We start from the raw sequence: 461,373 nt of genomic DNA, 5'->3' as shown, positions 1-461,373 counted from the left end.
GACCAGATCGGTTGGCGCGAGCTGGCCGAGACGGTCGCCGCGGTGCATCGCGCGCTTCCTGCCGAAGAGCGCGAGCACGCCTGCGTCTTCGCGCAGAACTACGGTCAGGCCGGTGCGATCGACCTCTACGGTCCGTCCCTCGGGCTGCCGAAGGCGATCTCCGCCCACAACAGCTACTGGCTCTGGGGGCCGCGCGCCTGCAGCGGCGAGGTGGTGATCGTCATCGGCGACCGGCGGCAGCGGCTCGAGGAGCTCTTCGCCGACGTGCAGCTCGGCGCCACCTACCGTTGCAGCGACTGCATGCCGTACGAGGCGGAGAAGCCGATCTGGATCGTGCGCCACGGCAAGGTGCCGATCGCCGATCTCTGGCCGCGAATCCGCAGCTTCATCTGACCGCGGCGCGCACGCCGAAGGGCGTCACCAGCCGACGCCGTAGTCCTCGCCGTGGTTCGACGAGCCGCCCCACATCGTGCCGTGAGCGCGATCGAAGACGATGGCGTTGATCGGTCCCGAGGTCTTCGCCTCCGCGTCGACCTGGTAGCCCATCGTGCGGAGCTCCCGGCGCACCCACTCGGGGACCTGCTCGTTGACCGTCAGCCGGCCCGGCTGGCTCGCGTGGTCGCCGAACGAGCTTTTCATCTGATAGCTCACGAAGTTCGCCGCTTCGGCGGCCTCCTGGGCGTTCATGCCGAACTCCACGACGCCGAGAAAGAACTGCAGCAGGTTCTGGTCCTGCGTGTCGCCGCCCTGGACGGCGGCGGCCAGATAGGGAGCGCCGTCCTTGACGGCGAGGGTCGGGGTGAGCGTGACCCGCGGGCGCTTGCCCGGGGCCACGACGTTGAACGGGTTCTCGCGGTCGTCGAGGACGAAGCTCTGCATCCGCTGGGAGAGTCCGATTCCGGTGTGTCCGGCGACGACCGCCGGCACCCAGCCGCCGGAAGGCGTCATGGCGACGACCCAGCCCTCGGCGTCGGCGGCGAGCACCGAGGTGGTGCCGCGACGGAACGTCTCCTCGAACGAGTCGCCGCGTTCGGCGGTGCGCGGGGGAGGCGGTGCATCCTGCGGCGGGACAGGACCGCCGGGCGCGGGCGTCGGCGAGCCGGAAGGGGTCGGTGAAGGCGCGACGCTCGTCGGTTCGGCCACCGGCGCACCCGGCGGCTCGGCCACCGGCGCGAAGTCCGGGATGCCGACGCCCGGCGTGGCCACGGTCGTCGGCGGCGTGGTCGCCTCGAGCTCGAGGTAGGGGTTGATCCGTCCTTCGAACGGATAGGGATCACCGTGAGAGATCTGCGGGTCGTTGCGGCGTGGATCGATCCGCTTTCGCCGCTCGGCCGCATATTCCTTCGACAGCAAGCCGCGCACCGGCTCCTCCGGCGGGGAGTAGGGATCGCCGTAGTAGAAGTCGCGGTCGGCGAAGGCGAGGTTCATCGCCTGGTAGACGGTGTGGATCTCCCGCGCGCTGTTGTAGCCCATGGCGGCGAGGTCGAACGGCTCGAGCAGGTTGAGCGCCTGGAGCATCGCCGGTCCCTGGGTCCAGACGTTGAGCTTGTAGACCTCGATCCCCTTGTAGCTCGTCGAGACCGGCTCCTCGATCTCCACCTTCCAGCGGTCGAGATCGCCGGCGGTGATCAGGCCGCCGATCTCCTGGACCCCGCGCACCAGCTCGAGGGCGATGTCGCCGCGGTAGAAGCGATCGTAGGCGGCGTAGATCGCCGCCTTGCGGTCGAGCCCGGCGGCGAGCCCGGCGCGCTCGCTTTCGACCAGCTTCTCGAGCGTCGCCTTGAGGTCGGGCTGGCGGAAGACCTCGCCCGGCTGCGGGGCCTCTCGTCGTTGGCCCGCATGGGGCAGGAAGACCGCGGCGGAGGCCGGCCACTGCTTGAGCTTCGCCTTCTGTCGCTCGATCGTGTCGGCGAGCTGCTGCTCGATCGGGTAGCCCTCGGCCATCTCGATCGCCGGAGCGAGCACCTCGGCGAGCGAGAGCTTGCCGTACTCGGCGAGCATCACCATCAGGGCGCCGGGGGTGCCCGGCGTCACCGCGGCGAGCGGGCCCTCGGCGGGCGGATAGGAGAGACCCTGCGAGCGGAAGAGGTCCGGCGTGGCACCGGTCGGAGCCACGCCGAGCCCGTCGATGGCGATCACCTTGTGGAGCTGGGGGTGCCAGAGGAGGGCCTGGGTCTCGCCGCCCCAGCCGAGGGTGTCCCACATCGTGGCCGAGGCCGCGAGCATCGCGCACGCCGCGTCGACGGCGTTGCCGCCGGCGAGAAAGGTCCGAGCCCCGGCGGTCGCAGCGAGCGGCTTGCCGGTGATCGCCAGCCAGTGCCGGGCGTGGAGCACCGGCTTGGCGGTGGTGGCCGCGGCGGCGGGTGTCATCCCGGCCGGCAGCACGAGGAGCGAGGCGAGGGCGAGCGCGGCAGTGCGCGCGAACGGCGGATGGCTCGTGGTCACTGGTCGATCCCCGCGAGATGGAGGAAGAAGGCGTACTGGAGCGCCTGGTCGCGCAGCCGCTCGAAGCGCCCCGACTTGCCGCCGTGACCGGCCTGCAGGTTCGTCTTCAGCAGCAGCGGCCGCGCGTCGGTCTTCGTGGCGCGGAGCTTGGCGACCCACTTGGCCGGTTCGTAGTACTGCACCTGCGAGTCCCAGAGGCCGGTCGTCACCAGCATCGCCGGGTAGGCCTGGGCCTTGACCTGGTCGTACGGCGAGTAGGAGAGCATGTAGTCGTAGAAGCGCTTGTCCTTCGGGTTGCCCCACTCGTCGAATTCGCCGGTGGTCAGCGGAATGCTCTCGTCGAGCATCGTGGTGACGACGTCGACGAACGGGACCGCGGCGACGACGCCGCGATAGAGATCGGGTCGCAGGTTGACCACCGCTCCGACGAGCAGACCGCCGGCGCTGCCGCCGGCGGCGAAGACCTTGTCCCGTGCCGCATAGCCGCCGGCGACGAGCGCCTCGGTCACGTCGACGAAGTCGAAGAACGTGTTCTTCTTCTTCAGCAGCTTCCCGTCCTCGTACCAGCGCCGCCCCATCTCCTGGCCGCCGCGCACGTGCGCCAGGGCGTAGACGAAGCCGCGGTCGAGCAGCGAGAGCAGGTTGGGGTTGAACGACGGATCGCTCGAGAAGCCGTACGAGCCGTAGCCGTACTGCAGCAGCGGCGCCGTGCCGTTCCGCGGCAGCCCGCGGCGATGGACGAGCGACACGGGCACCCGCGCGCCGTCACGCGCCGTCACCCAGATGCGCTCGGTCTCGTAGCGCGTCGGGTCGAAGTCCCCGACCGGGTCGCGCTTGAGCAGCGTCCGCTTCCCGCTCCGGACGTCGAGGTCGAAGGTCGTCGTCGGCGTGCCCAGGGAGGTGAGGGTGTAGCGCAGGACCGTTCCGTCCTGCGTCGGGTTGGCGCCGAGGAACATGACGTAGGAGGGCTCGTCGCTGGCGATCAGGCTCTCGGATCCGTTGCCGAGCGGCTTGACGCGAATCCGGCGCAGGCCGTCGCTGCGTTCGGCGATCGCCAGGAAGTCACGAAAGACGAGAAAGGAGTGGACGAAGGCTTCCTCGCGGTGCGGCACGACCTCGTGCCAGGCCGCGCGGTCGGCGGTGCGATCGCCCGCGACCTCCATCAGGCGAAAGTTCGGCGCCTTCCAGTTGGTGCGGACGAAGAAGCGGTCGCCGAGATCTTCGACCTGGTACTCGTGGTCGCGCTCGCGCGGCAGGAAAACGCGCCACGCCGCCTCCGGTTGATCGGCCGGAAGGAGCCGGACCTCGGTCGACAGGGTGCTGCGGCTGGTGACGAGGATCCAGCGCTCGGAACGGGTCTTGTCGACGCTCACCGAGGAGGTGCGGTCGGTCTCCTCGTAGACCACCGGGTCGCTCGCCGGGTCGGTGCCGAGGCGATGGCGCTTGACGCGGAAGGCGAGCAGCGTCGTCGGGTCCTTCTCGACGTAGAAGAACGTGCGGTTGTCGTTGGCCCAGGCGACGTCGCCCGAGGTGCCGGGGATCGCGTCGGCGAGCAGCTCGCCGGTCGCGAGGTCCCGGATCCGCACGGTGTAGAGGCGGCGACTCACCGTGTCCTCGGCGAAGGCGAGCAGTCGCTGATCGCTCGAGACCTCCGTTCCCGCCACCTGGTAGAAGGCGTGGCCACGCGCGGCGAGATTGGCGTCGAGCAGGACTTCGGCCGGAGCTGCGGGGTCCCCCTTGCGGCGCAAGAAGATCGGGTACTCCTTGGCATGCTCGTGGCGGACCGAGTACCAGTAGCCGCCCTTGTGCCAGGGAACGCTCTCGTCGTCCTGCTGGATCCGTTTGGACATCTCCGCGTAGAGCGTCTCCTGCAGCGCTTCGGTCGGGCGCATCGCCGCCGTGGTGTAGGCGTTCTCGGCCTCGAGGTAGCCGAGCACCTCCGGGTCCTTGCGACTGTCGTCGCGCAGCCAGTAGTACGGGTCGTCCCGGGTCTCGCCGTGGGCGACGAGCGGATGCGGCCGCCGCGCCGCCTTCGGCGGGACGACCGCCGCGGACTCCTCCGCTCCGGCGGTCGCCGGCACCTCGGGCGCGGCCACCGCTCCGGCGGGTGAGGCGCCGGCGGCAGCGCGGAGGGGCGAAGGGAGTGCGGCGAGCGACAAGGCGAGGATCGGCATGGCGTGAGCGAACGGAGGGAGGTTGAACGGCATCAGGACGGCTCCGAGGTGACGGGTGAAGGATACTCGTCGCAGCGGGGTGCGGCGCAAGCCGGCGCTGGACGGGCGCCGGTCGACTCCGACCAAGGCGCTCGCGCAGGTCCGAAAAGCCGTCGCCGTTGCGCTCCGTGGCTCGCCGCAGGAGGCCGCGTCGCCGCAGCGGAGGGGATCAGCGAGCCGAGCGTCCCCACCGCGGTTCCGTCCTTGCGGCGCGATCCTCCGCGCCGCGGAAGGACGTTTCGCCGGCTCGCTTCGCGCGCGCGGGAGCTCCGACGAACCGACGGTTCAGTGCTTGTGCAGGTCCTTGTGCATGAGTCGGCGGCTCTCGGCCAATCGCTCGGCGGCCGGGAGCTGTTGCAGTCGTGCCGAGAGCTCCTCGTCGGCCTCCGCGCGCAGCTTGGCGGTGACGAGGTCGAGCATGCGAGCGGGAAAGCCTCCCTCCTCGAAGAAGGCGCGGTGCGCTTCGAGCGAGCGCGCCGCGGCGACGGCCGAGCCTGGGAGCTCGTCGAGCGCCGCGCGCTGCTCCCGAGTCAGGTCGCCCTTGACCTCGAGACGGTCGGCGAGCGCCACTGCCTGCGGGTCGGCGAGACCGACCGTGACGCAGCGGGCGATCGCGGCGAGCAGCAGGTGGGTGTAGGCCGAGCCGTCCGGGGTCCGGATCTCCACCGTGGGTCGTGACAGGTCGGCGGGGTAGGCGCCGTCCTCGCCGGCGTTCATCGTCAGGTCGAGCCGCTGCGGCGTCGAGAAATCGAGCGGGACGCGGATCATCGCGGCGCGGTTGCTCTTTCCCCAGCAGAGCCGGGTCGGTGCCTCCTGCCCGGGAACGAGACGGAGGAAGCTGCCGGCCACCGTGTTGCCGAAGGCGACCAGCGGCGAGGCGTGCGAGAGCAGGCCGCCGATCAGCGCGCGCGCCTCGCGGGTGAGCTCGCCGTCGTCGCCGCGCATCACGTTGCGGCCGTCGCGGGCGAGCGCCAGGTGGAAGTGCATGCCGCTTCCCGCCATTCCCTCGTCGAGCTTGGGGACGAAGGTCACCGACGCGCCGTGGCGATTGGCGATCTCGCGCAGCAGCCAGCGCAGCACCGGCAGCCAGCAGCCGAGGTCCTCGACCGGGGCGAGGTCCATCTCCAGCTCGTACTGCTCGACGCGCTTGCCGTCGAGCTCGGGGTCGTTCGACTCGATCCGGTCGATGTAGCCGACCTCGGCGTGACAGTACTTGACCGAACCGGTGATCCCGGCCGCGGCACGCAGCATCTCGTCGGCGATGGCGCGGCCGTGCAGGTAGGGCGCGCTCTGGTGGTAGTTGCGTTGCGAGCGGCCGGAGAACCGATTGTCGGCGCGGTCGAGGATCAGATAGTGCTCGAGCTCGGCGAGCGCCAGCAGCTCGAGACCGGTCGCCCGACGCAGCTCGGCGGCCTGCGCGGCGAGCAGGTTGTCCGGTGTCCACGGCGACGGCTCGCCGTCGCGCCCGGCGAAACGGCAGACGACGTGCAGCTCGTCCGGCACCCAGGGGTCGAGGAAGGCCCAGCGGTAGACGGGGACGACGTAGAGGTCGCTCTCGCCGGTGCGGAAGAGCCCGGGAAAGAGGCTCGAGCCGTCGGCACGTTCGCCCGCGGCGAGGATGCGATCGAGATAGGCACGGGAGGAGACGGGAAGGCGGAGGCTCGCGCAGCTTGCCGTCGAAGGACGGATAGCGGAAGTTGACGACGCGGATGCCGTCGGCCAGGCAGAGCTCCACGAGGTCGCGCCGTCGCCAGTCGGCTGGCAGCTTGCCGAGACGGCGGACCAGCGGACGCAGGTCGTCGTGCTCGGGGGCGGGGCGGCCTTTGAAGTCGTGGGTCATCATGGACGGAGATCCTCCGGAGACTCGAAAAGGGTAGCACCGCCCCCACCCACTCCTTCCCGCCCGATCGCGCGGGGAGGCCGCGGCGGGATGCTCGTGGAACGTGCCGTCTGCCGGTGTCCGATCCCGTCCGTCCGCGCAACCCGCGCTCCGCTGTCCCGTAGCTCGGAGGACGCGCGACCGGCCCACGGGAGACGTTCCCCGCCGGCGGGAGCGCGAGAACGCCGGGCCCTGCGCCCGCCAAGGAGAGATCGAATGAACCGTCGCCACATCCGCTCGTTCGCCGCCGCCTGTGCGCTGGCGGCCTTCGCCCTTCCCGTGCTGGCCGCCGACGCCGGGAGCGCCATCAGCCTGACCAACAAGACCGACCGCCCCTACCACGTGATCGCTCGCACCGGCGAGAAGGAGCGCTGCGAGCAGAAGAAGGAGATCCACAAGCTGACCATCGCGCCGGGCGAGACGGCGACGATCGAGTCCGGCGGCAAGGACGTCTGCTGGTGCTTCGCCGCCGATCCGCGCACCGATTCGTGCATGGAGGCGATGAGCAAGAGCAAGCCGGGCTCGCTGCGGACGATCCGCTGACGCCGGACCCGGCGACCTGGACCGGCAGCGTCGACGATCGCCTCGATCGTCTCCGCTGCCGGGCCGCCCGGCCGGTCGGGCCGCTCGCCGCGGCGCCGCCCTTCGCCCTGCCTAGTTCGCCGGTCCGAGGAGCACGGCGTTGGCGAAGAGCAGCTCGGTCGCTTCGGCGACGGCGCGGACGTTCGGGTCCTCGGCGAAGGCGATGACGTGGCCGTCGCCGAGCGGGCGGTCGAGGAGGAAGGCCTTGCGGGCGAGTTGCTGGCGCGGCTCGTTCCAGACGATCCCCGAGGCCAGCAGCCGGTCGGCTGGCGCATAGAGCCCGACGTTCGCGCCGACGTCGAGCTTGATCGGGGTGAAGATGCGTCGGCTCTCGACGAGCGCCTGGATCTCGCCGTCGCTGCCCGCGGCGAGCCAGTGCTCGCGATCGAGCTCGACGCGCAGCAGCGCTCCCGGAGTCAGATCGGGCAGCTCGCGCTCGGGGCGGATCGCCTCGTCGAGGTCGAACGGCGTCTTCGCGTCGCGTGAGGCCTGGCCGCCCTCCGACTTCTCGTCCTCGGTCCGCCCGCCGCGCAGCTCGGTCGAGGTGCCGAGCAGGCCGACCTTCTCGCGACCCGCCCAGCGGGACGCTTCGCCGATCGTCACCAGCGTGCCACCGGCTCGAACCCAATGGTCGAGCCGTTCGATCGCCCCTTCGTCGAGCGCCGGCGAGTAGTCGCCCGCGGGGAGCACGAGGACGTCGACCGCGGCGAGGTCGAGCCGGCGCAACGAGGCGACACGCACGGCCGTCACCGGGATGCCGAAGCGCCGCTCGAGCACGTAGCGCGACCAGCCGGCCGACAGGCTCGAGGTCGGCTCGCCCCAGGCGAGAACGACGCGCGGTGACCGCAGGGAGGTCATCGAGTTGCTGCCGAGCGAAATGCCGTCGTCGACCCAGCCCGAATCGACCGGCTCGAGCGTCACACCGTGGCGTCCCCCGAGTCGGCCGAGACGCGCCGCGAGATCGGCCGGGTTCCCGGCGGTCCGCACGAAGGCGGTGCCCGCGGGGTAGTCGCGTCCGGCGAGCTTGAACGCGGCGCCGGCGGTGCGGACCGCGATCCCCTCGCGCAACGCCTCGGCGATCAGCGCTGCCGTGCCGCTGCCCCACCGGGCGAGATAGCCGACGCGCGCGGCGGGAAGCGCTGGAGCGTCGGCAGCCCCGGGAGCCGCGGGGGAGAGCGCCGTGAGCGCTCCCTCGATCGGCCGGTCGCTCGCGACGACCTCGACGTCCCAGGCGAGCGGCAGGCTCCAGGCCGTGACGTCGTAGATCTGGTCGGGGAGCCGCTTCTCTCGCCGTCGCTCCTGTTCGGCGACGAACTTGGCGTCCATCGCGACGCCGGGCTCCAGGAGGTTTCGTGCCAGCCGCCCGGCAGGTTGGGCTGTCGGGACGACGAAGGTTCCGGCCGGGAAGGTACGCGAACCGAGCGCGATCGGTCCCGTCGCACGCTGGACCTCGATCCCCTGGGTCAGCAGGAGGCGGGCGAGCCGCTCACTGCGCGCCGGGTCGTTGCCCGGCGCCATCAGGTAGGCGCGCACCGGACCGTGCTCGCCCTCGGCGACAGCGCTCCGGCGCGTGGCAAGGAAGTCGCGCAGCAGGCTCTCGCGGTCGCGTGCGGCGACCTCGAGCGTCGTCCGCGCGGCGGTGAAGTGGTGCGCCACGGCCTCGCGGAAGGTGAGCGTCGTGCCGTCGCGGCGGCGCAATGCCAGTCCGCGCGGCGAGGCCTGCTCGTAGGTCATCCCGACGGCCCCCTGGTAGATCGGCCAGGACTCGCCGTAGCCCGGGAAGAACGCGTCGAAGACCTCGCGGGTGAAGTAGGCGAAACCGCGCTCGTCGAAGCGCTCGGCGAGCGCCCGTCCGAAGCGTTCCCACGCCGCGATCTGCGCCGGCTGGATCCAGGGGTTCGTCGGCGCGGACGGCGGCGCGAAGAAGTAGGTGGCGTCGCCACCCATCTCGTGCAGGTCGACGACGACCTGCGGGAAGAAGCGTCGGAAGAGGGCGATCCGGCCGGCCGTCTCGGGCTGCGACAGGGCGATCCAGTCGCGGTTCATGTCGAAGAGATAGTGATTCGACCGGCCGCCGGGCCAGGGCTCGTCGCGCTCGGCGGCGAGCGGGTGGAGGTCGGGTACCGCGGCCCGACCGGCGCTGTTCGAAGCGAGAAAGCGCGCCCGCCCGTCGGGGTTCTGCAGCGGATCGACCAGGACCAGGGTGTCGCGACGGATCTCGTCGAAGCCGCGATCGCCGCGGGCCGCGAGCAGGTAGTAGGCCTCGGCGAGCGCCGCGTCGGCCGGGGAGATCTCGTTGCCATGGACCGAGTGGAGCAGCCAGACGACCGCCGGCAGCTCGCGGAGGAGACGTTCCGCCTCGACCTCGGGGAGCGAGCGCGGGTCGGCGAAGCGTGCGAGGTCGCGCTCGAGCGCGTCGAGCCGGGTGATCCGCTCCGCCGAGCCGATCGCCAGCACCACGAGGGGCCGTCCCTCCCAGCTCTCGCCGTAGCGGATCAGCCGCGCCCGGTCCGGTGCCGCGCTCTGCAGCGCGGCGAGGTAGCGGAGGATCTCGTCGGGGGTGCTGATCTCGTCGCCGAAGTCGTGGCCCACCACCTCGCGCAGTGTCGGGATGCCCGGGTCGACCGCGACGCCCGGAGCGAGCTCCACGGGCGTGGCCGCCGGGGTGGCGAGCAGCAGGGTGGCGGCGAGAGCGTGAACGGCGAGCGGCATCGACTCCTCCTCGGCGCGGGGCAGGGTGCGCCGAAGAGAGGATAGGTCCTCCGTCTCCGGCGGGCAACCGAAGAGAATCGCGTTCGGCGATGGCGCGCGGCGAGTCCCGAGGATCGGTCGGACGGCACGACGCGGGCGGCCTGGCGAGCGGATCCTGGGAGGCGGGCGCTCAGCCCGGTTCGCTGGCGCCGATGCCCACCTGACGCCAGGTGCTGGAGAGGCGGAGGAGCGGACCGGTCATCAGCGTGGTGACCACCGCCATGAGGACGAGCATGGCGAAGATCCGTCCGGAGATGATCCCCAGGTCGTAGCCGATGTTCAGGACGATCAGCTCGATCAGGCCGCGAGTGTTCATCAGGGCGCCGAGGGCGAACGCGTCGCGCCACGACATCCCGGTCACGGGTGCCGCCAGCATCCCGCCGCCGAGCTTCCCGGCCACCGCGACCGCGATGACCGCGGCGCAGGTCGCCCAGGCGACTCCGTCGTCGAGCAGTCCGATGTGGGTCCGCAGCCCGGTGAAGGCGAAGAAGAGCGGCAGCAGCACGACGGTGCTGAAGGCCTCGAGGCGACGCTGGAGGAACTCGCGGACCGCCGCGTGCTCGGGCATGGCGACGCCGGCGAGGAACGCCCCGAACAGCGCGTGAATGCCGATCAGCTCGGTGGCGAGAGCGCACGAGAAGACGAAGGTCAGCGCCAGGCCGATATGGGCGCGCTGACGCGACTCGTCGCCGACCTGATCGCCGATCCTCCGGCCCAGAATCGGTCGCACGCCGAGCCACAGCAGCGCGACGAAGGCCGCCGCCAGGACCACGGTGACGGCGGCGCCGGTCAGCGCCTCGGCCTTGACGACGGCGACGACCACGGCGAGCAGACACCAGGCCGTCACGTCGTCCACGGCGGCACAGGTGATGGCGATGGCGCCGAGTCGCGTTCGCGAGAGCTGACGCTCGTCGAGGATGCGCGCCAGGACCGGGAACGCCGTGATGCTCATCGCAACGCCGAGAAAGAGCGTGAACGAGCTGAACGACACGCCGGCCGGGGCGAGCGTGGGGTAGAGGGCCAGCGCCAGGGTGCTGCCGAGCAGGAAGGGCGCGAGGATGCTGACGTGGCTGACCAGGAGGGCGGCGTCGGCGCGACGGCGCAGGTGAGCGAGGTCGAGCTCGATGCCGACCACGAACATGTAGAGGATCACGCCGACCTGGCTGAGCAGACGCAGCGCTCCCATCGACTCGACCGGGAAGAGGAACGGCTGCGTCGACGGCCAGAGGGCCCCGGCCACCGACGGGCCGAGCACGATGCCGGCGACCATCTCGCCGGTCACGGCGGGCTGGCCGAGGCGCCGGAAGAGCGTCCCCGCGAGGCGGGCCGCGGTCACGACGACGATCACCTGGAGGAGCAGTTGGGCGAGCGGCTCGTGCAGGCGCCCGGCGAGCTGTTCCGCCAGGGCTTCGAGGCTCGAGCTCGCCGAGCGCGGGTCGGCGGCGTGCGCGAGCGCCGGCGCGCCGTCGGAGGATGCGCTCGTGGCCAGGTGCATCAAGCTCTCGCCGGCGCCGAGGTGCATCACCCAGGCGACACCGGCGCCGCAGGCTCCGACCAGCACGAGATAGAGAGCGACCTTGCGCAGCAATGCTCGATTCCTTTCCGCGGCTCCGGTCCGAGGAGTTCGGACCGAAACCGACACGGTATTGGCGACGAAGAAGGGGCGATTGTAGCCGCGACCGGTCGATCTCGAAGCCGAACTCGTCGACTCGGAATTCGACGTCGCGTCGCGCCCCTGGCAGCACTCGGCGCGGAAGGAGAAATAGGCACGTCGCACCTTGCCGCCGAACCCCGGGCGCCGTCAGGCGACGAGCCTCGTCGGGAATCGCAGGTAGGCTTGCGACATGGCGAGAAGGCGAAACGCCGCGCCCTGGATCGCGGCCCTGCTCCTGCTCGGAATCGCCGTCGCGCTCTCCTCGTGGGCGACCTGGCCCGACGTTGCCGCGCTGGCGCGGCGCGATCCGGGGAGCACCGCGTTCATCGAGCGCTTCCGCCAGCGGCAGCGCGACCGGGGAGCGAGCGACCGCGTCGAGTGGCGACCCGTTCCGCTCGCCCGCATCGCCCCGTCGCTGCGACTCGCCGTCGTCGTGGCCGAGGACATCGACTTCTTCTCGCACCACGGTTTTGCCACGGCCGAGATGAAGAAGGCGTTCGCCGACGCCTGGGAGGACAAGGAGATGCCGCGCGGCGCCTCGACGCTGACCCAGCAGCTGGCCAAGAACCTCTGGCTCTCGCCGTCGCGCAATCCCTGGCGCAAGCTCAAGGAGGCACTGCTGACGCGGGACCTCGAGCGTCATCTCGGCAAGCGGCGGATCCTCGAGCTCTACCTCAACGTGGTCGAGCTCGGTCCCGGCGTCTACGGCGCCGAGGCGGCGTCGCGTCACTGGTTCGGCAAGGGCGCGGCAGCGCTCACGGCTCGCGAGGCCGCCCAGCTCGCCGCGAGCCTCCCGAAGCCGTCGAGCTGGCACCCGGGAAGCCCGAGCAAGGCCTACCAGCGCCGCGTCGAGATCGTCCTCGGCCGGATGGAGAAGGCGGGAGGCTGGGTGGGACCGCTCGTCGAGTAGGCGGCGGCGCCGGCGCTCCCGCTAGCGGACGTACCGGGCCACTCGGGCGACGAGCCACGGAGCGTGGCGTTCGAGGAAGACGAACAGCTTGCCGTGGAAGGTGACCACCCGCTCGCGGCGGCGGCGTTCGACGGCGTCGACGATCTCGCGGGCAGAGGCTTCCGCCGAGGCGACGAGCCACGACGGGACGCGCTCGACCGCCGCCGGGTCGAGCACCTCGTGGTTGTCCTTGGCGCGGATCTCGCTGGCGACGAAGCCCGGAGCGAGATGGGTCACCGAGATCCCGCGCGGGGCGAGCTCGTGACGCAGGGCGTCGCAGAGCCCGCGCACGGCGAACTTCGAGGCGCAGTAGGCGGAGGCCGCCGGTGTGCCGATGTAGCCGTTGACGCTGCCGACGACGCCGAGCCGCCCGCGGCTCTTTTCGAGCTCGGGCAGCGCGGCCTGGATCGTGCGGAGGACGCCGAAGAAGTTCGTCTCGAGCTGACGGCGGTAGTCGTCGAGCGTCAGCTCGGCGAGCTCTCCGGAGACGACAAACCCGGCATTGGCGAAGACGGTGTCGAGCCGCCCCCAGGCGGCGACGACCTGCCCGACGGCCGATTCCGGATCGCCGTCGCGGGTCACGTCGCAGGCGACGGCGAGCGCCGTGCCGCCGGCGGCGCGCAACTCGGCGGCGATTCGCTCGAGGCGCTCGGTGCGTCGTGCGGCCAGCGCCACCCGCGTCCCGCGACGCGCGAGCTCGCGAGCGACCGCCTCGCCGATGCCGGAGGAGGCTCCGGTAACCAGCGCCACCCGGTCGTTCGTCATCGGGCGACTCTACAAGAGTGGCGCGCTCGTGTCGGGCCGGCGAAACAGCGCGGTGGGGTGGTGCCCTTCCCGCGAACCCTCCGCTATGCTCCGCGGCATGGCGCTCATCGGCCAGGACGTTCTGCGCAAGGACGCGTACTCCAAGGTCAGCGGCGCGGCACGCTACGTCGACGACCTCGTCTTCCCCGGCATGATCCACGGCCGCACGGTGCGCTCGACCGTCCCCTGCGGCGAGATCCTGTCGATCGCCGTCGATGCCCCCGGTTGCACCGTCGTCGACTATCGAGACATCCCCGGCCGCAACGCGGTGGCCGGACTCGACCTCGACCAGCCCTGCCTCGTCGAGCGCGAGATCCGCCACGCCGCCGAGCCGGTCGTGCTGCTCGCTCACGAGAGTCGCGAAGCGCTGCTCGCCGCGCGCGTCGACCTCGAAGTGCGGCGCGGCGACGCGGTGCTCGACCCGCGGCAGGCGACCCACTTCCACAAACGCCTGGCGATCGACAAAGGCGACCTCGAGGCCGGGTTCGCCGCCGCCGACCTGGTGGTCGAGGGGACCTACTCGACCGGGCACCACGAGCACGCCTACCTCGAGACGAACGGCGTCATCGCGGTGCCCGAGGACGGCGGCATCACGCTGCACGGTTCGCTGCAGTGCCCCTACTTCGTCCACCGGGCGCTCCAGGTGCTCCTCGGAATCGAAAGGGTCCGCGTCGTCCAGGCGGAGACCGGCGGTGGTTTCGGCGGCAAGGAGGAGTACCCGTCGATGATCGCCTGCCACGCTGCGCTCCTGGCGGTGAAGTCCGGCCGTCCGGTCAAGTTGATCTACGACCGCAGCGAGGACATGTGGGCGACCACGAAGCGACACCCGTCCCTCGTCCGCCATCGCACCGGCGTGACGCGCGACGGGCGGATCGTGGCGATGGACATCGACGTCCTGCTCGACGCCGGGGCGTATTCGACGCTCACACCGGTCGTCTTGTCGCGCGCCGTGCTCCACGCCACCGGCCCCTACCGTTGCGATCACGTGCGGATCCGCGGCCGCGCCGCCTGCACGAATACGCCGCCGAACGGCGCCTTTCGCGGCTTCGGGGCGCCGCAATCGCTCTTCGCCGCCGAGGTCCATCTCGACCGCATCGCCGAGGCTCTCGGGTGCGAGCCGCTGGCGTTGCGCGAGCGCAACGCCTTCCGACCCGGCGACACGACGCCCACCGGCCAGGTCCTGGGCGAAGACTGCGCGGCGCTCGCCGTGCTCGAGGCGGCGGTCGAGCGGTCGGGCTACCGGAAACGGCGGGTCGAGCTTGCCGCGGAGCGGGCGACCGGGGGTTCTCGCGGCAGCGGGCGGCGAGGCATCGGTCTCTCGCTCTTCTTCCACGGCTGCGGCTTCACCGGCTCGGGCGAGGTGCGTCTCGCCTCGCGCGCCTCTCTCGAGCTGACCGAGGGCGGGGCGCGGATCCTGGTGGCCAACACCGAGATCGGCCAGGGGGCACGCACGACGCTCGCCCAGATCACCGCCGACGCGCTCGGCTGGCCGCTCGAGGCGATCGAGGTGGCGACGCCGGACACGGGTCGGGTGCCGGACAGCGGGCCGACGGTGGCCAGCCGCACCTGCATGGTGGTCGGCGGGCTCCTGGCCCGTTGCGCCGTCGAGATGAAGGCGCGGCTCGGGGGGATGAGCGCCGGCGAGTATCTCGAGCGCCACGGCCCGCTCGTCGTCACCGAGCAGTACCGTCAGCCGGAAGGGATGAGCTGGGACGACGCGACCTATCGCGGCGACGCCTACGGCACCTTCGGCTGGGGCTGCGACGTCGTCGAGCTCGCCGTGGACCCCGACACCTGCGAGGTCGCCCCGGCGCGCATCACTGCCGCCATCGACGTCGGCCGGGCGATCCACCCGCAGGTGGTGGCCGGGCAGATCGAGGGCGGCACGGCGCAGGGTCTCGGCTGGGCGCTGCTCGAGCAGGTCACCATGCGCGACGGAGCGATGGCGAACGCCTCGCTCACCGACTACATCATTCCCACCAGCATCGACACGCCGCCGATCGACGCGGTGATCGTCGAGCGTCCCTACCCGCACGGCCCGTTCGGCGCCAAGGGTGTCGGCGAGCTGCCGATTGACGGCGTGGCCCCGGCGGTCGTCAACGCCCTGCGCCACGCGGGGATCGACCTGCGTGACCTGCCGGCGAGCCCGGAGAGGATCTCGGAATGCGCTTCGCTCTGAACGGACGCGCGATCGACGTCGCCGCGCCGCCGATGAAGCGGTTGCTCGACGTCCTGCGCGAGGAGTGTGGACTCACCGGCACCAAGGAAGGCTGCGGGGAAGGCGAGTGCGGCGCCTGCACGGTGCTGCTCGACGACCGCCCGGTCAACGCCTGCCTGGTGCCGTTCGCCCAGGTGCGCGATCGTCGCGTCACCACGATCGAGGGGCTGGCCGGTCACCCGCTGCTCGACGCCTTCGCTCGCGAAGGCGCCGCGCAGTGCGGCTTCTGCACGCCGGGGATGATCGTCGCCGCGTCGGCGATCGAGGCGGGAGAGGACGTGCGCCGTGCGCTCGCCGGCAACCTCTGCCGCTGCACCGGCTATACCGCGATCCTGCGAGCGGTGGAGCGATCGTGAGAACGGCGCTCTCGAGCCTCGAGCTCTCGCAGCCGGAGAGTCTCGGCGAGGCGCTGGGGATGCTCGCCGACGCCTCCGCCGCGCCGCTCACGCCGCTCGCCGGTTGCACCGACGTCTTCGTCGCGCTCAACGCCGGCAAGCTCGCCGCGCGCTCGTTCCTCGATCTCTCGCGGCTCGACGAGCTGCGCGGCATCACCACCGCCGGCGACCGCTTGGTGATCGGGGCGCTTGCCACGCACGGCGACATCGAGCGTTCGCCCGAAGTGCGCCGGCGACTCCCGATCCTCGCCCAGGCTGCCGGCGAGGTCGGTGGCCCGCAGATCCGCAACCGCGGCACGCTCGGCGGCAACCTGGCCACCGGTTCGCCGGCCGGGGACACCCTGCCCGTCCTGGCGGTTGCCGAGGCGACCGTCGTCCTGCGCAGCGTCGCCGGTGAGCGGCGCGTGCCCTTCGCCGACTTCTACACCGGCTATCGTCAGACCGCCCTGCGACGCGACGAGCTGATCGTCGCGGTCGAGGTCGGACCGCTCCCCGGGCAGGGGTGGTTCCGCAAGGTCGGGACGCGCGCGGCCCAGGCGATCTCGAAGGTCGTCATGGCGGCGGTGCGCGGCGACACCTGCCGGGTGGCCTTCGGCAGCGTCGCGGCGACGGTGGTGCGCGTGCCGCGAACCGAGGCGGCGCTGGCGGTCTCGCTCGCGGCGGCCCAGGAGGCGTTGCGCGGCGAGATCACGCCGATCGACGACCTGCGCTCGACCGCGGCCTACCGGTTGCGCGTCGCCGAACGTCTGCTGGCACGCTTCTGGACCGAGACCGCGACGACCTGATCGCGCGTCGCCTTCGCCCGGACGAGACGACGACCGGGCGGGCGCCCGGCAACCGGCGTCGGGAGATCTTTCGCCCCCGTCGCGCGTATCCATCGTGGGAGCCGGACCTTCGTCCGGCGGAAAGGAATCCCTTCGTGACGACTCCTGCACTCCGGCTGGCCACCGCGGCGCTGCTCACGCTCGCCGCGCCGCTCGCGGCCGAGACCCCGGCGGCTCCGGCGGCGGCGACCGAGAAGCGACCGCTGTCCGCGCTGCCGTACACGCCGAGCCTCGAACCGGCCTTCATGGATCGCACGATCGATCCGTGTGCCGACCTCTACCACTTTTCGTGTGGCGGCTGGCAGAAGCTCCATCCGATCCCCCCCGACCAGTCGCGCTGGAGCGTCTACGGCAAGCTCTACGACGACAATCAGCAGTTCCTCTGGGGATTGCTCGAAGCGGCCGCGAAGCCGGCGCCGGGTCGGACGGCCGACGAGCAGAAGATCGGCGACTTCTTCGCCTCGTGCATGGACGAAGCGGCGGTCGAGCGGGCCGGGGCCTCGCCGCTGAAGGGCGACCTTGCGGCGATCGCCGCGCTCGACAGCCCGCGCGCGATCGCCGCCTGGCTCGGCGACGCGCACCAGCGCCTGCGCTCGCGAGCGCTCTTCGCCTTCTTCCCCGAGCAGGATCCGGGCAACTCCGAGCAGGTGATCGCCTGGGCGATGGCCGGCGGGCTCGGGCTGCCGGACCGGGACTACTACCTCAAGGACGACGCCCGCTCCGTCGAGATCCGGCAGCGCTATCGCGAGCATGTCGTCGCCTCGCTCGTCCTCTCCGGCGAGGCCCATCCAGCGGCGGCGCGCGATGCGGAGTCGACGCTGCGGCTCGAGACGGCGCTGGCCAAGGCGTCGCTCTCGCGTCTCGAGCGCCGGGATCCGCGCGCCATCTACCATCGTCTCCCGCTCGCCGAGTTGCAGAAGCTCTCGCCCTCGTTCCCCTGGGGCACCTACCTCGCGGCGAGCGGTGCCCCGGCGATCGGCGAGCTCAACGTCACCGAGCCGAAGTTCTTCCAGGAGGTCGAGCGGCTGCTCGGCAATGAAAAGCTCGACGCCTGGAAGGGCTACCTGCGCTGGCACCTGGTGCGGGCGCGCTCGCCGTACCTCTCGTCGGCGTTCGTCAAGGCCGACTTCGCCTTCTATCGCGCCTTCCTGCGCGGTGTGCAGCAGGCGCCGCCGCGGTGGAAGACCTGCGTCGGCTGGGTCGACGACGAGCTCGGCGAGGCGCTCGGCAAGGTCTTCGTCGCCCGCACCTTCCCGCCCGAGGTCAAGGAACGGACGCTCGACATGGTGCTGCGCATCGAGCGGGCGATGGGGGAGCGCATCGGCAAGATCGACTGGATGAGCGACGCGACGCGCCGCCAAGCGCTCGGCAAGCTCGCCACCCTGCGCAACAAGATCGGCTACCCCGACACCTGGCGCGACTACTCGGCGCTCGAGATCCGGCCGGGCGACCTGCTCGGCAACGTCGACCGCGCGGCCCTCTTCGAGAGCCGGCGGCGCCTGGCAAAGATCGGCCAGCCGGTCGACCGTGGCGAATGGGGGATGACCCCGCCGACCGTCAACGCCTACTACAACCCGTCGATGAACGACATGAACTTCCCGGCCGGGGTGCTGCTGCCGCCGCTCTTCGATCCGAAGCTCGACGATGCGCCGAACTACGGCAACACGGGCGGCACGATCGGCCACGAGCTGGTGCACGGTTTCGACGACGAGGGCCGGCAGTTCGACGCGGCGGGCAACCTCGCCGACTGGTGGACCGCCGACGACGCCCGGGAGTTCGAGAAGCGCGCCGCCTGTGTCGTCGACCAGTACGCCCAGTACACGGTGGTCGACGACATCAAGCTGAACAGCAAGCTCACCCTCGGCGAGGATCTGGCCGACCTCGGCGGACTGATCCTCGCCTGGGAGGCCTGGAAGGGGGCGGTCGCCGGCCAGCAGTTGACGGAGCGCGACGGCCTGACGCCCGAGCAGCGCTTCTTCGTCGGCTTCGCCCAGTGGGACTGCGAGAACCAGCGCGACGAAGACAAGCGGGTCAACGCGCTCACCAACGTCCACTCGCCGAGCGTCTACCGGATCAACGGCGTGGTCCCGAACATGCCGGAGTTCGCCGCCGCGTTCCACTGTCCGGCGGGAGCGCCGCTGGTCAAGCCGAAGGAGGCGGTCTGCCGGATCTGGTGAACTCCGCCGGGCGGCCCGTCAGGGGCGGGCCGCCGCCGGCCGCTGGACGACGATCTGCCCGGACTTCACGACGAGCTCGATCCGACGAAGCGCCTTGAGGTCCGTCGTCGGATCGCCCTCGACCGCCAGCAGGTCGGCCACCAGCCCCGTCCGGATCGAGCCGATCTCGTCGTCGAGGCGCAGCAGGTGCGCGTTGCCCGAGGTGGCGGCGCGGAGGACGGCGAGCGGGCTCATCCCCCATTCGGCCATCAATTCGAGCTCACGCGCGTTCTCGCCGTGGGCGAAGACGCCGACGTCGCTGCCGGCACAGATCGGCACGCCGGCAGCGAGCGCCGCGGCGAAGGAGCTTCGCTTGGCCGCCAGGCGCTCGGGTAGCGGAGCGCGGCCGTCCCAACCGCGATAGCGCTCGACCGCTTCGGAGGCGGCGAGCGTCGGGCAGAGGTAGACGCCGTTGGCGGCCATCCGGCGCAGGACCTCGGGTGTCGCTTCGTCGCCGTGCTCGATCGAGCGCGCTCCCGCCTCGACCGCGCGCCGGATCGCCTCCGGCGTCACCGCATGCACGGCGACGGGTCGGCCGCTCGACGTCGCCGTCTCGACGGCGCGACGGAGCTCGTCGAGGGAGTAGGTCGGCCGCGCCTCGCCGTGAGGCCCCCAGCGATAGTCGCCGTAGAGCTTCACCCAATCGGCACCGCGGCCGATCTGTTCGCGCACGGCGTGAATCAGCTCGTCGCCGTCGGCCTGCTGCGCGCCGAGCGGGAGGTCCCAGTCGGGAGAGAACCCTTTCGGACCGTAGCTGCCGGTGGCGACCAGCGCGCGCCCGGCGACGAGCAGACGCGGCCCCGGCACGATCCCCTGGGCGACCGCCATCTTCAGTCCGGTGTCCGCGACCCCGGCGCCTTCCGTGCCGAGGTCGCGCTCGGTGGTGAACCCGGCCTCGAGGGTTCGCCGGAGATGAACCGTCGCCCGTGCCACGCGCAGCGCCTCCGGCTCCTTGAGCACCTGGTCGTTCCAGGAGGTCTCGTCGTACGGATGCAGGAGGACGTGCGAGTGACCTTCGATCAGTCCGGGCAGGAGCGTCGCGCCGGGCAGGTCGAGCACCGTGGCTCCGGGCGGCACGGACACCGTCGCTGCCGCTCCGACCGCGGCGATCCGCTCGCCTTCGATCCGGACCGCCCAACCACGATGGAGCTCGGTGCCCGACCCGTCGAAGAGACGCTCCGGGCGGATCACCAGGACGGGGACGCTCTTGCCGGTCGTTGGAGACGGCTCCGTGCCGCCCACCGGAGCCGTGAGGCTCGCGCCCAGGAGGAGCAACGCGGAAAGGACGGGATGCCAGCGGCGGCTCCGAGCGGGTCGAACCGTCGGCGGATAGGGCATGGCGAACCTCCGGGATCGGCGTTGCGGCCACGTTATCAAGGGAAACGGGAGTTGCCGGCGGCTGGACATCGGCGGGGAGGGGAGCGACAATGGTCGGGCATCGAGAGCGACCTGGCCACGCGCCGGGTCCGGCAACCTGGCGCGGACCGCCAAGGTGCCTTCCCGCCGATCCGGTGGGGATGTGGTCGGCCGATTCGGCAACCCCGGTCCGGTTTCGAGCCCGCCCTCGGAGCCCCTGCCGAGCGGCGGGCTCGGTCTTGTCGGGACGACGCCGACCGGTCTCCTTTGCCGGCGATCCACGCCGGCGCCTAGAATCTCCGCATGGACACCCCTCCGTCAGCCGGTCGCATCGTCGAATCGGAAGAGCAGATCGCCGCCATCGTCCGGGCCATGCAGGTCGTCGCCGTCGTCGGCATGAAGGGCGAGGATCGTGCCGACGAGCCGGCGTTCGCGATTCCGCAGATGGTCGCGGCGCGCGGCCGACGGGTGATCCCGGTCAACCCGCGACTCGAACGGGCGCTGGGCGAGAAGGCGTACGCCGACCTCGCCGCGGTGCCGGAAGCGTTCGACCTGGTCGACGTCTTCCGGCGGAGCGAAGCGATCCCGGAGCTCGCCGAACAGATCCTCGCCCTTGCCCCCGAGCGGAGGCCGCGCGTCGTCTGGTTGCAGAGCGGCATCCGGCACGACGAGGCGGCGGCGCGACTCGCCGCCGCCGGGATCGACGTCGTGCAGGACCGTTGCCTCGGGGTCTACGCCAGCCGCTATCTTCCGAAACCGGCGGCGAGCTGACGGCTCAGGGCAGCTCGAGCGACCAGACGCCCCCGCCAGCCATCCCGGCCCAGAGCCGAAGGGGTTCGCCGCCGATGGCCAGCGCCCGCACGTCGGTGTTGGGCAGTCCGTTGCGCATGTCGATCCAGGTCGCGCCGCCGTCGGCGCTGCGCGACACGCCCTGGAACGTCCCGGCGTAGACCTCGCCCGCCGCCGAGACGACGACCGCTTCGACGTCTTCGTCCGCCAGGCCGTCGCTGCAGCGCTCCCAGGAGGCGCCGCCGTCGTCGGAGCGGAAGAGGCCGTCGGCCGAGGCCAGGTAGAGGCGTCCCGGCCGCGTGGGATCGGCCGCCAGGCCGCGCAGCTCCTGGTCGGGAAGGCCGAGGTCGGAGCGGCTCCAGTGGGCGCCGGCGTCGACCGTGCGGTAGAGGCGGTTGTCGTCGACGATCGCCAGCACGACGTTCGCGCTCGGGGCGAAGAGGCGTTTGACGTGCTGCCCCTCGATCCCCTTGCCGGCCTTCTTCCACGAGCCGCCGCCGTCGGTGCTCTTGAACACCGCGCCGCCCTCGTCCGATGACGACCACGAGCCGGCGTAGAACGTCCGCGGCTCTGCCGGATCCTGGGCCAGCGCCGCGAACTCGACGCTGTCGGTCTGTCCGCGCAGCTGGTCGCGCAGCCGGGGAGCCGGCCGTTGCTCGGCCTGCCAGGTGTCGCCGCCGTCCTCCGAGCGCCAGAGGCTCGAGGAGGCGTACGCGAAGACCGTGCGCGGCGTGCGGCGGTCGAAGAGCATGCCGGCGAGCTCGACGGCGTCCTCGTCGGAGAAGGGCTGGAGCACCTCCCTCCAGGCGCCCCCCGCCGAACGACGGAAGAGGCCGTTCGAGGTCTGGGCGAAGAGCGCTCCGACGGTGGGCGGCACGTACAACGCCTCGATCCAGGCCGCGACGATGCCTTCGGTCGACGGCGTCCAGCTCACCCCGCCGTCGCGGCTGCGATAGACGCCGGTGCCGCTCGTCCCGGTGATCATCCGCCGCGAGTCGCGCGGGTCGATCGCCACCGCCTTGCAGACGTAGCGGCCGGTGCCGCTGTCGTGACGGCTCCAGCTCTTGCCGCCGTCGCCGCTGCGGAAGAGCCCGGTGCCGTTGGCCAGCCAGAGGATGCGCGCGTCTTTGGGATCGAGGATGAGCGAGTAGGTGTCGTCGGTCGCTCCCCCGGGCGTGGCGAGACGGCTCCAGGTCGCCCCGCGGTCGACGCTCACCGACAGTGTGTTGGCGCTGCTCATGGCGTAGATCCGCGACCGGTCGGTCGGGTCGACGACGAGCAGGTGGAGGCTCTCCTCGGGGAGCCCTTCGCCCAGGGCCTGCCAGCTCTTGCCGCCGTCGTCGCTGCGCGAGAGCTGCCGTTCCTCCCCGCGACCGCCGGCGTAGATCACCCGTGGATCCTCGGGATCGAACGCGAAGACGTAGACGTCCTGACCCGGGACGCGGAAATCGCTCCAGCTCTTGCCGCCGTCGCTCGAGCGGTAGTGCAGGTTGGTCGCTGGGAGGTAGAGGGTTCTCGGCTGCGAGGGTGCGAAGGCGATCCTCCGGCCGGTCGTCGCGATCGTGTCCTGGCTGCCGACGAGCGGTCCGTCGACCGTTTCCCAGGTTGCCCCGCGATCGCGGGAGCGCCAGAGCCTGGCCCCGTCCTCGGCCTCGACGCTGGCCCAGAGGGTCGCCGAGCTGCCCGGGTCGACCATCACCCAGGAGACGTCGCGGCTGGTCATTTCGTCGCCGGGAAGGAGCCAGGTCGCTCCGCCGTCGTCGCTGCGCCAGATGCCGCCGTTCTCGGTCGCGACGTAGGCCGTCTCGGGGTGTTGGGGATCGAGCGCCAGATCGGTGACGTTGGCAAGGCTCGGCCCCTCGGCGCGCCAGCCGCCGGAGGCGGGGAGCGCGACGGCGACGAGCGAGACGAGCAGGAGCAGGGGGAGCGAGCGGGTGCGAGAAAGCGACATGGAAGACCTCCGCGAGGACCGTGGCGAACGCACCGGTCCGTTTCCAGATGCGGCCTCGTGCGGGGAGCGGGGACAGGGCGGTGCGATTCGCGCCGCCCTGCGCTCGCCCCCGCGATGGTCAGCGGGCCGCCGGGGTGGCGGCGCGCTGCGAAGCGGCGAGTGCCTGGTCGAGGTCGGCGAGCAGGTCGCGTTCGTCCTCGCAGCCCACGGCGAGCCGCACGAGGTCGTCGGTGATGCCGGCCGCTTCGCGCTCGGGCCGCGGCAGCGAGGTGTGCGTCATCGACGCCGGGTGCTCGATCAGGGTCTCGATGCCGCCGAGCGAGACGGCGAGAGTGGCGAGCTGGACGCTCTCGATCATCGTCTTCGCCGCGGCGAAACCGCCGCGCACGCCGAAGGAGAGGACGGCGCCGGGGCCGGCCATCTGCCGGCGGCCGAGCTCGTATTGCGGGTGCGAAGCGAGCCCCGGATAGCGCACCCACTCGATGCGCGGGTCGGCCTCGAGGAAGGCGGCGATCGCCTGGGCGTTGGACTGGGCCCGCTCGAGGCGCAGGGCCAGCGTCTTGATGCCGCGCAGCACCAGCCAGGCCTGGTGCGGATCCATCGTGCCGCCGATCGTCGTGTGCACCTTGCGCAGCCGCGCGAAGAGCGCCGGGTCCTTGGCGACGACCATGCCGCCGACCACGTCGGTGTGGCCGTTGATGAACTTGGTGACGCTATGCACCACCAGGTCGGCGCCGAGCGCGAGCGGCTGCTGCAGCAGCGGCGAGGCGAAGGTGTTGTCGACCGCGAGGAGCGCCCCGTGCGCGTGGGCGATCTCGGCGCAGGCGGCGATGTCGGTCAAGGCCAGGGTCGGGTTCGACGGGCTCTCGATGTAGACCAGCGAGGTCTCGGGCCGCAAGGCGCGCCGCAGGTTCTCGACGTCGGTGGTGTCGACGAAGGTCGAGCCGACGCCGTAACGCGAGTACTCGGTCTCGAGCACCGTGCGCGACGAGCCGTAGAGCGCGTCGGTTCCCACGACGTGGGTGCCGCGTCCGAGCAGGCCGAAATAGACGACGTTGATCGCCGCCATGCCGGTCGCGGCGGCGAAGGCGCCGCAACCACCCTCGAGGTCGGCCACCGAGGCCTCGAGCGCTGCGACGGTGGGATTGCCCAGCCGGGTGTATTTGTAGCCGGGGTCGGTGCCCTGGAAGCGTGCGGCGCCTTCGTCGGCGTTGCGGAAGGCGAAGGTCGAGGACTGGTAGATCGGCACGGAGACCGCGCCGGTCGCCGGATCGGGATGCTGTCCGGCGTGGATGACGCGGGTCGAGAGATGGCGCTTGGCGTGATCGCCCATCGGGGGGGTCCTTTCCACTGCGTGGGTCGCTGGGACGGTCGGAACAGACCGCCGGGGGGCATGCTACCAACTCGCCGCGTCGACTGCTCGGGAGGTGTCAACCGCCCTGGACGCGCCGCAGCGCGGCCTGTTTGAGCGCCATGCTCGTGGCCGCTCCCTTGGCGATCGCCCGGACCTCGTTGTCAGGCAGTGTCGGGAGGATCCGCAGGGCAAACGGGAGCGGCGTCTTCGGGTTGTGGATGAGCGCCAGGCGGACGTCGAGGTTGGCCACCCAGGGCCCGGTCTTGAGGATGAGCTCCACCGCCTGGAACGAGAGGAACGACGACTTGGCGGCGCGCACCACTTCGTCGAGCGAGAGGCGCGGATTGCGCAGCAGAGCGAACAGGACCTGGGGATCGCTGTCCTGCAGCAGTAGCGCGCGCGTTACCCGGTCGGCGCGCGGGGCGAGCAGGATCTTCTGCGGCGGCGTCATCCCGCGCAGGCGCTCCCAGAGCGTCGTGCTCTCTCCGGCGCTCTCGTCCGGCTCGGTCGCTCCCTCGTCGGCCGGAGCGGCTGTCGCGATCACGGCGGGCGGAGCGGCGAGCACCGCAGCCACCAGGTCGGCGCCGCTTCCGGCGAGTTGGACCGCCAGCCCGCCGGCGGGTGCGCCGACCACCTGCGCCGCGGCCGCGACCGGCCGGTTCCCGGCCAGTTGCAGCTGGACGGTCACCGCGGTGAACGGTGGCAACGGCTCGGCCGAGCGCAGGAAGAGCCCGCCGACCGACAGGTTGGCACGCTCCTCGGCACGCAGCTCCGCCTCGTCGACGAACTCGACGGTGAAGGTCCGAGGGCCGGTCTGCTCGACTCGCATCGTTTCGGATCCGGCGTCGTCGTGCTCAGCGGTTCCCGGGTGCGCCGGCGCCCTGGCGGGAACGGAATCGCCAGGCGATCGCCACGCCGAGCCAGAGCCACGGGGAGCCGTGAAGCGTCAGGTCGACGACGTCGATGGCACGGAACGCCTGGCCGGTGGCGAGCCAGCGCAGCTTCTCGACGACGTGAGGCTCGGGACGGAACGGTGCGAGGCCGAGCGTCAGGCTGGCGAAGAGCGGCAGCAGCAGCGACGGCGCCGCGGGGCGTGGCGGGGTCGGGGCCGGATCGGGCATCGCCGCGAGGATATCCGCATCGGCGAAGGCGTGCCCGCGGCACCCGGCGGGCGGTGGGCTGCGCGGGCGCGGTGCTACACTGCCGCGGATCCGGGAGCCCTCCCGGATGCTCCCGATGGCCGAGCTCACCCCCTATCCGTTCGGCGCGCTAGCAGCGCGGATGTTCCGCGAGCTCGAGCGCCAGCAGGCGATCTTCGATCTGCCGGCGAAGCGCTTCTACGCCGGCGACGCCCGGCACGACTTCTCGGTAACCTTGCACGGCCGGCGCCTCGCCTCGCCGCTCGGGCCGGCCGCCGGGCCACACACGCAGATGGCGCAGAACCTGGTGCTCGGCTGGCTCGCCGGGGCGCGCGTCTTCGAGCTGAAGACGGTGCAGGTGCGCGACGACCTGGCCATCGCCCGCCCCTGCATCGACATGCGGACCGTCGGCTTCAACTCCGAATGGTCTCAGGAGTTGCGCCTCGCCCAGTCGCTCGAGGAGTACGTCAAGGGGGCGATGCTGATCGAGCTGCTGCGCGCGAGCGGCCGCGTGCCGCTCGCCGGAGGGTTCGCCGAACCGCCGGTGTTCGACCTGAGCCTCGGCTACGACCTGGCCGGCGTGCGCAGCGAGCCGATGCGCGCCTTCGTCGGCGCCCTGCGCGACGCGTCGCCGGTCGTCGAGCGGCTGCGCCGGGAGATTCCCTCCGAGCTCGGCGCGCTGCGCGACCTCGACTTCCCGGCGGATCTGACCGGCACCGTGACGCTCAGCACCTTCCACGGCTGCCCGCCGGAGGAGATCGAGCGCATCGCCGAGTTCGTGCTGCGCGAGCTCGGAATGCACTGCGTCGTCAAGCTGAATCCGACGCTGCTCGGCGCGGCGGCGGTCCACGAGCTGCTGCACGACGCGCTCGGTTATGGCGAGCTGCGGGTGCCGGCCGCGGCGTTCACCCGCGATCTGGTCTGGGAACGAGCGGTCGAGATGGTCGGGCGATTGCGCGAGACCGCCGCCGGAGTCGGCCGGGGATTCGGCATCAAGCTCACGAACACCCTGGTCGTCGAGAACTCGACCGGCTTCCTGCCGGAGAGCGAGCGCGAGGTCTATCTCTCGGGTCCGCCGCTGCACGTCCTGGCAATGCACCTGGCACGGCGCTTTCGTCGCCTCTTCGGCGGCGCGCTGCCGATCTCCTTCTCGGCGGGGATCGACGCGGCGAACTATCCCGATGCCGCGGCGCTCGGGCTGGTGCCGGTGACGGTCTGCACCGACCTGCTGAAGAAGGGCGGCTACGGGCGCTTGCCGGCCTATCACGCGCGGCTGGCGGCGCGCTTCGACGACGTCGGCGCGGAGGACCTCGAGACGTTCGCGGTCCGTGCGTTCGGTCAGGGCGTCGCGGCGCTCGATCGATGCGGCCTCGCGCCCGACGATCCCGCCGGAGAGCGCTGCCGTCGGGCGGTCGTCGAAGGCGGCGACCTGCGCGGTGTCGCCGGCCCCGATCTCTTCAGGCGCTGGCTCGAGTCGGCGTGGGTGACCAACACCGAGGCCTACGTCGAGCGGGTCACCGCCGACTCCCGCTACGCGAGCGCTCGCCACGCCAAGGGACCGGCGAAGATCGGCCGCCACCTGCAGCTCTTCGACTGCGTCAGCTGCGACCTCTGCGTGCCGGTGTGCCCGAACGACGCGAACTTCGTCTATGGTGGCGGGCCGGAGGAGATCCCCGTCCTGCGCCTGGTGCGGCAGGGGAGCGGCTGGCTCGCCGTCGCCGGCGAGCCGCTGCGGCTCACCGAGCGCCACCAGATCGGCAACTTCGCCGACTTCTGCAACGACTGCGGCAACTGCGACGTCTTCTGCCCCGAGGACGGCGGCCCCTATCGGGTCAAGCCGCGGTTCTTCGCCAGCGAGCTCGCCTACACCGCCGACGCGCCGCGCGACGGCTTCCTGCTCGACCGGCGAGCCGGCAGCGAGCGTGTGCGCGGTCGCTTCGACGGGCGGGAGCTGACCCTCGAGGTCGCCGCCACCGCGGTGACCTTCTCCGGCGAGGGGTTCGCCGTGCGATTCGCGGCGCCGGACCCCGCTGGAACCGCGGTCGTCGAGGCGGTCGCCGGGCTCGCCGAGATCGATCTGACCCACGCCTTCGTCATGGATTCGCTGCGCCGGGCGTTGCTCGCCGGAGCACGTGTCAACTACCTCAACTCCCTCCTGGAGGTTGCCCCTTGAGCCCGTCCGAACCCCTTCGTCCACTCGTCGAGAAGCTCGCTGCACAGGATCTTTCCGGCTTGCACGGCCGGAGCCTCCTCGCCACCCAGGACTGGAGCCGTGACGAGATCGACCGGCTCTGCGAGGTCGCCGACCTCTTCCAGCGGCTCGATCGCGCCGGCGTCGATCTCGCGCTCTTCCCGCGCGAGCTCCACCTCGCCCTCTTCTTCGACGCCTCGACGCGCACCAAGTCGAGCTGGGCCGGTGCGGCGGCACGTCTCGGCGCCAGCCCGGTGATCCTCGAGGGCGGCTCGACGCAGGTGTCGCACGGCGAGACGCCGGAGGAGACCGGCGCCATGCTCGGCATGAACGCTCATGCCCTCGGCATCCGCCACGACCTGATCCTCGGCGAGGGCAACAAGTTCCAGCGCGGTGTCCAGAAGGGGATCGCCGACTATCTCGTGGCCACGGAGGACGCGCGCCAGGTGCCGGTGGTCAACCTGCAGTGCGACGTCGACCATCCGACGCAGGCGCTCGCCGACCTCTGCTTCCTGCGCGAGCGGTTCGGCGGCGAGCTCGCCGGGCGGACGATCGCGGTGAGCTGGGCCTACTCGCCGAGCTATGCGAAGCCGCTCTCGGTGCCACAGGGTCTGCTGACCCTGATGACCCGCTTCGGCATGCACGTCCGCCTGGCGCATCCGCCGGGCTACGACCTGATCCCGGAGACGGTCGCGGCGGCGCATGCCAACGCGGCGCAGCACGGTGGCAGCCTCGCCTTCTGTTCGTCGATGGAGGAGGCGTTCGCCGACGCCGACGTCGTCTATCCGAAGAGCTGGGGTCCGTACGACCTGATGCTCGAGCGCGTCGGCGCCTGGAAGGGGGGCGACGCCGCGAAGATGAAGGAGATCGAGAGCCGGGCTCTGGCGCGCAACGCCTCGCACCGCGACTGGATCTGCGACGCCGCGAAGATGGCGGCGACGCGCGGCGGCGCGGCGCAGTACATGCACTGCCTGCCGGCCGACATCGGCGCCGAGGTGAGCGCGGAGGTGATGGAGCGCTTCCGTTTCGATCTCGCCCGCCAGGCCAACAAGAAGCCGTTCGTCATCATGGCCGCTCTCGCCCTCGCCAAGGAGCCTCGCCTGGCGGCGCGTCTCGCCGAGAGACTGGCCGCGCTCCCGGCCCGCTGACCGCCGGCACCTCCCGCGCTTCGCCCGCACTCCGCCGGCCCGCCGACCCTCCCGTCGGCGGGCCGGTGCGTTTTCTCTTTCCGGAATCGTTCGGTCTTCCTCCCGGTGGCGTTTGCTCTGTCAGGGAGGCCACATGGTCCAGGAACTGTCTCGTCATCTCGGGAGAAGGCTCTTTCCCCGTCTGCTCGGCGCCGTTCTGCTGATGCTCCTCGCCGCTGCGCCGTCGCAGGCGGTGAAGAGGCGGGCGTTCGTCACTTCGGTCTCCGGCAACGGAAACCTCTTCACCTGGGCGGGGGCCACGGGGCTCACCGGCATCGAGCGCGCCGACTCGGTCTGTCGGGCGCGCGCCACGGCCGGCGGGCTGCCCAACGCGAGCACCTATCGTGCCTGGCTCTCGACCCCGGCGGTCGACGCGTACTGCCACGTGCAGGGGCTTTCCGGAAAGAAGAGCGACGGTTGCGGAGGTGCGGTGCTGCCCGGCGGCGGTCCCTGGTACCTCGCCAACGGCATTTCCAACTTCACCGGCACTCTCGACGAGCTGACCGGAGCGCAGGGGGTGATCTACCGGCCGGTCATGCTCGACGAGCTTCAGAACGAGCTGCCGACGGGGTACGAGGCTCGCGAATACTGGACCGGGACCTTCCGGACCGGCAACGGACTCGGCGATACCTGCGGCGGTTGGACGTCGGGCTCGTCGTCGCAGAGCGGCGAAACCGGGGACGGTCTCGCCTCGAGCATTCTCTGGACCTACCGCAATAGCCCCACCTGCGACCAGGCCCGCCGCCTGCTCTGCCTCGAGCCGGGTCCGAGCGAGACGAGCACGCTCTCCTGGAGCCCCGGCGCGATCGTCTTTGTCACGTCGGCAATCGGCACCGGCGAGCTCGCCTCCTGGCCGCAAGCCAGCGGGGCGTCGAGCATCAATGCCGGCTACAAGATCTGCCAGGGCCTCGCTGCGGCGGCCGGGCTGCCGTCTCCCGCGTCGTTCGTGCCATGGCTCTCGACCAACCTCGTCGATGCTCGTGACCGGATCACCACCGATGGGCCGTTTCGGCGGCTCGACGGCTATACCGTGGCCGCGAGCCTGCTCGACCTGACCGATGGGGTCAATTCCAACAGTCTGAACGTCCTCGAAGACGGGAGCTATCACACGGGCAACGAGGACCTCGTGTGGACGGGGACCCACGGTTCTGGAATCGCCGATCTCACCGGGCTCTGCGCCAATTGGACGGTCGGCGACAACTCCGTGTCCGGGTTGTCCGGAGGAGCCGCCTGGGCGAGATCGACCGATTGGACGGCGAAGTCGAAGTACGTCTGCGCGCGTCAGCAGCACCTCTACTGCATCGCCAATGTGGTGACGCTCTTCTGGGACGGCTTCGAGTCGGGCTCGACGGCTCGGTGGTAGCGCGCGCTCACGCTTCAAGGGGGAACAACAGGATGGATGGCTCTCTGGTCCGGCCGGCCGCTCCTATCGCCCTCGTCGTCGCGCTCGCTCTGGGCTCGACGTTGCCGACTCCCACCCTCGCGGTCGCGCCGGGCCAGTTCGACCCGGGCTTCGGCGGTGGCGACGGGATCCGCCTCGTACAACCCGACCTCGCCGCGAGCTCGATTCACGCCAACGCACTGGCTGCGGGTCTCGACGGCTATCTCTGGTTCGTCGGCACCTCGCTCGACGGCTCGCAGTGGGATCCGTTCGTCTGCCGCGTGACCGACATCGGCGGCGGGCACAGCTGCCTGGTCATCCCGTTCGATCTCGGAACCGGGGCGGTCGATCGCGGCGACGCGGTCGCACCCACCTTCGGCGGAGGAGCCGTCGTGGGATGCACCGTCGGTGGGCCGGATGCCGACCCGGAGGACCGCGCCGCGTTCTTTCGCATGACTCCGGCCTTCACGCTCGATGCCAGCTTCGGCGGCGACGGACGGGTTGACCTCGACCTCTCGGTCCCGGTCGAGGTCGCGGGGGTCGGCAGCCTGGTCAACGGCAAGGTGGTGTGGGTCGGCTCGGCACACCAGGAGATCCTCGGCGCCGACGATTGGAACTTCCTCGTCGGCAGGCTCAATGCCGACGGGACCTGGGACACGAGCTTCGACGGGGACGGGCGCCGGGTGGTGAACTTCGATGCCGGCGGCGGCTTCACCGACCGGGCCCGAGCGATCGCCGTGCAGAGCGACGGCAAGCTGGTGGTCGTCGGCGCGGCGGACACGGGACCGTCGAACCAGTCCGACAGCCAGTTCGCCGTCGCGCGTCTCAACCTCGACGGCACGCTCGACACCACCTTTTCCGGCGATGGCAAGCTGACGGTCGATTTCTCGGGGAGCGACGGGTTTCCCGACGGGGCGAGCGCGGTAGCAATCGATCGCTTCGGGCGGATCGTCGTCGCCGGATATGCGGGGAGCAACTCGATGGGCGTCGGCGTCGTCCGCCTCCTGGCGAACGGGTCGCTGGATCCGACCTTCGGGTCCAGTGGCAAGACGAGCTTCTCGATCCTCGTGGGCGGCGACCCGGTCGGCGAGCCGCACCTCGCCCTCTTGCCGGCACCCGGCGACCGCATCGCCGTGATGGGGACGTTCAATTCGGGTGCCCCCGGCGATCATCAGGACGGCTACCTCGCGGTGCTCGACGTCCGCGGTCAGCTCGACCCGACGTTCGACGGCGACGGCAAGGTCACGTACGCCACCTTTCCGTCGGTAACCGACGTGCGGGCCGGCATCACCGGCGCGGCAACCGCGAGCGGTCGCATGATCTTCGCCGGCAAACCGTTTGCGACGAATCCGGCGGTCGGCTACGTCGGTCGCGTCTATCTGCCCGGGCTCGACGGCGACGACTTCGAGAGCGGCGACCTGCGGGTCTGGTCGATCGTCTTCGGCGCCGGCGGCGGGCCCTCGGCCGTGGACGAGTCGGTCGACTGAGAGCCGGACCGGGCGGGTCCTCTGGTACGCTCGCACGACGCGGGGGCGCTGCCGCGCCGAGCCCACACCGCGTCATTCATGCCCGCGGAGGATCCGACCCGATGACCGATTCCCTGAGCGCGGCGATCGTTCGCCGCGCACGTGAGCTTTCCCCATTCGCGGAGGCCATCCTCAAGGAGGCGATCCGCATCCCCGCCGACTACGTCGACCGCACGATCGAGCAGGGCGGCGATCCGCGCTGCGGTCTCTCCAACCACGAGGGGCCGCGCCTCGAGTACCTCCGGCGGATGATCCTCGAGCACGGCGCCGTCGACGGTCCCGACGACGTCGGCTTCGACGACTTCGGCAACCTCTGGTGGCAGGTCGAGGACCGCGACGACGGCGTGCCGGCGGCCGAGAAGCGGGTCATCTGGTACGACGGTCACACCGACACCGTGCAGGCGCTGCGCCCGCGCTGGCGCGAAGCGAGCGCCGGCGGGCTTGACCCGTACGACGGCCTCGTCGATGCCGGCAAGCTCGATCCCGCGCTGCTCAAGCGCGAGCTCGGCTACCTGCCGCCCGAGGAGGAGTGGCACCACCTGCTCTGGGGGCGCGGCTCGGCCGACCAACTCGGCGGCGTGGTCTGCGAAATCGTCGCCGCCAAGATCCTGCGCGAGCTGCGTCCCCAGGGAGCGCTCGCCGGCACGATCGTGCGCTTCTACGGCACGGTCGCCGAGGAGGACAACGACGGCGGCGGACCGATGTGGGTGATGCGGCACGCGCTTCCGGGTGCGCCTCCCGAGCGGGTCCCGGACGTGGTCATCCTCACCGAGGGGACAGGCTGTTCGTCCGGCGGCGCGCTCGGCATCTACCGCGGGCAGCGCGGGCGGATGCAGATCGAGGTCGTGGTGACCGGCAAGAGCTGCCACGGCTCGATGCCGCACGAGGGGAGGAATCCGCTCGAGTACGGCGGCGCCATCCTCGCCGAGGCGGCCGAGGCGTACCGGCGCGGCGACGGCTTCATCAGCGACCCCTTCCTCGGCGCCGGCAGCCGCACGGCGAGCGACGCGCGACTCGAGACGCCGAGCGACTGTGCGGTGCCGGAGCGCTTCACCTTCCGTTTCGACCGGCGCCTCACCGCGGGTGAGGACCCCGAGCAGGCGCGCGCCGATATCGAACGGCTGGCCTCGGTCGCTCGCGCCCGCGAGGCCGGGCTCACCGTCGAGGTGCGCATCCCCACCTACGACCAGCCGAGTTGGCGCGGCGTGGTCCCCGGCAACCCGCAGATCTACCCGGGCTGGCTCACTCCCGAGACGCACCCGGCGATCGGCGCGGCGGTCGCGACCTATCGCGGCGTGGTGACGCCGCAGGTCGAGAGCGACGGCACCGGCGGGGCACGGCGGCGCGAGCCGCGGGTCTCGCGCTGGGTCTTCTCGACCGACGGCGTCGGCGTCCCGGTGCCGCGCGAAGGCTCGGGGATCGACGTGCCGGAGAGCAAGCGCTGGATCGCGGCGGGTGTCTTCCACCACCCGGCGATGTTCGGCATCGGCCCCGGCATCGAGCACAACACCCACAAGATCGGCGAGTGCGTCGACACGCGCGAGATCGCGCCGGTCATCGCCTTCTACGCGCGCTTCCCGAGCGTCTACCGCTCCGAAAGCTGACCCGGACGAAAAGAGGGACAGGCACGAGCTCGAGCAGCCCGATGCCTGTCCCCGTCTTCTCGAGCGGGATCGTGGCCAGCCCCGTTCAGCGACGCACGCCGGTGAAGAGCAGCGCGACGCGCTCGCCCGGGGCGAAGGCGCCGGTGTGAGCGAGAGTGAGCGCACCGGCGAGGCCGGAGGTGCCGGTCTCGTCGGCGGCGATGCCGGTCGCGCGGCCGGCGAGGCGGTTCGCCTCGACGAGCGTCGCTTCGTCGGCGAGCACCGGGACGCCGCCGGTGCGCAGCATCCCGTCGAGCACCGCCAGCCAGTCGTAGGTTTCGTCGTCGAGAATGCCGTGGGCGACGCTCGCCGGTGTCGACTCCCACGGACGCATGAACGACCCGCGGTGGGTGGCGGCGTAGTGGAGCACGTCGGCGATCGCCGTGGCAGGGAGACAGTCGCGGATCCAGGTGGCTCGCGCCAGCGGCCCGGCGGGAGCCGCTTCGCCGACGCCCGGTGAAGCGATCAGCCGTGCGACGACTCGTTCGTAGGCGCGCTCGAGCGGGTGCGCCGCGACCGTCTGCACCGTGTGGAGGCGGGGCAGCCGGGGGAGAACGCCGAGCGCGTGGGCTTCGAGGAGCGCCTGCGAGCTGGCGCTGGCGAGCGCGCCGCCGCCGACCTGGATGACCAGATGGTCGAGCGAGCGGCCGTCGTGCAGCAGATCCGAGACCATCTCCCAGGCGAGCGTCTTGCCGCCTTCGATCACCAGCGCGTTCTCGTTGCCCTGGCAGGAGAACGGGACCGCCCCGGCCGCCACCGCCTCGCGATAGCGCAGATAGCAGGGGTCGCCCGACTCCCCGGCTCGGCGGGGACAGACCGCCAGGTCGGCGCCCAGCGACCGCAGCCGTTCGACCACGGCCGGCGAGGCATCCGGCGGAATGAAGACCGCGAGCCGCCGACCGACGGCCCGGGCAACGACCGCCGCGGCCAGGGCCGCATTGCCGCAACTCGCCACCGCCAGGGGTGCCTCCGCGGGGGACAGGCACCCTTTGTCGCGGTCGAAGGCATGGATTCCACGGTCCGAAGAGTCTCTGGGAGATTGGTGCCTGTCCCCATTCTGGTGGGTCGAAAGCCAGAGCTGGAGGCCGAAGAAGTGGCGGGCCTTGTGCGAGCCCGAGACGTTGACGGTCTCGTCCTTCACCCAGGCCTCGCCCGGTGGACCGAGGCCGAGCGCGTCGGCAAGCGCCGGATGGGAGCGCATCGGCGTGGCGCGGAACCCGCGTCCGTCGACCTCGGCGACCGCGGCGTCGAGAGCACGGATCGTCGCGATCCTTTCCGCGTCGCTCGAGCCGGCGGCGATCGCCGTCGCGTCGCTGTGCAGGAGCTGGCGGTAGCGCAGGAACGGGTTCGGCTCGGGATCGGCGAAGAGGGTGCGTGCCGCATCGCGGGCGGCGGAGGCGACCGGCCCGAGCTCGCGCCGCAGCACGTGGTCGATCTCGTCGCCGGGATGCTCACCGGCGCAGCGGAACGGTGCCGGATCGGTCGGATCGGCCGGGCGGCCGCAGCCCGCGCAGACGAGGCGCGACGAGGGGAGCATCGCCTGCGTCTCGGCTCAGGCCGTCGCCAGGCCGGTGCGTGCGTTGACCTCGGCGATGCGCGCGTCCCAGGCCGGGACGAGATCGCGCAGCCCGCGCCAGAACGCTTGGTTGCGGCGGGCGCTGAACTGCTCGATGGTCACCCCCTGCTGCTCGACCCAGGTGAAGTAGCCGAGGTTGAAGATGCGCCGCCGATCGCGTTCGGTGAGCTCGAGGAAGGTGTCGGGTCGCGCGCCGGCGAGATAGCGACCGAAGACCTCGGCCGCCTCCGGCCGCTCGAAGCCCTCGGCGTAGTCGCGCGAGAGCGTCATTTCGCGCTCGCTGCCGTACATCGCCGCGCTGTCGGTGGCGACGGTGACGAGGACGTCCTCTCGCCCGAGGCCCAGGTGCTTGGCGGTCATGATGGCAGCCAGCACGTTGCAGATCGACGAGAACCCAAGCCGCGGCAGCTGCGCGACCAGGGCCTCCGGCACCCCGCGGTGGGCGAGATGGGCGCGACCGGCAGCGGAGTTGAAGAGGACGTCGAGGGCGTCGGTCGCGCGATCGGAGACCGCGGCGACGAAATCGGTGTTCATCACGTTGTGGATGAACGGGATGTGCTTGTCGCCGATCCCCTGGATGTTGTGCGCGCCGAAGCCGTTCTCGAGCAGCGTCGGGCACTCGAGCGCCTCGGCGGCGACGATCCGCGCGCCGAACTGCTCCTTGAGGTAGTCGCCGGCGGCGAGCGTGCCGGCCGAGCCGCTGGCCGAGACGAAGGCGCGCAGCCGCAGGCCGGGCTCGCGCTCGGCGAGCGTCTCGAAGACATGGCCGAGCGCCCGTCCGGTGGCGAGGTAGTGGCCGAGGTAGTTGCCGAACTCGGCGAACTGGTTGAAGACGATGTTGCCGGGGTCGCGATCGAGCTCGGCGCAGCGGTCGTAGATCTCCTTGACGTTGCTTTCGGTGCCGGGCGTGCGGACGATGTCGGCGGGGTCGGCCACCCAGCGCTCGAGCCAGGCGAAACGCTCGCGGCTCATCCCTTCGGGGAGCACCGCGACACCGCGGCAGCCCATGATGCGTGAGATCGCCACGCCGCCGCGACAGTAGTTGCCGGTCGACGGCCAGATCGCCTTGTGGCGCGTCGGGTCGAACTGTCCGGTGACCAGCCGCGGTGCGAGGCAGGCGTAGGCGGCGAGCACCTTGTGGGCGTGGATCATCGGAAAGCGATCGGCCGGGAGCACGACGATCCGCGCGGCGACGCCGGTGAGGCTCTCGGGGAGCTCGAGGTAGTCGGGCACCGCGCGCAGGCCGGCACCGCGCTCCGCCGGGTTGTACCAGTGGACACGCCAGAGGTTCCACGGCGAGGGCGTGTCCGGGTGGACGTCGGCGAGCTTCGCGCGACGGGCCGGCGGGACGCGGTGCGGGTCGGCCAGCTCGGCGAAGGTGGGGAGGAGCACGCCCTCCTGGCGGCAACGCTCGACGCTGCGGGCGAGCACTTCGCGGTCGACGATCTCGGTTTCCAGTCCAAGCGTGGGCATGCGATTCCTCTTTCGCCTCGAAGGGGGTCCGTCGACGGCGGCCATGCGGCGCCAGAGGCGCTCGGCGGCCTGCTCCGCGGCGATGCGGATGGCGCCGGCATCGGCGGTGACCAGGCGGCCCTGGTGCACGACGAGGCGGCCGTCGACGAGAAGTTGCAGGGTCTCCTTGCCGTCGCGGACGGCGAGGTCGGCGGCGGTGCCGGCGACGAGGGGAGCGAAGCGGCGGTCGAAGCGCTCGCCGAGCAGATCGCGCGCCGCCACGAGACGCCGGGCGACGGCGACCGGGTCGTCACCGTGGAGCTCGGCGTCGGCGCAGAGCGCCGCCGCCTCGTCGTCCATGTGCGCCGGGTAGCCGTCGGTGCCGAGGGCGACATGGCGGCTCGCGGCGAGCGCCGGCGGGTAGCCCACGCCGTTGCCCCGGTTGGAGCGCGGATTCTGCACCAGCCAGAGTCCGTGGTCCTCGGCGCGCCGCACCTGCGCGGCATCGAGGTGGACGCCGTGGGCGAGGATCGATCCGGCCGGCAGGGCGTCGAGCGCGAGAAGACGTTCGAGCGGTCCGGGGTAGCCGCGCCGTCGCGCGTCCTCGACGTCGGCACGGTCCTCGGCGAGGTGCACGTGGACCACCGTGCCGAGGTCGCGGGCCAGCGCTCCGGCCTCGCGCGCCGTCTCGTCGGAGACGGTGAACGAGGCGTGCAGCCCGACGAGCCCGCGGACGAGCGGCCGCCGGTTCGAGCGGATGAAGCGGCGGCATTCGGCGAGCCCGCGCCGCGCCTCCTCGCGCCCGCCGTTGCGCTCGGTGGCGCCATAGCAGAGGACGGCGCGGGCGCCGAGCTCCTGGCAGACGTCGGCGAGCACGTCGAGCGAGCCCTCGAGGAAGGCCGGCGACTCGTGGTGATCGACGAGCGCGCCGGTTCCGGCGAGGAGCGCCTCGGCGACGTAGAAGCGAGCGGCGGCGGCGAGCGACGCCTCGTCGAGCGCGCGGTCGAGTCGCCACCAGAGCCGCTCGAGGATCTGCAGGAAATTCTCGGGCGCCGGTTCGAGCGGCGGCAGGCCGAGCGGGGCGAGGCCGCTGTAGAGATGGGTGTGGGCGTTGACCCGTCCGGGCTCGATCCGTCCGCCGGTCGCCGCGAGAGCCACCGCCGAGGCCGGCGCCACGCCGTCGTCGAGGATGGCGCCGCCGTCGACGCGGACGATGCGGCCGTCGCAGTCCGGTCCGAGAACGATCACGAGGCGTCGCCGCCCGATCGGCGGATCCGGCCGATGCCGCCGAGCGCACGCGCCGCCGGCGAGTCTTTCATCGGCAGCGTCATCCGGCGGATGCCGTCGAAGGCCGCGAGCGCTCCGGCCACCGCGGGAGCGGTCGGGACGAGACCGATCTCTCCCACACCCTTGGCGCCGAACGGCCCCTCGGGCTCGGGGTCCTCGACGAGGATCACCGTGACCTTCGGCATGTGCTTGGCGCGCAAGGCGCCGAGCTCGCGCAGGCTGAAGGTCGCCGGCATGCCGTCGGGGCAGGGGAGCTCTTCGGTGAGCGCGTAGCCGAGTCCCATCGAGACGGACCCTTCGATCTGTCCTTCGCAGAGCTTCGGGTTGATGGCGCGGCCGACGTCGTGCGCGGCGACCATCTCGGCGACACGCCCGTCGGCGTCGAGGATGCAGAGCTGGGTCGCGAAGCCGTAGGCGGTGTGGGTCTTGCCGGGCTCGCCGTGCGGCCCGGGCGGGCGCGTGTCGTCGATCAGCACCTCGCCGACGTAGACCTTGCCGGTGAGCTCGGCGAGCGATCGCCCGGCGTCGAGATCGGCCTTGAGCCGGAGCGCGGCCTCGACCACCGCGCGGCCGCCGAAGAGCGTGGCGCGGGAGCCGGTGGTCTGGCCGCTGCCGAGCTCGAAGGTCGTGTCGACCTTCGGCCGGAAGCATCGCGCCGGAAGTCCGGTGATCTCGACGGCGCATTGCACGAGCACGGTCAGCAGCCCTTGACCCATCTCGGTGTAGCCGTTGTAGAGCGAGATCGTGCCGTCGGCCTCGACCACCAGGCGAGCCTTGCCCCACTCCTTGGCACCGTTGCCGATCCCCGAGTTCTTGATGCCGCAGGCGATGCCCACCGCACGACCGGCGGCGCGGGCCTCGAAGTAGCGCTCCTTGACGGCGAGCAGCGTCTGCTTGACGCCGACCGACTTCTCGAGCACCTGACCGGTGGTCACCGCGTCGCCCACGGCGACGGCGTTGCGCCAGCGGATCTCCCAGCCGTCGAGGCCGGCCTGGTCGGCCAGCAGGTCGAGGCAACCCTCCATCGCGAAGTGCGCCTGGTTGGCGCCGAAGCCGCGCATCGCGCCGCAGGGCGGGTTGTGGGTGGCGACGGCGCGCGCCTCGACGTCGACGTGCGGCACCTTGTAGGCGCCGCAGGCGTGGCCGGCGGCGCGTTCGAGGACCTTGGCGCCCACTGAGGCGTAGCAACCGGTGTCGCCGACGATGCGCGCCCGCACCGCGGTGAGCCGTCCTTCGGCGTCACAACCGGCTTCGTAGTGCATGGTGAGCGGATGACGCTTCGGGTGGATGCGGATCGACTCCTGACGATTGAGCACCAGCCGGACCGGGCGGGCGGCAAGAAGGGCGAGCAGAGCGGTCTGCGCCTGGACCGACATGTCCTCCTTGCCGCCGAAGGCGCCGCCGTTGGGCACCAGCTCGACGTGCAGCCGCGATTCCGGGATGCCGAGCACGGCGGCCACCTGCCGGCGGTCGTCGAAGATTCCCTGCCCCTGGGTCGCGAGATGGAGTCGTCCGTCCGGCAGCGGCTCGGCGAGGGCGGCCTCGGGCTCGAGGAAGAGATGCTCGATGCGCTGCGTGCGCCAGGTGCCGGAGACGACGTGGGCGCTCGCCGCCAACGCCGCCGCCGCGTCGCCCCGGCGCACGACGGTCTGCGAGAGCAGGTTCGGGTAGGCCGGGTTGACCTGGGGCGCACCCTCGGCGAGCGCCTCCTCGGGATCGAGCACCGGGGGCAGCGGCTCGTAGTCGACGCGGACCAGCGCCGCGGCCGCACGCGCCGTCGCCTCGTCCTCGGCGGCGACCGCCGCCAGAATGTCGCCGACGTAGCGCACCTCCTCGCCGACGGCGACGAAGACCGGCCAGTCTTTCTCGATCAGGCCGACCCAGCGGTCGCCCGGCACGTCGTCGGCGGTGGCGACGACGGCCACACCGGGCAGCTCGCGCGCCGCCTGCGTGTCGATCGCCAGCACGCGAGCGCGGGCATGCGGCGAGAGCACCAGCGCGCCGTGCAGCATCCCCGGCCGCTTGAGGTCGGCGACGTACGGGCGATCGCCGAGCGCCATCGCGGCGCCCTCGACACGGGCGAGCGAGGCGCCGACGCGGCCGTCGTCGCCCGGAACGGGGAGCGGCCCGCCGCGCCAGGCTCCGGCCATCAGCTCGATCGCCTCGACGATCTTGACGTAGCCGGTGCAGCGGCAGAGGTGGCCGTCGAGGGCGCGGACGATCGCTTCGCGACTAGGGCTCGGCTCGCGGTCGAGCAGCGCCTTGGCGCGCATCGCCAGACCGGGGATGCAGAAGCCGCACTGCAGCCCGGTGGCGGTCTGGAAGCTCGTGGCGATGATCTCGCGCTCCCGTGCCGGGATCCCTTCGAGCGTCACCACCGACTTGCCGGCGACGCGTTCGGCGGGGATGGCGCAGGTGGTCTTCGGCAGACCGTCGACGATCGCCAGGCAGCAGCCGCACTGCCCCTGGGGGCGGCAGCCGTCCTTGAGCGAGGTGAGGTCGCAGCGTTCGCGAAGCGTCTCGAGCAGGCTCTCCCCGGCACGAATATCGAGGTGGCGCGGCTGCCCGTTCAGGGTGAAGTCGATCGACGGCATGAAGCTCCTCGAGGGCCGGTCGGGTCGGACCCGGTCGGTCGTCGGGCAAGGGTACCTCCCCCCCGCGGCGCAGGCAAGGAGCGCTATTCTCCTGTGCCATGGGCCTGCTCCTGCGCAACGGCACGATGATCACCGCCGACCGGCGGTGGACCGGCGACCTGCGCTGTCGCGACGGACGGATCGCCGAGCTCGGCGACGAGCTCGAGCCGGTCGACGGCGAGGCGACCTTCGACGCGACCGGGCTGCTCGTCTTTCCGGGCGGGGTCGATCCGCACGTCCATCTCTCGCTGCTGGTCGCCGGCACGGTGTCGGCCGACGACTTCGCCAGCGGCAGCGCCGCGGCGCTCGCCGGCGGCACCACGACGCTGATCGACTTCGTCCATCCCGAGCGCGGAGAGAGCTTCGTGTCGGCGCTCGATGCCCGGCTGCTCGAGGCGGAGCGCTCGCTCGTCGACTACGGTCTGCACCTCGGCGTCACCTGGTGGGGCGACGGCACGGCCGAGGAGATGCGCCGTTGCGTGCTCGAGGAAGGGGTGCCGTCGTTCAAGGTCTACCTCGCCTACAAGGGCACGGTCGGAATCGACGACCGCGATCTCGTCCAGGTGATGGCCGAGGCCCGGACGCTCGGGGCGACGATCCTCGTGCACGCCGAGCACGGCGAGATCATCGAGCTGCTGCGCGACCGGATGGCGCTCGCCGGGTTGACGGCGCCGCGCTACCACGCCCTTTCGCGCCCGCCGGAGACCGAGGAGGAGGCGACCGCGCGGATGGCGATGCTCGCCGGTCTGACCGGGGCGACCACGTACGTCGTCCACGTCACCTGTGCGGAAGCGGCGGCGGCGATCGCCCGGGCGCGCGAGCGGGGTGTCGAGATCGTCGGCGAGACCTGCCCGCAGTATCTGCTGCTCGACGACGCGGTCTACGACCGCCCCGATTTCGCCGGGGCGGCGTTCGTCGTCTCGCCGCCGATCCGCCCGCGCGGGCATCAGACGGCCCTCTGGAAGGCCCTCGCCGCCGGGACCCTCCAGGTCGTGGCGACCGACCACTGTCCCTTCACCCAGGCGCAGAAGGCGGCGGGTCGCGACGACTTCCGGCGCATCCCTGGCGGTGCGGCGGGGATCGAGCACCGCCTCTCGCTGCTCTGGACCTTCGGCGTCGGCACCGGCCGCATCGACGCGCATCGCTTCGTCGATCTCGTGTCGACCCGTCCGGCGAAGCTCTTCGGGCTCTATCCGCGCAAAGGGGCGATCGCCGTCGGATCGGACGCCGACCTGGTGCTCTGGGACCCCGGCGCGACGGCGACGATCTCGGCGGCGACCCATCGCCACCGCAACGACGCGAGCATCTACGAGGGCTTCGAGATCGAAGGCGCCCCTGCTGCCGTGGTCGCCCGCGGCGAGCTGAGGTACCGCGACGGCCAGATCCTCGCCGAGCCCGGGAGCGGCCGCTTCCTCGTGCGCCAGCCCAATCTCGTTCGCTGAGGCGCGGTCGACGGCCCGCTCCGTCGCCTGCGGCAGCGAGTCAGGCCTTCGGAGGAGATGGCGGAGCCTCACTCGTCAGGGCGTGCGAGATCAGGTACCGCTCGGCACGAACGTTCAGAGGTCGCTGGGCCGTCGGTTCCCGCCGACGAGAGCCGAGACGACGGTCTGCCGTTCCTCACCTCGCCCGCGCGCCAGCTCTGCGACGATCGCCGCCGGCGTGTCAGTCGCGAGCGGGCTGTGATTCGGCAGGGTCAGGGGATGCTGGCGCGGCCAGGCACGGGTCGAGCGGAGATGGCTCCCGGTCTGGTGGGTGACCTCGTCCCCGAGCCGTCGTAGCGCCGCGTCCAGCTCAAGTGCTCCCACCTCCCGCGGTAGCTTCCCAGCGCCAGCAGGTCCTCGCGCACGAAATGGAGGCGGACCACTTTGGGCGCGTCCGCCTCGTCGACGTGGCAGGCGACCGCGTCACGGACATTCTCGTGGAGAGCCGCGCGGTCGTCGGCTTCGGCGAAGATGGCTGGGCCGAGCGCCCGGGCAAGGAAGTCCCCTTCCGGGTTTTCTTCGACGAGAAAGCGCAACGCCGTCATGCCGGGAGCTCCTCCTGAACGAGGTGCGAATTCGGCAGACCGCAGCCGAAGCTCGATCCCTCGAGGCTTCGCGAGTCGGGCGTCGCAGCGAAGGCACCGGCTCGCCCCACCCGGCGGGGTGTGGCGAGGAGCGGGCGCACGGCCTACGGTAGGACGCGAATTCCGATGAGGCTCCGCGACTCGATCGGCACCCGTCGTCACGGCCTTGCGACCGCCGGAGCGGCTGTCCTGCTGGCCATGGTCTGCGCCCTCGCGGCGGTGCCTGCCGCGCGAGCCCAGGGCGAGATCGTCTGGGCGGAGGTGACGCTCGAGGTCGACGCCGCCGGCGGGGCGACAGTCGGCTACGAGACGCGCTGGCGCACCGCGGGCACGATGCACGGCTTCTACTTCCAGGGCGAGCAGGCGACGCCGAGCTTCGGCGACGGGGTGGCGGAGCTGCCGGACGGCCGGCAGGTGCCGTTGTCGATCTCTCCGGTCGACGGCGGTCGCTGGGACGTGGTGCTCGCCGGCGGCGAGGCCTGGGGCCCCGGGGAGGCGACCTACCGCTTCACCTATCGGGCCGATCTCGCCCGGGCCGGGATGGTGGCACCGACCGTCGCCGAGGACGGGACGCGGCTGGTCGTCCTGAACTGGTCGCCGGTGGCGTGGGATCAGCCGCTCACTCACGAGACACTGGTCGTCCGCTTCCCTTCGGTGGCGGCGCCGCGTGTCGGCGAGCTCTCGCTCGAAGAGACCTCGACGGCGGTCGGGCTGCGCACCGAGCCGTTCGTCAACGAGCGCTACCTCGTCACCTATCGCGGCGAGGGCGAGCCGCCGACCCTCTGGGTGCGCTTCCACCAGAACGAGGTCGCGGCCAACACCGATCACCGCGTCCAGCTCTACCTGCCGGAGGCGAGCTTCCCCGGTGTGGCCGCGATTGCCGCCGAGCAGCGAGCCGCAGCGTTTGCCGCGGCCGCCGCGGAGCGCGAGCGCACGCTCGCCGAAGCCGCCGAGCGGCGGCGGGCGGAGGAGGTGGCGCGGCGCCTGCGGCTCAGCGTCGGCCTACCCGTGCTGCTCTCCCTCGCCGCGCTCGCGCTGCTGATCGCCGGGCGCAAGCTCAAGGGGCTGGCGCGCGCCTACGCGACGGCCCCCGACGTCCTCTGGGAGCGCGCCGACTGGGAGCCGCCGCGGTTGCGCCTCTCGACCTTCCGCAAGCCGGGCAAGGTCGCGGAGCTCGCCGACCTCGAAGCGCTGGTGCTGCTCGGCCTGCCGTTCCAGGTGGTGCTGGCGATGGTGCTCGACCGGCTCTCCGGCGACGGGCGACTCGTCCGCGAGTTGCGCGACGGCGTCTTGTGGCTCGCGCGCCGCGGTGAGGAGCCGGCCGAGGACGACCCGTATCCCGGAGCGGTCTGGGGGAAGCTCGGTCCCGACCTCGCTCCCGTGCCGGCGGGGCTTGCCGGCGAGATCGGCGAGCTCCTGGTCGGCACCGTACAACGCAAGGCGTGGGACGCCGATCTCGACGCGACGCGCGACCACTATCGGCGCCTCTTCGCGGCGCTCTTCCCCGATGTCGGCACGGTGTCGGGGCAGACGATCCGCCGACCGGAGGCGGTCACCGATCGCTACTACCCGATCTGGGTGTCGCAGCACCACACCTCCGGCCCGGCGGTCTGGCGCAGCGAGCCGGCGACGATCTTCCGCGGCGGGGGAGGGGAGTTCGGTGGCGGCGGTGCCTCCGCGAGCTTCGCCAATCTGATGCCCGCGCTCGGTCCGCTCCCGGCCCGGGGCTCGATGGCGGCGTTCGGCCCGGAGGACCTCGTCGGCTCCTACGAGCACGCCGCCTGTCACAGCGCCTGCCACTCGGCCTGTCACAGTGCCTGTCACTCGGCTTGCCACAGTGCGTGCCACAGCGCCTGTCATTCGGCCTGTCACAGCGCCTGTCACTCCGCCTGCGTCTCCGGAGGCTCGCATTGAGCGCTCTCTGGCCGAGTGCCGCCGAAGCGGCCACGCTGCAGTTCGTCTTCACCTCCGCCTCGCTCGGTCGCCGGGTGCTGCTCGCCGGCGCCCTCTTCGCCCTCGGGCTGGCCGGGTGGGTGCTGCTGCCGTTCCCCTTCAACCTGCCGGGACTGGGCCTCGTCGTCGCCGGTCACCTGCCGCTCTGGGTGCGGCGCCAGTCGACCGCTCCCGGAGGGGCGACCCCGGTGCACGAAGAGGTCTGGGCGCCGGTCGAGGAGGGCTGGCTCGAGCGTGTCGAGGAGCTCGAGCGGCGCGGCGAGCGCTGGGACGTCACCCCCTGGGACAGCTCGAACGCGATCGGCTGCGTGACGCTCGCCGGCGTCGTGCTGGCGCTCGGCGGCGGGGCGATCTTCCTCGCCGCAAGGCTCGGCTTCGACGCCTTCTTCCGCCTCGGCGTCGCCGCGCCGTTGCTCTTCGTCCCGCTCTGGCTGAACGGCATGCGCACCACCTGGAATCCGAGCGAGCTGCGCAAGAAGGGGTTGGCGCTCGCCGTGGCGCGCGCCCAGGCCGAAGCGCTCGCCAAGGGCGACTTCGACCTCGTGCCGCTGCTCGCCTTGCGCGAGGGCAAGCGCGGGAAGTACCCGGTGGACGCCCGGCTGATGCTGCGACCGTCTCGCGACGACGCCAGTGGCTTTCTCGGCGTGCAGCTCCAGGTGGCGCTCAACAACGTCCAGGGGAGCGACTACCCGTACCTCTACGCCGTCGTTCTCGGCAAGGCTCCGTTCGAGCCGCCACGCGCCCACGATTGCCCGCGGCGCAGCGGCGAGACGAAGATCGTCGCCGAGAATGGCAAGAGCGGCGAGGTGAGCTTCCTCGTCGTGCGCCAGCACGCCGACACCAGTGGCGGCTGGCATACCGAGCCCGAGCAGATCCGCACCCTCGTCGCCGTCGCGCTCGACCTCGGGCGGCGGGCTTGGCAGAAGGCCGGCGGCCGTCCGGCCCAGGGCTGAGCCGATGGGCCTGCGCGCGCTGGCCGAGGCGTGGAACGGCCGGCACCGCGAGCCGCCGGCGGACGGTCCGCTCTGGGTCGAGCTCTCCCCCGATCAGCCCCATCCCGTCGACCTCCGCTGGGTCGACGAGCTCGTGGCGAGCGCCCGGCCGCACCTCTGTGTGCGGGCCGAGGACGAGCTCCTCATCCTCGTCCCGAACCGCCCGGTCAAGGTCAACCGGACGGCAATGCGCGTGCTCGCGGCGATGCTCGACGAACGGCTCGGCATCGCCGAGGTGCTGGCGCGCGAAGGCGACGATGCCCGCAAGCGACGCGATCTGCACTGGTTCTTCGCCGACCTGGCCGCCTGGCTCAAGGGCACGATCGGGGAGGGCGAAGGGCGGCGCGCCGTGGTCCGCGAGCCGTTCCGCGCCGACTTCTGCACCCTGCCGCTGCTGGCCGAGGTCGCGCTCACCTACCGCTGCAACCTGACCTGCTCGTTCTGCTATGCCGGCTGCGGTGCCGTCGGGTTGCCGGAAGGCTGGAGCGAGTCGCGCACGATGAGCGACGACGAGGTCTGTCGCGTGCTCGAGGTGATCGCGCGCGACGCGCGCTGTCCGAGCGTCAGCTTCACCGGTGGCGAGCCGACCGTGCGGCCGGCGCTGCCGCGCTTCGTGCGCCACGCCAAGGGGCTCGGGCTCAAGGTCAACCTGATCTCGAACGGGCAGCGCCTCGACGAGGCGCGCGTTGCCGAGCTCGCCGCCGCCGGGCTCGATTCGGCGCAGCTCTCGCTCGAAGGACCGGACGCCGCACTCCACGACGCCCTGGTCGGTCGACCGGGGGCGTTCGCGCGGCTTTGGGAGGCGGTCGATCGCCTGCGGTCGCAGGGCATCCGGGTGCACACCAACACCACGGTGAGCCGCGGCAACGTCGAGCGGGTGGAGGAGATCGTCGACGAGGCGGCGCGACGCGGGCTCGCACGGCTGACGATGAACCTCGTCATCCCCTGCGGCTCGGCACGCCAGGACGAGACGGTCGCCGTCTCCTACTCCGAGATCGGCGAGCGCGTGCTCGCGGCACGCCGCCGGGCCGAGGAGCGTGGCCTCGAGATCATCTGGTACTCGCCGCTGCCGCTCTGCCTGTTCAACACCGTCGCCCACGGTCTGGGCAACCGCGGCTGTGCCGCCGCGGACGGGCTGCTGCACGTCAACCCGGCCGGCGACGTGCTGCCGTGCTCGAGCTTCGACCACGGCGAGAGCCTCGGCAACCTGCTGCGGCAGCCGTTCGCCGAGGTCTGGCAGTCGCGCGAGGCGCGCTTCTTCCGCGACAAGCGGATGATGCCGGCGAGTTGTGCCGGCTGCTCCGACGCCGCCGTCTGCCAGGGCGCCTGCGTCCTCTACTGGCGCGAAGCGGGTCTCGCCGAGCTCGGGGAGTCTTCGTCGGCGCCGCCGCCGCTGCCGGCCGGCTGGCGGAGCCGGAGCGAGCCGACCGGGCCGGCGAGCCCGGCCTGAGGGAGGAAGGAGCGTCGAGCGGGGGATCAGCGACGGGCGCGATGTCGCAGGCCCGGAATCCACGCGCCGGTCGCGCCGCGCCCTTCCCGAGTCGTTCTCGGTGTTGCCATCGGCTGGGCCACGGCGGACCCGCCGCGGGAGCCTTCACGGACGCACTCGATGCGCCCGCTCGTCGATTGCGGCAGAATTGCCGTGTCCGACGCCATCGGGAGGATCGACATGCCACGCCCCCGCCCCGCCCTTCGCCTCGCCCTGCTCTCCGCCGTCGCCCTCGTCACCGCGCCGCTCATCGCCCAGTACGGGCCGGACTCGCGCGAGGCCTGCCGGCGCGCGGCGAGCGTCCTGGTCAACCAGGAGGCGCGCTGGGACGACGCGCGCAGCGGCGCCCGCGGGGTGAGCAACACGCTCAATTGGCGCGCCGCCGACGGCACCTACGGCACCTGCTCGGTCGACGGCCGGGGTCGCGTCTACGCCGTGCGCGTCGAGCGCTGGGGCGAGGCCTCGAGCGGCATCGACGTCTGGCCGGGCAGCGGCGCCGGGGAGATGGTCCGCACCCTGCGCTGCGAGTCGGATCGCGACCGTCGCCGGGAGTGCGAGATCCCTCGCGGGGCGTCGGTGCGGCTCGTCGACCGGCTGAGCAGCTCACCCTGCGTGCTCGGACGCACCTGGGGCTACAACCGCCACGAGATCTGGGTCGACAACGGCTGCCGCGCGGTCTTCGAAGTGCGGTGGTGACCGCGTTGCGGTGTGCTAGCGTCGCTCGCGGTCGACGGCCGCGCCTCTGCCGGCCTCGGCCGTGAGCGACGACACCTCGCAGCCGATGCCGAAACCGTCGAGCCAGCCCCGCGCTGCCACCGCGGCTCGTTCCGCCGCGAGCGATCTGCTTGCTGCGGCGCAGGCGATCCTGCCGTGGATGGTCGAGATCCGCCGCGATCTCCATCAGCATCCGGAGCTCGGCCTCGAGGAGCACCGGACCCGCGGTCGCGTCGAGGCGCGCCTCGACGAGCTGGGCATCCCGTTCGTCGGGGGGCTTGCCGGCACCGGCGTCGTCGGCACGATCGCCGGGCGGTCGTCCGGCCCGGCGGTCGCCTTGCGGGCCGACCTCGACGCCCTGCCGCTGCACGACGGCAAGGACGTGCCCTACCGTTCCTTCCACGACGGGAAGATGCACGCCTGCGGCCACGACGTCCACACGGCGGTGCTGCTCGGCGCAGCGCGTCTGCTCGGCGAACGGGCCGCGGAGCTCGCCGGTCCCGTCAAGCTGATCTTCCAGCCGGCCGAAGAGACGGTCGGCGGCGCGCGGCTGCTGGTCGAGCAGGGCGTCCTCGCCGACCCGCCCGTCGCGGCGATCTTCGGTCTGCACGTCGACCCCGGGATGGAGGTCGGCACCGTCGGCCTGAAGTACGGCCAACGCAACGCCTCGTCCGACAACCTGAAGATCGTCGTCCACGGTCGCTCCTGTCACGGCGCCTATCCCTCCTCCGGCGTCGACGCCATCGTCGTCGCCGCGCAGGTGGTCAGCGCGCTGCAGAGCGTGGTGAGCCGCAACGTCGACGCGCGCGCCAGCGCCGTGGTCACGCTCGGCACGATCTCCGGCGGCACCCAGGGCAACATCGTCGCTGCGCGAGTCGAGATGGTCGGCACCGTGCGCACGCTCGACAACACCACGCGGGCGCTCGTCCTGCGCCGGGTGCGCGAAGTCGCCGAAGGCGTCGCGTCGGGGTTCGGCGCGCGCGCCGAGGTGGTCATCGAGCCGAGCTACGACCCGCTGGTCAACGCCGACGAGATGGTCGACGTCGTGCGACACAGTGCCGGCGAGCTGCTGGGTGAGGAGGGGATCGTCGTCGTGCAGCGACCCAACATGGGGGTCGAGGACTTCGGCTTCTACCTGAGCCACGTCCCCGGCGCCTTCTACTCGCTCGGGGTGCGCAACGAGGCGGCGGGAATCGTCCACCCCGTGCACCACGAGCTGTTCGACGTCGACGAGCGCGCGATGGCCTACGGCGCGGCGCTCCAGGTCCGCAACGTCCTCAACGCCTTCGCCGCGCTCGCCGCGTCACGCTGAGGCGGCTGCGGGCATCCTCCGGGAGTCTCGATGCTCAACAAGATCTGGGCCTCGTTCTTCCTCATCGCCCTGGTCGCGGCGGCCGGCAAATCGTTCCTCGGCGGCGACTACACGGTCTGGGCGGCGATGGTCACCGCGGCGTTCGAGATGGCGAAGACCGGCTTCGAGATTTCGCTCGGCCTGACCGGCATGATGTGTCTCTGGCTCGGCGTGATGAAGCTCGGCGAGCTCGGCGGAGCGATCGACGCCGTCGCCTGGGCGTTCGGCCCGCTACTGCGGCGCCTCTTCCCCGGCGTGCCGAAGGGTCACCCGGCGATGGGCGCGATGGTGATGAACATCGCCGCCAACATGCTCGGCCTCGACAACGCCGCCACGCCGCTCGGCCTCAAGGCGATGAAGGAGCTGCAGTCGCTCAACCCGGACCCGGAGACGGCGACCAACGATCAGATCCTCTTCCTGGTGCTCAACACCTCGGCGCTCACCCTGATCCCGATCTCGATCTTCGTCTACCGGGCGCAGCTCGGCGCCGCCGACCCGACCGACGTCTTCATCCCGCTGCTCATCGCCACCTTCTGCTCGGCGACGATGGGCATCCTGGTGACCGGCACGATCCACCGGATGAAGTTCGCCGACCCCGTGCTGCTCGCCTACTTCGGCGGGATCGCCGGCGTCGTCGTGTCGATGGTGCTCTACTTCGGCAGCCTTCCCAAGGGGGAGCTCGAACGGCAGTCGTCGATCGTCTCGAACATCTTCATCTTCTGCCTGATCGCCGTCTTCATCCTCGCCGCGCTGCGCAAGAAGGTTCCGGTCTACGAGTCGTTCGTCACCGGCGCCAAGGAGGGGTTCCAGGTGGCGGTCGGGATCATCCCCTACCTCGTGGCGATGCTGGTGGCGATCGGCATCCTGCGGGCGAGCGGCGTCCTCGACCTGGCGATCAACGGCCTGCGTTCGGCGGTGGCGGCGATCGGCTGGGACGCCCGCTGGGTCGACGGGGTGCCGACGATGCTGATGCGTCCGCTCTCCGGCAGCGGGGCGCGCGGCATGATGATCGAGACGATGAAATCGCACGGCGCCGACTCGTTCGCCGGGCGGCTGGTGAGCGTCGTCCAGGGCAGCAGCGAGACGACCTTCTACATCATGGCCGTCTACTTCGGTTCGGTGGGCATCAAGCGCGAGCGGCACGCCATCCCATGCGGCCTGCTCGCCGACCTCGGCGGCTTCCTCGGCTCGATCTTCGTCTGCTACCTGTTCTTCGGCTGAGCGCTCGCGCCCTCCGGCCAGAACCACTCCGCCAGCGATTCGCCGAGCGCGGTGAAGAACGGCGTGGCGACGCTCGCGTAGTCGTAGGCGTCGTCGTTGAGCACGCCGTCGGCGTTGGTGTAGAGGGTCGCGGCGAGGAAGAAGCCACGGCCGGTCGCCGCGTCGACGACCCAGGCGTTCTCGGTGGAGAAGCCGTAGGCCTGACCGAACTTGTTGTCGATGCGGAATCGGTCGCGCGGCAGACGCTTCTCGAGGCCCGGCAGGAGGAGCTTCGACCAGGAGTCCGGGTATGCGGCCGGGTCGTAGACCGGGTTGGCCGACTGGCGCGGGAACTGACTCATCGCTTCGTGCAGCAGCGCGCGATCGGCGTCGGTGAGTGAGTACGCCGCGCCGCCGCAGTCGACGTCGGGGCGCACCACGGCACAGAGCCCGCGCTGGAGGTCGACCAGGCTGAAGCGGTTCTTCGGCGCGAAGTCCATCGGACCGGCGAGCTTCTGGTCGCCGGCGAAATAGGCGGTGCCGACGGCGAGCCCGGGCACGGGCGGCGGCGGAGGGAGTGGCGCCGTGCGCCGCTCGGGGAGCACGAGCGGGCCGCCGTCCTCCGGCGGCACGCGGAGCTCGACGCGTGGCATCTGGCGGTTCTCCTCCGCCGTGCGCACCACCGACAGGCGATGCACGAGGCGCGCCGTGCCGAGCCCGGCGCGGGCGAGGGAGGCGGCAAGCCGGTCCTGCCCGACGAGCTCGTAGAGCCGGTTGAACGCCTCGTTGTCGGAGACCAGGAAGAGCTTGCGCAGCTCGTGTCGGACGGTGATCGTGCCGCCGGCGAGGTTGGTCGGGTCGGCGTCGCGCACGGTCTCGCCGGGGAAGAGCGGCGAGAAGGCGAGCGGCGTGTCGACATCGACCGGCAGGCCGCTCTCGTCGGCGAGCTCGTGCAGTCGTTCGAGCGCGGCGACGGCGGCGAAGAGCTTCACCGCGCTCGCCGGGTAGAAGTACTCGGCGCCCGCCCGATAGGTGTGCTGGCGGAGCACCGGGCGGCCGTCGCTTCCCGGCTCGATCACGCCGAGGACGACCTGCAGCCGGAGCTCGGCGGCGCGAGCCACCGCGTCGCGCAGCGCCGGCCGCGAGGTCAGGAGATGGCGGAGCGGCTCGCCCGCCGCGTCGAGGGCGGGATCGGTGGAGCGGGAGGCAGGCATCGTGCCGGGCGGAGTCGAGGCGCAGCCGGCGAGCAACGCCGCGGCCACGAGCGACCGGGCTCTCACCAGGTGACCACCGGGCCGAGCTCGAGCTCGCCCACTTCGGCTTCGGTGGCGAGGATGGCGGCGAGCTCCTGCCGTCGATTGATCAGCGTGGCCCGGCTCCCTTCGACCAGCACCTCGGCCGGGCGGCCGTGGTCGTTGTAGTTCGACGCCATCGACATGCCGTAGGCACCGGCGGAGAAGACGGCGACCAGGTCCCCCTGGCGCATCTTCGGCAGCGCGCGATCGCGGGCGAGGAAGTCGCCGGTCTCGCAGATCGGACCGACCAGGTCGCAGACCTCGAGGGCGTCGCGGTCGAGTCGCTCGTCGGTCGTCGCGTCCTCGATCCAGCGTGGCGTCGGCCCTTCCCAGTCGACCGGCCAGACGAAGTGGAACGCCTTGTAGAGCGCCGGGCGGATCAACACGTGCATGCCACCGTCGCAGATGACGAAGTTCTTCGCCCGTCCGTGCTTGACGTGTTGCACGCGGGCGAGCAGCAGGCCGGAGTTGGCGAGGATCGAACGGCCGGGCTCGAGGAGGATCTGCAGGCCGGCGGCGGCGCGCTCGGCGAGCAGCGGCACGAGCCGCTCGCCGAACGCCTCGAGCGGGGCGACCGACCCTTCGGTGTAGGGGATCGGCCAGCCACCGCCGAGGTTGAGCGTCGAGACCGGATGGCCGCGCCGCGCCAGCTCGTCCATGAGCCCGAAGGCGACCGCGATCGCTTCGGCGTACGGCTCGACCTGCGGCACCGGCGAGCCGATGTGCAGGTGCAGCCCCTCGAAAGCGAGGCCGGGCTCGCCGGCGAAGCGGCCGACCACCTCGACGATGCGGTCGGCATCGATGCCGAACTTGTTCTCCTTCTTCCCCGTCGTCGTGTACTCGTGGGTGTGCGGGTCGACGTTCGGGTTGACCCGCAGGCAGAAGCGGGCGCGCACGCCGAGCTCGGCGGCCAGTGCGGCGATGCGCGAGAGCTCGCTCTCCGACTCGACGTTGAAGCGACCGACGGTGCCGCGGCCCTTGGGGTCGGGCCGGCCGAAGTTGGCGGCGGTCGCCGCGCTCACCAGGGCGAAGCGGCCGTCGAGCGCGGCGCGGATCTCGTCGTCGCTCTTGCCGACCCCGGCGAAGACGATGTCGGCCATCGGCGTACCCGAAAGCCAGGCGCGCTCGAGCTCGCCGCCGGAGACGACGTCCATGCCGGCGCCGAGCGAGTGCAGCAGCCGGCAGAGGTGCAGGTTGGGGCTCGACTTGACGGCGAAGTGGAGGTGCGCGCCGAGCGGTGCGAAGGCCGTATGCAGGCGCCGGTACGACTCGCGGATCGCCGTCGCCGAGTAGATGTAGGTGGGTGTGCCGACCGCCGCGGCGATCGCCTCGACGGGGATCTCGTCGGCGTGCAGATGGCCGTCGCGCCATTGAAAGGGATTCATGCGGCGAGTATAGCGGCGGGGGCGCGTGCGCCGCGCCGGCCCCGCCGCTCAGCCGCGGACGAAGTGGGGCAGCTCGAACGGGATGGGGAGCGAGAGCTCGACCAGGCCCTGGTAGACGCCGTCCCGGTACCAGGGGGACTGGTAGATGAGCTTCTTCACCCCGTCCTTCTCGATGGTGTAGACGTTGAGCTGACCGCTCTGGAGGAGCTCGAGGAGGCGATGGCGGGCGGGCTCGGGGTGACAGTCGACGAGGCTCTTGCCGATCAGCTCGCGTCCTCCGTCCTTTGCATGCGTCTGCGCGGCACGATCGTTCATCTCGAGGGTCACGCCCTCGCGGTCGCAGACGGTGATCGCGAACGGCAGCTCCTTGGCCCAGGCACCTTCAACCATCTCGCGCTCCTCGGCTCGCGCGGGGCACCCCGCGGAAACGCCAGGCCGGTGCGACCTGGTCGGCCAGCTATAGTAAGAGAACGAAGGCGGGGCCCGCCCGTCTCTCCCACGCGATGCCAGCCGATCTGCCCCTGGAGCTCTCGGTTCCCGAGATGGAGCGACTTCTCGACGAGGTCGGGCGACGGGTCGTCGGCCACCTCGCGTCGCTGGCGACCCAGCCGGCGGCCGACGTCGGCGGCGCGGCCGACCTGGCGCGCGCCCTCGCCGAGCCGGTGCCGCCGGAGTACGGCCGTCCGGTTGCCGAGATCCTCGACCTGCTCTTCGAGCGGGCGATCCCGAAGAGCTTCAACACGGCGGGCCCGGGCTACGTCGCCTACATTCCCGGCGGTGGCATCTTCACCTCGGCGATGGCGGAACTGATCGCCGCCGCGACGAACCGCTACGTCGGGGTCTGGCAGGCGTCTCCCGCGCTGGTGCAGTTGGAGACGAACGTCGTCCGCTGGCTCTGCGGCCTCGCCGGCCTGCCGGCGGCAAGCGGTGGCTATCTCGCCACCGGCGGGTCGCTGGCCACTTTCACCGCGCTCGTCGCGGCGCGTCGCGACCGGCTACCCGCCGACTTCCTGCGCGGCACGCTCTACGTCTCCGACCAGACGCATCATGCCGTCGCGAAGGCCGCCTCGCTGGCGGGCTTCCCGTTCGAGAACGTGCGGGCGATCCCCTCCGACGAGCGCTTCCGCGTGCGGGTCGGCGAGCTCGCCGACCGCGTTGCGGCAGACCGCGCGGCGGGCTTCACGCCGTTCCTCGTCTGCGGCAATGCGGGCACGACGAACACCGGGGCGGTCGACGACCTCGTCGCGCTCGCGGGGCTCTGTGCCGAGGAGCGGCTCTGGTTCCACGTCGACGCGGCCTACGGCGGGTTCTTCCTGCTCACCGCACGCGGTCGGGCGGCCCTCGCGGGAGTCGAGCGCGCCGACTCGGTCGTGCTCGATCCCCACAAGGGGCTCTTTCTTCCCTATGGCACCGGCGCGCTGCTGGTCCGCGACGCCGAGCTGCTGCGCCGTGCCCACGCGGTGGGGGCGGACTATCTGCCGCCGATGCAGCAGGAGGAGGGCTTCGTCGACTTCTGCGAGATCTCGCCCGAGCTCTCGCGGGCCTACCGCGGCCTGCGCGTCTGGCTGCCGATCAAGCTCCACGGGCTCGCGGCCTTCCGTCGTGCCCTCGACGAGAAGCTCGACCTCGCGCAGCATGTCAGCGCCGAGCTGCGTCGCCTGCCGGAAATCGAGATCGTGGCCGAGCCGCAGCTTTCGGTGGTGGCCTTCCGCGTCCTGAGGCGCGGCCTCGACACCGAAAGCTCGAACCGGCTGAATCGTCAGCTGCTCGAACGGGTCAACGCGCGCCAGCGCGTCCACCTCTCGGGAACGGTGCTCCGCGGGAGCTTCGTCCTCCGCATCTGCGTCCTGTCGTTTCGCACCCACCGCGACCGGATCGACGAGGGTCTCGCCGACCTGCGCGCTGCGCTCGCGGAGGTCTGACAGGCTGCTGCGACGGACTCGTCGGCCGACCGCTTCAGGCGACGAGCGGCTCGACCCCCAGCCCCGGTCCCTCCGTCTGGCGGAATCGTCCTCCCTCGAGGTCGAGTCCGGTGAACGGGTCGTTCGAGACGAGCAGGCTGCCGTCGAGGTCGATCCAGTCGACCAGCGGAGCGACGGCGAGGGCCGCGGCAATGCCGAGCGAGCTTTCGATCATGCAGCCGAGGAGGATCTTCAGGCCGTGGGCCCGGGCCGTGGCGATCAGCGCCAGCGCCGGTGCGATGCCGCCGCACTTGGCGAGCTTGACGTTGATGCCGTCGAATGCGGCGGCGATGCGCGGAATGTCGCTGGCGTCGTGCAGGCTCTCGTCGGCGATGAAGGGGAGCGGGCTCGACCGTCGCAGCTCGCGGATGGCCTCGAGCTCGGTCTCCTTCATCGGCTGCTCGACGAACTCGACGCCGAGCCGGGCGAGCTCCGGCAGCCGTTCCTGCGCCTCGGCGAAGCTCCAACCCTCGTTGGCGTCGACACGGATCGCCTGTCGCGTGGCACCGCGCACCGCGCGCAAGAGCTCGAGGTCGCCGGGCAGTCCCATCTTCAGCTTCAGCACCTCGAAGTGCCCGGCGGCGGCGACTTTGTCGAGCGCTTCGGGGATCGGATCGACGCCGATCGTCCACGAGGTCGGTGGCAGAGGACGACGGCCGAGGCCGAGCAGCTCGGTGACCGGGATGCCGAGGCGACGGCCAGCGAGGTCGTGGAGGGCCGCGTCGAAGGCGGCCTGGGCGGCGCGCTGGCCTGGGACGGCGAGTCGCGCCGCCTCTTCGGCGAAGGCGTGTGGCTCGGCGAGGCGAGCCGCCATCGTGGCGAGCGCCGCGGCGGCCGAGTCGGCGCTCTCCCGGTACCGGGGGATCGGTGCCGCTTCGCCGCGGCCGAGGACACCGTCCTGGTCGATTTCGAAGATCACGTTCCGCCGGGTTTCGGAGGTGCCACGAGAGAGGCGGAAGGGGGTGCGCAGGGCGAGCTCGATGGTGTGGGAGTGACAGCGGATGGGCATGAACGGATCCTAGCCGCTGCCGGCCGGTCGCTGCTGTCCGTCCGCTCCGGTCCGTAGCAATCGCACGCTCGCCCGACCCCCCCATCCGGGGCGGTGCGGGGGCGAAGCGCCCCCGCCCGGGTCTCTCCCTGCGGTCGAGACGACGAGGGGCCGAGTCCCGCGAGCCGCACGCGCTCGCACCCTCGTCGCGGGAATGCCGTTTCCCCCGTCGTCGCATGCAACGCCGTTTCGTCCCGCTGTCATCGCGGCAACGCAGCTCCCCCCGCCGTCGTCCCGGACGAGAGCGAGGCGCTCGGCCGGAGGGGCGGCAGGGAGGACCGGGGGTCTGCCGGGTCCCTCCGTCCGGGTTGACCCGCTCCCACCGGCGCGGCCAAGATGGCCGGAATGCTCGCGTCGCCTGCCGCCATCCTTGCCGGTCTTGCACTGGTCGTGGCCATCGTCTTCCAACTCGAGCGACGCGCAGGGCTCGCGCCGTTCTTCTCGCGCCTGCCGCCGGTCTTCTGGGTCTATGCCCTGCCGATGCTCGCGGCGACCGTCGGGATCTTCCCCAACGCGAGCCCGCTCTACGGAGCGCTCACCCGGCACCTGCTGCCGGCGAGCCTGGCGCTGATCCTCCTCTCGTCGGACCTTCGCGCCATCGCTCGTCTCGGCACGCGGGCGCTCCTCGCCATGGGCGCCGCCTCCCTGGGCGTGGCGCTCGGATCGCTCGCCGCCTTCCTGCTGCTCGGTCGCTCCCTGGGGCCCGAGGCCTGGGCCGTCTTCGCCGCGCTCACCGGCACCTGGATCGGCGGCAGCGCCAACCTCCTTGCCGTCTCGACCTCGCTCGGCCTCTCGGCCGAAGCCCAGGGGATCGCCATCCTCGTCGACACAATCGTCGCCTACAGCTGGATGGCGATCCTCATCGCGCTCTCCGCCCGCCAGGCGGCGCTCGACCGGCGGCTGCACGCCGACCGCGCCGAGGTGGCGGCGATCGGTGCGCGGATCGCCCATCGTCTCGAGCGCGACCGCCGGCCGACGACCACCGCCGACGCGACGCTGCTCGTCGGCGTGGCGCTCGTCGTCTCGTCGCTGGCCATGGCCGCGGGGCGGGCCCTCCCGCCGGTCGGCGACGTGCTGACGCCGTTCGCCTGGGGGATCCTGTTGCTGACCACCGCCGGGCTGCTGCTCTCGCTCACCCCGCTTGCCCGCTACGACGGGGCCGGCGCCTCGAGCCTGGGCTACGCCGGCTTCTACCTGCTGCTCGCCTCGGTCGGCGCCCAGGCGGACCTGCGGAAGATCGTCACCCAGCCGCTGTGGATCGTCGCCGGCGTGATCGTCATCGCCATCCACGCGGTGGTGCTGCTCGTCGCGCTGCGCCTGTTGCGCGCCCCGTCGTTTTTCCTCGGTGCGGCGAGCCAGGCGGCGATCGGCGGCTACTCGTCGGCCCCGGTCGTGGCGGAGATCTACCAACCCGGCCTCGCTCCGGTCGGGCTGCTCCTCGCCGTGGTCGGCAACGTCGTCGGCACCTATCTCGGCCTCGCTCTGGGGCAGCTTCTCCTCAGCCTCTCCCGCTAGCTCGTAGATGCTCGGTCGACCCGGTCCGTAGACTGGGCATGCCGCGGATCTCCCCACGATGAGCCGGTCCAGGCCCAGGGCCGGCCTCACCCTGTTCGCCGCGCTGCTCACGCTCGCCGCCGGCTGCACTCGGGGCAACTTCGGGCTGCCGCAGGTGGCGCTCGCCGTCGACTCGCCCGACGGGGGCTACCGGGCCACGGTGCGGAACCACATCTCGCTCGACCCGCCGCGCCAGTCGCTCTGGCTCGAGCAGGTCGGTGGGGGGAAGATCTGGCTGCGCAACCTCGCGGAGGACCAGGACGGCTGCGATCAGGCGATCTGGACGTCCGACGGCCGCCACGTCGCGTTCGTCGTCCAGGGGCTCGAGGTGTTGCTCTACTCGGTACCGGACGGCGACCTCGTGCAGCGCACCGAGCTCGCGCCGCACACGCCGGGGAGCCCGTCGCTGCGCGCCTTCGACCTTCGCCTCAGCGAAGACGGTTCGGTGCTGACCTTCCGCCTCTGCTCGCCCCGCGGCGACACCTGCGCCGAGACCTCCCGGGTCGCCCTCGCCGCTCCGTCCGGCCTCGGCTGAGGCCTCTGTCCTGTCGCCTCGGGTCGGCCGGGGGAGGAAGCCCGGCGTTGCCGTCCTCGACCCTTTGCCACCGTGGCAGCGCTGGCCGTAGGCTGAGGCCGAGCAGGGGCGCGTCGCTCGCGCCGCGGGACGCGATGTCGACGGCGCGGGACGCTGCGAGGTGGCGTCATGATCGACTGGTCTGCGGGACATGCCTGGGTCACCGGAGGCGTTCCTGACGTGCGTCGACTGGTTCCTCACCATCGCCCAGGAGCGGGAGCGCCGGCGACACGACGCCGAGCGCGACGCGAGCTGTCCGGTCAACACCATCGAGGGCAATCCGCTCGAACGGAAGGTGGTGCTCGATCGGCAGCTCGTCGGGCCGCGTGAGCTCGCCGTGCGCCTGCGTTGCCAGGGAGGTCGCATGACTCGACGCGTCATCGCGGGGATGATCGGCGCTCTGGCCTTCGGAGCGTCGCTGGCTTCGGCGGCGGCGATCTCGCGCGAGGCTCGCGCGGCGCTCGTCCAGGTGCTGCCGGAAGGCTATCGAACGGTCGCGATCGTCCCGTGCCTGCTCGAGGGGAGTGCGCGACCTCGCTTCGTGGCGGCCCTCGTCGATACCGACGAAGCCGAGCCGGAGAAGGTCGTGCGGCTGTTGTATCTCGCCTGGACCGACCACTGGTCCGTCCTCGACTCGGTCGAGCTCGCGGGATCGGACGCGCGTTTCGCGCCGCAGTATCTGAACGGGATCTCCGTCGTCCGGGTCGGGCCGGCAGATCTGCTCTATGTCAACAGCAACTGGTCTCGGGGCGGGTCGGGCAGCCCCCACTACTTCCAGTTCTTCCGGGCGACCGCCGAGCGCCTCGAGCTCGTCCGGGCGTTCGAACACGAGCGGATGGAGAGGGGCCTGCTCTGCCTGCGAAACGACCGGATCTACGACGCCGTCGTCGCCTGTCGTCGCGGCGAGAAGAAGGGCGGGGCGTACCTCTACTTCTGTCACCTCGACACCACCGAGTACACTTTCGTGAACGGGCAGATTCTCGCGGCGCGCCACGCGAAGCTCGAGGAAAGAACGGGGAATCGCTTCCTGGATGAAACCTACCGCAACCTCTCGCTGCGTTCCCTGCTGCGCCAGGGGAGCTTCTTTCCGCTGAGCGACTAGATTCCCCACGCCGTTCGAGAGCCGCGATGCTAGACGACTCTGTGTATCTGACGCTCCTCGCCGCGGCGGAAATTCCGGTCGACCTCGAGCCGCTGGCCTCGCGCATCCGGGCTTCGTCGAACTTCTGCTTCGAGTGGCAGTGGTATCGGCGCGCGCCGCGCCGCCCGCCTTCCGGCGAGGAGGCGATGCGGCTGCTCGCGGCGGTCTGCCGCGACGGGGAGTTGCATGGATTCCTGCACCGCTCGCGCGATCCGGACGACGAGGCGAGCTTCGAGATCGAGCTCCCGCACGCGCATAGCCGCTTTCTGCCGGCGGAGGGCGAGCTCGAAAAGGTCCTGGCCCGCGCCGCGGCCGACCACCTCGGTGCCTACTCGCGCTTCCTCGAAGACGCCGCACCCGCGCAAGTGCAAGAGGTGCGGGACCTCTTTCTCGCCGCCGGGAGCTACCGGCCGTTCGAACTCAACAGGGGTGCGATTCCCGGCTGCCGAGAGTGCCAGCAGTGGGGCAGCCACCTCTTCTCGAGCTGGTTCTACGGCGTGGCGTGGGACTGGTGCTTCTGCGTCTTCTGGGAAGGCACCGACCTCGTCTGGCTGGGTTGCCTCACCGATACCGACTAGGCCTGGGGTGCCCGTGGCATCTGTGGCCCCCTGGATACTCCGCACGCGGCGGCGGTAGAGTCGACAGGCAGGCAGTAGCCATTCTCGCAAGGACCTCCGGACGTTGCCCTGGAGTCGAGGACGTTGGAGTACCGTCGGCCATCGACTCCCTACCCGTGCGGAGGAGGATCCGCTTGATTGACTGGAGCCGTTGCGCGAATCAGTAGTGACGACATCATTCCGATTGCCGGAGGGAGACTCGCGGCTCTTGTCACTGTCGAGTTGTCGTGGCGCGATCGCCGTGTTGGTGGGAAGATGACGAGCCGCGGAGTGGAGAACTTGTCGTGCCGGTGATTTCGGTCTTTTTCGGGATCGTGATTCGCATGTTCTATCTGGAGCATGGAGTTGCTCATTTCCACGCCGAGCATCAGGGGCAGCAGGCCACGTTCACCTTCGACGGCAAACTCCTAGCCGGCCGCATTGACTCTCGGACGGCGCTTCGGCTGATCGAGGAGTGGGCCGCCTCGCATGGCTCCGAGTTGGAAGCCAACTGGGACCGAATGAAGGCCGGGCGGCCGCTCGACAGGATCCCGCCGCTCGACTGAGGTGATGCGATGAAACTTCTCCCAACTGTCATTCGCGCGGAGTACCGGGGTGCTTACACCATCCAGCTGACGTTCAACGACGGGAAGTCGACCACGGTCGATTTTTCTCGGTGGCTGGAGGGTCCCGTCTTCGAGCCGCTCAAGGACCCGGAGTACTTCCAGCGCTTCTTCCTCGACGGCGGGACGGTGTCGTGGCCGAACGGTGCCGACGTTGCGCCCGAGACTCTCTACGAGCAGGCGCAGCCGAGTGCGGCAGCCTGACTTTGGCCCAGAGCGGCGGGTGCTGGCAGCTGTGCTGTCGCCGAGGCCGGGCGGGCCTCGGTTACCGACATGAGAAGAGCGTTCGCGGCAGTCTTCCTCGCGGCGCTGGCAGGTGGCGATTCGATCGCTGCTGCGCAACCCTCGGGTGCCAAACACTACCGGGCATCACGTTTTGTGATGGCACTGCCTGGTGCGTGGGAGCGGGTCGGTTCCGAGGACACGGTCGTTTTCGCAAGAGGTGGTGACACGCTGTCCATCGCGTCCATCGAGACCGAGAAGACACTGAGTTGGCGAGAAGCGAGGGACGCTGCCCAAGGGCGCATCTCGGACAGACGGGAGGCGCATGCCATCCAGTCGCACGGCCGGGCGGAGGTCACGCCGACTTTCGGGGAAGGGCTCACGACGAGAAGGAGCGAGGCCGGCGCTGCCGCGCGCCTTCAGACCTTGAGGTAGATCCGCCTCCGGTCCATCCAGATCAGCACGAGCAGCCAGATCGACACGTGGGTGAGGGCCCAGGCGAGGGAGGCGACGTAGTCGGGAAGGTGGGCGGCGTAGAGGTTGGCGTAGAGCCACTTCTGCAGGGAGGTCGTGCCGCCGGCGCCGTCGCTCCACTTGATCGTCAGCAGGATCTTCGCCAGCACGCCGCTGCCGACGTAGGCGGCGATGGCGTTCGTGCCGAAGATGGCGAACGGGCGAGACCAGGCGGTGATGCCACGGAGGTCGAGAATCCAGAAGGTCGCGGCGAGACAGAGCAGCGCCGCGCCGGTGGTGAAGATCACGTAGGTCGGCGTCCAGAGGTTCTTGTTGATCGGGAAGAGCGGGTCGAGCGCGAGACCGGCGGCGGTGAGCGGCGCGCCCCAGGCGAGAAGGCGAACGAGCTTGGCGCGCGCCTCGGCCGCCGAGCGCATCAGGTCGCCGACGAAGAGGCCGGCGAGCGCCGAGGCGATCGCCGGCAGCGTCGAGAGGATCCCCTCCGGGTCACCGGGTCCGGGCGAGTAGCGCCAGACGTGCGGGCCGAGGATCAGGTGGTCGAGCCAGAAGGCGAGGTTGCCCTCGGGCGAGAGGTCGCCGGCGCCGAAGCCGGGGACCGGGACGAGCTTCATCGCCGCCCAGTAGCCGGCGAGGAGCGCCACGGCGAGCACGGCGCGACCGCGGGCGCGCAGATGCAGGTAGGCAAGCGCCGTGACCAGGTAGACGACGGCGATCCGCTGCAGCACGCCAGGAATGCGGAAGCGCTCCCAGGCCACCGTGTAGTAGGGGAACCAGATGAGCGCCAGGCCGAGCAGGAAGAGGAGCGCGGCGCGCTTGACGATCTTGCGGTGGAGCGCGGCGAGATCGGCGCCCGAGCTCTCGAGCCGGCCGCCGAGCGCGAACGGGATCGCCGCGCCGACGATGAAGAGGAAGAACGGGAAGACGAGGTCGGTCGGCGTCCAGCCGTGCCACTTGGCGTGGAGGAGCGGGGCGTACGATTTGCCCCAGTCGCCGGCGTTGTTGACCAGGATCATCAGCGCGATCGTCGCGCCGCGGAAGACGTCGAGCGAACGAAGCCGGGGAGGCGCGGCAGAGGAGGGCATGACGCGGCCAGCCTAGCGCAGCGGCCGCCCAAGGGGGCTCAGGCGCTGCGGGTCTCGCGCTCGGCCGATCGCCGTTGCTCGTTCTCGAGCCAGGCGATCGCCTCGTGGCGATCGACGAAGAGATCGATCCGCAGCCCGCGGTTGACGCCGAGCGTCTCCCAGAAGCTGACCATCTCCGCCGGACCCGGCAGGACGGGGAGGAGAACCGCCTCGACGAGCGTGAGATGCGGTTTCTGCTCGGCGACCTCCTCGCCGACGGCGTAGAGGTCGAACACCGAGTGCCCGCCGGAGAGTCCCCGGCAGTCGGCGAGGAAGTAGCGAGTTCCCTGCTCCTCGGCGACTCGAAGCGTGGCCCGCACCGCCGCCAGGAGGTCGTTTTTCGACAGTTCCCCGGCGTAGATCGTCTCGACGATGGGGATTTCTCCGACGCGTCGCGTCGACCAGGGCATCGGACCTCCAGGTCGGGACTTCGCGTCCCTCTCCGTTCCAGAAATTAGAATATACAAGTTCGTTGCGAATTGGGTAGCAGTCAACTGCCCTCGTCGGCGGGGCGAGCGGTGCCAGTGTTCGTGGGAGGTGGATGCATCCCGCGGCGCGCCCTGCGCCGCCCACCGGTGACCCACCGGAGCACCCGGACCCCGATCGACCAGGGATGCTCGTGCCGGGGGAGCCCCAGCGCGGTCTCGGCCTCGGCGAACGCGTCTTCGATCAACGCGTCGTGGAGTGGGCGGAAGACCAGAGGCCAGGTGAGGCGCGCCGCGCCGCTCGTCCGCATCGCCAGGGTGTGACGCAGGAGGGAGCGGTCGTGGCCCAGCGAAACCACGTCGAACCGATGCTGACCGTCGAAGCCCGGAGGTGCGCTGAAACGGAAGCAGACGCACTCGCCGCGCGTGTACTCCTCGACGACGTAGCGGATCGGTCCATGGCCGCCGACCGCCCCGACGCCGAGCGGCCGGTCGAGGCGCATCGGCGGCCAGGTGCGCCGCGGCCAGAGGGCGTCCGCAGGGGAGGCGAGCGAGTCGAGCAGTGTGCCCGCCCGACTCGCGCTCACCGGCAGCTCGCGTTGGTGGACGTTGAGGACCTTCATCGAAACCCTGTGGCGGTTGCCTGCAGCCGGATTGCCGCAGCCCGGGCGGCTGCTCGAGCGCCTGGCCTCATTCGCCTTGGACTTCGCGCCGGGCCTGGTCGCCGAGCCAGGCGAGCGCTTCGCCGCGGTCGGTGAAGACCCGCAGCCCGTGACCGCGGTTGAGCCCGAGCGTCTCCCAGAACTGGACATTCTCGGCCGCCGCCGGCAGCGCCGGGAGGAGGAGCGCCTCGACCAGTCGCTCTCGACTCTCGCCGCGGTCGATCGATTCGCCGATCTCGTAGAGGTCGAAAACCGAATGGCCGCCGCTGAGCGCTCGGCAGTCGGCGAGGAAGTAGCGCGTCTGGTGCTCCATGGCGAGGCGGAGGCTGGACTGGACCGCCTCGAGCAACTCCGCCTTGAGGACGATTCCGACGAAGGTCGTCTCGACGATCGGTACGTCGGTCACGAGTCTCGTCGACCAGGGCATCGGTCCCTCCCTCCCGAGTCACCCAAGCATATGACTCTGGCCGCTGCAATCGCGGCTCTGGCGATGAGTGAGCAGCACCCGTCGGGTGCGTCGACCGCGTCCGCGACGCGCGGATCGACTCGCGAAGGTCGGGAGCGATCGGGCGGACGGGCGTCACGACGGCGCCCGCCGGGACGGAGAATTCTCGACGACGAAGGCAGAGGGCGCGGCGGGCACCCACTTGTTCAGCGCGCGGCGCGCACGTAGCCGGTCCACTCGAGCGTGCGCAGGATCTGCGCCGGCGTCGCGCCGAGATTCTCGGCCACCACCGGATCGGCAAAGGTCAGGTGCAGCCCTTCGGCCATCAGGGCCAGCACGTCGCCGAGCTCGGCCGGGAGATGGTCCCAGTCGATCTCGCCCCAGCCCTCCCGCTCGGCGAAGAAGCGCCCGGCCACCTCACAGTTGGTCGGCGTGTACCCCGCCTCCGACTCGAGGTAGGTCAGCAACCGCTGCAGCTCCGCGGCCACCTCCATCGGATGCACGAACGGCCGCTCGAGCGCAGAAAAGGCCGAGAGCAGGCAGGCCGTGAGCTCGGGGGTGGCGGCCACGCCCGCAGTCGAGAGCGGGAGAGAAGGACGAGGCGTGTCGTTCACGAGAGGAGTCGTCTCCGGGGAAGTGAAAAGGACGCCAGCGAACGTCTCGGCTCATGGGCGCCGGGGAGATGATGCCACGTCCGCGCCGAGCGCTCCGCTGCCCATCCTCCCGCCGCCAGACGTCTCAAGGCTCCGCGGTGAGCATCCCGCGGCAGAGCTTCTGGACGTCGCCTGACTGCCGTGCCACGCAGCGCTCGAGTGCTTCCTGATTCTGGCGACGCAGCTTCGGCGTGGCGCCCAGGGCATGAACCGCAGCGAACTGCACGTCCGAGCGCGGATCGGTCTCGAGCGCCCAGACGAGCGCCTCGGCGGCCAAAGGAGGGAGAGTGTCGAGGTCCCGTGCCATCCGACCGAATGCGGATGCCGCCTGATAGCGGACGATCCAATGCGGGTCGCCGCGCAACAGCCGGATCATCGCGTCGGCGAGCGCAGGATGGTCGCGCATCGGCAGTTCCAGGATCTGGACTGCCGTCATGCGCACCGCGTATTCCGGGTCGTCGAGAAGTGGCTCCAGATCGTTGACCCGCTCCGCGGCGTGGTCGCGGTAGACGATGAGGAAGAGCTCGACGGCCGCGTAGCGCTCGGTGACATCCTTGCTCTTCGTCATGGCCAGCACTCGTGGCAGCAACCGGCCCTCGCGATCGATGGCTCCAAGCGCCACGATCGCCGGACCCACGACGTCCGGCTCCTCGCTGAGCAGGAGCTCGAAAAGGCGCTCGATCGCCGCGTTCGCCGCTGGCCCGACGGAAACGATCCCCTCCATGGCCCGACGTTGAACGGGGGTCGATGGGTCGGAGAGAGCCGCGATGAGGCGTGGCGCCGCCGCTGCCGGCATGAGATTCGTGGCTTGCGAGATCCGCAGGTGGAGCGGCCGGTCCCTCTCGCCGGCGGCGGCGAACCAGGCATCGAGCGCTTCACGGCTCGCATCGCCGCCCTTCAGGAGCGCGTAGAGCTCCTCGATCGCCTCGGCCCGGGTCGCTCGATCCTCCGATCGGATGCGCTCGGCGAGCGGACGAGGCGCAGGAGCGCCGCTCGCGGCGGTGTCCGCGGCTGCCAGTCGGCTCGAAGACCCCAAGAGCGGCGCTCCCCACGCTTCGGTTACTGCGCACGCTGCCCACGCTGCGCAGACGGCTGAAGCGAGGCGACCGGACAATCGCCGAGCGGCGGGAGCCGCGGAGCTGCGACGGATCCTCTCGTGTCTCACCTGGCCTCGGCGCTGGATCGCGACGTGCGACGATTCGCCCCTACTGCTCATCGAGGTGCGCCGACCGGTCTAGTCGAAACGGGCAGGTAGTAATCCGCCCGCCGGTACATCCGCGTGACCTTGCCGTCGGCCCCGATCTCGAAGCGGACGGTCTCGCCGTCCGGGGTGCGGAAGGTGCCGTCGGGGGCCGGGGTGAGGCGGGTGAGGGACTCGTCGGCGTCGTCGGCGGGCGGGTAGCCGTGCTCGTAGAGGCAGAGGGCACCGTCGGCAACGAGCACGTCGATCTGCCAGTCCCACGGGTCGGTGTAGCGGCCCACGTAGCGCTGCCACGTGGGATCAGGGGAGAGAGTCGCCGCGGACTTCGGTGGTGTGGCGGTGCCGGCGGTGATCGCCCCGCCGATGAGGTCGAGAGCCTGACGGGCGAAGAGCCCGGGGCTGGCGTCGTCGGCGTTGGTCAGGGCGATGGCGGCGAGCTTGCGCTCGGGATCGAGGAGGAAGTCGGTGCGATGGCCGCCGATCCACCCGCCGTGGGAGACGTAGGTTCGCCCGTCCCGTCGGGAAATGGCGAAGCCGAGACCGCGACCGCCGGTCCAGCTCGGGTAGACGAAATGCGGCCGCTGCATCTCGAAGACGGTGGCGGGCGCAAGGACCGAGGCGAGCGACGGCATTCCGCTCGCGCTGCCCGGGCTCGCGACGACGCCCGCCGGATCGGCGGTGAGGTGAAGCGCGGCGAACCGGGCGAGGTCCTCGAGCGTCGAGATCACCGCGGCGGCCGGGGCCAACGCGCCGGTCTCGTAGTAGTCGAGCGTGCCGCGGCTGCCGTCGGGCTGTCTGCGGCGGTGCTGGCGGGGGAGCGCGGCGAGCGTCGCGGCGGTCGGTGCGCCGGTGGTGGCGCGCATGCCGAGGGGCTGGGCGATGTGGCGGGCGACGTAGCCGGCCCAGCTCTCGCCGGAGACCGCGGCGACGATCTCGCCGAGCAGCGCGAGACCGAGGTTCGAGTAGCGGTAGGTCTTGCCGGGCGGGGAGATCACCGTGACCTGCGAGATCGTCGCCCGCAACTCCTCGCGGCTGGGGAACTGGTGCGTCGTCCAGGCCGGGAAGGGACCTTCGCGCGAGAGCCCCGAGGTGTGGGTCAGCAGGTGCTCGACGGTGATCGGCGGCGCCCCGGGGAAGGGGTTCGGCACCTGGAACCAGGGGAGCAACTTGACCACCGGATCGTCGAGGCGGAGCTTCCCGGCGTCCCGGAGCTGGAGGATCGCGGTCGCCGTGAAGAGCTTGGACACCGAGCCGATGCGGAACGGTGTCGTCGGGGTCAGCGGCACCCCGCCGGCGAGATCGGTGGTCCCGTATCCCTTCGCCCAGAGGAGCTCGCTCCCCGAGACGACGCCGACGACCACCCCGGGGATCTGGTGATAGGCGAGCTGCTCGCCGACCCAGAGGTCGTAGAGCGCTGCGGCGTCGGCGACCTTCGGGTCGAGTGCCGCGCCGCAGGCCGCGCGTGCGGCGAGCGAGCAGGCGGCAGCGATCAGCAGGGCGGTCGCGACGGCGACGGGGCGGCTCGGGCGCATGGGGATTCCTCCGGTGCCTCGTCCGCGGCGAGCGCTCCGCGGGCACCGGTCAGCGTATCGCAGCGGCGGGACGGCCGACCTCGTCCGATCGGCCGGGTCGGGGTATCCTCGCGCGCGTCGATTCGCGCCTGGCAGGTGACGTCAGTGCGTGACGAGGGAGCGCCGCCCGCCGCGACGGAGCACCCTCGGCGCCGGGGGAGGAAGACCGTGTCCGAGAACGATCTCGTCATTGCCAGGGCCGCGCGGGCGATCGCCGACCCGGCCTCGCGCCGCGCCTACCTCGATCGCGCCTGCGGTGGCGAGACGGCGCTGCGCGCACGGGTCGAGGCCCAGCTCGGCGAGCCGGAATCCGGGACCGGGCCGGTATCGGCAGGAAGCGACGCCCCGGCGACGCTCGAGCCGTCGACGCTCGGCGGTGCGCTGCGCGCCGACGACGGTCCGCTCGAAGGGCCGGGCACGCGGCTCGGACCGTACACGCTGCTCCAGCGGATCGGCGAAGGCGGTTTCGGCACCGTCTTCCTCGCCGCGCAGGAGAAGCCGGTCGTTCGCCAGGTGGCGCTCAAGATCCTCAAGCCGGGGATGGACACCCGCCGCGTCGTGGCGCGCTTCGAGCTCGAGCGGCAGTCGCTGGCGCGGATGGATCACCCGCACATCGCGCGGGTCCTCGACGCCGGCGCGACCGAGAGCGGGCGCCCCTACTTCGTGATGGACCTGGTGGACGGCGAGCCGATCACCGACTATTGCGACCGCCACGAGCTGCCGATCGCCGAGCGGCTCGAGCTCTTCGCCCAGGTCTGCCACGCCGTCCAGCACGCCCACACCAAGGGGGTCATCCACCGCGACATCAAGCCGTCGAACGTCCTCGTCTCGACGCACGACGGCCGGCCGCACGCCAAGGTCATCGACTTCGGCATCGCCAAGGCGACCGCGGGCGATGCGCCCGACGCCACGCTGCTGACCGAGCACCTGACGATGATCGGTACGCCGGAGTACATGAGCCCGGAACAGGCCGAGGGCTCGCTCGACATCGACACGCGCACCGACGTCTACTCGCTCGGCGTCCTGCTCTACGAGCTGGTGACCGGGACGACGCCGTTTTCCGGTCGCGAGCTGCGCGCGGCGGGCGTCGCCGAGATCTACCGCATCCTCTGCCAGGTCGATCCGCCGAGCCCGTCGTCGCGGCTCGGGCAGTCCCGCGAGACCCTGGTCACGGTAGCGGCGAAGCGGCGGACGGTCCCGAAGCGGCTCTCGGCGCTGCTGCGTGGCGAGCTCGACTGGATGGTCATGCGGGCGCTCGAGAAGGACCGCCAGCGACGCTACGCGACGGCGAACGACTTCGCCGCCGACATCCAGCGCTACCTCGCCGGCGAGCCGGTGGTGGCGGCGCCCCCGAGCGCGGTCTACCGCCTGGGCAAGCTGGTGCGCCGCCATCGCGGCGTCGTCGTCGCCGGTTCGGCGGTGGGGGTGGCGCTCCTCGTCGGGGCGATCGCCTTCGCCTGGCAGGCGCGCGTGGCGAGCGGACAGCGCGACCGCGCGGTGACGGCGGAGGCGGAGGCGCGCCGGCGGGCCGACGAGCTGCAGAAGGTCTCCGAGTTCCAGGCGGCGATGCTGAGGCAGGTCGATCCCACCGCGGCCGGACAGCTCCTCTCGCAGGAGGTGACGTCGAGCTTCTCCCGAGCGCTCGAACGGTCCGGTCTGCCGGCACGCGCGCGGGCCGCCGAGATCGACGAGCTCGCCCGGCGCTGGCAGCGCGTCAACGCCACCGACGTCGCCCGCGACCTGATCGACCGGACGATCCTGCGGCCGGCGGTCGCCGCCATCGACGCGCAGTTCGCCGACCAGCCAGTGGTCGACGCACGCCTGCGACAGTCGCTCGCCGTGCTCTACAAGAACCTGGCGCTCTACGAGGCGGCACAGCCGCTCCAGGAGCGGGCCCTCGCCATCCGCCGTCGGCTGCTCGGCGACGAGCACGCCGAGACGCTCGAATCGCAAGGCGCGATGGGCGACCTCCTGCGGGCGCAGGGCAAGCTGGCCGAGGCGGAACCGTTCGTCCGCTCGGCGCTCGCGGGATACCGGCGGCTGTTCGGCGAAGACCACCTGCTGACCCTCGCGGCGCTCAACAACATGGGGTACCTATTGCACCTCCAAGGCAAGTCGGGGGAGGCCGAGCCCCTCTTGCGCGAGGCGCTCGAGCGTCAGCGGCGCGTGCTCGGTCCGGATCATCGCGATACCCTCACTTCGCTCACCACCCTGGGCTCCGCTCTGCAGTCCGAAGGCCGGCTCAGCGAGGCGGAAGCGGTCTTCGGCGAGGCGCTCGCCGGGCGACGGCGGGCGCTCGGCGAGGAGCACCCCGACACGCTGGCGGCGATCAGCAACCTGGCGAACCTGCTGATGGCCGTCGGACGGTTCGCCGAGGCCGAGACCCTGCTGACCGACTCGGTTGCCAGGAGCCGTCGAGTGCTCGGCGAGGATCAGCCGGACACGATCTCGGCGATCGCCAACCTGAGCTTCTCCCTGCAGCACCAGGGCAAGCTCGCCGTCGCCGAGCCGTACCTGCGCGAGGCGCTCGAGAAGTGGACGCGGGTGCTCGGTCCGGACCATCCGGACACCATCACCGGGATGAACAACCTCGGCATCCTGCTGCAGGACGAGAACAAGCTCGACGCGGCCGAGCCGTACCTGCGCGAGGCGGCCGAACGGCGCCGGCGCGTGCTCGGCGAGGACCATCCCGACACGCTCGGCGCGATCGGCAACGTCGGCCGTCTGCTGCAGGCTGCCGGCCGGTTCGACGAAGCGGAGACGTTCCTGCGCGAGGCGCTCGAGAAGAAGCGGCGCCTGCGCGGCGAGGAGCATCCGGACACGCTCACCTCGATCAACAACTACGGCGCCCTGCTGCAGGCCGAAGGCCGGCCGCGCGAGGCCGAGAAGTACTTCCGCGAGGCGATGGAGAAGTGCCGGCGTGTGCTCGGCGAGGATCACCCCAACACCCTGATCACCACGATCAACACCGGTTCGGTGCTCGAGGAGCAGGGCGACGACGCCGGCGCCGTCAAGCTGCTCTCCAGCGTCGAAGCGCGGGCGCGCCAGGCCTTCACCGGCGCCTACGCGCGCTGGCTCGCCAAGCTGCTCAAGCACCTGGGCCGGGCCCGCGCCGGTCTCGGCGAGGTCGCGGCGGCCGAGGCGAACCTGCTCGAGGCCCGCAGCACCAGCGCGGCCGCCCGCGGCGAAGAGCACAAGGACACGCACGAGTGCACGCAGGCGCTGGTCGACTTCTACAGGGCACGGAACGCGGCAGAGCCCGGGAAGGGCTACGACGCCAAGGCGGCGTCGTGGGCCGCCCGCCTCGCCCCCGGCCAGGGCTCGTCCCCGGCTTCGCGGCGCTGACCTCGAACGAGCGAGCGCGCGGGCCGACGGCCACGCGCGCCCGCCGGATCGCCGCCGGCGTGACCGGCGATGCGGCGGACCGCCGCGTGCGAGCCGCCGTGTAGACTCCCACGGGGCCACGAGGAGACTCCTCCGCATGAAACTCCCGCCAACCGAAGGGCCGGTCGTCGTCTCGATCCTGGGGCTCGCGTGGCGCGTCGGAAACGCCATGGCACGCCGAGCCGGAATCCGGGTCGTGCCCCCACTCGTCGTCGGGCTCGCCCTCGCCGCTGCGGCGAACGCGGTGCCGGCCGACGGCCTGCCGGCGAATCCCCTCGCCCCGGCGGCGCTCTGGGAGGCCTGGCCGACCCACCGTGTCGTGCCGATCTCCGCTGCCTGCCTGCGGCCCGCCGAGCTCGCCGAACGGCTGACGGCGCTCGCTCGGCGTCATCCCGGGGAGCTCGACCTGACGGAGGTCGGTCGCTCGGTGGAGGGGCGGCCGATCTTCCGGCTGATGCTCGGGCACGGTCCGGCGAAGGTGCTGCTCTGGTCGCAGATGCACGGTGACGAACCGTCGGCGACGCCGGCGCTGCTCGATCTCGCGGAGTATCTGCTGTCGCATCGCGACGACGCGGCGGTCGACCGGCTGCTCGCGGGGCTGACGTTGGTGATGGTGCCGATGCTCAACCCGGACGGAGCGGAGGCCTACACGCGGCGCAACGCCCAGGCGATCGACATCAACCGCGATGCGCTCAACCTGACGACGCCCGAGGGACGCCTGCTCGAGCGGTTGCGGCGCGAGCACGCGCCGATCCTCGGTTTCAACCTTCACGACCAGAACCGCCGGCGCACGGTGGGGGAGAGCCGGGTCCTGGCGGTCGGGGCGGTGCTGGCGGTGGTCGGAGACGCCGCGAAGACGGTGACTCCGGGTCGGCGCCGCGCGATGCGTGCCGCCGTCGCCGTGCAGGCGGCGATCGCACCGTTCGTGCCGGGACGGCTGGCACGCTACGACGACGACTGGAGCCTGCGCGCCTTCGGCGACAACCTCACCGCCTGGGGGACCCCCGTGCTGCTCATCGAAAGCGGCGGCGTGCCGGAGGGAGCCTCGCTCGCCGAGCTGACGCGACTCAACTTCGTCGCCCTCGGCGCGACGCTCGACGCGCTCGCCGCCGACGACCTCGCCGGGTTCGACGCGACGGCCTACGAGTCGATCCCCGAGAACAACTCCGACGTCTGGGCCGACGTGGCGTGGCGCGGCGGGCGGATCCGCCAGCCGGCCTCGCCGGAGGCCTATCGCGCCGACCTCGCCTTCAACGTGCTGCGCAACGACCGGGAGCGCGAGGGCTGTGCGCCGCAACGGCTGCCGCGCTCGCCACGGTCGGAGATCGTCGAGCTCGGCGACGCCCGCGTTTTCGGCGCGGCGCGCGAGGTCGACGCCACCGGCCGGGTGATCGTCGCGCCGTTCTCGGTCGGCGCCGCAGGCTGGAAGGCGCGCCGGCTCCTCGATGCCGCCGGCATCGACCGGCTGGCGCACCATGGGGTAGCCGAGGTGCGCTGGGCGGTGCCGGAGCGCAAGGTGGGGGCGGCACTGGCCCAGGTCGGAGCGCTCCGCGGTGCCGGCCGCCCTCGCGTCGAGGTGACGACCGAGACGGCGGCGCTGCCGCCATGCCGGCTGCGGCGTCCGCTCGGCACGCCGACCGGCGGGACCTTCGGCCAGCGGATCGAGGCGCTCGCGAGGGCTTGCGCGCTGCCGACCGCGGTCGACGAGAACGCGCGTCTGGCGGCGCTCTGGGCGAGCCGCCGGCCACTGCTGCGCTTCGAGGGGCCGGCCTCGTTCCTCGTCGTCGCCGCGCCGGGCGACGATCTGCTCGGCGGTGCGGTGGAGCGAGTCGTCCTCGAGGGCGTCGAGCTGGAAGGAGGATCCCGATGAGCCGGCGCCGCGCCGCCCGATGGTTCGCCGCCTCGCTCCTGTCCCTCGCCGGGCTGGCGGCCTGCCGGACCGCAGGGGGGACAGGCACCACCGCCCCGGGTTCCCGCCAGGCGCCGAGATCGGTGCCTGTCCCCCTTGCCGCGGAGCTCGACGGGGCGGGGAAGGCCTGGGTGGAGAAGACGCTCGCCGGGCTCGACCTCGAAGGCCGCGCCGCGCAGATGATCATGGTGCGGGCCTACGGCATGCCGCTCCATCCCGAATCGGCGGCCTACCGGGAGCTGCAGGAGCAGGTCGTCGGTCTGCGGGTGGGCGGCATCGTGCTCTTCCGCTCCGAGCTCGACACGATTCCGATCCTGCTCGACGAGCTGCAGTCGGCGGCCAAGGTGCCGCTGCTCGTCTCCGCAGATCTCGAACGGAGCCTGGCCTTCCGCGTCGACGGCGGCACCGTGCCGCTCCCCGGGGCGATGGCGATCGGCGCGACGCGCTCGGAGGAGGCGGCGCGCTTCGCCGGCGAGGTGACGGCACGCGAGGCGCGCGCCGTGGGGATCCACTGGGTGCTCGCGCCGGTGGCCGACGTCAACAACGATCCGGGCAACCCGATCATCAACATCCGGTCGTTCGGCGAGGACCCGGAGCTGGTGTCGCGCCTGGTCGCCGCCTTCGTGCGCGGCGCGCACGAGTCGCCGGACCGCTGGGTGATGACCTCGGTCAAGCACTTCCCCGGCCATGGCGACACGGCCGTCGACTCGCATCTCGTGCTGCCGACGATCCCCGGCGATCGCGCGCGGCTCGACCGGGTCGAGCTGGCGCCGTTCCGCGCGGCGATCGCCGCCGGGGTCGATTCCGTGATGTCGGGCCACCTGCGCGTGCCGGCGCTCGACCCGTCGGGCGCCGCAGCGACGCTCTCGCCGCTCGTCGGCACGACGCTGCTGCGCGACGAGCTCGGATTCCGCGGTCTGTCGGTGACCGACGCGATGGAGATGAAGGGCGTCGGCGGTGCCTGGATGGGGGAGGCCACCGTCGCCGCGGTGCGCGCCGGCGCCGACGTCGTCCTGTTGCCGCCGGACCCGCGTGTCGCCATCCAGTCGCTGGTGCGGGCGGTGCACGACGGGACGCTCACCGAGGCGCGGATCACCGAGTCGGCGCGCCGTGTGCTGGCGGCCAAGGCGCGTCTGGGTCTTCATCGCGCGCGATCGGTCGACCGCGTGCGGGCGCGCCGCGAGGTCGGGCGACCGGACGACGTCGCGCACGCCGAGGCGATCGCCCGCCAGGCGATCACCCTGGTGCGCGACTCCGGGGGCGTGGTGCCGCTTGCCGTCGAGAAGCCGCTGCGCGTGCTCCACCTCGTGCTCTCGAGCGACTGGTCGAATCCGGCGATCGCCGGCGTTCCGGAGCGCGAGCTCGCCGCGCGCGGCATCCCGGTCGAGAGCCGTCGGCTCGGACCGCAGCTCTCGCCGGCGACGGCCGACGAGATCGTCGCGCTGGCGAGCGCCTCATCCCCTTCATTGCCGTCATCGCCGCCGTTCACCCACGTGCTGGTCTCGGCGTTCGTGCGCGTGACCTCGTCGAAGGGGACGGCGGCGATGGACCCGACGCACGCCGCTCTGCTCGAACGGCTCGCCGCCGGCGGCGTGCCGGTGATCGTCGTCTCCTACGGCAACCCGTACCTGTTGACGCAGTTCCCGCACGTGCCGGTCTACCTGTGCGCCTTCAGTTGGGAGTCGGCGTCGCAGCGGGCGGCGATCGCGGCCCTGCTCGGCGAGTCGCCGATCGGCGGCAAGCTGCCGGTGACGATCCCCGGTCTCGCCCCGTACGGAACCGGCGTCGAGCGCGCGCGCCGCGACCTGACACTGCGTGGTGCCACGCCGGAGGAGGTCGGCTTCCGTCCGGACGGGCTCGCCGAGGTCGATCGCCTGCTCGACCAGGCGGTCGCCGATCGCGCCTTCCCCGGTGGGGTCGTGGCGATCGGCCGGCACGGGCGGCTCGCCCACCTCAAGGCGTTCGGACGGCTGAGCTACGACGAGGGCGCCGCAGCCGTCGTCCCCGACACGATCTACGACCTCGCCAGCTTGACGAAGGTCATCGCCACCACCAGCGTCGCGATGATGATGGTCGACGAGGGGCGGCTCGATCTGGACGCCAGGGTCGCGAGCTTCCTGCCGGGCTTCGTCGGTCCGGGCAAGGAGAAAGTCACCGTCCGCCACCTGCTCACCCACAGCGCCGGGATCGACTGGTGGGCGCCGCTCTACAAGGAAGTCCAGGGGCACGCCGCCTACCTCGAGCGGATCGAGGCGATGCCGCTCGTCGCCGAGCCCGGGACGGCGCTGCGGTACAGCGATCTCGGCATCATCCTGCTCGGCGAGATCCTCGAGCGCGTGTCGGGGCGGCCGCTCGAGGCGTTGGCGCGCGAGCGGCTCTTCGCGCCGCTCGGCATGCGCGATACCGACTGGCTGCCCCCTGCGGCCAAGCTCACGCGGATCGCTCCGACCGAGAACGATCCCTGGCGCGGTCGCGTGCTGCGCGGCGAGGTCCACGACGAGAACGCCTTCGCCCTCGGCGGCATCGCCCCGCACGCCGGGCTCTTCGGTACCGCACCCGATCTCGCGCGGCTTGCCCAGATGCTGCTCTGGAAGGGGGTCTACGACGGCAAGCGGATCGTCTCGCGCGGCAGCGTCGAGAGCTTCACCCGGCGCGTCGGCCTGCCTGCCGGCTCGTCGCGCGCTCTCGGTTGGGACACCCCGTCGGCCCACGGTTCGTCGGCGGGATCGCTCTTCTCGCCGGAGTCGTTCGGTCACACCGGCTTCACCGGGACGTCGCTGTGGGTCGACCCGCAGCGCGACCTCTTCGTCGTCCTGTTGACCAACCGGGTCCACCCGACACGCGAGAATCGCAAGATCGGCGCGGTGCGCGCCGCGGTGGCCGATGCGGTGGTCCGGGCGCTCGCCGACGGGGCGACGGCGACGGCCGCCGTCCGTCCCGCGCCGTGGCCGGTGCTCGTGGGGCTCGACCGCGTGGCCGCCGGGGAGGCGGGGAGCGAGCTCGCCGGCAAGCGGCTCGGGCTCGTAACGCATGCCGCGGCGGTGTCGCTCGAAGGCCACCCGGCGCTCGCCGTGCTGCGCGCCCGCGGCCTCGACGTGGTGCGGCTCTTCTCGCCGGAGCACGGCCTGCACGGGCAGGCGGCGGCCGGCGAGAAGGTGGCGAGCGGCGTCGACGAGGCGAGCGGTCTGCCGCTGGTCAGCCTCTACGGCGAGAAGACGAAACCGACCGCGACCGACCTCGCGGGCCTCGACGCGCTGGTCGTCGACCTCCAGGACGCCGGGGTGCGCTTCTACACCTTCGAGAGCACGCTCGTCGGCTGCCTCGAGGCGGCGGCCGATGCCGGCATCGAGCTCGTCGTCCTCGACCGTCCGAATCCCCTGAACGGCGACCGCGTCGAAGGCCCTGTCGCCGCTCCGCGCGACGTCGTGTCGGAGAGCTTCCTCAACCGTGCCCCGGGGCCGCTCGTCCACGGTCTCACCCTCGGCGAGCTGGCCCGAGTGGTCAACGCGCACCTGGCCAAGCCGGCCAAGCTCACCGTGATCGCGATGGATGGCTGGAAGCGGACGATGACCTGGAAAGACACCGGCCGGACGTGGCTCGATCCGTCGCCCAACCTGCGGAGCCCGGAGGCGGCGCTCGCCTATCCCGGCGTCGCGCTCCTCGAAGGGAGCAACGCCTCCGAAGGCCGGGGCACCGAGAGCCCGTTCCTGCTCGTCGGCTCGCCGGCGCTCGCCGGCGCGACGCTCGCGCTCGACACCCCCGGCTTCCGTCTCGTGCCGCGCCGCTTCACCCCGCGTGCGTCCGCTGCCGCGCCCCAGCCGAAGCTCGAGGGCGTCGAGCTGCCGGGCTACGCCGTCGAGGTCGTCGACCCGAAGTTCGCCCAGCCCTACCGGCTCGGCGTCGCGCTCCTCGCCGACCTCCTGCACCGCCCCGGCTTCGAGCTCCTGCGCGACGGCGCCGCCCTCACCCGCCTCCTCGGCACCCCGAAGCTCCTCGCCGACCTCCGCGCCGGCCGCACCGTCGACGAGATCCTCGCCAGCGACGTCGCCGACCAGGCGGCGTGGCGAGAAACGCGGCAGCCGTACCTGCTCTACGAGTAGGAGGGAGCGCGGAGCCGCATCGTGCGGGTGGCGTCGGGCCTGCCGAGGCGCCGCGCTCTACCGAGGCTCCCCCTGCGCCGCCCGCGCCGCGAGCGCGCGCTCGCGTACGGCGGCGATCGCCTCGTCGCTGAAGACGCCGTTGACGCCGGAGACGGCGGCGAGGCGCATGCCGTGCTTCAGGCCGAGGCGGTAGATCTCCTTGACCTTCTGCCACTCGATGTTGCGGCCGATGGTGAAGGTCTCGAAGCGCGCTTCGAGGGCGAGCACGATCGTCTCGGCGAGGCAGGCGTAGGCGATGCCCTTCGGCAGGCCGATGTTGCGCATCTGCGGGTGGCCGGGGAGGAGGATCTCGCCCGACTCGATCACCAGCACGTCGGGCCGCTTCGCCACTTCGCTCGGCGGCAGGTCGAGCGGCCTCGCCACGTCGGTGATCACGCAGCCCGGCTTGACCTTCATGATGTCGAGGATCTTCTTGCCGGCGCCCGACGTGGCGGTGACGATCATGTCCATGTCGGCCAGGAACTCGTCGGGCTTGTGGGCGAGGTGGAGCCTGGCGTCGGGCGTGTCCTTGAGGATGCTCTCCTTGAGCGTCAGGAGCTTCGCCGACTCGATGGAGACGAGGTAGACCTCCTCGACGGCTTGCGCGAGGAGGCGGGTGCACGCCGAGCCGATCGCTCCGGTCGCCCCGATCACCATCGCCTTGCCCTTGACCTTCCCCTGGCGGTCGAGCGGCACGAGGCCGAGGCGGCGCGCCGCGTCGGCGCCGGCCCAGAGGGCGGCCGAAGCGCTGTAACTGTTGCCGGTGGTGATCGGCAGATCGGCGCGCTTGGCCACCGTGACCCCGGCATCGCCCACGACTTTGGTGAATGCGCCGAGGCCCATGATCTGGGCGCCGAGCTTCTCGGCCATCCGCGCCGCGGCGAGCAGGCGGCGGTAGGTGAACTCCGGGCTGTGGGCCAGGAGCTGCTTCGGCGTGCCTCCGACGGAGATCAGCCAGCCTTCGGCCTCCGCGCCGGTCGGCGACTCGATGCCGGTGACCTTGGAGTAGAGGAAGGGCGGGGAGTAGGCGATCAGCTTCTCGACCAGGTTCATCCCGCGTTTGCCCGCGGCGCGCGACAGGATCTCGACCGGCTTGACCGTCTTGAAGTACTCCTGCGACAGCGGATGGATGACGAAAGCGAACCGGTTGATGCGGCGGTAGCGCCCGCCCGGGTAGAGCATCCGCGGCGAGAAGTCGAGCCCGCCGAGCACGTGCAGGTAGTCGTCGTAGAGCACCTCGTCGCGCGGCTTCTCGAGCGCGGCGAGGATCATCGCGTCGAGCACGTTCAGGCCCACGACGCGCTCGAGCAGTTGCGGCGTGCGGTCGATGACCACGTAGACGCCCTTTTCGCCCAGCCGGGTCAGCGCCTCCTCGGTCACCGACGACGTGACGACCACCTTGCGGTGAAGCTCGTCGTTCGAGTACTGCTCGATCTCCTGCCAGGGGCCGACGACGAAGTGCGCCCATTCCATGGCGCGCCGCACCGCACGGCGGGTCAGCGGCAGGCGCGGCGGGCCGTCCTGGGCGAGGGGCCGCGAGGCGGTCCACCGCCGCAGGCGCGCCGCCGTGCCGGCATAGGTTTCGAGGGCGCGGAGCGAGTTGAGGATCCGTGGCACGCCGTGCAGCGTGGCCGGGTCGGCGAAGCGCAGGTTGCGCGAGTGCTCGCCGAGGATCGCCGCCGTACGGTAGTTGGTGATCCCCGAGAGGAAGAGCGTGCGGGCGTTGGTGAAGTACTGGCCCTCTTCACTCTGCACGTGGCGCACGCACCATTCGTCGAAGAAGGTGCGGAGCGTCGCGCCGGTGGTCACCGGAACGTTCGTGACGACGCCCTCGAGCCGGGAGGTCAGCCGGTCGCGCAAACGCCGCGTGCCGACGGTGGCGTGGTCGCGCACCATGCCGAGACCGATGGCGTCGGCCTCCTGCTGCGCCCGTTCGAGCAAGGTGATCGCCTTGTCGACATCCCAGTCGGCCCCGACGCGACGGAGATGGAACGTCTCTCCCAGGAACTCCGTGGTGAACTCGTAGTCGGCGGCACTGGGCGCGAGACTGACACTGACGATGCGCTTCATCGGTCTCTCCGGCGGATGTTGCAGCCCCGAAGGATACCCTCGTCGCTCCGGTCTTGGCGCGGGTCGATCGTGCCGCGGAGCGGCAAGCGCCGCTTCGCGATCGCGGCAGCGGCGTCGGTCGTTTCGCCGCCGCTGTGCCGACGAGCTGCTGCGCTGGTCAGCCGGGGCTGTCGGAACAGGACGGAACGATCTCCACCGGGCTCAGGGGAGTCCTTCGCGTGCCTCGCCGCTCGAGCTGCCGGCGAAACGCCAGGTGCCGCCGCCGCATGAGCTCGACGAGCGGGCTCCAGGCCGCATGGGTGAGGCGATGGCGGATGAGCAGGTGCCAGAGCCAGTTGGAGCGTTTGTAGAGGTAGGAGCCGGCGAGATAGGGGAGGACGCCGCTCCAGCTCGCGGGGCGGCGGCGCCAGATCGAGGCGTGGGAGAAGAGGCGCCGGTAGGCCCACTCGTAACCGCTCGCCAGCTCGTCGGCGCTCATCCCCTTCGGCTCGAAGACGACGTGCGCCGTGTCGTAGAGCGACCAGTCCTCGTGTCGCAGCCGGCCCTCGGCCTTCAGTCGTGCGAACAGCGGCGTTCCCGGGTAGGGGGTGAGGATGTGGAAGGTCGCGCATTCGAGGCGGTGGGTCTCGATCCACTCGACGGTGCGCGCGAAGACGTCGGGCCGGTCGTCGTCGAAGCCGAAGACGAAGCTGGCGTTGACCTGGATGCCGTGGTCGTGGAGCCGGCGGACGCGCGCGGCATAGTCGTCGGGCAGCGGCGACCGCTTCCCGGTGCCGGCGAGGCTCGCGGCGTTGATCGTCTCGAAGCCGACGAAGACGCCGGTACAGCCGGCGAGCGCCATGGCGCGCACCAGCGACGCGTCCTCGGTGACGTCGAGCGAGATCGCCGCGCTCCAGATCTTCTCGAGCGGCGCGATCGCGGCGCAGAGCTCGCGCAGGGATTCGCGGTGCGAGCCGAGGTTGTTGTCGACGAAGACGGCGTAGGGGCTGCCGCTCGCCGCGAGCTCGGCGGCGACCTGCGCGGCGTCACGTCGACGGTGAGGGATGTGCAGGCCGTCGGTGGCGAGGTAGCAGAAGTCGCAGCGGTTGTGGCAGCCGCGGGTGGCGATGAGGCTGGCGGAGGTGAGGAACTGGCCGCGCGGCACGAGATCGCGACGCGGCGGCGGGTCGTCGCGGTAGGGCCGGTCGTAGCCGCCCGTGTAGCGCCGGGCGAGCTCGCCTCGCTCGACGTCGCGCAGGATCCGCGGCCAGAGTTGCACCCCTTCGCCGAACGCCAGCGCGTCGGCGTGCGGCGCGCATTCGTCGGGGCACGACTGGACGTGCAGGCCGCCGAGCACCACCTTCGCCCCCTGGGCGCGGTACCAGGCCGCGAGCTCGAAGGCGCGCCGGGCGAAGGTGAGGTGAACGGTGATGCCGACCACCTGCGGGAACGGCTCGACCGGTGGCGGTCCCTGCAGCAGGTTCTCGTCCCAGTAGGCGACCGTCCAGTCGGCTGGCGTGGCCGCGGCGAGCGAGGTGAGCGCCAGCGACGGCGTCAGGACGTGCTTGCCGAAGCTGGCGTGCGGGTCCTTCGGGTAGAAGGGGTTGAGCAGCAGGGCGTGGCGCGCCCGGATCGCCGGGTCGGCGACCGGTGCCGGCAGGGCCGGCGCTTCGCGCAGGGCGCGGGGCACACGTCGTGGGCTCGCCATCTCTCCTGATACGAGGCGCAGGATCGTCCCGCGGAGGGACGCGATCCTGCCCCCTGGCTTGTGCCCGGTCAGTCGAGCTCGGCCGCGGCCTCGTGGGTGAGCAGCAGGTCGAAGTTCGGGTGGTCGCGCAGCAGGCTGCAGGGCCAGGCGGGGTCGGATGGACCGACCACGAGGTGGCGCACGGCGCGTGCCTTGGCGGCCGTGGTGGCGAGCATCAGGAGACGGCGCGCGCCGCGCAGCGGGCCGAAGCCGAGGGTGATCGCCTGGAGCGGACGCCAGTCGGCCGGTGCACCGAGCGAGTCGGCGAGCGCCTCGGGCAGGTCCACGAGGTGCGTTCCCTCGCTCGGCACTCCCGGCAGGTTGTAGCCGACGTGTCCGTCGGCACCCACTCCGAGGATCGCGAGGTCGAGCGGCCCCGCCGCGGCGAGCGCCCGGTCGTAGCGCGCGCACTCGGCCGCCGGCCCGGCCTCCGCATCGGGGATGTCGCAGCGGGCGCGGTCGAGGCCGATCCGTTCCCAGGCGTGGCGCTCCATGAAGGCACGGAAGGTCGCCGGATGCCGGCGCGGCAGGCGCAGCTCGTCGAGGTTGAACGAGCGTGCGCGAGAGAGGTCGAGCGATCCGCCGGCGTGGGCGGCGGCGAGCTCGGCGTAGAGCGGAACGGCGGTCTTGCCGGTGGGAAGCGCCAGCACCAGCTCCGGCCGCTCGGCGGCACAGCGGGCGACGAGGTCGGCGGCGGCGCGCGCCACCGACTCGGCCTCGGCGAAGATCAGGACCCGCATGCCTGGTCGAAGCGCAGTCGCCGCAAGCCGAGCTCGTCGGCGAGCGCGCGCGCCGACGGATCGCAGAGCACGGCGATCTCGCGCTCGCGCGCTTCGGCGTAGCCGCTCTCGCGACGCAGCGCGTCGTCGGGGTGCCCCGGATGGCACATGACCTCGGTGGTGCCGCCGGCGGCCGCGGCGTCCCGCAGGATCTCGTGCAGCACCGGCAGGGTCGCGGCGGAGTCGAAGAAGCGCTCGACGAAGCGGTCGGTGGTGGCGAGCCCCTCGCCGGCGAGGCGTGCCGCGATCGCCTCGGAAGATCGCCGCACCGGCAGGCGATGCGTCCGCGCGACGAGGGTCAGGGCGTCGAGCACCGCCGGATGGCGATGCGAATGGTGGTGGCTGTCGAGGTGGGTCGGCAGCCGGCCGACGAGCGACACGAAGATCTCGAGCTGATGCCGGATCTCGGCGAGCAGCTCGTCAGGATCCGGAGCCCCAATCAGCTCGGGCTTGCGAGCCAGCCTCCCCGCGCCGTCGACCAGGCTCGGGACCTCGGCTGCCGGGAGCGTCGGTTCGGCGCCGGTGAGCGTGACGTGCAGTCCGACGCCGAGCGCCGGGTGGTCAGCGAGGGCGCGCGCGGCGTCGCGGGCGGCCGGGAAGCCGACCATCAGCGTCGCGCTGCTCACCAGCCCGTGGCGGTGCGCGGTGAAGATCCCCTCGTTGATCCCGATCGTGCGACCGAGGTCGTCGGCGTTGACGACGAGCCCGGCGCTCATCGATGCGGCTCCGCCGGGGCGCTCGTCGAGGGTTCGGCCAGCAGCCGCAGGGCGAGGGTCACCGCGCCGGCGGCGGGCTCGACCTCGAGGCGTACGACACGCGCCGCCGGGAGCTCGAGATCGCGCTCCAGCCGTCGCACCAGACTCGGGCAGGCCTTGTAGGCGCCGCCCGAGAGGACGAGCGGGAAGGTGCCGGGAAACTCGAGTTGCCGCACCACCGACTGGGCGGCGCGCGCCAGATGCCCCGAGGCCTGGTCGAGCAGGTCCACCGCCGCGGCGTCCCCTTCGTCGGCGGCCTCCTCGACGACCGAGGCGAGCTGCGCGACGCGCGTCCGCGAGAGCTCCTGGACGTAGAACCAGTCGACGAGGTCGGAGGCGGTGGCGAAGCCGAGCTTGCGGCAGATGCGGTCGTAGAGCGTCGTCGCCGGACCGCGACCGTCGGCGGCGCGGATCCCCTGGCGCACGGCGGCGTGGCCGAGCCAGAACGCCGAGCCTTCGTCGCCCAGCAGGTAGCCCCATCCGCCGGAGCGCGCCGTGCGGCCCGTCGCGTCGATGCCGTAGGCGATCGAGCCGGTGCCGGCGATCAGGACGACGCCGACGCCGTCCGGCGCGCCGGCGACGAGCGCCACGACCGCGTCGTTGACGATGCGCACCGCGCGCTTGACGCCGAGCCGCCGCAACAGGTCGCGGACCAGATCGCGGTCGGCGTCGAGCGCCACGCCGGCGATGCCCAGGCAGAGGGCATCGACCTGCGGCGCGTCGAGCGCGTCGATGACCTGGTAGAGCGACTTCTCGACCCCGAGCTCGCCGTGCGCCCGCAAATTGGCGCCGCCGGCTCGCGCCTGACGCAGCACCGTGCCGGTCTCGTCCGCGAGAAGGCCCACCGTCTTGGTGCCTCCCGCGTCGATGCCGATGACGTATCGCATGAGTGGATCTCCCTTCGGCCCCCTCCCGGTCCGAGGGTAACACGTCGCGCCGGGGGTCCTCGCCCCCGCGGGCGTCAGCGTTTCGCGCGATCCTCGCGCAACGCCGTGGCGACGAGGCCCGAGAGCCCGAGGACGCCGACGAGGTTGGGGAAGATCTGCAGCCCGTTCATCAGGTCGCCCCAGGCCCAGACGAGATCGACGCTGGTCGTGGCACCGAAGACGGCGAGCCCGCAGTAGATCCAGCGATAGGGCAGGACGACCCTGCTGCCGAAGACGTAGGAGAGGAACTGCTCGCCGTAGTAGCCCCAACCGATGAGCGTCGTGTAACCGAAGAGCAGGGCACTGACCAGCACGACGAGTCCGCCGAAGGGGATCACCTCGGCGAAGGCCTGGGCCACCAGGGCGGTGCTCTTGAGGCCCGAGCCGGCGACGCCCGCGACCAGGATGGTGAGCGCACTGACGCTCGAGGTGACGAAGGAGACGATGTAGACCTCCATCATCGCGTTCAGCCCCTGCTGCACCGGCCGATCCGACCTGGCGCTGCCGTAGGCCACTGCCGCGGTGCCGTAGCCGGCTTCGTTGGCGTAGATGCCGCGCGCCAGGCCGTAGCGGACCGCCAGCATCATCGCGGTGCCGGCCGCGCCGCCGGCCGCGGCCTGAGTGGAGAAGGCCTCGCGGAAGATCAGCGCGAAGACCCCGGGAATGCGTCCGGCGAAAGCGACCAGCACGACGATGCCGCCGCCGAGATAGAGCAGCACCATCGCCGGGGTGATGCGCTCCGCCGCCCGGCCGATCGAACCGACGCCGCCGATCATCACCAGCCAGGTGAGCGCCGCGAGGGCCACCCCGGTGACCCAGGCCGGCACACCGAGCTCGCTGTGGAAGACGACGGCGATCGAGTTGGTCTGGGTGAACGGCGTGGTGGTGAGCGAGGCGATGCCGGCGATGAGGGCGTACGCCATGCCAAGCTTCGGCATGCCGAGCCCGTCGCGCAGGTAGTGCATCGGCCCGGTCGACAGGCCGCTGCCCTCGGCGGCGCGGAAGCGCATGGCGAGCACCGCCTCGGCGAGCTTGATCGTCGTGGCGAAGAAGCCGTAGGCCCAGATCCAGAAGACCGCGCCGGGCCCGCCGGTGACGATCGCCGTGGCGACGCCGGCGATGTTGCCGGTGCCCACCGAGGCGCCGAGCCCGGTCATGAACGCCTGGAACGGCGAGATCGCGCCGACCGCACCGTCGGCGGCGCGCGGCTTGAGGGTTCGCAGCGCCTCCGGGAGGCGGGTGAGCTGGACGAGGCGGAAGCGCCAGGTGAGGAAGACCCCGGTGCCGAGCAGCAGGGCGATCGTCCAGGGGCCCCAGACGGCGTCGCTCGCCGCTTGGACCGCCTTCGTCAGGGCTTCGACCATGTATCCTCCTCGGCAGCGACAAGTGGGCCGGCGCGGATCCTAGCGTGAGCGGCCGGGAAGGAGACGGTCGTGAGCGGAACGGGCGGACGACACGAGGGGATGGAGGGGCAGCGGCGTTGGGAGGCCCTTCCCACCGAGGCACGCAACCCGGCGAGCGTCGAGCTCGACCGGCTTTCGCCGGAGGCCGCGGTGCGTCTGCTGCTCGAAGAGGACCGGCGAGGGATCGACCGGGCCCTCGCCCAGGCCGGGGACGTGGCGCGTGCGGCCGAGTGGGTCGCCGAAACGCTCGGCGGTGGCGGCGACGTGATGCTCGCCGGAGCCGGCACCAGCGGTCGACTCGCCGTTCTCGAGGCGGCCGAATGCCCGCCGACCTTCGGGACCGATCCGCAGCGGATTCGTGCCGTCCTCGCCGGGGGGCCGGAGGCGGTCTTCCGCGCCTTCGAGGGGGCCGAGGACCGGGCGGACGACGGAGCCGCAGCAGCAGCCGAGCTGCGCCCCGGCGATCTGTTGATCGCCATCTCGGCGAGCTCGGTGACCGCCTTCGCCCGCGGGGCGCTCGATGCCGCTCGCCGGCGCGGCGCCCGCACCGTGTTGCTCACCTGCGCTGCCGGGCAGGACGCGGTCGGGGCGGCGGACCTCGTGCTCGCGCTGGCCACCGGACCGGAGGTCCTCACCGGCTCGACTCGCCTCAAGGCGGGCTCGGCGACCAAGGCGGTGCTCAACGCCATCACCACCGCGGCGATGGTCCAGCTCGGCAAGGTCTACGAGAACCTGATGGTCGATCTGCGGCAGGGCTCGGCGAAGCTGCGCGACCGCGCCGTGCGGATCGTCGCCGCCGCTGCCGGCAGCGGTCGGGAGGCGGCCGAAAAGGCGCTCGCCGACAGCGCCGGCGAGGTCAAGACGGCGATCGTCGCGTTGCGTCTCGGGCTCTCCGCCGAAGCGGCTCGCACCCGCCTGGAGACGGCGCGCGGCCACGTTCGCGACGCTTTGGCGACGGTTCCGCGGTGAGACCCTGATGCGGCGGGCGTGTTACAGTCCTGAGCCGTCCTGAGTCGTCGATTCTCGGTCGTTCCAAGGAGCGACCGTCTGCAGTGGCTGGAACCGAGACCCTGATCCCCGCGAAGTGGGGATCTTGCCGCCGGCAACCCGCATCGCGGGCGGCGTTCGGTCTATGACGCGCCGCCGCACCTTGCCAATGCGGCCGGCCTACGAGGAGGGCAACCCCATGAGGAAGTGGCTCGCGTGCTGTCTGACGCTGGCGCTCTTCGCCATACCGGCGATGGCCCAGCAGACCGGATCGATCTCCGGCAAGGTGGTCTCGTCTGAAGGCGAGGCGCTCCCCGGTGTGACGGTCGAAGCGACGTCGAACGTGCTGCCGCAGGCGCGCGCGACGGTTACCGCCGGAAACGGCGAGTTCCGGTTGCCGCTGTTGCCTCCCGGCAACTACGAGCTGACTTTCTCTCTCGCCGGTCTGACGCCGGCCAAGCGGAATGTCGCGGTCGCCCTGCAGGCCAACACCGCCGTCTCGGTCACCATGACGCCGGAGGCGATCTCCGAGTCGATCGAAATCACCGCGGCCGCCACGCTGGTCGACACGACCTCGCCCGAGCTCTCGGCGGCGGTCAGCTCCGACGTCATCGCCGGCCTGCCGGTCGGCCAGGAGTATCGCGACCTCGTCAAGCTGATCCCCGGCGTCCAATACACCGAGGACGCCGTGCGCGGACCGAGCGCCGGCGGCAGCGGACAGGACAACGTCTACAAGTTCGATGGCGTGAACGTGAACCTGCCGCTCTTCGGCACGCTCTCCGCCGAGCCGTCGTCGCACGACATCGACCAGATCTCGGTGGTCAAGGGCGGTGCCAACGCGACCGATTTCAACCGGTCGGCCGGCTTCTCGATCAACTCGATCAGCAAGTCGGGCACGAACCAGTTCAAGGGCTCGCTCTCCTACAAAGCGCAGACCGAGAGCATGACGGCGACGCGCGAGACGAACAGCGCTTCGGTCTTCGAAGAGGACAAGAACTGGCTGGTGGCCAACGTCGGCGGCCCGATCTTCAAGGAGCGGCTGTTCTTCTACGCCTCCTACTACGCGCCGAACACGACGCGGCAGAACCGCTCGAACTTCTACGGCGACGTGCCGGACTACGAGGTCGACCGCGACGAGTACTTCGGCAAGCTCTCCTATTCGCCGACCAACTCGATGATGCTGCACGGCAGCTACCGCACCTCGGACCGCACCGACGTCGGCACCAGCGTCAGCGGACAGTCCTCGGCCGGCTCGACCAGCCTGGGCGCCAAGGCGACGCTCGACATCGCCATCCTCGAGGGCTCGTGGGTCATCAACTCGAACAGCTTCGCCTCGTTCAAGGTGACCGACTTCGCCAACGAGACCGCCGGCGTGCCGGACAACCTCTTCGGCTTCGGCGTCTACCTCGACGGTTCGAGCGACCTCAACATCGGGGCACTCGACACGATGGGCCAGCTCACCGTGCCGGTGCCGCTTTCCGGCCAGACGGCGTTCAACGCCTTCATCGACCCCTACATCCAGCGCTACGGCTACCTCGACAACGGTGTCCGCGTGGGCGGCGGCCGGGTCGGCGGCTACTCCGAGGTGAACAACCAGGACTTCTTCCGCCGCAGCTATCAGGGCGGCTACGACTTCTCCTTCGGCGACACGATCCAGCACGAGCTGCACCTCGGCTACCAGTGGTTCCGCGACTCCGAGGAGCTCAACCGGATCTCGAACGGCTGGGGTCTGCTCACCATCCCCGGAGGCCGGATCAACTGCCCGGCCAACTCGACCTGCGCCGGCCAGCCGGTCTTCTTCCAGGCCCAGGTGCAGCAGCAGGGCATTCTCACCGCCGACGGCACCCTGGTGCCGACGATCGAGTCGTCGTACGTCTCGCAGAACTTCGAGATCAACGACGTCATCCGGCTCGACAACCTGACGCTGAACCTCGGCCTGCTGGTCAGCAACGACCAGCTCTACGGCCAGGGCCTGCGTCCGGTCTCCGGCAACGCGTCGGGCTTCGCGCTCGCCAAGGGCCACAAGTACAAGATGTACGAGCTCTCCTACGGCGACACCTTCCAGCCGCGCCTCGGGGCGGTGTGGGCGTACGACGGGAGCAACACGCTCTTCGCCAACATCGCCCGCTACATCCCGGCGGCGAGCTCGCTGCCGCGCGCGGCCTCCTGGGCCCGCAACTCGGCGGCGCTGATCAACGCCTACTTCGACCAGAACGGCAACTTCATCGGCTCGAGCCCGGAGGCCTCCTCCTCGGGCAAGTTCTTCCAGGACAACCTCGATCCGCGCACCGTCGACGAGTACATGATCGGCACCTCGCGCAGCCTCGGCCACGGCTGGTCGACGCGCGCCCAGGTGCGCTATCGCTACGGCTACAACTACTGGGAAGACACCGAGAACGACTCGCGCCTGCGCTACCTGCCGCCGGCGGGGATCCCGCAGGAGCTCTACATCGGCAACCTCGCCCAGGTGCGCGGTGAGATCGGCGGCTCGAGCTACGTCATCGCCGAGCTCGACGGCTCCTTCACCAAGTACTGGGAGGCCGGGCTCGAGGCGGAGTGGCGCGGCAGCAAGGCGTACTTCCGCGGCTCGTACGTCTGGAGCCACTACTACGGCAACTTCGACCAGGACAACACCACGACGTCGCTCAACAACGACCAGAACATCTTCATCGGTTCGTCGAACATCGCCGACGGTGCCGGTCGCCAGCTGTGGAACTTCAAGTACGGCAACCTGCACGGCGACCGCCGCCACCAGCTGAAGCTCTACGGCTACTACACCCTGCCGTGGCACGCCAGCCTCGGTGCGTACGGCATCTACCAGTCGGGCCAGCCGTGGGAGGCCACGGACGTCGAGGTCTACCGCGCGCTGACCACGAGCACCAGCAACACCAACCGTTACGCCGAGCCCGCCGGGTCGCGCACCACCGACGCGCACTACCAGATCGACCTGAACTACACTCAGGACATCCCGATCGGTTCGCGCTTCAACCTGCAGGCCCGCGTCGACGTGTTCAACGTGCTCGACAACCAGACGGGCTACAACCCGCAGGAGATCCGCACCGTCACCTCGACCTTCGGCCAGATGCAGTCGTTCTACGACCCGCGTCGCTTCCAGTTGGCCCTGAAGTTCGAGTTCTGATCGGCCGGCGTCCGGGGCCTCGCCACGAGGCCTCCGGTCGGCGATCCCCGAGGCCCGCGGAGCGATCCGCGGGCCTCTCGTTCTTCTGGTGGAGACCCTCTCCGGTCGGCTCGGTCAGCGCCGGCCGGTCCAGCGACCCCGCGTCGTCCCGACGCCCGGGAAGGACCGGGCGAGGGGTTGGGCGCGATGCCGGATCGCTTGCCTCCGGCGATCGGGACGAGGTCGACCTGCGGCGGTGACGTTCAGTTCGGCAGCAGACCGGCGAAGAGACGCTCGCGGGCGATCAGCGCCCGTGTCTCCGCGTCAGAGGCCATCCAGGCGGCGCGCACCCGTTCGGCGCGATCGCTTTCGTCGAGAAGCACGGCGACCTGGGCCCGCTTGAACAGTGCGAGCGCGTGCGCGGGGTGGTTGGGCGCCACCCGGTCGAGCGCCTCGCGTGCCTCGGGCAGGCGACGCGCTTCGAGATAGAGCACGCCGAGCTCGAGGTCGTGGACGAACGCCGCGCCCTGTTGCGCCCGGGCCCGCTCGAACGCCTCGAGCGCCGCGGCGCTCTCGCCGACGCTCATCTGCGCCTCGCCGAGCTCGACGAGCAACGGCCCCGGGTCGCCGGCGAGCGGCACCGCGCGTTCGAGAAGCGCCGCCGCTTCGCTGCCGCGGCCCTGTTGCAGCCGCACGCGGGCGAGGCCGGCGAGCGCCGGCAGACGGTCCGGTTGTGCCGCCAGCACCGCTTCGAAGAGCGGTGCGGCCTCGGCGAACCGCCCGCGGCTCAGGTGCTGCATCGCCAGGTAGTGCCGCACCTCGAGCGACTCCGGGTCGATCCGTCGCGCCCGCTCGAAGGTGCGCAGCGCCTCGGCGTCGCGGCCGGCGAAGCCCTGCGCCACGGCGAGGCGCACGGCGGTCATCAGGTTGCCCGGGTCGTCGCGCAGGATGCGCTCGAAGATCGGGATCACCTGGGCGTAATCGCCGTTGGCGAAGCGGCGCGAGCCGAGGTCGAGGTGGCCGAACAGGTGCGTCATCTCCGCGGCACGCGGCGCTCCCGCCGGCACGCCGGCGGGGGCCCCCGCCGAGGTGAGGTAGCCGAGGCTCGCCAGCCGGCGTTGATCCTCCTCGCGCAAGGCCGGCTCGGGCACGCCGGGCTTCGGCGGCGTCGGGAGCGGGTAGTCGGCCACGGCTCGCGCGAGCGTGCGGTCGGGGGACGCCGAGGCCGCCAGATCCTGGGCCTCCCGCGGGTCGGCGACGACGTCGTAGAGCTCGAGGCGGCCGGAACGGATCAGCTTGTGGCGCCCGAAGACGGCCATCGTCTGGGGTTGCCAGCGGTAGTTGAGAAACGGTTGCATCGCCTCGCCGAGCGCCGGCTCCGTCGCCGGGGCGAGCAGATCGCCCGCCGTCGCTTCGCCCGCCCAGGAGAGCAGCGTCGGGCGCACCTGCCGGATGCTCACCGGATCGCGTCGTTCACCGGCGGCGATCCCGCTGCCGGCGACGAACAGCGGCACCCGCATCACCCCCTGGTAGAGCAGGTTGCCGTGCAGGCTCTCGCCATGATCTCCGCGCCCTTCGCCGTGATCGGCAAGCACCAGCTCGCGCCACGGGCCTTGCCCGACCTTCGCTTCGAAGGCCGCCAGGAGTCGACCGAGCTGGTGGTCCATCGCCGCGATCTCGCCGCGGTAGAGGTCGTGCGGGAAGCGCGAGCGGAACGGCTCCGGCGGATCGTAGGGGTCGTGCGGATCGTAGTAGTGGACCCAGAGCAGGAACGGTCCGCCGGGTGCGGCGGCCAGCCAGGCGAGCGCGCGGTCGGTCGTCGCACCGGCATCGCGTTCGACCCGGCCCGGGCCGAAGGCGTCGTCGTAGACGGTGAAGCCGCGGCCGATCCCGACCTGGCGTTCGAGCGGATAGCCGGAGACGAAGGCCGCCGTCGCGTAGCCGAGCTCGTCGAGACGCTCGGCGAGCAGTGGGACCCGATCGGCGATCCGGCGCCCGTTCTCGTGGACGCCGTGACCGGCCGGGTAAAGACCGCTCATCATCGACGCGTGCGCCGGGAGCGTCGTCGGCGCGGTGGAGTAGGCCTGCGCGAACCGGAGCGACCGCGCGGCGAGCGTGGCGAGCGCGGGTGTCGCTGCCGAGTCGACCTCTGGCGCGACAGCGTCGGCGCGGGTCGTGTCGAGGGTGACGAGCAGGAGCGACGGTCGGGCGACCGCGGGGTGCGTCGGCTCGGCCCGGGGGGTCGAGCGCGGGCCGCAGCCGGCGACGAGGAGCGAGGCGGACACGACGAGCCGGGCGGCGACGCGGCGGCCGAAGCGGCAGAGCGGGCGGGGGGGCGGCATCGCCGCCGACTCTAGCCCGGATTTCTCACCCCGTTCCGTCGCGAGGCGGCGCAGATGGCTGTGGCTGCAAGGCGCCGCGACCGAGGCCGGCGCAGGCGTACTGGGCAGTACGTCGAGCCGGCCGACCGAGCGCAACGCTGCAGACGCGGCCAGATGCGACGCCGCAGCAGGAGCGGGGTGAGAAATGCGGGCTAGTGGGCCTCTGGCGAGCCGGCAACCGGTGAAGATGCGAACCGCCCGCCTCTCGCGCGACTCTTGGAAGGGCGAGAGCGTCGTTCAAGCACGCTCGGGGCGGCGAGTGGGCGCGGGCGGACCGCGCGACGAGAAATGGGCGGAGGATCGCTCCAACCTCCGGACACCGCGTTAGCATGCGGCGCGATGCCCGACACTGCGATTCTCATCACCGCCGGCCATCTCGGCGACATCCACGGCAAGAGCGCCCACGGGCTCATTCGCGGCCCGTCGCGCTGGGAGATTCTCGGGGTGATCGACCCGGCCTTCGCCGGGCGCGACGCCGGCGAAGTGGTCGACGGCCGCGCTCGCGGCATCCCGGTCTTCGACTCGCTCGACGGTGCGGTCGCCGCGCTCGGGCGCGCCCCCGACTGGCTGGTCGTCGGCGTCACCGCGCAGGGTGGGCGGATGCCGGCGGAGGCCCGCGAGCTCGCCATCGCCGCCCTGCGCCGCGGCATCGGCGTGGTCAACGGACTCCACCAACTGCTCGACGACGATCCGGTCGCCGCCGCGGCGGCGGTCGACGGCGAGGCGACGATCGTCGACGTGCGACGGCCGAAGCGCTTCGAGGAGCTGCGCTTCTGGACCGGCGAAGTGCTCGGCCTCGCCGTCGCCCGGGTCGCCGTGCTCGGCACCGACTGCGCCCTGGGGAAGCGGACGACGGCGACTTTCCTCGCCGGCGCGCTGCGCCGACAGGGCGTGCGCACGGAGCTCGTGACCACCGGTCAGACCGGCTGGCTGCAGGGCTACCGCTACGGCTTCGTGCTCGACGCGACGCCGAACGACTTCGTCGCCGGGGAGCTCGAGCGGGCGGTTCTCGCCTGCGCTCGCGAGGCCTCTCCTGATCTCATCCTCATCGAAGGCCAGTCGGCGTTGCGCAATCCGAGTGGCCCGTGCGGGGCCGAGCTGATCCTGTCGAGCGGGGCGCGCGGCGTCGTGCTCGTCCACGCGCCGGGGCGCGAGCTGTTCGAGGGGCTCGAGCCGACGGGAGCGCGGATTCCGACCCTCGCCAGCGAGGTGGCACTCATCGCGCAGTACGGGGCGAGCGTGCTCGGGATCGCCCTGAACGGCGAGGGCCTCGACGACGCGGCGCTCGCGCGCCACGCCGAGAGGATCGAGGCGGAGCTGGCCATTCCGGTCTCACGACCGCTCGTCGACGGCGGCGAGCCGCTCGTGCCGGCGCTCTCCCGCTTCGCCCGCGCCGCTCTGGCGGGCCGCGACGGCAGGACGGTCGGATGAGGATCGACCGCCTCGAGGTGCGGCGTGAGCGGCTGCCGCTGACGCGGGCCTACACCATCGCGCGGCGCACCATCGCCGAGGTCGAGCTGCTCTTCGTGCGAGTGCACGCCGGCGGCGAGATCGGCCTGGGCAACGCCTCGCCCGGAATCGGCGTCACCGGCGAGACGGCGGCGAGCTGTGCCGAAGCGCTCGAGCGTGCGGCCGAGCTGCTCACCGGGCGCGATCCCGGAGAGGTCGGCACCCTGGCGCGCCTCTTGGAGCGCGAGCTGCCGGCGGCTCCCGCGGCGCGCGCCGCCTGCGACATGGCGCTGTGGGATCTTCTCGGTCGCCGGCTCGGGGTGAGCGTGGTCGAGCTGCTCGGCCGGGCGCATCACCGTCTGCCCACCTCCGTCACCATCGGCATCCAGGGCGTCGAGGAGGCGCTCGACGAGGCGCGGGAGCATCTGGCCCGCGGCTTCCGCGCCCTGAAGATCAAGCTCGGGCACGACGTCGAGGCCGACATCGAACGGCTGGTGCGATTGCGGGAGGTCGTCGGGGCGGGGATCGCGATTCGCACCGACGCCAACACCGGCTACGACCTCGCGGCGCTGCGGCGCTACTTCGACGGGACGCGCGCCCTCGACCTCGAGCTCTGCGAGCAGCCGCTGCCGCGCGGACGGGAAGGCGAGCTCTCGACGCTCGACGACGCCGAACGAGCCTGCCTGGCCGCCGACGAGAGCCTGCACGGTCCAGACGACGTCGCGGCGCTGCTCGTCCCGCCGCGACCGTTCGGCATCTTCAACATCAAGCTGATGAAGTGCGGTGGGATCTCGGCGTCGCGCCGCCTGGCCGAGGTCGCCGAAGCGGTGGGCATCGGGCTGATGTGGGGCTGCATGGACGAGAGCCGCGTCGCCATCGCCGCCGCGCTGCATTCCGCGCTCGCCGCGCCGGCGACGCGCTTTCTCGATCTCGATGGAAGTCTCGACCTCGCGTGCGACGCTGTCGCGGGCGGCTTCGTGCTGCGCGACGGGATGCTGTCGACCGCGCCGGGTCCGGGGCTGGGCGTGCAGTGGGAGGCAGAGTAGAGCCAGGGGAGGACGGGCGATGGTCGCGAAGCACAACTCGGTGGTCCGGGCGGCCCTCGCCTGTTCGGTGATCGCGGCGTTCGGCGCGGGGTGTCACGCCGCCGCGCCGGCGACGGGGCGCGACGGCGGCGCCCGGCGGCAGATGCTCTGGCCGAAGAAGCTCGTCCCCGGCGACACGATCGCCTTCGTCGCCCCGGCCGGGGATCTCGACCGCGAGCGCATGGCACTGGCGCGGCAGCGGCTCGAGGCGCGCGGCTACAAGGTCGTGCAGCGCGACGACCTCTTCTCCCAGGAGGGCTATCTCGCCGGCAGCGACGAGCGCCGCGCCGCCGAGCTGATGCAGTGGTTCGCCGACCCCGAGGTCGACGCGATCTTCCCGGGCACCGGCGGCTACGGCACGATGCGCATCCTCGACAAGCTCGACTATGCGCTCATCCGCAACCACCCGAAGCTGCTCATCGGTTTCAGCGACATCACCGGACTGCATGCCGCGATCAACCGCCGCGCCGGGGTGGTGACGTTCCACAGCCCGAATCCGATGTGGGGGCTGGGGAGCCCGGACGGCCTCACCCCCTTCTCCGAGCGCTGGTTCTTCCGCGCCATCGAGCAGCAGGCCGGCGTGGGGCCGTATCGGCTCGAGGTCCCCACGACGTTCGAGCCGGCCGCAGCGGCGAGCGCCGTGCCGACCGCGGCGGCGGCCGGCGGTCCGGCCGGCATTCCGGTCGGCATTCCGGTCAGCGACGCGGCGGCCGCCACGGCGACCAAGCCCGCCGTCCAGTCGACCGAAAGCGGCAGCGGCGCAACGAAGCTCCAGCCGCTCGGTGCCTGGGGCAAGGGGCGGGCGCGGGGACGCCTGACCGGCGGCAACCTGTCGCTCATCTCGGCGCTCGAGGGTACGCCCTACGCGATCGACACCCGCGGCGCGATCCTGCTCGTCGAAGACGTGCGCGAAGCGCCGTACCGGGTCGACCGGATGCTGCGCCAGCTCCAACTCGCGGGCAAGCTCGCCGAGCTCCGGGGAGCGGTGCTCGGTCAGTTCACCCGCAACTACGACCGCGAGGACGAGACGCGCCGGCCCGATCCGCGCTACACCGTCGAGGGCGTCCTGCGCCAGTACTTCGAGAACGCGGGGATTCCGGTGCTTTACGGCTTCCCGCTCGGACACGTGTCGTGGAACGCGACGCTCCCGCTCGGCGGCGAAGTGGAGATCGACGCCGACCGGCAGGAGCTGCGAGTGCTCGAAGGAGAGAGCGTTCCCTGGCTCGATGCCGCGAACCCGAAGTAGGCGGAGGTCGCGGGGAAGATTCAACTGCAGGTCGACGGGGTGAGGCTGGCCTGCGAGGTCTTCGGCACGGGAGAGCGGCCCTGGGTGGTCTTCGTCCACGGCTTTCCGTTCTCCCGCGCCACCGGGCAGCGCGAGGCACAGGCCTTGGCCGGCTCGTACCGCGTGCTGACCTTCGATCTGCTCTGGCTCGGCAAGGCGGATTCCTCGCCCGCGTCGCTCCGCGCTCGCCCGATCCGCCGGTTCGCGGCTCTTGCCGCGCTCCCTGTCCCCTGTCGTCTCCGGTCGGCGCGAGTCGATAGTAGACGACCCCTGACCGAGAGCGCCGATGACCCCCTCGAGAGCCCTTTGCCGAACCTTCCTCTTCCTGGCCCTTGCCGCCGTTCCGCTCGCCGCGGTGGACGGGCAGTTCGACTCGTCCTTCCACGGAAGTGGCCACACCTACACCACGAACGGGGATCCGGGCGCTGCCGGCGCGGCCGCCTGGGCGCTCGCTCCGGACGACCGGCTGGTCTATGCCCAGGGCCTCGGCGTCGGGTTGCTCTGGCAGGCCACGAACGACACGACGTGGAGCGCTCCCTGCTCTGTGACCGCTCCCGCCGGGTTCGGCGCGATCGCCATCGTCGACCAGATTGCGTTCGATGCCAGCGGGCGACTGGTGATCGCCGGCCTGATCAACAGCACGCTCTATCCCGACTTCCTCCCCGGGTTCTTCGTGCGCTTCGACTATCCGGCCTGCACGCTCGACACCAGCTTCTCGGTGGATGGCTGGGCCTTCCTCGTCGGTTCGCCGCTCGACCATTTCGGCGTCAGCAGCTTCGCCCTGACGGGCAGCGGTCTCTACGCGTTGGGCGAGCAAGGGCCCGACTCGGCGGTGGCCCGGCTGACCGATGCCGGCAACCTCGACCCCTTCTTCGACAGTGACGGCCTCTGGCTCTCCAACTACGCCGGAGCTGACGTGGCGGCCGGTGGCGCCGTGTTGGGGAATTCGGACCTCGCGGTCGTGGGGTGGGCGACCGACGCGGTCGCCGGGCAGGTCGCCGTCGTCACCCAGCTCTCGCCGACGGGCGTGCTGCGCAACACCGTGGTCATCGACCCCCGACCGGGCGAGGCGGACACCGCGATCGCCTACCGGGCGGCACGAATGGGCGACGGACGCCTGGCCGTGGCGATCACCGACACGCTGGCGGGAGTGGACGCTCCGGTCGCCGCCGTGCTCCGCCAGCAGGGGATCGGCAGCATTCTCGTTCTCGACGCGAGTTGGAACGGTGACGGCGTGTCGAGGCTCGACATCGGCAACGACGCCCGGGTGCTCGCCGTCACTTCACAGGGAGACGGCAAGGTCCTCCTCGGCGGCATGCGCCTGCTCGGTCCAGGGGACCATGACGCCCTGGTCATCCGCCTCGATCGCGACGGGGCGCTCGACCCGGCGTTCAATCCGATCCTTCTGGTGAGTCACGGCTTCAAGGTGGTGAGCTTCCCGAGCACCGCGTCGGACAATGTCGGCACCTCGATCTTCCTTTCGCGCGACGGTCTCCCCGTTCTCGGCGGTCACACCGACGACGGCTATCCCGGGGTGGCGCGGCTGACGAACGCCTACGCTTTCGCCGACGGGTTCGAGTCCGGCCGTCGGACGTCGTGGTCGGCCACCTCGCCGTGAAGGCTGGCGTCGTGCCCGCGGGTGGGGGAGCGGTCCGCGCCGCGCCGTCCGACGCTACGGCGAAGCGGTCAGGCGGAGCTCCGCCTTCGCCGTGCCGGCGCGATCGTGCCGGGCGACGACCGCGAGCGTCGTGCCCGCTGGTGCGGCGACGAGCCATTCGACCAGCGCGCGGTCGGGCGTGCCGGGTGAATAGCCCCACCAGGTGGCCGTCGAGCGCTGCTCGCTGCGGCCGGCGAGCTGGCCGACGCTGCGCTTGGCGGTGCCTTCGAGGAGCGAGGCACCGGCGGGCAGCGTGAGCTCGGCGGTCACGGCACCGACCGCTTGGCGATCGAGCGCCTGCTGCGATCCGTGGGTCGGCAGCCAGCCGGCGTTCTCCAGCGCGAGCCGCACGCGCCAGGTCCCCGGGGCAATCGCCTCCGCCGTGAAGCTGCGCACCTCGATCCGCGGCAGGGCCAGCGCCTCGTAGATCAGCCACTCGCTGTGCGGCGCGACTTCCTTTTCGAGACGCTCGAACGGGACGTTGTACCAATAGCGCACCTTGTCCCAGCCGCCGATCTCGACTCTTCCGAGCTGCGGATGCTCGACGGTGTGCCACGGCACGAACCCCTTGCCGCCGAGCTCGCGATCGTTCCAGGCGAGCAGCTTCACCTCGTCCTCGATCGGGTGGAACCCCCAGAGCCAGGCCGACGCGGTGGTCTTCTCGAGCGAGATCCCGGCGGCGCGCAGCGGGTTCCAGAACTCGGTGATGAACGAGTAGATGCCGAGCTGGTCCCAGAGCCAGCCGAAGGCGCTCGGGATATAAGCGGCGCTGTCCTCGCCGCGCAGCTCGAGGTACGACATCGCCGTGTAGCCGGTCAGCTCGGCGGCGTGGCCGGCGAGGGCGCGATAGACGCGGCGGTCCGAGGTGGCCATCGCCTCCGTGGTGTTGACCGGTGGGGTGAGCACCAGGCCGCCGAAGGTGTGGCAGGTCACGTGGACGACGATGTTCGGCCGCGCCGCCACGGCGCGGATGTAGGCGGCGATCTCCGGCTCGGATCCCGGATACGGACCGGCGGACGGGCGCTGCGGGCCGTTGCCGCGGTCGCCGGGGAAGTTCATGCCGAGGTCGAGCGGCTCGAGGTTCGGCGCGTCGGGGATCGTCACGCCGTCGTAGCCCTCGATCATCCCTTCGGGCAGGACGCGCCAGGCGTCGCCGCCGGCATCTTCCGGCCCGCGGGCGACGAGGAGGCGCGAATCGCCCGGGTAGAGCTTCCACGGACCGTTCGGATCGCGCAGACGCATGAACACCACCCGGCCGTCGCCGTCGACGTCGCGCATCGAGATCCCCGGCGCTCCCATCGCCCCGGGGTCGGGGCGACCGACCGAGCGGATGAAGCGTCCTTCGCGCAACGTCTGCTCGACGCCGTCCGGCGTGAGGCGCGGCAGCACGTAGACGGTGTGCCGGTCGAGCAGGCGGCGCACGCGTTCGTCGATCGGATCGCCGGTGAGCAGGCGATGCACGAAGTGCAGCGCCGCCACGCCGCCGGCCCATTCCGTGGCGTGCGTGTTGCCGTCGACGAGCAGCGCCGGCTTCGCGTTCGCCGGGCCGGTCGAGTGGCGCGTCAGGGTGACGAACCACATCTCGCGCCCTTCCGGCGTGCGGCCGAGGCTCTCGAGCTCGACCAGGTCGGGACGCGCCGCCGCCCAACTTCGCAGCAAGGCGGTCATCTCGTCGTAGCGCAGGATGTGGTCGAAGGGGAGCGGAGCCAGCGACTGCGGAGCGGCAGCGGCGGCCGAGCCGGGAGCGCCCGTCGCCGCAACGGGTGCCGCCGTCGCGAGCAGCGCACCGGCCAGCCAGGCTGCGATCCACGCGGTTCGGTCTCTCATCGTCGTCGCCCCTTTCGCTCCTCGGGCCGGCAGGTCGTCCCGTTCGGTTCGCAAGATATCTCGGCCCGTGGGTGCGGTGGCCGCACGTCGGGTCATTCGGCCACCGGCTCGAAGACGTAGAGCTTCAGTCCGTCGGCCGCGAAGGCAGCGCGGCGCGCGCTCCAGTCGAGCTCGAGATCGGCGGCCGGCAGCCAGAGCGCACCGTCGCGCGGGTCGAGCGCCAGCGTGCGGGCGGTGGCCCGTGTCTGCACCTCCCGTGGCGCTCCGAGCGCGCCGCCGGGAGAGACCGCGAAGATCGTCACCGAACCCTCTGGGCTGGCGGCGAGAACGCGCGCATGCGGCGCGTCGAAGACCACCGCGTCGACCCCGCGACCGATCGCTCCGGAGTCGAGGATGCGGCCGCTCGTTGCGTCGACGACGAGCAGTCGTCCGTTGCCGCAGGCGCTGAACAGGCGACGAGCCTGCGGGTCGAACGCCAACCCGCGCGGCGACTCGCAGCCGGGCAGCGCGAAGCGCGCACCGATCCGCGGAGCCGCTGCGGCGACGTCGAGGCGTGCGATCTCCGCCGGATCTCCCAGATGGACGAAGAGCGCCCCCGCGCCGTCGGCCACCGCGAGCTCGGGCGTCGCGCCGAGTGGAACGACGACCAGCTCGCGCAGCGACACGGCGTCGAGGACCGCGACCGCGCTGGTCCCGCCGTTCCACACCGCCAGGCGGCGAGTCGTCGGTTCGAAGGTGATCGCATCCGGCTCCCCGCCGACCTTCGTCTGGTGGGTGCGCTGCAGGGTGGCGAGGTCGAAAGCGACCACCGTGCCCTGGTCGCCGCTCGCGACGAAGCCCCGCCCGAGCTCGGGTGCGAGCGCGATGCCGTGCGCACCGGCGAGCCCATCCACGCGGCCGACCACCCGGCGCGTGCCGAGGTCCACCACCTCCACCGCCGTGTCGTGGGCGAGGTAGAGGCGGCGCGCTCCGTCGTCGACGGTCAGGTCGTCCCAGCGCGGAGCTCCGCCGAGCGCGAGCGTGTCCCGCAGGGCGTAGGTGCGCAAGCTGCCCGCGGAGGCTCCGTCGAGCGGTCGGCTGCGCGGTGCGGCGTCGAGCGTGGCGAGCCAGGCGGCGGCCGTCGTCGGACCGGCGGCGAACGTATCGGTGTGCTCGAGCAGGAGCTTGCGGAACTCGGTAAAGAAGCGCGGCCCGCCCGGTAGTTGCATCTCGCGGAACGCCTGGCCCACGAGGGCGCCCTTGCCTTCGGGGTAGTCCGCATCCTGAACGAGCAGGAAATCCCAGCTCGCGCCGTCGCTGTGGACGTAGAGCTGGCGCGGCGGGACGCCGGCGCGGCGATTGGCTTCGTCGAAGAGCGCGATGGCGCGCAGGAACGCCTCATGCTGCCCCGGCGCGACGCGGTAGATCTCGATCAGCTTGCGGCCGACCTCGGGAGCCGGGGGCGACGCGGCGGTCGTCTGAGCGCGAGCCGGTCCGAGAACGACGAAGGCGAGCGCCGCGACGACGAGCCGGGCAACGCGCGACGGGAAGGGCATGGGCGGCCTCCTTGGCAGACGGAGCGGAGCGACGGCGGAGTGCACGAGCGAGGGCGCGACGTCGCAGCCTCGCCGAGCCGATCAGTCCTCGGCCGAGCGGCCCGGCGACAGGGCGGAACGGAGCCACTCGGCGATATCGCCGAGGGCGCGATCGGCGAGCGGAGCGATCGACACCGCTTCGAGGAACGAGTGGCAGGCGCCCCGGTAGAGGCGGGCTTCGGTGGCGACGCCGGCTTCCCGGAGCCGCTCGGCTGTCGCCAGGCTCTGCTCGGCGAGCAGGTCGAGCTCCGGGATGACCAGGAGCGTCGGCGGCAGGTGGCGCAGGTCGGCGCGCGCCGGCGAGAGCAGCGGTGCGGTCGCGTCCTCGTCGTCGCGCAGGTAGTTGGCCCAGAACTGCTCCATCTCGCCGGCGCCGAGCATTTGGCCGGGACCGCCGAGCCGCTCTCGGGCCTCGGCGGAGGAGTGGCGATCGAGCACGGCGTAGATCAGCACGAGCGCCGCGATCCGATCGCCCCTCCCGCGGTCGCGCTCGGCGAGACAGGTGGCGATCGCCAGGTTGCCGCCCGCCGAGTCGCCGCCGATGGCGAGGCGTCGCGGGTCGATGCCGAGCTCGCCGGCGTGCGTCGAGGCGTGCTCGACGACGGCGCAGACCTCGTCGAGCGCGACCGGGTACTTCGCCTCCGGAGCGAGCGAATACTCGACGCCGAGAACGACCGTCCGGGCGCGCCGGGCGAGCTCGCGCATCAGCCGGTCGTGCGTGTCGAGACTGAAGAGCGTCCAGCCGCCGCCGTGGAGGTAGATCAGCGCCGGAGCGTCGTCCTGGACCGTCGGGTGGTAGCTGCGGACGCGGACCGTCCGGTCGGCGACGGGGACGCGGTAGTCGAGGATCAGGGCCATCTCGGGGCCGCCGCGCGTCCACGGCGCGCGGACCTGCTCGGCGATGCGGCGGGCTTCGTCGGGAGAGACGGTCGACAGGTCGGGATGACGGCCCCAGGCGACGCTCATCTCGGCGACGAAACGGCGGATGTCCGGATCGAGCTCTCCGGGTGCGGAGCCCGCGGACGGGGTGAGGAGCGCGTCGTCGTTCCGTGTCGCCATCGCTGCTCTCCAGGAGACGGAGGGTCGTGAGCCGAGGAGGCCGGAAAGCGCACCGGCCGGAGGCGTCGCGCGCCCCCGGCCGGCACCCCGATTCACTGGCGGCTCACGTCACTTCCAGGTGTAGCGGACCGTGCCGATCACCTTCCGGGCACTGCCGTAGTTGCAGTAGGAGGCCGAGGTGCAGACGCCGACGTAGGTCTTGTCGGTGACGTTCGTCGCACTGACCAGGAACTCCATGTCGCGCCACAGGTAGCGCACAAACAGGTCGCCCAGCGTGTACGACGGCACTTCGATCGAATTGGTCGAGTCGCCGGCGCGCGTGCCGACGTAGCGGATGCCGAGCCCGAAGCCGAAGCCGGTGAGCGGACCGGAGGTCACCGTGTAGTCGCCCGAGGCGCCGAAGAGCTGGTCCGGGGCGAGCGCCGGCCGCCTGCCGAGCGCCGTGGGGTCGGTGGTCTTCGTCACCTCCTGGTCGAGCTTCGAGTAGGAGAGGTGATAGCTCAGTCCCTGCGCCGCCTGGCCGACCGCTTCGAGCTCCCAGCCGCGCGAGCGGATCTCGCCCTGCTGGACGGAGCTGAACGGGTTGACCGGGTCGGGGGTCAGCACGTTCGTCTGGGTGATCTGGAACCAGGAGGCGGTGAGGAAGCTGTTCGAGCCCTTGGGCTGGAACTTGAGACCGCCCTCGATCTGCGCGCCCTTGGTGGGATCGAACGGCTTGCCGCTGAAGTCCGAGCCGCCGGTGGGGAGGAACGAGGTCGAGTAGCTGACGTAGGGCGCCAGGCCGACGTCCGAGAGATAGGTGACCCCGGCGCGACCGCTGAAGGCGCTCGGATCCTGCTTGACCTCGGTGCCGGCGAGGTTGTCCTCGGTCGTCAGCTTCGTCCAGTCCTGGCGACCGGAGAGCGTCGCCACCCAGCGCTTGCCGATCTTCATGTGGTCCTGGGCGTAGAAGCCGAGGAGCGAGGTGGGCTGCTTCTGGTCGTAGTAGTAGAAGAGGTCGGGGATCGCGGCGCCGTAGACCGGAGCGAAGACGTCGATCGACGGAGCGAAGGAGAAGCCCTGGACCTGCTTCGACGTCGACGTGGAGTAGTCGATGCCGAAGAGGAACGAGTGCTCGACCGAGCCGGTCACCGCCCGCGCGCTGGCGTTGGTGTCCATGGTGAAGATCTGCAGGTCGAGCGTATTGCGGTAGCCGAAGCGGCTGAGCGTGCGCAGATCGGCCGCCAGGCCGCCGCCGAACGCCGTCTTGCCGTCGAACTCGATGCTCGAGTAGCGCATCGTGTTGCGCACCGTCCAGGTCGAGTTGACGCGGTGCTCGAACAGCGTGCCGACCGACCACTGGTCGCGGTCGAAGTAGTCGTAGTTCGGCTCGCCGGTGAAGAAGCTGCGGTCGATCTTGCCGTTCGGGTTGTGGACGAACGTCCCCTGCGAGGGGAGGAACTGGCCCCAGCCGGTCTCGTCGCTCTGGTAGTCGGCGAGGACGGTGAGCGTGGTGCTCGCCGTGGGCGACCAGGTCAGCGCCGGCGCGATCAGCCAGCGGTTGTCCGGCACGTAGTCGACCTGCGTGTCGCTGTCGCGATAGAGCGCGGTGAGGCGGTACTTGAGGTGGCCGCTGTCGCCGAGCGGGCCGCCGAGGTCGAGCTGCCCCTGCAGGCGGTTCTCGGTGCCGTAGTTGAGGACCACCTCGTGGTGCGGCGTCGACGGCGGGCGCTTGGTGACCAGGTTGACCAGGCCGCCCGGCGTGTTCTGGCCGTAGAGCACCGAGCTCGGGCCCTTCACGACGTCGATCTCCTGGATCAGGTAGGGGTCGATCTGGCCCGACACCTGACCGCTCTGCCACCGCGAGTTGTCGCGGAAGAGGCCGTAGGTGGACTGGTCGAAGCCGCGGATGTTGATCCAGTCGAAGCGCGACTCGCTGCCGTAGGTGTCGACGCCGACCGACCCGGTGTACTGGATCGCCTCGTTGACCGTCTGCACGTTGCGGGCGTTCATCTGGTCGAGGGTGATGACCGAAACCGTCTGCGGGATCTCGATCAGCGGGGCGTCGGTCTTCGTCGAGGTGGTCGAGGAGGCGGCGACGAAGCCGCCCGACTCGGTCACCGTCACGATGCTCGAGTAGCTGCCCACCGCCAACTTGAACTCACGCTGTTGCGGGCCGGGAGCGGTCAGGGTGAGCTCCTCGCCCCACGACTCGAAGCCCGGGGCGTCGACCTGGATGAAGTACTTGCCGGCCGGCGCCGAGATCTCGAAAGCGCCGCCGCCGACGGTGCGCGCGTCGGCGCGGAACGAGCCGCACTGCAGCGACACCGCGGCGCCGAGAATCGCGCCGCCACCGACGTCGGCCACCGTCCCGGTCAGTTGGACGCGCGGCGCCTTGGCGTCGGGCTGGCACCCGTCGGCGAACGACGACGGGGCCTGGGCGCTGGCCATCCCTGCGGCGTGCGCGAAGAGAGCAACTGCGACTGCGAGTCGGGTCTTCACCTGTCCACCTCCTCCTATCCTGCCTGACGGCCGCGGGCAAAGCGTTTGCGCCGCGCCTCGAGAGCCGGCAACCGCTGCTGGCCCGGGATCGTGGCACCGTGCCTGGTATCAGGCAAGCGCCAGATCCGTTCACCATGATGGTGCCAGATCCGGATTCCTCCGGCCGTCCGGCAGTCGTCCGGATGGACGGCAAGGCGGGGTGACGAGGTCACCGCCTCGGCGGATCGGCAGGCCGGCCGGCGGGGGCGGCGCGGCGCCCGTCTTCATCTGGACCTATCGAATCTGTCGATTCTGGCGCTTTACACGGACCAGAAGGAGGGCGACGATGCGAGACGTCCCGCCTCCTGCCGCTGGCGGCGTGGACGGCTCTCCACCGGCGGAGGTCGTACTTCGGGCTCCGCCGGCCGACAACGACGGGGGACTTCATGTTCGTTCGCTCCTGCTGGAAGCCGTGGGACCTCGACGCTGCCTATGCGCTGATCGAGGCCAACCCCTGGGCGCTCCTGGTCAACAACGGGCCCGACGGCCCCTTCGCCACCAACCTGCCGCTGCTCGTCGATCGCACGCGCGGTCCGCACGGCGTCCTGATCGGCCACATCGCCGCGGCGAATCTCCACACCCGCGCCCTCGTCGCCGCCGCCGAGCCGACGCTCGCCATCTTCGAGGGGCCGGTGAGCTACGTCACCGCGAGCTGGTATCCGCGGCGCGACATGCCGTCGACCTACTACTACACCGCAGTCCACTGCTACGGGCGCATCGCCGTGCAGCCCGCCGCCGAGCTCGAGTCGGCGCTCGGCACGCTGAACGACCGGATGGAGCGGCCGATCCCCGGCGGCTGGCGGATGGACGAGATCCCGCACTCGGAGATCACCCGGCGGCTGCCCGGGATCGTCGGCTTCGAGTTGACGATCGACCGGCTCGAGGCGAAGTTCAAGCTCGGCCAGGACGAGCCGCGCAAGGACGCGATGGCGGTGGCCGAGCGCCTCGCCGCGTCGTCGACGGCGCGTGACCGCGAGCTCGCCGAGATGATCCGTCGCGCCAACCAGGACCGTCCGCTCGATCCGGCCTCGTGAGGTCGCCGGCGGGGGAGCCAGGGAAAGGACGCCGATGACGCCGAGCGAACAGCCGTCCGCCGTGGCCGGTCCGGCAGACGCCGGCCTGGTGCGGATCCTGGGGATGTGGGACGCGGTGTCGCTGATCATGGGGATCATGATCGGTTCGGGCATCTTCCTCATGGCCGGCAGCATCGCCGCGCAGCTCGACGCCTTGCCGGCGGTCGTCGCGGTCTGGGTGTTCGGCGGACTGCTCAGCCTCTCCGGCGCGGTGGCGCTCAGCGAGCTCGGGGCGGCGCTGCCGGCCGCCGGCGGGCTCTACGTCTACCTGACCCGCACCTATGGGCCGGGCGTCGGATTCGTCTACGGCTGGAGCGCCATGGCGCTCGTCCACGCCGGCGGGCTCGCCACCCTCGCCGCGGCGATCGGCCTCTACGCCACGCCCGCGCTCGGGCTCTCGCCGCTCGGCGCCAAGCTCCTGCAACTCGCGGTGCTCGCCCTCTTCGTGCTGGTCAACTGTCTCGGTGTCGGGGTCGGGCGGTGGGTGCAGAACCTGCTGACCGCGGTCAAGGTCGCCGGCATCCTGGCGATGACCGCGATGCTCTACGCGAGCGGCGGGACGACGCGCCTGGCCGAGCACTGGACGCGCAACGCGGCGCCGGCGACCTGGCCGGCCTTCGGCTTGGCGCTCGTCGCGGTGCTCTGGGCCTACGACGGCTGGCACTTCGCCTCGTTCGCCGCCGGCGAGGTGCGGAACCCGACCCGCACGCTGCCGGCGGCGCTGCTCGTCGGCACGGCGCTGACCTGCGGGATCTACCTGGTGGTCAACCTCGCCTACTACGCGGTGCTGCCCGCCGAGGCGCTGCGCGGCGCGCCGCGCGTCGCCGCCGCGGCGATGGCGCTTGCTGCCGGGCCGGGGGCCTCGCTCGCGCTCTCGGCGCTCATCGCCGTCTCGATCCTCGGGGCGATCAACGGCATCCTGCTCGGCGCTTCGCGCGTCATCCTGGCGATGGCACGCGACGGACTCTTCTTCCGGCCGTTCGCGCGCGTCAGCCCGCGCTTCCACACGCCGGTGGTGGCGACGATCGCCCAGGGGGCGATCGCCGGGCTCTTCACCCTGGTGGGCACCTTCCAGCAGCTCTTCACCTCCTACATCTTCACCGCCTGGATCTTCTACGGCCTGGCGGTGGCCGGGGTGATGGTGCTGCGGCGACGGGAGCCGGGGCTGGTGCGACCGTTCCGCTGTCCGTTCTACCCGGCGACGCCGATCTTCTTCGTCGCCGGCACCGTGGGGATCGTCGTCAGCACGTTCGTGGCGAGCTTCGCGCAGGCCGCTCTGGGCGTCGGGCTGATGCTCCTCGGCGTGCCGCTCTACGGACTGTTCCGGGCCCTCGACCGGCGCGCCAAGCCCACGGCCTGACGCGGCCGGCGCCACCTGCCGAGGAAGCCGGAGGGGCTGCTACCATGGGCTCGGCGATGACCGTCCAGACCCTCGGCGGACTCTGGCTCGACCGCACCTCCGGCACGACGCTGCAGGATCAGCTGGCACACCACCTCAAGGAGCTGATCCAGAGCGGCGTCCTCGCGCCGGGCGACGAGCTGCCGTCGACGCGCGAGATGGCGACGCGCCTCGGCATCTCGCGCAACACCGCGGTGAACGCCTACGAGCGGCTGCTCGGTGAGGGCTACCTCGAATCCGCGTCGCGCTCCGGGGTCTTCGTCAGCTCGTCGATCTCGCTGTCGCGGCACTCGACCTGGCCGATGCGCGCGCGGCCGACGGGGAGCCGCCCGAGCGCTCCGCCGGTGGCCGTGCCGCTCGGGTCGCCGGCGCCGTTCCGCCCCAGTCAGCCGGACGTCTCGCTCTTCCCGCTGCGGGTGTGGAACCGCCTGCGCGCCCGCGCGCTGCGTCAGGAGGGGGCGAGCCTGCTGCACTACCAGGCCCCGTGCGTCGCCGGTCTCCCGGCGCTGCGCCAGAACGTCGCCGCCTACCTGCGCGACCATCGTGGCGTGCGCTGCGACTGGCGACAGGTGGTGATCACCGCCGGCTCGCAGCAGGCGCTCTACATCCTCGCGGCGCAACTGCTCGCGGCGCGCGATCCGGTCTATGTCGAGGATCCGGGCTACGTCGAGGCGCGCATGGCCTTCCGCCGCGCCGGCGGACGGATCGTCCCGGGCGCCGTCGACGACCAGGGGCTCACCCTGCCGACGCGCGCCAGCGGCTCGATCCAGGTGATCTACACCACGCCGTCGCGTCAGTTTCCCACCGGCGTCTCGCTCTCGCTGCCGCGGCGGCTCGCACTGATCGACTTCGCCGGGCGCACCAAGGCCTGGGTGATCGAGGACGACTACGACTCCGAGCTGCGCTACGGCGCCGCGCCGCTGCCCAGCCTGCAGAGCCTCGATCGCAGCGGGCGGGTCATCTACGTCGGCACGTTCAGCAAGCTGCTCTTCCCCTCGCTGCGGCTGGGCTACGTCGTCGTGCCCGAGCCGCTCGTCGAAGGCTTCGTCGAGCTCAAGCATCTGCTCGACGACCATCTGCCGCTCGTCGACCAGGCGACGCTCGCGCTCTTTCTCGAGAGCGGTGCGTTCTACACCCACATCCGGCGTTGCCGCCGTGCCTACGCCGAACGCCAGCAGCTCTTCCTCGCGCTCTGTGCCAAGGCGGGGTTGCCGCTCGAGTTTCCCTACACCGACGGCGGGATGAACCTCGCCGGCCTGCTCCCCGAGGGGGAGCTGGACGCGGCGATCGCGGCTCGCCTGCGCGAGGCCGGCCTGGACGTCCCGCCGCTCTCGCAGTACGCCATCCAGGCGGGGCGCCCCGGTCTGGTCTTCGGCTTCACCGCCTTCGCGCCGGCGACGATCCGCAAGTCGTTCGACACCTTGACGCGGCTGCTCGGTGAGCCTCCGCGCCGTGCCGCCGGCCGTTGACCTCGGCCACTGCGGCGCGGCTTCGTCGCCTCGGGCGCGCGGCGGGCGAGCGATCGCTCAGGGGTACTTCTTCCAGCCGGCAATCGCGCCCTGCTCGAAGTCCGACCAGAAGACCGGATGGTTGACCAGGATCGCCGCGACGGCGTACCAGCCGGCGGCGATGCGCTGCCGCCCGGCGACGTTCAGGTGGCCGCCGTCGTCGGTGCAGCCGGCGTCGAGCTTCTGGTAGACGTGGCCGCCCGAGACGAAGGTCTGGGGAACGCCGCTCGCGTCGTACGCCTCCATGTCGGCGAGGTCGAAGAGCACCGCGCCGGTCGCCGCACAGTGGGTGCGCACCGCCTGGTTGTACTGGTTGCGCAGGACGTTGTCGGCGTCTTCGCCGGTGGTCAGCGGCATCGTCGTGTAGACGAAGGCGGTCGCGGGATAGGCGGCGCGCAGCGCCGTCATCGTCGCCGCGTAGGTCACGGCGTCGGCGTCCTGGTCGATGTAGCAGAGCTTGTCCATCACCACGTCGACCTTCGGCAGGCGCCAGCCGGCGAGGCGCACCGAGTTGTCGAAGATGGTGAGCTTGGCCGCCCAGCCCGGATTGCCGCGCTGGCACTCGTAGACCGTGCCGCCGTAGGTCGTCGCCGGCGGCGCGGCGGCGCGGTTGTTCGCCGAGTCGAAGCCGACCCAGGCGGTGGTCAACGGATAGTGGGTCGCGTCGAGGGCGTGGAGATCGTCGAGCCCTGCGACCATGTTGCCGCCGACCGAGGCGTGGGTGAAGAGCCAGCGCTGCGTGGCGATCGCGTCGATCGTCGCCTGCGGCAGGGTGGGGACCGCGGCGAGGTGGCGATGATCGACGACCTGGGCGGATGCGGGGAAGCTGGCGGCGACGAGCAGGGACAGCACCGTGGCCGGACCGAGAAGCGGGCGCATGCGAATGTCCTCCCGAGAGCGGAGACGCTCGCCAGATGATCGCCGGCCGCCGCGACCTCGTCTGTGCGGACTTCCACAGTCCGGTTTGAGGTGCGATCTGCCGAAAAAAGAAAAGGTGCCGGCCGAGGGAGGTGGCAGGCACCGAAAAACCTCGCGGGGAGCGAGGCTTCCATCCGGGAAGAGTTACGGACCTCCGGTCCCGAGGTTGCGGACGGTGTCCGGGGCGGACACTCGGGCCGGGGCGCTCAGTCCTCGCTGCGGGTGCCCGAGCCGACCGGCAGCCCGAGCAGGACGGCCGCCTGCCGGGCGATCTCGTGCCCCCGGCCCTCCTCCGCGCCGTCGAGCACGGCGAGCAGGATCGGCGTGCTGCCCGGAGCGGCGATCTCGATCACCGCGAAGGGGTGACGGCGCTGCGGCTCCGCGTCGTCGGAGCTCCCACCGGTGCCTTCGCCGCGATCGATGCGGCGCGTTTCGAGCACCACGTCGACGTGCGCCCCGACCGGCACCGGCTCGACCTGTCGCCGGGAGAAGAGGCGGAAGTCGATCTCTCGCACCACGAGGCGGAGCGCCGGGTCGATCGCCGTGCGGCGGCGACCGGCGAGAAGGATCCAGCCCGGAACGAGAAAGGCGAGGGCCAGAAGCGGCAGGGCGATCGCTCCCGCCACGGTCAGATCCCGCTGCAGCGCGCCGGCGACGACCTGCCAGACGAGATAGCCGCCGAGGCCGAGAAACGGCAGGGAGACGACGCGCAGCCGCGTGTTCGAGTGCTGCACGAGGACCAGCCGGCCGGCGCGGTCGGTGGAGAGGTCGAGTGGCGTCGCGACGCGGGTCGGCATGCGGTTCTCCGGGGGGATGGGTCTAGCGGGCGCCGGCGGCGCGCAGGATGGCCGCCGCTTCGGGGCAGGCGCCGGCCTCGGTGAGGATCGTCAGCCCCGGCGCGCGCTCGACCTTCACGTCGGCGCCCTTGGCCACGAGGGCGCGAGTCAGCCGGGGCATGCACGACATCACCGCCCAGTTGAGCAGCGGGATGCCGGAGTCGTCGCGCAGGTTCGGGTCGACGCCCGATTCGACGAGGCGGACCGCCTGGGTTTCGTCCTTGGCCATGATCGCCGCGACGACGATCTTCGCCATCGCCTGGGGGTCGGCGTGGCTCGCCGTCGACGGGGCGGGCGGCGCCGCTTGCCGGGCGGCCGCGGGGGTCGCGGCCGAGGGCGGGCGCGACGTCGTCGCGACGGCGGGAGCCTTCGCCGCCGCGGCCTTGGCCGGTGCGCCGACGAACAGCAGCGAGCAGGCGAAGCGATGACCGTCCCAAGCGCGCTCGGCGAGGGCCAGGCTGCCGGCGGCGGGCCCGCTCGGTTTCCAGGTGAACCAGGCGCCGGGCAACTTGATCTCGCCGTCGAGCCCGGCGGCATGGACGGTGACGTGGACGAGCTTGGCTCCGTCGAGGCGCAGGGCGAGCGCGACGAGTCGTCCCTCGCGCGCCGCGACGTGCATCCCGACCTCGTCGTCGGCGGCGAGGTCGCCGAGGTCGCGATCGGCGAGCACGACGAGCGTGTCCTTCTTCGATTCGTCGAAGAGACCGGCGACGGCCGTCGAGACGGCGACCGGCAGCGGCGTCGACGTGCCGTCGAGGGAGAACGTCCCGGCCGCCTTGCCGGGGGCCATCGCTCCGACCGGAGTGACGGCGAGGGCGAGCGTGACGAGGGTGGCGACCGTGGCGCTCATCGGGGATCTCCTGGGCCGGACAGCGGGTCTCGGGGGATCTCCCGAGGGGAGCGAAGCAGGACAGACCGTCGGCTGGCTCCGGTTCAGGTGCGCAGAAGGACGCCTCTCGGGGACACCCGCGGCGGCCTTGACATTCGCCCGGACGAGGCGCATCGTGGAGTTGCATCGCGAGAGGCCCGAGCATGGGCCCGGCAACCTGGGGACGAACCCCCGAGGTGCCTGCCCGCCACGAAGCGGGGATGCGGTCGCGGGCTCGAGACCCGCGGCAACGAACGGTTGGGCGAGAGCCCGCCTCCTTCGACGTGGAGACGCGGGCTCTCGGCTTTCTGGCGAGACGAAAAGGGCCCCCGGAGCGTTGCCCCGGGGGCCGATGAGCTCAGCCGGAAATCCACAGTCCACTTCTGCTGCGACGTCGCATCTGGCCGCCCTGAGTGGCCTTTACGCGTTCCGCCACCTGCGACGTATCTTCGGATACGCCTCGGCGTCGAACCGCTGCGGGGGCCCCTCAGGACAGCCATCTGAAACGTCTCGCGACGAATCGAACGGTGGCTTCCCGGCTCAGACGAGCTTGAGCACGCGATCGGCGAGGCCGCCGTCGCCGAGGACCACGGTGAGGTTCGCCTTCTCGGCGACCTTCTCGAGAACCTCGAGCTCGCGCAGCTTGAGCAGCGTCGGGCTCGACTCGAAGATCCGCGCCGTGTTGGCCTGCATGCGCATGGCCGCCGTCTCTTCACGCCGGGTGACGAGCGCTGCCTCCGCCTGCTTGCGCGCCGCGACGACGCGGTTGAGGATCTCCTTCATCTCGCCCGGCAGGATCAGGTCGCGGATGCCGGCCTCGCGGACCTCGAGGCCGAGCTCGGTGGCCCGCCCGACGAGCATCGCCTCGAGCTCTCGCACCACCTCGTCCTTGCCGGCGAGGAGAGCTTCGAGCTCGCGCGTGCCCACCACCGCGCGCAGCGCGAGCTGCGTGTGGCGGTAGAGCGCTTGGCCGTAGGCTTCGACGGTCGAGACCGCCTTGCCGGCATCGACGACGCGGTAGACGACGAGGGTGTTGACCCGCAGCGTCACCTTGTCGGCGGTCAGGATCTCCTGACCCGAGACGTCGAGCACCTGTTCGCGCCGGTCGACCGCGAGCACCTGGAACTTGCCCGTGCCCTTCCAGAACGCCACCAGGCCGGCCGGCAGCTCGCCGAGCTCGACGAGCAGACGACCGTCACGGTAGACCAGGCCGACCGAGCCGTTCGGCACCAGCGTCACGTCGAGCTCCTGGCGTGCGCCCGGCAGCTCGACGATCAGTGGCAGGGACGGGTGGTCGAGCCGAAAGCTCGGCCGGCTCGCGTCGGGCTCCCGGTCGCGACCGAGCGAGAAGCCGATCTCGAACCGCTCGACCTCGACGCGCCGGTCGACCGTCCACACCGCCGACACGCCCTTGCCGCGCACGCCGACGTAGCGGCCGTCGACGCGCACCAGTGCACGCTCGCGGTCGCCGAGGTCGAGCACGAGTGCTTCGCCCTCGAGCAGGCCGGCACGCGCGATCTCGGGGAGCCACGCCGTCTCGACCCAGGTGTCGCGGGTCGACAGACGCAGCGCCTCGAGGCCGCCGCCGAACGCGCCGCGCAGGTAGCGGCCCGGCTTGAGCAGCTCGACCGGCAGTCCGTCGCGGAAGACCACGACGCGCTCGCCGAATCGCACGCGGATCATCTTCAGGAACGACATGGTGCACCTCCTTCTCGAAAGCCCTTCCACGGAGCGGTCGCGACGCCGCCCCGCCGCGGGTCGCGGGGCCCGGGGCGCGACGCTCGACGGCTCCGGCGCGAGTCGCGGGCCGCGGCGGCGGAGAGGAGGGTCCTCCGCCTTGCCGTCTTCCGCGGACGCGCCGGTTCCGAGCGTCGCCGCCGTCGGGCCGCAAGGCGCCCGCGTGCGGTGCCGGCGAACGAACCCGCCGCGCGTGCGCGACGAGCCCGACTCCGGCTGGCGAGTCGACCGCGACCGCTCCGCGGTCGGGGTCCTGCTGAGACCGCCTCGCGGCGGATGGTGATGGCGCGGGATTCGAACCCACGGCATTCGGATTCACGGTCCGGTGCTCTACCCCTGAGCTAGCCATCGACGCGGAGCTCACCGCGTCCGCCGGTTGCGATTCCACGGCGGGACGCGCTCGCGCGCGCCGCGTGGTCCGTCGAACGGGGCCCTGCCTCCCGGGCGCTCCACGCCCGGGCAGTGCCGGCCTCACGGGGCCGGAAAAACGAAAAGAGCCTTCCGAGGATCGCTCCCCGGAAGGCTCGTCGCGACGTCGCGCCGCGAACGGATTCCTAGGAGACGACCGCCCTCTCGCACCCCGCGTCGAACGACCGCGGCGTGTCGGCGCCGGCCAGAGCACGCGCATTGCGGGCGTCGGCGGCGAGGTGGATGTCGATGTCGTAGCGCTTCACGGTGCGTCCTCTCACGAAGGGGGCGAATTATCGAGCGATCGTCGCGCGGTGTCAAGCGGGAGTCGTGTGGGGGTCATGCCTCGAGAGCGAGACCGGACGGTGCGCCGCGCTACCGCGCTCTGCCGTTCGCGGGTGTGGCGGCGAGCAGGCCGAGCTCGCGCAGCAGCGCTTCGCCCGCGGTGAGCACGGGCTCGGTGGCGCGAACGACGATCACGCCGCCGCCGGCGCTCTCGATCTCTTGGATCCCGTAGAGCGCTCGCAGCAGGTTCGCCGCGCTGATCGCGTCGCTGCTCACCAGTCGATGCGTCACCGTCGCCGCCGTGTCCGCTTCTCCGGTTGCAGCGGCGATGGGTGCGTGCGGTGTCGTCGCGCGGGCGATGGCGCCCTGCGCCCGCAGGAGCCTCTCGACTCGTTCGACCTTCTCGGCCACGTCGGCGACGACGATCGCCTCGCGACCCTCGAGCGTGCCGATCGCTCGCGGCGCGACCTCCGCGCGCAGCAGCATCAAGGCATCGCGCATCTCCATACCGTGCAGGTAGAAGACGCGCGTCACGCGTGGCTGACCGTCGTCGGCGGACACCGCCGCGGCGACCGGACGGGCGATAGGTGAGGCGAGCGCTCCCAGCGTGGTGGCGAAGGCGGCGAGCCAGGCGAGTCGGGTGGTCGTCATCGGAGTCCTCCGGGTTGTCGTGCCGTCAGGGTTACGACGGACGCGGTCGCGGCGTCTAGGAGGACGTGACGTGGCAGAGGAGACGAGAGGAGACGCCTCGCGGGTGCGCGGTCGCGAACGCCAAGCTCGTGAGCGAGTCGCGACAAGCTGCTGCCTCTCGCGGCGAAGCACATGGGCGGCGGCGAGCGAAAGGATCGACGCAGCGGCGCCGCAAGGCTGGCACATGCCTTGCCCTGGCACGGGCCTCGTCCGGTTTCCAACTTCTCCCGGACAGAGCGGAGGAGATCGTGCGTCGATGGTCGGCGGTACTGTTGGCAGTGATCGCGGAGCTCGGTTCCGTGGCAGGGCGAGCGGGCGCAGGGGACTTGCAACTGCTCGAAGTGCATCGCCAGGGAGTGAATGGGGTAGTCGGTCTCGGCGGGGCGAACTCGGTGGCGGTGAGCCCGGACGGTCGCCATGTCTACGTCGCCGATCACGACAACCCGCTCTTCGGTGGCACGGTGACCATCTTCGCGCGAGACGAAGCGACCGGGCGGCTCGTCTTCGCCGGCACGGCGAACGACGCTGTTTCCGGGGTCGACGTCCTGATGGGCGTCGTCGACGTCTTCGTCAGTCCCGACGGGAAGAACGTCTACGCGTCGGGCGCCGGCTACGGTCCATGGAGCTACAACGATCGGATCGTCGTCTTCGAGCGAGATCCGGCGAGCGGGGCTCTCTCCGTCGTCGAGGTCGAGACCGGGGGCGTCGGTGGCCCGTCCGTGGCCAATGTCCGCGGCCCGTTCGTGAGCCCGGATGGGAGATCGGTGTACGCTGCGACGAGCAACGCCGACAGCATCGTCGTCTGGGATCGCGATCCGGGCACCGGTGAGCTCGACTACCGGCAGACGCTGCGCGACGGCCACGGCGGAATCGACGGGCTCTTCGGCGGAACGGCGATCGCCGTGAGCCCGGACGGGCGACACGTCTATGGCGTCGGCATCCTCGACCATTCGATTTCCGCCTTCTCGCGCGACGCGCAAACCGGTGAGCTCTCCTTCGTCGATTTCTACCGGGACGGTGTCGACGGAGTGGACGGGTTGGCGGGCGTCTACAAGCTTGCCGTGAGCCCGGACGGGAAGAACGTCTACGGGGCGGGGACGGAGGACAACGCCCTCGCGGTCTTCGCGCGCGATCCGGTGACCGGCCGGCTGGTGTTTCTCGAGGCCCAGCGCGACGGGATGGCTGGCGCCTTCGGGATGGTCCGCACGAACGCCGTGGCCGTCAGCTCGGACGGTGGCTACGTGTACTCCAAGGGCCTGGGGACTCTCGTCGTGTTCGAGCGAGACGCGAACGACGGGCGGCTCACCTTCCGCCAGGCGTTCGTCGATGGTGTCGGTGGAGTGGACGGCCTGGCCGGCGGCTCCGACGTCACCGCCAGTGCGGACGGTCGGAACGTGTACGTGGCCGGTCACGACGACAACGCGCTCGTCGTCTTCTCGCACGCCAACGGGGAGCCGACGGCCAATGCCGGAAGCGATCAGCTGTTGCCCGCCGGCGCGGACTGTCGCGCTCAGGTGTCGCTCGACGGGAGTGGATCGTCCGACCCGGACGGAGATTCACTCACCTTCGCGTGGCAGAGCGACAGCGGCCTGACCGCGACGGGAGCGACGCCGTCGATCCTCGTTCCCCTGGGGAGGCACGAGTTCACGCTGGAAGTGAGGGATGGTCGAGGAGGGAGCGCCGTCGACGCGTCGGTCGTTTCGATCGTGGACCTGGCGCCGCCGGTCGCCGGGGCGGTCACTGCCACGCCGGCGTATCTCTGGCCACCGAACCACAAGATGGTGCTGGTGTCCGTGTCCGTAGTTGCTGCTGACGCCTGCGACGCCCGTCCGTTGTGTGCGATCGCGGACGTCGCTTCGAACCGGCCGGCGAGCGGCGGAGGGGGCAGCAACAGCGGTCCTGACTGGCAGATCGCCAGCGCTTCGACGGTCTGGCTGCGCGCCGAGCGAACTGCGAGCCTCGGTGATCGTTCCTACTCGATCGGCGTGGTCTGCCGGGACTCGTCTGGGAACTCGGTGCGAAGGACGACGACCGTCACGGTGGCTCAGAGCCAGGGCCACTGAGTCGGCCGAGCAACCAGCGTGTCTTCGTCGGGGACAGGTCGAGCGGCAGATCCGCCGCGCCGCCTCGTCTGTCCCCGCCCTTCGGCTGCCGTCCTGGGGTCGCCGGCGCAGCGCGTTGCTCGGGCGATCTCTCCGGCGGCTGCGCCGGGGCGGTCAGTGCTCCGTGACCTCCGAGCGGCGCTCGATGGCGGAGGCGAGCCGCGGAATCGCTCTGCTCTCGGGCGAGGAACTCAAACGATCCGGTCGCCGTGGCTCGGTGGTTGGGAGACGACGAGGAGCTCGGCGGGGGAGTCGTCGCGGTTGACGACCTGGTGCGGCACGCCGGCTGGGATCGACTGGCCCTGGCCCGGGAGGAGCGAGCGCTCGACGCCGGCCAGGTCGATCGTCAGCCGGCCGGCGAGCACGAAGAAGAACTGTTGAGCGTGCGCGTGTCGGTGACGCACCTCGGCGGGTCCGGACGGCATCCGTTCGCGGATCACCGAGAGCTCGGGTGTTGCCAGCAGATGCCAGCCGTCACAGCCGTCGCCCCAGGGGTAGTGGCGCGCCGTCGCGAGGTCGACCGGTGCGGGTGAGGAGGTGGGCGGGAGGCGTTCGTCGCTCATCGTGCGGCGAGCCGATCGCCTTGCCGCGCTTCGATTGCTCCCCATCGCCGCGGCGACGCTCCCCCGCGATCGCTCGATCGGCCGGCCGAAGAGCGCATAATGCAGGGCGTCATCCTTCCTCGTCTGGTGCTGCGGGTCTCCTCCCGTCGCGCCTCCTCCGGAGGCCGCCATGAAGCTGCAGGTGAACGGCATCGATCTCGCCTACGACGTGCACGGCTCCGCGGGTCGCCCGTGGGTCGTGATGATCCATGGCTTTCCCTTCACTCGCGCCACCTGGTCGGCGCAGGCGGCTGCACTCGGCGGGGAGTTCCGCGTGTTGACCTGGGACCTGCGCGGGCTCGGCGAGAGCGGCCTCGGTCCGCTGCCGCAGCCGCTCGAGGCCTATGTCGACGACCTGCTCGGCCTGATGGATGCGCTCGGCATTCGACAGGCCGGGCTCGTCGGTCTCTCGATGGGCGGCTACATCGCGCTGCGTGCGGTGCAACGCGCGCCCGAGCGCTTCCGTGCGCTCGCCCTCTGCGACACGCGCTCCGATCCCGACAGCGACGAGGGCAAGCTCGGTCGCGCTGCCGCGATCAAGACCCTGCACGCCGGCGGGCTCGACGGGTTCGTCACCGCGATGCTGCCGAAGCTGCTGCGTCGCCCCGAATCGGCCGCCGGCCGTGAGCTGCTCGCCCTGATGCGGAGCAACCATGCGGCCGGCATGGCCAACGCGCTCGCCGCGATGCAAGGCCGCACCGACATCACCCCGGCGCTCGCCTCGTTCGCGCTGCCGACGCTGGTGATCGTCGGCCGCGAGGACGCGCTCACCCCGCCCGCCCTGTCCGAGGCGATAGTGGCGAAGATCCCCGGGGCACGCCTCGCGGTGCTGGACGACGCCGCCCACGTGAGCAATCTCGAGGCGCCCGCGGCGTTCGATGCGGCGCTGCTCGCCTTCCTCCGCGAGGCCGCGATTCCGGCGGCGGCCTGAGTCGGAAGGGCGCGGCTCAGGTCCGCGGCGACGGAACGGTGCCGTTCGCCGCGCCTACGACGCGTCGAGCGTGGGGTAGTCGGTGTAGCCCGTGGCGCCCGGGGTGTAGAAGGTCGCCGGGTTCGGCGCGGCCAGCGGGGCGCCGAGCTCGAGGCGTTGCACGAGGTCGGGGTTGGCGATGAACGGCCGCCCGAAGGCGACGAGTTGACCGAGCCCCTCGGCCAGCGCCGCCTCGGCCTTCGCGCGATCCATCCCGCCGCTCACGATGATCGTGCCGCCGAAGGCGTCGCGGATCCCCTCCTTGACCGAGCGGGTCACCTCGGGCGCGCCCATCGAGGAGTGATCGACGATGTGGATGTAGGCGAGCTTCAGCTCGCCGAGCTCGGCGGCCAGCGCGCGATACTGCTCTTCGAGACCGGGGAAGGGGACGAGGTCGTTGAAGGCGCCGTAGGGCGACAGGCGGATCCCCGTGCGGCTGGCGCCGATCGCCGCGGCGATCGCCTGGCAGACCAGCAGCGCGAAGCGGTTGCGCGCTGCCGGCGTGCCGCCGTAGTCGTCGGTGCGCTGGTTCGAGGCCGGATTCAGGAACTGGTCGACCAGGTAGCCGTTGGCGCCGTGCACTTCGATGCCGTCGAAGCCCGCCTCGATCGCCAGCCGGGCGGCGTGGGCGTACTCCGCGGTCGCGTGGGCGATGTCGGCCGTCGTCATCGCCCGCGGCGTCGGATAGGGCTGCATCCCCTGGCCGTCGGTGAACATCGTGCCGTTCATCGCGATCGCCGACGGCGCGACGACTTCGGCCCCCGCCGGCTGGTTGGCAGGGTGCGACACGCGGCCGGTGTGCATGAGCTGGGCGAAGATCCGCCCGCTCCGCGCGTGCACCGCGGCGGTCACCTTCTTCCAGCCCGCCACCTGCTCGGCGTTGAAGAGCCCCGGGATGCGCGCGTAGCCGAGCCCGTTCGGCGACGGCGAGACCCCTTCGGTGACGATCAGCCCGGCGCCGGTGCGCTGGGCGTAGTAGGTCGCCATCAGGTCGTTCGGCACGTTGCGAACGGCGCGGGAGCGGGTCATCGGCGCCATGACGATGCGATTCTTCAATCGCAGGTCGCCGAGCCGGTAGGTGCTGAAGAGCGAAGTCGTCATGAGAAGAGTTATCCTTTCGTCGGAACGAGCCGACTGCCGGGTCCATTGTAGTCACGAACGACGGAAACGTCCTGCGATCTCCGCCCTTCGCTCCAGCTCGTCACGCCTGGGCGATCCGGTTCGGTGCGTGCGGGTGGCCGGAGGAAACCGGCCCCGCGCTCGAACGTACTTGCTCGAAGAGCGCGGGCCGACGGCGAGGTGCCCGGCGCTCCGCTCGTCCGGCGAGCGCTCCGCCCGGAATCGTCCCGGTGGTTTCGGGCGCACACCCGAGGCGGCCGGTTGCCCGAGGAGAAGACCCGCATGCTCCACGAGACACACGCAAGCCGCCCGTCCCGAGCCGCCGCCGTTCGCCGGGTGCCGTGGCGCTGCGGCCGCCTCGTGGTCGCGGCGGCACTCGCCGCTGCCCCGCTCGCCGCCGCGGTACTGGAGCCGGCCGTGGCCCCGGCCGTGGCTCTGACAGGGGCTCCGGCAGGGGCTCCGGCCGTGGCTCCGACAACTGCGCCGGGTGCCGCGGCGGACGCCCACCTGCAGGCCCTGCGCGAGCACGAACGATCGCCGGTCGACCTCGTCCTCGCCGCGCTCGAGCAGCACGACCTGCTGATCTTCGACGACGCGCTGCACAACGCCGTCGAGCCGTTCGAGCTCTACCAGAAGCTGCTGCGCGATTCCCGCGTGCGCAAGCAGGTGCGCACGGTCTTCCTCGAGGTCGTCTCGCTCGCCGCGCAGCCGCACCTCGACGCCTATCTCGCGAGCTCGACCGACGACCGCAGCCTCCTCGCGCCGGTCTTCCGCGACGACTACTCGGGCTACGGCTGGCGCTACGCCACCTACCTCGACCTGCTCGCCACGGTGCGCGAGATCAACCAGGGGTTGCCGCCCGCCGAGCGGCTCCGCGTCGTCGGTGTCGACCAGCCGATCTGGTGGGAGGCGATCCACACCCGCGCCGACTACGAGCTCTTCCAGGAGTCGCTCGCCGGCCGCGACTTCTTCCTCTACGCGATGATCCGAGACCGGATGCACGGTTTCCGCAACGGCGAGAAGGCGTTCTTCCTCACCAACACGCGCCACGCCTACATGCGCGTCCGCGACGCCGCCGGCCGCCCGCAGCTCAACACCGCGGGCTTCTTCGCGCGCTACGACCCGGGGCGCGCCTGGTCGGCGCGCCTCCACAACGCCACGCTCGCCATCGAGGGGAGTCGCGACAGCGCCAGCCCGCACACCACGCAGGGGCTCGAGACGAAGATCTACCGCTGGGTGCGCATGGAGGACGGTGCCTGGGATCGCGCCTTCGCCGCCCACGGCAACGTGCCGGTGGGGCTCGAGATCGCCGGCACGCCGTTCGGCGCCGCACCCTTCATCGGCAATACGATGACGAACGCCGCCCCCGGATCGACGATGGCCGACGCCTACGACGCGCTGATCTTCGTCGCGCCGCTCGACGAGCTGCACTTCGCGGCGACGACGGGGTTCTACGTCACGCCCGCCTTCCGCCCCGAGCTCGCCCGCCGCATCCGCCTCGTCGAAGGCGACCACCTCGCCGCCACGCTCGCCGACGAGGGCGTCGCCACGGTCGACGAGCTCCTCGACCGCCTGGCGGCGGGAACGCCCGCCAAGCACAATTCGTTGCTCGATCCGGGGGAGAAGCGGTAGGGCGGCAGGCAGCGACGTCGCCGCGGGCCGCATCAAACGACAAGGCCTGGACGTCCGTCGCTTCGCGGCACTCTGGTGCGGCGTCGGCGCGGCCCGAGGCGACGTGCGCCCGGAGTTGGTGCCGCGGTCCGCGAGTGGAGGGCACTTGTCCATGCTCCGAAGGGAGCTGGCGAGCCCGATTCGGTGCCGGAGATACAATGAGCCTGTGCCGGAGCTCTGTCGATTCCTCGGGATCGTCATCGCGATGTTCTACCGCGAGCACGGCCCACCGCACTTTCACGCCACCTACGGCGACTACGAGGTCGTCGTGGGGATCGCCGACGGATCGGTCTCGGGTCGTTTCCCACGTCGTGCACTCGGGCTAGTGCTCGAGTGGGCCGAGCTGCACCGCACGGAGCTCGAGGCGAATTGGGAGCGGGCTCGTCTGCGCGAGCCGTTGGCGCCGATCGCACCGTTGGAGTAGACGCCGATGATCCCCCGACTTGTCGAGGTGTACCCGTTGGCTGGTCACTCGCTTCGGCTGAGATTCGCCGACGGTACCGAAGGTAGCGTAGCGCTCGTCGCCGAGCTGTGGGGGCCGGTGTTCGAACCGCTGCGCGATCCCGAGCGTTTCTCCGAGGTGCGTCTTCACCCGGAGCTGCACACGGCGGTCTGGCCGAATGGAGCCGACTTCGCGCCGGAATTCCTCTACGAGCTCGTCCGCTCCGCCGCCGGACCGACTCCGGTGGCGTCGGGTGAGCCGGCCCGCGGCTAGGTGCGCTTCCTCCGCTTCGTCGGCCCTGCCGGTGCGGTCCCCGCGAGCTTCTCGCGCTCCTCCTGTCCGGCGCGTTCGGCCAGCAGCGGCACGCCGAGGACGAGCAACTCGGAGCCGAGCTTGGCGGCGACGTAGCCGATCGTCCAGCCGACGACGCCGGCGGCGATCAGGTGGCTCATCCCCCAGAAGAGCAGGAGGGTGAGCAGCGGGAAGAGGGCGATTGGCCAGGTCGTCGTCGGCGACGTCTTGAAGCGCCGCTCGACCGCCTTGACGATCGCCGCGATACACCCGGCGCCGACCGCGAACGGCACGAAGAACGGGATGCCGCCGAAGATCAGCGTCAGCCAGCGCGCCAGCGCGGTGAACCCGGGGGTGCTGACGAAGATCCCGCCGCGGTGGCGCCAGAACTGGCGATCGGCGATCGCGTCGAGCAGCGCGCCGCCGACCGAGACGGCGAGTGGCCAGCGGATCGCGCTCGCGCCGAGGTAGGCCAACGGCGCCGCGGCGAGCGTGCTCCAGTCGGGCAGCTCGCGCAGGTAGAAGCCGAAGATCAGTCCGTAGACCGCGGCGATCCAGAAGAGCCCGAACGCGAGCACCCCGAGGCGCTGGGCGAGCGTCTGCTTCGGTCCCTCCTCGTCGGGGAGGGCATCCGGTGGCAGCCCGATCGTCTGCACCCAGGCGATCGCCGAGAAGGCCGCGGCCTCGAGCGCGACGAGCAGCACGAGCTCCCAGGGGCGCATCTCGCCGCGCAGAAGTGCCCGGCCGGTGAGCAGGTTCGCCGCGATCACCGACGTCGCCGGCCGCACCAGCTCCCATCGCGAGCCGAGGGGATACCTCGCCTGCAGCGATTCCCAGAACGCCAGCGAGCGGAGCTTCTTGCGCTCGTTGAGCCTCATCGCGACCTCCTCCGCGGGCCGGGAGCCGGATCCAGATCGGCCCCGGAGCTTATCTCGACGAAACGGGGAGAAAGGGGACACCGGGCTCGCCCCGGCGAGCGGTCGAGTCTTCGCGAACACGAGAAGCACGAACGGGAGTCGCCGTGGGCGAGCCGTGCGGAGCCCTTGCTGCGAGACCGGCCCCTACTCGGCCAAGAGGTCGGCGAGAACCTTGGCGAGCTGGGGGAGCTTGGCTTGGACGAGGTCCCAGACGAGTCGATCGTCGACGATCGCGTCACCGTGGGCGAGGACATTGCGGAACGCGACCAGGCGACCGAGCTCGGGGATGCGCGCTCCCGTCTCGGGGTCGAGTCGAGCGAGCTGGTTGCAGGCTTCGCCGACGATCTCGAGCTGCCGCTCGACGGCCGAGCGAATCAGATCATCCGAGAGTTAGTCGTCGAGGCTCTTGCCCGCGACGAACGAAGCCACTCGTGCAGCCGCCGTGCTGGCGTCCCAAAGGAACTTCTTGGCCTCAGGCTGCATCGAGCAAGCGGCGCGACGATTCGATCTCGCGCCGGAAGTAGGGATTGCGAACGGCAGCGCGGCTCACCAGGTCGACGGGGCGCGCGAAGAGCTTCTCGAGCGCCTCCTTGAGCCCGAAGTAGGCGTCGGCGTAACCCAGGCTGGGAGGCGGATCGAGGTCGACGAGCAGGTCGATGTCGCTCGTCGCCAGGTCGAAATCCCGCCGAGTGGCCGAGCCGAAGAGCTCGAGCCGGCGGGCGCCGTAGCGGCGGCAGAGCGCCGCGACCTCCGTCAGTTCTGCTTCGATGAGCTGGTGCATTCGCCTCTTCCCGTGAGCTCGATTGTGCCATCGGGCCGCTCGGCAGGCAGGACCGCGGATCCGGCCGGTCCGAGAAGCGGCGGGAGAAGGGATGATCTGCGGACCGCTGAGCGGAACGTGTCGTGCGGCCTCAGCCGCTCCAAGGCGAGCTCCGCGCCGACGGCAAGAGAGCTCGTCCGTGCCCCTTCCTCGGGAAAGGAGAGCGGCGCAACCAAGTCCCCTCGTCGTCCCGAGCGCGAGAGCGAGGGATCCGGGCGGCCGGGCGGCCGGTGAACCGACCGGCGACTCGTCACCCTCCCGTTCGCTGCGCCGCGAGCCACACCTGGTCGCGATGGAACTCGAGATACCGCCCCTGCCCGGTGCTGAACCCGCCCACGAACAGCTCGCGATCGACCGGCACGCCCATCCGTGCGAGCGACGGGCCGTGGGCCACCGGCGACACGAGCAGCCGCCCGTCCTCGCGGAAAGAGATGAACCCCCGATCGAACAGATGGTCGATCGACGGCGTCAGCAGCAGCCCGTTCTCCCCGTCGAGCCGCTCGGCGTTGTCGCTGTCGCGCCACGGCTTGCAGTGGCTGGCGCGCAGGTGCTCGAGGCGATCGACGCCGGTGACGCGGCAGCGCTGTTCGAGGAGCTGCACCCGCTGGCGGAAGAGGCCCTGGCCGCGGCGGGCGAGCACGAGCGCTTCGCGCTCGGTGTCGGGAAGCGAGGCGTCGTCCTCGATGCGCCGGCGAAGGTGCTCCTCCCACAGGGCAAGCTCGGGATGCGCGGTGTCGGCGGCGACCTCGGCGACGGTCTCGGTCCGCGCGATCGCCTCGACCTCACTCCCCACGAGGTGGGCGAGCTGCAGGGCCAGAGGCTTGGATAGCTCGGCGAGGTAGACGGCCTGCACGCCGCGCCCGTCGGGCAGCAGGGGAGAGTACTTGGCTGGGAGCAGCGGACGCAGGAACTCCATCCACTCGACGGGCCGCACGACCGTGTGCACCGGGTGCCACTCGACATCGACCCGCCAGCCGACGCTCTCCCAGTTGCGCCCCGCCGAGCCGAACTCCGCGGGCTTCGGATTCTCGTAGGCGTGCGACCGCACCAACCCGAAGGCCCGGATGCGCGTGTCGGCGAACGAGAACACCAGATCCCCCGGCGCCACCTCGCGCATCGACTCGTAGAAGGCGTTGCGATGCCCGTCCGCCTTGCGCTTGGGCGACCAGAGATAACCGCCGCCGAACTCCTGGCGGAAGGTCTGGTTCTGGTTGACCCACCAGTAGCGCATGGCGAGGCTGCGTCGGAAGACTACGCGAATCGCTCCGAGGCGAGAAGCGGGGAGGCATCAGCGCGCGCTCTTAGGACAGCGTCGGGCTCTCGCCAAGGGATTGGGCGCACACCGACAAGGTCGTTACACGAGCCGCGAAACAGGTTCGCCGATTCGAGGAGAAACCCGCCTGAAAGCAGGTGCAAGGCCTGGCATGTGCCTTGCCATCTTCCGCAACGCAGTCCGGACTCCAACTACCACCGGGCTGACCGGAGGAATCTGTGCGGCGATCGATTCTCGCAGTGGTGCTCACCGTAGTCGGGCTCGCCCTTTCGATTTCTGGCGGCTGGGCAGCGGACCTCCAGTTCGTGGAGCTTCATAGAAAGGGGGTCGACGGTGTCGTCGGATTGGGCGGAGCGTTCTCGGTTGCCGTCAGTCCCGACGGCCGGCACGTCTACGTCACCGACCACGACTACCCGCTCTTCACTGGGATCGTCTCGATCTTTCAACGAGACGCCGCTACTGGAAGACTGACGTTCGCAGGTGTTGCCGACGACACCGTCGCGAGCGTCGACGTGCTGATGGGTGCCATCGACGTTTCGGTGAGTCCGGACGGTCGCAACGTCTACGTCTCCGGCGCTGGCTATGGTCCCTGGAGCTACAACGATCGAATCGTGGTCTTCAGGAGGGATGCGCTCTCCGGAGCCCTGACCGTGGTCGAGGTGGAAACGGGTGGCATCGGCAGTCCCTCGGTGGCGAACGTGCGCGGTCCTTTCGTCAGTCCGGACGGCCTCTCGGTCTACGCGCCAACCAGCAACGCCGACAGCATCGTGGTCTGGGACAGGGACCCTGCAACTGGCGAGCTGAACTACCGGCAGACCCTGCGCGACGGGGTTGGGGGCGTCGACGGCCTGTTCGGCGGGACCGCGATCGCGGTGAGCTCGGACGGGAAGAACGTCTACGGCGTCGGGATCCTCGACAACTCGATCTCCGCCTTCGCCAGGAACGAATCAACAGGCGAGCTGTCGTTCGTGGCTTCCTACCGGGATGGTGTCGGAGGAGTCGATGGGCTGTACGGAGTGTACAAGCTCGCCATCAGCCCGGACGGCCGGAACGTCTATGGAGCGGGAACGGAGGACAATGCGCTGGCGGTCTTCGCTCGCAATCCGGCGACAGGTGAGCTGACTTACCTCGAGGCGCAGCGAGACGGGATGGGTGGCGCTTACGGAATGGTCCGGACGAATGCGGTGGCGGTGAGCCCGGACGGTCGCTGGGTCTACACCAAAGGTCACGGCTCGCTGGTCGTCTTCGCTCGCAATTCCGCGGACGGTCGCCTCGCCTTCAGCCAGGCGTTCCTGGATGGCGTCAACGGCATCGATGGTCTGGCGGGAGGGTCCGACGTGACCACCAGTCCGGACAGCAGGAACGTCTATGTCGCGGGCCACGACGACAACGCGCTTGCGGTCTTCTCGCGGCTCAACGGCGAGCCCACTGCCGATGCCGGTGACGACCGAACGGTGGCGGCAGGCGCGGATTGCCGTGGCCAGGTGACTCTCGACGGCTCCCGGTCATCCGATCCTGACGGGGACTCGCTGGCCTTCGCCTGGCAGAGCGACACCGGCTTCACCTCGAGCAGCACCTCGCCGCAGTTCTCTCTGCCGCTCGGCGTTCACCAGTTCCTGCTGACCGTCAACGACGGACAGGGCGGTGTCGACTCCGACACCGCAGTGGCCCGCGTCCTCGATCAGACGCCCCCGGTGATGGGCACCGTCTCCCCGAGCCCGGCGCAGCTCTGGCCGCCGAATCACAAGATGGTCCTCGTGAAGGTCACCGCCGCCGTGGTGGACGGCTGTGACCCGCGCCCGGCCTGTGCCATCGCGGATGTCTCCTCGAACCAGGGGACGGGTTCGACGGGAGGCGGCAGCACGAACCCGGACTGGCAGATCGCCAGCGCCACGACGGTCTGGCTCCGGGCCGAACGCGATGGAAGTGCCGGTGACCGGATCTACACCCTCGGGATCGTCTGTGGCGATTCGTCGGGAAACCGCGCCAGAACGACGACCACGGTGCGAATTCCTCACGATCAGGGGCACTGAGCTTCCGGGTGCCCGCGTAGATACTCGGAAAGACCCTGGGTAGACGGGGAGAATCCAGGGCTCAAGGAAGAGAGTGCACCACCTGCGAGGGTGGCGATTCCGCTGCGCTCGCAGGTGGGTTTCCACGAGGAAGGGCTTGCCGGCCTCCGGCGGACGGATGAGGCCGACGATCAGGATCTCGGTCGAGTCCTGGGTGATGGAAGGGTGGCGGGCAGGGGCGGCTCGAGATGAGGCGCCGGGATGGGCGAGAAGCTGCGAGTCAACTTCGCTGCTGCCTCTGGTCTAGTCATGGGCCATGAAACCGAGAGCGGTGGCAGCTCAAGTTGCTCGGGGCGAGCCCTGGCTCTAGCCGTTGCCCGGCTCCTCGAGCGCTGCACACCCATCAAGAAAAGCGAGGAACCGACGGGCAGACTCGGAATCGAAATGGCCGGCGAGTCCCGACCAGTCGGGGTCCGTCCCGACGTATTGCCAGTTCCTCGCCGCTGCCGGAAGCTGGGCCTTGATCTCCTCCGATGGCATGCCGAGCACGGCTGAGAGGCGGTTCGTGTAGGCGTGGAACGACACGCCGGACTCGGCGCTGCTCTCCTCCGGAATCAAAGTCAGAACCGTGTTCCGGCTGCTGCCGATCCTGGCGGTGAAGGCGAGAGAGGTCTTGGTCGTCTGTCGCCTGAAGTGACGGTGGAAGCCGCTCGCGAGCAGGTCATACAAAGGGCGGACGCCCATCTCGGTCGCGACCTCAGCCAACTGTTCCGGGCTGAGGTTGGGCGCCCGCTTGGACTTCGGCCCACCTCCCGAGACGACCTCGGACGGCTCGAGGAGGAAGGTCCGCGCAAGAAACTCCCCGCCCTTCTCGGGCGATCCAAGGAATCGAAAGCTCGCGGCGTTGATCGGCACGTCGAACTTCTCCGAAAGGTACCGCACGATCCTTTCCGAACTGTCATCGATGCGCGAGCCGAGAACGACCATCGAGTGGTTTTCGTTGAGGATTTCCGGGATGTCGGAGTTGAAGCGCGCCTGGAATGCTGCAGCGAAGCTCGTCCCAGAGGCCGCGAGGTAGCCCTCCGCGATCCTCGTGACGTCCTCGTGGGACAGCTCTGCGACCCACGACGCATAGTCGAGTGCCTGAGCGGTGATCTCGCGCGGTGTCTTGTCCCGCTTCATCTCGACAATCGTCAGATTGCCGCTCTCGTCGATGCAGAGTAGGTCGATGAAGCCGCCATGGTCGGTTTGCACCTGGCGGCCGATGACCATCAGGTTGGGCGAGAGGATGCCGATGTCGCGCTCCAGCCAGGCCTCGAGGCGCTCCTCCCGGTCGAGGCGGCCGGAGGGAATCTCCTCGAGACGGTCGCCTTGGGTGACTCTCCAGATTCGGGTGTCGGTGGGCATGGGGGCGGTCTCCTTGGCGAGTGACCTCGCGAATCAGCGGATTCTGCAGCGGGCAGGTGGAATAACTCGTACTCGACCGCTTTCCTTGTCCTGGAACTCGATCGACTCGGTGCGCGAAATACCGTTCTGAGCAATCTGCTCGAGGTCCTCGAAGAAGAGCTCCTGTCTCGTTCCCTTGTGATCGACGAAGTGGGCGCCAAGAGCGTAGCCGAAGCCGTAGCTGTTAAAGAGTGCGATGGCGCGGCTAGCTTCTCGCGTGGTGCGGGCCCGGAGAATGGAGTAGTAGAGCATCATCTTGGCGGCCTCGCGGCCGGCCTCTTCTGGGGGCAGGTCCTCCCAGCCTCGCGGCCGATCCTCCCCGTAGGCCAACTGGCCGAGCTGCCCCAGGTACCAGAAGGTCATCTCATAGGCCACCGAAGCCAGCGCTTCCTGCGACCAGCGGAGGGTAACGAGCCAGCGTCCCTCTTCGAGCATCTCGATGCGGTCCAGTTCTTGGGGAGGAATGACCGGAACCTGGGCGAGGAAGATCCGGTCACCATCCCGGTCGAAGCAGATCTCGCGAGAGAGGGCCCAGTCGCTGGGGACGACCATGATCTCGATCGGCGGCGAACCCTTCGGGTCAGGTCGAACTCGCTCCATCGAGATCTCGTGGCCCTGGACGAGGAGGCCTCGACTTGGGCGCTTCAGGTGTTGAGCCACCTGAAACCGTAGCTTCTCGGGGGTGGTGATGTAGGACTTCACCTCGACGACGCCGCGGACGAAGGCCTCCGCTAAAGTGCCCTCGCCCTGGACATCGAGAAGGTGCAGGTCGGCGGCCTTTCCCCAGGAACCGATTCGCGGCTTGCGTGCGAGGACGGTATCCCCGCAGAAGACGCGCGGGCTGTTCGAACCGAAGACGCGCTCGACGATGGCGCAGACCGGTCCCACGGCGAGCAGCTCGGCGAGCGCTCCCTGGAAGCTGTTGATCGCCGAGGAGTGAATGAACCGGATCGCTGCCGCAACGGACTCGTCGGACAGAAAGTCGGCCATCCTCTCTTGGGGAATCTCCCCCGCATCGAAGTAAGGACCCTTGGCCAGGAACTGCGGCATCAGTCCGTCGGCGTCCTTGGCGTGGATCGCGCGGATCGCCCTTGCCACGGCGGATCTAAATAGGTCGTCCGGGCCGCCCGGGTCCTCGAAGACTGCTCCTCGCCCTAGGCCGGCCAGGAGAGACTTCTCGATATCGCAGGCGAGCGCCTCCTCGACGAAGCCCAAAGTGACGTCGGCGACAGACTCTCGGATCTCGGGATCGATCTCTTGCATGCAGGTGCCTCGCCTCACTCGTCGTACCAGACGATCTGTAGTGCGTTCTCCTCGAAGTACCTCTCGATTTCGCTGCGCATTGCCAGGTCTCGAGGCGGAGAGGCGTAGATGACGCCGGCACAGACCCAGAGCTCGTCGCGGTCGATGTAGGTATCGGCGTACTTCATGACCTGGCGTCGATGGGAGGCGAGCAGCTTGCGGCGGTTAGCAGGCTTGATCCGGTCCCATGCCGTAGCCTTGATCTCCACCACCGTCACGAAATCGCCTGACGGGTCGACGAAGACGTCGATGCGGCCGCGCCGGAAATGTCGAGCGCCGGCCGGGAGGTGGCGAACTTCCACCGGGTGCTCGAGCCGCACCGTGCCTCCCGAAGCGTTGGCCAGCCAGTCCGCCTGAACCCGCTGGTGGAAGGCCTTGCCACGACGGAGAAGTACCGGCTCGGGTGTCATCGCCTTGGCCGTCGCGGGGTAGCTGAAGGGGACACCAGTACCTGTCGTGAAGGGCGAAGTCCCGGCTATCGGGCACCCTTCTTGCTGTTGCATGCGCGGCAAAGCAGTTGGGCATTCGTCAGAGCGGTCTTGCCCCCTCGAGCCCATGCCTTCACATGATCGACCGTGAAATCACTCCAGGTGAGCGACCGGCGACACTTCGTACAAGCCCTCTTCTCCTCGCGATTCCAGATTAGCCGTCGCTGCTCTTGGGAAAAGCCGCGCCGGTCGTCCTTGAACTCGAAGACGGAAGAGAGAAGGCCCCGTAGAATCTCTGCCCGGCGCTGGCGGTTGGCGGCACTATCCGTGTCGCCTTGCACGGTAAGAAGATAGCGAGCGTAGAACTGTTGGTCTTGTCTTGCTGGCTTTGCTCGCCGAAGTCGGTCCCTCAGCTCGTCGACTCCATTGGAGAGTCGAAGGAGAAGTTGACCAGCGATCGCTCCCCGCCGGCGGTCGGTCAAGGCGAGCTTCTTCCCTCGTAGCTCCCAGAGGAGCATGAAGAGGGAGTAGAAGTCTGCCGTATTCCTGAATCGGGTTCTTCGAATGTCCGGGAGCAACCTCTTGATGATGGTCAAGGTGGCGGTGTACTCCTTGACTACGCGAGCAAGGGTATTGCCGTTGACACTCTCGTTGCCGATGGCGCGATCGAGTGCGGTCTTCTTGTTGATTGGTCCGCCCTGATGAATCGACATGAGAAGCTCGGAAACAAGCTCGGTGCCCTTCATCCGGTCTAGCTGGGAGCGAGACAGAATGCCATTGTCCAGGTAGAACCTCTGATTCCGTGAAACGAGGTGCTCGGCCTCCTTGAGGAACCGGCTCGTGAAGAAGCGAGCATGACGCTTCTCTCCTGGCGTCAGCGGCTTCCCAGTCGAGTTGATGCGTACGAAGAGGTCGATGATGGCGCTAAGGTCGCCCTCGACCTCGACAGTCTGAATCTTGTACGACTCGATACGGTGCCGGTCATGCGGGAGCCGTCGCTTGATCGTCCCCCAGTCGAGCCAGTCATAGTCGTTCGATAGTTCGAGACGCGCCTCGAAGGCCTGATCCTTGAATCTCCCTTGCCGGAGAAACATGAAGAGCGACTCGAGCCGCTGCTTGCCGTCGATCACGTCGTAGACGAGCCGCCCGCGAAGGTTGCGCTTGTAGAGGAAGATGCACGGCACTGGGTAGGAGCGTGCGATTGAATGGATAAGCCGCCTCCTGTCGCTCAGACTCCAGACCGACTTGCGCTGAAAGCCAGGCGCGAGGTTGATCTGCCCACTGCGGAACATGAGGCAGAGCTCGTTGATCGTGCGCTCTCCAAAGTCGCTCCTCAGCTCCATTGCTTCAACCTCCTATGCGGAGAGGGCATTGCCGGGTCGACCTGCAAACGGCAGTTGATCGCTGGAAATCCCCATCGAGCATCTGCCTGGCGCAGGCCAGCTCCTTCCTTTTCCTCCAAGACCGCCGCACCAAGCTAGGCGTCGCGATTCGTCAGCGCGGCGAGATGCGTGCTCGTTAGACGACTGAGATGTACTCACCCTGCCCACCCCTCACTCAACACCTCCGCCTGCTCCAGCACTGTCGCGGTGGCTTTCTCCTGCTTGTCGGGCGGGTAGCCGTACTTGCGGAGGATGCGTTTGACGAGGACGCGGAGTTGGGCGCGGACGTTCTCGCGGAGGGTCCAGTCGATGGTGACGTTCTTCTTGACGGTGGCGACGAGCTCGCGGGCGATGGTGCGGAGGATGTCGTCGCCGAGGATCTTGACGGCGCTGTCGTTGGCTTCGAGGGCGTCGTAGAAGGCGAGCTCGTCGTCGGTGAGGCCGAGGTCGACGCCCTTGGCGGCGGCGCGGCGCATCTCCTTGGCGAGGGCGATCAGCTCCTCGATCACCTGGGCGGTCTCGATGGCGCGGTTCTGGTAGCGCTTGAGCGCCTGGTCGAGCAGCTCGGCGAAGGAGCGGGCCTGGACGACGTTCGTCCGTCCGCGGGCCTTGATCTCGCCGGCGAGCAGCTTGCGGAGGAGCTCGACGGCGAGGTTCTTCCGCTGCATGCCCTTCACTTCGGCGAGGAACTCGTCGGAAAGGATCGAGATGTCGGGCTTCTTCAACCCCGCGGCGGCGAAGAGGTCGACGACCCCCTCGGGGGCGATCGCCTGCGAGACGATCTGGCGCACGGCGCGGTCGAGATCGAGCGGACGCGGCTCGTCGTCGCCCGGCTCGCCCTTGAGCAGAGCGGCGCGGATCGCCTGGAAGAAGGCCACGTCGTCGCGCAGCGCGAGCGCCGCCTCGTGCGGCACCGCGAGAGCGAAGGCGCTCGACAGGTCGCGCACCGCCTGGACGAAGCGGCTCTTGCCGTCCTCCTGCGAGAGCACCTGCTCCTGCGCCGCCGGGATGAGGGCGAGCTTCTCCTCGGCCTTGCCGCGCTTCCAGAGCGACCAGTCGAAGGGGTGGAGAAGCCCGGCGCAGATCTCGTGGAACTTGCGCAGCGCCGCGACCGCGTCCTCCTGCGAGATGGTGATCTCGCCCTTGCCCTGGCTCTCGGTGTAGGCGGCGAGCGCTTGGCGCAGCTCGTCGGCGAGGCCGAGGTAGTCGACCACCAGACCGCCGGGCTTGTCGCGGAAGACGCGGTTGACCCGCGCGATCGCCTGCATCAGCCCGTGGCCGTGCATCGGCTTGTCGAGGTACATGGTGTGCAGGCTGGGCGCGTCGAAGCCGGTGAGCCACATGTCGCGCACGATCACCAGACGGAACGGGTCCTTGGCGTTGCGGAAGCGCTTGGCGAGCTCCTCGCGGCGAGCCTTGTTGCGGATGTGGTCTTGCCAGTCGAGCGGGTCGGAGGCCGAGCCGGTCATCACCACCTTCATCGAGCCGGCGTCGTCCTCGCGCGAGTGCCAGGCCGGGCGCAGGCGCGCGATCTCCTGGTAGAGCTCGACGCAGATCCGCCGGCTCATGCAGACGACCATCGCCTTGCCGTCCATCGCCGCGAGGCGCTCCTCGAAGTGGGCGACGAGATCCTGGGCGATCAGCCGCACGCGCTTCTCGGTGCCGACGATCGCCTCGAGCTGCGCCCACTTGCTCTTCAGGCGCTCCTTCTCCGAGATCTCCTCGCCCTCGGTGACCTCCTCGAACGCCGGGTCGATCTTCGGCCGCTCGCGCTCGTCGAGGCCGAGCTTGGCGAGCCGGCTCTCGTAGTAGATCGGCACCGTGGCACCGTCTTCGACGGCGCGCTGGATGTCGTAGACGCTGATGTAGTCGCCGAAGACCGCCCGCGTGTTGGCGTCGCTCTTCTCGATCGGCGTGCCGGTGAAGCCGATGAAGGAGGCGTTCGGCAGGGCGTCGCGCAGGTGGCGCGCGTAGCCGTCGATGAAGTCGTACTGGCTGCGGTGCGCCTCGTCGGCGAGGACGACGATGTTGCGGCGGTCGGAGAGGAGCGGATGGGCGTCGCCCTCTCGTTCCGGGAAGAACTTCTGGAGTGTGGAGAAGACGACCCCGCCGCCAGCGACGCGCAGCTTCTCGCGCAGGTCGCTGCGGCTCTGCGCCTGGACGGGTGGCTGGCGCAGCAGCTCGCGGCAGCGGGCGAAGGTGCCGAAGAGCTGGTCGTCGAGATCGTTGCGGTCGGTCATCACGACGATCGTCGGGTTGGCCATCCGCGGGTCGAGGATCAATCGCCCGGCGTAGAAGGCCATGGTCAGGCTCTTGCCCGACCCCTGGGTGTGCCAGACGACGCCGATCCGCCGGTCGCCAGCCTCGCCGCCGCTCTTGCGGCCCGACTCGTAGATCCCCTCTTCGACGATCTCGCCGCTCCCCAGCGCTGCCGCGCGCATCGTTTCGGCGACGGCGACGTTGACGGCGTGGAACTGGTGGTAGCCCGCCATCTTCTTGGCGAGCTTGCCGCCGTCGCCCTCCTCGAAGACGACGAAGTGGCGGAGGAGGTCGAGGAAGCGGCGCTTGTCGAAGACGCCCTTCATCAGCACTTCGAGCTCTGGCATCGACTTCGGCGCGAGCCCGCGGCCGTCGATCGTCCGCCACGGCATGAACCGCTCGCGATCGGCCGTGAGGGTGCCGAGGCGCGCCGTGGTCCCGTCGGAGGCGACGAGGGCGACGTTGTAGACGAAGAGCGACGGGATCTGCTTCTTGTAGGTCTGGAGCTGCCGGAACGCCTTCCACACGTCTGCCTTCTCGTCGGCGGCGTTCTTGAGCTCGATGACGACGAGCGGCATGCCGTTGACGAACAGCACCACGTCCGGCCGGCGGTTGTGGTTGCCTTCGACGACGGTGAGCTGGTTGACCGCGAGCCAGTCGTTGTTCTCGGGCTTCTCGAAGTCGATGACCCGCGCCTGGGCGCCGGCGATCGAGCCGTCCATGCGGGCGTACTCGACGTTGACGCCGTCGACCAGCATCCGGTGGACGGCGCGGTTGCGGCCGACGAGGTTGGCGCCCTCGGCCAGCAGGAGCTTGCGGAAGGCCTCCCGGCTGGCTTCGGCGGAGAGGTCCGGATTGAGCCGCGCGAGCGCCTGCTTGAGCCGCTCCTCGAGCACCACCTGCCCGAAGTCGCGCCGCTCGGCGTAGAGCTCGCCCGGGGCGATCGTCGGGCCGGGCTGGTAGTCGAATCCGATGCCGGTGGCCCAGGCGAGGGTGGCTTCTTCGACGGTGGATTCGGTGAAGTGCATCACCCAGCCGCCCGACTGGCCTTGGGGAAGGCCTTAAATGGCCAAGTAACTGTAAGGAAAGGGCTTGTCAGTGCTGATGGCGCTTGCATGCCGGCATCTCTTAAATGAACCTAGGCCCAGAACGGCAGGTACCGAGCAAACCTCCGAGAGGCGCCGACCTTCTCATCCGGTTTGACGAGACCCGCCTCGATCGTGGCCGCGATCACCTGCGACGCGATCGCGGCCTTACCCTCGGGCAGGTGAAACCGCTCCCGTAGGGACTGGTTGGTCATTCGCTCCGACATGACCCACCGCAAGGCGCAGTGCTGATAGCAGGCCCGAATGCGGTCGTCCCGGTCCATTTGCTCGAACGGTCTCGGGCCGAAGATGGTGACGACCGTCCGGCGGTGACCGCTTCTGAGGTCCGGAGCCGGAAGTTGAATGATCTCTTCCGCCTCGACCAAGCGGTCGATCCCGCTTCCTTTCTCTCGCCATGTGACGCCGCCGGCTTTCACCCGCCAATGTGCGCGGCGGCGCTCGAGCAGCGAAGCCGCTTCCGCCCGAAGCGGTTTGCGGCGGGCCTCACGTGTGGGCTCGTGAGGGAACTCCGGCGCAAGTCGCTCGAACGATTGCCGCAGCTGCCCATCAAGCGCGAGGTCCAGGAAGCCAGGGCTATTCCGGTCGGCCGCCGGCATCCCGGAAGTGAGAGCCGGTTCGAGATTCAAGCCGCGCGCCAGCACTCCCCCCCACCTGAGGGCTGCGGTTGCTGCCACTGGTTCAGCGGACCTCGAACTCACAGCTTCTTCTCGCCACCTGGCTCAGTGGGTATGGCTGCTGCCGTAGCCGCTGACTTGCTAGCCGTCTCATTGCCGCTCGAGGCTGCCCAGCGGTCACTAAGGTCTTGCACGACGAAGAGCAGTGGGCGCGATGACGATGACGCCTTGCCTACAAGGATCGCGTGACGCGGCGGAAGGGTTGAGATCGCCTGCGAGTACTCCTCGCCCATGTAGTTCCGCAAGAAGTCCAAGCCCGTCTGGTCAAACGACTGCAGAGCGAAGATCGTGTTGCATTGATTGAGGATTGTCTTCGTCACGTTCGCAGTTCGTTGTGTCACGACGACCACACCCATTCCGAATTTTCGGCCCTGCAGGATGTACCGAGCTGTTCGATTGACTTGCTGCTCGTCTCCCTTCTGTGCCACTTGGTTCCACTCGGGGATCAGAGAGTGCGCCTCCTCCAAAACGATGCACAGCCTTGCCGGGAGGTTCTTCCCTCGTTCAAGTTTCGCCTTCGAGACCTCGTCAAACGCGGCCTTGGCAAAATCCGCAGCGACCTTCGGGTAACCGTCCGCGTCGACAGCAAACTGGTGGATGCCGATGAGCGACTTGCTGCCAAACCAGGCGGCGACTTCGTCCGCCTTCTTGAGTGCTGTCGGCTCATGTCCCGTGAGATACAAATCGTGCTGCCGACTAATGTCGAGGATCAGAACATGGATTCCCTGAGCGACCATCGCCTCGATCAGGTGAAACGCGAGGTAGGACTTGCCGCTACCGGTGACCCCAATCAGCGCTGTGTTGTGGGTCACCACGTCATCAACAGCTACATGGACGGGAAAGGTCGAGTTGGGAACTCTCCCCACAACTTCGCGCCCCTGCGGAGGCCTGTGCTCGACGTTCAACGACGCTCCGATCTTTCGCACGATGTGTCCGGCGCCGGGGACCCACGGGACAGTTTCGAACTGACACTTCGTCCTGTCCCAAACACCGAGCTGCCCAGCCAAGACCTTCACGGAGTAAATTGCATTAGCTTCAGGGGCCGCTTCCTTGAGCACGGTCGCCGAGATCACCTGATAAAGAACGTCTGTTGTCGAACCGCTGATGGTGGCCACCACTTCCCCTGCCTGGAGCTTGATGTCAGGGTGAACCAGGAAAACCACATGGCCGATCGTCGTCCCCGCATCCACGATGCTCAGCGGGCACTCATCGCCATCGACACGATTGCCCGTTAGTTTCACAGCTGGTCGCCTGGGGCCGGCATCAACCACCCTTTGCCACGCCGGGAGGAAGCTTGTGAGGCCGACTCTTCCGAGCCGAACTCCGGAGACGATCCGGTCGTCGAAGATCACGCCCAAAGCCGCGGGTTCTCCTTCGTTCGCAACGAGTTCCACCTCCAGCCCAAGAGCCTCGACTGGGAACTCTGCCGGTAGGCGAATCGCGGCAACGCGAGGGCTCACGAGCCCCTCGAGGGAGCCCTCTATGGCGGTCGGGCCCTTGCCTCCTCCTTCCAGCGCCGTGTCCAAGATCCTAGCCAGCGCCGGTTGATTGAGAATCATGAACACAGCCCAATAGAAGAAGAGGGCGCTCGACTCTAGGCCGGCGCTTCCGAACTGAAGCACACATCCCCATAGGAAGAATGCCGAGAACAGCGCCTCGGGTCGGCCGACCTCGCGGTTCACCCTCGACAGCAACTGGATTCCAGGCCCCTCATTCCCAAGGTCGCGAGATCTCAGCCAAATGAGCGCGTAACTGGAGACCGCAAGGTAGCTTGTCCAAGCAAGGAAGGCCCACCAGATCCCGCTGCGGCTGCCGCCGGGGACAAGCAGCAGTGCCACCCAACCCGTCACAGCATTCACGAAGACGTTGGCATCCTTCGAGAAGTGCGGCTGGTCGATGAGTGATAGGAGGAGCAGGAGGAAGAGACCCGATGTGAACCAGAATTGACTCAGCGCAAAGGAGAAGCTACCTGTGACGAGCCGTCCAACGACCAGGAGGATCACCAGCGAGATCAGGAAAAGGAACAGTCGCGTCCGCCGCTTCATCCTCGGCCCCCAAGTGTGGACATCCGGTCAATCATCAGGTCGCCGCTGATCAGCCCTGGCAAGAGCGCGTCGCGAAGTGCTCCAAGAACCTGAGCCTCAGCTACACACTCGCGAGATCGGTCAAGGAGGCTTCCAGCAATGCGACTGAACTCCTCAAGCACTCTCGGGCTGGGCAAGATCTGCTTGCTCTGGTAGATGAGATTCCGGTTTACTCCTGGAACAGCGGAATCGGCTCCGAGCGCGCTCAGGCCCTGGTCCTGCAAAGCAAAGAAGAGGAACTCAAGGCTCCGGCAATCGAGCTTCGGAATCACGAAGAACGTCGTGTCAATGGGAAAGAAGTCGGTCGGAACCCAAGTTACAACTCCTGGGTTGCCCTTCCTACCGACAACGATTCCTGGACCAGACACCAGACGCTGGTCGTGCCAGCCGACCTGGCCATTGGAGCCGTAGACCGGTACCGTCCCGATCTTGCGGTCTTCGGCTCGCAGCGCCTTCCCATAGGCCAATTCCAGAAGATCGCCGATCTCCTGCACGAGCCAGCCGGCTGGAATCTCACCGACATCGGATTCAGCGAGCTCCGCGGGAAACACCGCACCGAGACTTACTCCGAGCCCGGTGTTGTAGCCGGCCGCCTTCGCCCGCACCGGCTCGAAGTCCACGAACCACGACTTGAAGAGCGCCTGCGCCATCGCCTCCAGCGTCTCGCTCATCCGCCGGTTCAGGTCGATCTTGTCGTCCAGCGCTTTCAGCACTGCCCCGATCCGCTCTTGCACGGGTGTGCTCGGAAGGCGGATGGTCAGCCTTGAGAGCATCTCGCTGTTGAGGCTTGCTCGGGTCGACAGCGACGACATGGCGTAGACCTGCGACCGAAACTCCGGGCCTCTGAAGTAGTAACCCGCATACTCTGGCGCCACACGGGCATCGGGCCTCGGCCTGAGACGCTTTGTGAATCCGTTGAAGGTGGCATCCGGAATGTCCCGCAGTGCGACACAGCTCATTCCGAGCTCATCCACGGTTTCGCTTGTCCGGGTCAGAAATACATCACCGCGCTTGACGGAAAGCGCCCGTCGCTCCTGCTCCGTAGACCTGACCCTTTCCTTGAGCTCACGTGGGACGAAGTAGTTGTCGAAGACATCCTTGAACGACAAGAACGGAAAACCAGTGCCAAACTCGGTGCGGGGCTTGGAGAGCCCGGAACTGAACTCATAGAGGCAATCCAGCGTCACCTCTCTCCATTCAGTCGACAAAGCCAAGCTCCCTGAGGTTGGCGATGATCGCGGCGTCAAGCCGCGCAGCTTCGGCCTGCTGCTCGCGCAGCATCGCGACGAGGCGCTTCATCTTCACGTCAAACGGATCCCCATCGTCCTCCGCAGCCCCGGCGCCGACGTAGCGGCCGGGAGTCAGCACGTGGCCGTGCTTGCGGATCTCCTCGAGCGTCGCGCTCTTGCAGAAGCCCGGCACGTCCTTGTACTTGCCGGCCCCGGCGTCGCCGCGCCAGGCGTGGTAGGTGCCGGCGATCTTGGCGACGTCGTCTTCGGTGAGCTCGCGATGGGTGCGGTCGACGAGAGAGCCCATCTTGCGGGCATCGAGGAAGAGCGTCTCTCCGCGGCGGTCGCGGAAAGCGAGATCCTTCGACTTCGCGCCTGCGGCGCTTCGCTCAGGATGACGTGCAGCTTTGTTGCGGGTCAGGAACCAGAGGCAGACCGGAATCTGAGTGGAGTAGAAGAGCTGGCCCGGCAGGGCGACCATGCAGTCGACGAGGTCGGCCTCGAGGATCGCCTTGCGGATCTCGCCCTCGCCCGACCGGTTCGACGACATCGAGCCGTTGGCGAGCACGAAGCCGGCGAGGCCGGTGGGGGCGAGGTGGTGGATGAAGTGCTGCACCCAGGCGAAGTTCGCGTTGCCGGCCGGCGGGACGCCGTAGACCCAGCGCTTGTCCTCCTTGAGCAGCTCGCCGCGCCAGTCGCTGTCGTTGAACGGCGGATTCGCCAGCACGTAGTCGGCCTTCAGGTCCGGGTGCTGGTCATTGTGGAAGGTGTCGCCGTGGACGATCTGCGCGTCGATGCCGCGGATCGCGAGGTTCATCTTCGCCAGGCGCCAGGTCGTGTAGTTCGACTCCTGGCCGTAGATCGAGATGTCGCCGACCTTGCCGCTGTGCGCCTCGATGAACTTCTCGCTCGAGACGAACATCCCGCCCGAGCCGCAGCAGGGGTCGTAGACCCGGCCCTTGAAGGGAGCCAGCATCTCGACCAGCACCCGCACCACGTGCGACGGCGTGTAGAACTGCCCGCCGCTCTTGCCCTCGGCGCTGGCGAAGCGCGCCAGGAAGTACTCGTAGACGCGGCCGAGGGTGTCCTTGGCGCGGTCGGCGGCGCTGCCGAGGGCGATGTCGCTCACCAGGTTGATGATCTGCCCGAGCCGCTGCTTGTCGAGGCCGAGCCGCCCGAAGTCCTTCGGCAGCACCCCCTTGAGCGAGGGGTTGTCGCGCTCGATCGCCGCCATCGCGTCGTCGACCAGCGTGCCGATCGTCGGCTGCGGCGCGTTCGCCTTGAGGTGCGCCCAGCGCGCCTCCTTCGGCACCCAGAAGATGCTCGCGGCGCGGTACTCGTCCGGATCCTCCGGGTCGGCCCCCTGCGCCCGCTGCGCGGCGAGCTCGGCGTGCTTCGCCTCGAAGGCGTCCGAGATGTACTTCAAGAAGATCAGTCCGAGGACGACGTGCTTGTACTCGGCCGCGTCCATGTTGTTGCGCAGCGCATCGGCCGCCGCCCAGAGCTTGGCTTCGAAGCCGAGCTCGGTGCCGGAGGCCTTCGTCTTGCCGCCTCTCGCCATCGTTCCCCCGTCCTTAGGGTTCGACCCCTCGTCGATAGTCGATCGGGTCGATACAGCCGTCGTAGAAAGCGCGGTCGAAGGGCAGCCAGTCCGTGCGGTTCACGCCGCGCCGGTTCGGGTAGGTCGGGCTCGTCGGAAATGCCGAGGCGAGCTTGATCCAACGCTGCTGAGCGATCGAGATCTGGCGCACCTCGTCGGCCACCTCCGAGAGGTCCTGATCCTGCGACAGGACGAGCGCGACGTCGAAGGCCGCCTCGCGCGCCAGGCGGACGATGTCGAGCGCGAGCCGCACGTCGACGCCCTTCTCCTGGCCGACGAGCACCGTCGTTGTCGCTCCGCCCGGCAGCGCCACGGTCTGGTTCCGATACTTGAGCTGGCGCGCGAAGGTCACGACACCCCGGGTTCCCATCACGGCTAGCTTCGCGGACCAGAAGTGGTTCCAGCCCGGGTGGTCCTGGGCGCTCGGGATGCCGGTGTAGAAGTAGGTGCCGGCGAGTGTCCAGCCCGCACGCTGGCAGAGCGCGGCGGCCAGCGCCGGGACATCGTAATTGGGGAAGTTGTAGCCGAAGGCCTGCTTGACGGCGTAGTAGAGGTTCTGGCCGTCGATGAAGACGACGGTGCGCTTCGTCGAGGGCTCAGTGGGCACGACCAGAACCTCCCAGAAGCACAAAACCCCGCCGGAGGCCCAGAGGGCTGATCCAGCGGGGAGCAGATGGATCCATCATCTTTGCGGAAGCGAGGCGTGTCAAGTGGCGGGACAGCGGCCGGTACGGCGCCGACTCCCTGCCGTGTGTCCGGCCCCGGGCATGGTCCTGAGCCGACACCTTTCAGATCCTCGAGCTCATGGCAGACATGCGGCCCGAAGCCTATCGTCTGAGACCCTGCTCGGCACGCCACGCGAAGGCCTCACGGTGCCGAAGCTCGCCTGGCCGGCGGAGGAACGAGCACCCGCCGCCGTCGGGGACGGCGATGCGGAAGGGGAGTGGGGCCGAGGCGGGGCTCGTCTCGACCAGGAAGTTCGTCGCCATCAGTTCTCGATCGCCGTCATGGTGATGCGCAGCCGGGCGTTCGGCGCGGCGAGGAGCTCGTCGACTTCCGCACGCGAAAGCGTGAGCCGGGCGTCGATCGGCGTCACCTTGCGCTCCTCGGCGTCGATCCGTTGCAGGCGGAGGACCTGGAGCTGCTTCTCGCCCGCGAGCAGCTCGATGGTGAGCGAAACCCAGCGGTCATACGAGGCCGGGACCGTGAGGGGCGCCGTGATCTTGAATGTGGCGCCGCGCTTGCCCTTGCCCACCGCTTCGACGGTCAACGACGCGAGAGCGACGCCGTCGATCGAAAACGGCCGCGTCCCGTAGGTCTTCACCGTGCCTTTGCCGTCCTCGGTCAGCAAGGGGGCGAACGGGAGGAGTGGCAGCGAGAGCTTGAGCGGCTGCGGAACCGGGGCGTAGGAGCGGCCCGGCACCACCTTCTCGAGCCCGATCTCGGCGCTGTCGCTGAAGCGGAAGAAGTCGGCGCACAGCTCCTGGCCGGCGAGCTGCTCGGCGGTGAAGGAGCTGGCCGCGAGGCCGATCGCCGCTTCGCTCGCGGTCTTCGCTTCGACCTGCGTGCCGCTCGCCGCGAGCGCCGGGCTCCCCTCGGAGAGCAGGCCCGCCAGGCCCCAGTTCGCCCCGTTGAAACCGCCGCGGACCTGGAGGTTCCCGGCGAGCGGAATCGAACTCCCGTCGCGCGCCAGCACGGCGCCCGCTCGCAGCACCAGAGTGCCTCCGCCGCCGACATTCGAGCCGCCGCCGGTGCCGAGCACCGAGCCGGAGGCCGGAGAGTGCCGCGCGATGACGACCTTTCCGTTCACCGTCACCTCCTCGGTCGTGCAGAGCGAGACCGGGTCGCCGGCCGAATTCGCCGCGGAGCTCACCGAGCGGACGAGCGCGAGCGGCACCGGCGTGCCGGAGGGCAGCGTCACCGCCGGCGGCGACCAGACGAGACGACGAATCGACGGCGCCGGCACGACGCGGTCGAGCAGACCCTGGCGCAGGACGATCTCCGCCTGCACCCACCGGCCCTCGATCACCGTGCCGTCGACGAGAGTGACCCGCGCATTGGCCGCCTCGTCGAGCTCCACCGAGGAGAGCGCCTCGAAGGGGGCTTCGATCCGGCCCTGCGGCGTCTCGATCGCCAGGCGTTCCCCCTGGACCTTGCCGGTCAGTGACTCGCCGCTCGTCAGCACGAGCTCGTCCGCACGCGCGGTGCCGGCACACCAGGCCAGAGCGGCGAGCGCGAGGAGGGGGGCTCTCTTGGTGGACCTTGGTCTCGTCATCTGTTGCTCCTCGGGCGTGACCTCGACCGCGTGGCTCGGGCTCGCTCCTGCTCCGTGCCGCTCTCCGTGTCTGGTCGCTCGCTCATTCGAACTTCCGCGGGTGGCGAAGCAGGGAGTAAGGCCCCCCGCCCAGGTCCTTCGCTCTGCTCAGGACGACAGGGGGAAGCGAGGCGCAGATCTCGGCCCACGGCGCTTCGGCGGATCGGCTGCAGAGGTCGCGGCGGAGGCTCTGTCCGGCGCGAGTCGGCATCGCCTTTCTTCGCCTTATCGTCGGACCTGTCACTCGACCGCCAGTCGTAGCGGCCGCATCGCACGCTAGGTCGGCGAGCGCGCGATATCGCTGGGCCCCACGGTCCATCGGCGCTAGCTGCGCGGCGGGCACGGCGTGCCTGGTCTCGGCCGCTCTCATGTCCTTGCGGGCGCATCGGCAATCGCCGAGAGCTTGGCTTCGAAGCGGAGGGGAGCGGAACCGTTGGTGGCTGGGGAGGGCTCCGAGCGTTTCGGCATGGCGGCAGTCGACGAAGTCATCGAGAGCGGTGGTGCGTTCGCCATTGCCGCGGTCCGCACGGCGACCCTCCTCCTCCCCCCACCTTCCAAGACGAACGAACCGGCCATTCCGGTCGCGTCGGGCTCGCGCTTCGAGAAGCCGAAAGAGATCGCCGCCGATGAGCGCGAGTGCGGCGCCGAGGATCACGTTCAGCACGGTGCGGCGTCTCTTGAGTGGACGATCCCTGACGAGGAGATTCCGATCAGCCTGCCTTCCGGTGCGGTTGCGCCGTCGCAGCTCGACCCTTCTGGTCTGGTGACGGTGCCGATGGGCGCGTGGGCTTCTTCAGCTTTGGCCTCGGTGACAGGGGCGAGAGAGAGGAGGCCCCCGTCGAGAGCTTCGCGCTCACGAGGCGGTTCATCGAAACCCCCTGTTCCGCCGCCTCGCGGGCGAGCTGGCGGTGGACCTCGGGGGGAATGCGGACCTTGAAGACGCCGCTGAAGGTGCGGGCAGCGAGGGGCTCGGGGACCTGGTCGCCGTCGGCGAGGAGGAGGGCGACGGCCTCCTTCGCGGCCTTCTGGATGCCGCGGAGGGCCGCTTCGGCGGTCGGGGCGAGCCAGCTCAGGCCCGAGAGCTCGGCGCAGAGGCCGAGGTACTCGCCGTCCTCGGGGGAGAAGGTCACGCGGTAGGTGTACTGCTCCCAGCTCTTCATCAGTCCTCTCCCGTCCCCAGCAGGGCGATGGCGCGGGCAACCTGGCGGCACGGATAGGGCTTGGCCATCTTGCCGGCGCGCTGGATGTTGACGAGCGCGGGGTCCCGCAGGCCGGTCTTGAAGACCAGGTGACTCGAGGCCGACGAGCGCGGCGGGCCGAAGAAGCGTTCGCAGAGCTTGCGGAGCTCCGCGAAGGTCACCGTCTCCGGGGCGCTGGTCAGCAGCGGGAGCACCTCCTCGGGGTCACGCGGCATCGCCGTCACCCGGGATGGTGTCACTATTGGCACCGCTGGGCAAGGCTGCCGGCAGGCCGTGGCCGATCGGCAGCGATGCGATGGGTGGTCTCGAGCTCGTCATGCCGGCCCCGCTCGATGGCGGCCAATCTGCTTGTACGCGCATGCCGGGCAAGCGTGGAAGCTGGGCCGGGTAGCGAGCGGCGCGGATCTCGCCGAGCAGGCTGGAGACGAACGAAGCGGCCATTCCGGTCGCGTCGGGCTCGCGGGGCGAGAAGCTCGAGGGCATCGCGGTCGCTCGTTCCGTGTGCTGCGTCCGGATACTCGCACAGGCAGACGGTGGCGGAGGCCACCCGGATGGGTCGTTGCGGCGGCGGGCGCCGTGCGCTGCCCGGAGCCGGGAAGGAGGGGGGCCCGCGCCGCGCCGCGGGAGTACCATCGATGTCGACGACGAGCTCAGGCATCCCGCGGCGGGCGATTCGGCGGCCGGAGAGCGGGTCTCTCCCCGCGGCCCGCGCCCGTGGGCCGTGGCGCCGGTGGGTGATGCCTCTGGGGAGGATGGGCCATGGCGGAAGGACGGAGTGCGACGGCGGCGGCGCCGCTGACGCGGAGGACGGCGGAGCGGATCGCGACGAGCTACCTCGAATCGCGCAACCGCGCGAATCTCGACCTGCTCGACGCGATCTACGACCCGGCGGTCGTCGTGCACGACTGCGGCGTGCCGGAGCCCCTCGGCGGGCTCGCGGCGCTCAAGGCCTACTACCGGCAGAGCCACGAGGGCATGCCCGACCTGCGCTTCGAGCTCGAGGAGCCGATCGTCGAGGGCGACCGGATGGCGCTGCGCTGGACGGCGTACGGCACCCACACGGGCAACCTGCGCGGGCTGCCGCCGACCGGCCGGGCGATGCGCTTCACGGGGACGGTGATCGACCGCGTCGTCGACGGGCGGATCGTCGAAGAGTGGGTCGACTACGACACCGCCGGCGTGCTGCTGCAGCTCGGATTCACCTTCGTGCCGCCGGGAGGTGGGGTGGGGAGCTGAGCGCCGCGCGCGCTTCCGGGGTGGGGTGGGTGGAAGCAGGTGGAAACCGGGACAGGCACCGATTCGGTGAGCGGGTGAGCTCGGAACCGGTGCCTGTCCCCCTTTGCTGGAGGGCCGGGTGCTACTTCCCCCGCACCTTGTAGGCGAGGCGGGCGAAGTAGCCGGCGCCGTTGAAGCCCATCTGGATGTTCTCCCAGCGGGCGCCGTTCTCGGTCTCGTTCGGGTCCTGCTCGGTCGGCATGGCGTCGAAGATGTTCGTGCCGCCGACGACGAGGCGGAAGCGCGCGGAGAGCTCGAAGCCGAAGTCAACGTCGGCGGTCCAGCGCGGCGCGTAGTGCTGCGGCGGGGCGGTCGGGTCGTCGAGCTGCGTCCAGGTGCCGGACTCGACGGCGCCGAAGTAGGTCAGGCGCGCTCCGGTCGACCAGCGGCCGCGGCGGCAGTCGCCGCCGAAGGTCCCCTTCCACTCGGGCGCCGAGCCCTCGACGAAGTAGCGCTCGCGGGTGTTGAAGTAGACGTCCTCCTTGCCCGCGAGGCCGGGAGCCGGGTTGATCCGCTGAACGTCTGACTTGTTGTAGTTGAGCGCCGCGAAGGTGTTCAGCTTGCCGCCGGCGAGGCTCGATCCGGCGACCGAGGGTGAAGTCCATGCCGCGCGTGCGGGTGTCGATCGCGTTGGTGAAGAAGCGCGCCTCGGCGAGGTTCTGCGCCGCGATCAGCGCGCCGATGTCCGGGTCGTCGGTGGTGAAACCGCCGGTGAGCACGATGCGGTCGTCGATGTCGATCTGGTAGAGGTCGAGCGTCAGCTCGACGTCGGCGCCCGAGGACCAGGTGCCGCCGAGCGAGTAGTTGCGCGAGGTCTCCTCCTTGAGGTCGGGGATGCCGACCCGGCGGGCGAGCTCGCTCGCGTTCGGCGCCAGCTTGACGTCGGCCGCCTCGCCGGCGATGAAGTCGGTGAAGGTCGAGCTGAAGTAGCGCTGGTGGAGCGACGGGGCGCGGAAGCCGGTCGAGGCCGAGCCGCGCAGCGTGAAGTCGCCGACGTGGTAGCCGAACGAGACCTTGCCGTTGAAGGTGCTGCCGAAGTCGCTGTAGTCCTCGCCGCGCAGCGCGAGGGGTGACGAGGAGCCGCTCGCTGGCCTGGAGCTCGGTGTCGACGTAGGCGGCGACGCTCGAGCGCGAGGCGTCGACTTCGTCGACCGGCTGGAAGCCGGGGAAGCCCTGCGAGCCGGCGTTGCCGCCGCCCGGGCCGTCGAAGTCGCCCCACGAGCCCGGCTCGCCGGCGCCGATCGAGTAGGTCTCGCGGCGGTACTCGACCCCGGCCGAGAGCCCGACGCCGCGCAGGGGGCCGGCGAAGTGGCGCGTCAGGTCGAGGTTCGTCGTGTGCTGGGTGAAGCGGAAGCCGCCGGCGTCGAAGACGGTCGGCGAGAGGCCGCCGTTCTGCGTCGCGATCGAGGCGTTCAGCGTGTGCCGGATGGTGTAGTCCATCGCGTTGCTGCCGTAGGTCGACGAGAGATCGGCCACCCATTCGCCGAAGGGGCGGCGGAAGCCGAAGGAGAGCTCGGTGTCGTCGATGTCGGTGCCGATGTCGGGGACGAAGCCGGCCGGGTACATCGCCGCCGAGTTGCGCGACGGGATGTCGTCCGAGCCGAGCCCATCGCGGAACCAGGCGCCGGCGACGCCCGTGCGCCGGTTGTAGCCGCCGTGGCCGTAGAAGGCGCCCCCCTCGCCGACCGGCAGGTCGAGGTTGAACATCGCCGTGGCGTTCTTCGTCTCGGCGTCGCCGATGCGGCGGGGCTCGCCTTCGCCGGCGCGATTGGTCTCGCCGCGCGACAGGTATTCGGCGGTGAGGTTGAGCGTGCCGCCGTTGCCCACCGCCTGGCCGTAGTAGACGGAGGCCTGGCCCATCTCGCCGTCGCCGGCGGTGTAGGCGCCCCCGGCGAGCGTCACGTCGAGGCCGGTGTCTTCGCGCAGGACGATGTTGATCACGCCGGCGATGGCGTCGGAGCCGTACTGCGCCGCGGCGCCGTCGCGCAGCACCTCGATCCGGTCGATGGCGGCGACCGGAATCGTGTTGAGGTCGGTGCCGACGTTGCCGCGCGCCCGGGTGCCGAAGATGTAGACGAGCGAGGAGGTGTGGCGCCGCTTGCCGTTGACCAGCACCAGCACCTGGTCCGGACCGAGGCCGCGCAGCGTCGCGGCGTCGACGTGGTCGCTGCCGTCGGAGCCCGACTGCCGGTTCGAGTTGAACGACGGGGCGGTGAACTGCAGGAGCTGACCGAGGTCGAGCTGGCCGGCGTCGTTGGCGAGCTCGGCGACCGGCAGCAGGTCGACCGGCACCGGGGTTTCGGTGCGCACCCGCTCGGTGCTGCGGCTGCCGACTTCGATCACCTCGGAGAAGTGGTCGTGCGGCTCCTCCTGCGCCTCCTCGTGCGGCGTGCCCGCCGGCGGGGCGGGCGTCGGCGTCGCCGCCGGTGCGGGCGCCTGGGCGACTGCCGGCGCGAGCGGCGCGACGCCGAGTGCCAGCAGGAGCGCGACGAGCCACGACCGCCGCGCTCTTCCGAGTACGATTCGATGCTCCTTGCCCACGATCGACATGGTGTTGCCTCCCCCCTCGACAGCAAGTTGTTTGGTGGCGCGGACTCTACAACGGGGGGGCGCCGGGCGTGCAGCGCCGAGTCCGCGGTGAGGGGAGTGGCCCCGCGCCGAGGACGGGACTTCCTGGGTCAGGGGCGAGTCCGGAAGGGGTTTTCGACGCGAACGCCGTCGTCGCTGCGCCCGTGGGCGAGGTCCTCGGAGAGGAGGAGGTCGCAGCCGAGCGCGCGCGGCCTCGAGCACGGCCGCATCCCGGTAGGAGAGTCGATGCCGCTCGCAGGTGGCGATCGCTGCTCGCATCACCTCCGGGGTGGTCTCCTGCACGGGGAAGCGCAGGAACGCCTCGACGAGACCGGCGGCCTGAGCGTGAGTCAGGCGGTCGCTACGCGACGGTCGGGTCGCTCGTTTCCCCTGGTGGTGACGGCGCCGCAGAGGGCGGAGCGGAGCCTTTCCGCTTCAGCCGAGCGCCGCGTGGATCCGCCGGGCGACCTCGGGGTCGTCGAGGTAGCCGGCGATGCCGTGACGGTTCTCGGTGCGGTTGCGGACGCCGCGGTAGTTCTCGATCGCCGGAGCGGGCGGATCGAGCGGGAAGTGCGTCGGGTCGAGCGGGTAGAGGGCGACGACGTCGCGTTCGTCGAGGGCGTTGAACCAGGCGCCGGCGCAGCGCGGCAGGCGCAGGGTGTCGGCGTCGGCGAGCTCGCGGCGGACCTCCTGGATGCCGAGCGGCGAGCCGAGGGTGACGAAGAGCGGCACCTTCCAGCCGGCGAGCTCGCCGGCCTGGCGCAGGAGGCGGTAGGCGACGATCGTGCCGAGCGAGTGGGCGACGACGACCATCTCGCGCTCGGCGGTGAAGGCGGCGCGGACGCCGCTCTCGATCGCTTCGCGCAGCCGCGCCTGGTGGAGATAGCGGTAGACGTCGCGGGTGAAGAGGGCGAGGCTCGCGCCGCTGGCGAAGGGGACGTAGCGGTCGAGGGCGGCCAAGAGCGCCTGCGTCCACTCCCAGTTGAGCGGCCCGCGGGTGCGGGTCGTCGCCCGAGAGCCGGCTCCCGGTTCGAGACAGGCCGCGACGGCGTCCTCGTCGAGGCCGGCGGCGCGACCTGCCTGCTCGACCACCGCGGCGAGGAACGCCTCGTCCGGCGCGCCGGCGGCGAGACCGCGGACGACGACCGGGGCGGATGCGTCCGGGGCGACGCCGTGGTCGAGGTCGCGCAAGGTATCGCCGTAGTAGGGGAAGGCGACGTCGGCGGCGTCGATCGGCAGGCGGTCGACGCCGATCCGGCGCAACCCCTCGCCGAGGGCCTCGAGCCACTCACCCTTGAGCGCGGCCGGGTCCTTGCCCTGCTGCGCGCGACCATGGACGAAGACGAGCTTGCGGTTCATCGGGGTCTCCTGGCGCGAAAGGCGCGATCGACGAGCGCGGCGCCGCGCCGGTCGACGACCGTCCACGGCGACGGCAAGCGGTGTCGGGTGAGCGCCGCGAGCACGGTCGGCAGCTCCCGGCCGCGAGCGCCAAGAAGCGCCCAGCCGGCGCTCGCCAGCGGCACGCCGGGGAACGGGTCGGCGAGGGGCCCGCCGTCGAGCAGCGCGAGATCGACGAGGCTCGCGCCGCCGAGCGCGCGCAGGCGCACCGCGATCGCGGCGACGCGTTCCTCCTCGCCGCGCTCGTGCCAGGCGTAGGCGGCGAGCAGCGCGAGCGCCGGGTCGAGCGGATCGGCCGCGGCGAGACGGGAGGCGAGCGCGGTGGAGGTCGCGTCGTCGAGTCGCAGGAGCCCGCGGCGAGCCAGCACGGACGCGGCGGCGCGCAGGTCGCGCTGCGTGTCGAGCGGGGTCGATGCGGCTCGACGGGCGGGAGCGCTGACGGCGAACGAGGCGAGCACGCACCCGTCGAAGACGAGCTCGGTGGTGCGGCCGGGGAAGACCGGCACGAGGGCGCCGTGCCCGGTGTCGACGCGCACGAGCGCCAGGGTCGGGGCGGCGAGCGACGGCGGGAGCGGCGCGAAGCTCCCGCCCGGGCGACGGCGCAGGGCGAGGCCGTCGGCGAGCCGGGCGCCGGCGAGACGCGCGCCGTGCACCCGCACGCCGGCGCTCGCCGCGAGTGGCCAGGCGCGCTCGTCCGCGGCGAGGGCGAGGGCTTCGGCGCGGAGCGCCCGCGCCAGCCGCGCCGCCGCGTCGACCTCCGGCCGCGGCGGTCGACGGCGGCGGGCCGGCTGGGGTGCGGGCTGCGGTGCGGGCTGGCCCGACGCTCCACTCGACTCTCCGCTCAAGGCGTCGGCGAAGAAGGCACGCGCGACCGCCGGGGCGCTCGGAGGTTCAGCGGAGGCCGCGGTGCCCTTGCGTGCCCGGCGCGCCGCGGCGGCGCGCGGAAGCGTGGCGAGTCGCGAGATCCAGCGCCGGCGCGAGGTGATGATCGCGTCGGGGGTCTGCTCGAGCGTCAGCGGCAGCCCGGCCTCGGTGAGTCGCGCCGGAACCCGCGCGGCGAGCGTGTCGGCGAGCGGCCAGGGGAAGACCGCGTGATACGGCTCGCCTTCGCCCGGGACGATCTCCTCGACGGCGTCGCGAAAGCGCCCTTCGAGCGCCTCGAGAAGGACGGCGGAGTAGACGGCGCGGTACGGGGCGTGGGGCTCCCCGGGTGCTCGTACTTCGAGCGCCGGCTCGCCGAGCAGCGTGGCGAAGAACTGGTCGACGGCGCGGCTCGGCACGCCGCCGGCGGGCGCGGCGAAGAGCTCGCCGGGGCGCAGCCCCTGATGGGCCACGCTCGTCGCGGCGGTGCGGCAGGCGTCGGAGAAGAAGACGACGTGGCGCACCGCGCCGTAGCGCGCCTTCTCGACGCTGCCGGCGAGATGGACCGCCTCGTTCGGGTTGCGCGCCGCCGCCGAGAGGAGCCAGACCTCGCTGCCGTGGACGTAGAGGCCGTGCCCGGAAAAGTAGACGAAGAGCTGTTCGGGGTCGCCGGCGAGGAGCGACTCGACGGCGGAGAAGACGCGGGCGAAGGTGACCGGCTCGTGTCGATCGGTGAGCGTGGCGATCGCCGCGGCGTCGATCTTCTGGCTCCGCACCGCCCAGGCGGCGAGGCGCTCGGCCGCTTCGATCGCGTCGGCGAGCGGTGGCAACCCCTTCGCCCTGCCGACGCCGATGAAGACCCCCGCTCGTTTCACCTCGCGGTCCTCCGCTCGCGCTTCGCGCGGCTCGCCCCGGCGGAGCGGACGCCCGCGACGCACGACCTCTCGCGAGCGGCCGGCCCGTCACCTCGATGGACAGCGCGGCGATCGTCTCACACCCGCTGCCGACCTGGGGTGGTCGACGCGGCGACGCGCAGGATCCCGTGGCTCGGTGCCGCGGAGGGAAGGGAACGGTGGGCGAAGGTCGAGGGGCCGCTCCGGCGGCTCAGGCGGCTTCGCGCAGCATGACGAGGAGCATGCGGGTCGGCTCGGTGGCGTCGAGGGCGTGCGGTACGCCGGCCGGCATGCGCACGACCGTCCCGGGAGTGGCGCGGACGGCGGTGCCGCCGATGGTGAGTTCGAGGGCGCCGTCGAGCACGAGCACCAGGGCGTCGAACGGCGCGGTGTGCTCCGAGAGTCCCTGGCCGGCGTCGAACGCGAAGAGCGTCAGGTTGCCGCCTCCGGTCTTGGCGAGGACCCGGCTGGCGATGCCCTGCGGCGTCGGGGTGACGAGCGAGGCGAGCCGGAGGGCCTCGGCGGGAGCAAGGTGTGGAGGAGTCTGGGACATCGTGGGGTCTCCGCGTCAGGCGCAGCCGCGAGCGTCGGATGTCTGGCGCGTCCGCCGGCGAGCTGCACGCTCGCCAGGTTCGAGCCGGCAACGACGATAGCCCTGCGGGCCCGGCGGCGCCATGACCTGGATCAGGTCGAGCGCCGCGCGCTCTGCGGATCGGGCGAGTCGGAGTGGCGGTTTGCTTCCGTCTTTGCTCTCGTGCACCCCTGGTACGCTCCCGGCGATGGCCTCTGCGCGCTCGCTCTACGAGCGTCACCTGCTGCCGCACCTCGTCCACGTCGTCTGTGGATCGACGCGTGCGGCCGAGCAACGGCGCCTCGTCGTGCCGCGAGCGACGGGCGAGGTGCTGGAGATCGGCTTCGGGTCGGGGCACAACCTCGCCTTCTACCGGCCCGAGGCGGTGACGCGGCTGATCGGCCTCGAGCCGTCGGAGGCGATGTGGGATCTGGCGCAGCCGGCGATCGCTCGGGCCGCCGTGACGGTCGAGACGGTCGTGGCCTCGGCGGAGGAGATTCCGCTCGCCGACGCGAGCGTCGACAGCGTCGTGTCGACCTACACCCTCTGCACCGTGCCGGAGGCGAGCCGCGCGCTCGCCGAGGTGAAGCGCGTGCTCCGGCCCGGCGGACGGTTGCTCTTCTGCGAGCACGGCGAGGCGCCGGACGCGACGGTGCGGCGCTGGCAGCAGCGCCTCGATCCGCTCTGGACCCGCGCGGCGGGTGGCTGCCACCTCGGCCGGCCGATCGCAGCGCTCGTCGCGGCCGCGGGCTTCGCCCTCGACGAGCTCGAAACGGCCTACCTGAGCGCGCTGCGACCGGCGGCGTTCAACTACCGCGGCGTCGCGCGGCCGGCGGAGGGAACGAAGGCGCCGGTCAGCGCGGCCACAGCCAGCCGAAGAAGCCGGCGGTGACGAGCGAGTAGATCAGGCCGTCGGCGACGTGCTTGAACGTCACCCCCCACGGCTGACCGCGCCAGATCGAATCGACGACCTGGCCGAGACCGTAGGCCATGAAGGCGCAGGCGCCGACGACGCGGAAGACGGCGAGATAGTGCGCCCCGGCGGCCACCGTGTGCGCCGCGAGGTAGGCGGTGAAGAAGCCGACGACGAGGCAGTAGACGAGCCAGGTGCCGAGGTACTTGCCCATCGCCGGCCGACCGCTCGGCACGATGGTCAGCGTGCCGACGGGGCCCTTCTCGAACTTGGCGACCGTATCCGGCGACTTCATCCCCTCCATGGTGCAGAACGGTAGCTGGTAGATGCCCGGGGCCAGCGTATTGCGGCCGAGCACCTCGAGCGTTTCGGCTTCGTTCGGCAGCTTGTGGTAGTCGCCGCGGTGGAGCGGCAGCACCATGTGGAGGATCGAGCTGACGACGAAGACGCCGATTGCCGAAAGCAGGATGGGGAGCCAGAGCGACGCGAGCGAGACCATGGAACCTCCTCGGGAGGCGACGGCCGGGACGGCTGTCGCGACGTGAACGGTGCAACGCGGGATCGCGACGAGAAGCTAGCACGGCGTTTCGGAAGAAAGAAGGGTCCTCGCCGGCCCTCTTGTGAGTGGGCCGCTTGCGAGGCGGACGCTTCGAGCCTACGCTCGGCGCATGAAGAAGAGTCTCGGAGTCGGCCTTTTGCTTCTTCTCGCCGCGGCGACGACGACGCGCGCGCAGCGCTCGTTTCCGTCCACGGTGTCGCGCATCCGCGTACTCAACGACCAGCTCACCCCCTCGTCGATGACCGAGGCCCAGGTCAGCTTCGCCGCGACGCACTACGTCGGCACGCAGAAGGTGCGGCGCGCCGAGGCCCGGCACTTTCGCACCTACAACCCCGGCTTCCTGGTGTTGCACTACCGCCTCGGGCAGGCGCTCGGTCACTCCTACCCTGCGGGCTGCGCGCCGACCGGAGCGATGCTGCAGATCGTGCACGGCGACAGTTGGGTGCAGGAGTGGCCGGGCGATGCGAGCGTCGTCGAGTCCTGGTTCTTCCACCAGGGGGGGCAGCGCGTCTTCTCCTGTTCGAACGGGCACTACCTCGCCGACCTCGACTCGACGACCTGGCGCGCCTGGTGGAGTGCGCAGGTGGTCCAGCAACTCCTCGACAACGAGGACGACGCCGTCTTCGCCGACAGCTACAGCGTGCCGAACTACTTCGGCGGTTGCGACTGGAGCCCCTGCCTGCCCGACGTCGACCCGACCTTCGAGTCCGCCTGGGCGGCGCGCGAGCACGCCTTCACCGACTACATGAAGACGACGCTCGCCTCCGGCGGCTGGAAGTGGCTGCCGAACCTCGGCGCGATGATCACCTCGCGCGACCCGTCGGACTGGAGCAACGTCGACGGGGCGATGATCGAGGGGTTCGCCGAGTGGGGCGGCGGGAGCTACTTCGACACCAGCGACTGGGTCTTGCAGATGAACCGCATCCTGCCGCTCTCGTCGGCCGGGAAGATCCTGATCGCCCAGACCTATCCGAACGAGGCCGATGTCGGCGAGCGGATGTTCGTCCTCGGCTCGTACCTGCTGGTCAAGGGGAGCCGCTTCTACGTCAACCTCGACACCGGGCTCGATCCGGAGTGGTTCCCGGAATACGCGATCTTCCTCGGCCGTGCCGTCGACCCGCTGCCGGCGACGATCGCCGGCCTCTACGACACGACGCGCAGCGTCTACACCCGGCGCTACCTGCACGGCCGCGTCTACGTGAACCCCGGCACGACGAGCCGCACTTTCGACCTCGGTGGCAGCGTCGACCGCGTTCTCCCGATCGGCGGCGGCGCCGTGCCGGCCAACGGCCTGGCACCCGGGTCGCTGAGCTTCTCGACCGTCACGGCGCTCACCCTCGGCGCCCACCAGGCCGCCGTCCTCCTCGACGACGCCGGCCTCCTCCTGGCCGACGACCTCGAGACCGGCGACCTCTCGACCTGGGGGGCGCCGTAGGTCCGGAGGCCGGGCGTTTGGGTATTTCCCCGGATTTTCGGTAGCGTCCGACCTTCAACCCGGTCGTGGCTCGTGCGGCCTCGCCCGCATTCTCAGGGAGCTTCCGCGATGGCCCAACGCTCGCTGCGTGTCCTGTTGCTGTGCCTGCTGGTCGGCACCGCCTTGGCGGCCTCGCCCGCCGAGGCAAAGAGTGTCTACGGCAAGGTGCTCGAGGTTCGGGAGGCCAACCTCCTGCTGCTCGATCACGGTGCGGGAACGTATGTCCTGCGGCTGCGGGGAATCGACGCGCCGGTCGCTCAGGCGCCGTTCGCTCTCGAGGCTCGGCTGTTCGTCGAGGGCAAGGTCCGCGGCAAGCAGGTCCGAGCACGCATCGAGCGTCGCATCGACGGCGACGAGATGGAGGCCATGCTGCTCGTCGACGGCGAGGATGTCGGGCTCGCACTGCTGCGCAACGGCCTCGCGCGGCGCGCGGCGGGAGCCCACTACAAAGCACACGGTGACGGTCGCCTCGACGATCTCGTCGCCGCCGAGCGCGAAGGAAGGGAGGCCCACCGCGGACTCTGGTTGCACGGCGGAACAGTGCCGGAGGAGAAGGGCGCGAGCGCCGGCGACGTCGGAACCTCCGAAGCGACCGAAGCCGTCGAGCAGTCGGGCAGCAGCGACCAGAACGCGAGCCAGTTGGCCGGCATCGACAACGAATGCGCGATGGCGCAGGACCCGTCGAATCCACAGCGGCTCTTCCAGGCCTGCAACACCAACGTCGACGCGCTGTTCGCGGCGCGCAGCGTCGACGGCGGGGAGACGTGGACCTACCCCGACCCCACCGACAAGCGGATCGCCGACGGCGACGCCGGGCAGGGGGCGACCGCCTGTTGCGACCCGACGCTCGCCTGGGACCGCTTCGGCAACCTCTTCGTCACCTACATCAACTCGGCCGTGAACGCGGTCGTCACCCTGCTGTCGACCGACGGCGGTCAGACCTTCACCCAGATCGCGAGCTTCTCCGGCAGCGTCGACCAGCCGACGGTGGTGGTGTCGAGCGTCGGCACCGATGCGCACGTCTGGGTGGTCTGGAACTCGAGCGGGTCGATGGTCGCCCGTGGCGCGTTGGTCACCGGCCTCGGGTCGGTGGGTGCCTTCGGCGCCGTGCAGACCGCGCCCTCGACCTCCGGCTGCAGCTTCGGCGACATCGCCGTCTCGCCGACCGGCGTGGTCGTCCAGGTCTGCGAGGTGCCGACCGGCGGCCAAGGGCCGGCGAACGTGAGAACGAACGTCGACGCCGACGGGCTCGGGGTCGGCGGCTTTGGAGCCATCGCCACGGCGACGACGACGAATGTCGGGGGGTTCGACTTCATTCCGGCGCAGCCGAACCGGTCCGTCGATGCCGAAGCGGGTCTGGCCTACGACGCCTTCCCGTCGAGCCCGCACTTCGGGCGGCTCTATCTCGTGTACACCGAAGAGCCGACGAACGAGAACAACGACACCAACATCATGCTGCGCTACTCGGACGACAACGCGACCACCTGGAGCGCGGCAATCCGCGTCGACGACGACACGACGACGCGGAGCCAGTTCCTTCCGAAGATCGCCACCGACCCGACGACCGGCAACATCGGCGTCTGCTGGCACGACGCACGGGGCTCGGCAAGCAACAACGCGGCCGTGATGTACTGCGCCACCGCCAGCTCGAGCACGACGACGCCGACGTTCTCGCGCAGCATCGCCGTGAGCGACGGAGCTTCGATCTCCCCGTCCGGTTCGCCGATGGACTTCGGCGACTACACGGGATTGGCGTTCGTCGACGGCGTGGTTCACCCGGCGTGGGGTGACAGCTCGAATTCCACCGGCAACAACCCGGATGGCAGCAACCAGTTCGACGCCTACACCGACCGTCTCTCGGCCCTCGGCGTCGTCTTTTCCGACGGCTTCGAGACCGGCCTCACGACGCGCTGGAGTCGCAAGTCGCCCTGAGCCGGTCGAGGCTTCCCGGCGTGATGGTGGCCGGGGAACGGCGCTGCGGGTCGGTCGAGCTCGGTTGGCGAGTCGCTCAGGGCGCGCCGGCGGCGTCGTTCGATCCGTCCGGGTCGGCGGTCTCTTCGCGGAAGGCGAGCAGGAGGTCCCAGGCGAGACGGCCGGCCCAGGCGAGGAGCCAGATCATCAGGCCGACGAGCAGGTGGAGGACGAGCACGGCGCCGCGCAGGGCGAGCAGCGAGGCGACGAGGATCGTGCTGTAGACGATCAGCGAAAGGCGGAAGAGACGCAGGTGGGTGGCCCCTCTTGCGCCGGCGGCGATGGCGCGGCGGCGGGCCGAGAGGGTCTGAGCGAGGGCCATGCCGCCGAGCACGAGGAGCGGGATGCCGACGCCGAGCGGCTTCTGTCGCGGAATGAGGAAGATCAGCGCGAAGAGGACGAGGTAGAGGAAGTTGGTGAAGGCGTGGAAGGCGAGCTCGCGCGTCGCGGCGTGACGGCGGTCGAGCAGCCGGTCCATGTTCAGCGAGAGGCTGACGAAAAGCAGTCCGGCAAGCGTGGCGGCGACCCCGGCGAAGGCGGCGTAGAAGGTCTGCCACTCGGCAATGCGCTGCGAGAAGTCGCCCTGGGAGCCGACGGCGAGGATCGATTCGAACATGGGCGAAGTCTAGCCCGCCTTCCTCGCCGCTCCGGTCACGCTCGCCGGGCGCAACGTTTCCACTCCGGCGGCGGGGGAGAGATAGGGACAGATGAGATGAGGGGGCCAGCCCCCCTCGTCTCATCTGTCCCCTGTTGCCTCTTGCTTGTGGACGGCTACGGCCAGGCGTAGGTCCAGAGGCCGAGGCCGTCGAGCTCGAGCTCGTCGCAGTGGATGCACGGGGCGATCGCGCCGGCGACGACGAGGGCGAACGGTTGGGCGCCGAGCGGCAGCGCGAAGGCGCGCACCCGCGCGGCCCAGAGCCCCGGCGTGGGGGCGAGCCGTCGCGCCTGCTCGACGCTGTTGCGGCGGTCGGCGCTCCCTCCGGCGGTCGAGGCGCCGCCGCTCCAGACGTTGCCGAGGAAGGTGCCGTCGGGGCCGAGCAGCTCGAGGTCGAGGTCGGAGACGAGGTGCACCGAGGCGGCCGGCGTCGAGGGACGATCGGTCCAGGCGAGCGTGGCGCGCAACGGCTCGCTCGCGTCGAGCACGCGGAAGGTGGCGACGCGTCGTTCGCCGGTGGCTGCCGGTCCGTCGCGATCGTCGCGCGCCAGCAGGCGCCGAGACTCGGTGCCGAGAGCGAGGGCGTCGTCGAGCTTGATCCGCCCCCAACCCTGACAGCGCGACGGCGGCGGGGTGGCGACGCTCTCCATGGCGACGGTCGAAGCGAGCATCGTCGCCTTGACCAGCGCCGCGGTCGGCGAGAAGCCGTCGGCCGGTGTCGCCGTGCCGCTCGGGTAGAAGCCGTCGGCGTAGTACTGCCGCACCAGCGCGGCGAAGCCGGCGGCGCCGGGTGTCGCCATGCTGGTGCCGCTCATCGAGGTCGTGCCGCAGTTGGCGTTGCCGGCGTTGAGGTCGTTGGCGGCCGAGACGATCGAGCTGCCCGGCACGGTGAGGTCGGGCTTGTAGCGCTGGTCGTCGGTCCAGCCGCAGGAGGAGAATGACGCCATCGAGCCGGCGCTCGTCGAACGGAGCGTTGCGCCGACCGAGAGGCCGTTCTTCGCCGTCGAGGGTGAGCTGACGGTGTTGTTGCCGGGTCCGGAGTTGCCGGCCGCGAAGACGAGCAGGAACTCGGGGTGCTCCCACATGAACTGGTCGACGTCGCGGCTCGCCGCCGTGTAGTTGTTCTGCACGACGGCGTTCTCGTTGTCGCCCCAGCTGTTCGAGTGGATCCGCGCCCCCTGGTCGTAGGTCTGCTGGAAGATCGGTTTCAGGTCGACGACCGGGCAGCCGATGCCGGGCAGATCGGCGCAGTTGTCGACCGCGTAACCACCGTCCTGGATCACTAGGCGGGCGCCCGGTGCCATGCCGTCGGCTGTGTTCCGCGTGCCGTTGCCCAGGTTGTCGCCAGCCACCGTGCCAGCGACATGAGTGCCGTGACCCTGTGTGTCCCACTCCGAGTTGCCGATGCCGCCGCTGCACTCGTTGCTCCACAGGAAGTCGACGGCCAGGAGCTTGCCGCGGCTGCCGTCGATCCCCGTGCCACCGTCGCAGGCGTTGGTCGGCGGCAGTGCGCCGCTCGTCTCGCGGAAGAAGCACATGTTCGGGTCGATGCCGGTGTCGAGCACGGCGACGATCTGGCCGGCGCCGGTGATGCCGGCGGTGTAGAGCGGCGTGGCCTGCCCGCCGGCGAGCCCGCTCTGGCCGACCCAGGCGGTGGTGTCGTTGAGGAGCCGGCGGGCCGGCTCGAGATCGAGCCAGAGGACCTCCGGCAACGCGTCGAGGTGGGCGACGAGCGTCGCGAGCGCGCGATCGGGCAGCAGCAGCCCGAGGCGACCCTGCTCGGCGCCGCGGGCTTCGCCGGTGATCTGCACGGGTCCGCTGCGAGCGCCGGTGAGCGAGAGAAGGCGGCGGCCGACCGCGGCAGGCTCGGCGACCGGGTCGGGCTCGAGGATCACCCAGCGCCGCGTCGCGTCGTCGGCTCGTGCCCCTCGCGCGAGGGCGAGGGCTGCCGGCGAAACGCGCAGCGCGCTCGGGTATCCGCCGATCCAGAGCGCGCCAAGCGCGGCGGCGTCGGGAGTCTCGACGCGGTCGTCGAGGCGGACGAGGAAGGCGTGGTCGGGGACGTAGCCGAGGATCGTGCCGAGCGCCGCGACGCGCTCCCGTTCGAGTCGGCCGGGCGGCTGGGCGAACTGGACGAGGCGGTAGCGGAACGGCGCGCGGTCGCTGTCGGCCAAGGCGCCGACGGCGCTCGCCGTCTCACGCACGGCCGCGTCCCCTGCGGCGGCGAGATGGAGGGGTGGCGGTGGGGTGGTGGCGGCGACGGCGGAGAGCGTGGAGGAGGCGGCCGTGGCTCCGAGCAGGAGCACGGCGAGACGGAATCGGGGGCTCACCCGCGAAGTCTAACGCCGCGGTCGGCGCGCCGGCGAAGCGGTTCGCGGGCCCTCGCCGGCCTGCCTCAGACCGCGTCGCGGTGCTCCGCGTCGATCTCGGCCGGGCTCCCCCGCAGCTCGGACCAGCCGGCCAGAGTACCGCTCTCGAAGGCGTCGGCGAGGATGGCCCGGCTCACCGTCACGGAGCCGGCGACGAGAACGAGATGACCGTTGGCAACGCTCTCGGAGAGGGTCCCCTCGCCGTTGTCGAGCAGGGCCGTGGCGGCGACGAGCGTCACCGCAAAGCTCTCGCCGAGCGCCAGGCCCGCGGCGAGGCCGAGGCGGAAGTTGCCGACGAGATCGCCGGGTGCGGCGCGATCGAGGCGGAAGGTGAGCGGCGCCTGGTCCTGGGCGAAGGCGAAGAGGACGTAGCAGTAGCCGGCGCCGCGACCGACCGAGCTCATCAGCGTCGCCTTGCCGAGCGTGACGCCGGCCTGGACGAAGTCGCACGAGGTGACCGACGCGGCCGGGTACTCGATGCGCACCGCGAAGCCCTGGATCTCGAACCCGGCGCCGTCACCCTCGTCGAGCAGCGTGCCGGCGCGATCGCGCACCGAGAGCGCGATCTCGGCGCTCCGTCCCGCAAGGCCTCGTCCGGCGCCGGCCGAGAGCTCGTCCTCCGCCGCGGCGGGAACGGCTGCCGCGGCGAGGAGGAGCGCGACGATCGCGCGGGGGACGTGGCGCACCCGCGCGAGCGACCCCGAACCGGGAGCGTCCGGCGTCACGGGCGGACCTCGACGGCGCCGTCGACGAGGCGGAGCCAGCCGTTCGTCGCCGACTCGGTCGTCGTGCCGGACTGATTCGAGAGCAGCGTCGTCCCCGGATCGAGGCGCAGCTCGACGCGCCCGCCGGGGGCCTCGGCCGCAGCGGCCGAGAGCGTGAGGACGATCTCGGCGACGAGATCGCCCTCGGATCGCCCCCGACCCGCCGGCGAGCTCCATGCGAGCGGGGTCGCGATCTCGTCGAAGACCGCGACGAGCCCGGCGCCGCCCTCGGCCACCGGTGCCGACTCGAAGAGCGGCGACGCGAGGGCGAGGCGACCGGCGCGGCGGAGCTCGACGTGGGCCGCGGCGTTGGCCGGGACGACGCGCACGCCGAAGCCCAGGGCCTGCAACCGCTCGCCCGGGGGCCGGTCGTTGCCGAGCGGGCTGCCGTCGACGTCGGCGAGGACGAGGGGCACGCGGATCGTCGCCCCGGCCCGGGCCTTGCTCTTGCCGAGGGTCAGCACCGGTCGCGCCCGCCGCTCGGTGCTCGTGGGCTCTGTCCTCGCGACCTCCGGCGCGCCGGTCGCCTTCACGGCGAGCGCGGCCCCGGCGACGCTCTCGCGACTCTCGCCACTCCACGCCGGGGCCGGTCCGCCGGCATAGAAGTAGTTGATGAGGTAGAAGATGTCGGCCGTGGTCACGCCGCCGCTGCCGTTGGCGTCGGCGTCGCCCCGCGGCGGCGGGCCGCTCGCCAGGAAGTAGTTGATGAGGAAGAAGACGTCGGAGACGTCGAGGCTGCCGTTGCCGTTCGCGTCGCCGCGCACGGTGGAGAAGGCGAGCGTGGTACACCCCGTCGATTCGCGATAGGCCCCATCGAAGGCGCGCAGCTCGTAGGACGGGGTCGTCCCGGTGAACGCCCCGCCGTCGTCGAACTGGGTGGTGTCGGCGGCGATCTCGGCGAGCATCGCGCCATCGCGGTGGAGGTGGTAGCGGAAGAGGCCCGACTGCGGGTCGGTGACGGCGTTCCAGGTCAGTCGCACCTTGCGGCCCACCGAGGCGGCGGCCAGCGTCGGACAAGGCGGCGGCGTGAGATCTCCGCTGCGACAGGCGCTGGTCTGGAAGTAGAGCGAGGCGGCGAGGCTCGGGAGCATGCCGAGCGTGACGCCGTTCCAGGCCATCACCCCGCTGCCGCGATAGGTCCAGAAGCTCGCTCCGGGATCGACGGTTCCATTCGGCTGTACCGTGATCTCGCGCACGCCGGCCTCCTGCCCGGCGAGATGGAGCAGGTGATAGCGACCGTCGGCGGGCGTCCAGTAGAGGCCGAGGACGAGGTCGCGCAGCGAGGTGCTCACCACCGGCACCTCGGGGAAGACCTTGCTGCCGTCGAGGTTCAGTCGGGTGAAGTAGACCTCCTCGAGCGGCGGATCGAGGCTGCGCTGCTCCGACCAGGCGAAGGCGAGCTGATCGCCGGTCCAGAGCATCTGGAAATTCGACGTCGGGTCGTCGGCCTGAGTCGCGGCCGTGAGCGCAACGTTGGCGGTGAGCGAGCTGCCGTCCGGGGCGAGCAGCCGGTAGTAGAGGTTGTTGTCGCTGCCGCGCCAGACGAGCACCCAGCCGCTGCCCACCCATTGCAGGATCGGCGGCGCCGCGACCACGCCGGCGGGTACGTTGACCTCCGGCGCCTGGAGCGTGCCGTCGCTGTCGAGACGCAGGAAGGTCATGCCGTTGGCGCCGTTGCGGGGCCAGACCAGAGCGACCTCCTCGCCGGAGAAGCCGATCGCCACGCCAGCGCGATAGCCGGGTGTCGTCGAGACGGAGAGCTCGGCGCCGCGCGGCGTGCCGGTGGCGCTCCAGGTGCCATAGCGCAGGTCGTTGCTCCCGGCCTGCCGCCAGGCGACGGCGAAGAAGTCGCCGAACGCGAACATCGCCGGCTTGCCGTTGGCCGAGGTCGAGGTGAGCGGCGAAGGAACGGACACGGGAGGCTCCGGTGCCGTCCCAGAGCCGCGCCTGGACCTGCGAGCCTCCCGGTCGCTGCGTCGGTCCAGGTGGCGACGAAGCCGGCACCGAGCGGAGCGACGGTCGCATTGCCCGGCCCGACGGTTCCCGTGCCGGTACCGGCAAGGTGCCCCGTGGTGAGGGCGACGGGAGGGTCTGCGGCGCTGCTGCCGGTGGCGTCGACCCGGATGCCGGCGATCTCGAGCGTGCCCGTCGTCTGATCGGTGGCGGCGACCAGGAAGTCGCTGCCGTTGCCGGCGACGTCGGCATAGGCCACCAGGTCGGCCCGTCCGTCGTGCGGCGTGATCGCCTCGAGGTCGCCGAGGCGCGCACCGGCGGCGTCGGTGCGCAGGCGACAGATCTCGTTCGGCGAGTCGCACTCGACGAAGAGCGAGAAGCCGCCGCCGGGCTCGCGTTGAAGCAGGGGATCGCCCCAATCGGTCGCCGGATCGTCGGAGACGCGCACCGTGGGGCCGAGCGGGTCGCCGTTCGCGGCGAAACGCTGCAGGCGCGTGGCGGTGTCGCCCGAGAGCGCGTCGACGTCGGTCCACGCCACGGCCCAGCCGGCCCCGTCGGCGACGACGTCGAAGCGGTAGGTGCCGATGGCGGAGGGGTAGTCGTCGAGCGTCGTGCGGCTGCCGAGCAGGGTTCCACTCGCCTCGTCGAGGCGCTGGAAGTAGCCGGTCATCGTCGTGTCGCGGGCCTCCCACCAGGCGAGGCCGTACTCGCCGGTCGTCGCGTTCCAGGCCGCGACCACGTCGGCGACGTGCGCCGCTGCGGGTTGGAGGACGGCGACCGGCCCGACGACGACATCGCCGTCGGCATCGAGCCGGCGATAGACCAGATCGAGCATCGGCGGGCTCACCATTTCGAGGTTGAAGAAGCCCCAGTGCGTGCCGTCCCAGGCGAGCATCGGCGGGAGGTTGGAGTCGAACGGGTGCTGCGTCTCGGCCGAGGTGAGACGGAGGTCGCCGCGCAGCTTCGTGCCGTCGACGTCGAGCAGGGCGAAGAAGTCGCTGGAGGCGAACCGCCCGCCCGGCTGGTCGACGAGGTAGTCCTGCCAGACGACGCCGTAGCGCGAGCCGTTCCAGACGATCGTCGGCGTGAAGGCGCCGAACTCGCTCGCACTCACCGCAACGGGCGAGCCGACCGGGGCGAGGTCGGCGGCGGCGAAGCGCTGGAACCAGACCTGGTCCTGGAAGGCGCTCTCGCGTCCCTGCCAGGCGACCGCCCACGAGCTGCCGTTCCAGGCGACCGACGGATAGCGCGCCCAGCCGCGCGGTGGACTGAGGCGGGTCGGACAGACGGTCACTGCCGCAGCGGGGAAGGTGGTGGCGACCGCGAGATTCGAGCGGTGGCTGTCGGCGGGCAGGAGGGTCACCAGACGGTAGCCGTAGGCGGTGGCCGGCAGCAGGCCGCTCGCGTCGAGGAAGGCGGTGTCGTTCGGCCCGGCGGTGCCGACCGGGCTCCAGGTCACGCCGTCGCTCGTGCGTTCGACGCGGAAGCCGGTCTCGGCGAGGTTCGGATCGCTCCAGGTCAACCGGATCGAGGAAGCGGACTGGGGTGCGGCGTAGAGCCCGCGCGCCGCGTTCGAAGCGACGGTGAACGAGCCGCCGGCAAGCGTCAACGTGCCGAGTGCCAGGGTCTCTTCGACGGTGCCGGCCTGGTTCGACAGGGCGGTCACCGGGTCGAGGGTCAGGGTCAGCGTCCCCGGCTCGGCGTCGGGGGCCAGGTCGAGCACCAGGTGGGCGACCAGGTCGCCGGGGGCGGGACCGTCGAGAGAGAACGGGACGGCGTTCGTGCTCTCGTCGAACGAAGCCACCCAGCTCGCGCTGTTGCCCGACTGCGTGTTGTTCTCGAAGCCGGAAAGCGCCTGGGTGATTCCGGCGCGCTCGAAGTGGGCGCTCGCCACCGCGGCGGCGGGGGACCACACGACCTTGAAGAGGAGCCCCTGGATGTGGAGCCCGGCGGCGCGGTCGAGGCCGAGCGGGGAGTGCAGGAGATCGCGGACGAAGATCGGCACCGGGACCGACTGGCCCGGGAATCCGGCCGCACCGCTCCCGACCGCGACCGCGTCGGCTCCGTTGAGGAAGACGAGGTTGGCCGCTGCCTCGGAGGTGTTGCCGAGCGCGTCGGTGGCGGTGGCGGTGAGACGCGGGATCGTCGTCTCCGGAGCGGAGACGAAGTCGACGGTGAACGCGCCGCCGCTCGACGCGGTGCCGTCGGCGAGGAACGCCTTCGGCTCGCCGAAGAGGTCGGGAGGCTCCTTCGGCGATGAACAGCTCGACGAGCGATCCCGCCGGGGCGCTGCCGCTGACACGGTAGGTGTCCGGGGCACCGGCCCAACCGACGCCGGTGAGAACGGGCTTGTTCAGCACGGTGTTCGGGCCGAGGTCGAGGTCGCCGGCGTCGTTCGCGGTCGGGCCGCAGCAGCAGTTGAAGCCGATCCCCTGTCCGCCGTTGCTCCACACGGCGTTGCGGGTGATGCGGTTGCGTTCGCTCGGCACGCGAAGCTGGAAGAGCTCGCCGCAGAGTCCGACCTGTCCGCCGGCGCAACCGCCGGTGTTGCCGTCGGTGGAGAGTGCGGTCGCGCCGGGACCGCTGACGACGAGCTTGAGATTCGCCGCGCCGCCGCCCTCCTGGTAGTCGAGGCGGATCGTGTGGGGCGCCGCGGTGAGGGCGAGTGACACCGGCGTCGGCGTGCCGCCTCCGAGCCAGTCGATCAGCACGTTGCCGTCGACGCGGAGCCGCGCCTGGTCGTCGACGCTCGGCAGGGCGAAGGTGTAGGTCCCGGCGCTGGCGATCGCCAGCGTGCCGGTGAGGCGGAGACCGATGTTCTCGGTGAACGGGTGGCCGCCGTTGTCGAAGAAGGTCGCACCGCCGCGCCGGCGGAAGAACGAGCAGTCGTCGGTCAGGTCGATCGGGGTGACGACCTCGACGCGGTCCGGCGTGAGCGCGGCGAAATCGGGGTACCCGCCGTTGGCGTGCTCTTCGACGCGGATCCCGTCGCCTCCCATGGCGGTGATCCGGTTGCCCGGGCCGATCGTGTTGTCGCTCGCGCCATTCTCGATCTTTACGCCGAAGCAGTGACCGCCGTGCGCGGTGCCGGCGAGGTCGAGACCGATCCAATTGCACTCGACGAGGTTGCCGGAGGTCCCAGCCCCCTCCAGCAGGAGGTCGCCGCCGTGGTTGCAGCCGGGAAAGCCGAAGAAGGCGAGCCCACGCAGGTGGTTGCCGGAGGAGTGGATCGAGAGCGGATTGCCGTCGCCGAGGCCCGACCCGTCGAGGGCGATCTCGGGCTCGCAATCGGCGTCGAGGTCGCCGTCGATCGTCGTGCCGTTCTCGCTCAGCCCGGGCAGGGGCGACGCGAGCGCAACGGTGCCGCCCGAGAGCCCGGCGGCGAAGCCGATGATCGTCGGACGTCCGTCGGCGTTGGCGAGAGCGATCGCCTCGCGCAGCGTGCCCGTCCCGCTGTCGGCGAGGCTGGTGACGGTCAGGGTGGCCGGCTGCGCCCCGGCGGTGGCGGCGAGGGCGAAGAGCAGGGCGAGTGCGCACCGGCAAGCCGGTGGCGTCCAGGAGTGGGTCATGGCGACCTCCTGCGGGGATGGGAAGGACCCGACGGATCGAGGGTGAGCACGAGCGTGCGACCCCTCCTCAGGGTCCCCAGGGCTGCAGCTCGGCAGTGGGGGCCTCGAGGACTTTTCTACGCCGATTTCCGCCAATGTCAAGGCGGAGCGGCGGCGTTCGCCGGTCAGTCGCCGCGAACGGAGACCGCGAAGGCGATTCGTCCTACTTCGCGGTCGCGCCGAGGACCCAGGGAGAAAGCCCGAGACCGTCCGGTTCGCGGCCGGCGCGCAAGTCGAGGATCTTGCTCCACGTCGTGAGGTCGACGACCGAGATCAGGTCGGCGTTCGAGTGGGCGACGTAGGCGCGACGACCCTCCGCGTCGATGACCAGGCCCACCGGCACGGAGCTCGTGCCGAAGCGGTCTCCGGCGAAGTGATCGGCGGAGGCCGCCGGGGTGGCCGGCAACGGCACGCGCCTCGTCAGCCGATGCTCCGCCACCGAGAAGACGGCGAGGTCGCCGCTCTTGGCACAGGTCACGAGCATGGAACGTCCGTCCGGTGTCGCCGCGAGGCGGATCGGAAAGGCCGGGGCGGAGAGGGTGGTCCGCGGAGCGAGGGTCGTCGTGTCGACGACGGTGATCGAGTCGGCCTCGCGATTGGCGACCCAGAGCTCGGCGGCGTCGCGGGTGAGGGCGATCCCCTCCGCCCCGGGACCGGTCCGCACCTCCGCGAGGCGCTGGCCGGTGGTCAGGTCGAAGACGGTCACCGAGCCCGAGCCGATGTTGGCGACGTAGGCGCGACGGCCGTCCGGGCTGGCGACGACCATGTGCGAGAGCTCGGCGCCGGTGAGCAGGGCACGTTCGACGATTGCCCGTTCCGGGTCGACGACGAGGAGCGCGCGATCGGCTTCGGCGGTGACCAGCAGGCGGCGACCGTCAGCCGTCCAGGCGATTCCGTGTGGCCGCGAGTAGGGAGCGAGCTGGATCGTCCGAGCGATTCGGCGCGCCGGAAGATCGACGACGGAGAGCGTGCTGCCGGCCGTGCCGCGCGGGCCGTAGCCGCTGACGATGGCCGTGCGACCGTCGGGCGAAACGGCGACCTCGTGCGGTCCCGCGGCGGTCGGCAGCGTAGCGCGCACGGCTCGGCTGGCGAGATCGACGAGCGAGACGGTGGCCTCCGACTTGTTGGCGACGACGAGGGTCGCGGCGCCGAGCGGCGAGCCGGCGAGCGTCCAGGCGACGAGCACCGATCCGGTGACGGCGAGGAGGCGGAGGTGGCGCATCGGTTCAACTCCCGGGTTGGGCCTCGAGGGGCGTTGGATCCGCCGCGAGCTCGGCGAGGATCGCGACGGTGGAGGTGAGGGTCGCGCCGGCGCGCGCCATGCGGCGCAGGCCGCGCTGTCGATTCTCCTCGGCGATCGACCCCACGGCATCGCGGGCGACGACGATGTCGTAGCCACGGCGGCGTGCCCCGAGGACCGTGGCCACGACGCAGACGTGGCTCTCCGTGCCGCAGACGAGGAGCTGCCGCCGCGCCGGCCATTGCCGCAGGCGGCCGACGAGCTCACGGGACCCGAAGCTGCTGAACGACATCCGGTCGATCGCTGCGCCGGCCGGCGACTCGGCGAGGAGCGCCGGGTGCGTCGCGCCGAGCCGGGCGGCGTCGCGCGTCGTGACGAGCATCGGCACGCCGAGCGCTCGCGCCGCGCGCGCCAGTGCGATCGCTTCGGCCAGGATCCGCTCGCCGCCGGCGATCACCGGCAGCAGTCCTTCCTGCAAGTCGACGATCAGCAGCACCGTCCCTCGGCGGTCGAGCGGCATGCGCGGATGATAGCCGTGCGATTGTGCTAGCGTCCCGCGACCCCGATGAACGACCCGCAGGCACCGAACCTCGCGCGCTCCGACGACGACCGGCAGATCGGCCCCTACCGCCTCCTCGGAGTCCTCGGTCAGGGGGGCATGGGGACCGTCTATCTCGCCGAGCAGAGCGAGCCGGTGCAGCGCCGCGTCGCGCTCAAGGTGGTGCGGGCGACGCCGTTCGCGGTGGCCGACTGGGAGGTGCGCTTCGAGGCCGAGCGGCGCGCCCTCGCCCGGCTCTCGCACCCGAACGTCGCCCAGCTCTACGAGGCGGGAACGACGCCGGACGGTCACCCCTACTTCGCCATGGAGGCGGTCGACGGGGCGCACCTGACCGTCTACTGCGACGAGCGACGGCTGTCGCTCGACGAGCGGCTGCGACTCTTCCTCGATGTCTGTGCCGGGGTCACGCATGCCCACCAGAAGGGGCTGGTGCATCGCGACCTCAAGCCGTCGAACGTCCTGGTGAGCGAGAGCGCCGGCCGGCCGCTGCCGAAGATCATCGACTTCGGCATCGCCAAGGCGCTCGACCAGCCGCTGGTCGTCGCCGGGCCGACGGTCGGCCTGATCGGGACCCCCGGCTACCTCAGTCCGGAGTCGCTCGCCGCCCTGCAGGGGGCCGCCGAGACCGACATCCGCACGGACGTCTACGCGCTCGGCATCCTGCTCTTCGAGCTGCTCGCCGGGGCGCTGCCGTTCGGTGCCGACCTCGCGGCGGTCGAGATGCTGCAACGCATCCGCGACGAGGATCCGCCGCGGCCGAGCGCCCGCTTCGGCGAGATGGCGCCCTCGATCGCCGAGGCGGTGGCGGCGCGGCGCGGGGTCGCGAGGCGGACGCTCGCCCGTGACCTCGCCGGCGACCTCGACTGGATCGTCCTCAAGGCGATCGCGCGCGATCGCGAGCAGCGCTACGCCTCGGTGGCGTCGCTTGCCGCCGACATCGAGCGACACCTCGCGCTGCAACCGGTCGAGGCGGGTCCGCCGAGCGTCTGGTGTCGCACCCGCAAGCTGGTGCGCCGGCGCCGCGGCGCCGTCGCGGCGACCGTGCTGCTCCTCTCGGCGCTCGTCGGCGGCTTCGTCGCGCGGAGCGTCGAGGCCGCGCGAGCCAACCGTGCCGCGGCCGAGGCGGTGAGAGCCCGCCTGGCGGCGGAGGCGGCGCGTGGCGAGACCGAGAAGGTCGCCGACTTCCTCGTCGGCCTCTTCTCCGAGGCGAACCCGGAGCAGAACCGTGGAGTGCAGGTCACCGCGCGCGAGCTCCTCGACCGCGGCGCCGCGCGCATCCGCGGCGAGCTCGAAGAGGCGCCGCTGGTCCGCGCGCGGTTGCTGCAGACGATCGGCGGCGTCTACCAGCGACTCGGCTTGTTCAAGGAGGCACACCCCTTGGCGGTCGCGGCGCTCGCTCTGCGCGAACGGGAGCTCGGCAAGGACGACCTCCTGGTGGCGCAGAGCCTGCGCCTGCTGGCGATCGTCGAGGTCGAGCTCGGCGACCGGGCGGCGGCCGGGGAGCGCTTCCGGCGCGTCGTGGCGATCCGCGAGGCGAAGCTCGGTCCCGAGCACCCCGACGTCGGCGACGCCCTCGGCAACCTCGGTTTCTTCCTGATGCAGCAGGGGCGCTTCGAGGAGGCGCGTCCGATGCTCGAGCGCGCCGTGGCGATCCGCCGCAAGACCCTCGGCGAGAACCACCCGCGGGTCGCGCCGACGCTCTACAACCTGGCGCTGCTGCACCAGACGACCGGCCGCCTCGAGCTCGCCGAACCGCTGTTCCGCCAGGCGCTGGAGATCGAAACCGCCGCCTACGGCGAAGACCATCCGGCCGTGGCGCAGGGGCTCTACGGCCTCGGCAACCTCTACCGGGCGATGGGCCGGCTCGACGACGCCGATGCCTACCTCGGTCGCGCCCTGGTACGTTACGAGAAGCTCTTCGGCGGGGAGAACATCGAGACGGGCTACATCCACCTGGCACTCGGCCAGGTGGCCTTCGACCGCGGCCGGCTCGACGAGGCCCAGCAGGCGTTCGAAAAGGTGCTGAAGATCCAGGAGCAGAGCCTGCCGCCGGACCATCCCGACCGTCGCTCGGTGCTCGCCGAGTTGGAGAAGGTGAAGGCGGCGCGTCGCACCGTGCGGTGAGGCCGCGGCCGGCTCGGTCTGCGGAGAGGTCGCGAAGAGGCGCTGCGTCTCTCGAGGCCGGCCCACCCTCGTTCGGCCGGGTGCCGCCGTGATCGCTCAGCGCGGCGCGGCGGGGTGGGCGGCCTGCTCGCGGATCCGGGCGACGACCTCCTTGGCGAGGGCGTTGGGGACCGGGATCGTCAGGTGGTACTGCAGGATCCGCCAGCGCCCGTCGATCCGTTCGAGCACCCCGGTGCCGCGGCACTCGCCGTAGGTCGCGCTGTCGAGCAGCTCGTCGAACCAGGCGACCTCTCCGTGCGCGGCGAAGTCGACGTGGCGATCCCGCGGCACGAAGGTCCAGCCCTTTCCCTGCGCGAAGTAGGGGTGAGCGAAGGCGCGGAACGCCTCCTTGTCCCAGCGCTCCGTGGCATCGGTGCCGAGGAAGACGGCTGCCGGCGCCAGCAGCTCGAAGTAGGTCGCCTCGTCGGCGTGCGCCGCCGCGGCATGGAAGGCGTCGAGCGTCTGCCCGACCTCCGCCTTCGCGTCGTTTTCCGAGGAGGCGCTGAACGAGGTGAACGAGAGAGACAAGACGAGAGCAGAGAAAAGGACCAGCGCCGGACGGACTCGGGTGCTCATCTTCGGTATCTCCTCGCGTGAACGACGGACGACCGCATTCATCGAGCTGGGCCGGGCCGACGCGTCGATCGGCGATCCGGCGAGTCCTTGTGCTCTCGCGTGACCCGCTCGCTTCGCGATCCCTTACCCAGACGCTGTTTCGTCATCGCCGTCTCGGTCCTTGGCCGAGGACTCGGGCGGCGTGAGAAGCCGTGGTGCCAGCTCGATCGCCTCTGCCGAGGCCAGCGGCGGCTGCGTCTGGATCCCCAACGCCTCCAGCTTCCGCCCCTGAACAAGGACTCTCCCCTCGAACGACCCGACCGCCCGGTTGTAATGGCCGACCGCCAGTTGCAGCGAGTTGCCGATGTTGCGGAGGTGGTCGGAGAAGGTCCGCAGACGATCGTAGAGGACGCGCGCTTCCTGGCTGATCTGCCGCGCGTTGGCGGCGAGCGCTTCTTGCTGCCAACCGTAGAAGACCGACTTGAGGAGAGCGATCAGATTGGTCGGGGAGCAGAGGAGCACGCTCTGGGCGAATGCGTCCTCGAACAGCAGCGGCTCGCTCGCCAACGCGGCGGAGAGGAAGTGTTCGCCCGGGAGGAAGAGCACGACGAAGTCCGGGGCGGTGGCGAAGCTGTCCCAGTAGCTCTTCGTGGCGAGCTTCTTGACGTGCTCGCGCACCTGGCGTGCGTGAGCGTGCAGGGCAACCGCGCGCGCCGCATCGTCGGGCGCCTCGAGCGAGTCGAGGTAGGCGGCGAGGGGCGCCTTGGCGTCGACGACCACCTCCTTGCCGCCGGGAAGGTGGACGACGAGGTCGGGACGCTGGGCGGCGTCGCCCTTCCAGATCGTCACCTGCTCGTCGAAGTCGCAGTGGTCGACGAGGCCGGCGAGCTCGACGGCCCGCCGCAACTGGAGCTCACCCCACTGGCCGCGGGTCTGCGGGGCACGCAGCGCCTTGACGAGATTGGCGGTCTCGCGCTGCAGCGTCTCCTGGCTCGCGGTGACCGAGCGCAGGTGCTGGCTGATCGAGCCGTAGGCGAGCTCGCGCGCCTTCTCGAGCTCGCGCACGTGCCCCTCGACCTTGCCGAGTTGCTCGCCGAGCGGCTTGACCAGGGCGGCGATCGCCTGCTCGCGCTGGCTCAGGTCGCCCTTGGCTTCGCTCTGCATCCGCTCGAGGTTCTCGCGGGCGAGGTCGAGGAAGGCCTGGTTGTTGCGCGACAGGGCATCGCTCGCCATCGCCTTGAAGGCATCGGCGAGGTGCGTCCGGGCCTCTTCGAGCAGCGCCAGCTTCTCTTCGGCGCTCTTGCGCTCTTCGGCCACGCGGCTCTCGAGCGCCGCAAGGCCGGCGCGCAGCGCCGAGGATTCGGCCTGCAGCGCCGCGAGCTCGGTCTCGAGTCCCGGAAGGCGCGCGGCCTGGGCCTCGGCGGTGGCACGAGCGCTCTCGCTCGCGGCGAGGTCGCGGCGCAGCTCCGTCGCCTCCTCGGCACGGGCGGCGAGCGCGCCGGCGCTTTCGGCCAGCCGTTCCTCGCGGGACCGCAGGCGCTCTTCGAGGCTGCGGAGGAGCCCTTCGGACTCGGCCCGCGCGACCGCCACGGCGTCGCGGACACGAGCCCGCCCGGCGAGCCAGGCGCCGACGGCGCCGAGCGTCAGCCCGGCAGCGCCGGCCAGCAGCGCGAGCAGCGTCGGCTCCATGCTCAGCGCTCCTCCCGGGCATCGCCGGCGAGCCACCGCCGGACGGCGGCAACCTGCCAGGGGAGGGGAGCGTACGGCCGCTCGGGACTGGCGAGGGCTGCGAGCGCGCGCGTCACGCTTTTCCCGTCGCGTTTCGCGAGATAGGCCAGCAGGATCGTTCCGGTGCGCTCGATCCCGGCGCGGCAGTGCACGTAAACGCAGCCGGTCGCCGTCGGCTCGCCGGTCGCCCGCTCGATGAACTCGACGGCGAGGTCCAGGGTGGCGGGGTCGGGTGCCTCGCCGTCGGCGATCGGCAAGGCGAGCCGTTCGACGCCGAGTTGAGCGAAGGCCGCGACCGCCGCCGCGCCCTGGCGACCGGTCCCCTTCCACTCGCGTTCCTGGCGCAGGTCGAGCACGTGGGTGACCCCACGGTCGGCGAGTTGCCGGGCATCGAGCTCGGAGAGCGGCTGGCGCCCCGAGAGCAGGCGCGGTTCGAGCTGGTGGACCTCCATCGGACGGGCCGGGTGGTGTCCGTAGATCTCGAGATGGCGCCGGCGAAGCTCTTCGTCGCGCAAGGCCGGGGAGGAGGCGGGGCGGTGGCTCATGTCGGCCGCCTAGCGTAGCAGCTAGGTGGCCGACGGCGGAGGCGAGTCGGGGGCGCGACCGGCTGGGTCGCCACGGTCTCCGTCGCCCGCGCGGGCCGACTCGTCCGCTTCGCCCGTCTCGACGATCCGGCGCGCCTCGATGGCGGCTCGACCTCCGGGCCCGATCGCCTCCTCGAGGACGCGCATCGAGGCGGCGAGCAGGCCATCGCCGGAGCGCCGTCGCGACGCGGCGAAATCGTCGTCGCTCCACGCGTGGCGGGAGGCGCGAGCGAGACGCGCCAGGCCGGCGATCGCTCCCGCGGCGCCGGCCGCCAGCAGCGCCGCGGCGAGGGCGCTCATGCCGCGTCAGCAGTCGGCGCGACGAGCTCGACGGAGAGTCGACCCTCCTTGACGCCGACGGCGATCGTCGTGCCCTCGCTCGCTTCGCCGGCGACGAGCGCGCGGGCGATCCGCGTCTCGAGCTCGCGCTGCAGGAACCGCTTGAGCGGGCGCGCTCCGAAGTGCGGATCGAAACCCTCGCGAGCGACGAGGGTGCGCGCCTCCGGCGTGAGCTCGAGCCGCACGCCGCGATCGGCAAGCCGCTTGACCAGCTCGGCGACCAGCAGGTCGACGATGAGCTCGATCTCCGGCAGCGACAGCGGCTTGAACAGCACGACGTCGTCGATGCGGTTCAGGAACTCGGGGCGGAAATGGCTGTGGAGCTCGCGCAGGACCGCCTGCCGGGCGCTCTCGCGCAGCTCGCCGCGCCCGTCGATGCCGTCGATCAGGAAGGGCGAGCCGAGGTTCGAGGTCATGATGATCACGGTGTTCTTGAAGTCCACCGTGCGACCCTGGGCGTCGGTGAGCCGGCCGTCGTCGAGCAACTGCAGCAGGACGTTGAAGACGTCGTGGTGCGCCTTCTCGATCTCGTCGAAGAGGATGACGCAGTAGGGCTTGCGCCGCACCGCCTCGGTGAGCTGTCCGCCCTCGTCGTAGCCGACGTAGCCGGGAGGGGCGCCGAGCAGGCGCGAGACGGTGTGCTTCTCCATGTACTCGGACATGTCGAGGCGCACCAGCGCCTCCTCCGAGTCGAAGAGCGCCTCGGCGAGCGCCTTGGCGAGCTCGGTCTTGCCGACGCCGGTGGGTCCGAGGAAGACGAACGAGCCGATCGGCCGGCGCGGGTCCTTGATGCCGGCGCGGGCGCGCAGCACGGCGTCGGAGACCAGGCGCACCGCCTCCTCCTGGCCGACGACGCGGCGATGGAGGATCTCGTCGAGGCGCAGGAGCTTGTCGCGCTCGCCCTCGACCAGGCGGGTCACCGGGATGCCGGTCCAGCGGGCGACGATCTCGGCGATCTCCTGCTCGCTCACCTCCTCGCGCACCAGGCGCTTGCCGCCGACGCTGCGATGGGCCTCCGCTTCGGCGAGGCGCTTCTCGAGCTCGGCGAGCTTGCCGTAGCGCAGCTCGGCGGCCTTGTTGAGGTCGTACTCGCGCTCCGCCTGCTCGACGGCCAGCCGCGTGCGCTCGATCTCCTGGCGCACCGCGCGGGCGGCGCCGATGGTCTGGCGCTCGCTCTCCCATTGGGCACGCATGGCGCCCTGGCGCTCTTTCAGGTCGGCGAGCTCGCGTCGCAGGTCGTCGAGCCGGTCGCGGCTCGCCTTGTCGCGCTCCTTGGCGAGCGCCGCCTCCTCGATCTCGAGCTGCAGCACCCGCCGGGTGAGCTCGTCGAGCTCGGCGGGCATCGAGTCGATCTCGGTGCGTACGAGAGCGCAGGCCTCGTCGACCAGGTCGATCGCCTTGTCGGGGAGGAAACGGTCCGAGATGTAGCGGTTGGAGAGCACCGCCGCCGCGACCAGGGCGTTGTCGAGAATGCCGACCCCGTGGTGGACCGAGAAGCGCTCCTTGAGGCCGCGCAGGATCGAGATCGTGTCCTCGACGTTGGGCGCGTCGACGACGACCGGCTGGAAGCGGCGCTCGAGCGCGGCGTCCTTCTCGATCTGCTTGCGGTATTCGTCGAGCGTCGTGGCGCCGATGCAGTGCAGCTCGCCGCGGGCGAGCATCGGCTTGAGCAGGTTGCCGGCATCCGGCGAGCCTTCGGTCTTGCCGGCGCCGACGATGGTGTGGAGCTCGTCGATGAAGAGCAGCACGCGGCCGTCGCTGCGCTTGATCTCGGCGAGCACCGCCTTGAGACGCTCCTCGAATTCGCCCCGGTACTTGGCTCCGGCGAGCAGCGCGCCCATGTCGAGCGCCCAGACGGTGCGGTCCTTCATCCACTCGGGCACGTCGCCCTTGACGATCCGTTGGGCGAGCCCTTCGACGATCGCCGTCTTGCCGACGCCCGGCTCGCCGATCAGCACCGGGTTGTTCTTCGTCTTGCGCGAGAGGATGCGCACGACGCGGCGGATTTCGGCGTCGCGGCCGATCACCGGATCGAGCTTGCCGCTGCGCGCGAGCTCGACCAGATCGGTGCCGTACTTGGAGAGCGCCTCGTAGGCGGCTTCCGGCTCGGCGGAGGTCACGCGCTGGCTTCCACGCACCGACTGGAGCGCGGCGAGGAAGCGGTCGCGAGTGACCTGGAAGCGCTCCAGGGCGCGGCCCGAAGCCGTCGCTCCCCCTTCGTCGAGGAAGGCGAGCAGGAGGTGCTCGACCGAGACGTACTCGTCCTTCAGGCGCTTGGCCTCGCTTTCGGCAGCGAGCAGCAGGCGCTGCAGGCGCGGCGTGACGTAGACCTTGCCCGCCTCGGCGCCGCCGCCGGAGACCCGCGGCCGGCGATCGAGATCGCCCTCGAGCTCGGCGGCGAGCGCGTCGCCCGCCACGTCCATCCGGGCGAGGAGTCGTCCCACCAGCCCGTCCTCCTGGCGCAGGAGGGCGAGGAGGAGGTGCTCGCCGTCGACCTCCTGCTGGCCGCGGCGGACCGCTTCGGCCTGGGCGGCCTGCATCGCCTCCTGGGAGCGCTGGGTCAGTCGATTCAGGTCCATGATCGTGTCGTCCCTTTCGTCAGCTGCGGGCACGGAACGGCGACGCGGAGGCGAGCTGTTCGAAGAGCTCCCGCTCGCGGTCGGTGAGGCTCTCCGGCACCATCACCCGAACCTCGACGTAGAGGTCGCCGGGCTCTCCGGAGTGGCTGGGGAACCCCTTCCCGCGCAGGCGCATTCGCCTGCCGGTGGAGGAGCCGGCGGGGATCCGGATCGTCACCGGTGCGTCGAGGGTCGGGACCTCGACCTGGGCGCCGAGCGCGGCCTCCCACGGCGTCACGTCGACGTGAGCATGAAGGTCCTTGCCTTCGAGGCGGAAGTGAGGGTCGGCGGCGAGCCGGACCCGGAGGAAGAGGTCGCCGGCCGGTCCTCCGGCATGGCCGCTCTCGCCCTGTCCGGCGAGGCGGATCTTCTGCCCCGGGCGGGCGCCACGCGGGAAGTTCACCCGCAGCGTTCGCACGCTGCCGTCTCCGGGCAGGCGCATCTGGAGCTCCCGGACCCCGCCGCGCGCCGCCTCGGCGAGGGAGAGCTCGACCTCGACCTCCTGGTTGGCGCCTGGGCGAGCCCAGCCGCCGCGTCCGGTGGAGAAGGGGTCGGCGCCGCCCCGTCCGCCGCCGGCTCCGCCTCGTGCGGCCTGGCCGAAGAGCATCTCGAAGAACGAGCTGAACCCCTGCGCTCCGCCACCGGCCGCGTCGCCGAAGTCGAACGAGTAGCCTTCGAAGCCGGGAGGCGGTGAGCCGCCGGGCGGCACCCCTTTCCAGGAGCTGCCGAACTGGTCGTAGCGCTGGCGCTTCTCCGGGTCCTTGAGGACCTCGTACGCCTCGGCGACCTCCTTGAACCGGTTCTCCGCCGTGGCGGCGCGATTCACGTCCGGGTGGTACTTGCGCGCCAGCTTGCGGTACGCCTTCTGGATGTCGTCGGCCGACGCATCGCGTGCCACGCCCAGGGTCTTGTAGTAGTCCTTGAACTCCACCCGTGCCTCCTCGGCCCCTGCGAGGCCGCGGAGCGGCCCGAGAGGGGGTCGCGCTCGTCGAACTTGAGCGGGCGCGCCTCACATTTTCTAACGAAAAGCGGTCGACAATCATTCCCCAGCGCGGGAATGCCCAGACCGCGCGGTTCGCGTGGCGGTCAGTCGAGGTTGACGCGCGAGCGGAGCTCGGCGTACTCGTCTTGGAATCCGCGAATGATTTCCTGCGGGTCGGGGACCAGGCCGGCGTCGGTGGCGAAGCCGACGCGGGCGCGCCCGCGGTAGCTGCAGATCGCCACGCCGAGCCCGAGCCGGCCCGACTGGGGCACCCAGAAGAAGAGGTCCTCGATCGGTCGACCGGCGAAGTAGAGCACGCGCCGTGGCCCGGGCACGTTCGTCATCACGGCGGTGGCCTTGCTGCCGAACATGCGGACCACCAGCTTCTGGACGGCGAGCGGCGACAGGCCCATCGCGTGCAGGATGCCGTAGGCGACCAGGGGCTGAGCCGAGCGCTTGAGCGCTTCGGCACGGCGGCGGAGCTCGGCCAGACGGCGAATCGGGTCGGGGATGCCGACCGGCAGGCCGAGGAAGACGAGGCCGAAGCGGTTGCCGAGCTCGCTCATCTTCTCGATCGGGCGCAAGTTGACCGGCACCACGGCGCGCACCGAGAGCGTCTCCTCCGGTTCGCCGTGGCGCACCAGGTACCGGCGCAGTGCGCCCGCCGTCGCCGTGAGCAGCACGTCGTTGATCGTGCCTCCCAGCCCGCGACCGATCTTCTTGACCTCTTCGACGTCGATCGGCTCGGTCCAGTCGGCGAGCTTCTCGAGGACGAGCGGTCCCTTGAACTTGGTCCGTGCGTCCGGAGGGTAGGTGACCAGTCGACCGAACGAGCCGACGGCAGCGGCGCCGCGCAGCACGGCGCTCGTCTGGCGCATCGCCTCGACCGGGTGCATCAGCAGTCGCATCGTGTCCGGCATCACCTCTTCGGCGAGGCGCCGGAAGGCCGCCAGGCTGTCGAGGGGGCGCCCGAAAAGGTCGGCAAGCTCTCCCGGGAGCGGCTCGGGAGTCTCGTCGACCGCCTCGGCGGCGGGCGGTCCCTTCGGCGCGAGATCGCAGAGCGAGAGGATGACCAGCATGAGCGCGACGCCGTCGCCGATCGCGTGGTGAAGGCGCCCGAAGACCGCCGTTCCACCCTCGTAGTTCTCCACGATGTGGAACTTCCACAGGGGGTGGGCGCGGTCGAGCGGCTGCGACATCAGCTCGCTGATCAAGCGCTGCAGCCCGGCCTTGCCGCCCGGCTCGGGGAGCGTCTCGAGCACCAGATGGTTGTCGATGTCGAAGTCGCGAGCCTCACGCCAGGTGAAGCGACCGCCCTCTTCGACGACGCGCTGGCGGAAGCGACGGATCCGGCCGAGCCGCGCGGCGACCAGCTCGCGGATGCGGCCGAAATCGACCGAACCGTCGAAGACGATCACGCCGTTGATCTGCATCAGGTTGTTCGGCTCGTCCATCCGCAGCCAGGCGACGTCGACCGGCGCCATCGGCTCGGAGGCGGGCTCGAGCGGCGGAAAGGCAGCAGCGAGGCTCGAAGTCACAGGTGTTCCCCCGGAATAGCGGGAGTCTATCCGCATGCGGCCGTTCGTGAGCCCCCGTCCTAGAATCGCCCCATGACAGACGAGCTCCTCGGGTACGAACGGGATCCCCGGGCCGTCGAGCGCGAGGTCGTGCCGCGTGACGCCGGGATCGACGCGGAGGGGGCCTGGGCGCTCCTCGACGACACGATCCTCTATCCCGGAGGCGGGGGACAGCCGCCGGACCGCGGCTGGCTCGGCGAGGTCGAGGTGACGGCGGTCGAACGCCGGCAGGAGGGTCTGCGGCATCGCCTCGCCGCGCCCCTGCCGAGCGGGATCGTCCGCCTGCGTGTCGACTGGTCGCGGCGGTTCGACCACATGCAGCAACACACCGGCCAGCATCTGCTCACCGCCATCGCCGCGGACCGCTTCGGCTGGCGGACGACGTCGTTTCATCTCGGGGCGGCGGTCTGCGACATCGAGCTCGCCGTGCCCCAGCTGGCACCGGAGGAGCTCGTCCGGTTGGAGGAGGCGGTCGCGGCGGAAGTTCGGGCTGCCCGGCGCGTGACGGCGCGGCGGGTTCCGCTCGCCGACCTCGAACGGCTCGGCGCCCGATCGCGCGGGCTGCCCGAGGGCTTCTCCGGCGATGCGCGCCTAGTCGAGATCGAGGGGATCGACCTCGCGGCGTGCGGGGGGACGCACCTGGCCTCGACGGCCGAGATCGAGTCGCTCGCCCTCCTCGGCACCGAGCCGATGCGCGGCGGCACGCGGCTCTTCTGGGTTGCCGGTGGGCGCGTGAGGCGGCGGCTTGCCGAGCACGAGCGTCGGGCGGCGGATCTCCGCCGGCTCCTCGGCGCGCCCGAGGAAGGCCTGGTCGCGGCGGCGGCGGAGAAGGCGGCGGCTCTCGAAGCGCTCGGGCGCGAGCTGCGGAGCGTCGAGGAGCGGTTCGAGACGCAACTTGCCGAGGCGCTGGCGCTTCGCCCGGGGGTGCTGATCGACGAGGCCGTCGTCGCCCCGCTCGCCGGAGGAGCGGCTCGTCTCGCCCAACGCGTCGCCAGCCGGCGGCCCGAGGCGCTGGTGTTCGTCACGGCTCCGCTCGGCGCGGGGTTCGCGTTCGCGCTGGTTGCCGGAGAGCGCTGCGATCTGCCGCTTGCCGAGCTCGGGCGCGGCGTCGCCGCCGTGCTCGGTGGACGAGGCGGCGGCAGCGGTCGGTCGTTCCAGGGCAAGGTGTCGACGCTCGCCGGTCGCGAACAGGTCGTCTCGACGCTGCGCGCGGCGCTCGACGCGCCCGGCGGTCCGCTCTAGGTTCCCCGCTCCGCTCCACCTCGAGCGTGAGGGGGAAATACCGCGGTCAGGGCGAGGTGAGCGGGCCAGTAGAGAACGAGCGGGATGACGACCCAGGCGACGGCGAGCCAGCCGAGCGGCGGAATGCCCGGTGTCTCCAGGCCGAAGGGCCGCCAGAGCCAGTTGAGGTTGCTCGTCGAATCTCCGGCGACGTAGCTCGCGGTGAGCGCGACCCAGCCGACGACCGTCTGCAGGCGGGGAGCCCGGCGGTCGTAGCCGATCCGCCGGATCGCCCAGAGCAGCAACACCGGCACCCAGAGGTGGAAGAGCGAACAGCCGCGGATCCACAACGGATCGCCGCTCTCGAACATGTACTCGGTGCCGCCCACCAAGTGACGGCCGATCGCCAGCCGGCCGAGGAAGTCGATCGCCCAGACGAGCTGGATGGCGAGCACGCCCACCGCCTGAGCCGAGAGCAGCAGCGAGCTCTCGCTCCACAGCGCGAGGAGGAGCAACCCGTTGGTCACGTCGCAGAGCCAGAGGAAGTTCTGCGGCCCGTTGAAGGCCCAGTAGGCCGGCACCCAGAGGACGAACCAGGTCGTGTAGGCGACCTTGACGGCAAGCGGAATCGCGGGGCGCATCGGGGGCGAGGGCTCTCGCGCGAGCGAAGCCCGGCGGAGGATCGACTCCGCCGGGCCGAGGGCGAGACGTTGCCTAGAAGCGGAACTGCAACTGACCGGTGACCTTGCGGCTGATGATGTCGCCGAACAGGTGCTGCTGCAGCTTCTCGTCGAAGATGTTCTGGCCGATGATGCTCAGCGTGGCGCGACCGTCGAAGAGGCGGAGGCCGATCGTCGCGTTGACCATGGTGAAGGCGTCGGTCGTTCCCTGGATGCTCAGCACGTCGGCCCAGTAGGCCTCGCTCTGGTAATTGGCATTGGCGTTGACGAAGAACGTCCCGCCGTCCCAGCCGAGCGCGACGTTGGCGCGGTGAGTGGGTGCCTTGCCGAGCTCCTCCTCCGGGATGCCGGTGATCTTCGGGTCCTTCTGGTAGGAGTAGTTGGCCGACGCCGACCACGGACCGCGCTGGCGCCAGCTCAGGCCGACTTCGAGGCCCTCGTTGATCACTTCGCCGATGTTGCGGTAGCTGAACTCGCGCGGCAACGTGTTGAGCGGCGACACGGCGAGGAGGAAGGCCGGGTAGATCCAACCCGGCGGCGGGTTCTGCGGTGTGTAGGAGGCGCTCTGGTAGAAGTCGGCGAGGTCCTTCTGCACGTTGTGGTAGATCGAGAGCGAGAAGGTCGTGCCGCCCTTGGTCAGCAGGTAGCCGAGGTCGTAGGCGTCGGTCTTCTCCTCGACGAGATCCTCGTTGCCGGTGACGTTGGTGACGAGCGGGAAGTAGGGGTAGCCCGGAGCCAGCGGCGGTACCAGCGTCGAGATGATCGAGGTCTGCAGGTAGTTGTTGACCACCGACGGGGCACGGAAGGCGCGGCCGTAGGAGAGGCGGATGGTCTGCTGCGGCTCGATGGCGAAGACGAGCGCCGTGCGCGGCGAGAAGACGCCGCCGATCGGGTCGAGGTTGTCGTAGCGGCCGCCGATCACCCAGCGCCAGCGGTCGTTGAACATGAACTCGCCCTGCAGGTAGGCACCGTACTCGTCGCGCGCGTCGCCGCGCGGGGCGATCGACAGGTCGAACTTGTTCTTCCGCGCGTTGGCGCCGTAGGTGAAGAGGAGCTTCTCACCGACCAGGTTGGTGTTGCCGGCCTCGAGGTTGTAGGTGTCGGTCTTGAAGACGAAGTTGATCGGCGCGCCGGTCGGGCCGACGGTGAGCAGGTTCTTCGCTTCGCCGTCGAGGCGGTTGTAGAAGAGACCGACGTGCATCGCCTGGCGGTTCCAGTCCAGCTTGCCGAACGACAGGGCGGTGTTCTTCTTCATGTCGAACGGACCGATGCCGGTGTGGATGATCCCGTCGGTGCCCGCGTAGCCGAGAGCGAAGTCGAGATTGGATGCCTCGTCGAGCTCGACGTCGAAGCCGATGTCGAACTTGGGTTGTGCCGTCCCCTGGTTGACGAACTCGGGGTAGGTGCGGGCGGGATTGGTTCCCGGGATGACCCCGCTCGGTCGCTCGTAGGGGTCTTGCTCGTAGTAGGCGCCGGAGAGCTTGTAGCCGAGCTTGCCGCTGACGCCGGCGTGCGAGAGCGAACCGTACATCGTCCCGAGCTCGCCGCCGCCGAGGGTCAGCCGCGTGCCGACCATCTCCTTGGGCGACTTGGTGATGAGGTTGATCACACCGGAGAACGCGTTGGCGCCCCACACGGCGCTGCCCGGGCCGCGCACGACCTCGACCTGCTTGAGCTCGGAGAAGTCGAGCGGCACGAAATCCCAGGCCACGAAGCCGAAGAAATCGAGGTAGAGCGAGCGTCCGTCGAGCAGCACGAGCTGACCGGTCGCCAGGCTGTTCGTCGACTCGCGGCCCGACACCTGGATGTCGCGCGCGCTCATCTGCGCCACATTGAGCCCCGGCACGTTGCGCAACAGGTCGCCGGCGTCGTCGGCCGGCGTCTTCTCGATCTCGATGGCGTCGATGACGCTCATCGTCACGGGTGCGTCGTGCAGGTGCTGCTCGGTGCGGGAGGCGGTGACGACCAGGACCTCCTCGACCAGGCCGGCCGGCTCGTCGGGCGGCGGCGGCGCGGCGGGTGGAGCCGCTTGTTGGGCCGTTGCGGCGGCCCCGGTCAGTGCGAGCGCGAGCGCCCAGTGCGACAGGTACGTCGATCCCTTCATCGCCAACCTCCCCCTCGAAGCGGGCGGCCCAGGCGCCGCCCAGCAAGAACTGACCACGCGAAGTGGGGCGGATCCTAGCGCCGGGATCGTCGGACGGCAACCCTCGTGCAATCGCTAAGTTGCTGATTTTGCTGCGCCGCGGCATGTTGCCCGCATCCGGGCCGCGGACTGCTATCGTCACGCGCCATGGAAAAGCCAGCTCGTCGCTTCCGGCCCGTCCACGGGATCCTGCTCGTCCTCTTCGTTTCCGGCCTGGTGCTGGGCGCTCAGTTCCTCTACGAGGGGGGCCTGACCCGGCCCAAATACCAGCGCGTCGCCAGCGACCGCCAAGGGGTCGTTCGCCTCGACGTCGCGGATCTCGCCCCCTCGCGGGTGCGCTTCTTCCGCTTCATCAACTCGGGGAACCAGGAGGTGAAGTTCCTCGTGGCCCGCGACGCCGAAGGGGGCCTGCACACGGCCTTCGACGCCTCGGAGAACGACTTCAAGATGCGACGAGGCTTCCGCCAGGACGGCGACTGGATCGTCAACAACAAGTGCGAGACCTCCTGCCGCCTCGAAGAGATCTCGCTGGGCGGCGGGTGCCGCCCGGTCCCCTTCCGCCACCGCGTCGACGGCGCGACCCTGGTGATCGCCGAGCAGGAGCTGCTCGAAGGCTGGCGCTACTTCCGCTGAGCGCCGCGGGCGGCAAGCGGCACGAGCTCAGGATCTCTCGGGCCTTCGGGTGAGCGAGGGAGTCTCACCAGGGGAGGGCCTCTCGATGTCTTCGAAGCGGCCGGGAGCGGGCTCGCTCTCGGCCCGCGCTCGGCGGCTCCGACGACGAGCCGGTCGAAGGCTGGCGCCTGACGTCGACCGGGACCTCCGCGAGCCGGGAGGAAGCGGGGGTCGGATCCACCGCCCGCGATGAGCCAGGACCTCGCGTCAGGGCTTCGCTTCTGCTCCGAACAGGGGATGGGGCTGGACGGAAAAGGTCGTCGTCAGGGTGCCGGCCGCCGCCACGATCAGCGCGATCGAGGCGAGGAGGACGATCACCTGGGCGAGCGACGTCTTCTGGATCGCCTGCCGCGCCTTCACCTCGCACACCTCGCCGGGGCAGAGCACCGGAGCCTCGCGGTAGACCAGCCGATAGAACTTGCAGCCGAGGCAGATCCCGAAGGCGGACTCGAAGAAGAGGAAGATCAGGCAGACGAAACAGATGATCCCGCTGACCGGGCCGTAGGTGTTCATCAGCACCATCAGGACGAACATCGTGGCCGACAGGGCGACCCCGATGATCCAGGCCAGGCGCTTGGGCGCGGCGGCCACGTACTCCGGGGTCTGGTTGCCGACGATCAGGCGCCCGAGGATCAGCGTCGGCGAGAAGCGCGGGCTGAGGAAAACGCGCACGAGGAAGTCGGCCAGGAAGAACGAGATGACGAATTTGATCGGGATGAAGTTCCCGCGAAAGAGGATGAACAGGAGCGAAAGGAACGTGGCGAGAAAGAGGATTCCTGCCGCGGCCCGGATCTCGCGCTCGTTCAGCACGGGGACCGAGTACCCGTCGGCGTGCTCGCCGAATTGTCGAATGTCGCTCACAGCTACCCCCTCAGAAGAGATGCGTTCGCCCGCAGGTGTCAGGGCTTTCTACGCGGCGGCGCATCAGAAGTTGCCGGGCCTCACGAGTCCAACAGGTGGAACAGCGGGGAGCTGGCGGCGCGGCGGTCGAAAGTCAGGGTCGCCTCGGCGCCGCTCTCCCGGGCCGCGAGGCCAAGGGAGTAGTCAGAAAAGTCGGCACTGCCAGCTTCGAAATCGTTGAGCGCCTGCCACGCCAGCTCGGAGCGTTCGATGGCCAGATCGTCGGCGGAGAGCAGCCCACGGACGACGGCGGCGATCTGGGAGCGGCGGTAGCGGTAGCCCCGCTCGAGCACCCAGACGAGCTCGCAGAGCACGATCTGCGAAACGAATCCGGGGTCCTCGTGAGTGCAAGAGGATTCGATCGCCTGGGTGGCGAGGCGCGTCTGGCGAGCGTCGTCGCGCACCAGATAGCGCACGAGGACGTTCGTATCGAGCGCGATCACCTGGCCTTGCCCTGGGCGCCCTCGGCCACGGCGCGGTCGATCTCGGCGAGGGAGAGGACCTTGTGTGGTTTCGGCAACAGGCCTTTGAGGTCGCGAAGCGAGCCGCCGAGCCGCACGATCTCCATTCGGTCTTCGCCCGTCACGACGACCTCGAGCCGGGATCCGGCGCGCAGCCCGAGGCGCTTCCGCGCTGCGGCCGGGAGAGTGAGCTGTCCTTTCGAGCTGAGAGTCACGGTCACCGGAAGTCTCCTTCGCCTTACTTTTCCTCCTTACATTCTACTTCCGGTGTGCTCCGGCGTCGACAGGTCCGGGTCGGAGGTCCCGGGGAGGCCTCCGTGGAGGCGCCCACAGAGCGCCGAACCGCTGCCGTTTCCTGATCGGGCGGTGAGGCTGGGGCGCACGCCGTGCGCCCTGACGAACGTGGCGATGGGGCCCGGAGGGGCTCGGCGACCGAGAAGCCGCTGGCGAGACGGTGGCGAGAGGCTCGGGTTCGAACCTGAGAGCCGGTCGCTACAGTCCGGTGACGCGGACGACTTCCTCGAAGGTGGTGATCCCTTCGGCGAGCTTGCGCAGGGCGGACTGGCGGAGGGTGCGCATGCCGTTCTTGACCGCCTCGCGCTTGACCGTCGGGGCGTCGGCGCCGGAGACGATGAGCTCCTTGATGGCGTCGTCGACCGCGAGGATCTCGAAGATCCCGCTGCGGCCGAGATAGCCGGTGCTGCGGCACTCGAAGCAGCCCTGCCCCTCCTGCACCTTGACCCGCTTGCCGGCCGGCACCGTGAGCCGCAGGGTGTTGATCTCCTCCGGCGTCAGGAAGCGCTCGGTCGTGCAGTGCGGACAGATGCGGCGCACCAGGCGCTGCGCCATCGCGCCGATGAGCGTCGAGCTGACGAGAAAGCGCTCGACGCCGAGGTCGGTGAGGCGGCTGATCGAGGTCGACGCGTCGTTGGTGTGCAGGGTGGAGAAGACCAGGTGGCCGGTGAGCGCGGCCTGGATCGAGTACTGGGCGGTCTCGCCGTCGCGGATCTCGCCGACCATGATGACGTCGGGGTCCTGGCGCAGGATGTGGCGCAACGCGTTCGCGAAGTCGATGCCGATCTTCGGTTGGGCCGCGGTCTGGTTGAACTCCTCGAGGACCATCTCGATCGGGTCCTCGATGGTGGTGATGTTGATCTCGCGGTTGGCGATCGTCTTGAGCGCCGAGTAGAGGGTGGTCGTCTTGCCGGAGCCGGTCGGACCGGTGACCAGGATGATGCCGTGCGGGCGACTGATGAAGTCCTGGAACTGCAGCAGCTCCTCGGGGTAGAAACCGAGCCCGGTGAGGTCCTGCATCAGCACCTCGGGGTCGAAGATGCGCATCACCACCTTCTCGCCGAAGGCGACCGGCAGGGTGGAGACGCGCAGCTCGACCTCGCGCCCGCCGCGCATCGTCTTGACGCGGCCGTCCTGCGGCCGGCGCTTCTCGGCGATGTCGAGCCGCGACATCGTCTTGACGCGCGACACCACGGCGTTGTGCACGATCTTCGGCATCGTCTGGATGTCGTGCAGGACGCCGTCGATGCGGAAGCGGATCAGCGAGGCTTCGCGCTTCGGCTCGATGTGGATGTCGCTCGCCCGCGTATCGTAGGCGTGCTGCAGCATGAACTCGACGGCGTTGACGATGTGCTGGTCGCTCGACTCGATCTCCGCCTCGTTCTTCATCCGAACGAGCTGTTCGAGGTTGCCGAGGTCGATCCCCGCCCTGAGGTCGCGCTCGGCCCGCTTGACCGAATGGCGCAGGCCGTAGAACTCGGTGAGCGCCCGCAGCACGTCGGGCTCGGAGGCGACGGCGAGGACGAGGTCGCGTCCGGCGATGCGGCGATAGGAGTCGACCCCTTCGATGTCGAACGGGTTGGCGCAGACGACCTTGAGCTTGCCGCCCATCATCTCGAGCGGCAGCATGCGGTGGCGGCGGGCGAAGGGCCGCGAGATCTTGGATTCGATCAGGTCGGCGTCGAGGCTCAGGGTGTCGATCCGCAGGTACTCGAGCCCGGCGTCGGCAGCGATGGCGCGGGCGATCTCGGCCTCGCCGACGACACCGCCGTCGCGGTGATTGGGCAGGCGGAGCGTCTCGACCAGCTCGTAGGCCACGGCGTGCTGCTCGTAGGCGCGCGCCGAGCGCATGTGGGCGGGAAGCTGGCGCGCCTCGCGCTTGACGTCCTCGGCCTGCGCCGGCGTGATGAGGCCCTGGCGGGCGAGGATGTCGGCGACCTGGAAGGGGCTGAGGTTCATCGGCACCTCGTCGAAGTTCGACTCGCCGGAAGTCTAGCAGTCCGACGCTCGGCGGCTGATAGGCTTGCGCGCCGCCATGCTCGTCACCCCTGCCCTCGCTCTTTCGCTCGCTGCCGCGCTCGGGTGGTCGACCTACGACCTGCTGCGCAAACTGCTGACCGGTCGTGTCGCCGCGCTGCCGCTGGTGGCCTTGATCACCCTCGGGGCGCTCCTGCCGCTCGCCGCGTGGACGGCGTTCGTCGGCGACTGGCGGATCGGCAGCGGTTACGTGCTGCCGGGGCTCGCCTCGGTGGCGCTCAACGTCGCCGCCAACCTGGCGTTCTTCCGCTCGCTGCAACTCGCGCCGATGTCGGTCACCCTGCCGCTCCTGTCGCTCACGCCGGTCTTCACCGCGGTCCTCGCCCTGCTGCTGCTCGGCGAGTCGCTCGGTGGACGGCAGGTCGCGGGGATCGCCCTGGTGGTCGTCGGGGCGCTGGCGATCAACCTCCAGCCGGGGGAGGGGCTGCTGCCGCGGACCCTGATTCGCGCGGCCTTGCGCGAGCGGGGGAGCCAGTTGATGGCCTTCGTCGCCCTGTGCTGGTCGGCGACCCTGCTGCTCGACAAACGGGCGCTGCTCCATGCCGCACCGACCCTGCATGCCTTCGTCCTGCACGCCGGCGTCGCCGCCGGGGCGCTGGCGATGCTTGCCGCGCGGCGGGAGCTCGCCACGCTCAAGGTGCCGGCGGGCGTCCTCGGACTGCTCGTGGCCACGGTGCTCTGTGGGGCGGTGACGGTCACCGTGCAGCTGATGGCGATCCAGAGCATGGCGGTTGCCCTCGTCGAGACGCTGAAGCGCGGTGTCGGGGCGACCCTGGCGCTCGTCTGGGGGCGGGCGTTCTTCGGTGAGCCGCTGCCGCTCCACCGCGTCGTCGCGGTGGCGACGATGGTCGGCGGCGTGGTCCTGCTGCTCGCCTGACCGTCAGGCGGTCGAGTCGGGCCGCGCCAGCCAGGCGCCGGCGACGAGCAGCGTGCCCTGCAGCATGAAGGCGGCGAAGTGGAGCTGGGGGAAGCGATAGCCGAGCGCCGCAGCCCCGAAGAGGAAGTAGCTCGCGCCGATCGCGGTGATCAGCTGCGCGGGGCCGTCGCCTCCCCGTCGCAGGCCGTTCCAGGCCCCGAGGACGAGCAGGCCGTAAGTTGCCATCGCGCTGGTGCCGAAATTCCAGCCGACGGCAAGGCCGGCGTAGGTCTCGCGGTCGATCCCGCGAGCGGTGAGCGTGGTCGCGAAGCTCGGCCAGCCGGCGAGGGCGTGGGCAGCGGCGCCGGCGAGGAACGCCACTCCGCCCAGCAACACGAGCGCCAGTCCCACGATTCGTCTTCCGGCTGCCTGCGGCTGATCCACGTGCCCTCCGCTCGTGCTGCGACGCTCGCCGAGCGGCGAGGCTACCGCGAGCGCGTCGGCACGTCACCTCCGGCGACCACACCGCCGCCGGACGCGACTCGACTCAGGTCTGCTCCGGGCTCGAGCGGAAGAAGAACTGGAAGGGGATGTGGGCGCGCATCGCCCACGCGCGCTCGTTGTGAGCGGCGTCGGGAAAGGCGAGGTAGAGGAGGTCGCGGCCTTCGACGTACCCTCGCCGCAGCAGCAGCGCGCGCAGGCTGCGATTGACCTCGAAGTTGTCGCGCGGCCAGCCGGTGTCGAGATAGAGCCGCTGGGTGCGACGAGGCTCGGCGGCGACGCGCTCGAGCAGATCGTCGCGGTAGCCGAAGGTCGCCGACATCGCCCCCACCAGGCCGAAGAGCTCCGGGTACTGCCACCCGAGATAGAACGAGACGACGCCACCGAGCGACGAGCCGAGCACGGCGTTCTGCTCGGGGCCGGCGAGGGTGCGGTAGCCGTGGTCCACCCAGGGCTTGAGCTCCTCGGCCACCCAGCGACCGTACTCCTCGTAGCCCGGCTGCGTGTAGTCGTGCATGCGATCGCGCGGATAGATGCCGACGACGATCGCCTGGCGAATCAGGTTCATCGACGACAGCACGCCGAGCGTCTCTTCGACCTTCCAGTGCTGGCCGCCGGAGGCCTCGTCGGGGAAGAAGAGATTCTGGCCGTCCTGCATGTAGAGCACCGGGTAGCGGGCGAGCGTGTTCTCGGAGTAGCCGGGCGGGTAGAAGACGCGCACGTCGTAGCTGCGCGCCCTGCCCACTTCGTGGACGTTGCAGACGCTGCAGGTGTCGTCGTCGAGGAAGTAGGGCCAGACGCCGATCCATTCCTCGGTCCCGCCGAGGGCGAGCTCGTTGTCGCCCTTGGCCCAGAGCAGCGTCCCTGCGCCGCGCAGCACCGGCTTGAAGTACAGGAACTCGTCCGCGAACGCAACGTCGAAGTCGAAGCGCCCGGCGGCGAGATCGGCGTCGATCGGCTCGAGGTCGCGACCCCAGTCGAGCGCCGAGCGCAGCACGAGTCGGAAGCCGGAATCCGCGCCGAGCGGATAGTGAATGCGAATGCGGGCGTGGTGTCGCATGGCGGTCTCCGCGGCGGGACGGGATGCGTGTCGCGCTCGGCTCTCCGGCCGGCGGCGCGAATCGCTTCGGGGTCTGGGCGTGGGCGGTCAGCCGCCGTGGCCGAACTCGGGATAGAGCACCATGCCGCCGTCGACGTAGAGCGTGGCGCCGTTGACGTAGTCCGCCTCGTCACTGGCGAGCCAGGTGGCCACGCGGGCGATGTCCTCCGGCACTCCGACGCGACCGTACGGAATGAACTTGAGCAGCTCGTGCTCCTTCTCCGGCGTCGCCCAGGCGTCGCGGTTGATCGCCGTCTTGATGGCGCCGGGCGAGACCGAGTTGACGCGGATCCGGTAGGGCGCGAGCTCTTGCGCCATCGTCTTCATGAGCATCGACACGCCGCCCTTCGAGGCCGCGTAATTGGCGTGTCCGGCCCAGGGGATGACGTCGTGGACCGACGAGATGCAGAGGATCTTGCCGGCGGCCGAGGAGCGCGTCTCGTCCACGCCGTGGGCGATGAACTCCTTGGCGGCCTCACGGGCGCAGAGGAACTGGCCGGTGAGGTTGACGTCGATCACCTTCTGCCACTGCGCGAGCGTCATCTGGTGGAAGGCCGAGTCCTTCTGGAGCCCGGCGTTATTGACCAGGATGTCGAGGCCGCCGAGCCGCGCGCGCACGGCCTCGAACATGGCGAGCACGTCGGCTTCGTTCGACACGTCGGCCCGCACGGCGAACGCCTGGCCGCCCATCGCCACGATCTCGTCGACCACCGCCGTTGCCGCCTCCGGGCCGGTCACGTAGTTGACCGCCACCAGAGCGCCGGCGCGACCCATCTCCTTCGCGATCGCCGCGCCGATGCCGGAGCTCGCGCCGGTGACGATCGCCCGCTGTCCATCCAGAACTCTTCCGATCCGCTGCATCGCCATCGAACCACTCCTTGAAGGGAAACCGCTTTTGCCCGCTTGGATGCGGAGCGATCGCCACGGTTTCGTCGAAACTGCCTTCGCCAGGCGGGCATCCAACCAGCCGCAACGAGATCCACGGGAGAACCATTCCCGTGTCGCGTCAAGGCCTCCGACCGATCGCCCCGGCGATCTTCCACTTCGTCGACGGCAAGCTCTACTTCCAGCATACGCGGAAGGCCTTCGACCGCTTGGAGAAGGACGAACGTCGCAATGCTCGCCAGGCGTGTGCCGCCTGGCCCGCCCGGGTGCGAAAGAAGGCCGCCAGGTTCCGGCCCGGACCGTTCGATGCGCCGGTGAGATAGTGGCAGCATCGTCGCGACAGGAAACCGGAGGCGCCGGCCGGCATCCAACGGTGAGTCGAACGCGGCGCCGCCGCGAGAAGGAAGAGAATGGAGAGAGCATGAACGCGGAGCGCAGAAGGCTGGCGGAGGCGAAGGCTGGAGAGAAGGCCTGGCGGCGCTGGGGCGCCTATCTCTCGGAGCGGCAGTGGGGGACGGTGCGCGAGGATTACTCGGCCGACGGCGCAGCCTGGGGCTCCTTCCCGTTCGAGATGGCGAGCGCCCGCGCCTATCGTTGGGGAGAGGACGGCATCGCGGGCCTCGCGGACGATCGTCAGCTGCTCTGTTTCTCGGTGGCGATGTGGAACGGGCGCGATCCGATTCTCAAGGAGCGCCTGTTCGGTCTCTCCGGGCCTCAGGGCAACCACGGCGAGGACGTCAAAGAGCTCTACTACTACCTCGACGCCTTGCCGACCCACTCCTACCTGAAGATGCTCTACAAGTACGTGCAGGCCAAATTCCCCTACGAGTGGCTCCGGGAGGAGAACCGGCGGCGCGGCAAGAGCGAGCCCGAGTTCGAGCTCTTGGACACCGGCCTCTTCGAGGAGGATCGCTACTTCGACCTCCAGGTCGAGGTGGCGAAGGCCGACGCCGAGGACCTCCTGATCGAGATCGCGGCGACCAATCGGGGACCGGAAGCGGCCCGGCTGGTGCTCCTGCCGCAGCTTTGGTTCCGCAACGTCTGGAGTTGGGGGGCGTTCACCCGCTCGGCGATCGGCGAGGTCGACGGCGCCAGCGGTCGCCGTCCCGAGCTGAGTGTCAGCGGGGGCGCCGTGCGGGCATCGCACCCGGAGCTCGGCACGATGTGGCTGCAGCCCGACGGCGCCCCGACGTTGCTCTTCACCGACAACGACACCAACGCCGCGAAGCTGTGGGACGCCGAGCCATGCGCGGGCTACTTCAAGGACGGCATCGAGGAGGCGGTGGTTCGCGGGAATACGGCGGCGGTCCATCCGGCGAGGCGCGGCACGAAGATGGCGATGCGCTATGACCTCGACATCGCCGCGGGAGGGACCGAGGTCGTTCGCCTGCGCCTCTCGCGCCGAGCTCATGCGCGACCGTTCGAGGGCTTCGCGGAGACGGTCGCGGCACGGCGTGCCGACGCCGACGCCTTCTACGCCGAGCTCCAGGAGGGAGTGGCCGATGCCGAGGCCCGGCGCGTTCAGCGTCAAGCCTGGGCGGGCATGATCTGGAGCCAGCAGTTCTACCACCTCGACGTTCCGCGCTGGCTCGAGGGCGACCCGGGTCAGCCGGCTCCTCCTGCGGCGCGTCGGCACGGGCGCAACCACGAATGGACGCATCTCAACAACGCCGACGTGATCTCGATGCCGGACAAGTGGGAGTACCCCTGGTACGCAGCGTGGGATCTCGCCTTTCACTGCCTGCCGTTGGCGCGGCTCGATCCGGAGTTCGCCAAGAGCCAGCTGATCCTGCTGACGCGCGAGTGGTACATGCACCCCAACGGTCAGCTCCCGGCCTACGAGTGGGCCTTCGGGGACGTCAACCCGCCGGTGCACGCCTGGGCCGCCTGGCGCGTCTTCGAGATCGACCGCGAGATCTCGGGCCGCGCCGATCGCGCCTTCCTCGAGCGCGTCTTCCACAAGCTGATGCTGAACTTCACCTGGTGGGTCAACCGCAAGGACGTCGAAGGGCGCAACGTCTTCCAGGGCGGCTTTCTCGGTCTCGACAACATCGGGGTCTTCGACCGCTCGGCGGAGCTGCCGACCGGCGGTCACATCGACCAGGCCGACGGCACCGCCTGGATGGCGATGTACTCGCTCAATCTGATGCGGATCGCGCTCGAGCTGGCGCTCGACAACCCGGTCTACGAGGACATCGCCACCAAGTTCTTCGAGCATTTCCTCTACATCGCCGCGGCGATGAAGGACGTCGGTGGTCGCGAGATCGACCTCTGGGACGAAGAGGACGAGTTCTTCTACGACGTGCTCCACACCGGCGACGGCACCGCGCGACCGCTCAAGGTGCGCTCGATGGTCGGCCTCATTCCGCTCTTCGCGGTCGAGATCCTCGACGCCGGCCTGCTTTCGCGCGTCCCCGACTTCGCCGCCCGGTTGCAGTGGTTCCTCGACTACCGCCCCGACCTCGCCGGGCTCGTGTCGCGCTGGCATCAGCCGGGCAAGGGGGATCGTCGCCTGCTCTCGCTGCTGCGGGGCCATCGCATGAAGGCGGTGCTCTCGCGCCTGCTCGACGAGAGCGAGTTCCTCTCCGATCACGGCGTGCGCGCGCTCTCCCGGTTTCATCGCGAGCATCCGTTCACCATCGCAGCCGGAGGCAGGACGTTCGCGGTCGACTATCAGCCGGGGGAGTCCGACTCGGGGCTCTTCGGCGGCAACTCGAACTGGCGCGGGCCGGTCTGGTTCCCGGTCAACTTCCTCATCATCGAGTCGCTGCGCCGGTTCGCGTCCTACTACGGCGAGGACCTGCGGGTGGAGTGCCCCGTGGGCTCCGGCACCATGCTGCCGCTCGGCGCCGCCGCCGACGAGCTGGCGCGCCGCCTGGTGAGTCTCTTCCTGCCCGATGCTCGCGGTCGCCGTCCGCTCTTCGGTGGGGCGGAGAAACTGCAGAGCGATCCGCACTTCCGCGATCACCTGTTGTTCTTCGAGTACTTCCACGGCGACAGCGGCCGCGGCGTCGGGGCGAGTCATCAGACCGGCTGGACGGGGCTCGTCGCCGAGCTGATTCGCTGAGCCGAGCGGTCGCGCCCGCGCCGCGGTCCTCGCGTCGAAACCGATCGTCGACGGGCCGCATCGTAGGCCAGACGAGCGAGGACGACATGGCGCCGGGAACCGAAACGACGCGCGGGCGCGAGCGACGCGAAGCCTCGGCGGAATCGAATTCCATTCCGGGTTCGCGCTTCGTTGCCGACGAGCTCGCCGACTTCGAGCGCGCTTCCGCTCTCGAGTGGCTGGAGACCAACGGTCTCGGCGGCTGGGCGAGCTCGACGGTCTCGGGTGCGCACACCCGTCGCTACCATGGCCTGCTGGTCGCCGCCACTCGGCCTCCCGCCGATCGCCGCGTCCTGCTCTCGAAGCTCGAGGAGACGCTGGTCCTCGGCGGGGCAGGAGCGAGCGCCAGGATCGAGCTCGGCGCGAACCAGTTTCCCGGCGTGGTGCATCCGCGCGGGTTCGAGAGCCTGGCGGAGTTCACGCGGGCGGAGCTTCCGCGCTGGACGTACGCGGGTGGGGGTTTCCGGCTCCGCAAGACGATCGCCGCCGTTCATGGCGAGAACACGACGATCGTGCTCTACGAGCTTCTGGAGTCGGAGGGCCTGTCGCGAGGAGCCGAAGGTGGCAAGGCGGCTTCCACGCCGGTCGAGACTCCGGCGGTCGCGCTCGAGCTGCGGCCGCTCTTTGCCGGCCGCGAGATCCACTCCTTGGGCGCCGCCGAACCCGGGCGGATCTGGCGCGCCTCCGGCGTGTCGGCCGGTTGCGTGCGCTTCTCCTCGGGGGCTACCGAGACGGCGGTGTTCGTCGACGTGGGGGGCGCGGAGTTCCGCGCCGGCGGCGATTGGTACTACCGTTTCGAGTACGCCGAAGAGCGCGCGCGAGGATTCGACTTTCGCGAAGACCTCTACCTGCCAGGTGTCTTCACCGTCCAGCTGGCGATCGGCCAACCGGTGGGCGTCGTGATCTCCACCGCGGAGCGCCCCGGACGCGACGCCCGGCGCCTGTTGGCCGACGAGCTCGCCCGTCGCCAGGGCTTGGTGGCGCGGGCCGGAGTGGAGCATCCGTTGGCGCGCCGGCTGGTGCTCGCCGCAGATCAGTTCATGGTGGCACGCTCGGGGGCGAACGCCGGGGGAGCGACCCTCCTCGCCGGCTATCCCTGGTTCGCCGATTGGGGGCGGGACGCGATGATCGCGCTGCCCGGGCTCTGCCTCGCGACCGGGCGGGCCGGGGAGGCCCGTGAGGTTCTGCGTGCGTTCCTCGGAGCCCTCTCCGAAGGGATGTTGCCGAACCGCTTCCCGGAGCAGGGAGAGGCGCCGGAGTACAACACCGTCGACGCCACGCTCTGGTTGTTCGTCGCCGGCGAGCGCTACTTCCGGGCGACCGGCGATGCGGAGTTCGTCCGCACCGAGCTTCTGCCGCGTCTCGAAGAGGTCCTGACCTGGCATGGTCGGGGCACGCGCTACGGCATCGGCGTGGGCGGCGACGGCCTGCTGAGGGCTGGCGCGCCCGGCGTCCAGCTCACCTGGATGGACGCCAAGGTCGGCGAGGAGGTGGTGACGCCGCGCTCCGGCATGCCGGTCGAGATCGAGGCGCTCTGGTACAACGCCCTGCGCATCACCGCGGCGTTCCACCGTCGCTTCGGCGGCCGCGAGCGTGCCGCGATGCTGCGCCAGCTCGCCGCGGTCGTGAGGCGGCGCTTCGAGGAGCGCTTCTGGAACGATTCCGTCGGAGCGCTCTTCGATGTCGTCTCCGCGGAGGGCCGCGATCCATCCTGTCGCCCGAACCAGATCTACGCTCTCTCGCTGCCCTATCCGTTGTTGGGGCGGGAGAAGGCGGCGGCGGTGCTGGCGACCGTGGAGCAGCGTCTGCTCACGCCGCGCGGCTTGCGCAGCCTCGCCGCCGACGAGCCCGGGTACTGCAGGCGCTACGAGGGTGGGCCGGCCGAGCGGGATCGGGCCTATCACCAGGGGACCGTGTGGAGCTTCCTGCTCGGCGCCTATGTCGACGCGATCGTGCGCTATCGCGGCAGCGCCGGGCGCCGCCAGGGGCGCGAGTTGCTTTCCGCTTTCGCCACCCACCTGGACGAGGCCTGTCTCGGCTCGGTTTCGGAGATCTTCGACGCCGAGCCGCCGCACCGTCCGCGCGGTGCGTTCGCGCAAGCCTGGAGCGTCGGCGAACTGCTGCGCTCGGCGCTCTGCGTGGGGCTGCGATGAGCGGATGGCACTGGCGCGAATGGGGAATGGAGGCCGCCGGCCTCGGGCTGTTCATGCTCTCGGCCGGGCTCTGCGCCACCCTGCTCGAAGGCCCCGGTTCGCTGCTGCTCGTGCGGATCGCGGATCCTCTCGCTCGCCGCGCGCTCACGGGTCTGGCCATGGGCCTGACGGCGATGGCGCTCATCTACTCGCCGTGGGGCCGGCGGTCGGGAGCGCATCTCAATCCGGCGATCACCCTGACGTTCTTTCGTCTCGGCAAGGTGTCGCGCGCCGACGTTGTGGCCTACCCGTTGGCCCAGCTTGCCGGGGGCCTCGGCGGAGTGGGTGTCGTCGCCCTGCTCATGGGCGGACGATTCACCGCACCGCCCGTCGACTGGGTCGCGACCCGGCCGGGAAGGTACGGTGCGGCGGCGGCCTTTCTCGCCGAGGTCGCGATGGCCGGGATGTTGATGCTCGCCGTGCTCTTCTGCTCGAACCGGCCCGCGCTCGCGCGCTACACCGGAGGGGTGGCGGCCACGCTCGTCGCGCTCTTCATTACCTTCGAGGCGCCGATCTCGGGCATGAGCCTGAATCCGGCCCGCAGCCTCGCGTCGCTCCTTCCTTCGGGCAACTGCAGCGGGCTCTGGATCTACCTGACCGCTCCGTTCGTCGGGATGCTCGGGGCGGCGGAGATCTACCGTCGGATCCCCGGTCATCTGCCGGTCCTCTGCGGCAAGCTCTGCCACGACCATGCGTTGCCCTGTCCGTTCGACTGCGGCTACTGCCTTCACCCTCGAGAGGAGCGGGAAAGTCGATGAGCCTGAACCACTACGACGTCGTCATCATCGGCAGTGGTGCCGGTGGCGGCACGCTGGCCTGGAAGCTCGCGCCGACCGGCAAGCGGATCCTATTGCTCGAACGCGGCGAGTACGTGCGCCGCGAACGCGAGAACTGGGACCCGCGGGCCGTCAACGTCGAAGCGCGCTACAACACCCGCGAGAGCTGGGCGGACTCGGGCGGCAAGCCGCTCCATCCGCATACGAACTACAACGTCGGCGGCAACACCAAGTTCTATGGCGCGGCGCTGTTCCGCCTGCGCCAGCAGGACTTCGGCGAGCTCGTGCACGCCGGCGGCGTCTCGCCTGCCTGGCCGATCGGCTACGACGAGCTCGAGCCGTACTACACCCAGGCGGAACATCTCTACGAGGTCCATGGCGAGCGGGGCGTCGATCCCACCGAGCCCTGGAGCTCGGCGCCCTATGCCCACCCGCCGGTCTCGCATGAGCCGAGGATCGCGCGATTGGCGGCGGATCTCGCCGGTGCCGGATGGAAGCCGTTCCACGTGCCGCTCGGCGTCCGGCTCGACGAGACGAGGCCGCAGTCGAGCCCGTGCATTCGCTGCGCGACCTGCGACGGCTTTCCCTGCCTGGTGGGGGCGAAGTCGGATGCGCAATCGATCTGTGTCGACCCGGCGCTCACCGCGCATCCGAACCTGACGCTGTGGACCGGGGCCTACGTCTCTCGTCTGGAGACGAGCGCCTCGGGGCGCGAGGTCACCGAGATCCACGTCGAACGGGCGGGGGAGCGGCTGGTGATCTCCGCCGGCATCGTGGTGGTCTCGTGCGGGGCGATCAACTCGGCAGCGCTTCTCCTGCGGTCGGCCTCGGAGCGCCACCCGCGTGGGCTCGCCAACGGCTCGGACGTCGTCGGTCGCCACTACATGGGGCACATCAACTCGGTGCTGATGGCGCTCTCGCTCGAGCCGAATCCGACGGTCTTCCAGAAGACGCTGGCGCTCAACGACTTCTACTTCGGCGCGCCGGAATGGCAGCGACCGATGGGGCACATCTCTTTCGTCGGCAAGCTCGATGCCGTCACCCTCAGCGCGGGCGCGCCGCCGATCACGCCCGGCTGGTCGCTCGAGGCGATGGCGAAGCACTCGCTCGATTTCTGGCTCACCTCGGAGGACCTGCCGGATCCGGCGAACCGCGTGACGCTCGATCGCGAGGGCGGCATCGTGCTCGCCTACCGGCCGAACAACGAGGAGGGACACCAGCGCCTGATCGCCAAGCTCAAGGGACTGATGAACACGATCGGCTGCCACGATCGTCTGCTCTCGCGCAGCCTCTTCGTCGGTCAGCGGATTCCGCTCGCCGGCGTCGCGCACCAGAACGGCACCATCCGCTTCGGCTCCGATCGTTCGACGTCGGCGCTCGATCCGCTCTGCCGGGCGTGGGAGGTCGACAACCTCTATGTCGTGGACGGCTCGTTCTTCCCCTCCTCCGGTGCCGTCAATCCGGCGCTGACCATCATGGCCAACGCCCTGCGTGTGGGCGATCACCTGATCGAGAGGCTGGGCTGAGCCGCCGCTGGTGTCGCCAGCGAGCCCTGGGCGATCTGGCGCTCTGCGGCGTTGTCGCCTTCGCGGTGGGGTGTCCGCTGGCGGCGGCGACGCCGCCGCACGTTGCCGCGGTGGGCATGACGGTGTCCGATCTCGACCGGGCGGTGGCGTTCTTCACCCGAATCCCCGACTTCCGCCAGGTGCGGGAGCCGGTGGAGCGCCAGGGCAGTGAGCTCGAACACCTGACCGGCGTCTTCGGCGCCCGCGCTCGCCTGGCCACCGTCTGCCTCGAGCTCACCGATTTCCTCGCCCCCGAGGGGCGACCGAGTCCCGCCGACTCGCGATCGAACGACCGCTGGTTCCAGCACGTGGCGATCGTCGTCTCGGACATGCCGCGGGCCGACGCACGCCTGGCGGCGCCGGCATCGAACAGATGTCGACGGCGCCGCAATGCCTACCCGACCGGAATCCGGCCGCCGGAGGGATCGTCGCCTTCTACCTTCGCGACGCCGACGAACACCATCTCGAGTTGATCGTTTACCCTCCGGGCAAGGTGGATCCACGTTGGAGGGGAAGGACAGGCTCTTCCTCGGCATCGATCGCACCGCGATTGACATTTCCGACAGCGCGCGCAGTCTCGGTTTCTGGCGCGACGCCGTCGGCTTGTCGGTTGCGGATCCCGAAACCTTGCGCGGACCGCGCGGACGGCGGGCGGGCGTTGGGTTTCCCCCGGTGCCGTGGTGCTGCCGCGGGCGGTGTCCGGGGATCGGACGGGAGCCCTGCTGCGGGATCCAGAGGGTCACGGCCTCTTGCTCTCGGCGCCGCGAGAGGTTGCGAGTGAAACCGCGCTCCTCCCGGCGGCATCGAAGGGGTGATCCGAGACTTCCGACCGATCGTGCCACGGAGCCACCCATGCACTCTCTGACCGAGCGAGCGAAGCGCCTCCGCTGGATCCTGCAACTGGTCGTCGCGGCGATCCTCGCCCAGGCGCTCGACTTCAAGTTCACTGCCGCACCGGAGTCGGTCGACATCGTCTCGACCCTCGGTGTCGAGCCGGCGGGGCGGATCGGCTCGGGAATTGCCGAGGCGGTCGCGGTCGTGCTGCTGCTCGTGCCGGCGAGCGTGGCGGGTGGCGCTGCCGATCGTCGGGCCTCGCCTCGAACGGTGAACGGCGGGGTGGCAGCATGAAGGCGGTCGACAGGCCGGCGCGGGTGCATCACAAGGAGAATGGGAGACGCTCATGAACGATTTTTCCGGACGGGTCGCCGTGGTCAGCGGCGCCTCGGGCGCGCTCGGCGGCGTTGTCGCCCGCCGCCTCTTCGAGACCGGCGCGAGCCTGGCGCTGATCGACCGCGGCACCGACCGTCTGCCCGGACTCTGGCCGGAAGCGCAGGGCGGGAACGACCGTCTGGCGTTCTTCGCATGTGATCTCGGCGAGGCAGACGCCGTCGACAAGTGTGTGGCCGAGATTACCGCGCGCTTCGGTCGCATCGATCACCTCTTCAACATCGCCGGCGCCTACCGAGGCGGCGAGACCGTCGAGGAGCTCTCGGCCGCCACCTGGGCGATGCTCTGGGAAGCGAACTTCCTCTCGACGCTCCATCTCTGTCGGGCCGTCGTGCCGGGGATGCGCCGCCGCGCCAGCGGCTCGATCGTCAACGTCGGATCGAAGGCTTCGCTCGGCGGGGATGCCGGCGCCGCTCCCTACAGCATCGCCAAGACGGCGGTGGTGCGACTCACCGAGAGCCTCGCGGCGGAGCTCAAGGGAGAGAGCGTGCGGGTCAACGCCGTCTTGCCGGGCACGATCGACACGCTGGCCAACCGGCGCGCCATGCCCGAGGCGGATCCGCGTGCCTGGGTCGATCCGCTGGCGCTCGCCGACGCGATGCTGTTCCTCGCCTCGCCGCAAGCGCGGGCGGTGACCGGTGTCGCGCTGCCGGTCTTCGGTCTCGGCTGAAGGCTACGTCGCCCGCCGGCTCGCGGCGGACGGACTCCTCGGCCAACTTCGCTCGAGCTCGCGGGTCGAGGCGTAGTGTGCCTGCATCTCGGCGAGTGAGTCGCCACCGAGCTTCTCGATCAGGGCGTCCGCGAGGACCCAGGCCAGCATCGCTTCGCCGATCACGCCGGCCGCCGGGGCGGCGGTGACGTCGCTGCGCTCGTACTGGGCGGCCGTGGCTTCGCCGGTGTCCAGGTCGACCGAGGGCAAGCCCTCCCGCAAGGTGGCGATCGGTTTCTTGTAGAGCGTGACGACGACGTCCTCGCCGTTCGTGATGCCGCCTTCGAGCCCGCCGGCGCGGTTGGTGGGGCGCGTGAGGGTGCCGTCAGGACCGGGGACGATGGCGTCGTGGGCGGCAGAGCCGAAGCCGGCGGCGGCGGCGATCGCGCTGCCGATCTCGAAGCCCTTGATGGCGGGAATGGAGAGCATCGCCTGGGCGATCCGCCCGTCGAGCTTGCGGTCCCACGCCACGTGCGAGCCGAGCCCGGACGGCACGCCGTGGGCGATGATCGTCACCGCGCCACCGAGCGTGTCGCCGCGCAGCTTGGCCTCGTCGACGAGGGCGATCATCGCCGGCTCGAGATCGCGCGCGATGGCGCGCAGCGGGCTTGCCTCGTCGACCGCGAGCAGGTCGCTCCAGGTCGGCGTCGGCCGATCGCCGCCGACCGAGCCCAGGGAGCGCAGGCCGCTGCGGATCTCGATCCCGAAGGCGGCGAGGAGCATCTTGGCCAAGGCGCCGACGGCGACGCGCGCCGCGCTCTCGCGCGCCGAGGCACGTTCGAGGACGTCGCGCAGATCGTCGCGCAGGTACTTTCGTCCGCCGGCGAGGTCCGCGTGGCCTGGTCGCGGCGAGTGGAGCCGTCGCCTCTCGGCGGCCTCGGCATCGACGGCGCCGACCGCCATCACCTTCTGCCAGTTCGGCCAGTCGCGGTTGACGATCCAGAGCGCGATCGGCGAGCCGAGCGTTTCGCCGTCGCGCACCCCGCCGCGGATCTCGGCCTCGTCTTGCTCGATCTGCATCCGCCGGCCGCGGCCGTATCCGTGCTGCCGCCGCGCGAGGTCACGCGCGAGCATGTCGAAGTCGACCGGCACCCCCGCCGGCATCCCCGAGAGGATCGCCGTGAGGCCGGGTCCGTGGCTTTCACCGGCGGTGTCGAAGCGAAGAGGGCTCACGCGACGGAGCTTATCGCGGCTCGCGCGACGGAGGCGGGGCGGGCACCCGGAGGCCCCGCCCCGCCGAGAACCGCTCTAGAAGCCGATGACCACCGTGCCGCGAATGGTGCGGCTCGGCAGGCGGTAGTACTGGGCGTCGCCGAGCTCGCTCTCGGCGACGGGGTCGCGGCGGTCGCCGAGGTTCTCGCCGTCGATGCGGATTTCGGCACGCGAGAAGCGGAACCCGAGACCGGCGGACCAGATGGTGTAGGGCTCGGCGAGCGCGGTGTTGCGCATGTTCAGGTAGCGGTCGCCGACACGGTTGACGCTGGCGTGCGCGTTCAAGCCGCGCTCCGGGGCCCAGACGATGCCGAAGGCCGCGAGCTGCTGCGGCGACATCTCGATGCGCTTGCCGTCGAGCTGCGTGAGGGTGCCGTCGAAGTCGCGCAGGTAGTTGCCGAAGCGCGCGTCGTGGTCGGCGTAGGAGGCCTGGATCGTCAGGTCGCCGAAGGCGCGCCACGCGGCCTCGACCTCCCATCCCGCGAACGACTCCTCGCCGGCGTTGACGAGCGTCGGCCGGCCATCGACGGAGCTCGCGACGACGAGGTTCTTGAACTGCATGTCGAAGTAGGAGGCCTGCCAGCGGAATCGACCGCCGAAGCCGACGCCCTTGACACCGCCTTCGATCGTCCGCGCGGTCTCCGGCTCGAGGATCTCGCCCTCGGCCTCGGGCCGAAGTCGATCGCCGCCGGCTTGAAGGCATCGCGGGCGTCGGCAAACAGCCAGATCCCCTCGCGATCGTGTCCCCACGCGAGGAAGCTCACGCCGAGGCTGCCGCTGCCGCGGGTGGTCGTGCGGCTGTCGGAGACCTCCTCGTCGCCGCCCGCCCCTTCGACCTCGCCCTCGCGGTCCTCGGAGGTGTGATTCAGCCGCGCTCCGGCCTCGATCGACCAGCGAGGAGCCGGCTTCCAGATACCCTGGGCGTAGAGGCCGAGGAAGACGCGCTCGTCCTCGAGCGAGGGCCGCTCGAGAATCGTCTGCGAACCGCTCGACGGGGCGTTGCTGCCGTCGAGTCCGACGGCGTAGTCGAAGTTCTTCGAGTCGGCCTCGCCCTTGCCGGCGAGCACGTCGGCGCCGACGACCACGTCGAGGTTCGGCGACGGCTTCCAACCGAGGTGGGTGTCGAAGTAGAGGTCCGTTTCGTCCTGGTCCTGGGCGTAGCCCGCCGCGTTGATCCCGGACGACGCCAGCGAGCTGAGCATTCCTCGCACGATGTCGCGGGAGACGAACGTCGCGGCGAGGGTCGTCGTCCAGGCGCCGCCGAGGGCCGGGCGCTCGAAGCCGCCGACGAGGTGGACGCGGTTTTCGTCGATGTGCGCGTCGCGCGGGTTGTTGTTGGCGTCGATCGGAACGAGGGGTGAAAGAACCTTGCCCGCGCGCGGGGACGGGCTCGAGGGATCCTGCCGGAGGAGGGTGGCGTCGAGGTCGAGCCGGAGGGTGCCGCCGGCGAGCGCGCCACGGCCGCGGTAGAGCAGGTGTCCGCGTGTGAAGCCGGTGCGGTCGTCGCGGAAGCCCCGGTCCTCGCCGTTGGCGATGAGGCTCTGGTTCCAGCCGCCGTGGGTCGGCAGCGGGAGGATGGCGGAAGCCCCGAAGGACGAATAGCTGCCGGCCCAGAGCGAGGCGCTGCGATCACCCTGTCCGGCGGCGCGGTGGATGACGTGAATCACGCCGACGAACGAGGTCGCACCGTAGAGCACGGGGGCCGAGCCGCGCAGGACTTCGATGCGCTCGACGGCGGTCAGATCGAGCGAGGCGAGCGCCGGGTTGAAGGCGCCGCCCCACGGCACGTCGTCGACGACCAGCAGGAAGGCGTCGAATTCCTTGAGGCCCATCATCTCCGGCACCGAGGCGGCGGGGCCGCCATCTCCTCCCGGAGCGATCGAGATGCCGCCGAGAAGGGCGAGCGCCGACGCGAGGTCGGTCGCGCCGCGGCGAGCGAGCTCGTCGCCCGAGATCACGGAGATCACGGCAGGAACTTCGTTGGCATCCGACGGCAGGCGGGTGGCGGTGACCTGGATCTCCTCCGAAACCGTGACGGGAGGCGTCTGGGCGGAGGTGGCGACAGGGAACGAGACGAGCGCGGCGAGCGCGCAAAGCAGCAGCTTGGAGTGCATGAGTCGAGACACGAATCCTCCTCGAGAGGTCGCTGATCGATTCGAGACGGTCCCCGGCCGACGCCGGTCCGGGGGCGAAGGCACGGCGCCGCGGCGGTTCGTGGCCGCGGCGCGGTCGTCTCAGACGTTCCAGCGCTGGAGGCGAGAGAGGAGGACGCTCGCCGCGGGCGAGCGCGTTGCCGCGTCCCGGGGACACGTCAGCGGGAGCGGCGGGAGGATGCGTGGGGCCAGGTCGGCGGGAAGCGCGCGAGCGACGGAATGCGGATCGGGCTCCTCGCTGCAAAGGTCGCCACCGGCCGGCAGGATCGACCGTACGCCAGGGAAGAGATCGGTTCGGGGCGCGCTCGTGCGGACCTGGCGGAGTCCGCCGCCGTGGCGGTCGGCCTCGACCCAGGCGATGACGCCGGCCTGGCCCGGGCGAGCGGCCTCACCAGGATGGAGGACGACCCGATCCCCGAGGAGCGCGGTCGGATCGCCGGTCACCGCCCGGCGGATGGTGAGCACGATCCCGGGGTCGACTTCGCGTTCGTCGTGCTCGTCGCCGAAGCGCAGGAGCAGGCGAGCGTTCTCGGTCGGCAGATCGGGGACGCGCCAGGTGAAGCGGGTCAGCGTGCGATCGAGATGGGGCGTGATGCGCAAGGGATAGGTTGCGCCGCCGTCGAGCGAAAGGAAGGCCTCCCACTCGTCGACCCCCGGCGGCAACGGCCGGTCGGCGGTCCAGGCGACGACCGCCTCGCTGCCGGCCTGAAGCGAAGCGCCTCGCGCCGGAGCGGTGACGCGAACCGGGAGCTCGGAGGAGCTCGCCGACGCAGCCGTCGCCGCGAGGGCAAGTGTCGCGAGGAAAGCGCTCGCCGGGGCGAGGCGACGCCGGGTGCGCGGCGGGCGGGTCAACCCAGTCCTTCCGTCGGCCGTTGCGCGAGCCGCGAGAAGGCGGCGCGCAGGTCCGCGGGCGTCGAGCACGGGCGGCGGGTCGCGGCGTCGATCCAGAGGTGTTCGGTCGAGCCCGTGGCCAGCAGGTCGTCGTCGCGGCGGACCTCGTAGGCGAAGCCGACGCCGCGGCTGCCGATCCTGGCGACCCGCGAGGTCACGCGGACCCGTTCGCCATAGTGGGCGCTCGCTCGATAGCGCAACTCGGCGCCGGTGACCATCAGGAGAAAGCCACGCTTCTCGATCTCGGCGTACGGCATGCCGGCGTCGGCGCAGAGCCGTGTCCGCGCGAGCTCGAACCACACCAAGTAGTTGGCGTGATGGACCACGCCCATCTGATCGGTCTCGGCGTAGCGGACCTCGATGTCGACCGAAGCCGCGGCGGCCCCCGGCGAAGTGCGGCGCATGGCGGCGGAGCTTATCCGAGCCCGGCGCGGCCGCGACGGCCGTGGCGAGAGGACTCGCGGGGTCGGAGATCGACCGTGCCGAGCGGGAAGCGGGCGCAAACCTCCGGCGTGCCATCGCTGGTTGACATCACATCATGATGTGCTTACACTCCATCGCAACATTCACGGACGGAAGGAGGTCGGGATGATTCGGACCCAGGTCCAACTGACGGATTCGCAGGCCCGGTCGCTCAAGCGGGTGGCTTCTCGCGAAGGGATCTCGCTCGCCGAGGCGGTGCGTCGTTGTGTCGACCGGGCGCTCTCCGAGGGCAGCTCGCGGCAGGAGGACGCCTTCCGTCGGGCCGCCGCGCTGGTCGGCGCGTTCGCCGATCGCGGGGGTGCTCCGGATGTCGCCGAGTCGCACGACCGCTATCTCGGCGAGGCGGTGTGATGGCCGCGGTCTACATCGACACGTCGGCTCTGGTCGCCCTCTTCCTGGCGAGCGACCGGTCGCACGAGACGGCGGCGCGCGCCTTCGCCCGGCTCGCCGAGGAGGGAGCGCCGCTCTACACCTCGTCCTATGTCGTGGTCGAAACCTGTGCGTTGCTCGATCGCCGGGTGGGGCGGGAGGCGGTCCTGCGCTTCCGCAGCGAATTCGCGCCGCTGCTGCGCGTGCTCTGGGTCGACGAGGAGTTGCACGAGGCCGGTCTCGATCGACTGGCGGGCCAGCGCGGCGCCGGTCTGAGCTTCGTCGACGCCACCTCGCTCGCGGCGATGCGACGCCTCGGCCTGGAGCGTGCGTTCGCCTTCGACGAGCTCTTCTCGCGCGAAGGGTACGAGCTGGTGAACTGATTCGTCCGGTCGGAGCGAGGTCGCTCCGGGCCGTCCGCCTTGGTCCGCTGGCGCAGCCTCACGGTATGATCGGCGGCGCGGCGCGGCGGCGTGAGATGGCCGTCCGTGCGTGCCGGAATCCGTCGCCATGCCGACCTATCCCTATCGCGGAGCTCTCCCGCGGCTCGGCCGCCGCGTCTACCTCGCGCCGTCTGCCGAGCTCGCCGGCGACATCGAGGTCGGCGACGACTGCTCGTTCTGGTTCCACACCGCCGCCCGCGGCGACGTCCATTGGATCCGCCTCGGTGCGCGCAGCAACGTGCAGGATGGGACCGTCCTGCACGTCACCCACGAGCGCTTTCCGCTGTCGATCGGCGACGACGTGGTCATCGGCCACTCCTGCATGATCCACGGCTGCACCCTCGAGGACGCCTGCCTGATCGGCATCGGCGCGATCGTTCTCGACGGTGCGGTGGTGGAGAGCGAGGCGCAGGTGGGAGCCGGCGCAGTCGTCCCTCCGGGCATGCGGGTGCCGAGCGGGCATCTGGTGATGGGCGTCCCGGCCCGTGTCGTCCGCGCCCTCTCGCCGGAGGAGCGTGAGGGGATCCGCGAGATCGCCCGGCGCTACGTCGGCGTCAAGGACGAATATCTGGCGGCACCGGCGGCGGACCCGACCGTCCTCGAGAGGGGGGAAGGACGATGAGCTCAAGAGATTTCCGCGCGCCGAAGGGCACGCGCGACCTGCTGCCTCCCGCCACCGGCCTCTGGGCGGCGGTGGAGGAGACGGCGCGCCGTGTCTTCGCGCTCTACGGCTACCGCGAGATTCGCACGCCGATCTTCGAGGAGACCGAGCTCTTCGCCCGCGGCGTGGGCGAAACGACCGACATCGTCGGCAAGGAGATGTACACCTTCACCGACAAGGGGGAGCGGAGCCTCACCCTGCGGCCGGAGAACACCGCGGCGGTGTGCCGTGCCTACGTCGAGCACGGGATGCAGACCCTGCCGCAGCCGGTGCGCCTCTTCTACATCGGTCCGCAGTTCCGCTACGAGCGCCCGCAGAAGGGCCGCTTCCGCCAGTTCCACCAGATCGGCGTCGAGCTGCTCGGCGGCAAAGGCGCGCCGTCGGACGTCGAGGTGCTGCAGCTCCTCGTCCGTTTCCTCCGGGAGCTGGGATTCGCCGACCTCACGGTGCTGCTCAATACCCTGGGCGACAGTGCGTCGCGAGCGGCCTATCGCGCGGGGCTCGTCGCCTATCTCGAACCTCGAAAAGACGGTCTGGGCGAGGAAAGCAGGCGGCGGCTCGAGCTCAATCCGCTTCGTATCCTCGACACCAAGGACCCGGACGAGCAGCAGCTCTTGAGTGGTGCGCCGACGCTGGAGTCATTCTTGACGGAGGAGAGCCGCGCCCGGTTCGCCGTCGTGTGCTCGCATCTCGACCACTTCGAGATCTCCTACCGCGTCGAGCCTCGCCTGGTGCGCGGCCTCGACTACTACACGAACACGGTCTTCGAGATCGTCTCCGCGGGGCTCGGCGCGCAGAACGCCATCTGCGGCGGCGGCGCCTACGAGGGCCTCGTCGAAGAGCTCGGCGGGCCGCCCACCTACGGCGTCGGCTTCGCGATCGGCGAAGACCGGCTGCTCGACGTGCTCCCGGAGAGCTCGCCGCTGCGCGCTCCCGAACGCACGCGCGGCCCCGTGCTGCTCGCCGCTGCCGGCCGCTTGCCCGCAACCGCCGACGGCGTGTCACTCCTTACGGTGCGCGCGGAACGGCTGCGGGAGGCTGGCCTGCCGGTCGTGGAGACCGCCGCCAAACCGCCGCGAGTCTTCGAGCTGGCAGCGAGCCTGCGCTCCCCGGTCGTCTTGTTCCTCGGCGAGGACGAGATCGCGAGCGATACCGTGGCGATCCGCGATCTGGAGACCAAGGAGAAGGCCTCCTTTCCGATTTCCGCCGCGATCCGCTACCTTGACGACCGGTACTTCGGCGGGGCGCTCAGCCGACGGCGAGGCGTCGACGAGTAAGGCCTCCTTCCTTACCCGGACATCTTCTTCTTTTCTCTCGGAAGGTACTTGAGGTGTTGACATGAAACGACGTGGCGCCGGTACCCTGACGAAGGCGGACATCGGCACGAAGGTGAAGCTCCAGGGCTGGGTGCAGCGGCGCCGCAGCCTCGGCGGGCTGGTCTTCGTCGACGTCCGCGACCGCAGCGGGCTCTGCCAGGTGGTGGTCCATCCGGAGGATCGCCCGGAGCTCGCGGCACGCCTGGAGCCGGTGCGCTCGGAATGGGTGATCGAGATCGAAGGGACGGTCAAGGCGCGCGAGGTGCAGGCGGTGAACCCGCAGATGGCGACCGGAGAGATCGAGCTCGCGGCGGAGAGTGCGACGATTCTCGCCAAAGCCGATCCATTGCCCTTCTCGCTCGACGCCCGCGCCGAGGTCTTCGACGACATGCGCCTGCGCTATCGCTACCTCGACCTGCGCCGCCCCGAGCTGCAACGGAATTTCCTCCTGCGGGATCGCATCGTGCACACGGCGCGGGCCTTCTTCCACGAGCAGGGATTCCTCGAGGTGGAGACGCCGATTCTGACCAAGTCGACGCCGGAAGGCGCGCGCGACTACCTGGTCCCGTCGCGCGTGCACGGCGGCGAGTTCTATGCTCTCCCGCAGTCGCCGCAGCTGTTCAAGCAACTCCTGATGGTGGCGGGATTCGAGAAGTACGTGCAGATCGCTCGTTGCTTCCGCGACGAGGACCTGCGAGCGGATCGCCAGCCGGAGTTCACCCAGATCGACCTCGAGATGTCGTTCCCGACCGAAGAGGAGATCTACGAGCTGATCGAAGGGCTCTTCGCACGTCTCTTCCCGATTGTCGGCGTGGAGCCGCAGACGCCGTTCCGGCGCATGTCCTATTCCGAAGCGATGGCGCGCTACGGGAGCGACCGCCCGGACCTGCGCTTCGACCTGCCGATCGTCGATCTCTCGGCCCGTCTCGGCGCCTCGGGATTCCGCGGCTTCCGTGAAGCGGTGGAGCAGGGCGGGGTGGTGCGTGGCTTCGTGGTGCCCGGAGGTGCCGGCGCGTCGCGCAAGCAGGTCGACGGTTGGGCGGAGGTGGCCCGCAAGTCCGGAGCCGCGGGTGTCCTGACCCTGCGTCGGCAGAACGGCGAGCTGGCCTTCCAGGTCAAGGGTGCTCTCACGGCCGAGGAACTGGACGGGGCCGCGGCGGCGCTCGGTCTCGAAGAGGGCGGGCTTGCTCTCCTCGTCGCCGGTCCGGCGAAGGTCGCCGCCAACGCCCTCGGCACGCTGCGACTCGAGCTGGCCAAGGCGTTCGACCTGATTCCGGCGAATCGCTGGTCCTTCCTCTGGGTGACCGACTTCCCGCTGCTCGAGTGGGATGCCGAGGCGGGTCGTTGGGCGGCGATGCACCATCCCTTCACCAGCCCGCGCCCGCTCGACCTCGACCGGCTGGAGAGCGACCCCGGCGCGGTCATGGCACGCGCCTACGACGTCGTGCTCAACGGCACCGAGCTCGGCGGCGGATCGATCCGCATTCACGATCGCGACGTCCAGCAGCGGGTCTTCGGCCTGCTCGGTATCGGTGAAGAGGAGGCTCGCGCGCGATTCGGCTTCCTGCTCGATGCGTTGCGCTTCGGCGCTCCGCCGCACGGCGGTCTCGCCCTGGGGCTCGACCGCATGGTGATGTTGATGGCGGGCGCCGCGTCGCTGCGCGACGTCATCGCCTTCCCGAAGACCGCCTCGGCGACCTGCCTGATGACCGAGGCTCCCTCGTCCGTCGACGCGCGCCAGCTCGACGAGCTCGGCGTCGCGGTCAAACCGCGGCGCGGATCGTCTTGAGCCGAACGGAAATGCCCGCTCCGCGTCGCGTGATTTCACCCATGGAGGCTCCGACATGCCGACAACCCTGCTCTCCGGGCTGGCGGTGGCAGCGCTGATGGCCGCCACGCCCCCGGCGCCGACTGCCAATCCGTTGCTCGCGCCCTGGAAGGGGCCGTACGGTGGCGTGCCGCCGTTCGACCTCGCCAAGGTGGAGCAGTTCCAGCCCGCGCTCGAGGCCGCGATGGCCGAGCAGCTCGCCGAGATCGACGCCATCGCCGCCAACCCCGCACCGGCGGATTTCGCCAACACGATCGCCGCGCTCGAGCGAGCCGGCCGGACGCTCGACCGTGTGAGCACGGTCTACGGCGTCTTCAGCTCGACGATGAACACCGCGGACTTCCAGGTGGTCGAGCGCGAGATGGCCCCGAAACTGGCGGCCTTCGCCGATCGCATCACCCAGAACGCCAAGCTCTTCGCGCGCGTCGCGACGGTCTACGAGGCACGCGAGCGCAGCGGTCTGAGCGCCGAGCAACAGCGCCTCGTCTGGCTGATCTACAACAACTTCGTGCGCGCCGGCGCCAAGCTCGACGGGGCGGCGAAGGAGCGCATGTCGGCGATCAACCAGCGCCTGGCCACGCTCTACACCCAGTTCAGTCAGAACGTCCTCGCCGACGAGACGGACTACGTCCTCTATCTGGACCACCGCGAGGACCTCGCCGGGCTTCCCGATTCGGTGATCGCCGGCGCGGCGGCTGCGGCGAAGGCACGCGGCCAGGAGGGGAAGTGGGCCATCCTCAACACCCGCTCGAGCATGGAGCCGTTCCTCTCCTACTCGGACCGGCGCGATCTGCGGGAGCGGGTCTGGAAGACCTACTACAGCCGCGGCGACAACGGGGATGCGAAGGACAACAACGCGATCATCACCGAGATCCTCAAGTTGCGTTTCGAGCGTGCCCGGCTGCTCGGCTACGCCACGCACGCCCATTGGCGGCTCGAGGTGGCGATGGCCAAGGCGCCGGAGCGCGCCATGGCGCTGCTCGAAGCGGTCTGGAAGCCGGCCGTGGCGCGCGTCCACGAGGAGGTCGCCGACATGCAGGCGCTCGCCGACCGCGAGGGCGCCAAGCTGACGATCGAGCCCTGGGACTACCGCTACTACGCCGAGAAGGTGCGCAAGGCCAAGTACGACCTCGACGCCAACGCGGTGAAGCCTTATCTGCAGCTCGAGAAGCTGCGGGAGGCGATGTTCTGGGTCGCCGGTGAGCTCTTCGGCTTCCGCTTCACGCCGGTGAGCGGGGTGGCGGTCGTCCACCCCGACGTCCGGGTCTGGGAGGTCACCGATGCGGCGAGCGGCCGGCACGTCGGCCTCTGGTTCTTCGACCCCTACGCCCGGCCGGGCAAGCGCTCGGGCGCGTGGATGAACGCCTACCGCACCCAGGAGCGATTCGACGGCGAGGTGACGACGATCGTCTCCAACAACTCGAACTTCGTGAAGGGTGCCCCGGGCGAGCCGGTACTGATCAGCTGGGACGACGCCACGACGCTCTTCCACGAGTTCGGCCACGCCCTCCACGGCCTGTCGTCGAACGTCACCTACCCGACCCTCGCCGGGACCGCCGTGGCGCGCGACTACGTCGAGTTCCCGTCGCAGCTGCTGGAGCACTGGCTGCCGACGCCCGAGGTACTCAACCGCTTCGCGCTCCACTACCAGACTGGCAAGCCGATCCCCGCCGAGCTGGTCGAGCGGATCGAGCGCGCGTCGACGTTCAACCAGGGGTTCCAGACGGTCGAATATCTGGCGAGCGCGCTCGTCGACATGAAGCTGCACCTGGCCGGCGACGTCACGATCGACCCGGACAAGTTCGAACGCGAGACGCTCGGGGCTCTCGGCATGCCGCGCGAGATCGTCATGCGCCACCGCACGCCGCAGTTCACCCACGTCTTCTCCGGTGACGGCTATTCGGCCGGCTACTACAGCTACCTGTGGGCCGATACGCTCACCGCCGACGCCTGGCAGGCGTTCGTCGAAGGGGCAGGACCCTGGGACAAGGCCGTGGCCAAGCGGCTGCGGGATCACGTCTTCTCGGTCGGCAATACCGTGGATCCGGCAGAGGGCTACCGCGCCTTCCGCGGGCGCGACGCGGGGATCGGCCCACTGATGAAGGACCGGGGCTTCCCCGTGCCGGCGGAGGCCGCGAAGCCGGCCGGCGCTCCCTGAGTCCCTCTCCCTGCCGGCCGGGGCGCTCCCGGTCGGCAGGCCTCCGGGTCGTGTCAGACTCCGCTCTGTGAGCGAGCCCAACGCGGTCCAGCGCTTTCCTCTCCGGCATCCGCGCGGCCAGACCGAGATCGCCGCCGGAGAGGGTGCCTTCGACACGCTCCTCCCCGAGCTCGCGAAGTGGGTGGAGGGGCGTCACCTCTTCCTGCTCTCCTGCCCTCGCGTTCGGTCGTTGCACGGCGCGAGCCTCGATCCGCTGCGGCGCTGTGCCGCTCGCGTGACCGAGCTCGAGACGCTCGACGGCGAAGCCGCCAAGACGCTCGCCTGCGCCGGCGAGCTGTGGAGCGCGATGGCCGCGGCCGGAGGGAAGCGCGACAGCCGGCTCCTGGCTTTCGGCGGCGGGAGCGTGGGAGACCTCGGTGGCTTCGTCGCCGGGTCCTTCCTGCGCGGCATCGAATTCGCCCAGGCACCGACGACGTTGCTCGCCCAGGTGGATGCGGCGATCGGCGGCAAGACCGGAATCGACCTGCCAGAAGGGAAGAACCTGGTCGGTCTGTTTCATCACCCGGCGTTCGTCGTCGCCGAGTCCGCCTGGCTGCGCACCCTGCCGGTCGAAGAGCTCCGCGGCGGCCTTGCCGAGGCGATCAAGATGGCGGCGCTGCTCGATTCCGGGCTCTTCAGCCTGCTGGAACGGGACCTCGAGTGGCTGCTCGCCGGCGATGGCCAGCGCCTCGGGCCGGTCGCCGCGGCGGCCGCCCGCGCCAAGGTGCGGGTCGTCGAGATCGACCCCGAAGAGCGCGCGGAGCGCAAGCTGCTCAACTTCGGTCACACGCTGGGTCACGCGATCGAGACGGCGAGCGGCCACGGCTCCTTGCGACACGGCGACGCCGTGGCCTGGGGGATGCGTTTCGCGATGCTGCTGGCCCGGCGAGAGGGTTGGGCCGCCGACCTGGCGCCGCGGCTGGACGGCCTGCTCGATCGGCTGGCGCCCGGGCGGCCGCGCGCCATCTCCCCGGAGGCGGTTCTCGCCGCCTTGCGACGCGACAAGAAGGCGCGGGAACGCGGGCTCGGCTGGGTCCTTCCTCGGCGCCTCGGCGAAGGATGCTGGGACGTGGCCGTGCCCGCCGAAGTGATCGACGCCCTGGTGCCGCGGTTCCTCGCCTTCGCCGCCGGGGAGCGCGGCTCCTTGGATCTATAATCCGCTCGAGCGCCGCCCGAGAGACTGGCGGCGCTTCGCACAGATGCCTGGCATTCACCAGATCCTGCGCCGGCTACGCCTGCGCCACCTCCTGTTCCTGCTCCTGCTGGGGTCGGGAATCCTGCCGCTGGCGATCAACGGCATCCTCCTGGTGCGCCAGAACCGCGAGCTGTTCGAGACCCAGGAGAAGGCCTTCCTGACACGCTCGGCGGCCGCACTCTCCCGCGAGCTCAACGACCACCTGCTGGGGCTGCGACGCCAGTTGCAGCAGGTGGGGATCGGTCTTCTCGCGCTGTCGCCGGCCGGCGACGTAGCCGGACGTCTCCGCGAGCCCTGGGTCGGTCCGTACCTCGAGGGATTCCTGCGCAGCAACAGCGCGGTGATTGAATTGCAGGTCCTGGATGTCGATGGCGCCGGTCCGCGCTTCGCCCCCTCCGATCTCGCCGAGGCGACTGCCGCCATCCTCGACCCGGTGTTCGACCAGGCCGTGGAGAGCCGTCGGCCAGCCTACGGCTTCGCCGTTCTGCCTCGCACCAACGAGCCGGTGGTCGCCCTCTCGTTGCCGGTGCTCGGCGAAGACGGGCGGCTCGAGCTCGTCGTCCAGTCGGTGGCCCGACTCGGGCTCATCGAAGCCGTGCTCGAGCGCGAAGCCCAGGGCGACGTCCAGACCTTCCTGGTCGACCGGCAGGGGCGCATCCTCTGGTCGGTCGGCGCGACGCCGGAGGTCGAGGCCTCGCTCGCCAACTCCGACCTGTTGCGCGATTTCGCCCGCAAGCCGCTGAACCTCACCTCGGAGTATCAGGTGCTCTCGGGAGGGCGCGAGGTGAGGATGGTCGGCCGCGTCAGTCCGGTCGACGAGACCGGGTGGGGGATCGTCGTCCACAAGCCGTCGTCGATGGCCTTCCTCGCCGCCCGCCAGATGGCCTGGACGGCGGTGATCTCGACGCTTCTGCTCGTCCTTCTCGCCCTCCTCTTCGCCGCCGTGATCTCGCGCTGGGTCGGCGGCTCGATCCAGGTGCTGGCCCAGACGACGCACGAGATCGCCGCCGGCAACTTCGATCGCCGCCTGCCGGAAGAGCAGATGACCAACGAGCTCGCCGAGCTGGCGCACGACTTCAATCGGATGGGCGGCCACGTGAAGGACTACGTCGCCCAGCTCCAGAAGGCGGCGAGCGCCAACCAGCAGCTCTTCATCAGCGCGATCCGCGCCTTCGCCGCGGCGATCGACGCCAAGGACCCGTACACCCGCGGTCACTCCGAGCGGGTGGCGGCGATCTCGCGAGTCATCGGGCGGCACCTCGGTCAGTCGGAGGAGTTCCAGGAGCGGCTGTGGATCGGCGCGCTGCTGCACGACATCGGCAAGATCGGCATCGAGGACCGGGTGCTCAACAAGCGCGGGGTGCTGACCGGCGAAGAGTACGAGCAGATGAAGCGCCATCCGACCATCGGCGCCGACATCCTGGCGCCGCTCGAGGCGTTGCAGGACTCGCTGCCGGCCGTGCGCTGGCACCACGAGAACTGGAACGGCCGCGGCTACCCGGACGGGCTGCGTGGCGAGGAGATTCCGTTGATGGCTCGCGTCGTGGCGGTCGCCGACTGTTTCGACGCGATCACCACCAGCCGTCCGTACCAGACCGCCTACGAGCCGGCCGTGGCCGTCGAGACGATCACCAAGATCGCCGGGACGCGATTCGACGCCAAGGTGGTCACCGCCTTCCTGCGCGCCTTCGAGGCCGGTGAGCTCGAGCTCGTGCGGCCGGGCCGGGACGAGGCCGAGCTGCCGGTGGCGGCGAGCCACTAGAGCCCGTCCGCACGATGCCCTTCCAGTACGTTCTCGCCAACCTCCTGGCCCAGAATGACGGGGCGGTGGGGGTGCTCTTCCTCGACGACTCCGGCGAGACGATCGACCTCGCCTGCACCGACTTCAGCCCCTACCAGGCGCGCATTCTCGGTGCCTACGCGGGGATCTACGCCCGGCAGCTCGGCCGCTTCCTGACGGGCTACGACCTCGGCGAGCCGCTGCTCGTGCACATCGAGAAGGCGGCGCTCCACCTGCACGTGATGATGCTGCCCGAGGGCTACTATCTCGTCCTCGTGCAGCGCCACCCGGCGATGGTGGCCCGCGCCCGGCAGAGTTTGCGGGAGGCGAGCGAGCAGTTGACGCGCGCGCTCTTCTCGAGCGGATAGGATCCGACCATGGCAGACGGGATCGACTCGGCCGCGGGCGAGACGCAGCGCGGATTCTGGAACAAGCTCAAGCAGGGACTCTCGCGCACCCATACTCGTCTGGTCGGGCAGATGGGCTCGTCGCTCGAAGGACCGGCACGCTACGACGACGACGCGCGAGCGCGGCTGGAGGAGGCGCTGCTCGGCGCCGACCTCGGCCTTGCCACCTCGGAGCTGCTGCTCGAGCGAGTCGAGACGAGGGTGCGTCGCGGCGGTCCCGGCGCGACCGGGGGGCTGCGCCTCCTGCTCGCCGAAGAGATCGCTCGCCTCCTCGACGAGGTGCCGCGACCGCCCGAGCCGCGGCTGCCGTCGATCACCCTGGTGGTCGGGGTCAACGGCGCCGGCAAGACCACCTCGATCGCCAAGCTGGCGGCGCGGTCGCTCGCCGCCGGCCGACGTGTCCTGCTCGGGGCCGGCGACACCTTCCGTGCGGCGGCGATCGACCAGCTCGCCTTGTGGGGGGAGCGGCTCGGGGTGGAGGTCATCCGCCAGGCTCCGGGTTCCGATCCCGCGGCCGTGGTGTACGACGCCGTGCAGGCGGCCCGGGCGCGCCGCGTCGACGAGCTGATCATCGACACCGCCGGGCGCCTCCACAACAAAGAGCACCTGATGGCCGAGCTCGCCAAGATCCGGCGGGTGGTCGAACGCGAGGCTCCCGACTGGAGTCAGCGCACGCTGCTCGTGCTCGATGCCACGACCGGACAGAACGCGCTCTCGCAGGCGCGCGAGTTCCTCCGGGCGGCGCACGTCGACGGCGTGCTGCTCGCCAAGCTCGACGGCACGGCCAAGGGCGGGATGGTCGTGGCGATCGGCCGCGAGCTGCGGCTGCCCGTGCTCTATCTCGGCGTCGGGGAGAAGGCCGACGACCTCATCGAGTTCCGTCCCCGGGAGTTCGCCTCCGCGCTTGTCGAGTGATCTGGCGGGTTGGACCCCCTGGATGCGGCGTGCGCTGACCCTGGCGGCGCGCGGCCGCTATCGCACCAGCCCGAACCCGATGGTCGGGGCCGTGGTGGTGCGCGACGGCGCGCGAGTCGGCGAAGGGTGGCATCGGGCCGTCGGCGGGCCGCACGCCGAGGTCGAGGCACTGCGGACTGCGGGCGAGGCGGCTCGCGGGGCAACGGTGGTGGTCACGCTCGAGCCCTGCCGCCACCATGGGCGCACGCCCCCTTGCGTCGATGCGCTGGTGGCGGCAGGCGTTCAGCGGGTGATCGTGGCGCATCTCGATCCGGACGAGAGAATGCGCGGCGGCGGAGTCGAGGCGCTGCGGCGAGCGGGGATCGACGTGGCGACGGGCCTGCTCGCCGACGAGGCGATCCGGCTCAACCTGCGCTACCTCGTCCCCAAGCTGCTCGGACGACCGCTGGTGACCCTCAAGTGGGCGATGAGCCTCGATGGCAGAATCGCCACCGAGCAGGGCGAGAGCCAGTGGATCACCTCGCCGCCGGCGCGTCGCTGGGCGCTGGCGCTGCGCGAAGAGCACGACGCGGTGCTGGTCGGCAGCGGGACGGTGCTCGCCGACGATCCCCGGCTCGACCGGCGGCTCGGACTGGCCGGGGAGGCAGGGCTTCGTGTCGTGCTCGATCGTCGCCTGCGCGTCGGTCCCGGCGCGAGGCTCTTCGCCGGCGGTGGTCCGGTCCTCCTGTACACTGAATCGAACGACACGGCTCGCCAGCGCGAGCTCGCGAGCCGTGGCGCGAGCGTCGTTCCGCTCCCTGCGGTCACTCCCTCCTCGGTGCTGGCGGACCTGGCGCGGCGAGGTGTCGGCAGCGTCCTCGTCGAAGGGGGAGCGGAGGTCGCGGCGTCGTTCGTGAGCGCGGGCGCGTTCGATCGCGTCCTGGTCGCGGTCGCGCCGCTGTTGATCGGGGGGGAGCGAGCCCGGGGGCCGCTGGCCGGCGACGGGCTGGGACCGCTGGCCGAGTTGCCGCGTCTCGAAGGCTGGCGATGGGCGCGTCGCGGCGGGGATCTGACGATCGAGGGGTTGCGAGCCGGATGTTCACGGGAATTGTGCGAGAGATCGGGCAGGTCCTGACCGAGCCGACGACCTCGGGGCGCGGCGGTCAACGGCTGCGCGTCGGCTTCGGAGCCGACCTCGGTGGCCGGCTCGAGATTGGGGCCAGCCTGGCTGTCGACGGCGTCTGTCTCACCGTCGTCGAGCTCGATGGCACGAGCGCTTCGGTGGAGCTCTCTCCGGAGACGCTGCGACGCACCCGGCTCGGTGCACTGCGGCGCAGCGAGCCGGTCAATCTCGAGCCGGCGCTCCGCCTCGGCGACGCCCTCGGTGGACACTGGGTCCAGGGGCATGTCGACGGGGTGCTGCGTCTACTCGAGCGACGCGACCTCTCGGAGCATCGCGAGCTCACCTTCTCCCTTCCCGGAGAGTTGGCGCCCTACCTCGTCGAGAAGGGCTCGGTGGCGATCGACGGAGTCAGCCTGACCGTGGCCCGGCGACACGACGACCGCTTCCGTGTGGCGCTCGTTCCCCACACGCTCGCTCAGACGACGCTGGGCGTTCGCCGAGTCGGCGATCGCGTGCACTGCGAGGTCGACATCCTCGCCAAGTACGTCGAGCAGCTCTTGCGCCGAACGCAGCGTCCGACGGAGGCGCGGTGAGCCGTTCGTCGCCGGTCGGATGGAACGAGCTGCGGGCGCTTCCGTCCCGGCTCTGGATGCGCTGGGCGCCCGCCGTCTGGCCCGAGTCGCCCAGCCTGGCGATCGATCTCACCCGGGCGGGGTTGTTCGCTGCCGAGTCGCCGGTGGCCCAATCCCCGGGGACGTTGCCCGAGGCTCCCCCGGAGCCTCCGGAGGTCGTCTATCTGGCTCCCGTCTCCCCGGCGGACGATGCGGGGCGATTCGCCCTGGCGACCCAGGCCCTCGCCAGCGGCTGTGCCGTGCTCTGGCAGCGACTCCCGGACGGGCCGCGCCCGCCAGCCGGAGCGCTCGACGTCGTCGATCTGCTTCCCGCCCTGCTGACGGGGGTCTGGCCGTCCGTCGACGAGCTGAACGGCGCCGAAGTGGCCCTCTGGCCGCTCGTCGGCGGAACGTCCGCGGAGTTCGCCGACGAACGCGAGCAGGGGCTCGCCGCCCTCGTCGCGGCGCGCGTGCCCGCTCTCCTCGGCGTGCCGCTCGAGCTCGACCCGGGGGAGCGCCGTCGGCTCGTCGACCAGGGGGGGGCTGCCTGGTTCGACCGGCTCTTCCACGGCGACCCGCCGTCGGCGCGCGAGCTGGCGCGCGACGCCGACCGGCGCGGTCTGCGCTGGGGGATCCCGCGCCCGAAGGTCCTCCTCTCGCCGGTCGCCGAACGCAACCGGGCACTTGCCGGGCGACTCGGGCAGGCGGCCGAGTTGTGGACGGCGCTCGGCCGGTCGGAGAGCGCCGGGGCCGAGCTGTGGCGTGCGGCGCGACAGGCCGAGAGCTTCCACCGGGACCTCGCGGCCCTCGCCCGTGAAGGCAACCTCGGACTGCTTCCCTGGCTCACCGGACCGGCGCGTGAGATCGTCGAGGAGTGGGCTGCCGAAGGCGACTCGAGAGCTCTCGCCCGACTCGAACGCGAGTGGTCGGGAGGAGGAGAGGGATGAGCGACCGCCCGTGGATCGACCTGCGATCGGACACCGTCACCCGGCCGGACGCCGAGATGCGACGAGCGATGGCCGAGGCCGAGGTCGGCGACGACGTCTACGGCGAGGACCCGACGGTCCGTCGCCTGGAAGAAGAGGCGGCAGCGGCGGTCGGCCACGAGGCCGCGCTCTTCGTGCCGTCGGGAATCATGGGAAACCAGATCGCCCTGCGACTGCTGGCACCGCCGGGGAGCGAGGTCCTCTGCGATCGTCAGGCGCACGTCCTGCTCTACGAGATGGGCGCGATGGCGGCGCTCTCCGGGCTGCAGCCGCGAGCGCTCGAGTCGAGCGACGGGCTGCCGGCGCCGGAGGTCTGGGAGGCGGCGCTGGTCCCGCGCGGAGGGTACCGTGTTCCGACCGGGGCTCTCGAGGTCGAGCACACGCACAACGTCGCCGGTGGGCGAGTGTTCGCTCCGCAGCGGATCGGCGCGGTGCTGGCTCTGGCGCGCCGCGCCGGAGTGCCGGTGCACCTCGACGGAGCGCGGATCTTCAACGCGGCGACGGCGCTCGGGGTGCGTGCCGCCTCGCTTGCGGCCGGGTTCGACACGGTGATGTTCTGTCTCTCGAAGGGGCTTGGCGCTCCGGTCGGGTCGGTCCTCGCGTCGACCGGCCCACGGATTGCCGAGGCGCGCCAGATCCGACGCCTTTTCGGCGGTGGCATGCGCCAGGTCGGCATCCTGGCGGCGGCCGGTCTCGTCGCTCTGCGCCGTGGTCCGGAGCGCCTGGCGGAGGATCACGCGAAGGCGGCGTTCCTGGCTGGCGAGCTGGCGTCGATCCCCGGCGTCGAGATCGACCCGCGTGCGGTGGAGACCAACATCGTGATCTTCCGCCTGTGCCGAGGTGAGGGGGCAGAGGAGGCCGATCCCGCCGGGTGCCTCGTGCGGCGCCTGCGCGACCGGAGAGTGCTCGTGTCGCCGATGGACCGCGAGCGTGTGCGACTGGTCACTCACCGCGACGTCTCGACCGTCGAGGTCGAAGCGGCGGCGCGGGAGCTTGCCGCGGCGGTCGCGGCGGTCTAGCCCGTCCGCGAGCTAGGGCTTCCGGGCGACCAGCTCGATTTCGACCAGTGCCCCCTTGGGCAGGCCGGCCACCTGCACGGTCGACCGCGCCGGCTTGTGATCGCCCATCGTCTCCGCATAGATGCGGTTCAGCGTCGGGAAGTCGCTCATCTCGGCGAGGAAGACGACAGCCTTGATCACGTCGCTCCAGGCGCAGCCTGCCGACGTCAGGACGGCCGTGAGGTTGGCGAACACCTGGCGCGCCTGGGCCTCGAAGCCGCCGGAGACGAGCTCGCCGGTCTTCGGGTCGAGAGCCACCTGGCCCGAGGTGAAGACGAACGGGCCGCACGAGACGGCCTGGCTGTAGGGGCCGATCGCTGCCGGAGCCTGGTCGGTGTGCAGCGGACGGATCGCCGAGTCGGTCGTCGGGGCGCTCATCGGGTGCTCTCCTCGCTCTCTTCGTGGACGGTTTCGACCAGGCCGATGTAGGGGAGCTGGCGGAACTTCTCTCCCCAGTCGAGACCGAAGCCGACGACGAACTGCTGCGGGATGGTGAATCCGCGGTAGGCGATCGGAACCTCCACCTCGCGAGCTTCCGCCTTGTCGAGCAGGGCACAGAGTCGGAGCGAGCGGGGGCGGCGGTTGGCGAACAGGTCGAGCAGCGTGCGGAGGGTCCAACCCGTGTCGACGATGTCTTCGACGACGAGGACGTCGGCGTCGCGCAACGGCAGGTCGACGTCCTTCTTCATGTGGACCTCGCCCCCGGTGGTCCCGGAGCCGTAGCTCGCCGTCTGGCAGAAGTCGAGCTCGACCGGTACCGTCAGGCGCTTGATCAGGTCGGCGGCGAACAGCACCGATCCCTTCAGCACGCCCACGACCACCAGCCGTTCGGAACCCGCATAATCCCGGCTGATTTCGTCGGCCAACTCCTGGATCCTGGCCTGGATCGCCTCGGCCGAGATCAGGGGGCGAACGATGCGCTTCGCGTTTGCTGCGGACATGCCGTAGAATCCCCTTCGAGCTCGGAGTCTATCCCGTGTCGGTTCAAGAAATAGGCGCTATCCACGCCCGCTACGTCGATCTTTCCAGCCGTTTCAAGGCGGGGTGGACGTACCACCAGTTCCTGCAGGGCCTCCAGAACTTATCCGTGGATCTCGATCTCGGCAAGACCCGAGTCGACTTCCAGGTGGTGTATGGAGCGCTCAAGGACATCTCGCAGAACCTGACGAGTGGCGTCTCCGACAAGTTGTCGATGCAGCTCGAGTTCGTCTCGCGCCAGCTCAACGCACAGATCGACGCTCTCGTCGCGGTCGACGCACGGGTCTCGCCGTCCCTGCTGCGCCAATTTTTCGATCGGGTCAAGAACCAGGACGAGAAGGTCCTCGCCCAGATGGTGCGGTTCTTCCTGTACCTGACCAAGGACGGGGACTGGCCGGGCGATCGCCTCGACAAGGTCGATTTTCTGATCACCAAGCTCGCCGAAGAGGCCTCGCCGTCCTCCGGCGGAGTGTCGACGAACGTCCGGGACCGCGCCTCGCTGCGCGAGGTCTTCAGCGGATTCGCCACGCTCGCCGGGGCAACCGGCCAGCGCCCGGAGCTGGTCGAACGACGCCGACAGGAGGTCGTCGCCCTGCGCGGCGAGGCCGCCGCCGCGCAGTCGCTCGAGGAGCTGCACCAGCGCGGCCTGGTGCGTCGCTATCGCGACATCAAGCACCAGATGGGACTCGTCTTCTTCGACGCCGAGGTGCTCCAGGCGATCGCCGAGACGAACATCGCCCTGAAGAACGCGGTGCGCCAGTTCTATCGGCTCGAGGAGCAGCGGCTGGTGGCCGAGTACCAGCAGCTCTTCGACCTCGAAGGGCGTGTTCCCACCGACGCCGGGCTCGACCGCGAGATCTCCGAGTTGCGTGACGCCGTCGACCGCTTCGAACGCAAGCAGCGCCGCGACGACGTGAAGCTCGACGAGCTGCTCGCCATCCGCCGGCAGGTCCAGTCGCTCCTGCCGCGCCTGTCGCGCGACGAAGCGCCGCTTACCGGCGACGACACGCAGGCCGCCCCGGCGACGGCGCTGCGCGCCGCGGCGGCGCCGGCGGGCGAGAACGAGGATCTCCTGGGGCGCTACTTCCGACGCATCGTCGATGCCCTCGAGGCGACCGATCCCGACGCGCCGGCGAAGAGCGTCACGGTGCTGCGCGACGTCTTCCCGCTGCGACTGGAGCCTCGCGAAGTGACGGCCTACCGGAGGCTCGCCTCGACGCGGCCGGTGGACCGGGAGCTCGAGCAGTTCGTCCTCGAGTCGGCGGCGTTGCGCCAGCGCATCAACGAAGAGGCCGAAGAGATCATGGGGCTGCTCGACGAGTCGGCGGTGACCCGCGACGCTCCGGTCTTCAACCGTGCGCGGCAGACCAATCGCGTTGCCGACTCGTTCGTGCAGCGCTTCCAGCACTTCATGGACCAGTCGATCCAGGACGGCAATTTCAGCGAAGCGCAGGCCCTGCAGCTCCTGCGCATGCGCCTCATCCGGGACTTCTCCGGCCTCTGGCTGCTGGTCAATCGACCGGCCAACTGAAGGGATCGGGTCAGCCGAGCCGAGGATCCTCGAGGACGCCCCGCAGGATCGCCTGGAGCCTCCCCGCCGCCCGGGCGCCGGCGGCCAGCACGTCGGCGTGGACCAGCGGCTCCGGGCTCACCCCCGCCGCCGGATTCGCCACCAGCGAGACCCCGAGACAGCGCATTCCGAGGTGTCGCGCCGCGATCACTTCGAGCACGGTGGACATCCCGACGAGGTCGGCACCGAGGGCGCGGAGCATCCGTACCTCGGCGGGGGTCTCGTAGGCCGGGCCGGCGAGGCCGACGTAGACGCCTTCGGAGAGGGTCAGGCCCAGGCCCTCGGCATGCTGCCGAGCCAGGGCGCGCAGGTCGGCCGAATAGGCGTCGACCATGTCGGGGAACCGCGGTCCCCACGCCTCCGGCGGCTCTCCCCAGAGCGGCGTCATCCCCGAGAGGTTGATCTGGTCGGAGATCAAGACGAGGTCGCCGGCCGCCAGGGACGGATCGATGCCTCCCGCGGCGTTGGTCAGGACGAGCGTCCGCGCCCCGAGCAGGGCCGCCAGACGGACGATGTAGACGACCTGTCCGGGCTCGTAGCCCTGGTAGGCGTGCAGTCGGCCTCGGCTGGAGAGCAGCACCCGGCCGGAAGGCAGGCGGAGCAGCTCGGCGCGCAGCGGATGTCCGGCGACGGCATGAACCGGAAAGGGCAGCAGGTCGGCGATCGGTGCGGAATCCAGCGGGGTGCCGAGGTCGACGGCCAGACCGGAGCCGGAGACGACGACGACATCGGGACGCGGCCAGCCGCGCGCATCCCAGGCGGCGACCGACGCCGCGAGCTCCTCTTGCCAGTGGCGCATGAGCCCAAGGATAGCGCGGGCGGCGGCAGTCCGCGCCCGCCGTGCGATATCCTCGCCCTCCTATGTCGGAGCTCGACGAACAGATCAAAGTCCGCCGTGCGAAGCGCGAGGCGTTGCGCGCCGACGGCATCGAAGCCTATCCCGCCCGGTCGCCTTACGATCTCGAGCCGGCCGAGGTCCATGCCCGCCACGGCGAGCGGGACGCTGCGGACCTCGAGGCCTCGCCGCTGCGGTTGCGCGTTCCAGGCCGCCTGCGCGCGGTGCGGGACATGGGCAAGACCCGATTCCTCGACCTTCACGACGGGCGGGCCAAGCTGCAGATGATCGTCCGCCCGGACCGGCTGGAGGCGAGCTCGCGCCGCGCCCTCGATCAGGCCGACCTCGGCGATTACCTCCTGGCGGAAGGCGTGCTGGTGCGCTCGCGGACCGGCGAGCTGTCGCTGATGACCGACGGGATGAGCCTGCTGGCGAAGGCCCTGCGGCCGATGCCGGAGAAGTGGCACGGGCTTGCCGATCTCGAGACGCGCTATCGCCAGCGCTACCTCGACCTGGTCGCCAATCCCGAGTCGCGCCGCGTGTTCGAGATCCGGGCCGAGATCGTCCGCGGCATCCGCTCCTTCCTGGACGGCCGAGGATTCCTGGAGGTGGAGACGCCGATGATGCAGCCGATGGCCGGCGGCGCATCGGCACGCCCGTTCGTCACCCACCACAACACCCTGGATCTCGACCTCTACCTGCGCGTGGCCCCCGAGCTCTACCTCAAGCGGCTACTCGTCGGCGGACTGCACCGTGTCTACGAGATCAATCGCAACTTCCGCAACGAAGGGATCTCGACCCAGCACAACCCCGAGTTCACCATGCTCGAGTTCTACTGGGCGTACAGCGATTACCGACAGCTCATGGACCTCACCGAGGAGATGCTGAGCGGGCTCGCGACGGCGATCCACGGGACCACCGAGCTCACCTTCCGCGAGCAGCCGCTCTCGCTGGCCCGGCCGTGGAGACGCGTCAGCATGCGCGACGCGGTGGCTCGGCAGACCGGCCTGGCGGCGGCGGATCTCGACGACCCCGCCGTGCTCACCGCCGAGCTCACGCGCCGCGGTGCCGACCTGCCGCCGGCGCGCACGGTGGGGCACCTGCTGATGGCGCTCTTCGAGGCGGTGGTCGAGCCGACCCTCTTCCAGCCGACCTTCGTCACCGACTACCCGGTGGAGGTCTCGCCGCTCGCCAAGCAGAGCCCCGAGGATCCTCGGTTCACCGAGCGGTTCGAGCTCTACCTCGGCGGCATGGAGGTCGCCAACGCCTTCAGCGAGTTGAACGATCCGGACGTCCAGGCCGAGCGCTTTCGCTCCCAGTTGGCGGCTCGAGCCGCCGGCGACGACGAGGCCCATCGCTTCGACGAGGACTACGTGCGAGCGCTCGAACACGGCATGCCGCCGGCGGGGGGCGAGGGGATCGGCATCGATCGGCTGACCATGCTGCTCGCCGATCGGAGCTCGATCCGCGACGTGATCCTCTTCCCGCTGATGCGCCCCGAACGGGCCGGGTAGGTGCGTTTCCTCCTCCCGGGAGCTCCGGTCGTCCGCGCCGTTTGACCGAAATGCCGGTCACCATGCCGTTCCCGCTCCTGCTCGCCTTGCGCTACCTGCGCAGCACGCGCCGCGATGCCGCGACCAGCTTCCTCTCGGCGGTGGCGGTGGCCGGCATCGCCCTGGGTGTCGCGGCGCTGGTCCTGGCGCTGGCGGCGCTCGACGGGTTGCAGCAGGCGCTGCGCGGCGAGATCCTCTCGCGCACGGCGCAGATCGAGATCGAGCTCCCACCCGGTGTCGACGGTGCGGAGGGGCTGGCGCTCGTCCGCCGCCAGTCGGGTGTCGTGGAGGCGCAAGAGCTCCTGCGAGGGCGTGGCTGGGTGGCGGCCAACGGGGCGGTGCGCGAGGTCGAGATCGTCGGCTACTCGGCGCGGTTGCCCCGCTCGTTTCCCGGCGCCGACGCCGGGCTCGCGGGCGTCGTCGTCGGTTCGGGCCTCGCCGCGCGACTCGGGTTGCGGCCCGGCGAACGGCTCGATCTCGTCTCGGCGCGGCCGACGCTCTCGCCGCTCGGGCCGATTCCACGCCAGCTTTCGCTGGCGATCGCCGGCGTCTTCCGCAGCGGGCGGACCGAGCGCGTCGATCGCATCGCGGTGCCGATCGCCGAGGCGGCGCGACTGCTGCCCGGCGCCGTGCCGCGGATCGAGGTCGTCGCCAGCGACCTCGACGCGGCGCTCGACCTCGCCGACACGCTTCGCGCCGCCCTGCCGCCCGGGGCGCGGGTTCTCACCTGGCAGGATCTCAATCGCCCCCTCTTCTTTGCCCTGCGGCTGGAGCGCGCCGTGATGTTCGCCGGGGTCTTCCTGATCGTCGTGGTGGCGGCGCTGGCGCTGGTGGCCGACCTCGCCCTGGTCCAATCGGCCAAGTGGCGTGAGGTCGGCGCGCTCGCGGCGATGGGGGCGACCGGGCGCGATCTCGGCCGAGCCTTCACGCTGCTCGGGGGGATGCTCGCCGGCCTGGGGTCGGTCGCCGGTGGGGGAGTGGGCGCCGGAGTCGCCTGGTTGCTCGATCGCCACCATCTGGTCCGTCTCCCCGGGGAGGTCTACTTCATCGACTACCTGCCCTTCGCCGCGAGTCCCATCGAGGTCCTGGCCGTCGTCGGCCTGGCACTCTCCCTCGCCGTCGCCTTCTCGGCCTACGCCGCCCGCCGGGTGGCGTTGGCGCGCCCTGCGGAGGCGATCCGCCGATGAGCGTCGCGGTGAGTGCCCGGGCGCTCGCGAAGAGCTACCGCGACGGGTCGAGGACCGTCGAGGTGCTGCGCGGCGCGGATCTCGAGGTCGCCGCCGGGGAGCTGATCGCCGTGGTCGGCCCCTCCGGATCGGGGAAGTCGACGCTCCTTCATCTCCTGGGGGGGCTCGACACGGCCGACGGCGGCGAGATCACGGTCGGCGGACGTCGGATCGATCGGCTCCCGCCGCCGGAGCTCGCGGCCTTCCGGGCCCGCACGGTGGGGTTCGTCTTCCAGTTCTACCAGTTGCTCGCCGATTTCACCGCGCTCGAGAACGTCGTCCTGCCGGCTCGCATCGCGCGCTCGCCGCTGCCGGCCGCCGAACGGCGGGCCCGTGAGCTGCTCGCGGCCGTCGGACTCGCCGAACGCTTCGACCACTTCCCGAACCAGCTGTCGGGCGGCGAGCAACAGCGCGTGGCGCTCTGCCGCGCCCTGCTGCTCGAGCCGCCGCTCCTGCTCGCCGACGAGCCGACCGGCAACCTCGATCCGGCCAGCGGTGAGCTGGTCTTCGAGCAGCTCCTCGCGCTGCGCCGCGCCCACGGGACCACCGCGCTGCTGGTCACCCACAACCCGGAGATGGCGGGTCGCTGTGCTAGAGTCCTGAGTTTGGAGATGGGGCAACTCCATGCGCTATCGTACTGATTTCGCAGCGCTTGTCTCCGTGCCCCGAGGGAGTGCGCGCGATGTTTGAGAAGTACAACGAGAAGGCGCGGCGCGCCCTCTTCTTCGCGCGCTACGAGGCCTCCAAGCTCGGCAGCCGGGTGATCGAATCCGAGCACATCCTGCTCGGCATCCTGCGCGAAGGCGAGGAGAGCGTCATCGAGTTGCTGCGGCGGTTCAGCCTGCGGGCCGAAGACCTGCGCCGCGAGATCGAAGGCGAAAAGGTCTTCGTCGAACGCATCTCTTCGACCGCCGAGCTGCCGCTCTCCGAGGAATCCAAGAAGATCCTCGCCTACGCCTCCCACGAAGCCGACAGCATGACCCACCCCGCGGTCGGCTCCGAGCACCTGCTCGTCGGCATCATGAGGGTCGAGGGCTGCATGGCGATGCGCATCCTCGCGCAGCACAACCTCGACGTCTTCGCGCTACGCGAGGAGGTCCTGTCGCTCGCCAAGGAGCGCGACGCCTCGCAGCAGAAGAAGGACCTGCCGTTCGTCACCGAGTACGGCCGCGATCTCACGGCGCTCGCCGCCCAGGGCGGCTTCGACCCGCTGGTGGGGCGCGACAAGGAGGTCGATCGGATCGTCCAGATCCTGTCGCGTCGCACCAAGAACAACCCGATCCTGCTCGGCGAGCCGGGGGTCGGCAAGACCGCGATCATCGAAGGCCTGGCGCAGCGCATCGTCGAGGGGCAGGTGCCGGTTTTCCTGGCATCGAAGAAGGTCGTCGCCCTCGACCTCTCGCTGATCGTCGCCGGCACGAAGTACCGCGGGCAGTTCGAGGAGCGGCTCAAGGGGATTCTCAAGGAGCTGCGCGAGTCGCGCGACATCATCGTCTTCATCGACGAGATCCACTCGCTGATCGGCGCCGGTTCCGCCGAGGGCTCGCTCGACGCCGCGAATATCCTCAAGCCGGCGCTGTCGCGCGGAGAGATCGCCTGCATCGGCGCGACGACGCTCAAGGAGTACCGCAAGTACATCGAGAAGGACCGCTCGCTGTTGCGCCGATTCCAGGCGATCCAGGTCAACCCGCCGAGCAACGAGGACACCTACGGCATCCTCGAGGGGATTCGCGACCGCTACGAGAGCTTCCACAAGGTCCGCTACCAGGACGACGCCCTGCGGACCGCGATCTACCAGTCGTCGCGCTACATCACCGACCGGCACCAGCCGGACAAGGCGATCGACGTCATCGACGAGGCGGGGGCGAAGGTCAAGCTGCGGCGCGTCCGCGGTACCCAGCACCTGAAGCGGCTCGAGCAGGAGATCCGCCAGGTGGTCAAGGACATGAAGGCGGCGATCTCGGAGAAGCAGTTCGAGCGAGCGGTCTATCTGCGCGAGCGGGAGATCGAGCTGCGCGAGGACTTCGAGCGGACCGGCGCGGCGTCCGACGACCAGGGCGTCCTCGAAGTCACCCGGCGCGACATCGAAGAGGTCATCTCGGCCTGGACCGGGATTCCGCTGGCCAACCTCGAGCGCGACGAAGCCGAGAAGCTGCTGCACATGGAGGAGACGCTGCAGCAGCGGGTGGTCGGACAGGACCGGGCGATCAGCGCCATCTCCCGCGCCATTCGGCGCTCGCGGCTGGGCGTCGGCAATCCGCAACGTCCGGTCGGTTCGTTCATCTTCCTCGGGCCCTCGGGGGTGGGGAAGACGGAGGTGGCGCGGCGTCTCTCGGAGTTCCTCTTCGGCAGCCAGACCGCGCTGGTGCGTTTCGACATGTCCGAGTACATGGAGAAGCACGCCGTCTCGAAGCTGATTGGCTCGCCTCCTGGCTACGTCGGCCACGAGGAGGGTGGCCAGCTCACCGAGCGGGTGCGGCGGCAGCCGTACTCGGTCATCCTCTTCGACGAGATCGAGAAGGCGCACTCCGACGTCGCCAACCTGCTGCTGCAGATCCTCGACGACGGCACGCTGACCGACGCTTACGGCAATCAGGTCGACTTCCGCAACACGCTGATCCTGATGACCTCCAACATCGGCAGCAAGCTGGTGTTGCGCGGCGGTCGCATGGGATTCGCCGGAAGCGATCGCGACGAGGCGTTCCGGCGGATCGAGGACGAGATCCTCTCCGAGCTGCGACGGACGTTCAGCCCGGAGTTCATCAACCGGGTCGACGAGGTGATCGTCTTCAACCCGCTCTCCGAGGCCGAGTTGCGCGCCATCGTCGACATCCTGCTCGCCGACGTCAACGAGACGCTCTCGCAACGGCACCTGCGGGTGGAGGTCTCCCTCGAGGCGCGGGAGTGGCTGCTGGCCCGCGCGGGGCTCGACCCCTCGACGGGGGCGCGACCGCTGCGGCGAACCATCCAGCGGCACGTCCAGGACGCGGTGTCGGAGATCCTGATCCAGCGTCGGGACGAAGAGGTCGAATCGGTCGAGGTGACGATCGCCGGGGGCGAGCTGAAGTTCGTCCCCCGGATGCGGGAGGCGGCGCGCGCGGACGCCTGATCGGCCGAAATGCCGATTCCGTGGCATCTTGATTGCAACAGGCTCCCCGCGACAGCGGCGGAGCAGGCCGCCAGAAGGAGCGGAGCGGATCGCATGAGAAGAGGAATTCTGCGCCTGAGCTTCGCCGCGCTCGCCCTCGGGGCAGCGCTGGCGGCAGCCCCCGTCCCGGCCGCTGCGGCCGAGGGCAAGACGATCGTCGCCATCGAATTCGAGGGACTGCGCAGTCTCCCCCCGGAGACGGTCAAGTACTACCTCGGGGTCGCCGAAGGCAAGACGCTGGACCCGGAGGCTCTGGATCGCGCGATCCGCCAGCTCTGGCAACGCCACCTGATCGACGACGTCGGCGTCTCGACCGAGGACGTCGCGGGGGGCGTGAAGCTCCACGTACGGATCGTCGAGCGGCCGACCCTGAAGTCGCTGGAGTTCGAGGGGCTCAAGAAGGTCAGCCGAACCGACGTCAACGAACGGATCGCCAAGGACCAGATCGACGTCCGCGAAGGCGGCGGCCTGTCGCTCGGCGAGGTGGCCCGGCTCAAGGCGGTGATCGAGGAGATGTACCGCGACAAGGGCTTTCGCTTCGCCGAGGCGAAGTATCGCCTCGACACGGTCAGTCCCGGCGAGCGCCGCGTGGTCTTCACCATCGACGAGGGCGACCGGGTGCGCATCCAGGACATCAAGTTCCAGGGTGCCGACGTCTTCGGCCAGTGGCGCCTGCGCTGGGCGATGAAGAAGACCAAGGAGACCGGTCCGATCATCCGGATGCTCAAGCGCGACATCTACAACCCGGCGACCTTCCAGGAGGACCTGGAGAACGTCCGCAAGCTCTACCGGAGCGCCGGCTACAAGAACGTCACCATCGGCGACCCGTCGATCGAAGTGCGGGCGATGCGGCCGAACGCCGCCACACCGCGCGAGCAGAAGCGGCGCCTTTTCGTCGGCATCCCGATCGACGAGGGCGATCGCTGGCGGCTCGGCGAGATCTCCATCGACGGCAACAAGGTCTTCTCCGACGAGTCGCTGCTGCGCCAGTTCAAGCGCCGCCACGGCGGCTGGCTGAGCTCGAAGGTGGTCGACGACGGCCTGAAGCAGATGCGCGAGCTGTACACCAATTTCGGCCACATCTACGCGCAGGTCGAGCCCGAGATCAAGGAGCGCGAAGGCAACGTCGCCGATCTCGTGGTGCACGTGAGCGAGGGGGACCAGTACCGCGTCGGACGGATGGAGTTCGAAGGCAACACGACGACGCGCGACAAGGTCCTGCGGCGCGAGTTCCGGGTGCAGGAGGGGACCGTCCTCAACATGGGGGCGGTCAAGAACAGCCTGTTCAAGGTCAACCAGCTCGGCTACTTCAAGCTGAACGAGGAAGACCCGGTCCAGTTCGTCAACTTCGACAGCGAGAAGAAGACGGTCGACCTGCAGATCCGCGGCGAGGAGTCCGATCGTACCGAGCTGCAGGTCGGCGGCGGGTGGAGCGAGGTGGACGGCTTCTTCGGGCAGCTGTCGGTGCGGACGCAGAACTTCCTCGGTCGCGGCGAGTCGGTCGGCGCTTCCTTCCAATCGGGCCGCTACCGTGACGAGTACAGCGTCAGCTACGGTGTGCCGTGGTTCCTCGACCGGCCGCAGTCGGTCGGGCTGCAGATCTTTAAGTCCGACCTTGACTACACGCAGCTCGCCGGGCAGACCTACAAGCGCAAGAGCGAAGGCGCCACGGTGAGCTACGGTCGCTCGTTCGGCCTGTTCAGCTCGTTTTCGATCGCTTTCACCCGGTCGCGCCTCGACGACCAGCGGAGCCTGGTCAACATCAACGGAGAGATCGTCGAGCAGCGCTACAAGCTGAACAACTCGTCGATCCGTCCCTCCTACAGCTTCGAGAGCCGGGACAGCCGGGTCGAGCCGACGCGCGGCCAGCGGGTGAGCTTCTCGGTCGAATACGCCGGGGGCGTGCTCGGCGGCGACAACTACTTCGTCCGTCCCGAGGCGGGCTACTCGCTCTTCCTGCCGGTCAGCTACCAGCCGTTCAAGACGGTGTTCGCCGTCAACGCCGAAGCCGGCTGGGTGGAGCCGATCAACGGGCGCGAGCTGTCGTTCCTCGAGCGCTACTTCCTGGGGGGCGAGACCAGCCTGCGCGGTTTCAAGTTCCGTTCGATCTGGGTGCGCGACCGGAAGGGCAACACCATCTACGACGAGTTCGGCTTCCCGCAGGGCGGCAACAAGTTCCTGCAGCTCAACCTCGAATACCATTTCCTGGTCGGCGGGCCGTTCCGGGTGCTCGGCTTCGTCGACGCCGGGGCGGTCTACGACAACAATCAGTCGATCGATTTCGCTTCGCTGCGCTACTCGGCCGGTGCCGAGCTGCGGATCTTCGTGCCGGTCTTCGGCGCGCCCTTGCGTTTCATCTACGCGAAGAACCTCGACCCGCTCCCGGACGACACGTTCGAGAGCTTCCAGTTCAGCATCGGTACCACGTTCTGACCTGAAGGAGTGAAAACATGAAGCGCGTGCGATTCATCCTCCCCGCCGTCTGCCTCCTCGCTCTCGCGGCGACCGCCGTTTCGCCGGCGATCGCCCAGAGTGGAGACAAGCCGTTGAAGATCGCCCTCATCGACGTCCAGCGGCTGGTCACGGACTCGGCCTACGGCAAGGAGGCGTTGGCGAAGCTGAAGAAGCTCAACGACGACAAGGTTGCCGAAGGGAAGGCCAAGCAGGACGAGATCGAAGGCCTGCGCAAGCGACTCAACGAAGGGCGCCTCTCGCTGGCCGAGGACAAGATCGCCGAGATGGAAAAGCAGCTCGAGGATAAGGTGATCTCGTTCCGCCGCTTCTCCGACGACGCCGACCGCGATCTGCAGAAGGCGCGCGACACCACGCTGGCGGACGTCGAACGGAAGGTCATGCCGGTGATCGAGCAGGTGGGCAAGGAGTTCGGCTACACGCTGGTGTTCAACAAGTTCCAGAGCGGGCTGGTCTACGCCGACGACTCGACGGACATCACCCAGCTCGTGGTGCAGCGGTTCGACGCCGCCAAGGGGAAGTGAGGCGATGAGGCGCCGGCTGGCCGAGCTGGCCGGATGGGTCGGCGGCGCCCTCGAAGGCGACGGCGAGTTGCCGATCCTCGGTCTGCGCGGCCTCGCCGAGGCCGGGCCGGAGGACCTGTCGTTCCTCGCCAATCCACGCTACCGCGCCCAGGCGGTCGCCAGTCGGGCGGGTGCCCTCCTGGTGCGGGAGAGGCTCGAGGGGTTCGCCGGCGCACAGGTCGTCGTCGGCGATCCCTACCGCGCCTTTGCCGCGATCCTCGCTCGCCTGAACCCGCCAGCCCCGCTTCCGCCGGGGATCCACCCGACCGCCATCGTCGGTGTCGGTGCCGAGGTCGACGCCGCAGCCCATCTCGGCCCGTTCGCCGTCATCGGCGAGCGGAGCCGGGTGGCGGCCGGGGCGGTCGTACATCCGCACGTCGTCGTCGGCCGGGACTGCGCGGTGGGGGAGGGCTGCGTGCTTCACCCGCACGTCGTCCTCTACGACGGGACGAAGCTCGGTCAGCGGGTCGTCGTGCATGCGGGAACCGTTCTCGGCAGCGACGGATTCGGCTACGCCGCCGAGGGCGGTGTGCCGGTGAAGATCCCGCAAGTGGGACACGTCGAGGTGGGCGACGATGTCGAAATCGGCGCCAACACCGCCATCGACCGGGCGACGCTCGGCGTGACCTCGATCGGCGCGCATTCTAAGATCGACAACCTGGTGCAGATCGCGCACAACGTCTCGGTCGGACGGGCGGCGATCCTCTGCGGCCAGGCGGGGATCGCCGGCAGCGCCCGGCTCGGCGACGGTGTCGTGTTGGCCGGGCAGGCGGGCGTCGTCGGGCACGTCGAATTGGGCAACGGCGTGCGCGTCGCCGCCAAGTCCGCCGTGTTCGACTCGGTTCCAGCCGGGACGCAGGTGGCGGGAATTCCCGCCGAGGAGGCCGGCGCCTGGCGGCGCCAGGTCGTCATGTTGAAGCGACTCGTCGACCTGGGACGGCGTCTGCGCCGTCTCGAGCGCCGAGCCGACACGTCGGCCGCCGGCCGGGAGGAGACTGCCGTTGAGTGATCAGCCGCATCGCTGGGACAGCCTCTGGGTGCAGTCGGTGCTGCCGCACCGCTATCCGTTCCTGTTGGTCGACCGTGTCCTCGAGATGGAGCCGAAGAAAAGGATCGTGGCGATCAAGAACTTCACCATCAACGAGGAGTTCTTCCAGGGGCACTTCCCCCACCATCCGGTCGTGCCCGGTGTGCTGCTGGTGGAGGCGATGGCCCAGGCGGGTGGCATCCTCCTGATGCACGACGCCACGGACCGCGCCAACAAGCTGCTCTACTTCCTCGGGATCGACCGGGCACGCTTCCGCCATCCGGTGGTTCCGGGCGATCAGGCGCGCTTCGAGGTCGAGGTCATCCGCCTGCGGCAGTCGCATTGCCACGTCCGCGGGCGAACGCTGGTCGACGGACGCCTTTGCGCCGAGGCCGACATGCTGTCGACGATCATGAACTACCGCCAGGCGGAGGAGGCCGAGAAATGACCGCCCGTATCCACCCCACGGCTGTCGTCGACCCTGCGGCCGAGCTTGCGGACGGTGTGGTGATCGGACCCCACGCCGTCGTCGGGGCGGAAGTGACGATTGGCGAAGGGACCGAGATCGGTGCCGGCGCCCAGGTGCAGGGCCCGACCCGCATCGGCCGCGAGAACCGGATCTACGCCCACGCGGCGATCGGCTTCCCGCCGCAGGATCTGAAGTTTGCCGGCGAGCGCGTGGCGCTCGAGATCGGCGACCGCAATCACTTCCGCGAGTTCTGCACCGTTCATCGTGGGACCGGCAAGGGGGGCGGCCTGACGCGCGTCGGCAGCGACGGCCTGTTCATGGTCTATTCGCACATCGCCCACGACTGCCAGGTCGGCGATCGCGTGCTCTTCGCCAACTCGGGAACGCTCGCCGGACATGTCGAGGTCGGCGACGACGCCGCGATCGGCGCCTTCTCGGCGGTTCATCAGTTCTGCCGGGTCGGCCGGCACGCCTACATCGGGGGATTCTCCCGGCTGTTGACCGACGCGCTGCCGTTCGTCAAGACGGTGGGAATCCGGCCGGCGTGCTTCGGTCTCAACCGGATCGGCCTGCGACGCAAGGGCTTCAGCGCGGAGACGCTCAAGGCCCTCGAGGCCGGGCTGCGGATCTTCCTGCGATCGGGGTTGAACACGAGCCAGGCTCTCGCGCGGCTGGAGTCCGAGCTCGGCGGCGAGCCCGAGGTCCGTTATTTCGTCGAGTTCGTCCGCCACAGCCGCCGTGGCGTCTGCAAGGCGCTTCCTGGCCGGCGCGGCGCGGACGAAGCCCAGGAGGAGTGAACGCGCGAGCGCCGGTACCGCCGCGGCTCGCGCCGAGAGGATCTCCAAGATGAGCGATCTCCCTATTGCCGTGGTCGGTACCGGTGCGCTCGGCCGTCACCACACGCGAATCCTCGCCTCGCTCCCCGGGGCCCGTCTGGTCGGCGTCCACGATCGGGACCACGGGGTCGCCACCGCGGTCGCCGGCGAGCACGGAACGAAGGCCTGGTCCGACCTCGAGGCGCTGCTCGCCGAGGTGGAAGCGGTCGTTCTCGCGGTGCCGACGGTCGACCACGCGTCGCTGGGTTGCGAGCTGCTCGGCCGCGGTCTCCACGTCCTGGTGGAGAAGCCGATCGCCCCCTCCCTCGCCGAGGCGGATCGTCTGATCGCGGCGGCCGGCGACCGCGTTCTCGCCGTCGGCCATGTCGAGTACTTCAATCCGGCGGTGCAGGCGCTACTCAAGCTCGGGCTGCCGCCGCGCTTCCTCGAGGCGGAGCGGCTCGGCATCTTCACTGCGCGCAGCCTCGACGTCGACGTCGTCCTCGACCTGATGATCCACGACCTGCAGATCCTCCACGCACTCGATCCCTCCCCGGTCGCCGAGGTCCGGGCCACCGGGATCGCCGTGCTCTCGCCGAAGGTCGACATCGCCAGCGCCCGGATCGCGCTCGGGTCCGGTGCGGTCGCGAACCTGACGGCCTCGCGCGTCTCGGCCGATCGCAGTCGCAAGCTGCGGCTCTTCCTGCCGAGCGCGTACTACTCCTGCGACTATCCGCAGCAGGAGATCAAGGGCTATCGCTTGCTCTCCGAAGGGGGCGAACGACGGATCGTCGCGGCCGATCTGGCGGTCGAACGGGCCGAGCCGCTGCGCCGCGAGCTCGAGGCCTTCGTCGCCGCGTGCCACGGCAAGACGGTGCGTCAGGTGAGCGGCGCGCAGGGCCGACAGGCGTTGGCCACGGCCCTCGCCGTCGCCGGGGCGATCGACGGCCGTGTGCTAGACTCCGCCGGCTCCTGAGGCGCGGCGTTCCCGTCGCGCCGCCACCATTCAACGGGCCAAGAGAGAGCGGGCAAGCGCGGTCAATCGCGAGTGAGCGGACGGCGCGCGCGCGAGGAGGAAGTGATGGGCAAGGTTCGCATCGGAGTCATCGGCGGCAGCGGTCTCTACGAGATGGACGGGCTGGTGGTCCACGAGGAGCGGCGGATCGAGACGCCCTTCGGCCCGCCGTCCGACGCCTACGTGATCGGCGAGCTCGCCGGCCGGCCGGTCGCCTTCCTGGCTCGCCACGCCCGCGGCCACCGGTTCCTGCCGACGGAGCTCAACTACCGCGCCAACATCTACGGCTTCAAGACGCTCGGTGTCGAGTTCCTCATCTCGGTCTCCGCCGTCGGCTCGATGAAGCTCGAGTACCAGCCGGGCCACATCGTCGTGCCTCACCAGTTCTTCGATCGCACGCGCCACCGGCCCGACACCTTCTTCGGCGACGGGATCGTCGCCCACACCTCGCTGGCGCGTCCGGTCAGCCTGCGACTCGCCGGCGTGCTCCTCGCCGCGGCGCGGGCGGCCGGTGCGACGGTCCACGAGGGCGGTACCTACCTCTGCATGGAAGGGCCGCAGTTCTCCACCCGCGCCGAATCGGAGGTCTACCGGCAGTGGGGCATGGACGTGATCGGCATGACCAACCTGCAGGAGGCCAAACTGGCGCGGGAGGCCGAGATGGCCTATGCCACGCTGGCGATGATCACCGACTACGATTGTTGGCACGACGAGGAAGAGGCCGTCTCGGGCGAAGGCGTGATGGAGGTGCTGCGGCGGAACGTCGCCTTGGCCCAGGACGTCGTCCGTCGCGCCATCGGCTCGCTCGGCGACGACGTGGCCAACGACTGCGCCGACGCCCTGCACATGTCGCTCATCACGCCTGCCCACCTGGTCCCGGCGGCGACCCTCGCCAAGCTCGAGCCGATCCTCGGCCGCTACCTCGACCGCACCGGCCCGCAGCTCGCCTGGAAGCGCTGAGCCGCGAAGCGAACGGGTCATGACCCGGATCCTCGTCACCAACGACGACGGCTTTCAGGCCGAAGGGATCCGCGCGCTGGCGGAGGAGCTCCGCGCGCTCGGTGAGGTCATCGTCGTCGCTCCCGATCGCGAGCAGAGCGCCAGCGGGCACTCCCTGACGCTGCAGCGACCGCTGCGCCTGCACGAGCACGGCGAGGGCTGGTACAGCGTCGACGGGACCCCCACCGACTGCGTGAACCTCGCGGTCCTCTGGCTGTTGCGCGACACGCCGCCGGACCTGGTGGTCTCGGGGATCAACAACGGGCTGAACCTCGGCGACGACGTGACCTACTCGGGGACGGTCAGCGCGACGTTCGAAGCGTCGCTGCTCGGCCTCGCGTCGATCGCCTTCAGTCAGGAGGTGGGCGAGGGGGCATCCTTCGTGCGCTCGGCCGCCCTCGCCCGCCGCATCGTCGAGACGGTGCTCGCCGAGCCGCCCGCGGCGAGCCTCCTGCTCAACGTCAACTTTCCGGCCGGCGAGCCGAAGGGCATCGCCTTCGCGCGGCTCGGTCACCGCGTCTACCAGCAGGTCGTGGTGGAGAAGGAAGATCCGCGGGGCAGGCGCTACTTCTGGATCGCCGGCACGCCCGAGTGGCGTTCGGACGCGGGGACCGACCACGAGGCGCTCTCCCGCGGTCTCGTCTCGGTCACCCCCCTGCACCTCGATCTGACCGACTACCGCGCCCTCGCCTCGATGACACCGCTGCGCGAGCGCCTGGCCCGCGAGGTTGCGCCGGCCTGAGCCGGCGGGCCGTGCGATGAGCGACTACGCGCTGTTGCGGGAGCGGATGGTCCGCGAGCTCGTCGCCGGTCGTGGGGTGCACGATCCGCGCGTGCTCGAAGCGATGCGCGAGGTGCCGCGCCACCTCTTCGTGCGCGAGCACCTGAGGGCCCAGGCCTACGGCGATCACGCCTTGCCCATCGGCTCCGGCCAGACGATCTCGCAGCCCTACATCGTGGCGCGGATGACCGAGCAGCTCGAGGTCGCCGCGGAGCACAAGGTGCTGGAGATCGGGACCGGATCGGGCTACCAGACGGCGATCCTCGCCCGGCTGGCGCGTTGGGTCTACAGCCTCGAGCGCGTCGGCGAGCTGGCTCATCAAGCGATCCGTCGCCTGCGCGAGCTCGGCGTGGGGAACGTGAAAGTCCAGGTCTTCGACGGGACGGTCGGGTGGAGCGAGGTCGCGCCGTTCGATCGCATCCTGGTCACCGCCGGGGCGCCGTCGGTGCCGCGACCGTTGCTCGACCAGCTCGGGCCCAAGGGGCGGCTGGTGATCCCGGAAGGGACGACGCAAGGGCAGCGGCTGATCGTCTACGAACGGCTGGCGCGCGGCGTGCGGCGGCGTGAGGGCGAAGAGGTCGCCTTCGTCCCGCTGGTGGGCCGGCATGGTTGGGAGGCCGGGGGCTAGGGTGAGCGGCCAGGAGAGTCTTCCTTCGGGTGCCCGTCGCTGGCGCGTCGAAGGACGGGTTCAGGGCGTCGGCTTTCGGCGCTTCGTCTGGCAGGCGGCGCGCGACCGGCGTCTCGCGGGGTGGGTGGCCAACGCTGCCGACGGTTCGGTGGTGGTGGCGGCCGCGGGCCCTGAAGCCGACCTCGACGACCTGGCGCGACGACTCGCCGCCGGGCCCGGGTCGTCACGCGTTGAGCGGTTGATCGAAGAATGGCGGGGCAGCGAGCCCGGTTGGGCAGGATTCGAGATCCGAAACGGAGAATAGGACGATGAACGACCTCAAGCAGTTCATCCGCGAGGTGCCGGATTTCCCCAAGCCGGGGATCCTCTTCTACGACATCACCACGCTGCTTTCGGATCCGCTGGCGCTGCGGATGACGGTGGACCGATTCACCTGGCTGTTCGCCCACCTCGACGTGCACAAGGTGATCGGCATCGAGTCGCGCGGCTTCATGTTCGCGCCGATCCTCGCCTACAACCTCAACGCCGGGTTCGTCCCGGTGCGCAAGCCCGGCAAGCTCCCCGCGGCGACGGTGGAGCGCTCGTACGACCTCGAGTACGGCACCGATCGACTGCAGATGCACGCCGACGGTGTCTTGCCGGGCGAGCGGGTGCTGGTCGTCGACGACCTCGTCGCCACCGGCGGGACCGCCCGAGCCACCGCCGAGATGGTGCAGGCGCTGGGCGGCGAGGTGGTCGGATTCGGCTTCGTCATCGAGCTGCTGGGACTCGCGGGACGGGGGTTCCTGGCCCCGCACCCGGTCGAGTCCCTGATCAAGTACTGAGCCGGAGCGGCGCGAGGCGGAATATACTCGCCCGTCGGGCGGCTGTAGCTCAGCTGGACAGAGCAGGAGCGTCCTAAGCTCTTGGTCGGGGGTTCGAATCCTCCCAGCCGCACCAGCGACTCGTCCCGAAAACGGCCAACGCGGAGAAGAAGGCATGTCGGATCGCTTGACCAAGCATGACCTCGAGCGCAACGAGCTCGGGGAGATCGTCGCCCACGGCATCGAGTACGCCGAGCATCACACCCGGCAGCTGGTGATGGGCTTCGCCGGGCTGCTGCTCGCCGGTGTGGTCGGCCTGGGTCTCTACCTGTGGGCCGGGCATCGGACCTCGCAGCTCAACGAAGAGCTGGCGCGGGCGATGCGCATCTACACCGCCGAGATCGTGACCGAAGGGGCGAAGCCCGACGACGCCGACAAGCCGACGTTCTCCACCGAGAGTGCGCGGCGTGACCGGGCCAAGAGCCTCTTCTCGGCGATCGCCGGCCGGACCCTGGCACCCAAGGCAGCGCACGTCGCCGAGCTCTATCTCGGCGAGATCGCGATGGCCGAAGGGGACAAGGCTGCGGCGCGGCGCCACTGGGAGACCTTCGCCAAGGCGGAGGGCGAGACGGCGATGGGTGCCACCGCCCAGCTCAATCTGATGCGCCTCGACCGGGAAGAAGGGCACGGGGAGGATCTGGTGACCCGCCTGCGTCGGATGCTCGAGCACTCCGAGGAGCGGCCACTGCCCGAGGACGTGGTGCTCTATCAGCTCGGGCTGACCCTGCAGCAGCTCGGCAAGGACGGGGAGGCCAAGTCGACCTTCCGCCGCCTGGTCGAGGAGTTCCCTCGCTCGCCGCTTCGTTCGGAAGCCCAGCGGCTCGGCGGCGCGGCGACGCCCGGTATCGGCTGATCGCGGCGGCCACCGGTCCGGGCAGGTCGCCCGGGCCGGCCGCCAGCACGTGGAACCCCGATGAGCTCTCCCTACGCCATTCTCGCGGAAAAGCGAGCCGGCCGACGGCTCGACTCGGCGGCGATCGCCGAGGTGGTCGCCGGCGCCACCGACGGCAGCTGGAGCGACGCGCAACTCGGCGCCTTCCTCATGGCTGCCGCGATCCGCGGTCTCGACCTCGCCGAAACCCGGGACCTGACGTTGGCGATGCTCGACTCGGGCGAGCGGTGGGAGCTGGCCCGCGCCTTTCCCGGCGTCGGCGACAAGCACTCGACCGGCGGCGTCGGCGACAAGGTGTCGCTCGTCCTCGCCCCACTGCTCGCCGCCTGCGGCATCCCGGTGGCGATGCTCACCGGTCGCGGGCTCGGGCACACCGGCGGAACCGCCGACAAACTGGAATGCGTGCCGGGGATCGACCTCGAGCTGGATCGCACGCGCACGCTCTCGCTCCTCGCGTCGGTCGGCATGGCGCTCGGAGTCGCGACCCGCGGCATCGCGCCGGCGGACCGCAAGCTCTACTCCCTGCGCGACGTCACCGCGACGGTCGATTCGTTGCCGCTGATCGTGGCCAGCATTCTCTCCAAGAAGCTGGCCACCGGCGCGGCGGCGGTGATGTTCGACGTCAAGACCGGGGACGGCGCTTTCCTCCCCGAGCTCGCCGCGGCACGCGAGCTCGCCCGGCTGCTCGTCGAAACGAGCCGCGAGGTGGGTGTGGGGGCAGCGGCACGGCTCACCGACATGAGCCAGCCGCTCGGCGAGTGGAGCGGCAACACCGCCGAGATGCGGGAGACGTACGACTGCCTCGAAGGCCGCGGCCCCGCCGACACGATGGCGGTGACCTACGATCTGGCCGAGGGGTTGGCGTCGCTGCTCGGCCGGCCGACGACGCGCGTCGAGCTCGAAGGTGCCATCGCCTCCGGTCGAGCGCGCGAGGCGTGGACGCGGGCACTCGCCGAGCACGGCGGCAACCGGCGCTGGCTCGACGCACCGCAGTTGCCGCTCGCCCCGGTCGAGGAGCCGCTGCTCGCCGGGGCCGACGGTGTGATCTCGCGGATCCGCACGCGGCAGATCGGGATGTTGCTGGTCGAGGCCGGAGCAGGACGGCGCGTTCCGGGGGACCGGGTCGACCTCGAAGTCGCCCTGCAGACGCCGCTCAAGGTCGGAGCCCGGGTCGAGCGCGGGCAGGAGATCGCCCGGCTCTTCCTGCGTCGCGCCGATCCCTCACTGACCGAGCGCTTCTCGGCCTGCTTCGAGATCGGCGAGTCGGGTACCGTCCCCGTTCTGCTCGGCGAGAAGATCTAGCCTGCCGACCGCCGCGCGCTCGCCCGCCGTCGTCACCTCGGGCCAGGTCGCTGCCGGATCGGTGACGCCGCCGAACGGCGAAGCGCGTTCGTGGCGACGCTTCCCGCGCCGACTCGCCCGCTAGCGCGGAGCGAGGACCGCCGACCAGCGTCCGTCGACCGAGCGGTCGTTCCAGAGAAAACGGATCGCGTCGGCTTGCGTCCGCGAGAGCGAGGGGCGCTCCTCGTTCGGGTCGGCGACCGACGTCCGCGCCGACACGCTGCCGGACCCGTCGAGTCGAAGCGCGGCCCAGCCGGGTGCGGCTCCGGCCCGCCGGCAGAGCAACACGAGGTCGCCGCCGCTGCGAGCAAAGCTCGGGAAGAGAGTCCCCGGCTCACGCAGTGGCGAGTCGGCGAGCCAGCGGGTCCCATCGAAGCGTGCCCCGACCAACTCGTAGCCGGACGGCGTGTAGCGACTCCAGGCGACAAGCGCTCCGCCCGGGAGCGTCGTCACCGTCGGTGTGATGTCCGGGACCGCGTTGTCTGCGGCGACGCGGTCGGGCACCGACCAGCGCCCTCCTTGCGTACGACTCCAGAAGATCTCGTCGTCCTGGCCGTCGAACGCGCTCCACACGGCGAGCACCTCGCCGTCGGCAAGCGCCGTGGCGGCGAGCGCGAGCTGGCTGCCTCGGCCGACGGGCGACACGGTCTCGGTCGGCGACCAGCGGTCGCCCAGCCAGCGCGCGGCACGCACCGCCATGGCGTCGCGGCGATCCCCTTCGAGCCAAACGAGCGTCTGCAGGCGCTGGCCGACCGTGACGGCAACCGGCGAGGTTCGCCACCGTCCGCTCCGTTCCGCGGGTGCCGGGAGGTCGCGTTGCGCGGCGCCGCGATGCTGCAGGAGGAGCAACTCGCTCCCGGCCTCCTGCGGGCGGGTGCCGGCGACCATCCACCCCTGGTGGAGAGGGATGAGGCCCGCGATCTGCGCGCCGTCCGGCAGGAGAATCGAGATCGGGGACCGTCCCGGTTGTTCGACACGAATCCCGCCGGCCGTCGGCCGGGCGAGCAGCCCCGAGTCGAGGTCCGTGGCCGCAACCAGCTCACGCCGGGGGGACGATGCGGCCGCGAGGACGCTGCCGGCGATCAGGGCAAGAACGACCCGGGGAAATCGCATGCGGGAGCATTGTATCAACCGCGGAACGCCGTCGAGAGGTCGCTGCGCCCTTGCTATCATCGCCCGCGATGCGCGCCGCCATCCTGGCCGTCGGCTCGGAGCTCCTCGGCGCCGACCGTCTCGACACCAACTCGCTCACGCTCGCCGCCCTGCTCGCCGAGTTCGGGGTCCCGGTCGAACGCAAGAGCGTCGTCGGCGACGACGTCCGGGCGATCGCCGAGGAGGTTTCCCGTCTCGTGGTCCGGCACGAGCTGCTGCTGGTCTGCGGCGGTCTCGGCCCGACGGCGGACGACGTGACGCGCGAGGGAGTGGCGGAGGCCCTCGGGGTCGAGCTCGTCCGGAGCCCGGAGGTCGAGGCGGCGATCGCGGCCCGCTTTGCGTCGTTCGGTCGGACGATGCCTCCGGCCAACCGCAAGCAGGCCGATCTGCTCGCCGGAGGCGACGCGCTGGTCAATCCTCGAGGCACCGCTCCCGGCCAGCGGACCGCCAGCGGAAGCTGCACGCTCTTCCTCTTTCCCGGTGTTCCCTACGAGCTCGAGGGGCTGGCGGCCGACCACCTCGTCCCCTGGCTGACGCAGCGGCGACCCCGTCAGGGGAGTGAAGTGCGAACGCTGCGAGTCGCCTGCATGCCCGAGTCGGAGGTCGACCAGCGCCTCCTGCCGCTCTATGCCAGCCATGGCCGGGAGCGGGTGACCTTGCTCTGCTCGCCGGGTGAGGTGCGCGTCCGACTGGCCTCGAACGCCCCTCCCGCGGTGAGGACGGGCGAGCTCGACCGGGCGGAGCGCGAGGCGCGGGCACTTCTCGGCGAGGCGGTGTTCGCCGCCGACGATCGGACGACGCTCGAAGCGGTGGTGGCGGAGCGCTTGAACACGATGGGCTCGACCCTGGCGGTCGCCGAGTCGTGCACCGGGGGCCTGCTCTGCGAGCGGCTCACCCGCATTCCGGGAGCGAGCGGCTTCTTGATGGGCGGCGTGGTGGCCTACGACAACGGTTTCAAGCGGGATCTCCTCGGCGTTCCCGAGGCGATGTTCGTCGCCCACGGAGCGGTGAGCGAACCGGTGGCGCGGCAGATGGCCGACGCGATTCGCGCCCTCGCCGGGACGACCTACGGACTGGCGATCACCGGCGTCGCCGGTCCGGGCGGTGGAACGGAGGAGAAGCCCGTCGGTACCGTCCACTTGGCGCTGGACGGCATGGATCCCGAGCCGTTCGTCGAGCACCGGTGCGTGCGACTGCCGGGCGATCGCGAACGCGTCCGCTGGCAGGCAACCCAGCTCGCGCTCGAGATGCTGCGGCGCCGGCTTCTGCGGCGTGAGGGGGAGCGATGAGGCTGTTCGTCGCCCTGCCGCTGCCCGAGCCGCTGCGTCATGGGCTCCTCGCCGCCGTCGAGCCGCTGCGCGGCCGGAGGCCGGCGGCGCGCTGGGAAAGAGCGGAGAAGCTGCATCTGACCCTTCTCTTTCTCGGCGAGGTGGCAAGCGATCGACTCGACGGGCTCGTCGCCGAGCTCGGCCGGGCGGTCGGGCCGGTCGCCCGCTTCGAGGCCCGGTTGGGCGGAGGCGGCTCTTTCCCGGGCCCGGCGAGAGCGCGTGTGCTCTGGATGGGAGTCGACGGAGGAGAGGCCTTCGACGAGCTGCGACGGCGGGTGGCGCAGTCCGGTGGTCCGTTCGTCGAGCGTCCCGACCCGAAGCCGTTCCATCCTCACCTGACGCTGGCGCGCTGTGAACCGCCATGGGAAGCCGAGTCGGTCCGACGGTTCGTCGACCTCCTGGAGCCGCTGCGTGGCGAGCGGGTTCCGGTCGATCATCTCGCGCTGGTGGAGAGCGAGCTCGGACGCGGCGGATCGCGCTATCGCGACGTGGCGCGCTTCGCGCTCGCCGGAGCTCGCGCATGACGGCGCTCGCGGTGGCGGCCGTCGCCTACCTGCTCGGCTCGATCTCGTTCGCGGTGCTGGTCGTGCGGCTGCTCCAGGGCCGCGATCTGCGCGCCGTCGGCAGCGGGAACGCCGGGGCGACGAACGTGCTGCGTGCCGCGGGCGGACCCGCGGCGGCGCTGGTCCTGGCGCTCGACCTGGCCAAGGGCGCTGTTCCCGTCGCCGTCGCGCGGGCGCTCGGGCTCGGGTCGGCGGCGATCGGCGGCGCGGCGCTCGCTGCCGTGTTGGGACATGTCTATCCGATCTTCTTCGGCTTTCGCGGCGGCAAGGGCGTGGCCACCGCCGCCGGGTCGCTGGTGGTTCTGCTGCCCGCGGCGGCGCTCGCCGCGCTCCTGGTCTTCGCTCTGGCCGTGGCGGCGACCCGGGTGGTCTCGATCGGATCGATCGCTGCCGCGCTCGCCCTTCCGGCCCTCGCCTGGGCGCTGGGCGCAGCCGGAGTCACCGCGCCGCCGCCGCGCGAGATCTGGCTCGGCTCGTGCGGCATCGCGCTGCTCGTCCTGGCCAAACACCACGGCAACCTGCGACGTCTGCTCGCCGGCACCGAGCCGCGCCTGCGCTCCTCGCGACCCGGTAAGGACTGAGCGATGTCACGGATCGCGGTACTCGGCGCAGGATCGTTCGGCACGGCGCTGGCCGTTCACCTGGCCTCGGCCGGCAACGACGTGGTGCTCTGGGCGCGTCGTCGCGACGCCGCGACCCGCCTGGCGGAGCGGCGGGTCAACGAGGCCTATCTGCCCGGCGTCGAGCTCCCCGAGGGGCTGGAGGTGACCTCGGACCTCGCGCTCTGCGCCTCGTGCGAGCCGATTCTCGTCGCCGTGCCGTCGCACGGATTCCGTCGCGTCGTGCACGACCTCCTGCGCCTCCCCGAGTCGCGCGGCGGCTCGGGTGCTCCCCACCTGCTCGTCTCGGCCACCAAGGGGATCGAGCTCGAGACGCTGCGGCGGATGAGTCAGGTCATCGCCGAGGAGTCGGCGAGCGCGGCGGTGCTCACCCGGTTCGCAGTCCTGTCGGGTCCCAACTTCGCCGCGGAGCTCGCGGTCGGCGCCCCGTCGGCGGCGGTCGTAGCGAGCACCGACCCGGAGGTCGCCGCCGAGTTGCAGCGCCGACTCGCGACGCCGGCCTATCGGCTCTACCGGTCGGCAGACGTCGTCGGGGTGGAGATCGTCGGGGCGGCGAAGAACGTGATCGCCATCGGGGCCGGCGTGGTGAGCGGCCTCGGCCTCGGCTACAACACCCAGGCCGCCTTGATGACGCGCGGGCTGCACGAGATCGCCCGCCTCGGCGTGGCCTGCGGTGGAGAGGTGCGTACCTTCTCCGGTCTTGCCGGGCTCGGCGACCTCGTGCTGACCTGCACCGGCGCGTTGTCGCGGAACCGCCGCACGGGGCTCGAGCTCGCCGAGGGACGGACCCTGGCAGAGATCCTCGCCGGGACCTCGATGGTCGCCGAAGGTGTCCGCAATTCGGTAGCGCTGCTGCAACTGGCCCGGCAACACGCCGTCGAGATGCCGATCATCGAGCAGATGGTGGCGATCATGTACGAAGGCAAGAGTCCGCGGCGGGCGATCGCCGACCTCATGGGGCGGCAGCCGAAGTCCGAGGCGGAGCTCTGATCTCTCGTGTGCCCGAGGCGGAATCGGACGGTGTCACCGCGCCGGTCCGTCTCGGGCGACGACGGCAGGGACGGAAGGGAGTCGAGGAGCGCATGAGATGGCCGCCCATCAGACGATCCTGATCCTCGACTACGGCAGCCAGTTCACCCAGCTCATCGCGCGTCGGGTGAGGGAAAACCGCGTTTATTGTGAGGTCCATCCCTGCGACCTGCCGCTCGCCGAGATCCGGCGGCGCGAGCCGATCGGGGTCATCCTCTCCGGAGGACCGCAGAGTGTGTACGACGCGGGAGCGCCGCTCGCCGACGCCGCGCTCGCCGACCTCGGGATTCCGGTGCTGGGGATCTGCTACGGCATGCAGGCGCTCGCCCAGGCGCTCGGGGGAGAGGTCCGGGCGGCGACGCGGCGCGAGTACGGTCGGGCCGAGGTCGAGGTTGCCGCGCCCGGGACCCTGCTGTCCGGTCTCGAACGACACGAGACCGTCTGGATGAGCCACGGCGACCACGTCACGTCGCTCCCTCCGGGGTTCACCGTCTGCGCTCGCAGTGCGAATGCGGGGATCGTCGCGTTCGAACACGCGGGGCGAGGGCTGTTCGGGATCCAGTTCCATCCCGAGGTCTCCCACACCGTCAACGGCGGCGTGATGTTGCGCAACTTCCTCTACCGCGCCTGCCACGCCCGTGGCGACTGGGTGATGGCCTCCTATCTCGACGAAGCGGCGCATCAGCTGCGCGAGCGGGTCGGCGATCGCCGTGTTCTGTGCGGCATTTCGGGAGGCGTCGATTCGGCGGTCACGGCGGCACTGCTCGAGCGGGCGGTGGGCGACCATCTGGTCTCGGTCTTCGTCGACACCGGGCTGCTGCGCCAGGGCGAGCGCCTCCAGGTCGAGCAGAGCCTCGAAGCTGGATTGGGAATCCCGGTGACGACGGCCGACGCCTCGGCGGAGTTCTTCGCCGCGCTCGCCGGCGTCGAGGATCCCGAGCAGAAACGCAAGATCATCGGGCGCCTGTTCATCGACGCGTTCGAGCGCGAGGCGGCAAAGCTCGACGGAGTCCATTTCCTCGCCCAGGGAACGCTCTACCCGGACGTCATCGAGTCGACCTCGGTGCGCGGTCCTTCGGCGGTGATCAAGTCGCACCACAACGTCGGCGGACTCCCCGAGCGGCTCGGCTTCGAGCTGCTCGAGCCACTGCGCTGGCTCTTCAAGGACGAAGTGCGACAGCTCGGGCGAGAGCTCGGCCTCCCCGAGGAGTTCATCGGCCGACATCCCTTCCCTGGGCCCGGCCTGGCGGTGCGGATCCTCGGCGAGGTGACTGCCGAGCGCGCCGCGGTGCTGCGCGAGGCGGACGCCATCTTCCTCGCCGAGCTGCGTCAGGCCGGCCTTTACGACCGGGTGAGTCAGGCCTTCGTCGTCCTGCTGCCGGTGCGCAGTGTCGGCGTGATGGGTGACTTCCGCACCTACGAGAATGTCGCGGCGCTGCGCGCCGTGGAAACCGACGACTTCATGACGGCCGACTGGAGCCAGCTGCCGCACGAGCTGCTCGGGCGTGTCGCCAACCGCATCGTCAACGAGGTGCGCGGCATCAACCGCGTGGTCTACGACGTGACCTCCAAGCCGCCGGCGACGATCGAATGGGAGTGAGCCGCCCGTGCGGCGGCGAGGAGCGAAGATGATCGAGTTGGACGGCGAGTCCTTGACCCTGGAGCAGCTGCGCGCGGTCGCCTGGGAGGACGAGATGGCGATCCTCGCGGCGCCGGCGCGGCGACGAGTGGCCGAATCGCGCGCGGTGATCGAGCGGGCCATCGACGGCGGGTCGGCGGTCTACGGCGTCAACACCGGCTTCGGCAATCTCGCCAACGTGCGGATCCCCATCGAGCAGCTTTCGGAGCTGCAGACGCGTCTGCTGCTCTCGCACGCCGCGGGGATGGGCGAGCCCCTGCCGCGGTCCGCCGTACGCGCGATGCTGCTGCTGCGTGCCAACACGCTGGCGCGCGGGCGTTCGGGGATCCGGGTCGAGACGCTGGAGGCGCTGCTGGAGCTGCTACGACACGACATGCTGCCGGTCGTTCCGTCGCGCGGCTCCGTCGGTGCCAGCGGCGATCTCGCGCCTCTGGCGCATCTGGCGTTGCCGCTGCTCGGCCACGGGCGGGCGAGGATCGGGGGGGAGGACCTGCCCGGAGGCGAGGCCCTGGCGCGTTGCGGGTTGGCGCCGATCCGGCTCGGTCCGAAAGAGGGGCTGGCGCTGGTCAATGGGACGCAGGCGATGACGGCACTGCTGGCCCTGGCGGTTCTCGAGGCCCGGCGCCTCGTCAAGCTGGCGGATCTCGTCGGGGCGATGTCGACCGATGCGCTGCGAGGAACCGATGCGGCTTTCGACCGGCGGATCCACGCGGCGCGGCCGCACCCCGGACAGATGACGAGCGCCGCGAACCTCTGGCGGTTGATCCAGGGGTCCGCGATTCGCGGCTCGCACCGGGACGGCGACGTTCGGGTGCAGGACCCCTACTCGATCCGCTGCATGCCGCAGGTCCATGGTGCGGTTCGCGACGTGCTCGCCGACGTCGAGCGGAAGCTGACGGTGGAGATGAACGCCGCGACGGACAATCCGCTGGTCTTCGCCGAAGAGTCCGAGATCCTGTCGGGAGGGAACTTCCACGGCGTGCCGATGGCGTTTGCCGCGGACTTCCTGGCGATCTCCCTCTGCGACCTCGCCTCGATCGCCGAGCGACGGATCGAGAAGCTCACCAATTCGGCGTTCTCCGGTCTGCCGCCGTTCCTCGTCGAAGACGCGGGGCTCAATTCCGGATTCATGATGGCGCAGGTCACGGCGGCGGCGTTGGTGGCCGAGAACAAGGTCCTGGCGCACCCGGCGAGCGTCGACTCGATCCCGACCTCGGCCGACAAGGAAGATCACGTGTCGATGGGGATGGGAGCGGCGCTCAAGCTCCAGCAGGTCGTGGTCAACGTGCGGCGGGTCCTGGCGATCGAGCTCCTCGCCGCGGCGCAAGGAATCGACCTGCTGCGACCGCTGCGCAGCTCCTCGGCCCTCGAGGAGCTGCACACCGAGGTGCGGCGATCGGTCTCCGCCTGGGATCGCGATCGGGAGATGTCGGCCGACCTTCAGGTGGCCGAGGCGCTCCTGGAAACCCGGCTCGACCGGCACCTCGAGTCGCTCGCCTGACCGGGTGGTCCCCCGGGCGGACGCCGGCTCCGTCGCCTCAGTTGGCGACGGCCGGCGCCGGGGTCGCGCGTTGGCGATCGCGATAGGCCTGGGCGATCTTCCTCAACTCGACCTCGGAGAAGCCGCGGATCACTCGCTCACCGTAGACGACGACGGGAACGCCGGTCCCGGGCGCCAACCGCTCCTTCTCGCGAGCGGCAGCGGCGTCGGCTTCGACGTCCCGCTCGAGAATCGGCACCCCGAGCTCGGCGAAGAGCTCGCGGGCTCGCTTGCACCAGGGGCACCAGGAGGTCTCGTAGAGGACGATCCGCTCGCCGGACTTGCCCGCCGTCCGGCTCTTGGATTCGACCGTGGCCGAGCTGGGCGACGAGGCGGGAGAAGCGGCACGGCTGCGTTCGAGGTCGACCTCGGCGACGGGCACGCTGCCCGGGCGTCCGATCGGGGTGGTGTAGCGGACCTGATCGTCGACGATCGTCCACGGCCCCAGCGTGACGACTTTGCGGCCGTCCTTCAGGTGGAGGAGATCCGCTCGGGCCGCGCCGACGAGCTCGAGCGCGGTCGAGAGGAGGAACAGTCCCGCGAGAACGCGGCCGAGCGTGAAGGGTCGCATCGCGAAACGCTATCACGCCGTTGGGCGGCGCCCGCTCCGCCTCAGCCGGCGCTGGTCGCGGCGAGCGGGTGGGCGGGCGCCGGCACGGTCGTCGCCGGCACGCCCTTCGAACGCGGCGGAATCGCCTTCAGCCGGCTGCGCGCCTCGGCGCGCACGGCGGCGAGGCGCCCCGGGTCGGCGAGCAGTGCCTCGGCGAGGCCGCGCTTTTCGACGAGCAGCTCGTCGGTCAACAGACGGCCGAACGAGCGCAGGGGGGCGATCCCGAATCCGTGACGGCGAAAGAGCCGGTAGATCTCCTTGACCTTCTCGAGCTCGATGTCGCGTCCGAGCGTGAAGCACTCGAAGCGGCCCTCCATCGCCAGGAGCGCCGATTCCGCGAGGCAGGCGTAGGCGACGCCCTGTGGGAGGCCGATGTCGAAGCTGAAATGGACCGGGCCCGGGATCAGGACTTCGCCGCTTTCGATGACCAGGACGTCGGGCCGCAGCGCCGCCTCCTCGGCCGACAGATCGGGGGGGAGCGCGACGTCGAGGACCACCGCGCCGGGCTTGCACTCGCTGATGTCGAGCACGCGCTGGCCGAACGCCGAGGTGGCCGTCACGATCAGGTCGCATTCGCCGACCCAGCGATGCGTGGTCAGGTCGATTTCGACTCGCGCGTCTGGCTGGTCCTGCAGGATGCGACCGCGCAACGCCTCGAGCCGCTCGGGTTCGATCGACACGAGGACGACGTCCTTGACCGCGGTCGCGAGGAGTCTCGCGCAGACCGAGCCGATCGCGCCAGTGGCGCCGACGACCATGGCCCGGCCCCGCCCGAGGTCGGGCCAGCCGAGCCGTTTGGCGGCCACCTTCGCCGTCTCGAGGGTGGCGGAGATCGTCAGGCTGTTGCCGGTGGTGACGGGGATCGGCGCCTCGCGGGCAACGGTGATGCCGGCGTCGCCGACGACCTTGGTGAAGGCGCCGAGGCCGAGGATCCCGGCGCCGCGGGCTGCGGCGCGGCGGGCGGCCTGGTTCAGCCGCGCGTAGGTGAAGGCCGGCGGCCGGGTCAGCATCTGCCGCGGAGTGGCCCCGATCGAGAAGAGGTAGCCCTGGATCGCTTGTCCGGTTTCCGGGGAGATCCCCCCGCGCACGGATCCGACCTCGAGAGCCGGAAGCCTCGCCGCCATTCGCTCGACGAAGGGTCGCGGCAGATGACGGGTCCACCGCAGCGCCCGATGGCGCTGGACGTAGTCGACGGTCAGCGGATGCATGACGAAGCCGAAGCGGTTCGTCGTCGACTTGCCGACGACGCCTTCGGCGGACGTGGAACGCTCCATGAACCTGCCCTCCCCCGAGAGCGGGCAACGCCGCCGGCGGTCTCCCTGCGAGCGCCATGCGGATCGAGTTGCCAAAGAAAGCATCGCCCTGCCGCAGGCGGGACGGGAACCTCCTCGGAGGTGGGGAGCGCCTGCGCGATGGGGTGGCCGAAACGGCGGAGCGCCACCTGCCACCCACCCCGCCGGGTGGTGGGTATGCCTGCATCCAGGTGTGAAACTGAGTTGTCGTAACTGCGGCATTGTGGGGGGGCCGGGCGGCGATCTGCTCTCTATGCGCGGAAAACTCGAAGAGATGTCGTTGACCGATCTCGTGCAGCTGGTCTGCAACGAACGGAAGACGGCGCTGATTCGCCTCGAGCGGGGCACGGCGAGCGCCGAGGTCTGGGCCGAAGGGGGGGACTTGGTCCACGCGGTGACAGGCCCGCTTCGCGGCAGGCCGGCCCTCTTCGAGGCCTTCGGCTGGGAGACGGGGCGGTTCGAGCTCGTACTCGGACGCGCGGCTGAAGAGCGCACGCTGAGCCAGGCTTGGCCGGAGTTGCTCCTCGAAGCCGCCGAGCAGGTGGACCTGCGCCGATCACTCTCCTCCTCGGCAGGCGGCGGCTCGGTGAGCGCTTCGTCGCCGGAGCCGGCAAGTGGCGACTGGTTGCGGTTGGCCGGAATCTCCGAAGTCCGCGGGAGCGTCCTCGCTCGGTGCGACGGGATGGTGGAGCAGCGTCATGGGGAGGCCGATGCCGACCAGCTTGCGGCCCTCGCGGTGGTCGCCTTCGAAGCGGGGGCCGAGGCCGGCGAGGCCCTCGGCCTCGGCCGCGAAGTCGACCGCCTGCTGATCGAGACCGCCGAGGGGCGCGTCCTCGCCGTCGGCGATCACCACCATCTGATCGCTGCGCTCCTTCACCCGGCGACAGCCACGGAAGGCGTCGAGGAGGTTCTGCGAGCGTGCCTGAAGTAGCGGATCCGGCACTCATCGAAGCGCTCGAAGCGGTTGCCGCGGCCGACACGGTGATCGGCTGCCTCGCCTTCGACGACTTCGGGAGACCGCTTGCGGCGGCTCCGGGAAACGCGATGCCGGATCCGTTGCGGATCCGTCTCGCCGCAGTCTTCGGCCGGGTCGCTGCGGACCTCCATGCCGTGGCACCGCTGGGCGGCGTGCGCTCGCTCGTCCTCGGCCTGGCGGAGCGACACGTCGCGGTGGTGGACCTCCCGCCCGGCGGCGGTCTGGCGGTGATCTCGCGAGGAACCGGGAACCTGGCGCTGTTGCGCCTGCGGATGCGGACGGCGCTGCGTGCGCTCGAGCGGGTCCGCTCGCGAGCGTCTCGTCCCGCCGAGCGCCTCGATCCGCAGCCCGCGAGCTCCAGGTCGCCTCTTCCCGTTCGGCTTGCCGAGTTGGTCGACCAGGAGCTCGGCGAGAAGGCCGGCAAGGCGCGGGAGATGCTGCGCTCCGCCGGCACGGATCGGCGCCGCCTGGAGGCGGCGGTGGGCGAGGTGGTGCGCTTCACCCGACTCTTCGTCGATGCTTCACGCAGCCGCCGGCTCGAGCAGCGACTCCGCGAAGCGCTCGACGGCGAGCCGCGCTGAACCTTCGGGGTCCGGCCCAAAGGAGATGGGATGACTTCCATGCAGATCGTTGCCCTTGCCCTCGCCGCCGTCGCCGCGGTCGTCATGGCGGTCGACCTCGTGGCCGCGGTGAAGCTGCGGCGAGCCCTGGCACGAGGGGAGATCGGGCGCAAGTGGAGCTTGCTGACGGCGCTGCTGGCGTTCTTCCTCCTGGGCTACGTCGTCGCCCCGCTCTCGCTCCTGCTCGGCCTGTCGCAGGAGACGATGAGCCTGTTGACCTTCGGCGTCTTCCTGCTCGGCGCCGCCTTCGTCTGGATCGTCATCGGGATCCTGCGGGATGCGCTGAGCTTCCTCGACCTGCTCAAGGGCGACTGACTCGGCGCCGACCGGATCGGGGCGGCGGCGCTAGAATGCCGCCCATGTCCTCGACTTCAACGGCCCCCCGCCTCGTGCGCTCTCCGCGCGGTGGCGAGCTCTCCTGCCGCGGATGGCAGCAGGAGGCCGCGCTGCGCATGCTGATGAACAATCTCGACCCGGACGTGGCCGAGCGTCCGGAGGACCTCGTCGTCTATGGCGGGTCCGGTCGCGCGGCGAGGAACTGGCCGTGCTTCGACGCGATCGTCGACACCCTGCGACGGCTGGCTGGCGACGAAACGCTGCTTGTCCAGTCCGGCAAGCCGGTGGCCGTGTTCAAGACGCACGAGGGCGCTCCACGCGTGCTGATCGCCAACTCGATGCTGGTGCCGAAATGGGCGACGGCAGACGAGTTTCGGCGTCTCGAAGGGCTCGGCTTGACGATGTACGGCCAGATGACTGCCGGTTCCTGGATCTACATCGGCACGCAGGGGATTCTCCAGGGGACGTTCGAGACGCTCGCCGAGTGCGCGCGACAGCACTTCGGCGGATCGCTGCGCGGGCGCCTGGTGGTGACCGCCGGCCTCGGCGGGATGGGCGGTGCCCAGCCGCTCGCGGTGACGATGAACGAGGGCGTCTGCCTGGTCGCCGAAGTCGATCGTCACCGGATCGATCGCCGGCTGCAGACGCGCTATCTCGACCGCCTCGCGCCGGACCTCGAGTCCGGGGTGGCCGAGGCGCTCGCGGCGCGCGATCGCGGCGAGGCGGTGTCGATCGGTGTCGAAGCCAATGCCGTCGACCTTCTCGAGCTGCTCGTTTCGCGTGGGCTGGTGCCGGATGCGGTGACCGATCAGACGTCGGCGCACGACGCACTGCTCGGCTACGTGCCGAACGGTCTGTCCTACCGGGCGGCGCTCGCGCTGCGGACCGACGATCCGGCCGAGTACGTGAGGCGCTCGATGGGGACGATGGCCGCGCACGTCCGGGCGATGCTCGAGCTCGGCCGCCGCGGGGCGGTCGCCTTCGACTACGGCAACAATTTGCGGGGTCAGGCCCGTGAGGCCGGGGTCAGCGATGCCTTCGACATCGGCGGATTCGTGCCGATGTTCATCCGCCCGCTCTTCTGCGAAGGCAAGGGCCCGTTCCGTTGGGCCGTGCTCTCCGGCGATCCGAACGACCTCGCGGCGACCGACGAGGCGATCCTGGAGACCTTCCCGGACGACGCCGCTCTGGGTCGCTGGATTCGCCTGGCTCGTGAGCGCGTGGCGTTCCAGGGGTTGCCGGCACGCATCTGTTGGCTCGGCTATGGCGAGCGCGCGCGAGCGGGCAAGGTCTTCAACGAGCTGGTCGCGAGCGGCAAGGTCAGTGCGCCGATCGTTATCGGCCGCGACCACCTCGATTGCGGCTCGGTGGCCTCGCCGCATCGAGAGACCGAAGCGATGCGCGACGGCTCCGACGCGATTGCCGACTGGCCGATCCTCAACGCCCTGGTCAACGCGGTCAACGGCGCTACCTGGGTGTCGGTTCACCACGGCGGGGGAGTCGGCATCGGCAATTCGATCCACGCCGGCATGGTGATCGTCGCGGACGGTACCGCCGAGGCGGGGCGACGCCTCGAGCGGGTCCTGACCTCGGACCCCGGCATGGGCGTGGCCCGACACGTCGACGCCGGGTACCCGGAAGCCGTCGACTGCGCCCGCCGCCACGGCGTCGACCTGCCGATGATGGGACGCTGACCGCACCATCGGCCGGGGCGAGGAACGCGGAACCGTCGCGGTGCGAGCGCTGCCCAGGCCGGACGCCGAGCGCGCCGAGGCGCTCCTCCTCGTCGCCGCCCCGGCGGCGCTGCTCGCCGCGTCGTCGATTCGCTCGCCGCTGCTCCTGGTCTGGGCCGTGCTCTGGCTGGCCGTCTTCCGGCCGCCGCGGCGCGAGCGATGGCTCGCCGGCACGGCCTTCGCGATCGCCATTGCCCTCACCGCGATCGATGCGGCCCCGCTCGTCGTGCCTTCGTGGTCCGGGAAGGGCGCTGCTCCGGTTTCCGTGCGCGATGCCTATCGAGCGGCCTGGACGCCGCTCGTTCAGCAGGCGAGCGTCGCGGCATCGCTGCTCGGCGAGCCGAGCGACGACGCCGAGTTCGTTCGCCACAGCTTCGATCGCCTGGACGCGCTCGCCCGAGCGTCGAAAGGAACGCTTCATCTTCGGCTCGTCGATCCCGATGGCGTGACGAGAGCGTGGGCCGGAACCGGGCTCGTCCCGGAGCCGGTGTCGTCGCGACTTCCCGAGCGCGGGGCGTCGGTCGAGGCCAGCTTCTCCTCGGTGGCCTTCCTGGTGGCCGAGCCGGTGCCGAGCCGCAGGCGATCCGGGGAGGTGCCTGGCACGGCAGGGCGCGCCTGGCAGGTCGTCGCCGGTCGCTCTTTCGCGTTGGATCCGCCCGGTTTCCTGCCGGCGGCGCGACTCGGCGAGCCGTCGTGGAGGGTGCGGTTTCCGCGAAGCGACGAGAGGCTCGACGCCGACTGGACGCTCGACGAGCCTGGCCTGCCGCGCCTCGCGGTCGCCGTCGACCGCACCGGATCCGGCGCCGACCGCGCGACCGATCGAACGAAGCGGTCGCCGGTCGCTGCCTGGGCGATGGCGCTCGGACTGCTGGCGATCGCCGTGATGCGAGGCATCGGCCGGCTCCTGCTCCGCGGCACGATCCTCGCGGGAGCCCGGTCCGGCTGGGTCTCCGCGGCTGCTGCCAGTGGCGCATTGGGCTGCTGGGCCGTCGGCGTCCCGGTCTCCGCGAAGCTGGTCCTGGCCGTGCTGGGCGGGGCGGTGCTGCTGATCGCCGCGACGCGCGTGCCGAAGGGACGCTGGGGTCCGTGGGCCGCCGACCTGCTCGCCATGGCGGCGGCCGCGAGCGCCCTGCTCGTTTCGTGGCTGCTCGCCCTGAGCTTCGACGCGGGCGACTCCAGCCCTGGCTGGCTTTCGTCGGTGGCGGTGCTGCGCGGGCTTCCCCCCGCGCTGATCGTCGCTTCGGGGTGGTTGGCCGCGGGTCGACTCGCCGCGTCGGGTGCCAGGGGCGTCCGGTGGGGCGGCGCCCTCGTCGGTCTTACGCTACTGCTGCTTGCCGCCTCGGCGATCGATTCCCTGCCCGTCGCGGTGCTCGCCCTGATCGTTGCCGCGGCAACCTGGCGTCGAGCCGTCGCCGACGGGTCGCACGGGGGCGGCGCCGGATTGGCGGCGCTGGCCTTGCTGGCCTCCTCCTTCGCCGCGGTCGCCGTGGAGATTGCCGAGCGAGGTGAGCTTCGACGGAGCCTGCCGCAGCGGTTGTGGTCGATCGCGCCGCCGACCGCCGAGCGTCTCACCCCACTGGCCGCGTCGATCGAGGCGCACTTCGCGGGTCTCGAAGCCGCGACCTTTGCCCCCCGGGAGATCGACGAGGTCGATCGGCTCGACCTGGCGTATGCCCTGTGGCGTCGATCGCCGCTTGCCCGGCCCGACGCCCTCTCGGCGCTCACCGTGCAGCTTCCGGGAGCACGAAGCTCGGTGTTCGCCTTCGGGCTTCCGCTGACCCCGGAGGGCGAGCTCGACCGCGAGCCGGCCCGCTGGAGCGAGGTCGCGGTTCCGGGCTGGGAGTCGGCGCTGGTGGCGGGCGAGGCCTGGATCGAGCTGCGCGGCGAGCGCTGGGCGCTGGCCCGATTCTGGATGCTGCCCCGTCCCGGTTTTGCCGCGCAGCCGCCGCCACTCGACGATCTCGCCGGAATCCTCCTGCGCGGTGGACCCGCGGTGGCCGGAGGCCGGCTCGTCGGCTCGCGCCCGGAGGTCCGGCTGGCTCTCTTCTCGCCCGAAGGGCGGGCGCTCCTCACACCGTGGCGCGAGGAGCCGCCGCAGTTGCGACTGGCCCCGGGAGAGTCGACGAGACGGATCGAGCTGGCAACGCCCGATGGTCCGGCCTGGGGGATCGCCCAGCGTGAAGGGTGGGGCGTCCTCGCGTTGCTCGTCCAACGTCTCTCTTGGATCGCCGGCATCGAGCGCGTCGCCACCCGCGCGCTCGGTTTCGCCGTGTGGGGCCTCGGCCTGCTCGGCGCCGCCGCGCTGCTCTCCCTGCCGCGATCGGTGGCGCGCGACTTCGCGCTGCGGGCCGTGCGTTCCTATTCTCGCCGGCTGCTGCTGCTCTTCGGTGGCATGGTCCTGGTGCCGAGCGTCGTGCTCTACACCTTCCTCACCGCGGCGCTCGGGCGGCGTCTCGAGCTGCAGAAGCGCCAGGACGGCGAGGCGGCCCTGAACTCGGCGCAACGCGTCCTGGGGGAGTACCTGGCGACGCTCGACCCGGGCTTCGGGCTCGACACGGCGCTCGACGACGCTCTGCTCGGCTGGCTGTCGCGGGTCGTCCAACACGACGTGAACCTCTACTGGGGCGGGCAGCTCTACGCGTCGAGCCGCCGAGAGCTCTTCACCTCGGGGCTGCTGCCGCATCGGATCCCCGGGGAAGTGCAGGCGCGCTTGGCGCTCTTCGGCGACGATCTCGCGTCGCGCGACAGCCAGGCCGGGAGCGAGACCTATCTCGAGCTGTTCGCGCCGCTGCGGGTTCCTGGAGTGCCGATCGATCGCGGCCGGCTCTTCCTCTCGATGCCGCTGCTCGCTCAGCAGGAGGAGCTCGGGGCGGAGCTCGAGCGGCTGCGTCGACGGGCGCTGCTGGTGGCGAGCGGCCTCTTCGCTGGGCTGTCGATCGTCGGGATCCGGCTGGCGCGCAATTTCACCCAGCCGCTCGACGAGCTGGTCGAGAGCACCCGGCGGATCGCGGCCGGTGAGCCGGCGCGAACTCCGCAGCCGCGCGAGCTCGAGCTCGCCGCCCTGGTGGAGGCGATCGACCGCATGGCCGGCCGCATCGCCGAGGGCCGTGAGCGCCTGGTGCGGGAGAAGCTGGTCGTCGAGCGGATCGTCGAGAACGTCACTTCGGGCGTGGTCTCGATCGACGAAGCGGGGCGTGTCCAGTTGGCGAACCGTGCGGCCCGCACCCTGCTCGGCGTCGCCCCGGGGGAGGTCCTCGTTCCGGCGATCGCCGCCCAGCCGGCCCTCGCTCCCCTGGCCGCTCACCTCAAGGAGGCTGGTCGGGAGCTCGAGCAGTGGACCGTGCGACTCGCGGGAAAGGCCGGCGAAGACCGCGAGTGGGCGGTGGTCTGGGCTCCAGTCCCCGGCGAAGGCGAGATGGTGACGCTGCTGATCGTCGAGGACGCCACGGAGGTGCTGCGAGGGCAGCGGCTTGCGGCGTGGGCGGAGATGGCCCGGATCATCGCCCACGAGATCAAGAACCCGTTGACTCCCATCCGGCTTTCGACCGAATTCCTGCGCGAGGTATGGCAACGCGACCGCGATCGCTTCCCCGAAGCGTTCGAGCGCTGCACGGCGAACATCCTGCGGCAGGTCGACGAGCTGCGAGACATCGCCGGCGACTTCGCGACCTATAGCCGGCTGCCGCGGCTGGAGCGAAAACCCGGCGATCTCGTCGCGCTGGTCGGTGAGATCGTCGAGGGATACGCGGGGTCGGTCGCCTCGGTCGCCGAGGTCCGACTGGAGGCGCCGCCCACCCTGGCGTGCCGTTTCGACTCCCGTCTTCTCGGACGGGCGGTCCGCAACCTGATCGAGAACTCGTTGCGCGTCAGCGCCGCCGGACAACGAGTCGTCGTCACGCTCTCGGCGACCGCCGAGGAGGCGAGGATCGCGGTCGAGGATCACGGCCCGGGAGTGCCCGAGGATCTGCTCTCGCGGATCTTCGAGCCGTACTTCTCGACGCAGTCCGGGGGGACCGGACTGGGACTGCCGATCGCACGCCGCATCGCGGTGGAGCACGGCGGAACCCTCGTGGCGCACAATCGCCCTGGCGGTGGGCTGGCCGCGATCATTACAATCCCCCTGTCATGACTCGACGATCTCTCGGGCGTCGCCTCGCGGTGCTGGCCCTGGCGGCCGTGGCCATCGGCTGCCCCTCCCTCTTCGGCCGCCCCAAGAAGGCGGCGACCTCGGCCCTCTGGCTCGCCGGTCCCAGCGAGATCGCCGCCGCGCCCGAGATGCGACGACTCGAGGCGGTGGGTGTGCGCGAGCTCTTCCTCGACGCCGGGGAGTTGAGAGCCGAAGGCGGGTCGCTGCGCCTGGTGGGCAAGTCCGCCCTCGCCCTGCCGCGCCGCGTGCCGGTGACGCTGGTGCTGCGCGGCAGTCTGCCGGCAGGTGCGACGGCGTCGAGCTCGCTGGTCGACGAGGTCCGGGGGTTTCTCCTCGGGGCGGAGGGGACCGGTCTCTTCGTCGTCGGCCTGCATCTGGACCTCGACGTCGAAGGACCGCTCGCCGATCTCGCGGGGGTCGCCAAGTCGTTGCGCAAGGCGCTGCCGGACGGGCGTTTCCTCTCGGTCACCATCGATCGCCGGCGCCTCGGCGAGGAGGGGATGGCGCAGCTCGCCCGCGCGACGGACTTCTGGGTGGCCTTCCTGCACGGCGAGCGTCAAGGAGGCGACGAGGATCCGGAAAGCTGGGATCTCCAGATCACCGAGCGTGATCTCCGCAAGCTCGAAGACCTCGGTGAGCCCTACCTGGTCGGCGTGGTGACCCTGGGGAACGGCTCGCGCATCGCCCGCGACGGTCGCTCGACCCGCCTCTCTCCCGCGGTGTCGCTCTACTCCTTGCTCACCCATCCGGCCCTCGAGCTCGTCCCCGGCTTCTCGCTTCAGGGGATCGACCGTCAGGTCCTGGAGCTGCGAGCGCGGGCTGCGGCACGAGTCGGCGGGGTCGAGGTCGGAGCGGGCGACCGGCTCCGCTTCGTGCGGACGCCGACACCGGTCCTCGAGGAGCTGCAGCGACTGCTCGGCACCCTCGAAACGCCTCACCGACTCGGCGAGGTCTTCTTTCGCGAGCCGGAGGCAGGCGATCGCCTCTCGCTCTCGCCGTCGAGCCTCGCGGCGGCGTTGGAGCCCGGTCCGGCGGAGCCACAGCTCGCGATCGAGGTCGATTCGCTGGGGGCCGATCGGGGCAGGTTCCGTTTCCGTCTCCGGCTGCGCTCGGGCAACGACGAGCCGACCGACGTGGCGACGCTCGACCACAACTTCGTCTCGGCGCACGTGCCGGGCGGCGTGGTGTCCGACGTCGAGCTCGGACAGTTCCTCCGCGCCGAGGTGGACCGGCGTGACGAGCGCTCGCGCGTCGCGGCGGTGCGCCGGCCCGACGTCGTCCGGCTCTTCGCTCCGTTGGTGGAGGGGCGGGCCGAGCTGGTCAGCGGACCGATCACCGTGCAGTTCAGTGGCAGGCCGATGCGGGTCACCGTGTCCGGAGACTTCGTCTTGTCCGACGGCCGGGTGCTTGCCGTACCTCCGGTCGACTGGGACCTGACGCCTTGAGGCGTCGCTTCGCCGGCCCGCACGCCAAGGCGCTCTGGAGCGATCCCTGGCTGGGCCTCGACCGCTTGCTCGCCGGCGGTGGCATGGCGCTCTTGTGGACCTTCGTGGGGCTCACCGCGGGGTGGTGGGTCTATGTGCCGTTGCACGAGCTGATGCACGCAGCCGGCTGCCTGCTCTCCGGTGGAACGGTTACCCGCCTCGAGATCGACGCCCTCTACGACGGGGCCTTGCTCGCCAAGGCCCTCCCGTTCGTCGTTCCGGCGGGTGAGTATGCAGGCCGCCTGTCGGGTTTCGACACCGGCGGTTCCGATCTCGTCTACCTGGCGACCGATCTCGCGCCCTATCTGCTGACCCTTTGGCCGGGGTTCTGGGCGCTGCGCCGCGCGGCAGTCTCCCGGCACCCGTGGCGTTTCGGCTTCTGGTTGCCCTGGGCTTTGGCGCCGATCGTCTCGCTCTCGGGGGATGCCTACGAGATCGGGTCGCTGCTGGTTCGCCAGCTTCCACCCTGGCGATCCCCCGCCCCCGCCGCGGCCCAGCTCGTCGGCGACGATCTCATCCGCAAGGCCGCGGAGTTGGGGAGCCTCGGCAGCGCTGCCCCGTGGGTCGGGTTCGCCCTGGCCGCCGCAATCGGTGCCGCCTGGGCTTGGACCTGGGTCGCCCTGGCGAGCCGGGTTGCCTCCTGGCTGGGCGAGTCGCCGCTGTCGAGTCGCCCAGCCGACGGGAGAGTGGCAGCGGGCGCGTAGCGCCTCGCGCGCTACAATGCGACAATTCGACCGCGGCGAATCGCGCCGATTGGGGTCAACCACGGAGGTAGCAAGCTTCGCCATGCCTCGATTCCGCCTCGGCTCGCTCGCTGCGGGCCTGTGGCTGCTCAGTTGCGCCACCACGCCGACCCCGCAAGCCAACCGTCCGCGACCGGACGCCAATCCCGCGATCAGTCGTTTCCCTCCGATTCGTTTCGAGACCAGTGGCTTCGAGCGCCACGAGGGGCTGCTGACGACCTACCTCGACCGTGAGCGCGGGCGTGTCCTGCTCGAGCTTCCTCCGGCCGACGCAGAGGGCGTGATCGCCTCGTTTCTCTATTCCGAGGGGATCCTCACCGGACTCGGCTCTCCCGCGCTGACGCTCGATCGTGGCGACCTCGGAACGACGCGGTACGTGCGCCTGCGGCGCCTGGGAGCGAAGGTCCTCGTCGAAGAGCCGAATCTGCGCGTGCGGGCGCTCCTCGACGACGTCGCCGCCCGACGTGCCGCGGCCGAGTCGTTCGCTCCCCAGGTCCTGTGGGCGGGCGAGATCCTCGGGGAAGACCCCGACGGCCGAGTCGTCGTGGACTTCACCTCCTTCGCGGTGCGCGACGCGCACGGCGTGGCGTCGACGCTGCACACCGCCGGACAGGGGGAGTGGAAGCTCGATGCGGGTCGGAGCGCGCTCGATCCCCAGGGCTGTGCGAGCTTCCCGGAGAACCTCGAGCTCGAGGCGCTTCTCACGTTCGTCGCCGCCGAGCCCGGTGCGGAAGTGCGCGCGGTGGCTGCCGGAGACGCCGTGAGCTTCGTCCAGCACCAATCTCTCCTGCGCCTTCCCGATGCCGGCTACCAGCCTCGCGCCGCGGATCCACGAGCCGGTTCGCTGACCGTCACCTTCCGCGACGTCACGGCGCCCCTGGCCGAATCGGGTGAGCGCCAGTGGCTTGTCCGTCACCGCCTCGAGAAGGTCGATCCCACGGCCGAGCGCTCGGTCGTGCGCCGGCCGATCGTCTACTACGTCGATCGCGCGATTCCCGAGCCGGCGCGAACCGCGGTTCTCGAAGGGGCGCGCTGGTGGGCCAAGGCGTTCGACGAGGCCGGATTCATCGACGCCTTCCGCGTCGAATTGCTGCCCGAAGGGGTGAGCCCGCTCGACGCACGCTATCCGGTGATCGAGTGGGTCCACCGCAGCGCGCGCGGGTGGTCCTACGGCAGCGGGGTGGTCGACCCGCGCACGGGCGAGCGCGTCTCGGGTCACGTTCTTCTCGACTCCATGCGGGTGCGCTACGACCGGCTGCTCTTCGAAGGGCTGCTCGGTTCCGAGCTGCTCGGCACCGGCGGAGCGTCGGATCCGGTCGAGATCGCCCTGGCCCGTCTGCGTCAGCTCGCGGCGCACGAGGTCGGCCATGCGCTGGGGTTGGCCCACAACTTCGCCGCCAGCACCTATGGCGGCCGGGCGTCGGTGATGGACTATCCGGGGCCCTACGTTCGCGTGACGGAAGGCGGAGCATTCGACATGAGCCGCGCCTACGCCGACGGGCTCGGAGAGTGGGATCTCTTCGCCTTGCGCTACGCCTACCAGCAGTTCCCTCCAGGTACCGACGAGGCGGTGGAGCTCGACAAGCTCGCCCGCGAGGCGGCGAGCCGCGACCTCGTCTTCCTCTCCGACGAGGATGCACGCGCTCCCAGCACTGCGAGCCCGCGGGCCAGCCTCTGGGACAACGGGGCCGACCCGGTGACCGAGCTCGAACGGACGATGACGATTCGCCGCCTGGCGCTCTCGCGCTTCGGCGAACGCAACGTCCCGGTGGGTCGCCCGCTCGGTGAGCTCGAAGAGCGGTTGGTTCCGCTCTACTTCTTCCATCGGCATCAGATCCTGGCGGCGACGAAGGTGGTCGGCGGTCTCGACTACCGGCACGCGCTCCGCGGCGATGGGCAGCCGCGCGCTCGTCGCACGCGTGGCGACGAGCAGCGGCGCGCCCTCGCCGTCGTGCTCGCCTCGCTGGCGCCGGAGGAGCTCGACCTTCCCGAGTCGATCCTGCAGCGGCTGACGCCGCGCCCGCCCGGCTGGAGTGCCTACCCGGAGCAGCTCCGCGGCGCGACGGCGCCGACGTTCGATGCGCTGGGCCTGGCGGCCTCGCTCGCCGACACCGTGCTCGCCGGCCTCCTCGACCCCGCTCGCTGCGCTCGCCTGGTGGACTTCCACCGCCGGAACACCGAAGTGCCCGGGCTCGACGAAGTTCTCGACAAGACGGTCGCCTCGGTCTTCGCCGATGCGGCGCTGCTCGAGCCGCGGGTGGCCGAAGTGGCGCGCACCACCCAACGGGTCCTGGTCGGCCGCCTCCTCTCCCTGGCCGAGAGCGCCGAGGCCAGCAGCGGTGTCCGCGCCCGAGTCGAATCGGCCCTGGCCAGCCTGCTTCAGCGGCTCGACAAGATCGAACCGCTGGACGGCGAGGAGAAGGCGCACCTGGCGCTGCTGATCGGCGACCTCGGCCGTTTCCTGGCTCGTCCGGCTGCTGTCACCGTGCGGCTCCCGGCCGCGCCGCCAGCGCCTCCGGGGGAGCCGCTGGGCGACGGATGCGCGGTCGGCCCGTGAGTCGCCGCGTCCGCTGGCTGGCGTTTTTCGCGGCGTTGGGCCTGCAGGTCGTGGCTCTCTCGGCCCGCAGCGGTGGAGTACCGCCGGGAGCCCGGCCGCTGCGTCGGATCTCGCCGCAGGTGGTGGCGACCTATCCACACGACCACGCGGCCTTCACGCAGGGGCTGGTGTGGAGCGAGGGCCGACTGTTCGAGTCGACCGGCCTCTACGGCGCGTCCTCGCTGCGCGAAGTCGACTTGACGAGCGGCCGCGTCCTTCGCCGGGTCGAATTGCCGGCTGACCTCTTCGCCGAGGGGCTCGCCCGCCACGGGCAGGAGCTCTTGCAACTGACCTGGCAGGAGCAACGCCTGCTCGTCTGGGACCTTCCGACCTTCGCTCGTCGCGGCGAGCGTCGCTACGGTGGCGAAGGGTGGGGGCTCACCTCGGATGGCACGCGGCTCCTGATGAGCGACGGAACCGACCGCATCTCGATCCGCGACCCTTCGACGTTCGCGGAGACCGGCTCGATCCGGGTGACACGCGACGGGCTGCCGTTGCCGGCGCTCAACGAGCTCGAGTGGGCGGAGGGCCGGTTGTGGGCCAACGTCTGGATGACCGACGAGATCGTGGGGATCGACGTGACGACGGGGCGAGTCGAGGTGGTCGTCGACGGCTCGTCGCTGCTCGACGCTGACGCGCGGCGAGAGGCGGACGTGCTCAACGGGATCGCGTACGTGCCGGCTCGCAAGACCTTCCTGCTGACCGGAAAGTACTGGCCGACCCTCTTCGAAGTGCGCTTCGACGAGTCGGCGACGGCGCGCTAGCGCCGCCACCGTTGGTACACTGCGCCCCCAGCAACAGGAGAGCGACATGACACAGGACAGCCTCTGGTACGTGGCGGTGGACGGCCGGCAGGAAGGGCCGCTACCGCTTTCGAGCATCGTCGCACGCGTGCAGTCCGGGACCCTGGATCCACGCCGAACCCACGTCTTCTGTCAGGGGATGGCGAACTGGGAGCCGATGACGGCACGAGCCGAGTTCTCCTCTCGCCCGGGAGCCATGCCGGCCGCGGGGGCGGCCCCCTCTGCCGGCGCGACGGTGGCCCACGAGATCGACTTCGAGCTCTTCGGCCAGGAGATGCAGTTCGTCGAGATCACCCTCGATCCCGGCGAGGCGTGCGTGGCCGAGGCGGGCGCCTTCTTCTACATGGATCCCGGAATCGAGATGGAGACGATCTTCGGCGACGGCTCGGCGGCGAGTGGGAGCGGCGGCCTCATGGGCATGCTGATGTCGGCTGGCAAGCGCGTGCTCACCGGCGAGTCGCTGTTCATGACGGTGTTCGCCAACCAGGGCGGGACGAGGCAGCGCGTGTCCTTCGCTGCGCCCTATCCCGGCAGCATCATCCCGGTCGACCTGCGGCAGCACGGCGGCACCTTGATCTGCCAGAAGGACTCGTTCCTCTGCGCGGCGAAGGGGATCTCGGTGGGTATCGCCCTGCAACGCAAGCTGGGGGCCGGCCTGTTCGGCGGCGAAGGGTTCATCCTGCAGCGGCTCGACGGCGACGGTCTCGCCTTCATGCACGCCTGCGGTGCCGTCGTCGAGCGTCAGCTCGCTCCCGGTGAGACGATGCGCATCGACACCGGCTGTCTCGTGGCGTTCGAGACCCAGGTCCAGTACGACATCCAGATGGTGAAGGGCGTCAAGACCTTCCTCTTCGGCGGCGAGGGCTTGTTCTTCGCGACGTTGACCGGCCCCGGAAAGATCTGGCTGCAGTCGCTGCCGTTCAGCCGGCTGGCCAGCCGGGTCTTTGCCGCCGGGGCGCCCGCCGGGAGGCGGCGCGAAGAGGGCTCGATCCTCGGGCCGCTCGGCAACCTGCTCGACGGCGACGGACGTTGACCGGGCACGGGCGGGTCACGTCGCTGGCCCTGACGCTGGCCCTGGGGTCGGCGCCCGGGGTCTGGTCGGACGGCCCTCTGGCGAACGAGATTCCCTCAGCCGCTCGCCGCGACCCGGAGGCGTTGCGCCCGGCGGTGGACGCTGCGGTGGAGAAGGTCCTCCCCGCACTGGTGAATCTGACGATCGTCTCGCAGCGCTACGCCGACGGGCGCGCCCAGCGCTTCCGGGTCGCCGGCAGCGGTGTCGTGGTCACGCCGCAGGGGCACGTGCTGACGAACTACCACGTCGCCGGCGATTCGATCCGGATCCGCGGCACCCTCTCGACGGGCGAAGTTCTCGACGGCGAAGTCGTCTTGCACGATCCGGCCACCGACCTCTCGGTGTTGCGGCTGGTCCCCCATTCGCCTCGCCGCTTCGCCTACGCCGAGCTCGACCGTCGTGTCGCGCTGAAGGTCGGAGATCCGGTGCTGGCCATCGGCAACCCGTTCGCGCTCGCCTCCTCGGTGACGCTCGGGATCGTCTCGAACCCTCGGCGGGTCTTCACCGACGCCGCCGGGACCGAGCTCGTCCCGGTCGATCTCGGCGCGGGCGAGGCCGCCGGTACCCTGACTCCCTGGATTCAGCACGATGCGCTCATCCTGCCGGGTAACTCCGGCGGGCCGCTCGTCGATCTCGCCGGACGCGTCGTCGGGATCAACGAGCTCGGTGGTTCCGGGCTCGGTTTCGCCATCCCGGCGCCCGTGGCCGCCGAGGTCCTCGCGCAGGCCCTCGAACAGGGAGAGGTCCGTCGCGCCTGGTTGGGGCTGAGCGTGCTGCCGGTCGACAAGTTGGGAAGGGACCAGGGTGCTCTGGTTGCCGCGGTCGTCGAGGGCTCGCCAGCGGCGCGTGGCGGCCTCCTCGCCGGCGACCTCGTGCTCGGCCTCGACGGCCATCCGGTCGCGGTTCGCTTCTTCGAGGAGCTACCGGCGTTCTCGCAGCGCGTCGCCAGCCTGCCGATCGGCCGGAAGGTGCCGGTCGAGATCGAGCGGGCGGGGGTCCGACGTCAGCTCGAGCTGCTCACCGAGCCGATGGAGCGCGGTCGCGGCAGCGAGGCGGAGTTTCGTTCGCTCGGCCTGACGGCGCAGGAGGTGACCGGCCCGATGGTCCTCGCCAACCGGCTGGCGACGAAGGAGGGCCTGCTCGTCACGGGCTTGCGTTCGGGTGCGCCGGCCTCGCGCGCGCGACCGCAACTGCAGCCGGGCGACGTCCTCCTGGTGGCCGCCGGTCTGCCGCTCGCGCGTCTCGAGGACCTCACCGCCGCACTGGAGAAGGCGGATCGCAGCGCTCCGTTGCTGCTGGAGCTTCGTCGCGGCCGAGAGAGTGTGCTGGCGACCGTTCAGCTCGAGGTCCCGCCGGGGCGACTCTGGGGCGGTGAGCTGCCGCGTGCCTGGCTTGGCTTGCGCACGCAGGTGGTGACTCCCGAGATCGCCACGGCTCTGGGGCTCGCCGAGCGACGCGGGTTCCGCGTCACCGAGGTCTTCGACGGCGGAGCGGCCAAGCGCGCCGGGCTGGCGACGGGAGATATCCTGACGGCGCTCGACGGCGAGCCGCTCTCCGCCGCGCGGGTCCAGGAGTCGGAGGACTTGCAGCACCGCATCGAAGAGCGTCCGATCGGATCGGCGGTGCGTTTCGACCTGCTGCGCCACACCTCGGCCGGGATGAGTGCCATTCAGCTCGCGGTCGAGCTCGAAGCGCGACCCGAAGATCCCGGGCAGGCACGTCTCGAGCGCGACGACGAGCTCGAGATCGCAGCTCGCGATCTGACTGCCTTCGACCGTCTGCGGTTGCATGTCGGCGAGGAGCAGCGCGGTGCCCTGGTCGTGGAGGCCACCTCCGGAGGGTGGGCGCAGCTCGCCGGACTGCGCACCGACGACATCGTCCTGCGCGCCGGCGGGCGCAATGTTTCCGATGCCGCCAGCCTGATGAAGGCGTTGGCGGCGCTGCGGGCCGAGCGTACCTGCACGGTCGAGCTCTTCGTGCGCCGCGGCTCCCTCACGCAGTTCCTTTTCCTCGAACCGGTCCGCCCGGGAGAACCATGTCGCGACGCGCAGTCCTCCTCGCCCTCCTCGTCGTCCAACTGATTGGTGCGCCGGCCTTCGCCGAGGACGAGACGAGCGCGCTCGCCCGGCTGGTCGAGCGCGTCGCGCCGTCGATCGTCTCGGTGAAGGCTCGACTGCGGATCTCGATCGGGTCGGGCGGAGAGCGCGAGGAGCAGGAGAGCGTTGCCGAGGCGCGTGGCGCATTGGTCGGTCCGCGCGGGCTCATCGTGCTGTGGAACTCCCATCTGTCCGCGGTGCGCTGGTCGGAGGCCTTCGCCGCGCAGGGCCGAAGCGAGAGCGGATTCCAGGTGCAGGTGGCGCCGACCGGGATTCGCGTCACGCTCCCGGGAAGCGACCGAGACCTCTCCGCCATCCTGGTGGCGAGCGACGCGGATCTTGATATCGCGTTCCTGCAGCTCGACCCGCCGCCGGCCGAGCCGTTGCCGTACGTCGACTTCGCCGCGGGTACCCGTGGCGAGCTCGGTCAGCGCGTGGTGGCCGTTTCCCGTCTCGGCGGCGCCTTCGACGGCGCCAGCTACTTCGAGACGGCCCGGCTGGCGGGCAAGATCGGCAAACCGCGCGAGGCGTGGATCCTGGATGGAGTGGTGTCGAGCTTCGGCCTGCCGCTCTTCGACCTGACGGGTCGCCCGGTCGGCGTCCTGGTCACCGTGCTGTCGCGGGTCCCTGACGGCTCGGCGGGGGGGATGGGCGAGTTCACCGGCTTCTCGCCGTCGCTGCGGCAGCGGCAAGAGAACGCGCGGCTGGGTGCCTTCCTCCTGCCTGCCGATCGCGTTCGCGGCCTGGTCGGCGAAGCCACGAAGCGAGCCGAGGCGATGCTCGCCGAACGCGCGGCGGCGCCTGCGCCGTGAGAACCGAGGCTCTCGCCTTCAGTCGACGAGGCTCTCGAGCTTGAGCAGGCGAGCCCAGGCGAGGCGGAGCGGATCGGGGAGCTCGAGATGGGTGAAACTCTCGCGCACCTCGTTCCGCGAGACGTAGGCCCAGATGTCCTCCCACTCGGCGTAGCGCAGCAGGTGAGAGATCGCCCAGGCGCGTCGTTCGGCACTGCCCGCGCGCAGGATCTCGCGGAGCTGGTCGCCGGTCACCTGTTCCTCGGGGAAGAAGTAGAGGAACTCGGAGCGCTCGGGGCTCGCCACGTTGCTCATGGCGTGAGTATAGCGCCGCCGCTTCGCTCCCTTGACCGGTTGCTGGAGCCGCGCTATCGTCGCTCGTCGCAGAGAGCCCGGGCGGGCATAACTCAGTTGGTAGAGTGCAAGCTTCCCAAGCTTGATGTCGCGGGTTCGAATCCCGTTGCCCGCTCCATTCCTTTCGTCGATCTCCGGCGCCCGCGAGGGCGCCGCTGTCATTTTGGCCCCACGCCTCCGGAGCGCCGCTCCGCAGGCCGACCGCGAGGAGACCTCCGACCATGGGCTGGTTCAGCAGCGCTCCCGATCCCGCCGCTTCGCCACTTCGCCCGACGCCGTTCGATCCCGGAGCGACCCGCGTCTCGACAGGGACCCGGATCGTCGGGCGAATCGAAGGCGACATGGAAGTCGTCATCGACGGGGAGCTCGAAGGAGAGGTCCGACTCGGGGGGCACCTCCTGATCGGCGCGAGCGGAGCGGTGCGCGGCGAGGTGGTGGCCCGCGGCGTGCGTGTCGCCGGCCGGGTCATCGGCGATGTCCGCGGACTCGAGCGGATCGAGCTCCTGGCCGGTGGCTCGGTGGAGGGCAACCTCACGGCTCCGCGTGTCGTCGTCGCCGAAGGGGCGTTCCTTTCGGGACGAGTGGTGATGCACGAGACTCCCGCCGACCGGGCTGCTGCTCCCAAGGCGTCCGCCACGAATGGAAAGCCGGGTGAGGCCAGCGCACCGGCCGAAGCGTCGACTCCGGACGCCGCTGCGGCGGTGCCACCGGCGGACGGGGCGGCTGGCCGCCAGTCGTCGAAGGATCGCGGGGGGAAGGAACGCCCCGGGAAAGGTCCGAACGCACCGACGGACGCGCCCCGCTGAGGTCGTCGCGGATGCGCGCCCCCGAGCGGCGCGGAGTCAGCGCGCCGGGAGGTCAGGCCAACTCGTCTCGCTGGCGACCTGCCAGAGGTCGCGCAGATCGTCGGGGGGAGGAGCTTCGAGATGGAGCCGGGCGCCGCTTCCCGGGTGCGTCAGCTCCAGCCTCCAGGCATGCAGGGCCGGCCGGGTGAACGCACGCAGCGCCCCTCGGCGCGTGGGGTCGCGCACCGCCTTCCACCGCTCCTCTCCGTAGGTCGGATCGCCGACGATCGGCCAACCGCGATGTCGCAGGTGGACGCGGATCTGGTGCGTTCTGCCCGTTTCGATCCGGACCTCCAGAAGGGCGACGCCCCCGGCTCGCGCGATCGTTCGATAGTCGGTGACGGCCGCCCTGCCGCGAGCCACCACGGCCATCTCCTTGCGTCGCACCGGATGGCGGGCGATCGGCGCCTCGATCCGACCCGCAGCCGGCTCCGGGCAACCCCAGACCACGGCGAGATAGCGCTTGCCGATGCCGCGGGACGCGAACTGGCGGGTCAGGATCCGGTATGCCTCGGCGGTGCGCGAGACCACCAGGACACCGCTCGTCCCGATGTCGAGCCGATGGACGATCCCGGGTCGGCCCGGGCCGCCGACGCCGCTGATCTCCGGAAAGCGTTCGAGGAGATGATGGGCCAGGGTTCCTCGGCTTCGCCCCGCGCCGGGGTGAACGGCCAGGCCGGGCGGCTTGTCGACCGCCACCAGCCAGGAATCCTCGTACAGCAGGCGCAGGTCGCCGGCCTCGGGATCGATGCCGGCGCTCGGGGGCGGGGGAGGGGTCCAGCGGATCTCGGCGCCGGCGCGCAAGAGCTCCGAGGCACGCGCTGTCCGCGCGCCGATCTCGACCCGACCCTCGTCGATCCATCGCTGAACCTGGTTGCGCGGAACCTCGAGGGTGCGTGCCAGGAAACGGTCGAGCCGTTCGCCCTGCGCGTCGTCGGGGACGTCGAGGCGCCGGCGCTCGACCGCGGCCGCACCGGCCGGCGTCGCCGTGGCGTCCAGGTCTCTCGTCGTGGATTGGGTCAGGTGGCTACCTCGACTCCGTCGGGGGTCGACGGCCGGGTGGGCGAGCGAAAGGAATCGAGAACCAGCAGCACGAGGCCGATCGAGATCGCCATGTCGGCGACGTTGAAATCCGGCCAGTGGTAGGAGCCGAGATAGACCAGCAGGAAATCGGTGACGCCTCCGCTGACCAGGCGGTCGAGGAGGTTGCCGACCGCTCCGCCGAGCACGAGCGCGAGCGCTACGAGCAGCAGGCGTTCGTTCGCCGGCGTGCGCCAGAAGAACCAGGCGATGACGGTGAGCGCCGAAGCGCCGAGCAGGATCAGCCAGATCATCCCGCCCGAAGCCCCGTGGGCGGCGAGCATGCCGAAGGCCACGCCGGTGTTCCGAACGTGCGAGAGGTGGAAGACGCCGGGGATCACCGGTTGCGAGGTGAGCTCGGGAAGGTGGAGCTCTACCAGCCACTTCGTCCACTGGTCGAGGGCGAGGACGGCGAGCGAAACGAGCAGATAGCGTGCCTTCCTGGCCATCCCGCGGTGGGCGGTGGCGGTGGGCGGTGGAGCGGGCACGGGGGGCGGAACAGGGTCGGCGGACATCGCGGCGTCAGTCTCCATCGAGTGGCTCTCCTGGGCCTTCGAGAACGGCGACGGCGGCAGCCACCCCGGCGTCGTGGGTGATGGACAGGTGGATCCGGGCGACGCCCATCCGGTCGGCTCGACGACGGGCTTCGCCCTCCAGCCGCACCCGCGGTGCGCCGGAGGCGAGACGCTCGACGACTACCTGGCGAAAGGCGAGGCCTTCCGCCCATCCGGTTCCCAAGGCCTTGAGCACGGCCTCCTTGGCGGCGAAGAGCCCGGCGACGGTCTGTGCCTGACCCGCCGCGGAGCGTGAGCCGATTTCGAGCGGGTCGGCGATGCGCTCGACGAATCGCTCGCCGTGTCTGCCGAGCGCCGAGCGGACGCGATTCAGCTCGACGAGATCGAGTCCCACGCCGAGGATCCGGTTCATCCGTTCATCTTCACCCGTCACGAGGTCGACGATGGCGCGTCAGGACGCGAGCCCAGCCACTGCCGGAGCTCGTGAGCACCCCAGACGAGGTGGACGAGACCGAAGCCGGTGACGGCGCCACGACCCCAGGGAGAGAGCAGCGCCTGCCGGGCGAAGTTGGGGGCCAGGAGGATCCACGTCCGATCCCAGATGGGCATCCATGGCACGAAGGTCAGCAGCAGACCGGCCTCGACGCAGTAGAGCGCGAAGAGAAGCCGCACAAGAACGTCGAGGCGCATGCGGGCGGCATTCTATGCCGCCCGCGTCACCTGCGCCCGACCGGTCGATTCGCCCGGCGCTCAGTTCGAATCGGGAGGCGGCGGCGGAGCCGGGTCTCGATGGGGCGCCGACTCTCGGGGCGACGGCTCGCGATGGGGCGACCGTCCACGCTCCGGAGCGGATCCCGACGAGCTCGACGGGGAGGAAGGCTTCGACTCGACGACCGGCCGGCTTCGTCGGTCGTCCGTCGAGGTAGAGGACGTCGGACTCGAACTGCCGGAGCCGACCTGCCGGAAACCGTCGATGACCCGCCGCACGGGCGGTCGCTCGGAACCGGCCCACGGACCGCGGCTCCGATCGGGTGAGGCTGACGGCTGGACCGAGGGGTCCGGGGGTGTCACCGGACGCCGCCAGCTCGAGGTGTCGACGGGGTCGACCGAGGGGGGTGTCCAGCGACGCCGGTCGACGCGCTCCGAGGACCCGCGGACCTCGCCCGGGCTGCCGCTCGCCGGCTCGGCGGGTTGCCAGCGCGGAGCGTGCGGCACCGCCGCTTCCCCGAGGTCGGCCTCCGGTTGGTCGGCTCCGCGTCGCCGCCAGTTCTGGCGGCTGTCGTTCGTCACCTCGAGAGCGGTGGGCGGTTCGTCGGCCCGGGAAGGGTTCTGCGGCCGGAATCGCCCCGGACCGTGGCTGGGCGGATCGCTCGGCGACTCGACCGGGACCCCCGCGGGTTCGGTGCCGTTCGCCGGGGTGCCAGCCTCCACTCCCGTTCCCGTCGGCGGAAACCGCCGCGCCGGGCGAACCTCGAGCGCGCGCGGGCCCGCCAGGTCGTCGACGCGCGGAGCTCGCCACCCGGTGGAGTCCGAGGTCGCTGTCGGCGGCGTCCAGGGTTGAGCTCGGCGCGGCTCGCGCACGCCGCGCGTGGTGCCACCCGCCGCCGCACCGGTTTCGCCGACGCTCGGTTCGCCCTGCGGCGGTCGGTACGAGCGCCCGGCGCGATCGTCGCGCGTCCCCGTTTCGCGTCGCGGCGCCGGAGCGGTCGGATCGAGCAGTGCGCGGTCGTCGGCATCCCCCGTCCGATCGACGTAGATCCGGCGACGGAGCTCCGGAGTGATCTCCGGGCGACGCGCGATGAAGGCGGTGGCGTCCGGAAGCGGGTCGCCCGATCCTCCGGGGCGCCCCTTTTCGTCGGAGAGGAGCTCGCGGGGATCGCGGCCACCGCGCAGCCGCCGGGGGTCGAGTCCGCGGGTATCGGTCGTCAGGATGCCCCGTGGCAACGTTCTCGTGCCGATCTCGCGAGCGAAGTCGACGCCGCCTCGCCGGAAGCGGTCGCGGTGGTGGCGGTCGAAGAGGAGATGCGCCGGACCGAAGCTCCAGTCAGCATAAAGGTCGATGCCGCCCCCGACCGAGCCGTAGACGCCGAAGCGCAGGCCACGGCCTCGTCCGGCATGCCGATCATGTCGCGAGTAGTAGCCGACCGGGCACCAGCCGGCCCACTGGTCACCCCAGTACCAGTAGACCCAGGCCGGCGAGTAGGTGGTCCCGGGGAACCAGACCCAGCCGGTGCCGGGGACGAGATCCCAGGTTCCGTAGTGGTAGGGGACCCAGCCCCAGGGCTCGTTCGAAATCCAGGTGGCACCGCTCGGACTGTAGGCCCATCGCCCCTGCCAGTAGGGTCGCCAGCCGTCGTCGACCCGCGGCCGCCAGGCCCAGTCCTCGTCGACCGTCACCCACGTGCCGTAGTCGTCGAGGTTCGCCGAGGCGTAGGCGAGTCGGTCGTCGACGTAGCCGCTGCGACGCGTCGACCCTTCGTTCTCGAGGGCGCGTGCCCAGCGCTCGAAGGCATCGGCGGGTGGCGCGGAAACGAGTCTCGTCGTCGCCCAACTCGCGCCGGTGATGCGGGCCGCCTCGCCGGCGCGCAGGAGAGTCGAGCCGCGTTCGGTGGCGATCTCGACGAAGCCGCGCCGGACGACGACCTCGGAGGAGTCGCCGCCGAGGGTCGCCACCGAGAGGTCGCCGACGTCCTGGACGTAGACGGTGGCGTTGGGCAGGTCGATGCGCGGCAGTTCGTCTCCCTGGGCATTCTCGTCGACCGACAGTTGCAGTGTCCCGCCGGCAAGCTGGAGGCGAGTGGCACGATCCGTCGCGTCCGCGGAGAAGGCGACGGCGCGCAGGACCGCGGTCGAGCCGGCGTCGAGGCGGAGTCGGGTCCGGTCGGCGAGGACGACTTCGAGCCGAGAGCTCGCCGCGACGACGATCCGGTCACCGGTCAGCAGCGGCTGATTCAACTCGAGCGGTTCGGCGCCGTCGCCGCCGCTGGAGACGACGCTCGCCGAGCCGTCGAGCACCCGGACGTAGCTGTAACTCGTGTCCTCGGCGGCGGCCATCCCGGCCGCGAGCGCGCCGCTCAGGGCAATTGCAGTGAGGAGCCGTCGGTGGTTGCGCATGGTTGGATGCTCCCTTTCGCGTGAGGCTCGTCTGCTCATCGTCAACTGTCGTTAGCAAACGTCGGGCCAGGATCCCTGCCCGGCGCGGTGCGCCCCGTAGGCGTTGCAAGGCGAGCTGCGATATGTGACGCAAACCCTTGACGACGTGAGATTTGCACTGTTAGCCTCAGCCCCGCCGCAGGAGGGAGTGCTGTCGTGTTCAAGAAGCTTTTCGGCGGAGGCTCGGGCTCGCCGTCCGACGCGGAGTACACGATCGAGGACTTGATCGTCCTCGAACGCTATGACGACGCCGAAGCCCAGTTGCAGGCGAAGGTCAAGAAGAACCCGCACGACCTCTACGCTCACCTCAAGCTGGCGGAGATCCATGTCGTCCGCAAGCAGTGGCTGAAGGCGATCGACGAGTTCAGCTACGTCGCCGACTGCTACGCCGACGACGGTTTCTACGACAAGGGCATCGCCATTCTCGCCAAGGCCGCCAAGCTCGCCCCGCTCGACGAGGGCGTGCAAAAGAGGATTGCGCGACTGCAGGCCCTCAAGCGGCTCGAGCACAGCCGATCGTTCTTCATCGACGCGCTCGGGATGATGGCCAATCGCGCCGAGAGCCCGCTCGACCGGCTCTCGCCGGTCGAGATCCAGAGCATGTGGAAGCGCCTGGGTCCGACACGGTTCTTCCTGGCGCTGCCGGGCGAGCAGCTCAAGCGCCTCATCGCCGAGATGAGCTTCCGCACCTTCGCCGCCGGCCTGACGATCGCCTCGCGCCACGGGACCGATCGCGTGCTCTACCTGCTGGTCTCCGGCACCGTCGAGGCGATCCTCGAGCAGTCGCAGGGCGATCCGATCAGCCTGCGGAACTTCACCTCCGGGGATCTGCTGGGCGAATGGCCGTTGCTCGAGCAGCGGCCGTGGCCCGCCACGCTGTTGGCGCGTGACGAGGTCCAGACCCTGGTTCTCGGCCGTGAGGGCCTGGAGAAGGCCCTGCTCGGCAACCAGGACCCGCGTGGCCTGCTCGATGCCCTCCGCTCGCAGCGCAACGACCAGGAACTGGCGATGGCGATCCGCCGGCTCGAGGCGCCTCGCTGATGGCCGTGCGGCCGATCGTCCTCTTCCCGGATCCGGTCCTGCGCCTGCGCTGCCGCCCCGTCGAACGGTTCGACGCTGCGCTCGTCGAGCTGGTGAACGACCTGATCGAGACCTGTCATGCGGCTCCGGGGTTGGGGCTCGCGGCACCGCAGATCGGCGTCGACCTGAGAGTCGCCGTCGTCGACACCTCGGTCGGTGCCGACCCGACGGCGCTCCACGTGCTGGTCAATCCGCAGGTGGTGGAGCGCAACGGCGAGCAGGCCGACTCCGAGGGCTGCCTGTCGATTCCGGACTTGACCGAGCGGATCGAGCGCTCCGAGCGCGTGCTGGTGCGCGCTCTCGACGCGAACGGCCAGCCGGTCGAAATCGCCGGCGAGGGGCTGCTCGCACGCGCTCTCTGTCACGAGATCGACCACCTCGACGGTGTGTTGTTCATCGACTACCTCCGCGGCCTGCGCCGCGAGCTGATGCTGCGACGCCTGCGGCGGACCTTCGGCGAGTTCTCTCCGGCCGACGTTCCGCGCGCGCCGCTGCCGTTCTGACCCGGCTCGGCGCGGCCCGTTCGCGCGGAAAGGCTCTTCCAAGATGGCCAACCTGTCCTTCTTCAATACGCTCGGCCGACATCTCGAACCCTTCGCACCGATCGTCGCGGGCGAGGTCAAGCTCTACACCTGCGGCCCGACGGTCTACAGCCACGTCCACATCGGCAACCTCCGGACCTTCCTGTTCGAGGACCTGCTGCGCCGGACCCTCGAGCACTTCGGCTACCGCGTCCTCCACGTGATGAACCTCACCGACGTGGACGACAAGACGATCCGTGGTGCGCTGGAACACGGTGTGTCGCTCGCCGCCTACACCGCTCCCTACATCGAGTCCTTCTTCGCCGACCTCGACGCGCTGCACGTGCGGCGCGCCGAGATCTACCCGCGCGCCACCGCGCACGTGCCCGAGATGATCGCCCTGGTCGAGCAACTGATCGAGCGCGGCCATGCCTACGAGAGCGACGGCTCGGTCTGGTTCCGCATCGGGAGCGACGACGACTACGGGCGCCTTTCCGGTTTCGACCTCGCCGAAGCGAGGCGCGGCGACCGCGTGGCGAGCGACGAGTACGAGAAGGAGGACGTCCGGGACTTCGTGCTGTGGAAGGCCGCGAAAGCGGGTGAGCCGTCCTGGGATTCGCCCTGGGGCCCCGGCAGGCCCGGATGGCACATCGAGTGCTCGGCGATGAGCATGAAGTACCTCGGTGAGCGCCTCGACATCCACTGCGGCGGCGTCGACAACATCTTTCCCCATCACGAGAACGAGATCGCCCAGAGCGAGTCGGCCACCGGCGTGCCCTTCGTGCGGACGTGGATGCACTCCGAGCATCTCGTGGTCGACGGCGAGAAGATGTCGAAGTCGCTCGGCAACCAGTTCACCCTGGCCGATCTCTCGGCGCGCGGCTGTTCCCTGCGCGCCGTCCGCTACCTGATGCTCTCGGTGCACTACCGGCAGAAGCTGAATTTCACCTTCCCGGCGCTCGACGCGGCGTCGGCGGCGCTGCGCCGCATCGACGACTTCCGTTTCCGGCTCGCTCATGCCCCGGAGGCGGGAGCAGGCGACGCGGCCCTGGCCAACGCCTCGGCGGCGTTCGTCGAACGGTTCGACGCCTGCCTGATGGACGACCTGAACGCCGCCGGTGCGCTCGGCGCGCTATTCGACTGGGTTCGCGAGGGGAATTCGGCGATCGACCGCGGCCTCGGGGTCGGCGACCGCGAGCGCGCTCTCGCGTCGCTTGCTCGTGCCGAGGCGGTGTTCGGCGTTCTCGACGCGGCGAGTTGGAGCACTGGCGAGGAGGCCTCGGACGAGGCGGCCATCGTCGCTCTGGTGGAGGAGCGCGAGCAGGCCCGGCGCCGGCGGGACTGGGCTGCCGCGGATCGCCTGCGCGCCGAGCTCGACGCCCTCGCCGTGGTGGTCGAGGACACTCCGCAGGGGCCGCGCTGGAAGCGTCGATGAGCGGGAGTCTGCCGGAGTTCGAGCGACAGCCCCACCGCCGTGCCAAGGGCGGTGTCGCGGAGACGGAGGCGGCGAGCTACCTCGAGCGTTGCGGCTTTCGCATCCTTGCCCGGAACGTCGTCACCCATGCCGGCGAGATCGACCTCGTGGCGAGCGAGGGCGAGACGCTCTGCTTCGTCGAGGTGAAGGCGCGAGCGAGCGCTCGCTTCGGCCCGGCGATCGCCGCGATCGGTCGGGAGAAGCAGCGCCGGCTCGCCCGCGCCGCGTCGCTCTATCTGCTGCGGCACCCCTGGAGCGGCCCCTGTCGCTTCGATGCCCTCGGCCTCGATGCGGGTCCGCACGGGTGGACCATCACGTTGGTGCGAGATGCCTTCCAGGTCGCCGCGACGTCTTGACAGCCCGCGGCGTCGCCACTAAGCTTCGGCGTCGATGGGCGGGAATAGCTCAGTGGTAGAGCACAACCTTGCCAAGGTTGGGGTCGCGGGTTCAAGTCCCGTTTCCCGCTCCAAATTCTGTTGATCCTCGCCGTCGTCGGCCTCCGGTCGTGGACGGCGTGAAGTTGCCAAGGCCGCCTTGCGCGGCCTTCCGTTCTTTGGGCGACGTAGCCAAGTGGTAAGGCAAGGGTCTGCAAAACCCTCATTCGTCGGTTCGATTCCGACCGTCGCCTCCAGGTTCTTCCTTCCCCCTCCGCCAGCGTTTCTGTCCTTCTCCCGCGATTGCGCTCGCCGCGCAGCCGTGGGCTCGCCTTTCGGGTAGCATGCCGGGAACGCCGGAGTGGCGAAACGGCAGACGCAGGGGACTTAAAATCCTCCGCCCTCGGGGCGTGCGGGTTCGAATCCCGCCTCCGGCAGGCCGCGCTTGCTCGCCCCTTTCCTCTCGGACAGAATCGCAGCTCGCTTCCCGCCCGGCTCCTCGATGATCGAAACGCTCCAGTCGCCCAAGTCGCTGCCGCAGAGCGAGGAGTCCGAACGCGCCGTGCTCGCCGCGGTGATGCTCGATCCGCGTCTGCTGCCGACCGTTTCGGCGCGGATGCAGGTCGAGGACTTCTACCACGAGCGGCACCGACTGATCTTCCAGGCGATGCTCGACCTGCAGGAGCAGCAGGTCGGCGTCGACCTGCGGACCGTGCAGGCGAAGCTCGAGCAGGCGGCGCGACTCGAGGCAGCTGGCGGTCTGGCCTACATCGCGACGCTGGAGATCGATCTACCCGATCTTGGTCGCTTCGAGCAGTACGTCGAGATCGTCAAGGAACGATCGGTGCGACGGCAACTGATCGAAACCTGCCGCTCGATCACCCGCGACTGCCTCGACGGGGGTGTCCAGGCGCAGGAGGCTCTCGGCAAGGCGGAGCAGGCGGTCCTGTCGCTCGGCGAGCAGGCGCTGAAGCGAGGATTCGTGCCGTTCGCCAAGGTGGTGGAGGAAACCCTCGAGATGCTCGAGGAGCGTCCCGGCACGGCGCTCATCGGTCTGCCCACCGGATTCGTCGACCTCGACCGGATGACCCACGGGCTCAATCGCGGCAACCTGATCATCCTCGCCGGCCGGCCCGGCATGGGCAAGACCAGCTTCGCGTTGAACATCGCCCAGCACGTGGCGATCCGCCAGAACAAGACGGTGGGCGTCTTCTCGCTCGAAATGGGACAGCAGGAGCTGGCACTGCGCATCCTCTGCTCGGAGGCCGACGTCCAGTTCAGCCGGTTGCGCGCCGGCCACCTCTCGCAGCAGCAGTGGACGAAGGTCATCCAGACGATGCGGACGATTCAGCGCGCCCCGCTGTTCATCGACGACTCGGCGAGCCCGACCATCCTCGAGGTCGCGTCGAAGGCGCGCCGGCTCAAGGCGGAAAAGCAGCTCGAGCTGGTGATCATCGACTACCTCCAGCTGATGCAGGCAGGTGGACGCTACGAGAACCGCACCCTCGAGGTGGCGGCGATCACGCGTTCGCTCAAGCAGCTCGCCAAGGAGCTCGACCTGCCGGTAGTGGCGCTTTCTCAGCTTTCGCGCGCCCCGGAGCGGCGCGGCGCCGAACACCGCCCGCAGCTCTCCGACCTGCGCGAAAGCGGTTCGATCGAGCAGGACGCCGACCTCGTCGCCTTCGTCTTTCGCGAGGAGATCTACAACGACGATCCGGCGGTCAAGGGGCTGGCCGAGTTGATCGTCGCCAAGCATCGCAACGGGATGACCGGCACCGTGCCGCTCGTCTTCCTCGGCGAGACCACCCGTTTCCTCAGCCGCGATTCCCATGCCATGCCCGCCGCCTGAGCGTGCCTCCGTCCTCGCGGAGGCGCTGCGCCCGGCCTGGCTGAGCGTCGATCTCGACGCCCTGCGGGCGAACCTCGGCTGGCTCTCGCAACGCACCGGCGGCGCCGCGCGGATGGCGGTGGTGAAGGCCAACGCCTACGGCCACGGCGCGGTCGAGGTATCGCGCGCCCTCACCGCGGCAGGGGTCGAGTGGCTCTCCGTGGCGATGCTCGAAGAGGCGGTCGAGCTGCGGCGCGCCGGCCTCGAGAGCCCGATCCTCGTCTTCGGCGCACTTCGCCCCGCGCAGTTGCCGCTGGTGCGGAAGTACCGGGTCACGCCGTCGGTCGTCAGCCTCGAGCAGCTCGCGATGTGGCGCGAAGCGGCGCCGTCGCTCGGTCCGGTCGAGCTGCACCTCAAGGTCGACACCGGCATGACCCGCCTGGGGATCGACATCAAGGAGATGGGCGAGGCGCTGGCGATCTTGCGGGGAGCGCCGCTGCTGCGGCTGACCGGGCTGATGTCCCACTTCGCCGACGCCGACGATCTGACCAGCGTGCGGACGGCGGACCAGGAGCGGCGTTTCGACGACCTCGTCGGTGCCCTCGATCCGTCGCTGCGCGTCGGCCTGCTGACGCACCTCGCCAACAGCGGGGGAGTGCTCCACCGTCCGGCGGGGACCCGGGGTCTCGTCCGGCTCGGCCTCTCGCTCTACGGCGTGGACCCGGCGCGGCAGATCCGCGATCTGGTCCCCGTCCTCTCGCTCGCGGCGGAGATCACGCTCGTTCGGGAGGTGCCCGCCGGCACGCGAGTGGGCTACGGCGGGCGATGGACGGCTGCCCGGCCCTCGAGGTTGGCGATCGTCCCGGTCGGCTATGCGGACGGCTATCCGTGGCGGCTCGGGGCGGGAAGCGAGGCGCTCGTCGCAGGCCAGCGGGTGCCGCTCGCCGGGTCGGTGTCGATGGACATGCTCGCCGTCGACGTGACGGGTACCGGGGCAACGGTCGGCGACCCCGTCGTGTTGCTGGGGTGCCAGGGCGAGGCGACGATCTCCGTCGTCGAGCTCGCCGACCGGGTGGGGACGATCCCCTATGAGATCCTCTGCCTGCTCGGGCTGCGGCTCCCGCGGCGCTACCTCACCGCCGGACGGTGTCTTGCCGAGTGCTCGCCGCTGCTGCCTGGAGGAGGACGATGAGCTATTTCACCGAGAAGATCGAACAGTTCTTCCTCGAAGTCGGGCGGTTCTTCGTCATCCTCTGGCGCGTCGTCGCCTGGACCTTTCGTCCGCCCTACGACCTGCGACAGTTGCTGAACCAGATGACCCGGGTGGGAATCGACTCGGTCCCGGTCGTCATGCTGACCGCCGTCTTCACCGGCATGGTCATGGCACTCCAGACCTTCTCGACGCTCAAGCGGTTCAACGCCGAGGGGTACGTCGGCTCGCTGGTCGCCCTGTCGATGGTGCGCGAGCTCTCGCCGGTGCTCTCGGCGCTGATCATGGCCGGCCGCTGCGGCTCGGCGATGGGCGCCGAGCTCGGGACGATGCGGGTTACCGAGCAGATCGATGCTCTCGAGGTCCAGGCGACGGATCCGATCCACTACCTGATGGTGCCGCGCGTCTGGGCGACGACGATCATGCTGCCGATGCTCGTCGGCCTCGCCAACGCGGTCGGCATCGCCGGCGGCTACGTCGTCTCGGTCATCCTGTTCGGCGCCAACCCGGTGACCTACCTCGACAACACCTTCCAGTTCATGGACTACGACGACGTCACCTCGGGACTCATCAAGGCCGCGGTGTTCGGTGCGCTGATCGCGCTGGTCGGCTGTCAGAAGGGGTACTTCACCACCGGCGGGGCCGAGGGCGTCGGACGCTCGACGACGCGGGCGGTCGTCCTGGCGTCGATCGCCATCCTGATCTCCGACTTCTTCCTCACCAAGCTGCTCTACTGACATGACCGTACCTGGAAACGTGCAGATCCGCCTGCGGGGCGTCACCAAGAGCTTCGGCGAGCGCCGTGTCCTCGATGGCCTCGACCTCGACGTCTACGAAGGCGAGTCCCTGGTGGTCATCGGCGGCTCAGGCACCGGCAAGAGCGTGCTGCTCAAGCACATCATCGGGCTGTTGGCGCCCGATGCGGGGACCGTCGAGGTCGACGGCGTCCGCATCCACGACCTCGACTATCGGCAGATGCCGGAGTTCCGGCGGCGCTTCGGCATGGCGTTCCAGGAAGGGGCGCTCTTCGACTCGATGAACGTCTGGGAGAACGTCGCCTTCCCCCTGCGCCGCGCCCGCTGGGAGCGCGAGCGCATCGCCGCACGGGTCGCCGAATGTCTGGAGATGGTCCATCTCGAGGGCGCCGAGCGCAAGATGCCGTCCCAGCTCTCCGGCGGCATGCGGCGGCGCGTCGGCTTCGCGCGCGCCATCGCGCTCGGGCCGCGCATCCTCCTGTTCGACGAGCCGACCACCGGACTCGATCCGGTGATCAAGGCGGTGATCGACCAGGTGATCGTCGACGTGCGCAAGCGACTCGGCTCGACGACGGTGACCATCTCGCACGACATGAAGAGCACCTTCCGCATTGCCGACCGCATCGGCATGCTCTACCAGGGTCACATCATCGCCATCGGCACCCCGGACGAGATCCGCGGCTGTGCGGACCCGCGCGTCCAGCAGTTCATCGAAGGGCGGGCCGACGGCCCGCTCTCCGACTAGGGTTCGAGGAGGAACGCTTCCATGCCACAGGCCGTTCGCGTCGGCATCTTCATGACTCTCTGCCTGGTCGTCGTCGCCTGGCTGATCATGCGCATCGAGGACATCCACCTGTGGGGCGAGAAGGGGCAGCGCTACGACGCCATCTTCGACTCGGTGGCCGGGCTCGACGACAAGGCGGCGGTGCGCATCGCCGGCGTGCGGATCGGACGGGTCGACGGCATCCGCCTCGAATCGCGGCGGGCGCGCGTGTCGCTGTTGCTCGACAGCGGGATCGTCCTCGGCGAGGGGACGCGCGCCGCCATTGCCAACATGGGGCTGCTCGGAGACAAGTACGTCGAGCTCGACCCGGGCCCTGACGGCGCTCCGCGTCTCGCGCCGGGCGCGACGCTTCCGGGCGACACGCCGTTCTCGTTCGATCAGGCGATGGCCAAGCTCAACGAGGTGGGGGACTCGATCAAGTCGGTGACCTCGTCGCTGACCGGTGGCCCCGGCGGGTCGGGCGGTGCCGGGATCGGCGACCTGGTGGCGAGTCTCAAGCAGACCGCCGACGAGATCCGCGCCCTGGTGGCCGCCAACCGCGAGTCGGTCACGGGGACGGTGCGCAACTTCGAGAAGTTCAGCGCCACGCTGGCCACCGACCTGCCGCGCCTCTCGGCCCAGATCGAGCGGGTGCTCGCCCAGGTCGAGGCGGTGGTCGCCGACAATCGGGGCAACCTGAAGGACTCGATGGCCAACATCAAGGACCTCACGACGCGGGTCCAGACGTCGGTCGACAACCTCAACGACATCACCGGCAAGATCTCGCGCGGCGAAGGGACGATCGGCAAGCTGGTCAACAGCGACCAGGCGCACAACGAACTGGTGTCGGCGCTCGGCAGCGTCGAGAAGGGCGTCAACTCGCTGACCGACACCCTCGGCCGGGTGCAGAAGCTCAAGCTCGACCTGGGGATGGAGGGGATCTACCTCGAAGGTCTCGAGGATTCGCGCACCGCCTTCCGCGTCGACGTCAAACCGCAGGGTGAAGAGAGTCCGCGGCTCTATCGCGTCGAGCTGGTAAGCGATCCGCGAGGGCGCCTCTACGACAAGACCGAGACCGTCACGGTCACCCACCCGGACGGCACCAGCGAGACCACGACCTCGCAGCGCGTGACGCGCGACCGGCGGCGCAACGGCGTGTCCGCGCTCTTCGGCCTGCCCTTCGCCGAACGCCGCGGCACGCTCTGGGCGGGCATGATCGAGTCGACCGGCGGCGTGCGTGCCGACTACGGCGTCATCGACCGCAAGCTCCTGCTCTCCTTCGAAGCGTTCGACTTCTCGCGCGAGAACAACCTCGACCCGCACTTGCGGCTGACGACGACCTGGCGCTTCCATCCCAACCTGTACCTGATGGGCGGGTACGACGACTTCCTCGCCAAGGAGTACAAGTCGTTCTTCGTCGGCGGCGGCATCACCTGGACCGACGACGACCTGAAGTATCTGCTCGGCTCCGTGCCGAAGTTCTGACGCGGGACGGTGCGGTGGCCGCTTCTCACACGGTCTACGTCTGCCAGGCTTGCGGCCACCAGTCGGCCAAGTGGCTGGGACGCTGCCCGGAGTGCGACCACTGGGGAGGGCTCGTCGAGGAGGTGCGCCTCGCTCCGGCCAAGACGGCGAAGGGCCGGGCGGCCGTCGGTGGCGGTGCGCGAGTGCAGGCCCTGAGCGAGGTGGAGCAGGACTCCGTCGTGCGATTCGCCAGTGGGATCCCGTTGCTCGATCGCGTGCTCGGGGGGGGCATCGTCTCGGGCGGCGTCGTTCTGCTCGCCGGCGAGCCGGGAATCGGCAAGTCGACGCTTCTGCTCCAGGTGGCCGACGCGCTCGCGCGCGAGGGCCTGACGACACTCTACGCCTCGGCCGAGGAGTCGCCGCGCCAGTTGCGCCTGCGCGCCGAGCGGCTCGGCTGTGCGGCATCCGGAGTCCTGGTTGCCGGCGAGACGGGGCTCGAGCCCCTGCTCGCGGCGGTCGAGTCGCAGGGGCCGCGGGTGCTGCTCGTCGACTCGATCCAGGCGCTGCGAAGCGCCGAGCTCGACAGCCCGCCGGGCTCGGTCGGCCAGGTGCGCCACTGTGCCAACCGGCTGGTCGAGCTCGCCAAGCGCTCCGGCGTCGCCCTCTTCCTCGTCGGACACGTGACGAAGGAGGGGACGATCGCCGGCCCGAAGTCGCTCGAGCATCTCGTCGACACGGTGCTCTCGTTCGAGGGCGAGCACACCGGCGAGTACCGCTTGGTGCGGGCGACGAAGAACCGCTTCGGTCCGACCGGAGAGGTGGCGCTCTTCGAGATGCACGACGCCGGCCTGATCCCGCTCGCCGACGCCTCCCGGGTCCTTCTCGCACGGCGGCGGCAAGGGGCCCCGGGGTCGGCCGTCGCGGCCTGCCTGCAGGGCGCCCGGCCGCTGCTGGTCGAAGTCCAGGCGCTGGTCGTGCCGACGAGCTTCCCGGCGCCGCGGCGGATGGCGGTGGGGCTCGACACGAATCGCACGATCCTCCTCGTGGCCGTGCTCGAGCGCTTCGCCGATCTCGGCCTGGCCGACCGCGACGTCTTCCTCAACGTCGTCGGTGGGCTCTCGCTGCGCGAGCCGGCGACCGATCTCGCCGTCTCGGCGGCGCTGGCCTCGGCGGTGAGTGGTCGAGCCCTGCCCGCCGATGCCGTCTTTCTCGGCGAGGTCGGTCTGCTCGGCGAGGTGCGGCCGGTCTCGCAGATCGAGGCGAGGTTGCGCGAAGCCGCCGCCCTGACGTTTCGCCGCGCCTTCCTGCCGAAGGGCAGCGCGCCGGGCAAGCCGCCGGTCGGGATCCGGATCGTCGAGGTCGAGGATGTCGGCGAAATGGTTGCCCGGGTCTGGGCGACCTGACCCGCGTGGCGCTCAGAGTGCGGGTGGGTGTCCGGTGAGGCGCTGGAACGCCTCGACGTAGCGCGCCAGCGTTCCGGCGACGACTTCGGCCGGCAGCTCCGGCGGTGTCGACTCGCGATCCCAGCCGCTGGCGTCGAGCCAATTGCGGACGTACTGCTTGTCGTAGGAGACCGGCTCGTCGCCGGGTCGCCAGGAGGCTGCCTCCCAGTAGCGTGACGAGTCGGGGGTCAGCGCCTCGTCGACCAGGAGGAGCTCGCCGCCGACCAGGCCGAGCTCGAACTTGGTGTCGGCGAGGATCAACCCGCGGGACTCGGCGTGCGCCGCGGCCGTGCGGTAGAGGTCGAGGGTCACGGCGCGCAACCGCTCGGCGAGGGGCCGGCCGATCGCCTCAGCTACGACGGAGAAGTCGACGTTCTCGTCGTGTCCGGTCTCGGCCTTGGTCGCTGGCGTGAAGATCGGTTCGGGGAGGCGGCTGGCGCGGGTCAGTCCGTCCGGGAGAGCGACACCGCAGATCGCCCCGCCATCCTGGTATTCGCGGAAGGCGCTGCCGGCAAGGTAGCCGCGCGCGACGCACTCGAACGGCACGACAGCTGCTTTGCGGACGACGACGGCGCGGCCGCGAAGGAGCGCCGCGTGAGGTCGCAGCACGGCAGGGAATCGCTCCGGGTCTGTGGCGACGAGGTGGTTGCCGACGACCCCGGTGAGCCGCGCGAACCAGTCGTTGGAAAGCTGGTTGAGGATCTTCCCCTTGCCGGGGATCCCGGGGCGCAGCACGTGGTCGTAGGCCGAGAGCCGGTCGCTGGCGACGATCAGCAGCTCGTCTCCCAGATCGTAGACGTCACGCACCTTCCCCCGCTTCGGTGGCGGAAGCCCGGGGAGGTCGGTCTGCCAGAGCGCGGCGTCGGTGCTCATCGCGGCCTCGGGGCGTCAGAGTGTGGGGGGCGGAAAGAGCCGGGTCGGCCCGGCGGCTGCGGGGCTGCGCCGCTGCAGGAAGTCCCGTTCCAGCGCATCGAGGAGATCGCCGCCGCGGATCTCGACGAGCGTCGCGTCGAGCCACTGTCCGCCGTCGACCGCCTCGTAGACCGGCAGCCGGTCGAGACCCTTGAGATTGGCCAGGCCAAGCTTCCGCAGGCCGACGAGCATCGATCCCGCTCCGGAGCCGATCGGCACCGCGATGTAGCCGCGATCGCCGTCCTGGGCCCGGAAGAGCCGCTTGGCCGCCCCCTCCTTGACCAGCATCGAGATGAACGCGCCGGTGGCGACGATCCCTTCGTTGACCAGGGTGCCGTTCTGGTTGATGTAGGCGAAGAAGCTGCGCGCCTGCTCGGCCTTTTCGACGATGTCGACGTTGTGGGCGGTCAGCGGGTCGAAGAAGCGGTTGACCGTGTTCTCGGGGTAACCGCGATTGATCAACAGGATCTTGATCTCGTCGATCTCTTTCGTCGTCTTGCCGGAGGTCAGGCGGGTCAGCTCGACGACGCCGTGACCGAAGAACTCGTACCGCTCCGCCTCGCCGGGGATCCCGGCCTGGATCGGCAGCAGGCGGTACTGTCCGAAGTTGAGCGCGATGCGAAGCCCGCGCGAGAAGGGGAAACCCTCGGAAAGCGCCTGGCGGTAGTGGCGCTGCACCTGGACGGCGAGCGCGAGGAGCTGTTTGGCCTCGCGGCTCGAATAGAAGGCACCGTCGCCGAGGTACTTCTCCATCTTCGTCCGGTGCTGCGCAGCGAGGCGATTGACCCGGCGCTGGAAGAGGAAGAGCTGGCGGAACGAGCGATCCTGTTCGGGGCCGCCCGACCGGCGCAGGATCGAGATCGTCTCGCTGAAATCGCTGATGTCGTAGATCAGTCCGAAGCGTGAGACGACCGGGTCGACCACCCAGGGTGCGCCGAAATCGAGCGGGCGCGTGCTCGGCGACAAGCGGAGAAGCTGGGGCGAGACACCGAACCGGCGGAGGCTCCGGTCGCGCGAGGTCAGGTCGTCGCCCCGCCGTTCCACCGGGATCATCAACCGGCGGAAGGCGTGGAGGAGCTCGAACTCCTTGAGCTTGACCAGCAGACTCTCCCACACCTGGACGCCGGTGTGCGGCAGCAGCGTGCGGGTGTCGTAGCCCGGACAGCTCGCCAGGAAGGTGACGTAGCCGGTGCGATAGAGCAGGTCGCGCGGCTCGCCGTCCGGGTCGGCGCCCAGCAGCCGGATCGACCGTCGCAACTCGGCGTCGCGCCGCAGCTCGGCGGCGTGCCACTCCGAGAGCGCGGCCAGTCGCGAGCGGAAGTCGCGCGAATCGATGTGCAGGTAGCCGGCGAAGTAGGGCCCCAGCTCGGCCAGATTGGGACTGATGTGCTCCTCGGTGAAGATGAGCACGTTGTCGCGCATCCGGGTGAAGAGGGCGGGGAAGAGCTCCTCCTCCACCTCTTCGGTTTCGGTGGCGAGCCGGTGGACGACGTCGTAGGTGAGGTCGGCGACCCGGTCGAGATACTTGAAGAGCACTTGGTAGCGGATCTCGTCCCCATGATCCCGCCCCAGGGCGAGACTGTGACGAAGGATCCGCTTGGGCGTCTCGCGCAGGATCCTGGCGACCGCCATCGAGTGGTTGAGCCAGAAGATCGCCGGTAGGTGCCGGCCGTAGCTCGACGCGGTGGCGTTCTCGGTGGCCCGTGCCAGATGGCCGCGATAGCGCTCCCATGCGGCGGCGTACTGGCCGGGGTCGAAGGTCTGTCGCGTCACCACGGCGAGCCGGACCTGCTCCTCGACGAGCAGGTACTGCTCGAGAGCCTGTTCGAGGGCCTGGGTCTGGTCGGTCTCGAGTATGGGAAAGCCGGCGAGTGGAGTCGCGCCCTCGTCTTCGAGGTAGATCTTCTGAGGTGTCGGCAGCGAGCGCTCGGCGTCGGGCACGAGACGCAGCAACTCGGCGGCGTCCTTCTGCAGGAAGCTGAAGGGGCCTTTCAGGGACCGGAGGAGAGAATGGGCGGTCATCGCGGGCTCGGCGACGCGCCAAGGTTACACCAGTCGGCTCGCTCGCCGACACCGCCGCGGCATCGCCCTCGCGGCTTGTTAGAATGCCCGGCGATGAGCGGATCCGCAGACCCGGCCCGCAGCAAGGCCTCCAACCTCCAGGTCCAGGGCGGCGAGGCTCGCCCGGAGATCTCCGTCCTGGTTCCTGTTCTCAACGAGGCGGGCAGCGTCGCCGAGCTCTGCGAACGCGTCGCCAACGTCCTCGACGGACTCGGCCGGAGCTTCGAGATCATCTTCGTCGACGACGGCTCGAACGACGGCACGCCCGATCGCATCCGCGAGGTGAGAGCGCGGGATCCTCGCGTCAAGCTGGTGCGGCTGCGCCGCAACTTCGGCAAGGCGGCAGCGATCTCGGCGGGTTTCGATCATGCGCGCGGCCGCCTCCTCTTTACCATGGACGGCGATCTTCAGGACGATCCGGAAGAGATCCCGCGATTCCTCGAGAAGCTCGAACAGGAGGACCTCGACCTGGTGTCGGGATGGAAGCGCAAGCGACTCGATCCGATCGGCAAGCGCTATCCGTCGCTCCTGTTCAACTGGGTGACCCGCCACCTCGCCCAGGTGCCGATCCACGATTTCAACTGCGGCTTCAAGGCCTACCGCCGGGAGGTCCTCGAAGAGGTCGCGGTCTACGGCGAGCTCCACCGCTACATCCCGGTGCTCGCCAGCCGGCGCGGCTTCCGCGTCGGCGAAATCGAGGTGCGCCACCATCCGCGTCTGCACGGGGTGAGCAAGTACGGATGGGATCGCTTCTACAAAGGGCTGCTCGACCTCATCACCGTGCTCTTCATCACCCGCTACACGAGGCGGCCGCTTCATCTCTTCGGCCTGCTCGGATTGGTCGGCCTCGGAACGGGCCTGGTCATCAACGCCTATCTCGCCGGGCTCTGGTTCCTCGGCGAGGCGCTCTCGAACCGCCCGCTCCTGCTGCTCGGCGTGTTGCTGATGCTGGTCGGCATGCAGGTGCTGACCACCGGCTTGATCGGCGAGATGATCACCCACAAGCAGTTCCGTCGCGCCGACAGCTATTCGGTGCGCGAGATCGCCGACTGACCGCTCGCGTGCGGATCCTCTTCCTGACCCAGACCTTCCCGCGTTTCGCGGGCGACACCTCGGGCCCGTTCATCCGCGACATCGCCCGCGGGCTGCGGCGGGGTGGAGACGAGGTGTCGATCCTCGCCCCGCATGCGCCCGGGGTGGCGGCCTCGTGGGTCGACGACGGGGTGCCGGTCACCACCTTTCGCTACGCCCCGGAGCGCTTCGAAGTGCTCGGTTACTCTCGCAGCCTCGCTGCCGACGAGACGGCCCGTCTCGGTGCCGCGGCCGTGACGCCGCTCTACCTGGCGGCGGCGCAGCGAGCGGTCCGCCGTGCCCTGCAGCGCGAACGCTTCGACCTCGTGCACGCTCATTGGGTCGTGCCGAACGGGCCGCCGGCCGCGTTCGCGGTCGGCAGGACACCGCTGGCGATCGGGCTGCACGGCAGCGACGTCTTCATGGCGGAGAAGCCGGGCGTGCGCCGCCTGGTCGGCTGGGTCCTGCGACGCACGGCGTTGCTCACCGGCTGTTCTCCCGAGCTTGTCGATCGGGTGCGAGCGCTCGGTCTGCCGCACGACCTGGCGCGGGTCATCCCGTATGGCGTCGACGTCGGTGTCTTCGCGCCCGGGACGGCCGGTCGGCTGAGCTGGCGGTCCCGCCTCGGGATCCCCGGCGAGGCGCGCGTGCTCCTCTCGGTCGGGCGCATGGCGACGAAGAAGGGCTTCCAGGTGCTCCTTCCGGTCCTGCCGGAGTTGCTCGCCCGTCATCCGTTGCTGCATGTGGTCCTGGCCGGAGGAGGGGACCGGTTGGAGGAGTTCCGGTCGCAGGCGGCGGGCTTCGCGCCGGGCCTCGGCGAGCGCGTGCACTTCCCCGGCGCGGTCGGCCACGACGACCTCCCCGATCTCTTCCGCGCTGCCGATCTCTTCGTCCTGCCCGCCGTCCACGACCGCGTGGGGAACGTCGACGGCCTGCCGAACGTCATCCTGGAAGCGATGGCGAGCGGACTGCCGGTGGTGGCGAGCGCCATCTCCGGGATCCCGCTCGCGGTCGAGCCGGAGCGCACGGGGCTCCTGGTGGCGGAGAACGACGGACCGGGACTGGCTGCGGCGCTCGAGCGGCTGCTGGCGGGGCCGGAGTGGGCAAAGGAGCTGGGTGAAGCCGGCCGTCGCAAGACCTCGCGCGAGCTCACCTGGGATGCCGTCGCGGCCGCCTATCGTGCCGCATACGTCGCGGCGCTGGCGCGCTAGTCGAGCGCGACGCTGATCCGCAGCGAGCGCCCGGCTCGCAACAGGTCGAACAGCAGGGTGCTGCGCGCTGGACGCCCGGCCAGATACTGCGAGAGGTCGGCGACGGTCGTCAGCGGCCGGCCATCGACTCGCAAAACGAGATCCTGAGTTTGCAGACCGGCGCGCTCCCCGAGCCCTCCGCGCTCGAGGGCGTCCACCCGCAGTCCCCGCAGACCGAGCTCGGGATAGTTCGCCTCCGTGAAGCGGGTTCCCAACGGGAGCCGCGGTGGGGCCGGGGTGGTGCGTGCCGCGGGCGTCGGGTTCGCCGGTGCGGTCGACGGGGCCGCGAGTCGGTTGAGGATCGCCTCGGCTTCGGCGAACCCCGGTCGCAGCGCGACGGCGCGCTCGAAGGCGGCTCGCGCGGCGACGAAGTCGCGCAAGGCGAGCAGGACCGTTCCCAGGTTGTACGCAGCTTCCGGACGATCGGGCGCGAGCGCCGCGGCGCGTGCCAGGCTCTCCTTCGCTCCCGGGAGGTCGCCCAGCTCCTTCTGCGCCATGCCGAGGTGGGTCCAGCTGTCCGGGAGGTTCTCGTTCCACGCGAGGGCGCGCCGAGCCTCGCGCGCCGCGTCGGCGGCGCGCCCGCCCTCCAGGTGCAGCGAGGCGAGGAACACCGAAGCCTGCTCGGCGAGGCGCAGGCCATCCGTCGGGTCGAGCTCGAGGACGTGTTCGAAGGACCGGCGCGCCCCGTCGAGGTTGCCGAGCCCACGCTCGGCGAGGCCTAGACTGAGGAAGAGTCGCGGCGACTGCGGACGGCGTCCGCAGCTCTCGACCAGCACGGCCACGGCATCGACCCAACGTCCAGCGTCGATCAGCGCGCGACCGAGATGGTCGGCGACCTCCTCGTCGTCCGGACGAAGCGCATAGGCACGGCGAAAGGCCTCGATCGACTTCTCGCGGCTCCCGAGCCGGTCCCGCGCCACGCCGAGGCCGTTCCAGGCGCGGCCGTCGGCGGGGTTGAGAGCGACCGCCTGTTCCAGGGCCGCCGCAGCCTCCGGATCTTGTCCTCGCGTGAGGTAGACGAGGCCGGCGCTGGCGCGCGCCAGCGCTCGAAGCTCCGCCGGCACCGTTTCGGGGCGGGCCTCGCCGAGGCTGATGACCCGTTCGAAGCCCGCCAGCGCCGCGTCGGTCTGCCCGTCACGCAAGTCGACCACGGCCAGGTTGTAGAGCGCACGAGGCTGGTCGGGTTGCAGGGAGAGCGATTCGGCGAGGAGCTGACGCGCCGACGCGAGGTTGCCGGCGGTGATCGCCTGCACGGCCGCGCGCGCCCGGTCGGCGGCATCGGTCGCCCGCGCGGCGGTGGCACGTGCCTGCGAGTCGAGGAAGAGACGAACGAACTCGTCGTTGTAGAGCTCTTCGCGCAGCCGGGTCTCGGGAGCGAGATAGAGAGCTCGTTCGAGGTCCGGCCCGGCGGCTTCGGCGTGCCCCTGAAGCATCTCGAGCCAGCCGACGGTGACCAGGATGCGGGCCTGATCGGCCGGCGCCGGCGTCTGCGCCACGAGATCGCGATAGAGGCCGATCGCCCGGTCGAGCTCGCCGTCGCCGTAGGCCGCTTCCGCTTCGGCCTCGAGCTTCCTGAGCGGGTCGGCGGGAGGAGCGAGGTCACGCAGCTCTTCGACCTCGACCGCACCGGCGCCAGGGACACCCTGGGCAGGCACCGGACGGGCGAAGGCCGCCAGGCAAACGACGACGCAGGCGGCGGAGAGCGGCCTCATGAGGAAGCGAAATGTTACCAGAGCCCCGTCAGGGCGAGGGCACCGGCTGGTCGCGCAGGCGTGTCGGCTGGACGCCCGAGAGATCGAAGGTCATCACGGTCTCGACTCCCGGCGCGAGGGTGACCGTCTGGCTGACCTTGCCCGTGCCGCCCTCGCCGAGCGGAGCAACCTCCAACAGGTGGGCGCCGGGCCGAAGGAGTCGCTTCTGCAGCGGGGTGGCGCCGAGTGGGCGGCCGTCGAGCAGGACCTGTCCTTGCGGAGTGTTGAGATGAGGGCGAACGGTGAGCATTGCCGGCCGCGGGATCGGATTCTCCAGTCGGCGCTGCTCGCCCTCGCGCAGCCGGACGCTGCTCTCTTCGCGGACGTCGTAGCCGGGAACCTCCGAGACGAAGGTGATCGTGTAGCTGCCGGCCGGGAGCTCGAGCCGGACAGGGTGGTCGAGCTCGAAGGTCCGCTCGCCGAGCTTCACGCGGGTGGCGGTCGACCCTCCGGGCTCGACGGTGAGGACGGCCGGCCTGGGTGGGGGCGTCGGGGTCGGGCTGGGGACAGCCGTGGCTGTCGGAGTGACGGGTGGCCGGGTCGGCGTCGGCGACGGAGGAGCCACTGTCGGTGTCGCCGTCGCTGGAGCCGACGTGACGCGCCGCGGGTCGGCGCCCGGCCAGGTGAAGCCGCCGCCGAGCTGGCCGGCGAGCAGCCAGGCCGTGGCGGCGAGCGCCGCGAGACCCGCCAGTCCCACCGCCGTGAGGACGAGCCCGCGCGGTGCGTGACGCCGGGTCGCCGCGGCGCGTCGCAGCGAGGTCGTCGCCGGCGGTGTCTCGGGGCGGTGTCCGAGCTCGAGGTCCACCATGGAGGAGTCCGCGGCTTCCCGGGGGGCTCGGCGGCCGTTGTCGCCGAGATCCAGGACCGCGGTGGGAGCGTGGGCCAGCTCGAGGTCGAAGGCGGGCCGGGTGACCGTCTGGTCGACCGATCGCCGGCTGCGCAAATTCTCGAGATCGCGCCTCAGGGCGGCACAGTCCGGGTAGCGCCGCGCCGGGTCTTTCTCGAGGCAACGTCCGACGAGTTGGATCAGCTCGTCCGGACCGTCCGGCCAGAGCTCCCTCAGCGGTCGCGGCGCCTCGTTGAGAATGCGATAGAAGATCGCCGAGATCTGCGGACCCTCGAAGGGGCGGCGGTAGGACAGCAACTCGTAGGCAAGGATGCCGAACGAGAAGATGTCGGTGCGCCGGTCGACCGCTTCGCCACGGATCTGTTCGGGCGAAAGGTACGACGCGGTGCCGAGCGTCATTCCGGCCTGGGTCAGGTTGGTCGAGGCGAGCGCCGCCTTGGCGATCCCGAAGTCGAGGATCTTCGCCGTGTCGTCTTCGAGGACGCGGATGTTCGCCGGCTTGATGTCGCGATGGATGACGCCGTGCGCGTGCGCGAACTCCAGGCCGCGGGCGATCTGGATGAGGTAGAAGAGCTTCTGCGGGAAGGCGAGAAAGTCGCGGCGCTTGATCTTGTGGTCGAGATCCTCGCCGGAGAGGTACTCCTGCACCAGGTAGGGGATCCCCTCCTGGACGCCGAAGTCGTAGACGGTGACGATGTTGCGGTGCTGCAGATTGCCGGCGATCTCGGCCTCGCGATAGAAGCGCTGCCGCGTGTCCTCGTCGTCGCTGGTGCAGGTCTTGACCGCGACGTGCCGCTTGATGAAGGGGTCGTAGCCCTTGTAGACGATGCCGAAGCCGCCGACGCCGATCTTCTCGAGGATCTGGTACTTGCCGATGCTCTGCATGAGCGGAGAAGTGCGCTCAGGATAGCATGCGCGGCCAAGGAGGCCGGGTGGTGTCGAGTCGTCCGAGCGGCAGGAACGCGGTCGTTCAGCCCCGTGGAGCGCGAAATCGTGCCCTCGTCGCGAAGGAAGCCGGCGCGTCGCTCCGTCGCTTCGTCGGCGAGACCTGCCGGCGCGGGCCCTGGGCGGCCGTCGAGGCGCGCGTCGAGTGGACCGATCGCTCGGGTCGTCGCCGGCCCTTGCTGGCCGCCGCTGCCCGGCGAGAGGGTCGTGCCTCGCCCGGCGAGCGATTCGATCTCGCGTCGCTCACCAAGCCGTTCGTCGCCACCCTGGCCTTGGTGCTCGAGGGTTCGGGCGAGCTGCCGCTCGCGACGCGGCTCGGCGACCTCTTGCCGGCGGCCAGCCCTCGGCTCGCTCGCCTCGACCTGGAGTCCCTGTTGCGGCACCGTTCGGGGTTGGCCGCCTGGGCCCCGTTGCCGCAGCTGGCGCACGATCGGTCCGCAGCCCTGGCGCGGCTTCTCGACGGCCGGTGGCTGGCGACGCCGGGCGAACGGTACAGCGACCTCGGCTTCATTCTCTGGTCGCGCGCCGCGGAGCAGGCCACCGGGTTGCCGCTCGACGAGCTCCTGCGCGAACGAGTCCTGGCGCCGCTCGATCTCGAGAGAGTCGAGCCGAGCCCCTGCCAGTCGATCGCCGACGTCGTCTCTTGTCCCCTCGACAACCGACGCGAAGTGGAGCTTGCGGCGGCGCTCGGGGTGACGCTCGCGCCCACCGGTCCGCCCGCGAAGGGCGTCGTGCAGGACGGCAACGCACGCTTCCTGTCGCAGGGCGGTGGGCTGGCTGGGCATGCCGGGCTCTTCGCCGATGTCGACTCGGTGGTCGCCCTGGCGCGGGAGTGGTTGAATCCTCGGCGTCTGCTGACGCCCTCGCTGGCCGAGCGCGCGCTCGCCGGTCGGGGAGAGTACGCGCTCGGGTGGGCGCGACGCCGCGTCGCCGGCAGTGCGGGTCCGGCGCTTTCGGCGGAGGCCTTCGGCCACACTGGATTCACCGGCGGGAGCGTCTGGATCGATCCGCGCCAGCGCCTGGTGGCGGTGCTGCTGGGGCATCGGTCGACGCTCGACGTCGATCTCAACCGGTGGCGCCGGCGATTCCACCGTCTCGCCGCCTCGGATGTCGCGGTGGCGAACGCGGCGGGTGACTGAGCGGCTGCAATTGCGACATGATGAGCGCCGGCACGGCGCACCCGTGCCCATCCCGGAGAGCCCTGCATGAACCCGCGTGACCTCGTTCTCATCGATGGCGTGCGCACGCCGATGGCTGACTACAACGGCCAACTTGCCGATCTCTCGGCTCTCGAGCTCGGCGCCCGGGCGGCTCGTGCGCTCTTCGAGCGCACCGGCGTCGCGCCCTCCGAGGTCGACCACGTCGTCGTCGGCAACGTGATGCAGACCTCGCTCGACGCGATCTACGGGGCCCGGCACGTGGCGCTCAAAGCGGGTGTGCCGAAGGAGATCCCGGCACTGACGGTCAATCGCCTGTGCGGCTCGGGCATCCAGGCGATCGTCTCCGGAGCCCACCTGATCGGCGCGGGCGAGGCCACCTGCTGCCTCGTCGGTGGCACCGAGAACATGTCGCAGGCCCCGCACGTGATCTACGGGGCGCGGCGCGGTTTCAAGCTCGGGCAGGGCAAGCTCGAGGACTCGCTGATGGCCGGGCTCCTCGACTCCTACTGCGGCTTCTACATGGCCCAGACGAGCAACAACCTGGCGCGCGACTACGGGATCACGCGCGAACAGCAGGATGCGTTCGCCCTGCGCAGCCAGCGGCTCGCCGGGGAGGCCTGGGCCAGCGGGCGGCTCGCCGAAGAGGTGGTCCCGCTGACGGTCGGTGAAGGCAAGCGAGCCAGGACGGTGGAGCGCGACGATCATCTGCGCCCGGAAACCACGGCCGAGGAGCTGGCCCGTCTGCCGACGGCGTTCGACAAGGACGGATTCGTCACGGCCGGGAACGCCTCGGGCATCGTCGACGGCGCGGCGATGCTGCTGCTCGGGACGGCGGCCTGGGCGAAGGATCGCGGGCTCGCTCCGCTCGGACGCCTGGTCTCGTGGGCGGTCGTCGGCGTCGAGCCGTCGCGGATGGGGATCGGGCCGGCGCCGGCGATCCGCCAGGCACTCGAGCGTGCCGGCATGACGCTCGCCGACCTCGACCTCGTCGAAGTCAACGAGGCGTTCGCCGGGCAGGTTCTCGCCGTGGTGCGCGAGCTCGATCTCGACGAAGAGCGGCTCAACGTCAACGGCGGCGCCATCGCGCTCGGGCACCCGCTGGGTGCTTCCGGAGCGCGGATCACTCTCACTCTGCTCAAGCAACTGCGCCGCCGCGGCGGCGGAATCGGCGTCGCGTCCGCCTGCATCGGCGGCGGGCAGGGAATCGCCCTGATCGTGGAGGCAGCATGATCGACCTGAACGGATACCACGTGCTCGTCACCGGCGGCAGCCGGGGGATCGGCGCAGCCTGTGCGCGGTTCTTCGCCCAGGCGGGCGCCGCCGTGCTGGTGACCTACCGCGATCGCGCGGACGCGGCCGAGGAGCTGATCAGCGAGCTCGAGCGACTCTCGTCGCGCGACCATCGCCGGTTTCCCTGCGACCTGACGCAGCGCAGCGAGGTGCGCGAGCTCTTCACCTTCCTGTCACGCGAGTGGGGCAAGCTCGACACCCTGATCAACAACGCGGGGATCTGGGTCCACAACCCGCTCGGCCAGCTCGACGAGGATAAGTTCGACGAGACGATGGAGGTCAACGTCGCGGCCTGCTTCCTCTGCGCCAGCGAAGCGCTGCCGTTCCTGCGACGTTCGCCGAACGCCAGCATCGTCAATGTCACCTCGACCGCCGGTCAGCGGGGCGAGGCGTACTACAGCCCCTACGCCGCGAGCAAGGGGGCGATGATCTCGGCGACGAAGGCGTGGTCGACGGAGCTCGCGCCGGCGGTGCGCGTCAATTCGGTGGCTCCCGGCTGGGTCGACACCGACATGTCCGCCGAAGCGCTCGACGGCGAAGGGCGACAGGCGATCGAGGCGTCGATTCCGCTGCGCCGCATCCCGGGACCCGAGGACATCGCCGGCCCGGTGATCTTCCTGGCCTCGCCGCTCGCTCGCCACATCACCGGCGAGATTCTCAACGTCAACGGCGGGAGCGTGCTGGCCGGTTGAGCCGGTGCCGGCGTCTGGACGAACGACAAGGACTCAGAGCCCGGCCGCTTCGGCCCAGTAGCCGAGGCACTTGTACACCAGCTTGGCGGCGACGAAGTCGCTCGCCGGCAGCGGGCCGAACGGCGCGAGCTCGACGCAGTCCATCGCCACCACGCGCTTGCGGCGGAAGAGCGTCCGCAGCAGCGCCAGCGTCGGCAGCCAGTGCCCGCCGCCGGGCTCGGGTGTTCCGGTGGCAGGGACGAGCGACGGATCGAAGTAGTCGATGTCGAAGGTCAGGTAGATCCGCTCCGGCAGCTTGGCGAGCGCCTCGTCGAGCTTCTCCGGCGTGAAGGCCGGAAGCTCGTGCCCCCAGACGACGGGGAGCTTCCGCTCACGCACCAGGTCGGCCTCGGGACGGGAGAGCGATCGGATGCCGATCGCCAGGGTCGGGACGCCGTCCTCGACCACCCGACGCATGACGCTCGCATGGCTGTACGGCGTGCCGTCGAACTCGGCGCGCAGGTCGGCGTGAGCGTCGAACTGGACGACGCCGATCTCGCCGAAGCGTTCGCGCGTCGCCCGGATCGGGGCGATGCTCAGGCTGTGCTCGCCGCCGAGCGTCACCAGGAGCTTGCCGGCGTCGAGGTGGCGGCGACACTCGGCCTGGAGCTCGGCCATCGCCGGCTCCATCTCGAACGCCTCGGGAAGAAACGGCGGCGCGGTGGCGATGCCGACGTCGCAGGCTTCGCGACCGAGCTCCTCGTCCCAGAGCTCCATGCTCTGCGAGGCGCGGATGAGGGCCGCCGGACCGTTCGCCGTCCCCTTGCCGTACGAGGTGGTGCGCTCGAAGGGGACCGGGAGCACGACGACACGGCTCTCGGCGTAGGAGGACTGTTCGTCGGGAAGAAGACCGAAGTTGGTGGGCAGGGAGGGCATGGTCCGCGGGTTGTAACAGGGCCGGGCAGGGCTGTCAACGCCGACTCCGGTAAGCTCCGGCTTCACGACGGTGAACGACACGCCCCTCAGCGATGCTCCCGGTCCCGGCGCCGAGCCCGCGGCGGTCGGGATGACCTTCGGCGCCTCCGGCCAACTCGCGGCGCTGGCGGCGATCGCGCGGATCGCCACCTCGGACCTCGAGCTGCGTCCGATGCTGCAGCGGATCACCGACGCGCTCGGCGAGCGATTCGGCTGGGAGCTGGTGGCGCTGGTGCGGATCGAGCGCGAGACCGACCCGCCGTCGGGGGCCGGCCGCTTCGTCTGCGAGGCCGTCTCGTCGCGCGTGTCGACCGTGGTGGTGCCGGGCTACAGCCGCCCGTTGGGCAGCGGAGTCGTCGGGCGCGTAGCGGCCGACGGCAGGTCGCTCGAGATCGACGACGCCGCCCGCGATCCCGACTTCGTGGCGGCCGCCGAGGGGATCCGCTCCGAGCTCTGCGTCCCCGTGCGTCATGCCGGCGAGATCGTCGCGCTGCTCAACCTGGAGAGCGCCCGGCCAGCGGCCTTTCGCGGCTGGACGCCGTTCGTCGAAGCGGTGGCCGATCAGATCGCCGGAGCGGTCGCCAGCGCGCGACATCTGGAGGCGACGCGCCAGCGGGCCGCGCAGCTCGCGCTGCTGTCGGAGGTCTCGCGACGTGCGGTCGAGAGCGACGATCTGCCAGGCGTCCTGGACGGCATCGCCGCTGCCGTGCGGGAGCATCTCGACCTGGCGCTGGTCGCCATCGTCGTCGCCGACGAGGCCGGCGCCGAATGGGCGCACCGGGCCTTCGCCCTCCGCGTCGCGCAGCCGGCGCCGGTGCGTCCGTCCTGGCCGATCACCGCGGGTGTCGTCGGGCGGGCGATTCGCAGCGGGTCGATCCAGGTGGTGCGAGACGTGCGGACGGACCCCGACTACTTTGCCGTCGACCCGGCGATCCAGGGAGAGGTGTGCGTGCCGATCCGCTTCGGCGGGCAGATTCTCGGCGCGTTCAACTTCGAGAGCGACGACTCGGCGATCCTCTCGGCGGGCAATCTCGAGCTGATGCGGATGCTCGCCGATCAGGTGGCCGGAGCGATCCAGCTGGCGCTGCTCAACTCCCGGCTGCGCCAGGCACACCGCGATCTCGAGGAGGTCAACCGCCGGCTCTCGGAGGCGAACCGCCATCTCGAGCGGGCGACGCGAGTCGATCCGCTCACCCGCGTCGCCAACCGGCGGCAGTTCGACGAGAGTCTCCAGCTCGAGTGGCGTCGCCTCGCCCGGCTGCGGCAGCCGCTTTCGCTGTTGATGGTCGATGTCGACGAATTCAAAGCGTTCAACGACGCCTACGGGCATCCGCGCGGCGACGCCTGCCTGCGCGCCGTCGCGGGGACGCTCGCCTCCTGCTTCCAGCGCGCCGGCGAAGTGGTCGCGCGCTACGGTGGCGAGGAGTTCGCCGTGATCCTGCCGGAGACGTCGCCGTCGGAGGCGATCGGGCGCGCCGAGACCGTCCTCGAGCGGATCCGCTCCCTCGCCGTGCCGCACCGCAGCTCGGCGGTCGCCTCCGTGTTGACGGTCAGTCTCGGCATCGCGAGCCGGGTTCCGGCGCGACACCTCCCGGCCCATCGACTCGTCGAGGCCGCGGATCGCGCGCTCTACGCGGCCAAGGCCGCGGGGCGAAACCGGTACGCCGTCGCCGAGGAGGAGAGCGAGTGACCGACGGACCCTTCCCCGTCGATCTCATCGGCGACGTGCACGGCCATGCTGCGGAGCTCGTCGACCTGCTCACCGCGCTCGGCTACCGCCGCGCAGCCGGCGGCGGATTCGCGCATCCCGCCGGGCGACGGGCGATCTTCGTCGGGGATCTGATCGATCGAGGTCCGCGGATCGCCGAGACCCTCGACATCGTTCGCGCCATGGAGGCGGCGGGCTCGGCGCGGGTCGTCCTGGGCAACCACGAGCTCAACGCGCTCTGTTTTCAGGTTGCCGATCCGGCTGCCCCCGGTGAGGCGTTGCGCCGGCACACGGCGCGGAACGTCGAGCATCACGCCGCGACGCTGCGGCAGCTCGACGAGAGGTCGCTCGCCGAGGCGCTCGACTGGTTCCGCTCGCTGCCGTTTTCGCTGGATGGCGAGGCCTTTCGTGTGGTTCACGCCTGTTGGGACGATCGCGAGCAGGTCGTGATCCGACGTGGGCTCGAGATCCACGGCGGTATCACCGACGGCTTCCTCGTCGCCGCCTGCCAGCAGGAGACTCCTCTCTGCGAAGCCCTGGAAAACGCGCTCAAGGGGCGCGAGATGCGATTGCCGCGCGGCTCGAGCTTCGTCGATCCGCACGGCGTGCGACGTTTCCGGGCGCGAGCGCGCTGGTTCGCCGATCCGTGGGGGGCCACGGTTCGCCGGTACTCGTTTCCCGAGATCGAGTCGTTGCCCGATCGACCGGTGGCCCCGGCAGTCGTCGCCGGGGCTCGGCCCTATCCGCAAGGAGCTCCACCGGTCTTCTTCGGGCACTACTGGCTCGATCCGCGCCGGGAGCCGCTGGCGCCGCAGGCCGCGAACGTCGCCTGCCTCGACTTCAGCGTGGCGCGCGGCGGCCTGCTCTGCGCCTATCGCTTCGACGGCCCCGGCCCGCTCGCCGCGGAGCGCTTCGTCGCGGTACCCGCGCGCAGCTGAACGCTCCCGGCCCTTCGACAGGCGGAGTGCCGCGGACCTCGTCCTCGCGGGAAGTGCTTCTTCCGCCCGCGATCTTCCGCTTCGCCAACTTCGCCCGCCGCTCGCGTAGCGGGACAGCGCCACCCGCAGGGGTGGGAGATCGCCACCCACCCGCGTGTCGCCCGGTGCGAGGCGGTAGGTGATGCTGGTGCCAGGCCACGAACGTCCTCGAAGGAGGAAGCGATCATGCTCGAGATCCGTACGGTCCTCTGCCCGGTGGACTTCTCACCTCTCGGCGAGCGCGAGGTCGATCTCGCCGTCGGGGTCTGCCGGCAGTTCGGGGCGCGACTGGTGCTGCACCACAACCTCGACGCCGTGTCGGTCGGCCTGTCGATGGGCTGGATGTGGAACCAGGTGCACGCCGGAGAGAAGCCGACCGAAGCGATGGTGGAAGCTCGACTCAAGGAGCTTCTCGCCAGCCTGCCGGAGGAGGTGAGCGCCGAAGCCCGGCTGAGTGACGGACCGGTGCCGGCGGCGCTGCACTACCTGCAGGAGCAGGTGGCCGCCGATCTGGTGATCCTCGGCACCCATGGAGCGAGCTCGGAGGATCACACCTCGGTGGCCGAGCGCATCGTCGGCGACGCGCGATGCCCGGTCGTCGTGCTACACGATGGCGAACACGGTGCGACCTCCTGGCCGGCGGATCGTCCCGAGCGCTGCCCGGTGCTGGTGCCGATCGACTGGAGCGACGGGGCGATGGCCGCGTTGCGCCTCGCTTGTGAGCTCGCCCGCCGGCTGCCGCTCGAGCTCCACCTGCTGCACGTGACACCCTCGCGGGGTGCGGCCGTGCCCGCGGCAGCGGATCAGGCGGCGGAGAAGATCCGCCTCGCCGGGGTGGTGCCCGACGACCTGCGCGAGCGCTGCGTCGTCCATCTCGCGGCCGGGGATCCCGACGACGAGATCGTCGCCGCGTCAGCGCGGGTCGGGGCGTTCTGGATCGTCATGGGGGCGCACGGCAAGGGCCTCCTGCGTCGCTTCACCCACGACACCGCCAAGGCGCTGCTGCACCGCGCGAGCTGCCCGGTCTGGTTCGTGCCGGCAACGTGGAAGGTGGCCTGACGGAGCACGGTCCGCGACCAGGACCGCGGGAGGAGAACGGCGGCGCGGACCCCCGGAGCGGCCCGCGCCGCGTCGACGTCACTTCGTGGCGACGCCCTTGCGGGCGAGCTCGTCGTCGATGAGCTGCTTGAACTGCTCGAACGGCACCGCGCCCGAAAGGTCGCGACCGTTGATGAAGAAGGCCGGGGTGCCGTTGACTCCGGCCGCCCGCCCGGCTTCGAGGTCAGCCTGGACCTTCGACGCCATCCGACCGGAGGTGAGGCACTCGTCGAACTTCGCCGCGTCGAGGCCGACCGCCGCCGCCTTGGCCTTCAGCCCGTCGATCGCCAGCCCCTTCTGGTCGGCGAACATGGCGTCGTGCATCTCCCAGAACTTGCCGAGCTCGAAGGCACAGGCGGCCGCTTCGGCCGCCTTCGGAGCGCTCGGGTGGATCGGCAGCGGGAAGTTCCGGAAGACGATCCGCACCTTGTCGCCGTAGGTGTCGTGAACCTGGGTCAGGGTGGGGGTGACGCGCGAGCAGAACGGGCACTCGAAGTCGGAGAACTCGACGATGGTGACCGGAGCGGTGTCGGGTCCCTTCGCCGGGCCGACCGCTGGCACGTCGAGACGGTAGGGCTCGAGCAGCAGCTTGACCTTGTACTTGCCGCGCAGCCCGGCGAGGAAGTCGCCGCGGATCTTCATCGCCCGCTCGTTGCCGAGATACGCCTTGATCTGCGGTGCGATCTGGTCCTTCGGGCGATTGCCGACCCGCGCCTTGTTCGCCTCGTACCACGCATCGACTTCGGGGTCGGTCACTTCGACGACCTTGCTGGTGATCTCGCTGGCGACGAGCTGGTCCTTGGTGACGCCGCGCGCCGTGGCTTCGCGCTCGATCAGCTTCTCCTCGACCAGCCCGTCGAGGCTCTGCTCGAGGATCTGCCGGCGCTGTTTGTCGATCTGGGCGAGCTGAGCGGAGACCATCTGCTCGAGCTCGGTCATGGTGACGGGCTGGCCGTCGATCTCGGCGACGTTCTGGGTCGCCGCTGGGGCCGGAGCGGCCTTGGCCGCTGCGCTCTTCCCTTCGCCGGCGCAGGCGGGGAGGGCAAGGCCGACGAGCATGAGGGCGGCCGCCGCGGCGGCCAGGGGCTTGACAGAGGTCGGACGTTCGAGGTGCATGCTGGGGAGCTCTCCTTGGATGGCGACGGAAAAAGGGTCTAAATCATAGCTGAGCCGGGAAGCGGCCGGTCGGTCCGGACGCGGGTGGCCTCAGGCGGCACGCGGGTTGCTCGGTCTGCCAATTCGGCACAAGTGTCGATTACCATATGCAGCGTGCGTGCCATGGTCCTCGAGAAGGCGAGAGAGCCGCTTCACGGGCTGGAGTTGCCGGACCCGCGGCCCGGGCCCGGGCAGGCCCTCCTGGCCGTCTCGGCTTGTGGCGTCTGTCGGACCGATCTCCACGTCGTCGACGGCGAGCTGCATTCGCCGAAGCTCCCGCTCGTCCCCGGGCACCAGATCGTCGGTCGTGTCGTGCGGCTCGGCGAGCGCGCCGAGGGGTTCGGGCTCGGCGACCGCGTCGGCGTGCCCTGGTTGGGGTGGACCTGCGGCGGATGCCGGTATTGCACCTCGGGACGGGAGAACCTGTGCGACGACGCCCGGTTCACCGGCTACGATCTCGATGGGGGCTTCGCCGAGCTCGCCGTTGCCGACGTTCGCTACTGCTTCGCCATTCCGGACTCCTTCCCCGACCTCCAGGCCGCGCCGTTGCTCTGCGCCGGAATGATCGGCCTGCGGGCGCTGCGGATGGCCGGTGACGCCCAGCGGATCGGGCTCTACGGCTTCGGTGCGGCGGCGCATCTCGTCGCTCAGCTCGCTCGCGCGGAGGGGAGACGGGTCTACGCCTTCACGCGGCCCGGAGACCTCGAGGCGCAGGTCTTCGCACGGGAGCTGGGGGTGGAGTGGGCCGGCGCGACCGGCGACCGTCCCCCGGAGCCGTTGGACGCGGCGCTCCTCTTCGCTCCGGTTGGAGCGCTCGTCCCCCTGGCCTTGACGACGGTGGAGAAGGGGGGCGTCGTCGTCTGCGCCGGCATTCACATGACCGACATTCCCAGCTTCCCCTACGAATTGCTCTGGGGGGAGCGGACGCTGCGGTCGGTTGCCAATCTCACGCGTCGCGACGGTGAAGAGCTGATGGCACTGGCACCCCGGGTCGGGGTGCAGACCGCCGTCGAGGTCTTTCCGCTCGCTGCCGCCAACCAGGCGCTCGAGGCGCTGCGTGCCGGGAAGATCCGCGGCGCCGCCGTGCTCGACGTCCAACGTCCGATGGAGGATTCCCCGTGAAGTCGATCCGCTTCGTTCTCGTCGCTGCGATTCTCGCCACGCTCGTCGCTTCGGCCGCTTCGGCCGCTTCGCCTGCCGACTGCGCCGGTGCCAAGCTCGGCGCGGCGCTCGCCCTGGCCGACACGACGCCGGTGGCGTCGATTCTCGACCATCCCGAACAGTTCGCTGGCAAGTCCGTCCGGATCGAAGGCGTGGTGAAGGACGTCTGCTCGAAGATGGGATGCTGGATGACCGTGGCGGCAAACGACGGCGCTCGCGAGCTTCGCGTCAAGGTCGAGGACGGCGTCATCGTCTTCCCGGTGTCGGCGCGCGGCAAGCGGGCGATCGCCGAAGGAGTGGTCGAAGTGAACGAGCTGTCGCGCGAGAGCTACCTCAAGGCCCAGGAGCACATGGCCGAGGAGCAGGGACGTCCGTTCAACCCGGCGAAGGTCGGCGACGGTCCCTTCAAGACGGTGCAGGTCAAGGGCGCCGGGGCCGTGGTCTGCGAGGCGGGGAGCTGAGTCCCGACCGGCGACGTGGGCCGTCGCCGAGGAGTTGAAGACCTCCGCTCGTCGCCTCGACGAGCGGAGGTCGGGCCAGCCGGGACGCCTCGTGGATCTCCCGTGCTAGGCTGACGTCCCCTTCGAGAGCATCGTGACGTCCTCGACCTCCGATCACCGCAAGCGCGCGTGGGTGGGCGCTGGGGTGGCCTTTGGCCTGCTCGCGGTGCTGACTCACGGCCAGGTGTTTCGGGCCGGCAACGACGCCTCGCGCTGGGCCCAGGTCGAGGCGATCGTCGACTACGGCGAGCCGTCGATCGACCGCTCGCAGTTCGCCTGGACGATCGACCGGGTCACGCTCGACGGGCACCTGTACTCGAACAAGCCCCCGGTGCTGTCGCTCGCCGCGGCGGGAACCTACGGGCTGGTGCGCTGGGTGACCGGGGGATCGCTGGCCGATCCGGTCGCCCGGCAGCGACTGGTCTACCTCGTGACGCTGCTCTTGGTCGGGGGAAGCGCGGCATGGCTTGTCGGCGAGATGTCTCGCGCCCTCGCGCGACGGCCGGACGTCGGAGCCGAAGAGGCCTCGCTCGTCCTGGCGGCGACGGCGTGCGGGACGACGCTCACCAGCTTCGCCACGACGCTGAACAACCACACCGTCGCCGCCGCCCTCCTGTTCGCGGCCTGGCACGCAGCATGGCGTGGAGAGGGTGGGCGGGCCGGGCTGTGGGGCGGCCTCGCGGCCTGCGTCGACATCGTTCCCGGAGCTGGGATGCTCCCCTTCCTCGCCCTTTCGTTGCGCCGCCGGCATCGCGGAACGATTCGGCGCTTCGCCGTCAGCGTCGCCGTCTGTGCCGCGCTCGGCGTCCTCGCCGACTTCCTGATCGTCGGTCATCCCTGGCCGCCGAAGCTGGTCCCCGGCGCGGTCGACGCGAGCGCCGAGGTCGCTCCGAGCGTGGCCGGGGTCGTGCTGCCGCAAGGGTGGACCTATCCGCTCGAAGCGCTCTTCGGCTGGCGGGGGTTCTTCTCGCTTTCGCCGGTCCTCCTGTTCGGCGCCGCCGGTCTCGGGCTCGTGGCGTGGGGCCGGCGCGAGTCGCCAGGTTCCCGACCCGAGCCGCGTCCGGAGGCGATCGACGCCCGCTGGCTCGCTTGCGGAATCGCGGTGCAGATCGTCTTCCACGTTCTCTTCGCCGGTTCCTTCGGCGGTTGGTCGTACGGCTTCCGCTACCTGATCCCGATCGCGCCGCTCCTGCTGTATTTCGCCCCGGCGGTGATGCGGGGGGCCGGCCGCACCGGATTCGTCGCCGCCCTCGCCCCGTCGGTGCTCGTCGCGCTGCTCGGGGCCTACAACCCGTGGCCGCCGGTGTTCGAACAGGAGAGCAGCCGCCACGAGGTGGCGGCACGCGTGACGAATCCGGTGGCCGCCAACGCGGCGGCCTTCCTGACGCAGTATTTCCCGGGCAGCCCGCTCGCCGAGAGGGCTGCGAGCTCCTGGGTGAGCGAAGATCGAGCCGAGCGGCAGCGCTGGCTCGCCTACTTCTTCTGGAGCAAGGGCGACCTGGAGACGCTGAGGAGGATCGAGCGATGAGTCTCGGAGGGTGGTTCGAGATCGGCAAGCGCGGCTCCACCGTACGCACGGAGATGCTCGGTGGGGTGACGACGTTCGTGACGCTGGCCTACATCATCGTCGTCAACCCGGCGATCCTCTCCTTCGCCGGCCTCCCGGTGGGGCCGAGCACCGTCGCCACCGTCGTCGTGGCGGCCTTCGGCTCGGCACTGATGGGGCTCTACGCCAACCGGCCGATCGCCGTGGCACCCTACATGGGGGAGAACGCGTTCATCGCCTTCGGACTGGCGGCGATGGGGATCGGCTGGCAGCAGCGGCTCGGCGCCGTCTTCCTCTCGGGGATCCTCTTCCTGCTGATCACCCTGCTCGGCGTGCGGCGCTGGCTCGCGGAGTCCATTTCGGCGAGCCTCAAGCACAGTTTCGCGGTAGGCATCGGTCTCTTCCTCTCGCTCATCGGGCTCTACGAGACCGGGATCGTCACCAGCTTCGTCACCGGCATGCCGCCCGCCGCGCTCCTGGCGGCCGGGGGCGAGCGTCTCCGGGCGCCCGACGTGCCGCTGAAGATCGGCGACCTGCGCTCGCCCGAGGTGCTGCTGGCCCTCGTCGGATTCGCCGTGATGGTCGCGCTCTATCTGCGGCGGGTGAAGGGAGCGATTTTCCTCGGCATCGTGATCACGGCGGTGATCGGCATCGCCACCGGGCACGGAAGCGCCCCGCGCGGTGTCTTCGCCTTGCCGTTCCAGGGCGACTATTCGCTCGCCCCGATCGCCTTTCAGCTCGATGTGCCGGGGGTGCTCCGCCTCGATCTCCTGCCGATCCTCCTGACACTGTTCCTGATGGGGTTCCTCGATACCCTCGGCACGCTGGTCGGCGTCGGCGCCGCAGGCGAGATGCTCGACGAGCGGGGCAACCTGCCGCAGATCGAGCGACCGATGGTCGTCGACGCCATCTCGTGCGTCGCCAGTGGACTGCTCGGCACGTCGACCAGCGGCGCCTACATCGAGTCGGCTACCGGGATCCGCGACGGGGCGCGGACCGGGCTCGCCGCTCTCGTGACCGCCGCCCTGTTCGCGCTCTCGCTCTTCTTCCTGCCGCTGATCGAGCCGTTGCAGACGATGCGCTACGCCTATGCGCCGGCGCTCGTGCTGGTCGGGATCCTGATGGTGGCGTCGGCGCGCCGGATCGCGTTCGACGACCCGACAGAGCTCGTCCCCGCCTTCGCGACGCTGGCGATGATGGTCTTCACCTACAACATCGCGAATGGACTGACCGCCGGGTTGCTGCTCGCGCCGCTCTGCAAGCTCGTCGCCGGGCGCTGGCGTGAAGTGACGGCCGGCGGTGCGACGCTGGGTGCCATCTGTCTCGCCTACTACCTCTTCGGGTTGCCGCACTGAGCGGCGCCTGGGTGGCTCAGCGCCGGCGCGGCCGGCTGAACGGCAGGACTTCGCCGCCCGTGCCGGCGTCGGAGGCGGCAGAGTCGCCGCCGGCCTGGACCGGCGTGATCTCGTCGACGGCGTCGTCGCGGGAGTCGAGGCGCTCGCCTTCGGTCTCGTCGAAGCGGAGCTCGAGCCCGGCTGCTGGATCGGCGAAGCTCTCGACCGCAGAGAACGGCACGGCGATGCGCTGCCGCTGGCCACCGAAACTGAGGGTCACGGCGAAGCGGTCCTCGTCGACCTCGAGATCCCAGAACTGGTGCTGCAGGATGATGGTCAGCCGCTCGGGATGGAGGTCGCGCATGCCTCGGGGTAGCTCGACGCCGTCGGCTCGTGTCGAGAAGGAGAGGTAGAAGTGGTTCTCCCCGGGAAGCCCGTCTCGCGCCGCAAGCGCCAGCGCCTCGCGCACCACGCCACGGAGAGCACGCCGGACGAGCGCCGAGTAGTCGATCGCCGAGCTGGTCATCGAGCGGGAGTCTATACCGCGCCCGTCATCCCTCCGACGAGCGCGCTGCTCGCGATCGACGCGCTCTTCGTCGCCATCGCCAAAGGGGCCGGTGTCAGCCTGGCAACCCGCCTCGCCGAGCCCGGCGCGGCCGTTGCCCGGCTGGTGGCCTCGCTTCCAGAGTGCGATCAACGGCTGCTGCCCGCCGAGGAGCTGCAACTCGTCCATCGACTCGACATCGGAACCTCAGGCCTGGTGCTCCTCTCGCGAGGTACCGAGGCGCATCGTGCGCTCGTCGAGGCGTTTGCCGCGCGTCGGGTGGAGAAGACCTATCTGGCGGTGGTCTGGGGACATCCGCGGCCACGCGAGGGACGGTGGGAGAGTCCGCTCGGGCCCGACCGGGAGGACCGCCGCCGGATGAAGGTCGATCCGGGCGGCAAGCCGTCGCGCACCGCCTACCGGACGCTCGGCGTGGCCCCTCATGTCGCCCTGGTGGCGATGCGGGCGGAAACGGGTCGAACCCATCAGCTCCGGGTCCATCTTGCCGCCGCCGGCCATCCGATCGTCGGCGACGACCTGTACGGAGGACCGCGCCATCACGGGGTGAGGGACCGGGAGCTTCGCCGGTTGCTCGACCCCGGACGGCCGCTGCTCCACGCCTGGCGACTCACCCTCCCGAGCCCGCCACTCGGTGTCGCCTCGGCGCTCGAGGCCCCCTGGCCGGCCGACCTGGGAGCCGTGTTCGACCGATGCGGATGGCGGGAGGCCCTTGCGTCGCACCAGATGATCTGGTAGAACACGCGAAAATTTCCTCCAGTCGAGTCGCTTTCGGTTTGTCTCGCCTCATCTCCTCTCCCCAGTCCTGCAGGACCGCGTGCCCGCGCGAGCACGTCGTGAAGAAGATGCGCCCCTCGTTCGCGCGAGAGGGTCGCGGGCAGGCCGCTCCGGCCGGCCGAGATCAACCTCTGCAGCAAGGAGTAGTGGCATGACCGAGCAGGGCACCGTGAAGTGGTTCAACAACGAGAAGGGTTTCGGTTTCATCTCGCGCGACAACGGCCCGGACGTTTTCGTCCACTACACGGCGATTTCCGCCGAGGGCTTCCGCTCGCTGAACCAGGGTGACCGCGTCTCCTTCGAGGTCGTCAGCGGCCAGAAGGGGCTCCAGGCCCGCAACGTCGTTCGGATCTGAAGTCTCGCCAGCAGGGCACTCGCGGCCCCGTCCGGACCTGTTCCGGGCGGGGCCTTCGTCTATTCGACGGTCGAGCGTGCCGCCGCCAGGAGCTCGTCGCCGAGGACCCCCCGCCGCCAACCGGCCAACTCGCGACGAAGCTCGAGGCGACCCGCCAGTGCGTCAGCGGCCAGCTCCTCGACGAGACGACGAGAGGCGAGCAGCTCCGGGGGAAGGGCGAGCTCTTCGGCACGTCGCCGCACCAGGCGATGGAGCCGATCGGCGAGGTGACGTTCGCGCGGCGACGGCCGCCCTCTGGCGGGCAGGCGGGGCTCGAGAGGTGACTTGGCAGCCTCGGCGAGGATCGACAGCCAGGCCTCGCCGTCTCGCTTGACGGCCCGCTGCTCCAGGCCGGCGATCCCCTCGAGCTCCTCGCGATTGGCCGGTCGATACCGGGCCAGCAGGTAGAGCGCCGCGTCGTCGAGGACCCAGCGGCGCGGCAGGTCCCGTGCGATCGCTTCACGCTCGCGCCAGATCGCCAGCGCCTGGGCCGCGGTGCGGTCGGCGGGAGGAAGCCGGTCGAGACCCCGGAGACGATCCGGGGCCGATTCCACCGGCAACGGTCGGGCCGTTTCGAGCAGACGAGCCGAATCGGCGAGCACCCAGTCCCACCGACCGAGAGGCGAAAGGCGTTCTCGCAGCTGGAGGACGACCTCTTCGAGATCGACGACGTCTTCGGCGGCGTAGGCGAGTTGCTCGGGAGAGAGCGGCCGCGCCAGCCAGTCGCTGCGAGTTTCCCCCTTTACCAGGAGCTTGCCGATCACCGCCTCGACGAGGCGCTGGTACGAGATTCCGCTTCCCAGGCCCGCGAAAGCCGCAGCGACCTGGGTGTCGACGATCGGGTGGGGAAGCGTTCCGAGGGCACGGAAGAGCACGGCGAGGTCGCCCGTCGCCGAGTGGAGGGCTTTCAATCCAGGTCCCGTCAGAGCGTCCCCCAGCGCCGAAAGGTCTCCGCAAGCGACCGGGTCGACGAGCCAGATCTCCCCCGCGGTTGCCAGCTGAACGAGGCCGAGGCGCGGATAGTAGGTACGCTCGAAGACGAACTCGGTGTCGACGGCGAGGATCTCGGCCTGCTTCCAGGTCGCAGCGGCTCGACGGAGCTCGTCGGCGCGGGTGATCAGGAGGGCATTCATCGGCCGCGATCCGGGAGCTCACCGAGTCGTGCCACGAGGATCGTGCAGTCGTCGTCGGCGGGCCGCTCGGCGCGGAAATCGCGCAAGGCCGCGCCGAGTCGGCTGCAGATCTCGGCGGCCGATCCCGAAGCGGCGGCCTGAAGTTCCGCCGCCAGGCGTTCCTCGCCGAACGGCTCGCCGTCGACGCGCCGTGACTCGATGACGCCATCGGTGTGCAGGACGAGCAGATCGCCGGCTGCGAGCGTCACCACCTCGTCGTGGAATTGCGCCCCGAGCTTCGTGCCGAGCGGCGGGGAAGGGACCCCGAGGCTCTCCGCGTGGACGCTCGAGGCGCTCCAGCGCAACGCCGGCGGGTGACCGGCGCTGACCACGCGGGCTTCGTGCCGTTCGGCGTCGAGGACGACGATCAGCAGGGTCATGAACATCCGTCGCGCTCCCGTCTCGCGAACGACTTCGTCGAGGCGCGCCAGGACGTCGGCCGGAGCGGCGAGCTCGCGACGGAGCAGGTAGAGGCAACTCCGCACTCCCGCGAGCACCAGCCCACTCGCCATCCCGTGGCCGGCGACGTCACCCACCACGAGCGCCACGCGGGTCGGCGAGAGGACGATCCAGTCGTAGTAGTCGCCGCCGACCTCGGCCGCCGGATCGCAGCTTGCCGCCAGCTCGAGCCAGGTCAGATCGGGTGGTCCCGCGGGCAACATCCCGAGCTGGACCTGGCGGGCCAAAGCGAGCTCGGAGCGGAGCCGTGACCGTTCGCGAGACTCGCCGACCGCGACGTGCCATTCGAGGAGGAAGCGGCGGCGGGTCGTACGCGTTCTCCACCACCCTCCGAGGGCTCCGAGGGAGGCGAGCACGGTGACGCCGATCGCCGGACCGGTCGGTCCACCCGGCTGGACAGCCGAAGTCAGGCGCGCGAGCACGAACCAGGACGAGACGGAAAGCAGGGCGACGAGAAAGACGCGCTCGCCGGGCCGAAGATGCAGCACGAGCAGCGCGGTCGGCAGGGCGACGCCGGCGAAGCCGACCACTGCGCCGTCGTCGCTGGCCGCCGAAAGGAGGATCGCCGCTTGCAAGGCGAGATAGAGCAGGAGCCATCGGCGGACGGCGCCGGGCAGGGAGGGTCGACGGCGGAGAAAGAAGAGGCCGAGGTTTCCGGCGAGGTTCGCAGCGCAGAAGAGCGCGAGGATCGGCTCTCGAGTCGGTCCGGAAAGCGCTGCCAAGAGCGCGCCGAACGACATGGCGGCGAAGATCCACGAGACCGACGCCAGCACTCGGAGGTTGCGGCGATCGAAATAGGTCTGAAGCGCTTCGCCTTCTGGCAGGTCGACGAGGTCCTGAAGCTCTTGGCGGTTCATCGACAGGTCCGGGGTCCCTCGCCGCGAGAGAATATCTTGGTCGAGCGGCCGGTGTCCCGGTCTTCGCGATGGCGATCGACGGCGGGCGAGGCGCGACCGTGGAGGAGAGCGCGTCGGACTCGGGCAGGCCAGCGCCGCGCTCGTGCCTCGCCCAGTGGGCGGCGAGGGAAGTCGCGGGGCGGCCCTGAAAGAGCGGTCGCCCCGCGGGTGATGACCGGGATCAGCGGTTCGGCTTGCGGGCGGTGATCCGCGCGCTCCACACCTTGCCTGCGAAGTGCGGTGCGAACTGGCGGACGAGATCTCGCAGCGTCGCTCCGCCACAGCCGCAAGCCGAGTCGTCGAGCTCACTCTCGACGAGCGCGGTCAACTGGCTCGGCGAGTAGACCAGGCGGTCGGTCACCTCCGGATCGACCAGCCCGGCTCGCTGCATCCCGGCCAGGTAGTCTCGCTCGGAGATCGCTCCGCCGATGCAGGCGCTGTAGACCGCGAGGTCGCGCCGCAACTCGGCCGGCAGATCCTCCGCGACGATGTCGGAGATCGAGACGCGGCCGCCCGGGCGAAGAACGCGGGAGATCTCGGAGAAGACGCGGTCCTTCTCCGGCGAGAGGTTGATGACGCAGTTCGAGATCACCCAGTCGACCGAGGCGTCGTCGACCGGAAGCGCCTCGATGAGCCCCTTGCGAACCTCGACCTGAAGGGCTCCGGCCGCGGCCGCATTGGCCCTGGCCTTGGCGATCATTTCGTCGGTCATGTCGACGCCGATGACTCGGCCTTCCGGTCCCACGCGGCGAGCGGCGAGAAGGAGGTCGATGCCGGCGCCCGAACCGAGGTCGAGCACGGTCTGTCCCGGCTGAACCTCGGCGAAGGCCAGCGGGTTGCCGCAGCCGAAGGCGTTGGCGACGGCCTCGTCCGGGAGCGCCGCCAACTCCTCGGCGGCATAGCCGGCGCTCTTCACGGCCACGCCCTTCATCTCGCGGGGTCCGCAGCACCCCCCTCCGGAGGTCACGGCCTTGGCGTAGCTGTCTCGGACATCGTCACGGATCTTGTCGGCGGTCGTCATGAAGGATCTCCTGAGGTTGAGAGGCGGGGGATGGTGCCGGGCAGCAGGCTTCCAGGCTGTCGGCCAGGTCGCGAAGCGTCTTGACGATCTCGGTCCACCGGATGCGGTAACGCACCTCCTGGCCGGCCCGTTCGGCGGCGAGGAGGCCCGCCGCGCGCAGGGCGGCCAGGTGTCGGGACACCCCGGAGAGGTCGACCGGGCAGCAGCCGGCGACCCGACCGACGGTGGCCTCTCCTCCGAGCTCGACCAGGCGAAAGAGCAGGCTCAATCGCGTGGGGTCGGCGAGGGCGCGAAAGAACTCCGGGCGCCAGGCAGATTCCGCGACGCGACAGCACTCGACCGGGGCGAGAGGCAGGGGGGATTTGCGTACTTGCGCCATGACGCAAGTATAGGCGACCCTCTCCTCCTTCGTCAACCCCTGCGGATCGATGCTGGAATCGTGGGGGGGCCGGCTCTCGCCGAGTCTCCGTCCGGGGTCAGGCGAGCTCGGCCGCCGTGAGAGACTTCGCCGAGGAGGAATGGGGAATGATGGCGAACGAGCCGCGGGCCACTCTTCTCGAGCGTCGCCGGGAGCTCACCGGGCGGATCGTGAACGTCGATCTCGAGCGGGTGGCGTTACCCAATGGCTCGGTTTGCGAGCTCGAGATCATCCGTCATCCCGGGGCTGCCGCCGTCGTGCCGCTGTCGCCCGACGGCAGCGTTCTTCTGGTGCGCCAGTATCGCCATGCCACGGGCGGCACGATCCTCGAAGTTCCGGCTGGCAAGCTCGACCCGGGCGAGAGCCCCGAGTCGTGCGCTCGACGTGAGACCGAGGAGGAGACAGGGTATCGCGCGGGTGAGCTCGTGCCTCTCGGCTGGATCTGGACGACGCCTGGCTTCACCGACGAGCGGATCTGGCTCTTTCTCGCGCGGCAGCTCGAAACCAGCCACCAGGACCTGCAGGCGGACGAAGACCTGATCGTCGAGCGCCTCCCCTTGCAGGAAGCGCTCTCGCTGGCGCTCTCGGGCGGGATCGACGACGGAAAGTCGATCTGCGCGCTTCTTCGCGCGGCCGGTTTCCTCGGTCTGCTCCCGTCGTCCGGGGGGCTCAGCGACTGAGCAGCACCGGGCAATCGGCGAGTTGGATCAGCTTGTCGCTCACGCTCCCCAGAAGGAGCTCGGCGAGCGGCCCCATCCCGCGCGTCCCGGTCGCCAGCAGGTCGATCTCCTCGGCAGCGATCAGTTCCAGAATGCGCTGCGCCGGGTGACCTTCGGACAGCCGGAGCTCGACGGTTCGGGTGCCCAGGCCGAGAGCACCGACGGCTTGGGCAAGCTCGTCGGAGGTCATCGCCGCGTCGTTTTCGCGGACATGAAGCGCCAGGAGCTCGGCGTCCAGGCACCAGCGGGCGGCCACTCGCGCGGCCCGCTGCGATGGCAGAGAGCCATCGAGTGCGAGGAGCGCCCGCCGCGGGGGCCGGGCTGGCCGCGACCCCCGGGCGAGCAGCACGGGCTGATGGGCGGACCGCACCACCTCCCCGCTGACGGAACCCAGGAGGAATCGCGCCCGTCCGCTGCCGTGCGTGCCAACGACGAGCAGCTCGGCCCCGAGCTCGGTGGCGTGCTCGACGAGCGTCTCGGTCGGCAGCCATCGGCGAACGAATCCCCGAGCCGCGAACCCGGCCGATCGGAGGCTCTCGGCTTCGCGCTCCAGGAGCTCACGCCGCTCGGTCTCGTGTTCGTCGAGCAGCGCGGCGAGTGAGCGGACCGAGAGGGCTCCCGGGAGTGTGGGAACGCCGATCGCTTCGACGAGATGAAGCTCGACGTCGCCCTGGCCGCGGGCCAGGGCGGCCGCCCAGTCGAGCGCACGGCGTGAGTCGGCGGAGCCGTCGAAACCGATGACCAGCACACGCATGGCGAGGTCCTCCGAGCGACGAAAACGCTAGCACAACGTGTCGGGAGAGGCCGGCTGAAACGGCGAGCGCCGGGTCGGTGAGGACCCGGCGCTGCGGAACGACGGTCGAACGGGGTGTCGAGGATCAGTGCCGCTCGAGCGAGTCGAGACGGGCACGAAGCTGCTGGTTCTCGCTCTTCAGGGCTTCGAGCTGATCGTGCTGCGAAACCGTGTACAGGGTCAGCTCTTCGACCTTCTCCAGCAGTCGCATCTGGAATGCGCTGAGGTTCAGGCCCTTCGACTTGATCTCGTCACGGCTCGGCACGTTCGGCAGGTGTCCGTTCTCGGACAGGAACGTCCGCAGCCGATCGATCGGCAGAAGCTCGTAGCCCGGCTCGAAGACATAGTCCGGGACGTTGAGCGTCGTTCCGTCGTCGATGAACGAGCCGCCGGTCACGCGAATGTTGCCGCCGCTGACCTCGAGCTTCTCGGTGGGGGTACCGGTTCCGATCCCCACGCGCCCGGCGTCAGTAATCGACATGCGGAGTGCCGGAGACACCGAGCCCGAGGGAGTGGTGAAGAAGACCAATTGTGCACCGGTCGAGGTTGCGGAGAAGTTCCCCTGAGCGAGCGATCCGATGATCGCGGAGTTCACCGAGGAGAAAGCGGTGCCATCATGGCCGCGGAATGCCAGAAGTCCGAGGACGTCGCCACTCAGCGTAGCGGCGCCGCCAGCACGACCGCGCCGCATGGCCATCACGGGGCTGTCGGTATTCGACGGGACCGTGAACCAGAACGAGCCGGAGACCGCGTCCGAGCCACGCACGTCGACCTTGACCTCCGGCGAGGCCGTGCCGACGCCGACATTCCCCGAGGCGTTGATGTCGATCGAGCTCGTTGGTGCGCCGGGACGGATGCGGAACGGCAGGCGCGAGCCTCCGGTCACGTCGCGGACGAAGAAGTTGGCCTCGTTGCCGGCGATGTCCCAGGTCTGGGCGGTGAACCCGCCGGCATTCGTCTGTTCGAGGCGGAGGGCCGGCGTGTTCGAGGTGCTCACGTGAAGGTCGAGAACGGGAGTGGCCGTCCGGAAACCGACGCGACCCGTTCCGTCGACGAAGATCGAGTTGGTGGGGGCAGAGCCTCGGAGGGTGAAGGGCACGGTCGCGGCGGTGATGTCTTCGATGGAAAACTTCTCTGCGCCGCCGCTCGCCGAATCGTTCGCGGTGAGCTGCCAGTCATGGGTGGGAAAGCCAGCCGAGGCCGAGGTGTCTTCGAACTTGATCCGGGTGTTGTTCTCCTTCAGCCGGATGGTGTCGAAGCCGAACGACTCGTTGTTGACGCAATCGAGGCCGACGCAGGTGCTGCCCTGGACGATGAGGTCGTCGGCGATCACCTGATCGCGCTCGTCGAGGGACCGCGGGGCCGCGGCCGTCGCGACCTGGCTCGAGAACACGGCCCGCGAAGGGGCGCTGATGCCGCCGCCATCGACACGGAAGGTGCCGGAGACCGGTTCGATGGGCTTCGGGCGCGCCATCTGGGCGCGCAGGCTCTCGGCTTCGACGTCGTTGCCGGCGGCACGCGCGGCCTCGACGCGGCGCTTCAGTCCGCTGTCCGGATTCGCGACGAACCGGAGCTCCCAGGTGTAGCTGCCGTCGGCCAACGGCTCGCCGGTGACATCCGCGGCGCTGAAGGTCAGCACCCCGGCCGGCTCGTAGACCTTGCGCAGGATGAAGTCGTCCGGCCCGATGACGGTGAGCACGGCGCCGGCGGCGCCTTGCGGCAGTTGCCATTCGAGGTGCGACGACGTCGGCGAAAGTGCCGGGTCGCGATCGGTCGGCGGCGCTGTCGCTGCGAGACCGGTTCCGGCGACCAGCACCAGACCGAGCAGCAGGAAGGTGAGACGGTAGCGTGGGCTCAACATGGGCACCTCCGTGGTCTTCGGACGGGCCGCAGCAGCGACCGCCGAGTTCGTCAACCTTGTCGGACTTGGAGCGTTTCCATCTTAGAGAAACGACGATCCTCAGCGCAATGGGACAGCGCGAACGATGGACCGAGTCCCGTCGCAGCGGGGAGACGGTGAGCCGACTCTGGAAGTCGGGTTGACGTGGAGCACTCCTGCGGATCTGAAGATCCTCAGGTCGCGCGAACGGGAAGGGCGACGGGTTGGACGAGCGTCTCGCGCGAAAGGTGAATCTGCTCGGTGGGTTGCGCTCGATTCGCCGGATCGAACGGGGCCGCTGCGGTCACTGCCCCTGGCGCGTCTCGAGGCTCAGCACCGTCTCCGCGGGAAGCTCGATCAGTCGGGAGATCCTCGCCGGAGCGGCGCGATCGGCCCACCGAATCTCCAAGGTGAACGCGACCTTGTCGCCGACCGTGATCCCGTCGAGCGAGAGACCTGGGGACAGAGCAAACGGCATGGTCATCGAGTCCATTCCGACCCTCTTCCCCTCTTCCGTGGCAAAGTCCGGAATCGCCTCGTGGCGGATCCAGATCTCGGCAGATGTCGCTCCGCCTTCAGGCAGGCGCACGATCTCGCCCCGGACTTCATAACGCTGATCCGGCACGGTCTTCGCGGGTTCGGCCTTCGTTCCGCAGCCGAGGAGGAGGGCGAAGGGGAACATCGCGACGACGGCGTGGCGGAAGAGTCGGTGGGCGGCGGCCTTGGATCTCATGGCGGAAGATTCTAGCCCTGGAACTGCGCGGGTGCGCCGGACCTCGCCGGCGCACCCGTGGCCTGTCCGGGTCGAGTGCCTCGTCAGTGGGTCTTCACCGGGTCTGCGGGCCGGGAGGGGAGCTTGCGGGGATCCTCTGCCATCGCGCGGAGCACCTCCGCGATCGCCCGCTCGAGTTGAGGATCCTGACCGGCGATCACCGACGCCGGATCGTTCTCGACCTCGATGTCCGGGTCGACGCCATGACCTTCGATCGCCCAGCTCCCATCGACGTCGTTCGTCCCCTGCTGTGGCACGAAGACGGTGCCGCCGTCCAGAAGCGGGCCCGTCCCGCTGATTCCGACGACGCCGCCCCAGGATCGCTTGCCGATCAACGGGCCGAGGCCGGCCTTGCGGAATCGGTAGGGGAAGATGTCGCCGTCGGAAGCCGACGTCTCGTTGAGCAGGCAGGCCAGATGCCCGTAGAAGACGGTGTAAGGGTAGGTTGCCGGCTGGTCCCCGGTGTAGCCGAAGCGCGTGCCGAGCAGCTTCGTGTCGAGCCGCTCGATGATCCACTGAGAGATATTCCCTCCGCCGTTGGAACGCACGTCGACGACGAGACCCTCCTTGCGGATCTGCGGGTAGAACCACTTCACGAACTCGTAGGCGCCCGCTGCCCCCATGTCCGGAAGGTGGAGGTAGCCGACGCGCCCGCCGGTCGCCTGGTCGACGCGCGCGCGGCTCGCCGCGACCCATCCGTAGTAGAGCAGGTCGCTCTCGTCGGTGATCGGCCGATAGGTGACCTGTCGCGCTCCGTCGGCGACGGGCCGGTTGTTGACCGTCAAGGTCACCGGGTCGGTCTTGTAGCGCAGCAGGCGGTAGGGATCGTCGGTGGCTTTCAAATCGACGCCGTCGATGGCCAGGACGAAATCGCCGACGCTGACGTTCACGCCGACTTCGGTGAGCGGCGCGCGGTATCGCGCCTCCTCGTTGTTCCCTTCCATGATCCTGGAGATGCGGTAGCGGCCGGCGGCGCGGTCGAGCTCGAAGCGGGCACCCGGCAGGCCGACCTTGGGTCGTTCCGGGATGGAGAAGTCTCCGCCTTCGATGTAGGCGTGGCCGATGTTGAGCTCGGCGACCATCTCCCCCAGGACGTAGTTGAGATCCGAACGATGACCGACGTGCGGGAGCCACCGGCGGTAGCGATCGCCGATCGCCTTCCAGTCGTAGCCGTGCATGTTGCGCACGTAGAAGAAATCGCGATAGCGCCGCCAGACCTCGTCGAAGATTTCGGCCCACTCCTCGCTCGGGACCCGATCGACCACCAGCCCGGAGGTCGACACCGATTTGCGGTCGACACTCTTCGGCGTCGCGTCCATCAGGCTGAAACTGGCTCCTTGACGCACCAGGACCTTCGAGCCGTCACGCGAGAGGACGTATCCCTGGATGTCGTCGGCGAGAACGCTAGTCTCGCGCTTCTTGAGGTCGAAGATCCGCAGCTTCGTCTTCTCGTAGCTGTCGCGGCCGTAGAAGGGCGCTCCCGAGGTGGCGAAGAGCAGTGCGTCGGTGGTGGCGACCAGGCCGTCGAGATTGTCCGCGTCGATCGGAACGCGCACCACGCGCGAGGCGAGACCCTCCCAGTCGATTCGCAACGGTTCGGCCGGCTTGCTCTCCGACGTCGCCGGCGACTTGCGCGTCGAGGTGGTGTCCCCTTCCGTCTTCCTGCCGGTGTCGGCCTTGATGGGGTCGTCGAGCTTGATCTCGTCGCTTTCGGCAGGGAATGGATGACCGACGTCCCGCCGCAGGGCGAGCGCAAAGACGCCGGTCCGCCGGTTGCCGGCATAGTTCCATTCGAGATCGGAGATCTGCGGTGCGAACTCGCGCTCGGAGAGGAAGTAGAGGTACTTGCCTTGGGGATCCCAGGCCGGCTGGTACTCGTTGAACATCTCGCCGGTCACCTGGCGCGCCCTGTCCTCGGCAACCGTCCAGATCCACAGCGACCGGGTGCCGTTGGCCTCGGCGAGCGAGTAGGCGAGGTGAGATCCGCCAGGCGACCAGGTGTAGTCGGAGACCGGACCGAAACGGTCGTCGGCAATCTCCACGGCCTTCTTGTCGTCCAGGGAGACGACCCAGACCTTCCCGTCCTTGTCGGAAAGGGCGAGCCGCTTGCCGTCCGGTGACCAGGCGGGGGCGTACAGCATGGCCGCGAAGCGATCCGTCAAGGGCTCGGCGGGATGGCTGCCATCCTGGTCGATCAGGTAGACCTGATCCTCGCCCGAGCGGTCCGAGACGAAGGCGATCCGGCGGCCATCGGGTGACCAGCGGGCGTGCTTGTCGTGGGCCCGGGAGCTCGCGGTCAGGTTCCGGGTGGGGCCCTTCTCGATCGGTGCCGTGAAGACGTCGCCGCGGGCCACGAAGAGCGCCCGCTCGCCCTTGGGAGACAGCTCGAAGTCCTCGATCTGCCGGGCAGCCGAGATGCGGGACGGCCGCCGGTTCACGCCGTCGTCGGGCACCGAGATCGACAGCCGACGGGAGGCGCGGGTTGTCGCGTCGAAGAGCGCCAGCTCGCCGTCGATCTCGTAGACGATCTGCGCTCGATTGTCCGAGCTCGCCCAGCGAACGTCCCAGACGGCTTCGTGGGTCATCTGCTCGACGGACTTCCTGCCGAGGTCGAAACGGTAGAGGTTCAGGACGCCGTCGCGGTCGGAAACGAAGTAGATGGCATCGCCGAGCCACATCGGGTCGCGTTCCGTGCGCACGCTGTGGGCGACCGGTTCGACGGCGTGGCTCGTCAGATCGAAAAGATAGAGATCCTGCGCCCAGCCGCCTTCGTAGCGCTTCCAGGTGCGGAAGTCACGAAAGAGCGGCGAGTACACGAGGCGCTTGCCATCCGGCGAGAAGTCGCCGGCCCCGGAGGTCGGCATCGGGAGCTTCTCGGCGAGTCCGCCGGTCAGCTCGACGGTGTAGAGAGCCGTTTCGGTGCGGCCGCCGTCGGCGTCCCGCAACGAGCGGAAGAGGATCTTCGTCCCGTCCGGGCTCCAGCCGTACACCTGGTTGTCGTAGCCCCACCGCGGGGTGAGCGGGCCGTGGGCCGGGTAGAAGGTCAGCTGGCGCGGCTCTCCCCCCGACGAGGGAATCACGTAGACCTGCTCGTCGCCGTCGTACTGGCCCGTGAAGGCGATCCATCGGCCGTCGGGAGAGAACTTGCCGAAGAGCTCGAGGCCGGGATGGGCGGTCAGACGCTCGGCCAGTCCTCCCGAGGTCGACGCGGTCCAGAGGTCCCCAGCGTAGGAGAAGACGACGCGATCACCGTGAACATCGGGAAAGCGAAGCAGCTTGGTGGGTGCCGAGCTCGTCGCCGGAATCTCGGCCATTGCCGCTGCGGCGGTGACGAGGACCAGCGCGGCGGCGAGCGCATGCGCCCGTCGGGTTCGGAACATGGAGCCTCCTTGAGATGGCAGGGGAGGGGGCCCGCCCGCGGGCGAGCGATCCCCTCCCCATGCAAACGCAGCAATCGACGGGAAGTTGCGAGTCGAGCCTCAGCCCCGACCGAGAACCCGCCGGACTTCGGCCTCGAGCACGCCCGGCTCGAGCTCTTCGAGCTCGTAGGTGACCTTGGCCACCGGCTTCGAGATCGACATGATCCGAGAGAGCTCGATCGGCGTGCCTTCGACGACGACATCGGCCGGTGTCGCCTCGATCGTCGCTGCGAGGTCGCGGATCTGCTCGTCGCCATAGCCCATCGCCGGCAGGATCCCGGCGGCGTTCGGGTACTTGGCATAGGTTTCGGCGATCGAACCGACGGCATAGGGCCGCGGATCGACGATCTCCGCCGCTCCCGCATCCCTGGCGGCGAACCACCCGGCGCCGACGCTCATCCCGCCGTGCGTCAGCGTCGGGCCGTCCTCGACGACGAGGGCCCGCTTCCCGGCGACGAGGGCCGCGTCGGAGATGGCGATCCGCGAATCGCAGCGGAGGATGCGGGCGCGTGGGTTGAGCGCCCGGCAGTTCGCCTCGACCTCGGCAACCTTGTCCGGTTCGGCCGTGTTGACCTTGTTGACGATCAAGAGGTCGGACATCACCACGTTCGTTTCGCCCGGGTAGTAGCGAAGCTCGTGGCCGGCGCGATGCGGATCGAGCAGGGTGATGTGGAGGTCGGGCTTGTAGAACGGTGTGTCGTTGTTGCCGCCGTCCCAGAGGATGACGTCGGCTTCCTCTTCGGCGGCGCGCAGGATCTGCTCGTAGTCGACGCCGGCGTAGACCACGAAGCCGTTGTCGATGTGCGGCTCGTACTCCTCGCGCTCCTCGATCGTGCACTCCTGGCGGTCGAGGTCCTCGTAGGTGGCGAAGCGCTGGCAGGTCTGGCGCTCGAGGTCGCCGTAGGGCATCGGGTGGCGGACGGCGACGACCTTGAGGTCGAGCGACTTGAGGATGCGGGAGAGGAATCGGGTCGTCTGCGACTTGCCAACGCCAGTGCGGACGGCCGTGACGGCGATCACCGGTTTCGTCGAGGGGAGCATCGTCCGTGTCGCCGAGCAGATGCCGAAGTGGGCGCCCCAGGCGATCACCCGCGAGCCCTTGTCCATCACGTAGGTGTGGGCCACGTCGGAGTAGGAGAACCAGACTTCGTCGATGGCGTGTTGGCGGACGAGAATCTCGAGATCCTCTTCCGCCTGGATCGGAATCCCTTCGGGATAGAAGCGCCCGGCGAGCGACGCCGGATAGGTCCGCCCCTCGATGTCCGGGATCTGGGTGGCGGTGAACGCGACGACCTCGACGTCGGGGTCGTTGCGGAAGAGACAGTTGAAGTTATGGAAATCGCGCCCTGCGGCGCCCATGATGACGACCTTCCTGCGAGCCATGAAGTCCCTCCTGCGAGCGAGCCGCGGCGATCAGGGCACGCGGCCGGGAAAGGCGAGGCCGCCATTCTAACCCGGGGGTGGTCCTGGAGGCTCTGCTAGAGTCGATCCGTGCGAGGGGCAGAGCCGCTGAAATCGACCCCGCGCCACCAAGACGAAGGGCGCTTTCTCGAAGGGTCCGCCAAGCATCGCCACGAGCTCGCGCGACTCTCGCGCATCGTCCGCGAGTTTCTGCGCGGCTTCTGGCGTCTCCACGATCTCGGCCCTTGCGTGACGGTCTTCGGCTCCGCGCGGTTCCGCGAAGGGCATCCCTACTACGAGCTGGCACGAGATCTCGGGGCGCGACTCGCGCGCGCCGGCTTCACCGTGATGACCGGCGGCGGCCCCGGCATCATGGAAGCTGCCAATCGCGGTGCGCACGAGGCCGGGGGCTATTCGGTCGGGTGCAACATCGAGCTGCCGCACGAGCAGCAGGCGAACCCGTTTGTCGACCTCTCTGTCGACTTCCGCTATTTCTTCGTGCGGAAGGTCATGTTGGTGAAGTACTCGTACGCCTTCGTCGTGTTGCCCGGAGGCTTCGGCACGATGGACGAGGCGTTCGAGACGGCGACGCTGATCCAGACGGGCAAGATCAGCGGCTTCCCGGTGGTCGTCATGGGTGAGGAGTACTGGCGGCCGCTTCTCGAGTTCGTGCGGGGCACGCTGGTCGAGCGCGGCACGATCGCGCCGGATGACCTCGATCTCTTCACGGTGACCGACTCGCCCGAAGAGGCGGTGGCGACGGTGCTCGCCGCGGCGAAGGAGAAGTTCGGCCTGCGCTGGCGACCTCGGCGGCGGCGGAACCCGCGGCGTCTGGCGCGCTGACCGACCATGCTGGGTCTTCCGGTCCCCGAGCTCGGCCCCCTGGTCGAGGAGCTGCGGCGCCATCCCCGCCTGGGGCCGCAGGTCGCCCACGCGGCGTTCCTTCCGGGGCACGAGGCCGAGACCGCCGAGTTGTCGCTGCGGCTCCCGGAGGCGATCGCCGGAGCCCTCTCCGGGCTGGGGATCTCCCCGCTCTGGAGTCACCAGGTCGCCGCGCTCGAACAGGTCGCCGCGGGGCGTCACGTTCTCATTGCGACGCCGACGGCGTCGGGCAAGTCGCTGGTCTTTCAGCTTCCTCTGCTGCTCGAGGGAGCGGCGGGCGGATCGGGTCGAGCGCTCTTCCTCTTTCCCCTCAAGGCGCTCGGACAGGACCAGCGAAGCAAGCTCGAGACCCTGGCGGGTGCAGCCGGTCTGTCGGCGGAAGTCAGCTGCGCGGTCTACGACGGAGACACCCCTGCCGGTGAGCGTGCGAAGTTACGGCGTCAACCACCGCGCGCGCTCATCACCAACCCCGACATGCTCCACGCCGGCATTCTCGCCTCGTGGAGCAAGTGGGAGGGTTTTCTCCGCGAGCTGAAGTGGATCGTCGTCGACGAGTTGCACGTCTACCGCGGGCTGTTCGGTGCGCACGTCCACCACGTCCTGCGCCGGCTGCTGCGGCTCTCTCGCGCCCTCGGCGGCGATCCGATCGTGATCGCCGCCTCGGCGACGGCCAGCGATCCGGGACGATTCGCCGAGTCGTTGGTCGGCGAGCCGTTCGCGGTGGTCGAGCACTCCGGCGCTCCGCGGTCGGGTCGCCACATCCTGCTGATGCGACCGAGCGGCAGTCCGTACTCGGCGGCGCTCGCCCTCCTCGTCGAGCTCCTTCGACGGGAGCAGCGGGTCATCGTCTTCACCAAGGCGCGACGGGCCACGGAGCTCCTGCACACCTGGCTTCGCCAACAGGATCGAGATCTGGCGGGTCGCGTCTCGAGCTACCGGGCGGGGTTTCTTCCCGAGGAGCGGCGACGGATCGAAGGGGCCCTGCTCTCCGGCGAGCTTCAGGGGGTCATCGCGACCTCGGCGCTCGAGCTCGGGATCGACATCGGCGGGCTCGATGCGTGCATACTCGTCGGCTATCCCGGCAGTGTCATGGCGACCTGGCAGCGCTCGGGTCGGGTGGGAAGGGCGAGCCGGGAGTCGCTGACCGCGCTCGTCGCGCTGCCGGATGCGCTCGACCAGTACCTGCTCGACCACCCGGAGGCCCTGCTCGAGCGGCCGTGCGAGCGCATCGTGCTCGATCCCGGCAACTCGGCGGTCGCCCGTGCGCATCTGCTCTGTGCTGCCGGCGAGATGCCGCTCGAGCCGGAGCGCGAACAGCCGTATCTGTTCCGTCATCAGGCCCTGCTGACCCGTCTGGCGGGAGAGCAGCGCCTCCGTGCCGCCGCGGGCGGTGGGCTGGTCGCGGTCCGGAAAGCCCCGCACCGTGCGGTCAATCTCCGCGGGAGCGGCGCAAGCTACGCCATCGTGGATGGCTCGGACGGTCGCCGCATCGGTTCGATCGACGGCGTCCGAGTCTTCCACGAGTGCCATCCCGGGGCGATCTATCTGCACGGCGGACGGCAGTGGACCGTCAGCGAGCTGCGCATCGGCGAACGGACGGTCGTCGTCCGGCGCGTGGAGGTCGAGCACTACACCGCGGCGCTTTCGGAGAAGGAAACGGAGATTCTCGAGCTGCTCGACACGCGGCACCAGGGCGGTCTGCAGGCATGGCTCGCCCGCCTGCGCGTGCGCGAGAGAGTCGTCGGCTACGAGCGGAAACGGATCTTCACGCAAGAGGTCGTCGAGCAGTGTCCGCTCGAGCTCCCGCCGGTGGAGTTCGAGCCGCACGGCCTGTTCTGGGTCGCGCCGCCGGAGCTCGAAGTCCGCCTGCGCGAAGCCGGGCGCCACGTCGTCGGAGCGCTACATGCCGCCGAGCACGCGACGATCTCGCTGCTCCCGTTGCTGGCACTCTGTGATCGCAACGATCTCGGGGGGATCTCGACGCCGTTTCACCCGCAGATCGGCGGCGCCGCGGTGTTCGTCTACGAGGGGCATCCCGGAGGGGTCGGGCTCGCCGAACGCGGCTTCGCCGACCTTCCCGAGCTCCTCGGCCGCGTCCGCGAGCTGCTCGGGCGCTGTCCGTGCGACGAAGGCTGCCCGGCCTGCGTCCAGTCGCCGAAGTGCGGCAACGGAAATCGTCCGCTCGACAAGCAAGGTGCTTCGGTGGCGCTCGACTTCTGGCTGGGGGAAGAGAGAGCCGCGCCGCTCGAGGTGCGTTTCGACCTCGGCTTGGCCGGGCAGGGGATCTCGAGGGCGGCACGATCGGATCCGGCGGAGCCCCGGGGGACTTCGGCGGTCGACCCACCCCGTGTGACGGAAGTGGCGACTCGAGCGGATTCGGCAAGCGAGGCCGATCGCGGAGACCTCGCAGAGCGCCGCACCGTGCTCTTCGATGTCGAGACGCTGCGCTCGGCGGCGGAGGTCGGTGGCTGGGGCAAAGCGCACCGGATGGGCCTTGCCGTCGCCGTCGTGTGCCACCTCGAAGAGGGTCGATTCGAGGTCTTTCGCGAGGGGCAGGTCGGAGCCCTGGTGGCGACCCTGCGCGCGGCCACCCAGGTGGTCGGCTTCAACATCCGGCGGTTCGACTACCAGGTTCTCTCCGGCTACACGGGAGAGGACTACGCCCGCACCTTGCCGACGCTGGACCTGTTGGACGAGGTGGTTCAGCGTCTCGGCCACCGTCTTGGGCTCGACCATCTCGCCCGCGAAACGCTCGGCGCCGCCAAGTCGGCCGACGGCTTGCAGAGCCTCGAATGGGTCAAGCAAGGGCGGATGGATCTCGTCGAGGAGTACTGCCGACACGACGTCGAGATCCTCCGCGACCTCTACCTCTTCGGCCGACGCGAAGGGTATCTCCGCTACCTCGACCGGGACGGACGGCCGAGGGAGTTCGAGGTCTCCTGGTAGAAGAGGAGAGGTCGCTCGAGAACGCCGGGGGATGGCGCCGTCGAGCGGAGCGAGCGGCGACCCCGGTCATCGCGATGGCCGGGGTCGCCCGACCGCTCAGCTGGCGGTGACCGGTGCCGTCAGTACCTTTGCCAGCCGCTCGAGGGCCCAGTCGATCTCCTCACGCCGGATGACGAGCGGCGGTGCGATGCGGATCGTGTGGGTATGGGTCTCCTTGCAGAGCAGGCCCTCGGCCTGGAGAAGCTCGCTGAAGCGCCGTGCGCCACCGGCCTCCGGATGCAGCTCGATGCCGATCCACAGCCCCTTGCCGCGGATCTCCTTGACGTGCGGCGACCCGATCGCCCGCAGCTTGCCGATGAAGTACTCGCCCAGCCGCGCCGAGTTGTCGACGAGGTTCTCCTCGACGAGCACGCGCAAGGCGACGCGCGCCACCGCGGCCGCCACCGGGTTGCCGCCGTAGGTCGAGCCGTGATCGCCCGGATGGAAGACCCCCATCACCGCGTCGTCGGCGAGGATGCCGGAGACCGGGTAGAGGCCGCCGGAGAGCGCCTTGCCGACGATGACGATGTCCGGACGGATCCCTTCGTGCTCGAAGGCGAAGAGCTTGCCGGTGCGGCCGAGGCCGGCCTGAATCTCGTCGGCGATCAGCAGGGCATGATGCTCGCGGGTCAGCTCGCGCAGCCGCTGAAGGTAGCCGGCCGGGGGCACGATGATGCCGCCCTCGCCCTGGATCGGCTCGACGAGCACGGCCGCGACATTCGGGTTCATCGCGGCCGCCACCGCCTCGGCGTCGCCGTAGGGGAGGAGACGGAAGCCGGTGGGGAAGGGGCCGAAGCCGTCGCGGTACTGGTCTTCGGAGGAGAACCCGACGATCGTCGTGGTCCGGCCGTGGAAGTTGTTGTGGAAGACGAGGATCTCCGCTTTGTCCGCGGAGACGCCCTTGACCTTGTAGGCCCACTTGCGCGCGGCCTTGATCGCCGTCTCGACGGCCTCGGCGCCGGTGTTCATCGGCAGGAACTTCTGGTAGCCGGCGAGCTCGCAGATCTCCTGGTAGAAGAGTCCGAGCTGATCGTTGCGGAAGGCGCGCGAGGTCAGGGCGACGCGGCAGCTCTGCTCGACGAGTGCCTTGAGGATTCGCGGGTGACAGTGCCCCTGATTGACGGCGGAGTAGGCGGCGAGGAAATCGAGGTACTTGCGACCTTCGACGTCCCACACCCAGACCCCCTCGGCGCGGTTGATCACGACGTCGAGCGGGTGGTAGTTGTGGGCGCCGAAGCGCTCTTCGAGAGCGATGTAGTCCTGCGTATTCATCGGAGAAGTCTCCTCGGATGGGAAGGGGGCCCGGCATCGGAGCGAAGGCCCGGGTCCGGGTCGCCGGATTTTCCCACAGTCGGGAGGTTCGATGCCTAGAATCATCGGCATGGCGTCCCGTACGCACCGCCCCGGCCAGGTCTCGCTCGAGCGCGCCCTGTCGAAGCTCGGACTGGCGTCGCGTCGTGAAGCGCGCGAGTGGATTCTTGCCGGACGACTGAGCGTGGGCGGCTCGATCCTCCTCGATCCCGCGTCGCCAGTGGTGCCGGAGCGGCTGAGTCTTTCTCTCGACGGGAAGCGGCTCGAGCGCCCGGCTTGGCGGACCGTGCTGCTTCACAAACCACGAGGGGTGGTGACGACGGCTCGCGATCCGCAGGGACGCCGGTCGGTTCTCGACCTGGTGGACCTCTCGCGGGGGTACCTGGCCCCGGTCGGCCGGCTCGACTGGGCAACGTCAGGCCTGTTGCTCCTGACCAACGACACCCGACTGTCCGACTGGCTCTGCGATCCGGCCCATGAAGTCGATCGCACCTACCTCGTCACCGTTCGCGGTGAGGTCTCGGATGCCGCGGCGAGGCGGGCGCAGGACGGAGTCGACAGCGACGGGGAGCGGCTCGCGGCGGCAAGCGTCGTGGTTCGCAAGCGCTCCCGGCGCGAGAGTCATCTGGTTGTCGTGCTACGGGAGGGGCGCAATCGCGAAGTTCGCCGGCTCTTCGCGTCGCTCGGGCATGAGGTCGCGCGGCTGAAACGGGTGGCATTTGGCGGGATCACCCTCGGCGACCTCCCTCCGGGCGGCAGTCGCGAGCTGTCGCAAGAGGAGCTCGTCGCGGCATTCCCCGGAGCTCCGATCCGCACCTCTCGGGTCAGTATCTGAGCCGGAGGGTCGCGAGGCGACCCGGGCCTGCTCGACGAATGACCCACGAAGCCCGGAAGATCGCCCGTTTTCCGCCGCTGAGCGCCTCTCCCGTGGGTCGCCCCGGGGCGAGCCTGCCGAGAACGACGTGGCACGCCGGTTGCTCAAGTGATCCGCGCCAAGATCCGGGGCCGACAGCGGAACACCCATCCGGGGAGCTCGCGCCACGCCCCACCTGCTCGATTCCAGGGAGGTCGTCCACGTGAAGAAGTCGATCGGAGTGAGCGCCGTCGCACTGCTGCTCGCCACCATGGCGGGTGCGCAGGACATCCACTTCCTCGGAACCGAGGGGCAGGTCGAGCGCGGTCAGCGCTGCGCCGTCGTGAACCCGAGCGAGCGGGAAGTGGCCGAGGTGAACGCCGCACTGGCTCAGTTCACGCGGCTGTACGGCAACGACGCCTCCGAGGCCGTCTCGTGGAACATCCCGATCCGCTGGCACGTCGTCCGCTCGGGAACGGCGCGCAGCCAGGGGAACATCCCGGACAGCATGATCACCAGCCAGATCAGCGTTCTCAACGCGGCGTATGCCGGGACCGGATTCCAGTTCTATCTCGCCGGCACCGACCGGACGACGAACAGCACCTGGTACACCAAGTGCTATGGCTCGAGCGAGTCGAAGATGAAGCAGGCTCTCGCCATCGATCCGGCGCACAACCTCAACATCTACTCGTGTGCGCCGTCGGGCGGAATCCTCGGATACGCGGTCTTCCCGAACTCGTACGCCGAGTCGAGCTACTGGCATGGCGTCGTGCTGATGGCCGAGTCGCTGCCGGGCGGCACCGCCTCTCCCTACAACCTCGGTGACACGGCCACCCACGAGATCGGGCACTATCTCGGCCTCTACCACACCTTCCAGGGTGGTTGCGCCTCGCCGGGCGACAGCGTCAGCGACACGCCGGCCGAGGCGAGCGCAGCGTACGGCTGCCCGACCGGTCGCGACACCTGCACGTCGACCGGGGCCGACCCGATCAAGAACTTCATGGACTACACCGACGACTCCTGCATGAATACCTTCTCGGCCGGCCAGAAGGCTCGCATGCAGCAGATGGTCTCGACCTATCGTCCGAGCCTCTGAGGCCACGCACGGTCGCCTCGCGGTGGCCTGGACGATCGACGGGGAGGTCCTTCGGACCTCCCCGTTCTGTTTGGTGCGCCGGCCCCCCCCCCCCCCCCCCCCCCCCCCCCGGGGGGCGCGGGGCCGGGCCCGGCCCCCGGCGCTGGCCGCGGCGGGCCCCGCCCCCCCCCCCCCCCCCCCCCCCCCCCCCGCCCCCCCCCCCCCGGCCCCCCCCCCCCCCCCCCCCCCCCCCCCCCCCCCCCCCCCCCCCCCCCCCCCCCCCCCCCCCCCCCCCCCCCCCCCCCCCCCCCCCCCGCTCCGAGAGAAGGCGTCCGCGAAGGCGGGCCCCTTCGGACCCGCCGCGGATCAGCCGGTACGGCCGAGCTCGCCGGCGCGGACGCTGGCGATTTCGACAGCGCGTGAGAGCACGCTACGGATACGGCCGTCCTCGAGCGCCAGAATGCCGGCGATCGTGCAGCCGGCCGGTGTCGTCACGTCGTCCTTCAGCGCGGCGGGGTGGCGGCCGCTGCGCAGCACCATCGCCGCCGCCCCGTAGACCATCTGAGCCGCCATCTCGATGGCGACCTTGCGCGGCAGGCCGCGCGCCACGCCGCCATCTGCCAGCGCCTCCAGGATGACGTAGACGAAGGCGGGTCCGCTGGCCGAGAGGCCGGTGACCGTGTCCATGTGCTGTTCGGGGAGCTCGAGGACGCGACCGAGCGGCTCGAAGAGCGCCGTGGCGATGCGGATCTGAGCGCGAGTGACCTTCTTCCCGGGGGAGAGCACCGTCGTGCCGCAGCCCACCGAGCAGGGCGTGTTCGGCATCGCCCGGATGACCGCGGCGGTGTCGCCGAGCGCGGCCTCGAGGCTGGCGAGGCCGACGCCGGCGGCGATGGAGACCACCAGCGACCGCTTGCCGACGGCCCCGGCCTCGGCGAGAGCGCGTGCGACCGGCGCCAGCGTCTTGGGCTTGAGCGAGAGGATGACGACATCGGCGCCGCGGGCGGCGGCGACGTTGTCGGTGGTGACGATGATGCCGAGATCGCGCTCGAGAGCCGCTGCCGTCTCGCGGGTGCGTACGGTCGCTCGCAGCGAGGACTTCGGATGCCCCGCACTCAGGAGTCCTTTCAGGATCACCTGCCCCATGGTGCCCGCGCCGAGCACCGCGATCGTCGCCTTCTTCATCGACAGACCTCGCTTCCTTTCGACCGCCAGCCGAGCAAGTCTAGCGCTCCGCCCGGTGCTAGGCTCGCGAGCCGCGAGAGGTGAAGGCGATGGCGATCCCCGACAGCGAAGCTTCCGATCCGCGGCTCGAGGCGCTGAGGCACCGCATCCGCAGACTGGACGCTGCGCTGCTGGCGCTGGTGGCGGAGCGGATGGAGCTGGCGCGCGAGGTCGGCGAGGCGAAGCGTGCGGCAGCGATTCCGCTGCGCGACTTCGAAGTCGAGAAACGGGTGCTGGCCCGCGCCGGCGAGCAGGCGCGCGAGCTGGGCCTCGGCCCGGAGCTGGCTCAAGGCTTGATGCAGCAGCTGATCCTCGAAGCGTGTCGCGTGCAGGAGGAGGCCCACTTCAGCGGCTACTCGGGCAACGCCGAGTCGGTCCTGCTGGTGGGCGGTGGCGGACGGATGGGCGGCTGGCTGGCGCGCTTCTTCGCCAATCAGGGACACGCGGTGCGCAGCTTCGACGTGCGTTCCGGAGGGAGCAGCGAGCTGCCATCGGCAAGGAGCCTCGAGGAGGGCCTGGAGGGGAGCACCCTCGCCGTCGTCGCGGTTCCCCTGGACGGCACGGCGGCAGCGATCGAAGCCGTTGCCGTCTCCGGCTGGCGGGGCACTCTCTTCGACGTGGCAAGCCTCAAGGGTCATCTCCGGCCGGCGCTGGATCGCGCACGCGAGGCTGGGCTCGCGGTGACCAGCGTTCACCCGATGTTCGGGCCGAGCGCCCGCGTCCTCTCCGACAAGGTGATCTGTCTCTGCGACTGTGGCGACCCGGCGGCGACCGACCGTGCCGCCGGCCTCTTCCGCGAGACGGCGGCGCGGCTCGTCTACCTCTCGCTCGAGGATCACGATCGCATCGCCTCGCGCGTTCTCGGTCTCTCGCACTTCGTCAACCTCCTCTTCGCCCGCGCGCTCGCCGAGAGCGGGCTCTCGCGCGCCGAGCTCGACGCCGTCGGCTCGACCACCTTCCACGCCCAGCTCGCCACCACGGCGAGCGTGCTGCACGAGGATCCGGATCTCTACTTTGCGATCCAGCGCCTCAATCCGTTCACTCCCGAGGTCTACCAGGGCCTCGAACGAGCGCTGCGCGAGTGGGTCGAGTGGGTCGGCGCCGCCGACCGCCCGGCCTTCGTCGCGGCGATGGAGAAGGCGCGCGGCTGGCTCTAGGGCCGCGGCAGGATGGATGGGCCTTCGCCCTGGGCCGCGTCATCGAACCGGTCTGGTTCGGGGGCGATTGAGGCACTTGTGCGCGTGGAGGGCATTTCTTATGCTCGCGGCATGAGAACCACCCTCGATCTCCCGGACGACCTGCTGGAGGAGGCGCGGCGTGCCGCGCATCTGTCGACGAAGCGGGAGGCGGTGATCGCCGGGCTCGAGGAGCTGATCCGGCGGTCGCGGCGTGAAGAGCTGCGCCGGCTGGCCGGACGGCTCGATCTGGCGGTTGACGTCGCCGAGTCGCGCGAGCGGTCACCGGAGTGAGCCTCATTCTCGTCGATACCTCGGCGTGGATCGCCTTCTTCCGGGGCGATCCGGTGGCGGTCGAGCGGCTCGACTCGCGGCTCGCAGGGGGCGACGTCGGAATCTGCGGCCCGGTGCTCGCCGAGGTGCTTTCCGGGGCGCCGACCTACGCGGAGGGGAAGCGGCTCGAGCGGTTGCTCGGGGCGCTCGACTGGCTCGCGCTTCCCCTCGACGTCTGGCGTCGGGCGGCCGAGGCGCGGTTCGCGCTGGCGCGACGCGGGACGCAGGCGGCGCTCATCGACCTGCTCATCGCCCTCGCGGCGATGGAGGGTGACGCGACCCTGCTCACTCGCGATCGCGACTTCGAGCGGATCGGTGAGGTGGTGCCGTTGCGGCTCGAGCTCTTCTGAGCTGCCTCGAGCTTCAGCGGAAGTCGTGGCTCGGCACGGCGACGAGCTCGGCGAGCGGCCAGAAGCGCTCCGCCTTGATCGAGATCGAGCCGTCTCGTTGCTCGAGGAGCCCTTCGACGACCAGGCCGTTGGATCCGACGATCGTCTTGCGATGCTCGCGCAGCAGGGCGCGATGGACGATCGCCTGCGACATGCCCGTCTCGTCCTCGAGGGTCATGAAGAGAATGCCCTTGGCAGTGCCGGGGCGCTGGCGGACGATGACCGAGCCGGCGGTCCGGATCCGCGCGCCGTGGGGCACCGCCACGAGCTCGGCGGCGGAGAGCACGCCCTGGGCGGTGAGCGCGGTGCGGAAGTAGGCGAGCGGGTGTTTCCCGGCGGTGACTCCGGTGGCAGCGAAGTCGGCGACGGTGCTCTCCCAGGCGGACATCTCCGGCAGTGGGTATGCGTTGCTCGGCTCGACGGCGTCGCGGGCGGGGTCGTTCTCGGGACCCGCTCTCTCGAACAGTTCGCCCGCCGGGCGAACGGCGAGCGCCGCCTGCCAGAGGGCGCCGCGCCGCGTGAGGCCGAGCGAGGCGAGCGCTCCGGCCTGGGCGAGGCGCTCGAGCTCGTCGAGGCGCAGGCCGCAGCGGCGCTGGAGGTCGTCGACGTCGTCGAAGCGGCGGAGCTTGCGTTCGTGCTCGATCCGTTCGGCCATTTCGCGCCGGAGGCCGGCAACGTAGCGTAGGCCGAGGCGGCAGGCACCTGCTGCCGCCTGTGGCAACAGCGTTGAGGCACCCCCTCCGCCGCGAACCACCGGTTGAGGCGCGGCGGGTCCTGTCGCCGACCGGGATCCCGCCGTCGTGCTCGGCGGGGTCGGTCCCGGACGCGGTCCACGGTCCCCGGCGCCGCCTCCGCGCGGCCGTCGGGAGCCCTCCGGCTCGGCGCCACCCGCCGCGGGAGCCGGTCCCGTGCGCGGCTCCCCCCTCCCTGCGTTTCTTTCGGTGCTTCGATCGCCGAACCCAGCCTCGGGTGGGGGGCCGGACGGGGAGTGGGTGGCCGGGCCGAGGGCTCCCGCGCCCGCGCGGAGCCCGGACCCAGCCGGTGGCCGCGAGCCGGGGCTCGTGTCCCGGGCGAGCACGGACGTGGGAAGCGGACTGGACAGGACCCGCTCCCCGGCCGGCGGGGGAGTGCAGGCGCGTGTCTTCCTTCCGTTCGAACCCGTCCCATGGCGAGGACCGCCCGGAATAGCGTGATCCGCGCTCGGCGACCGACCAGGCGTACAGCCCTCCCACGAGCACCGGACGCGGGAGTGGTTCACGTCGATCGGCAGCACCGCGACCCCGTGCCGCATCGCGTCCTGAACCAGCGTCGCCGGGTGGTAGAAGCCCATCGGCCAGGCGTTCAGCAGGGCGATCAGGAACGCCGTCGGGTGGTAGCGCTTGAGGTAGGCGCTGGCGTAGGCGATCAGTGCGAAGCTCGCGGCGTGCGACTCCGGGAAGCCGTAGAGGGCGAACGAGGTGATCGACTGGACGATCTGGTTCTGCGTCTCGCCGGTGATGCCGCGCGCCGTCATGCCGGCGCGGAGCTTCGCCTCGATGCCGCGCATCCGCTCCTCCGAGCGCTTGAATCCCATGGCGCGCCGCAGCTCCTCGGCCTCGCCGCCGGAGAAGCCTGCGGCCACCATGGCGATGCGCAGCAACTGCTCCTGGAAGAGCGGCACGCCGAGCGTGCGCTCGAGGATCGGGGCGAGGCTCGGATGCAGGTGGACCACCGGCTGCCGCTTCAGCCGCCGCTCGAAGAACGGCCGGACCATGCCGCCGACGATCGGTCCCGGCCGGATGATCGCCACCTGGATCACCAGGTCGTAGAACTTCTCCGGCGCGTTGCGCGGCAGCGAGGCCATCTGGGCCCGGCTCTCGACCTGGAAGACCCCCACCGTGTCGGCGGCGCGCAGCATGGCGAAGACCCCGGGGTCGTCCTGGGGAAGGTGGGCGAGGTCGACGTTGACCCGCTCGTGAACGCGGATCAGCGGGATCGCCTCCTCGAGCGCGTTGAGCATCCCGAGCCCGAGCAGATCGACCTTGATGATCCCGAGGTCGGCGCAGTCGTCCTTGTCCCACTGCACGACGAGCCGCCCCGGCATCGCCGCCGGTTCGAGCGGCACCACCTCGTCGAGGCGGCCGGCGGCGATGACCATGCCGCCCGAGTGCTGGCCGAGGTGGCGGGGGAGGTTGTGGATGCGCTTCCACAACGTGGCGAAATGGCGGACGCGCGGCTCGGTCGGGTCGAGACCCGCAGCCGCGAGCTCGCGGTCGAGGTCCTTGGCGTCGCCGCGCGACGTGTCGTGCCGGAACGTGCCGAGTTGCTTGGCGAGCCGGTCGATCTGTTCGCTGGAGAAGCCGAGGACCTTGGCCACCTCCCGCGTCGCGGAACGGTCGCGATAGGTGATCACGTTGGCGGTCATCGCCGTTCCCTGCGGTCCATAGCGGCGGTAGACGTACTGGATGACGCGCTCGCGCTTCTCGCCGGAGGGCAGGTCGAGGTCGATGTCCGGCCACTCCCCACGCTCCTCGGAGAGGAAGCGCTCGAAGAGCAGGTCCATCTTCACCGGATCGACGGCGGTGATGCCGAGGGCGTAGCAGACCGCGCTGTTGGCCGCCGAACCGCGTCCCTGGGCGAGGATCCGCTCGCGCTGACAGAACTGCACGAGGTCCCAGACGATGAGGAAGTAGCCCGCCAGGTCGAGCTTTTCGATCAGCGCCAGCTCCTTGGCGATCTGCGCCTGGGCGCGCGCCGAGAGCGGGCGGAATCGGGATCGTGCGGCGTTCCAGGTCACCTGGCGCAGGTAGGAGGCGGGTGTCTCGCCGGGAGGGAGCGGGTAGTCGGGGAAGCGATAGCCGAGGTCGGCGAGGGTGAAATCGAGCCGTTCGGCGAGCTCGGCGCTCGCCGCCAGTGCGGCCGGCAGATCGGCGAAGAGAGATGCCATCTCGCCCGCGGCCTTGAGGTGACGCTCGCCGTTCTCCTCCAGGCGGCGTCCTGCCTGGTCGAGGGTCGTCCGATGACGCAGTGCCGTCAGCACATCGTGGAGAGGATTGGCGTCAGGTGTCGCGTAGCGCACGCCGTTGGTGGCGACGATGGGCAGCCGCAGCCGTCGTGCCAGTTCGAGGAGGGCTTGGTTGCGATGCTCCTCGTCGCGTCTTCCGTGGCGCTGCAGCTCGACGCGGACCCGCCCTTCGAACGTCCAGGCCAGCTGTTCGAGCGCACGGCGAGCTCCGTCGATTCCCTCGGCGGCGAGCGCCCTTGCCACCGGTCCCTCGGTGCCGCCGGTGAGGGCCCAGAGCCCGCCGGCGTGTGCGGCGAGCAGCTCCGGACCGACGACGCCCTCTCCTTTCGTCGCTCCCCGCGCCGCTGTGCTGAGCATGCGGCAGAGATTGCGATACCCGGCGCGGTCAGCGACCAGCAAAGGAAGGCGGGGATGGGTCAGCGAGCGTCGCGGATCCTCTCGCCCGGCTGGCGGAGTCCTTTCGGCGGGAAGCTCGAGCACGACTTCGGCTCCCACCAACGCCTTGATCCCCGCCCGCTTGGCGGCCTGATGGAATCGGGGCGCACCGTAGACGCCGTTCCGGTCGAGCAGGGCCACGGCCGGCAGCCCGAGGGCCGCGGCACGCTCCACCAGATCTTCCGGCAGGGAGGCACCGTCGAGGAATGAGAAGGCGGAGGCGGCGTGAAGCTCGGCGTAGCGGTGCGGGCTCCCGCCGGCGCGAGGCCGGAAGTGACGTTCGCGCAATTTCTCCTTGCGCGCTCCCGGCGAGAGGTAGGGAGTGCCCTGACCGAGAATCCTGGGAGGTTCACCGGGAAACTGGGGCGCCATGCGCCCAGGATAGCGCAAGAAAGGCGTAAAAAAAGGCCGAAAGGAAGACGCCCTGTTTCCGTCAGGCCTTCGGCTCGCCTTTCGCCGAGGCTCGCCGCCGCCGCCGAGCCTCTCGCCGGGGGCCCGCGCGCAGAAACCCCCAGGCCTCGGCCGGCGGGAGCGGTCGGGCGAACAGGAACCCCTGGGCGAGCCCGCAACCGAGCTCCTGAATCCGCTCCTTCTGCGCCACCGTCTCGACGCCTTCGGCGACGACCTCGAGCCCGAGGCCGAAGGCGAGTTGGATGATCGAGCGAACGAGCTCCGTCGCTCGACCTCCGCCCTGGTCGAGGCTCGCGACGAAGGAGCGATCGATCTTGAGCTCGTCGATCGGGTACTGGTGCAGGTAGGCGAGCGACGAATACCCGGTGCCGAAGTCGTCGATCGCGATGGCAAGTCCCATCGACCGGAACGATTCGATCACCCGCCGGACCCGGTCCGGATCCTCCAAGAGGGCGCTCTCCAGGATCTCGAGCTTGAGGCGCCGCGGCTCGACGCCGGACTTGGCGACTTCGTTCGCCAGTTGGTCGACGACCTCGGGTCGGCCGAGGAGCCGCGGCGAGAGGTTGACGGCGAGAAAGAAATCATCGGCAGGGTCGAGCTGGGACCAGGCCGCGAGCTGCCGGCAGGACTCGGTGAAGCCCCAGGCGCTGATCGGTGCGATCAGCCCCGTCTCCTCGGCTGCTCGGAGGAATTCGCCGGGAGCGAGCACCCCGCGCTCTGGGTGATGCCATCGCAACAGGCCCTCGAAGCCGACGACCCGTTCCGTCCGCAAGGCCACCACCGGCTGGTAGAGGAGCCGGAACTCACCGCGCTCCAATGCCCGGCGAAGATCGCTTTCGAGCCGCAATTGCGCCAGGGCACCGGCCCGCATCTCCTGATCGAAGACGCGATGACGCCCCGGTTCCAACGCCTTGGCCCGATACATCGCCGCGTCGGCGTCGCGCAGGAGGTCGCTGGGTTCCTCCTGGCCGGTATCGCTGAGAGCCACGCCGACGCTGACCGAGGTGAAGATCTCGCTCTCGCCGAGTTGGAAGGGTCGTGCCAGCTCGACGTGGATCTGTTCGACGACGGCGAGCGCTTCGGACGGTGAGCTGAGATTCTCGAGCAGGAGGGTGAACTCGTCGCCGCCGAGGCGGGCGATCGTGTCGTCGGGCCGGATGCAGCTCTCGAGTCGTCGCGCCAGCGAGACGAGCATCAGGTCGCCGGCAACGTGTCCGAGGCTGTCGTTGATCACCTTGAAGCGATCGAGGTCGAGGAAGAGAACGGCGAGCTGGCCGGACTCGCGCCGCCTGAGTCGGCCCAGTGCACTGGCAAGGCGATCGAGAAAGAGGGCGCGATTCGGCATCCCGGTGAGGGGATCGTGGACCTTGCGGTCGGTGATGTCGGACAGAGACCCGGCCAGACGCGAGGGTGCGGTCCCCGTGGGATTCACCGCCAGTCCGCGGGCGAGGATCCAGCGATAGGAGCCGTCGTGGTGCTGCATCCGGTGCTCGTCCTCGAAGTGAGGCGACTCGCCCCCGAGGTGAGCGGAGAGCTTGCGCTCGAGCTGCGGCCGGTCGTCGGGATGGACCCGATCGAGCCACTCGCTCGGTCGATCGCTGACGTCGTCGTCGGCCAGCCCGAGCATCGCCTTCCAACGGGCGGAGTAGAAGATCGTGCCGCTTTCGAGGTTCCAGTCCCAGATGCCGTCGTTGGCCCCGCGCACGGCAACGGCGTAGCGCTCCTCGCTGGTGCGCAGTGCCTCCTCCGCGCGCCGCCGTTCGCGAATGTCCTGGCAGATCATCACCAGGCCGATGGCGTCGCCTTTGCGGTCGGTCAGCAGGTCCCAGACGACCTCCACCGGGATCTCGGAGCCGTCCTTGCGGCGGTGCATCCCCTCGTGGCGCATCGTCTTGAGCTGACGCAGCTCGCGGAATTCCAACCGCGCTGCGGGATCCTCCGGAGCGAAGTGGGCGAGCGGATTGCCGACGAGCTCCTCCGGGCGGTAGCCGTGCATCTCGGCGAGGGCCGGATTCAAATAGAGCAGGCGTTGGTCGCGGTCGGTCAGCGCGACGCCGAGGCTCATCGTCACCAGCGCCTTCTCGAACTGCCGCATCCGCTCCCGTGCCGCTTCGAGCTCGCTGAGGTCCCTCACCAGGATGATCGAGAGGGTGCGACCCCCGCTTTCGAGCGAGATCCAGCGCGCCTCGACGGGAAAGCGCGACCCGTCTCGCCGGTAGGCTTCCAGCCGCCGTCCGCGCGCCGGGTCGTCTCCCTGCTGCGGGCTCCGCGACTCGACGGAGAAGAGCAATCCGATCTTCTTCTCGATCAGCTCGCGTTGACGGTAACCCCAGAGCTCGACGACGCGCGTGTTGGCGAAGAGGATGGTGCCGACGCCGTCGGCGACGAGAACTCCTTCGTCCGTCCCGTCGAGCAGCGTCTCGAGGAAGGTCGCACCGGGGATGGGGGAGCTCACGAGAGTCTCACCCTTCGAGCAATGCCGTCCGCGCGGCGACGGCCGCGAGTCCGGCGGTCTCCGCGTCCGCGGCGAGGACCGTGAGGTGCCCCATCTTCCTCCCCGGGCGAGGATCCCTCTTGCCGTAGAGATGGAGGTGCACCCCGGGCCGACCGAGCAGGCGAGGCCACCGAGGTTCGCGTGGCGTGGTGAGAGCCGGGTCGGGCCACCAGAGATCGCCGAGGAGATTCGCCATCGCTGCCGGTGCGCGCTGCGTCGCATCGCCGAGGGGCAGCCCGCACACGGCGCGGAGCTGCTGCTCGAACTGGCTCGCTTCGCAGGCCTCGATCGTGTAGTGCCCGGAGTTGTGCGGTCGCGGCGCGAGCTCGTTGACGAGCAGATCGCCTTGCCGTGTGAGAAAGAGCTCGACGCAGAGGACGCCGACGACGTCCAAGGCCTCGAGGACGGCTCGAGCCAGCTCCTGGGCCCGAGCCGAAAGCGACGGAGGGAGCCCGGCTGGCGCGAGCGTCAGGTCGAGGATGTGGTGCTGGTGCCGATTCTCCACCGGGCCGTAGGTGACGAGATCTCCCGCGGTCGAACGGGCGGCGACGACCGAGAGCTCGGCGGTGAAGTCGACGAAGCGCTCGAAGATCAGCTCGCCGCCGAGGTCGGCGAGTGCGGCCTTCGCCTCACCCCGCGTCGTGACACGCCGTTGCCCCTTCCCGTCGTAGCCGAAGCCGCTCGTCTTGAGCACCGCGGGAAGGCCCACGGCGTCGATCGCCGCACGAAGCTCCTCGGGGGTGCGTACGCTGCGGAAGTCGGCCGTCGGCAGCCCTCGTGCGGCGAGCCAGCGCTTCTCGCGCAGGCGATGCTGGCAGACCTCCAGGACCTCGGCGGAAGGGTGAACCGGGCAGCAGGCCGCGGCGGCGAGCGCCGCTGCCGCCGGGACGTTCTCGAACTCGAAGGTGACGGCGGCGACGTCAGCGGCGAAGCGCCGCACCGCGTCGAGGTCGTCGTAGGCGGCGACCACCTCGCGGTCGGCGACCTGTCCCGCGGGAGACCGACCTTCGGGGCAGAGCACGTGAGGCGAGTAGCCCATCGTTCGGGCTGCCAGAGCGAGCATCCTCCCGAGCTGGCCTCCGCCGAGGATGCCGATCGAGCTCCCGGGAAGGATCGGCCGTGTCACGTCGCTGCCGGCGGCGGCAGGGTCACTGCCAGGACGTCGGCGGTCTGTTGCCGCCTGAAGGCATGGAGGCGCTCACGCAACTCGGGGCGATGGCTGGCGAGGATGGCGACGGCGAGCAGCGCGGCGTTGATGGCGCCCGCGCGTCCGATCGCCAAGGTCCCCACCGGAATTCCCGCCGGCATCTGGACGATCGAGAGCAGGCTGTCCATCCCGTTGAGCGCGGCGCCCTGCACCGGCACGCCGAGGACCGGGACGACCGTCTGTGCCGCCAGCATGCCCGGGAGGTGGGCAGCTCCGCCTGCTCCGGCGATGACCACTTCCAGCCCGCGCCCTTCGGCGGAGGCGCCGTATTCGCTGAGCCAGGCCGGGGTGCGATGGGCGCTGACGACGCGGCATTCGTGGGCCACGCCGAAGCGCTCGAGCATCTCGGCGGCATGGCGCATCGTGTCCCAGTCGGACTGGCTTCCCATCACCAGGCCCACCAGAGGCTCGGGCACTTGGCACATGGCGCAAGAATAGTCCTTCTGTATACTTCCGCCAAACTACGCGGCGGGTGAGAATCCGCCAGGAGCAGCGACGACATGGCGATCTCCGAGAAGCCTGCGGTGCCGGCCCCACCCCTCGGGCAGGCGCCCGGCTCGGCTCTCGTTCCCGACGAGGCGCGGCAGCAGCTCACCGTCGCCCGGCAACGCTGGGAAGCGGCCAAGGCGGCCGCGGAGGCTGGGCGAGATCCGTGGAAGAGCGACTTCACCACGGTCTCGGGGATGGAGGTCCCGCACCTGGTCACCCCCGAGCAGGTTGCGGACATCGATCCGCTTCGAGACGTCGGCCTGCCCGGCGAGTTCCCCTACACCCGCGGGATCCATCCCACCGGCTATCGCGGCCGGCTCTGGACGATGCGGCAGTTCGCCGGCTTCGGCAGCGCGGCGGACACCAACCGGCGCTTCAAGTACCTGCTGGCGAACGGGCAAACCGGGCTGTCGGTGGCGTTCCATCTTCCCACCCTCTACGGCTACGACTCCGACCACCACATGGCCCTCGGCGAAGTGGGCAAGTGCGGTGTCGCCATCGACACGCTGGCCGACATGGAGGCCCTCTTCGACGGCATCCCGCTCGGCGAGGTCTCGACCTCGATGACGATCAACTCCACCGCGCCGATCTTGCTCGCCATGTATCTCGCGGTGGCGGAGAAGCAGGGCGTGGACATCGCTCGTCAGGTGTCGGGGACGCTGCAGAACGACATCCTCAAGGAATACATCGCGCAGAAGGAGTACATCTTCCCGCCGCGGCCGTCGATGCGGCTGATCACCGATCAGTTCGCCTTCGCTGCGGCGCAGGTGCCGCGGTGGAACACCATCTCGATCTCCGGCTACCACATTCGCGAAGCCGGCTCGACCGCCCTTCAGGAGCTGGCCTTCACCCTGCGTGACGGCGTCGAGTACGTCGAATACGGTGTGCGGGCCGGGCTCGCCGTCGACGACTTCGCGCCCCGGCTGTCGTTCTTCTTCAACAGCCACAACGACTTTTTCGAAGAGATCGCCAAGTTCCGTGCGGCGCGTCTGCTCTGGGCGACGCTCATGCGGGACCGTTTCGGGGCGACCAACCCCCGCTCCTGGATGCTGCGTTTCCACACCCAGACGGCGGGCTGTTCGCTCACGGCGCAGCAGCCGATCAACAACGTGGTGCGCACGACGTTGCAGGCGCTCGCCGCCGTTCTCGGCGGAACCCAGTCGCTGCACACGAACGCGCTCGACGAGACGCTCGCCCTGCCGACGGAAGAAAACGCCCGGACCGCCTTGCGAACGCAGCAGATCATCGCCCACGAATCCGGCGTGATCAACGCGGTCGACCCGCTCGGCGGCTCGTATTTCGTCGAGGAGATGACCCGCCGGATGGTCGACGGGGCGCGTGACTACTTCCGCCGGATCGACGAGCTGGGCGGAATGGTGGAGGCGATCGAAGCCGGGTTCCCGCAACGGGAGATCGTCGAGGCGGCGTACGCCTATCAGCGCTCGATCGAGAAGGCGGAGAAGCTGGTCGTCGGGGTCAACGCCTTCCAGGTCGCCGACGAGGTGCCGATGGAGACGCTCTACATCGGCGACGAAGTGGCCGACCAGCAGATCGCCCTGCTGCATGCGGTCCGCGACCGGCGCGACGCCGGGTCGGTATCGCGCACGCTCGACGCGCTCAAGCGTGGAGCAGCAGGGAACGACAACACGATGCCGCTGATCCTCGACTGCGTGCGCGCCTACTGCTCCGTGGGCGAGATCAGCGACGCCCTGCGGGACGTATTCGGGACCTACGAGGAACCGGCGGTATTCTGAGCGCCATGAGCGACCTCCTGCGCAGCGTTCGCGAGCTCCTGGCCTACACGATCTGGGCCGATCGAACCCTCCTCGAAGCGTTGCGTGGGGTCTCCGTCGAGGACCTGACGCGCGAATCGGGAACCAGCTTCGGGTCGCTGGCCGGCACGATGGCCCACATCCTCGCCGCCGAGCAGCGTTGGCTGGCCCGGTTCCTCGGCGGGCCGGAGCCGGAGACGCTGCCCGCCGAGGCCTTCGCCGATCGCCTCCAGCTGGCCCTGGCCTTCGAGGAGATCTGGTCGCAGCTCGAGTTTTTCATCGCCTCGCTCACGGCCGAACAGCTGGCCGCCGAACTGACCTGGACGGACAGCGCCGGCCGGTCGCAGACGCGGACACTGCGCAAGGCGGTCTTCCATCTGGTCAATCACTCGACCTACCATCGGGGGCAGGCGGTCTCGCTGCTGCGGCAGCTCGGCTACGTTCCGCCGGCGACCGATCTCATCCACTTCACGTCGGCGGGTTGAGCCGGCGCCTCTGCTAGACTGTAGGTTCATGAGCGACAAGCACTTGAGGATTCTGATCGCCAAGCCGGGCCTCGACGGACACGATCGGGGCGCCAAGGTCGTGGCGCGTGCCTTGCGGGACGCCGGATTCGAGGTCATCTACACCGGATTGCGCCAGACACCCGAGCAGATCGCTGCCGCGGCGGTGCAAGAGGACGTCGATGCCGTCGGGCTTTCCATCCTTTCGGGTGCGCACAACCGGTTGCTGCCGGAGGTGACGCGGCTGCTGCGAGCCCAGGGAGCGATGGATCTCCTGGTTTTTGCCGGTGGCATCATCCCGGAACGCGACATCCCCGGCCTGAAGGAGGCCGGGATCGACGAGATCTTCCTCCCCGGCGCTTCGACCGAGGCCATCGTCGGCTATCTGCGCCGACGGCTGGTCGCGGCCTGACGCGGCGGGGAGCGGGGCGGCGCGGGCCGAGGGTCCGCGGAAGGGAACCTGCATGCGCAAGACAATTCTGCTCGCGGACGACAGCGTCACGATCCAGAAGGTCGTGGAGCTCACCTTCCTCGACGAGGATTTCGAGGTCGTCGCGGTGAGCAACGGCACTCAGGCTCTGGCACGTCTCGAGGAGATGACGCCGGACCTGGTGATCGCCGACGTTCACATGCCGGGAGCGAGCGGTCTCGAGGTCTGTCGGCAGTCCAAGCGGCAGCGGCCGCGGATTCCGGTCCTCCTGCTCGTCGGCACGTTCGAGCCGTTCGACGCCGCCGAGGCGACCGCCGCCGGGTCGGACGACTACCTGAAGAAGCCCTTCGACTCGCAGGAGCTCCTGCGTCGAGCCAAGGACCTCATCGCGCGCGGTGGAGCCGGAGCGACGCCGTCGGTGGCGCCAGCGGTCGCAGCGCAACCGGCTGCGCCGTTGCTCTCGGCGGAGCCGGAGTCCGTGCTGACCTCCTGGGACGACAGTCCGTTCGCCCTCGAAGGGGACGGATCGACCCGGTTCGAGCCCCCCGCGGAGCTCGATCTGGCGTCCGAATTCGTCCTCGAGCCCGAGGTGCCCGAGCCGGCCCCCTTGGAGCCTTCGCTGGTACTGCCGGCCAGCGCTCCGATGGCTTTGCCCGTCGAGGCTCCGGTCGTCGAGGCTCTTCCGGCACCCGTCTTTGCCGCGCCGCCGGCCGAGATCCCGGCGGTGGCTCCGGTGCGGGAGGTGCTCGCCCCGGCAGGCGAGCTCCGTCTGGCCGACAGCGACATCGAGCGAATCGCCCGCCGCGTCGTCGAGCTCCTCGGCCCGCAGGTCCTGCGCGACGTCGCCTGGGAGGTCGTCCCCGACCTCGCCGAAGTGGCGATCCGTGCCCGGATCCGCGAGCTCGAAGCCGAGCTCGAGTAGCGTCCCGGCGTCCCGTTTCATGGCGCACCCGACCGGTGCGCGTCAGCGGAGTCTGCCCCTGATGGACAAACGATTCGAACCGGCGAGCTACGAGGCGCGTTGGCAGCGCTTCTGGAGCGAACGCGGCTACTTCAAGTGCGAAGCGCCCTCGGCGGCGGCTTCGTACTGCATCATGATCCCGCCGCCGAACGTGACCGGCAAGCTCCACATGGGGCACGCCCTGCAGTCGACGCTGCAGGACCTGCTCACGCGCTGGAAGCGCATGCAGGGCTTCAATGCGCTCTGGCTCCCGGGCACCGACCACGCCGGCATCGCCACCCAGCTCATGGTCGAGCGTTCGCTCGCTGCCGAAGGAGTGAGTCGCCAGGCCCTCGGACGTGAGCTCTTCCTCGAGCGGATGTGGGAGTGGAAGAAGAACTACCACGGCAACATCCGCCGCCAGCTGGACTCTCTCGGCGCCTCCTGCGACTGGAGCCGCGAGCGATTCACCCTCGACGAGGGACTCTCCAAGGCGGTCCGCGAGGCCTTCGTGCGCCTGCACCGCGAAGGGCTGATCACCCGCGGCGAGTACATCGTCAACTGGTCTCCGGCGCTCGACACCGCGATCTCCGACCTCGAGGTCGAGATGAAGTCGGTGAAGGACAAGATCTGGCAGGTGGCGTATCCCGTCGAAGGCAGCGACGAGCGGATCGTGGTCGCGACGACGCGCCCGGAGACGATGCTCGGCGACACGGCGGTCGCCTACCACCCGGAGGACGAGCGGTACCGCCACCTGGCGGGCAGGCACGCGATTCTGCCGTTGGTCGGTCGCCGGATTCCGTTCGTCGCCGATCCGGCGATCGAACGCGAGTTCGGGACGGGCCTGGTCAAGGTCACACCGTTCCACGATCCGGCCGACTTCGAGCTCGGGAGGCGCCACGGCCTTCCCGGTATCCAAGTGATCGACCGACGCGGGCGGATGACCGACGCGGCCGGCGCCGATCTCGTCGGCCTGACGGCCGAGGAGGCGCGCGAGAAGGTCCTGGCTCGCCTGCGGGAGGAAGGACTGCTCCTGCGCGAAGAGGACTTCGTGCATAACGTCGGGCACTGCCAGCGCAGCGGAGTGCGCATCCAGCCGCTCGTCTCGACGCAGTGGTTCTGCGACGTCTCCGGCATGGCGGAGAAGGCGCTCGGAGCGGTGCGCGACGGTCGACTCGCGCTCGTTCCGTCGAGCTGGGAGAAGACCTGGGAGCACTGGCTGTCGAACATCCGGCCCTGGTGCATCTCTCGCCAGCTCTGGTGGGGGCACCAGATCCCGGCCTGGTACGACGACTCGGGGCGCTGTTTCGTCGCGCATTCGATCGAAGAGGCCGTCGAGCTCGCCGGCACGGATCGGCTGCGCCAGGACGAGGACGTTCTCGACACCTGGTTCTCCTCGGCCCTCTGGCCGTTCTCGACCCTCGGCTGGCCCGACGAGACGGCCGACCTCCGGACCTTCTATCCGACCGACGTGCTGGTGACCGGATTCGACATCCTGTTCTTCTGGGTCGCGCGCATGGCGATGACCGCGTTGCACTTCACCGGCGAGGTTCCGTTCCGGGCGGTGCATCTGACCGGTCTCGTGCGCGACGCCGAAGGCGTCAAGATGTCGAAGACCAAAGGCAATGTCCTCGATCCCGAGGACCTGATCGGCGAGTACGGGGCCGACGCCGTGCGCTTCACGCTGGCGTTGCTCGACGCGCCGGGGCGCGACATCCCGCTCGATCCGGAACGGATGGCGGGCTATCGGGCCTTCGGCAACAAGATCTGGAATGCCACTCGCTTCGTGCTCGGCAAGGCGGGCGACGCCCGGGTGTCCGACGACTTCGACCCGGCGCAGCTCGCGTTCCCGGAGCGCTGGATCCTCTCGCGCCTGGCCGCCACCGCCGAGGAGGTCGACCAGAAGCTCACCGCTTTCCGCTTCGACGAGGCCTGCAACGCGCTCTACCACTTCTTCTGGGGCGACCTCTGTGATTGGTCGATCGAACTGGCCAAGCCGGCGCTTGCCGGCGAAGCGCCGCGGCCCCGCGCCGGCGACGTTCTGGTGAGCGTGCTCGAACAGGCGCTGCGGCTGCTCCATCCGGTGATGCCGTTCCTCACCGAGGAGCTCTGGCAACGCCTGCCGGGTCGCGAGCAGGTCCATCCGGAGACGATCTGTCTCGCACCCTACCCGAAGGCGAACGCCGCGTGGCGGGACCTTGTCGTCGAAGAGCAGATGCAGCTTCTCGTCGACCTGGTGACCAGGATCCGTGCGCTCCGTCTCGAGCTCGGGCTGGCACCTCGCGACGCCGCGCGCCTGCACCTCGAGTCGGAGGACGCGGCAAGCGTCGCCTTCCTGGAAGAGCAGGCGCCCCTCCTCGCCGCTCTCTGTCGGCTCGAGCTCTGCGGTCGCGGTGCGGCGCCCGAGGGAGCTCTCCGCGACCGCATCGGCGGGGTGGCCTTCGCGCTGAGCGCGGAGCGGCCGGCGCCGAGCGCCTCGGAGAGCCAGCGGCTCGCCCAGGAGCTGGAGAAGGTCGAAGCCGAGCTCGGCCGGGCGCTGGCACGGCTCGCCGACCCCGGCTTCGTCGGCAAGGCGCCGGCGCAGGTGGTCGAAGGGAGCCGGCGACGCGTCGTCGAGCTCGAGGAGCGGCGCGACCGCCTGCGTGCCGCGGTGGACGGGCGCTGATCCGGGGATCGGTGGTGGCGGAACGTCGCGAGAGCTTCCACCCGACTCCCGACGAGTTGCGTCGGCTGCTCGCCGGATCGGGACCCGGCTGGCCGGCGAATCTGCTCGTCGCTTCGACGCTCGACTCGACCAGTCGGATGGCACGGCGCCTGGTCTCGCGCCTGCTCGAGGACGACGAGAGCGTGCCGAGCTTCGTCGTCGTCGGGCTTCACCAGTCCGGCGGCAAGGGGAGGGAAGGGCGCACCTGGTGGAGCCCGCCGGGAGCCGGTCTCTACGCGACCTGGGTCGCGACGGTGCCGATCGCCGATCTGAGCTGGTTGCCGCTGCGCGTCCCGCTGGCGCTGTGCGAGGCCCTGGACCGTTTCATTCCGGGACGGTGTCGCATCAAGTGGCCGAACGATGTTCTGGTCGAGGGACGGAAGATCGGCGGCGTGCTGATCGAAGCGGTCCGTCGAGCGTCGCCAGAGGCCGAGGTGCTGATCGGATTCGGGGTCAACCGGTCGCACCCGACCGAGGAGATGCCATCGTTGCGTGCCACCTCGCTCTGTGGCGAGATGGTCAATCCTCCGACCCTCGCTGAGCTGATCCGGGTGACCCTCGAGCGGGTCGGGGCGGTGCTTTCGGCGCCGTCTTCTCCCGCCGACCTGCTCGCCGCGTTTCGCGCCCGGCTGATCCACCAGGTCGGGGAGACCCTGCAGGTGCGGATGGGCGACGAACGGATCGAAGGGAGGTTCCTCGGCGTCGACGATTCCGGGTTCCTGCGACTCGAGGTGTCGGGCGAGGAGAAGCGGATCGCCGCGGGAGAGGTCGTCCAATGAGCCGAGATACTCGCAACGAACGGGGAGACGAAGGGCTCCTGGTCGCGGTGGACGTCGGCAACACGAATGCCGTCTTCGGGATCTACCGCGGCGCGGAACTGGTGCACAGCTTGCGGCTGTCGACCAACGCCGAGCGAACCGCCGACGAGTACGGCGCCATGCTGCTGCCGCTCTTCGAGCGCGCCGGTCTCGATCCTTCGCACGCCGAGGCGGTGATCGTCTCCTCGGTGGTCCCGCCGCTGCAGGCCACACTCGATCGGCTGGCGCGGCAGTATTTCGGCTGCAAGGCGCTGTTCGTCGAGCCGGGCATCCGCACGGGAATGCCGATTCGCTACGACAACCCGGGCGAGGTCGGGGCCGACCGGATCGTCAATGCCGTGGCGGCACGCGAGATTTACGGTTGTCCGGTGGTGGTGGTCGATTTCGGCACGGCGACCACGTTCGACCTGGTCAACGCGGCTGGCGAGTATGCCGGGGGCATCATCAGCCCGGGCATCATGATCTCCGCCGAAGCGCTGTTCGCTCACGCCGCCAGGCTCTACCGGGTCGACGTCCGCCGACCCGCACAGCTCATCGGGCGTAACACCGCCTCGGCGATGCAGGCCGGGATCTACTTCGGCTACATCGGACTGGTCGACGGCATTCTCGAACGGCTCCATGCCGAGGTTCCGGGCATCAAGGCGGTCGTGGCCACCGGTGGACAGGCTGAGCTCATCGCTTCGGGTTCGCGCTTCCTGCGCGAAACGAATCCCATGCTCACCCTGATCGGCCTGCGACTCATCTACGAGCGCAACCGCGGTGGCTGAGGACGACGACTCCGCTGGCGACCAGGAGTACTTCGCGGCGGTGGAAGCGCGGTTCGTCAGCCGGCGCGGCAAGTCGACGCTGCTGTCGTCGGCTGACTGGCAACTTGCCCGCGGCTGGAGGCGCGAGGGAATCCCGCTCGACCTCGTGCTGCACGGGCTCGACCTCGCCTTCGAGCGCTACCGAAGCGGAAGGCGCCGCAACACGCTTTCGAGCCTGCGCTACTGCGAGCCGATCGTGCAACAGCTCTGGGAGGAGCGGCTCTCGCTCGGTCCGGCGGCGCCCCTTCGTCCGGCGGCGCCCGAGCTCGACGTGGCCGACCGCCTGACGCGGCTCGCTGCCGCCCTCCCCGCAGAGCTCCCCGAACGCGAGACGCTGGCCGAGGCGATCCGCCGTCTCTCGGGCTCGGCCGAAGCGGTCGAGTCGGGCCTGGCAACGCTCGAGGCCCGATGGCTCCGCGCGGCGAGTGGAGCGCTCGACGCCGAGAGCCGCGACCAGCTAGAGGCGGGAATCGAGCGCTCGTTGGCGGCGGTCCGCGCACGCCTGGACCCGGCGGCCCTCGCCGTGGCCCACGACCGACTGCTCGGCCAAGCCCTGCGGCGGCGATTTGCCCTGCCGGAGCTGTCGCTTTTCTCGTCGGCGCTCGACCGCGACCGAGAAATCTGACCCCACACGGAAGATCGCGAGGGCTCGCTCGCGTCCTAGGAGGGCGTGAGGGACCTCCTCGGACTTCCTGCGATCGGACTCAGTCTCGGTGTCCTTTCTGGGCTGTGGCTCGAGCTCCGCCTGACCGATGCCCCGCACCCGGCCCTGCTCGTCGCGTTGACTGGCGTGGCCCTGGCGGCGCGTCGACCCTGGGGGCCGTCGCTCGCCGGTCTCGCCTTCGGCGTCCTGGTCGGCGTCGTCGACGACCGCCCCGGCCGCGAGGAGTTGCTCCAGCTCGCTCCGTCTCGCGCGGTCGAGGCGGTGCTCGAGGTCTCCGCGCCGGCGCAGCGATGGGGAGAGACCTGGATGGCGCCGATCGAGCTGCGCATGGTGCGCCAGGGCGAGCGCGTGCGGCTCGGAGGCGGTGCGGCCTGGTTGAGCCTCGGCGGTTCGAGAGCACCCGTGGCGGGCTCGCGCCTGCGCGTGCGCGGCTACCTCTCCCGGTCGGTCGGATTCGCCAACTTCGACCCGCCTCGATCGCGTCCCGCGTGGCGGCTCCGGGTGAAGAGCTGGCAGGTGGTCGAGGTCGAGCGCCCGCCCGGCCGTCTCGGCCGCCTGCAGTGGAGCCTCCGGGAGCGGGCCGTGGAGCTCGGCGGCCAGGGGATCGGCCCGGCGTTGGCCAGGGCCCTGGTGCTCGGCGAGTCGCGCTCGCTTCCCGATCGCGTCGTCGGTGGGCTCCGGCGCACGGGCCTCTTCCACCTGCTCTCCCTGTCGGGCCTTCACGTGGCGATGCTCGGCGGGCTCGTCCTGCTGCTCGCCAGCCCGCTCGGTCGACACGCCCAGCGACTGCTCGCGGCGCTGGCGATCCTTGCCTACGTGATGATTGCCGGGCCGTATCCGGCCTTGCTCCGGGCCGTCGCCATGGGGCTCCTGGCGATCCTGGCGCTGACCCTGCGGCGCCGGCCGCTCGCGCCGAATGCCCTCGCCGTGGCGGCCGCGATTCTCGCCGGGACGTCGCCGTCTCTGATCGACGACCTGGGATTCCAGCTCTCGTGTTCCGCCACGGCGGGTCTCATCCTGCTCGCCGGGCCGCTCGGTCGCCGATTTTCCCGGCTGCCGGCGTGGCTCGCCAGGTCGCTCGGCGCGACGCTGGGGGCCCAGATCGCCTCGTTGCCCTGGGCGCTTCCGGCGCTCGCGACCTTCAGTCCGGTCTCTCCGCTCCTGAACCTTCTGGCCGTACCGTGGACCTCGCTCGTGCTGGCCTGCTCGCTTGGCTGGTTCTCGCTCGTGGCGATCGCCCCGTCTCTGGCCGTCGCGACCGCGCCGATCCTTGATCGGATCGCGTTTCCGGTCATTCTGCCGGCTCGATTGCCGCCGTCCTCGTGGGTGACGCTCGCCTGCCCAGCGGGATTTCCGGCCGCAGTCGGGCTTTCCACTCTTGGTGCGAGCCTGTTCCTGCTCCCGAAAGCTCGCCGGCGATCGCTCGGCATGCTGATCGCCTTGGCGCTGCTTGATGGCGGGGGGCGCCGACCGGCGCCGAGCTTCGAGGTTGCGTTCCTCGACGTCGGCCAGGGGGATGCGATTCTCCTGCGCGACGGCGATTCGGCCGCTCTCGTCGATGGCGGCGGCGTCCTCGGTCTGGACCTCGCGCAACGGGTGCTGCTCCCTTCGTTGGCGCACCTCGGGCTGCATCGTCTCGAGCTCGTCGCCCTGACCCATCCGGACTTCGATCACTGCGGCGGATTGCGTGACCTGGCTGCGACCATGCCGATCGATCGCCTCGTGCTCCCGTCTGGACTTGCCGACTCCGGTTGCGTCGGGGACCTGGCGACGAGCTTCCACGGGCGAACGACTCCGGTCGCGACGGGATCTGAGCTTGCCGTGGGGCGGTGGCGACTGCGCGTGCTCTGGCCACCCCCCGATCGCGGTCCCGCAGGAGAGAACGACCGTTCGCTGGTCCTTGTCGCAGCAGGCGGTGGCCGAACGGTGCTGCTGTCCGGAGATCTCGAGGTCGCCGGCGAACGAGCCCTTCTCGCCCGTGGCAGCGTGCCGGCCTGCGACGTGCTGAAGGTCGGGCATCACGGCGGCGAACGCTCGAGCTCGCGCGAGTGGCTGGCGGCGGTGGCGCCACGCCTTGCCGTGTTGTCGTGCGGCATCCGCAACCGCTACGGTCATCCGTCACCCGGGGCCCTCTCTCGACTTGCCGCACAGGGTGCGCGGTTGCTGCGCACCGACCGGGACGGGGTCGTCGTCCTGCGCTGGAAGCCGTCCGGCCCGCTGTGGCTCGATCTTCCGGCTTCGCCACGCTGACTCGGGGAGCGGCGGCTGGTGCCTCGCGCGGTGTCCGATCGAGCGTCCGTCCTCCGGCTGGGCAGAGGGACGTCGTACACTCCATCGTGTGGAGTCGCTGATCGCCCTGCTCGGCCCGACGGCGGTGGGGAAGTCTGCCCTCGCCATGGAGCTCGCGGTGGAATGGAGCGGCGAGCTGGTCAACGCCGACGCGCTGCAGCTCTATCGCGGCCTCGACATCGGCACCGCCAAGCCCTCCCCGGCCGATCGCGCGGCCGTGCCGCATCACCTGATCGACATCGTCGAACCCGGCGAGAGTTGCAGCGCCGGCGCCTATGCCGTCCTCGCGCGGCAGGCGGTGCGGGCGATCCAGGCGCGAGGCTGTCTGCCCGTCCTCGTCGGAGGCAGCGGGTTCTATCTTCAGGCCACGCTCGACGGCCTGGGCGCGGTTCCGCCCGCATCGACGGAGATCCGTTCGCGACTGCGCTCGCGGCTCCTCGAGGATGGTCTGGCGCCGCTCGTTCTCGAGCTCGCGCGGGTGGACCCGGAGAGCCACGCGCGCATCCCTCCGGGTGACACCCAGCGCGTGTTGCGTGCGCTCGAAGTCTGGGAGCTGACCGGCGAGGCGCTCTCCGCATGGCATCGGCGTTCGCCGATCGGTCGTGATGCCCTTCCGGCGTGGCGGATCGGATTGACCCTGCCGCGCACGCTTCTGTACCATCGCATCGAGACGCGCGTGCATGGGATGCTGGCGGCTGGATGGGTCGACGAGATCCGATCGCTTCTGGCGTCGGGCGTGTCCTCGGCGTCGCCGGCGTTCCAGGCCATCGGCTATCGCCAGTTGGCTGCCCACCTCGAGGGGCGGTCGTCGTTCGACGAAGCGGTGGCGGAGACGATCAAGGCAACCCGCCATTTCGCCAAGCGGCAGGAGACTTGGTTTCGCCGGGACGAACGCATCCGCTGGTTCGACGCGCGCGACATCGATTCGGTCCGCAGCGAGGTGCGGACGTGGTTGGCGAACCAGGGCGTGGGAGCGAGAGCATGAACAAGCCGAGCATCAACATCCAGGACGGATTCCTTTTTCAGAATCTGAAGGACGGCAAGCCGCTGACCGTCGAGCTGGTCACCGGAGGCCGGATCGAGGGACGGATCCGCCGTTTCGACCGGTTCGCCGTGGTCTTCGAAAGTGCCGGGCGAGAGGTTCTCGTCTACAAACACGCGATCGCGACCATCGCCACCGGCGGCGAGAGCTGAGCTTCGTGGAGTGATGCGCCGGGTGAGGCCGTCTCGGCTCCTCTTCTTCGCGCTCGGCTCGGCGCTCGCTCTGGCATGCGCCAGGACAGCGCCTCGACCGGTTCGCACGCCACTTGCCGAATCGATTCGGCGATTTCTGGCATCGCCCGTCGAGGGCGTCCGAGCGGGCGGGCCCGGGCCGCAGGACGCCGCGGTTTCGCGCGCCTTCGCGGCGCTACTCGCCGGCGACGTCGATCTGGCCGAGGGACAGGCCAACGCGCTCGTTCGCGGTGTGCCCGGCGACGTCGCGTCGCTCGCTCTGCTCGCTGAGGTGGAGCTGGTCCGTGGCCGAACCGCCGACGCGGTAGCCCGGCTGCAATCGCTCTCCGAATCCGAGCCGAGCTATCCGGCGGTCCAGCTCACCCTGGGCCGGGCGAGCGAGTTGGCGGGTGACTTTGCGACCGCCTTTCTCGCCTACCAGCGGATCGGCGCCTCGGTTCCCGTGGCCGCGGAGCGCGGCGCCGCGCTCGGCCCGGAGGCTGCCGGGCAGGTCGCGGCCCGCTTGCAGAGTGCCCTCGACGCCGGAGACACCAGCGCAGTCGACAGGTGGCTCGCGTGGCTGGAGCGTTGGCTGCCGCGCGAGAGGGCGACGGTGGAGGCTCGGCGCCTCGTCGCCGCCAAGCGGGGAGACCTCGCCGGCGAGCTCAAGGCGGTGCGGCGGCTCTCGGCGGAGTCGCCGGGAGACCGGACGCTCCTTTGGCGGCTCGGCGAGCTCGAGCTGGCAGCCGGCGACCCCGGAAAGGGCCTGGAGATCTTCGAGGGGCTCGCGGCGCGTTCGCCGGGGGACCCTGCCGTCGCCGAAGGGCTCGCCAAGGCGCGCTTTGCGTGGCGCCTGGCCACCCTGCCCAGTCAGGTCCAGTTGGCCGTTCGCAAGCCGCAGCTCACCCGAGCCGATCTCGCGACGATGGTCTATTGGCTGGTGCCCGGAGTCCGCACCGGGCGACCGTCGGCCGGGGCGATCGCCAGCGACGTGCTCGATCATCCCCGCCGCGAGGAGATCGTCCGGGTGGTGAACTTCGGTGTGATGAGAATCGACGACAGCCTTCACCTCTTCGAGCCCGGGCGGCTGGCGTCCCGCGGTGAGGTCAACGCGACGATGGCGCGCCTGCTCTCGCTGTTCGGCAAAGGGCGAGGCTGCACGAGGACGACCGGTAGCGGTGGCGACGGAGCCGGCAGGGAAGGGACTTGCGGTCTGTTGCAGCGCTGTCAGGTGGTGACGTCCACCTCGGCCTGTCTCGCGCCGGCGGCGCCAGCGGGTTCGGAGGTCCTCGAGGCCTTGCGTCGGACACTCGATGCGCTCGGTGAGGTCGGCCGATGACCATTCCGAACCTGCTTTCGCTCGCGCGGATGGGTCTGATCCCGCTCTTCATCCTCGCGGTGCTGGAAGGCAATCCCGCCCGGGCGCTGCTGGTCTTCGGGGTCGCCGGATTGAGCGACGCACTCGACGGATTCATCGCCCGCTTCTGGAATCAGCGCTCGGCGCTGGGGGCCTACCTCGACCCGATGGCCGACAAGCTCCTGCTCGTTTCGGCCTACGTCGTCCTGGCGATCCCTGGCGTGGTCAAAGGAACGCCGGTTCCGGTCTGGGTGGCTGCCCTGGTCATCACCCGCGACGTGGTGATCGTCGTCGTCGCTCTGGTGCTGTACTTGGCCAACGGCATCTCGCGCTTCCAGCCGTCGGTGCTGAGCAAGGTCAATACCGGAGTGCAGGTGCTCACCGTGCTTCTGGTGCTGCTCTCCGGTGTTTCGGCGGAGTTCGAGGCCCCGGCTCTCGTCGCGGTCTACCTGGTGGCCGTCTTCACCCTCGCCTCGGGCATCGACTACATTCGCCTGACGCACCGGATGGCAGGCAAGCGGTAGCCGCTCGGCTATGCTTGGGAAGCCACCCCGCGGAGGTGGCGAGACCCGACATGTCTTCCTTCGTCCATCTTCACCTGCACAGCCAGTTCAGCCTTCTGGACGGGGCGAATCGGCTCGACGACGTCTGCGGGGCGGCCGCGGCGCTCGGAATGCCGGCGCTCGCGCTGACCGACCATGGCAACATGTTCGGCGCGATCGAGTTCATGGCCGCAGCGAAACGGGCCGGGGTCAAGCCGATCGTCGGCATGGAGGCCTACGTCTCGCAGGGGAGCCGACTGGACCGTGACCCGGCGCGTTCGAGCAGCAACCACCTGGTCCTTCTCGCCGAGAACGAGACGGGCTACCGCAATCTGCTGAAGCTGACGACCCGCTCCTACCTCGAGGGTTACTACTACAAGCCGCGCATCGACCATGAGCTGCTGGCGCGGCACAGCGAGGGGCTGATCGGCCTCTCGGCGTGCCTCAAGGGCGAGGTCAACGAGCGGATTCTCGCGCGGCAGACGGCCGAGGCCGAGGCGACGGCGAAGTCCTACCGCGAGATCTTCGGCGACGGCAATTTCTTCCTCGAGCTCCAGGATCACGGCATCCCGGCGCAGCGCCAGGCGAACGAGGTGCTACGGAGCATGTCGCGACGGCTCGGCATTCCCTTGGTCGCCTCGAACGACACGCACTATCTCCGCCGCGAGGATTCCTTCGCCCACGACGTCCTGCTCTGCATCGGCACCCAACGGATGGTCTCCGACAGCGATCGCCTGCGCTACGCCTCGGACCAGTTCTACCTGAAGTCCGACGCCGAGATGGCCGAGCTCTTCCCGGAGGACCGGTCGGCCCTCGAGAACACGCTGGCGATCGCCGAGCGCTGCAATCTGACGCTGCCGAGCGGCGTTTACCACCTGCCCGAGTTCCGCGTGCCGGACGGCTTCACCCTCGACTCGTACTTCGAGTCGGTGGTGCGCGAGGGGCTCGACGAGCGCTTGCAGGAGGTGGGACGCCGGCGCGCCCGGGGGCTGGCGCGGTGGGACGACGACGTCTACCGGCAGCGACTGGAGATGGAGATCGGCGTCATCGAGCGGATGGGTTTCTCCGGCTACTTTCTGGTGGTCTGGGACTTCATCCGCTTCTCGCGTGAACACGACATTCCGGTCGGTCCGGGCCGCGGATCGGCCGCTGGCTCCCTCGTCTCCTACGCCCTGCGGATCACCGACATCGACCCGCTGCAGTACGACCTGCTGTTCGAGCGCTTCCTCAATCCGGAGCGCATCAGCATGCCCGACATCGACATCGATTTCTGCATGCGGCGGCGCGGTGAGGTGATCCAGTACGTCAGCGAGAAGTACGGTCGCGACCACGTGGCGCAGATCATCACCTTCGGCACCTTGGCGGCCAAGGCGGTGATCCGCGACGTCGGGCGTGTGCTCGGGCTGCCGTACGCCAAGGTCGACCGCATCGCCAAGCTCGTTCCGGACATGACCCGCTCGCTGGGCGAGGCGGCGCGCGAGGTCGACAGCCTCAAGGCGGAGGTGGAGCGCGACCCGGAGATCAAGCAGATCGTCGAGGTGGGCAAGCGGCTGGAAGGGCTGACTCGCCACGCCTCGAAGCACGCCGCCGGCGTCGTCATCACGCCGCAGCCGATCGAGGAGCTGGTTCCGCTCTGCAAGACGAACGACGACGAAGTCATCACCCAGTGGGACATGACGGTCATCGAGAAGCTTGGGCTGCTGAAGATGGACTTCCTCGGCCTGCGCACGCTGACGGTGATCGACGACACGCTGAAGATCCTGCGCCGACAGGGGACCGACCTCGATCTCGACTCCGTACCGCTCGACGACGCGAGCGTCTTCCGTCTGTTCTGCGAGGGGCGGACGAGCGGCATCTTCCAGTTCGAGTCGAGCGGCATGCGGGACATGCTGCGCCGGGCCACGCCGTCGAAGTTCGAGGATCTCGCCGCGCTCAATGCGCTCTACCGGCCCGGCGCGCTGTCGGTCGGCATGGTCGACACGTTCATCAAGCGCAAGCACGGGCGCGAGCGTGTGTCCTACATCCTGCCGGAGACGCGACCGATCCTCGAGGAGACGTACGGCGTCATCGCCTATCAGGAACAGGTGATGCAGATTGCCGTGGCCGTGGCCGGCTTCACCATGGGTGAGGCCGACGTGCTGCGCAAGGCGATGGGCAAGAAGAAGGCCGAAGTGATGGCCGAGCAGAAGCAGAAGTTCGTCGACGGCGCTGATCGCAAGGGGTTCCCCCGCAAGCGCGCCGAGGAGCTCTGGGAGTACATCGAGCCCTTCGCCGGCTACGGCTTCAACAAGAGTCACAGCGTGGCGTACGCCATGCTTGCCTACAAGACGGCCTATCTCAAGGCGCACTTCCCGGTGGCGTTCATGGCGGCGATGTTGTCGTCGGAAATGTCGTCGACGGACGACGTGGTCAAGTACGTCCAGGAGTGCCGGGAGATGGGCATCGAGGTCCTGCCTCCGGACATCAACGAGAGTCACTGGCCGTTCACCGTGGTGCAGGAGAAGATCCGCTTCGGCCTGGGCGCCATCAAGGGGCTGGGCGAAGGGGCTGCCGAGTCGATCCTCGAAGCGCGGAGACGGCTGGGCGGCTTCCGTTCCCTCGCCCATTTCGCCTTCGAAGTCGAGAGCAAGCAGATCAACCAGAAGGTCTTCGAGTGCCTGATCAAGTCCGGCGCCTTCGACTCCTTCGGTGCCCACCGGGCGGCTCTGGCCGCCGCCCTCGATCGCGTGGCCGACGACGCGGCCCGGCGCCGCAGGGAACGCGACGAGGGGCAGACGACGCTCTTCGGCGGAGTGGTGGAGAGTGAACCGGCACCGGACCCACGGACCGAGCCCTGGGCGGAACAGGAGCGACTCCGCTTCGAGAAGGAGGCGCTCGGCTTCTACCTGACGGGCAACCCGCTGAGTCGCTACGAAGGGTTGCTCGATCGGCTCGTGTCGCACAAGACGACCCAATTGCGGGAACGTGTCGAAGGCAAGGTCACGGTCGGCGGGTTGGTCACCCGGATGCGGCGCACGAAGATCAAGTCGGGACCGAATGCCGGCCGGGTCATGGGGCACTTCGTCCTCGAAGACCTCCACGGCGGTCTCGCCGTGGCCCTGTTCACCGACCAACTCCAGCGATTCGAGCCGCTGCTGCAGGAGGAGGCCGTGGTCCTGGTGCGCGGGCTGCTGCGCGAGCGCGGCTCGGAGTGCGAGATGATCGCCGAAGAGGTGATCCCGCTGGAGCGGGCGGCGCAGAAGCTGATCGAGGGCGTCGAGGTTCTGCTCCATCCGGAGCTGGCGACGAGCGAGCTCCTGCGGTTGCGAGATGTCCTCGCCGAGCACTCCGGCGACGTTCCGGTCGTCCTGGCGATGGACCTGCCGACGGGTCGCGTCACCATCGATCCGGAGCAACGCTTCCGCGTCAAGTCGTCGCCGACCCTGTTCGCCGCACTCGAGCGCGTCGTCGGTGCCGGTCGGGTGCGCGAGCTCGGTCCCGGCGGACCGATCGGCTGAGGGCGGACCGGACGAGGGAGCCTCCCGTGGAGATCATCGTCACCCACGTCGGTGCGGATTTCGACGCCTTCGCCGCGATGATCGCCGCCCAACGGCTCCACCCGGGAGCCCGTCTCTTCTTTCCCGGGTCGAGGGAGGAGTCGCTGCGGCGGGCCCTCGCCGCCGGCCTCTGGCGATGCGACGAGATCCGGCGAAAGGAGATCGACCCAACGCGGCTCGCCCGGGTCATCCTCTGCGACATCCGGCAGCCGGAGCGGATCGGCGTGGTCGCCGACTGGCTGCGTTCCGGTGCGGCGATCGAGGTCCTGGCGTACGACCATCATCCGAACGGGGTCGGGGACGTGATCGCAAACGGAGGGTTGGTGGATCCCGCCGCTGGCGCCACCTCGACGCTGATGACCGAGGAGCTCACCCGGCGAGGTCTCGACATCGAGCCCGGGTTGGCGACGCTGCTGCTGCTCGGCATCTACGAAGACACCGGTGCGTTGACCTACGCCACGACCGGGCCGCGGGACTTGCGGGCGGCGGCGGTGCTCGTCGAGCGAGGAGGGGACCTGGGGGCCGTACGCCGTTACGCCCAGCGCGCGCTCGATGCACCGCACCTCGCCGTGCTCTACCGGATGGTCGAAGGGATGGAGATCCACCGCCTCCGTGGACACCGGGTCGGTCTGGTGGCGCTCGAGCTCGGCGAGTATGTCGAGGAGCTCGCGCCGCTCGTCAGTCGTTGTCTCGAGTTGCAGTCGCTCGAGCTCTTTGTCGCGGTCTTCGGCGAAGGGGAGCGCGTCACGGTAATCGCGCGCGGGGAGGTGGCAGGCGTCCACCTCGGTCGGCTTCTGGCTCCGGCCGGCGGAGGCGGACACGCGACGGCGGCCTCTGCCGCATGGCGAGGGGTCACCCTGGTCGAAGCCCGGGAGCGGATTCTCGAGCTGGTGGCGCTGGCGCTCCCGCCCGTGGGCGCGGCGAAGGACCTGATGGTCGCCTCGTTCGTGGCGGTCGAAGCGAACCGGACGATCGCCGAAGGCAAGGAGCTCCTGCTGCGCGGAAAGGTGAATGCCGCTCCGGTGGTCGCCGACGGTCGAGTCGTCGGCTCTGTCTCCCGCCAGCAGCTCGACGCCGCCCTTCAACACGGCCTCGAGCTGCGTCCGATCGCCACGGCGATGAGCGCCGAAGTTCGTTGGGTTCCTCCCGACGCGTCGCTCGAAGCCGCGGCGGAGGCGTTGCTGCAGGGTGGGCCCGCCGGCCGTTTCCTCCTGGTCGGTGACCGCGAGTCCGGGAGAGCCGACGGGCTCGTGTCGCGCCTGGCACTGATGTCCCATCTGCACTCGCGCCTGGTGGCCGAAGGCCGGTCGCTCGATCGTCGCGTCGGCAGCGAACGGATGCGGCACCGTCGGGTCGAGCGTCTGATCGCCGAGAGCACGGGGCCCGCGGTGCAGCGTCGACTGGCGGCGATCCGCGAGCTGGCGGGCGCTCTCGACGCCCGGGTCTATGCGGTCGGCGGCTTCGTGCGCGACCTGCTGCTCGGGCGGCCGAACGAAGATCTCGATCTCGTCGTCGAAGGGGACGGCTCGGCATTCGCTCGGGCACTCGCAGAGCGACTGGGAGGTCGGGTGCGCGAGCACCCGGAGTTCCTCACCGCGGTGGTCATCGACGCGGAAGGGCTGGCCATCGACATCGCGTCGGCCCGCAGCGAGTTCTACCGGGCGCCGGCCGCGCTGCCGGAGGTGCAGTCGTCGGTCTTGCGGCAGGACCTCTACCGTCGCGATTTCACGATCAACACCCTCGCGCTCCGCCTGGGCGGAGAGCGCGACTGCGAGCTGCTCGATTTCTTCGGCGGCGAGAGGGATCTCGACGAGCGGGTGCTGCGCGTGCTGCACAGCCTCTCGTTTCTCGACGACCCGACGAGGATGCTGCGCGCCGTGCGCTTCGAGGTCCGGCTCGGATGCCACCTCGGTGCCGAGACCCTCCGCCTGGTCGAGGTTGCGCTCGCGGAAGGAGCCTTCGCGCGACTCTCCGGTGAGCGATTGCGGGACGAGCTGGCGCTGATCCTCGACGTATGCGAGCAGTTGCCGCGATCGATCGCCCGGCTCGCCGAGTTGGGCATCCTGCGCGAGTTGCACCCGGGCTTGCGGTTGGACGAGGCGATGACCGCACGTCTCGGCCATGTCGCGGCGGTGAGCTCCTGGTGGCGGCTGTCGGGCCTGACGCTCGGCCGTCTCGAGCCTTGGCTCCTCTCCCTGTTCGCCCTGGCTCGCGGACTGGAATCCGCGCAGCGGCACGAGCTGGCCGGGCGGCTCGGGCTCGCCGGCGACCGCGCCGCGCGGCTGGGGGACCTGGACGAGCGCTTGGCTCCGGCCTCCAGGCTCCTCGAGCGCGGCGACCAGACGGAGCCCCATGTCCTCACCGACCTCCTCGCTCCGCTGCCGGGCGAGGAGCTGTTGCTGCTCATGGCGGAGGCGGACGAGGCCGGGCGGGCCGCGGTTCGCCGGTATCTCGGCGAATGGCGCGGGTTCCACCCGCGCCTGCGCGGGCGCGATCTCGTCGCCGCGGGATGGGCACCGGGCCCCGGAATCGGCCAGGCGCTCCGCTGCGTCTGGGCCGCCCGGCTCGATGGTCACGTGACCGAATCGGAAGAGCTCGATCTGGCGATCGCCTGGTTGAGCGGTCGGTACCGGCGTACCGCCAAGAGCCCGGGAGCCGTTCCTTGACGGCCTGGTCGGTCGGCATCGGCATGCCGGTCGCCGTCCTCTGGGCGCTCCTCGCTGGGCCTCCGCCGGCGGTCGAGTCCGGCAAGGGAACCGTCGTCCTGCGGTTGGACTGTCGATCGACGATCGGACGGCGCGAGATCACGCTCTTCGCCAACGGAACCGTTCGTCTGCGCGATGGCGTTCCGGGCAAGGAGAAGATGTCCCTGGCGGAGTTGGGGGCGGCGGAGCGCGACGCCTTCCTGCGGAGGCTCGAAGGGATCGACCTGCACGAGGCGGTCTCCACGAACGACTCCGCTTCGGGCGACTGGATCGAGCGGTGCGCGCTGGAGCTGAAGCTCGCCGGCCGTCCGGAAAGGAGCTTCACCTTCTCTCGCTACGACAGCCTCGGTCTCGGGGTCGATCAGTTGCGGCGGTTGGCTGTCGAACTGGGTGAGGGAGTGGATCCGCGAGGGCGGGACGATCGGCTGCCCCGCGGCTATCGCCCGGCGGTGGGGGACTGCCTGCGCCGGGTCGACGGTGCGGTCTATCGCGTGCACGGAATGACTTCGGACGGCAAAGGGGTCGAGTTGGAGGGGGTCTCGATCCCCTTGACGATCTACCTGCCGCTCGGCCAGCTGGACGGCGAGTTCAGCGCGAAGGTCGAATGCCGGCGGTGAATCGAGGGGCGACGCTGCGCCTGCACGGCGGAGCCCTGCGCGGGCGCCTGCTGCGCGTGCCGCCGGAGGCCCGCCCAACGGAAGGCCGCGTGCGCGAGGCGCTCGGCTCGATCTGGTGCGATCGCCTCCCGGGCGCGCAGGTGCTCGACCTGTTCGCCGGCTCGGGTGCCGTGGCCTTCGAAGCGCTTTCGCGAGGTGCCGCGTTCGCCCTGCTCGTCGACAGCTCGGAGGGAGCGATCGCCGCTCAGCGAGCGAACGCCCGCGACCTCGGCGTCGCCGAGCGCTGCCGCGTCCAGCGCCTCGATCTCCGACTCGATCCCGCGGCCGCGATCGCCAGGATCGCCGGGTCGTTCGACCTGATCTTCGTCGATCCTCCCTACGCCTTCGCGGATTGGGATCGACTGATGGCCTTGGTTTCGGGCCTCCTGGCCCCCTCCGGCGAGGCGGCGATCGAACACTCGCGTCGGATCGACTTGCGCGAGACGTACGGAGAGCTCGGCAGCTCACGACGCCGGGACTACGGCGAGTCGAGCCTGAGCTTCTTCGTCCGCTGCCGGCCCCAGCCGGCGGTGGAGGGGGCGGGTCCTACGGGGTGAGTCGGCCGGCCGCGCTCTGGATCCAGGCCAGGAGACGCCCCGGCCAGATGCCGAGAGCGAGCGTACCGGCAGCCGCGAGGATCGCGGTCGCCCGGCCACCGAAGGCGAGCGGCAGGCCTTCGGGCGAGCATTCCTCTTCCTTCATGAAGAGGACATAGATCACTCGCAGGTAGTAGACGACGCCCACCAGGCTCGCCGCGATGCCGACGAGAGCGAGCCAAGCCTGGCCGTGCTCGATCGCGTGGAGGAAGACCAGGTACTTGCCGAGGAATCCTGCCGTCGGGGGAATCCCGGCGAGGGAGAGCATGCAGACCGTCAGGCAGGCCGAGAGCAGCGGGAAGCGGTAGCCCCAGCCCGAAAGCTCGGAGATCGAGTGCTGCTCACCCGCCCGCCGGTAGAGCAGCGTGATCACCGCGAACGCTCCGGAGTTCATCAACACGTAGGCGGCGAGGTAGACGAAGAGCGGGCGCCAGAAGGCGCGGCCGTCGAGCGAGGCCAGGGGGATGATCGCGTAGCCCATCTGGGCGATCCCGGAGTAGGCGAGCATCCGCTTCAGGTCGCGCTGCACCAGTGCGAGCAGATTGCCGACGACCATCGAACAGACGGCGAGGAGCGCCACCAGCGAAGGCCAGCGATCGGCGACGACGGTGCCGCTGGCGGTCATCAGCAGGTTGGCGAGCACGAATGCGCTCGCCGCCTTCGGGGCGACGGAGAGGAAGCCGACGAAGGGCGAGGGCGCACCCTGATAGACGTCCGGCGACCAGGCGTGGAAGGGGAAGAGACTCATCTTGAAGGCGAAGCCGGCGACCAGCAGGAGCAGCCCGAGGACCAGAAGCGCCGGAGACTCCACCCCGCGCGAGGCGACCGCCACGATGTCGGCGAGCCGCGTCGTGCCCGTCTGGCCGTAGACCAGGGCGATGCCGTAGAGGACGAACGAGCTGACGAACGCTCCCATCAGGAAGTACTTGATCGCCGACTCGGTGGACCAGGCGATGCGGCGGTGGAACGCCGCGAGCGCGTAGAGCGCGAGGGAGAAGAGCTCCAGCGCCAGGAAGAGGGTGAGGAGCTCGGCCGAGCGGACGAGCAGCAGCAGGCCGGAACAGCACCAGAGCAGCAGCGCTTCGTACTCGCCGGAAGCGAGGCGCTCGCGGGTCAGGTAGCCGCGCGACGAAAGCAGGCAGAAGGCCGTGGCAAGGAGCAGGAGCTGAGACCAGGCGGAGGTCAGACCGTTGCCGAGAACCAGTCCGCCGAACGGGGTCGAGGTGCTCGGCAGCCCGACGACGAGCCAGGAGGCCACGCCGACCGCCGCGAGGGCGAGCCAGGCGATCGCGCGCTCGGCTTTCGGCACGAAGGCCTCGAGCAGGAGCAGAAGGGTCGCTGCCGAGGCGAGCCAGATCTCTGGCGCGAGCGCGGCGAGGTCGGAGCTGCGGACGACGAAGTCGGTCATAGGGCGTCAGCGCGGTTTGGCCGAGGGCGCGAAAGGTGGAGACGGAACGAGCGGCACCGGAATGAGGCGGATCCCCCCCGCCGGCGTCAGGGACGGGGCGGTCACGGCCGGTCGCTCGAGGCCGGCGCGGTAGCGTTCGAGCGTCTCGCGAAGCGCCGGCTCGCTCGCTGCGAGGAACGCCCGAGGAGCCACGCCGATCCAGAGCATGAAGATGACCAGGGGCAGGAGCGCGGCGACTTCACGGCCGGACAGGTCGGAGAGCTTCCGGTTCTCGTCCTTGCGCAACGGCCCCCAGATCGTCTCGTGGAGCATGCGCAGAAGATAGACGGCAGCCAGCACGACACCCGAAGCGGCGATGACGGCGGGCCAGATCAGCCCGGCCCGGTAGGTTCCGACGAGGATGAGGAATTCGCCGACGAAGCCGTTCAACCCCGGAAGCCCGACCGAGGCGAGAGTCGAGACGACGAAGAAGAACGCGAACCAGGGCATCACCTTGGCCAGCCCGCCGAACTCGGAGAACTTCTTGGTGTGCCGGCGGTCGTAGAGCATGCCGACGAGCAGGAAGAGCGCCCCGGTGGAGAGGCCGTGATTGACCATCTGCAGGAGGGCTCCCTGCCAGGCGACCAGGTCGGCGGCGAGGAGGCCGAGCATGACGAATCCCAAGTGGGCGATCGAGGAGTAGGCGACGAGCTTCTTGACGTCTTCCTGCACCCAGGCGACGAGAGCGCCGTAGATGATGCCGATCAATGCCGACGCGACGAGCCAGGGGGCGAAGCGCGAGCTGGCGAGCGGGAAGAGCGGAAGAGCGAAGCGCAGGAAGCCGTAGGTGCCGAGCTTCAGCAGGATGCCGGCCAGGATGACCGAGCCGCCGGTGGGTGCCTCCACGTGGGCGTCCGGCAGCCAGGTGTGGAACGGGAACATCGGCACCTTGATCGCGAAGGCGAGGGCGAAGGCACCGAAAAGCCAGGCCTGTTGCGCGGCCGGAAACTGCAAGCGCAGGAAGTCGTCGTAGGCGAACGACCATTGTCCGCCGGCGAGGCGCGAGTAGGTCCACGCCATCCACAGGATGGCGACGAGCATCAGCAGGCTACCCGCCATGGTGAAGAGGAAGAACTTCACCGCGGCGTAGATCCGCCGTTCTCCTCCCCAGACGCCGATGAGGAAGTACATCGGCACGAGCATCACTTCCCAGAAAACGTAGAAGACGAACAGATCGTAGGCGACGAGAGCGCCGAGGATGCCGGTCTGCAGGAGGAGCAGAGACGCGGCGAAGCCGGCCCAGTGCTTGTCGATCCCCTTCCAGGAACCGAGGACCACGACCGGGAGAAGCAGCGAAGTCAGCAGGACGAGCGGCAACGAGATCCCGTCGACCCGCAGGTCGAACAGAACCCGCAGGTTCGGCAGGGAGATCCAGTCGATGACTCTCCCGTCCGGACCGATCTCCCGGAAGGCGAAGCCCGTCGGGCGCCAGTGAGTGACGGTGAAGGCGATGGTGAGGCCGAGGTGGACGAGTCCGACGAGGAGCGTGTAGAGCTTGACCGGCTCTTTGGCCTCGCGTCGGGCGAAGAGGAGCGGCAGACAGGCGAGCGCCGGGAAGAAGACCAGACGCGTCAGGGTGTCGCCGCTCAGCAGTACGAGCAAGGTCCTCATCTCAGAACACCATCCACCAGAAGAGAAGCAGGAGGCCGCCGAAGAAGTAGAGCGCGTAGTTGCGGACGTTTCCGGTCGTGGAGAAGCGGCCGAGATCGCCGGTCAACTCGGTGACGAAAGCACCGACGTGGAGCGATCCGTCGATGATGAGCGTGTCGACCACCTTCCAGAGCATGCGTGCCAGCCAGGCGAGCGGGCGGATGATCGCGGCGTCGTAGAGCTCGTCGACCCAGTACTTGTTCTCGAGGGTGCGCTGGACGGCCGGGAAGGCCGCCTTGAACGCGTCGTCGGCTGCCACGCCGCGGGTGCCCCACAGACGCCGCGCGATCCCGATGCCGACGACGGCAACCGCCACCGACACGGCGATCAGCACCCACTCCAACGCGTGCGACATCGCGTGCTCGCCGCCGTGCTCCGGCACCTCCGCGATCACCGGCCCGAGGAAGTGGTGCAGCCAGTTCACGTCCTTGCCGAACGTCATCACCGCCGGGATCCCGACCCAACCCGCCACCACCGCACCCACCGCCAGGATCATCAGCGGCACCGTCATCACCTTCGGCGACTCGTGCAGGTGGTGCGCCTGCTCGTGCGTCCCGCGAAACTCCCCGTGGAACGTCAGGTACACCGCCCGGAACATGTAGCACGCCGTCAGCCCCGCCGTCAGCAGTCCCACCGTCCACAGCAGATAGTGCCCGCCGCCGAACGCCCCGGCCAGGATCTCGTCCTTGCTGAAGAACCCGGCCAGCGGCGGAATCCCCGCGATCGCCACCGTCGCGATCAGGAACGTCCGGTAGGTCACCGGCAGGTGCTTGGCGAGCCCGCCCATCTTCTGCATGTTCTGCTCGCCCGACATCGCGTGGATCACCGAGCCCGAGCCGAGGAAGAGCAGGGCCTTGAAGAACGCGTGCGTCCCCAGGTGGAAGATCGCCGCCGTGTACGCCCCGACTCCCGCCGCCAGGAACATGTACCCCAGCTGCGACACCGTCGAGTACGCCAGCACCTTCTTGATGTCGCTCTGCGCCAGGCCGATCGTCGCCGCCATCAGCGCCGTCGCCGCCCCGATCCCCGCCACGAACAGCGACACCCCGGGCGCCAACTGGTAGAGGACGTTCATCCGCACCACGATGTAGACGCCCGCCGTCACCATCGTCGCCGCGTGGATGAGCGCCGACACCGGCGTCGGGCCGGCCATCGCGTCCGGCAGCCAGACGTAGAGCGGGATCTGCGCCGACTTGCCCATCGCGCCCACGAACAGGCAGAGCGCCACGAAGCTCGCCAGCGACAACCCCAGCAGGTACGGCGACGTCGCCTTCTCCGGGTTCGCCGCCACCGCCTCGATCACCTTGCGGTACTCCAGCGTTCCGTACTGCGACACCACCGCGAACAGCCCCGTCAGGAAGGCGAAGTCGCCCACCCGGTTGACGATGAACGCCTTGCGCCCCGCGTACGGCGGAAACTCCTGGTCGTAGTAGAAGCCGATCAGCAGGTACGAGCAGAGCCCCACGCCCTCCCAGCCGACGAACGTCATCAGGAAGTTGTTCCCCAGCACCAGCAGCAGCATCGCCCCCATGAACAGGTTCAGGTAGGCGAAGTAGCGCTGGTAGCCCTCCTCGTGACCCATGTAACCCACCGAGTACACGTGGATCAGGAAGCCGACGAAGGTCACCACGAACAGCATCACCGACGACAGCGGGTCGAGGAGGAAGGCGATGGGAATGGCGAGCGGTCCGGCGGTCCAGGCGTAGAGGACCTGCTCGAACGGCTCCGGGGCCTGAGGGAGGTACTGCCAGAGCGCCGCGAGGGCGACGATCAGGGAGAGTCCGGGCGCTCCGAGGCCGACGGCGGTGACGAGCCCCTTGCGCGAGCTCGGGACGACGAGGCCGTTGAGCGCGGCACCGAGAAACGGCAAGGCGGCGACGATCCAGAGGTACTGCAGCGCGCTCATCGGCTCACCACCGCATCAGGTTGAGTCGGTTGACGTCGATGGTCTGGCGGTTGCGATAGACGGCGATGAAGAGCGCCAGTCCGACGGCGGCCTCCGCGGCCGCCACCGCGAGAGCGAAGAAGACCACCATCTGGCCGGTGAGCCGGGCGGAGAGCTCAGCCAGGTCCCGCGCATAGGCGACGAGCGTCAGGTTTGCGGAGTTCAGCATCAGCTCGATGGAGAGGAAGATGGCGATGCCATTGCGCCGGGTCAGGGCGCCGACGGCTCCGATGACGAAGAGCAGAGCGGCCAGCAGCAGATACCAGGAGGTCGGAACGCTCATCACTCTTCCTCCGGCTGCGCAGCCGGTCCGGGCGACGGACGGCGGGCGATGATCGTTGCCGCGATGACTGCCACGAGGAGCAGAACGCCGATGATCTGGAACGGCAGCATGTACGTCGAGAAGAGCACGGCCGAGATCTGCTTGAGGCTGGGCGGCGAGATCGGAGCGGCTGCTGCCGGACGGGTCGGTCCGGCGGCGGCCCAGAGCGCGCTGGCGAGTCCGCCGAGGAAGAGCGCCCCGACGCCCAGGGCGCCCCAGAACTGACCGCGCGTCCTCCCGCCGTCCGGCCGCTCCTTGCCGACGTTGAGCAGCATCAGGACGAAGAGGAAGAGGACGAGGATGGCGCCGGTGTACAGGAGGATCTGGAGCGCCGCGAGAAACGGCGCGCCGAGCATGACGAAGAGGACGGCGGTCGAGAAGAGCGTGACCACCAGGGCCATCGTGGCGTAGACCGGGTTCCGGTTGGTGACGACCACCAGGGCCGAGGCCAGGGCGAGGAGCGCGAAGACGACGAAAACGGCGAGGTCCATCGTCACAGCCATCCAGCGACGGTGAGCGAAGCGGTCATGACGAAGTTGACCAGGGCGAGCGGGAGGAGCACCTTCCAGCCGAGTCGCATCAACTGGTCGTAGCGGAATCGCGGGTAGGTCCAGCGCACCCAGACGAAGAAGAGCATGAACAGGCTCACCTTCCCGAGCAGGACGAGGAACCCGGTCAAGGCGCCCGGGATGCCGGTGAGCGCGAGACCAGGGAGCGTCCAGCCGCCGAAGTAGAGCGTGACGCCGAGGGCCGAGAGGGTGATCATCGACATGTACTCACCCATGAAGAAGAGGGCGAAGCGCATGGCGCTGTACTCGGTGTGGTAGCCCGCCACGAGCTCGGACTCGGCCTCCGGCAGGTCGAACGGCAGCCGGTTCGTCTCGGCGAAGGACGCGACGAGGAACACCAGGAAACCAAGCGCCTGGGGCAGGACGTTCCAACCCGGAATGAACCCCAGCCAGCGATGGTCGACCTGATACTGCACCACGTCGGCCAGGCGCAGCGACCCCGCAGGAAGGAGGACCGAGACGACCGACATCGTCAGCGCGAGCTCGTAGCTCACCATCTGGGCCGAAGCGCGGATCGATCCGAGCAGCGAGTACTTGTTGTTCGAGCTGTAGCCGGCCATCACCAGGGCGTAAACGCCAAGGCTGGAGAGGGCGAGAAAGAGCATCACACCGGTGTCTGCGCCGACCACGACCATCTCGATCGTCCGCCCCGCGACCTCGGCGGAAGGCCCCATCGGAATCACCACGAAGGTGGTGAGCGCGGGGACGATGGCGAGAAGCGGAGCCAGGAGATAGAGCGGGCGATCGACGCCGCTGGGGGTGAGGCTCTCCTTGAAGATGAACTTGGCAGCGTCGGCGATGGCCTGGAACAGGCCGAGCGGGCCCAACCGATTCGGCCCGCTGCGGTCCTGCATCAGCGCGCTCATCCGGCGCTCGATCCAGACCATGATCGGGACGGCGGTCAACAGCGCGCCGACCCACAGGCCGATCTTCACCAGGGTCGCGAGGAACTCAACGCTCAACAACCGATTCCTCCATGCGGCGCGCGCGGATCGACCGCGCTAACGCGCCGCTCCGGCGGCGCCCGGCTGAACCGGGGCCGAGTCGAGTTGTTGGCCCAGCGCGGCGATCCGCCGATAGGCGAGGCCGGCGAAGGCGGGGAGGCGCTCGGCCATCCTGGTGAAGACCTCGGCCGTCCCGGCGCCGAGATAGGACGGGTCGAAACGGGAAATCAGGTCGACGAGGACTTCGGTGCCGGGGCGTGCCTGACCGGGGGCCGGGAAGGCGCGCTCGAATCGCTGAAGCCGCCAGCCGACGTTGACGAAGGTCCCTTCGCGCTCGGCATGCGTGGCCGTCGGCAGAACGAGATCGGCAGCCGCGGCAAGCGGCGTGTCGGCCCAACCCATGACGGCGAGGAATTGCGCCGACCGCAGTCGCTCGACGACTTTCGGGTCGTGAGCGGCGCGACCGAAGTCGGAGTCGGCGACGAACAGGACGGAGCAGCGGGACGCGCCATCGCGCAGCAGGATCTCCTCGGCGTCGATCCCGTTCGGTCCGGGGCGGAGGCCGGCGAGCTCGGCCCCGCGACGGTTCGGGGCCGCGTCACGTCCGCTGATCAGCCCGCCCGGGGTCGGGATGGTCCGCGCCGGAGCGCTGTCCACCCAGACGGAGCGATGCGGGGAGCCGACCTGGTCGGCCAGCGAGGCGAGGAGGAACGCTTCTTCGGTCGTCAGGAAGCCGGAACCGAGCAGGGCGATGGTGCCCTCGGCCGATCGCGATCTCAGCCGGTTGGCGAGCAGGTCGAGCGCCTCCTTCCAGGCCACCGGGCGGCTCTCGCCGTCGCGTCGCACCAGAGGTGTCGCCAGTCGCGGCATCTGTTCGTAGCGCTCGGGCGTCGTGCGCCCGAAGTCGCACATCCAGTAGTCGTTGACGTCGGCGTTGAAGCGCGGCTTGTAGCGGCGGATCTTGCCCCTGCGGTGTTCGATCGTGACGTTGCAGCCGACATCGCAGCCGGTGCAGAGGGACGGCTTCTTGTCGAGATACCAGACGCGTTCGGCAAACCGGAAGCGGGTGGAGGTCAGAGCGCCGACCGGGCAGATGTCCACCACGCATGCCGACAGCGGGTTGTCGAGCGGCTTGCCCGGGAAGATGCCGATCTCGGCACGCGACCCGCGTTCGAAGAAGCCCAACTCGCCCGTCTTGGTGATCTCGTGGGTGAATCGCACGCAGCGGGTGCACTGGATGCAGCGATTCATGTTCAAGATCACGTGGGGGCCGAGCGGGATGCGCTCCTTCTCCGGGTAGGTGCGCTTGTCCTCGTAGCGAAAGCGGGAGAACGCCTGGCCGTGCTTGAAGGAGTAGTCCTGCAGTCCGCACTCGCCCGCCTGATCGCAAATCGGGCAGTCGAGCGGGTGGTTGATCAGCAGGAACTCCATGATGGCGCGCTGGGCATCGCGCACTTCCGGCAGGTCGGTGCGGACGACCATCCCGTCCTTGACGACCGGTGTAGAGCAGGCGGCCTGGAGTCGCGGCATCCCCTGGATCTGCACCAGGCACATGCGACACTGGCCGACGATCGACAGGCGAGGGTGATAGCAGTAGTGGGGGATCTGGATCCCGACCTGCCGCGCGGCCTCCACGAGGTTGGTTCCCGCCGGGACCTCCACGGTGCGGTCGTCGATGGTGACGGTGGGCATCAGGCGGTCGCTCCCTGCTCGAAGAACGGCTTGGCCGGAAGCGGGCAGCGGCCCTCGGCGATGTGGCGCTCGACCTCCTCGCGGAAGCTCCGGACCAGCGAGAGCACCGGCCCCTGGGCGGCGTCGCCCAGCGCGCAGAGGGAGTTCCCGCCCGTGTGCCGGCCGACCGAGAGCAGCAGGTCGGTGTCACCCGGTAGCCCGTGCCCGTGCTCGATCCGCTTGAGGATGAGCGCGAGCCAGTTGGTCCCCTCGCGACAGGGCGTGCATTGTCCACAGGACTCGTGAGCGAAGAACTTGGCGAGCCGGGCAGCGGCCCGCACCAGGCAGACCGTTTCGTCCATGACGATCACCGCGGCCGAACCGAGCATGCTGCCGGCCTTGGCGAGCGTGTCGAAATCCATGCGGATGCCACGTTGGGACGCCGGCATCATCGCTGCCGAGGCGCCGCCGGGGATGAACGCCTTGAGCTCGCGCCCCTTGTACATCCCGCCGCAGACCTCGAGCAGCTCGTCGAAGGTGACGCCGATCGGCAGCTCGTACGTCCCGGGGCGCTCGACATGGCCGGAGACGGCGAAGAGCTTGGGCCCGGTGTTGCGCTCGTCGGTGCCGATGCTCTTGAACCAGTCGGCGCCGCGCAGCAGGATGTGCGGCACGTTGCAGAGCGTCTCGACGTTGTTGATTACCGTCGGGCAGCCGAAGGCGCCGACGACGGCGGGAAACGGTGGCTTGACCCTCGGCTGGCCGCGCCGGCCTTCGAGCGATTCGAGCATCCCGGTCTCTTCGCCGCAGATGTAGGCGCCGGCACCGCGGTGGACGACCATGTCGAGCTTGAATCCGGATCCCATGACACTGTCGCCCAGGATGCCCTGGGCGTAGGCGTCGCGAATGGCCTCGTCGAGCACCCGGGCAGGGTAGGTGTACTCGCCGCGGATGTAGATGTAGCAAGTCGCCGCACCGACGGCAACGCAGCAGATCGCGCAGCCTTCGATCAACTGGTGAGGGTCCTGCTCGATCAGCAGTCGATCCTTGAAGGTCCCGGGCTCGGACTCGTCGGCGTTGCAGACGAGATACTTCGGCTTGTCGGTTCCCCGCGGTACGAAGCTCCACTTCAGCCCGCAGGGGAATCCGGCACCGCCGCGGCCGCGCAACCCCGAGCGCTTGACCTCTTCGATGATCTCTTCGGGGGGCATCCGCAGCGCCTTGGCGAGGGCGTCGTAGCCACCGCTTTCGCGATAGCCCTTCACCGTTCGAGCCTCGGCCCGGCCGACGTTGCGGGTCAGGACGCGCTCGAATGCCATCAGGCGAGGCTCCTCAGGATCTGGCGGACACGCTCCGGGGTGAGATTCTCGTGGTAATCGTCGTCCACCATCATCATCGGCGCGGTGTCGCAGGAGCCGAGGCATTCGAAGTGAACGTAGGAGCAGCGACCGTCGGAGGTGACCTCGTCCTCGGCCACGCCGAGCTCCTGGCGCACGGTGGCGAGGATCTCCTCGGCGCCGCGCAACTGACAGGAGAGGTTGTTGCACACCCGGACCCGGTGTCGACCGACAGGATGCTGATGGAACATGTCGTAGAAGCTGACCACTCCCAGCGCCTTGGACGGAGCCAGCTCGAGGAGCTGAGCCACGGCTTCGACCACGGCATCGGGCAGCCAGCCGCCCGCGTACCGCTGGGCGATGTGCAGGGCGGGAAGGAGGAGGGCTTCTGCCGTCGGATAGCGCGGGCGAAGCGCTTCGATCTCGGCCCGCGCGGCATCCGGCAGGGCCGAGTTCGCCGATTCGGTGTCGTGACTCATGCTGGGGAGCTCGAGCTCGTCTCGGGGAGCGGGCGCGGTCGCAGGTCGAGGCCACCCTTCCTCCAGACGTAGGCATAGCCCGCCAGGATGAAGCCGACGAAGACCATGACCGCACCCAGGAGCGGCCATCCGCCATCGCGGATCACCAGCGCCCATGGATAAAGGAATGCGGCTTCGACGTCGAACACCACGAAGTCGAGGGCGACGAGGAAGAAGAGGATCGACAGCCGCTTGCGGGACCGGTCGAGGAGGGGAAGCCCCGACTCGTAGGTCGACTGCTTGACCTTGCCCCCGGTCTGTTTCCCGGCCAGCCAGGAAAGGCCGAGGAGAATCACGCCGAGAACGAACGCGAGCAGCAGGCAGAGGAGGATCGGCAGGTATTCCTGCGGCACGGGGGAAGGATCTCACAACGGCAGCGAACGAGACAAGCCTCTTGCGATCCCGTTTTTGCGGTCCTGGTGTGATAGATAGTCGCCCTCCATGGTCGTCGAACGATCCGAGCTCGTCGCCGTGCTTCCGGCCCTCGATTGCGCCGGGACCATCACCGAGGTCGTCCGCGGGCTCGCCGGGCACGTCGGGCGCGTCGTCGTGGTGAGCGATGGCTCGCGCGACGCCACGGCCTCCCTGGCGCGACAGGCCGGGGCGGAGGTCGAGGAGCTGGCGGAGAATCGCGGGAAGGGATACGCCCTGCGGCGGGGAATCGAGATCGCGTTGCGCAGCGCCCCGCGAGCCATTGCACTGGTCGACGCCGACGGGCAGCACGACCCCGCCGATCTGCCGGCCCTGATCGGGAGCTGGCGAGACGAAGGGTGGGACCTGGTGATCGGCTGCCGGCTCGCCTCTCCCGAGCTCATTCCGCCGGTACGCTACTGGACGAACTACATCGGCTCGCGCATTCTGAGCTGGTTCACCGGCCGCGAGCTCGAGGACAGCCAGTCCGGATTTCGGCTGCTCGACGGCGCGCTGGCGGCGAGCCTGCACCTGCGCTCGGACGGGTACGCGATCGAGACCGAGATGCTCATCAAGGCGGCGGCGCGGGGGGCGCGCATCGGCCACGTGCGCGTCAGCACTATCTATAATGGCGCCGGGAGCCACTTTCGGCCGCTGCTGGACACCGTCCGCATCTCCTGTGCAGCCATCTACTTCAAGGTCTTCGACGAATACTGAGCCGGTCTTGCGTCAGCAAGCGCTCGCCGGCGCCGGTCGCTATGCGCTGTCGATCGACGTCGAAGAGTGGTACCACACCTGCTGGGTCGGCGAATGGGTCGATCCCGGACAGCGGCCTCGCTTGGTCGAGGAGCTGGACCGCTTGATCCCGTCGACGCTCGACCTGCTCGCGGAGTGCCGGGCGAGGGCGACGTTCTTCGTCCTGGGCGAGGTGGCTCGCCGCCTGCCGGATCGCATCCGGCAGGTCGCCGGGGCCGGCCACGAGGTGGCGAGCCATGGCGATCTTCACTTCCGCGTCGACCGCTGGTCCGTCGAGGAGTTCTCGCAGCAGGCAAGCGAGGCCAAGCGACAGCTCGAGGATCTGACGGGAGCCGAGGTCGTCGGCTTCCGGGCCCCGGAGTGGTCGATGCGTCGCCCAGACAACCCGCGGCTGCGCGCCCTGGCCGAGGCCGGGTACCGCTACGACAGCTCCGTTTCTCCCTGCTGGGGGGCCGGGTCTCACGAGAACCTGGTGGATCCGTACGAGCTCTCCTGGTCCGGAACGGAACCGCTCCTGGAGATGCCGCCCCTCGCCTTCGGCGGGGCCGCTCGCCTGCCGGTCTGCGGGTGGACCGGGCGGGTGGTGCCGCCAGCCTGGATCGCCCGGGCAGCTCGGCGGAGAGCCGCAGCCGGCGGTGCCGCGGTGATGACGTTCCACCCGTGGGAGATCGTCGATCGACCGGTGCCCGGGGAGATGATGGGGCTCGCCCGCCTCTTTCACGACCTCGGACGGCGAGGCTACCGGGACCGACTCGCCGAGGTGCTCGCCCGGCTCCCTTGGATGCCGTTGCGCGAGGCCGCAGGATGGAGCAGCCCGGTGATCGCCGAGGGCGGCGCGAGCGATCGGTCGTGCGTCGAGGGCGGAGGTGCCGAATGAAGGTCGCCGCACTGTTTGCCGGCCAACAATCGGAGCGGGTGGGCATGGGGCGGGCGCTCGCCGAACGGTCGCCGGCGGCGCGCCAACTCCTCGATCGCGCGTCGCGTGTGCTCGGACGCGACCTGGGCAGGCTCCTCTTCGAAGGGCCGGCCCACGAGCTGAATCGACCGGTGAACTCCCAGCTCGCGGTGCTCACCGTCGACTTGATGGCTTGGGAGGCGGTCCGCGAATCGCGTCGGCAGGTCGACCTCGTCACCGGCTTCAGCCTGGGTGCACTCGCCGCCCTGGTCGCCGCCTCGGGGCTCGAGCTCGAAGGCGCGCTCGCCATCGTCGTGCGGACCGCGGAGATCTACGACGAGATTCTCGGGGCGCTGGCCGCCGGCATGGCAGCCATCGTCGGAGTTCCGGCAGAGAGGATCGAGCGTGCCTGCGTGCGACAGAGCCGCGGCGGAGAGTTGGCCACGATCGCCAGCCGCAGCCATCCTTCGACGGTCGTCGTCACCGGAGATCATGCGGCGGTGGCCCGGGTGGTCGAGGAGATCGCCCCCGAGGCGCTGCGGACGAGCTGGCTGCCGGTCGGCTGGCCCGTGCATTCGCCGCTGCTCGAGCCGGTGGTCGCCCGGTTGCACCGCGAAATCGAGCAACTTGCTCCGTGCCGCGACCTCGCGATCCCGGTCGTGTCGCCGTTCGACGGGGCGGTGATTCGAGACCGCGCCGAGGTGCGACGCCTTTCGGGCCGGGTCGTGGTCGAACCGCTGCGCTGGGATCTCGCGCTCGAACGCTGCGCCGCTCTCGGCGTCACGAAGTTCTACGAATGCGGTGCCGGCGAGCAGATCGGGCGAATGCTGCGGTGGTGGCGGCGTGACGTGGCGCTCGAGACGATCGGGGCGGAAATCGGCCCCTTGGCGGAGGCGGTATGAACGGCAAGGTCGCCCTGGTGACCGGTGGAAGTGGGGGCATCGGCGAAGCATGCGTCCGCTCGTTCGCCGAGCGTGGCGCCCGGGTGGCGTTCACCTACCTGTCGCGCGCCGAAGCGGCAGCGAAGATCGCCGGAGAAACCGGTGCCCGGGCCTACCCGCTGGATCTCGCGTCGCGGGAGGGGACGTCGGAGCTGATCCGCACGATCGAGGCGGATCTCGGCGAAATCTCGATTCTCGTGCACAACGCCGGGCTGATCCGGGATGCACCGATCGCGTTCCTGACGGAGGCCGACTGGGACCTGGTGCAAGAGGTCAACCTCAAGGCCCCGTTCCGGCTGACCAAGGCGGTGCTCCGCGGCATGGTTCGGCAGCGGTGGGGGAGAGTCGTTGCGGTGGCGAGTGCCAGTGGTGTCATCGGGCAACTCGGGCAGGCGCACTACGGGGCCGCGAAAGCAGGGCTCATCGCCTTCATCAAGGCGCTCGCTCGCGAGATGGCGCGCTACGGGGTGACGGCCAACGCCGTCGCGCCGGGGTTCATCGCCACCGACATGATCGCCGGACTACCGCAGAAGAAGCTCGACGAATACCTCAAGGCCGTGCCGCTGGGTCGCGCCGGGACCGCGGCGGAAGTGGCGGCTGTCGTCACCTTCCTCGCTTCCGAGTCGGCCTCCTATGTCACCGGTCAGGCGATCCGCGTGGATGGCGGTCTCGTGATGGCATGAGGCCGCGTCGCGGCATGCTAGGATTCTTCCGATGAGCACGGTCCCAGAATCCGCCGCGTTGCGCCAGCGCATCAAAGAAGTGATCGTCGACCGCCTGAAGCTCGAGATCCAGCCCGCGCAGATCCAGGATAACGATCCACTCTTCGGAGACGGCCTCGGCCTCGATTCGATCGACGCCCTGGAGCTCGTCCTGGGCATCGAGCAAGCCTTCGGCGTGAAGATCGAGGACGAGGAGGTCGGTGTCCAGGCCTTGGCCTCGGTCGAGACCCTCGCCCAGTTCATCGTCGGCAAGCTGGCCCGCCAAGCCTCCTGACGAACCTCCCGCATCGCTTTCCGTTCCTCTTCGTCGACGCGCCGCACCCCGGTGCGGTCCGGCTGCGCCTGACGGCTGGCGGCTTCTGGGTCAGGAGCCGCGGAGCCCAGCCGCGCTTCCTGGCGGTCGAGATGCTCGCGCAAGCGGCGTCAGTGCTCCTGTCGGGAGGAGATCGAGGTGCGCCCGGATATCTGGCCGGAGTCGACGAAGCGCGCTGGCACGGGGACGTCGAGGCCGGCGACGAGGTCGTGGCGGAGGTGAGCCTCGAGGCGCGATTGGGACCCTTGGCAAAGATCCGAGGCAGCCTCTCTCGCGAGGGAGAGTGCCTCTTCTCCTGCTGCCTGGTGGTCCGCTCGGGATGAGGGGAGGGGTGGTGCGAAAGGGGGGACTCGAACCCCCACGGCCTTGCGACCACAAGCTCCTGAGGCTTGCGCGTCTACCAATTCCGCCACTTTCGCGGCCGGGCTGATCCTAGGAGAGGTAGCGCGTCCTGTCAAACGGCTCGCGGCCGTTTGCTACACTCATTCGGTTGTCGACTTGCACCATCGCGATCGGCGAGTCGTGTCGGCGCGCTGTCCACGCGGGTTGCCGCGAGCGGAGGCGAAGCGACGAATCCTCGCGGCGATCACCTTGCGACCGCGGCGATCACTCCGTCCGTCGTGACTCACACGGGATATCGATCTCTTGCAACTGACCCCCACTGTCGCCATCGTCGGCCGACCGAACGTCGGCAAATCGAGCCTCTTCAACCGGCTGGTGGGGCGGCGCCAAGCCATCGTTCACGATCAGCCGGGCGTGACGCGGGATCGGATCGTCGCCCTGGCGAACCTCGACCCGACGCACGCGGTTCAGCTCGTCGACACCGGCGGTCTCGTCCCCGGCGACGATCCGCTCGGCCTCGGCAAGCAGGTGCTGATGGCGCTTGCCGACAGTGATCTCGTCGTCGTCGTGGTCGATGGCTCCGAGGGGCTGGTTCCGGCAGACGAGCTGGTGGTCGCCGAAGTGCGACGTCTCGGCAAGCCGTGGATTCTCGCCGTCAACAAGGGCGACACGACGCTGGCGAAACGCAATGCGGGGGAGTTCCACCGGCTCGGGGTCGAGGCGTTGGTGCTGATCTCCGCCGAACACGGCGGCGGAATCGGCGAGCTCGTCGACGAGCTGGTCGCCCGGCTGCCGGCGGTCCAAGTCGAGACGCGTCCTGACCTCCCGGGGCTTGCCGTGGTGGGGCGGCCCAACGTCGGCAAGTCCTCCCTGGTCAACCGGCTGCTCGGCCAGGAACGGGTGCTCGTTTCGCCGATTCCTGGCACCACCCGCGATCCGGTCGACTGCGTGATCACGCGCGGCGAACGCAGCTATCTGCTCGTCGACACCGCCGGAATCCGTCGTCGCAGCAAGACGAGCGGCGCTGCCGAGGAGCTAGCGGTGCTGTTCGCGCGGCGGCAACTGGAGCGAGCGGACGTGGCGATCCTGCTCATCGACGCCGCTGCCGGGGTGACGTCCGGTGACCTGGCCATCGCCGGCCTGGTCAACGAGGTCGGACGCGCCGCGGTCGTCGGCATCAACAAGTGGGATCTGCTCGACGAGCGTCGCCGCGAGGCGCTCGAGGCAACTTGGCCACGCCTCGACCAGCTGCTCTCCGGGCCGACGCGGGTGAACCTGTCGGCGCTCTCCGGGCGAGGCCTCGAAAAGCTCTTTCCGGCCGTCGACCGTGCCCTCGTCGGCTTTCGACGCGAGGTATCGACCGGCGAGCTCAATCGGCTGGCTCAGGAGATCGTTCTCGAGCACCGGCCGCCGGCGCACGACGGCCGTCCCTGGCGATTGCTCTACGCGACCCAGGTCGCGACCGGCCCGCCGACGTTCATGCTCTTCGCCAATCACAGCCTCTCGCTGCGCGACTCGTATCGGCGCTACCTCGAGAACCGCCTGCGCGAACGCCTCGAGCTCGAAGGGGTGCCGCTGCGACTGGTGATCCGGCGGCGTGATCGGGGTGGGGACGGCTCGCGATAGGATCACGCGACCATGGCGAAGAAGACCGGCTTTCGCATCGGGGAGGTCTGCCGCGAGCTCGACCTGCAGCCGTACGTCCTCCGCTATTGGGAAACCGAGTTCCCGGTTCTTCAGCCCCCGCCCGGGGCCACGACCCAGCGCTCGTATGGCGAGCGGGAGGTCGAGGTGCTGCGGCGAATCAAGACCCTGTTGTACGACGAGGGTTACACGATCGCCGGGGCGAAGAAGAAGCTCGAGGGCGAGCTCGCAGCCGGCTTCCCGCTGGCCGGAGCCGCCGGATCGCTCTTCGCTGGAGAGGCGGGCGGGGGAGCGGAAGCGAGCGGCGCTGTTGCGGGCTCGCCAAGCTTGCCGGCGCTTGACAGCGTCGAGCCGCAGCGGATAGAACACGTTCGGTCCGCGATCGCCGCAGCTCTCGTCGAGGCGAAGGAGATCCAGTCGTTGCTCCGAGGAGATCCGGCTCGCGAACCACGTTGATTCTTCGGTCGGGACGTAGCGCAGCCTGGTAGCGTACCTGAATGGGGTTCAGGGGGTCCCGGGTTCAAATCCCGGCGTCCCGACCAGTTTTCTCCCTCTTTCCAAGACCAACCATGAAAGACGAGCCCGCGGTCGCCGTCATCAGCGGCGCTGGCTCGGGCATCGGGCGAGCCGCTGCCAGCGTTCTGGCGCGGCGGGGATACCGTCTCGCGCTTCTCGGGCGAACGCCCGGGACGCTTCGAGAGACCATCGACCTTGCCGGCGCCCCAGGGGTGGTCTTCCCGTGTGACGTCCGCGTCGCGGCGGAGGTTACACAGGTCGCCGGGGAGATCGAGGCGAGCCTGGGAGAGGTGGCGGTCGTCGTGCCGTGCGCCGGCACGGTAGCCCTGGCGTCTCTGGAAGAGACCCCTCCGGAGCTCTTCGCCGAAATCGTCGACACCAACCTCGGGGGCACCTTTCATCTTCTTCGAGCATTCCTCCCGGGCATGCGACGACGTCAAGCGCGTTCGTGGATTCTTCCGGTGCTCTCGGTGGCCGCGACCCGTGGATTCCCCGGATGGAGCGCCTACTGTGCCAGCAAATGGGGATTGCGCGGTCTGCTCGCCGCGTTGCGCGAGGAGCTCCGAGGGAGTGCCGTGCGGCTGACCGCCGTCTTTCCCGGCGCCACGGCCACCGACCTCTGGGACCGCCTCCCCGGGACGTGGAGCCGAGAGGCGATGGTTCCCGTGGAGGACGTCGCGAGGGCGATCGGTTGGGCCCTCGACGTGGATGCGGCGACGGCGCTCGAAGAGATCCACCTGGGTCCAGCCGGTGGCGCGCTGTGATGCCCGAGCGACATCGGGACGCTGCCTGGCTGATGGCGACGCCACTGCTGCCATGGCTCGGACTCCTGCCGGGCGTCGGTGCCTGGGTCCTTCCGTTCGTTGCACCGCTGACGGTCTGGTTGCCCTTCCGACGTGCCGTGCGGCAGGAGCGTTCGTCGGCGGCCTTCGCGATCGCACTCCTCTGGGCGCTGCTCCTCTCGGCCGGGATCGTGACGATGGTCCAGTGCGCCCCGCAGCGTGCGGCGCAGGCGATTCTGCACGGCGAGCCGTACCGCGCCGAGATGTTCGCCTGGATCCAGACCGGCGCCGGGGCGGAGGTCGATCCGCACCGGTTCCTGCCGGTTCACGCGCTGCATCTGACGGCGTTTCTCCTCGTCAGTGTCGCCAGCGGCGGCTATCTCGGCCTGGTGCTCGGTGCTGGTCTCGTCGGCTTCATGAGCTATTTCGTCGGGAGCTTCGCGGCGGCGAGCGCCTCTCCGTTCGGTGGGGCGCTGGTCGCCTGGGTGCCGTGGTCGGTCGTTCGTGTGCTGTCGTTCGTTCTCCTCGGGGTGCTCGCCGCCCGGCCGGTGCTGTTGCGTCGACGGTGGCCGTTTGGCGCGACCGAGATCCGTCTCGGGCTGCTGGCTCTTGCCGGGCTCGTGGTCGACGTCGCGAGCAAGTGGCTCCTGGCACCGGGATACGGTCGATTTCTCCGGCTCTGGATCGAGGGGAGTGCGGGCCCGTGAGACCACCCGGCGGTGCGTTGACAGAGGTGTTGGCCTCACCTAGGGTTCGCCGCGGGAGGCCGAAGGTCTGATGGAGAAGCCGATGGAACATGCCGGATCCTTGCTCGGCGGGGATCTCCGTTTCGGGATCGTCGTCTCGCGGTTCAATGGCCGCCTTTCCGAATTGTTGCTCGAAGGGGCGTGCGATGCCCTCGAGCGCCACGGCGTGGCGACGTCTCAGATCGAGATCGTCCGCGTTCCCGGAGCCTGGGAGATTCCGCTGGCGCTGCGCGAGCTCGCCCGGCTCGGGCGGTTCCAAGCGCTCGTTGCTCTCGGTGTCCTCATCCGTGGGGAGACGCCGCACTTCGACTACCTTGCCAAGGAGTCGGCGAGCGGTGCCGCCGTCGTGTCGCGCGAGTTCTCGCTCCCGGTGGCGTTCGGCGTTCTCACCTGCGAGGACTCGCGGCAGGCCGAGGAGCGCTCGGGCGGCAAGGCGGGAAACAAGGGCGCCGAGGCCGCGCTGGCGGCTCTCGAAATGGCGAACGTCGTGGCGAGCCTGCGTCGGAGCGGCTCGTCCTAGGCTCATGGCGATCAGCCCGGTGAAGGAGGGACGGTTGGGAAAGCGGCGGCTGGCACGCGAGCTCGCACTGCAGATGCTTTTCCAGAGGGACTTGGGCGACGCGAGCCCGCGCGAGATCTTCGCGCTCTTCCGCTTCGAGGCCTATGTGGACGAGGCCGGGGGGGACGACGCGGAGGAAGCGAGCGAGCCCCCGACCCCTTCCCCGGCCCATCGCCTCACGCCGGTCACCGAGACCCAGGCGCACGAAGCCTTCGAGCACGCCAAAGATCTCGTCCAGGGCACGGTGGATCACCTCGGCGAGATCGACGACCTGATCCGGCAACAGGCGGAGAACTGGCGACTGGAACGAATGCCTCCCGTCGATCGGAACGTCCTTCGTCTTGCCGTCTTCGAGCTGCTCTACGCGGCGGATGTGCCGAAGCTCGTCGTCGTCGACGAAGCGGTCGAGCTCGCCAAGCGGTTCGGCGCCGAACAGTCGAGCCGGTTCGTCAACGGGTTGCTCGACGGCCTGTTGAAGAGCCAGACCTTCCCGGGATCGCTGACGTGAGATCGATCGCCTGGGCCGCCGCGGCCCTGCTCGTCGCCGTCTCGACGGCTGGTCCCGGGTTCGCCGGCACGGTGGTCGCGGGATCGGAGGAGTCGACGCTTCTGCTGCCAAAGGGCATGCAGGTCGAGCCGTACGCCAACAACGGCTACCGGCTGACCGTCGACGGCGATTCGATCCACGTCGTCGTCGACGCCGCACCGCTCGGCAGCAGCGCTCCGATGCCTCGCTCTCCCGCGCTGCGTGCCCAGACCGGCGTGGACCGGGTCGCCCGTGGCGTCTCCGCCGGCGTCACCTCGCAGGTGGAGGCGGTGTCGCGGGTCCTTTCCTGGGTGGCTCGCCACATCCGCTACGATCGCGATCGCAGCCGGCCGCAGGATCCCGAGGCCGTGCTGGCCCGGAGGACGGCCTATTGCACGGGCCTCGCGCGGCTGACCGTCGCCATGCTCGAGGGGCTTGGCATCGAGGCGCGAGAGGTCCCCGGCTACGTGATCGCCGACGGCGGAACCGGCGGCGAATTCCACCGCTGGGTCGAGGTGCGGTACCCCGACCGGGGATGGGTCTTCAGCGACCCGCTCCGGAGTCATCACTTCGTCCCGTCGAGCTACCTGCGCCTGGCGAGCGCCGAGGCGGACCGCGAGGCGTCGGCCAATGCCCTGCTCCTGGCGCGCGGAACGGCGCTCCGGGAAGTCGATGTCCTCGAGTCGCTGCCGGCGGGGATCCGCGTCCGCAGCAACGACGGAAGGCAGCGGATGGCGGCGCTCCGCGTCGACGTTTCTCCGGCGGCGGCATCCGGGCGGCTCGTCCTCACGGGGCGCGGATTGCGGCGTGAGCAGGCGCTCGACCCGTCTGGAGCGGCTGCCTTCCTCGGTCTCGACCTGGGGGAGTATCGCCTCGAGTGGGTCGCCGCAGGGCGTTTCGTCGCAAGCAAACAGTTGAGCTTCCTCGGCCCGGTCCGAGCGGAGGTGCATCTGGTCGATGGCGACGCGGCCGCGTCGCAGAGAGCGGGAGTGCGATGAGCTTCTACGAGCATCGAGCGATCGAGCAGAAGTGGCAGGACCGGTGGGAGAAACAGCGGCTGGCCGAAGTGGACCTGCGCAGCGGCAAGAACAAGTACTACATGTTGATGATGTTCCCCTATCCGTCGGGGGACCGGCTGCATGTCGGACACGGCCGCAACTACATCCTGGGAGACGCTCTCTTCCGCTACCTGCGGATGCGCGGCAAGCGCGCCCTGAATCCGATGGGATGGGATGCCTTCGGCCTCCCGGCCGAGAACGCGGCGATCCAGCGCAGCATCCATCCGCGGGATTGGACGCTCGAGAACATCCGGGTGATGAAGCAGCAGTTCCGCCGCTGGGGGATCCTCTACGACTGGTCGAAGGAGGTCACGTCGTGCCTGCCAGAGTACTTCCGCTGGAACCAGTGGCTGTTCCTGCGGATGCTCGAGAAGGGACTGGCCTACAAGAAGCGCGCGCCGGTGAACTGGTGCCCCAGCTGTCGCACGGTGCTGGCCAACGAGCAGGTCGCCGACGGCACCTGTGAGCGCTGCGGAAGCGTCGTCGAGCAGCGCGATCTCGAGCAGTGGTTCTTTCGCATCACGGACTTCGCGGACCGCCTGCTCGCTGGCCTCGACGACCTGACGGGCTGGCCGGAGAAGGTCAAGGTGATGCAGCGCAACTGGATCGGCCGTTCGACCGGCGCGGAGATCGATTTCCCGGTCGCCGCCCTCGACGGGACGATCCGCGTGTTCACCACGCGTCCGGACACGATTCACGGGGCCACCTTCCTGGTGCTGGCGCCCGAGCATCCGGCGGTCGATCGGCTTCTGGCGGGGAACCCCCGCGCCGCCGAAATCCGCGAGTGGATCCAGGCGGTCAAGAAGACGCCGCGAATCCAGCGTGAGGCGGAAGGGCTGCCGAAGGAAGGCCGCCCGCTCGCCGTCACCGCGACGAATCCGGCGAATGGCGAAGCGATCCCGCTCTGGATCGCGAACTACGTCCTCCCGGATTACGGGACCGGGGCGATCATGGCGGTGCCGGCGCACGACGGGCGTGACCTGGAGTTCGCCCGACAGGAGCGACTTCCGGTGCGCCTCGTCTATCACCCGACGGATCGCTCGGTGGATGGCGACGCTCTCACCGAGCCGATTCTCGGAGAGGGAGAGATCCGTGGCTGCGGCGAGTTCGACGGACGGAAGGCTGGCCCCGAGACGATCGCCCGGTTCGTTGCCTGGATGGAGAAGGAAGGTTGGGGTCGAGGCAAGGTCACCTACCGCCTGCGTGACTGGCTCATCTCGCGGCAGCGCTATTGGGGGACGCCGATCCCGGTCGTCTATTGCGACGCTTGCGGCATGGTTCCGGTACCGGCGGATCAACTGCCGGTGGTGCTTCCCTACGAGGTCGAGTTCACCGGGCGCGAAGGGAACCCGCTGTCGCGCAGCGAAGCGTTCGTTCAGACGTCGTGCCCGCGCTGCGGGGGTGCGGCACGGCGCGAAACCGACACGATGGACACCTTCGTCGACAGCTCCTGGTACTACCTCCGGTACTTGTCGGCGAAGGACTCGAACCGGATCTTCGACAGCGAGCTCGCCAATCGCTGGGCGCCGGTAGACCAGTACATCGGCGGGATCGAACACGCGATTCTCCATCTCCTCTACGCGCGCTTCCTCTGCCGCGTGCTCTTCGATTTCGGGCTGGTGGGCTTCGAAGAGCCGTTCTCCAACCTCTTCAATCAGGGGATGATCACTCGCTACTCCGAGCGAACGGGGCGGGTGGAGAAGATGTCGAAGTCGCGCGGCAACACGGTTTCCCCCGATCAGCTGATCGACGAGATGGGGGCCGATACCGAACGCGTCTACACGCTCTTCCTCGGCCCCCCCGAGGACGAGGTCGAGTGGAACGACGAGGCGGTGAGCGGCGCCTATCGCTTCCTGCAGCGCCTCTGGCGGGTGGCCGAGCGCGTGGCCGACGCGCCGCCCACGGGTCCGGGCGATGCCGAGCTCGAGCGGCAGCGTAACCTCACCATCCAGAGGGTGACGCGGGACCTCGACCGCTTCAAGTTCAACACGGCGATCGCCGGACTGATGGAGATGCTCAACGCGCTCTCGCGGGCTGTCGAGGACAAGGCAGCGTCGAAGCTCTGCTGCGAGCAGGCGCTCGATTCGATGATCCTCCTCCTGCATCCGTTCGCCCCGCACCTTTCCGAAGAGCTCTGGGAGCGGCGCGGCAATTCGTCGAGCCTGCTCGAGACCGATTGGCCGACCTGGGACGAGGCCAAGCTTCGTACCCAGCGGCTCACCCTCGTGATCCAGGTGGACGGGAAACTGCGCGATCGGCTCGAGGTCGACGCCGGGGCGGGGGAGCGCGAGCTCCGCGAGAGTGCTCTTGCGAGCCCTCGGGTGCGCGACCTGCTCGCGGGACGGGCGATCGAGAAGGTGGTCGTGGTGCCAGGCCGGCTGGTCAACATCGTCACCAAGAGGACGGAGTCATGAAGCGATCGGGATTCGGGGCCGGGCTCACGCTGGCGCTGGCGTGCGCCTCGATGCTCCTGGGTTGCGGCTACAGCCTCGCGGGAAAGGCCAACAGCCTCCCGCCGGAGGTCAAGACGGTCTTTCTGCAGCCGTTGGAGAATCGCACCGCCCGAAGTCAGGTCGAGCAGTTCCTCGGCCGAGCCATCGCCGACGAGCTGGTGCGCCGCCAGCGTCTGACTCTGGTCAGCGACCGGACGAAGGCGGACTCGCTGCTCTCCGGGGCGATCGTCGGCTTCAACGTCGTCCCGGTGACCTTCGACGACCAGGGGCGCGCGCTGCGATACGAGATCACGATCCTCGCGGAGCTGGCCCTCAAGCGCCGGGTGCCCGAAGGGGTCCTGTGGAGCAACGACCGCTACGTCTTCCGCGACAACTACGAGATCGAGGTCTCGGAACGGGACTATTTCGACCGCGAGACGCTCGTCATCCGTCGCGTTGCCGAGAAGTTCGCCGAGACGGCCGTCACCGACCTCCTCGAAGGGTTCTGAAGCGCGCCGACAACGAAAAAGGCGCCGCGTGAGCGGCGCCTCGAGGTGCGACGGAGTGCCGGTCGAGCCGGATCAGGCGAGATCGGAAACGGCAACCGTCAGGCGGGACTTGGTGCGAGCGGCGGTATTGGCGTGGATGACGCCTTTGGTGACCGTGGCGTCGACCACCGAGACCGCCTCCTTGAGCGCAACCTCGGCGCTCGAACGGTCGCCCGCGGCGACAGCAGCTCGGACCTTCTTGACGGCGGTCCGCATGCGGGAACGGAGGGCGCGATTGCGCTCCTGGCGAACGATCGAACGACGGGCTTGCTTCTCGGCAGACTTGGTGTTGGCCATGAGATCGCTTTTGGAGGGGGTCGTTTTTCGGATCTAACGTCTCGCTACAACCGCAACAGGCTACTTTTTTCCGCTTCCCGGGTCAACCCCCAGGCTCCGCAGGCGTTGGCGGGCCAGGTTGGCCTCGTCGGAGGCCGAGAACTGTCTCAGCACGCGCTGCAGATCGGTCACCCCAGCCTGGCGCTGACCGAGCTCGAGGTGAGCGTAGGCCTTCTTGAGAAGGGCGCTCGGGAGCTTGTCGCTGCGCGGGTATCGCTCGAACACTCGGTCGTACCCTTCGATCGCCTCCTTGAACTTGCCCTGCCGATACAGGCACTCGGCGATCCAGTAGGTCGCGTTGTCCGAGAGGTCGGTTTCGGGAAACGCCTGAAGGTACTGCTGGAATCCGAGCGAGGCCAGGTCGTAACTCCCTCGAAGGTAGTCGCTATAAGCACTCTGGTACATCGCTTCGGGGTCGGGTGCGGCTCCTGACGACGCCTGGGCGCCAGGAGCCCCGTCGCCCGGCGGCGCCGTGCTCTCTCCGGGCGTCGGGGCCCGGGATCGCAGCTCTTGCTGGGTCGCCGCCATCTGCTGCGACAACTGGGAGAGGCGGAAACTGGTGTCCTCGAGGCGACCTTGCAGCTCGTCGATCTGGCTCGAAAGCGAGGCGAGCTCGACCCGCATGTCAGCTTCGGCCTTGAGCAGGGTCTGCATCTGCTGGCCGAGGTTGCTGCCGAGCGCCGCGATCTCCTGCTTGCTCGAACCCTCACGTTGCAGGTCGGTGACCTGCTTCTGGATGTCGCCCAGGCGGGACTGGACGGATTCGATGTCGCTCGACGAGACGCAACCGGCGATGGCCAGCAGCGACCCGCCGAGGAGGACTCCGGCGAGACGTCGCAGGGTGGCCTCAGCCAACGTTGCCCCGTCCCGTCACGACGAAGTGGGCGCGGCGATTCTGCCACCAGCAGTTCTCGTTCTCCTGCGTGCAAACCGGCCGCTCCTCGCCGTAGCTCAGGGTGCGGACGCGCGCTGCCGCAACGCCGAGGGTGACCAGGTAGTCGCGCGCCGAGCTGGCGCGGCGCTCGCCGAGCGCGAGGTTGTACTCGTTGGTCCCGCGGTCATCGCAGTGGCCTTCGATGGCGACCTGGAACTCGGGATGGCTCTTCAGCCACTCGGCGTTCCGTGCCAGGCGCTCACGCGACTCGGCCTTGAGCTCCGCCTTGTCGAAGTCGAAGTAGACGTCGCCGAGGAGTCCGCGCTCGCGGACATAGCTGTTCAGCTTGGCGAGGTCGGGGTCCTTGAGCGGATCGGCCTGGATCTGGTCCGCACCAGTATCCGGTCGGGCTTCGGCGCGAACGTCCGTCGTCGAAGCGGTGGGAACCGGTGCCACCGGTGCGGCGACCGGCGTGTCGACGGTCTTCGGGGGCTTCTTCGGGCAGCCGAGAAGAGCGACGCAGGCGAACAGAAGCGGAAGAGCCAAGAGCAACGGCTTGTTCTTCATGTGGATCTCCCTTGAAATGCCGCGGGTACGAAGGCAACGGACGACGGGTGCAACATAGCAAGCCACCGGGAAACCGGCAACCAAGCGTGCATCCATCTCACGGGGTATAGGCGGACCAGTCGGGGCTGTAGTTGTTCCCGTCGCTGGTCAACTGGCGGACCGCGCCGCCGTCGTCGTTCATGATGTAGATCTGGGTCCGGCCGTTGCGGGTCGAGGCAAAGGCGAGGCGCCGTCCGTCGGGCGCGAAGGACGGGTGCTCGTGACTCCCTCCGCCGCTGATCAGGAGCTTCGTTGCCAGATCGACCAGATTGGTGACGGCAATGGCGAAGGCACCGCTCTCCTGTCGCGAGGAGTAGGCGATCCGCATGCCGTCGGGGCTCCACGCCGCACCGTCGTTGTAGTCGCCACTGAAGGTGATCCGCCGAACATTGGCGCCCTCGGCGTCCATGACGTAGACCTGCGGCTTGCCGGTGCCCCGGCTCGACGTGAAGGCGATCTCGCGACCGTTCGGGCTCCATGCCGGGTTGGTGTCGATCGCCGACGAATAGGTGAGCTGCCGCAGACCGCTGCCGTCCCGCTCGCAGACGAAGACCTCGACATTCGAGCCGAGACTGCGGGCGAAGGCGATCCGCTGGCCGTCGGGCGAGAAGGACGGCGAGGAGTTGAGCGACCCGCTGGTGATCACCGGTGACTTGCGACCGCTGGCCAGATCGGCCAAGTAGATCGCGGGTCCGGTGCCGCCGAAGAACGAGACATAGGCGATGCTCTCGCCTCGTGGGCTCCAGGCCGGGCTCATCGAGATCGACTTGTGGGCGGTGACGCGCCGCTGGTTCCGGCCGTCATAGTCCATGAGGTAGACCTCCTTGTCGCCGTCCCGGTCGGAGTAGAAGGCGAGAGAGGTCAGGGCGACACCGCGCCTTCCGGTGAAGTGCAGGATGATCTCGTCGGCGAGCGTGTGAGCCATGCGCCGCGCCAGGTCGAAGGTCCCGCGGTATCGCTTGCCGAGGATCGCCTGGCGGCTGGGCAGGTCGTAGAGGCGGCCCTCGAGCGCCAGACGGTCGCCTTCGAGCTTGAGATCGCCGAAAAGGACGACCTCGTTCCCCAGCGAGCGGTACTGCTCGAAATCCCGCTCGGGATCGCCGGACAGGGTGAGCACCGCGAGGTCCGCAGGGCCTTGGATGGAGAAGATGCCAGCGGCCGCAAGGTCGTCGCGCAGCGTCGCTTCGAGCTCGTGCGCTGCACCTGCGGCCGCGCTGTCGAATCCGGTGCCCCCGGAGAAGGTGGGGAAGGCCAGTCGAAGCAGCGGGCGATCGCCGGCCTGGAGCACGAGGGTGACGGAGTCCGGCCCGACCGATCCGCTGGTCCCCGCGGCGGGCGTCGCCGTCGGGGTCGGCGGCGGTGGAGGTGCCTGGGCGGAGCCCGCACCCGCCGTCCACGCGAGTCCGAAGGCCAGGATGGCCGAGGCGACGTGGGCTCGAGCAGATCGATTCTCCATCGGAGTCCTCACTTCAAGATCAGGTTCACGCCGAGCGAAGGGTACGAGAAGCCGCGTGGGAGCGGAGGAAGCGGGGCGGCGGCGCTCACCGCCCGCAGGCCAGCCAGATCGAACGAGCTGTAGCCGGACGACCGTTCGATGCGCAGATCGGTGACCCGGCCATCGCGTTGGATGCGGAACGAAACGAGCGCCTCGATCCCGCTGCCGAGGGGCGGACGAACCCACTGTCGCTGGATCTGCGCAAGAATCTGGTCGAGATAGTAACCGTAGGTAAAGCTCGGATTGTCTAGTCCGGCGACCGCCGCCCCGAAGACGGTTCCCCCGGGGCTTCCACTCGGGCTGCCTTGGGATTCTGCGACCGAGGTGGGCTCACTACGAACTGAAGGAGGGGCCGGCGCTGGACTGGCCGCCTGGGGGAGTGCCTTCGGCGAGGCCGGTGCCGTTGGGGAGGGCCTCTCGGCAGGGGCTCGCGTCGGAGCCGGGCGCGCCTCCTCTCGGGTCCTCGCGGCGGGCGTCGCTGGAGGAGGTGACGGCGGGATCGCCGCCCGGCCAGCGGGCCGGCCGAGCGCCCCAGTCGGTACGAGCTGGATCGCGACGAAATGAGGAGGTTTGCGGGCCGGGGCGGTGAGCAGCGGGATGACCAGCAACACGAGCGTGGCCGCCAGGTGGATGCCGGAGGCAACCGCGAAGCTCCTCCTCAGCTGGCGCCGTTCCGGGCGGCGCAGACGTTGGTCGAGGACATCCTGGACCGAGGGACTCACCGGCGTCACCGCTGGGGCTCGGGTCGGTCCGTGACGATGCCGACCCGGGTGATTCCTCCGCGCTGAAGGGTATCGAGGATCTCGACGACTTTGCCGTAGGCGACGTCCCGGTCTCCTTTGAGGAAGACGGTCTCCTCAGACCGCCCGCGCAGCAGCGGGGTGAGCCGCTCGACCAGCCGGGTCGGGTGGACCGGCTCGTCCTTCAGGTAGACCATGCCATTGCGATTGATCGACAGGACGATCGGATCGTCGCGCCGGAGGGGGATCGGATCCGACGCTGCCTTCGGCAGGGCGACCTCGATCCCCTGGTGCAGCATCGGTGCGGTGACCATGAAGATGATGAGCAGCACCAGCATGACGTCGACCAACGGGGTGACGTTGATCTCGGCGAGCACGCCGTCGTCGTCGCGACTGTTACTCCATCCCATCAGGTGAAGTTCCGTTCCGCGAGATTCATGAACTCGAGGACGAAATCCTCCATCTCGGACCGGACGTGGCGCAGGCGCCCGCCGAAGTAGTTGTAGCCGATCAGTGCCGGGATCGCCGCCGCGAGGCCTGCGGCCGTGTTGACCAGAGCCTCGGCGATGCCGGGTGCGACAGCGACGAGCGACGTCGTTCCCTGGATTCCGATCTGCTCGAACGCCACCATAATGCCCCAGACGGTACCGAAGAGACCGATGAACGGCGAGGCCGAGGCGGTCGTGGCCAGCACCTGCGTTCCCCGGGCGAGGGCTCGCAACTCGATCCCGGTCGCGCGCTGAAGGCTGCGCTCGACGCCGTCGAGCGACTTCAATCGATATCGCCCCCGCTCCTCCCCTTCGCCATCGCGCTGCGCCTTGACCTGATGGTCGATCTCCGCGTACCCGGCCTGAAACAGGCCCACGAGGGGAGAGGCGGCGAGTCCGGCCGTCGCGGCCTGGACCTCGCCGAAGCGTTTGCTCGCCCGGAAGACGCGCAGGAACTTGCGGTTCTGGTCGGCCGCGCGGTGGAGTTGGACCGCCTTGAAGACCATGATCGTCCACGAGACCAGGGAGAGTCCGAGGAGCAGGGCGAGGACGAACTTGGCCATCGCTCCGGACTGGAGGAAGGTCTGGAGGATTCCCCCCTGGGTGCGACCGGGAATCTGGGCGAGCCACCACATGGACGACATCGGACCTCGAAGTGCCTACAGGCGGCAGCGAAGGTAGCACGCGGTCGCGGAGACTGTCCACGCGCTGGCGCCGCAGTGCGGCGCAAATGCGGTAGGCTATTGCAAACTCGACACGGCGCCGGCCTGGCGTCGTGATTCAAGGAGGGCGAATGAAGATCGCGGTCTGTGTGAAGCAGGTCCCCGATCCCGAGGCGCGTTTGCGCGTCAACCGGGAAGGGACCTGGATCGACGAGGACGAGGTCCCCTTCGTGCTCAACGAGAGCGACGAGTACGCCGTGGAAGAGGGGCTCCGGCTCGCCGAGAGCACCGGGGGAGAGGTCGTGGCCTTCTCATTGGGTCCGGATCGGACGCGCGAAGCGGTCCGCAAGGTGCTGGCCCTCGGGGCGGCACGTGCGGTGGTGCTGACCGATCCGGCGTTCCAGGGCGGAGACGCGATGGCGACCGGCCGGGCGCTGGCGGCAGCCATCCGGAAGGAAGGAGTGGATCTGGTCCTGGCCGGATCCCAGTCCGGGGATCAGGGTTTCGCGGCCACCGCCTCGGTGATCGCCGGTGAGCTCGGCTGGCCCCATGCCTGGTTGGTCATGGGAGTGGAGCTCGAGCCGGGCAACGCCACGATGAAGATCAAGCGCGAGATGGAGGGCGGCGTCAACGAAAGCTCCCGGCTGTCGCTGCCAGCGGTGATCGAGGTGCAGGCGGGGATCAACCACCCGCGCTATGCCTCCCTCAAGGGCATCATGGCGGCAAAGAAGAAGGAGATCGCGGAGCGGTCGCCGGCCGATCTCGGCCTGGACGCGGCGAAGATCGGGCGAGCCGGTTCGCGGCTTGAGACGGTCGCCGTCGCCCTCCCGGAAAGCGGTCGCGAGGTCGTCTGGATCGAGGGCGACGCCGCTGCCATGGCCAAGGCGCTGATCGAGAAACTGCAGAACGAGGCGAGGGTGCTGCGATGAGCGGGAAGATCTGGGTGGTCGTTCAGCATCGCGACGGCAAGCTCCATCGCGGATCTCGCGAGGCGATCGCGGCAGGGCAGGCGCTCGCGGCCGAGATCGGGTCGGCAGTGGAGGCGGTGATCCTGGGCAGCGGGGTGGAGAGCCTCGCGGGAGAGCTCGCCGGCTTCGCGATCGAGAGTGTTCGCGTGCTCGAGCATGCGCTGCTCGCCGAGTACACCCCGGGCGGGTATGTGGCTGCCCTGGCGCCGCTGGTGCGTTCCCACGCTCCCGCGTTCGTCATCTCGCCCCACACCTATCAGGCCGCCGACTTTCTCCCTCGGCTCGCCCAGGCGGCGGACGGCGCCCTGGTGCCGGAAGCGATCGGCTTCCTGCGCGTCGAAGGCGAACTGCAATGGAAGCGGCCGGTGCTCGGCGGCAAACTCCATGCGCGGGTTCGCGTCAAGGGCGAGGGCGTCATCTTCGTCTCGATCCAGTCGGGTGCGTTCTCTGCCGACTCGGCCAAGGTGGGCAGCGCGCCGATTCAGCGCGAGGCGCCGGCGCTCGACGGCTCGCAACTGATGCGCGAAGTGCTTGGCTTCGAGCGGGCGACGACCGATCAGGTCGACCTGACGAAGGCGGACATCATCGTGGCCGTGGGGCGTGGTGTGGGAGGTGCGGACAAGCTCGGCCCGGTCGAGGAGCTCGCGCGACTGATCGGCGGCGAGATTGCGGCGAGCCGGCCGGTCATCGACTCCGGATGGCTGCCACGGGATCGCCAGGTCGGTTCGAGCGGCCAGACCGTAGCGCCGAAGCTCTACCTGGCGCTCGGGATCTCCGGCGCGATCCAGCATCTGGTGGGAATGAAAGGATCGTCGGTGATCGCTGCCGTCAACAAGGATGCGACCGCTCCGATCTTCAAGATCGCCACCTACGGCTGCGTCGGCGACCTGCACGAGATCGTTCCCGCCCTCTCTCAGGTCCTGCGAGAGCGGGCTGGCTGATCGAGGCGCTCGGCCTCGTCGGGGTGAAGGCGGCGGCGTCGCTCGAAAAGGGTGATCGCCGCCGCCACCGCGACGTTGAGCGATTCGACGGGCGCCGCGATCGGTATCGCCAGGGTCCGGTCGGCTGTCGCCAGGGTCTCCGCTGTCAATCCCAGCCCCTCGCTTCCGAGCGCCAGCACCACCGTCCCCGAGAGATCCTGCCGGTAGAGGCTCTCCCCGTGGGCGTCGAGCGCGAGCACGCGAGGCGTTGCGGTCGCGAGATGGTGCACGAGCTCGGCGAGCGAACAATCGACAGCCACCGGGACTCGAAGAAGGCTCCCAGCCGATGCTCTCAGCGCCCGCGGGTGGTTCGGATGGGCGCATCCGGCCGACAGTGCGATACCCCGGGCCCCGCTCGCTTCCGCGGCGCGAACGATTGCTCCGAGATTGCCAGGATCCTGGACGCGTTCGAGGTAGAGATAGCACTCGCCCGGAGCGACCGAGAGGCACGTCACGGCGGACCGAGGGAGGTCGGCTGCCGCGATCACTCCCGAAGGCGAATCCACGTCCGCAACGGACCGAAGGGCGTCGTCGGAGACCAGGTGGACCCGCGACGGGTCCGTCCTTGCCAGCAGGTTCGCTCCGGATGTCGAGCCGGAGAACTCCGGGGTCGCGAGGATCCACTCCAAACGCAATCCGCCACGGATGGCCTCGCCGATCAGGTGCTCACCTTCGAGAAGGGCCCGATCGCCTTTACTGTGCCGCAGGTTGCGGATAGCCTTGATGAATTGATTCTGCCGGCTGGAGATCATGGCATCCGATCTTAGGGAGTTCTGGCACCGCTTCCAAACTGGAGTCGAAGTGGCCGTGGCGGGAACCTCGCCCGACGTCCTGCTCGGAGTTCGCGAAGGGCTGTTGCGGTTCTTCCATGACGGGCTCGATCGTCCAGTCCCGGTCGCGGTCGTGCCGCAGGAGGGGGGCAGCAGCGAGCCGGCTCACGGACTGGCCCTTTCCGACGAGGAGATCGTGGCGGCAGCGCGCTCGCAGTCGGCCGCGCTGCGGGATCGACTCCTCGGTTCGTACCACCTCTACATCGGAACTGCAGGTGGCCTTCACAGCCTCGAATTCGGCGACTCGGAGCACTACTTCGTCCGCAACTGGACCTCCGTCGTGAGTCCCGCCGGAGAGGCGGTGGGATCGAGCGGCTCGATTCAGCTCCCGGGAAGGCTGGTTGCAGGTCTGGAGCGCGAGCAACTGCCGTTCGCCATGCCGGGAACGAGGCGGAGCGGTGGGCTATTCAGCTCGCTGACCGGAGGCCTGGAAAGCCGGAGGTCTGCCGTTGCACTCTCGACGCTTCACGCGGTTTCATCCCTGTTCTACGGCGTGCTGCAGAGCGCCCCGGTGCGACGGCGCCCCTGACGCCATTCCGGGCGGTGTGCCCGGGGCCCTGCCGCTGGCCAACTAGGTGCGGACGCCCAGGAACAGATAGGCGGAGAGCAGCGCGAAGAGAAGGCTGGGGCTCCAGACCGCAACGACCGCCGGGAACGCGCCGACCTCCCCGAGCTTCATGAAGAACGCGTAGATCGCAAAGAAGACGATTCCGAGCACCACGGAGAGCCCGAGGCCGTAGAGAGCCCCTTGCCTTCCGAGACGGAAGGCGAAGGGCAGGGCGACGCACGCCATCACGACCGAGGTGAAGGGGAACGCCAGCTTGCGATGGAGCGACACCTCCAATTCGGAGACCGCCTGACCGCTGGCGCGAAGGTCGGCGATGGTCGCGCGCAGGTCCCGGTACGACATCTCCTCCGGTCGAGGTCGGTCGATGGCAAAGTACTCGGGCTGCTCCGGGAGGTCGATTCGCACCGGTGCGTCGAGGGACTGGAACGTGACGAAGTCCGGCGAATCCCGCACCCATCCGCGAGCGACGATCCATCCGCTCTCCGCGTGTTGCGCCGAGTCGGCAAAGAGCCGTGCGGTCAACCGCCGATTCTCGTCGAAGCGGAGAATCTGCAGCCGCTGCAGCCGTTTCGTCCGGTCATCGTAACCGGCGTAGTTGTAGAGCGTCCGACCCTCGCCGGCCACCCAGTGCTGATCGGCTCGGCGCAGGCTGCGCGACACGGTCCTCCCCTTGATCCGGTCCTTGTACTCGCTCACCTTCTGGTTGGAGACGACCAATACCTCGGCCTGCAGGAGGATCGACAGCGCCGCCACGGTCCCCGCGGCGACCACGGCAGGAAGGGCGAGGCGGAAGAGCGAGGTCCCGAGCGCCTTGAGGGCGGTGATCTCGTTGGTCCGCCCGAGGAGGCTGAAAGCGATGAGCGTGGTGACGAGGACAACGATCGGCGCCGTGTCGTAGGCGACCTGGAGCGAAACGTACTTGTAGTAGCCGAAGATCACGTCGCGCGGCGGGTGGTTCTTCAGGATCTGATCCAGGTTGTCGGTGAAGTCGGCGATCAGCGAGATGGCGACGGCGGAGAGCATCACCGGGGCGAACACTCGGACCAGCGTTTCAAGCACGTAGCGGTCGAGAAGATTCGGGAATCTCAGCTTGAGGCGCGGCAGGCGAAAGACGATCCGCGCCCCCGGACGGAGAGAGCGGAGCCCGAGCGTCCGCCGCTTCGGTGCCGTCGAGGCCGTCCCATGCGCCCGATCCGTCGCCGCAGCCGGATGAGCGGAGCGCCGCGTGGCGCGCCCGACCTGGTAGACGGCTCGCCGCCAGAGCGCTCGGACCCGAGGTGGCACCCACTGGACGGCGGAGAGCCGTCGAGGCACCAATGGGAGATCGCGGTCTCGTCGCCACATCGTGACGAGACCGAGGCCGAGGAGCAGGATGTCGGGCAGCCACATCGCCAGGGCAGGGGAGAGCTGACCGACGCGTGCCGCCTCTTCTCCCTGCGTCAGCAGAATCCAGTAGAACAAGATGACCAGGATGGAGATGGCGAATCCCGAGGACTTTCCGCCGCGCCGGTTGTTGAAACCGAGCGGAACGGCGAGCAGGGAAAAGACGAGACAGGCGGCTGGGATCGCATAGCGCTTGTTCATCTCGACGCTCGCCAAGCGACGCTCCTCGACGGGGAGGTCTTGATCACGAGCCCGGCGGCGAAGCTCACGCATGGTCATCGCCTGCCGACTCTTGCTCGCGGCGAGCTTGGCGCGCTGCTCACTCGTAAAGCGATCCTGAAGCACAAAGTCGAGCGTGCGGTAGCGACTGACTTCGTACCGAGCCGGATTGGCCAAGTCGACCGTGTGCTTCGTGGCTCCCTCGAGATGAAGGGTGAGCTGCTCACCGTCCGGCGCCAGGCGTGGCTCGCCGGAGTCGGCGACGACGATCTCGTTGCGCATGCCGGGCACCGAGTCGGCGAGGAAGACACCCCTCCACTGCTTGGTTCCGGGGTCGATGTCGAAGATGTAGAGCGCCTTGCCCTGGAATTCGTAGTAGACGACCCGCGGCTCGACCTGCTGGCTGATCGTCTTCGTCGCGATCTCGATCATCAGCTTGCTGCTGGCGTGATTCCCCGCGGGCATCAGCTCGATCGAGACGTAGGCCGTGAGCAGGGAGAGGACCGTGCCGAGCATGACCATCGGCCGGGTCACCGCATAGAGGCTCAGACCGCAGGCGCGCATCGCCACGAGCTCGCTGTCGGCCGACAGACGGCCGACGGCGATGAGCACGCCGAAGAGGAGCGACATCGGCAAGGTCAGGACGAGGATGCTGGGGAGGCCGAGGAGCAGAAGCTCGGCGACCGTGCCGGCGGGCAGCCCGCGTCGGATGATCATCTCCGCCGAGGCGAAGAAGAACCGGACGAGCAGAATGAACGTGTACACTAGAAATCCAAGGGCCAACGGTCCCAGGACTTCGGATACGAGGTAGCGATCGAGCCGGCGCATGAGAGAAGCGCATTATACGGACACCGCGCGGCCCGCTCCGCTGCTCGGCCACCTTGTTCTCGTGACGGGAGGAGCCCGACGGATCGGCAGGGTGGTGACGCGCCACCTCGGTGCACTCGGCGCTCGCGTCGCTGTTCACTGTCACACGAGCGAGCAGGCTGCACAGGAGCTCGTCTCCGAGCTGCCTGCAGGGAGCTTCGTGCTCCAGGCGGATCTCGCGACGGCCGACGGTGCGTCGCGGATCTACCGGGAGTTCGATCGCCGAGCGGAGTCTCCCGACCTGTTCGTTCATTGCGCCGCCAGTTTCGTTCGAGCCGATCTCGAGGCGAGCGACGCCGCGCTCTGGGATCACGCCCTGGCGCTGAACCTGCGCTCGTTTGCTCTCGTGGCTCGCGAGATGGTGCGACGGCGGGAGGCGAGTGGGGGAGTGATGGTCGCGATTGCCGACGCCGCCGGCGTCGAGTTGTGGCCGAACTACCTCGCCCACAGCGTTGCGAAGGCCGGCTTGATCGCCTTGGTGAAATCAATGGCCAAGGGGCTGGGGCCGGCCTTCCGAGTCAACGCCGTGGTGCCTGGACCGGTTCTGCCTCCTGAGGGGACGACGGCAACCGAGCGGTCGGCCATGGAGGAACGGACCCTGGTCAAGCGCCTGGGAAGTCCGCAGGACGTCGCTCGTGCGGTCGAGTTCCTGGTGCTCAGCGACTTCGTGACCGGGGCGTCGATCCACGTGACGGGAGGGTCGGAGCTATGGCGAGGGAAGGTCTGACGAGATTCGACCAGCGGGTCCGGTTGCGCCGTCGCTACCGATTCTCCGCCAGCCATCTTTATCGTCGACCCGACTGGTCCGACGAGGAGAACCGGCGCCGCTTCGGCAAGTGCGCGAATCTTCCGGGGCACGGACACAACTACCGTGTCACCGTCGTCGTGGCCGGGGAGCCCGATCCGGACACCGGGTTCGTGATCGATCTTGGCTGGCTCGACGCCCTGGTTCGAGATGCTGTTCTCGAAGCTCTCGATCATCAGCATCTCAACTCCGCTGTCCTCGAGTTCGCCCCCGGCGGGCGGATTCCGTCGAGCGAGAACCTGGTCCTCTGGATCCGGGACCGACTCGTTGCCGGCTGGACGGGCCGGGCGGCTAGCCTCGTCCAAGTTGCGGTCGACGAGGACGAAGATCTGGGTGCCGAGTGGCACTCCCCGAGCAACACTCCCTGAAGTCGTTCCACTGAATCGCAGCGAGGCTGGATCCGGTTCGCCCTGCGGGCCGGGAAAGCAGCGCCGTCGGCGGCGGAGAGCCTGACAAGGCGGCCATTCCAGCTTTGCGCAAGGTCCGATAAGATTGATTATGTAAACTAGAACGCGTGAAGTCGGCCGGCGGCGGCTTTTCGCGTGCCTGGACGGCACCTCGCGTTCGACCCGGAGGGCGACGCTCCCCACGTTCAGGTCGGTCGAGCGCTGCTACTTGGGCTTTGTGGTGGGATTGGCTTTGCTGCGAAGGTCCGCGAGGATCTGCTCCAAGGCGCGAATCAAGTCAGACGAATCGACAGTCGACTGTCTGAAGGTGACGGCGAGTTGAAAGCTCCGATCCGGGGCCTTGAACTTGAAAATGTACGGCTTGCGACGTGGCGGATCGCCGGCCTTGCTGATGGCTCGCTGCTCCCGCCGGACGTCGTCCCGGCTCAGGCCCTGGGTGGCCACCCGCTCCAGCAGCTGAATCATCTGGTTCTCGTCGCCGGCCTTGAGCACTTCGAGGAGCGTCGACTTCGTGGTGATCCCCAGGGCGTGCGCGGCTTCGCGTACCCGAGCCGGAAGCTGCAAGAGCATCAGACTCTCGGTGACCGAGGTCCGCGACTTGCCGACCGCCGAGGCGATCTGCTCGTGCTTGTAGCTGTAGAGCTCCGCCAGGGCGCGATAGCCGTCCGCCTCTTCGAAGGGCGACAGGTCCTTGCGCTGCAGGTTCTCGATCAGGGCGATCTCGAGGGCCTCTTGATCCGAGACGGCCATCTCGATGACCGGCACATCGAAGAGTCCGGCCTCCAGGGCGGCGCGGTACCGGCGTTCACCGGAGATGATCTGGAACTGAGACCGGGCCAGCTCGGACTCCCCCTCTTCCGCGGTCTTTCGTGGCCGAACGAGGATCGGCTCGAGGATGCCCTTGGCCTTGATCGACTCGACCAGGTCCGAAAGGTCGCCAACAGAGTTCCGCGGCTGGTCCGGATTCGGCTCCAAGGCGGACAAGGGCACCATGCGGCCGATCGGCGTCTCGTGGCGTCGCGTCAGCTCGTCGACGAAATGGGCACCATGCCGCATCTTCACGCGGGTCGGAAGTCCTCTCTTCGAGGCGGGCTCAGACACGACCGAGAACCTCCTCGGAGAGCTTGTAGTACTCGAACGCGCCGGTGGATTTCGGAGCGAAAGAGAAGATCGACTCCCGATAGGCCGGACTCTCTTCGAGTCGGACGCTCTTGCTGATCGTCGTCTCGAAGAGCTTGTCCCCGAAGACCCGCTGGATCTGGTCCACGATGTCTCGCGACAGGAGGGTCCGGCGGTCATGAAGGGTGATCACGGCGCCGAGGATCTGGAGCTGGGGATTGGCTCTCTGCTTGACCTTGTCGATCGTTTCGAGGAGGTCGTCGGTTCCTTCGAGGGCGAAATAGCTCGACTGAATCGGGATGAGAACGTGGGTCGAGGCCACCAGGGCGTTGACGGTGATGATCCCGAGCGTCGGAGGGGTGTCGAGGACGACCATGTCGAATCCAGATTGAACGGAAGCGAGGATGTCCTTCAACCGGAAGTGACTGTCGATCTCGCCGAGGAGTTTCGCCTCGATCTTCGCCAGGGAGATCGAGGAGGGTGCCACCCAGAGGTTGGGGACCTTCTCCACCGGCTGCAGGATGCTCTCCATGCTGGTACTGCCCTCCACCAGCACGTCGTAAACGGAATGCTCGAGTTGATGAACATCGAAGAAGGACATCGAGCTGTTGGCCTGTGGATCGAGATCCACAAGGAGCGTCTTGAGCCCCTTCGTTGCGAGCGCGGCGGAGAGGTTGATCGCGGTGGTCGTCTTGCCGACTCCACCCTTCTGATTGGCGATGGCGAGGATCATAGGCGGACGGGAGTGTAAGCCGGGGTCGTCGAGATGGTCAAGGAAAGCAGGAGCGGCCGAGCAGCGATGTCGGCGCGCCGACACATGATGGAAGTGCTATTGAATCAATAGGTTCGGAGGACTTTGGCGCGCCGGATGGCTACATCTTGTACTTTCCCAACTCCTCCGGAGTGAGCGATTCGAGGAGGCGCCTCGACCGCTCGTCTTCGTCGAAGGAGATGGCTTCGCCAGACGTTGACGATCGGGTCGCGGCGTCGGAAAAGATCGCCTCGCGGACGAGGATCGGGCTCCCCAGGCGCAGCGCAAGTGCGATCGCATCGGACGGCCGTGCATCCAGCACCAGCGCCTCGCCGCCGCGCAGGACCTCCACCGTTGCGTAGAAGGTCCCCTCGCGCAGGGAGGAAACGACGACCCGATCGACGGTTCCGCCGAGCGAGGTGATGGTGTCCGCGAGAAGGTCGTGGGTCATCGGGCGCGGGGCCTTGACCCCTTCGAGCGCAAGACCGATGGCCTGGGCCTCGAACAGGCCGATCCAGATCGGTAGGAAGCGATCACCTTCGTCGTCGCGCAGAACGACGATCGGGGTCCGAGTCGCTGGATCGTTCATCAGCCCGCGGACCTCGACGAGCACCAGGTTGTCCTTCTCACCCACAGTCCGATTCTCGGGTGCGCGTCCTGGGGCGTCAAGAGCAACCCGACAGCGAGAACGGCGCGACCCGCTGGGGGGCGCCGGGTCGCATGCTGCGCTGGAAGTGGAGGCGATGATGTTCCGCGCGAAGACGCGGGGCATCCGGATCAGGCGACTTCTTCGCCGACGAGACTGTGGGGATTGGCTCGAACAACGCGCACGCGGGCGAGATGGCCGGCGCGGAACCTCGGATCGCTGGCGCGGAAGTGCATGATCCGATGGCAGGTCGTCCGCCCGGTGAAGGCCCCTGCCTCGCGACCCCACCCGGTCACCAGCACGTCGAATTCACGCCCGACGAGCTCCTCGTTGAGCTCCCGCTGGATGCCGTTCTGCGTTCTCAGGAGATCCTGAAGCCGCGCCTCGGCGACATCCGAGGGCACCGCCGGGTCGGGAAGCCGAGCAGCGGCGGTCCCGGGCCGTGGAGAGTAGCAGAATGCGAATAGCGCCGAGTGCCGGACCTGCTCGAGCAGGGCGATCGAGTCGCGATGGTCTGCCTCGGTCTCGCCGGGAAAGCCGGCGATGAGGTCCGTCGAGATGGCGATCCCGGGGCGGGCCTGCCGAAGCGACTCGACGAGACGGAGATAGGTGTCGATCTGGTACCCACGCCCCATTCGTCGAAGGAGCCGGTCGCTCCCCGACTGGACGGGAAGGTGCACATACGGGCAGATCGTCTCGTGCAGACCGATCTGCTCCACCATCCGAGGCGAGAAGTCGCGAGGATAGGAGGTGACGAACCGGAGGCGCCGGATTCCCGGAAGGCTGGCGACGGCAGCGAGCAGGTCGGCGAAGTCCCGGCCGGTCGCGGGTTCCCGCCAGTGGTTGACGGTCTGTCCGAGGAGCTCGATCTCGACGAAGCCGAGGTCGAGCAGATGGCGCACCTCCACGAGGATCTCGTCGAAGGTCCGACAGGCCTCGGGTCCGCGCGTCGAGGGGACGATGCAGAAGGTGCAGTTCTTGTTGCAGCCCTCGATGATCGTTACCATCCCCTTGTAGAGACCATCACGAGAAACGGCATCGAGATCGTAGCGGCGGTCCGCCGGGAATCCGGTCGCGACGACACGTTGCCCGTCGAGCCGCTGCCGCAGAACCTCGCGCAGCTCCCCCACTCGCGCGGGGCCGAGGACGAAATCGAGGTCGGGAACTCGTGCGAGTGCCCTTTCCCCTTCTTGTTGTGCGACGCATCCGCAGAGACCGATGAACAGAGGCTTCTCGCGATCCCTCTTGAGCAACCGGTACTCTCCGAGCCGCGAGTAGACCTTCTGTTCCGCCCGCTCTCGAACGCTGCAGGAATTCAACAGGATGAGGTCGGCCTCTTCCACGTGGAGCGTCGGAAGGACCCCCTGTTGCATCAGCTGACCGGACAGACGCTGGCTGTCCAGTTCGTTCATCTGGCAGCCCCAGGTCTCGACGAAGAACCGGCGAATGCCAGTCAGCGTGCTCAATGCGGCTTTTCCTGGTAGATCACCGGCTCTGCAGGGTCAGCGGTCTTGTCTGGCGTGCGCTCGGCTTCCGGCTCGAGCTCGACGCCGTCGAGCAGCCATGCCGGGAGAGCTCCTGCCCGCTGGCCTTCTTCCTGGAAGTGGTCGAGGTCTCCGCGGATCTCTCGGATTTCGGCCTCGAGGGTCGAGATCCGGTCGAGGGTTCGATCCCAAGCGGGCTTGATATCTGTATCGCGAATGTATGGATCGTCGGTACTGTAGAATCGCGTTCGCAGGGTCGCGGCCCGATCGCGCGCCTGTGCCAGCTCGTCACCCAGGCGCCGCCACCTCTCCCTGATCTCTCGCCCTCGCTCCCGCCAGTAGGTCTCCGGGTCCTTGGCGGCGCCGTCGGGCTGGGTGGTTGGCTTCGGGGTGGACGGATTCGCCTCGGGGCTGGCGAAGGTCAGCTTCCGGTCCTTGGCGAACTGCTGGATGTTCTTGTCATTGAGAACGGCGACGGGCGGCCCGGCGACTCGACGGCGCTCTCGCTCGGCACGAGCTGCCACGACCAAGTTGTCCGCGGCACTCTCCTCCCCGCCCGGATCGACGACGACGACTGTCGGATCGGGGGCCGGGGCTGCGACGGGAGGCACTGCCGGAGGCGTCGGCTCGGGTTCGAGTTGGCTCAACGTCTGGGGAGGGAGGCTTGCGGCGGCGACGGACTGCTTTTCCGCGCGCGGGGCGCGGGCCGCACACCCCAGAACCAGAACCAGGGGCAGTGCGAGAACCGTCAGCGATCCCCGATGGACTCGCTCAAGCTCGCCCATACCGGTCCTCGAGCCGCACGACGTCGTCGAGGTGCGGCGTCGACACTTCGAAAAGGTCGCAGCCTTCCGGGCCGGCGACCATCCGATGTCGCGTTCCGGGTGTCACGTGATAGGCCTCGCCCAGCTTCAGCGGCCGGTTCACCATGACCTCCCCTTCCTCGACCTGCAGCTCGATCTCCCCGGAAAAGACGTAGAAGGTCTCCTCCTTCACGCGATGCATCTGCAGCGACAGAGCCTGGTTCGGTTCGATATGAAGGATCTTCCCGACGTAGGAAGCGGTGTGGGCCAGGATGAGCTCGTGGCCCCAGGGCTTGGCGACCCGGCGGATCTCCTGAATCATCTCCAACCTCCTCGGCTGAAGCCGTCCCGTCAGCTTCTACGAGTCGACCGGGCGGCTCGCTGACGGGGTGCGGCGGACTCTCGAGAGCTCTCGTTCGACTTCGGCCGCGGTGCCCAGGTCGAGGCAACGCTCGGCGCATCGCTCGAGCTCCCGAACATCCAACTCTCGCACAAGTCGACGCAGGGCAGGAACCGTTCTCGGGTTCAGCGACAGCCGGCGGAGCCCAAGACCGATCAGCAGGGGAAGGAACCTCGGGTCGCCAGCCATTTCTCCGCAGAGGCTGGCGGGAATCCCGGCGGCGTTGGCCGCCCGGACGGTCATCCGAATCATTCGCAGCAGGGCTGGATGAAGGGGCTGGTAGAGCTCCGAGACGTGGCGGTTGTTCCGGTCAACGGCGAGCGAGTACTGGATCAGATCGTTGGTGCCGATCGAGAAAAAGTCCGACTCACGTGCGAGCGCATCGGCGATGAGCGTCGCTGCCGGGACCTCGATCATGATCCCGACCTTCAGGTCGCGAGCGACTTCTCTGCCCTCGGCACGTAGCTCACCGGCCAACTCCTCGACCAGGCCGCGGAATTGTCGCAATTCCTCGAGGCGGCTGACCAGCGGAGCCATCAACCACACCTCTCCGTGGGCCGAAGCGCGAAGGATCCCGCGCAGCTGGGTCCGGAAGATCACGGGACGCGCGAGGGTCAGGCGGATGCCCCGCAGACCGAGCACCGGGTTCTCTTCGTCGAGGTGCATCATGTCGCGAGCGAGCTTCCTGCCGCCGAGGTCGTAGGTGCGGATCACCGCCGGGAAGGGCGAGGCGCCCTCCGCCAGCTGCCGGTAGGCCTGGTAGTGCTGCTCCTCGGTCGGCAGGCTCGGCTCGGTCTCCATGAAGAGGAATTCGCTGCGGTAGAGTCCGATGCCTCGCGCCCCGAATCGCGTGATCGCCTCGATCTCCTCGGGAAGGTCGATGTTGGCCATCAGCTCGATCGCGACTCCGTCGGCCGTCACGCAGGGCTGCTGCGAATCAACTTCGCTCGCCAGATCACATTCTTCCTGCTCGCGCTGGACCTGGCGATAGCGCTCGAGCGTCTCGTCACCCGGATGGAGGATCAACGACCCGGCGCTGCCATCGAGGACGACCGGGTCGTCGGTGGTGACGAGCCCGGTCACGCCCGCCAACCCGCAAACCGCCGGGAGGTGAAGTGAGCGCGCGATGATCGACGTGTGGGAGGTGAGCCCGCCGCTCTCCACGGCGAATCCGACGACTCGACCTCGGCCGAGTCGGATCGCCTCCGAAGGAGTGAGGTCGTCGGCCACCACGATCACGTCGCCCTGGAGCTCGGAGAGCTCGTGGTGGCCGACACCCTGAAGCGTGCGGAGCAGCTGGCGACTGACGTCTTCGACGTCGTGACTGCGCTCCCGGAGGTAGGGGTCCTCCATGCGCTCGAATCGGCTGATCAGCTCGGTCGAGGTCTGGTGAACCGCCCACTCCGCGTTGACCCTCTCCTGGCGAATCCGTTGTTCGATGAATCCGACGAACGACGGGTCGGCCAGCAGCAGGGCGTGCGCGGTGAAGATTGCCGCCAGCTCGTCGCCGAGGAACTCCCCTGCCTTGCCGTGGGTCGCTTCGATGGTGTCGTGGGTTCCTGCGACGGCTTCGCGGAATCTCGACAGCTCACCTTCGATGGCATCGTCCTGCAAGGGGAACCGGACGATGTCCACCGTGCGGCTGAGGATCGAAACCGCGTGACCGATCGCCACGCCTTCGGAGACGGCAAGGCCGGAAAAGACGCGCGTCGCTTTCCGACTCTCGCTCACTCGCCCTCTCCGAATCGGTCAGCGAACAGGGCTTCCAGCGCCTCGGCCGCCCGGCCTTCGTCCTCCCCGTCGCATCTCAGCGAGAGTCGAGTTCCTTGCGGCACGGCGAGCAGGAGGATTCCCAGGATGCTCTTCCCGTCGACCTGTTCGCCGTCCCGGCTGAGGGTGACCTGGCTGCGGAAGGACCCGGCAAGATGGACAAGCTTGGCCGCGGCTCGGGCATGCAGTCCGAGGCGGTTGACGACAGCGATCTCCTTCTCGATCATGGGGCTCCGGTCCTAGCTTTCCGAGTCGCCGTCTACGGTTCGCGGATGCGATTCGGCGGCTGGCGGATCGGCGCGACGGATCGCCCTCCGGCCCTTGACCTCGATCCAGTGCGCCAACTCGGTGAGCGAACGTTGTTCAGGCTCTGCGCATCCGAGGCGCACCACCATCGGCAGATTGACACCGGTCACCACCTCGACGCGCCCCGGCTCCTGAAAACTGGCAGCCGCTCGTGAGGGCGTGTCGCCGTGGAGGTCGGTCAGCACCAGGACGCCTTCGGTGCCAGGGGCGAACGCGGCGATCTCGGCGGCGATCTTCGTTCTCGCCTCGTCCCAGCCCTCGGTCCACTCGAGAGAGAGCGCCCGAACGTTCTGCAGCTCACGGCCGAGGATCGTCTTCGCCGTCTCCAGGAGCTCCGGAGCGAGGTGACCGTGAGTCACGATCAGAATGCCGCGCATCGCGTCCCTCAGCGCTCGATGTCTCGATGGATGAGCCGGACGCTCCACCCCGCGCGGTCGAGCGCCGCAGCCAGCCGCTCCGCGACCGCCACAGAACGGTGGCGACCCCCGGTGCAGCCCACGGCGATCGACAGATAACGCCGGTTCTCTCGGCGATACCTGGGCAGCAGGTAGACGAGGAGATCCGACAGGCGCTGCAGGAGCTCGCCGAAATCGGGTTGGTGGTCGAGGTAGATCTGCACCGGCTCCTCTTGTCCGGTCCGTTCCCGCAGTCCCGGCACGAAGTGCGGATTCGGCAGGAATCGAACGTCGAACACCAGGTCGGCGCCGTAGGGCTGACCGTACTTGAAGCCGAAGCTGATCAGCGAGACGACCATCGAGTGGCCGGCGTCCTCCGGTTCGGCGAATTCGCGATGAATTACCCCGCGAATCTCGTGGATCGACCACTCACTGGTGTCGAGGACGAGGTCAGCTCGTCCCCGGAGCTCGGAGAGAAGCTCGCGTTCGCGGCGGATCCCCTCGGCGAGCGGAGCGTCCGGAGCGAGGGGATGCGGCCGCCGCGTCTCGGAGAACCTGCGGATCAGCACCTCGTCGGAGGCCTCGAGGAAGAGCAGCGTCGCCTCGACCCGCTGGCGGTCGATCTCCTCGAGCAGGTCGGGGAACTCCTCCTCGAACCCAGAGGTCCGGACGTCGGCAACCACGGCGATCCGGTCCCGACCCTCCACGAGCTCCGAGGGGCGGGCGATGAACTGACGCAGCAGCGGGAGCGGCAGGTTGTCGACGCAGTAGTAGCCGAGATCCTCGAAGCACTTGGCGACCGTGCTCCGGCCGGACCCGGACATCCCGGTGATCAAGGCCAGTCTAACGGGCGCCGAGGGCACGTCGGTTCCGCTCAAGCTGCTCCTCCAGCTTGCGCGCGAAATCGCGCGCGGAGTTCGTCCCCAGGAGCTTCAGGACATGGTTGCGGGCCGCGATCTCGACCAGGATCGAGATGTTTCTTCCGAGAGCGACGGGCATGTGGATGAACGGGATCGGCGTCTCCAGAATGCTGTAGACGACCTCGTCCAGGCCGAGCCGCTCGTAGTGCTTTCCCTCGACCCAGTGTTCGAGCTCGATCACGAGGTCGATCGTCTTGCGCTCGCGCACCGAGGCCAGACCGAAGAGCTCCTTGACGTTGACAATCCCGATGCCGCGAAGCTCCATGTGGTGTTTGCACGGTCCCTCGGCAAACCCGACCAGGTCGCCGCTCGGGTACCGCTTGATCGTCACGCGATCGTCGGCCACCAGACTGTGCCCGCGAGTGATCAGGTCGAGAGCCGACTCGCTCTTCCCCACCCCACTGCCGCCGATGAGCAGGACGCCGAGACCGAAGACGTCGAGCAGCACGCCGTGGACGTGGGTGGAAGGAACCAGGTGATCCTCGAGGAAGTAGCTGAGCCGCTTGATCACGTGCGACGAGAGCGCTCGGGTCGTCAGCATCGGCACTTCGCGCCGGCGACACTCCTCGAGCAGGTCGGACGGCGGCGCGAAACCCTTGGTGACGATGAAGACCGGAACGGGAAGCTCGGCGATCTTCTGACACCGTTCCGCACGAAGCTCGGGCGAGAGCGTCGCCAAGTACTCGACTTCGCTCTCGCCGACGATCTGGACGCGCCCCGGCTTGATGTAACGGAAGTATCCGGCAAAGGCCAAGCCGGGCTTCTGGACGCGCGGATTGGTGATGCGGTTCTCGAGGCCGCCCTCGCCGGCGAGCAGCGAGAATTCGAGCTCGCGGAGCTCTTCACCCAGCAGTTCGCGGACGCGAACGTGAGCCGGCTCGCCGGTGCGGTCCATGGTCTGGCTCAGAGCTCGGGTGCGATGAGGCCGAAGTTGTCGTCCTTGCGGCGATAGAGGACGCTGACCTTCTCGGAGGTCGCGTCGCGGAAGACGACGAAGCCGTGTTCGGAGTCCTCGAGGGCCATCGCCGCCTCCTCGAGGCTCATCGGCTTGATGGGCATGTGTTCGGTGCGGAGGACCTGCGGCCCGCCGTCATTTCCGAGCGTCGCCGGCTCGACCACCGAGACCGGCCAGTTCGCCACGCGCTCGGCTGCCCGGTTCGCCCGCCGCCGGCGGTCGACGCTCTTCTGCCGGCCGCGCTTGGCCTGTTCCTCGACCCCGTCGATCGCCGACTCCAGGGCTTCCTGCGCGTCGTGGCTCTCGACGTTCGAGTGGAGCTCGCCGGCACGGTGAGCGACGTGGAGGTCGCAGGTGAAGCGGAACTTCTCCTGGCTCAAGGCCACTCGCGCTTCGACCGGATCGGAAAGGAACTTGGCCACCTTCGCCAGTTTCTTCGCGGTCAGGCTCTTGAGACGCTCGTCCAGCTCGAAGTTGCGTGCCACGTAATCGATCTTCATGGCTCTCCTTTCGACCTAGAACACCTGCTTGCGGTCTGCCGAGGAAGGCATGCCGAGCTCGTCGCGGTACTTGGCGACGGTACGGCGGGCGATGTGAATGCCCTCCCGGTTGAGGATGCGCATCAGGTCGCTGTCGGAGAGCGGCCGCCTCGCATCCTCGGACTCGATGAGCTGCTTGATCTTGCGCTTCACGGTCAGTGACGAGATGTCGTCGCCGTAGTCGCGGTCGATGCCGCTGTGGAAGAAGAACTTCATGGCGAACAGCCCGCGTGGTGTGTGCATGTACTTGTTCGACACCACCCGACTGACGGTCGACTCGTGCATTCCGATGTCCTCCGCCACGTCGCGGAGCACCATCGGACGCAAACGGTCCAGGCCATGGTCGAGGAAATCGCGCTGCTGGCGGACGATCGACTCGGCGACCTTGTAGATCGTCCGCTGGCGCTGATCGAGGCTCTTGATCAGCCACACCGCACTTCGCATCTTGTCGCGGATGAACTGCTGGGCGTCCGCCTGCTTCCCCTCTTGACGCATCCGCTGGAGCATCCGCCGGTAGGAGCGACTGATGCGCAGGCGCGGGAGCCCGTCGTCGTTGAGCTGGACGACGTAATCGTCGCCGATCTTGACGACGACGACGTCGGGTTCGATGTACTGGGCGCGCTCGTGAGCGAAGAGCCGACCAGGGCGGGTCTCGAGGGTCCGGATGATCGCCACTGCCGGCTCGAGCTCGTGGAGCTCGACACCGAGCGCCTTGGCCACCGCCTGATACTGCCGCCGCAGGAGAGGCTCCCACATCTCGGCGACGATGCGATGCGGCAGCGAGCTCGGGGCGAAGCCGCGGGCGATCAGCTGGCGCTGCAGACTTTCGCGCAGGTCGTTGCACGCCACGCCGGGCGGGTCCATCTGCTGGATGGCCCGGAGCACTTCGATGACCTCCTCGGGCTCGAGCGGCGGCGTCGCCGTCTCGTTGCCGAGAAGCCGGATCTCCTCCGGCGTTGCGACGAGGAAGCCGTCGGGATCGAGGTTGCCGATGATCAGCTCGGCGATGTCGCGCTGGCGCGGGGTCAGCGCCGACATGGCGACCTGCCACTGCAGGTGGTCGCAAAGGTCGGGTCCCTGCGTCAGGGTGTTCTCGAGCGGCGGCGCCTCGCGATACTCGCGCTCGCCCGGCGGACCGTAGAGCTCCGAGTCGTCCCCGAAGTAGGCCTCGAAATCGACTTCGGCAAGCGCCTCCGGCGCCTGCACTTCGACTTCGGACTCGGCGACCTGCTCGCGAACCGGCGCTGCCTCATCGACCGGTTCGACGGGCGGGGCCGTCTCCTCGACCTCTTCGAGCAGCGGGTTCTCGACCAGCTCCTGCGAAACGACGCTTTCCAGCTCGAGGCGGGTCATCTGCAGCAGCTTGATCGCCTGCTGCAGTGACGGCGTCATCACCAGTTTCTGCGAGAGCCGCAGGGAGAGTTTCTGTTCGAGAGCCATCGACGATGCGCTTCAGGTCAGAGCCGGAATCCCTCGCCCAGATAGATCTTGCGAACCTGGGGGTCGGTCGAGAGCTCGCTCGGAGAGCCAGCCCTCAGAATTTCGCCGTTGTTGATGATATAGGCGCGGTCGGTGATGCGCAGCGTCTCGCGAACGTTGTGGTCGGTGATGAGGACGCCGATGCCCATCTCTCGAAGGCGCTTGATGATACCTTGGATGTCGAGCACGGCGATCGGATCGATACCGGCGAACGGTTCGTCCAGAAGAATGAAGGAGGGGTTGATGGCCAACGCCCGGGCGATCTCGACGCGCCGGCGTTCGCCGCCGGAGAGCGAGTAGCCCTGGCTCCGCCGCACCTTCGCGAGACCGAACTCCTCGACCAGCCGATCGATCCGCCGCTCCTGCTCCGGATGGGCCAGATCGAGGGTCTCGAAGATGGCGCGGAGGTTCTCCTCCACCGTGAGTCGCCGGAAGACCGAGGGCTCTTGAGGCAGGTAGCTGATCCCTCGTTGCGCCCGCTGGTACATCGGAGCGAGCGTGATGTCTTCGGCGCCGAGGAACACCTGGCCGGCATCCGGTGGCGTCAAGCCGACGACCATGTAGAAGGTGGTCGTCTTGCCGGCGCCGTTCGGTCCCAGCAGTCCGACGACTTCGCCCGAGTGGACCGAAAGCGAGACGTCCTTGACCACCGCGCGTCCCTTGTAGACCTTGCGCAGTCCGGCTGTCCTCAGCTTGATGGCCGGGCTCGCGGTCATTTCGTTTCGCCTCCGGCGCGCAAAGAACCCTTGACGAGGTCGTAGGTGAGCCGCTTTCCGCGCAGGATGTTCCCGGTGCTGTCGCGCATCTGTGCCGGTGAGCCGCTCACGATCACCGTCTTGGCGGCGAGATCGTAGATGGCCTCGTCCCCTTCGACGCGCCGGCCGGCCGCGGGATCCTCCAGTTGGACCTTGGTTCGAGCCACCATCTTGCGGGCCTTGCGGTTCTCGTCGAGCTCGACCTCGACCGAGCCGGCGCGGAGAGTTCGCCCCGCCTGCAGCACGGTCACGTCGCCTTCGTAAAGGAGCTCGCGCTCGCTCTCGCGATACGTCAGCGTCTTCGCGCTGACCTCGACCGGTTCCCGCTTCTCGCCCTGGACGGACTCCTCGGGGTTCCATACGGTCTTCACCGAGCCGCTGGCGGCGAGTCGCTTCTCGGCGTCGTCGGCACGGAGCTGGTCGGCGAAGAGGACCGTTTCGCCTTGATAGGCCTGGACGTCCCCTCGGAAGACGAAGCCGTTGCCAGCGAGCTCGAGGAACGCCTCTTTTGCGCGGACGCGAACCGGCTCGCCATTGCCTCCTTCTGCCAGGGCCGTGTTGGGAAGCATGGACCCGATGAGCGTCGCCTCCACTCCCCCCTCGGCGTGGGCTCGCTCTCCTTCCCGTTGATAGACGACGCGCGGCGCCCTGAGCTCACCCCTCTCGCTGGTGACCCGCACCGATTCGCCGAAAAGCTGCGCTGTTCCGGCGTCAGGCTGAAGGTAGGCACGGTCGGCGGCAGCCCGCAATCGACTGTCGCGGAGGATCACCCCGCCGGTGAGCGTGAGGGCCTCGAGGTGCCGGTCGGCGGCCAGATCCGCTTGCGCGAACTGGGCAGAGGCCAGGCGCAGCAGTTTGTTCTCGGCCCCCGCCTGATATTCCTTCACTTCGGAGCTGCCAACTGTCTCGACCATCGTCAGCGCTCCCGACTGGAAGTGGCCGACGACCCAGCGAGAGAGCAACACCCGGATGAGCCCGTTCGGAGAGTTGGTCACGAGCACCGCGGACTCGCCCTGAGTTCCCTGGATCTCGAGCTTCTCGGGGACGGACTCTCCCGCCTTGAACTGCAGGGTCAGGGAGTAGGCGCTCATGGTGAATGCCGGCGGCGCCTCGGCGTCGGCATCGGGTTCGCGCAGTTCGCCCTCGACCTGGAGGGTCGCTCGCAGGAGCTGCGGCGTCTTCTCGTCCTCGGCGAGAACCAGAACGACATTCTGGGCGCGAAAGCGCGCATTGCCGCCGGTCACCGAGACGTTGCCCTCCGCCCGCAGCTCGTGCGCCTTTCGATCGAGGACCGCACGCTCGGCAAGCAGGAGCAGATTCGCTCCATCGCGGCTCTTGGCCGCGACATTCACCGGCGCCTGAAGTGAGATCGACGCCTGGTCGAGGTCGGCCTTGAGGCCTCCCGCTGTCCCTCGCCCCTCGGCGAAACCGAATTCCACGGCGTTTGGGGCGTCGAGCTGCCGGCCGCCGCTCGCCAGCGTGAGCTCGTTCGTGGTCAACGAGAGCCCTCCCCCGGTCAGGCGCACCTCACCTGTCAGCGTCGCTTCCTTGGATTCGGGGTTGTAGGTCGCCCGGCTGCTTTCGACGCCGTACTCGCGCCCTTCGCGAAAGAGGGTGAGGCCGACCTGGTCGAGCTCGACGAGCCCTTCCGTGGTGGAACGAAAACGGGCTCCCCGCAGACGAAACACGGGCTGGTTGTCGACGACCTGCGTGTAGTCGAAGCCTTCGCTGACCGCGGTCGCGCCCCGGAGGGAGACCGGGGCCGGGGCCGGAGCGGGCTCGAGCGGGCCCGATCGTCCGAGCCAATACAGCCCGCCAAGACCCGCCACGAGGACGAGAATGACTGCAAGCAGAGCACGCCGGAGGTTCCGGAACGGGCTGCGGGACTGCGGACCGACACTCATCAGATGGATTCTATGCCGTGGCGGGATTCTTGCACGCATCGGCGGGCTGGGCATCGATCACGGTGGCACTCCAGCCGCCGAACGCCCGGGGATCCGACCGCAGAGCGACGATCGCCTCGAACGGTTGTTCGAAGAGCGCTCGTCTGGATGCCCAGCCCCACGCGACCAGCCGGATCGCCGGGGAATCGCTGTCGGCGCGCCGACTTTCCACCTCGAGATGATCGCGGCCGAATAGACGCGGTGCCTTCGCCGCCACCAGGGAGCGCAACCGGACGGTTGGTTCCGGGTTGCCTGCGCCGTGCGGAGCCAGCTTTCCGAGCTGGTGCAGCAGGTCGGTCCCGATCTCGGCGGGGCTCAGCTCGAGCTCGTATTCGAGCCGCGGTCGAAGCCACTCCTCGGGCCAGGCGGCGGCGCGATCCTCCCATTCGCCGCGAAGGCGCTCGAGCTCGCCGACGCTCGCGGTCAGTCCGATCGCCTGCGCGTGACCTCCGAACCGCTCCAGGCGCTCTTGCCAGGGCTCGACGAAGCGATGGAGATCGACCCCTGGCACGCTTCGACCCGAGCCGACGGCGGTGCCATCGCTCTGGGCGAGGAGGATCACGGGACGGCACAACTCGCGGGCAAGCCTTCCGGCGGCGATGCCGACGACTCCGCGGTGCCACGTGCGACTCCAGGCCACGAGGATCCGCGGCTCGGTGGCCCTTTCGAGGAAATGGGCTTTCGCCTCGTCGACCGCTCGCAGCTCGAGGCCCTGGCGCTCTCGATTCAGCCGGTCGAGCTGCTCGGCGAGCTCTCGAGCGCGACGTTCGTCGCGCGTGACGAGCAGCTCGAGGGCGAGCTCGGCCGAGGCGAGTCGACCAGCTGCGTTGAGCCGCGGGGCGAGACGGAAAGCGACATCGTCGGCGCGCACCGGAGGAGCGACCTGGGCGACACGCAACAGGGAGCGGAGGCCGGGCGAGCGGGCTTGTGCGAGTGCCGCGAGCCCCAGCGCGGTGATCGTTCGATTCTCCTCGAGAAGCGGGGCCACGTCGGCGATCGTGCCGATACAAGCGATCCGCAGGAGGGCCTCGAGCGGCACCGGACGATCGACTCTCTCGAGAAGGGCGACGGCGAGCTTGAGCGCCAGTCCGACGCCGGTCAGCTCCCTTCCCGCACCGTCGCAGTCTCCGACGTGCGGGTTGACGATCGTGTCGGCTGCGGGGAGGTCCGGACCCGGGAGATGGTGGTCCGTCAGGATCACTTCGATCCCCAGTCGTTTCGCCAGTTCGACGGCCGGAATCGAGGTGATTCCGCAGTCGACGGTGAGCAGCAGCCGGCAGCCGCCCGCAGCGGCCAGCTCCGCGTGGCGAGGCTGGAAGCCGTAGCCGTCTTGGAATCGGTCCGGGAGGATCGTCTCGGTGGCGATGTCGAGGCTGCGCATCACCGTGGCGAGAAGCGCCGTCGCCGTCACTCCGTCGGCGTCGTAGTCGCCGACGATGGCGACCCGTTCGCCGTCCCGGCGGGCCCGAAGGATCCGCTCGACTGCGGCGGCGATGCCAGTCAGGTCGAAAGGACTGCTGAAGTGCTCTCGGGATGGCGCGAGGAACCGTCGCGCGGAGGCGAGTGAGGTGACGCCGCGGCGAGCCAGGAGGATGGCGACAGGTCGCGGGAGTCCTCCCCGCTCCAGCTCGTCGACCACCGGCGGAACTGCCGCCGCAGTCCAGATCGCCGCCACCCGCACGCGAGACGGGTCCAGGATCAGCTTTCGAGGAAGACGCCGAGCTTGCGGAACTTCGACGCGCGGTCCTTCAGGAGCCGATCCGGCTCCTTCCTCTCGAGCTCGCGCAGCGATCGAACGATCGCCTCCCCGACTCGACGACAGGCCGACTCCGGGTCGGTGTGGGCTCCGCCCAGAGGTTCGGGAACGATCTCGTCGATCACTCCCAGGCGGAGCAGGTCGGGAGCGGTGACCTGCATCGCTTCGGCCGCGTCTTCCTTGCGATTCTGGTCCTTCCAGAGGATCGCTGCGCAGCCCTCCGGCGAGATCACCGAGTAGATCGAGTACTCCAACATTAGGACCCGATCGCCGACGCCAATCCCCAAGGCTCCCCCGCTTCCGCCCTCTCCGGTCACGACGACGACGACCGGGACGCGCAGCGTCGACATCTCGAACAGGTTTCGCGCGATCGCTTCGGCCTGCCCTCGCTCCTCGGCGTCGATGCCAGGGTACGCTCCGGGCGTGTCGATCAGCGAGATGATCGGTCGCCCGAACCGTTCCGCCAGCTTCATGACACGCAGAGCCTTTCGATAGCCCTCCGGACGTGGCTGGCCGAAATTGCGCCAGATCCGCTCTTTCGTGCCCCGACCTTTCTGATGCCCGACGATCGCGACCGGGCGGCCGTCGAGGCGGGCAAATCCGGCGACGATCGCGGGATCGTCGCCGAAGGTGCGGTCTCCGTGCAGCTCCACCCAGTCCTCGGTCAGGAACTTGATGTAGTCGAGAGGAAACGGTCGCTCGGCGTGACGCGCGACCAGCGTCTTCTGCCAGCGGTTCAGCTTCGAGAAGACCGCCTCGGTCTCCTTGCGAAGTTGACTGCGCAACTGGCTGAGCTGGCGTTCACGCCCCCCGGCCTCGGGAAACCCCTCGAGCTCTTCGATCCGGCGGCGAAGCTCGAGCAGTCCCTCTTCGAAGTTCCCTTCTCCTGGGCTCATGGCCGGTGCAAAGTAGCAAAGGCCCCGGGTACCGTCAAACGCCGCCAGCGAGAGGAAGGCTACAGGAGGTGCTGCGGATCGACATCGATCACCAGTCCTCGGGGTAGCTTCTGGGGAAGCGATTGCCGCAGAAGCTCGCGAAGCCGGGAGCCCGAGGGGCCGCGCATCAGCAGTTGGAACCGCCATTCGCCGCGCAGTCGCTCGAAGGGCGCGGGAGCCGGTCCGGTCAGCCGGAGGCCCGGTTCGTCACCCGCCACCTGGCGAAGGCGCTCGGCAAGCTCTCGCATCCACTGCGCGGCCGACTCGCGGCGGCGATCCCGCAAGAGAACCTGGATCATGCGGCTGAACGGTGGGTAATGGAAGGCTCTGCGGAACCGCATCTCCTCCCGCGCGAACGCCTCGTCGTCGTGGTCAAGGGCGGCCCGGATCGCATAGTGATCCGGATGGAAAGTCTGGATGACGACCTTGCCCCGTCGGCTTCCCCGTCCAGCCCGCCCGGCGAGCTGGACGAGTTGGGAGTAAGTACGCTCGACGGCACGAAAGTCCGGGAAGGCCAGGTAGCTGTCCGCCGCCAGGACTCCGGTGAGCGCGACTTCGGGAAAGTGGTGCCCCTTGGCCACCATCTGGGTCCCAATGAGGATCCTCGACTCGCCGCGGGCGAACTCCTCCAGGATCTCGGCGACGCTCCCCCGGCGCCGGACCTCGTCACGGTCGAGGACTGCGACTCCGACGCCGGGGAACCGCGCGGCGACCTCGGCTTCGACTCGTTCGGTCCCGCTGCCGATCGCTTCCAGGGCCGCCTCACGGCAGGTCGGACAGCGGCTCGGGGCCGGAAGCGTCGATCCGCAGTAGTGGCAGATGAGGGTGCCATCCCGTCGGTGGAGTGTTCTCGGCAGGCCGCAGTCGTCGCAGCTGAACAGCTCCCCACAGGCCCGGCAGAGCAGCAGCGGAGCGAACCCCCGCCGGTTACGCAGCAGGATCGCCTGGGCGCCGGAAGCCAGCGTCTCCTCCAGCTCCTGCTGCAGACGGCCGGAGAGCAGGAGCCCTCCGGGAAGGCGCGAGAGCGGTTCTTCGCGCAGGTCGACGATGATGCCCTCGGGTAGCGTCGCCTCCCCCACCCGATCCGGCAGCGTGAGCTTCCCGAGCTTGCCGCAGAGCACGTTCCAGCGCGACTCGAGGCTCGGCGTCGCCGAGACCAGCACCGCGGTCGCCCCGGAAGTGCGAGCTCGCATGAGGGCGAGATCCCGTGCGTTGTACCGCGGATCCTGTTCCTGCTTGAAGGCGGCTTCGTGTTCTTCGTCGACGACGACCAGTCCGAGGTCCACGAGTGGAGCGAAGAGCGCTGAGCGCGGGCCGAGGGCGACCGTCGCCACCCCGCTCCGGACCCGTTCCCACTCCTGATGGCGTTCGCCCCCGTCGAGGCTGGAATGCAGCAGGGCGAGGCGTTCGCCGAACCGTTGCCGGGCCGCGCGCGCCAAGCTGGGCACGAGGGCGATCTCGGGCACGAGGATCATCGCGGATCGGCCCAGTGCGAGCGCCCTCTCCGCCGCCTGGAGATAGACCTCGGTCTTGCCGGAGCCGGTGACCCCGGCGAGCAGGTGCGCCGAGAAGGTGCGCGATTCGATCGCTCCGGCGAGGGCCGTGAGCGCCGTCTCTTGAGCGCAGGTCAACGTCGCGGGACGGTCTGCGGAGCCGCGAAGCTGATGCCGATCGAGGGCTAGGCGAAGCGGCTGCTGAAAGGCTCGCAGGATGCCCAGTTTGGCAAGCCGCCGCGGAACGCTCTCGCCGCAGCCGGCAGCCGCCGTCAGCTCCGGAAGCGCAGCCGGGCGACCGAGATCTGCCAGGACCTGGATCACCGAGCGGCCGGCCGGGCTCCGTCCGGCCGCCGCGAGGTGACTCTCGAGAGCTCCTGGTGCGAGCTCGTACGCAGCCTCGAATCGCGCCCGTTGGCGGGCGTCGCCGGAATCGCTTGCGAGGCGTCCTTCGTCGAGCATCCGGTCGACCGTCCGGAAGAGCGCGACTCGATCCTCCCCCGCCGCCGCGAGCGAGCTTCGTGAGAGCCGTCCCTCCGCCAGGAGGCGATCCACCAGCCTGGCCTCGAGCGCGTCCCGAGATACGGCCAGCGCGCCGCTCGAGGTGAGCCAGATCTTCTGAACTCCCCAGGCGGGAAGGTCACCGGGCAGCAGCGAGCGCAACACCTCGCCGATCGGACAGAGGTAGTAGGAGGAAATGAACTTCCCCAGCTCGAGAAGCTCACCCGTGAGGACGGGCTCGGCGTCCAGCACCGCTTCGACCTCGCGCACCTCGACGCCAACCGGTATTGCCCGGTTGGACCGTCCGAGCACGATTCCTCGGAGGCGCCGCCCACCCACGCGAACCGCGACGCGGACCCCCGCCTCGATGCTGTCCTGCAGCGCCTCCGGAACGAGGTAGAGCAGCGGCTCCGGGAGCGGCAAGGGGACCGCGACGTCGACGAGGTTCGCCCCCGGCCCCGGCACTCCCGTCACGAAGCGCGGCGCCTCACGACGCGCCTTGGCGTTTTGCCATCTCCTGCTCGAGCCGGTCGAGCTCTGGGCTGTTCGGCTGGATCTGTCGCAGCTTGGCGATCACGGCTCGGGCCGCAGGATAGTTGCCCTGGTCGAAAGCGAGGACGACGACTTCGTTGAACCGCGACTGCCAGTGCGTCGGCGAAAGAGCCTGAGCCTTCCGGAACGTCGCGAGCGCCTCGTCGAGTCGCCCGCTGGCACGCAAGCAGACGCCGAGATCGGTCAGGACGTCCGGGTTCCCCGGGCGGAGTTTCTCGAATTGCTCATAGAGCTCGATCGCTCGCCCCCAGTTCTGAATGTCGAAATTGGCGTTCGCCAGGGCGACGACCGCATCCGGGTCGTTGGGGTTCTGCTCGACTCGCTTGCGGAGGTTCTCGATCTCCGGCATCGCCGCCCCCCCGCCCATCGGAGCAGGACTGGACGCAGGCATCCCTCCAGGTGCGGCAGCGACGGCCGGGTTCGCACCGAGGCGCGCCGGCTGCCTGGCCGCCATCGACTCGTGGACCAGATACCCCAAGATGAATCCACCCAGCAGTCCGATGCTGAGAAACAGCGCGCTTTCCCGGTTCAATTCCCGCCTCCTGAGGTTGTCGGAGCCTGGCGGAAGGCCACCCAGTTGCCGGCGGCTGGCTCTCCGCTCGAGAGCAAGGTGGAGCGCCAGGTGCCTCGTACTTCCCCTCGGCTCCGGTCCAGCCGCCCTTCGAAGATCAAGTCGGCGCCCTTCATGGTATCGACGCGCTCGAGGGTGAGCACGTCGCCGACGAAGGTGCCGCGGAGGGAGCCGACCGAGCCGGTCGCCGTTCGATAGCTCCCGGTCACGAGCGAAACATCGAGCTCGATGCGAAACTCGGCCACCTGGCCAGAAGGCAGAATCCGCACGGTCCAGTTCCCCGACACCGGATCGGACGCCGTCTCGTCCGCCAAGCCGGAGGTCGATCGATATCGCGCGAGCTCGGCGATCCGCCGGCGCCTCTCGATCATCGTCCGCCGCAGGTCTGCGGCGCTCTTGGCCCACCGGTTCGCTTCGGCCAGGCTCCCTTCGAGCTCTTGTGCCATGCGGGCCAGCTCCGCGGGCGCACTCGCAGCGTCGCCCGTCATCGCTCCGTCGAGCCGTCCGAGGATGTCGTCGGCGGCTTTCCGCGCCGCGACCTCGCGCGCTCGAACATCCTGATACGTGGACGCGTCCTCGTCGAGGAGGCGGCCCTCGAGGTCGAGAGCGGCGTCGATCGAGGTTTGAGCCGGGACCGGAGGGGCGGCTCCGAGAAGAGCCGCCGACCCGAGACCGACCAGCACTCCGACGAGCGGGAGGAGGGATCGCACGAATCGATTGTATAGAAAAAGGGCGGGTCGACGACCCGCCCTTTCGAGGCTCGAAGTTTGCTCCAGTTCAGCCGACAGCGGCCGAAGCGACCGAGCCGGAACGGTGCTTCTTCTCGAGACTCGCCGACAGCGCCCGCTCGACGAGGACCTCGGCGTCCCGTTCGGTGATCTCCTTGACGTGGGCCACCTCGCTGACGATGAAGTGCTTGGCCCGTTCGTACATCTTCTTTTCGCGGAACGAGAGGCTCTTCTTCTGGCTGACGAAACGGAGGTTCTTGAGCACCTCGGCGACATCGGACAGGCGGCCGGTCTTCATCTTGTCGAGATTCTGCTTGTATCGGCCCTTCCAGTCCTTGTACGTATCGACGTTTCCGTCCTCGAGGATCGCGAAGAGAGCGCGAAGCTCCCGCGTTTCGCTCAACGGCCGCAGACCGACGAGCTCGAGGTTCGCCTTCGGGACCATCACCTTCGAATTATTCGACAGCAGCCTGAGGTGGTAGAAAGTCTGCTCGGTACCGTCGAGCCGACTCGGTCCGATCTCCTCGATCACGGTGACACCGTGATTCGGGTAGACCACCTTCTGGCCGACCTTGAATGTCACGATCACTTGACTCCCTTGATTTGCAGCGGCTTGGAGGTCTGAGCTGACTCTCGCCCTACCCTTCCGACCACTGCATTCTACCCAAAAAGGTGGGCTCGGTCAATTCTGACCTGCCGGGGAGGCGTTGGGACGCGTTGACACCCCTCGCCCTCGCCCATAGCATCCCGACGCCGCTCGCTGGGTCACAGATTGCCGGAGTGGCGGAACGGTAGACGCAGGGGACTCAAAATCCCCCGGTCCTTGCGGCCGTGCAGGTTCGATTCCTGTCTCCGGCACCACAACTGTCGCTGCTGCCCGCAGGTCCTGGAAATGGCGGGCCTCCCACGCTCGGTCGTTGACACGCGGTGGCCCTTCCCCACCGCCCGTGCCGCCAAGGGCAAGAGTCGTTGCCGAACGGCTTCGGCGAAACCGTGGCGGACATGCCGGTGGCCACGAGGTCGATCCGCCTCGAGGCGTTCGACCGGAGGCGTGACCCGACCCAGCCTTCGAAGTCTCAGCTAGGCGACCGCCGGTGAGCCCGCGGCTTCTGCCGGTTGCCGCGGATTCGAGCGCGGCGAGCGTTCGTCGCTGACCACCCGGCCGTCGCGCAGCAGGACCCTTCGCTCGGCGTGATCGGCGATGTCGAGCTCGTGCGTCACCAGGATGACCGTGTTGCCAGCGCGGTGCAACTCGTCGAACAGGCCCATGATCTCGGTCGAGGTCGCCGAGTCGAGGTTCCCGGTCGGCTCGTCGGCCAACAGGATGGAAGGCGAGTTCACCAGCGCCCGCGCGACCGCCACACGCTGACGCTGGCCGCCGGAGAGCTCGTTCGGCTGGTGATGGACTCGATCCCCCAGACCGACCCGCCGCAGCGCTTCGAGCGCCCGCTCGCGACGCTCTTTGCGCGGGACTCCCGAGTAGATCAGGGGCAACTCGACGTTCTGGAGCGCATCGGTTCGCGCCAACAGATTGAAGGTCTGGAAAACGAAGCCGATCTCGCGATTGCGGATGGCGGCCAGCTCCTCGTCGTTGAGCTTCTCGACCGCCGTCCCGTTGAGCACGTAGGTGCCTTCTGTCGGCGTATCGAGGCAACCGAGAAGGTTCATGAGCGTCGACTTGCCGCTTCCCGACGGCCCCATGATGGCCAGGTACTCGCCCCTCTCGACCTCGAGGTCCAGGCCATTGAGGGCGCGAACCTGCTCGGCTCCCATGTCGTACAGCTTCTTCACCCCTTGCAGGTGGATCAGGGCCATGACTCGCCTTCCTCGCGCGAACGTCCTGCTTCGTCCCTTGACTACATGTTCCGACTCGTCGTCCGGTCGACGAGCCACACGACGGCCTGGTCAGCGGGTCAGCGCAGCGCTGCCATGCCGACCTTGGCGAGCAGTCCGAGCATCCAGACGGTGACGACGCTGGCGGTGGCGCTGCCTCGCGAGAGCTTGCCCACGGTCTGGAAGCCGATCACCAGGAGCACGATGCACCAGATCGAGAAGAGGTCCACGCTCGACAACAGCGCCTGGCTCACCTTGCCGAGGTCCGGGCTCGCGAAGGCCCCGAGGTTCGAAGCGAGGATCGAGCCGCCCTGCACCTCCTCCAGCGTCACGGACTCCTTGGCCAGGGCGACGGGAATTCCCAGGAGGGCTGCAACGCCGAACGGTACCAGCCCGTGCAGCGTGACCGAGAAGGCCCGTCGGAAGTCGATCTCGCTTCCGAACAGCCGCGAGGCGACGAGGAAGAGCCCTGCAGCTGCCAGGTAGATCAAGGGACCGAAGACGAGAGCGAAGACGACGCTGGAGACCATCGTCATCGTGTGGAGGCGCTCCGGCGTCATCTGCGGCGGCAGCTCCTGATTCGACTGTTCCGCGACGGACCGGGCAAGCGACGCGGGATCGATCTTGGAGATCGAGAACCAGACGGCCACCGTCCCGACCAGCATGAGGACCACCAGGGCCAACGCCCAGGTGGGTTTCTCGGCGATCGACTCGAAGGTCTTGCGGGGCGAGACGATGACCCCGAACAGTCTGCCAAACGAAGATTCCATCGTCAGGTTCTCCCGTTCCGTCGTGTTCAGCGACTCTTGGCCGGGATCGGATCCGAGACGACTTCCACTCCGCTCTCGGGAACGAGGCGGCCCGTCGCTCGATGGAAGACCACCAGCGCCTTGCGGTAGCCGGTGACCGCGTTGGCCAGACGGCTGCGAGCCGAGGTCAGCTCGTCCTGGATCTGCAGAACCTGGAAGCTCGTCGACAGCCCGTTCTCGTACTTCTTCTGTTCGGCTTCCAGGTTCTTCTCGGCCAGGCGCCGCGAGGCGCGAGCCGTCTCGATCGCCTTGGCAGCGGCCTCCACGAGACGAGCGGCCGATCTCACCTCGGTCGAAACGCCAAGCTCGAGCTCCTTCATCTCCGTGTCGTTCTGCGAGAGCTGGAGATTGGCCTGGGCGCTCTTGGCGCGCGCGGTCCGGTTCTGCAACGGGTAGGCGAAGGAGACGCCGAGCGACCAGCCGCGGTAGTTCGCGTCCGCGACCTGCTGGACCGCGTCGCCCCAGCCACCGGTATCGACGCCGATCGGGTGACCGAGCGAGTCGGTGAGGATCACGTCGCCACCCACGCCGTTGAATCCGTAGATCGCCCGCACATCGAGGCGTGGGAGGGTCTGGTTCCGATAGTAGGCCGCGTCGACGGCCAGATTCTGGCGCGTCACGCGCTTGATCGCCACTTCGGGGCGCTCTTGCAGAGCGGTGTCGATGGCCTTCTCGATGGCGATCGGATACGGGCTCGTCTCCGGTGCCGTCTCGGGCACGATCTCGGCAGACCAGAGGTCGCCGCGATCGAGCCCGAGCAACTGCCGCAGACGGTCCTCGGCGTCTCCGACCCCCAACTGCGCGCGGATGATCTCCTCCTCACGCGTCGAGATCCCGACCTCGCTCTGCACCAGCTCGAGCGGCGCCAAGGTGCCGACCTCGACACGCACGCGGTTCTGCTCGTGAAGTTGACGCGCCAGATCGAGACTCGCCTGGGCGACCTCGAGCTGGTACCTCGCGTCGATGAGGCTCCAGTAGGCGTTCTCGACGTCGCGGAGCAGGTCGGTGACCCGCTGGACAAAGGCGAGCCGACTGAGCTCATCGCCGTTGCGAGCGATCACGATCGGTCGCTCGGTGACCGCCTTGCCGAAGTCCCTCAGCAGCGGCTGCGAGAAGGTGAAGTCAAGTCCGGAGTTGTAGGACGGATTGACCAGCGCGAAGCTCGAATTCGTCTTCAGCCGACTATTCGACCAGGCCACGTCGGCGACGCCGCCGGTCGGTACGAGGCGCGAAAGGCCGAGCTGCAGCCCGAGTCGATCGCTCTTCTGGACCTCGGCGCCATCGAGATTCGAAGCGGCAGGGCTGGTGTCGCTGGACGCCTGCGCCGACGATGTCAGCGAGAAATCGTACATCCCCAGAGCCTGCTCGATTCCGAGCCGGCTCCGTTCCCGGTCGTAGCGCTGCACCTGCAGCGACAGGTTGCGCTCGAGTGCGATCGAGATGGCGTCATCGAGGCGAAGCTTGACCTTTCCTTCGACGGCTTGCAGCTCCGGAGCGGTGGTGCTCCGAGCCAGGTTGCTCGAGACCTGCACGGTCTCTTGGGCCGCCTCGACCGACCACGCCCCGAGGGCGAGAACCGCGGCGACGATCAGAGCGGTCCTCCCGCTCCCGGCCGACTGCGACGCACGAAGTTTCGGATTCATCCGTGGGATCCTCATCGATTGGAAAGCTCCTGCTGGCGCCCAGCGCCTATTCATCTGAACCTACGCACCCGGTGGAGAAAAGTTCCGCTGCGGGGCCGCCGATTCCGGCTCGAAGGGAATGCTACCCGGAAAGTGGCACGCCACTCGATGTCCCGAATCGGCGGTCACGAGCTCCGGGCGCTCGGCAGCGCAGCGTTCGCCAGCTCCGAGACAGCGGAGGCGAAACGGACAACCGGCGTCCCGCTGCCCCGCACCCACGGACTCTGCAGGCTCCGGAGGAAGCTGCCGCGATTCGGCCAAGGCGGCAGCCGTCGCGGTCGAGGCTGAGAGCAGCTCGACGGTGTAGGGATGTCTCGGGGCGGCGAAGAGCCGAGAGGTCGACGCCGTCTCGACGATCCGGCCACGGTACATCACCGCCACCCGGTCGGCGAGATGCTCGACGAGCGCCAGGTCGTGGGCGATGAACAGCATCGCGAGGCCGCGTTCGCCTTGGATCCCGGCCAGGAGGTTGACGATCTGCGCCCGGACCGACACGTCGAGCGACGAGACCGGTTCGTCGGCCACCAGGAGATCCGGGTCCGTGGCCAGTGCCCGCGCGATGGCGATCCGCTGACGCTGCCCGCCGGAGAATTCGTGGGGGAGTCGCCGAACAGTGTCTGCAGACAGGCCGACCCGTTCGACGAGGCGAGCGACGGCCAACCGCCGTTCCTCGGGCCCGGCGAGACGGTGGGCCGCCATCGGCTCGGCCAACACCTCACCAATCCGCATCCTCGGATCGAGCGACCCCATCGGGTCCTGGAAGACCATCTGCATCCGGCGCCGCAGCCGTCGCAGCTCGCGGTCTCCGAGCGACAGGATGTCGACCCCGTCGAACCGCACCGATCCGGCGTCGGGCTCGAGAAGGCGCAGCAGGCAACGACCGAGGGTGGTCTTGCCACAGCCTGACTCCCCGACCACGGCCAGAGTTTCGCCACGCTCCAGCACGAGATCCACCCCGGCAAGCGCCAGCGTCGACTGGCCGGTGTTGCCGAGCCGAGACGGGAAGGACCGGGTGAGCCCGGTGGCCTCGAGCAACGGCGTCATGGCTCCCCCGCCGAGACGAGGAGGTGGCAGCGAGCGCCCCGGTCCGTTCCGGTCACGACCCAGGGCGCCCGTTCGAACGAACAGCGCGGCAGCACCCTCGGACAACGCGGATGGAAGGGGCATCCCGGTGGAAGCGCCGAAGGCTCCGGAACCTGGCCCCCGATCGTCGGAAGGCCCCCTCGAGGGTGCCGCTGGCCAACTCGAGGTTGGGCGGCCACCAGTCCGGCCGTGTACGGGTGGCGAGGGGTGGCGAACAGGTCGGAGAGCGGACCCTCCTCGACGACCTCACCCGCGTAAAGGACGTAGGCGCGAGCGCAAATGGCAGCGACGGCTGCCAGATCGTGGGTGATGAGGAGAAGCCCGAGGGTGAGCTCGCGCCGCAGGCGATCGAGGAGTCCGAGGATCCGCAGTTGAACCGTCGAGTCGAGTGCGGTCGTTGGCTCGTCGGCAAGCAGAAACTGGGGGCGAGCTGCGAGCGCGAGGGCGAGCAGCACTCGCTGCCGTTGACCGCCCGAGAGCTCGTGGGGATAGGCGGCCAGGACCTCCGCCCCCCTGGCGAGCGCAACCATCTCGATGAGCTCTGCCGCCGCGGCTGCGGCGGCCCGCCTCCCGAGTGGGTGATGGGCCCGCAGCACCTCGACGAGCTGACTGCCGACGGAGAGCACCGGGTTCAGCGCTCCTGCTGGCTCCTGGAGAACCAGTCCGAGGCGGCTTCCCCGGACCTGCCGATGAGCTCCCGCCGCTTCGGCGAGGAGATCGGTGCCATCGAGGAGGATCCGTCCGGCTCCAATCGAGGCGTGACGAGGGAGCAACCCGAGGATGGCGCGAGCGAGCAGGCTCTTTCCCGAGCCGGACTCGCCCACCAGACCGACCGCTTCGCCCGAGGAAAGGTGGAGCGATACGCCCCGGAGGACCTCCGTCCGTCGCCCTCCGCCGGCCGAGAAGCCGAGACGCAAGGCGTCGACGGAGAGCTCGTTCATCAGGCTCGGGCCGGACGACGGCGGGCCGTGCCCTCGGCGATCCGCGAGAGCCATTCGACGACCAGAGCCACGCCGAACCCGGTGGCGCCCCGACGCACCCGATCCTCCCCGCCGACGTAGGCCGGTCCGGCGATGTCGAGGTGCGCCCAGCGGGAAACAGGTTCGACGAATTGGGAAAGAAACGCGGCGGCGTTGCTCGCGCCACCCCATCGACCGCCGGAGTTGCGCAGGTCCGCGTGGGCCCCCCGCATCTCCTCGAGGAACTCGGCTCCCAGCGGCAACCTCCAGATCCGTTCCCCGGTAGCGTTCGCCGCGTCCGTCAGCTCTTCGGCCAAGGGATCGTCGGGAGTGAAAAGCCCCGCGATGTTCTGCCCGAGCGCGACGACGCAAGCGCCGGTCAGTGTCGAGAGTTCGACGAGCGCGTCGGCACGGTCACTCGCCGCCCAGGCCATGGCATCGGCGAGGATCATCCTTCCTTCGGCGTCCGTGTTCAGGATCTCGACGGTCTTGCCATTGCCGCAGGTCACGATGTCGCCCGGGCGGTAGGCGGCTCCCCCCAGCATGTTCTCGGCAAAGGGCAGGTAGGCGCGGAGGCGCAGGGGCAGCGAGAGCTCTGCGGCGGCCTGGAGCGCGCCGAAGACGGCGCATGCGCCGCACTTGTCCCACTTCATCTCGTCCATGGCGGCTGCCGGCTTGATCGACAACCCGCCGCTGTCGAAGGTCACCCCCTTGCCGACGAGCGCGATCGTCTGCGGTCCTCGGCCCCACTCCAGCCGAACCATGCGAGGCGGGTTCGATGACCCGCGTCCGACCGCCAGGATGCCGCCCATCCCGCGACGCGCCAGCTCGCGCTCGCCGAGCACGGTCACCTTCGCCCCGATTCGACGACCGAGGTCGCGGACCCGCGATGCCATCCAGTCCGGCGTCGCCTCGTTCGGCGGCGTGTTCGCGAGATCCCGAGCAGCGCGCGTCGCTCGACCGACGATCGCTGCGCGGCGGAGGGCAGATCGCCAGCCTCGAAGGTCCCCGGTCGGAGGCACGACATCGATCCGCATCGGCGACCTCGCCTCCGGATCTGCCGAAGTGCGGAAGCGATCGAAGCGATAGCTTGCGAGCGCGAGCTCGCGGAGCATCCTTTCCGCATGAGCTGGCTGGCGCAGGAGCTCCGAGTCCGGAAGCAGCACGCCGAGTCGGGCAGATCCGGCAGCGGCGCCGTCGCGCGCCGCGCGCGTCACCGCCGCGCAGAGCGTCTCGAGCTTCAGGGCTGGAGAGGGACCCAGCCCGCGCAATTCGAGCACCCGGCCTTCGCCCAGTGGATCGGACGTCTCGAGGCGTTCGCCAGCGACGCCACGCGATCCTCTCGTCCGAGCGAGCTCGGTGAAGCGGGCATGCACCCCGGCCGGGAAATGGGACTCGCGGTCCTCGAAGGTGAAGGCGACGAGCCGGTCGCAACCCTTCGGCTCGGCAGCAGCGATTTCGATCCGAAAACCTCGCTCCACGGTTCACCGCCTCGAGTGACGCCCTGGCGGCGTCGGGTCAGTTCAGCTCGCGAAGGCGATCGCGGACCTTCTGCATGTCCTCCCAGGTCGGACGCTTGAGGGACGGATTCCTCAGGAGCGCCGCCGGATGGTAGGTCACCATGGTCTCGATCCCGCGCACGTTGTACCAGTTGCCTCGCATCCGGCCGATCGGCATGGCGTTGCCGAGGAGCGTCTGGGCCGAGATGCGACCGAGGCAGACGATGACCCGCGGCTTGACGAGATCGATCTGACGTTCGAGAAAGCCGATGCAGGCTTCGACCTCGTCGGCTTCCGGCTCGCGATTCGCCGGAGGTCGGCACTTCACGATGTTGGCGATGTAGACCTCATCGCGGCGCTCGTCGATCGCAGCGAGGATCCGCGTCAGCAACTCCCCTGCCCGGCCGACGAACGGCAACCCCTGGCGGTCCTCTTCCGCCCCGGGCCCCTCGCCGACGAGCATGAGTCGAGCCGAGGACGGCCCCGATCCGAAGACCACTCGCCCGCGCTGGGAAGCCAGGCGGCAGGCCACGCATCCCGCCGCCTTCTCACCGAGGACGCGGAGAGCGTCTGCACGCTTTCCCTCTCCGTCCGGCTCGCTCACCGCCGATCGTGAGCCGCGAGTTGACCCATCGGAGGGCTGCGGCGCCACGTCACTTGACGATTGGCGCTCCGCAGGAGCGGCCGCCCCTGCGGGGCCCGCCCGGCGAAGGTCACCGTAGCCGATGTCGGCCAGGTAGCCGATCCAGTCAGCCAGCGCCGGTTCGAGGGGAGTCTTCACGGGGTGCCAGTTCCTGGTTCACGAGATCGAGAATGACGCGAGCCACTTCCGCCTTGGACCGACGCGGGACTCGGATCGGCGAGCCACTTGCGCGGAAGATGGTCACTTCGTTGCTCTCGCTCCCGAAGCCGATATCCGGGCGGGAGACATCGTTGGCGACGAGGAGACGTGCCCGCTTCGCTTGCAGCTTGACCGGTCCCTCTTGTTCGAGGTTCCCGGTCTCGGCGGCGAATCCCACGCGCACCGCCTGGGGCGCCAGGTCGGCGAGACTCGCCAGGATGTCCGGGTTGCGGACGAGCGCGAGCGGCTCGGGATCGCCGTCGCGCTTCTTGATCTTGACGGCCGCGGCTTTCGCCGGACGAAAATCGGCCACCGCCGCAGCCATGATGACCACGTCGGCCTTCGGCGCGCGCTCCGCCACGGCGGCCGCCATCTCGGCGGCCGTCTCGACATCGAGGCGCGTCACCCCGTTCGGGGTCGGCAGGGACACCGGTCCGGCGACCAGGTCGACCTGGGCTCCCCGGGCGATCGCCTCGGCGGCAAGGGCGAAGCCCATCTTCCCGCTCGATCGATTCCCGACGAAGCGCACGGGGTCGATCGGCTCGTAGGTCGGGCCAGCGGTAATCAAGACGCGCCGGCCGGCGAAATCGCGCGGGCGCAGAACCTTCTCCGCCGCATCGACGATCGCCTCGGGATCCGCCATGCGCCCCCAGCCGACTTCGCCGGAAGCCAGGGGACCGCGGACCGGTCCCACGAGGGTGAATCCACGATTCCGCAGGCGCTCGACGTGCTCGCCGACCACCGACTTGCTCCACATCGCCGCATGCATCGCCGGTGCGGCGACCACAGGGCCCTCGAACGCCAAGAGCGTGGTGGTCAGCACGTCATCGGCAAGTCCCAGGGCGAGTCGGGCGAGAAGATGCGCCGTGGCGGGCGCGAGGATCGCCAACTCCGCCCATCGAGCGGCCTCGATGTGCTCTTCCGCACCATCCCCTCCCGCCTCGAGATAGGCCTCGGTAAGCAGGGGATGGCCCGAAAGCACTTCGAGCGTCAGGGGCGCCACGAACGAGGCGGCGGCGCGCGTCGGAGCGCACCGTACCTCGTGCCCTCGCTCCCGCAGGCGGCGGACGATCTCCGGCGCCTTGAAAGCGGCGATGCCGCCTCCGATGCCGAGCAGAACCCGCACGTGCCGGAGCCTCGGGTCGCGGAATCAGATCTCGGCGGGCGGTTCGGCGGAAGGTGCCTCGGAGGGCGGCACCTCTTCGACCGGCGGCGGACCGTAGTCCCAGGAGACGAGATCCCGCTGGATCTCCTGCACGGCGACCCTCGTCGGCTTCGCGTGGGTCTGCTCCACCTTGGCCGGCGCCCCCTGGATCAACTGCTCGGCGCGCCGTGCGGCCAGAAGGACGAAACGGAAAGTGCTGTCGATACGCTCGGGAATTCGATCCATCGGCTCCTCGGCTTCGGGAATGCGGTCGGGTCAACCCGCGGAATCGCTCCGCAGCTTGGCACGGAAATCCGCAAGGATGGACTCGGCCGCCTCGCGCATCCGCACCCGCCGGTGACGCTTTTCCAACACGATCCCCACCAGGGCCTCGACGGCCGTGGCCAGATCGCGGTTGATAATAACATAGTCGTATCGCTCGTAACGTTCGATTTCTGAGAGAGATACGCCAAGCCGGACGAGGATTTCCGCTGGCGGGTCGGCCGCCCGCGCTGACAGTCGTCGCGCAAGCTCCGCATAGCTCGGGGGGAGGACGAAGACCGTATGCGCCTCCGGCAAGGACTGGACGAGGCGCTCGGTCCCCTGGACGTCGAGGTCATGGATGACATCGAGTCCACGTTCGAGCAGCGGAACGACTTCCATGGCCGCGGTACCGTATCGGTGGCCGTGAACCGGAGCCCACTCGAGAAACTCCCCGTCCTCCAGCATCCGATCGAAGGTCTGGTCGTCCACGAAGTGGTAGTCGACCCCGGGCAGCTCGCCGGCCCGCGGTCTTCTCGTCGTGTGGCTGACCACGAACGCGAGGTTGGAGGCGGCTCCCAGTTTCTCCTCGAGCGCCTTCATCAGGGTCGTCTTGCCACCCCCCGAGGGGGCGGAGATGAGGAACAGATCACCTCGCGGCATCACTAGGCTCCGGGTGCGCTGGTCTGGGTCATTCGACGTTCTGAACCTGTTCGCGAATCTGCTCGCAGAGTTGCTTGGCTTCGAGCACTTCGCGCGTCGTCGCGGCATCGCGGCACTTCGAGCCGAGCGTGTTGACTTCGCGCAGCAGCTCCTGGCAGAGGAAGTCGAGCCGCTTGCCGACGGCGCCGTCCGCCGCCATCAGCTCGACGAAGTGGTCCAGGTGCGCCTGGAGTCGATCGATCTCCTCGGAGACGTCGGCGCGATCGGCGAGGATGGCGATCTCGACCGCGAGCCGATCTTCCGGCACCTCGCGTCCGTCGAGCAGCACCTCGAGCCGGCGTCGCAAGTTGCCGAGCAGCTCGCTGCGCAACGTCTCGCGACGTTCCGCGACCCGCGCGACGAGCGACCGGAAGACGACGATCCGTTCGGCGATCGCCTCGCCGACACGCGAGCCCTCGCGTTCGCGCGCCGCGGACAGCTGGTCGAGCGCCTGACCGATCGCCGACTGGGCGACGGCGAGCAAGGAATCGTCCGTTCCACCGTCGTCGCTGGCGAAGCGCAGCAGGTGGGACACTCGCAGCAGGTCACGGGCTTCGAGTCGGGCGTCGTCGATCAGCCCTTCCGACGCGAGATCGATGAGCTCCCGGCGAAGGGCGCGGACGGCCGAGCGGTCGACTTGCAGGGTGAGCGCGGCGTCGTCCGTGGAATCGACCCGGACCTGAATCTCCAATCTCCCGCGGGTCACACGGCTCGCTACGGCCTCGCGTACCGCAGGCTCGAGCCCGGAGAGCGCCTCGGGCAGGCGAAGCTGCACGTCGAGGAACCGGTGATTGACGCTCGACACCTTCGCCGAAACTCGCGCCTTCGGCGTCGTGCCCTCGCCGGTACCCGACCCGGTCATGCTCTTCATGAGGATTTCCCTCCTGCGAACCTGGCGGCTCGCTCCTCGGCTCCGTCCAGGCGACGCGCCAGCTCGAGCGCCGCGATCTCCGGATCGTCCCCTCGCCCGACCGCCAGGGCCTCCCCCACCACGAATTGAACCCGCGCCCCCGGGAGCGGAACCACGAAGCGATCCCAGCTGCGCAGGCGTCGACAGCGCGACGCGGCCATGGCGATCGGCACGATTGGCCAGCCGGTTGCGGCCGCCGCGGCAATTACGCCCGGCTGCACGACTCCGACCGGGCCGCGTGGTCCGTCGGGAGTGAACGCGAGATCGGACCCCGACCGAGCACGACGAAGCAGGTCGCGCAATCCCGCTGCGCCTCCCCGGCTCGAAGAGCCGCGACACGAGTCGATGCCGAAATGCGCAACGGTCCGCGCGATGAGCTCGCCATCGCGGCTCCGGCTGATCAGGACGCTGATCCCACGACCGCGGTAAGCGTAGGGCATGAGGAGCAGGTGCCGGTGCCAGAAAGCCAGGATGAACCGTTCGTCGTGATCTTCGAGCCGGCGGAGCTCCCCGTCCTCGTGGAAGCGGAGGCGGACCGTGCAGCGCAGAGCCCGGATGAACCAGGCGGCAGCCCACGCGACGAGGGCGGCCATCGGCCCTCCGCTGGTCGGCTCCGCTTCCCGGTTCATCCCTGGAACTGCAACTCGTGGAGGCGTCGGTAGACCCCGGCTTGACCGAGAAGCTCGTCGTGGGTTCCCGTCTCGACGATCCGCCCGTTCTCCAGGACGACGATCCGATCCGCTCGTTGAATCGTCGACAGTCGGTGGGCGATCACCAGCGTCGTGCGGCCCTGCATCAGGTTGAAGAGAGCTTTCTGGACCCAGGCTTCGGACTCGACGTCGAGCTGCGAGGTCGCCTCGTCGAGGATGAGAATCGGTGCGTCCTTGAGCAGCGCCCGGGCGATCGCCAGGCGCTGCCTCTGTCCGCCGGACAACCGGTGGCCCGCCTCACCGATCGGGGTGTCGTACCCCTGCGGCAGCTCGAGGATGAACTCGTCGGCGTAGGCTGCCGCGGCCGCCTCTCGCACGCGATCGAGCGGGAGCTCTCCCGCGCGCCCGTAGGCGATGTTGTTGCGCACCGTGTCGTCGAAGAGGAAGGTCTCCTGGGTGACCAGGCCGATCTGGGAGCGCAGGCTTGCCAGCGTGAGATCGCGGATGTCGACCCCGTCGAGCTGCACCTGTCCGCCCGTCACGTCGAAGAACCGCGGCAGCAGGTTGGCCATCGTCGACTTGCCGGCGCCGGACGGGCCGACGAGGGCGACGACCTCGCCGCGGCGAATCGTCAGGTCAATGCCCCGCAGGACTTCGTCGCCGGTCTCGTAGCGAAAGTGCACGTCGGCAAAGGCGATTTCGCGGCTGAAGGACGTCGCCGGCCGCGCCTCCGGGCGGTCCACGACGTCGACGGGCAACTCCATCAGTCCGCGGATCCGCTGGATCGCGGCGACCGACTGCTGGACGATGAGGTTCACTTTGTTCAACTTGCGGATCGGGTCGTAGAGCGCCACCAGGTTGAACAGGAACTGGACGACGTCGGCGGGCGACATCTGGCCGTTGCGGATCGAGATCCCGGCCCAGATCAGGAAGCCGGCGCCGCCCACCACGGCGACCGACTCGACGACCGGGCTCGCCAGATTGGCGAGGAGCTGCCCTTTGAGGTTGACGCGGAGGTGGCGTCGCGTCGCCGCCTCGAACCGGGCCTCCTCGAAGCTCTCCATGCCGAAGGCCTTGACGACGCGATGACCGCGCACCGCCTCCGACACGAGGTTGGCGAGGTCGGCCATCCGCTCCTGGCTGCGATGCGTGGTGCGTCTCATCCCCTTGCCGAAACGCACGATGGGATAGACGACGGCGGGCGTGGCGACGAGGCAGATGAACGCCAGCCGCGGGTTGGTCGAGATCAGCAGCGCGAGCAGGGCGACGAGTGTCACCGACTGCTGGAAGAGATCGACCATTCGGTTGGCGATCGCCGACTGGACCACCGCCACGTCGCTGACGATGCGGCTGACCAGCTCGCCGGTCGGATGACTGGCGTGGAAGCGACTCGATTGATCGAGTACCTTGCGGAAGAGGTCGTTCCGCATCGCCGTCGTTCCGCCAAGACCCAGTTCCTGGAACGCGTAGCCGTTGACGAAGTCCGCGACGGCACGAAGCACGAAGACGAAGACGAAGAGCAGCGGGACGAAATAGACGACCTCGGCCGGACCGATTCCCAGCCGCTCACGCAGCCCGTGGTAGGCCTTGTCGACGCTGCTCTTCAGCGCATCCTTGGCCCGTGCTGCGGCGGCCGCCGCCCCCTCGCGATGCTCGGTGGGCTGGGTCGCGCTGTCCGTCGCCAGCTCCTTCGGGATGGCGTCCTTGTCCATCAAGACGTCACCGAAGATCGGCTTGACGAGATAGACCGCACAGACGCTGGAGGCGGCGAAGACGAGGGTCGCAAGGACGGCGACGACGGCCCAGGCGGCGTAGCGCCCGAAGTACTTCAGCAGGAAGCGACCGAGGCTCATGCGGGGACCTCGAGGCGCGCCAGGAGTGACTCGACCTGCTCGGCGGCACGCCGGCTGGCACCCGGCGCCCCGAGTCGCGACCGCAGCGTCGCCAAATCGGCTCGCATGGCGGTGATTCGCGCGGGATCGCCGAGCAACCCGGCCACCGCCTTGGCCAGAGCAGGCCCGGCGGCTTGGCGCTGAAGAAGCTCAGGAACGACTCCGCGACCGAGGACGAGGTTCACCAGGCTGAAGTGCGGCAGGCGGACGAGCGCGCGGGCCAGCAGGTAGGAAATCGGTGTCAAACGATAGGCGACGACCATCGGTGTGCCGAGGAGGCCGACCTCGAGAGTCGCGGTGCCGGATGCGCAGATCGCCAGATGGCTGTCGGCGATCGCTTCGAATCGTCCCCGCTCGACGAGCTCGAACGTGGCGCCGGCTCGCTCCATGTGCTTCTCCACCAAGGACCGCGGGACGGTCGGTGCCACGATGATCCGCGGTTCGACGGGGAGAACCTGCACCAGGCGCTGCGCTGCATCCAGCATCGACGGGAGGAGATGCTCGATCTCGCTGCGCCGCGATCCCGGCAGCAAAGAAATGCGGAAGGGTCCACGGAACGATGCGCCGTCCCGGTCCCAGGCCTGCTCGAGCACCGGCACCTCGTCGACCAGCGGATGACCGACATGCACGGCATCGATGCCGCGCTCGCGGAAAAAGGTCTCCTCGAAGTCGAACAAGACGAGCATGAGGTCGACGCTGCTGGCGATCTTGCGGACCCGGCCTCGCCGCCAAGCCCACACTTGAGGGCTTACGTAGTAGACGACCGGGATGTCACGGCGTGCGAGCTGTGCAGCCAGACGGAGGTTGAACTCCGGGGAATCGACGAGCACGGCCGCCAGCGGCGGGTCCCGGTCGACCTCGTCGAGCAGTCCGGCGAAGATCTCCCGGGCCCGTGGGAGCACCCGCAGAGCTTCGGAGATGCCGACGACTGCGATCTCGCGACTGTGAGCGACGATTCGGCACCCGGCCGCAATCAGGTCGTCTCCTCCGAGACCGAACACCTCGAGCCCTGGCCGTCGCGCGCCGAGCTCGGTGACCAGGCGCGCGGCGCGCTGGTCACCGGAGGCTTCACCGGCGACCACCAACAGCCGGTTTCGCGTCATGGAAACGGGATGGCCGGCGCCGTGGGAAACGCGTACATCAGCCACCCGAGAGCGAGGCCGCCCACCATCAGGCCGAAGAAGATCTGCAGGAACAGGAGGCCCTGTTCGCGTCGCCCGCGCCGCCACAGAAGCGCGAAGAAGATGGCCACTTCGAGGGCATAGACCGTCATGAGGAGGAGGTGGCTGACCATCGTCGCTACTCCTTCCTGCCGGTGGCGAGGTCGTGAACGTCGAGAAGGAGGAGCAGATTCATGAGGCCGGCCGTCAGAAGGAAGGCCGTGCCGTATTCGTGACCGGCGGCCTCCGGCTGGCCCATGTAGCTCAGGACGTAGCGGAGCCCGAAGTCGACGACCCCGGAGCCCATCGAAGCGAGCATGCCGAGCGTGGCCAACGGCTGGCCCGCTTCCTGCCGGAAGAGATGGCCGTGCAGCGATGCGCCGACGGCCGCGGAGAAGAGCACCAGGAGGAAGAAGGCCGCCCCACGAGCGCGCCGTCCCAGCAGGAAGTGCCCCGAACCGGGAACAAGCCACGCGAGGACCAGAAGCACCGGCGCGGGTATCGACACTCCTCCACCGGGTCGTGAGTCGTCGTTCAAGAAGCCTCCTCCTCCAGCAACTGCCGAAGCCGTTCTCGTGCCGTCTCGAGGTCTTCCGGCACCAGACGCGTGTCGGCCAGGACCGTCATGAAATTGGTGTCGCCGTTCCAGCGCGGCACGACGTGGAAATGATAGTGCCCGGGAACTCCGGCGCCAGCGCAGGTCCCGAGATTCATCCCCAGGTTGAAGCCGTGGGGACGATAGGCGCGCTCGAGCGCCGACTGGGCCTTCAGAACCAAGGGCCAGAGCTCCCGCTGGACCTCCTCGCCGGCATCGCGCAGCGTCGAGAGGTGAGCGAAGGGTGCCACCATGAGATGCCCGTTCGAATACGGATGGCGGTTGAGCATCAGCAGATGATGCCGGCCGCGCGCCACCACCAGCCGTTCGGCATCCTCGTCAGGGGTATGGGCCGCGGCGCAGAAGAAGCAGCCGGGCTCGGGCGAGGTCCTGGTGATGTAGGCGTACCTCCAGGGGGTGAAAAGAGTCCGCATGCCGACGACAACCCCGCTCAGGAGCTGCCGTTCAGGATGGCTCGCAACTCCTTGCCCGGCTTGAAGTACGGGATCTGTTTCGGCGGGACCTGAACGCGGTCTCCCGTCTTGGGATTCCTCCCCAGGCGGGAGCCGCGTTGGCGGATCCGGAAACTCCCGAAGCCGCGAAGCTCGACCTTCTCGCCCTCTCGCAACGAATCGACGATCGTCTCGAAAAAGGTGTGGACGACGAGCTCCGCCTGCTTCTTGCTCAGCTGTGTGGCTCGCGCCACTTCTTCGACAAGGTCCGCCTTGGTCATGCCTTCACTTGTCAGCACGCTGGCTCTCCCTGCCCGGACAGCTGCAGTCGCTTCGGGTTTGCTACTCGGACGGGACGCCGAGGGCGCGTCAGCCCTCGGTCTCCTCCGGGGTCTCGATCGGTGCCATCGCCGCCTGCATCGCCGCCTCGAATTCGGCGACCTCTTCCTCGCTCGGCTGAGGCACTCCGCGCAGCGTCAGGCCGACCTTCTTCTCTTCCGGCTCGATGCGCAGGATTCGTGCACGGATCCAGTCGCCGATGGCGAAGTGGTCGTCGAGCTTGCCGCCCGGCACGTCGATCTCGCTGACGTGAGCCAGACCCTCGAGGCCCTGATAGATGTCGATGAACAGCCCGAAGTCGGTGACGTTCACCACCCGACCGGTGACGACGTCGCCCACCCGGTGCGTGTCGACGAAGTCCTGCCACTCGTTCGGCATGAACTCCTTGATCGAGAGCGACACGCGCTGGTTGTCGATGTCGATGTTGATGATGCGTGCGCGCACCGCGTCACCCTTGCGCAGCACTTCGCTCGGATGCTTGACGCGCTTCGTCCAGCTCATGTCGGAGACGTGGACGAGGCCGTCGATCTCTTCGGTGATCTCGACGAAGGCGCCGAACTCGGTCAGGTTGCGCACCTTGCCCTCGACGATGCTGCCGATCGGATGGCTGATCGCCAGCTCTTCCCAGGGGTTGCGCTCGGTCTGGCGGAGCGACAGCGAGATGCGCCGCTGCACCGTGTCGACCTCGGTGACGATCGCGTCGATCTCGTCGCCGGCCTTGAGGATCTTCGTCGGGTTGACGACCTTCTTGGTCCACGACATCTCGCTGACGTGAATCAGCCCCTCGACGCCCTCTTCGAGCTCGACGAAGGCGCCGTAGTCGACCAGGCTGACGACCTTGCCGTGCACGCGCGCCCCCACCGGGTAGCGCTTGTCGACCAGCGACCACGGATCCTCACCGCGCTGCTTGTAACCCAGCGAGACCCGCTCGGTGTCGCGGTCGAACTTGAGGACGACCACCTCGACCTCGTCGCCGATGTTGAAGTGCTCGGACGGGTGGTTCACCCGGCCCCAGGAGATGTCGGTGATGTGCAGCAGCCCGTCGATTCCGCCCAGGTCGACGAACACCCCGTAGTCGGTGATGTTCTTGACCGTCCCCTTGAGCATCGCGCCTTCCTGCAGGCGCTCCAGCGTCTCGGCCTTCTTGCGCTCGAACTCCTTCTCGAGCACGGCCTTGCGGGAAAGGACGATGTTGTTGCGCCGCCGGTCGAGGCTGATGACCTTGAACTCCAGCTCCTTGCCCTTGAGCGCTTCGAGGTTCTTGACCGGCTTGATGTCGGCCAGCGATCCGGGCAGGAAGGCCCGCACGCCCACATCGACGGTCAGGCCGCCCTTGATGCGGTCGATGACGCGTCCCTTGATGACGCGACCTTCCTTGAAGCTGTTCTCGATGTCGTTCCACACCCGCATCCGCTCGGCCTTGCTGCGGGACAGGAGGACGTGGCCTTCCTGGTCCTCGGTCTTCTCGAGGAGCACGTCGACGTCGTCACCCACCTTGACGTAGACCTTGCCGTCGATTCCGGCGAACTCCTCCAACGGAACCAGACCCTCGGACTTGTAGCCAACGTCGACGACGACGTCGTTGGCCGTGATCGCCACGACGCGGCCGCGGACGATCTCGCCCTCGGTGAGATTGCGCATGCTCTCGTCGTAGAGGGCAAGAAACTCCTGGTACTCGTGGGCCTGAGGAGCTCCCTCCTCTTCCACGACATCCAGTGAGGCGTCACGCTCGTTGCCGCCCTGTGCCATAAACCGCAGTTCCTCCTTGACCGATTGATTTCAGGCCTTGGCCTGTTCACCCATGATGTGGGGGGGTTCTGATGACGGCGGAAACCGGCTGGAACCCGAGGACGGGAGTATAGGGACGGCGGGCAAACCCTGTCAAATCCGTGCTTCCGGGGGGAGGCCGGCGAGGGCGGCGGTCAGCTCCTCGCGAACCCCGGAATCGCCCTCCGCCTGGAGGGCTTCCCGGAGCGCGGCGGACGCCTTCTGCCCGCCGATCCGGCCCAGGGCCCAGGCCGCATGCGACCGCACGGTCGGCGACTCGTCGGTCAGGGCGGCAGCCAAGGGCTCGACATAGCGCGGATCCCGGCGATTCCCCATCGCCGTGGCGGCATTCCGGCGCAAGCCGTCGCGGCGAGCGCGCTTCATCGGGCTGCCTCGGAACAACTCGGCGTAGCGGGCTTCCGTAAGGCCCAGGAGGTCGGACAGATCGAGGTCGGCGCGGGCCTCCGGCAGCCGGAAGGCGGCCTCGGGTGCTCCCTTGTGGGGGGCGTTCCAAGGGCAAGCCTCCTGGCAGAGGTCACAGCCGAAGACCCAGTCGCCGAGCAGCGGGCGGACCGCCGGCGGAATCGGACCGCGATGCTCGATCGTCCAGTAGCTGATGCAGCGGCGGGCGTCGAGGCGGTAGGGCGCCGGAAGCGCACCGGTTGGACAGGCGGTCAGACAGCGCGTGCAGCTTCCGCAGGGCTCCGCGACCGGTCCGTCGGCCGGCAGCTCGAGCGACAGGAGGAGCTCGCCGAGCAGGAACCACGAGCCGTGTTCCGGATGGAGGAGGTTCGTGTGCTTTCCGAAGGCGCCGAGACCGGCTCGGCTGGCAAGCTCGCGTTCGAGGAGCGGTCCGGTGTCGACGTAGCGCCAGGTCCGGATGCCCGGCACGCACCCCTGGAGTCGCGACTCCAGGGTGCGGAGCCCCTCGTCCATGACCTCGTGGTAGTCGCGCCCGCGAGCGTACCGGGCGACGCGCGGCCAGAGGTCGCCCCCGGAGCCCGGCTCGTCGGTCGCCGGCGAGTCGTAGTGAAGCGCCACGACGACCGCCGAGCGCGCCCACTCGCGGAGGAGCCGCGGATTCAGGCGGACCTCCCGGCGCCGCTCGAGCCAGGTCATCCCCGCGTGGTCTCCTCGTTCGATCCAGGACTCGAAAGCGGTGGCGAACCGCGAGGATTCGAGCGTGGCAATCCCGACCCGGGAGAAACCACAGTCGCGGGTCCACCCTTTGATCCGCTCGACGAGGTCGGCGGAGGCGACCCCGTTCGACGTCATCGGATCAACCCTCTGGATTCGCCTGACGGAGGCGGCGCCAGATCGAGGAGAGGATCGCCGTCGCCACCTCCTCGGCGCCGCCCAGGGAGGTGTCGACGCGCTCGTGCTCGGCGGTACAGACGAGAGGCGAAGCCGATCGCTCCTGGTCTCGACGATCCCGTTCGGCGATCTCCGCCGCCAGGGCCTCGCCGCTGGCCTCCCGGCCGGCGGCCGCCAACTCCAGCCGTCGCCGTTCGATCCTCACCTCCAACGGCGCGTCGAGAAAGAACTTGAACGGCGTTTCCGGCACCACGCGCGACCCGATGTCACGGCCTTCGAGGACGCCCCCTTCGCGCCGCGCGAACTCGCGCTGGATGGCCACCAGACGACTTCTCACCTCCGGATAGACGGCGATGCGCGACGTCGCGTCGCTGACCCGCGGGGTGCGGATGCGGTCGCCGACCGACTCGCCGTCGAGCAGCACCTCGAGTCCGCCATCGGCTCCCCTCTCCAACTCGAGCCGGGCCGACTCGAGAGCCGTGACGACGGCGTCTCGGTCTTCGGCGCGAATTCCCCGCTCGACGATCAGCCAACCGAAGGCCCGGTACATCGCGCCGGTGTCGAGATAGGGAATGCCCAGGGCGGCAGCGACCAGGCGCGCCGTGGTGCTCTTGCCGACGCCGGACGGACCGTCGATCGCGACGATGAGAGGTCCCCCTGCGTTTGAGAACGTCACCACTCCTCCGAAAGCTGTGGGTCGCGCCGACGACGACCGAGATGGCGAGGATTCCGCGATCGACCCGATCGCTCGGGTCAGCGTCCGCTCCGCGGGCGTGGCGGGCGCCTGCCCCGAGGGGTGCTACCCCGTCCCGGACCCGGAGAGCCTGGCCGCGCACCCCGAGGCGTCCGGGGGGCGCCGCGCCCGGCTGCGCCGCCCTTGCGGGGCGAAGGCCCCGGCGAGAACGCCACGCCGGTGACTGACGAGCGCCCGGCAGGGCTCTTCGGCCGTGCTCTCGTCGGTCGTTCCTTTCGTTCGCCTCCCCGCCCGGCAACTTTGGCTCCGGGCCGCCTTCCCGGGCGGTCGGAGGCGCCTTCCGGCCTCCTCCACGGGGCTTCGTTCGGACGCCGCGGCGCCTTGTCCTTCGTTCCCCCTCCAGGGCGCGGCCCGTGGCCCGAGCGCTTCTTCGGCATCGTGTCGCGATCGGGGCTGCCGGTCCGCCGACTTCGCGGAGCGTCGCGATCGATCGCCGGACGCGAGGCGAGGTCGGCTGCCTCGCGGCGCCTTCCGAACGGCGATGCGGCGGAAGCGCGGCCGGGCGCGGCCGTCGAGCGCCGGGCCGGCTCCGCTCGGCGGGGGCGATCCGCAGGGCGCTCGGGGCGTGCGGCCGAGGCGCTCGTCCGCGGCGAGCGGGAGCGCGATGGCACGGCAGGTTTCCGCGGCCCCCCCGAGGTCCGCTCGGCCGGTGGACGAGTCGAGCCTCTCGTCGCTCCGCGAGCCCCCTTCTCCAGGTCGGCACCCGCGGTACGCAGCGCCTCGATCTCCTTCTCGTCGAGCGTCCGGAAGGTGCCCGAGGGCAACTCCGGATCGCGCAGCGGTCCGATCGCCACCCGCTTGAGCTTCTGCACGGGGTGTCCGATCCGGAAGAACATCTCGCGAATCTGTCGCGAGCGCCCTTCCCCCAGTTGCACCTCGTACCAGGTGTTCCCTTCGTCCTCCCCTCGTGCGGTCCGCCGCAGGGGGTCGATGTAGGCAGGCCGCGTGCGCCGACCGTCGATCACGATACCGCGCCGGAGTTTCTCGATCTCCTCTTCGCGGGGAACACCCTTGACCTTCACCTCGTAGAGCTTGCGACAACCGAATCGAGGATGCGCGATCCGCTGCGCGAGCTCGCCGTCCGTGGTCAGGACCAGCAGTCCCTCGGTCTGGAAATCGAGGCGCCCTACGGGAAAGAGGCCGTTGCGCAGACCCTGTGGGATCAGGTCGATGACGGTGGGGCGACCCTTGTCGTCGGTCAGCGTCGTCAGCACGCCCTTCGGCTTGTTCATCAGCAGATAGCGCTGCCGATCCGGCAAACGGATCCGCTTTCCGTCGAGCTTGACCGAATCGACCTCGAGATCCGCCTTGTCCCCGAGCGTGGCGATCCGGCCGTTGACCGTGACCCGTTGCTCGACGATGAGCTCCTCGACCTTGCGGCGCGAGGCGACACCTGCACGGGCCAGCAGCTTCTGCAATCGTTCGGCGCTCATGTCAGGTCCTCTTCGAGCGAAAAGTCGGACTCCATCGGATCGTCGGCTGGCGTTGGAGCCGGCGCACTCGTCGTCGCCGTCGCCCGCTCGGGAGCTCCCAGCGCACCCTCGGTGCTGAACGTCTCCTCGAATTCCTCGAGTGGCGGCAGCTCCTTGAGGTCGCGAAGGCCGAAGTGCATCAGGAACTCTCGGGTCGTCGCATAGAGGAAGGGTCTTCCGACGACTTCCTTGCGGCCGGCGATGCGAACCAGGCGGCGCTCGAGCAAGCTGCGGATCACGCTCGCCGACGACTTGCCGCGCAGTTCCTGGATCTCCGGACCGGTGATCGGCTGGCGATAGGCAATGATGGCGAGCGTCTCGAGCCCGGCCATGGAAAGCCGGTGGCCGCCGCTGGCCTCGAAGAATCGCCGGAGGTGGATGTGCAGCTCCGGTCGCGTGACCAGGCGCAGACCGCCCGCAACCTCCTCGATCCAGACCCCCGCGTGGTCGCGCGGCGCGTACCGGGCCTGCAACCGAGCGAGCGCCGCGGTCGCCGCGACACGCTCCTCGGCATCGAAGAGCGCGAGGAGCCGGTCGCGCGGCACCGGCTCGTTGCTGACGAAGAGGATGGCCTCGAGGGCCGCTTCGATCTCGTGTCGTGGGTTCATCCGGAAATCGCCTCGAGCTCCTCAGGCTGCAGCTCACGAGTGGTGCGGAACAGCAGGACGTCGCTGCCCTCGCCGCCCTGGTGGATGCGAACCAGGTTCAGCCGCGCCAGCTCGAGCACGGCCAGGAACATGGCGATCGCTTCGGCGCGGCACGACAGGCTGCGCAACTGATCGAAGAGTCCCGAAGGGTGGCCCGCTTCGAGAAGCGCGAGGAGACGTTCGATCTGGCTGCGCACCGAGAATCGCTCGTGCGGCAGGAGAATCGGCTCCGGGTGCTCCTTGTCGTAGCGCTCGAGAACGGTGCGCAGAGCGCCGATGAGGTCGAAGAGCGAGACCTCTTCGAGCGGCACGTCGGTCTCCTCCGGGTCGGCCTCCGGCTTCCACGGCGCCGGCTTTCGTGTCCAGATCCCCTGCCGAACGCGGTCGACCTCGGCCAGAGCCTGGGCCGCCTCCTTGAGACGGCGGTACTCGAGCAGCCGCGAAACGAGCTCGTGCCGTGGATCCTCCGGGGCTTCCTCGCCCGGTCTTCCCGCTTGCGGCAGCAGGAGCTTCGACTTGACCTGGATCAGCACCGCCGCCTCGTAGATGAACTCCGCGGCAATGTCGAGATCGAGCTCCTCCATCAGCCGGAGGTACTCGTGGAACTGATCGCAGACCACCGCCACCGGGATGTCGGTGATCTCCACCTTATTGATGCGAACCAGGTGCAGCAGAAGGTCGAGCGGCCCCTCGAAGATCGGCAACTGTACCCGCCAGGAGGCAGGGAGCAATGCGCCCGGATCCTGCGGTTGCGAGGTGCTCATCGCGGGTGGACGAACCGCCGGTAGTCGAGGCCGATGGCGGAACGGACCTGCTCCATCGTCTCGACGGCCCGCTCGCGGGCGCGTCGCGAACCGCTCGCCAGCAACTCGAGCAACGCGCCGCGGTCGCCCGCGAGCTCCTCACGGCGGCGGCGCATCGGCTCGAGGAAGGCGATGATCTGTTCGGCCAGCAGCTTCTTGTCGTCGACGCAGCCGATCTCCGCGGCCCGGCACTGCTGGGCGACGCGCTCGGCGACGTCGCTCGGCGACATCAGCTTGTGAAACTCGAAGAGGTTGCAGCTCTCGGGATGGCCCGGGTCCTTGCGGCGGAGCCGGGTCGTGTCGGTGACCATCGTCATGCACTTGCGGCGGATCTCATCCGGCGAGTCCGCCAAGGCGATCGCATTCCCGTACGATTTCGACATCTTGCGCCCGTCGAGCCCCGGGACTTTCGGCGTCGGGGTGAACAGCGCCTTCGGCTCGGGGAACACCGGTCCGTAGAGTCCGTTGAAGCGCCGGACGATCTCCCGGCTGATCTCGAGATGGCTCGCCTGGTCCTCGCCCACCGGCACGAAGTCGGCACGGTAGATGACGATGTCGGCCGTCTGGAGCAGCGGATAGCCGAGGAAACCGTAGGTCTCGAGATCCTTGTTCTCGAGCTGCCGGACCTGGTCCTTGTAGGTCGGAACTCGTTCGAGCCAGCCGAGCGGCGTGAGCATCGACATCAACAGGTGGAGCTCGGCGTGCTCGGGCACCATCGACTGGACGAAGATCACCGACTTCTGCGGATCGAGCCCCGCCGCGATCCAGTCGGCCACGGCCTCGAGCGTGTTCTCGGCGATCTGGCTCGGGTCGGCGTAGTCGCTGGTCAGCGCATGCCAGTCGGCGGCAAAGTAGTAGCAATCGAAGCGGTCCTGCAACTCGACCCAGTTGCGCACCGCCCCGAAGTAGTTCCCCAGATGGATCTTGCCGGTCGAACGCATGCCCGACAGGACGACCTTGCGCTGCTCGCTCACGTCCGCTCTCCCCCCGGCCAGTACCGGCCAGGAATCCCACAGTCTAGCAATCTCACGGCGGCGGGCCAATCCGCGCCGACTCAGCGGACGCCGGTGGACGCGTCGGCGCGGGAAAAGGCCGCCTCGTGCCGAAGCAGACTCCTCCCTTCGAGCCAAAGCGCGGCGAGCTGGACGAGGAGGCTCACCCCGAAGGCGATGCCATGGGTGGTCTTGGTGAAGAACCCCGAGAAGACCCCGCCCCCGATCAGAAAGACCACGAGGGCCGAGAGCGGCACCGCCAGTGTCCAGGGAAGCGCGCCGCGGCGGGCCGCGGTGGTGGCACTCTGCCACTCGGGAACCGGCCCGGAGGAAGCTCCCGGCCCGAGGCGTCGAAGCGCCCGACCGACCGAGGCGAGATAGATGGCAAACCAGGTCTGCGACAACACCAGCAGCAGGCAGGCAGCGCCTCCGAGGAGGGCGTGTCGGATGAGGGCGGCCCGCTCGAGCGGCAACGGATCGAGCAGCGACTCGGCTCCGACGAGCCCGAACAGGCAGGTGGCGAGCAGCGAGACGACGAGCATCGCGGGAACGAACATCGGCTAATTCTCCTCCGCGTCGGCGTGGATTCCGAGGCGGGCCTCCCAGAGCTCCGCCGTCTTCGCGGGAGTGAATTCCGTTTCCACGCGGTTCTTCCCGGCAGATCCGCGACGCCGCGCCTCGCTCGCGTCCTCCCACACTTCGACCAGGGCTGCCGCCAAACGCCCGGGGTCCTCCGGAGGGACGAGCCAGCCGGTCACGCCGTCGAGCACGACCTCCGGGATCCCGCTCACCGCGCTGGCGACCACGGGACACCCCGCCGACATCGCCTCGAGCACGACGAGCGGCATCCCTTCGTAGATCGACGGCACGACGAGGGCCCGGCACTTGGCCAGCAGCCCCTGCACTTCGGCGGCGCCGCGCTTGCCGGCGAACGATACCTGCTCCCCCAGTCCGAGCTGCCGCGTCGTTTCCTCGAGCGCCGCGCGGTGCTCGCCGTCGCCCACGACGAGCAGGTGGGGCCGTATTCCGCGACGAGCCAGCTCGGCCAGAGCGTGAAGCAGAACCTCCAGCCCCTTGCGCAAGCGGAGTCGTCCGACGAACAGAAGATCCACCTCGGCGGGGGTCGGCGCAAGCGCCTCGGTCGGCGGGACGGGCAGCCCGCCGGTCGCGTTCGGCAGGACCGCGACCCCGGAGACTCCGTAGTCGTGTTCGAGCTCCCCCGCCGTCCGGCGACTCGGGGCGAGCACCAGGTCAGCCAGGAAGGCGCTGAGGCAACCGAGGGCGATCTGCATCGGTGCCTTGAGCCAGCGGAAGCGCCGCTCGACGCGACCCGGTCGCCCGAGCACCAAGCTGCCGCAACGCAGCGGCCGGACGGCCCGCAGCTCCTCGACATAGCTCACCTGGAGGAGGGCGACGAGGCGCGGTACCGGGGAGCGGGAGCGAGCGAGGATCGCGACCGCCGCCGCGGCGAACCCGCCATCGGACTCGTGAACCTGGACGACATGCGGTCGGAACTGCCGCAGTCGTCGCAGGGTCGGCGGGACCACCGTCAGCGGGAAGAGTGACTTGGGACCCCGCGCACCTTGCGGTCCGCGGCCCAGGATCTCCACCTCGTGCCCGCGCGCCCGCAGCCCCGCGGCGAGTTGCAGGACCTGCTCGCCGACACCCGAGATGTCGGCCGGAGGCAAGGTGTTGGCGATCAGCAGCACTCTCATCGATCAACCTCCGGCGAGCCTTTTCGCCCGTGCCTCCAGGCGCGGCAGGAGCCGCTGGCGCAGTGCGGCGTAGCCCGGTTCGTCGAGACGGCCCGCCAGCTCTCGCGCGTCGGCACGGGCTCGCTCGAGCCATTCGCGATCGAGCAACGGGTGAGCGAGTCGGAAGGTGGGCATTCCGGACTGACGCGTGCCGAGCAGGTCGCCCGGACCCCGCAGCTCGAGATCGGCCTCCGCAAGGCGGAATCCGTCGGTGGACGAAGCGAAGATCTCGAGACGACGGCGTGCCTCGTCGGTGAGCCGGCCGTGAAGAGCGACGCACCGGGAAACGCGGGTGCCGCGTCCGACGCGACCGCGAAGCTGGTGAAGCTGGGCGAGCCCGAATCGCTCCGCGCTCTCGATCACCATGAAGGTCGCTTCCGGGACGTCGACGCCCACTTCGATGAGACTCGTGGCGAAGAGGACTCGCAGCTCACCGGCGGCAAAGCGCTTCATCGTCCGTTCGCGCTCGACCGCGTCGAGGCGTCCGTGGAGCACGGCCGTCGGCACCGACCCGAGATAGGCCCGGATCTTCTCGCCGAGCTGTCCGACCGCCTCGGCGGCGATCGCCTCGCTCCCTTCGATCAATGGGAAGACGACGTAGGCCTGGGCGCCGGTGGCAAGCTCTTCACGAAGCGACTGGTAGACCTCGCGCCGCTTGCCGGCGGGGAGGACCTTGGTGGCGACCGGCGTCCGACCGGGAGGCAGCTCGTCGATCGACGAGATCTCGAGGTCCCCGTAGGCGGTCAGGGCCAACGAGCGAGGGATCGGCGTCGCGGTCATCACCAGCACGTCCGGGTGTATCCCCTTGCGTTGGAGTCCGACCCGTTGCTCCACGCCGAAGCGATGCTGCTCGTCGATGACCACCAGCCCCAGCCGGTCGAAGGTGACCTCTTCCTGAATGAGCGCATGCGTTCCGACGGCCAGATGGATCTCTCCACTTCCCAGCGCTTTCCGGATCGCGGGATCACGGCGCGACGAGCTGACCAGTCCGAGACGGTATCGCGCGCCGAGAAGGCGCTGAAGACTGCCGAAGTGCTGTTCGGCGAGCAGCTCGGTCGGCGCCATGAAGGCGCCCTGGAGGCCGCTCTCGAGTGCCACCACCAGCGCCAGGGCGGCGACGATCGTCTTGCCGCTCCCGACGTCGCCCTGGAGCAGGCGGAGCATCGGCCAGGGGCGCCGCAGGTCGATGACGATCTCCTGGAGGGCCCGCTTCTGCGCCGCCGTGAGTCGGAAAGGAAGCAGTGCGCGGGCGACCTGCCGAACCGCGTCATCCACTCGATAGCGATGCGGTTTGCTCAGGCTGGCATCTCGTGCTCGCAGCGTCGCCAGCTCGAGTTGGAACTCGAGCAGCTCCCCGTAGCAAAGCCGCGCTCGAGCCGGCTCCGTCCGCGCCGCGAGGCCGAGGGCGTCCGCATCGGAGGGAGGACGATGGAGGCGTGACAGGGCCGCCGGGAGGGTCGGCAGCGCATATCGCCGCAGCAACTCGGGAGGCAGAGGATCGGCAATCCCGTCGGACTCCTCGCCTTCGAGCAGCGGCAGGACGCGCTCGACCAGGCGCCCCATGGTGCTCGGTCCGATGCCGCGAACCGCCGGGTAGACCGGACGAAGGCCTGCCGTCGTCGGAGCGGCGGCATTCGAACAGGCCGGGTTCATCAGCTCCCATCGCCCACCCTCGCTCGGACGAGCGGCGCCGTGGAGATGCCACGTCTCTCCGGACGCCAGTCGCGTGGCGAGGTAGGGCTGGTTGAACCAGACGACCGGGATGGCACCCGTGTCGTCACAGGCCAGAGCCCGCACGATCACCAGGTTCCGACGGCGCGTGCGAATCGTTCGAACGTCGCGCAATTCGGCAAGAAGCGTCCAGGGGCCCGGACCGCGCACCTCGCCGGCGCCCTGGCGGCCCCTCCAGTCGTCGTAGCGAGTCGGTAGATGAAGGAGAAGGTCTCCGGCCGTGGCGTACCCGGCGGCAGCGAGTGCCTGGGCCCGCTGAGGTCCGACCCCTTTGACGAAGCGCAACGGGGTGTCGGCGCGAAGGTTCGGCATGGAGCGGCGCCGCGGTCTGGCCGCGGCGCTGTTCAGTCGACGGAGAAACGGAGGGTCACGAGCCCGAAGCGGACTTCGTCGCCGGGCTTGATCTCCGTCGGTTGGCCGGTTTCGATCCGCTCGCCGTTGACGAAGGTGCCGTTCATCGTTCCGAGGTCCTCGGCGACGAAGAACTTGTTGCCGCGCTTGTAGAGCTTGGCATGTCGCCGGCTGATCGACCGCTGGTTGTCGACGGGGGTCAGGTCGATGTCCGGGTGAATTCCCGTGACGGGGTCCCGCCGGCCGACGGTCGTCTCGGAGCCCTTCGAGAAATGGAACTCGATGCCGGACTTGTCGTGGATCATCCGCTGCGGCCCGGACGGCTTCTCGACCACCGGCTCGGCCGGCGGCAACTCGAGCTCCCCGCTCTGACCGGTCCGTCCCAAGGCCTCTTGCAACTGGCGGTCGGTTTCACGCAACCGGCGCGAGAGCTTGCGCATCATCCGGACGGCGATCTCCGGGTTCGAACGGAGCATCTGGTCGAAGGTCGAGCCGTTGATCTGCAGCAACTGCACGTCGGTGAGTGCGCGAGCGCTCGCCGTGCGCGGCTGGTCTTCGAGCAACGCCATCTCGCCGAAGAAGTCACCCTTCTCGAGGACGGCGAGCTGCTTTTCGGTCCCCTGGACCTTGGCCAGGATCTCGACGCGACCTTCGTGGACGATGTACATCTCCGTCCCCAGCTCGCCGGCCTCGAAGATCGAGGCTCCAGCCGCGTACTCCGCGGTGTAGCTGGGGAGCGGTGGGCGCTTCGCAGTGCTCTTGAAGACCGGCTTGTTCATGCGCTCTCGACGCTTTCGCAGGGCAGCACGGTCAGCTCGCCGCGGAGAGCGTCGAGCTCGACCGGCGCCCCGATCGGCAGGGTGAGATTCGGCCGCCGGTGTCCGCACGACAGACCCGCGGCAATCGGGAACGGCAAGTCCGCGCGCGCGTTGGCGAGACTCTCGGCCTCCAGCTCGGCGACTGCGCCGTCGATTCCGCCAAAGTCCACCTCGCCGATGACCATGCCTCGAACGCCGGTCAGACTACCGGACAGGGTGAGGTGGGTCAACATCCGATCGAGACGATAGGGGGACTCCCCGACGTCTTCCCAGAACAGCACCGAGCCCTCGAGCGACGGTGCGTACGGGGTGCCTTGAACCGCGGTGAGGAGGCTCAGGCAGCCGCCGAGCAGGTGACCCCGGGCGACGCCCGGCCGCACGATCCGCGGGGAGGCCAACGGCGAGCTTGGACGCCCGGCGAGGGCGCCGAGCCACGAGGCTTCTTCTTCCTCCGAAAGGCCGTTGACCAGATCGACCGCCGCCATCGGGCCGTGGAAGGTCACCCAGCCGAGCCGCTGCGGGATGAGATTGAGCAAGGGCGTCAGATCGGAGTAGCCGACGAAGGCGCGCGGGCGGCTGGCGAGCAGCTCCCAGTCGAGCGATGGCAGCAGTCGCAGCAGGCCGTGACCACCGCGCGCGAAGACGATGGCATCGATCGACGGATCGCGCAGCAGACCGTGAAAACCGTCGAGGCGATCGCGGTCGCTGCCGGCAAAGAAGCCGGCGCGAGAGCCGAGGTTCGTCGCCAGGACCGGCTCGAAGCCGAGTCGCCCGAGCGTCTCGCAACCCGCCGCGAGACGCGTGGGATCGACCGGACCGGACAGGGCAGCAATCCCGAGGCGGGAGCCAGGGACGACGGGCGGGGGATAGCGTGCGGAGATCAAGGGGATCGGAGGCACCCGTAAGCCGAGTTCTGTACCCCTCGCGGGGCGGCGTTCATTCCTCTGCGAATGCCGTTGCCGGCATCCTCCAGCGACCTACCCGGAAGCGGCCGTCGTTCCCTCGTCGGGAACGACGCTTCGGGACGGGCGACCCTCGATCCGCTCCCCTATTCGGTCTTGCTCCGCATGGGGTTTGCCGTGCCTCGGACCGTCGCCGGCCGAGCGGTGCGCTCTTACCGCACCCTTTCACCCTTACCGCGAACGCTCGCGCGCCCGAGGCGGTCTGCTCTCTGTTGCACTTTCCGTCGCGTCGCCGCGCCTCGCCGTTGGCGAGCATGCTGCCCGTGGGAGCTCGGACTTTCCTCTCGACGGCCGAGCCGCCGAGCGAACACCCGGAGTCCTCCGACCCCAGGACATCCTACCGCGAACCGGAGCTCGCGTCAGCGGCGGAAGATGCGCCCGAAGATGCCCTTCCCACCCTCCGAGCTTCCGCCTTCGAGACGCTCGAGCGCCGCGGCGGCGTCGGGGTTCTCCGGGGCGATCCGCAGCACCGTGTGGTACTGGACCTTGGCCCGCACGGGATCCTCGAGGCGTTCGTAGAGGCTGGCCAGGAGGAGTCGGGAGGCGAGATCCCGCGGCACCAGCTCGATGGCCCGCCGATAGCTCTCGGCGGCGTGGCGCAGCCAGTTCGGGTTGCGGGCCTGTAGCCGCCCGAGCTCGAGAAAGTACTGCGACTTCGACGAGTCGGCCTTGACGGCGAGTTGCAGCAGCTCGATGGCGAAGTGGTACTCCTCGCGTGCGGCGAAGGCGAGAGCCTGCTCGTAGTGCTGGCGGGCGAGGTCGCGCTGCTCCTGCGCTCGCTGGGCCACGGGTTGGTTGACCCGCCCGACGACGACGTCGAGACCGATCTCGAGATCGTACGCCTTGCGGCGCTCCGGATCGGCCAGAGTGAGATAGGCGGTGGTACCGCGCTCGAAGAGGAGCTGAAGGCCGGCTTTCGCGTTCTCCAATTCGAGCAGGGACGAGTGACTCGGGTGGGCTTCGCGGGCGAGCCGCTCGTAGGCGGCGTGGACCTCGTCGATCGACGCCGACGGCGCCACCTCGAGGAGCTCGTAGTGGGTCATGCCGCCGAACTTCGCGAGGCGGTCGATCAGCAGCTCTCGGTGCGCGGCCACATCCAACGCCACGGGCCGCTGGGCGAGGCTCTCGCGGATCCGCTCGTCGAACCGGTTGAGGACCTGCCGCTCGAGCAGCTGTCCGGCCCCGTCCTGAGAGCGTTCCCGCCGCTGCTCGAACGGACGAATGCAACCCGCCGCGGCCAGCCGAACCAGGGCGCGCCCGAGCTCGACTCGCCCCATCGGGCTCTTCTCCTGGAGATCGCGGGGCTCGGTCGGCGCCTGGAGTTGTTCCAGCACCCAGAGCTCGGCGGGACTGAGGAGATCGGCTCGTCGGCGCAGTGGCGATGTCTCTTCGAGAATCCACCGCGTGCGATCCCCGCCGAGCGCGGCGACCGGATCGCGCTCGCCGACCTGCGCGACGGCGTGCTCCATGAGGAACTCGACGGTCGGCAGTGGCCCGACGAGAAGCTCGGGGAGCACCGTCGGGTCGTCCTGGAACCGGAACTCACCCTCGGTCCACTCGGCCGTGACCTCGACGATCCGGGAGAGCAGCGTGGCGATCTCGCGCCTCGCCGACCCCAGCGGATCGGGCTCCTCGCCGAGCAGCGTGGCGAGCCGCCGGGCGAGAGGATGACTTCCCGGCAGGCAGAGCTCCCCCTCGCGAAAATGCAGGCGCCGCCGCTGACCGCGGACTTGCACTTCGAGCACGCCGTTGCCGCGGGCCAGATGGATCTCCCGTACGACCTCCGACAGAGGCTCCCGCTCGAGATTGCCGGCGATGGGCGACATGGATGGCTCGGCGTCGATTCTAGCGGAGTTCCGGCGGTGATTCTCCGCCGGATCCTGCGTCGCCCTCGTGGCCCGCGTCCGCCCCGTCGGCCATCGCCAGCGTCGCGTGCAGCCGACGGCCGACCGTCGGGCCGAGGAGCTCGGCGAGAGCCTCGACGCTCGCCGCGGCGACCGCGTCCGCCGACCCGAAATGCTGCAGGAGCAGACGACGACGAGCCGGGCCGATTCCTGGCAGGCGATCCAGGCGACTCGCCAAGGTTCGGCGACTTCGCCGGTTCCGATGCCGCGAGATGGCGAAACGATGCGCTTCGTCTCGCAGGCGCTGCAGAAGCTGCAGACCGGGATCTCGCCGGGGAAGGACGAGCGGCTCGGGCAGGTCCGGCCGATAGACCTCCTCCTCCCGCTTGGCCAGGGAGACGATCGGCGTCTCCTCGGCACCGAGAGCCGCGAGTGCCGAGAGCGCAGCGTTGAGCTGCCCTCGCCCACCGTCGACGAGGATGAGGTCGGGCATCTCCCCCACCTCCTCGAGCCGACGTCGATAGTGGCGTTCGACGGCCTGGCGCATCGAAGCGAAGTCGTCGGGCAACCGAACGCCGCGGATGTTGAACGAGCGATAGTCCGACTTGCGCAGCTTGCCCTCTTGCCAGACGACCAGCGAGGCGACGGTCTCGCCGCCGTGGAAGGTCGAGATGTCGAAGCCTTCGATCCGCCGCGGCGGTTCCGGCAACTCGAGGTGAGTCCGCAGCGCCTCGCTGCCGGCATCGCTCTCGCCGGCCCCGCGGAAGCGGCGCCGGAAGGCGAGCTGGGCGTTGCCGCGGGCCAGGTCGAGACGCGAGGCTCGCGGGCCACGTGCCGGATAGCGCAGGTAGACCCGCTCCCCCTTGCGCTCCGAGAGCCAGTCGGCGAGAGCCTCGTCCCCGTCGATCGGCATCGGCAGGTGAATCTCCTTCGGGATGAACGTCGTCCTCGCATAGATCTGAGGCAGTACCTCGGCGAGCAGACGTTCCGCGGCAAACGCCGCCTCCTCCTCCCAGAAGAGCTCCTGACGATCGAGAATGCGGCCGCCGCGCATCACCAGGATCACCATGGCAGCACGAGGTCCCAGGGTGAAGAGGCCGATCACATCGGCGTCCTCGCCTTCCACCGACGAAAGGCGACTGCGGCCGGCGAGTGCGTCGATCTCGGCGAGCGCGTCGCGGAGCCGCGCGGCCTCCTCGAACTCGAGACGCTCCGCCGCCTGCTCCATCCGTTGCCGCAGCTCACGCGAGAGACGATCCGTCTTCCCGCCGAGGAAGAGGCGGGACTGTTCCGTTGCCTCGCGATAGGTCGCTTCGTCGGTGAGACCCGCCACGCACGGGCCGAGGCAGCGTTTCATGTCGTAGTAGAGGCAGGGGCGTGGCAGCTTCCCGTCGATCTCGATCCGACAGACGCGCAGCCGGAAGAGCTTCTGGACGAGCTTGATCGCTCGCCTCGCCAGACCTCCCGGCAGGAAGGGGCCGAAGTACTCCGCCCCGTCCTGGCGGATCCTCCGGGTGAAGGCGACCCTCGGCCAGGCTTCGCCGACCGTGATCTTGAGGTAGGGATAGGTCTTGTCGTCCCGCAGCAGGACGTTGTAGCGCGGCCGGCGCTCTTTGATCCAGTTGTTCTCGAGCTCGAGCGCCTCGGACTCCGACCGCGTCACCAGGTAGTCGAGGTCGCTGGCCTCCTCCACCATCGCCGCCAGTCGCGGCTCGAGATCGCGCGTGAGGTAGCTCGCGACCCGGCGCTTCAGCGACTTCGCCTTGCCGACGTAGAGCGTCCGTCTGCCGGCATCGACGAAGATGTAGATGCCCGGTTCTTCCGGCAGCCCGGCGATCCGCGCCGCAAGCTCGGGAGTCATCGCGGATCAGCCGCTGAAGACCTGCAACTCCCGCAGCTCGCGGATGCGGTCGCGCAGCATCGCGGCCTCCTCGAACTCGAGCCGTTTGGCGGCTGCCCGCATCTCCTTCTCCAGCCGTGCGATTCGCTCGGCGAGCGGCTGCGACTCGTCCTCCGCCACCCAGCCGGCAGAGCGGCCGGGGACTTCGTGGTAGTCGAGGTTGGCCATGGCGACGAGCGGATTGTGGATGTCCTTGAGGATGGTGCGGGGCTCGATGCCATGCTCCGTGTTGTAATCCTGCTGGCGCACTCGCCGTCGCCTCGTCTCGTCGATCGCCCGGGCCATCGAGTCGGTGATCCGGTCGCCGTAGAAGATCACCCGGCCGTTGAGGTTCCGCGCTGCGCGCCCCGCCGTCTGCACCAGGGCGGTCTCGCTCCGCAGGAACCCCTCCTTGTCGGCGTCGAGGATCGCCACCAGCGAGACCTCGGGCAGGTCGAGCCCCTCCCGCAGCAGGTTGATGCCGACGAGCACGTCGCACTCGCCCCGTCGCAACGAGGTGATGATCTGCACGCGCTCGAGGGTCTCGACGTCGCTGTGCAGATATCGCACCTTGATGCCGATCTCGAGCAGGTACTGCGTCAGCTCCTCCGACATCTTCTTGGTCAGCGTCGTGACCAGCGCACGCTCCTTCGCCGCCAGTGTCTGGCGCAGCTGGCCGATCAGGTCGTCGACCTGACCGCGCGCCGGTCGCACCTCGATCGCCGGGTCGAGCAACCCGGTCGGACGGATCAGCTGTTCGACGACCACTCCGCCGGCACGCTCGAGCTCGAACGGGGCGGGCGTCGCCGAGACGTAGAGCCGCTGACCGACCCGGCGGTCGAACTCCTCGAAGGTCAGGGGGCGGTTGTCGAGCGCGCTCGGCAGCCGGAACCCGAAATCGACCAGCGTCGTCTTGCGCGACCGGTCGCCGTGGTACATCCCGCGAACCTGGGGAACCGTCTGGTGGCTCTCGTCGATGACCAGGAGAAAGTCGTCAGGAAAGTAGTCGAGGAGCGTCGGCGGCGGCTCTCCGGCCTGGCGCCCGGCGAGGTGGCGCGCGTAGTTCTCGATCCCGTGACAGTACCCGACCTCCTTGAGCATCTCGAGGTCGAAGCGCGTGCGCTGTTCCAGGCGCTGCCGTTCGAGCAGCTTGCCCTCCTGCTCGAGTCGGTCCAGCCGCTCGGCGAGCTCGCTGCGGATCCTGGCGATGGCCTTCTCCATCCGGTCCTTCGGCGTGACGTAGTGCGTCTTCGGATAGAGCGCGACACGGTCGGGGGACTCGAGCACGTCGCCGCGCAGCGGGTCGAAGATCGCCAGTCGCTCGATCTCGTCACCGAAGAACTCCACGCGAATCGCCCGATCGTCGTACGCCGGCAGGATCTCCAGGGTGTCGCCGCGCAGACGGAAGCCGCCGTGGAACAGGTCGAGCGAGGTCCGCTCGTATTGCATCTCGGCCAGGCGTCGCAGCGCCTCGTCGAGGTCGAGGGACTTGCCTTGCTCGAGCATCAGCAGCATGCCGAAGAACGCCTCAGGCGAGCCGAGACCGTAGATGCACGAAACCGAGGCGACGATCAGGACGTCACGCCGCTCGAAGAGCGACTTCGTCGCCCGCAATCGCAGGCGATCGATCTCCTCGTTGATGTTGACTTCCTTCTCGATGTAGGTGTCCGACTGCGGGACGTAGGCCTCGGGCTGGTAGTAGTCGTAGTACGAGACGAAGTACTCGACCGCGTTGTGCGGGAAGAACGCCCGGAACTCCTGGTAGAGCTGGGCGGCCAGCGTCTTGTTGTGGGAGAGAACGAGGGTCGGACGATCGACCCGCTCGATCACCTTGGCGACGGTGAAGGTCTTGCCCGAGCCGGTGACCCCGAGAAGCACCTGTTCGCGTTCGCCGGCGAGCAGCCGGGCGACGAGCTGTTCGATGGCCTGGGGCTGGTCCCCCTGCGGTACGAAGGGGGCTTCGAGCTGGAAGCTCGTCACGTTCGGTCTTCCCTCAGGGCGAGGCGGTGGGAACCGCCACGGGGGTCGCCGGAGGCTCCGCTCCCCTGCCGACCAGCTCGAGCGATTCCGTGAGCGAGAGGATCTCCTGTCGCGTCGGCGGCGTCGTGCCGACGCCGCTCAGCCGCTGGAGCTTGCCCTGCAGCGTCTGCAGGGCGCGCGGATCGAGCTTGCCGGCGGCAATCGCCCCTCGTGCCGCCGAGAAGGCCCCCGTCAGTCGGACCTTTTCGTCCGCCGTGAGATCGGAAGGCAGCCGCGTAGCGAGCTGCGATTCGATCTGGCGCAACGTCCAGCTGAGCAAGTCGTTCGCCTTGAACAGGAAAACCACCGCCGCCAGCCCGAGCAGCAGGGTCGCGAACCCGCAGCCCACCAGCGCGATCCGTCCGCAGCCGGTGGGCGTCTTGGCACGCTCCGGAGCGAAGGGGGTGGCGGGGGGCAACGAGGGCGGCAGCGGATTCAGGTCGGTGTCTTGTGGGGTCATCGTCTGCCTGGATCGTCTCGAGAGGTACCGGCGCGTTTTATCACAGCCCTCGGATCGCCGCTGGTAGAATCGCGCCGTGCCCCCCGGCCCCAATGCCCCTCGCGCGATCCCGACGCTGCGCCCCCATTCGCTCCGCCGCCGGCTGATTCCCTTCGTCGTCGCCGTCCTGCTCGGTGTCGCGGTGGGCGTCAGCGTCGGTGCCATGATCCACATGCCGAAGGTCGAGTCGCTGATCGACTTCCGGCCGAGCCTCGTGACGCGCCTGCTGGATCGCGACGGCAAGCCGTTCGCCTCCTATGCCCGGGAACGACGTGAGCTCCTCGGGGATGCCGAGGTTCCTCCCCTGATCCAGAAGGCCGTCGTCGCCTCCGAGGACTCGGAGTTCTTCCGCCATGGTGGCATCGACGCCTTCGGCGCGCTCCGATCCGTGTTGGTGAACTTGCAGCGTGGTCGCCGCGCCCAGGGCGCTTCGACCATCACCATGCAACTCGCCAAGATGCTCTACCTCACACCCGAGAAGAGCTGGCGACGCAAGGTCGAGCAGGTCCTCCTCGCGGTCGACCTCGAGAAGAACCTCTCGAAACAGCAGGTTCTCGCGCTCTACTGCAACCTCGCCTTCCTCGGCCACGGCAACTATGGGATGGAAGCGGCTGCACGCTACTACTTCGGCAAACCGGCGAGCGAGCTCTCCCTGCCGCAGGCGGCCACCCTCGCCGGCATGGTCCAGCGGCCGAGCGCCTTCAGCCCGTACCGGAATCCCGCCGGAGTGACCACTCGCCGCAACTACGTCCTCGGTCGGATGTTGGCGGAAGGATTCGTCACTCGCGAGGAGCACGATCGGGCAGTGGCAGAGCCCCTCGCGGTGCAAGACCACCGGGCGAGGTCCGAGCTGGGTGCCTATTTCGCCGAGGACGTGCGACAGCAGCTCGAAGCCAAGTACGGCACGGAACGCCTATACCAGGAGGGCCTGCAAGTCCGCACGACGCTCGATTCGACGATCCAGCGGGCCACCGAAGAGTCCTTGCGGAGCGGGCTCCTGCGCGTCGATCACCGGAAGGGCTGGCGGGGTCCCCTGCGGCGTGGTCAGCCGCTCGGCATGGACCTCACGGCCGATGGCGACTTCGTCGATCGCAATCCCTCTCCGGAGACTTGGCTCCCCGGCATCGTCCAGGGCCTTTCGGGAGATGTCGCGCAGGTTCGCCTTCCGGGCGAGGAGACGGTCCTCACGCGCCGCGGTGTCGCCTGGACCGGCAAGGCTCGCCCGTCGGAAGTGCTGCGCATCGGCGACCTCGCCTGGTTCCGCTGGTCGACTCCGGAGGAAGGGAAGAAGGGAGAGCCCCTCTACCTCGTGCTCGAGCAGGAACCGATCCTCGAGGGGGCGGCGATCGTTCTCGAATCGGCGACCGGAGCGGTTCGCGCCATGGTCGGCGGCTGGGATTTCCAGCGCAACAAGTTCAACCGGGTGACTCAGGCACAACGGCAGGTCGGATCGGCCTTCAAGCCCTTCGTCTACGGCGCCGCCCTCGAGTCCGGCTTCTCCCCGGCCGACACGCTCTTCGACGCGCCGGCGGCCTTCGCCGGTGCCGACGGTCTGCTGAGCTACAGCCCGCGCAACTACTACCGCAGATACTACGGCATCATCACGCTGCGCCGGGCGCTCGAGCTGTCGGTGAACGTCTCCGCGGTGAAGTTGATGGACATGGTCGGTGTCCAGCGGGTCGTCGACTTCGCACGGCGCGCCGGGCTGCGATCTGCCTTGCCGCCCTATCCGAGCCTGGCTCTGGGGTCCGCCGACCTGCTGCCGATCGAGCTCGCCGCCGCCTACGCTTCGGTGGCGAACCAGGGGATCTATCTCGAGCCCTACTTCATCGACCGGGTCTCCAACCCCGACGGACTGACCCTGCAGGAGCATCAGACGCGGGCAAGAAAGGTGACCGAGCCCGAAGTCGCCTACGTGCTGACGCACATGCTCGAGGGAGTCGTCGATCGCGGTACCGCCGGAAGCTGTGCCGATCTGCCGCTGGATCTCGCCGGAAAGACCGGGACGACGAACGACTACACCGACGCCTGGTTCGTGGGGTTCACCCCGCGCTACACCATCCTCTCCTGGGTGGGCTACGACCAGAAGCGGACGATCGGGCGGAAGATGACCGGCGCCGAGGCTGCCCTGCCGATCTGGCGTTTGATCGTCGAGCGGGGGCTTGCCGACGGTTGGTTGCACTCGGGCGAGCAGTTCTCGCGTCCGCCCGGCGTCGTCATGCAATCGGTCGAGTACTGGACCGGGTTGCTCCCGGGACCTGGAGCCGAGAAGCTCATCGACGAAGCCTTCCTCCCGGGAACCGTGCCGACTCGCTCGTACCAGCCCCGCTGGCAGGCCATCCTCGCGCTGCCTTGGGCTCAGCAGCGTCCCTTCTATCAGCCGCGGACGCGCGAGTCGATGCCCGAGCAGGTCACCGACTGGTCGGCGATCCAGCAAGCCTGGGAGAACGAGGACGGCGACTGACCGACCGGTCGAGCGCCGTCGATCCGGCGATTACGGGTCAGGGCTTGCGAGCGATCATCGCGAAATCGCGATGACCGAACAGGAGTTCGTCGATCCGATCCCGGAGTCGATTGACCTCGTCGGCGAGCGGTCGCAGCTCGTCGGAGAGCCGCGCGACGTCGATCTCGGGAAGGCGCTCGTCCTTGGGGAAGGGGCGCAGATCCACCCTCTCGACCGAGGCGAAGCCCGCCGATTCCAACATGACACGGAGCATCTCGGGATGGACCGGACGCACGTGGGTCGGATCGAGCCAGAAGGACCGGGCCGCGACCACGACCGAGAGCGGGTTCGGCGTCTCGAGGACGAGCACACCGCCGGGCGCGAGAGCGCCCCAGGCGAGGCGGATCAGTCGATCGATCACCGGCGGCGGGAGGTGTTCGACAACGTGGAAGGACACGATGCCGCCCAGCCCCCCTGGCGGACTCGCGGCGAGCGCCTCGAGCAGATCGCCCTCATCGACGCGAAGTCCCTTGGAACGGCAGGTGGCGACCATCTCCGCGCTCGAATCGACGCCACGCGCGGGAATCGCGCGCTCACCGAGTAGCGCCAGGAACTCGCCCCGCCCGCAGCCCAGGTCGAGGACCTCCCCACCGCCGAAATAGGGGAGGTAGATCGCCAACCGCTCGGCGATCTCTGCCTCGGTTCCACGGTGCCGTGCTTCGAGTTGGAGATACAGCTGCTCTTCCCGAACGCGAGAGAGCGAGGCGGGGTCCCCCGCCTCGCTCCGCGCCAGAGCGGATCCGAGGCGCCCCCACAAGTCGGAGCTTTCGCGCCGCAGTCGGTCCATCTTCTGGTCGACGCGAGCGAAGAGCCCATCGTTGTGGCGCATCACCTCGTAGAGGCCCTCTCGCCAGAACGCCTCGAGCCGCTCGAGCCGCTCCTCGTGCCAGCCGGATCGCCTCTCGCTCCCCGCGAGCCGGTCCTCGTGGGACTCGAACCGGTCGAGGTGGCGGCGCAGCTCCTCGAGAAGGATGAGATTGAAGATGCGCTGCCGCTCCCAGAGTTCGTTCTGGGGCGTCTGGACGAGCGGGCGGAAGAGGCGTTTGAAGAGGACCAGCAGGCGGCCGAGGATGCCGCCCCGGTGACTGCGGACCGGGAATCGTCGATCCCCGGCCCACAGCCACTGCCATGCCGTCAGGTCGCGGGTCGGCTCACCGAGGAAATCGTCGAGGCCAGGCTCCTTCGAGCCGGGTACCCCGACGACCTCCTCGCGGTCGGTCACGGCCTACTCGGCGGCGGCGACGGAAACGGCGAGCTCGGCGACGATCTCACTGTGAAGATCGACCCGGACGAGGTGATCGCCGAGCGTCTTGATGCCGCCGACGAGATCGATCTGCCGACGATCGACCTCGATCCCCTTGGCGGCGAGCGCCTCGGCGATCTCGGTGACGCTCACCGAGCCGTAGAGCGTTCCCGACTCGGTGGCTCGCTTGGTGAGGGAGAGCTTGATCCCGGCAATCCGTGCGGCGATCTCCGCCGCGGCCTGACGCTCGGCGGCGTGGCGAGCGTCGATCTTCTTGCGCTCCTGCTCGAAGATCTTCAGGTTGCCGTCGTTGGCCACCAGAGCCATGCCGTTGGGGAACAGGAAATTACGCGCGTAGCCGGGCTTGACGTCGACGATCTCGCCCCGCCGGCCGCGGTGGCGCAGATCACTGAGCAGGATGATCTTCATGGCGATCCTCCTCAGTCCGTGGTGAACGGCACCAGTGCCAAGTGCCGGGCCCGCTTGATCGCCTGCTGGACCATGCGCTGATGGCGAGCGCAGGTGCCGGAGATGCGCCGTGGCAGGATCTTGGCGCGCTCCAGGATGAACTGCTGCACCTGCTTGGTGTCCTTGTAGTCGATGTAGTCAAGGTGCTCCGCGCAGAACTTGCAGACCTTGCGACGGCGGAAGAAGACGCGCTTCTTGCCAGCCGGCTTGGCCCCGCGGGCCCCTCTCGGACCGCCTCTACCGGTCGGTTGCGCCATGATCAGGCCTCCTCCTCGGTCGCCAACCCACGATCGCGGTCGGCACGTTCGCCCCGGTCACGGTCGCCACGCTCCCGCTCGTCGCCGCCGAAACGACCGCGCGGCTCGGCAGGAGAGAGCGTGGCCCCGGACTCCGGCTTGCGGTCGAGATCGGTGCGCACCGTCAGGTAGCGCAGGATCTTGTCGTTCTGCCGCAAGCGAAGCTCGACCTCGGGGACCGGGTTCTTCGCTTCGACGTCGATGTACAGCACGACATAGCGGCCTTCGGTGAGCTTGTTGATCGGGTAGGCAAGCTTGCGCCGCCCCCAGCTCTCCTCGCGCTGGACCGTGCCACCCTTCTGGGTGATCAGCTGCTTGTACTCGTCGGTGAGGGTGACGACTTCTTCGTCCGACAACCTGGGGTCGGCGATGAAGACGAGCTCGTACGTTCTCATGCCTTCGAAGTCCTCCCTTTGGACTCGTTCGGCTCCGCACGGGGCGGAGCAGAGAGGTCGGTTCCGGTGCGCCCGGAGCCGGGCCACGGCGGCATCGCCGCAGCGCTAAACCTTGATGATCTCAGGCCTCGGCTGTGTCGTCAACCGAAGGCCCGGTTGCTGCTGCGTTGAAGCGTGACGCGACGTCCGAGAACGGCTCCCGGAGCCAAGCGTCGCAGGCGTCGGCCGCGCGCTCGACCATCGCCCGAACCGCCGCCGTCTCCTCCGGCAGGAAGCTCGACAGAACCCACTCGGCAAGGTCGCTGCCTTCCGGAGCGGCCCCGATTCCCAGCCGCAGGCGCGGCACGAGGTCGGTGCGCAGGTGCTCCAGGATCGACGCCAACCCGCGGTGCCCTCCCGGTCCCCCCTGCTCCCGCAGCCTCAGCCTGCCGAGCGGAAGCGCGACATCGTCGTAGACCACCAGAATCCCGCCGGGTTCGGGCGCCTCGTGCTCGGCGAGGCAGCGGACCGCGAGTCCGCTGCGATTCATGAAGGTCTGCGGCGCGGCGACAACGACCTCGTCGAATCGGGCGGTCAAGGAGCTACAGAAGGGCTGATCGACGGCCACTCGGCGCCGTGCGGCCAGCTCCTCGACGACGCGGAACCCGAGGTTGTGCCGCGAGTCGCGGTACTCCACGCCCGGATTCCCGAGCCCGACGATGAGGCGCAACGCCTCAGGACTCTTCGGCCGGCTTGCCGCGCTTGATCACCTCGGGCTCCTTGCCTTCGGCGGGCGTGGCACCCTCCGTCCCCTCGGCCTCGACGCGGGCATGGGCCACCGAGGCGATGATCCGCTCGGGATCGCCGAGCAGGCTGACGCCGGACGGCAGGCTGAGATCCTTGGCCGCGACGTGATCCCCGACGTGCAGGTCGGTGAGGTCGACGTCGATGACCTGTGGGATCAGCGTCGGCAGGCACTCGACTTCGACCTCGCGGCTGACGAAATCGACGATGCCGCCCTCGTTCTTGACGCCGAACGCCGTGCCCGACAGCTCGACGCGGACCTTGACGCGGATCTTGGCGTCCAGCAGCACCCGCTGGAAGTCGATGTGAACGATCTGTCGCGAGACGGCGTCGACCTGCATGTCGCGAATCATCGTATGCCGGCTCTTGTCGGTTCCGATCAGCTTGAGCAGGAAGACGCGATTCTCGCCGGCGCCCTTCTCGAGCGCCTCGAGGAGCGGCTTCTTTTCGATGCGGATCGACAGGTTCTCGCGTCCGCCGCCGTAGACGACGCCAGGAACCCAACCGCTCCGCCGCAGCCTCCCGCACGGCCCGTCGCCGGTCTCTTCCCGCTTGTGAACTTCGATGATCAGGTCTTCCATGGGTTCCTTCCTCTAGGGCTACACGAACAGCGAGCTGACGGAGCTGTTCTCGTGGATGCGGCGGATCGCTTCGCCCAGCAGCGGCGCCACCGTGTGGACCCGCAGCTTGCCGCAGCGAGCCAGCTTGTCCTCGACCGGAATCGTGTTGGTGATGAGCACTTGCTCGAGCGGAGACTCCTCGATCCGCTTGAGGGCGGGACCGGAGAGAACCCCGTGCACACCCGCGGCGAGCACGCGTCGCGCGCCCCGGGCGCAAAGCGCCTCGACCGTCTTGGTCAGGGTGCCCGCCGTGTCGATGATGTCGTCGACGATCAGGGCACCGTGGCCGTCGACGTCACCGATGATGTGCATCACCTCGGCCTCGTTCGGCGCGACCCGCCGCTTGTCGACGATCGCCAGGCCCACTCCAAGCCGCTTGGCGATGGCCCGGGCTCGCTCGACGCCGCCGGCGTCGGGAGAGACGATGATCAGGTCGGGGATGTTGAGATCGCGAATGGCCTCGAGCAGCACCGGAGCGGCGAAGAGGTGATCCACCGGAACGTCGAAGAACCCCTGGATCTGCGACGCGTGGAGGTCGAGCGTGAGGACGCGATCGGCCCCCGCCCGCGAGATCAGGTCCGCCACCAGCTTGGCGGTGATCGGCACGCGAGGGCGGTCCTTCTTGTCCTGGCGGGCGTAGCCGTAGTACGGGAGCACGGCGGTGATCCGCGACGCCGAGGAGCGCTTGAAGGCGTCGATCATGATCAACAGCTCGATCAGCGTCTCGTTGACCGGCCGACAGGTCGGCTGGACGATGAACACGTCGGCGCCGCGCACGTTCTCGTCGATCTGGCAGAACGTCTCGCCGTCCGAGAAGTTGAACGCCGTCGAATTGCCCGGCGAGACGCCAAGGTACTCGCAGATCTCGCGCACGAGATCGGGGTGTGCCCTCCCGCCGAAGATCTTGATCGACGCACCGCGCATCATGTCGACTCCGCTCGAGGTTCCAGGCGCATCAATCGCGCGCCGCGTCCGACGTCCGCAAACACTCGGCGCTGGTTGGGGCGGGAGGATTCGAACCTCCGAATGCGAGATCCAAAGTCTCGTGCCTTACCGCTTGGCGACGCCCCATTTGCGGGTGCTCCGGCTTGCTGCCCCACTGCTGCGCTCACTCAGTCCAGCGACCAGAACGATTCCCGAAGATGAGCCTCCTGGACCTCCTCCAGGCTCTTCTCCGTGGCGGCGTTCGCCGCCGTCTCTGCGACCGATCGGATCTCGGTCTCCCGCGGCCCGACGCGACGATCGTCGCCCTCGGCAACCGGAACCGGCGCCCCTCCGTCCGAAATCCGCTCGTACTCGGCGAGAACGCGGGTTTCGATCCAGCTTCGGGTCTCCTGATTCAGCGGGTGAGCAACGTCCTTGAACTCCCCGTTGCGACGGCGCCGGTTCGGCATGCTGATGAAAAGGCCCTGCTTCCCCTCGATGACCCGGATGTCGTTGACCATGAAGCAGCGATCGAAGACCACCGACACGAACGCTCTGAGCTTCGGATCCCCGACTGGAAAGACCTTGACTTCGGTGATCTCCATCGCCTCGACCTGACCTCGAGAGTCCTCGTTCAGCTCCGGCCATCCCGCGCCGGAACCGCCCACTGGCGCCTCCAGGACTGACGGGCGAGCGTCCGCACCGGCAGCAGCCGGCACCCCGCGGGAAGCCGGCTCGCAGCCGCTGCGGCCACCTGGGCTTCCCGGAAACGCGCCACCAGCGTCGACCCGCTACCGGAAAGCCGAACCCAACTGGCTCCAGCGCTTTCGAGGATCGCTCCGATTTCCGCGATCTCCGGATGCAGCCCGAAGACGGTCTCCTGCAAATCGTTCCAGCCACAGAGCCTCTCGAGCTCGACACGCCGCGGCGTCGGCACTCGCAGGAGGCCGCCAATGCTAGGCGCTAGCGGGGCCTCTGTCAAATCTCCCAGGCTCTTGAAGATGCGCCCTGTTGCGACCTGCACGGGAGGCAGGGCGAGCCAGAGGGTCGATCGCTTCGGCTCGACCAGGGGAACGAGCTCGTCGCCGCGGCCGAAACCGAGGGCCGTGCCGCCCAAGAGGAAGAACGGCACGTCGGCACCCAGCGAGCGTGCGACCGGCCAGAGCTCCTCGACCGTCGCCGGCGCTCCGACAAGCCACCGCAGGCCAAGCAGGGTCGTGGCGGCGTTGCTGCTTCCTCCCCCGAGCCCCCCACCGAGCGGGATCCGCTTTTCGAGCCGGGCACTCACGCCCAGACCGGGCGCCCAGCGCTCACGGAACGCTTCCATCGCCCGAACGACGAGATTCTCCGGCCCGGCGGAAAGCTCGGCGCCGACGACCTCGAGGCGAACGACACCCGCCGGCGAGACTTCAAGCCCGATCCGGTCATGGAGATCGATCGACTGGAAGACGGTCCGTAGCTCGTGGTGGCCGTCGGGACGACGGGCCACGACCTGCAGGTGAAGGTTGACCTTGGCGTAGCTACGGAAGGTCGAGCTGGTCACACCCGCACTCCTCGAAACCGTCCGGCGTGGCGAACGGCGCCCAGTCTCCCGGGAGCGGCTCCGCCGACGCCTGCCGCCACCGGAGGGTCAGCTCCCGCTGCGGCAACGCCAGCTCGGACGTCCCGCCGTCGCGCTGCCAGGTCGCGATCGTCCTTCCGGTGCTGTCGCTCATCTGCCATTCGCGGAGCTCGTCGTGGGAATCGACCCCGGCGAGCCAGTGGTGCCCCGCCCCGTCGACGAAGCGTACCC

391 protein-coding genes, 10 tRNA genes, 1 other RNA gene, 5 pseudogenes and 2 riboswitches (2 of these 409 only partly in view) are annotated in these 461,373 nt (G+C 69.7%); of the genes and pseudogenes, 189 read left to right on the top strand and 218 right to left on the bottom strand.

Annotated features, from left to right (window positions below; translation table 11 throughout):
* On the top strand, positions 1-393 hold the final stretch of the coding sequence (locus IPJ17_16290; GenBank protein QQR73028.1) for a glycosyltransferase family 39 protein. The gene continues 1,161 nt to the left of window position 1, outside the view; 393 of the gene's 1,554 nt are visible here — the last part of the coding sequence; its start codon lies beyond the left edge, outside the window; its stop codon occupies positions 391-393.
* A gap of 24 nt (positions 394-417) precedes the next feature.
* Here IPJ17_16290 and IPJ17_16285 read toward each other — a convergent pair whose 3' ends face one another.
* From IPJ17_16285 to IPJ17_16275, 3 genes are all read right to left on the bottom strand, one after another.
* Positions 418-2,445 carry a gamma-glutamyltransferase gene (locus tag IPJ17_16285; protein QQR73027.1) on the bottom strand — a complete coding sequence of 676 codons (2,028 nt, stop codon included), beginning with the start codon at positions 2,443-2,445 and terminating at the stop codon, positions 418-420.
* Positions 2,442-4,619 carry a S9 family peptidase gene (locus IPJ17_16280; GenBank protein ID QQR76203.1) on the bottom strand — a complete coding sequence of 726 codons (2,178 nt, stop codon included), beginning with the start codon at positions 4,617-4,619 and terminating at the stop codon, positions 2,442-2,444. Before IPJ17_16280 ends, IPJ17_16285 begins: the two co-directional genes overlap by 4 nt.
* Before the next feature lie 324 nt (positions 4,620-4,943).
* On the bottom strand, positions 4,944-6,161 hold the full coding sequence (locus IPJ17_16275; GenBank protein ID QQR73026.1) for a glutamine synthetase: 1,218 nt from the start codon (positions 6,159-6,161) through the stop codon (positions 4,944-4,946).
* Positions 6,162-6,753: 592 nt separating this feature from the next.
* Between IPJ17_16275 and IPJ17_16270 the strand changes: the two genes are divergently transcribed.
* The gene (locus IPJ17_16270) at positions 6,754-7,080 is read left to right on the top strand and encodes a hypothetical protein (protein QQR73025.1); all 327 of its coding nucleotides are present in this window, start codon (positions 6,754-6,756) and stop codon (positions 7,078-7,080) included.
* A 111-nt stretch (positions 7,081-7,191) separates the two neighbouring features.
* On the opposite strand, the gene IPJ17_16265 is transcribed toward IPJ17_16270, so the two are convergent.
* Both IPJ17_16265 and IPJ17_16260 read right to left on the bottom strand, forming a co-directional pair.
* Entirely contained in the window at positions 7,192-9,831 is a 2,640-nt protein-coding gene (locus IPJ17_16265) for a peptidase M14 (protein ID QQR73024.1), read from the bottom strand.
* Positions 9,832-10,000: 169 nt separating this feature from the next.
* Positions 10,001-11,365, bottom strand: coding sequence for a cation:proton antiporter (locus IPJ17_16260; protein QQR76202.1), 1,365 nt, complete (start codon positions 11,363-11,365; stop codon positions 10,001-10,003).
* Positions 11,366-11,714: 349 nt separating this feature from the next.
* On the opposite strand from IPJ17_16260, the gene mtgA reads away from it, so the two are divergent.
* Complete coding sequence (gene mtgA / locus IPJ17_16255) at positions 11,715-12,434, top strand: monofunctional biosynthetic peptidoglycan transglycosylase (GenBank protein QQR73023.1); 720 nt, start codon at positions 11,715-11,717, stop codon at positions 12,432-12,434.
* 21 nt (positions 12,435-12,455) lie between these two features.
* Here mtgA and IPJ17_16250 read toward each other — a convergent pair whose 3' ends face one another.
* Positions 12,456-13,238: an SDR family oxidoreductase gene (locus IPJ17_16250; protein QQR73022.1), complete on the bottom strand. Its 783-nt coding sequence runs from the start codon at positions 13,236-13,238 to the stop codon at positions 12,456-12,458.
* Positions 13,239-13,335: 97 nt separating this feature from the next.
* Here IPJ17_16250 and IPJ17_16245 point away from each other — a divergent pair, with 97 nt between their 5' ends.
* The 4 genes from IPJ17_16245 (at position 13,336) to IPJ17_16230 (ending at position 18,891) form a co-directional block, all read left to right on the top strand.
* Positions 13,336-15,456 (top strand): xanthine dehydrogenase family protein, encoded by a 2,121-nt coding sequence (locus IPJ17_16245; protein ID QQR73021.1) that lies wholly within the window; start codon positions 13,336-13,338, stop codon positions 15,454-15,456.
* Positions 15,441-15,851, top strand: a complete 411-nt coding sequence (locus IPJ17_16240) for a (2Fe-2S)-binding protein (protein ID QQR73020.1) — start codon at positions 15,441-15,443, stop codon at positions 15,849-15,851. Before IPJ17_16245 ends, IPJ17_16240 begins: the two co-directional genes overlap by 16 nt.
* Entirely contained in the window at positions 15,848-16,675 is an 828-nt protein-coding gene (locus tag IPJ17_16235) for a xanthine dehydrogenase family protein subunit M (GenBank protein ID QQR73019.1), read from the top strand. The genes IPJ17_16240 and IPJ17_16235 overlap by 4 nt, the downstream gene beginning before the upstream one ends.
* A 134-nt stretch (positions 16,676-16,809) precedes the next feature.
* Positions 16,810-18,891 (top strand): M13 family metallopeptidase, encoded by a 2,082-nt coding sequence (locus IPJ17_16230; protein QQR73018.1) that lies wholly within the window; start codon positions 16,810-16,812, stop codon positions 18,889-18,891.
* Between the two features lie 18 nt (positions 18,892-18,909).
* Here the strand turns inward: IPJ17_16230 and IPJ17_16225 are convergent, their stop codons facing one another.
* Positions 18,910-20,268 (bottom strand): amidohydrolase family protein, encoded by a 1,359-nt coding sequence (locus IPJ17_16225; protein QQR73017.1) that lies wholly within the window; start codon positions 20,266-20,268, stop codon positions 18,910-18,912.
* Between the two features lie 92 nt (positions 20,269-20,360).
* Positions 20,361-20,483: riboswitch (SAM riboswitch) on the top strand.
* Between the two features lie 175 nt (positions 20,484-20,658).
* Here IPJ17_16225 and IPJ17_16220 point away from each other — a divergent pair.
* Positions 20,659-21,057: a CoA-binding protein gene (locus IPJ17_16220; protein ID QQR76201.1), complete on the top strand. Its 399-nt coding sequence runs from the start codon at positions 20,659-20,661 to the stop codon at positions 21,055-21,057.
* A gap of 4 nt (positions 21,058-21,061) precedes the next feature.
* Here IPJ17_16220 and IPJ17_16215 read toward each other — a convergent pair whose 3' ends face one another.
* The 4 genes from IPJ17_16215 to IPJ17_16200 all read right to left on the bottom strand — a co-directional run bounded on the left by IPJ17_16215 (position 21,062) and on the right by IPJ17_16200 (position 25,501).
* Positions 21,062-23,026 (bottom strand): hypothetical protein, encoded by a 1,965-nt coding sequence (locus IPJ17_16215; protein ID QQR73016.1) that lies wholly within the window; start codon positions 23,024-23,026, stop codon positions 21,062-21,064.
* 118 nt (positions 23,027-23,144) lie between these two features.
* The gene (locus tag IPJ17_16210) at positions 23,145-24,359 is read right to left on the bottom strand and encodes a PLP-dependent transferase (protein ID QQR73015.1); all 1,215 of its coding nucleotides are present in this window, start codon (positions 24,357-24,359) and stop codon (positions 23,145-23,147) included.
* Positions 24,360-24,456: 97 nt separating this feature from the next.
* On the bottom strand, positions 24,457-25,209 hold the full coding sequence (locus IPJ17_16205; GenBank protein ID QQR73014.1) for a hypothetical protein: 753 nt from the start codon (positions 25,207-25,209) through the stop codon (positions 24,457-24,459).
* Positions 25,210-25,234: 25 nt separating this feature from the next.
* A complete protein-coding gene (locus tag IPJ17_16200) occupies positions 25,235-25,501 on the bottom strand; it encodes an RND transporter (protein ID QQR73013.1) in 267 nt (88 codons plus the stop codon).
* Between the two features lie 115 nt (positions 25,502-25,616).
* Here IPJ17_16200 and IPJ17_16195 point away from each other — a divergent pair, with 115 nt between their 5' ends.
* The 5 genes from IPJ17_16195 to IPJ17_16175 all read left to right on the top strand — a co-directional run bounded on the left by IPJ17_16195 (position 25,617) and on the right by IPJ17_16175 (position 33,408).
* Positions 25,617-27,692, top strand: coding sequence for a glutamate synthase (locus IPJ17_16195; protein QQR73012.1), 2,076 nt, complete (start codon positions 25,617-25,619; stop codon positions 27,690-27,692).
* On the top strand, positions 27,689-28,858 hold the full coding sequence (locus IPJ17_16190) for a knotted carbamoyltransferase YgeW (GenBank protein QQR73011.1): 1,170 nt from the start codon (positions 27,689-27,691) through the stop codon (positions 28,856-28,858). Before IPJ17_16195 ends, IPJ17_16190 begins: the two co-directional genes overlap by 4 nt.
* 133 nt (positions 28,859-28,991) lie before the next feature.
* The gene (locus tag IPJ17_16185) at positions 28,992-30,260 is read left to right on the top strand and encodes a hypothetical protein (protein ID QQR73010.1); all 1,269 of its coding nucleotides are present in this window, start codon (positions 28,992-28,994) and stop codon (positions 30,258-30,260) included.
* 32 nt (positions 30,261-30,292) lie between these two features.
* Positions 30,293-31,765: a hypothetical protein gene (locus IPJ17_16180; GenBank protein ID QQR73009.1), complete on the top strand. Its 1,473-nt coding sequence runs from the start codon at positions 30,293-30,295 to the stop codon at positions 31,763-31,765.
* A 101-nt stretch (positions 31,766-31,866) separates the two neighbouring features.
* Complete coding sequence (locus IPJ17_16175; GenBank protein QQR73008.1) at positions 31,867-33,408, top strand: M20/M25/M40 family metallo-hydrolase; 1,542 nt, start codon at positions 31,867-31,869, stop codon at positions 33,406-33,408.
* An 85-nt stretch (positions 33,409-33,493) separates the two neighbouring features.
* Here the strand turns inward: IPJ17_16175 and IPJ17_16170 are convergent, their stop codons facing one another.
* The 4 genes and pseudogenes from IPJ17_16170 to xdh all read right to left on the bottom strand — a co-directional run bounded on the left by IPJ17_16170 (position 33,494) and on the right by xdh (position 40,356).
* On the bottom strand, positions 33,494-34,984 hold the full coding sequence (locus IPJ17_16170) for a pyridoxal-phosphate dependent enzyme (protein QQR73007.1): 1,491 nt from the start codon (positions 34,982-34,984) through the stop codon (positions 33,494-33,496).
* A gap of 15 nt (positions 34,985-34,999) precedes the next feature.
* Positions 35,000-36,496 (bottom strand): pyridoxal-phosphate dependent enzyme, encoded by a 1,497-nt coding sequence (locus IPJ17_16165; protein QQR76200.1) that lies wholly within the window; start codon positions 36,494-36,496, stop codon positions 35,000-35,002.
* A 99-nt stretch (positions 36,497-36,595) separates the two neighbouring features.
* Positions 36,596-37,666, bottom strand: a pseudogene (locus tag IPJ17_16160) (amidohydrolase family protein).
* Between the two features lie 53 nt (positions 37,667-37,719).
* The gene (gene xdh, locus IPJ17_16155; GenBank protein QQR73006.1) at positions 37,720-40,356 is read right to left on the bottom strand and encodes a selenium-dependent xanthine dehydrogenase; all 2,637 of its coding nucleotides are present in this window, start codon (positions 40,354-40,356) and stop codon (positions 37,720-37,722) included.
* Positions 40,357-40,454: 98 nt separating this feature from the next.
* On the opposite strand from xdh, the gene hydA reads away from it, so the two are divergent.
* The gene (gene hydA / locus IPJ17_16150; GenBank protein ID QQR73005.1) at positions 40,455-41,837 is read left to right on the top strand and encodes a dihydropyrimidinase; all 1,383 of its coding nucleotides are present in this window, start codon (positions 40,455-40,457) and stop codon (positions 41,835-41,837) included.
* A 383-nt stretch (positions 41,838-42,220) separates the two neighbouring features.
* Here the strand turns inward: hydA and IPJ17_16145 are convergent.
* Positions 42,221-42,421, bottom strand: a pseudogene (locus IPJ17_16145) (2-oxoisovalerate dehydrogenase).
* 165 nt (positions 42,422-42,586) lie between these two features.
* Here IPJ17_16145 and IPJ17_16140 point away from each other — a divergent pair.
* The 6 genes from IPJ17_16140 to IPJ17_16115 all read left to right on the top strand — a co-directional run bounded on the left by IPJ17_16140 (position 42,587) and on the right by IPJ17_16115 (position 50,180).
* Positions 42,587-44,374, top strand: a complete 1,788-nt coding sequence (locus tag IPJ17_16140; protein ID QQR73004.1) for a hypothetical protein — start codon at positions 42,587-42,589, stop codon at positions 44,372-44,374.
* Positions 44,371-45,366, top strand: a complete 996-nt coding sequence (locus IPJ17_16135; GenBank protein ID QQR73003.1) for a hypothetical protein — start codon at positions 44,371-44,373, stop codon at positions 45,364-45,366. Before IPJ17_16140 ends, IPJ17_16135 begins: the two co-directional genes overlap by 4 nt.
* Positions 45,367-45,370: 4 nt before the next feature.
* Complete coding sequence (locus tag IPJ17_16130) at positions 45,371-46,855, top strand: radical SAM protein (protein QQR73002.1); 1,485 nt, start codon at positions 45,371-45,373, stop codon at positions 46,853-46,855.
* A gap of 219 nt (positions 46,856-47,074) precedes the next feature.
* Entirely contained in the window at positions 47,075-47,590 is a 516-nt protein-coding gene (locus IPJ17_16125; protein ID QQR73001.1) for a DUF3011 domain-containing protein, read from the top strand.
* An 85-nt stretch (positions 47,591-47,675) separates the two neighbouring features.
* A complete protein-coding gene (locus IPJ17_16120) occupies positions 47,676-48,920 on the top strand; it encodes an amidohydrolase (protein ID QQR73000.1) in 1,245 nt (414 codons plus the stop codon).
* 30 nt (positions 48,921-48,950) lie between these two features.
* Entirely contained in the window at positions 48,951-50,180 is a 1,230-nt protein-coding gene (locus IPJ17_16115) for a spore maturation protein (GenBank protein QQR72999.1), read from the top strand.
* On the opposite strand, the gene IPJ17_16110 is transcribed toward IPJ17_16115, so the two are convergent.
* Genes IPJ17_16110 through IPJ17_16100 form a run of 3 tightly spaced genes read right to left on the bottom strand, consistent with a single transcriptional unit; the run spans position 50,162 to position 53,229 of the window.
* Complete coding sequence (locus IPJ17_16110) at positions 50,162-51,439, bottom strand: serine hydrolase (GenBank protein ID QQR72998.1); 1,278 nt, start codon at positions 51,437-51,439, stop codon at positions 50,162-50,164. The genes IPJ17_16115 and IPJ17_16110 overlap by 19 nt on opposite strands.
* On the bottom strand, positions 51,436-52,839 hold the full coding sequence (lysA, locus tag IPJ17_16105; GenBank protein QQR72997.1) for a diaminopimelate decarboxylase: 1,404 nt from the start codon (positions 52,837-52,839) through the stop codon (positions 51,436-51,438). The genes IPJ17_16110 and lysA overlap by 4 nt, the downstream gene beginning before the upstream one ends.
* Positions 52,840-52,887: 48 nt before the next feature.
* The gene (locus IPJ17_16100; GenBank protein QQR72996.1) at positions 52,888-53,229 is read right to left on the bottom strand and encodes a PAS domain-containing protein; all 342 of its coding nucleotides are present in this window, start codon (positions 53,227-53,229) and stop codon (positions 52,888-52,890) included.
* A 152-nt stretch (positions 53,230-53,381) separates the two neighbouring features.
* Between IPJ17_16100 and IPJ17_16095 the strand changes: the two genes are divergently transcribed.
* Entirely contained in the window at positions 53,382-54,761 is a 1,380-nt protein-coding gene (locus tag IPJ17_16095; GenBank protein QQR72995.1) for a decarboxylase, read from the top strand.
* Between the two features lie 34 nt (positions 54,762-54,795).
* Here IPJ17_16095 and IPJ17_16090 read toward each other — a convergent pair whose 3' ends face one another.
* On the bottom strand, positions 54,796-55,809 hold the full coding sequence (locus IPJ17_16090; GenBank protein ID QQR72994.1) for a dipeptide epimerase: 1,014 nt from the start codon (positions 55,807-55,809) through the stop codon (positions 54,796-54,798).
* Between the two features lie 384 nt (positions 55,810-56,193).
* On the opposite strand from IPJ17_16090, the gene IPJ17_16085 reads away from it, so the two are divergent.
* The 6 genes from IPJ17_16085 (at position 56,194) to IPJ17_16060 (ending at position 60,540) form a co-directional block, all read left to right on the top strand.
* Complete coding sequence (locus IPJ17_16085) at positions 56,194-57,363, top strand: DUF819 family protein (GenBank protein ID QQR72993.1); 1,170 nt, start codon at positions 56,194-56,196, stop codon at positions 57,361-57,363.
* A gap of 58 nt (positions 57,364-57,421) precedes the next feature.
* Entirely contained in the window at positions 57,422-57,937 is a 516-nt protein-coding gene (locus tag IPJ17_16080) for a hypothetical protein (protein QQR72992.1), read from the top strand.
* A gap of 190 nt (positions 57,938-58,127) precedes the next feature.
* Positions 58,128-59,078: a hypothetical protein gene (locus IPJ17_16075; protein QQR72991.1), complete on the top strand. Its 951-nt coding sequence runs from the start codon at positions 58,128-58,130 to the stop codon at positions 59,076-59,078.
* 26 nt (positions 59,079-59,104) lie between these two features.
* Complete coding sequence (locus tag IPJ17_16070) at positions 59,105-59,695, top strand: hypothetical protein (protein QQR72990.1); 591 nt, start codon at positions 59,105-59,107, stop codon at positions 59,693-59,695.
* A gap of 323 nt (positions 59,696-60,018) precedes the next feature.
* Positions 60,019-60,279, top strand: a complete 261-nt coding sequence (locus IPJ17_16065) for a DUF4160 domain-containing protein (protein QQR72989.1) — start codon at positions 60,019-60,021, stop codon at positions 60,277-60,279.
* A gap of 9 nt (positions 60,280-60,288) precedes the next feature.
* The gene (locus IPJ17_16060) at positions 60,289-60,540 is read left to right on the top strand and encodes a DUF2442 domain-containing protein (protein ID QQR72988.1); all 252 of its coding nucleotides are present in this window, start codon (positions 60,289-60,291) and stop codon (positions 60,538-60,540) included.
* A 437-nt stretch (positions 60,541-60,977) separates the two neighbouring features.
* Here the strand turns inward: IPJ17_16060 and IPJ17_16055 are convergent, their stop codons facing one another.
* The 7 genes from IPJ17_16055 to IPJ17_16025 form a co-directional block, all read right to left on the bottom strand.
* Entirely contained in the window at positions 60,978-62,114 is a 1,137-nt protein-coding gene (locus IPJ17_16055; GenBank protein ID QQR72987.1) for a DUF5009 domain-containing protein, read from the bottom strand.
* 38 nt (positions 62,115-62,152) lie between these two features.
* Positions 62,153-62,563: a hypothetical protein gene (locus tag IPJ17_16050; GenBank protein ID QQR72986.1), complete on the bottom strand. Its 411-nt coding sequence runs from the start codon at positions 62,561-62,563 to the stop codon at positions 62,153-62,155.
* Between the two features lie 80 nt (positions 62,564-62,643).
* A complete protein-coding gene (locus IPJ17_16045; protein ID QQR72985.1) occupies positions 62,644-63,201 on the bottom strand; it encodes an SRPBCC family protein in 558 nt (185 codons plus the stop codon).
* A gap of 67 nt (positions 63,202-63,268) precedes the next feature.
* Positions 63,269-63,667, bottom strand: a complete 399-nt coding sequence (locus IPJ17_16040) for a hypothetical protein (GenBank protein ID QQR72984.1) — start codon at positions 63,665-63,667, stop codon at positions 63,269-63,271.
* 224 nt (positions 63,668-63,891) lie between these two features.
* Positions 63,892-64,299, bottom strand: coding sequence for a hypothetical protein (locus IPJ17_16035; protein QQR72983.1), 408 nt, complete (start codon positions 64,297-64,299; stop codon positions 63,892-63,894).
* Positions 64,300-64,423: 124 nt separating this feature from the next.
* Positions 64,424-65,452 (bottom strand): HEAT repeat domain-containing protein, encoded by a 1,029-nt coding sequence (locus IPJ17_16030; GenBank protein QQR72982.1) that lies wholly within the window; start codon positions 65,450-65,452, stop codon positions 64,424-64,426.
* Between the two features lie 98 nt (positions 65,453-65,550).
* Positions 65,551-67,071, bottom strand: coding sequence for a serine hydrolase (locus IPJ17_16025; protein QQR72981.1), 1,521 nt, complete (start codon positions 67,069-67,071; stop codon positions 65,551-65,553).
* Positions 67,072-67,278: 207 nt separating this feature from the next.
* Here IPJ17_16025 and IPJ17_16020 point away from each other — a divergent pair, with 207 nt between their 5' ends.
* From IPJ17_16020 to IPJ17_16010, 3 genes are all read left to right on the top strand, one after another.
* The gene (locus IPJ17_16020; protein QQR72980.1) at positions 67,279-70,455 is read left to right on the top strand and encodes a serine/threonine protein kinase; all 3,177 of its coding nucleotides are present in this window, start codon (positions 67,279-67,281) and stop codon (positions 70,453-70,455) included.
* 136 nt (positions 70,456-70,591) lie between these two features.
* Positions 70,592-72,364 (top strand): peptidase M14, encoded by a 1,773-nt coding sequence (locus tag IPJ17_16015; protein ID QQR72979.1) that lies wholly within the window; start codon positions 70,592-70,594, stop codon positions 72,362-72,364.
* 122 nt (positions 72,365-72,486) lie between these two features.
* The gene (locus IPJ17_16010) at positions 72,487-76,503 is read left to right on the top strand and encodes a DUF1343 domain-containing protein (GenBank protein ID QQR72978.1); all 4,017 of its coding nucleotides are present in this window, start codon (positions 72,487-72,489) and stop codon (positions 76,501-76,503) included.
* A 57-nt stretch (positions 76,504-76,560) separates the two neighbouring features.
* Here IPJ17_16010 and IPJ17_16005 read toward each other — a convergent pair whose 3' ends face one another.
* The 6 genes from IPJ17_16005 to IPJ17_15980 form a co-directional block, all read right to left on the bottom strand.
* A complete protein-coding gene (locus IPJ17_16005; GenBank protein ID QQR72977.1) occupies positions 76,561-78,612 on the bottom strand; it encodes a dehydrogenase in 2,052 nt (683 codons plus the stop codon).
* 157 nt (positions 78,613-78,769) lie between these two features.
* Positions 78,770-80,299, bottom strand: a complete 1,530-nt coding sequence (locus IPJ17_16000) for a radical SAM protein (GenBank protein ID QQR72976.1) — start codon at positions 80,297-80,299, stop codon at positions 78,770-78,772.
* A gap of 68 nt (positions 80,300-80,367) precedes the next feature.
* Entirely contained in the window at positions 80,368-81,078 is a 711-nt protein-coding gene (locus tag IPJ17_15995) for a glucosamine-6-phosphate deaminase (GenBank protein ID QQR72975.1), read from the bottom strand.
* On the bottom strand, positions 81,066-81,833 hold the full coding sequence (locus IPJ17_15990) for a ChbG/HpnK family deacetylase (protein ID QQR72974.1): 768 nt from the start codon (positions 81,831-81,833) through the stop codon (positions 81,066-81,068). Before IPJ17_15990 ends, IPJ17_15995 begins: the two co-directional genes overlap by 13 nt.
* A complete protein-coding gene (locus tag IPJ17_15985) occupies positions 81,830-82,759 on the bottom strand; it encodes a hypothetical protein (protein QQR72973.1) in 930 nt (309 codons plus the stop codon). Before IPJ17_15985 ends, IPJ17_15990 begins: the two co-directional genes overlap by 4 nt.
* 74 nt (positions 82,760-82,833) lie before the next feature.
* On the bottom strand, positions 82,834-84,162 hold the full coding sequence (locus tag IPJ17_15980) for a sodium:alanine symporter family protein (GenBank protein ID QQR72972.1): 1,329 nt from the start codon (positions 84,160-84,162) through the stop codon (positions 82,834-82,836).
* Positions 84,163-84,261: 99 nt separating this feature from the next.
* Here IPJ17_15980 and IPJ17_15975 point away from each other — a divergent pair, with 99 nt between their 5' ends.
* Positions 84,262-85,170 (top strand): N-acetylmuramic acid 6-phosphate etherase, encoded by a 909-nt coding sequence (locus IPJ17_15975; GenBank protein QQR76199.1) that lies wholly within the window; start codon positions 84,262-84,264, stop codon positions 85,168-85,170.
* Positions 85,171-85,387: 217 nt separating this feature from the next.
* Positions 85,388-88,327 carry a TonB-dependent receptor gene (locus IPJ17_15970; protein ID QQR72971.1) on the top strand — a complete coding sequence of 980 codons (2,940 nt, stop codon included), beginning with the start codon at positions 85,388-85,390 and terminating at the stop codon, positions 88,325-88,327.
* A 242-nt stretch (positions 88,328-88,569) separates the two neighbouring features.
* Here the strand turns inward: IPJ17_15970 and IPJ17_15965 are convergent, their stop codons facing one another.
* Positions 88,570-90,648, bottom strand: coding sequence for a sulfatase-like hydrolase/transferase (locus IPJ17_15965; GenBank protein QQR72970.1), 2,079 nt, complete (start codon positions 90,646-90,648; stop codon positions 88,570-88,572).
* A 378-nt stretch (positions 90,649-91,026) separates the two neighbouring features.
* On the opposite strand from IPJ17_15965, the gene IPJ17_15960 reads away from it, so the two are divergent.
* From IPJ17_15960 to IPJ17_15945, 4 genes are all read left to right on the top strand, one after another.
* Positions 91,027-92,118, top strand: a complete 1,092-nt coding sequence (locus IPJ17_15960) for a DUF1611 domain-containing protein (protein QQR72969.1) — start codon at positions 91,027-91,029, stop codon at positions 92,116-92,118.
* On the top strand, positions 92,115-93,182 hold the full coding sequence (locus IPJ17_15955) for a dipeptide epimerase (GenBank protein ID QQR72968.1): 1,068 nt from the start codon (positions 92,115-92,117) through the stop codon (positions 93,180-93,182). The genes IPJ17_15960 and IPJ17_15955 overlap by 4 nt, the downstream gene beginning before the upstream one ends.
* Positions 93,183-93,201: 19 nt before the next feature.
* The gene (locus IPJ17_15950) at positions 93,202-94,467 is read left to right on the top strand and encodes an LD-carboxypeptidase (GenBank protein ID QQR72967.1); all 1,266 of its coding nucleotides are present in this window, start codon (positions 93,202-93,204) and stop codon (positions 94,465-94,467) included.
* A 325-nt stretch (positions 94,468-94,792) separates the two neighbouring features.
* On the top strand, positions 94,793-96,124 hold the full coding sequence (locus tag IPJ17_15945; protein ID QQR72966.1) for a delta-60 repeat domain-containing protein: 1,332 nt from the start codon (positions 94,793-94,795) through the stop codon (positions 96,122-96,124).
* Positions 96,125-96,178: 54 nt separating this feature from the next.
* Here IPJ17_15945 and IPJ17_15940 read toward each other — a convergent pair whose 3' ends face one another.
* The 4 genes from IPJ17_15940 to IPJ17_15925 form a co-directional block, all read right to left on the bottom strand.
* The gene (locus tag IPJ17_15940; protein QQR72965.1) at positions 96,179-97,990 is read right to left on the bottom strand and encodes a carboxypeptidase; all 1,812 of its coding nucleotides are present in this window, start codon (positions 97,988-97,990) and stop codon (positions 96,179-96,181) included.
* Positions 97,991-98,082: 92 nt separating this feature from the next.
* The gene (locus IPJ17_15935) at positions 98,083-99,525 is read right to left on the bottom strand and encodes a hypothetical protein (protein ID QQR72964.1); all 1,443 of its coding nucleotides are present in this window, start codon (positions 99,523-99,525) and stop codon (positions 98,083-98,085) included.
* 81 nt (positions 99,526-99,606) lie between these two features.
* Positions 99,607-100,623, bottom strand: coding sequence for an alpha/beta hydrolase (locus IPJ17_15930; protein QQR72963.1), 1,017 nt, complete (start codon positions 100,621-100,623; stop codon positions 99,607-99,609).
* A gap of 108 nt (positions 100,624-100,731) precedes the next feature.
* On the bottom strand, positions 100,732-103,104 hold the full coding sequence (locus tag IPJ17_15925) for a TonB-dependent siderophore receptor (protein QQR72962.1): 2,373 nt from the start codon (positions 103,102-103,104) through the stop codon (positions 100,732-100,734).
* A gap of 425 nt (positions 103,105-103,529) precedes the next feature.
* Between IPJ17_15925 and IPJ17_15920 the strand changes: the two genes are divergently transcribed.
* From IPJ17_15920 to IPJ17_15910, 3 genes are read left to right on the top strand one after another with little or no spacing between them, the layout of a single operon-like run.
* Entirely contained in the window at positions 103,530-104,177 is a 648-nt protein-coding gene (locus IPJ17_15920; protein ID QQR72961.1) for an FMN-binding negative transcriptional regulator, read from the top strand.
* 34 nt (positions 104,178-104,211) lie between these two features.
* Positions 104,212-105,576, top strand: coding sequence for an amino acid permease (locus IPJ17_15915; protein ID QQR72960.1), 1,365 nt, complete (start codon positions 104,212-104,214; stop codon positions 105,574-105,576).
* A gap of 56 nt (positions 105,577-105,632) precedes the next feature.
* A complete protein-coding gene (locus tag IPJ17_15910) occupies positions 105,633-107,084 on the top strand; it encodes a PLP-dependent aminotransferase family protein (protein ID QQR72959.1) in 1,452 nt (483 codons plus the stop codon).
* Positions 107,085-107,141: 57 nt separating this feature from the next.
* On the opposite strand, the gene IPJ17_15905 is transcribed toward IPJ17_15910, so the two are convergent.
* From IPJ17_15905 to IPJ17_15880, 6 genes are all read right to left on the bottom strand, one after another.
* The gene (locus tag IPJ17_15905; protein ID QQR72958.1) at positions 107,142-108,002 is read right to left on the bottom strand and encodes an SGNH/GDSL hydrolase family protein; all 861 of its coding nucleotides are present in this window, start codon (positions 108,000-108,002) and stop codon (positions 107,142-107,144) included.
* 245 nt (positions 108,003-108,247) lie between these two features.
* Positions 108,248-108,838: a hypothetical protein gene (locus IPJ17_15900; GenBank protein ID QQR72957.1), complete on the bottom strand. Its 591-nt coding sequence runs from the start codon at positions 108,836-108,838 to the stop codon at positions 108,248-108,250.
* A 22-nt stretch (positions 108,839-108,860) separates the two neighbouring features.
* Complete coding sequence (locus tag IPJ17_15895; protein ID QQR72956.1) at positions 108,861-109,727, bottom strand: hypothetical protein; 867 nt, start codon at positions 109,725-109,727, stop codon at positions 108,861-108,863.
* Between the two features lie 157 nt (positions 109,728-109,884).
* Positions 109,885-110,010: riboswitch (SAM riboswitch) on the top strand.
* A 275-nt stretch (positions 110,011-110,285) separates the two neighbouring features.
* Positions 110,286-111,443: a slipin family protein gene (locus IPJ17_15890; protein QQR72955.1), complete on the bottom strand. Its 1,158-nt coding sequence runs from the start codon at positions 111,441-111,443 to the stop codon at positions 110,286-110,288.
* Between the two features lie 316 nt (positions 111,444-111,759).
* A tRNA-His gene (locus IPJ17_15885) sits at positions 111,760-111,832 on the bottom strand.
* Positions 111,833-112,265: 433 nt separating this feature from the next.
* The gene (locus IPJ17_15880) at positions 112,266-112,826 is read right to left on the bottom strand and encodes a hypothetical protein (GenBank protein QQR72954.1); all 561 of its coding nucleotides are present in this window, start codon (positions 112,824-112,826) and stop codon (positions 112,266-112,268) included.
* A gap of 365 nt (positions 112,827-113,191) precedes the next feature.
* Between IPJ17_15880 and IPJ17_15875 the strand changes: the two genes are divergently transcribed.
* Positions 113,192-114,928 carry a beta-propeller fold lactonase family protein gene (locus IPJ17_15875; protein QQR72953.1) on the top strand — a complete coding sequence of 579 codons (1,737 nt, stop codon included), beginning with the start codon at positions 113,192-113,194 and terminating at the stop codon, positions 114,926-114,928.
* A gap of 230 nt (positions 114,929-115,158) precedes the next feature.
* Here IPJ17_15875 and IPJ17_15870 read toward each other — a convergent pair whose 3' ends face one another.
* Complete coding sequence (locus IPJ17_15870; protein QQR72952.1) at positions 115,159-115,530, bottom strand: cupin domain-containing protein; 372 nt, start codon at positions 115,528-115,530, stop codon at positions 115,159-115,161.
* Positions 115,531-115,699: 169 nt separating this feature from the next.
* Between IPJ17_15870 and IPJ17_15865 the strand changes: the two genes are divergently transcribed.
* Positions 115,700-116,500: an alpha/beta fold hydrolase gene (locus IPJ17_15865; GenBank protein ID QQR72951.1), complete on the top strand. Its 801-nt coding sequence runs from the start codon at positions 115,700-115,702 to the stop codon at positions 116,498-116,500.
* Positions 116,501-116,554: 54 nt separating this feature from the next.
* Here IPJ17_15865 and IPJ17_15860 read toward each other — a convergent pair whose 3' ends face one another.
* The gene (locus IPJ17_15860) at positions 116,555-117,640 is read right to left on the bottom strand and encodes an alkene reductase (protein ID QQR72950.1); all 1,086 of its coding nucleotides are present in this window, start codon (positions 117,638-117,640) and stop codon (positions 116,555-116,557) included.
* 300 nt (positions 117,641-117,940) lie between these two features.
* Between IPJ17_15860 and IPJ17_15855 the strand changes: the two genes are divergently transcribed.
* From IPJ17_15855 to IPJ17_15845, 3 genes are all read left to right on the top strand, one after another.
* Positions 117,941-119,290, top strand: a complete 1,350-nt coding sequence (locus tag IPJ17_15855; protein QQR72949.1) for a hypothetical protein — start codon at positions 117,941-117,943, stop codon at positions 119,288-119,290.
* Positions 119,291-119,495: 205 nt separating this feature from the next.
* Positions 119,496-119,753 (top strand): DUF4160 domain-containing protein, encoded by a 258-nt coding sequence (locus tag IPJ17_15850; GenBank protein ID QQR72948.1) that lies wholly within the window; start codon positions 119,496-119,498, stop codon positions 119,751-119,753.
* Positions 119,754-119,759: 6 nt separating this feature from the next.
* Positions 119,760-120,044 carry a DUF2442 domain-containing protein gene (locus tag IPJ17_15845; GenBank protein QQR72947.1) on the top strand — a complete coding sequence of 95 codons (285 nt, stop codon included), beginning with the start codon at positions 119,760-119,762 and terminating at the stop codon, positions 120,042-120,044.
* Here the strand turns inward: IPJ17_15845 and IPJ17_15840 are convergent.
* From IPJ17_15840 to IPJ17_15825, 4 genes are all read right to left on the bottom strand, one after another.
* Complete coding sequence (locus IPJ17_15840; protein QQR72946.1) at positions 120,041-120,940, bottom strand: hypothetical protein; 900 nt, start codon at positions 120,938-120,940, stop codon at positions 120,041-120,043. The two genes, IPJ17_15845 and IPJ17_15840, sit on opposite strands and share 4 nt — an antisense overlap.
* A gap of 183 nt (positions 120,941-121,123) precedes the next feature.
* On the bottom strand, positions 121,124-121,357 hold the full coding sequence (locus IPJ17_15835) for a DUF86 domain-containing protein (GenBank protein ID QQR76198.1): 234 nt from the start codon (positions 121,355-121,357) through the stop codon (positions 121,124-121,126).
* 94 nt (positions 121,358-121,451) lie between these two features.
* Positions 121,452-121,760, bottom strand: a complete 309-nt coding sequence (locus IPJ17_15830; GenBank protein ID QQR72945.1) for a nucleotidyltransferase domain-containing protein — start codon at positions 121,758-121,760, stop codon at positions 121,452-121,454.
* A 289-nt stretch (positions 121,761-122,049) separates the two neighbouring features.
* Complete coding sequence (locus IPJ17_15825; protein ID QQR72944.1) at positions 122,050-123,030, bottom strand: HNH endonuclease; 981 nt, start codon at positions 123,028-123,030, stop codon at positions 122,050-122,052.
* Between the two features lie 260 nt (positions 123,031-123,290).
* Between IPJ17_15825 and IPJ17_15820 the strand changes: the two genes are divergently transcribed.
* Entirely contained in the window at positions 123,291-125,105 is a 1,815-nt protein-coding gene (locus IPJ17_15820) for a beta-propeller fold lactonase family protein (protein QQR72943.1), read from the top strand.
* A 345-nt stretch (positions 125,106-125,450) separates the two neighbouring features.
* On the opposite strand, the gene IPJ17_15815 is transcribed toward IPJ17_15820, so the two are convergent.
* From IPJ17_15815 to IPJ17_15750, 14 genes are all read right to left on the bottom strand, one after another.
* Positions 125,451-126,491, bottom strand: a complete 1,041-nt coding sequence (locus tag IPJ17_15815) for a DUF91 domain-containing protein (GenBank protein ID QQR72942.1) — start codon at positions 126,489-126,491, stop codon at positions 125,451-125,453.
* Positions 126,492-126,524: 33 nt separating this feature from the next.
* Complete coding sequence (locus IPJ17_15810) at positions 126,525-127,793, bottom strand: hypothetical protein (protein QQR72941.1); 1,269 nt, start codon at positions 127,791-127,793, stop codon at positions 126,525-126,527.
* A 14-nt stretch (positions 127,794-127,807) separates the two neighbouring features.
* Positions 127,808-128,242, bottom strand: a complete 435-nt coding sequence (locus IPJ17_15805) for a hypothetical protein (protein ID QQR72940.1) — start codon at positions 128,240-128,242, stop codon at positions 127,808-127,810.
* A 65-nt stretch (positions 128,243-128,307) separates the two neighbouring features.
* Entirely contained in the window at positions 128,308-129,603 is a 1,296-nt protein-coding gene (locus IPJ17_15800) for a DUF262 domain-containing protein (protein ID QQR72939.1), read from the bottom strand.
* A 194-nt stretch (positions 129,604-129,797) separates the two neighbouring features.
* Entirely contained in the window at positions 129,798-132,929 is a 3,132-nt protein-coding gene (locus IPJ17_15795) for a type I restriction endonuclease subunit R (GenBank protein QQR72938.1), read from the bottom strand.
* A gap of 110 nt (positions 132,930-133,039) precedes the next feature.
* Positions 133,040-133,633, bottom strand: a complete 594-nt coding sequence (locus IPJ17_15790) for a hypothetical protein (GenBank protein ID QQR72937.1) — start codon at positions 133,631-133,633, stop codon at positions 133,040-133,042.
* Between the two features lie 68 nt (positions 133,634-133,701).
* Positions 133,702-135,726: a DUF87 domain-containing protein gene (locus IPJ17_15785; GenBank protein QQR72936.1), complete on the bottom strand. Its 2,025-nt coding sequence runs from the start codon at positions 135,724-135,726 to the stop codon at positions 133,702-133,704.
* Positions 135,723-136,952, bottom strand: coding sequence for a restriction endonuclease subunit S (locus tag IPJ17_15780; GenBank protein ID QQR72935.1), 1,230 nt, complete (start codon positions 136,950-136,952; stop codon positions 135,723-135,725). Before IPJ17_15780 ends, IPJ17_15785 begins: the two co-directional genes overlap by 4 nt.
* A gap of 10 nt (positions 136,953-136,962) precedes the next feature.
* Positions 136,963-138,555 carry an SAM-dependent DNA methyltransferase gene (locus tag IPJ17_15775; GenBank protein QQR72934.1) on the bottom strand — a complete coding sequence of 531 codons (1,593 nt, stop codon included), beginning with the start codon at positions 138,553-138,555 and terminating at the stop codon, positions 136,963-136,965.
* Positions 138,556-138,568: 13 nt separating this feature from the next.
* Positions 138,569-139,201 (bottom strand): NYN domain-containing protein, encoded by a 633-nt coding sequence (locus IPJ17_15770; protein ID QQR72933.1) that lies wholly within the window; start codon positions 139,199-139,201, stop codon positions 138,569-138,571.
* A 381-nt stretch (positions 139,202-139,582) separates the two neighbouring features.
* Positions 139,583-140,869 (bottom strand): hypothetical protein, encoded by a 1,287-nt coding sequence (locus IPJ17_15765; GenBank protein ID QQR72932.1) that lies wholly within the window; start codon positions 140,867-140,869, stop codon positions 139,583-139,585.
* A gap of 749 nt (positions 140,870-141,618) precedes the next feature.
* On the bottom strand, positions 141,619-142,068 hold the full coding sequence (locus IPJ17_15760; GenBank protein ID QQR72931.1) for a toxin-antitoxin system HicB family antitoxin: 450 nt from the start codon (positions 142,066-142,068) through the stop codon (positions 141,619-141,621).
* Positions 142,068-142,322 carry a toxin HicA gene (locus IPJ17_15755; GenBank protein ID QQR72930.1) on the bottom strand — a complete coding sequence of 85 codons (255 nt, stop codon included), beginning with the start codon at positions 142,320-142,322 and terminating at the stop codon, positions 142,068-142,070. Before IPJ17_15755 ends, IPJ17_15760 begins: the two co-directional genes overlap by 1 nt.
* Complete coding sequence (locus IPJ17_15750; protein QQR72929.1) at positions 142,312-142,590, bottom strand: hypothetical protein; 279 nt, start codon at positions 142,588-142,590, stop codon at positions 142,312-142,314. The genes IPJ17_15755 and IPJ17_15750 overlap by 11 nt, the downstream gene beginning before the upstream one ends.
* A gap of 276 nt (positions 142,591-142,866) precedes the next feature.
* On the opposite strand from IPJ17_15750, the gene IPJ17_15745 reads away from it, so the two are divergent.
* Positions 142,867-143,343 carry an ester cyclase gene (locus tag IPJ17_15745; protein QQR72928.1) on the top strand — a complete coding sequence of 159 codons (477 nt, stop codon included), beginning with the start codon at positions 142,867-142,869 and terminating at the stop codon, positions 143,341-143,343.
* A 121-nt stretch (positions 143,344-143,464) separates the two neighbouring features.
* Here the strand turns inward: IPJ17_15745 and IPJ17_15740 are convergent.
* The 4 genes and pseudogenes from IPJ17_15740 to IPJ17_15725 all read right to left on the bottom strand — a co-directional run bounded on the left by IPJ17_15740 (position 143,465) and on the right by IPJ17_15725 (position 149,655).
* Positions 143,465-145,932: pseudogene (locus IPJ17_15740) on the bottom strand (TonB-dependent receptor).
* A gap of 453 nt (positions 145,933-146,385) precedes the next feature.
* A complete protein-coding gene (locus IPJ17_15735) occupies positions 146,386-147,309 on the bottom strand; it encodes an alpha/beta hydrolase (protein QQR72927.1) in 924 nt (307 codons plus the stop codon).
* On the bottom strand, positions 147,306-149,084 hold the full coding sequence (locus IPJ17_15730) for a hypothetical protein (protein ID QQR72926.1): 1,779 nt from the start codon (positions 149,082-149,084) through the stop codon (positions 147,306-147,308). The genes IPJ17_15735 and IPJ17_15730 overlap by 4 nt, the downstream gene beginning before the upstream one ends.
* Positions 149,085-149,313: 229 nt before the next feature.
* Positions 149,314-149,655: a cupin domain-containing protein gene (locus tag IPJ17_15725; GenBank protein ID QQR72925.1), complete on the bottom strand. Its 342-nt coding sequence runs from the start codon at positions 149,653-149,655 to the stop codon at positions 149,314-149,316.
* Between the two features lie 226 nt (positions 149,656-149,881).
* Between IPJ17_15725 and IPJ17_15720 the strand changes: the two genes are divergently transcribed.
* Positions 149,882-150,565, top strand: a complete 684-nt coding sequence (locus IPJ17_15720) for a class I SAM-dependent methyltransferase (protein ID QQR72924.1) — start codon at positions 149,882-149,884, stop codon at positions 150,563-150,565.
* Here IPJ17_15720 and IPJ17_15715 read toward each other — a convergent pair.
* The gene (locus IPJ17_15715; protein ID QQR72923.1) at positions 150,528-151,085 is read right to left on the bottom strand and encodes a hypothetical protein; all 558 of its coding nucleotides are present in this window, start codon (positions 151,083-151,085) and stop codon (positions 150,528-150,530) included. The two genes, IPJ17_15720 and IPJ17_15715, sit on opposite strands and share 38 nt — an antisense overlap.
* A gap of 169 nt (positions 151,086-151,254) precedes the next feature.
* On the opposite strand from IPJ17_15715, the gene IPJ17_15710 reads away from it, so the two are divergent.
* Both IPJ17_15710 and IPJ17_15705 read left to right on the top strand, forming a co-directional pair.
* Entirely contained in the window at positions 151,255-152,580 is a 1,326-nt protein-coding gene (locus tag IPJ17_15710) for a hypothetical protein (protein ID QQR72922.1), read from the top strand.
* A 108-nt stretch (positions 152,581-152,688) separates the two neighbouring features.
* Positions 152,689-154,551, top strand: a complete 1,863-nt coding sequence (locus IPJ17_15705; GenBank protein ID QQR72921.1) for a thermonuclease family protein — start codon at positions 152,689-152,691, stop codon at positions 154,549-154,551.
* A 76-nt stretch (positions 154,552-154,627) separates the two neighbouring features.
* On the opposite strand, the gene IPJ17_15700 is transcribed toward IPJ17_15705, so the two are convergent.
* From IPJ17_15700 to IPJ17_15680, 5 genes and pseudogenes are all read right to left on the bottom strand, one after another.
* On the bottom strand, positions 154,628-155,206 hold the full coding sequence (locus IPJ17_15700) for a hypothetical protein (protein ID QQR72920.1): 579 nt from the start codon (positions 155,204-155,206) through the stop codon (positions 154,628-154,630).
* Positions 155,207-155,361: 155 nt separating this feature from the next.
* Positions 155,362-157,575, bottom strand: coding sequence for a S8 family serine peptidase (locus IPJ17_15695; GenBank protein QQR72919.1), 2,214 nt, complete (start codon positions 157,573-157,575; stop codon positions 155,362-155,364).
* A 65-nt stretch (positions 157,576-157,640) separates the two neighbouring features.
* A complete protein-coding gene (locus IPJ17_15690) occupies positions 157,641-158,339 on the bottom strand; it encodes a hypothetical protein (GenBank protein QQR72918.1) in 699 nt (232 codons plus the stop codon).
* 641 nt (positions 158,340-158,980) lie between these two features.
* Positions 158,981-160,039 (bottom strand): annotated as a pseudogene (locus IPJ17_15685) (dockerin type I repeat-containing protein).
* On the bottom strand, positions 160,036-162,633 hold the full coding sequence (locus tag IPJ17_15680) for a hypothetical protein (GenBank protein ID QQR72917.1): 2,598 nt from the start codon (positions 162,631-162,633) through the stop codon (positions 160,036-160,038). The pseudogene IPJ17_15685 and the gene IPJ17_15680 overlap by 4 nt, the downstream one beginning before the upstream one ends.
* A 116-nt stretch (positions 162,634-162,749) precedes the next feature.
* Here IPJ17_15680 and IPJ17_15675 point away from each other — a divergent pair, with 116 nt between their 5' ends.
* Positions 162,750-162,959, top strand: a complete 210-nt coding sequence (locus tag IPJ17_15675; GenBank protein QQR72916.1) for a hypothetical protein — start codon at positions 162,750-162,752, stop codon at positions 162,957-162,959.
* Here the strand turns inward: IPJ17_15675 and IPJ17_15670 are convergent.
* The 3 genes and pseudogenes from IPJ17_15670 to IPJ17_15660 all read right to left on the bottom strand — a co-directional run bounded on the left by IPJ17_15670 (position 162,896) and on the right by IPJ17_15660 (position 165,699).
* Positions 162,896-163,330 (bottom strand): annotated as a pseudogene (locus tag IPJ17_15670) (hypothetical protein). The gene IPJ17_15675 and the pseudogene IPJ17_15670 sit on opposite strands and share 64 nt — an antisense overlap.
* A gap of 772 nt (positions 163,331-164,102) precedes the next feature.
* Entirely contained in the window at positions 164,103-165,161 is a 1,059-nt protein-coding gene (locus IPJ17_15665) for a YncE family protein (protein QQR72915.1), read from the bottom strand.
* A gap of 4 nt (positions 165,162-165,165) precedes the next feature.
* Positions 165,166-165,699, bottom strand: a complete 534-nt coding sequence (locus tag IPJ17_15660) for an isochorismatase family protein (protein ID QQR72914.1) — start codon at positions 165,697-165,699, stop codon at positions 165,166-165,168.
* Between the two features lie 45 nt (positions 165,700-165,744).
* On the opposite strand from IPJ17_15660, the gene IPJ17_15655 reads away from it, so the two are divergent.
* Entirely contained in the window at positions 165,745-167,862 is a 2,118-nt protein-coding gene (locus IPJ17_15655) for a serine/threonine protein kinase (GenBank protein ID QQR72913.1), read from the top strand.
* Positions 167,863-167,958: 96 nt separating this feature from the next.
* Here IPJ17_15655 and IPJ17_15650 read toward each other — a convergent pair whose 3' ends face one another.
* The 7 genes from IPJ17_15650 to IPJ17_15620 form a co-directional block, all read right to left on the bottom strand.
* Positions 167,959-168,477 carry a nuclear transport factor 2 family protein gene (locus tag IPJ17_15650; GenBank protein ID QQR72912.1) on the bottom strand — a complete coding sequence of 173 codons (519 nt, stop codon included), beginning with the start codon at positions 168,475-168,477 and terminating at the stop codon, positions 167,959-167,961.
* A gap of 123 nt (positions 168,478-168,600) precedes the next feature.
* Positions 168,601-170,145 (bottom strand): DNA recombination protein RmuC, encoded by a 1,545-nt coding sequence (gene rmuC, locus IPJ17_15645; protein QQR72911.1) that lies wholly within the window; start codon positions 170,143-170,145, stop codon positions 168,601-168,603.
* A 2-nt stretch (positions 170,146-170,147) separates the two neighbouring features.
* A complete protein-coding gene (locus IPJ17_15640; protein QQR72910.1) occupies positions 170,148-170,729 on the bottom strand; it encodes a dual specificity protein phosphatase family protein in 582 nt (193 codons plus the stop codon).
* 21 nt (positions 170,730-170,750) lie between these two features.
* The gene (locus tag IPJ17_15635; protein ID QQR72909.1) at positions 170,751-171,068 is read right to left on the bottom strand and encodes a hypothetical protein; all 318 of its coding nucleotides are present in this window, start codon (positions 171,066-171,068) and stop codon (positions 170,751-170,753) included.
* Positions 171,065-173,686: an ATP-dependent chaperone ClpB gene (clpB, locus tag IPJ17_15630; GenBank protein ID QQR72908.1), complete on the bottom strand. Its 2,622-nt coding sequence runs from the start codon at positions 173,684-173,686 to the stop codon at positions 171,065-171,067. The genes IPJ17_15635 and clpB overlap by 4 nt, the downstream gene beginning before the upstream one ends.
* A 19-nt stretch (positions 173,687-173,705) precedes the next feature.
* Positions 173,706-174,656, bottom strand: a complete 951-nt coding sequence (locus IPJ17_15625; protein QQR72907.1) for a DnaJ domain-containing protein — start codon at positions 174,654-174,656, stop codon at positions 173,706-173,708.
* Between the two features lie 155 nt (positions 174,657-174,811).
* Positions 174,812-176,245 carry a wax ester/triacylglycerol synthase family O-acyltransferase gene (locus IPJ17_15620; protein QQR72906.1) on the bottom strand — a complete coding sequence of 478 codons (1,434 nt, stop codon included), beginning with the start codon at positions 176,243-176,245 and terminating at the stop codon, positions 174,812-174,814.
* Between the two features lie 72 nt (positions 176,246-176,317).
* On the opposite strand from IPJ17_15620, the gene IPJ17_15615 reads away from it, so the two are divergent.
* Positions 176,318-177,526 carry an alanyl-tRNA editing protein gene (locus IPJ17_15615; GenBank protein QQR72905.1) on the top strand — a complete coding sequence of 403 codons (1,209 nt, stop codon included), beginning with the start codon at positions 176,318-176,320 and terminating at the stop codon, positions 177,524-177,526.
* Here the strand turns inward: IPJ17_15615 and IPJ17_15610 are convergent.
* A complete protein-coding gene (locus tag IPJ17_15610; protein QQR72904.1) occupies positions 177,523-178,146 on the bottom strand; it encodes a hypothetical protein in 624 nt (207 codons plus the stop codon). The genes IPJ17_15615 and IPJ17_15610 overlap by 4 nt on opposite strands.
* 73 nt (positions 178,147-178,219) lie before the next feature.
* The gene (locus tag IPJ17_15605) at positions 178,220-180,289 is read right to left on the bottom strand and encodes a TonB-dependent receptor (GenBank protein QQR72903.1); all 2,070 of its coding nucleotides are present in this window, start codon (positions 180,287-180,289) and stop codon (positions 178,220-178,222) included.
* 186 nt (positions 180,290-180,475) lie between these two features.
* On the opposite strand from IPJ17_15605, the gene IPJ17_15600 reads away from it, so the two are divergent.
* A complete protein-coding gene (locus IPJ17_15600; GenBank protein ID QQR72902.1) occupies positions 180,476-180,961 on the top strand; it encodes a DUF2318 domain-containing protein in 486 nt (161 codons plus the stop codon).
* Positions 180,962-181,207: 246 nt separating this feature from the next.
* On the opposite strand, the gene IPJ17_15595 is transcribed toward IPJ17_15600, so the two are convergent.
* From IPJ17_15595 to IPJ17_15580, 4 genes are all read right to left on the bottom strand, one after another.
* Positions 181,208-181,861 (bottom strand): DUF4395 domain-containing protein, encoded by a 654-nt coding sequence (locus IPJ17_15595; protein QQR72901.1) that lies wholly within the window; start codon positions 181,859-181,861, stop codon positions 181,208-181,210.
* Positions 181,862-181,941: 80 nt separating this feature from the next.
* Entirely contained in the window at positions 181,942-182,343 is a 402-nt protein-coding gene (locus IPJ17_15590) for a type II toxin-antitoxin system VapC family toxin (protein QQR72900.1), read from the bottom strand.
* Positions 182,340-182,582, bottom strand: coding sequence for an AbrB/MazE/SpoVT family DNA-binding domain-containing protein (locus tag IPJ17_15585; protein ID QQR72899.1), 243 nt, complete (start codon positions 182,580-182,582; stop codon positions 182,340-182,342). The genes IPJ17_15590 and IPJ17_15585 overlap by 4 nt, the downstream gene beginning before the upstream one ends.
* Positions 182,583-182,853: 271 nt before the next feature.
* Positions 182,854-184,614 (bottom strand): type II/IV secretion system protein, encoded by a 1,761-nt coding sequence (locus IPJ17_15580; GenBank protein QQR72898.1) that lies wholly within the window; start codon positions 184,612-184,614, stop codon positions 182,854-182,856.
* Positions 184,615-184,690: 76 nt separating this feature from the next.
* On the opposite strand from IPJ17_15580, the gene IPJ17_15575 reads away from it, so the two are divergent.
* Entirely contained in the window at positions 184,691-185,569 is an 879-nt protein-coding gene (locus IPJ17_15575; protein ID QQR72897.1) for an EamA family transporter, read from the top strand.
* Positions 185,570-185,572: 3 nt separating this feature from the next.
* On the opposite strand, the gene IPJ17_15570 is transcribed toward IPJ17_15575, so the two are convergent.
* The 3 genes from IPJ17_15570 to IPJ17_15560 all read right to left on the bottom strand — a co-directional run bounded on the left by IPJ17_15570 (position 185,573) and on the right by IPJ17_15560 (position 188,009).
* On the bottom strand, positions 185,573-185,959 hold the full coding sequence (locus IPJ17_15570) for a hypothetical protein (protein QQR72896.1): 387 nt from the start codon (positions 185,957-185,959) through the stop codon (positions 185,573-185,575).
* Positions 185,960-186,095: 136 nt separating this feature from the next.
* A complete protein-coding gene (locus IPJ17_15565; protein QQR72895.1) occupies positions 186,096-187,109 on the bottom strand; it encodes an alpha/beta hydrolase in 1,014 nt (337 codons plus the stop codon).
* Between the two features lie 87 nt (positions 187,110-187,196).
* Positions 187,197-188,009 (bottom strand): SDR family oxidoreductase, encoded by an 813-nt coding sequence (locus tag IPJ17_15560; GenBank protein ID QQR76197.1) that lies wholly within the window; start codon positions 188,007-188,009, stop codon positions 187,197-187,199.
* 137 nt (positions 188,010-188,146) lie between these two features.
* Between IPJ17_15560 and IPJ17_15555 the strand changes: the two genes are divergently transcribed.
* The 8 genes from IPJ17_15555 to IPJ17_15520 all read left to right on the top strand — a co-directional run bounded on the left by IPJ17_15555 (position 188,147) and on the right by IPJ17_15520 (position 197,569).
* A complete protein-coding gene (locus tag IPJ17_15555; GenBank protein ID QQR72894.1) occupies positions 188,147-188,356 on the top strand; it encodes a hypothetical protein in 210 nt (69 codons plus the stop codon).
* Between the two features lie 98 nt (positions 188,357-188,454).
* Positions 188,455-191,100, top strand: coding sequence for a glucosidase (locus tag IPJ17_15550; GenBank protein QQR72893.1), 2,646 nt, complete (start codon positions 188,455-188,457; stop codon positions 191,098-191,100).
* A gap of 86 nt (positions 191,101-191,186) precedes the next feature.
* Entirely contained in the window at positions 191,187-193,292 is a 2,106-nt protein-coding gene (locus IPJ17_15545) for a glycogen debranching enzyme family protein (protein ID QQR72892.1), read from the top strand.
* A 26-nt stretch (positions 193,293-193,318) separates the two neighbouring features.
* The gene (locus IPJ17_15540; protein ID QQR76196.1) at positions 193,319-194,089 is read left to right on the top strand and encodes an aquaporin; all 771 of its coding nucleotides are present in this window, start codon (positions 193,319-193,321) and stop codon (positions 194,087-194,089) included.
* Complete coding sequence (locus tag IPJ17_15535; GenBank protein ID QQR72891.1) at positions 194,086-195,633, top strand: GMC family oxidoreductase; 1,548 nt, start codon at positions 194,086-194,088, stop codon at positions 195,631-195,633. The genes IPJ17_15540 and IPJ17_15535 overlap by 4 nt, the downstream gene beginning before the upstream one ends.
* Positions 195,634-195,749: 116 nt before the next feature.
* A complete protein-coding gene (locus IPJ17_15530) occupies positions 195,750-196,145 on the top strand; it encodes a hypothetical protein (GenBank protein ID QQR72890.1) in 396 nt (131 codons plus the stop codon).
* Between the two features lie 379 nt (positions 196,146-196,524).
* Positions 196,525-196,800: a hypothetical protein gene (locus IPJ17_15525; GenBank protein QQR72889.1), complete on the top strand. Its 276-nt coding sequence runs from the start codon at positions 196,525-196,527 to the stop codon at positions 196,798-196,800.
* Positions 196,801-196,852: 52 nt separating this feature from the next.
* Entirely contained in the window at positions 196,853-197,569 is a 717-nt protein-coding gene (locus tag IPJ17_15520; protein QQR72888.1) for an SDR family oxidoreductase, read from the top strand.
* A gap of 3 nt (positions 197,570-197,572) precedes the next feature.
* Here IPJ17_15520 and aroC read toward each other — a convergent pair whose 3' ends face one another.
* From aroC to IPJ17_15500, 4 genes are all read right to left on the bottom strand, one after another.
* Positions 197,573-198,781, bottom strand: coding sequence for a chorismate synthase (gene aroC / locus IPJ17_15515; protein ID QQR72887.1), 1,209 nt, complete (start codon positions 198,779-198,781; stop codon positions 197,573-197,575).
* Positions 198,782-199,257: 476 nt separating this feature from the next.
* Complete coding sequence (locus IPJ17_15510; GenBank protein QQR72886.1) at positions 199,258-200,946, bottom strand: TonB-dependent receptor; 1,689 nt, start codon at positions 200,944-200,946, stop codon at positions 199,258-199,260.
* A 108-nt stretch (positions 200,947-201,054) separates the two neighbouring features.
* The gene (locus IPJ17_15505; protein QQR72885.1) at positions 201,055-201,825 is read right to left on the bottom strand and encodes a hypothetical protein; all 771 of its coding nucleotides are present in this window, start codon (positions 201,823-201,825) and stop codon (positions 201,055-201,057) included.
* Positions 201,822-202,268, bottom strand: a complete 447-nt coding sequence (locus IPJ17_15500) for an acyl-CoA thioesterase (protein ID QQR72884.1) — start codon at positions 202,266-202,268, stop codon at positions 201,822-201,824. Before IPJ17_15500 ends, IPJ17_15505 begins: the two co-directional genes overlap by 4 nt.
* A 184-nt stretch (positions 202,269-202,452) precedes the next feature.
* Here IPJ17_15500 and IPJ17_15495 point away from each other — a divergent pair, with 184 nt between their 5' ends.
* The 14 genes from IPJ17_15495 to IPJ17_15430 all read left to right on the top strand — a co-directional run bounded on the left by IPJ17_15495 (position 202,453) and on the right by IPJ17_15430 (position 217,176).
* The gene (locus tag IPJ17_15495) at positions 202,453-202,698 is read left to right on the top strand and encodes a CopG family transcriptional regulator (GenBank protein ID QQR72883.1); all 246 of its coding nucleotides are present in this window, start codon (positions 202,453-202,455) and stop codon (positions 202,696-202,698) included.
* Complete coding sequence (locus IPJ17_15490; protein QQR72882.1) at positions 202,698-203,099, top strand: PIN domain-containing protein; 402 nt, start codon at positions 202,698-202,700, stop codon at positions 203,097-203,099. The genes IPJ17_15495 and IPJ17_15490 overlap by 1 nt, the downstream gene beginning before the upstream one ends.
* 127 nt (positions 203,100-203,226) lie before the next feature.
* Positions 203,227-203,781: a gamma carbonic anhydrase family protein gene (locus IPJ17_15485; GenBank protein QQR72881.1), complete on the top strand. Its 555-nt coding sequence runs from the start codon at positions 203,227-203,229 to the stop codon at positions 203,779-203,781.
* On the top strand, positions 203,778-205,097 hold the full coding sequence (locus IPJ17_15480) for a histidine--tRNA ligase (protein QQR72880.1): 1,320 nt from the start codon (positions 203,778-203,780) through the stop codon (positions 205,095-205,097). The genes IPJ17_15485 and IPJ17_15480 overlap by 4 nt, the downstream gene beginning before the upstream one ends.
* 61 nt (positions 205,098-205,158) lie before the next feature.
* A complete protein-coding gene (gene aspS / locus IPJ17_15475; GenBank protein QQR72879.1) occupies positions 205,159-206,925 on the top strand; it encodes an aspartate--tRNA ligase in 1,767 nt (588 codons plus the stop codon).
* A gap of 55 nt (positions 206,926-206,980) precedes the next feature.
* Positions 206,981-209,122: a M3 family metallopeptidase gene (locus IPJ17_15470; protein QQR72878.1), complete on the top strand. Its 2,142-nt coding sequence runs from the start codon at positions 206,981-206,983 to the stop codon at positions 209,120-209,122.
* Between the two features lie 67 nt (positions 209,123-209,189).
* Complete coding sequence (locus IPJ17_15465) at positions 209,190-210,317, top strand: 3-dehydroquinate synthase (protein ID QQR72877.1); 1,128 nt, start codon at positions 209,190-209,192, stop codon at positions 210,315-210,317.
* 43 nt (positions 210,318-210,360) lie between these two features.
* Positions 210,361-212,118: an HD domain-containing protein gene (locus IPJ17_15460; protein ID QQR72876.1), complete on the top strand. Its 1,758-nt coding sequence runs from the start codon at positions 210,361-210,363 to the stop codon at positions 212,116-212,118.
* A gap of 14 nt (positions 212,119-212,132) precedes the next feature.
* The gene (locus tag IPJ17_15455; GenBank protein QQR72875.1) at positions 212,133-212,504 is read left to right on the top strand and encodes a hypothetical protein; all 372 of its coding nucleotides are present in this window, start codon (positions 212,133-212,135) and stop codon (positions 212,502-212,504) included.
* A 9-nt stretch (positions 212,505-212,513) separates the two neighbouring features.
* On the top strand, positions 212,514-213,458 hold the full coding sequence (ftsY, locus tag IPJ17_15450) for a signal recognition particle-docking protein FtsY (protein QQR72874.1): 945 nt from the start codon (positions 212,514-212,516) through the stop codon (positions 213,456-213,458).
* Positions 213,459-213,480: 22 nt separating this feature from the next.
* Positions 213,481-214,572: a bifunctional diaminohydroxyphosphoribosylaminopyrimidine deaminase/5-amino-6-(5-phosphoribosylamino)uracil reductase RibD gene (gene ribD, locus IPJ17_15445; protein ID QQR76195.1), complete on the top strand. Its 1,092-nt coding sequence runs from the start codon at positions 213,481-213,483 to the stop codon at positions 214,570-214,572.
* Positions 214,533-215,153 carry a riboflavin synthase gene (locus IPJ17_15440; GenBank protein ID QQR72873.1) on the top strand — a complete coding sequence of 207 codons (621 nt, stop codon included), beginning with the start codon at positions 214,533-214,535 and terminating at the stop codon, positions 215,151-215,153. The genes ribD and IPJ17_15440 overlap by 40 nt, the downstream gene beginning before the upstream one ends.
* Positions 215,150-216,118, top strand: coding sequence for a hypothetical protein (locus IPJ17_15435; protein QQR72872.1), 969 nt, complete (start codon positions 215,150-215,152; stop codon positions 216,116-216,118). Before IPJ17_15440 ends, IPJ17_15435 begins: the two co-directional genes overlap by 4 nt.
* Positions 216,115-217,176: a low specificity L-threonine aldolase gene (locus IPJ17_15430; GenBank protein QQR72871.1), complete on the top strand. Its 1,062-nt coding sequence runs from the start codon at positions 216,115-216,117 to the stop codon at positions 217,174-217,176. Before IPJ17_15435 ends, IPJ17_15430 begins: the two co-directional genes overlap by 4 nt.
* A 12-nt stretch (positions 217,177-217,188) precedes the next feature.
* Here the strand turns inward: IPJ17_15430 and IPJ17_15425 are convergent, their stop codons facing one another.
* A complete protein-coding gene (locus IPJ17_15425; protein ID QQR72870.1) occupies positions 217,189-217,593 on the bottom strand; it encodes a RidA family protein in 405 nt (134 codons plus the stop codon).
* Positions 217,590-218,156 carry a hypoxanthine phosphoribosyltransferase gene (gene hpt, locus IPJ17_15420; protein QQR72869.1) on the bottom strand — a complete coding sequence of 189 codons (567 nt, stop codon included), beginning with the start codon at positions 218,154-218,156 and terminating at the stop codon, positions 217,590-217,592. Before hpt ends, IPJ17_15425 begins: the two co-directional genes overlap by 4 nt.
* A 35-nt stretch (positions 218,157-218,191) precedes the next feature.
* Between hpt and IPJ17_15415 the strand changes: the two genes are divergently transcribed.
* Positions 218,192-219,724 carry a hypothetical protein gene (locus tag IPJ17_15415; protein QQR72868.1) on the top strand — a complete coding sequence of 511 codons (1,533 nt, stop codon included), beginning with the start codon at positions 218,192-218,194 and terminating at the stop codon, positions 219,722-219,724.
* A gap of 10 nt (positions 219,725-219,734) precedes the next feature.
* Here the strand turns inward: IPJ17_15415 and IPJ17_15410 are convergent, their stop codons facing one another.
* Complete coding sequence (locus IPJ17_15410; GenBank protein QQR72867.1) at positions 219,735-220,562, bottom strand: purine-nucleoside phosphorylase; 828 nt, start codon at positions 220,560-220,562, stop codon at positions 219,735-219,737.
* Between the two features lie 62 nt (positions 220,563-220,624).
* Here IPJ17_15410 and lysS point away from each other — a divergent pair, with 62 nt between their 5' ends.
* The 18 genes from lysS to IPJ17_15320 all read left to right on the top strand — a co-directional run bounded on the left by lysS (position 220,625) and on the right by IPJ17_15320 (position 238,351).
* Positions 220,625-222,112 (top strand): lysine--tRNA ligase, encoded by a 1,488-nt coding sequence (gene lysS / locus IPJ17_15405; GenBank protein ID QQR72866.1) that lies wholly within the window; start codon positions 220,625-220,627, stop codon positions 222,110-222,112.
* Between the two features lie 62 nt (positions 222,113-222,174).
* Positions 222,175-223,338 (top strand): ABC transporter permease, encoded by a 1,164-nt coding sequence (locus tag IPJ17_15400; GenBank protein ID QQR72865.1) that lies wholly within the window; start codon positions 222,175-222,177, stop codon positions 223,336-223,338.
* Positions 223,335-224,018, top strand: coding sequence for an ABC transporter ATP-binding protein (locus IPJ17_15395; GenBank protein QQR72864.1), 684 nt, complete (start codon positions 223,335-223,337; stop codon positions 224,016-224,018). Before IPJ17_15400 ends, IPJ17_15395 begins: the two co-directional genes overlap by 4 nt.
* A 41-nt stretch (positions 224,019-224,059) precedes the next feature.
* Positions 224,060-226,486, top strand: coding sequence for an ATP-dependent Clp protease ATP-binding subunit (locus tag IPJ17_15390; GenBank protein QQR72863.1), 2,427 nt, complete (start codon positions 224,060-224,062; stop codon positions 226,484-226,486).
* 93 nt (positions 226,487-226,579) lie between these two features.
* Positions 226,580-228,958, top strand: coding sequence for an outer membrane protein assembly factor BamA (gene bamA, locus IPJ17_15385; protein ID QQR72862.1), 2,379 nt, complete (start codon positions 226,580-226,582; stop codon positions 228,956-228,958).
* Positions 228,959-228,975: 17 nt separating this feature from the next.
* Entirely contained in the window at positions 228,976-229,521 is a 546-nt protein-coding gene (locus IPJ17_15380; protein ID QQR72861.1) for an OmpH family outer membrane protein, read from the top strand.
* Between the two features lie 4 nt (positions 229,522-229,525).
* Positions 229,526-230,569: a UDP-3-O-(3-hydroxymyristoyl)glucosamine N-acyltransferase gene (gene lpxD, locus IPJ17_15375; protein ID QQR72860.1), complete on the top strand. Its 1,044-nt coding sequence runs from the start codon at positions 229,526-229,528 to the stop codon at positions 230,567-230,569.
* Positions 230,562-231,035 (top strand): 3-hydroxyacyl-ACP dehydratase FabZ, encoded by a 474-nt coding sequence (gene fabZ / locus IPJ17_15370; protein QQR72859.1) that lies wholly within the window; start codon positions 230,562-230,564, stop codon positions 231,033-231,035. The genes lpxD and fabZ overlap by 8 nt, the downstream gene beginning before the upstream one ends.
* Positions 231,032-231,853: an acyl-ACP--UDP-N-acetylglucosamine O-acyltransferase gene (gene lpxA / locus IPJ17_15365; protein ID QQR72858.1), complete on the top strand. Its 822-nt coding sequence runs from the start codon at positions 231,032-231,034 to the stop codon at positions 231,851-231,853. The genes fabZ and lpxA overlap by 4 nt, the downstream gene beginning before the upstream one ends.
* Positions 231,854-231,902: 49 nt before the next feature.
* On the top strand, positions 231,903-232,847 hold the full coding sequence (locus tag IPJ17_15360) for a Gfo/Idh/MocA family oxidoreductase (GenBank protein ID QQR72857.1): 945 nt from the start codon (positions 231,903-231,905) through the stop codon (positions 232,845-232,847).
* A 105-nt stretch (positions 232,848-232,952) separates the two neighbouring features.
* The gene (gene mtnP / locus IPJ17_15355) at positions 232,953-233,846 is read left to right on the top strand and encodes an S-methyl-5'-thioadenosine phosphorylase (GenBank protein ID QQR72856.1); all 894 of its coding nucleotides are present in this window, start codon (positions 232,953-232,955) and stop codon (positions 233,844-233,846) included.
* 19 nt (positions 233,847-233,865) lie between these two features.
* Entirely contained in the window at positions 233,866-234,627 is a 762-nt protein-coding gene (gene surE, locus IPJ17_15350; protein QQR72855.1) for a 5'/3'-nucleotidase SurE, read from the top strand.
* Positions 234,628-234,643: 16 nt separating this feature from the next.
* A complete protein-coding gene (locus tag IPJ17_15345; GenBank protein QQR72854.1) occupies positions 234,644-235,294 on the top strand; it encodes a protein-L-isoaspartate(D-aspartate) O-methyltransferase in 651 nt (216 codons plus the stop codon).
* Entirely contained in the window at positions 235,272-235,598 is a 327-nt protein-coding gene (locus IPJ17_15340) for an acylphosphatase (GenBank protein QQR72853.1), read from the top strand. The genes IPJ17_15345 and IPJ17_15340 overlap by 23 nt, the downstream gene beginning before the upstream one ends.
* 4 nt (positions 235,599-235,602) lie before the next feature.
* Positions 235,603-236,118: an adenine phosphoribosyltransferase gene (locus IPJ17_15335; protein ID QQR72852.1), complete on the top strand. Its 516-nt coding sequence runs from the start codon at positions 235,603-235,605 to the stop codon at positions 236,116-236,118.
* A 38-nt stretch (positions 236,119-236,156) separates the two neighbouring features.
* Positions 236,157-236,233: transfer RNA gene (locus IPJ17_15330), tRNA-Arg, on the top strand.
* Between the two features lie 39 nt (positions 236,234-236,272).
* Positions 236,273-237,010, top strand: a complete 738-nt coding sequence (locus IPJ17_15325; protein ID QQR72851.1) for a tetratricopeptide repeat protein — start codon at positions 236,273-236,275, stop codon at positions 237,008-237,010.
* Positions 237,011-237,070: 60 nt separating this feature from the next.
* Positions 237,071-238,351 (top strand): thymidine phosphorylase, encoded by a 1,281-nt coding sequence (locus tag IPJ17_15320; protein QQR72850.1) that lies wholly within the window; start codon positions 237,071-237,073, stop codon positions 238,349-238,351.
* Positions 238,352-238,471: 120 nt separating this feature from the next.
* On the opposite strand, the gene IPJ17_15315 is transcribed toward IPJ17_15320, so the two are convergent.
* On the bottom strand, positions 238,472-239,503 hold the full coding sequence (locus IPJ17_15315) for a hypothetical protein (GenBank protein QQR72849.1): 1,032 nt from the start codon (positions 239,501-239,503) through the stop codon (positions 238,472-238,474).
* 68 nt (positions 239,504-239,571) lie between these two features.
* Here IPJ17_15315 and IPJ17_15310 point away from each other — a divergent pair, with 68 nt between their 5' ends.
* From IPJ17_15310 to hutH, 6 genes are all read left to right on the top strand, one after another.
* Positions 239,572-240,831: a CinA family nicotinamide mononucleotide deamidase-related protein gene (locus tag IPJ17_15310; GenBank protein QQR72848.1), complete on the top strand. Its 1,260-nt coding sequence runs from the start codon at positions 239,572-239,574 to the stop codon at positions 240,829-240,831.
* Complete coding sequence (gene thpR, locus IPJ17_15305) at positions 240,828-241,394, top strand: RNA 2',3'-cyclic phosphodiesterase (protein QQR72847.1); 567 nt, start codon at positions 240,828-240,830, stop codon at positions 241,392-241,394. The genes IPJ17_15310 and thpR overlap by 4 nt, the downstream gene beginning before the upstream one ends.
* Positions 241,391-242,014: a glycerol-3-phosphate 1-O-acyltransferase PlsY gene (gene plsY, locus IPJ17_15300; GenBank protein ID QQR72846.1), complete on the top strand. Its 624-nt coding sequence runs from the start codon at positions 241,391-241,393 to the stop codon at positions 242,012-242,014. Before thpR ends, plsY begins: the two co-directional genes overlap by 4 nt.
* Positions 242,015-242,017: 3 nt before the next feature.
* On the top strand, positions 242,018-243,043 hold the full coding sequence (locus IPJ17_15295) for an NAD(P)-dependent glycerol-3-phosphate dehydrogenase (GenBank protein QQR72845.1): 1,026 nt from the start codon (positions 242,018-242,020) through the stop codon (positions 243,041-243,043).
* A 97-nt stretch (positions 243,044-243,140) separates the two neighbouring features.
* Complete coding sequence (gene guaA, locus IPJ17_15290; protein QQR72844.1) at positions 243,141-244,682, top strand: glutamine-hydrolyzing GMP synthase; 1,542 nt, start codon at positions 243,141-243,143, stop codon at positions 244,680-244,682.
* A gap of 28 nt (positions 244,683-244,710) precedes the next feature.
* Positions 244,711-246,222: a histidine ammonia-lyase gene (gene hutH / locus IPJ17_15285; GenBank protein QQR72843.1), complete on the top strand. Its 1,512-nt coding sequence runs from the start codon at positions 244,711-244,713 to the stop codon at positions 246,220-246,222.
* Positions 246,223-246,259: 37 nt separating this feature from the next.
* Here hutH and IPJ17_15280 read toward each other — a convergent pair whose 3' ends face one another.
* Positions 246,260-246,832: a glutaredoxin family protein gene (locus IPJ17_15280; GenBank protein ID QQR72842.1), complete on the bottom strand. Its 573-nt coding sequence runs from the start codon at positions 246,830-246,832 to the stop codon at positions 246,260-246,262.
* Between the two features lie 41 nt (positions 246,833-246,873).
* Positions 246,874-248,145: a hypothetical protein gene (locus IPJ17_15275; GenBank protein ID QQR72841.1), complete on the bottom strand. Its 1,272-nt coding sequence runs from the start codon at positions 248,143-248,145 to the stop codon at positions 246,874-246,876.
* A 211-nt stretch (positions 248,146-248,356) separates the two neighbouring features.
* On the opposite strand from IPJ17_15275, the gene IPJ17_15270 reads away from it, so the two are divergent.
* The 12 genes from IPJ17_15270 (at position 248,357) to IPJ17_15215 (ending at position 265,581) form a co-directional block, all read left to right on the top strand.
* Positions 248,357-249,094 (top strand): DUF4388 domain-containing protein, encoded by a 738-nt coding sequence (locus IPJ17_15270; protein ID QQR72840.1) that lies wholly within the window; start codon positions 248,357-248,359, stop codon positions 249,092-249,094.
* On the top strand, positions 249,082-249,720 hold the full coding sequence (locus IPJ17_15265) for a hypothetical protein (GenBank protein ID QQR72839.1): 639 nt from the start codon (positions 249,082-249,084) through the stop codon (positions 249,718-249,720). Before IPJ17_15270 ends, IPJ17_15265 begins: the two co-directional genes overlap by 13 nt.
* A 30-nt stretch (positions 249,721-249,750) precedes the next feature.
* Positions 249,751-250,074 (top strand): hypothetical protein, encoded by a 324-nt coding sequence (locus IPJ17_15260; GenBank protein QQR72838.1) that lies wholly within the window; start codon positions 249,751-249,753, stop codon positions 250,072-250,074.
* A 44-nt stretch (positions 250,075-250,118) separates the two neighbouring features.
* Complete coding sequence (gene hutU, locus IPJ17_15255) at positions 250,119-251,789, top strand: urocanate hydratase (protein ID QQR72837.1); 1,671 nt, start codon at positions 250,119-250,121, stop codon at positions 251,787-251,789.
* A 40-nt stretch (positions 251,790-251,829) separates the two neighbouring features.
* Positions 251,830-255,957, top strand: coding sequence for a HAMP domain-containing protein (locus IPJ17_15250; GenBank protein ID QQR72836.1), 4,128 nt, complete (start codon positions 251,830-251,832; stop codon positions 255,955-255,957).
* On the top strand, positions 255,954-257,420 hold the full coding sequence (locus IPJ17_15245) for a hypothetical protein (GenBank protein ID QQR72835.1): 1,467 nt from the start codon (positions 255,954-255,956) through the stop codon (positions 257,418-257,420). Before IPJ17_15250 ends, IPJ17_15245 begins: the two co-directional genes overlap by 4 nt.
* Positions 257,417-258,163: a hypothetical protein gene (locus IPJ17_15240; protein ID QQR72834.1), complete on the top strand. Its 747-nt coding sequence runs from the start codon at positions 257,417-257,419 to the stop codon at positions 258,161-258,163. Before IPJ17_15245 ends, IPJ17_15240 begins: the two co-directional genes overlap by 4 nt.
* 82 nt (positions 258,164-258,245) lie before the next feature.
* Entirely contained in the window at positions 258,246-260,759 is a 2,514-nt protein-coding gene (locus IPJ17_15235; protein ID QQR72833.1) for a zinc-dependent metalloprotease, read from the top strand.
* On the top strand, positions 260,756-261,562 hold the full coding sequence (locus IPJ17_15230) for a glutaminyl-peptide cyclotransferase (protein QQR72832.1): 807 nt from the start codon (positions 260,756-260,758) through the stop codon (positions 261,560-261,562). Before IPJ17_15235 ends, IPJ17_15230 begins: the two co-directional genes overlap by 4 nt.
* 46 nt (positions 261,563-261,608) lie before the next feature.
* Positions 261,609-262,634 carry a TIGR00266 family protein gene (locus IPJ17_15225; GenBank protein ID QQR72831.1) on the top strand — a complete coding sequence of 342 codons (1,026 nt, stop codon included), beginning with the start codon at positions 261,609-261,611 and terminating at the stop codon, positions 262,632-262,634.
* Positions 262,631-264,754, top strand: coding sequence for a PDZ domain-containing protein (locus tag IPJ17_15220; GenBank protein ID QQR72830.1), 2,124 nt, complete (start codon positions 262,631-262,633; stop codon positions 264,752-264,754). The genes IPJ17_15225 and IPJ17_15220 overlap by 4 nt, the downstream gene beginning before the upstream one ends.
* The gene (locus IPJ17_15215) at positions 264,709-265,581 is read left to right on the top strand and encodes a serine protease (GenBank protein ID QQR72829.1); all 873 of its coding nucleotides are present in this window, start codon (positions 264,709-264,711) and stop codon (positions 265,579-265,581) included. Before IPJ17_15220 ends, IPJ17_15215 begins: the two co-directional genes overlap by 46 nt.
* Positions 265,582-265,599: 18 nt before the next feature.
* Here the strand turns inward: IPJ17_15215 and IPJ17_15210 are convergent, their stop codons facing one another.
* Positions 265,600-265,875 carry a hypothetical protein gene (locus IPJ17_15210; GenBank protein QQR72828.1) on the bottom strand — a complete coding sequence of 92 codons (276 nt, stop codon included), beginning with the start codon at positions 265,873-265,875 and terminating at the stop codon, positions 265,600-265,602.
* An 81-nt stretch (positions 265,876-265,956) separates the two neighbouring features.
* Here IPJ17_15210 and IPJ17_15205 point away from each other — a divergent pair.
* Together IPJ17_15205 and IPJ17_15200 are read left to right on the top strand one after the other, a co-directional pair.
* Positions 265,957-266,032, top strand: a tRNA-Gly gene (locus IPJ17_15205).
* A 103-nt stretch (positions 266,033-266,135) separates the two neighbouring features.
* Positions 266,136-266,720: a polymer-forming cytoskeletal protein gene (locus IPJ17_15200; protein ID QQR72827.1), complete on the top strand. Its 585-nt coding sequence runs from the start codon at positions 266,136-266,138 to the stop codon at positions 266,718-266,720.
* Positions 266,721-266,756: 36 nt separating this feature from the next.
* Here IPJ17_15200 and IPJ17_15195 read toward each other — a convergent pair whose 3' ends face one another.
* From IPJ17_15195 to IPJ17_15175, 5 genes are all read right to left on the bottom strand, one after another.
* A complete protein-coding gene (locus tag IPJ17_15195; GenBank protein QQR76194.1) occupies positions 266,757-267,758 on the bottom strand; it encodes an RluA family pseudouridine synthase in 1,002 nt (333 codons plus the stop codon).
* 20 nt (positions 267,759-267,778) lie between these two features.
* A complete protein-coding gene (lspA, locus tag IPJ17_15190; GenBank protein QQR76193.1) occupies positions 267,779-268,288 on the bottom strand; it encodes a signal peptidase II in 510 nt (169 codons plus the stop codon).
* Positions 268,289-268,361: 73 nt separating this feature from the next.
* Positions 268,362-268,766, bottom strand: a complete 405-nt coding sequence (gene acpS, locus IPJ17_15185) for a holo-ACP synthase (GenBank protein ID QQR72826.1) — start codon at positions 268,764-268,766, stop codon at positions 268,362-268,364.
* 17 nt (positions 268,767-268,783) lie between these two features.
* Positions 268,784-269,044, bottom strand: a complete 261-nt coding sequence (locus tag IPJ17_15180) for a hypothetical protein (protein ID QQR72825.1) — start codon at positions 269,042-269,044, stop codon at positions 268,784-268,786.
* Positions 269,045-269,104: 60 nt separating this feature from the next.
* Positions 269,105-271,468 carry a FecR domain-containing protein gene (locus IPJ17_15175; protein ID QQR72824.1) on the bottom strand — a complete coding sequence of 788 codons (2,364 nt, stop codon included), beginning with the start codon at positions 271,466-271,468 and terminating at the stop codon, positions 269,105-269,107.
* Between the two features lie 195 nt (positions 271,469-271,663).
* Between IPJ17_15175 and IPJ17_15170 the strand changes: the two genes are divergently transcribed.
* The 13 genes from IPJ17_15170 to radA all read left to right on the top strand — a co-directional run bounded on the left by IPJ17_15170 (position 271,664) and on the right by radA (position 282,379).
* Positions 271,664-272,548, top strand: a complete 885-nt coding sequence (locus IPJ17_15170; protein QQR72823.1) for a cyclic nucleotide-binding domain-containing protein — start codon at positions 271,664-271,666, stop codon at positions 272,546-272,548.
* A complete protein-coding gene (gene def / locus IPJ17_15165) occupies positions 272,548-273,090 on the top strand; it encodes a peptide deformylase (GenBank protein QQR72822.1) in 543 nt (180 codons plus the stop codon). Before IPJ17_15170 ends, def begins: the two co-directional genes overlap by 1 nt.
* A 43-nt stretch (positions 273,091-273,133) precedes the next feature.
* Positions 273,134-274,543 (top strand): cysteine--tRNA ligase, encoded by a 1,410-nt coding sequence (locus tag IPJ17_15160; protein ID QQR72821.1) that lies wholly within the window; start codon positions 273,134-273,136, stop codon positions 274,541-274,543.
* Positions 274,540-274,938 carry a YraN family protein gene (locus tag IPJ17_15155; protein QQR72820.1) on the top strand — a complete coding sequence of 133 codons (399 nt, stop codon included), beginning with the start codon at positions 274,540-274,542 and terminating at the stop codon, positions 274,936-274,938. The genes IPJ17_15160 and IPJ17_15155 overlap by 4 nt, the downstream gene beginning before the upstream one ends.
* A gap of 38 nt (positions 274,939-274,976) precedes the next feature.
* A tRNA-Gly gene (locus IPJ17_15150) sits at positions 274,977-275,051 on the top strand.
* Between the two features lie 87 nt (positions 275,052-275,138).
* A tRNA-Cys gene (locus tag IPJ17_15145) sits at positions 275,139-275,213 on the top strand.
* Positions 275,214-275,311: 98 nt separating this feature from the next.
* A tRNA-Leu gene (locus tag IPJ17_15140) sits at positions 275,312-275,393 on the top strand.
* A gap of 65 nt (positions 275,394-275,458) precedes the next feature.
* Positions 275,459-276,805, top strand: coding sequence for a replicative DNA helicase (gene dnaB, locus IPJ17_15135; protein ID QQR72819.1), 1,347 nt, complete (start codon positions 275,459-275,461; stop codon positions 276,803-276,805).
* Positions 276,786-277,976, top strand: coding sequence for an alanine racemase (gene alr / locus IPJ17_15130; GenBank protein QQR72818.1), 1,191 nt, complete (start codon positions 276,786-276,788; stop codon positions 277,974-277,976). Before dnaB ends, alr begins: the two co-directional genes overlap by 20 nt.
* Complete coding sequence (locus tag IPJ17_15125; GenBank protein QQR72817.1) at positions 277,973-278,731, top strand: ABC transporter permease; 759 nt, start codon at positions 277,973-277,975, stop codon at positions 278,729-278,731. The genes alr and IPJ17_15125 overlap by 4 nt, the downstream gene beginning before the upstream one ends.
* A gap of 1 nt (position 278,732) precedes the next feature.
* Positions 278,733-279,494: an ABC transporter ATP-binding protein gene (locus tag IPJ17_15120; GenBank protein QQR72816.1), complete on the top strand. Its 762-nt coding sequence runs from the start codon at positions 278,733-278,735 to the stop codon at positions 279,492-279,494.
* 21 nt (positions 279,495-279,515) lie between these two features.
* Positions 279,516-280,997, top strand: a complete 1,482-nt coding sequence (locus tag IPJ17_15115) for an MCE family protein (GenBank protein QQR72815.1) — start codon at positions 279,516-279,518, stop codon at positions 280,995-280,997.
* A 14-nt stretch (positions 280,998-281,011) separates the two neighbouring features.
* The gene (gene radA / locus IPJ17_15110) at positions 281,012-282,379 is read left to right on the top strand and encodes a DNA repair protein RadA (GenBank protein ID QQR72814.1); all 1,368 of its coding nucleotides are present in this window, start codon (positions 281,012-281,014) and stop codon (positions 282,377-282,379) included.
* Positions 282,380-282,391: 12 nt separating this feature from the next.
* Here radA and IPJ17_15105 read toward each other — a convergent pair whose 3' ends face one another.
* The gene (locus IPJ17_15105; GenBank protein QQR72813.1) at positions 282,392-283,291 is read right to left on the bottom strand and encodes a phosphoribosylaminoimidazolesuccinocarboxamide synthase; all 900 of its coding nucleotides are present in this window, start codon (positions 283,289-283,291) and stop codon (positions 282,392-282,394) included.
* Positions 283,292-283,306: 15 nt separating this feature from the next.
* On the bottom strand, positions 283,307-285,352 hold the full coding sequence (locus IPJ17_15100) for a hypothetical protein (protein QQR72812.1): 2,046 nt from the start codon (positions 285,350-285,352) through the stop codon (positions 283,307-283,309).
* Positions 285,353-285,445: 93 nt separating this feature from the next.
* Between IPJ17_15100 and IPJ17_15095 the strand changes: the two genes are divergently transcribed.
* Both IPJ17_15095 and IPJ17_15090 read left to right on the top strand, forming a co-directional pair.
* Positions 285,446-286,444 carry a glycosyltransferase family 2 protein gene (locus tag IPJ17_15095; GenBank protein QQR72811.1) on the top strand — a complete coding sequence of 333 codons (999 nt, stop codon included), beginning with the start codon at positions 285,446-285,448 and terminating at the stop codon, positions 286,442-286,444.
* An 8-nt stretch (positions 286,445-286,452) separates the two neighbouring features.
* Positions 286,453-287,673, top strand: a complete 1,221-nt coding sequence (locus tag IPJ17_15090; GenBank protein QQR72810.1) for a glycosyltransferase — start codon at positions 286,453-286,455, stop codon at positions 287,671-287,673.
* On the opposite strand, the gene IPJ17_15085 is transcribed toward IPJ17_15090, so the two are convergent.
* Complete coding sequence (locus tag IPJ17_15085) at positions 287,670-289,424, bottom strand: tetratricopeptide repeat protein (protein QQR72809.1); 1,755 nt, start codon at positions 289,422-289,424, stop codon at positions 287,670-287,672. The genes IPJ17_15090 and IPJ17_15085 overlap by 4 nt on opposite strands.
* A 28-nt stretch (positions 289,425-289,452) precedes the next feature.
* Positions 289,453-291,195, bottom strand: coding sequence for a serine/threonine protein kinase (locus IPJ17_15080; GenBank protein ID QQR72808.1), 1,743 nt, complete (start codon positions 291,193-291,195; stop codon positions 289,453-289,455).
* A gap of 50 nt (positions 291,196-291,245) precedes the next feature.
* On the opposite strand from IPJ17_15080, the gene IPJ17_15075 reads away from it, so the two are divergent.
* From IPJ17_15075 to IPJ17_15065, 3 genes are all read left to right on the top strand, one after another.
* Positions 291,246-292,394: a beta-lactamase family protein gene (locus IPJ17_15075; protein QQR72807.1), complete on the top strand. Its 1,149-nt coding sequence runs from the start codon at positions 291,246-291,248 to the stop codon at positions 292,392-292,394.
* A 66-nt stretch (positions 292,395-292,460) separates the two neighbouring features.
* A complete protein-coding gene (locus IPJ17_15070; GenBank protein QQR72806.1) occupies positions 292,461-293,645 on the top strand; it encodes a thiolase family protein in 1,185 nt (394 codons plus the stop codon).
* Positions 293,642-294,397, top strand: a complete 756-nt coding sequence (locus IPJ17_15065; protein QQR72805.1) for an SDR family oxidoreductase — start codon at positions 293,642-293,644, stop codon at positions 294,395-294,397. The genes IPJ17_15070 and IPJ17_15065 overlap by 4 nt, the downstream gene beginning before the upstream one ends.
* 33 nt (positions 294,398-294,430) lie before the next feature.
* Here the strand turns inward: IPJ17_15065 and speB are convergent, their stop codons facing one another.
* On the bottom strand, positions 294,431-295,312 hold the full coding sequence (speB, locus tag IPJ17_15060; GenBank protein QQR72804.1) for an agmatinase: 882 nt from the start codon (positions 295,310-295,312) through the stop codon (positions 294,431-294,433).
* Positions 295,313-295,382: 70 nt separating this feature from the next.
* Between speB and IPJ17_15055 the strand changes: the two genes are divergently transcribed.
* From IPJ17_15055 to IPJ17_15045, 3 genes are all read left to right on the top strand, one after another.
* Positions 295,383-297,041, top strand: coding sequence for a diguanylate cyclase (locus tag IPJ17_15055; GenBank protein ID QQR72803.1), 1,659 nt, complete (start codon positions 295,383-295,385; stop codon positions 297,039-297,041).
* Positions 297,038-297,997, top strand: a complete 960-nt coding sequence (locus IPJ17_15050; GenBank protein QQR72802.1) for a metallophosphoesterase — start codon at positions 297,038-297,040, stop codon at positions 297,995-297,997. Before IPJ17_15055 ends, IPJ17_15050 begins: the two co-directional genes overlap by 4 nt.
* 225 nt (positions 297,998-298,222) lie before the next feature.
* Positions 298,223-299,095 carry a universal stress protein gene (locus IPJ17_15045; GenBank protein QQR72801.1) on the top strand — a complete coding sequence of 291 codons (873 nt, stop codon included), beginning with the start codon at positions 298,223-298,225 and terminating at the stop codon, positions 299,093-299,095.
* A 78-nt stretch (positions 299,096-299,173) separates the two neighbouring features.
* On the opposite strand, the gene IPJ17_15040 is transcribed toward IPJ17_15045, so the two are convergent.
* A complete protein-coding gene (locus tag IPJ17_15040) occupies positions 299,174-300,250 on the bottom strand; it encodes a thioredoxin domain-containing protein (GenBank protein QQR72800.1) in 1,077 nt (358 codons plus the stop codon).
* Positions 300,251-300,403: 153 nt separating this feature from the next.
* On the opposite strand from IPJ17_15040, the gene IPJ17_15035 reads away from it, so the two are divergent.
* The 4 genes from IPJ17_15035 to IPJ17_15020 all read left to right on the top strand — a co-directional run bounded on the left by IPJ17_15035 (position 300,404) and on the right by IPJ17_15020 (position 304,851).
* Positions 300,404-301,411 carry a zinc-dependent alcohol dehydrogenase family protein gene (locus tag IPJ17_15035; protein QQR72799.1) on the top strand — a complete coding sequence of 336 codons (1,008 nt, stop codon included), beginning with the start codon at positions 300,404-300,406 and terminating at the stop codon, positions 301,409-301,411.
* Positions 301,408-301,911 (top strand): DUF4920 domain-containing protein, encoded by a 504-nt coding sequence (locus IPJ17_15030; protein QQR72798.1) that lies wholly within the window; start codon positions 301,408-301,410, stop codon positions 301,909-301,911. The genes IPJ17_15035 and IPJ17_15030 overlap by 4 nt, the downstream gene beginning before the upstream one ends.
* Before the next feature lie 133 nt (positions 301,912-302,044).
* On the top strand, positions 302,045-303,478 hold the full coding sequence (locus IPJ17_15025) for a DUF2029 domain-containing protein (GenBank protein ID QQR72797.1): 1,434 nt from the start codon (positions 302,045-302,047) through the stop codon (positions 303,476-303,478).
* Positions 303,475-304,851 carry an NCS2 family permease gene (locus tag IPJ17_15020; protein QQR72796.1) on the top strand — a complete coding sequence of 459 codons (1,377 nt, stop codon included), beginning with the start codon at positions 303,475-303,477 and terminating at the stop codon, positions 304,849-304,851. The genes IPJ17_15025 and IPJ17_15020 overlap by 4 nt, the downstream gene beginning before the upstream one ends.
* Positions 304,852-304,867: 16 nt before the next feature.
* On the opposite strand, the gene IPJ17_15015 is transcribed toward IPJ17_15020, so the two are convergent.
* On the bottom strand, positions 304,868-305,356 hold the full coding sequence (locus IPJ17_15015; GenBank protein QQR72795.1) for a hypothetical protein: 489 nt from the start codon (positions 305,354-305,356) through the stop codon (positions 304,868-304,870).
* Positions 305,357-305,500: 144 nt separating this feature from the next.
* Between IPJ17_15015 and IPJ17_15010 the strand changes: the two genes are divergently transcribed.
* Positions 305,501-306,130: an RNA pseudouridine synthase gene (locus IPJ17_15010; GenBank protein ID QQR72794.1), complete on the top strand. Its 630-nt coding sequence runs from the start codon at positions 305,501-305,503 to the stop codon at positions 306,128-306,130.
* Between the two features lie 190 nt (positions 306,131-306,320).
* Positions 306,321-306,524, top strand: a complete 204-nt coding sequence (locus IPJ17_15005) for a cold-shock protein (GenBank protein QQR72793.1) — start codon at positions 306,321-306,323, stop codon at positions 306,522-306,524.
* Positions 306,525-306,583: 59 nt separating this feature from the next.
* On the opposite strand, the gene rnd is transcribed toward IPJ17_15005, so the two are convergent.
* The 4 genes from rnd to IPJ17_14985 form a co-directional block, all read right to left on the bottom strand.
* Complete coding sequence (gene rnd, locus IPJ17_15000; protein QQR72792.1) at positions 306,584-307,696, bottom strand: ribonuclease D; 1,113 nt, start codon at positions 307,694-307,696, stop codon at positions 306,584-306,586.
* A complete protein-coding gene (locus IPJ17_14995) occupies positions 307,693-309,051 on the bottom strand; it encodes a PP2C family protein-serine/threonine phosphatase (protein QQR72791.1) in 1,359 nt (452 codons plus the stop codon). Before IPJ17_14995 ends, rnd begins: the two co-directional genes overlap by 4 nt.
* A 220-nt stretch (positions 309,052-309,271) precedes the next feature.
* Complete coding sequence (arsM, locus tag IPJ17_14990; GenBank protein QQR72790.1) at positions 309,272-310,111, bottom strand: arsenite methyltransferase; 840 nt, start codon at positions 310,109-310,111, stop codon at positions 309,272-309,274.
* On the bottom strand, positions 310,086-310,490 hold the full coding sequence (locus IPJ17_14985) for a helix-turn-helix transcriptional regulator (GenBank protein QQR72789.1): 405 nt from the start codon (positions 310,488-310,490) through the stop codon (positions 310,086-310,088). The genes arsM and IPJ17_14985 overlap by 26 nt, the downstream gene beginning before the upstream one ends.
* A gap of 149 nt (positions 310,491-310,639) precedes the next feature.
* On the opposite strand from IPJ17_14985, the gene IPJ17_14980 reads away from it, so the two are divergent.
* A complete protein-coding gene (locus tag IPJ17_14980; GenBank protein ID QQR76192.1) occupies positions 310,640-311,209 on the top strand; it encodes an NUDIX hydrolase in 570 nt (189 codons plus the stop codon).
* Here IPJ17_14980 and IPJ17_14975 read toward each other — a convergent pair.
* The 5 genes from IPJ17_14975 to IPJ17_14955 all read right to left on the bottom strand — a co-directional run bounded on the left by IPJ17_14975 (position 311,199) and on the right by IPJ17_14955 (position 319,494).
* Positions 311,199-312,002, bottom strand: a complete 804-nt coding sequence (locus IPJ17_14975) for a universal stress protein (GenBank protein QQR72788.1) — start codon at positions 312,000-312,002, stop codon at positions 311,199-311,201. The genes IPJ17_14980 and IPJ17_14975 overlap by 11 nt on opposite strands.
* A gap of 124 nt (positions 312,003-312,126) precedes the next feature.
* Entirely contained in the window at positions 312,127-313,902 is a 1,776-nt protein-coding gene (locus IPJ17_14970) for a hypothetical protein (protein ID QQR72787.1), read from the bottom strand.
* Between the two features lie 322 nt (positions 313,903-314,224).
* Positions 314,225-314,653 carry a copper-binding protein gene (locus IPJ17_14965; GenBank protein QQR72786.1) on the bottom strand — a complete coding sequence of 143 codons (429 nt, stop codon included), beginning with the start codon at positions 314,651-314,653 and terminating at the stop codon, positions 314,225-314,227.
* 83 nt (positions 314,654-314,736) lie between these two features.
* Positions 314,737-318,072, bottom strand: a complete 3,336-nt coding sequence (locus IPJ17_14960; protein QQR72785.1) for a PD40 domain-containing protein — start codon at positions 318,070-318,072, stop codon at positions 314,737-314,739.
* A 99-nt stretch (positions 318,073-318,171) separates the two neighbouring features.
* Positions 318,172-319,494, bottom strand: a complete 1,323-nt coding sequence (locus IPJ17_14955) for a GTPase (protein ID QQR72784.1) — start codon at positions 319,492-319,494, stop codon at positions 318,172-318,174.
* Between the two features lie 108 nt (positions 319,495-319,602).
* Between IPJ17_14955 and IPJ17_14950 the strand changes: the two genes are divergently transcribed.
* Both IPJ17_14950 and IPJ17_14945 read left to right on the top strand, forming a co-directional pair.
* Positions 319,603-320,355, top strand: a complete 753-nt coding sequence (locus IPJ17_14950) for a TIGR00730 family Rossman fold protein (GenBank protein QQR72783.1) — start codon at positions 319,603-319,605, stop codon at positions 320,353-320,355.
* A gap of 6 nt (positions 320,356-320,361) precedes the next feature.
* Entirely contained in the window at positions 320,362-323,340 is a 2,979-nt protein-coding gene (locus tag IPJ17_14945) for a DEAD/DEAH box helicase (protein ID QQR72782.1), read from the top strand.
* Between the two features lie 96 nt (positions 323,341-323,436).
* On the opposite strand, the gene rocD is transcribed toward IPJ17_14945, so the two are convergent.
* The gene (gene rocD, locus IPJ17_14940) at positions 323,437-324,651 is read right to left on the bottom strand and encodes an ornithine--oxo-acid transaminase (protein ID QQR72781.1); all 1,215 of its coding nucleotides are present in this window, start codon (positions 324,649-324,651) and stop codon (positions 323,437-323,439) included.
* Positions 324,652-324,760: 109 nt separating this feature from the next.
* On the opposite strand from rocD, the gene IPJ17_14935 reads away from it, so the two are divergent.
* Both IPJ17_14935 and IPJ17_14930 read left to right on the top strand, forming a co-directional pair.
* Positions 324,761-325,525, top strand: a complete 765-nt coding sequence (locus IPJ17_14935; protein QQR72780.1) for an rRNA pseudouridine synthase — start codon at positions 324,761-324,763, stop codon at positions 325,523-325,525.
* A gap of 289 nt (positions 325,526-325,814) precedes the next feature.
* A complete protein-coding gene (locus IPJ17_14930; protein ID QQR76191.1) occupies positions 325,815-326,639 on the top strand; it encodes a zinc metalloprotease in 825 nt (274 codons plus the stop codon).
* A gap of 345 nt (positions 326,640-326,984) precedes the next feature.
* Here the strand turns inward: IPJ17_14930 and proC are convergent, their stop codons facing one another.
* Positions 326,985-327,803, bottom strand: coding sequence for a pyrroline-5-carboxylate reductase (gene proC, locus IPJ17_14925; GenBank protein QQR72779.1), 819 nt, complete (start codon positions 327,801-327,803; stop codon positions 326,985-326,987).
* An 89-nt stretch (positions 327,804-327,892) separates the two neighbouring features.
* Between proC and IPJ17_14920 the strand changes: the two genes are divergently transcribed.
* The 3 genes from IPJ17_14920 (at position 327,893) to IPJ17_14910 (ending at position 329,700) form a co-directional block, all read left to right on the top strand.
* Positions 327,893-328,999 carry a prephenate dehydrogenase/arogenate dehydrogenase family protein gene (locus tag IPJ17_14920; protein QQR72778.1) on the top strand — a complete coding sequence of 369 codons (1,107 nt, stop codon included), beginning with the start codon at positions 327,893-327,895 and terminating at the stop codon, positions 328,997-328,999.
* A 111-nt stretch (positions 329,000-329,110) separates the two neighbouring features.
* Positions 329,111-329,311 carry a type II toxin-antitoxin system VapB family antitoxin gene (locus IPJ17_14915; protein QQR72777.1) on the top strand — a complete coding sequence of 67 codons (201 nt, stop codon included), beginning with the start codon at positions 329,111-329,113 and terminating at the stop codon, positions 329,309-329,311.
* Entirely contained in the window at positions 329,308-329,700 is a 393-nt protein-coding gene (locus IPJ17_14910; protein QQR72776.1) for a PIN domain nuclease, read from the top strand. The genes IPJ17_14915 and IPJ17_14910 overlap by 4 nt, the downstream gene beginning before the upstream one ends.
* Before the next feature lie 13 nt (positions 329,701-329,713).
* Here IPJ17_14910 and IPJ17_14905 read toward each other — a convergent pair whose 3' ends face one another.
* The 4 genes from IPJ17_14905 to purE all read right to left on the bottom strand — a co-directional run bounded on the left by IPJ17_14905 (position 329,714) and on the right by purE (position 337,715).
* A complete protein-coding gene (locus IPJ17_14905; GenBank protein QQR72775.1) occupies positions 329,714-333,550 on the bottom strand; it encodes an error-prone DNA polymerase in 3,837 nt (1,278 codons plus the stop codon).
* 61 nt (positions 333,551-333,611) lie between these two features.
* On the bottom strand, positions 333,612-336,044 hold the full coding sequence (locus tag IPJ17_14900; protein QQR72774.1) for an EAL domain-containing protein: 2,433 nt from the start codon (positions 336,042-336,044) through the stop codon (positions 333,612-333,614).
* Between the two features lie 7 nt (positions 336,045-336,051).
* Positions 336,052-337,209 (bottom strand): 5-(carboxyamino)imidazole ribonucleotide synthase, encoded by a 1,158-nt coding sequence (locus IPJ17_14895; protein QQR72773.1) that lies wholly within the window; start codon positions 337,207-337,209, stop codon positions 336,052-336,054.
* A complete protein-coding gene (purE, locus tag IPJ17_14890; protein QQR72772.1) occupies positions 337,206-337,715 on the bottom strand; it encodes a 5-(carboxyamino)imidazole ribonucleotide mutase in 510 nt (169 codons plus the stop codon). The genes IPJ17_14895 and purE overlap by 4 nt, the downstream gene beginning before the upstream one ends.
* Before the next feature lie 75 nt (positions 337,716-337,790).
* On the opposite strand from purE, the gene IPJ17_14885 reads away from it, so the two are divergent.
* From IPJ17_14885 to IPJ17_14805, 17 genes are all read left to right on the top strand, one after another.
* The gene (locus IPJ17_14885; GenBank protein QQR72771.1) at positions 337,791-339,533 is read left to right on the top strand and encodes a methylmalonyl-CoA mutase family protein; all 1,743 of its coding nucleotides are present in this window, start codon (positions 337,791-337,793) and stop codon (positions 339,531-339,533) included.
* A gap of 5 nt (positions 339,534-339,538) precedes the next feature.
* The gene (locus IPJ17_14880) at positions 339,539-340,036 is read left to right on the top strand and encodes a DinB family protein (protein ID QQR72770.1); all 498 of its coding nucleotides are present in this window, start codon (positions 339,539-339,541) and stop codon (positions 340,034-340,036) included.
* A 28-nt stretch (positions 340,037-340,064) separates the two neighbouring features.
* Positions 340,065-340,466, top strand: coding sequence for a cobalamin B12-binding domain-containing protein (locus IPJ17_14875; protein QQR72769.1), 402 nt, complete (start codon positions 340,065-340,067; stop codon positions 340,464-340,466).
* A gap of 52 nt (positions 340,467-340,518) precedes the next feature.
* Positions 340,519-341,406 (top strand): response regulator, encoded by an 888-nt coding sequence (locus tag IPJ17_14870; protein QQR72768.1) that lies wholly within the window; start codon positions 340,519-340,521, stop codon positions 341,404-341,406.
* A 61-nt stretch (positions 341,407-341,467) separates the two neighbouring features.
* Entirely contained in the window at positions 341,468-344,089 is a 2,622-nt protein-coding gene (locus IPJ17_14865; GenBank protein ID QQR72767.1) for a valine--tRNA ligase, read from the top strand.
* Positions 344,090-344,103: 14 nt separating this feature from the next.
* Positions 344,104-344,907: a biotin--[acetyl-CoA-carboxylase] ligase gene (locus IPJ17_14860; GenBank protein ID QQR72766.1), complete on the top strand. Its 804-nt coding sequence runs from the start codon at positions 344,104-344,106 to the stop codon at positions 344,905-344,907.
* Positions 344,904-345,713 (top strand): type III pantothenate kinase, encoded by an 810-nt coding sequence (locus IPJ17_14855; GenBank protein QQR72765.1) that lies wholly within the window; start codon positions 344,904-344,906, stop codon positions 345,711-345,713. Before IPJ17_14860 ends, IPJ17_14855 begins: the two co-directional genes overlap by 4 nt.
* On the top strand, positions 345,706-346,377 hold the full coding sequence (locus IPJ17_14850; GenBank protein QQR72764.1) for a hypothetical protein: 672 nt from the start codon (positions 345,706-345,708) through the stop codon (positions 346,375-346,377). Before IPJ17_14855 ends, IPJ17_14850 begins: the two co-directional genes overlap by 8 nt.
* 45 nt (positions 346,378-346,422) lie before the next feature.
* Positions 346,423-348,666, top strand: coding sequence for a DNA internalization-related competence protein ComEC/Rec2 (locus tag IPJ17_14845; GenBank protein QQR72763.1), 2,244 nt, complete (start codon positions 346,423-346,425; stop codon positions 348,664-348,666).
* Positions 348,667-348,754: 88 nt separating this feature from the next.
* Entirely contained in the window at positions 348,755-349,690 is a 936-nt protein-coding gene (gene miaA, locus IPJ17_14840; GenBank protein QQR72762.1) for a tRNA (adenosine(37)-N6)-dimethylallyltransferase MiaA, read from the top strand.
* Positions 349,687-349,899: an RNA chaperone Hfq gene (gene hfq, locus IPJ17_14835; GenBank protein QQR72761.1), complete on the top strand. Its 213-nt coding sequence runs from the start codon at positions 349,687-349,689 to the stop codon at positions 349,897-349,899. Before miaA ends, hfq begins: the two co-directional genes overlap by 4 nt.
* A gap of 22 nt (positions 349,900-349,921) precedes the next feature.
* Positions 349,922-351,256 carry a hypothetical protein gene (locus tag IPJ17_14830; GenBank protein ID QQR72760.1) on the top strand — a complete coding sequence of 445 codons (1,335 nt, stop codon included), beginning with the start codon at positions 349,922-349,924 and terminating at the stop codon, positions 351,254-351,256.
* The gene (locus IPJ17_14825) at positions 351,253-351,798 is read left to right on the top strand and encodes a CDP-alcohol phosphatidyltransferase family protein (protein QQR72759.1); all 546 of its coding nucleotides are present in this window, start codon (positions 351,253-351,255) and stop codon (positions 351,796-351,798) included. The genes IPJ17_14830 and IPJ17_14825 overlap by 4 nt, the downstream gene beginning before the upstream one ends.
* A gap of 50 nt (positions 351,799-351,848) precedes the next feature.
* On the top strand, positions 351,849-355,313 hold the full coding sequence (dnaE, locus tag IPJ17_14820) for a DNA polymerase III subunit alpha (GenBank protein QQR72758.1): 3,465 nt from the start codon (positions 351,849-351,851) through the stop codon (positions 355,311-355,313).
* A 26-nt stretch (positions 355,314-355,339) separates the two neighbouring features.
* Entirely contained in the window at positions 355,340-358,018 is a 2,679-nt protein-coding gene (locus IPJ17_14815) for a CBS domain-containing protein (protein QQR72757.1), read from the top strand.
* The gene (locus tag IPJ17_14810) at positions 358,015-358,674 is read left to right on the top strand and encodes a hypothetical protein (GenBank protein ID QQR72756.1); all 660 of its coding nucleotides are present in this window, start codon (positions 358,015-358,017) and stop codon (positions 358,672-358,674) included. Before IPJ17_14815 ends, IPJ17_14810 begins: the two co-directional genes overlap by 4 nt.
* Entirely contained in the window at positions 358,671-359,270 is a 600-nt protein-coding gene (locus tag IPJ17_14805) for an RsmD family RNA methyltransferase (protein QQR72755.1), read from the top strand. The genes IPJ17_14810 and IPJ17_14805 overlap by 4 nt, the downstream gene beginning before the upstream one ends.
* On the opposite strand, the gene IPJ17_14800 is transcribed toward IPJ17_14805, so the two are convergent.
* From IPJ17_14800 to IPJ17_14755, 10 genes are read right to left on the bottom strand one after another with little or no spacing between them, the layout of a single operon-like run.
* Positions 359,260-360,717 (bottom strand): NADH-quinone oxidoreductase subunit N, encoded by a 1,458-nt coding sequence (locus IPJ17_14800; GenBank protein ID QQR72754.1) that lies wholly within the window; start codon positions 360,715-360,717, stop codon positions 359,260-359,262. The genes IPJ17_14805 and IPJ17_14800 overlap by 11 nt on opposite strands.
* 6 nt (positions 360,718-360,723) lie before the next feature.
* Positions 360,724-362,367, bottom strand: coding sequence for an NADH-quinone oxidoreductase subunit M (locus IPJ17_14795; GenBank protein QQR72753.1), 1,644 nt, complete (start codon positions 362,365-362,367; stop codon positions 360,724-360,726).
* Between the two features lies 1 nt (position 362,368).
* Complete coding sequence (gene nuoL / locus IPJ17_14790) at positions 362,369-364,312, bottom strand: NADH-quinone oxidoreductase subunit L (protein QQR72752.1); 1,944 nt, start codon at positions 364,310-364,312, stop codon at positions 362,369-362,371.
* A 4-nt stretch (positions 364,313-364,316) separates the two neighbouring features.
* Positions 364,317-364,634 (bottom strand): NADH-quinone oxidoreductase subunit NuoK, encoded by a 318-nt coding sequence (gene nuoK / locus IPJ17_14785; GenBank protein ID QQR72751.1) that lies wholly within the window; start codon positions 364,632-364,634, stop codon positions 364,317-364,319.
* Positions 364,634-365,164 carry an NADH-quinone oxidoreductase subunit J gene (locus tag IPJ17_14780; GenBank protein ID QQR72750.1) on the bottom strand — a complete coding sequence of 177 codons (531 nt, stop codon included), beginning with the start codon at positions 365,162-365,164 and terminating at the stop codon, positions 364,634-364,636. The genes nuoK and IPJ17_14780 overlap by 1 nt, the downstream gene beginning before the upstream one ends.
* A gap of 2 nt (positions 365,165-365,166) precedes the next feature.
* Entirely contained in the window at positions 365,167-366,207 is a 1,041-nt protein-coding gene (gene nuoH / locus IPJ17_14775) for an NADH-quinone oxidoreductase subunit NuoH (protein ID QQR72749.1), read from the bottom strand.
* A 36-nt stretch (positions 366,208-366,243) separates the two neighbouring features.
* A complete protein-coding gene (locus tag IPJ17_14770; protein QQR72748.1) occupies positions 366,244-367,878 on the bottom strand; it encodes a molybdopterin-dependent oxidoreductase in 1,635 nt (544 codons plus the stop codon).
* Positions 367,878-369,176 (bottom strand): NADH-quinone oxidoreductase subunit NuoF, encoded by a 1,299-nt coding sequence (gene nuoF / locus IPJ17_14765; protein QQR72747.1) that lies wholly within the window; start codon positions 369,174-369,176, stop codon positions 367,878-367,880. The genes IPJ17_14770 and nuoF overlap by 1 nt, the downstream gene beginning before the upstream one ends.
* A complete protein-coding gene (locus IPJ17_14760; GenBank protein QQR72746.1) occupies positions 369,176-369,673 on the bottom strand; it encodes an NAD(P)H-dependent oxidoreductase subunit E in 498 nt (165 codons plus the stop codon). The genes nuoF and IPJ17_14760 overlap by 1 nt, the downstream gene beginning before the upstream one ends.
* Positions 369,670-370,065, bottom strand: a complete 396-nt coding sequence (locus tag IPJ17_14755) for an NADH-quinone oxidoreductase subunit A (protein QQR72745.1) — start codon at positions 370,063-370,065, stop codon at positions 369,670-369,672. The genes IPJ17_14760 and IPJ17_14755 overlap by 4 nt, the downstream gene beginning before the upstream one ends.
* Before the next feature lie 88 nt (positions 370,066-370,153).
* On the opposite strand from IPJ17_14755, the gene IPJ17_14750 reads away from it, so the two are divergent.
* From IPJ17_14750 to IPJ17_14730, 5 genes are read left to right on the top strand one after another with little or no spacing between them, the layout of a single operon-like run.
* On the top strand, positions 370,154-370,840 hold the full coding sequence (locus tag IPJ17_14750; protein QQR72744.1) for a glycosyltransferase family 2 protein: 687 nt from the start codon (positions 370,154-370,156) through the stop codon (positions 370,838-370,840).
* A 7-nt stretch (positions 370,841-370,847) separates the two neighbouring features.
* Positions 370,848-371,756, top strand: a complete 909-nt coding sequence (locus IPJ17_14745) for a polysaccharide deacetylase family protein (protein ID QQR72743.1) — start codon at positions 370,848-370,850, stop codon at positions 371,754-371,756.
* Positions 371,753-372,676 carry an ACP S-malonyltransferase gene (locus IPJ17_14740; protein QQR72742.1) on the top strand — a complete coding sequence of 308 codons (924 nt, stop codon included), beginning with the start codon at positions 371,753-371,755 and terminating at the stop codon, positions 372,674-372,676. Before IPJ17_14745 ends, IPJ17_14740 begins: the two co-directional genes overlap by 4 nt.
* On the top strand, positions 372,673-373,398 hold the full coding sequence (locus tag IPJ17_14735; protein QQR72741.1) for an SDR family oxidoreductase: 726 nt from the start codon (positions 372,673-372,675) through the stop codon (positions 373,396-373,398). Before IPJ17_14740 ends, IPJ17_14735 begins: the two co-directional genes overlap by 4 nt.
* A 31-nt stretch (positions 373,399-373,429) precedes the next feature.
* Positions 373,430-373,711, top strand: coding sequence for an acyl carrier protein (locus tag IPJ17_14730; GenBank protein QQR72740.1), 282 nt, complete (start codon positions 373,430-373,432; stop codon positions 373,709-373,711).
* Positions 373,712-374,082: 371 nt separating this feature from the next.
* Here IPJ17_14730 and IPJ17_14725 read toward each other — a convergent pair.
* Positions 374,083-374,169 (bottom strand) — tRNA-Leu (locus tag IPJ17_14725).
* 226 nt (positions 374,170-374,395) lie between these two features.
* On the opposite strand from IPJ17_14725, the gene der reads away from it, so the two are divergent.
* The 10 genes from der (at position 374,396) to IPJ17_14675 (ending at position 382,864) form a co-directional block, all read left to right on the top strand.
* A complete protein-coding gene (gene der, locus IPJ17_14720; GenBank protein QQR72739.1) occupies positions 374,396-375,718 on the top strand; it encodes a ribosome biogenesis GTPase Der in 1,323 nt (440 codons plus the stop codon).
* Positions 375,719-375,730: 12 nt separating this feature from the next.
* Positions 375,731-376,192 (top strand): MerR family transcriptional regulator, encoded by a 462-nt coding sequence (locus tag IPJ17_14715; GenBank protein ID QQR72738.1) that lies wholly within the window; start codon positions 375,731-375,733, stop codon positions 376,190-376,192.
* 9 nt (positions 376,193-376,201) lie between these two features.
* Positions 376,202-376,278 (top strand) — tRNA-Pro (locus IPJ17_14710).
* 27 nt (positions 376,279-376,305) lie between these two features.
* Positions 376,306-377,016: an SDR family oxidoreductase gene (locus tag IPJ17_14705; GenBank protein QQR72737.1), complete on the top strand. Its 711-nt coding sequence runs from the start codon at positions 376,306-376,308 to the stop codon at positions 377,014-377,016.
* Positions 377,016-377,741 carry a hypothetical protein gene (locus IPJ17_14700; protein QQR72736.1) on the top strand — a complete coding sequence of 242 codons (726 nt, stop codon included), beginning with the start codon at positions 377,016-377,018 and terminating at the stop codon, positions 377,739-377,741. The genes IPJ17_14705 and IPJ17_14700 overlap by 1 nt, the downstream gene beginning before the upstream one ends.
* An 82-nt stretch (positions 377,742-377,823) precedes the next feature.
* The gene (locus tag IPJ17_14695; GenBank protein QQR72735.1) at positions 377,824-378,300 is read left to right on the top strand and encodes a 6,7-dimethyl-8-ribityllumazine synthase; all 477 of its coding nucleotides are present in this window, start codon (positions 377,824-377,826) and stop codon (positions 378,298-378,300) included.
* Between the two features lie 34 nt (positions 378,301-378,334).
* On the top strand, positions 378,335-378,847 hold the full coding sequence (nusB, locus tag IPJ17_14690; GenBank protein QQR76190.1) for a transcription antitermination factor NusB: 513 nt from the start codon (positions 378,335-378,337) through the stop codon (positions 378,845-378,847).
* Entirely contained in the window at positions 378,844-379,863 is a 1,020-nt protein-coding gene (locus IPJ17_14685; GenBank protein ID QQR72734.1) for a transglutaminase domain-containing protein, read from the top strand. Before nusB ends, IPJ17_14685 begins: the two co-directional genes overlap by 4 nt.
* A complete protein-coding gene (locus tag IPJ17_14680) occupies positions 379,860-382,337 on the top strand; it encodes a leucine--tRNA ligase (GenBank protein ID QQR72733.1) in 2,478 nt (825 codons plus the stop codon). Before IPJ17_14685 ends, IPJ17_14680 begins: the two co-directional genes overlap by 4 nt.
* The gene (locus IPJ17_14675) at positions 382,334-382,864 is read left to right on the top strand and encodes an LptE family protein (protein ID QQR72732.1); all 531 of its coding nucleotides are present in this window, start codon (positions 382,334-382,336) and stop codon (positions 382,862-382,864) included. The genes IPJ17_14680 and IPJ17_14675 overlap by 4 nt, the downstream gene beginning before the upstream one ends.
* A 72-nt stretch (positions 382,865-382,936) precedes the next feature.
* Here the strand turns inward: IPJ17_14675 and rpsT are convergent, their stop codons facing one another.
* The 7 genes from rpsT to IPJ17_14640 all read right to left on the bottom strand — a co-directional run bounded on the left by rpsT (position 382,937) and on the right by IPJ17_14640 (position 388,086).
* A complete protein-coding gene (rpsT, locus tag IPJ17_14670; GenBank protein ID QQR72731.1) occupies positions 382,937-383,200 on the bottom strand; it encodes a 30S ribosomal protein S20 in 264 nt (87 codons plus the stop codon).
* Between the two features lie 60 nt (positions 383,201-383,260).
* Complete coding sequence (gene ybgF / locus IPJ17_14665) at positions 383,261-384,094, bottom strand: tol-pal system protein YbgF (protein QQR72730.1); 834 nt, start codon at positions 384,092-384,094, stop codon at positions 383,261-383,263.
* Positions 384,087-384,680, bottom strand: coding sequence for a peptidoglycan-associated lipoprotein Pal (gene pal / locus IPJ17_14660; GenBank protein ID QQR72729.1), 594 nt, complete (start codon positions 384,678-384,680; stop codon positions 384,087-384,089). The genes ybgF and pal overlap by 8 nt, the downstream gene beginning before the upstream one ends.
* A gap of 97 nt (positions 384,681-384,777) precedes the next feature.
* Positions 384,778-386,175, bottom strand: a complete 1,398-nt coding sequence (gene tolB, locus IPJ17_14655) for a Tol-Pal system beta propeller repeat protein TolB (protein QQR72728.1) — start codon at positions 386,173-386,175, stop codon at positions 384,778-384,780.
* An 8-nt stretch (positions 386,176-386,183) separates the two neighbouring features.
* Entirely contained in the window at positions 386,184-386,936 is a 753-nt protein-coding gene (locus tag IPJ17_14650; protein QQR72727.1) for a TonB family protein, read from the bottom strand.
* A 5-nt stretch (positions 386,937-386,941) separates the two neighbouring features.
* Positions 386,942-387,364: a protein TolR gene (gene tolR / locus IPJ17_14645; protein QQR72726.1), complete on the bottom strand. Its 423-nt coding sequence runs from the start codon at positions 387,362-387,364 to the stop codon at positions 386,942-386,944.
* The gene (locus tag IPJ17_14640) at positions 387,364-388,086 is read right to left on the bottom strand and encodes a MotA/TolQ/ExbB proton channel family protein (GenBank protein QQR72725.1); all 723 of its coding nucleotides are present in this window, start codon (positions 388,084-388,086) and stop codon (positions 387,364-387,366) included. Before IPJ17_14640 ends, tolR begins: the two co-directional genes overlap by 1 nt.
* Before the next feature lie 149 nt (positions 388,087-388,235).
* On the opposite strand from IPJ17_14640, the gene IPJ17_14635 reads away from it, so the two are divergent.
* Entirely contained in the window at positions 388,236-389,033 is a 798-nt protein-coding gene (locus tag IPJ17_14635; protein ID QQR72724.1) for an electron transfer flavoprotein subunit beta/FixA family protein, read from the top strand.
* Positions 389,030-390,013 carry an electron transfer flavoprotein subunit alpha/FixB family protein gene (locus IPJ17_14630; protein ID QQR72723.1) on the top strand — a complete coding sequence of 328 codons (984 nt, stop codon included), beginning with the start codon at positions 389,030-389,032 and terminating at the stop codon, positions 390,011-390,013. The genes IPJ17_14635 and IPJ17_14630 overlap by 4 nt, the downstream gene beginning before the upstream one ends.
* Here IPJ17_14630 and IPJ17_14625 read toward each other — a convergent pair.
* On the bottom strand, positions 389,986-390,804 hold the full coding sequence (locus IPJ17_14625) for an RNA methyltransferase (protein QQR72722.1): 819 nt from the start codon (positions 390,802-390,804) through the stop codon (positions 389,986-389,988). The genes IPJ17_14630 and IPJ17_14625 overlap by 28 nt on opposite strands.
* On the opposite strand from IPJ17_14625, the gene IPJ17_14620 reads away from it, so the two are divergent.
* On the top strand, positions 390,803-391,411 hold the full coding sequence (locus IPJ17_14620) for a DUF84 family protein (protein QQR72721.1): 609 nt from the start codon (positions 390,803-390,805) through the stop codon (positions 391,409-391,411). The genes IPJ17_14625 and IPJ17_14620 overlap by 2 nt on opposite strands.
* A 42-nt stretch (positions 391,412-391,453) precedes the next feature.
* Here the strand turns inward: IPJ17_14620 and IPJ17_14615 are convergent, their stop codons facing one another.
* The gene (locus IPJ17_14615) at positions 391,454-393,880 is read right to left on the bottom strand and encodes an LptF/LptG family permease (GenBank protein QQR72720.1); all 2,427 of its coding nucleotides are present in this window, start codon (positions 393,878-393,880) and stop codon (positions 391,454-391,456) included.
* Between IPJ17_14615 and IPJ17_14610 the strand changes: the two genes are divergently transcribed.
* Together IPJ17_14610 and IPJ17_14605 are read left to right on the top strand one after the other, a co-directional pair.
* Positions 393,879-394,646 (top strand): SDR family oxidoreductase, encoded by a 768-nt coding sequence (locus tag IPJ17_14610; protein QQR72719.1) that lies wholly within the window; start codon positions 393,879-393,881, stop codon positions 394,644-394,646. The two genes, IPJ17_14615 and IPJ17_14610, sit on opposite strands and share 2 nt — an antisense overlap.
* Entirely contained in the window at positions 394,628-395,092 is a 465-nt protein-coding gene (locus IPJ17_14605) for a 6-carboxytetrahydropterin synthase (GenBank protein ID QQR72718.1), read from the top strand. The genes IPJ17_14610 and IPJ17_14605 overlap by 19 nt, the downstream gene beginning before the upstream one ends.
* A 243-nt stretch (positions 395,093-395,335) precedes the next feature.
* On the opposite strand, the gene IPJ17_14600 is transcribed toward IPJ17_14605, so the two are convergent.
* The 21 genes from IPJ17_14600 to IPJ17_14500 all read right to left on the bottom strand — a co-directional run bounded on the left by IPJ17_14600 (position 395,336) and on the right by IPJ17_14500 (position 416,515).
* Positions 395,336-396,232 carry a ParB/RepB/Spo0J family partition protein gene (locus IPJ17_14600; GenBank protein QQR72717.1) on the bottom strand — a complete coding sequence of 299 codons (897 nt, stop codon included), beginning with the start codon at positions 396,230-396,232 and terminating at the stop codon, positions 395,336-395,338.
* The gene (locus IPJ17_14595; GenBank protein ID QQR72716.1) at positions 396,225-396,983 is read right to left on the bottom strand and encodes a ParA family protein; all 759 of its coding nucleotides are present in this window, start codon (positions 396,981-396,983) and stop codon (positions 396,225-396,227) included. Before IPJ17_14595 ends, IPJ17_14600 begins: the two co-directional genes overlap by 8 nt.
* Positions 396,984-397,122: 139 nt before the next feature.
* Entirely contained in the window at positions 397,123-397,590 is a 468-nt protein-coding gene (locus IPJ17_14590; protein ID QQR76189.1) for a bifunctional nuclease family protein, read from the bottom strand.
* A 188-nt stretch (positions 397,591-397,778) separates the two neighbouring features.
* A complete protein-coding gene (gene miaB, locus IPJ17_14585) occupies positions 397,779-399,113 on the bottom strand; it encodes a tRNA (N6-isopentenyl adenosine(37)-C2)-methylthiotransferase MiaB (GenBank protein ID QQR72715.1) in 1,335 nt (444 codons plus the stop codon).
* Positions 399,110-399,916: a hypothetical protein gene (locus IPJ17_14580; protein ID QQR72714.1), complete on the bottom strand. Its 807-nt coding sequence runs from the start codon at positions 399,914-399,916 to the stop codon at positions 399,110-399,112. Before IPJ17_14580 ends, miaB begins: the two co-directional genes overlap by 4 nt.
* Positions 399,903-400,253 carry a cupin domain-containing protein gene (locus IPJ17_14575; protein ID QQR76188.1) on the bottom strand — a complete coding sequence of 117 codons (351 nt, stop codon included), beginning with the start codon at positions 400,251-400,253 and terminating at the stop codon, positions 399,903-399,905. Before IPJ17_14575 ends, IPJ17_14580 begins: the two co-directional genes overlap by 14 nt.
* 39 nt (positions 400,254-400,292) lie before the next feature.
* Positions 400,293-402,065 carry a phosphoenolpyruvate--protein phosphotransferase gene (ptsP, locus tag IPJ17_14570; protein ID QQR72713.1) on the bottom strand — a complete coding sequence of 591 codons (1,773 nt, stop codon included), beginning with the start codon at positions 402,063-402,065 and terminating at the stop codon, positions 400,293-400,295.
* Entirely contained in the window at positions 402,062-402,331 is a 270-nt protein-coding gene (locus IPJ17_14565) for an HPr family phosphocarrier protein (protein ID QQR72712.1), read from the bottom strand. Before IPJ17_14565 ends, ptsP begins: the two co-directional genes overlap by 4 nt.
* 12 nt (positions 402,332-402,343) lie before the next feature.
* Positions 402,344-402,787 (bottom strand): hypothetical protein, encoded by a 444-nt coding sequence (locus tag IPJ17_14560; GenBank protein ID QQR72711.1) that lies wholly within the window; start codon positions 402,785-402,787, stop codon positions 402,344-402,346.
* An 8-nt stretch (positions 402,788-402,795) separates the two neighbouring features.
* Positions 402,796-403,629, bottom strand: coding sequence for an RNase adapter RapZ (gene rapZ / locus IPJ17_14555; GenBank protein ID QQR76187.1), 834 nt, complete (start codon positions 403,627-403,629; stop codon positions 402,796-402,798).
* A 19-nt stretch (positions 403,630-403,648) separates the two neighbouring features.
* Entirely contained in the window at positions 403,649-404,620 is a 972-nt protein-coding gene (gene hprK, locus IPJ17_14550) for an HPr(Ser) kinase/phosphatase (GenBank protein QQR72710.1), read from the bottom strand.
* A gap of 8 nt (positions 404,621-404,628) precedes the next feature.
* Positions 404,629-405,180: a ribosome-associated translation inhibitor RaiA gene (gene raiA / locus IPJ17_14545; protein QQR72709.1), complete on the bottom strand. Its 552-nt coding sequence runs from the start codon at positions 405,178-405,180 to the stop codon at positions 404,629-404,631.
* 15 nt (positions 405,181-405,195) lie between these two features.
* Positions 405,196-406,659, bottom strand: a complete 1,464-nt coding sequence (rpoN, locus tag IPJ17_14540) for an RNA polymerase factor sigma-54 (GenBank protein ID QQR72708.1) — start codon at positions 406,657-406,659, stop codon at positions 405,196-405,198.
* 17 nt (positions 406,660-406,676) lie between these two features.
* Positions 406,677-407,414 carry an LPS export ABC transporter ATP-binding protein gene (gene lptB, locus IPJ17_14535; protein ID QQR72707.1) on the bottom strand — a complete coding sequence of 246 codons (738 nt, stop codon included), beginning with the start codon at positions 407,412-407,414 and terminating at the stop codon, positions 406,677-406,679.
* On the bottom strand, positions 407,411-409,357 hold the full coding sequence (gene lptC / locus IPJ17_14530; GenBank protein QQR72706.1) for an LPS export ABC transporter periplasmic protein LptC: 1,947 nt from the start codon (positions 409,355-409,357) through the stop codon (positions 407,411-407,413). Before lptC ends, lptB begins: the two co-directional genes overlap by 4 nt.
* Positions 409,358-409,367: 10 nt before the next feature.
* Positions 409,368-411,077, bottom strand: a complete 1,710-nt coding sequence (recJ, locus tag IPJ17_14525; protein QQR72705.1) for a single-stranded-DNA-specific exonuclease RecJ — start codon at positions 411,075-411,077, stop codon at positions 409,368-409,370.
* Between the two features lie 17 nt (positions 411,078-411,094).
* Entirely contained in the window at positions 411,095-412,048 is a 954-nt protein-coding gene (locus tag IPJ17_14520) for an acetyl-CoA carboxylase carboxyltransferase subunit alpha (protein ID QQR72704.1), read from the bottom strand.
* Positions 412,049-412,107: 59 nt separating this feature from the next.
* Positions 412,108-414,555 carry a primosomal protein N' gene (gene priA, locus IPJ17_14515; GenBank protein QQR72703.1) on the bottom strand — a complete coding sequence of 816 codons (2,448 nt, stop codon included), beginning with the start codon at positions 414,553-414,555 and terminating at the stop codon, positions 412,108-412,110.
* Between the two features lie 13 nt (positions 414,556-414,568).
* A complete protein-coding gene (locus tag IPJ17_14510) occupies positions 414,569-415,165 on the bottom strand; it encodes a tetratricopeptide repeat protein (GenBank protein QQR72702.1) in 597 nt (198 codons plus the stop codon).
* Positions 415,162-415,914, bottom strand: a complete 753-nt coding sequence (locus tag IPJ17_14505; protein ID QQR72701.1) for a hypothetical protein — start codon at positions 415,912-415,914, stop codon at positions 415,162-415,164. The genes IPJ17_14510 and IPJ17_14505 overlap by 4 nt, the downstream gene beginning before the upstream one ends.
* A gap of 67 nt (positions 415,915-415,981) precedes the next feature.
* Complete coding sequence (locus IPJ17_14500; GenBank protein QQR72700.1) at positions 415,982-416,515, bottom strand: CarD family transcriptional regulator; 534 nt, start codon at positions 416,513-416,515, stop codon at positions 415,982-415,984.
* A 191-nt stretch (positions 416,516-416,706) separates the two neighbouring features.
* Here IPJ17_14500 and IPJ17_14495 point away from each other — a divergent pair.
* Positions 416,707-416,793, top strand: a tRNA-Leu gene (locus IPJ17_14495).
* A gap of 219 nt (positions 416,794-417,012) precedes the next feature.
* On the opposite strand, the gene IPJ17_14490 is transcribed toward IPJ17_14495, so the two are convergent.
* From IPJ17_14490 to IPJ17_14320, 35 genes are all read right to left on the bottom strand, one after another.
* A complete protein-coding gene (locus IPJ17_14490; GenBank protein QQR76186.1) occupies positions 417,013-417,741 on the bottom strand; it encodes an ABC transporter ATP-binding protein in 729 nt (242 codons plus the stop codon).
* A 104-nt stretch (positions 417,742-417,845) separates the two neighbouring features.
* The gene (locus IPJ17_14485) at positions 417,846-418,535 is read right to left on the bottom strand and encodes a YIP1 family protein (protein ID QQR72699.1); all 690 of its coding nucleotides are present in this window, start codon (positions 418,533-418,535) and stop codon (positions 417,846-417,848) included.
* 26 nt (positions 418,536-418,561) lie between these two features.
* Positions 418,562-420,217, bottom strand: coding sequence for a TolC family protein (locus tag IPJ17_14480; protein ID QQR72698.1), 1,656 nt, complete (start codon positions 420,215-420,217; stop codon positions 418,562-418,564).
* Positions 420,218-420,277: 60 nt separating this feature from the next.
* Positions 420,278-421,300, bottom strand: coding sequence for an ABC transporter ATP-binding protein (locus IPJ17_14475; GenBank protein QQR72697.1), 1,023 nt, complete (start codon positions 421,298-421,300; stop codon positions 420,278-420,280).
* Positions 421,297-422,280: an ABC transporter ATP-binding protein gene (locus IPJ17_14470; GenBank protein QQR72696.1), complete on the bottom strand. Its 984-nt coding sequence runs from the start codon at positions 422,278-422,280 to the stop codon at positions 421,297-421,299. Before IPJ17_14470 ends, IPJ17_14475 begins: the two co-directional genes overlap by 4 nt.
* Positions 422,280-423,779 carry a leucyl aminopeptidase family protein gene (locus IPJ17_14465; GenBank protein QQR72695.1) on the bottom strand — a complete coding sequence of 500 codons (1,500 nt, stop codon included), beginning with the start codon at positions 423,777-423,779 and terminating at the stop codon, positions 422,280-422,282. Before IPJ17_14465 ends, IPJ17_14470 begins: the two co-directional genes overlap by 1 nt.
* 37 nt (positions 423,780-423,816) lie before the next feature.
* Positions 423,817-424,329 carry a uracil-DNA glycosylase gene (locus IPJ17_14460; protein QQR72694.1) on the bottom strand — a complete coding sequence of 171 codons (513 nt, stop codon included), beginning with the start codon at positions 424,327-424,329 and terminating at the stop codon, positions 423,817-423,819.
* Positions 424,330-424,546: 217 nt separating this feature from the next.
* Complete coding sequence (gene coaBC / locus IPJ17_14455; GenBank protein ID QQR72693.1) at positions 424,547-425,764, bottom strand: bifunctional phosphopantothenoylcysteine decarboxylase/phosphopantothenate--cysteine ligase CoaBC; 1,218 nt, start codon at positions 425,762-425,764, stop codon at positions 424,547-424,549.
* Positions 425,765-425,788: 24 nt separating this feature from the next.
* Positions 425,789-426,028: a DNA-directed RNA polymerase subunit omega gene (gene rpoZ, locus IPJ17_14450; protein QQR72692.1), complete on the bottom strand. Its 240-nt coding sequence runs from the start codon at positions 426,026-426,028 to the stop codon at positions 425,789-425,791.
* Between the two features lie 30 nt (positions 426,029-426,058).
* Positions 426,059-426,706 carry a guanylate kinase gene (gene gmk, locus IPJ17_14445; GenBank protein ID QQR72691.1) on the bottom strand — a complete coding sequence of 216 codons (648 nt, stop codon included), beginning with the start codon at positions 426,704-426,706 and terminating at the stop codon, positions 426,059-426,061.
* 28 nt (positions 426,707-426,734) lie between these two features.
* Positions 426,735-427,616, bottom strand: a complete 882-nt coding sequence (locus IPJ17_14440; GenBank protein QQR72690.1) for a YicC family protein — start codon at positions 427,614-427,616, stop codon at positions 426,735-426,737.
* Positions 427,613-428,248, bottom strand: a complete 636-nt coding sequence (locus IPJ17_14435) for a lysophospholipid acyltransferase family protein (GenBank protein ID QQR72689.1) — start codon at positions 428,246-428,248, stop codon at positions 427,613-427,615. Before IPJ17_14435 ends, IPJ17_14440 begins: the two co-directional genes overlap by 4 nt.
* A 32-nt stretch (positions 428,249-428,280) precedes the next feature.
* Positions 428,281-430,158 (bottom strand): ABC transporter ATP-binding protein, encoded by a 1,878-nt coding sequence (locus IPJ17_14430; protein ID QQR72688.1) that lies wholly within the window; start codon positions 430,156-430,158, stop codon positions 428,281-428,283.
* On the bottom strand, positions 430,155-431,300 hold the full coding sequence (lpxB, locus tag IPJ17_14425; GenBank protein ID QQR72687.1) for a lipid-A-disaccharide synthase: 1,146 nt from the start codon (positions 431,298-431,300) through the stop codon (positions 430,155-430,157). Before lpxB ends, IPJ17_14430 begins: the two co-directional genes overlap by 4 nt.
* On the bottom strand, positions 431,297-431,491 hold the full coding sequence (locus IPJ17_14420; GenBank protein QQR72686.1) for a hypothetical protein: 195 nt from the start codon (positions 431,489-431,491) through the stop codon (positions 431,297-431,299). The genes lpxB and IPJ17_14420 overlap by 4 nt, the downstream gene beginning before the upstream one ends.
* Before the next feature lie 5 nt (positions 431,492-431,496).
* Positions 431,497-431,895: a hypothetical protein gene (locus IPJ17_14415; protein QQR72685.1), complete on the bottom strand. Its 399-nt coding sequence runs from the start codon at positions 431,893-431,895 to the stop codon at positions 431,497-431,499.
* Complete coding sequence (locus IPJ17_14410; GenBank protein ID QQR72684.1) at positions 431,892-432,386, bottom strand: HIT domain-containing protein; 495 nt, start codon at positions 432,384-432,386, stop codon at positions 431,892-431,894. The genes IPJ17_14415 and IPJ17_14410 overlap by 4 nt, the downstream gene beginning before the upstream one ends.
* 17 nt (positions 432,387-432,403) lie before the next feature.
* Positions 432,404-432,685: an integration host factor subunit beta gene (locus IPJ17_14405; GenBank protein ID QQR76185.1), complete on the bottom strand. Its 282-nt coding sequence runs from the start codon at positions 432,683-432,685 to the stop codon at positions 432,404-432,406.
* A gap of 88 nt (positions 432,686-432,773) precedes the next feature.
* Entirely contained in the window at positions 432,774-434,492 is a 1,719-nt protein-coding gene (locus IPJ17_14400) for a 30S ribosomal protein S1 (protein ID QQR72683.1), read from the bottom strand.
* Positions 434,493-434,624: 132 nt separating this feature from the next.
* The gene (gene queG, locus IPJ17_14395; GenBank protein ID QQR72682.1) at positions 434,625-435,785 is read right to left on the bottom strand and encodes a tRNA epoxyqueuosine(34) reductase QueG; all 1,161 of its coding nucleotides are present in this window, start codon (positions 435,783-435,785) and stop codon (positions 434,625-434,627) included.
* 4 nt (positions 435,786-435,789) lie between these two features.
* Complete coding sequence (locus IPJ17_14390; protein QQR72681.1) at positions 435,790-436,500, bottom strand: (d)CMP kinase; 711 nt, start codon at positions 436,498-436,500, stop codon at positions 435,790-435,792.
* A 77-nt stretch (positions 436,501-436,577) separates the two neighbouring features.
* Positions 436,578-438,011: a pseudouridine synthase gene (locus tag IPJ17_14385; protein QQR72680.1), complete on the bottom strand. Its 1,434-nt coding sequence runs from the start codon at positions 438,009-438,011 to the stop codon at positions 436,578-436,580.
* Positions 438,008-438,658, bottom strand: coding sequence for an SMC-Scp complex subunit ScpB (scpB, locus tag IPJ17_14380; GenBank protein ID QQR72679.1), 651 nt, complete (start codon positions 438,656-438,658; stop codon positions 438,008-438,010). Before scpB ends, IPJ17_14385 begins: the two co-directional genes overlap by 4 nt.
* Positions 438,655-439,428, bottom strand: coding sequence for a segregation/condensation protein A (locus IPJ17_14375; protein ID QQR72678.1), 774 nt, complete (start codon positions 439,426-439,428; stop codon positions 438,655-438,657). Before IPJ17_14375 ends, scpB begins: the two co-directional genes overlap by 4 nt.
* A 29-nt stretch (positions 439,429-439,457) precedes the next feature.
* Positions 439,458-440,441, bottom strand: coding sequence for a tryptophan--tRNA ligase (gene trpS / locus IPJ17_14370; protein QQR76184.1), 984 nt, complete (start codon positions 440,439-440,441; stop codon positions 439,458-439,460).
* A gap of 113 nt (positions 440,442-440,554) precedes the next feature.
* Positions 440,555-441,049, bottom strand: coding sequence for a hypothetical protein (locus tag IPJ17_14365; protein QQR72677.1), 495 nt, complete (start codon positions 441,047-441,049; stop codon positions 440,555-440,557).
* Between the two features lie 3 nt (positions 441,050-441,052).
* The gene (locus tag IPJ17_14360) at positions 441,053-442,207 is read right to left on the bottom strand and encodes a glycosyltransferase family 4 protein (protein ID QQR72676.1); all 1,155 of its coding nucleotides are present in this window, start codon (positions 442,205-442,207) and stop codon (positions 441,053-441,055) included.
* Between the two features lie 3 nt (positions 442,208-442,210).
* On the bottom strand, positions 442,211-444,289 hold the full coding sequence (gene recG / locus IPJ17_14355; GenBank protein ID QQR72675.1) for an ATP-dependent DNA helicase RecG: 2,079 nt from the start codon (positions 444,287-444,289) through the stop codon (positions 442,211-442,213).
* Between the two features lie 32 nt (positions 444,290-444,321).
* On the bottom strand, positions 444,322-445,107 hold the full coding sequence (locus tag IPJ17_14350; GenBank protein QQR72674.1) for a cyclic nucleotide-binding domain-containing protein: 786 nt from the start codon (positions 445,105-445,107) through the stop codon (positions 444,322-444,324).
* Positions 445,104-446,045 (bottom strand): LD-carboxypeptidase, encoded by a 942-nt coding sequence (locus IPJ17_14345; GenBank protein QQR72673.1) that lies wholly within the window; start codon positions 446,043-446,045, stop codon positions 445,104-445,106. The genes IPJ17_14350 and IPJ17_14345 overlap by 4 nt, the downstream gene beginning before the upstream one ends.
* An RNA gene (rnpB, locus tag IPJ17_14340) (RNase P RNA component class A) lies at positions 446,033-446,432 on the bottom strand. Before rnpB ends, IPJ17_14345 begins: the two co-directional genes overlap by 13 nt.
* 35 nt (positions 446,433-446,467) lie before the next feature.
* Complete coding sequence (locus IPJ17_14335) at positions 446,468-447,934, bottom strand: DUF4388 domain-containing protein (GenBank protein QQR72672.1); 1,467 nt, start codon at positions 447,932-447,934, stop codon at positions 446,468-446,470.
* Positions 447,935-447,953: 19 nt separating this feature from the next.
* Complete coding sequence (gene uvrC / locus IPJ17_14330) at positions 447,954-449,813, bottom strand: excinuclease ABC subunit UvrC (GenBank protein QQR72671.1); 1,860 nt, start codon at positions 449,811-449,813, stop codon at positions 447,954-447,956.
* A 6-nt stretch (positions 449,814-449,819) separates the two neighbouring features.
* The gene (gene uvrB, locus IPJ17_14325) at positions 449,820-451,811 is read right to left on the bottom strand and encodes an excinuclease ABC subunit UvrB (protein QQR72670.1); all 1,992 of its coding nucleotides are present in this window, start codon (positions 451,809-451,811) and stop codon (positions 449,820-449,822) included.
* Positions 451,812-451,824: 13 nt separating this feature from the next.
* The gene (locus tag IPJ17_14320) at positions 451,825-452,310 is read right to left on the bottom strand and encodes a hypothetical protein (protein ID QQR72669.1); all 486 of its coding nucleotides are present in this window, start codon (positions 452,308-452,310) and stop codon (positions 451,825-451,827) included.
* Between the two features lie 76 nt (positions 452,311-452,386).
* Here IPJ17_14320 and IPJ17_14315 point away from each other — a divergent pair, with 76 nt between their 5' ends.
* Positions 452,387-454,813 (top strand): PBP1A family penicillin-binding protein, encoded by a 2,427-nt coding sequence (locus tag IPJ17_14315; GenBank protein QQR72668.1) that lies wholly within the window; start codon positions 452,387-452,389, stop codon positions 454,811-454,813.
* Between the two features lie 37 nt (positions 454,814-454,850).
* Here IPJ17_14315 and IPJ17_14310 read toward each other — a convergent pair whose 3' ends face one another.
* The 11 genes from IPJ17_14310 to IPJ17_14260 all read right to left on the bottom strand — a co-directional run.
* Positions 454,851-456,074 (bottom strand): class I SAM-dependent methyltransferase, encoded by a 1,224-nt coding sequence (locus IPJ17_14310; protein ID QQR72667.1) that lies wholly within the window; start codon positions 456,072-456,074, stop codon positions 454,851-454,853.
* 3 nt (positions 456,075-456,077) lie between these two features.
* On the bottom strand, positions 456,078-456,524 hold the full coding sequence (locus tag IPJ17_14305; GenBank protein ID QQR72666.1) for a 50S ribosomal protein L9: 447 nt from the start codon (positions 456,522-456,524) through the stop codon (positions 456,078-456,080).
* A gap of 11 nt (positions 456,525-456,535) precedes the next feature.
* Positions 456,536-456,820: a 30S ribosomal protein S18 gene (locus IPJ17_14300; protein QQR72665.1), complete on the bottom strand. Its 285-nt coding sequence runs from the start codon at positions 456,818-456,820 to the stop codon at positions 456,536-456,538.
* A 2-nt stretch (positions 456,821-456,822) separates the two neighbouring features.
* Positions 456,823-457,254: a 30S ribosomal protein S6 gene (gene rpsF / locus IPJ17_14295; GenBank protein ID QQR72664.1), complete on the bottom strand. Its 432-nt coding sequence runs from the start codon at positions 457,252-457,254 to the stop codon at positions 456,823-456,825.
* Positions 457,255-457,375: 121 nt separating this feature from the next.
* Entirely contained in the window at positions 457,376-457,963 is a 588-nt protein-coding gene (locus IPJ17_14290; protein QQR72663.1) for an aminoacyl-tRNA hydrolase, read from the bottom strand.
* 4 nt (positions 457,964-457,967) lie between these two features.
* A complete protein-coding gene (locus IPJ17_14285; GenBank protein ID QQR72662.1) occupies positions 457,968-458,618 on the bottom strand; it encodes a 50S ribosomal protein L25 in 651 nt (216 codons plus the stop codon).
* A gap of 18 nt (positions 458,619-458,636) precedes the next feature.
* Positions 458,637-459,581 carry a ribose-phosphate pyrophosphokinase gene (locus IPJ17_14280; protein ID QQR76183.1) on the bottom strand — a complete coding sequence of 315 codons (945 nt, stop codon included), beginning with the start codon at positions 459,579-459,581 and terminating at the stop codon, positions 458,637-458,639.
* Between the two features lie 72 nt (positions 459,582-459,653).
* A tRNA-Gln gene (locus IPJ17_14275) sits at positions 459,654-459,728 on the bottom strand.
* A 41-nt stretch (positions 459,729-459,769) separates the two neighbouring features.
* Positions 459,770-460,186, bottom strand: coding sequence for a septation regulator SpoVG (gene spoVG / locus IPJ17_14270; GenBank protein QQR76182.1), 417 nt, complete (start codon positions 460,184-460,186; stop codon positions 459,770-459,772).
* Between the two features lie 29 nt (positions 460,187-460,215).
* Positions 460,216-461,124: a 4-(cytidine 5'-diphospho)-2-C-methyl-D-erythritol kinase gene (ispE, locus tag IPJ17_14265; protein QQR72661.1), complete on the bottom strand. Its 909-nt coding sequence runs from the start codon at positions 461,122-461,124 to the stop codon at positions 460,216-460,218.
* Positions 461,102-461,373 carry the 3' end of a hypothetical protein gene (locus tag IPJ17_14260; GenBank protein QQR72660.1) on the bottom strand. Its footprint extends 412 nt past the window's final position, so only the last 272 of its 684 coding nucleotides appear in the window; its start codon lies beyond the right edge, outside the window; it ends in the stop codon at positions 461,102-461,104. The genes ispE and IPJ17_14260 overlap by 23 nt, the downstream gene beginning before the upstream one ends.

The sequence above is a fragment of the Holophagales bacterium genome, assembly GCA_016699405.1.
GTDB lineage: Bacteria > Acidobacteriota > Thermoanaerobaculia > Multivoradales > JAGPDF01 > JAAYLR01.
Note: the sequence above shows the minus strand (reverse complement) of the source record. Positions and strands in the feature narration are given on the sequence as shown.

Excerpts from the sequence above, each read along its gene's own strand:
- IPJ17_16280 (QQR76203.1), bottom strand. The coding sequence starts at position 4,619 with ATGCCGATCCTCGCCTTGTCGCTCGCCGCACTCCCTTCGCCCCTCCGC.
- IPJ17_16270 (QQR73025.1), top strand. The coding sequence starts at position 6,754 with ATGAACCGTCGCCACATCCGCTCGTTCGCCGCCGCCTGTGCGCTGGCG.
- IPJ17_16265 (QQR73024.1), bottom strand. The coding sequence starts at position 9,831 with ATGCCGCTCGCCGTTCACGCTCTCGCCGCCACCCTGCTGCTCGCCACC.
- IPJ17_16260 (QQR76202.1), bottom strand. The coding sequence starts at position 11,365 with ATGCACCTGGCCACGAGCGCATCCTCCGACGGCGCGCCGGCGCTCGCG.
- mtgA (QQR73023.1), top strand. The coding sequence starts at position 11,715 with ATGGCGAGAAGGCGAAACGCCGCGCCCTGGATCGCGGCCCTGCTCCTG.
- IPJ17_16250 (QQR73022.1), bottom strand. The coding sequence starts at position 13,238 with ATGACGAACGACCGGGTGGCGCTGGTTACCGGAGCCTCCTCCGGCATC.
- IPJ17_16245 (QQR73021.1), top strand. The coding sequence starts at position 13,336 with ATGGCGCTCATCGGCCAGGACGTTCTGCGCAAGGACGCGTACTCCAAG.
- IPJ17_16240 (QQR73020.1), top strand. The coding sequence starts at position 15,441 with ATGCGCTTCGCTCTGAACGGACGCGCGATCGACGTCGCCGCGCCGCCG.
- IPJ17_16225 (QQR73017.1), bottom strand. The coding sequence starts at position 20,268 with ATGCCCTATCCGCCGACGGTTCGACCCGCTCGGAGCCGCCGCTGGCAT.
- IPJ17_16220 (QQR76201.1), top strand. The coding sequence starts at position 20,659 with ATGCAGGTCGTCGCCGTCGTCGGCATGAAGGGCGAGGATCGTGCCGAC.
- IPJ17_16215 (QQR73016.1), bottom strand. The coding sequence starts at position 23,026 with ATGTCGCTTTCTCGCACCCGCTCGCTCCCCCTGCTCCTGCTCGTCTCG.
- IPJ17_16210 (QQR73015.1), bottom strand. The coding sequence starts at position 24,359 with ATGGGCGATCACGCCAAGCGCCATCTCTCGACCCGCGTCATCCACGCC.
- IPJ17_16205 (QQR73014.1), bottom strand. The coding sequence starts at position 25,209 with ATGCGAGTCGAGCAGACCGGCCCTCGGACCTTCACCGTCGAGTTCGTC.
- IPJ17_16200 (QQR73013.1), bottom strand. The coding sequence starts at position 25,501 with ATGCCCGATCCGGCCCCGACCCCGCCACGCCCCGCGGCGCCGTCGCTG.
- IPJ17_16195 (QQR73012.1), top strand. The coding sequence starts at position 25,617 with ATGGCCGAGCTCACCCCCTATCCGTTCGGCGCGCTAGCAGCGCGGATG.
- IPJ17_16185 (QQR73010.1), top strand. The coding sequence starts at position 28,992 with ATGGTCCAGGAACTGTCTCGTCATCTCGGGAGAAGGCTCTTTCCCCGT.
- IPJ17_16180 (QQR73009.1), top strand. The coding sequence starts at position 30,293 with ATGGATGGCTCTCTGGTCCGGCCGGCCGCTCCTATCGCCCTCGTCGTC.
- IPJ17_16175 (QQR73008.1), top strand. The coding sequence starts at position 31,867 with ATGACCGATTCCCTGAGCGCGGCGATCGTTCGCCGCGCACGTGAGCTT.
- IPJ17_16170 (QQR73007.1), bottom strand. The coding sequence starts at position 34,984 with ATGCTCCCCTCGTCGCGCCTCGTCTGCGCGGGCTGCGGCCGCCCGGCC.
- IPJ17_16165 (QQR76200.1), bottom strand. The coding sequence starts at position 36,496 with ATGCCCACGCTTGGACTGGAAACCGAGATCGTCGACCGCGAAGTGCTC.
- xdh (QQR73006.1), bottom strand. The coding sequence starts at position 40,356 with ATGCCGTCGATCGACTTCACCCTGAACGGGCAGCCGCGCCACCTCGAT.
- hydA (QQR73005.1), top strand. The coding sequence starts at position 40,455 with ATGGGCCTGCTCCTGCGCAACGGCACGATGATCACCGCCGACCGGCGG.
- IPJ17_16140 (QQR73004.1), top strand. The coding sequence starts at position 42,587 with ATGAGGCTCCGCGACTCGATCGGCACCCGTCGTCACGGCCTTGCGACC.
- IPJ17_16130 (QQR73002.1), top strand. The coding sequence starts at position 45,371 with ATGGGCCTGCGCGCGCTGGCCGAGGCGTGGAACGGCCGGCACCGCGAG.
- IPJ17_16125 (QQR73001.1), top strand. The coding sequence starts at position 47,075 with ATGCCACGCCCCCGCCCCGCCCTTCGCCTCGCCCTGCTCTCCGCCGTC.
- IPJ17_16120 (QQR73000.1), top strand. The coding sequence starts at position 47,676 with ATGCCGAAACCGTCGAGCCAGCCCCGCGCTGCCACCGCGGCTCGTTCC.
- IPJ17_16115 (QQR72999.1), top strand. The coding sequence starts at position 48,951 with ATGCTCAACAAGATCTGGGCCTCGTTCTTCCTCATCGCCCTGGTCGCG.
- lysA (QQR72997.1), bottom strand. The coding sequence starts at position 52,839 with ATGAATCCCTTTCAATGGCGCGACGGCCATCTGCACGCCGACGAGATC.
- IPJ17_16100 (QQR72996.1), bottom strand. The coding sequence starts at position 53,229 with ATGGTTGAAGGTGCCTGGGCCAAGGAGCTGCCGTTCGCGATCACCGTC.
- IPJ17_16095 (QQR72995.1), top strand. The coding sequence starts at position 53,382 with ATGGAGCGACTTCTCGACGAGGTCGGGCGACGGGTCGTCGGCCACCTC.
- IPJ17_16090 (QQR72994.1), bottom strand. The coding sequence starts at position 55,809 with ATGCCCATCCGCTGTCACTCCCACACCATCGAGCTCGCCCTGCGCACC.
- IPJ17_16085 (QQR72993.1), top strand. The coding sequence starts at position 56,194 with ATGCTCGCGTCGCCTGCCGCCATCCTTGCCGGTCTTGCACTGGTCGTG.
- IPJ17_16080 (QQR72992.1), top strand. The coding sequence starts at position 57,422 with ATGAGCCGGTCCAGGCCCAGGGCCGGCCTCACCCTGTTCGCCGCGCTG.
- IPJ17_16075 (QQR72991.1), top strand. The coding sequence starts at position 58,128 with ATGCCTGGGTCACCGGAGGCGTTCCTGACGTGCGTCGACTGGTTCCTC.
- IPJ17_16070 (QQR72990.1), top strand. The coding sequence starts at position 59,105 with ATGCTAGACGACTCTGTGTATCTGACGCTCCTCGCCGCGGCGGAAATT.
- IPJ17_16060 (QQR72988.1), top strand. The coding sequence starts at position 60,289 with ATGAAACTTCTCCCAACTGTCATTCGCGCGGAGTACCGGGGTGCTTAC.
- IPJ17_16055 (QQR72987.1), bottom strand. The coding sequence starts at position 62,114 with ATGCCCTCCTCTGCCGCGCCTCCCCGGCTTCGTTCGCTCGACGTCTTC.
- IPJ17_16050 (QQR72986.1), bottom strand. The coding sequence starts at position 62,563 with ATGCCCTGGTCGACGCGACGCGTCGGAGAAATCCCCATCGTCGAGACG.
- IPJ17_16045 (QQR72985.1), bottom strand. The coding sequence starts at position 63,201 with ATGAAGGTCCTCAACGTCCACCAACGCGAGCTGCCGGTGAGCGCGAGT.
- IPJ17_16040 (QQR72984.1), bottom strand. The coding sequence starts at position 63,667 with ATGCCCTGGTCGACGAGACTCGTGACCGACGTACCGATCGTCGAGACG.
- IPJ17_16025 (QQR72981.1), bottom strand. The coding sequence starts at position 67,071 with ATGCGCCCGAGCCGCCCCGTCGCCGTCGCGACCGCCCTGCTGATCGCT.
- IPJ17_16015 (QQR72979.1), top strand. The coding sequence starts at position 70,592 with ATGAAACTCCCGCCAACCGAAGGGCCGGTCGTCGTCTCGATCCTGGGG.
- IPJ17_16005 (QQR72977.1), bottom strand. The coding sequence starts at position 78,612 with ATGAAGCGCATCGTCAGTGTCAGTCTCGCGCCCAGTGCCGCCGACTAC.
- IPJ17_16000 (QQR72976.1), bottom strand. The coding sequence starts at position 80,299 with ATGGCGAGCCCACGACGTGTGCCCCGCGCCCTGCGCGAAGCGCCGGCC.
- IPJ17_15995 (QQR72975.1), bottom strand. The coding sequence starts at position 81,078 with ATGCGGGTCCTGATCTTCGCCGAGGCCGAGTCGGTGGCGCGCGCCGCC.
- IPJ17_15990 (QQR72974.1), bottom strand. The coding sequence starts at position 81,833 with ATGAGCGCCGGGCTCGTCGTCAACGCCGACGACCTCGGTCGCACGATC.
- IPJ17_15985 (QQR72973.1), bottom strand. The coding sequence starts at position 82,759 with ATGCGATACGTCATCGGCATCGACGCGGGAGGCACCAAGACGGTGGGC.
- IPJ17_15980 (QQR72972.1), bottom strand. The coding sequence starts at position 84,162 with ATGGTCGAAGCCCTGACGAAGGCGGTCCAAGCGGCGAGCGACGCCGTC.
- IPJ17_15975 (QQR76199.1), top strand. The coding sequence starts at position 84,262 with ATGGAGGGGCAGCGGCGTTGGGAGGCCCTTCCCACCGAGGCACGCAAC.
- IPJ17_15970 (QQR72971.1), top strand. The coding sequence starts at position 85,388 with ATGAGGAAGTGGCTCGCGTGCTGTCTGACGCTGGCGCTCTTCGCCATA.
- IPJ17_15965 (QQR72970.1), bottom strand. The coding sequence starts at position 90,648 with ATGCCGCCCCCCCGCCCGCTCTGCCGCTTCGGCCGCCGCGTCGCCGCC.
- IPJ17_15960 (QQR72969.1), top strand. The coding sequence starts at position 91,027 with ATGCCCGACACTGCGATTCTCATCACCGCCGGCCATCTCGGCGACATC.
- IPJ17_15955 (QQR72968.1), top strand. The coding sequence starts at position 92,115 with ATGAGGATCGACCGCCTCGAGGTGCGGCGTGAGCGGCTGCCGCTGACG.
- IPJ17_15950 (QQR72967.1), top strand. The coding sequence starts at position 93,202 with ATGGTCGCGAAGCACAACTCGGTGGTCCGGGCGGCCCTCGCCTGTTCG.
- IPJ17_15945 (QQR72966.1), top strand. The coding sequence starts at position 94,793 with ATGACCCCCTCGAGAGCCCTTTGCCGAACCTTCCTCTTCCTGGCCCTT.
- IPJ17_15940 (QQR72965.1), bottom strand. The coding sequence starts at position 97,990 with ATGAGAGACCGAACCGCGTGGATCGCAGCCTGGCTGGCCGGTGCGCTG.
- IPJ17_15935 (QQR72964.1), bottom strand. The coding sequence starts at position 99,525 with ATGCCCTTCCCGTCGCGCGTTGCCCGGCTCGTCGTCGCGGCGCTCGCC.
- IPJ17_15930 (QQR72963.1), bottom strand. The coding sequence starts at position 100,623 with ATGGCGACACGGAACGACGACGCGCTCCTCACCCCGTCCGCGGGCTCC.
- IPJ17_15920 (QQR72961.1), top strand. The coding sequence starts at position 103,530 with ATGTTCGTTCGCTCCTGCTGGAAGCCGTGGGACCTCGACGCTGCCTAT.
- IPJ17_15915 (QQR72960.1), top strand. The coding sequence starts at position 104,212 with ATGACGCCGAGCGAACAGCCGTCCGCCGTGGCCGGTCCGGCAGACGCC.
- IPJ17_15910 (QQR72959.1), top strand. The coding sequence starts at position 105,633 with ATGACCGTCCAGACCCTCGGCGGACTCTGGCTCGACCGCACCTCCGGC.
- IPJ17_15905 (QQR72958.1), bottom strand. The coding sequence starts at position 108,002 with ATGCGCCCGCTTCTCGGTCCGGCCACGGTGCTGTCCCTGCTCGTCGCC.
- IPJ17_15900 (QQR72957.1), bottom strand. The coding sequence starts at position 108,838 with ATGCCGACCCGCGTCGCGACGCCACTCGACCTCTCCACCGACCGCGCC.
- IPJ17_15895 (QQR72956.1), bottom strand. The coding sequence starts at position 109,727 with ATGAGCGCCACGGTCGCCACCCTCGTCACGCTCGCCCTCGCCGTCACT.
- IPJ17_15890 (QQR72955.1), bottom strand. The coding sequence starts at position 111,443 with ATGTCGTTCCTGAAGATGATCCGCGTGCGATTCGGCGAGCGCGTCGTG.
- IPJ17_15880 (QQR72954.1), bottom strand. The coding sequence starts at position 112,826 with ATGACGACCACCCGACTCGCCTGGCTCGCCGCCTTCGCCACCACGCTG.
- IPJ17_15870 (QQR72952.1), bottom strand. The coding sequence starts at position 115,530 with ATGAGCGACGAACGCCTCCCGCCCACCTCCTCACCCGCACCGGTCGAC.
- IPJ17_15865 (QQR72951.1), top strand. The coding sequence starts at position 115,700 with ATGAAGCTGCAGGTGAACGGCATCGATCTCGCCTACGACGTGCACGGC.
- IPJ17_15860 (QQR72950.1), bottom strand. The coding sequence starts at position 117,640 with ATGACGACTTCGCTCTTCAGCACCTACCGGCTCGGCGACCTGCGATTG.
- IPJ17_15855 (QQR72949.1), top strand. The coding sequence starts at position 117,941 with ATGCTCCACGAGACACACGCAAGCCGCCCGTCCCGAGCCGCCGCCGTT.
- IPJ17_15845 (QQR72947.1), top strand. The coding sequence starts at position 119,760 with ATGATCCCCCGACTTGTCGAGGTGTACCCGTTGGCTGGTCACTCGCTT.
- IPJ17_15840 (QQR72946.1), bottom strand. The coding sequence starts at position 120,940 with ATGAGGCTCAACGAGCGCAAGAAGCTCCGCTCGCTGGCGTTCTGGGAA.
- IPJ17_15830 (QQR72945.1), bottom strand. The coding sequence starts at position 121,760 with ATGCACCAGCTCATCGAAGCAGAACTGACGGAGGTCGCGGCGCTCTGC.
- IPJ17_15825 (QQR72944.1), bottom strand. The coding sequence starts at position 123,030 with ATGCGCTACTGGTGGGTCAACCAGAACCAGACCTTCCGCCAGGAGTTC.
- IPJ17_15815 (QQR72942.1), bottom strand. The coding sequence starts at position 126,491 with ATGCCCACCGACACCCGAATCTGGAGAGTCACCCAAGGCGACCGTCTC.
- IPJ17_15810 (QQR72941.1), bottom strand. The coding sequence starts at position 127,793 with ATGCAAGAGATCGATCCCGAGATCCGAGAGTCTGTCGCCGACGTCACT.
- IPJ17_15805 (QQR72940.1), bottom strand. The coding sequence starts at position 128,242 with ATGACACCCGAGCCGGTACTTCTCCGTCGTGGCAAGGCCTTCCACCAG.
- IPJ17_15800 (QQR72939.1), bottom strand. The coding sequence starts at position 129,603 with ATGGAGCTGAGGAGCGACTTTGGAGAGCGCACGATCAACGAGCTCTGC.
- IPJ17_15795 (QQR72938.1), bottom strand. The coding sequence starts at position 132,929 with ATGCACTTCACCGAATCCACCGTCGAAGAAGCCACCCTCGCCTGGGCC.
- IPJ17_15785 (QQR72936.1), bottom strand. The coding sequence starts at position 135,726 with ATGAAGCGGCGGACGCGACTGTTCCTTTTCCTGATCTCGCTGGTGATC.
- IPJ17_15775 (QQR72934.1), bottom strand. The coding sequence starts at position 138,555 with ATGGCGAGAGGCGGCAAGACGAAGGCCTCCGGCACCGAGCTCGGCTTC.
- IPJ17_15765 (QQR72932.1), bottom strand. The coding sequence starts at position 140,869 with ATGACGAGACCAAGGTCCACCAAGAGAGCCCCCCTCCTCGCGCTCGCC.
- IPJ17_15760 (QQR72931.1), bottom strand. The coding sequence starts at position 142,068 with ATGAAGAGCTGGGAGCAGTACACCTACCGCGTGACCTTCTCCCCCGAG.
- IPJ17_15755 (QQR72930.1), bottom strand. The coding sequence starts at position 142,322 with ATGCCGCGTGACCCCGAGGAGGTGCTCCCGCTGCTGACCAGCGCCCCG.
- IPJ17_15750 (QQR72929.1), bottom strand. The coding sequence starts at position 142,590 with ATGCCCTCGAGCTTCTCGCCCCGCGAGCCCGACGCGACCGGAATGGCC.
- IPJ17_15745 (QQR72928.1), top strand. The coding sequence starts at position 142,867 with ATGGCGGAAGGACGGAGTGCGACGGCGGCGGCGCCGCTGACGCGGAGG.
- IPJ17_15735 (QQR72927.1), bottom strand. The coding sequence starts at position 147,309 with ATGAACCGCAAGCTCGTCTTCGTCCATGGTCGCGCGCAGCAGGGCAAG.
- IPJ17_15725 (QQR72925.1), bottom strand. The coding sequence starts at position 149,655 with ATGTCCCAGACTCCTCCACACCTTGCTCCCGCCGAGGCCCTCCGGCTC.
- IPJ17_15720 (QQR72924.1), top strand. The coding sequence starts at position 149,882 with ATGGCCTCTGCGCGCTCGCTCTACGAGCGTCACCTGCTGCCGCACCTC.
- IPJ17_15715 (QQR72923.1), bottom strand. The coding sequence starts at position 151,085 with ATGGTCTCGCTCGCGTCGCTCTGGCTCCCCATCCTGCTTTCGGCAATC.
- IPJ17_15710 (QQR72922.1), top strand. The coding sequence starts at position 151,255 with ATGAAGAAGAGTCTCGGAGTCGGCCTTTTGCTTCTTCTCGCCGCGGCG.
- IPJ17_15705 (QQR72921.1), top strand. The coding sequence starts at position 152,689 with ATGGCCCAACGCTCGCTGCGTGTCCTGTTGCTGTGCCTGCTGGTCGGC.
- IPJ17_15700 (QQR72920.1), bottom strand. The coding sequence starts at position 155,206 with ATGTTCGAATCGATCCTCGCCGTCGGCTCCCAGGGCGACTTCTCGCAG.
- IPJ17_15665 (QQR72915.1), bottom strand. The coding sequence starts at position 165,161 with ATGCGCCACCTCCGCCTCCTCGCCGTCACCGGATCGGTGCTCGTCGCC.
- IPJ17_15660 (QQR72914.1), bottom strand. The coding sequence starts at position 165,699 with ATGCCGCTCGACCGCCGAGGGACGGTGCTGCTGATCGTCGACTTGCAG.
- IPJ17_15655 (QQR72913.1), top strand. The coding sequence starts at position 165,745 with ATGAACGACCCGCAGGCACCGAACCTCGCGCGCTCCGACGACGACCGG.
- IPJ17_15650 (QQR72912.1), bottom strand. The coding sequence starts at position 168,477 with ATGAGCACCCGAGTCCGTCCGGCGCTGGTCCTTTTCTCTGCTCTCGTC.
- rmuC (QQR72911.1), bottom strand. The coding sequence starts at position 170,145 with ATGGAGCCGACGCTGCTCGCGCTGCTGGCCGGCGCTGCCGGGCTGACG.
- IPJ17_15640 (QQR72910.1), bottom strand. The coding sequence starts at position 170,729 with ATGAGCCACCGCCCCGCCTCCTCCCCGGCCTTGCGCGACGAAGAGCTT.
- IPJ17_15635 (QQR72909.1), bottom strand. The coding sequence starts at position 171,068 with ATGAGCGCCCTCGCCGCGGCGCTGCTGGCGGCCGGCGCCGCGGGAGCG.
- clpB (QQR72908.1), bottom strand. The coding sequence starts at position 173,686 with ATGGACCTGAATCGACTGACCCAGCGCTCCCAGGAGGCGATGCAGGCC.
- IPJ17_15615 (QQR72905.1), top strand. The coding sequence starts at position 176,318 with ATGACAGACGAGCTCCTCGGGTACGAACGGGATCCCCGGGCCGTCGAG.
- IPJ17_15610 (QQR72904.1), bottom strand. The coding sequence starts at position 178,146 with ATGCGCCCCGCGATTCCGCTTGCCGTCAAGGTCGCCTACACGACCTGG.
- IPJ17_15605 (QQR72903.1), bottom strand. The coding sequence starts at position 180,289 with ATGAAGGGATCGACGTACCTGTCGCACTGGGCGCTCGCGCTCGCACTG.
- IPJ17_15600 (QQR72902.1), top strand. The coding sequence starts at position 180,476 with ATGGAAAAGCCAGCTCGTCGCTTCCGGCCCGTCCACGGGATCCTGCTC.
- IPJ17_15580 (QQR72898.1), bottom strand. The coding sequence starts at position 184,614 with ATGAACCTCAGCCCCTTCCAGGTCGCCGACATCCTCGCCCGCCAGGGC.
- IPJ17_15575 (QQR72897.1), top strand. The coding sequence starts at position 184,691 with ATGCTCGTCACCCCTGCCCTCGCTCTTTCGCTCGCTGCCGCGCTCGGG.
- IPJ17_15565 (QQR72895.1), bottom strand. The coding sequence starts at position 187,109 with ATGCGACACCACGCCCGCATTCGCATTCACTATCCGCTCGGCGCGGAT.
- IPJ17_15560 (QQR76197.1), bottom strand. The coding sequence starts at position 188,009 with ATGCAGCGGATCGGAAGAGTTCTGGATGGACAGCGGGCGATCGTCACC.
- IPJ17_15550 (QQR72893.1), top strand. The coding sequence starts at position 188,455 with ATGAACGCGGAGCGCAGAAGGCTGGCGGAGGCGAAGGCTGGAGAGAAG.
- IPJ17_15545 (QQR72892.1), top strand. The coding sequence starts at position 191,187 with ATGGCGCCGGGAACCGAAACGACGCGCGGGCGCGAGCGACGCGAAGCC.
- IPJ17_15540 (QQR76196.1), top strand. The coding sequence starts at position 193,319 with ATGGAGGCCGCCGGCCTCGGGCTGTTCATGCTCTCGGCCGGGCTCTGC.
- IPJ17_15535 (QQR72891.1), top strand. The coding sequence starts at position 194,086 with ATGAGCCTGAACCACTACGACGTCGTCATCATCGGCAGTGGTGCCGGT.
- IPJ17_15530 (QQR72890.1), top strand. The coding sequence starts at position 195,750 with ATGACGGTGTCCGATCTCGACCGGGCGGTGGCGTTCTTCACCCGAATC.
- IPJ17_15525 (QQR72889.1), top strand. The coding sequence starts at position 196,525 with ATGCACTCTCTGACCGAGCGAGCGAAGCGCCTCCGCTGGATCCTGCAA.
- IPJ17_15520 (QQR72888.1), top strand. The coding sequence starts at position 196,853 with ATGAACGATTTTTCCGGACGGGTCGCCGTGGTCAGCGGCGCCTCGGGC.
- IPJ17_15500 (QQR72884.1), bottom strand. The coding sequence starts at position 202,268 with ATGCGCCGCACTTCGCCGGGGGCCGCCGCGGCTTCGGTCGACATCGAG.
- IPJ17_15495 (QQR72883.1), top strand. The coding sequence starts at position 202,453 with ATGATTCGGACCCAGGTCCAACTGACGGATTCGCAGGCCCGGTCGCTC.
- IPJ17_15490 (QQR72882.1), top strand. The coding sequence starts at position 202,698 with ATGGCCGCGGTCTACATCGACACGTCGGCTCTGGTCGCCCTCTTCCTG.
- IPJ17_15485 (QQR72881.1), top strand. The coding sequence starts at position 203,227 with ATGCCGACCTATCCCTATCGCGGAGCTCTCCCGCGGCTCGGCCGCCGC.
- IPJ17_15480 (QQR72880.1), top strand. The coding sequence starts at position 203,778 with ATGAGCTCAAGAGATTTCCGCGCGCCGAAGGGCACGCGCGACCTGCTG.
- aspS (QQR72879.1), top strand. The coding sequence starts at position 205,159 with ATGAAACGACGTGGCGCCGGTACCCTGACGAAGGCGGACATCGGCACG.
- IPJ17_15470 (QQR72878.1), top strand. The coding sequence starts at position 206,981 with ATGCCGACAACCCTGCTCTCCGGGCTGGCGGTGGCAGCGCTGATGGCC.
- IPJ17_15460 (QQR72876.1), top strand. The coding sequence starts at position 210,361 with ATGCCTGGCATTCACCAGATCCTGCGCCGGCTACGCCTGCGCCACCTC.
- IPJ17_15455 (QQR72875.1), top strand. The coding sequence starts at position 212,133 with ATGCCCTTCCAGTACGTTCTCGCCAACCTCCTGGCCCAGAATGACGGG.
- ftsY (QQR72874.1), top strand. The coding sequence starts at position 212,514 with ATGGCAGACGGGATCGACTCGGCCGCGGGCGAGACGCAGCGCGGATTC.
- ribD (QQR76195.1), top strand. The coding sequence starts at position 213,481 with ATGCGGCGTGCGCTGACCCTGGCGGCGCGCGGCCGCTATCGCACCAGC.
- IPJ17_15440 (QQR72873.1), top strand. The coding sequence starts at position 214,533 with ATGTTCACGGGAATTGTGCGAGAGATCGGGCAGGTCCTGACCGAGCCG.
- IPJ17_15430 (QQR72871.1), top strand. The coding sequence starts at position 216,115 with ATGAGCGACCGCCCGTGGATCGACCTGCGATCGGACACCGTCACCCGG.
- IPJ17_15425 (QQR72870.1), bottom strand. The coding sequence starts at position 217,593 with ATGAGCGCCCCGACGACCGACTCGGCGATCCGTCCGCTGCACACCGAC.
- hpt (QQR72869.1), bottom strand. The coding sequence starts at position 218,156 with ATGTCCGCAGCAAACGCGAAGCGCATCGTTCGCCCCCTGATCTCGGCC.
- IPJ17_15410 (QQR72867.1), bottom strand. The coding sequence starts at position 220,562 with ATGCGCCACTGGCAAGAGGAGCTCGCGGCGTCGGTCGCCGCCTGGGAT.
- lysS (QQR72866.1), top strand. The coding sequence starts at position 220,625 with ATGTCGGAGCTCGACGAACAGATCAAAGTCCGCCGTGCGAAGCGCGAG.
- IPJ17_15400 (QQR72865.1), top strand. The coding sequence starts at position 222,175 with ATGCCGTTCCCGCTCCTGCTCGCCTTGCGCTACCTGCGCAGCACGCGC.
- IPJ17_15395 (QQR72864.1), top strand. The coding sequence starts at position 223,335 with ATGAGCGTCGCGGTGAGTGCCCGGGCGCTCGCGAAGAGCTACCGCGAC.
- IPJ17_15390 (QQR72863.1), top strand. The coding sequence starts at position 224,060 with ATGTTTGAGAAGTACAACGAGAAGGCGCGGCGCGCCCTCTTCTTCGCG.
- bamA (QQR72862.1), top strand. The coding sequence starts at position 226,580 with ATGAGAAGAGGAATTCTGCGCCTGAGCTTCGCCGCGCTCGCCCTCGGG.
- IPJ17_15380 (QQR72861.1), top strand. The coding sequence starts at position 228,976 with ATGAAGCGCGTGCGATTCATCCTCCCCGCCGTCTGCCTCCTCGCTCTC.
- lpxD (QQR72860.1), top strand. The coding sequence starts at position 229,526 with ATGAGGCGCCGGCTGGCCGAGCTGGCCGGATGGGTCGGCGGCGCCCTC.
- lpxA (QQR72858.1), top strand. The coding sequence starts at position 231,032 with ATGACCGCCCGTATCCACCCCACGGCTGTCGTCGACCCTGCGGCCGAG.
- IPJ17_15360 (QQR72857.1), top strand. The coding sequence starts at position 231,903 with ATGAGCGATCTCCCTATTGCCGTGGTCGGTACCGGTGCGCTCGGCCGT.
- mtnP (QQR72856.1), top strand. The coding sequence starts at position 232,953 with ATGGGCAAGGTTCGCATCGGAGTCATCGGCGGCAGCGGTCTCTACGAG.
- surE (QQR72855.1), top strand. The coding sequence starts at position 233,866 with ATGACCCGGATCCTCGTCACCAACGACGACGGCTTTCAGGCCGAAGGG.
- IPJ17_15345 (QQR72854.1), top strand. The coding sequence starts at position 234,644 with ATGAGCGACTACGCGCTGTTGCGGGAGCGGATGGTCCGCGAGCTCGTC.
- IPJ17_15340 (QQR72853.1), top strand. The coding sequence starts at position 235,272 with ATGGTTGGGAGGCCGGGGGCTAGGGTGAGCGGCCAGGAGAGTCTTCCT.
- IPJ17_15335 (QQR72852.1), top strand. The coding sequence starts at position 235,603 with ATGAACGACCTCAAGCAGTTCATCCGCGAGGTGCCGGATTTCCCCAAG.
- IPJ17_15325 (QQR72851.1), top strand. The coding sequence starts at position 236,273 with ATGTCGGATCGCTTGACCAAGCATGACCTCGAGCGCAACGAGCTCGGG.
- IPJ17_15320 (QQR72850.1), top strand. The coding sequence starts at position 237,071 with ATGAGCTCTCCCTACGCCATTCTCGCGGAAAAGCGAGCCGGCCGACGG.
- IPJ17_15315 (QQR72849.1), bottom strand. The coding sequence starts at position 239,503 with ATGCGATTTCCCCGGGTCGTTCTTGCCCTGATCGCCGGCAGCGTCCTC.
- IPJ17_15310 (QQR72848.1), top strand. The coding sequence starts at position 239,572 with ATGCGCGCCGCCATCCTGGCCGTCGGCTCGGAGCTCCTCGGCGCCGAC.
- thpR (QQR72847.1), top strand. The coding sequence starts at position 240,828 with ATGAGGCTGTTCGTCGCCCTGCCGCTGCCCGAGCCGCTGCGTCATGGG.
- plsY (QQR72846.1), top strand. The coding sequence starts at position 241,391 with ATGACGGCGCTCGCGGTGGCGGCCGTCGCCTACCTGCTCGGCTCGATC.
- IPJ17_15295 (QQR72845.1), top strand. The coding sequence starts at position 242,018 with ATGTCACGGATCGCGGTACTCGGCGCAGGATCGTTCGGCACGGCGCTG.
- guaA (QQR72844.1), top strand. The coding sequence starts at position 243,141 with ATGGCCGCCCATCAGACGATCCTGATCCTCGACTACGGCAGCCAGTTC.
- hutH (QQR72843.1), top strand. The coding sequence starts at position 244,711 with ATGATCGAGTTGGACGGCGAGTCCTTGACCCTGGAGCAGCTGCGCGCG.
- IPJ17_15280 (QQR72842.1), bottom strand. The coding sequence starts at position 246,832 with ATGCGACCCTTCACGCTCGGCCGCGTTCTCGCGGGACTGTTCCTCCTC.
- IPJ17_15275 (QQR72841.1), bottom strand. The coding sequence starts at position 248,145 with ATGGAGCGTTCCACGTCCGCCGAAGGCGTCGTCGGCAAGTCGACGACG.
- IPJ17_15260 (QQR72838.1), top strand. The coding sequence starts at position 249,751 with ATGACTTCCATGCAGATCGTTGCCCTTGCCCTCGCCGCCGTCGCCGCG.
- hutU (QQR72837.1), top strand. The coding sequence starts at position 250,119 with ATGTCCTCGACTTCAACGGCCCCCCGCCTCGTGCGCTCTCCGCGCGGT.
- IPJ17_15245 (QQR72835.1), top strand. The coding sequence starts at position 255,954 with ATGACTCGACGATCTCTCGGGCGTCGCCTCGCGGTGCTGGCCCTGGCG.
- IPJ17_15235 (QQR72833.1), top strand. The coding sequence starts at position 258,246 with ATGCCTCGATTCCGCCTCGGCTCGCTCGCTGCGGGCCTGTGGCTGCTC.
- IPJ17_15225 (QQR72831.1), top strand. The coding sequence starts at position 261,609 with ATGACACAGGACAGCCTCTGGTACGTGGCGGTGGACGGCCGGCAGGAA.
- IPJ17_15215 (QQR72829.1), top strand. The coding sequence starts at position 264,709 with ATGTCGCGACGCGCAGTCCTCCTCGCCCTCCTCGTCGTCCAACTGATT.
- IPJ17_15210 (QQR72828.1), bottom strand. The coding sequence starts at position 265,875 with ATGAGCAACGTGGCGAGCCCCGAGCGCTCCGAGTTCCTCTACTTCTTC.
- IPJ17_15200 (QQR72827.1), top strand. The coding sequence starts at position 266,136 with ATGGGCTGGTTCAGCAGCGCTCCCGATCCCGCCGCTTCGCCACTTCGC.
- lspA (QQR76193.1), bottom strand. The coding sequence starts at position 268,288 with ATGGCCAGGAAGGCACGCTATCTGCTCGTTTCGCTCGCCGTCCTCGCC.
- acpS (QQR72826.1), bottom strand. The coding sequence starts at position 268,766 with ATGAACCGGATCCTCGGCGTGGGACTCGATCTCGTCGAGCTGAATCGC.
- IPJ17_15180 (QQR72825.1), bottom strand. The coding sequence starts at position 269,044 with ATGCGCCTCGACGTTCTTGTGCGGCTTCTCTTCGCGCTCTACTGCGTC.
- IPJ17_15175 (QQR72824.1), bottom strand. The coding sequence starts at position 271,468 with ATGCGCAACCACCGACGGCTCCTCACTGCAATTGCCCTGAGCGGCGCG.
- def (QQR72822.1), top strand. The coding sequence starts at position 272,548 with ATGGCCGTGCGGCCGATCGTCCTCTTCCCGGATCCGGTCCTGCGCCTG.
- IPJ17_15160 (QQR72821.1), top strand. The coding sequence starts at position 273,134 with ATGGCCAACCTGTCCTTCTTCAATACGCTCGGCCGACATCTCGAACCC.
- IPJ17_15155 (QQR72820.1), top strand. The coding sequence starts at position 274,540 with ATGAGCGGGAGTCTGCCGGAGTTCGAGCGACAGCCCCACCGCCGTGCC.
- dnaB (QQR72819.1), top strand. The coding sequence starts at position 275,459 with ATGATCGAAACGCTCCAGTCGCCCAAGTCGCTGCCGCAGAGCGAGGAG.
- alr (QQR72818.1), top strand. The coding sequence starts at position 276,786 with ATGCCATGCCCGCCGCCTGAGCGTGCCTCCGTCCTCGCGGAGGCGCTG.
- IPJ17_15125 (QQR72817.1), top strand. The coding sequence starts at position 277,973 with ATGAGCTATTTCACCGAGAAGATCGAACAGTTCTTCCTCGAAGTCGGG.
- IPJ17_15120 (QQR72816.1), top strand. The coding sequence starts at position 278,733 with ATGACCGTACCTGGAAACGTGCAGATCCGCCTGCGGGGCGTCACCAAG.
- IPJ17_15115 (QQR72815.1), top strand. The coding sequence starts at position 279,516 with ATGCCACAGGCCGTTCGCGTCGGCATCTTCATGACTCTCTGCCTGGTC.
- IPJ17_15105 (QQR72813.1), bottom strand. The coding sequence starts at position 283,291 with ATGAGCACCGACGCCGCGCTCTGGCAGACCGACCTCCCCGGGCTTCCG.
- IPJ17_15100 (QQR72812.1), bottom strand. The coding sequence starts at position 285,352 with ATGACCGCCCATTCTCTCCTCCGGTCCCTGAAAGGCCCCTTCAGCTTC.
- IPJ17_15095 (QQR72811.1), top strand. The coding sequence starts at position 285,446 with ATGAGCGGATCCGCAGACCCGGCCCGCAGCAAGGCCTCCAACCTCCAG.
- IPJ17_15085 (QQR72809.1), bottom strand. The coding sequence starts at position 289,424 with ATGAGGCCGCTCTCCGCCGCCTGCGTCGTCGTTTGCCTGGCGGCCTTC.
- IPJ17_15080 (QQR72808.1), bottom strand. The coding sequence starts at position 291,195 with ATGCAGAGCATCGGCAAGTACCAGATCCTCGAGAAGATCGGCGTCGGC.
- IPJ17_15070 (QQR72806.1), top strand. The coding sequence starts at position 292,461 with ATGAACCCGCGTGACCTCGTTCTCATCGATGGCGTGCGCACGCCGATG.
- IPJ17_15065 (QQR72805.1), top strand. The coding sequence starts at position 293,642 with ATGATCGACCTGAACGGATACCACGTGCTCGTCACCGGCGGCAGCCGG.
- speB (QQR72804.1), bottom strand. The coding sequence starts at position 295,312 with ATGCCCTCCCTGCCCACCAACTTCGGTCTTCTTCCCGACGAACAGTCC.
- IPJ17_15045 (QQR72801.1), top strand. The coding sequence starts at position 298,223 with ATGCTCGAGATCCGTACGGTCCTCTGCCCGGTGGACTTCTCACCTCTC.
- IPJ17_15040 (QQR72800.1), bottom strand. The coding sequence starts at position 300,250 with ATGCACCTCGAACGTCCGACCTCTGTCAAGCCCCTGGCCGCCGCGGCG.
- IPJ17_15020 (QQR72796.1), top strand. The coding sequence starts at position 303,475 with ATGAGTCTCGGAGGGTGGTTCGAGATCGGCAAGCGCGGCTCCACCGTA.
- IPJ17_15015 (QQR72795.1), bottom strand. The coding sequence starts at position 305,356 with ATGACCAGCTCGGCGATCGACTACTCGGCGCTCGTCCGGCGTGCTCTC.
- IPJ17_15005 (QQR72793.1), top strand. The coding sequence starts at position 306,321 with ATGACCGAGCAGGGCACCGTGAAGTGGTTCAACAACGAGAAGGGTTTC.
- rnd (QQR72792.1), bottom strand. The coding sequence starts at position 307,696 with ATGAATGCCCTCCTGATCACCCGCGCCGACGAGCTCCGTCGAGCCGCT.
- IPJ17_14995 (QQR72791.1), bottom strand. The coding sequence starts at position 309,051 with ATGAACCGCCAAGAGCTTCAGGACCTCGTCGACCTGCCAGAAGGCGAA.
- arsM (QQR72790.1), bottom strand. The coding sequence starts at position 310,111 with ATGACGACCGCCGACAAGATCCGTGACGATGTCCGAGACAGCTACGCC.
- IPJ17_14985 (QQR72789.1), bottom strand. The coding sequence starts at position 310,490 with ATGGCGCAAGTACGCAAATCCCCCCTGCCTCTCGCCCCGGTCGAGTGC.
- IPJ17_14980 (QQR76192.1), top strand. The coding sequence starts at position 310,640 with ATGGCGAACGAGCCGCGGGCCACTCTTCTCGAGCGTCGCCGGGAGCTC.
- IPJ17_14975 (QQR72788.1), bottom strand. The coding sequence starts at position 312,002 with ATGCGTGTGCTGGTCATCGGTTTCGACGGCTCCGCCGACTCACGCCGT.
- IPJ17_14970 (QQR72787.1), bottom strand. The coding sequence starts at position 313,902 with ATGTTGAGCCCACGCTACCGTCTCACCTTCCTGCTGCTCGGTCTGGTG.
- IPJ17_14965 (QQR72786.1), bottom strand. The coding sequence starts at position 314,653 with ATGAGATCCAAGGCCGCCGCCCACCGACTCTTCCGCCACGCCGTCGTC.
- IPJ17_14960 (QQR72785.1), bottom strand. The coding sequence starts at position 318,072 with ATGTTCCGAACCCGACGGGCGCATGCGCTCGCCGCCGCGCTGGTCCTC.
- IPJ17_14955 (QQR72784.1), bottom strand. The coding sequence starts at position 319,494 with ATGGCTCGCAGGAAGGTCGTCATCATGGGCGCCGCAGGGCGCGATTTC.
- IPJ17_14945 (QQR72782.1), top strand. The coding sequence starts at position 320,362 with ATGCTGGGTCTTCCGGTCCCCGAGCTCGGCCCCCTGGTCGAGGAGCTG.
- rocD (QQR72781.1), bottom strand. The coding sequence starts at position 324,651 with ATGAATACGCAGGACTACATCGCTCTCGAAGAGCGCTTCGGCGCCCAC.
- IPJ17_14935 (QQR72780.1), top strand. The coding sequence starts at position 324,761 with ATGGCGTCCCGTACGCACCGCCCCGGCCAGGTCTCGCTCGAGCGCGCC.
- IPJ17_14930 (QQR76191.1), top strand. The coding sequence starts at position 325,815 with ATGGCGGGTGCGCAGGACATCCACTTCCTCGGAACCGAGGGGCAGGTC.
- proC (QQR72779.1), bottom strand. The coding sequence starts at position 327,803 with ATGAAGAAGGCGACGATCGCGGTGCTCGGCGCGGGCACCATGGGGCAG.
- IPJ17_14920 (QQR72778.1), top strand. The coding sequence starts at position 327,893 with ATGGCGATCCCCGACAGCGAAGCTTCCGATCCGCGGCTCGAGGCGCTG.
- IPJ17_14915 (QQR72777.1), top strand. The coding sequence starts at position 329,111 with ATGAGAACCACCCTCGATCTCCCGGACGACCTGCTGGAGGAGGCGCGG.
- IPJ17_14905 (QQR72775.1), bottom strand. The coding sequence starts at position 333,550 with ATGGCGCCCCAGTTTCCCGGTGAACCTCCCAGGATTCTCGGTCAGGGC.
- purE (QQR72772.1), bottom strand. The coding sequence starts at position 337,715 with ATGTGCCAAGTGCCCGAGCCTCTGGTGGGCCTGGTGATGGGAAGCCAG.
- IPJ17_14885 (QQR72771.1), top strand. The coding sequence starts at position 337,791 with ATGGCGATCTCCGAGAAGCCTGCGGTGCCGGCCCCACCCCTCGGGCAG.
- IPJ17_14880 (QQR72770.1), top strand. The coding sequence starts at position 339,539 with ATGAGCGACCTCCTGCGCAGCGTTCGCGAGCTCCTGGCCTACACGATC.
- IPJ17_14875 (QQR72769.1), top strand. The coding sequence starts at position 340,065 with ATGAGCGACAAGCACTTGAGGATTCTGATCGCCAAGCCGGGCCTCGAC.
- IPJ17_14870 (QQR72768.1), top strand. The coding sequence starts at position 340,519 with ATGCGCAAGACAATTCTGCTCGCGGACGACAGCGTCACGATCCAGAAG.
- IPJ17_14865 (QQR72767.1), top strand. The coding sequence starts at position 341,468 with ATGGACAAACGATTCGAACCGGCGAGCTACGAGGCGCGTTGGCAGCGC.
- IPJ17_14855 (QQR72765.1), top strand. The coding sequence starts at position 344,904 with ATGAGCCGAGATACTCGCAACGAACGGGGAGACGAAGGGCTCCTGGTC.
- hfq (QQR72761.1), top strand. The coding sequence starts at position 349,687 with ATGAACAAGCCGAGCATCAACATCCAGGACGGATTCCTTTTTCAGAAT.
- IPJ17_14825 (QQR72759.1), top strand. The coding sequence starts at position 351,253 with ATGACCATTCCGAACCTGCTTTCGCTCGCGCGGATGGGTCTGATCCCG.
- dnaE (QQR72758.1), top strand. The coding sequence starts at position 351,849 with ATGTCTTCCTTCGTCCATCTTCACCTGCACAGCCAGTTCAGCCTTCTG.
- IPJ17_14800 (QQR72754.1), bottom strand. The coding sequence starts at position 360,717 with ATGACCGACTTCGTCGTCCGCAGCTCCGACCTCGCCGCGCTCGCGCCA.
- IPJ17_14795 (QQR72753.1), bottom strand. The coding sequence starts at position 362,367 with ATGAGGACCTTGCTCGTACTGCTGAGCGGCGACACCCTGACGCGTCTG.
- nuoL (QQR72752.1), bottom strand. The coding sequence starts at position 364,312 with ATGAGCGCGCTGCAGTACCTCTGGATCGTCGCCGCCTTGCCGTTTCTC.
- nuoK (QQR72751.1), bottom strand. The coding sequence starts at position 364,634 with ATGAGCGTTCCGACCTCCTGGTATCTGCTGCTGGCCGCTCTGCTCTTC.
- IPJ17_14780 (QQR72750.1), bottom strand. The coding sequence starts at position 365,164 with ATGGACCTCGCCGTTTTCGTCGTCTTCGCGCTCCTCGCCCTGGCCTCG.
- IPJ17_14770 (QQR72748.1), bottom strand. The coding sequence starts at position 367,878 with ATGCCCACCGTCACCATCGACGACCGCACCGTGGAGGTCCCGGCGGGA.
- nuoF (QQR72747.1), bottom strand. The coding sequence starts at position 369,176 with ATGGCATTCGAGCGCGTCCTGACCCGCAACGTCGGCCGGGCCGAGGCT.
- IPJ17_14760 (QQR72746.1), bottom strand. The coding sequence starts at position 369,673 with ATGAGTCACGACACCGAATCGGCGAACTCGGCCCTGCCGGATGCCGCG.
- IPJ17_14750 (QQR72744.1), top strand. The coding sequence starts at position 370,154 with ATGGTCGTCGAACGATCCGAGCTCGTCGCCGTGCTTCCGGCCCTCGAT.
- IPJ17_14740 (QQR72742.1), top strand. The coding sequence starts at position 371,753 with ATGAAGGTCGCCGCACTGTTTGCCGGCCAACAATCGGAGCGGGTGGGC.
- IPJ17_14735 (QQR72741.1), top strand. The coding sequence starts at position 372,673 with ATGAACGGCAAGGTCGCCCTGGTGACCGGTGGAAGTGGGGGCATCGGC.
- IPJ17_14730 (QQR72740.1), top strand. The coding sequence starts at position 373,430 with ATGAGCACGGTCCCAGAATCCGCCGCGTTGCGCCAGCGCATCAAAGAA.
- IPJ17_14715 (QQR72738.1), top strand. The coding sequence starts at position 375,731 with ATGGCGAAGAAGACCGGCTTTCGCATCGGGGAGGTCTGCCGCGAGCTC.
- IPJ17_14705 (QQR72737.1), top strand. The coding sequence starts at position 376,306 with ATGAAAGACGAGCCCGCGGTCGCCGTCATCAGCGGCGCTGGCTCGGGC.
- IPJ17_14700 (QQR72736.1), top strand. The coding sequence starts at position 377,016 with ATGCCCGAGCGACATCGGGACGCTGCCTGGCTGATGGCGACGCCACTG.
- IPJ17_14695 (QQR72735.1), top strand. The coding sequence starts at position 377,824 with ATGGAACATGCCGGATCCTTGCTCGGCGGGGATCTCCGTTTCGGGATC.
- IPJ17_14680 (QQR72733.1), top strand. The coding sequence starts at position 379,860 with ATGAGCTTCTACGAGCATCGAGCGATCGAGCAGAAGTGGCAGGACCGG.
- IPJ17_14675 (QQR72732.1), top strand. The coding sequence starts at position 382,334 with ATGAAGCGATCGGGATTCGGGGCCGGGCTCACGCTGGCGCTGGCGTGC.
- rpsT (QQR72731.1), bottom strand. The coding sequence starts at position 383,200 with ATGGCCAACACCAAGTCTGCCGAGAAGCAAGCCCGTCGTTCGATCGTT.
- pal (QQR72729.1), bottom strand. The coding sequence starts at position 384,680 with ATGAAGAACAAGCCGTTGCTCTTGGCTCTTCCGCTTCTGTTCGCCTGC.
- tolB (QQR72728.1), bottom strand. The coding sequence starts at position 386,175 with ATGGAGAATCGATCTGCTCGAGCCCACGTCGCCTCGGCCATCCTGGCC.
- tolR (QQR72726.1), bottom strand. The coding sequence starts at position 387,364 with ATGGGATGGAGTAACAGTCGCGACGACGACGGCGTGCTCGCCGAGATC.
- IPJ17_14640 (QQR72725.1), bottom strand. The coding sequence starts at position 388,086 with ATGTCGTCCATGTGGTGGCTCGCCCAGATTCCCGGTCGCACCCAGGGG.
- IPJ17_14635 (QQR72724.1), top strand. The coding sequence starts at position 388,236 with ATGAAGATCGCGGTCTGTGTGAAGCAGGTCCCCGATCCCGAGGCGCGT.
- IPJ17_14630 (QQR72723.1), top strand. The coding sequence starts at position 389,030 with ATGAGCGGGAAGATCTGGGTGGTCGTTCAGCATCGCGACGGCAAGCTC.
- IPJ17_14620 (QQR72721.1), top strand. The coding sequence starts at position 390,803 with ATGGCATCCGATCTTAGGGAGTTCTGGCACCGCTTCCAAACTGGAGTC.
- IPJ17_14625 (QQR72722.1), bottom strand. The coding sequence starts at position 390,804 with ATGATCTCCAGCCGGCAGAATCAATTCATCAAGGCTATCCGCAACCTG.
- IPJ17_14610 (QQR72719.1), top strand. The coding sequence starts at position 393,879 with ATGAGAGAAGCGCATTATACGGACACCGCGCGGCCCGCTCCGCTGCTC.
- IPJ17_14615 (QQR72720.1), bottom strand. The coding sequence starts at position 393,880 with ATGCGCCGGCTCGATCGCTACCTCGTATCCGAAGTCCTGGGACCGTTG.
- IPJ17_14605 (QQR72718.1), top strand. The coding sequence starts at position 394,628 with ATGGCGAGGGAAGGTCTGACGAGATTCGACCAGCGGGTCCGGTTGCGC.
- IPJ17_14595 (QQR72716.1), bottom strand. The coding sequence starts at position 396,983 with ATGATCCTCGCCATCGCCAATCAGAAGGGTGGAGTCGGCAAGACGACC.
- IPJ17_14590 (QQR76189.1), bottom strand. The coding sequence starts at position 397,590 with ATGAACGATCCAGCGACTCGGACCCCGATCGTCGTTCTGCGCGACGAC.
- IPJ17_14580 (QQR72714.1), bottom strand. The coding sequence starts at position 399,916 with ATGGGCGAGCTTGAGCGAGTCCATCGGGGATCGCTGACGGTTCTCGCA.
- IPJ17_14565 (QQR72712.1), bottom strand. The coding sequence starts at position 402,331 with ATGATCGAGAAGGAGATCGCTGTCGTCAACCGCCTCGGACTGCATGCC.
- IPJ17_14560 (QQR72711.1), bottom strand. The coding sequence starts at position 402,787 with ATGCGCGGCATTCTGATCGTGACTCACGGTCACCTCGCTCCGGAGCTC.
- rapZ (QQR76187.1), bottom strand. The coding sequence starts at position 403,629 with ATGTCCGGGTCCGGCCGGAGCACGGTCGCCAAGTGCTTCGAGGATCTC.
- hprK (QQR72710.1), bottom strand. The coding sequence starts at position 404,620 with ATGGACCGCACCGGCGAGCCGGCTCACGTTCGCGTCCGCGAACTGCTG.
- raiA (QQR72709.1), bottom strand. The coding sequence starts at position 405,180 with ATGAAGATCGATTACGTGGCACGCAACTTCGAGCTGGACGAGCGTCTC.
- rpoN (QQR72708.1), bottom strand. The coding sequence starts at position 406,659 with ATGGCTCTCGAACAGAAACTCTCCCTGCGGCTCTCGCAGAAACTGGTG.
- lptB (QQR72707.1), bottom strand. The coding sequence starts at position 407,414 with ATGACCGCGAGCCCGGCCATCAAGCTGAGGACAGCCGGACTGCGCAAG.
- lptC (QQR72706.1), bottom strand. The coding sequence starts at position 409,357 with ATGAGTGTCGGTCCGCAGTCCCGCAGCCCGTTCCGGAACCTCCGGCGT.
- IPJ17_14520 (QQR72704.1), bottom strand. The coding sequence starts at position 412,048 with ATGAGCCCAGGAGAAGGGAACTTCGAAGAGGGACTGCTCGAGCTTCGC.
- IPJ17_14485 (QQR72699.1), bottom strand. The coding sequence starts at position 418,535 with ATGGAATCTTCGTTTGGCAGACTGTTCGGGGTCATCGTCTCGCCCCGC.
- IPJ17_14480 (QQR72698.1), bottom strand. The coding sequence starts at position 420,217 with ATGAATCCGAAACTTCGTGCGTCGCAGTCGGCCGGGAGCGGGAGGACC.
- IPJ17_14475 (QQR72697.1), bottom strand. The coding sequence starts at position 421,300 with ATGACGCCGTTGCTCGAGGCCACCGGGCTCACCCGGTCCTTCCCGTCT.
- IPJ17_14470 (QQR72696.1), bottom strand. The coding sequence starts at position 422,280 with ATGAACGAGCTCTCCGTCGACGCCTTGCGTCTCGGCTTCTCGGCCGGC.
- rpoZ (QQR72692.1), bottom strand. The coding sequence starts at position 426,028 with ATGGATCGAATTCCCGAGCGTATCGACAGCACTTTCCGTTTCGTCCTT.
- gmk (QQR72691.1), bottom strand. The coding sequence starts at position 426,706 with ATGCCGCGAGGTGATCTGTTCCTCATCTCCGCCCCCTCGGGGGGTGGC.
- IPJ17_14440 (QQR72690.1), bottom strand. The coding sequence starts at position 427,616 with ATGAAGAGCATGACCGGGTCGGGTACCGGCGAGGGCACGACGCCGAAG.
- IPJ17_14435 (QQR72689.1), bottom strand. The coding sequence starts at position 428,248 with ATGGCCGCCCTCGTCGCGTGGGCTGCCGCCTGGTTCATCCGGGCTCTG.
- IPJ17_14430 (QQR72688.1), bottom strand. The coding sequence starts at position 430,158 with ATGAGCCTCGGTCGCTTCCTGCTGAAGTACTTCGGGCGCTACGCCGCC.
- lpxB (QQR72687.1), bottom strand. The coding sequence starts at position 431,300 with ATGACGCGAAACCGGCTGTTGGTGGTCGCCGGTGAAGCCTCCGGTGAC.
- IPJ17_14420 (QQR72686.1), bottom strand. The coding sequence starts at position 431,491 with ATGGTCAGCCACCTCCTCCTCATGACGGTCTATGCCCTCGAAGTGGCC.
- IPJ17_14410 (QQR72684.1), bottom strand. The coding sequence starts at position 432,386 with ATGCGGACTCTTTTCACCCCCTGGAGGTACGCCTACATCACCAGGACC.
- IPJ17_14405 (QQR76185.1), bottom strand. The coding sequence starts at position 432,685 with ATGACCAAGGCGGACCTTGTCGAAGAAGTGGCGCGAGCCACACAGCTG.
- IPJ17_14400 (QQR72683.1), bottom strand. The coding sequence starts at position 434,492 with ATGGCACAGGGCGGCAACGAGCGTGACGCCTCACTGGATGTCGTGGAA.
- queG (QQR72682.1), bottom strand. The coding sequence starts at position 435,785 with ATGACGTCGAACGGGGTCGCCTCCGCCGACCTCGTCGAGCGGATCAAA.
- IPJ17_14385 (QQR72680.1), bottom strand. The coding sequence starts at position 438,011 with ATGAGCGCCGAACGATTGCAGAAGCTGCTGGCCCGTGCAGGTGTCGCC.
- scpB (QQR72679.1), bottom strand. The coding sequence starts at position 438,658 with ATGAACCCACGACACGAGATCGAAGCGGCCCTCGAGGCCATCCTCTTC.
- trpS (QQR76184.1), bottom strand. The coding sequence starts at position 440,441 with ATGCGTTCGACCGGCAAGATCCATCTGGGGAACTACTTCGGGGCGGTG.
- IPJ17_14365 (QQR72677.1), bottom strand. The coding sequence starts at position 441,049 with ATGTTCGTTCCCGCGATGCTCGTCGTCTCGCTGCTCGCCACCTGCCTG.
- IPJ17_14360 (QQR72676.1), bottom strand. The coding sequence starts at position 442,207 with ATGAGAGTGCTGCTGATCGCCAACACCTTGCCTCCGGCCGACATCTCG.
- recG (QQR72675.1), bottom strand. The coding sequence starts at position 444,289 with ATGCCGAACCTTCGCGCCGACACCCCGTTGCGCTTCGTCAAAGGGGTC.
- IPJ17_14350 (QQR72674.1), bottom strand. The coding sequence starts at position 445,107 with ATGAACAAGCCGGTCTTCAAGAGCACTGCGAAGCGCCCACCGCTCCCC.
- IPJ17_14335 (QQR72672.1), bottom strand. The coding sequence starts at position 447,934 with ATGTCGCCCATCGCCGGCAATCTCGAGCGGGAGCCTCTGTCGGAGGTC.
- uvrC (QQR72671.1), bottom strand. The coding sequence starts at position 449,813 with ATGACTCCCGAGCTTGCGGCGCGGATCGCCGGGCTGCCGGAAGAACCG.
- IPJ17_14320 (QQR72669.1), bottom strand. The coding sequence starts at position 452,310 with ATGACCCCACAAGACACCGACCTGAATCCGCTGCCGCCCTCGTTGCCC.
- IPJ17_14305 (QQR72666.1), bottom strand. The coding sequence starts at position 456,524 with ATGAAGATCATCCTGCTCAGTGATCTGCGCCACCGCGGCCGGCGGGGC.
- IPJ17_14300 (QQR72665.1), bottom strand. The coding sequence starts at position 456,820 with ATGGCGCAACCGACCGGTAGAGGCGGTCCGAGAGGGGCCCGCGGGGCC.
- rpsF (QQR72664.1), bottom strand. The coding sequence starts at position 457,254 with ATGAGAACGTACGAGCTCGTCTTCATCGCCGACCCCAGGTTGTCGGAC.
- IPJ17_14285 (QQR72662.1), bottom strand. The coding sequence starts at position 458,618 with ATGGAAGACCTGATCATCGAAGTTCACAAGCGGGAAGAGACCGGCGAC.
- IPJ17_14280 (QQR76183.1), bottom strand. The coding sequence starts at position 459,581 with ATGCGCGGTGCGTCGATCAAGATCTTCGGCGGGAGGGCACACCCCGAT.
- spoVG (QQR76182.1), bottom strand. The coding sequence starts at position 460,186 with ATGGAGATCACCGAAGTCAAGGTCTTTCCAGTCGGGGATCCGAAGCTC.